Origin of the sequence: Streptomyces spororaveus (assembly GCF_016755875.1) — a bacterium.
In the GTDB taxonomy this organism is placed as follows: Bacteria; Actinomycetota; Actinomycetes; order Streptomycetales; family Streptomycetaceae; genus Streptomyces; species Streptomyces spororaveus.
The window spans coordinates 3103112-3553148 of sequence record NZ_BNED01000005.1; the positions used below are offsets into that span (position 1 = coordinate 3103112).

The following is a 450037-nucleotide window of genomic DNA, read 5'->3' on the forward strand; positions in this document are numbered from 1 at the left end:
CGTCGGCGGGGAATTCGCGCAGCAGGCGCAGCGGCACCGGGCCGGGGGCGAAGAAGACGAACAGCCGCAGCAGGGCGAGGGCGTCGGGGAAGTTCTCCCGGACGTTGTTGAGCAGTATGGCGAGGGCGGTGGGGAAGGGCAGCGGGTAGTCCTCGGAGACGGCGACGGCCTCGCGGGAGTCCATCCGGTGCTGGAGCAGGACGAGGTAGTCGCCCACCGGCAGCGGGGAGTCGGCGAGCCAGCCGGCGGTCTGGTCGAGGGCGAGCGGGTAGTCCTCCAGGGCCTCCGCGAGCTGGTCGGCCTCGTCGGCGGTCAGGCGCAGGGCCCGGCGGCGGATGAAGGTGATCGACTCGGGGCGGGCGTAGAGCGGGACCTCGACGAGGCTGGTGTGGCGGGCGGCCCACTCCCGGTTGCGCGAGGTGATGATCACGTCGCCGGCGCCGGAGGGCAGCAGGTCGATCAGGTCGTCGGGGTTGTCGCAGCCGTCGAAGACCATCAGCCAGCGGCCGTACGGGTTTCCGCGCCGCAGCGCTTCGAGGACGGCCCGGATCTGCTCGCCGTAGCTGCCCGCGCCGCGCGGCAGCCCGAGCGCGGGGGCCAGGTCGGCGAGGCGTTCGCGCAGGGTGGGCCGGTCCTCGGCGGGGACCCACCACACGACGTCGTACTCGGAGGCGAAACGGTAGGCGTACTCGGTGGCGACCTGGGTCTTGCCGACGCCGGAGAGCCCGAGGAGGGTGACGGTGGACGCGCCGGGCGGGGCCTCGACCAGTGCCTGGCGCAGGGTGCCGATGACGTCGTTGCGGCCGGTGAAGCGCGGGTTGCGGCGCGGGACGCGGCCCCAGATCTCCGGCGGGTCGTTGGGGAAGCGGGGGCCGCGGCGGCCGCTGTCGGTGCCGATCCGGTCGGTGGGCAGCTCCAGGCGGCGCAGCACGCGGTACTCGGCCTCGTACGCGTCCAGGCCCCACAGGTCGGTCTTCTCCAGTACGGCGACGGCGCTGGGCAGCGGGGCGTCGGTGAGGCAGACCGCGGCGAACCGGTCGGGGTGGCGGTCGGTGACGGCGCGCAGGGCGGTGTTCCACTGCTCGTCGGTGTGGGTGCCGGCGGAGAAGTAGCGTTCGCTGAGGACGAGGAGGACCCGGCTGCCGGAGCGGGCCAGGTCGTCGAGCGCCTGGTCGATGCCGGGGCTGTTCTGGGGGTCCCAGCGCTGGAGGGCGACGCGGTGGCCGTGCTCCTCCAGGCGGTGCGCGATCCACACCGCCCAGGGGCGGTTGAATCCCGCGAAGCTGATGACGAATCGCTGCGGCTGGGGCGGCTGGGGCGGCTGTTGCGCCGCCGGTTCACGGTCCTGGCGACTACCGGTGGTCATCGGGCCGTCTCCCTGGAATCCGGGCGGTGGACGGGCTTGAAAGGTACCGCAGCGGACGGTCCGTCAGCCTTGTGCGAACGGGGCGAGTTCGGGGTGTGCCTCGCACCAGGCGCGGCGTTCGCGGTCGACGGCCCGGCGGGCCGCGGTGTGCTGGTCGCCGGGCGGCGGCAGGTCGTCCATGGCGCGTTCGGCGGCCCCCATCGCGTCGGTGAACTCCCGTCCCGCGGGGGTCAGTCGCTCGTGCGCCCGCAGGGTGGGCAGGACCGCCGCCACCTGGGCGCGGATCCGGGCGTGCTGGGCCCAGGCGCCGCGGGCCCCGTAGAGGGCGGCGCGCTGCCAGTACCCGGCGAGGGCCAGGTGGGCGTAGGCGCCCTGCAGCAGGCCCTCCAGGGGGCGGGGGTCGCGGCGCCAGGGCGCCCAGTGGCGGGGCGTGCCGTCGGCGGTGTGCAGGGTCAGGACGTCGGTGAGGGCGGTCAGTTTGCCGTGCTGGACCTCGTGGACGAGGGTCGCGGCGAGCGCGGGCGGGGCCTGGGCGCGGGCGAGTACGGAGCCGGCGGCCGCCGGGAGGGTGGCGCCGCTGGACCGGGAGCCGCCGGCCAGCGGTACGACGGAGCGCAGCAGCTGGACGGTCTCCTCCGCGCGGATGGTGTCGTAGCGCTCGAGCAGGGTGAGCGCGCCGGACCACTGGGTGTCCCACCGCTTGTGGCCCTTGGGGGTGAGTCGGCGGGCGGGGCGGACGGGGGCCGGGTGCGCGGGGCCGGGTGCCCGGTAGGGGTCGAGGTCGTCGAGTGCGGTCCGGCCGCCGGGCAGGGCGTGCAGGGGCACGGTGGCGGGGTCGTCGGGGTCCCAGGAGCGTTCGGAGAGGGCGAGCGGGCCGGGGCGGTCCGGGCGCAGCAGCCCGAGGGTGGGCAGGACGAGCCGGCCGTGCAGGGGCCGCAGGGTGTGGCTGAAGGGGATGCGGGCGCGCAGGGCGGCGGCGACGGCGAGGGCGCCGAGGTGTCCGAGGTCGGGCGGGGGGCCGCAGGGGGCGTGCAGCCGGCGCAGGGTCTCCTCGGCCCACACCCCGGTGGCGGGGTAGTGCAGTACGTCGCGGACGGCGCCCGCGTCGCGGCGCTCGGCCTCCTCCAGCAGGGCCCAGTGGTCGGCGGTCTCCCCGGACCGCCGCCGGGGGCGGCGTCGAGGACCGCGCGCAGCAGGAGCAGGCGTTTGGAGCGGCGTACGTCCCGGACCAGGCGGGTGCCCTCCATGGAGGGTTCGGTGGAGGCGAGGGCGCGCAGGGTGGGCGAGGAGACGGTGAAGGCGGTGAGGGCGTCGGTCATGAGGCGACCGCCGGGGGGTGGACGGCGGGGGCCCCGGTGGCACGGGGCTGCGCGGCCCGTTGGACGGCGGCGGCGATGTGCCGGATCAGCGGCTGGAGGTCGGCGCAGTACACGGACGGCTGGCGGAAGCCCTCGCCGGCCCGGTAGCGGTGCGGGTAGTGCCCTCCGCCGCACACCTCGACCAGTTCGCAGGCGCGGCACCGGGCTGCGAGCGCGTCCCGGCCGAGCTGGCGGGCGGCGAGTCCGGGATGGTCGAGCAGCTGGTCGAAGCTGTGGGTGTCGAGGGTCATCCCGGTCACGGCGGCCCCCTCGTACGCGGATTTCAGTGAGTCGGCCTGTTCGATGGAGCCGTCGGTCTCGATCACGGCGGTGGCGGCGGGCGTGAGCCCGAGGGTCTCGGTGGTGGTGGGCAGGCCGAGCAACAGGGCGATGATCTCCTCGAAGAGCCCGATCCGGGTGCGCCGTACGCCGTCGTGCCACCAGCGCTCGAAGACGGCGAGGAGCCAGTCCGCGTACGGGGTCCGGCCCGGGTGGTGGCCGGGGGGCGGGTCGCTCCAGTTCGCGAGCGGCAGGAGCAGCCCGATGCTGGGCGGGGCGAAGGCGAGCAGGGACTCGTAGGTCTCCACCGGGTCCTGGTCGAGATCGACGACGCAGAGCACCCCGGCGTAGCTCTGCGGATGGCGGGCCAGCAGCCGCAGGCCGCGGGCGGCGGCCGCGAAGCCGGGCCGTCCGGCGTGGTCCACGCGCCGGGTGTTGTGTGCGGGCAGCCCGCCGTCGAGGCTGACGCCGACCCGGATCCCGGCGGCGGCCAGGGCGGCGAGGCGGCCGCGGGTGAGCAGGGTGCCGTTGGTCTGGACGGTGGCGGTGACCCGGGTCCGCGGGGCGGCCCCGGCCACGGCGGCGCGTACGGCGTCGACGGGCGCGGCGAGTGCGGCGGGGGCGGTGAGCAGCGGTTCGCCGCCGTGCAGGACGAGGTCGATCCGGGGCAGGTCGTGGGCGGCGGCGTGTTCGGCGATCCGCTGCGCGGCGCGGGCGGTGGTGGCGGGGGTCATGGCGGGCGGCTGGCCGCGCCAGCCCTGGTCGGCCATCTCGTAGACGTAGCAGTAGGTGCAGGCGAGGTTGCAGCGGCTGCGGGTCTTGAGGACGAACTGCCGTATCGGATGGGGCCGGTGGCCTGCGGCCCGCGCGGCGGCCACGTCGAGCCGGGTGTAGGGCCAGGGCGCGTGCCGGGCGTGCCGCGGGCCCTGCGCGGCGGGGTCGGGGTTCGGGCCCTGAGCGGCGGGGTCCGGGAGCTCGGGCGCCGCCGCGGAGGGGAGGTGTGCGGGTGTGGTCGCGGAGGGGAGGTGTGCGGGTGTGGTCGTCGGGGCGCGGGATGCCGTGGGGTCGGGGGTGCCGGGTGCGGGCAGCGGGGTTCCGCTCGTGACCGCTCGCCGCATCGCCGCTCTCCCTCCCCCGGCAACAACCGCCCGGGGACACCCCGGCGGACGGTCCATCCCTGCCCTGGGGACGGTCCCGGCTAACGGCGGAAAGTGGTCAACTCGGTTTCAAGGTGGGGCGGATCAGGCATGGTGCGATCAGGCCACGCTGGAGTCGAAGGCGTTGAGGATCTCCGCGGGATGGGTCACCCGCTCGACCATGCCTTCGATCACCCGGGCCAGCACGGGGTGGTCGATCCCGCGCAGCGCCGCCAGGTCCAGCCCGGAGAGATCCGGCAGCCGCCCCGGACATCCCGGGGTCGCCGCCGCCACTTCCTGCTGCTTCGTCACCATGTGCCGCCGGGCCCCCTGTCGCGTCGCACACCGGATGGTCCACTTCCCTTTCCCGCCGACCGGTCCGCGGAAACAGCGGCCGCCGGCCCGTGCCGCGCCCTCGGCGCGGGCGTCAGAGCCCGGCCTCCAGGGCCAGGATCCGCGCGCGGACCGCCTCCGAGCGCCCCGTGGCGGCCTCGCGGGTCCGCGTCCACAGCTCCAGCGCCGAGCGGTACGCGTCCAGGGCCGCGCGGGGCCGGGCCAGGCGTTCCAGCACGTCCCCGCGCAACTGCTGTACGCGGGCGGCCAGCTGGACCGCGGTGTCCTCGCGGTCCTCCACGTCGGCCTCCAGCGCGGCCCGCCAGGCCCGCCGGTAGGAGTCCGCCGCCCGGTCGAGGCGGTCCAGCGCCCGGGTGTGGCCGTGGATCTCCTGCTGTACGTCGCCGTGGTCCCGCCAGGCGCGGGCCTGCTCCAGCGGGTCGCGGCTGTGCCGGACCGCCAGCTCCAGCAGGTACTCGGCCTCCCGCAGGTCCACCGGGTCGCCCTCGTACGCGTGCCGCAGCCGGAGCCCGGTGGCCAGCCGCAGCAGCCGGTGGGCGGCACCGGGGTCGGACTGCGGGACCGCGGCCCGGCTCTCGCGCAGGACGCGTACGGCCGCACCGGTGAACCGCCGCCCGTCGGCGGCGCGGGCCCGGTCCAGGAGTACGTCGCCCCACTCGGGCAGCAGTTCCCCGTAGGCCTCCGCGTCGCGCGGGATCAGCCGCCGGGCCCGGCCGTACGCCTCGGCCGCGTCCTCCAGCGCCGCCGGGTCGGCGTCGCGCGCGTACCGCTCCCGGTGCACGCGCGCCAGGCACACCAGGGCGGCCAGCCGCAGCTCGGGGTCCCCGCCCGCCTCCGCCAGGGCCGCGTCCAGCTGACCGGCGGCCTCCTCCAGCCGGCCGGGGAGGTGGCGCAGCGCGTCGGCGAGCTCCAGCCGTACCTGTGCGGCGCCGGGCCCGGTGCGGCCGGGTGCCGGGGTCGGGGTGGTCAGGGCCGCGGCCAGGCGGGCCGCGGCCTGTTCGGCCAGGGCCGTGCGTTCGGCCGGGTCCTGGGTGCGGGGCAGCAGGGCCAGGAGGACGCGGCCGAGGGCCAGGTGCAACTCCGGGTACGGGGCCGGGCCGGCGCCCCCGCCGCTCTCCGCGCCGGAGTCGGGGCTGTCGGTGCCGGGGGCGGCGCCGGGTGCCGGGCCCGCCAGGGGTTCGAGGGCCGCGCGGGCCTCGCGGAGCGCGCCCGCCTCGTCCCGCAGCCCGCTCAGCCGGATCAGGGTCTCGGCCCGGCGCACCGCGCAATCGCGCCGCAGCTCCGGGTCGGCCGCGGCTCCGGCCGCCGCGAACTCCATGTCCGCCGCCGCCAGCAGCTGGGCGTCCGGTCCGGCGGCCAGGGCCCGCTCGTACAGCACCCGGCCGAGCACCGCCGCCGCCCGCGCCGTCCGCAGCCCGGTCACGGCCCGTTCCGCCTCGGCGAGGAGCTCCGGGTCCCGCTGGGCCGCCCACAGCCGCAGCAGCGCCCCCGCCAGCTCGGTCTCCGCCTCCTCGGGCGGATCGCCGGGCCCCGGCGGGGCCGTCACCGCCCGCCGGAGCACCGCCACGGCCTCGTAGAGCGCCCGCGCGCCGCCGTCCCCGTCGGCGTCCGCGTCCGCGAGCCGGTCGCGGGCGGCGCGCACCGCCCCGGCCCGGGTGGGCACGGGGGCCGCGGGGGGCCTGCGGACCGCGGGCCCCTCCTCCGGCATCCCCGGCAGGTAGCGCCGTACGACTTTGGCCGAAACCTGCGCGAAGGCCTGCGGGAGCCTCCCCTCCGGAGCCCGCTCGTCCTCCTCGGGTCCGGGGTCGGCGACCGCCGGGGGGATCCCGGTCAGCTGCGAGACCGCGAGCGCGGGGAAGTTGCGTACGCCCCGGCCGAAGTGCGCCAGCACGTACTCCGAGCAGTGCTTGAGCACCAGCGCGGCCTCGTCCCGTCCCAGCGGCCCCAGCAGTACGTCCTGCACCCCGGGGACGAACTCGTACCAGTGCCCCGGCGTCGGCCCGCTGCGCCGCAGCAGCCCGCTCAGCAGCACCTCCGCCAGGTCGGAGGGCTCGGAGTCCGGCAGCATCGTGCGCTGCACCAGCCGCATGACGGGCAGCGTCAGCGGGGCCGCCGACAGGTACACCGCGAGCTGTACGGCCCGGGGCGCGGCCGCGGACCGGAAGCGCGCCACCAGCTCGCGCGGCGGCCGTACCGCGCGCGGCGGCGGCAGCGGCGCGGCCGGATGGTCGGCCAGCACCCGGCCCACCTCGGCCGGTACGGGCCCGGCGGCGAGCCCGGCCAGGAGCCGGGCCCACGACCCGAGGGCGGCCGCGCTCGGCGGCAGCACCGGCACCGTCAGCCCGCCCGTGGGCCGCCCGGGCAGCGGCGGCCGGTCCGGCCGGAAGGTGAGGGTCTGCCCGCCGCCCTCCGGCCGGGTGAGCGTGCCCCGCTCGGTGGGCAGCCAGCTGCGCCCCCACAGCCGCTGCGGCAGCGGCTGGACGACCATGCACGGGGTGCACTCGGCCCACCGGTGGAGCAGCCGCTGCGCCGTTCCCTCGCGCCACAGCGGCCCGGCGCAGTCGGAGACCACCATGGTCAGGGCCCGGCCGGTCGGGTCCCGCAGCTGGTCCCCGGAGCGCAGGCCGGAGGCGCGTACGCAGCCGGGTGCGGGGCTGCGTCCGAGCGCGGCCGTCCCGTCCACGAGACGGTGCAGATAGTGCACCTGGACGTCGCGGAAGGCGCCCAGCCGTTCGCACACGGAGCGCAGTTCCTCGAACATGTCCTGCCAGACGGCCATCGACGGGGACGCGTCCATCACCAGCCGTACGGTCGACTCGCGCCTGCTCTCCGGCCGGAGTACGGGAATGACCAGTCCGAGAGCACGGGCGCTGGCCTCGGCGGTGGCCGCCTCGTCGATCACCAGCCGGGTGGGCGGACCGGGCGGGCGGTGCCGCTGGAGGGCGCGCAGGGCCCGCTGGATGTCCAGGATGCGGGGCAGCGCGGCGGCCCCGGGCACCCGTACGGGTACTCCGTACTCCTCGGGCGACTCCCCGGGCCGCTCCCCGTCGGCGCCGTCGGTGCGGGCCGCCCCGGGCGCGTAGAGCCCGACCGGGGCGTCGCCTTCCGTGTCCGCGCGTACGGGCCCGGCGGGCTCTCCGGCCGGATCCCCGGCCCCGGTCCGCGCCTCGCCCGGCCCCGGCCCTCCGGGGAGGGCCTGCCCGGGGCCGCCGATGTGCCCGGCCAGCCACAGGGCGTCGGCGAGTTCCCCGGCGGACGGGTCGAGCCCGGCGGCGCGCAGCAGCACGGCCAGTTCACGGACGCCGGGTGCGCCGGCGGATGCCACGGCCGATCACCTCGGGCGGTCGAGGCGCTGGATGAGCAGGTCGGCGAGGTCCTCCCGGGTGGGCGGGGCGGCGTAGTGGGTCAGGTACACGGCGTTGAGCAGCTGGTCGGCGGCGACCAGCTCGGACTGGGAGCGGCTGAGGAACTCCCGGATCAGGTCGGCCCCGAGGCGGGCGGCCTCCTCGCCGAGGTGGGCGCGGACCATGGTGGCGAGCCGTTTCTCGCCGGGCTGGCCGAGCTTCAGCTGGATGCAGCGGCGCAGCAGGGCGGCCGGGAAGTCCCGTTCCCCGTTGCTGGTCAGGATGATGAACGGGAAGGCCCGGCAGCGCACGCGGCCGCCGCGGACGGTGACCTTGGTCCCGTCGTCGGTGAGCACCTGGACCTCGGGCTCGCTGTCGGCGACGCGTTCCAGCTCGGGGAGGGCGAACTCCCCTTCCTCCAGGACGTTCAGCAGGTCGTTGGGGAGGTCGATGTCGCTCTTGTCCAGCTCGTCGATGAGCAGGACGCGGGGCCGGGCGGTCGGCAGCAGGGCGGTGCCGAGGGGCCCGAGCCGGATGTACCTGCCGATGCCGGGGGCGGTCGCGGATCCCGCGGCGCCGGCCGGGCCGCCTCCGGCGCTCGCCGCGATCTGGACGTCCTGCAGCCGGGCCAGGGCGTCGTACCGGTACAGGCCGTCCTGGAGCACGGTCCGGGACACCACCGGCCAGCGCAGCACCCGGCCCAGCTTCAGCTCGTGGGCGACGGCGTGGGCGAGGGTGGACTTCCCGGTGCCGGGGAAGCCGGTCACGAGCAGCGGCCGCCGCAGGTACAGGGCCGCGTTGATGGCCTCCAGCTCCTCCGGTTCGGGCCGGTGCAGTTCGGCGGCCTGCCGGTGCGCGCCGAGCCGCCGGGCCACGTTGCCGTCGGCGACCCGGGCCGGACCGCCCGGTTCCGCCACGGGTCCGCCGTCGAAGTCCCGCCAGGGCGGCGGGTCGGGCAGGGCGTCGATCCCGTCGTGGGGTTCGCCCACCCCTCGGTATATGAGCCACTCGTCGTTCATGGTGCTCCTGCTCCCTCCCTCGCGTCGTCCGCGCCGGCCCCGTCACAGGTCGCGTCACAGGTCGCCCTGGAGCGGCTCCTCGTCCGGCAGCGGCCGCGCCGGGTCCTCCCACACCAGCCCCGTCCCGGTCGCCCAGTAGGCGTCGGGATCCGCCCCGTACGCCCGCCCCCGCAGGTTCTGCAGGCGCACCGGGAGCACCTCCGCCCCTCCGGCGTCGGCCAGTTCCTCCCGCAGCCCGCGGTGGAAGGGCGCGCACGAGGCCCCCGGGTCCGGCGGCGGCCGCCGGGTCACCACCACCCCGTACCCGGCGTCCCGTACCGCGTGCAGCGACCCGAGCGTGGGCTCCTGGTCGGCGGCGCGGCAGTGCACCGGCACGGTGTTGTCGGGGAGTCCCGTCAGCCACTCGGTGGCGGGGCTGCGGGGGCGTCCCCGTACGCAGTCGGCGCGTTCGTCCTGCAGCGGTCCCGCCTGGACCCGCGCCCAGCGGGCGGACACGTCGCCGCCCTCACGGTCGGCGGGGTGCTCCCGCGCGCCGGCGGGGTTCGCCGCGGCCCGGTTCGCCCCGGCCGGGTGACGGAGCACCACCGGCCGCTGGACGCCGAGCGGTACGCCGCCCACCACCACCCATTCGTCCACCGCCAGCCCGAACAGCGCGGGGGCCACGGCCACTTCGAGGAGGGCCGCCGCCTCGTGGGTGTCGCAGCGCCGGAAGCCCTCGGCGAGCGGGGCCCGTAACGCCTCCGGCAGTCCCGCCAGGGTGGCCCGTACGCCCGAGTCCACCGGCGTCACCCGGCCGGCGTGCGCGGGACCGGCCAGCACCGAGACCCGCCAGTCGTAGACGTCCTCCCAGCCGTGCGCCCACACCTCCAGCAGCACCGAGGCGCCGGGCGGCAGCCCGCCGGACCGCCGCGCGGGGCCGTGCACCGCCCGTCCGGCCGAGGCCCGGCGGCGGCGTTCCCGCTCGGCGAGGCCCCGCTCGTGGCGCTCGCCGAGCTCGCGCCGCAGCGGCCGCCACAGCCGCTCGGCCGTGGCCCGTACCCAGTCCCACAGCTCCTCGTCCGCGCCCGGCGTGGCCGGCTCGCGGTACTCCGCCACGCTCACGTCCGTCGCGTACCGGAGCATCGCCGCGGCCTCCCCCGTCCCGCCCGGCGGGTCGTGCAGGAGCCCCAGCCCGTCGCGCCAGCTCAGCGGGGCCGGTGGCAGCGGGTCCGGCTCCTCGCCGCGCGCCTCCTCGACGAGGGCGCGTACGACCTCGGAGGAGCCCGGCGGGGGCAGCTCGGCCAGCAGCCCGAACAGGGTGGTGCGCTCGCCGGGGGTGAGCCGGCCCCGGCCGGCGTACGGGTCGCCCTCCTCCGGCGGGAGCTCGCCGTGCACGTCGGTCCAGGTCCGGCGGTTGTCGAGATCGCTGAGGTGCTGGTCGTAGTGGTACAGGTCGTGGGCCTGCATGATCCGGCGGTAGAGCCCGACCTGGCCCCGCGCGGCCATCGGGAGGGTGCGCAGCTGCACGACGGAGACGGCGAGCCCGCCGCCCCCGGTCTGCCGCCGCGCCTTGAGCACGCCGACGACCTCCCCGCGGACGAGGTCGACGACGGGCCCTCCGGACATGCCGGGCTCGATCTCGTCGTCGTCGCCGAGGCGGATGGCCGCACCGTTCCCGGCGGTGCCGCGCAGCCGGGTGGTGCGGCCGGTGATCTCGGGGGTGCCGAGATCCTCGGTGCAGCCGAAGTAGGCGACCTCGTCGAAGCGTGGTCGGGAGCGGTCGGTCAGCCAGACGCAGGCGTGCGAGACGGGGGCCAGTACCCGGACGAGCGCCAGGTCGGGCAGGTCCCACAGCGCGTGCCGGCCCGGTCGCCGTTCCTCCAGCCGCTCGGGCAGTACGCACTCCACGCGTCCGGTGACCGTGCCGGAGATGCTCCCCGCGGAAAAGGTGATGCCGACCTCGCGCCCCGTCAGACGCACCGCAGCACCCCCTTCGCCGACCACGTGCGCGCACGTCAGGACCCAGCCGGGGGCGATGAAGAAGCCGCTCCCCCATGTGGGACCGGTCCGATGACTGCGAGGGTTGTCATACCCGCCCGGCGGGGCGTGAACGCGTACGGTCGCGGCCTGGACGAGGGGCTCCAGAAGCTCGAAGGCGCGCGCGGACCCTGTCGTGCGCCCGTCCGTCATCCGCACCCCCCACTCGTCGGGCATCCAGGCTAGACCCGGGGACGGCGCAGGCGGGAGGTCTCGCCGTAAGGCGGATTATCCTGGCGGGAAACACCCCCTGCACACCCCATCACGGCACGGAGCCCGACTTGTACTTCACCGATCGCGGCATCGAGGAGCTGGAGAAGCGGCGCGGCGAGGAGGAGGTCACCTTCGAGTGGCTCGCCGAGCAGCTGCGCACCTTCGTCGACCTGAACCCGGACTTCGAGGTCCCGGTGGAACGCCTGGCCACCTGGCTGGCCCGGCTGGACGACGACGAGGACGAGGACGACGAGTGACCCCCCGGGGTCCGGTCACCGGCCTTCGGGCCCGACCCGGACCCCGCACGTACGGGCGGGTTCTGCCCACCACAGCGGCGGGCCCGGCCGGGTGAACGAAGAATTCCGTCGGCCCGGGTGCCGCCACCGGGCACCATGGGCCCGGTGAAGGACCTCCCTCCCGGCCTGCCGCCGGCCCACTCGCGCAAGTGGCACAACCGCCGCTGGTGGGACCAGCTGGGATATCTGCGCGTGCGCTCCCTGGGGAACCCTCAGTGGCCCCGGGACATGCCGCGGCTGATCACGTGGCTGCGACGCGAACGCTCGACCGCCCTCCCCGCGGATCAGGGCCTCTACGACGAGGCGATCGCCGCGGCCCGGCACTACGCACACCTCCCCCGGCGCGCGCCGGAGGCCGAACACGCGTGGGACCGGCTCCTGGAACCGGTGGACGAGCTGCTCACGAGACGCCAGACGAGACACCTCGACGCCGTCCGCAGGGCCCGGCCCGGGCAGTCCGACGCGGGCCCCTGACCGGCTCAGAGGTCGCCGACGACGGCGTCGAGCACGGCGCGGGCGAAGAGGAGGAGCGGCGCCACCTCACGGATCCGGGCGATCAGGGCCTCCTCCGTACGGGTGCGCTGCCAACAGCTCACGGGGTCGTGGTGGACGCTCCACCCGTAGCGGCAGGGCCGGCAGCCGGCCATGGGACCGCCGTACCTGATCGCGACCGGAGCCGGCAGTCCACACCCGGTGCAGAGCGCGTGCGCCCGCGTGCACTCTCCGTCGGGATGCGGGTCGGACACCTCGACCTCCGGGCGATCCGGGCAGCCCGTCACCTCGCCGCCCCCTCTGCGAGGCGTGCCCAGCCCACCCGGACGAGCAGCCGGACGGCAGCGACCCGGCAGAAGTACGCCCCCGGGCCGGGGGCCGAGGCCCAGTAGAGGGCCCGGCCGGGCCCGACCCGGTCCCGACCGATGTCGGGCACCCCGAGGTGGGTGCCGTGGCCGAGGCACTCGACGGCGCTCCGGGGCTGCCAGTCCTCGCCTGTGCCCGGCTCGACGAGCGCGTAGCGGTTGCGGCCGCGCGCGTCGCGGATCACGGGCCCCTCCAGGGCCAGGGTGAGCGCGAGGTCCACGACACGGTCCGCGGAGCTCTCGACGGCAGCGTACGCGAGGGCGTCGGGGATGCGCACGGCTTCGAAGCGGGCCCCGAGCGGCAGCACGGCGACACCGTGCTCCCGCCACGCGGCGTGCGCCACCGCGGGATCGGCCAGGCAGCACGCGTACCAGTCGGCCGTCTTCTTCCAGGACACGGCGGCTCCCTACCGTCGTCAGCGGGTGATGAGACGAGCGTAGGAATCGGATCTCGCTGCCCGAAGTGACCACCAGTACGGGTACTTTGGTGACACTTCGTAGGCGGGAGAGCGTCATGGGCGCGCCGATGGAACCCACCCTGACTGCCGGTCAGGGAACTCGACGACGCGGTCGTGGCGGCATCGTGTCCGGTTATGTTTTTCGGCTGATCCGAGAGTATCTGTGCCACACCCAGGAGTCCCTGGCCGAGGATTTCGGCGTCTCCGTGGACACGATCGCGGGATGGGAGTCGGGGCGACGCCCGCTGACCTCGTTGGCGGTGGGGCAGATGCTCGCGCATCGCCACCGTCTCATGCGCATGGGTGTGAGCGCCGCTCTGCTCCTTGCCCTGGAGAAGGCGCTGGAGGCGGATCTCCTCCTGATCGGTGTACTCACCGACGACGGGGCCACGGGGAGCGACCCCCTGGGGACGTGGGTCCTGCAGCGCGACCTCGTCGAGGTGCTGGTCTGGCCGCTGAACGGGGTGGTTCCCGAGCCCCTGCATGCCCATGTGACCCCCTCCAGGCCACGCCGAGGCCCCGCGCCCGACGGACCGGAACTGTCCGCGGACGACCGGCTACGGTTCTTCCGTCGCATGCGCCGGACTGCCGAGGAGGCCCGGGCGGACGAGTTCCTGCTCCGCCGCCAAGCCCTCTACCTGGCCGGGTACGACGACGCCCCCGACACCTCCGCGTGGCTCGCGCAGCAGCAGAAGGCCGAGTGGCCGACGGACTGGCTCACCCACTGGCTGGGTGCCCGCTCCGTCGCCGCCGTCGCAGCCCGGCAGGGTGATCGTGAGCGCATGCGGCACTTCATCTCCACCACGCTGGACGACGAGGCGGGCGAGGCCGCCAATCTGAACTACTGGGCCTACTGGCTCGGGGAGAGTCCGCACCTGCAGCTCTCCGACGACTTCATCGCCGCACCCGGTCCCGGGACCTGGCACGGCCACAGACTGCTGCAGCACCTCGTGAACGGCCTCGCGCCCCATCACGGATTCCTCGACCTGAACATTCACACCCTGTGGTCCCTGCTGGCTGCGCGCCCCACGCTCCTGCGTACGACGTCCGCCGCCGGGCGCACCCTCCGGGACCAGCTGCCCGTGTTGTTGGATGGCACCGGGCCCTCGCCGCGTGCGCGTCGGGAGCTGGAAGGCATTCGGTACGCGATCCGCCTCGCCGAGGCATGAAGGAGAGACACAGTGGCTGACGATCTGTCCGCGGTGGCCGGGTTCCTCTACGAGGCGGGGACGCTCAAGCACACGCGCCGCACGGGCTGGTGGATGGCCGGCGTCAACGATCCCGAGAGTGTCGCCGCACACTCCTGGCGTACCTCGCTCATCGCATCGATCATCGCGAAACTGGAAGGCGCCGACCCCGCGCGGGCGGCCTTCCTCGCCGTCTGGCACGACACCCAGGAGACCCGCACGGGGGACGTCAACCACCTCGGCAAGAAGTACGCGACGAGCGCCGACCCGGTGGCGGTCACGGCCGATCAGACCCTCGGCATGCCGGAGCGACTCGCCTCGGCGATCCACGAACTCGTCGCCGAGTACGAGGCCAAGGACTCGCCGGAAGCCGTCTGCGCACGCGACGCCGACAAGTTGGAGTGCATGCTCCAGGGCATCGAGTACCGGGCCCAGGGCCACGCCCACGCCCAGCGGTGGATCGACAACAGCAGGGCCCGCCTCACGACGGAGACCGGGCAGCGGCTGGCTGACGAGCTGCTGGGCCAGGACCCGCTCGACTGGCTGCGCACCGTGCTCGGCGAGACGTCCTGACGACGCCCGTAGGGGCCGCGTACGACACCGGCCCGGCCGCACGGGGCGGTCGGGCCGGTGTCGTGTGCGCTCCCGTGACAGGAGCGCGGGAAGATCCTTCGGGCGCCCGGGCTCAGGCGGCCTTGGTCTCCCAGAAGATGCGGTCGATCTCGGCGATGAGCTCGAGGGCCTTCGCGCCGGTCGCCGGGTCGTTCGACGCCTTGGCGGCCGAGAGGGCCTTCAGGGTGTCGTTGACCAGGGTGTGGAGCTGGGGGTACTTCTCGAAGTGCGGGGGCTTGAAGTAGTCGCTCCACAGCACCGAGACGTGGTGCTTGGCGAGCTCGGCGCGCTGCTCCTTGATGGTGATGGCGCGCGCACGGAAGTCGGCGTCTTCGTTGGCCTGGTACTTCTCCTGCACGGCCTTGACGGACTCGGCCTCGATGCGGGCCTGGGCAGGGTCGTACACGCCGCACGGAAGATCGCAGTGGGCGGAGACCTTCGCCTTGGGGGCGAAGAGGCGGGAAAGCATGGAGTGTGTCCTCCTCGTGATCGTCTTCTCAAGGGGGAGATTACTCGCTGAAGAACGGGATTTCGCGGGCGCCCCCATGGGCTTAGGACAAAAGTCCAGGGGCTCGGCCGGACCGGTGAGCGAATGTACGGACCGGTGCGGCAGCATGCGGGGGTGACGAGGAGGACACGCATGGTGGAGAACGGGCGCCCGCGCAGGCGGTTCGGGGTGGTGGACGTGACGGGGCCTTCGATGGTGCCCACGCTGCTGAACGGGGACCAGCTCGTGGTCCGGTACGGGGCCTCCGTACGGCCGGGCGACGTGGTGGTGCTGCGGCATCCGCTCCAGCAGGACCTGCTGGTGGTCAAGCGCGCGGTGGAGCGGCGGCCGGGCGGCAGCTGGTGGGTGCTCGGCGACAACCCGTTCAACGAGACCGGCGACAGCACCGACTTCGGGCCGGTGCCCGCGGAGCTGGTGCTGGCGACGGCGGTGCTGCGGTTCCGGCCGCGCGAGGAGGATCAGCGTTCGCTGAGGGCCCGGCTGTCCTGGGCGGCCTCGGCGCTGCGCCCGCTGTGGGCGGACGCCTCGGCCTCCAGCCGCTTGCGGGCGCGGTAGGCGGCCACGTTCGCCCGGGTGGCGCAGCGGTCGGAGCAGTAGCGCCGGGAGCGGTTGGTGGAGGTGTCGAGGTAGGCGTTGCGGCAGGGCGTGGCCTGGCACAGGCCGAGGCGGTCGGGGCCGTGCTCGGTGAGGGCGAAGGCCAGGCCCATGGAGGCCATGGCGGCGTAGCCGGCGGAGGCGTTCGAGGGGTGCTCGGCGAGGTGGATGTGCCAGTCGGGGCGGCCGTCGTCGTCGAGGGTCTCGTGGCCGGACACCTGGGGGCTGACGGGGAACTCCATGAGCAGCGAATTCAGCAGGTCGACGGCGAGGACGTGGTCTCCGCCGTCGGCGGCCTCGAAGACGGAGCGCAGACGGCCGCGGACGTTGCGGAAGCGGGTGACGTCCCCGTCGGTGACGCGGCGTGCCATCTGCTGGCTGTCGCCGAACAGGGCGCGGACGGCGTCCACCGAGGTGAGCGCGTCCTTGTTGCGGGCCGGCTCCTCGGTGTTGACCAGGCGCACGGCGAAGTCCGAGTAATGGGCCAGTTCCACTTGTAGTCCTTACGGCTGCGGATTAACGTCTGCGGTAACGGCTGAGACGTCTTCGAGGGTATTACGTATGAAGGGGTACGGGATGACGGATACGGCGGACAGGGCGGATACGACCGAAACGACGGGCACGGCCCACTGGCAGGCCTGGCAGGACAGCTGGGACCGGCAGCAGGAGTGGTACATGCCCGACCGCGAGGAGCGGTTCCGGGTGATGCTGGACATGGTCGAGGCACTGGTGGGACCCGCCCCCCGGGTGCTGGATCTCGCATGCGGTACGGGAAGTATTACGGACCGCGTCCTCAAGCGGTTCCCGGAAGCCACCAGTACGGGCGTCGATCTCGACCCGGCCCTGTTGACCATCGCCGAGGGCCACTTCGCGGGCGATCCGCGCGTCACTTTCGTGACCGCCGACCTCAAGGACCCCGACTGGCGTTCCGCCCTCCCCCACGGCACGTTCGACGCGATCCTGACGGCGACCGCCCTGCACTGGCTGCCGAGCGAGGAGCTGGCCGTTCTCTACCGGCAGCTCGCACCGCTCCTGACCCCGGGCGGGGTCTTCATGAACGCCGACCACATGCCCGACCCGGCCACCCCGCGCATCGACGCCGCCGAGCACGCCCACCGGCACGCCGGCATGGACCGGGCCAAGGCGGCCGGGGCGGTGGACTGGCGCGAGTGGTGGGCGCTGGCGGGCGCCGACCCGGCACTGGCCGAGCAGGTGAAGCAGCGCTTCGAGATCTACGGGGAGCACGCGGACGGCGACACCCCCTCCGAGGCCTGGCACGCAGAGACCCTGCGCGCGGCGGGCTTCGCGGAGGCCCGTACGGTCTGGCGCTCGCCCTCGGACGCCCTGGTCCTGGGCCTGAAGTAGGAGATCCGGGTTCCCGGGAAACGGCTGAGGGGCGGTACGGGGATCCCGTACCGCCCCTCACCTCGTGCGCGCTACAGCACCTTGGACAGGAATGCCTTCGTCCGGTCGTGCTGGGGGTTGCCCAGGACCTCGCGGGGGTGACCCGACTCGACGACGACGCCGCCGTCCATGAAGACGAGGTTGTCGCCGACCTCGCGGGCGAAGCCCATCTCGTGGGTGACCACGATCATCGTCATGCCCGACTCGGCCAGGTCCCGCATGACGTCCAGGACGTCACCGACCAGCTCCGGGTCCAGGGCCGAGGTGGGCTCGTCGAAGAGCATCAGCTTCGGCTCCATGGCCAGCGCGCGGGCGATCGCCACACGCTGCTGCTGGCCGCCGGAGAGCTGGGTGGGGTAGTTCCCGCCCTTGTCCCCGAGGCCGACGCGGTCCAGGAGCTTGACGGCGCGCTCGCGCGCCACGGACTTGGACTCGCCCTTGACCATGACCGGGGCTTCCATGACGTTCTCGATGGCCGTCATGTGCGGGAACAGGTTGAAGCGCTGGAAGACCATGCCGATGTCCCGGCGCTGGGCCGCGACCTCGCTGTCCTTCAGCTCGTAGAGCTTGTCGCCCTTCTGGCGGTAGCCCACCAGCTGCCCGTCCACGTACAGCCGGCCCGCGTTGACCTGCTCCAGGTGGTTGATGCACCGCAGGAACGTCGACTTGCCGGAACCCGACGGACCGACCAGGCAGAACACCTCACGCGGGGCGACCTCCAGGTCGATGCCCTTGAGGATGTGCGCCGCACCGTAGGACTTGTGGACGCCCTCGGCCTTCACCATGGCAGTCGTCATCAGGCCACCGCCTTGCGGTTCGAGAAGCTGGACAGTTTCGCCTTGATCTTCTGCAGCGGCGTGGGCGGCAGCGAGCGGAGCGCACCACGGGCGTAGCGGCGCTCCAGGTAGTACTGGCCGACGCTGAACACGCTGGTCAGGGCGAGGTACCAGATCGAGGCGACGAAGAACATCTCCATCACCGCGAACGAGGTGGACGCGATGTCCTGGGCCGCGCGCAGCAGGTCGAAGTACTGCACGGCGACGACGAGCGACGAGGTCTTGAGCATGTTGATGAACTCGTTGCCGGACGGCGGCACGATCACCCGCATGGCCTGCGGCAGCACGACACGGCGCATCGTCTGCGTCCGGGTCATGCCCAGCGCGTGCGAGGCCTCGGTCTGGCCCTCGTCGACCGACTGGATGCCGGCGCGGACGATCTCCGCCATGTACGCGCCCTCGTTCAGGCCGAGACCCAGCAGGGCGGCCAGGAAGGGCGTCATGACCTGGGTCATCTCGTCCTTGTAGAACCCGAGGTTCAGGATCGGGAAGATCAGGGCGAGGTTGAACCAGATCAGCAGCTGCACGTACACCGGGGTGCCGCGGAACAGCCAGATGTAGAACCAGGCGATGGTGCTGGTGACCGGGTTCTTCGAGAGCCGCATGACCGCGAAGAGGACACCGAGCACCAGGCCCAGGGCCATCGAGGTGATGCTGATCCAGATCGTGTTGCCGACGCCGCGGAGGATCGTCGGGTCGAACAGCTTCTCCGGCACGGTCGCCCAGCGGACGTTGCCCTGCGAGAACGCGACGGCGAGCGCCACGACCAGGCCGATGACGACCACGGCGCTGATCCAGCGGCCGTAATGGCGGACCGGGATGGCACGGATCGCCTCGGGGGGGACGGCCCCGGCCGGCGGGGTGTCCGCCGGGCCCGGGACCTTGTCGAGCTTGTCAGTCACAGTGACTGCCCTTCAGTGTGCTGCGGTGGTACGCGGAGGTCAGGAACCGGCGTTGATCTTGGCCTCGGTCACGGCGCCGGAGCCCGCGTTCCACTTGTCCAGGGCGGCCTTGTACGTGCCGTCCTTGATGACCGCGTCGAGGGCTTCCTTGAGCGCGTCGCGCAGCTCGGTGTTCTTCTTGTCCACCGCGATGCCGAAGAGGCCGGCGTCGGTCGGGTTGGCGATGGCCTCGAAGTCGTTGCCGCCACCGGCGGTCTGCGCGATGTACGCGGCGACCGGGGAGTCGTTCAGGTCCGCGGCGGCGCCGCCGGCCTTCACGCGGGTCTGGGCCTCGGCGTCGGTCGGGAAGGACTCGATCTTGAGCTCGCCCTTGCCGTCCGTCTTGCACTTCTCGGCCTGGGTCTTGGCGGAGTCCTCGTACGTGGTGCCGCGCTGGACGGCGACCGTCTTGCCGCACAGGTCGTCGAGGGTCTTGATGTTCTGGGGGTTGCCCTTCTTCACCAGGATGCCGGTCGAGGCGGAGAAGTAGTCGACGAAGTCGACACCGGCACCGGTCTTGGCGCCCTTGTCGTCCAGGCCCTCCTGACGGGCTTTGGTGTCGGTGAGGGAGGACATGACCAGGTCGCTGCGGCCCGTCTGCATGCTGCCGATCAGCGTGTCGAAGGTGCCGGACTCGAACTTGAACTGCACGCCGAGCTGCTTGGCCATGGCCGCCGCCACGTCGGGGTCGACACCGACGATCTTGCCGCCCTCGGTGAACTCCATCGGCGCGTAGGTGGCGTCCGTGCCGACCTTGATGACACCGGCGTCCTGGATCTTCTTCGGGAGCTTGGAGAAGAGCGGCGCGCTGCTGTTGGCGGCCGCACCGGACGGGCTGGTGGAGGCCTTGTCGGTCTGGTCACCACAACCGGTGAGAATCAGGGCGCCCGCGACCGCGATCGCGCCGACCGCGGCGATCCGGGACCGTGCGGCGGTCGTACGACGGGTGGTGCTAGCGGTCATGGCTTGGTTCCTCCGGCGCTGGTGGAAAAGCATCGAAAAACGGTCGGACACGCACCATCGAGTGTCGCGACCTTGTGTGATTACGGCATCTTGCCATTCGGACTGAGACATTCAGGGTGCCCGTCAGGTCAAAATCGCATAACGGGCGCCCCAGGTGACCCAACAGGACTGCGGGGAACGGGGTTCGGGACCGCAGATACTGCTGTGACCTGCTGTTTTTGCCGCAGTTTCTCCGGGGCGTCTCGCCCACTGGACGGCAAGGTTTGGACTTTTCGCCAAAAGCCGGGCAAGGGACCTACAGTTGAGCGGGAATCGACTCGTCTGGGCGAGCGTTCTTCGGGTAGAACAGATCCTTACACCCCTCATCCGGGGCTCAGGGCGCGCGTGCGGCGCGCCCGCGCGTACGAACCTCCCCTTCGCGGAGACGGGCCAACCGTTGACGCGGAGTACGGACGCGGTGCCCGCCCACCCCTTAACCAGGAGTGGCCACCCTCAACGATTCAAAGGACTTAAGGGGTCACACGAAGTGGCAGCGGAGATCATCAACCCTCGCAGTGACAGCGTCACGGACAACAACCCGGACGCGGTGTTCGCGCTGCACCGGGGCGGCAAGATGGCCATCCAGGCCACGGTTCCGGTCACCAACAAGGATGACCTTTCCCTCGCGTACACGCCCGGCGTGGCGAAGGTGTGCAGCGCCATCGCCGAGCAGCCGGAGCTGGTGAACGAGTACACCTGGAAGTCCAACGTGGTCGCCGTCGTCACCGACGGCACGGCCGTGCTCGGACTCGGTGACATCGGTCCCGAAGCCTCCCTCCCCGTCATGGAGGGCAAGGCCATTCTCTTCAAGCAGTTCGGTGGGGTCGACGCGGTTCCGATCGCGCTCGCCACCAAGGACACGGACGAGATCATCGAGACGGTCATCCGTCTCGCCCCGTCCTTCGGCGGGGTGAACCTGGAGGACATCTCGGCGCCGCGCTGCTTCGAGATCGAGCGCCGCCTCCAGGAGGCGCTGGACATCCCGATCTTCCACGACGACCAGCACGGCACCGCCATCGTGACGCTCGCCGCGCTGCGCAACGCGGCCAAGCTGACGGGTCGCACCCTCGGCGACCTGCGCGCCGTGATCTCGGGTGCGGGCGCGGCCGGTATCGCCATCGCCAAGATCCTGGTGGACGCGGGCATCGGCGACGTCTGCGTCACCGACCGCAAGGGCGTCGTGTCCGCGGACCGCTCCGACCTGACGGACGTCAAGGCGGAGATCGCGGGTCTGACCAACAAGACCGGCCAGACGGGCTCCCTGGAGACCGCGCTGAACGGCGCGGACGTCTTCATCGGCGTCTCCGGCGGTACGGTCCCGGAGGAGGCGGTGGCCTCGATGGCGAAGGACGCGTTCGTCTTCGCCATGGCCAACCCGAACCCGGAGGTCCACCCGGACGTCGCGCACAAGTACGCGGCGGTCGTGGCCACGGGCCGTTCGGACTTCCCGAACCAGATCAACAACGTGCTGGCGTTCCCGGGCATCTTCGCGGGTGCCCTCAAGGTGCGCGCCACCCGGATCACCGAGGGCATGAAGATCGCCGCCGCCGACGCCATCGCCGGTGTCGTGGGTGACGAGCTCGCCGCCGACTACGTGATCCCGTCGCCGTTCGACGAGCGCGTGGCCGAGGCCGTCGCGACCGCCGTGGCCGCCGCGGCCAAGGCCGACGGCGTGGCCCGTCTGGTCTGAGACCGGACCTGAGCAGTACGCGAAGAGGCCCGACCGGATCCCCTCCGGCCGGGCCTCTGCTTTTTCACGGACTCCGCCCGTCGGCTCCGGGACCGGCCGGGTGCGACGAAGGCCTCACCCGTGCGATGGCGGGAGGTCTGGAACCCGGCCCCTACCGAGCGGTAGCGTCGCCGCATGTTCGCTGCCTACGCCGCCCGAATCGACCGTGACCAGCCGCTGAACGGCCTTGAGCTGGGCGACCGCCCGGCCCCCGAGGCCCGGCCCGGCTGGGTGACCGTGAACGTCAGGGCCGCCTCCCTCAACCACCACGACCTGTGGTCGCTGCGCGGGGTCGGCCTCGGCGAGGAAAGACTCCCCATGATCCTCGGCTGCGACGCCGCCGGGATCGACCAGGACGGCAACGAGGTCGTCCTGCACTCCGTGATCGGCCAGAGCGGCCACGGGGTCGGCCCGGACGAGCCGCGCTCGATCCTGACCGAGCGCTACCAGGGAACCTTCGCCGAACAGGTGACCGTCCCCGCCTGGAACGTGCTGCGCAAGCCCGCCGAGCTGACCTTCGAGGAGGCCGCCTGCCTTCCGACGGCCTGGCTGACGGCGTACCGGATGCTGTTCACCAACGCCGGGGTCCGCCCCGGGGACTCCGTGCTGGTGCAGGGCGCGGGCGGCGGTGTCGCGACCGCCGCGATCGCCCTCGGCAAGGCGGCCGGCCTGCGGGTCTTCGCCACCAGCCGCGACGAGGCCAAGCGCAAGCGGGCCGTGGAGCTGGGCGCGGTGGAGGCGTTCGAGCCGGGCGCGCGGCTGCCGCAGCGGGTGGACGCGGTGATCGAGACGGTCGGTGCCGCCACCTGGTCGCACTCGGTGAAGTCCCTGCGCCCCGGCGGCACCCTGGTGATCTCCGGTGCCACGAGCGGCGACCGCCCGGCGCACGCCGAGCTGACCCGGATCTTCTTCCTGGAGCTCAAGGTGGTCGGCTCGACGATGGGCTCGAAGGACGAGCTGGAGGACCTGCTCGCCTTCTGCGCGACCACGGGGCTGCGGCCGGTCATCGACGAGGTGCTGCCGCTGGACCGGGCCCGGGAGGGGTTCGAGAAGCTCGCGTCGGGCGACCTCTTCGGCAAGATCGTCCTCAAGCCCTGACCTCCGGGGCCGGACGGAGCCCCGCCCTCCCGAACCCGATGTCAACTGGGGTTGACGACACCTCCCGCGTCAACCTACATTGACATGCATGACGGAAGCGACCGATCTCGCAGAACGGGCAGGTGACCGGGACCCGCGCGTGGGCCTGCGTGCCGTGGCCGCCCTCCGCAGGCTGCTGGAGCAGCTGGAGGCCGTACAGGTACGCAGCGCCCGCGCGCAGGGATGGTCCTGGCAGGAGATCGCGGCCGAGCTCGGCGTCAGCCGGCAGGCCGTGCACAAGAAATACGGGAGGCTCTGATGTTCGAACGCTTCACCCGTGACGCCCGGTCGACCGTGACCGGGGCGATGAGCGAGGCCCGGCGGGCCGGGGCCGCCACCGTCGGCGAGGAGCACCTGCTGCTCTCCCTGCTGACCCTGGGCGCCCTGGACCCCCTCGGCGTGGACCGCGCGGCGGTGGCCGCCGACCTCGCGGCGGCCCGCCGCCGGGGCGGTATGTCCCGGGCGGACGAGGAGGCGCTCGCCGGACTCGGCATCGACCTCACCGAGATCGTCTCCCGCATCGAGGAGTCCCACGGCCAGGGCGCCCTCGCGGCCCCCGCGCCCCGCAGGCGGACCCTGGGCGCCTCGATCCGCTCCGCCCTCGGCCGCGAGGACGCGGACGACCGGGCCGGCAGCCACCGGGTCCCCTTCACCGAGGGCTCGAAGAAGGTACTGGAGCAGTCCCTGCGTATCGCGCTGGGCCGCAAGGACAACCACATCGGCACCCTGCACCTGCTGCTGGCCCTGCTCTCCCGCCCCGGCACGGTCTCCGAGGTCCTGTCGGACCACGGCGTCACCTACAGCACGGCCGAGACAACCCTGGCAGCCTGACGCCCAAGGCCCCGGCGGCAGCGGATGGGCGGGGGTGTCGTCCGGGTCGCGGGCGCGGGCCGGGCCGGGAGTGCGCCGGGGTATCTCCTCGGACGCCGAACGTGGCGAGCGGACGAGAAGCGGAGCCGCATTGCGTTCGGCGCCCTGCGGGGACACCCCGCCCCACACCCGGCCGACGCCCCCCGGGGGCATTTCAGCCCCACCGGCGTTCGAGGCGCGGGTCCGGGGCGGCGCCCCGGCGGCGGCGCCGCGGGCGGGCTACGGCTTGGAGCCGAACGTCGTTCCCAGCCGTGCGGTGGCAGCCGCCAGGTGCCCGCGCGCCTCGGCCACCTGGGCCGCGGTCACTCCGCGGTCCCGCGCCGCATCGCGGACCTCGTCGCGGAAACGGTCCAGCAGCCGGTCCAGGTCGCGCGCCGGATCCGCGGTCGGCGTCAGGTCCGCGGCCCAGCCCGAAGCGCGGTCCGCGTCCGCCGCCGCGTCCCCCGCCGGGGCCGCGGCGGGCGCACCGCCGAGCCAGGCTCCGGCCAGGCTGCCCAGGACGCCGCCGGACCGGGCGAACTGCTCCTGGAGCTGGCCCGCGATGCGCTGGACCTCCTCGCGGGCCCGCTCCTGGGCCTCCTTGGCCTGGCGGCGGGCCTGCTGCGCCTCCTCGCGGGCGCGGCGGCTCTCGTCCTTCGCCCGGCGCGCCTGTTCCTTCCACTCCTGCCGCGCCCTGCGCAGGTCCTCCTTGGCGGCCTTCCACGACTCGTCCTCGACATGGGTCGCCGAGGCCGAGGCCGCGGCCAGCATCTCGCGCCGCAGGTCACCCGCCGCACCCCGGACGTCGTCGCGCATCTCGGCGGCGAGCTCGCTCACCGAGTCGCGGATCTCCAGCTCCAGGTCGGCCAGCTCACCGCCGCGGTCGGCCAGTTCGGCCCGGCCCGCGTCGGTGATCGAGTACACCTTGCGCCCGCCCTCGGTGGCGTGCGTGACCAGGCCCTCGGCCTCCAGCTTCGCCAGCCGCGGATACACGGTGCCCGCGGAGGGCGCGTACAGGCCCTGGAAGCGCTCCTCCAGCAGGCGGATCACCTCGTACCCGTGGCGCGGGGCCTCGTCCAGCAGCTTGAGGAGGTACAGGCGGAGGCGGCCGTGGGCGAAGACGGGCGGCATGTCAGAGCACCTTCTTGTCGAGCGCGAGGGGGGTGACGGGGCGGTCCGCGTCGGCCTGCGGGCGGCGCAGCAGCGCGATCGAGCCGGAGACCGTGGTCGCGCGCAGGGTGCCGGCGCCGGAGCCGAGGGTTCCGGTGATCCGCTTGGCGCCCATCTGACCGGAGACCCGCAGGTCCTCGAAGGCGTTGGAGACGCGGCCGGTGGCGGTGTTGGCCTCGACCTTGGCGTCGGCGGGGTGCGGGAGGCGGATCGCGACCTGTCCCGATACGGAGTGGAGGAAGATGTCCACCGGCTCGGGGTCGGCGGGGTCCGCGGCGAGGTCGATGAGCATGTCGCCGCTGACCGAGTCGGCCCGCACGTTGCCGCCCGAGCCGTCGACCACCGTCAGGCCGCCGGAGACGGAGTGGAAGCCGAACTCGCCGGAGACGGACTGGGCCTCGACGCTGCCGGAGACGGTGTGCGCCTTGACCCGGCCGGACAGCCCGACCAGCGTGGCGTCGCCGGAGACCCCGGTGACGTCGGTGCCGCCGGAGATGCCGGAGACGAAGACGGCGGCGCCGACCGCGGCCACGTGGACCTGGGTGGCGGCAGGCACGGTGAGGGTGATCGAGACGCTGCGCTCCCAGGCCTTGCGGCCGGAGGCGGAACCGGCCCAGGCCTTCCAGGGCTTGGTCTCGAACCACTGCTTGAGGCCCTGGGAACCGTTCCAGGGCAGGTCCTCGTAGGAGACGGTCAGCGCGCCGCCGTCCTGCACGACGTACAGCGGCGGTCCGTCCACCTCGGTCACCTCCAGGCGGGCCGGGCCCTCCTCGGCGGCGACCACGTTCACCGTGCCGCTCACGAGGCGGACGCGGAGCTCGGTCACCGGCTCTTCGAAGGTGAGCTTCTGCGGTTCGGCGAAGTGCCACGTCGACTGCGACTGCGACTGCGACGGCGACGACGACTCGGGCGACTGCTCTGCCATGGTGCTGATCCTCCTCGTGCGTTCACGGACGTGGCTCGACGCACGCAACATATCGCGTCTTCCGTTAACACGATATATCGCGGTTGAAGGAAGTCAAGCGTCCCGTCAGAACCCCACGATTCGGGGTGTTTTGCACTATTGTGTGGGCATGTCAATATCCAGGGCCGCGACCGGCGGAATGCTGCTCTGCCGCGCCGAACCCCTTGCCGTCCGGCCCCCGGCACACCTGTTGCGCGTAAGGCTGCTGCTCGCCCCGGCGGGCGACTGGAGCGTGCTCGTCCCCGAGGACAAACCGTGGCGGGACGGCCCGGAGAGCGTCGCGGAGGTCCTCTCCCGCTGGGGCTCGGCGATCGCCCTCGGCACCACCTGGCCGGTGCTGAGCCTGTGGTGGGAGGCCGGCCGGGCCGGATTCGCCCTGGCCGGCGGCTTCCGGCGGACCGCCGCCTACGCGTGGGACCCGGCCGGGCGCCCGGCCGGCGAGCCCGATGCCGTGCGGGCCCTGTCGGCGCGGCTCGGGCTGGACCCCGTACTCGACCTGGCGGACCTGGAGCGGCTCACCCGCACCAGCACCGACCCCGCCGTGGACGGGGAGGCCCGGCTGCTCGCGCTGGTCGCCCTGCTCACGCGCGCCGGACTGGCCCTGCCGCCCGGGCTCGCCCCGGGCGAATCGGCCGACCGGCTGCGGGAGGCGGCCCGGGTGGCCCCCGGCGCGGAGAAGCTGGAGTGGTCCGGCCGCCGCGACGCGGTACGGGCCGGGCTCGACGCGGTGGAGCAGGGCCCGCTGGGCCCGTGGGTCCGCGGCCCGCGGGCCCGGCTGGTGGGCGCGGCCCAGGTGGCGGCCGCCGCGCCCCTGCTGGCCTGGGCGGCCCACCGCCGCAGCCCGGGCTGGGCCGCGGCGGGCGCGGTCCTGCTGGCGCAGGGGGCCGCGTCCCTGGCGTACGACCGGGCCCGGACGGCGGTCAGCGGGCCGTGGGGGGCAGCTCCTTCATCCGGTCGACGACCGTCCGGTTCACCACGGCGCTCGTGAACACGACCGTGCCGGGCTTGATCAGGCCCTGCTCGCCGGACTCGCCCTGCACCTGGACGCTGCGCTCGCCGAGGAAGGCGAGCGTCTGACGGTCGAAGATCCACTCCTCGCGCTGTCCGGAGTGCTCGTCGAGCCGGGCGACCGCGATCCCGGTGCGGCCCGCCGCGTCGACCGCGTCGTCCACCGCCACCACACCGGGGATCTTCGCCGCGGCCTTGTACAGCGCGGCCGTGAGCTCGGCCGGCGGATAGCTGCCGCGCAGCAGGTCGCCGATCGTGGTGAAGGCCTCCTGGTCGGGGCCGCTGCCCATGCCCTGGGTCTCCTCGTAGATCCGCCGGAGCAGCACGTCGGGGTCGGTGGGCAGCGTGGCGAGGTAGTCGTAGGTGGGCGCGTTCAGGTACGGCGTCCGGGTGTTGCCCTTCTCGTCGGGGCCCGCCAGGGTCACACCGGCCGGGCCGGTGTTGCCGGGTTCGATCAGCCAGCCCTGGGCGCCGTCCGGGGAGTTCCACTGGTGGCGCATGTGCAGCTCTTCGCTGACCACGGTGCTCTTGTCGCCGACGGTCTTCACGTACGTGGTGGCCGTCCTGCTCCCGATGTAGATGAACTGGTCCGCGCGCACCGCCGGGCCGGAGGCGGAGAAGGAGGCCAGGGAGATCCGGTCCAGGAGCTGCGGCGCCCCCTTGGGATCGGCGGCACCGATCCGGGTGGTCAGCGCCGGGCCCGTGGCCACCGTGGAGCCGGGTCCGTCCGGGGCTCCGCGGTCCACGTAGGAGAAGAAGCCGGCGGCGAGGGCTCCGGCCAGGGCGAAGGCCGCGGCGGGCACGAAGACCGCCCGGCGCAGGAAGGGGTTGCGCGAGCCGCCGGCACGGGCGGTGGTGACGGCTGTCGTGGTGGCGGCATCGGCGGTGCGGAGGTCTTCGTGGATCCGGGCCATCAGGCGCTCCTTGTGGAACTGGTGGCGGCCCGCGGGCAGTTCCCGTTCGGCGAACGGCAGGAGGGGGGAGTTGTCCGGCCGGCCGGCCGGGCTGGGGCGGGAGGGGTCGGCGTTCATCGGGTTCCTTCCTGCGCGGACCGGACCGCGTTCGTGCGGTCGCCCTGTATCTGTCGGGGCCGGGCCGCGAGTTCCCGCCTTTTCTTCTTCAGTTCCGCCTCGGCGAGTCTGCGGAGCTTCGTACGGGCCCGCGACAGCCTGGAGCGCACGGTTCCGACCGGAATGCCGAGGACCCGGGCGGCTTCGGCGTACTCCAGGCCCTCCCCCAGGCACAGCAGGAGGACCTCGCGCTCGGGACCGCGCAGCGCGCTCAGCTGCCCGAGCGTGGCCGCGATCTGCCGCCGGTCGTCGAGCCGCCCGGCGACCTCTTCGGCGTGGTCGGGCACGGACGCGGCACCGGCTGCCGCCGTGGCGGCTGCGGCGGCCCGGTAGCGCCGGTTGCTGCGGCAGTGGTTGCGCGCGAGGTTGGTGGCGATGCCCAGCAGCCAGGGCCGCAGCGAGCCGCCCTCGGGGTCGATCGTGCCGCGCAGCCGCCATGCCTCCAGGAAGGCGGCCGACATGACGTCTTCCGCGGCGGCCCAGTCCCCGGTCATCCGGAAGGCGTGGTTGTAGAGGGTGCGGGCGTGGCTGTCGAACAGCTCCGCGTAGGCGTCCGGATCCCCGGACCGCACCCGGGTTCGCATCTCTGTCGTCACTCCTGTCGGCTGTCCGGCAGCCGAGGGGGAGTTCCCGTGACCTGCGCCACATCCGCCCCGGCCCGGGCCGGAAGGCACAGCCTAGGAAGGACCGGGGGGCTACGCCACCTCCAGCAGCGGGCTCGCGTGGTGGTGCAGCCAGGCCCGGTACGGGGGCGTGCGCAGGGCGGCCTCGCGGTAGGCGGCGCGCAGGTCCTCGTAGACCTCGGCGTGGGCGCCCGGTCTGGTGGCCAGCAGCAGACGTACGGCGAGGGGGTCCCCGCAGAGCGGCCGGATCGCCATGTCCTCGCGCGGCCCGGAGGTCGGCTGGCAGGGGGCGACCGCCTCGCCGGAGATGATCAGCGAGGTCGCCGTGTGGTAGTCGGCGTGCAGCACCGGCGGGTCGAGTCCGGCTCCCGCGAAGACCCGGCGCAGACCGTCCCACTCGCCGTCGACCGAGGGGTCGACCATCCAGCGGTCGGCGGCCAGGTCCCGTAAGGAGACCACCGCCTGTCCCGCGGCCGGATGGTCCCGGGCCATCGACACGAACTGCGGTTCGCGGTCCATCAGTACGTGCAGCTGCAGCCCGGGCGGCACCCGCAGCGGGCTGCCCTCCACCTCGTGCACGAACGCCACGTCCAGCTGCCCCGCGGCGACCATCCTGAGCAGTGCGTTGGCGGAAACGTCCACCACGAGCGAGGTCTCGGTGTCCGGAAGTCGCCGGTGGATCCGCCTCAGCCAGCCCGGCAGCGCGCTGCTGGCGGTGGAGCCGATGCGCAGCCGTGAGGCGTGGGCCAGTTCGCGGGCCTCCGCCACCAGCGCGGCCATCTCGGCGAGCAGGGGGCGGGCCCGGCCCAGCACGGTCCGGCCGAAGGGGGTGGGCCGGCAGCCGGTCCGCTCGCGCAGGAACAGCTCTCCGTCGAGGGCGCGTTCGATACGGCGCAGCTGGGTCGTCAGGGAGGGTTGGCTCACGCCGAGTTGCCGGGCGGCCTTGTGCAGGCTTCCGGCGTCGGCGATGGCGCACAGCGCGCGCAGGTGCCTGACCTCAAGCTCCATGCCCCGAGGGTAGGCCGGTCCCTGCTGACCGCACCAGCCACCTATAGCCCCCCGAATCCCGCCATTCTCACGCTAGTTGGTCTGTCGAAATCTTCCCGATAGGCCCGCGTTATCGCGGAGTGACATCATCCGCCGGGCACATGGGCTCCCGCAGACTCCGGTTCGAAAGACCCACCCCCCACCGCACCGGACGAGTAGGAGCTCCCCCACATGCGCCACTCCCGTAAGGCCATGCTGGCCACGACCGTCGGCCTCGGCCTCGCCGCCACCCTTGGTGTCGTCCCCACCGCCACCGCCGCGCCCGCCCCCGTCGGAAACGCCGTGAGCTACGCCGCGTACGAGCGTTCGCCGGAGAACGACGCCGCCAACGCCGCCTTCTTCGAGGCCGTGCAGCGTTCGGTCGCCGAGCAGCGCGCCGCGAACCCGGGCGCCCTGGCCGTGACCGTCACGTACAACACCCGCAGTGCCCCGAGCTTCCGCAGCCAGATAGCCCGCTCCACGCAGATCTGGAACAGCTCGGTGTCCAACGTGAAGCTGCAGGAGGTGTCCTCGGGCGGGAACTTCTCGTACCGCGAGGGCAACGACTCACGTGGCTCGTACGCGAGCACGGACGGGCACGGCCGGGGTTACATCTTCCTCGACTACCGGCAGAACCAGCAGTACAACTCCACCCGGGTGACGGCGCACGAGACCGGCCACGTGCTGGGTCTGCCGGACCACTACTCGGGCCCGTGCAGCGAGCTGATGTCGGGTGGCGGCCCGGGCACCTCGTGCACGAACGCCAACCCGAACTCCGCCGAGCGGGCGCGGGTGAACCAGCTCTGGGCCAACGGCTTCGCCTCCGGCCTGGGCGCGAAGGAGCTCGCCGCCAAGGGCTGAGTCAGCGCTCCTCGGGATCCGCGTAATCGGAGCAGTCGGGGTTCCGGCAGGGACCCCGGCCCCACACCGGGATGAAGATCCCGAGGGACTTGCGCCGCCTGACCACCGTGTCGACGCGGCGTCCGCACGCCGGGCACGTCTGCTGTTCGTGCCCGGCCTGCGGGGCCACCGTCTCGTGCGCATGGTGCTGCTGTTCACCGGCCATACCTCCACGGTAGGCCGGTTTCCCCGCGTTCGGCGGGTCAGCGCCTGCGCGCGTAGGTGGTCACGACCTGCCCGCCGCCGAAGGCCTTGACGCCGGTCAGCTCCAGGTCGCGGCGGGCGAAGCCGGCCCGCGTGAGGGGGACGCCGGCCCCGGTGAGGACCGGGTAGGTCTTGATCACGAACTCGTCGATCTCCTCGACCAGCTGGGCGGCGAGGTCCGCGCCTCCGCAGAGGTAGATGCCGAGCCCGTCCTGCGCCTTCAGCTCCCGCACCCGGGCCGCCACGTCCCCGCTGATCAGCTCGACCGCCGGGTCGGGCGTGAGCGCGATCGAGCGCGTGGCCACGTACTGCTTGAGGTGGGCGTACGGGCTCGTGATCCCCGTCTTGAGGGCCGGGTCGTAGGTGCCGCGCCCCATGACGACCGCGTCGAAGTGCCGGGCGGTCGAGATGTCGACGCCCAGCATGTCGTGTGCGTGGGTCGGCAGGGTCTCCGGGTACTCGGACGTGAGGTAGCCGAGGTACTCGGGGTCCAGGTACTCGTTGAAGAAGTCGCCGTCCCCGTCCGGGTCCGCCATGAACCCGTCGATCGAGGTGGCGATGAGGTACGTGAGCTTGCGCAAGCGATTCTCTTTCACTGGGGAGTGCCACCGCATCGGAGCACGCCGCATAAAGTACTTCGCCTGCAGTGGTTACGCAAGGGGTATCGCCCGGAGGGGCGGGACCGCGGGTCCTCAGCCGCGCGGCTTGCGCCACATCGGCCACATCAGCGGCCCGTCGGGAAGCCGCACGGCCTCCCCCGTGAACTCCCAGCCGAGCCGCTCGTACAGCCCCTTGCTGCGCTCACTGCTCGCCTCCAGGTACGCCGGCACGCCCTCGCGGTCGCAGCGCTCCAGCACCGGCCGGATCAGCTCGCCCCCCAGCCCCTGACCCTGCCGGTCCGGGGCGACCGCGATCATCAGCAGGTACTCGTGCTCCTCCGCCGTCGGGTGCACCGCGCCCGTGAGGTGCCCGACCAGCTCGCACCGCTCGTTGTCCGGGTCCGCGACGGCCCGCATGCGTGCCGGGACGTCGTCCTCGCCCTCGGGCTCACCCGCCGGGACCCGCAGCCACAGCGCGGCCGCCGAGCCGTCCACGGCGTAGTCGATCCGGCCCTCCTCCAGCGCCACGTCCACGAAGACGCCCAGGAACTTCCCGTGCACCGCGGCCCGGTGCTCCGGGTCCGGGAAGACCCAGCTGCTCACCGGGTCGGTGCGGAAGGCCTCGTCGAGCAGCCGTGCCACCGCGTCCCGGTCCGACTGCTCCGCCTGACGTATCTCCAGCGCCACTGGTCACACCCTTCACTCACACGTCAACGACCGTGAGTGATCCTAGAGTTGGCGCGGACATGCGGTAAGGCCCGTTCCGGCACCGTGCGGTACCGGAACGGGCCTCGCCCCCCCCTTCGGCCCCGGGGGCTCCCCCGCCCCCGGGCCTCAGGCCCCCGACCTCAGGCCCCCGAGCTGAGGCCCCCACCCCAGGCCCCCGACCTGAGGCCCCCCGGCCCCCGGGATCCCGCCGCGCCCCCGCGCGCTCACCTCGTACGGCGCGTCACGAACTCCGCGAGCGCCAGCAGCCCGCCCGCCGCCCCGAGGTCCGGAACGGCCCGGGACAGCTGCTGGACCGCCCGCCCCATCCGGTCCGCCGCCTGGTCCTGCGCCCAGTCGCGCCCGCCGGCCCGGTCCACCGCGTCGGCCGCCCGGCCCACGTCGTCCCCGGTCATGGGGCCCGCGTAGAGCGCGGCCAGCTCCGCCCCCGCCGCGGTGCCCGAGCTGAGGGCGGCCACGACCGGGAGGGACTTCTTGCGGGCGATCAGGTCGGCCCCGGCGGGCTTGCCCGTGTGCCCGGGATCCCCCCAGATGCCGATCAGGTCGTCGATCAGCTGGAAGGCCAGCCCGGCCTCCCGCCCGAAGGCGTCCATGGCGTCGACCTCGTCCGGCCCGGCCCCCGCGTACAGGGCGCCCAGCGCGCACGCGCAGCCCAGTAGCGCCCCGGTCTTGGCGGTGGCCATGGCCACGCACTCGTCGAGCGAGACCTGCGGCCGCCGCTCGAAGGCGCAGTCCGCCTGCTGGCCCGCGCACAGTTCGATGACACAGGCCGCGAGCCGGGACGAGGCCGCCGCGGCGGCCGGGTGCGGGTCCTCCGCGAGCAGCCGCAGCGCGAGCGCCATCATCGCGTCGCCCGTGATGAGGGCGTCGGGTGTCCCGAAGACGGTCCAGGCCGTGGGCCGCCCGCGCCGCCGGACGTCCTTGTCGATGATGTCGTCGTGCAGCAGCGTGAAGTTGTGCGCCAGCTCCACGGCCGCCGCCGCCCGTACGGCGTCCTCGGCCGGCCCGGCCCCGGGACCGCGCAGGGCCTGGGCCGCGGCCAGCACCAGGGCCGGCCGGATGGCCTTCCCGGCCCCGCCCGCGGCGGGGCTGCCGTCCTCGTGCTCCCAGCCGAAGTGGTACATCGCCACGCGCCGCATCGAACCCGGCAGGCTCTCGACCGTGCGGCGCAGCTGCGGGTCGACCGCTTCTCTCGTCCGTTCCAGCAGGGCCGCGGCGTCCTGGCCCTCACCGGTCGCGATGGCGTTCACGGCGGTCAGCGCCAGCGTCCGATCTCGACGTTCTCCAGTACGCCGAGCGCGTCCGGAACCAGCACCGCCGCCGAGAAGTAGGCGGTGACCAGGTAGGAGATGATCGCCTGCTCACTGATCCCCATGAAGCGGACCGACAGGCTCGGCTCGATCTCGTCCGGGATGCCCGGCTGGTGCAGGCCGATCACGCCCTGCTCGTCCTCGCCGGTGCGCATGCACAGGATGGACGTGGTGCGGGCGTCGCTGATCGGGATCTTGTTGCTCGGGAAGATCGGCACCCCGCGCCAGGCCGGCACCCGGTTGCCGCCGATGTCCACCGACTCCGGGTAGATCCCGCGCTTGTTGCACTCGCGGCCGAAGGCGGCGATCGCCTTGGGGTGCGCCAGGAACAGCTTGGAGCCGCGCCGCATGCTGAGCAGCTGGTCCATGTCGTCGGGGCTGGGCGCGCCGTCGTGGGGCTGGATGCGCTGGTCGTAGTCGGCGTTGTGGAGCAGGCCGAAGTCGCGGTTGTTGAGCATCTCGTGCTCCTGGCGCTCGCGCAGCGCCTCGACCGTGAGCCGCAACTGCTGCTCGGTCTGGTTCATCGGGTGGTTGTACAGGTCGGCGACGCGGCTGTGGACCCGCAGGACCGTTTGTGCAATGGAGAGTTCGTACTCGCGCGGCCGCGCCTCGTAGTCCACGAAGGTGCCGGGGAGGACGGCCTCGCCCTGGTGGCCGGCGGAGAGCTCGATCGCGGCCTCGCCGTACTTGTTGGTCTCCCGGTCGGGGCGGGTCCGTACGTCCTCCACGTGCTCGCGCAGCGACTCGACCCGGTCGGCGAGGAGCTGGAAGTCCTGCCGGGACAGCGCGAGGACGGTGCCGGAGGTGGCGGCGCGGGCGGTGTACTCCCAAATCGATTCTTCATCGGCGAGGCAGTCGTCGCCGAAGTACGCGCCGTCGGCGACGGTCGCCAGGACGGCGTCCTCCCCGTAGGGCCCGGGGCCGATCTGGTCGATGCGGCCGTGGGCGAGCAGGAAGACCTGGTCGGCGGGGCTGCCGAAGGAGGTCAGCTCCTGGCCGGGTTCGAAGTCGATCTGGCGGCAGCGCTGGGCGAGTTCGCCGAGGACGTCGAGGTCCTCGTAGTCGCGCAGCAGCGGGAGCTCACCGAGCTCGGCCGGGATCACCTGGACCTGGGTGCCGGTCTTGATGAATTCCACGACGCCGTTGCCGACCGAGTAGCTCAGCCGGCGGTTGACGCGGTACGTGCCGCCCTGCACCGACACCCACGGGAGCATCTTCAGGAGCCACCGCGAGGTGATCTCCTGCATCTGCGGCGCGGACTTGGTGGTGGTGGCCAAGTTCCGTGCGGCCGTCGTCCCGAGACTGCGTTGCGGTGCCTGGGCCTGGGACTCGGAACCTGCCTGGACCGACATGTCTTTCCCTTTCGATCACTCCATGGATCTGCGGGTGCAGCCTTTCAGTACGGAACGTGGTGAGACCATTACACAAAAGGGTGGGACTACTCCTTGTGGGTGCGGGGCACCCTTTGGGGTCACCACGTTCCCCATGGACCCCCTCAGCCCCATCCGCCCCGCGCTGCGAACCTCGCAGGATCTAACTTGCATCCGGGATGCAACTTTCTCTACGGTGACCCCATGCGGCTGACCCGATTCACCGACCTGGCGCTGCGCGTCCTGATGCGCCTGGCCGTCGAGGAGGCGGACCTCCCGACCACCCGTGACGTGGCGGCGACCATGGAGGTCCCCTACACGCACACCACCAAGGTGGTCGCCAGGCTGCAGCACCTCGGCCTGGTCGAGGCCCGGCGCGGCCGCGGCGGCGGGCTGGCCCTGACCGCCACCGGGCGCGCCGCATCGGTCGGCGCGGTGGTGCGCGAACTGGAGGGCGAGGGGGACGTCGTGGAGTGCGAGGGAACCACCCCCTGCCCGCTGCGCGGCGCCTGCGTACTGCGCGGCGCGCTGCGCCGGGCCCAGGAGGCCTTCTTCGCCGCGCTGGACCCGCTCACAGTGAACGACCTGGTGGCGTCTCCGACCGGACCGCTCCTGCTGGGCATTTCGAGCAGGGCGCCGACCGGCCCCGGGGGGCACTGACCCGTCCGGACCGGTTCCGGCGGGAGCTCGAACAGAAGCCCGTCCTCCAACGGTCTTCCGCGATCAAAAATATGCATCTTGGATGCAAATTCACACAGTCACATCCATCACGCGAGGAGTTCCGCATGCTGTCCGACAAGTCGAGCGCGACCGTACGAGCCACCCTGCCCGCTGTCGGAGCGGCGATCGGCGACATAGCCGAGCTCTTCTACACCAGGCTCTTCGCGGCCCACCCGGCACTGATCCGCGACCTCTTCAACCGGGGCAACCAGAGCGCCGGCCTCCAGAAGCAGGCCCTCGCGGGCTCCATCGCCGCCTTCGCCACCCACCTCCTCGCCCACCCGGACACCCGCCCCGACGTGATGCTCGGCCGCATCGCCCACAAGCACGCCAGTCTCGGCGTGACCCGCGAGCAGTACGCAGTGGTCCACGAGCACCTCTTCGCGGCGATCGCCGAGGTCCTCGGCGAGGCCGTCACCCCCGAGGTCGCCGAGGCCTGGGACGAGGTCTACTGGCTGATGGCGAACGCCCTGATCGCCCTGGAGGAGCGCCTCTACGCCGAGCAGCGGGTCGTCGCCGGCGACGTGTGGCGCGAGTGGACCGTCACCGGCCGGGCGGAGGAGACGGCGGACTGCACCACCTTCCGGATCGCCCCCGCCGACGGCGCCCCCGCGCCCGCCCACCGGCCCGGCCAGTACGTCTCGGTCCAGGTCGAACTCCCGGACGGCGCCCGCCAGATCCGCCAGTACAGCCTCATCACCTCCCCCGGCTCCGCGGTCCGCGCGATCACCGTCAAGCGGGTCCACGGCCCGGCCGCCGCGGGCCCCGACGGCGAGGTCTCCAACCACCTGCACGCCCGGGTCCGCACCGGCGACACCCTGCGGGTCTCGGCCCCCTACGGCGACCTGGTCCTGGCGGACTCGGCCGCCCCGGTACTGCTCGCCTCGGCCGGCATCGGCTGCACGCCGATGCTCTCGATGCTGGAACACCTGGCCGACACCGGGCACGCCGCCCCGGTGACCGTGCTGCACGCCGACCGCTCCCCCGCCGACCACCCGCTGCGGGGCGACCACCGGGCCCTGACGCACAAACTGGCCGACGCCACGGCCCGGTTCTGGTACGAGCAGGACGCGGAGCCGGGCGACGGCGAGGGCCTCATGGACCTCACGGCCGTCCCCCTCGCCCCGGGCACCCGGGCCTACCTGTGCGGACCGCTCCCCTTCATGCGGGCCGTGCGCGAGCAGCTGATCGCCAGGGGGCTGCCGGCCGCCGACATCCACTACGAGGTCTTCGGCCCGGACCTGTGGCTCGCTTCGGCCTGATCCCTGGCGACTGGCTGGATCGGATCGCTCACCGTACGAATGCACTAGCCGCGGAAGGTTCGGCTCCACTAAACCGGAGGGTGACGACCCGGGCACACAGGGTGCCCGTCGCGCCCGCACGAAGGAGGCGGCCATGGCCGCACCCATGTCCGCGGACCGTTTCATCACCGCACTGCGCAACGAAGGGCTGACCGTCGTCGAGGTCGGCGCCTGGCGCACCCACAACCGCAACCACAAGGGACCCTGGGGGCCCGTGCACGGGGTGATGATCCATCACACCGTCACCCGCGGCACCGCGTACACCGTCGAGCTCTGCCGGGAGGGCCACAGCGCCCTGCCCGGCCCGCTCTGCCACGGCGTGATCGCCAAGGACGGCCGCGTCCACCTCGTCGGCTACGGCCGCGCCAACCACGCGGGCGCCGGTGACTCCGACGTCCTGGCGGCGGTGATCGCCGAGAAGCGGCTGCCCCCGGACAACGAGACGGACACCGACGGCAACCGGTTCTTCTACGGCTTCGAGTGCGAGAACCTCGGCGACGGCGAGGACCCGTGGCCGGCGGTCCAGCTCGACGCCATCGCCAGGGCCTCGGCGGCCATCTGCCGCTTCCACCGCTGGACGGCCCGCTCGGTGATCGGCCACCGCGAATGGCAGCCGGGCAAGGTCGACCCCCGGGGCTTCACGATGGACTCCATGCGCAACCGGATCACCGAACGCCTCAAGCAGTAGCCTCCGGGAGCCCGCGCGGCCCGGTTCCGGGAAGCGGTTCTTCCCGGAACCGGGCCGCGCGGGCGAACGACGTTCCGGCCCCGGTTGAGTCTCCCGTGGGGGGAGGCTTCAGGGTGGGGGCATGGACAGCGACCCGCTCCACTCCATCGGCGAACTCGCGCGCCGCACCGGCCTGTCGGTGAAAACCGTCCGGTTCTACTCCGACCAGGGCATCGTCCCGCCGACCGGGCGCAGCCCGGCGGGGTACCGGCTCTACGACGCCGGCGCGCTCGCCCGCCTGGAACTGGCCCGGACCCTGCGCGAACTCGGGCTGGACCTGGCGACCGTACGCAGCGTGCTGGACCGCGAGACATCCGTACCGGAGGCCGCGGGAGCCCTCGCCGACGCCCTGGACGTACAGATCCGGACCCTGCTCCTGCGCCGGGCGGTACTCCGCGCGGTCGCCGGACGCAGCCCCACCCCCATGGAGATGGACCTCATGCACCGACTCGCCACGCTCTCCCGGGCCGAACGGCACCGCCTGGTGTCCGGCTTCGTCGACACCGCCTTCGAGGGCCCGCACACCAACCCCGAGTTCGTAACCCTGATGCGCTCCGCCCTGCCTGAACTCCCCGACGACCCGACACCCGGACAGGTCGAGGCCTGGGTCGAACTCGCCGGGATGTGCGAGGACCCGGACGTCGGCGGGGCGCTGCGCCGCACGGCCGAGGAGCAGGCGCGGGAGCCGTCCCGGCAGGACGACGTCAGCGCCCTGCACGAGGCCGTCGACCGCACGCTGCGCGAACGGGTCGACGAGGCCGTCGCCGCCGGGCTCCTGCCGCCGTCCGCGACGGGTGAGTCCCTCACCGCCTCCCTGGGGGCCCTCTACGCCGACGCCTTCGGTCGCGCCGGGGCGGGCGACCTGCGCCGCTGGCTCCTCGCCCGGCTGCGGCCCGTTCCCGACCCGCACACCGACCGCTACTGGCGCCTCCTGGCCGCGGTCAACGGCTGGCCCGCCTCGCCCACCCTCGCGCCCGTCCACGCCTGGTTCACCACCGCCCTCGAAGGCGCGGCCCGATGAGGGCGCGCGAACTGCGGTTCGGCCTGTACGCGGACGAGCAGGGGCTGGCCTGGGTCGACCGGCTCGTCGACGCCGCGGTGGAACCCCGGTGCGCCCGGATCGTCGGCCGGGACATCGCGGACACCATGCCGGGAGGCGAGCTGCCGACGGCCGGCATGTACGACTTCCTCGCGGAACAGTGGGCCCTGGAAAACCCCGGCCGCCCCTGCGGTACCCGCCGGCCGGTCGAGCTCCGCGTCCGCCTGACGTGCTCCCTGCGCACCTGGCGCTCGATCCGCGGAACAGTGATCAGAACCCTCTGCCCCGAGGGCTCGGCCCCCCACACCTGCCACGTCCCCTGGATGGCCCGCTGACCGGCCGCACGAACGCACACCGACAGGGCCGACGCGCCGCACAATGGACGGGTGAACCGTCCCCCGAGCCTTGACGCCCGTCTGGAGCCGCGTCCGCCTTCGCCGTTGCAGGAGGTCCGCGACGAGCGGTTCGCGGCGCGGGGCGTGCGGCTCCTGCTCAAGCGGGACGACCTCGTCCATCCCGAGCTGCCCGGCAACAAGTGGCGCAAGCTCGCGCCCAACCTGCGTGCCGCCCTGGAGGGCGGTCACGACCGGCTGGTCACCTTCGGCGGGGCGTACTCGAACCACCTGCGGGCCACCGCCGCCGCCGGGCGGCTGCTCGGGCTGCGGACGGTGGGCATCGTGCGCGGGGACGAGCTCGCCGGGCGGCCCCTGAACGACTCCCTCGCCCGGTGCGCCGCCGACGGGATGCGGCTGCACTTCGTGTCCCGGTCGGACTACCGCCGCAAGGCCGAGCCGCGGGAGCTGGCCCGCCTGGTGGACTCGGCGGGCGCGGGCGGCGCGTACGTGGTCCCCGAGGGCGGCAGCAACGCCCTGGCCCTGCACGGCTGCGCCGAGCTCGGCCGGGAGCTGCGCGGCGCCGCCGACGTGGTGGCGGTCGCCTGCGGCACCGGCGGGACGCTGGCGGGCCTCGCGGCCGGGCTGGCCCCCGGGCAGCGGGCGCTCGGGGTTCCGGTGCTGGCGGGCGGTTTCCTGGCCGCGGAGATACGTTCCCTCCAGGCGGCCGCCTTCGGGGGCCCGGCAGGCTCCTGGACCCTGGCCGAGGACTTCCACCACGGGGGCTACGCCCGGGTCCCCGACGCGCTGGAGGCCTTCGCCGCCGACTTCGGGTCCCGCCACGGCCTCCCGGTGGAGCGGATCTACGTCGCCAAGCTGCTCTGGGCCCTGGCCGAACTCACCGCGTCCGGCGCCTTCCCGCGCGGTACGGCCCTCGCCGCGGTGGTCACCGGCCGGCCCTGACCGCGCTCAGGTCTCCTCGCGGTAGGCCGCGGCCTCCTCCAGGTCCAGTCTGCGCAGCAGCGCCCGCAGCATCTCGTCGTCGATCCGCCGCTGGTCCCGCAGCGTCACGAAGACCTCCCGCTCGGCCGCGATCATCTCCCGCGCGAGCCGCCGGTAGATGTCGTCCGCCGACTCGCCCGTCTCCGGGTTGACCTCGCCCAGCCGCTCCCACACCGCGTTGCGCCGGCGCTCCATGACCGTCCGCAGCCGGTCCGCCAGCGGTGGCGGGAGCGTGCTGTTCTCCGGTTCCTCCAGCAGCTCCGCCAGCCTCTCCTCGGCCGCCCGCGAGGCCTCGCTCTGCGCCTGCGCCTCCGCGAGGGTCTCGGCCTGCACGTCCTTCGGCGGCAGCTTCAGCGCCCGGATCAGCGGCGGCAGCGTGAGCCCCTGCACCACCAGGGTCCCGATGACCGTGGTGAAGGTCAGGAAGAGGATCAGGTTCCGGTACGGCACGTACACCGGCACGGAGAAGGCGATGGCCAGCGAGACCACGCCCCGCATCCCGGCCCATCCCACGATCACCGGGGCCTTCCAGTCGGTCTCCGGCTCCCGGTCCCGGATCCGCGGCGACATCCAGCGGGGCACGAAGGTCGCCGGGAAGACCCAGAGGAACCGGGCCACCACCACCGCGAGGAACACGGCGATCGCGTACCAGGCCGCGTGCAGGCCGTTGTACTCGCCCAGCCCCTTGAGGACCACCGGCAGCTGGAGCCCGATCAGCGCGAAGACCACCGACTCCAGCACGAAGGCGACCACCTTCCACACCGCCTCCTCCTGGAGCCGGGTGGCGAAGTCGACCTGCCAGTTGCGGTGCCCGAGGTACAGCGCGACCACGACCACCGCGAGTACCCCGGAGGCGTGGACCCGCTCGGCGGCCGCGTACGCCACGAAGGGGATCAGCAGCGACAGGGTGTTCTGGAGCAGGGGCTCCTTCAGCCGTGTGCGCAGGTGGTGGATCGGCACCATGAGCACCAGGCCCACGGCGATGCCGCCGACCGAGGCCAGCAGGAACTCCCCGATCCCGCCCGCCCAGCCTGCGCTCACCCCGACCGCCGCCGCCAGCGCCACCTTGTACGCGGTGATCGCGGTGGCGTCGTTGACCAGGGACTCGCCCTGCAGGATGGTCGTGATCCGGTTCGGCAGCCGCAGCTTGCGGGCGATCGCGGTGGCGGCGACGGCGTCGGGAGGCGCGATCACGGCGCCCAGCACCAGCGCCACCGGCACGGGGAGCCCCGGCACCAGCAGGTACGCCGCGTATCCGACGGCGAGGGTCGCGAAGAGCACGTAGCCCACCGACAGCATCGCGATCGGCCGGGCGTTCGCGCGCAGGTCCAGGTACGAGCTGTCGACGGCGGCCGTGTACAGCAGCGGCGGGAGCAGCAGCGGCAGCACGATGTGCGGGTCGAGGGCGTACGCGGGCACCCCCGGGACGTACGCGGCCAGCAGGCCGGCGGCGACCAGCAGCAGCGGTGCGGGCACCGGGGTCCGGCGCGCCAGCCCGGCGACGGCCGCGCTGCCGGCGACCAGGGCCACCAGCGGCAATACCTCCATCGAAGATCCACCTCAATCGTCGGCCGCTCGCCCCGAACGCGCGGGCTTGGCCGAGGAGATCCCCATGACTCGCACGGCGGGAACGTATTCTGTACGAGATCAAGCTCCGGTCAAAGCGTGACGCAACGACACTCCGCTGCATCGCGGCTCCGGCCCGTGCGCGCGGTTCACCCCGAGACTGAGGGCCGGGGTTCCGGTACAAGGAGAATGCGATGAGCGAGTGCACCCACGTTGCCGAACTGCCGCGCCCCGAACCGGTGCCCTCCCACCACACCTGCCCCGAGTGCCTGGCCCTCGGCAGCCACCCCGTGCAGCTGCGGATGTGCCTGTGGTGCGGGCACGTGGCCTGCTGCGATTCCTCGCCGCACCGGCACGCCACGGCTCACCACCAGGAGACCGGCCATCCGGTGATGCGGAGCTTCGAACCGGGTGAGACGTGGCGCTGGTGTTTTGTCGACGGTTCGATCGTCTGAAGACGGGTAGTTCAACCCTCCGCCGGTTCCCCTGATTTGGGCCCCGCAGACCCCTAGCCACTGTGCGTACCCATGGGCTTACCATCAGTCACTGGCTCGCAGGCGGGGTGCTCTGAGTGGGCACCAAGAGGGGTGCCGCGACACGATCGCCCGGATCGCGATAGCGTCACCGGCGAACAGAGCTCGTACCACCTTGGAGGTGAGGGTGTCCCAGATCGCAGGCGAGCCCGGGACTCAGGACTTCGTGGAAGTCCGGCTGCCCGCTGCGGGTGCCTACCTGTCGGTGCTGCGGACGGCCACGGCCGGTCTCGCGGCACGTTTGGACTTCACCCTCGACGAGATCGAGGACCTCCGCATCGCGGTGGACGAGGCCTGCGCGATCCTGCTCCAGCAGGCCGTGCCGGGCTCCGTCCTCAGTTGCGTGTTCCGGCTGATCGACGATTCGCTGGAGGTGACCGTCTCGGCGCCGACCACCGACGGGCGCGCACCGGAGCGTGACACGTTCGCGTGGACGGTCCTGTCGGCGCTGGCCGGCAAGGTCGAGGCCACGGTCGAGGAGAACCGGACGGTGAGCATCAGCCTCTACAAACAACGCGGCGCGGGACCAGGCCCGGCGTGAGCGGCGGGGAGATCCCGGTGCGGGGCGGGGATCGGCCCCGGGTACGGCACGAGGTCGACGGCGGCATCCCGGAGCAGCAGCACGCCCGGCCGCACCCGGCTGACGCGGATGCGGAAGACGGCTTTTTGGACTCGGCGGAGCGACGGGCGGGCCCTATGAGCGAGAACCAGCAGGAACAACCACGACCGGACCGGCCGACCGGGACGGGTGCCGAGGCCTCGGCCCCCGTGGCACCCCCGGCACCGGGGGCACCCCCGGTGCCGCCGGTACCCCCGGTGCCGGTGTTCACGGCGAGCCCGGCGCTGCCGGATCCGCGTGACCGCAGCGGGGCCCGGGCCCTGTTCATCGAACTGCGGGCACTGCCCGACGGGTCGGTGGAGAAGGCCGAGCTGCGCAACCGGCTGGTACGGATGCACCTGCCGCTGGTGGAGCACCTGGCACGGCGCTTCCGCAACCGCGGTGAGCCGCTCGACGACCTGACCCAGGTCGCGACGATCGGCCTCATCAAGTCGGTGGACCGGTTCGACCCGGACCGCGGGGTCGAGTTCTCCACGTACGCCACGCCCACGGTGGTCGGCGAGATCAAGCGCCACTTCCGCGACAAGGGCTGGGCGGTACGGGTGCCGCGTCGCCTGCAGGAGCTGCGGCTCTCGCTGACGACGGCCACGGCCGAACTGTCCCAGCAGCACGGCCGCTCCCCGACGGTGCACGAACTGGCCGAGCGGCTGGGGATCTCCGAGGAGGAGGTGCTGGAGGGGCTGGAATCGGCCAATGCCTACAGCACGCTGTCCCTCGACGTCCCGGACACCGACGACGAGTCGCCGGCGGTCGCGGACACCCTGGGCGCGGAGGACGAGGCCCTGGAGGGCGTCGAGTACCGCGAGTCCCTCAAGCCGCTGCTGGAGGGCCTGCCGCCGCGGGAGAAGCGGATCCTGCTGCTGCGCTTCTTCGGCAACATGACCCAGTCGCAGATCGCCCAGGAAGTCGGCATCTCCCAGATGCACGTCTCCCGGCTGCTGGCCCGCACGCTGGCCCAGCTCCGCGACAAGCTCCTCGTCGAGGAGTAGGCGGGCGCGCGAAGAACCGGACGACCGGTTATCGGGCCTGTTCCCCGGGCCCGATACCCAGAGCCTCGGTCGCCGTCGGATTCACCAGGAGCGCCACGACGGCCACCGCGGCCACGGCCAGCGCCACGGCGGCGGCGATCATCGCACCGCCGGTGCTGTAGAGGGTCCAGGCCACCGGCAGCGCCATCAGCTGGGTGATCAGGGCCGGGCCGCGGCTCCAGCGGCGGCCCAGGCGCAGCCCGCGGGCCGCGATCAGCGGCAGCGCGGCGAGCGCGAGCAGGGTGATCCCGCCCGTCTCGGCCTGCTGCGGGGAGTCCGGGTCGCCGGCGATCCCCACGAACAGCATGTAGATCCCGAGGCCGGCCAGCGCCAGGCCCTCCAGGGCGGTGAGCGCGGCGGCCGCGGTCAGCCGGCCGGGCAGCGCGGTGGTCGGGACGGCGGTCGGGTCCGCGGCGGGGGCGGCGGCATTCGCGGGCTGCTTCTTACTCACTCCAGCAGGGTAGCGGCGGGCCCCGGACCGCGGAGGGGACGGGCAGTAGGGTCGGCGTCCGGAGGGGTGGGTAGTCTGGCGCTCATGCGTGCACTTCTCGTGGCCAACCCAGCAGCGACGACCACCAGTGCGCGCACGCGCGATGTCCTGACCCATGCCCTGGCCAGCGAGATGAAGCTGGAGGCGGTCACCACCGAGTACCGCGGGCACGCCCGGGACCTGGGACGCAAGGCCGCCCACGAGGGCCTCGACCTCGTCGTCGCCCTCGGCGGCGACGGCACGGTCAACGAAGTGGTCAACGGGCTCCTGCACAACGGGCCCGATCCGGAGCGGCTGCCGCGGCTGGCGGTGGTCCCCGGCGGCTCCACCAATGTGTTCGCGCGCGCCCTGGGACTGCCCAACGACGCGGTCGAGGCGACCGGCGCCCTGCTGGACGCGCTGCGGGAGCAGCGCGAGCGGACGGTGGGCCTGGGTCTGGCGGCCGGTACCCCGGGCACGGAGGACGAGTCGGTCCCGGCCCGCTGGTTCACCTTCTGCGCGGGCTTCGGCTTCGACGCGGGTGTGGTGGGCCGGGTGGAGCAGCAGCGCGAGCGCGGCAAGCGTTCGACGCACGCCCTGTATGTGCGACAGCTGATGCGCCAGTTCTGGGAGGAGCCGAACCGGCACCACGGCACGGTCACGCTGGAGCGCCCCGGAGCCGACCCGGTGACGGATCTGGTGCTGTCCATAGTGTGCAATACGTCACCGTGGACGTATCTGGGCAATCGCCCCCTTTATGCCTCTCCCGAAGCCTCGTTCGATACTGCGCTTGACGTATTGGCGCTGGACCGTTTGTCAACTCCGGCGGTCGCGCGGTACGCGACACAGCTCCTGACCTCCACTCCTGAGCGGGGTCCACACGGCAAGCACGCGGTGTCTCTGCACGATCTGACCGACTTCACCTTGCATTCGAAGGTTCCGCTTCCGTTCCAGATGGACGGCGATCACCTCGGACTGCGGACCAGCGTTCGGTTCACAGGCGTACGCCGGGCACTGCGTGTGATTGTGTGAGTAGAAGGGCCTCGGGGCCTTTCACTCGAACGTTTACACGCCGGTCCACCCTCGCGATGTAGGGCTGTGACCTAGTAGACACCGACGAATCAAAAAAAACTTTCCGGAAGGGGTTGTATCCCCGTCCGAGGTTTGCGAATCTCTTCATGGCGATCGGGACAGCCCGCAACACCCGGCACCCACACAGACCGCCAGAACCCCTCCACGAATCTCTGACTGATCACCCGCGTGAAACCGGGCGGTCGCGCTTCCCTCACGGGGGGATTCGTGAAAGCGTTCACATTCACAAGCAACCTGTTCGCAATACAAGGAGATGGAGCAGCCATGGACTGGCGTCACAACGCCGTTTGTCGTGAGGAAGACCCGGAACTCTTCTTCCCCATCGGCAACACCGGTCCTGCGCTGCTGCAGATCGAGGAAGCCAAGGCCGTCTGCCGCCGCTGCCCCGTCATGGAGCAGTGCCTGCAGTGGGCGCTCGAGTCCGGTCAGGACTCCGGCGTCTGGGGCGGTCTCAGCGAGGACGAGCGCCGCGCCATGAAGCGCCGCGCCGCTCGCAACCGGGCGCGCAACGCCAGCGCCTGACAACGACTTTCGAGCCTCGACGCGCAGCGCGTAGTAACCGAATAAGCGCTCAGCACCGTGCTCTTGAGCCCCGGACCGAATCCTTCGGTCCGGGGCTCAGTGCTTTCCGGGACACGGTCCGGGGCGCCCGGGTAGGGGCCGGACCGTCACGCTGAGTCACGACATCGCTGCTACTTCTGCGGGCTGGAGGGGATGTCGAGGACGACCTTGGTGCCGCGCGGCTCGGCCCGGAGCATGTCGAACGTGCCGCCGAGCTCCCCCTCCACGAGGGTCCGTACGATCTGCAGCCCGAGATTGCCGGCCCGCTGGGGGTCGAATCCCTCGGGCAGACCGCTGCCGTCGTCGAGCACGGTGATCAGCAGCCGGCCGTCGGTACGGCCGGTTCCGGTGCGGATCGCGGCCACCTCCACAGTGCCCCGCTCCCCCTGGGTGAAGGCGTGTTCCAGGGCGTTCTGGAGGATCTCCGTGAGCACCATCGACAGCGGAGTGGCCACCTCCGCGTCCAGGATCCCGAACCTGCCGGTGCGTCGGCAGTCGACCTTGCCCGGCGAGATCTCCGAGACCATCGCGATGACCCGGTCGGCGATCTCGTCGAACTCGACCCGCTCGTCGAGGTTCTGAGACAGCGTCTCGTGCACGATCGCGATCGATCCGACACGGCGCACGGCCTCGTTGAGAGCCTCGCGCCCCTGCGGCGAATCCATCCGGCGGGACTGGAGCCGCAACAGTGCGGCCACCGTCTGGAGGTTGTTCTTCACCCGGTGGTGGATCTCCCGGATGGTCGCGTCCTTGGTGATCAATTCACGTTCGCGACGTCGCAGTTCCGTGACGTCGCGGCACAGGACCAGGGAGCCGATCCGGGTGCCCTTCGGCTTGAGCGGAATGGCGCGGAGCTGGATGACCCCGCCGTTGCCGTCGACCTCGGTCTCCCGGGGGGCCCAGCCGCTGGCGAGCTTGACCAGGGCCTCGTCCACCGGTCCGCGGGAGGGGGCGAGTTCGGCGGTGGTGTTGCCCAGGTGCTGGCCGACGAGGTCGGAGGCGAGGCCGAGCCGGTGGTAGGCGGAGAGCGCGTTCGGGGAGGCGTAGGTGACCACGCCGTCGGCGTCGAGCCGGATGAGGCCGTCGCCGACGCGCGGGGAGGCGTCCATGTCGACCTGCTGGCCGGGGTACGGGAAGGAGCCCGCCGCGATCATCTGGGCGAGGTCGGAGGCGGACTGGAGGTAGGTGAGCTCCAGCCGGCTCGGTGTACGCACAGTGAGCAGATTGGTATTGCGGGCGATCACGCCCAGGACCCGCCCCTCGCGGCGGACGGGGATCGACTCGACGCGGACCGGCACCTCCTCGCGCCACTCGGGGTCGCCCTCGCGCACGATCCGGCCCTCGTCGAGCGCGGCGTCCAGCAGCGGGCGGCGCCCGCGCGGCACCAGGTGGCCGACCATGTCGTCCTGGTAGGAGGTGGGACCGGTGTTCGGGCGCATCTGGGCGACCGAGACGTACCGCGTGCCGTCGAGGGTGGGCACCCACAGGACGAGGTCGGCGAAGGACAGGTCGGAGAGCAGCTGCCACTCCGAGACCAGCAGGTGGAGCCACTCCAGGTCGGTTTCACCGAGAGCGGTGTGCTGGCGTACGAGGTCGTTCATGGAGGGCACCTTGCGAGCGTACCCCGGGTACTCGCCATGACTTTCCCCACGGCGGTACTCAGGAGTATCCAAGGGGGGTGCGAGCCGCGTACTGTTGGAGGAAGTGACGGGTTTCCAGGCCCTGTCATTGGATGGACAGAACAGAATGGTCTAGTCCACAATTGACATCAGAACCTCCGCCCTCCCCGCACAGGAGGACGGATCGAGGTAAGCCGCGCGCTCTGCCCTGACCGCGCGGGCACCTCCACCGGCCGTCGGGAACCGCACACCTGTCGGCCGTAAGTACTCCGGGCTACGGTGCCGGGCGGGTCGAGGGTCCCGTCCTGCACCGTGGCCCAGAGGAACTCCCCCGCGGAACGCGCCCCGGCCGGTCAGGCCGCGGGCCAGGCCAGCAGGGCCCGCTCCGCCAGCGCCTCCAGCTCCTCCCGGCTCGCGCCGTCGCGCGACTGCTGGGACATCCCCTGAAGCACCGCCCCGGCGTACCGGGCCAGCGCCCGCGCGTCCGTGTCCGCCGGCAGCGCGCCCGCGGCCACGTCGGCCCGGATGCGGCTCTCGAACATGGCCAGGTTGGCGTTGCGGCGCTCGCGCAGGGCCTGCGCGACCTCGTCCGAGGTGGTGTTGATCGCGGCGCTGATCACCATGCAGCCCCTCGGGTGGGCCGGGTCGGTGTAGACCTCGGCGGCCTCGCGCAGGATGCGGGCGACGGCCGCCCGGGCCGTGGGTTCCTCGGCGAGCGCCACGCTCGCGAAATCCCCGTACCGGCCGCCGTACACCACCACGACCTCGTCGAAGAGCTTGCGCTTGTCGCCGAAGGCCGCGTAGAGGCTGGGCGCGCTGATGCCGAGCGAGGCGGTCAGGTCGGAGATGGAGGTCGCCTCGTAGCCGCGCTCCCAGAAGGCCAGCATCGCCTTGTCGAGGGCGGCGTCGCGGTCGAAGGAACGGGGTCTGCCGCGCTGTCCGGTCACCATGCCCGCATTCTATAGCGGGCGCTAGGGAATCTGGTACGTTCCTTTCTGTAGCGACCACTAGCGATTACCGGAGGGGGGCGCGTCATGGGCGTGCTCAAGGGGAAGACGGCACTGGTCACCGGCGGCAGCCGGGGCATCGGGCGGGCCGTGGCCGAGCGGCTGGCGCGGGACGGGGCACTCGTCGCGGTGCACTACGGACGCGACGAGGCGGCGGCGAAGGAAACGGTCGCGGCGATCGGGGCGGCCGGCGGGCGGGCCTTCGCCATCGGGGCCGAGCTCGGCGTCCCCGGCGACGCGCAGGCCCTGTGGGCGGCGTACGCGGCCCATCCCGCGCACACCGAGGGCGTGGACATCCTGGTCAACAATGCCGGGGCGGCGGCCTTCGCGGGGATCGGGGACACCGACGAGGAGCTGTACGACCGGGCGCACGCGCTCAACGCCAAGGCGCCGTTCTTCGTGATCAAGTACGGGCTGGAGCGGCTGCGCGACGGGGGCCGGATCGTGAACGTGACCGGCACCCCGGACATCGCCCTGCCGGCCATCCTGGCCACGGTCACCGCCAAGGGCGCCACGAACGCGCTGACCCGGTCACTGGCCGCCGAACTGGCGCCGCGCGGGATCACCGTGAACTCGGTCGGCCCCGGCATCACCGACACCGACCTCAACGCGGGCCTCCTGGCGGACGAGGCGACCCGGGCGCACCTGGCCGCCCGCTCCGTCTTCCACCGGGTGGGCACGGCGCAGGAGGTCGCCGACGTGGTGGCCTTCCTGGCCTCGCCGGACTCCCGCTGGGTGACCGGCCAGCACCTGGACGCGACGGGCGGCCTGCAGCTCGCGCTGATCTAGAAAGCCTCGCGGGGGGCCGGGCGGCCGGATCCGGACCACCATGGAAAGGAAGGGGCGAGGCCCTGTCACGGACGGCCGCCTCTGCTAGATTGGTCTATACCACCCGACCCACTCCAGATCGGCAGGCCCCGCGTGGAAGTTGTCATCGTCCCGAACGCCAAGGCAGGCGGCGAGCTCATCGCGGAGGCCATGGCCGCCCTGGTGAGGCGCAAGCCCGACGCCCTGCTCGGCGTGGCGACCGGCTCCACCCCGCTGCCCGTCTACGAGGCCCTCGCCGCCAAGGTCAAGGCCGGAGAGGTCGATGCCTCCAGGGCCCGGATCTGCCAGCTCGACGAGTACGTCGGCCTGCCGGCCGGGCACCCGGAGTCCTACCGGGCGGTCGTGCTCCGCGAGGTCGTCGAACCCCTCGGTCTGTCCGAGGCCGCCTTCATGGGCCCCGACGGCTCGGCCGAGGACATCGTCGGCGCGTGCGAGGCCTACGACCGGGCCCTGGCCGAGGCCGGCGGTGTCGACCTCCAGCTGCTGGGCATCGGCACGGACGGCCACATCGGCTTCAACGAGCCCTGTTCCTCCCTGGCCTCCCGCACCCGTATCAAGACGCTGACGGAGCAGACCCGCGTGGACAACGCGCGCTTCTTCGACGACGACCTGGAGCAGGTGCCGCACCACGTCATCACCCAGGGCATCGGCACCATCCTCGACGCGCGCCACCTGGTCCTCCTCGCCACCGGTGAGGGCAAGGCCGAAGCCGTCGCGCAGACCGTCGAGGGCCCGCTGTCCGCGCTGGTCCCGGCCTCCGCACTGCAGCTGCACCGGCACGCCACCGTGATCGTGGACGAGGCCGCCGCCTCGAAGCTGAAGCTGGCGGAGTACTTCCGCCACACGTACGCCGACAAGCCCGCCTGGCAGGGCCTGTAGCCGCACGGGCACGACACGAAGGGCCTGCACCCCGGGGGGTGCAGGCCCTTCGGTGTGGCCGATGCCGTAGGTCGGCCCGTCAGGCGTTCGAGCAGCTCCGCGCAGCGGCAACCGCCGGGCTACGCCCCCGCGATGACCTCCGCGGCGGCCCGCCCGCAGACCCGGGACGCGCCGTGGGTGGCGATGTGCAGCGCACCCCGCGGCGCGGCCATCGGCAGGCCCATCTCGACCACGACCGTGTCCGGCCGGGCCCCGACCAGCGCGTCGAGGGCCTCGGTCATCCAGGGGTGCCGGTGCGCGTCACGGACCACCGCGACGACGGTACGGTCCCCCGCCGCCGCCAGGATGTCCCCGGTGGAGGAGCCCTCGGGGTAGACGCCCGCCCCGGTGCCCGGGAGCAGGCCGGCGAGTTCGGCCGCCACGCCCCACGGGGTCTCGTCGCCCACCGCGATGTTCGCGACGGGCGCGAGCGTGGCGACGTAGGGCGCGGTGAGCGGCTTGGCCGAGCCGGTGACGAGCAGGGCGCGGCGGGCGGCCGTCAGCCCGATGCCGGACGCGCGGCTCCCCTCCGGCTGCGCGTCCGGCCGGGCTCCGCGGGTCCATGCGGCGAGCGCGCGGACGCGGGCGGCGGCGTCGGCGAGGCGCTCCTCGGGCAGTGCCCCCTCGCGGACGGCCGCGACCAGCGCGTCGCGCAGCCGCAGGACGGTGGCTTCGTCGGCGAGTCCGCCGCCGACGCAGATGGCGTCGGCGCCGGCCGCGATGGCCAGGACCGAGCCGCGCTCGATCCCGTACGTCCCGGCGATGGCGTTCATCTCCATGCCGTCGGTGACGATGAGGCCCTCGTAGCCGAGCTCGCCGCGCAGCAGACCGGTCAGGATCTGCGGGCTGAGTGTGGCCGGGCGGGTCGGGTCGAGGGCGGGCACCAGGATGTGCGCGCTCATCACGGCCTTGGTGCCGGCCTCGATCGCCGCCTTGAAGGGGACGAGTTCGCGGGCCTGGAGGGTGTCCAGGTCCACGTCGATGCGCGGCAGGGCGTGGTGGGAGTCGACGCTGGTGTCGCCGTGGCCCGGGAAGTGCTTGGTGCACGCGGCCACGCCGGCGGCCTGGAGGCCCTGGACGTAGGCGGCGGTGTGCCGGGCGGCGAGGTGGGTGTCGGCCCCGAAGGACCGTACGCCGATCACCGGGTTGTCCGGGTTGGAGTTGACGTCGGCGGACGGGGCCCAGTTGAGGTTGACCCCGCACTCGGCGAGGCGGCGGCCCAGCTCTCGGGCGACGTTCCGGGTGAGGCCGGTGTCGTCGACGGCGCCGAGGGCCAGGTTGCCGGGGAAGGAGGAGCCGCCGCGGACCTCCAGGCGGGTCACGTCGCCGCCTTCCTCGTCGATGGCGACCAGGACGTCGTCGCGCTCGGTGCGCAGCTGCGCGGTGAGCGCGGCGAGCTGCTCGGGCGAGGCGATGTTGCGGCCGAAGAGGCCGACGGCGGTGAGCCCTTCGCCGACCCGGCGCAGCAGCCAGGCCGGGGCGGTGGTGCCCTCGAAGCCGGGCTGGAGGACGGCGAGGGCGTCGCGGGTGACCGTGTCGGTGCGGTGCGCAAGAACAGTCATGGGGCCGTCATCCCTTCACGGCGCCGGCGGTCAGGCCCGCTGCCATCTTGCGCTGGACGATGAGGAAGAGGATCACGATCGGAATCGCCATCATGGTGGAGCCGGCCATCATGGGGGCGAACTCGGTGCCGTGCTTGGTGGTGAAGTTCCCGAGCCACACCGTGGCCGTCTGGTTCTGCTGGCTCATCAGCATCAGGGCGTAGAGGTACTCGTTCCACGCCTGGATGAAGCCGTACACGGACGTGGCCACCATGCCGGGGGCCAGGAGCGGGAAGACCACCCGGATGAAGGCGCCGGTCGGAGTGCAGCCGTCGACCTGCGCGGATTCCTCCAGCTCCTTCGGGATGTTCACGATGAAGCCCCGGAGGGTCCACACCGTGAAGGGGAGGATGAAGGTGAGGTAGGTGATGATCAAGCCGGTGAGCTTGTCGTACTGCCCGAGGTCGTTCAGCAGCAGGAACACCGGGATGATCATCGCGACCAGCGGGATCATCTGGACGGCCAGGATGCCGACGATCACGATCTTGCGGCCGCGGAAGGCGAACCGGGAGATGGCCAGGGCCGCCAGCATGCCGACGGCGATGCCGATGACCACCACGACGAGCGAGACGATCAGGCTGCGTCCTACGGGACCCCAGAAGTCGGAGATCTCCAGGGCCCGCTTGAAGTTGTCGAGCGTGAAGTTCGTCGGGAAGAACCGGGGGTTCGGGTCGATCGCGTCCTTGGCCGGCTTGAACGCGGTGTTGAGCATCCAGTAGACCGGGAAGCCCAGCGTCGCGAAGACCAGCAGCCCGAGGACGTTCCAGCCGAGCTTGGACTTCGTCTTCTGCTTGAGCGGCGCGACGGGCGCGGTGGTCGAGGTCATTCCACCTCTCCGATCTTGAGCATCTGACGCATGTACACGGCGACCACCCCGAGCAGCAGCAGCACGGTCACCAGGGCGATGGCGGAGCCGCCCGAGTAGTCGTTGACCACGAACGCCTGCTGGTACGAGTAGGTGGTGAGCAGCTGGAACTCGGCCTCGGGGTTGCCGTTGCGCATCACGAAGACCTGCGGGAAGACGCCCATGTCCCAGATCACCGAGAGGGTCGTCAGCATGACGATGATCGGCTTCAGGATGGGGAGCGTCACGTGGCGGAACACGCCCCAGGCACCGGCGCCGTCGAGGCGCGCGGCCTCCTCCAGCTCCTTGGGCACCTGGGTCAGGCCCGCGCTGAGGGTGATGACCACGAAGGGCACCGCCCCCCAGATGACCAGGAGCATGATCACCGCGAGGCCCTCGGGACCGCTGGCGAACCAGTTGTGGCCGATCATGTCCACGCCGGGCAGCTTGCTCATCAGGTAGTTGAGGACGCCGTAGTCGGCGTCGAAGAGCCACTTGAACACGGCGGTGGCGACGATGATGGGCATCCCCCAGCTCGCCACGAGGGCGACGCTGATGAGGATCTTCACGAAGCCGGACACCTTCTGCAGCAGCAGCGCTATGAGCATGCCGATGACCATGGTCAGGATGACCGCGCCCGCCGCGAAGACCACCGTGCGCGCGACGACCGCCCAGAACTCGCCGTCGCCCAGGACCTTCGAGAAGTTGTCGAAGCCGACGAACTCGGCTTCCTTGAAGCCCCAGAGCTCGGACTTGCCGAAGTTCTGGAAGGAGAGGGACACCAGTCTGAAGAGCGGGTATCCCATGATGAGAACGATGATCAGCAGGCACGGCGCCAACAGCAGCCAGGGGGCCGCACCGGGCCCCTTCCGGCTGGGCGTGCCCGATGTACCGGCACTTCCTGTCCCCGCTCCGGGGGAAGTCTTCTGCTTCGCCGGCGGCTGGTCGGCGGTGGTTGTCTGTGCGGCACTCATCGCGCGCTCCTCGGGAGTCCCTCTCTGGACCGGCGGCAGGGCCCCGCCTTCCGGCGGGGCCCTGCCGGTATCAGGTCACTTGGTGTTGATGACCTTGTCGATCTCGGCGTCGGCGGCCTTCGCCGCTTCCTCGACCGACTTGCTTCCGGTCCCGAGGTCACGGAGCATCGTCTGAAGGATCTTGGCCTTCTCGATCTGGCCCCAGCCGGAGGCGGTCGGCACGAACCAGGAGGACTCGGCCGCGGTGGCGGCGACCTGGGTCTTCGGGTCGGCCTTCAGCGGACCGAGGTCCGTCTTGTTGTTGGGCAGGTTGCCCTTGCCGATGAGGCCCTTCTGGCCCTGGGCGCCGGTGAAGACGTTGATCCACTCGGCCGCCACGTCCTTGGCCTTGGACTTGGCCGGGACGGCGAGGTCCGAACCGCCGAGGAAGACCGGCAGGTTCTTGCCGTTCGGGCCGGGCTGGACGAAGTTCTCCAGCTTGTCCGTGAGACCGCCGACCTTGTCGTTCTCCGGGGTCGCGGCGGTGCCGCCCTCCCAGGCGGCGGCGAAGATCGCGGCGGAGTTGCCCTGACCGAAGACGACCGGGCGGTCGGACTCGTCCTTGGTCTTGTCGGCGTGCATGTACTTGTCGAGGAGCTCCTTGTACTGCTTGAGCCCCTTCAGCGACTCGGGGGAGGACAGGGTGCCCTTCCACTTGTCGCCGTCCTTCTTGGCGATGGCGCCGCCGGCGTCGTAGACGAACGACATGGCCGCGTACCAGTCGGGAGAAGGCTGGTACAGGGCGCTGAACTTGTCGCCCTTCGCGGCCTGGATCTTGTCCAGGGCGGAGGTGTACTCGGCCCACGTCTTCGGGGCGGCGGTGACGCCGGCCTCGCCGGCGATGTCCTTGCGCCAGGTGCCGACGCGGCCACCGGCGTAGTAGGGGACACCGTAGGTCTTGCCGTCATAGGTGACGGATTCCTTGAGGGCGTCCAGCCACGCGGCGGAGTTCTCGAACTTCGAGGGGTCGATCTCGGCGAAGGCGCCGGTCGACATGTAGCCGATCATCTCGGAGTTGCCCATCTCGACAACGTCCGGGGCCTTGTCCGTGGCGAGTACGGCGTCCAGCTTGGCGTTCTTGTCCGGCCAGCCGTAGTACTCGTGCTTGACCGTGAGGCCCGGGTGCTTCGCGACGACGGCGTCGTCGGCCGCCTTGACCAGCTCCGGCCAGTTCTTCTGGGCGTCCACCGTCAGCCAGACGGTGAGCTCCTTCGCCTCGGAGGCCTTGCCGTCGCCCCCCTTGCCGTCGGAGTCACCGCACGCCGCCAGGCCGATAACCATGCCCGCGACACCGATCGCCGCGATGAGCTTGCGCTTCACGCCACCCTCCTCAGGGATGCTGCCTGCACTTCCCTCGCCCGCCGCGGTGACATACGCGAAGTACTGCCGTGGGGCCGGGATCTGATCCATATTGGTTTAGACCAGTAGCTGGAGCTTGGCCTAGACCTTTAGGGGTGTCAAGGGTCTAATGAGCGGGTGCCCGGTCCGTTATCGGACCGACACCTGGGGAGAGAGAAGGCCTGTCCCCCCACTCGTGTCACGATGTGACCGCACATATCGGAGGAGCCGGTGACGGCAGCGAAACTGGAGTCGGGAAGGCGGGCGGCGATGGCCACCGAAGGGGCGACCACGGAGCCGGACGGCGGGGCAGCCACCCGCACGGCGCGTGTTCCCAAGTACTACCGACTCAAGCGGCACTTGCTCGACATGACCGAGACACTGCCGCCCGGCACCCCGGTGCCGCCGGAGCGCACGCTCGCGGCCGAATTCGACACGTCCCGGACCACCGTCCGGCAGGCCCTCCAGGAACTGGTCGTAGAAGGACGACTGGAGCGGATCCAGGGCAAAGGCACCTTCGTCGCCAAGCCCAAGGTCTCCCAGGCGCTGCAACTCACCTCGTACACGGAGGACATGCGGGCCCAGGGTCTGGAACCGACCTCGCAGCTCATCGACATCGGCTACGTGACGGCCGACGACACCCTCGCCGGACTGCTCAAGATCAACACCGGCGGGCGGGTCCTGCGGATCGAGCGGCTGCGCCTGGCCAGCGGCGAGCCGATGGCCATCGAGACCACGCACCTGTCGGCCAAGCGCTTCCCCGCACTGCGCCGTTCGCTCGCCAAGTACACCTCTCTCTACACGGCTCTCGCCGAGGTCTACGACGTGCACCTGGCCGAGGCCGAGGAGACGATCGAGACCTCGCTGGCCACCCCGCGCGAGGCCGGCCTGCTCGGCACGGACGTCGGGCTGCCGATGCTGATGCTCTCGCGCCATTCGATCGACCGCGACGGCGAACCGGTGGAATGGGTGCGCTCCGTATACCGAGGAGACCGGTACAAGTTCGTCGCCAGGCTCAAGCGCCCCGCCAACTGACAGGCGAAAACGCGGAAGGGGCCGCCGAGCATCTCGGCGACCCCTCCGCAGGCTGAAATCAGTACTGCAGTTCCACGTCCACGAATCCATAGATTCCGGCAGAACCATTTCCGGAACAGCTGGCCGTGGACCAGCCGCTCTTCACCCACGGCCCCGTCACATTGAATTGCCTGCCCGAGTTGCCGATGCATTCGACGACGACCCGATAGGCGTTGTACCCGTCCAGGCTGGTGCACGAGGCCCGACCGGTGTACCCGTTCACCTTCTGCTTCGAGCAACTGGCCGCGGACGCGTCCGCGAAGGCGGTTCCGCCCGCGAGCGGCACCGACAGGAGTGCGCTCGCCACCACGCCGGCGACCGCGAGACTCTTGAACTTCACCACGAGACCGCTCCCTTACCGCTGCACTTCGAAGTCGACCCGGAGGATCCGGGAACCGCAGGTCGTCCGCGAGGTGTTCCCCTCCCCGACGTACACCCAGCTGCCCACGCGCGTGAACGTGCCGGCGTTGTTGCCCATGAGGCAGGTCGCGACCACCCGGTACTTCGAGTACACGGCATTCGGGTCGTCGTTGGCCATGCAGTGCGCGACCGCTTCACTGCCGACGATTTCAGTGGTACAGCGAATTCCGGCAGAAGCGGTCGGAGCGGTTGCCACGACCACACCTCCCGCGAGAATTCCCGCCGAAGCAAGCAGGGTTGCCCCCTTGCGAAGAATCACCTTCACTCCCCCATTCGACCACGCGCAGAGAAGTTTCCCTGCGGTGTCACGAACATAGCAACGCGCCTCGTCCCGCCGCGATGGTCTGGACCATTATTGAGCAAGAATTGAGCTTTCGCCGCCCGAACGGGAATTTGAAATTCCAGGACGCATTGAATCTCTGGAATTCGGCCACGCGAGAATCAATTCACGCCACTCGGCCGGGACGGCGGCGGCAGCGGCAGCGGCAGCGGTGCGGCCGGTGCCCGGTGGGCCGACCGGGCGTCACCCTCCTTGCCCCCGAGCGGTGTTGCCATACCGATATGCGGACGGGGGGTGACGCTGGACACGTCCCTCGCCTAGATTTCCTGGCCACTCCTACAGGCCGTCAGCGAGGGGACACGACCGTGCCAGAGCAGTCAGTACCACCCAGCTCATCCCGCCCCACTCCCAAGTCCGTCGCCGCATGGGTGCTCGTCGGACTCGTCGGCGCCATCGGCTGGGGCGTACTGGCGCTCTCGCGCGACGAGGAGATCTCCGCCGCCTGGCTGCTCGCCGCCGCACTGGGCTCGTACGCGATCGCCTACCGCTTCTACGCGCGCTTCATCGCGGACCGCGTACTGAAGGTCGACGCCACCCGGGCCACCCCCGCCGAACGCCTCGACAACGGTGTCGACTTCCACCCCACCGACCGCCGGGTGCTCTTCGGCCACCACTTCGCCGCCGTCGCCGGCGCGGGCCCGCTCGTCGGACCCGTCCTCGCCGCGCAGATGGGCTACCTGCCGGGCACCATCTGGATCGTCGCCGGAGTCATCTTCGCCGGGGCCGTCCAGGACATGGTCACCCTCTTCTTCTCCACCCGCCGCGACGGGCGTTCCCTCGGCCAGATGGCCCGGGACGAGATCGGCCCCGTCGGCGGGGCCGCCGCCCTGGTCGCCGTGTTCGCCATCATGATCATCCTGCTGGCGGTGCTGGCCCTGGTGATCGTCAACGCCCTGGCGCACTCGCCCTGGGGCGTCTTCTCCATCGGCATGACCATCCCGATCGCCGTCTTCATGGGCTTCTACCTGCGCGTGCTGCGGCCGGGCCGGGTCACCGAGGTCTCCGTCATCGGCGTCGCCCTGCTGCTGCTCGCCATCGTCGCGGGCGGCTGGGTCGCCGAGTCCTCCTTCGCCGGGACCTTCACCCTGGAGAAGGAGACGCTGGTCATCTGGATGGTCGTGTACGGCTTCCTGGCATCGGTGCTGCCGGTGTGGATGCTGCTCGCGCCCCGCGACTACCTCTCCACCTTCATGAAGGTCGGCACCATCGCGCTCCTCGCCATCGGCGTGGTCGTCGCGATGCCCACCCTGAAGATGCCCTCGGTCACCGACTTCGCGGCCCGCGGCGACGGACCGGTCTTCGCCGGGTCGATGTTCCCCTTCGTCTTCATCACCATCGCGTGCGGCGCGCTCTCGGGCTTCCACGCCCTGGTCTCCTCGGGCACCACCCCGAAGATGATCCAGAAGGAGACCCAGGTCCGCATGATCGGCTACGGCGCCATGCTGACCGAGTCCTTCGTCGCCGTCATGGCGATCATCGCGGCCTGCATCATCGAGCCCGGCCTCTTCTTCGCCGTCAACTCCCCCGGCGGGGTCATCGGCACCACGGTCGAGTCCGCCTCCCAGGCGGTGACGAACTTCGGCTTCGCCATCACCCCCGAGGCGCTCGCGCAGGCCGCCAAGGACGTCGAGGAAGCCACGCTGCTCTCGCGCACGGGTGGCGCTCCGACCTTCGCACTCGGAATGTCGGAGATCTTCTCCTCCGTCGTCGGCGGCGCCGGGATGAAGGCCTTCTGGTACCACTTCGCGATCATGTTCGAGGCGCTCTTCATCCTGACGACGCTCGACGCCGGCACCCGCGTGGGCCGCTTCATGCTCCAGGACACCCTCGGCAACGTGCACAAGTCCTTCAAGGATGTCAGCTGGAAGCCCGGCGTGTGGTTCGCGAGCGCAATCGTGGTCGGCGCGTGGGGCTACTTCCTGTGGGTCGGCATCAAGGACCCGCTGGGCGGCATCAACCAGCTCTTCCCGCTCTTCGGCATCGCCAACCAGCTGCTCGCCGCGGTCGCCCTGGCCGTCTGCACCACGCTGCTGGTCAAGTCCGGCCGGCTCAAGTGGGCCTGGGTGACGGGCGTTCCGCTGGTCTGGGACGCCACGGTGACCCTCACCGCCAGCTACCAGAAGGTCTTCTCCGAGGACGTGAAGGTCGGCTTCTTCGCCCAGCGCGACAAGTACCAGGCGGGCATCGACACCGACAAGGTGCTGGCTCCCGCGAAGAACATGGACGACATGCACACGATCGTCACGAACGCGACCGTCGACGGCGTCCTGTGCGCGCTCTTCGCCGCCCTGATCGTCGTGGTCCTCGCGGACGCGGCCCGGACCTGCGTCAAGGCCGTCCGCGACCCGGGGTCGGCGACCCTCTCCGAGACCCCCTGGACCGAGTCGAAGATCGTCGCCCCGGCCGGGCTGATCGCGACCGCCGAGGAGCGGGCGGAACTCACCGCGGCGGGTCTGGATTCCGGCGGTGGGCAGGTCAAGGAACCGGTGGCCTGATGAGCGTACGCAGCGCGCTGGCGAAGGCGCGGTTCTACGTACGGGAGTTCTCCGGGGAGGCCGCGTACGACCGCTACGTGGCCCACGCCCGCTCCCACGACCCGGATGCGGAGGTCCTCACCCGCCGCGCCTTCGAACGGGCCCGTACGGACGCCCGCGAGGCGGACCCCCGCGAGGGCTTCCGCTGCTGCTGACGCACGTGAAGGGCCCCGCCGCGTCCTGCGGCGGGGCCCTTCGGCGTTGCTCAGCGCACCCAGTCCTTGAGGGGCTCGGTCGGGAGGGTGATGCCGACGGGGTCAGGGAGATGAACGTCCTTGCCGAAGGGAACGGTGCGGACTGTCTCGTACCGCCGCCCGTCGGGCTCGCTGTGAACAGAGACCTCACAGCTGTCCCTGTCGATCAAGAGGTAGACCGGAATACCGGTCTCGGCGAAAGCCCGAGGCTTCTCGATGCGGTCGCGCCGGTCGGTGTCGGAATCGTAGGAGGTGACCTCGACGACCATCAGGACAGGGTCCGGGGCGACCCATTCGCCTTGCGCCTTCATGAAGCCACTCGGCGCCAGAACGCCGTCAGGCCTGGCGCGCCCTTCGCGATACTGCTGCACTCGCAATCCCTGCTCGCCATACAGGAACAGGTCGGGCCGGTGCTGGATGCAGATGCGCAAGAGCCACTCGATGATCAGTCCGTGGTCCCCGTCCGGCACTGCCTTGACCCCCAGCTTCCCGTCGATGAATTCCAACCGCAGCCCCTCCACTTCTCTGGCGCCTATACGCGCGAGGGTCTCGAACTCCTCGGTCAGCATGTGGGGGCGGTCGGTCATCACGGTCATGCCTCGCTCACCTTCCTCGACGGTGCTGTCTCCGACGATAGCGCCGCCCGCCGGGGCCGTCCTGCACACTCGACCGCATGGACATGGTGATCAGGGCGGCGCTGCCCGCCGAGTACGCGGAGCTGGGTGAGATCACGGCGCGGGCCTATCTCACGGACGGGCATCTGGACTTCAACGAGGCCGACCCCTACCTGGACGTGCTGCGCGACGTGGCCGGCCGCGCCGCCCGGGCCGAGGTGCTCGTCGCCGTGCGGGAGGAACGGCTGTTGGGCGGTGTGACCTTCGCCGCTCCCGGCAGCCCGCTCGCCGACATCGCGGCTCCCGACGAGGCGGAGTTCCGGATGCTCGCGGTGGCTCACGAGGCGCGCGGCCAGGGCGCCGGCGAGGCTCTGGTGCGGGCCTGCGTCGAGCGGGCGCGGTCCCTGGAGGGCGTGACCGGCCTCGTCCTGTCCACCCAGCGCAGCATGGCCGGAGCCCATCGGATCTACGCGCGCCTGGGCTTCGTACGCACTCCGGAGCGGGACTGGGCGCCGATCGAGGGCCTGACACTCCTCACTTACCGACTCAAGCTGTAGCCACGCCGACACTACATGTGGGGGTTACCGCACAGGGCCGCCCCCACATGTATGCTCATGCCTGCTGTCGCCGCAGGGGAATCCGGTGCGAATCCGGAACTGTCCCGCAACGGTATGAAGTGTCCGGCTACCGGACGCCAAGTCCGATGACCTGCCGACAGCGCGCCCGGCTCGACCGATCCGGGTGCCGATTCGTCCGGGCCTCGCGGTTGGGCCGGTGGACGCCATGCGGGGTACGCGTTCTCGTCGCGCCCGCATGCGCCCGCTCGCGCCCCGCCCCGCCGATGACCCGGGCCGAGCGAGGGAGAGCTCCCGCCGTGACCATCGCGCCTTCCGCACCGCGCGCCGAGTCCACTTCTGGCGACAACACCGAGGGCCCGGGGGCCACGCTGCTGCGTACCCTCACCGAACTTACGGCGGACCTCCCCGACACCGACCCCGGCCGGGTCGCGGCCTCCGCGCTGCGCGGCCGCAGCTCCGCCGCCGACGACGCCGAGCTGCGCGGGCTGGCCACGGAGGCCGCCGCCGGTCTGATCTCCGAGGACCCGGCCTACTCCCGGCTCGCCGCCCGCCTGCTGACGCTGGCCGTGCGCGACGAGGCCGCGAGCCAGGGCTCGACCTCCTTCTCGGCCTCCGTCGAGGTCGGTCACCGCGAGGGCCTCATCGCCGACCGTACGGCCGAGTTCGTGCGCGCCCACGCGAGCCGCCTCGACTCGCTCGTCGAACTGACCCTCTCCGAGGGTGCCGACGACCGCTTCGGCTTCTTCGGCCTGCGCACCCTGCACAGCCGCTACCTGCTGCGCCACCCGATCACCCGTCAGGTCATCGAGACCCCTCAGTACTTCATGCTGCGCGTGGCCTGCGGTCTCGCCGCCGACGACAGCGTCCAGGCCGTGGAGGAAGTGGCCTCGCTGTACCGGCTGATGAGCCGGCTGGACTACCTGCCGTCCTCCCCGACGCTCTTCAACTCCGGCACCCGGCACCCGCAGATGTCCTCCTGCTACCTGCTGGACTCCCCGCTGGACGAGCTCGACTCGATCTACGACCGCTACCACCAGGTCGCCCGCCTCTCCAAGCACGCCGGCGGCATCGGCCTCTCGTACTCCCGCATCCGCGCCCGCGGTTCGCTGATCCGCGGCACCAACGGCCACTCCAACGGCATCGTGCCGTTCCTGAAGACCCTCGACGCCTCCGTCGCCGCCGTGAACCAGGGTGGCCGCCGCAAGGGCGCCGCCGCCGTCTACCTGGAGACCTGGCACGCGGACATCGAGGAGTTCCTGGAGCTCCGCGACAACACCGGTGAGGACCAGCGCCGTACCCACAACCTGAACCTCGCCCACTGGGTGCCGGACGAGTTCATGCGCCGCGTGAACGCCGACGCCGACTGGTCGCTGTTCTCCCCGGCCGACGTGCCCGAGCTGGTCGACCTGTGGGGCGACGACTTCGACGCCGCCTACCGCAAGGCGGAGGCGGACGGCCTGGCCCGCAAGACCATGCCCGCCCGCGACCTGTACGGCCGGATGATGCGCACCCTCGCGCAGACCGGCCAGGGCTGGATGACCTTCAAGGACGCCTCCAACCGCACGGCGAACCAGACCGCCGAGCCGGGCACCGTCGTGCACTCCTCGAACCTGTGCACCGAGATCATCGAGGTCACCAACGACGGCGAGACGGCCGTCTGCAACCTCGGCTCGGTCAACCTGGGCGCCTTCGTCCTCACGGAGACCGGCGAGATCGACTGGGAGCGCCTGGACGAGACCGTCCGCACGGCCGTGACCTTCCTCGACCGCGTGGTGGACATCAACTTCTACCCGACCGAGCAGGCCGGCCGCTCCAACGCCCGCTGGCGTCCGGTGGGCCTGGGCGCGATGGGCCTCCAGGACGTCTTCTTCAAGCTGAAGCTGCCCTTCGACTCCCCCGAGGCGCGGGCACTGTCCACCAAGCTCTCCGAGCGCATCATGCTGGCCGCCTACGAGGCCTCCTGCGACCTCGCCGAGCGCAGCGGCCCGCTCCCGGCCTGGGAGCAGACCCGTACCGCCCGCGGTGTCCTGCACCCGGACCACTACGACGTCGAGCTGAACTGGCCGGAGCGCTGGGACGCGCTGCGCGCCCGCGTCGCGAAGTCCGGCATGCGCAACTCGCTGCTGCTGGCCATCGCGCCGACGGCGACGATCGCCTCGATCGCGGGCGTGTACGAGTGCATCGAGCCGCAGGTCTCCAACCTGTTCAAGCGGGAGACCCTGTCGGGTGAGTTCCTCCAGGTGAACGGCTACCTGGTGGAGGAGCTGAAGCGGCTCGGCGTGTGGGACGCCCAGACCCGCGAGGCGCTGCGCGACTCCTCCGGCTCGGTCCAGGGCTTCGGCTGGATCCCGGCCGAGGTCCGCGAGCTGTACCGCACGGCGTGGGAGATCCCGCAGCGCGGTCTGATCGACATGGCGGCGGCCCGTACGCCGTTCCTGGACCAGTCGCAGTCGCTGAACCTGTTCCTGGAGACGCCCACCATCGGCAAGCTGTCGTCGATGTACGCGTACGCCTGGAAGCAGGGCCTGAAGACCACGTACTACCTGCGCTCGCGCCCGGCGACGAAGATCGCCCGTGCCGCGCAGGCGGCCACCCCCGTCGAGCTGCCGCAGGCGGTCGCCGACGCCGAGGCGCTGGCCTGCTCCCTTGAGAACCCCGAGTCCTGCGAGGCCTGCCAGTAATGAGCTCCAACGACAACAAGAACCTCCTGGACCCGGGCTTCGAGCTCACGCTCCGCCCGATGCGCTACCCGGACTTCTACGAGCGCTACCGGGACGCGATCAAGAACACCTGGACCGTCGAGGAGGTCGACCTCCACTCGGACGTCGCCGACCTGGCGAAGCTGACGCCCTCCGAGCAGCACATGATCGGCCGGCTGGTCGCGTTCTTCGCGACGGGCGACTCGATCGTCTCGAACAACCTGGTGCTGACGCTCTACAAGCACATCAACTCCCCGGAGGCGCGCCTGTACCTGTCGCGCCAGCTGTTCGAGGAGGCCGTGCACGTCCAGTTCTATCTGACGCTGCTCGACACCTACCTGCCCGACCCGGACGACCGCGCGGCCGCCTTCGACGCGGTCGAGGAGATCCCGTCGATCCGCGAGAAGGCGCAGTTCTGCTTCAAGTGGATGGACTCGGTCGAGAAGATCGACCGGCTGGAGACGGCCGCCGACCGGCGCCGTTTCCTGCTGAACCTGATCTGCTTCGCCGCGTGCATCGAAGGCCTGTTCTTCTACGGTGCCTTCGCGTACGTGTACTGGTTCCGCTCGCGCGGTCTGCTGCACGGCCTGGCCACCGGCACCAACTGGGTGTTCCGCGACGAGACCATGCACATGAACTTCGCGTTCGAGGTCGTGGACACGGTCCGCAAGGAGGAGCCGGAGCTCTTCGACGACGCCCTCCAGCAGCAGGTCACCGACATGCTGAAGGAAGCGGTGGAGGCGGAGCTGCAGTTCGGCCGCGACCTGTGCGGCGACGGCCTGCCGGGCATGAACACCGAGTCGATGCGCGAGTACCTGGAGTGCGTCGCGGACCAGCGTCTGGTCCGGCTGGGCTTCCCGCCGGTGTACGGCTCGCAGAACCCGTTCTCCTTCATGGAGCTGCAGGGTGTCCAGGAGCTGACGAACTTCTTCGAGCGCCGTCCGTCGGCCTACCAGGTCGCGGTCGAGGGCACGGTCGACCTGGACGAGGACTTCTAGAAGTCCCAGGAGTTCCAGCAGTACCAGAGGAGTGACCGGGGAGCCGGGATGCGGGAGGGTCCGTGTCCCGGCTTCTCGCGTTCCCCGGTGCGTCAGTGGGCGATGGGGCCCCAGTACCGCCGGGCGGCGGGCCGCAGGGCGCGCCGGCGCGGGGTGGGCGGGAGGCCGCCCGCGCGCTGGCGGGGGAGCCACACCAGCCGGGTCGCGACGGCCCGGATCTGCTGGTCGATCCGCCGGTCGCGCAGGATCCCGTACAGGCTGGGCGCAAGGACGAGGGCGGCGAGGGCGAGGACGGCGAGGTAATTCACGAAGGTGGTCATACGTCCACTGTCCGCCTGATCGCCCATGATCGACAGTGGCAGTACTGTCATGGAAGACCGAATTACTGCCACACTGGGGTCATGCTGAACAACGTGGCCGTGGCCCTCGTCGACGGAGTCGCCCCCTTCGAGCTGGGGATCTTCTGCGAGGTGTTCGGAATCGATCGCAGTGACATGGGCGTACCGGTGTACGACTTCGCCGTGTGCGCGGCGGAGGACGGGCCGCTGACCGTGGGCGGCGGCGCCTTCGGGATCACCCCGGCACACGGGCTGGAGCGGCTGGAGGAGGCCGACCTGATCTGCCTGCCCGCCGCCGGCGACGCCGGTGCGCGCAGCTATCCGGAGCCCCTCCTCGCGGCCCTGCGCCGGGGCGTGGAGCGGGGAGCGCGGGTCCTCAGCGTATGCAGCGGGGCCTACGTCCTCGGCGCCGCCGGGCTGCTGGACGGCCGCCGGTGCACCACGCACTGGATGCACGCCGAGGCCCTCGCCCGCCGTTTCCCGCGGGCGGTCGTCGACCCGGACGTGCTCTACGTCGACGAGGGCGCGGTGATCACCGCCGCCGGCACGGCCTCGGGCATCGACGCGTGCCTGCACGTGGTCCGCCAGGAGCACGGGGCCGAGGTGGCCAACGTCATCGCGCGCCGGATGGTCGTACCGCCGCACCGGGACGGCGGGCAGGCCCAGTTCATCCAGCGGCCGCTGCCGCGCACGCCCTGCGACACCGTGGGCGAGGTCATCGAGTGGATGGCCCGCCACCTGGGCGAGGAGATCACCGTCGAGCAGCTCGCGGAGCGCGCGCACATGTCCCCGCGGACCTTCGCCCGCCGCTTCCTCCAGGAGACCGGCACCACCCCGTACAAGTGGGTGCTGCGCCAGCGGGTGCTGCTCGCCCAGGAGCTGCTGGAGTCGACGGGCGAGACGGTGGACGCGATCGCCGGCCGCTGCGGCTTCGGCAACGCGGCCGCCCTGCGCCACCACTTCCTGCGGACCCTGGGCACCACGCCGAATTCGTTCCGGCGCGCCTTCCGGGGCCCGCAGGCCGCATAGGCCGTCGCCGGCCTCCGGGTGATCAGGCGTTCGGGACCGTCTCGTAGCGCGGGGTGCCCTCGTCCATCTGCCGCAGGGCGTCCTTGCGGTCCCGCTTCGAGAGGCGGTCGATGTAGAGGTAGCCGTACAGGTGGTCGGTCTCGTGCTGCAGGCAGCGGGCGAAGTAGCCGGTGCCGCGCACCTTGATCGGGTTGCCCTGCGCGTCCTGGCCGGTGACCTCGGCGTAGTCCGGGCGGGCCAGCGCGGCGTACGCGGTGGGCACGGACAGGCAGCCCTCGTTGGAGTCGTCGAGCACGCGGCCGGCGGCCGGCAGCTCCACCAGCTTCGGGTTGACGACGACACCGGTGTGCCGCTTGCCGTCGTCGTCCGGGCAGTCGTAGACGAAGACCTTGGCGTCCACGCCGATCTGGTTCGCGGCCAGGCCCACGCCCTCGGCCGCCTTCTGGCTGGCGAACATGTCGTCGATCAGCTGCGCCAGCTCGTCGCCGAACTCGGTGACGTCCTTGCACTCCCGGTGCAGGACCGGGTTGCCGACCACCGTGATCGGACGGGCCGTGCCGCGCTGACGGTGGGCGAGCTCGCGCGCCTCACAGTCCTCGGTGTCCACGACGTACCCGTCGTTCACGCTCTCGACAACCTCGTTCTCCTGCTGCGACATGTCCGCCGTACGCCTTCCGTAAGTCCGGTCACCGATGGTCGTGGTGGCCACCGATGTGCCCGTACAGCCTACGGCCCCGGGTCAGCAGACTTCTTCGAGATCCCGCCACTCGCGGGTACCGGGACTGTCCGCGACCCAGCCGTCGAGGAGTCCGCGCACCAGACCGGCCGGAGCCGCGATCCCGCATTCGCGCTCGGGGACCCACAGGGAGCCCGAGCCGGCCGTACGGTGCCCGAGCGGTCCGGGATGCCCCGGCTCGCTGTGGTCGTGCGGATCGAGGTGCTGCTCGCCGTCGCCCTCGTCGCTCGGCATCTCGCTCTCCGAGCAGGTCCGGCACAGCAGCCGCACCGACGAGGACCAGTCCTCGGCGGCGAAGCCGGCATCCGAGGCCAGCTGCTCCAGCGCGTCGCGGTCCGCCTCGGTGGCCGCCTCCAGCAGCACCACCCAGGTCGGCACCGGGGACGGCGCCCACAGCTCGATCTCGTCGAACACGGGGTACGAGGGCCCGGCCGCGGTCACCCGCTCACCGTGCGGGACGCCGTCGTGGAGCACGACCTCGCCCCAGCGCCGCCCCGAGGACGGCAGCGGGATCGACAGGACCTCCAGCCGGGCCGGGTCCAGCCGGCGGCCCCAGACCACCTCGGCCTCGCCTTCGGGCGAGAGTCGCACGGCGGCGCTGCCGAGCTCCATGCCGACCGGCTCGCCCGCCCCGGCCGCGTCCCCGGGCACCTTCAGCCCGTACGCCTGCCAGGCCCGCCGGGCCAGCGGCCAGTCCTGCAGCGCGGTGGCGGCGATCCCCACGTTCCACCAGTCCGGGGCGCCCGTCTCACGGTCCAGCAGGGCCACGGCACGCAGCCCGGCGGCCCGCGCCTGCTCCCAGTCGTGCCGGAACTTGTGCAGCAGGGCCAGGTTGAACCAGGACTCGGACAGCCAGGGCTCCAGGTCCGCCGCTCTGGTCAGGAGCGCGCCCGCGTCCTCGTACCGCCCGTCGCCGATCAGCGTGAACGCGCGGTCGGTGGCCTGCCGCCACGAGGCGGAGGGCCGATGCCGTACCTTCCCGAAGATCCTCACGATTCCCGCCTGCCTGGGGGCACCTCCCAGCGATCGCTGGGGGACTACGGTGCAGCCTTGCGGACACTCCTACGGTCCCTCTTACTGGCATCCAACCATGCCCACTCGGACGGCCGCTCATTACCCATGGGTTACCCAGGTGGGACGGGCACCACTCTGCCACGTCCGCCCCTGGCCAGAACCCTTGCGAGGCACTCAACGACCTCCGGCTGGTAATCGTGCCCGGTGCCCAGGCGGAGCCTCTCCAGGGCGGCCAGTGAGCCACCCGGGTGACGGCTGCCGCCGACCAGATCGTCGTACGCATTCACCGTACGCACGATCCGGGCCGCCGTGGGCTGCTCCCGGTACGGATCCGCCTGCCGCTCCACCACCACGGCCACTTCGGCGGGCACCCCGGTCTGCCGGGCCACCTCCCCGCCCAACTCGGCGATCCGGCGGGCCTCGGCGCCCGGCAGCCCGGCCGTGGCCCCGTCCGGGACCGGGTCGACCAGGGAGAGCTGCCCGATGTCGTGCATCAGAGCGGCGTACTCCAGCACCGTGAGCTCCCGCTCCGACAGACCCAGCTCCCGGCCGACGGCGCAGCTCAGGGCGGCCACCCGGCGGGCGTGGCCCGGCCGCGTGCAGCCGGCGATCTCGGTGGCGCGGGCCAGGGAGGTGATGGTCTGGCGGTAGGTGGTGCGGATCTCGGTGATCCGGTGGAAGGACAGCTGGGTCAGCAGCAGGGGCACGCTGAAGACGGGGAGGGCCCACAGCCCCGCGGCGGCCGCGCCGAGCGCCATCACGACCCCGGTGGCGCAGATCGCCGGGCCGATGCCGAGCTGGGCGCGCAGTTCGTCGCGCAGCAGCCTGCCGTACGGCCGCCCGGTCCGGGCCCCGGCGAGCGCGGCGGCGAGCACGGCGTCGCACAGGGCGGTGAGGCCGAGGAGGAGGAGCAGGAAGACGACGAGGTACGGGCCCTGGCCCACCCGCTGCTCCAGCCGGCCCGAGTTGTAGAGCGGCTGGAAACAGACGGCGGCGAAGGCGACGGTGAGCACCCGGCGGGACAGGTGGTCGAGGGCCGGGCCGCCGCCGCGGGCGATGTGGGGGACGATCCCGGCGAGGACGGCGGCGACGACGACCGCGACGGTCTGGAGCACCCCGTGGTGGGTGGGCAGCCCGGCGTTCTCGCCGAGCAGGGCGTAGGCGAGGGCCCCGGCGGTGCCGAGCGGCGCGGGGCGGCGGCCCAGGGGGTCCGGGCGGTCCCGCCGGTCCCGGTGGTCCCGGCGGGCGAGCTCCCCGACGGTGATCAGGGTGGCGAAGGCCAGGGCGGCGCCGGGCTCGGCGACGCCGTTCCACAGGGTGTGACCGAGCGCGGCGCCGGTGAGCGCCACGGCCGCCGCACGCACGGTCCACGCGGCCGGGGCCCTCATCCGCCCGCCCCGGGGCCGTCCGGGCCCGGGGCCGACCCGCCGGCCGGGCCGGGAACCGCGGGGACCCGGCCCGGCGGCGGAGCGGGTGCGGCCGGCCGGGAGCCCTGGTCCGGCATGGCGGCCAGGGGCGACGGCCGCGGGCCCGTCCCCGGCATCCCCGCGGCCGCGGCACCCGCCGGGATCACCTGGAGGTCCTCGTCCGAGGTCACCACCGGGTGCCAGCCCGTCCGGCCGATCGCTTCGACCAGTGCCCGCACCATCGACGGGTCGAACTGCGCCCCCGCGCACCGCTCCAGCTCCGCGAGGGCGACCGGCACCGGCCGGGCCCGGCTGTAGGAGCGGGTGGAGGTCATCGCGTCGAAGGCGTCGGCCACCGCCACCACCCGGGCCAGTACCGGGATCTGCTCACCGGTCAGGCCGTACGGATAGCCGGAGCCGTCGACCCGCTCGTGGTGGTGCAGGATCGCGGACCTGGCCTCGCCGAGGGAGCCGATGCCGCGCACCATCTCGTGCCCGTACTCGGGGTGCAGCTCGATGATCCGGCGCTCCTGCGGGGTGAGCGGCCCGTCCTTGCGCAGCAGCCGGGTGGGGACGCCGAGTTTGCCGATGTCGTGCAGGATCCCGGCGATCCGTACGGTCTCCAGCCGGTCCTCGGTCATGCCGAGCTCGCGGGCGATCATCGCGGAGGCCTGGCCGACCCGTTCGCTGTGGCCCCGTGTGTAGCGGTCCTTGATGTCGACGGCCTGGACGAGGGCGCGGATGGTGGCCTGATGGGCGGCGCGCTCACGGTGGTACTGGGCGAAGACCCAGCAGGAGATGTACATCGGCAGCAGGACGAGCAGCCCGGCCGGGGGCCCGTAGGGGCTGCGCCACATGACGGCCATCATCAGACCGGCGAGGCCGTGGACGCAGTGGGGGGCGAGGGAGGAGGTCACGAGCCCGTGCCAGGCGGTGGCGGCCGGGCGGCGTTCGGCGGTGGCCAGGATGCCGCCGTCGAGGGCGGTGAGCACCAGGCAGAAGGCGACGGCCGCGGCCGTCGCGGGAAGCAGCACGTCGGGGAAGTCGGCCGTCCGGCCGGGCGGCCCGGAGCCGGTGGAGGGCCCGCCGCCGAGGGTCGCCGGGCCGTGCAGCAGCCCGTACACCTGCCCGGCGGCCCAGGCGGCCATGGCCTGCTGGGCGCCGTGCCAGACGCGGCGCACCCGTACGGGCCGCTGGACGACGGTCGCCGCCAGTCCCCCGGGCAGCGCCACGAGCGCGGCGGCGGCGGGCGGCAGGAGGAAGACGGCGGCGAGGACCACGGGGAAGAAGGGGCCCATGCCCTCGGGGACCCGGCTGCCCGGCAGCCGGCAGCTCGTGACGAGTGCGCAGCCGAGGTAGAGCGCGGCGAGCAGGGCCACGGCCGCCCAGGGCGTACCGGAATCCGTGAGGGCGGGGGTGACGCACGCGGCGGCCGTGAGGACGGCGCACAGGATGAATCCGCGCGCCCCCGGCGGAAGTACCCGCATGGCGCTCCCCTCCCCTGTGCCGTGCACACCGGGTGCCGACGGGTTCTGAATCGAACCGGCACCGAAGGGGGAGAATAGGTGGGGCCCGGAGCGAGGTGGGCCACATTTCCGCATTGGGCCATGCGGACGCCCCCGGATTAGCACATTCGGGTGAAGGAAGTGCTCTTCCGGGGGCGGCTGTCGAATCGTCTAACCGGTCACCGCGCGAGTCAGCCGGGAGCGGGATTGTCGGCGGTGACGTCGTGGTCGGGCACCGCCTGACCGGACCTGATCAGTTCGATCCGGCCCATCACCTTCGACCGCAGGTCGGTCGGCACGTCGTCCGATCCGCAGCAGCGCTTCACCAGCTTCTTCACGGCCTGTTCGAGACCGTATTTCTCCAGGCAGGGATTGCACTCGCCGAAGTGCGTCTCGAACTTCGTGCAGTCACTGTCCGGCATCTCCTGGTCGAGAAACTCGTACAGGTGATCCAGGACCTCAGAGCACTCTGTCTCGTGCGGCTCTCCGCAGCTCATGAGCCCGAGCCTTTCCGGTCGTTCGACTCTCCCGCGCCCGCGGGAACCAGCCCGCGCTCACGGGCGTAGTCCTCCAGCATTCCGCGGAGTTGACGGCGGCCACGGTGCAGTCGCGACATGACCGTACCGATGGGTGTACCCATGATGTCCGCGATCTCCTTGTACGCAAAGCCCTCTACGTCGGCAAGGTAGACCGCGATGCGGAACTCTTCCGGAATGGCCTGCAGGGCTTCCTTCACGTCCGAATCCGGCAGGTGGTCGAGCGCCTGCGACTCGGCGGAACGCAGTCCGGTCGACATGTGCGACTCGGCGCGCGCCAGCTGCCAGTCCTCGATCTCCTCCGCGGCGCTGCGCTGCGGCTCACGCTGCTTCTTGCGGTAGGAGTTGATGAAGGTGTTGGTCAGGATGCGGTACAGCCACGCCTTCAGGTTGGTGCCCTCGCGGAACTGGTGGAAGGACGCGTACGCCTTCGCGTACGTCTCCTGGACCAGGTCCTCGGCGTCGGCCGGATTGCGCGTCATGCGCAGCGCGGCCGAGTACATCTGGTCGAGGTAGCCGAGGGCGTCCCGTTCGAAGCGCGCGTTGCGCTCCAGGGTCGTCTCCTCCGCGTGGCCTTCGTCGGTCCCAGCGACAGGACCCACCTCCTCCGACAGCGTGGCGGCTCCGAAAGCGGATCCGCTCGAATCGGAGAATAGTCGACCTTCCCGGCCCTCCGCCGCCCGAAGCGAGCTGCGCTTGGGCGCCGGCAGCACGGTCCAGTCCAGGTCAGCGGCCTGCCGACGGTTCTGGCTGATGACCTGGGTCATGCGCTCCCTCTCCTCCGACGAGTTCCCGTACGTTCCGACATCCGAGACAACAGAAGGGGCGGGCGGCGCATTCCCGGGCACCCGGGGGGTTTCGGCTTTCGCCGGGACGCGGGCGGCCGGCCTCACACGGGGAGCCGCCCGAGCCACTCCCCCACCGCTTCGGTGATCGTCAGGAGCGCGTCCTCCTGGGTGGTGTCCGCCTTCTTCGGCACCGCGAAGCCGTGATCGGCGAACGCCACCTCCACGAGCTCGTACGGGTCCTGCGCGCCCGGCGGCGGGAACTCCTCGGGCCGTCCGAAGGGGTCCCGGCCGCCCTGGACCACGAGGGCCGGGCGGCCGGCCCCGGTGAGCTCCGCGGCGCGGGACTTCTCCGGCCTGCCCGGCGGGTGCAGCGGGAAGGCCAGCGCCAGCACCCCGGCGGCCCCCAGCTCGGCGGCGGTCCGGCAGGCCACCCGGGCCCCGGCGCTGCGGCCGCCCGCGACCACCGGGAGCCCGGACTCCGCGAGCGCCGGCCACAGCCCGCGCCAGCCCTCGTCCAGCACCTTGGGCGCGGCGGCGACCTTCTTCCCGGCGACCCGCCAGGGCTGTTCGACCAGGGCCACCGTGATGCCGCGGGCGGGCAGCGCCGCGGCCAGCGCCTGGAGGTCCCGGGCCTCGATGCCGCCGCCGGCGCCATGGCTCACGGCGAGCACGAGCGCGGGCTCCGGCGCCCGGTGCCAGGTGATGCGGGCCTCGCCCGCCGGGGTGTCGACACTCTCGGTACGCGTGGTCATGCGTCCCATCCTGCCCGGGTCAGAAGAGGGTGCCCTCCTCCGGCGCGGCGAGCTCCGTCAGCAGCTCAGGGCCGTTGTTGCGCACGCTGCTCACGGCGGTCGACACCGGGTAGGCCCGCATCAGCCCGCCGGGCGGCGGGGCGAGCAGCTCCCGCAGCGAGCCCTCGGTGTCGGTGTTCGCCGGGTCCAGCCAGGCGTCCCAGCGGTCCGGGGGCAGCATCAGCGGCATCCGCGGGTGGATGTCGGCGAGGGAGCGCGGCCCCTCGGCGGGGGCCACGCCCAGGGGGCCGGTCTCGGCCTCCGTGGTGATCACCGAGCAGGTGACCCACCAGGAGAGCGGGTGCGCGTCGGGCAGGGTCCGGTCGCGCCAGAACTCGTATATCCCGGCCATGGCGAAGACGGAGCCGTCGGAGGGGAGCACGAAGTAGGGCTGCTTGCGGGCCCGCTTCTTCTTGCCCTCGACCTCCAGCTGCCGCTCGTCGTGGGCGGTGACCCACTCGTAGTAGCCGTCGGCGGGGACGATGCAGCGGCGCTGCGCGAAGGGCCGGCGGAAGGACGGCTTCTCGTGCAGGGTCTCCGACCGGGCGTTGATCATCCGGGCGGCGCCGTCGGGGTTCTGGGCCCAGGAGGGGACCAGCCCCCATTTCAGGACGCGCAGCTGGCGAACCGGACGCGGGTGCGAGGCGTCTTTGAGGGGACGGTCGAGGACCACGTGGACCTCTTTCGTCGGCGCCACGTTGAAGTCGGGGGCCAGGGCCTCCTCCGGCTCCCATTTCTCGATGCCGAAGGCCTCCACGAGGTCCTCGGGCCTGCGACCCGCCGCATACCGTCCGCACATGGCTGCCACACTGCCATGTCACCCGTACACCACCGCAAGGAGTCCGCCACCTTATGGACAGCAGCACGACGGCCGGTCTGTGGGACCGGCTCACGGGCATACAGACCCCGCCCGACCTGTGGCTGGTGATCGTGACGGGGCTGGTCGCGCTGGCCGCGGTGGGGCCCCGCCCGCTGTGGCGGCTCTCGCGCAACGCCGTCACCATCGCGCACGAGGGCGGGCACGGGCTGCTGGCACTGCTGACCGGGCGGCGCCTGAGCGGGATACGGCTGCACTCCGACACCAGCGGGGTCACCGTCAGCCGGGGCAAGCCGACGGGCCTGGGGATGATCCTGACCGCGGCGGGCGGGTACACGGCGCCCTCGCTGCTCGGGCTGGGCGGGGCGGCACTGCTGTCCGCGCACCGGATCACGCTGCTGCTGTGGGCGGCCACCGCCCTGCTGCTGGCGATGCTGGTGATGATCCGGAACGCGTACGGGGCGCTGACGGTGATCCTGACCGGCGGAACCTTCCTGCTGGTGTCCTGGCTGGCCCCGGCGGGGGTGCAGGCCGGTTTCGCGTACCTGGTGGTGTGGTTCCTGCTGTTCGGCGGGGTCCGTCCGGTCTTCGAGCTGGGGTCCAAGCGCCGGGGCGGCGGGGCACCCGATTCCGACGCCGACCAACTCGGTCGGCTCACGCACCTGCACCCGGTGGTGTGGCTGCTCTTCTTCCATGTCGTCGCGCTGTGCTCGCTGATCGGCGGGGCCCGCTGGCTGCTCGCCCTGTGACCGCTCCCTGAGACGGGGCCGGGATCAAGATCTGGGGTCGGGGGAAGCCACTAAAGTGGGGGCCATGACCGAGACCCCCGCGCTCCCTGCCCTCTGGCCCGCTCCGCTCGCCGATGGGACCGTCCACGCCACCGTCACGGTGCCGGGATCCAAATCGGTCACCAACCGGGCCCTCGTGCTGGCCGCGCTCGCCTCCGAGCCCGGCTGGGTCCGCCGCCCGCTGCGCTCGCGCGACTCCCAGCTGATGTCCGACGCACTGCGCGCGATGGGCGTCGGCATCGAGGAGACCGTCTCGTCCAGCTCCGCCGGTGACGGCTCGGGCGGCGAGGCCTGGCGGATCATCCCGGCGGCCCTGCACGGCCCGACGACGGTGGACGTCGGCAACGCGGGCACCGTGATGCGCTTCCTGCCGCCCGTCGCCACCCTCGCCGACGGCGACATCCGCTTCGACGGCGACCCGCGCTCCTACGAGCGTCCGCTCGGCCAGGTCATCAGCGCCCTGCGCACCCTCGGTGCCCGCATCGACGACGACGGCCGGGGCGCGCTGCCCATGACCGTCATGGGCGGCGGGGCCCTGGAGGGCGGCACGGTCGAGATCGACGCCAGCAACTCCTCGCAGTTCGTCTCCGCGCTGCTGCTCTCCGCCCCGCGCTTCAACCAGGGCGTCGAGGTCCGGCACGTGGGCGGCAACCTGCCGTCGATGCCGCACATCCGGATGACCGTGGAGATGCTGCGCGCGGCGGGTGCCCAGGTCGACACCCCCGAGGCCGGCGGCGAGAAGGACGTGTGGCGGGTCACCCCCGGCGCGCTGCTGGGCCGCGACATGGTCGTCGAGCCGGACCTCTCCAACGCCCAGCCCTTCCTGGCGGCGGCCCTGATCACCGGCGGCACGGTCACCGTCCCGGACTGGCCGCGCCGCACCACGCAGCCCGGTGACGCGCTGCGCCGGATCTTCACCGAGATGGGCGGCTCCTGCGAGCTGACCGACGCGGGCCTGGTCTTCACCGGCTCCGGCAAGATCCACGGCATCGACGTGGACCTGAGCGAGGTCGGCGAGCTCACCCCGGGCATCGCGGCGGTGGCGGCCCTGGCCGACTCCGAGTCGGTGCTGCGCGGTGTCGCACACCTGCGGCTGCACGAGACGGACCGGCTGGCCGCGCTGACCAAGGAGATCAACGCGCTCGGCGGCGATGTCACCGAGACCGCCGACGGCCTGCGCATCCGGCCGCGCCGGATGCACGGCGGGGTGTTCCACACGTACGACGACCACCGGATGGCCACCGCGGGCGCGGTGATCGGCCTGGCGGTGGAGGGCGTACAGATCGAGAACGTGGCGACGACCGCGAAGACCCTGCCGGACTTCCCGCAGATGTGGACGGACATGCTCGCCGGGGGCGCCGAGGGCTCCGGGGCAGCCGGAGCGGGTGCGGGAGCGTAGGGCACGTCATGCGCAGGTACGGCAAGCACACCGACGAGGACGACATCCGCCAGCGCCCGAACCCCAAGGGCAACCGGCCGCGGACCAGCATCCGCCCCAAGCACGAGGACGCGGCCGAGGGCTTCGTCCTCACCGTGGACCGCGGCCGGCTGACCTGCCTGGTCGAGGGCCGTTCCGTGCACGCGATGAAGGCCCGCGAGCTGGGCCGCAAGGCGGCGGTGGTCGGTGACCGGGTCTGGATCGTCGGTGACCTGACCGGCAAGAAGGACACCCTGGCCCGCATCGTGCGGATCGAGGAGCGCAAGTCGGTCCTGCGGCGCACCGCCGACGACGACGACCCGTACGAGCGGGTGGTGGTCGCCAACGCCGACCAGCTGGCCATCGTCACGGCCCTGGCCGACCCGGAGCCGCGGCCCCGGATGATCGACCGCTGTCTCGTGGCGGCGTACGACGCCGGGCTGGAGCCGCTGCTGGTGCTCACCAAGTCGGATCTGACCTCCGCGGACAAGATCCTGGAGATCTACTCGACCTTCGGCCTGAACTACGTGGTCACCAACCGCGAGGAGCTCGCGACGGGCGACGCCGCCGACCGGGTGCGCGAACGGCTGACCGGCCGGATCACCGCCTTCGTCGGGCACTCGGGCGTCGGCAAGACCACCTTGGTGAACTCGCTGGTCGCCGAGGGGCGCCAGCGCGCCACCGGGCACGTCAACGCGGTGACCGGCCGCGGCCGGCACACCACCACCTCGGCGCTCGCGCTGCCGCTGCCGAGCGGCGACGGCTGGGTCATCGACACCCCGGGCGTGCGTTCCTTCGGCCTGCACCACGTGGACCCCTCCCGGGTGATCCTCGCCTTCCCGGACCTGGTGCCGGGCACCGAGGAGTGCCCGCGCGCGTGCAGCCACGACGAGCAGGACTGCGCGCTCGACAAGTGGGTGGAGGACGGCCACGCGGACCCGGCGCGGCTGTACTCGCTGCGCCGGCTGCTGGAGACGCGCGAGCGGCGCGAGGGCGACTGACCGTCCGGGGGAGGTTCGGCCGCGTTTGTCGGGGGCCCTGTCTGGATAAATGCATAATCGCACCGAGTGACGTGATGTCACGTGACGCGGGGAGGCATTCGACATGGCGTGGCTGCTGGTCGTGGTCGCGGGACTCCTGGAGACCGGTTTCGCGGTCTGCCTCAAGCTCTCCCACGGATTCACCCGCCTGTGGCCGACCGTCGCCTTCGCCTGCTTCGCCCTCGGCAGCTTCGGTCTGCTGACGATGGCGCTCAAGAAGCTGGACGTGGGGCCGGCGTACGCGGTGTGGACGGGCATCGGTGCCGCCGGGACGGCGATCTACGGGATGGTCTTCCTCGGCGACCTGGTCTCCACCCTCAAGCTCGTCTCGATCTCGCTGGTCATCCTGGGCGTCATCGGGCTCCAGCTGTCCGGGTCGGCACACTGAGCAGCCGGCGCAGCTCGCCCGCTCCCGGCTCCTCCCCCGGGGCGATCACGTAGGAGAGGGCGAGGCGTACGGCGAGTTCGCAGCGCTGCGGGCCCTCCCCCGGCGTCAGCGCGGCGGCCGCCCGGTCCCGGACGGCCCGGGCCAGCTCGCCGGGCCCGGGCGCCCGGCGGCCCGCCGCGGGCAGGCCCGCGTCCCAGCTGCCGGTGAGCAGGGCCCGTACGAGGGGCTGCGCGCGGGCCGCCCGTACGGTCCACTCCGCGACGGCGGCGAGCCGCTCGGCGGCCTGGGCCGGGGCGGACAGGGCCCGGTCGACGCCTTCGAGGTAGCGGTCGGCCTCGCGGCGGACCAGGGCGCGGCCGAGGCCCGCCTTGCCGCCGAACTCGTTGTAGAGGGTCTGCCGGGACACCCCGGCGGCGGCGGCCACGTCGACCATCCGTACGTCCGGCCAGGGGCGCGCCGAGAGCGCCGCTCCCGCCGCTTCGAGCAAGGACTCCCGGGCTGCCGGCATCCGCGCCTCCCCGTTCGGCTCTCTCCGGCCAGAGTTGACGGGTCGCCAGATCCTGTCAAGGGCGCACGGGGGCCGCACCGTGGACGTCGCTGGCCGGGCCGGGGCAGTCTCGATACTGTTCGGGCATGCCCGAGTATGACGATGACCTGCGCCTTGCCCTCGAACTCGCCGACGCGGCGGACGCCGTGACGACGGAGCGGTTCCGCGCTCTCGACCTGAAGGTCGAGACGAAGCCGGACATGACCCCGGTCAGCGAGGCGGACAAGGCGGCCGAGGAGATCATCCGGGCGGGCATCACGGCCGCACGGCCGGACGACGCCATCCTGGGCGAGGAGTACGGGCTCAAGGGCAGCGGTCCGCGCCGCTGGGTGGTGGACCCGATCGACGGCACGAAGAACTACGTGCGCGGGGTCCCCGTCTGGGCGACGCTGATCTCCCTGATGACCCAGGACCCCGACGGCGAGTTCCGTCCGGTGGTCGGCGTGGTGTCCGCGCCGGCGCTGGGCCGCCGCTGGTGGGCGACCAGGGGCGGGGGCGCGTACGCGGGCGGCGCGCTCGGCGCGACGAGCGCCATCGGCGTGTCCAAGGTGGGCGGGCTGGGCGACGCCTCGTTCGCGTACTCCTCGCTGAGCGGCTGGGAGGAGCAGGGCCGGCTGCCCGGGTTCCTGGACCTGACCCGGGCGTGCTGGCGGACCCGCGGCTACGGGGACTTCTGGCCGTACATGATGGTCGCGGAGGGCTCGCTCGACCTGTGCGCCGAGCCGGAGCTCAACCTCTGGGACATGGCGGCCATCGCGGTCGTGGTCCAGGAGGCGGGCGGTCGTTTCACCAGCCTCGACGGCGTGGACGGGGTGCACGGCGGGAACGCCGCGGCGTCCAACGGACTGCTCCACGAGGAGATGCTGGGTCTGCTGCGCCCGCGCGCCTGACGGTCCCGCGCGCCGCTGACACTCCGTCGCGCGCCTTCTTGTCGGCCCTGCGGGTCCATGGGAATCTGGTACTCCCCACGCTTGTGCGCTTGTGAACCGTTTCTCTTGAGGCGGCTCCGCGGGCGCACCCACCCAGGCGGGGGGACTCACCCCAGGAGGTGGCTCTCTTCATGCTCGTCCGTGACGCCATGAGCACCGTGATCCTCACCCTCGGACCCGCACACACCCTCCGGCAGGCGGCCTGCCTGATGTCCGGCCGGCGCGTCGGCGCGGCCGTCGTCCTCGACCCCGACCACAGCGGAATCGGCATCCTGACCGAGCGCGACATCCTCAACTCGATCGGCGCGGGACACGACCCGGACCGGGAGTCCGTGGGCGCGCACACCACCAACAACGTCGTGTTCTGCACCCCGGACGCCACCGTGCAGGAAGCCGCCGAGGCCATGGCCCACGGCGGCTTCCGGCACCTGATCGTGCTGGAGCACGGAGGACCCGTCGGCATCGTGTCCGTGCGCGACGTGATCCGCTGCTGGGTCCCGGCGCGGCGCACGGTCCCCGCGTGAGACGACGCCGGGCCGCAGTCCTCCGAGGAGGGCTGCGGCCCGGCGTCCTGTGACGGCAAGCGCTCCGTGTCAGCCGCGGAGGGCCTGGACCGCGGCTTCGAGCCGCTTGCCGAAGTCACCGTCCGCCTGACGGAAGTTGTTGATCGCCCGCTCGACGATGTCGTCACGGGAGACCTTGGCGATGAAGCCGGACAGGTTCTCGATCAGACGGGACTTCTCGTCCTCCGAGTACAGGCGGTAGAGGTTGCCCGCCTGGACGAAGTCGTCGTCCTCGCTGTGGACGGCGGCGGCGTGGTTGCCCGTGCCGCCGGTCACGTCGATGGGCTGCCACAGCGGGCGGTCCGTCTGGTGCGGGCCGCCGAAGCTGTTCGGCTCGTAGTTCTTCGCGCCCTTGTGGCGGCCGTCGTACAGGTAGCCGTCACGGGAGTTGGTGCGCGCCTCGGTGGCGTGCGGGCGGTTCACCGGCAGGTGGTCGGCGTTGATGCCGACGCGGTAGCGGTGGGCGTCGCCGTAGCCGAAGAGGCGGCCCTGGAGCATCTTGTCCGGGGAGGGGCCGATGCCGGGGACGAAGTGCGCCGGGGAGAAGATCGACTGCTCGACCTCGGCGAAGACGTTCTCCGGGTTCCGGTTGAGCTCCAGCTTGCCGATCTCGATCAGCGGGTAGTCCGCGTGCGGCCACACCTTGGTGAGGTCGAACGGGTTGAAGCGGTACCCGGACGCCTCGGCCGCGGGCATGATCTGGACCTGCACGGTCCAGGACGGGAAGTCGCCGCGCTCGATGGACTCGCGCAGGTCGCGCTGGTGCGAGTCGGGGTCCTCACCGGCGAGGGCGTTGGCCTCGGCCTGGGTGAGGTTCTTGATGCCCTGGTCGGTCTTGAAGTGGTACTTGACCCAGAAGACCTCGCCCGCCTCGTTGTTCCACTGGAACGTGTGCGAGCCGAAGCCGTTCATGTGGCGGTAGGACGCCGGGATGCCGCGGTCACCGAACAGCCAGGTCACCTGGTGGGTCGACTCGGGCGACAGACCCCAGAAGTCCCAGACGTTGTCCGCCTCCTGCGAGCCCGTGTACGGGTCGCGCTTCTGGGTGTGGATGAAGTCGGGGAACTTGATGGCGTCCTTGATGAAGAACACCGGGGTGTTGTTGCCGACGAGGTCGTAGTTGCCCTCTTCGGTGTAGAACTTCAGCGCCCAGCCGCGGGGGTCACGGACCGCGTCGGCGCTGCCGAGGTTGCCCGCGACGGTGGAGAAGCGCAGGAAGGTCTCGGTCTCCTTGCCGACCTCGGACAGGAACTTGGCCCGGGTCCACTGGGAGACGTCGCGGGTCAGCGTGAAGGTGCCGTACGCACCGGCGCCGCGGGCGTGCACCACACGCTCCGGGATGCGCTCGCGGTTGAAGTGCGCGAGCTTCTCCAGCAGCAGCTGGTCCTGGACCAGAACGGGGCCGCCGACGCCGGCGGTCTCGCTGTTCTGGTTGTCGGCGACCGGCGCTCCGGCCTCCGTGGTGAGCGGTCCCTGCGTCACGTGCGCCTCCTGCGTCATTCCCTGCGTCCTGTCCTTGGCGTGTGCCGTAACCGATCCTACGATGGACTTTGTCTAAGTCAAGTAAGCATCCAAGTCCGCACCGGTTCGGGAGTTACACCGAGTCCCCTCGCTGTTAGGCTGGTGTCCATGAGTGACCTGCTGGATCGACTTCGCGGACGCGGCTGGCGCATGACGGCGCAGCGGCGTGTCGTGGCCGAGGTGCTCGACGGTGACCACGTGCACCTGACGGCCGACGAGGTGCACGCGCTCGCGGTGGCCAAGCTGCCCGAGATCTCGCGCGCGACCGTCTACAACACCCTGGGCGAGCTCGTCACCCTCGGCGAGGTACTGGAGGTCTCCACGGACCGCCGCGCCAAGCGGTACGACCCGAACGCCCACCGGCCCCACCAGCACCTGGTGTGCGCCCGGTGCGGCGCGATCCGCGACGTGCACCCGGCGGGCAACCCGCTCGCCGACCTGCCGGACACCGAACGCTTCGGCTTCACCGTCTCGGCGGTGGAGGTGACCTACCGCGGCGTCTGCCCGAGCTGCGCGGCCGCCTGAGCACACGCACGTAGGGCCCGGACCCCTCTCGGGGGTCCGGGCCCTACGCGTGCGCGTTCGCCTTCTTGCAGACGGAAACGACTCAGGGCCCGGATCCAATGGATCCGGGCCCTGAGTCTTCAGTAGCGGGGACAGGATTTGAACCTGCGACCTCTGGGTTATGAGCCCAGCGAGCTACCGAGCTGCTCCACCCCGCGTCGGTAAACCCAACGTTACGTGAAGGCCCGCGGCAGATGCAAATCGGTTAACCGGCCAGCCCCCGGTGCAGGAGCGCGGTCAGCGTCTCCACCACCTCGTCGTCGTCGAGCCCGGCCCCGCCGGTCAGGGCCGCGTACCCCAGCATCGAGATCATCGCGCCCACCGCCGCGGCGACCAGCTCGGGGTCCCCGGGCAGCTCATGACCCTGTTCGCGCATGTATGCGAGGTGCTCGCGCAGCGGCGCGGTGTCCCCGACGAGACGACCCCAGGCCTGCCCGGAGCCGGGCGGTTCGGCCATGGACTTCTGGAAGAGGGCGACCACGACGGGCAGATGGTCCCGGAAGGCGCCCCAGGCGACCGCCACATGCGTCCGCAGCTGCGCCCGGTCGGCGAGGTCGTGCTCGCGGGGGTGGTCGTGGGCGCCGACCTCCAGGTCCACCTGGGCCTCCATGTCGGCGAGCAGCGCGTCCAGCAGCTCGTCCTTGCCCGCGAAGTGCTCGTAGAAGGACCCGGTGGACCGACCGGCGGCCTTGGTGATGTCGGTGATCTTCGTCTGGGCGTAGCCGCGCTCCAGGAAGAGCGCCCGCGCCGCCTCCTTGAGCGCCGCCTCCGTGCCGGCCGCCCGCTCCTTGCGCACTCCCACCGCGATCCCCGCTCCCACTTGACGCCGCCTTCTCGGCCTCATCATACTGAACCGAGTTTCACCGAATCGAGATTCAGTGAATGAATATTCAGCGAAAGGGGCCGGGTATGCGTGTGTCAGTCATCGGGGGCGGAGTCGCCGGAGCGGCGAGCGCGATCGCCCTGCGCCGGGCGACCGGCGCGGAGGTCACGATCCACGAGGCGTACGAGGATCCGGCCGGGCAGGTGGGCTCGTACCTCAGCCTCGCCGTCAACGGGCTGCGGGGGCTGGACTCGCTGGGCTGCCTCGCCGAGGTCCAGGCCGCCGGGTTCCCGGTCGCCCTGCAAAGGATGTGGTCCTCCTCGGGCAAGCTCCTCGGGGAGGTGCCGCGCGGCCGGCTCGCCTCGGACGACCTGCACAGCACGACGCTGCTGCGCGGGCGGCTGGTCGAGGTGCTGCGCGCCGAGGCGGCTTCGGCCGGGGCCCGGATCGAGACGGGGCGGCGGGTGGCCCCGGCGGACCTGGACGCGGACCTGGTGGTGGCGGCCGACGGCATCTGGTCCGCCACCCGCTCGGCACTGGACCCGGCGGCGCCACAGGTGCAGTACGCCGGGCTCTACTGCGTGTCGGGGGTCTCCGAAGGCGTGGACCTCACGCGCGGCACCTACCACTTCGTCTTCGGCCGGCGGGGAGCCTTCCTCTGCGTCCCGGCGGCGGACGGCACGGTCTGGTGGTCGGCCCAGGTGCCCGCCCCGGAGCCCCCGGACCCGGCGGAGGTCACCCGGGCCCGACTGGCGGAGCTGTACGCCAAGGAGGAGCTGCCGCTGTCCGTGATCCGGGCGGCCACCCGCGTCGACCGCCCGATGCCGATGCACCGGCTGGCCGACGTGCCCGTCTGGCACGACGGACGCACCGTCCTGATCGGCGACGCGGCCCACCCGGTCGGGGCCGGGCAGGGCGCGTCGATGGCGATCGAGGACGCGGTGACCCTGGCCCGGTGCGTGGCATCGGTTCCGGGCGTGGACCGGGCCCTGGCCGAGTACACCCGGCTGCGCCGCCCGCGGGTGGACCGGATGACCCGGTCCGCGGCGACGAACCGCGACGCGAAGACCCCCGGCACGGTGCGGCGCCGGGTCAACGACCTGCTGATGCCGATCGCCTTCCGGCACGTCTACGCCCGCTCCACCTCCTGGCTCTACCGCTGAGAGCCGGGGACGGGCCGGAACCAGGCCGTTTCCTCCGGATCATGCCGCGGCCGGCATGATCCGGAGGATTAGGCCGAGAGTTCCTCTGCCAGGGCCTCGCGGAGCCGGGCGGCGCGCTGCGAGACCTCGGCCGGGCCCAGCTCCATGGCGCGCACGCACCACTTCTGGCCCTCCGCGAGGTCCCCGTGGCGGGCCGCCAGCAGGCCCAGGCGCAGGGCGGCCCGGCCGTGGCCCGCCACCGCCGCGCGGGTCCACCACAGGGCGGCCTCCGGCTCGTTCCCCTCGCGGGCCAGCAGCAGCCCGAGGTTGAAGGCGCCGTTGCGGGAGCCGGCCTCGGCCGCCTCCCGGTACCAGCGCGCGGCGACCGCCAGGTCACCGCGGGCGGCGGCCAGCATGCCGACCCGCACCTGAGCCCGGCGGTGCCCCAGCTCGGCGGCCCGCTCGTACCACTCCTCGCTCTCGGTGCGCGGGGCGCCGCCCACGGGCTCGCCCAGGGCCACCGGCTCCGGCGGCGGGGCCAGCGACTCCAGCAGCGCGGCCAGGCGGAACGCCGCCTCCGCGCTGCCGCCGCCCGCGGCGCAGCGCAGGTGCCGTTCGGCCGCCCGGTCCTCGCCGTCCCGCACCAGCGCGATGCCGACCTGCAGCGCCGCGTCGGTGTGACCGGCCGACGCGGCCCGCTCGTACCACTTCAGCGCCGTCCGGTCCTCGTCGCGGCTGGCGAAGAGGATCCCGAGGTTGAAGGCGGCGTCGACGCTGCCCGCCTCGGCCGCCTTGGAGAACCACGGCTCCGCGCCCGCCGCGTCCCCGACCTGCAGCAGCATGATCGCGAGCGCGTTGGCCGCCTCGCGGTGCCCGGCGTAGGCGGCCCGCCGGTACCACTGCTCGGCCTGCGCGGTCCGGTCCTGTGCGACGCACAGCAGAGCAAGGTTGTACGCCCCGTTTTGGTCGCCGGCGTCCATGGCGGTCCGGTACCAGCGCTCCGCGGTCTGGGTCTCGCCGCGTGCGGCGTGCAGCGCGCCCAGCGCGTTGGCGGCGTTGCCGTCGCCGTCCTGCGCCGCCCGGTGCCACCACACGGCGGCGCTCTCCTCGTCGCCGGCGTCGCGCAGCAGGAAGCCGAGCGCGCACGCCGCCCGCGCCTCCCCCTGCTTGGCGGAGGTCAGGTACCAGCGCCCGGCCTCCTTGAGCTCGCCGCGTGCCTCCAGCAGGGCGCCCAGGTGCAGCGCGGCACGGCGGTGCCCACGCGCGGCCGCCTGCCGGTACCACTGCTCGGCCTCGGTGGGGTCGCCCTTGCGCAGGTGCCTCGCGAGCCGGTACGCGGCTTCGCGGTGCCCCTGTTCGGCGGCGGCGCGGAACCAGCGCTCGACGCCCTTGTCCCCGCGGTGTTCCAGCAGGTCGGCCAGCCCGTACGCGCCCAGCGCATGGCCGGACTCGGCCGCCTGCCGCATCCAGTACTCGGCGGCGGGCTCGTCCCCCCGCTCACGGAAGTAGCGGCCCAGGGCGTGCGCGGCGGGCGCGGATCCGGCGACGGCGGCGACCCGCCACCAGCCGGCCGCGTCCTCGGGGTAGCCCCGCTGGTGGAGCAGCACTCCGAGGTTGTTCGCGGCGGCGCGGTCCCCTTCGCCGGTCGCACCCCGCAGGTACGGTTCGGCGCCGTCGAGGTCGCCGCGGCGCAGCAGCAGCGCACCGAGCACGCTCATGGCCCCGGGGTCGCCCTTGTCGGCGGCCACCCGGTGCCGGGCTTCGAGCTCGGCGTCGCTCGCCGTGTCGGTCTCGGCGAACATCTCCTCCGCGCTGTGCTTGTCCAAGAACTCCGCATCGGTCAGTGCGGTCTGCGCGTCGACGACCGGAGCCGCCCCCTCGGCCTCTGTGTCCGTCCCGGACTCCGCCCTCACAAACCGCCCTGTCTCCAGCAGAGTTGACCTGTCCCCCATAAATCCCATCGTCGCATCACCTGCTACCCGCGTACACCTGGTATGTCGCAGCCAGTGAGGTCACTACAGCGTTTTGTCGACATGCCCACAGTGAGGTAAGTCAAACACGCTCCACCCACAAGTCACCCTCCCCGGCTACCGCGTGTCCGTCCCGGACATGACGAAGGCCCGGATCCCATGGATCCGGGCCTTCATCTTCAGTAGCGGGGACAGGATTTGAACCTGCGACCTCTGGGTTATGAGCCCAGCGAGCTACCGAGCTGCTCCACCCCGCGTCGGTGAAACCACAGTATCACGACGCGGGGTGGAACCATTACCCATTGATCACTGGCCCGCCGGGGTGGGCGGTGCCTGCTTCGCCTCGGCCGCGATCGCCCGCTCCAGCGCGGCCTTGATCTCGTCCTGGGCCTTGCCGAAGGCCGCCCAGTCGCCGGCCTGACGGGCCTTCTCGGCGTCCTCGATGGCCTTCTGCGCGTCACCGAGGGCCGCCTTGACCGTGGGGTCCTGGGCCTTCGGCGGCGTGACCGTACCGTCGCCCGGAGGCTGGACCGGCGGCACCGGAACGGTCGGCGCCTCCGCCCCGAAGACCACGTTCAGCGCCTTCTCCAGCGTGTCCTCGAAGGCCGTCTGGTTGCCGTAGGTCACGAGCACCTTGCGCAGCAGCGGGTACTTCAGGCCGGAGCTGCGGACGTAGACCGGCTCCACGTAGAGCATCCCGCCGTCGAGCGGCACCGCGAGCAGGTTGCCGTACTCGATCTCCGAGTCACCACCGCGCAGCAGGCGGATGGACTCGGCGATCTTCGGTTCCGACTGGAACTTGCTCTGCACCTGACCGGGGCCGTCCGGCGGCTTGCTGGTCGGCATCTTCAGAATGCGGATCTTGCCGTACTCCGGGGTGCCCGGATCGGCGTTGACCGCCATGAAGGCACTCAGGTTGGGCCGCTCGTTCGGCGTGAACGTCGTGGTGAGCGAGAAGACCTGGTCCTTCTCCTTCTGGCCCGGCATCTTCATCGAGAGGTAGTACGGCGGAACCGCCGTACCGGCCTTGGTCGTCGGGTCGTCCGGGACCGCCCACGCCTCACTGCCGCTGAGGAAGGTCTGCGGGTCGGTGACGTGGTACCGGGTCAGCAGCTCGCGCTGGACCTTGAAGAGGTCCTGCGGGTAGCGCAGGTGGTCCATCAGCGGCTTGGAGATGTCGGCCTTGGGCTTCACCGTCCCCGGGAACGCCTTCATCCAGGTCTTCAGGACCGGGTCCGCGGTGTCCCACTGGTACAGGTCGACCGAGCCGTCGTACGCGTCGACGGTGGCCTTCACCGAGTTCCGGATGTAGTTGACCTGGTTCTCCTGGGCGACCACCGCGCGCTGGCTGTTGGTCAGCGAGTCCGCGGTGCTCTGGCCCAGCGTGGTGCGCGAGGCGTACGGGTAGCCGTTGGTGGTCGTGTACGCGTCGACGATCCACTTGATCCGGCCGTCGATCACGGCCGGGTAGGGCGCGCCGTCGATGGTCAGCCACGGTGCGACAGCCTCGACGCGCTGCTTGGGCGTGCGGTTGTAGAGGATCCGCGAGCCGTCACCGATGGCGCCCGAGTAGAGGATCTGCGGCTCGTTGAAGGCGAGCGCGTAGGCGGCCCGGTTGACCGGGTTGTCGAGATTGACGCCGGAGTCGCCCTTGTAGCTCGTCTCCTTCTCGCCCTTGTCGTCCGAGTAGTCGAGCTCCTTCTGCGGCCCGCCGACGATCGAGTACTGCTTCGTCTGCTCGCCGTAGTAGATGCGCTGCTCGAAGTCCGTGCCGAACACACCCTTGGAGGGCAGGTCGGACTGGGTGAAGTCGGGAGCGCCCTCCTTCACGGTGGTGCCCTTGGCGGCGACCACGCCGTAGCCGTGCGTGTACTTGAAGTGGTCGTTGATCCAGTTGTTCTTCGGGATGCCGCCGATGTTCAGCTCGCGCAGCCCGATGACCGTGTCCTGGCCGCTGTACCGGTCCACGGCGAGCGTGGACGGGAAGGCGTAGTAGCCCTTGACCTGCTGGAGCTGCTGGAAGGCCGGCGAGACGATGTTCGGGTCCAGGATGCGGATGCTGGCCGTGGTGTCGGCCTGCGGGCGCAGCTTGGTCCGGTCCTCGGTCTGCGGGACGCCCGGATAGTCCTTGACCTCGGAGCCCGCGATGCCGTAGGCGTCGCGCGTGGCCTTGATGTTCTTCTGGACGTACGGGGATTCCTTGGCCTGCTCGTTCGGCTGGACCTGGAACTTCTGCACGATCGCCGGGTAGAGCCCGCCGATCAGGATCGCCGACAGCACCATCAGGCCGAAGCCGATGACCGGGAGCTGCCAGGTGCGGCGCCACAGCGTCGCGAAAAACAGCACGGCGCAGATCGCGGCGATCGCGACGAGGATCGTCTTCGCCGGCAGGTAGGCGTTGGCGTCGACGTAGCGCAGGCCCGTCCAGTTGTCGGCGGCCTTGAAGTCGCTGGACTTCACGGCGAGGCCGTACCGGTCGAGCCAGTAGGCGACCGCCTTGAGCGTGACGAAGAGGCCGAGCAGCACCGACAGGTGCCCGGTGGCGGCGGCGGTGGCCCGCGCACCCGGGCTGGTCACGCGCAGTCCGCCGTACAGGTAGTGCACGACGGCCGCGGCGATCACCGACAGCACGACGGCGGCGAAGCCGAAGCCGAGCAGGAAGCGGTACCAGGGCAGGTCGAAGGTGTAGAAGGACACGTCCATGTGGAACTGGGGGTCCTTCGTGCCGAAGGTCACCCCGTTCACGTACATGAGCCAGGTCTTCCACTGGCCGGCCGCCGAGGCGCCCGCGATCAGGCCGACGAGCACGGCGATGCCCAGGAGCAGCCACTTCTTGTACGGGGCGATGCTCATCCGGTAGCGGTCGAGGCTCTGCTGCTCCATCGTCATCGCGCTGAGCGGCGGCCGCAGCCGGTGTGCGAGCCAGATGTTCAGCCCCACCGCACCGGCCATCAGCAGACCGAAGACGGCGAACAGGCCGATCTTGGTCCACAGGGTGGTGGTGAAGACGGTGGAGTACTTCACGGAGCGGAACCAGAGCCAGTCAGTCCAGAAGCCCGCGAACATGATGAAGAGCATGGCCAGGACGGCCAGCACGCCCAGGGTCATCAGGAGAGTTCGGGCCCGCCGGGAGGGGCGGCCGACTCTCATCCGTGGCCCCGAAGGGCCTCCGCCGCGGTCCGGCATCTGGAAAGCCAAGGTGCGCACCTCGAAAGTCGCTGAGTCTGGTAATGAACGGGCCCCCGATCGTAGAGCCCACTCATGCAACTTACTGAGGCTTTGGTCAGTTCCCGGTAATCGATGGAAAGGAGGCAGGATGTTGCCCATGTCCAACCTTTCTCCTTCCCCCGGCACCCCCATGGCGGCCAGTCCGCTGACCCGTGCCTGCCTTGAGATCGACGAGTACGCGGCCGGCCTCGGCTGGGACAAGCCCGCACGGCTCTTCGCGCTCGTCGACACCGCGCGGCTCAAGAAGCAGGAGCCGCGGCTGGCGAGCCAGCTCGGTCTCGACCAGGACGACGCCGGCAAGTCCTCCCTCACCCCCATCGAGCAGGACGAGGTCCCGAAGGGGACCCCGCTCGACAAGTTCCTCGGCACCATCGCCTGGCCCGACGCCGTCGTCGGCTGCGCGCTGACGGTGGAGCGCCTGATGCTGCCGCCGTCCGCGGAGGCGTCCGTACCGGAGGGGCTGAACGACAAGCAGCTGTCGAAGTGGGTCGCCGGGCACCCGGAGCGGCAGGAGGTCCGCCTCACCGTGGCCGTGCTGCGCGACGGCTCGCGCGAGTCGGCCGTACGGCTGCGCGAGAAGGACTCCTCGACGGAGGTCCTCACCGGTGCGGGCCTGGTGCCCGGTCTGGCGGAGGCCCTGGCGGCGACCTTCTCGTAGCGCCTGTCCGTCGGGGGGACGGGGTGGCCGGGCCGGTCTAGCCGGTGCAGCTCGGCAGCCCGGCCTTGTCCCCCTTGCTGATCTTCTCCAGTGCCTTCGTGGCGTCGTCGATGGTGGAGACCTTGACCAGGGTCAGCCCGTCGGGCACGTGGGAGGCCGCGGAGGCGCAGTTCTCGGCGGGCGTCAGGAAGTACTCGGCGCCGGCCTTGCGGGCCCCGATGGTCTTCATCTGGATGCCGCCGATGGGGCCGACCTTGCCCGTGTCGTCGATGGTGCCGGTGCCCGCGACGAACTTCCCGCCGGTCAGGTCCTCCGGGGTGAGCTTGTCGACGATGCCGAGGGCGAACATCAGCCCGGCGCTCGGGCCGCCGACGTCGGCGAGCTTGATGTCGATGGTGAACGGGAAGGTGTGGTCGGTGCCCGCCCGGATGCCGACGATGGCGTGACCGTCGCCCTCCGCCTTGCCCGCGTTGATCGTCACCTTCGAGGTGGCGGGGGCCGCGGCACCGGCCTTCGCCGCCTCGGTCGCCTCCTTGGCGGGCACGATGGTGAACTCCACCGGCTCGCCCGGCTTGTGCAGGGTGACGAGCTTGGCCACGTCCTCGGGCGCGTTGACGGCGGCACCGTCCACGGACTTGATCACGTCACCTGCGTGCAGCCGGCCCTCGGCGGGGCTGCCCTTGACCACGGTGGAGACGATCACCCGGGCGGTGACCGGGATGCCGAGCTGCTTCAGGGCCGCCACCTTGGCGCTCTGCTGCGACTGGCTGAACTCCTCGGCGTTCTCCTGGGTGGACTCCGCCTCGGTCTTCCCGTTCGGGTAGAGGTTCTCGTGCGGGACGACGATGTTGTCTCCGGCCAGCCAGCCGTAGACCGCTTCCACCAGGCTCATGTCGTAGTCCGCGCCGGTGACCCGGACCGTGGTCATGTTGAGGTGACCGCTGGTCGGGTACGTCTTGCGCCCCGCGATGCTGAGGACGGGCGCGCCGTGCGAGTCCCCGAGCGTGTTCACGGTCGGGCCGGGGCTCATCTCGGAGTACGGGACCTTGATGAACACCCCTGCGCAGAGCAGCGCGAACAGCACCAGGGTGGAAGCGAGCATCGTCGCGGTGCGGCGTGGCATGGATCCGACAGTACGGGACGGCCCTGGCGGGCGGCCCTCGGGGCCGGTCCGTACGGGGTCCGTACGCGAAACTCTCAGCGGAATCTCACCGACCGCGGCGGACCGGAGCGGGACGGACGCGGAGCGTCAGACGACTCCGGCTGCTTCGCACGGCTTCAGACGCCGTCGGAGGCGGAGTGGGCGGCGGGGGAGGAATGTGCGTCGGCCTTCACCCTGGCCTGATCGGCATGGGCCATGGCTTCCCGGAAGCGCGCATAGCCCGCGAGCTCGGATATGTCACCCTGTGTGCGGTCGCGTGCCGCCCAGCTGCCCCATATCGCCGCGCCGATCGCGGCGAACAGCGGAATCAGCAACCACGCCAAAGACGCCATGGGCGTGCCTCCCTACCCCGAAGTACGTTTCGTTGGTGGCTTCAACGCTCGTGCCCGTGGGGGGGTTACGCAAATCGAGGGCGTGTTGCGCGGCCGAACGGGTGCGAGGCTACCGCCTTCCGGGTGGCGCTCCGTGACCGGGGGTTCAGCAGGCCCCGACCCACTCCTCCGTGCCGTCGCTGAACGTCTGGTGCTTCCAGATGGGGACCTCGTGCTTGAGGTCGTCGATCAGCATCCGGGCGGCCTCGAAGGCCTCGCCGCGGTGCGGGCAGGACACGGCGACGACGACGGCCAGGTCGCCCACGGCCAGGTCGCCGACGCGGTGCACGGCCGCCAGGGCGCGGACCGGGAACTTGGCCACCACGCGCTCGGCGACGCGGCGCATCTCGGCCTCGGCGGTCGGATGGCAGGAGTAGCCGAGCGAGTCGACGTCCGCCCCGCCGTCGTGGTTGCGCACCGTGCCGACGAAGAGCGTGGTACCGCCCGACGCGTCGTCGCCGACGGCCTGGAAGACCTCGTCGATCGACAGGGCGGTCTCGCGGATCTGGAGCAGCCGGATCGGGTCCGAAGCGGCCTGCTCACCGGGGTGGTCGAAGTGCGGTGCCATGCCCTCATCGTGCCTCAGCCGCTGACGGGGCGAAATAGCAGATTCGCCCGGGGCGCGGGCGCGGCCTTGGGAGCCTCCTACAGGGCGGGTCCCCGGCGGACCCCGCCGGACCGCGCGCAGGCGTGGTCCGCGCGGCCGGACGGCGCCGCGGAGCCGTCAGATCCCGCGCCGCTTGCGCGCCAGCCGGACCGCCGCGGCCGCGCCCAGCAGGGCCACCGTCGCGCCGGCCGCACCGGCGGCCGTGGCGGCGTCCCTGCGGCCCAGCCGGCGGCCCGCGACCGTGTGGCGGCCCGAGACCTCCTGGAGGAGCTCGGCGAGCACCTCCTCGTTGGTCCAGCGCGGCCGCCAGCCCGCCGCGTGCAACCCGCTGACGCTCACCACCCAGGGGTGCATCGTGTAGGCGAGGTCCCCGGCCGGGGACGGGGTCAGGCCGATCCGGTGCAGCCGGGCCGCCGCGCCCAGTGCGACCGCGGACGGGAGCTCCATGCGGCGGATCCCGCTCAGCTCCTCGACCTCCTCCTGCTCCAGCCACCCCTCGCATCCCACGGCCAGCTCGCCCTCGACCTTCTCCAGGGCCGCGTACTCCAGGGCGCTGACCAGGTCGTCGACGTGGCAGAACTGCCAGGTGGGGCGGGAGCCCGCCACCACGAGCAGCCGCGGGGACTCGAAGTACCGGGTCAGGGCGGTGTCCGTACCGCCGACCAGGACGGCCGGGCGGATCACGGTGACGTTCAGCCCGGGGTGCGCGCGGGGGGCGCGGCGGCCGAGGCGCTCGATCTCCAGCAGGTCGCCGACGCCGGTCGCCTCGGCGGTGGCCCGCAGCTCGGAGTCCTCGGACAGCGGGATGTCGTTGTCCGGCAGGGCCCCGTAGACCATCGCCGAGGTGCAGAGCACGACCCGGTGCACGCCGGCCGCGGCGGCCGCCGTGAGGACGGTCTGGGTACCGCGTACGTTGTACGCCGTACGGGCGGCGGGGTCGGTCTCCAGGTCGAGGTCCAGCGCGAGGTGGACCACGACGTCCGCGCCGCGCAGCTTCTCGGCGATCGCGGGGTCCCGTACGTCGAGGATGTGCCACTGCGCGCTCGCGCAGTCCCCGCGCCGTTCGTCGATGGCGACGACCTGCTTGACCTCGTCGGAGGCCGCCAGGCGGCTCACCAGGGCCGCGCCGACTCCCGAGGCGGCGCCGGTCACGGCGATCACCGGGCTGCGCCGGCGGATTCCCTCCGGGTTTCGCGGCTGGCGAACGCCGGGGGCGCCGTCACCGTGGTCGGAGCTGTTCTCGTCGTCGGGCATCGCGCGAAACTGCGGATCTGGGGAACTCACCGGGCGTCTCCAGCGGTTGTCTTCAGTAGGGACGCGCAGTGACGCGTACCCACCAGGTGATGTCCATCCTGCCGCAGCCCAGGAGTCGGCGGAGCACCGAGCCCACATGCGGCCGCGGTGTCTACGCTGGGTGGTGTTGTCGGACCATTGCCCGTCGGCTCCCGCCGGCGGCCCTACGAGCCGAGGAAACCCGTGAGCGACACCCCATTCGGATTCGGCCTTCCGCCGGAGGAGCCGGAGAACGGCGACGATGGCAAGAAGAAGGGCGGTCAGGGCGGCCCGGCGAATCCCTTCGGGTTCCCCGGCATGGGTCTGCCGGGCGGGGCGGGCGCTCCCGGAGCGGACAACCCGTTCGCCGCGATGTTCGGTGCGATGAACCCGAACGACCTGGGTGCGGCCTTCCAGCAGCTCGGCCAGATGCTGAGCTACGAGGGCGGTCCCGTGAACTGGGACATGGCCAAGGACATCGCCCGCCAGACCGTCGCGCAGGGCACCGCGGACGGCGTGAAGGACACGAGCGTCGGTGTGGCCGAGAGGTCCGCCGTCGAGGAGGCCGTGCGCCTCGCCGACCACTGGCTGGACGGTGTGACCTCGCTGCCCTCGGGTGCCACCACGGCCGTGGCCTGGAGCCGCGCCGAGTGGGTCGAGGCGACCCTCCCGGTGTGGAAGGAGCTCGTGGACCCGGTCGCGGAGCGGGTCGGGGCGGCCATGGGCGGCGTGCTGCCCGAGGAGATGCAGGCCATGGCGGGCCCGCTGCTGGGCATGATGCGCTCCATGGGCGGCGCCATGTTCGGCCAGCAGATCGGCCAGGCCGTCGGCACCCTCGCGGGCGAGGTCGTCGGCTCCACGGACATCGGCCTGCCGCTGGGCCCGGCCGGGAAGGCCGCGCTGCTGCCGCTGAACATCGAGGGCTTCGGCAAGGACCTGGGCGTGCCCTCGGACGAGGTGCGGCTCTACCTGGCCCTGCGCGAGGCGGCCCACGCCCGGCTCTTCGCCCACGTGCCGTGGCTGCGCTCGCACCTGTTCGGCGCGGTCGAGGGCTACGCCCGCGGCATCAAGGTCGACACCTCGAAGCTGGAGGACGTGGTCGGCCAGCTCGACCCGTCCAACCCGGAGCAGCTGCAGGAAGCGCTCCAGGGCGGCATGTTCCAGCCCCAGGACACGCCCGAGCAGAAGGCCGCCCTGGCCCGCCTGGAGACGGCGCTCGCGCTGGTCGAGGGCTGGGTCGACGCGGTGGTGCACGAGGCCGCCAAGCCCCGGCTGACCTCGGCGGACGCGATGCGCGAGACCATGCGCCGGCGGCGCGCCTCGGGCGGCCCGGCGGAGCAGACGTTCGCGACGCTGATCGGTCTGGAGCTGCGGGACGCCTCTCGGCTGTGGGCCTCGCTCACGGACGCGCGCGGGGTGGACGGCCGCGACGGCCTCTGGGAGCACCCGGACATGTTGCCGACCGCCTCCGACCTGGACGACCCGGACGGCTTCGTGCACCGCGAGCAGCTGGACTTCTCCGAGATCGACAAGATGCTCGGCGAGGCCGCCGAGAAGCGCGAGCAGGACGGCGACGAGAAGAAGTGAGCCTGCACGAAGACGCGGTCCTCGTCCTGAAGGCGTACGAGGACCAGACGGAGCTGCGCGACCTCTACCTGGAGCACCTGGCGGCCCACCCGGACGGGGTCTACAAGCCCTGCACGGCCGGGCACGTCACGGGCAGCGCGCTGGTGATCGACCCGGCGCGCGGGCGCGTGCTGCTGACCCTGCACAAGAAGCTCGGCATGTGGCTCCAGATGGGCGGCCACTGCGAGCCCGGTGACCGGACCCTCGCCGACGTGGCGCTGCGCGAGGCCGGTGAGGAGTCGGGGATCGCGTCGGGGCTGACCCTGCTCGACGGCGGCCCGGTGCGCCTGGACCGGCATCCGATCCCGGCTCCGTGCAACTGGCACCTGGACGTGCAGTACGCGGCGCTCGCGCCGGCCGGTGCGGTGGCGGAGATCAGCGAGGAGTCGCTGGACCTGCGCTGGTTCCCGTACGAGGAGGTGGCGGCGGTGGCCGACACGTCCGTCGTACGGCTGCTGGAGGCGACCTTGGCCCGGCTCGGCGGCTGAGGCCGCCGACGCGGATGCGGCGAAGGGGCGGTCCCGTGCGGGGCCGCCCCTTCGCCGTGCCGGAACCGTCAGTTCCAGGCGTTGTTCTGGTTCTGCGCGTGGGAGCCGTGCTGGCCCATGCCGAACTGGGCGGCGACGCCCTGGCCGAGCTGGGCGTTCTGCGGCGGCAGCACCTCGCTGGGCTGCACCAGCGCGAAGCCGGTGCCGAGGAAGCTCAGCTCCCATCCCTCGCCGGTGTTGCCGCGCCGCCGCCACACTCCGCTGGAGTGCGTCTGGGCCTGCATCTGGACCCGCAGCGAGGTGGACCAGGCCACGATCGCGTCCGCGTCGGCATTGACGTACTTGTCGGGCGTGACCTGCATCATCAGCGGCTGCCCGGAGGTCATCAGCGCGACCTTGCCGCGGCCGGAGATGTTGAGCTGGTACTTGCCCGAGCCGGAGATCCCGTACTGGCTGTCCACCGCGATGACCTCGGTGTGCAGCGTGGAGTCCAGGGCCAGCACGTAGCTGCTGTCGACCGTGAGGCCGTCCTGGTCCACGTCCACGACGTGGACGTACTGGGCCAGGTTGGCCAGGTAGACCGTGCCCTGGCCGGAGCAGCGCATGAGGTCCAGGCCCTCGCCGGTGCGGCGGCGGGCGTTGCGCTGGCTCGTGGTCTGGTACTCGCCGTCGAAGTCGATGAGTCCCTGGTAGGCGACCATGGCGCCCTTGCGGGCGAGTACGTCGTCGGAGCCCGTCAGCGAGACCCGCAGCAGCTGCGGGTTCTGGATGGCGTACCGCTCCTGGGACTGCGCCTCGGCGTGGGCGAAAAGTGCGCTCTGCATGATGTGTCCGCTCCCCCTCAGCCCCGGGCCCGGAGCCGGTCGGTGCTGTCCTCGCTGGGCTGTACGACGACGATGCCCTGGCCGGAGAAGGCCATCTGGTAGGCCTCCCCGCTGCCCCGGCCGATCATCGACGAGGCCTTGAAGCTGCGCTTGCCCTTGACCTTGAGATTCGGCGACCAGGCGACGAGCGCGTCGGGGTCGACGTAGGTCTCGTCCTCGCCGCGGCCGCAGTCGACCACGATCGGGGTGCCCCGGGAGGTCAGGGCGACCCACCCGGTGCCGGCGACCTGCACGTTGAACAGGCCCTGGCCGGCGAACTTGGCGAGGCCCTTGACCCGCTCGACGCCCCACTGGAGGTGTGCGTCGAAGGCGAGCAGGTTGGTGCCGTTGACCGAGAGCGAGTCGTTGTTGAGGTTGATGACGACGACGTCGGCGCCGTAGTCGGCCAGGTAGAGCAGGCCGTCGCCGGTGCACTTCATCAGGGGTGCGCCTTCGCCGGTGATCCACTGCGAGGCCATCTGGCGGACGGCCGGCGGGTTCGGCTCGTACTGGACGAAGCCCTCGTAGGCGACCATCGAGCCGGTGCGGGCGAAGAGGTCCTGGCCGCTCTGCATGGCGACCTTGAGCATGGACCGGCCGTGGTTCTCCATGCGGGCCGTGACGGGGGTCGGGGCGAAGCCCGCGAGTTGCTGGTTCATTGCGTTCATGTCGGGCTCCCTCAGACCTCGTACGGCTGGACGACGATGAAATTGCCGGGAGCGCCGCGGAACTGGAGGTTCACGGTCTCCCCGCTGTGGCCGGGGTAGGCGTTGCGCCGCAGCCGGACCTGGCTGGAAATGATCACCTGTGAGGCGGAGGACCACGCGACGATGGCGTTGCTGTCCGCGAAGGTGGTCGGGGTGACGGGCAGGACCACCGGGACGCCGTGCGTCTTGACGATGACCGTGCCGGTGCCCTGGAACTGCATGGTGAACAGGGCGCCGCCGGGGATGCCGTGGCCCTCGATGCGGCGGACCTCGTGCTGGAGCGACTCGTCGAAGGCGAGGACGGCCTCGGCGGAGACGCAGATCCCGTCGCCCTGGAGCTCGATGGCGTGCAGGTGGGCGCCGTTCTCCGCGAGGAAGACCTGGCCGCGGCCGGTGCAGCGCATGAGCTGCATCTCCTGGCCGGTGGCGTTGCCGACGATGCGGCCGGCGAAGCCCGCGCCCTTGTAGCTGAAGTCGACCTTGCCCTGGTACAGGACCATGCTGCCCTGGCGGGCGAGGACGGCCTGGCCGCCCATCGACAGGTCGACGCGCATGAGCTGCTGGTTCTGCGGCGTCCAGCGGGCGCCGGTGGGCGCTTCCTTGTACGGCTGGAGCGCGGCAGCGAGTCCGGCGCCGGCAGCCGGGACGCCCTGTGGGGCGTAGCCGGGCTGCTGGCCCGGGAACTGGCCCGGGGGCTGGCCGGGGACCTGGCCGTAGCCCGGCTGCTGCCCGTAGGGCGCGGGAGCCGGGGCGGGCGGCGGGACCTGGCCCGGGTACTGGCCGGGGACCTGGCCGTACGAGGGCTGCGGCGGCTGCGGCGGCTGGCCGTACGGGGCGGGGGCCGGCGGGGCGAGCGGCGCGGCCATGGTGGGCGCGGCGTGCACGGGGGCCGGGGCCGCGGGCTGCTGGTACTGCGGCTGCGGGACGGCGCCGGGCGGAGGAACGGGCGCGCCGAAGGAGGGCGCGGGGGCCGGTGCCTGCGGGGCCTGCTGGACGGGAGCCGGGGCCGGGGCGCCAAAGGACGGGGCCGGGGCGGCCGCCTGCGGCGGCGGGGCGAACCCGGGCGAGGCGGCCGGGGCCTGCTGCGCCGGCTGGGCCTCCTCGGCGACCTCGCCGCCGAAGTTGCGCAGCAGGGCGTCGAGCCCGCCGTCGAAGCCCTGGCCGACGGCGGCGAAGCGCCACACGTCCTTCAGATAGAAGTCGCCGAGCATCACGGCCCGCTCGGTGGTGAACTCCGCACCGGTGAACGAGTACCGGACGACCTCTTCGCCGCCGGCCACGATCCGGATGTAGCCGGGTCCGATCTGCGACATCTGTCCGGCACCGTCGATGGTGGCGGTGAAGGACAGTTTGTGGATGGACGCCGGAACCCGGTCCAGGGTCACCCGGAAGGATTCGGTGTCGCCCGACTGCGCGCCGAGTTGCTGAATGGACTCTTCCGGCGACTTCGGCTGATTGAAGAAGACGAAGTAACGGTCGTCCGACAGCTGCTCGTTGGCGTCGAGGCCGAAACAGCTGATGTCGAAGGTGAGCCCCGATCCGGCGATCTGGACGCCTACGTACAGATCGGTGCCCGCCGTGAGATCACTGATCTTGGCCTTGTGGCCGCGTTGGAATTCCCTGGCCATACGTACGACCGTCCCCCATCCCGACTGTGAATGCGTGGCGCTCAGGCTAACGGCAATTGCCGACATCCGGCCAAGCCGGTACCGACCCGGTACAAAACCCTGCGTGCGGCAGGACGGGCGGCCGACGGGCCGCCGGGGGCATCGGCGGGCGGGCCGGCGGGCTCATTCCCCGCGGGCGGCGGGGACCTTCGGCAGGCGCTCGGCGGCGACCACGCCCTCCAGGTAGCCACGGGCCCGCTCGGTGCGCGGGTAGGCCTCCAGCAGCTCCCAGAAGCGGGGGCCGTGGCCGGGTACGAGGAGGTGGGCCAGCTCGTGCAGGAGCACGTAGTCGACGACGTACTCGGGCATCCCCTGGAGCCGGTGCGAGAGCCGGATGCTGCCTTCGGCGGGGGTGCAGGAGCCCCAGCGGGTGTTCTGGTTGGTGACCCAGCGGACCGTGCGGGGGCGGGCGCGGCCGTCGAAGTACTGCTCGGACAGCTGCGCGGCCCGCTCGGTGAGTTCCGCGTCCCCGAAGGTGCGCCTGCTCTCCTGGGCGGCCAGCTTGTCGAGCATGACCCCCACCCAGCGCTGCTCCTCCGCCTCGGACATCCGGGCAGGGATGAGCACGACCGTACGGTCACCCTCGCGATAGGCGGATACGGTCCTGCGGCGGCGCGCGCTCCGGCGGACTTCGACGGCACGCTGCGGTGGGTCGGCGGACACGGCACGACCGTACCCGGTCGCGGCGGCGGAAGTCCCGCCCGTCCGCGGTTCGAACACGAGGGATTCGCGGCCGATTTCCGGAACTCCATTTGCCTTCATCTCATATGCCTAATACCTCGCACCTGTGGACAAATTCCGGCACGGATTTCGGCGGGCGGGCACTGTTGCGGAAGAGCGGGAAACGGGCGGCGCGAGTGCGCGCGGGAAATCGGGGAGGACCTGACATGTATCCGAAGGTGAAGCCTGCGTTGGCGCGGGCCTGGCGTGATCTTCAGACGGTTCAGTTCGGGGTGACGCCCGCCCATGCGGTGGTGCTCGGCCCCGTCGACACGGCGACGGGCACGCTCATCGACCGGATCGACGGGACCAGGGGCATGGACCTGCCGCGGGCCGAGGCCTCGGGGATGGGACTGCCGGAGGGCCGGGCCGACGAGGTGGTCCGCACGCTGGCGGGGGCCGGTCTGCTCGACGACGCCACGGCCGGCGGACCCCGGGCGCAGGCCCTGCGCACGGACCCGGAGACCGTGGATCGGCTGGGGCCCGACCTGGGTTCGCTGTCCCTGGTCCACCGGGAGCCGGGCGGGGACTTACGGGGGATCGCCGCGCGCCGGGCGATACGGGTCCGGGTGCGCGGGAGCGGCCGGGTGGGGGCGGTGATCGCCGCGGTCCTGGCGGGAGCCGGGGTCGGCCTGGTCGAAGTGCTCGACGGGGGCCGGGTGGAGCCGGCGGACGTGGCGCCGGGCGGGCTGGACACCGCGAGCGTGGGCCGGCTGCGGGCCGAGTCCGCGGGCAGGCTGGTGCGCGAGTCGGCCCCGGGACGCGCCCCGCGGGCCGCGGAGCAGGAGGCGGCGGAGCCTGCGCTGGCCCTGGTGGTGGTCGCACCCCGGGACGGACTGCATGCCTGGGCCCCGGACCCGGACACCGCGGCCGACTGGGTGGCCGCGGGCATCCCCCACCTGTACGCGGGGGTGCTGGAGGGGACGGGGCTGGTGGGTCCGCTGGTACTGCCGGGGTCGACGGCCTGCGCCGGGTGCATGGAGCGCGACCGCGTGGACCGGGACGCGGCCTGGCCGAGGATGCTCGTGCAGTGGCGTTCGGCCCACCGCCGCCGCGCGGGTGCGGCCTGCGACCTGGGCCTGTCCACGGCGGTGGCCGGGCTGGCCGCGGCCCACGCGCTCGCCTTCCTCGACGGACAGCTGCCCGCCTCCACCGCCTCCCGCTGGGAGGCCGCCCTTCCCGCCCTGCACTGGGAGTCCAGCCCCGTCCGCCCGCATCCCGGCTGCCCTTGCGGGGCGGGCGGGGGCAGCGGATGAGGATCGGGCGGGTGGCGGCCGGGAGGGCCATGACAGGATGCTTCGAGGCTGTCGGGACGGCGGAGCCCTTCCTGAATCCGCCGTTCGCGGCGCAGCCGTCTGGGACATGGAGGGGCGTATGTCTGATCTTCCCCGGAAGGCGGTCACCCGTACCGTCAAACTGGCCGCGCTGCCGCTCGGCATGGCGGGCCGGGCGACGTGGGGGCTGGGCAAGCGGATCGGGGGCAAGTCCGCGGAGATCGTGGCGCGCGAGCTCCAACAGCGCACCGCCGAGCAGCTGTTCCGCACGCTCGGGGAGCTGAAGGGCGGTGCCATGAAGTTCGGGCAGGCCCTGTCGGTCTTCGAGTCGGCCCTGCCCGAGGAGGTCGCGGGGCCCTACCGGGCGGCGCTGACCAAGCTTCAGGAGGCGGCCCCGCCGCTGCCGGCGGGCACGGTGCACCAGGTGCTGACGGACCGTCTCGGCGCCGACTGGAGGGACCTGTTCGAGGAGTTCGAGGACAAGCCGGCCGCGGCCGCCTCGATCGGGCAGGTGCACCGGGCGGTGTGGCACGACGGCCGGGAGGTGGCCGTCAAGGTCCAGTACCCGGGGGCCGGTGAGGCGCTGCTGTCGGATCTGAAGCAGCTGGGCCGGTTCGCGGGGCTGCTGGGGCCGCTGATCCCGGGCATGGAGATCAAGCCGCTGATCAAGGAGTTGCGCGATCGCGTCGCGGAGGAGCTCGACTACGAGCTGGAGGCCGAGGCCCAGCGGACGCACGCGGACGCCTTCGTGGACGACCCGGACGTGGTCGTGCCGGACGTCGTCCACCAGGGCGACCAGGTGCTGGTGACCGAGTGGATGGAAGGGACCCCGCTGTCGGAGGTGATAGCCGACGGCACCCAGGAGGAACGGGATCGCGCCGGACAGCTGCTGGCCGGGTTCCTGTTCTCCGGACCCGCGCGCACGGGCCTGCTGCACGCGGACCCGCACCCGGGCAACTTCCGGCTGATACCGGGGGCGGACGGCCGGATGCGGCTGGGGGTCCTGGACTTCGGGACGGTCGACCGGCTGCCGGGGGGCTGGCCCAAGCCCATCGGCAGGTCGCTGCGGATGACGCTGGACGGTGACGCCGAGGGGGTCTACGGGCACCTGTGCGCCGAGGGGTTCGTGAAGGAGTCCGTCGAGCTCGACCCCGACGCGGTACTGGACTACCTGAAGCCGATCATCGAGCCCGCCGAGGCCGAGGAGTTCACCTTCACCCGGCCGTGGCTGCGCGGCCAGGCGGCGCGGATCGCCGATCCCCGCTCCCCCGCACACCAGTTGGGCCGGCAGATCAACCTGCCGCCCTCCTACCTGCTGATCCACCGGGTGACGCTGAGCACCATCGGGGTGCTGTGCCAGCTGGGCGCGACGGTACGGCTGCGGGACGAACTGGACACCTGGCTGCCCGGGTTCGCCTCCGCCGAGTGACGGCGTAGGCGCGTCACGGCGCAGGCGCGTCACGGCGCAGGCGCGTCACCACCAGGACGAGTCGAGCCTGCCCTCGATCGCCCGGAGGTTGGCGCGCGCGCAGTCCACGCAGAAGTACTGTCTGGTCCCGTTCTCCACCGAGCAGGTCCAGGTGGGTGGGATCTCGCCCGGGGGTTTCGCGCCGCAGCCCGTGCAGACGACGGGCTGGGCCTCGGATCCCGACGGGCCGGGGCGGGGAGTCGGCTGGTCCACCTCCGGACGATATCCCCGTCCGGGGCGGACCGGCGCGCGCAACGCACCGGGGGAAGGACCGTTGCCCCTCGGCCGGCTCAGACCAGGGTGATCGTCACGTCGATGGGGTGCGCGTTCGGCACCGACTCCAGGATGTCCTCGGAGCTCAGGGCCAGTTCGTCGTGGATGTCGATCCTCAGGGCGGAATGCGGACAGGCGTCGGCCCCCACCGCCCGGTGGTCCGGGTGATGGGGGCCGACGCCTGCTGTCTCTTCAGCGCTTAGTGCATGACGGCCATGGCCAGCGCGCGGCGGGCGCGCATGGAGACGCGCTCGGCACGCCGCTGCATGCGGCGGGCGGCGACCAGGCGCACGGCGTGACGCTCGGCGTCCACCTCGCGCATGCGGTCGTCCATATGGGCGCGAGCCAGGGCTTCTGGGATGAGTTGCATTTCGCGGGTCCTGTTCTGACGCGAGGTGATCGCGCCGGCGGTGATGAAGTCTGCGTGGGCGGCGCCGTGGGGCTGCTCGCTCGTGGTGTAGGAGGTCATGAGGGCCTGCTTCAAGGGGTCGTGCGTCAGGGGGCGGTCGATGGTTCCGATGGCGGTCATGCCGCGACAACCGGGTTCTTGCGCGGACGGCCACGGGGACGCTTGCGGGCGACGACGACACCCTGGACGAAGAGCTCGCCACCCCAGACACCCCAGGGCTCACGGCGCTCGATCGCACCGGCGAGGCAGGCCTCGACCAGCGGGCAGGTGCGGCAGAGGGACTTGGCGTACTCGACGTCGGCCGGGGACTCGGCGAAGAAGACCTCGGGGTCGAAGGTGCGGCAGGGGACGGGCACGCCGAGGTTCTCGATGGCGTCGTCGAGCGCGGTCAGCGCGGTGAGCGGGGTCAAGGTGTGGTCCTCCGGGACTGCGGGCGGGGAGATCAGTTGGGTCTGCGGTACGGACGGGGCGTGCGCTTCGAGTTGCACGGTGGTTTCTTCCTCGTCTTGTTCGGCTAGTCGTTCCGGCCGGTCGGCCGGGTTCGGCTGGGCTGTGCTCTCACACCGACTGGCCGGAGCCAGTCCCGAGACCCCTTCGCTCCGTCGCCCCCGGTCGGGGACAAACAGAAGGGCCGCGGATCCCGGGTGGGGTTCCGCGGCCCTGAAGGCGCCGGCCTGATCATGCGATCAGGCTGGATCACTCCAGGGTTCGAGCCCGCGGAAGGCCCACATCAGGTGGTGCTGCTGCTTCGTCTGCTTCTTCAGGGATCCGGCACCGGCTGCGGCAGCGAATCCATAGGCGCCATGCGTCTGCGCTTCTGCTGCCAGTACTGCCACCGGTGCCTGGGTCGGTCGCTCATTGCGCTCGCTGACCGGAAGGGTCGCCAGCAGGGCGGGGCGGTCGGCGGAAATCGCGGACACACCGGTACCCAGGATGGAGACGGAACCGAGCAGGCAGGAAGCGTCGACCGAGCGATCGGTCATTTTGGTGAAGGTCATGAAGCTGGTCACTGGTCTCGCCTCCTCTCGGCGTCTCGGGGACTCGGCCCGAGGGCCTGTCCCATGCGTATTCGGATAAGTACAGCACGGATCCTGGGCTTCGGAGAAGCCACCGTTTCCGTTGCTAAGAACCTATGGGTCTTCGCTGGGCATGTGCAAACTATTTTTCCGACGAGTTTCTACGCGTCGTCAGGATGCCCGGCCCCAACCTCTTGACCTGCGCAGATGGCCAGGACCTCGGCTCCGTACCGGTCAAGCTTACGGCCGCCCACTCCGGAGATCATCGAGAGCTCCCCCGCCTCGGACGGCGCGGCCTCCGCGATCGCCATCAGCGTCTTGTCGGTGAAGACGCAGTAGGCGGGCAGGCCTTGCAGCTTCGACTCGGCCGCGCGCCACTCCCTCAGCCGCTCGTAGAGGCCCTGGTCCATGTCGGACGGGCAGTCCTCACAGCGCATCAGCTTCAGCTCGCCGGCCTCGGTCAGGGTCCTGCCGCAGACCCGGCACAGCACCGGTCCCCGGCGCACGCGCTTGCGCGCCCCTCGCTCGGCCGTGGAGCCGGCTCCGGCGGCCCGGGCCCCGGAGCCCGGCCGCAGGCCGTTCAGGAAGCGGCTGGGGCGTCTGGAGGCCCGCCCGCCGGGAGCGCGGGAGACCGCCCAGGACAGGCCCAGGTGTATCCGCGCCCGCGTGACGCCGACGTAGAGCAGTCGCCGTTCCTCCTCGACCTGCTCGTCGGTCTTCGCGTAGGTGATCGGCATCATGCCGTCGGTGAGGCCGACGAGGAACACGGAGTCCCACTCCAGGCCCTTCGCCGCGTGCAGCGAGGCCAGGGTGACGCCCTGGACGGTCGGGGCGTGCTGGGCGGCCTTGCGCTCGTCCAGCTCGACCGTGAGGTCCGCGAGGGTGGCGCCGGGGCGGGCCCGGGCGAAGTCCTCGGCGAGCCGGACCAGCGCGGCCACCGATTCCCACTGGTCGCGCACGGCGCCGGAGCCGGCCGGCGGCTCGGTGCTCCAGCCGGTGGAGCTGAGCACCGCACGGACCTGGGAGCCCAGGTCCACGATGTCGTCGAGCAGCGGGTCGTTCCCGCCGGAGCGGGCGGCTCCGCGCAGCGCGAGGATCGCCTTCTGGACCTCCTGGCGCTCGAAGAACCGCTCGGCTCCGCGCAGCTGGTAGGGCACCCCGGCGTCGGCGAGGGCCTGCTCGTAGACCTCGGACTGGGCGTTGATGCGGTAGAGCACGGCGATCTCGCCCGCCGGGACTCCCGCGGCGATCAGGTCCCGGATCCGGTGGGCGACGCCCTCGGCCTCGGCCGGCTCGTCCGCGTACTCGGTGTGGACGGGGTCGGGGCCGCCCTCGCGCTGCGAGACCAGCTCCAGCCGGTGCTCGGCGGCCCGGCCCTTGGCCTGGTTCAGGAGGCCGTTGGCGAGGTGGACCACCTGGGGGGTGGAGCGGTAGTCGCGGACCAGCTTGACCACGGTGGCCTGCGGGTAGCGGGTGCGGAAGTTCAGCAGGTGGTCGGGGGTGGCGCCGGTGAAGGAGTAGATGGTCTGGCTGGCGTCACCGACGACGCAGAGGCTGTCGCGCTCGCCGAGCCACAGGTCCAGCAGCCGCTGCTGGAGCGGGCTGACGTCCTGGTACTCGTCGACGACGAAGTGCTGGTACTGGGTGCGGATCTGCTCGGCGATGTCGTGGCGGTCCTGGAGGATGCCGACGGTCAGGAGCAGCACGTCCTCGAAGTCGATCATGCCGCGGTCGCGCTTGAGCTGTTCGTACGTCCCGTAGATCTGGGCGATCTCGGCCAGGTCGCGGGGGGCCTCGCGGCCCGCCTTGAGGGCGGCCACCGGGTAGTCGGCGGGCACGGTCTGGGTGACCTTCGCCCATTCGATCTCGCCCGTGACGTCACGCAGCTCGTTGCGGTCGAGGCGGATGCGGCAGCGCGCGCCCGCCTCGGCGACGAACTGGATCTTCCGCTCCAGCAGGCGGGGCACCTCGCCGCCGACCGCCTTGGGCCAGAAGTACTGGAGCTGGCGCAGGGCGGCGGAGTGGAAGGTACGGGCCTGGACCCCGCCCGCGCCCAGGGTGCGCAGGCGTCCGCGCATCTCGCCCGCGGCGCGGTTGGTGAAGGTGACGGCCAGCACACTGGCCGGCATCAGCTGCCCGGACCGGACGCCGTAGGCGATGCGGTGGGTGATCGCGCGGGTCTTGCCGGTGCCGGCGCCCGCCAGCACGCACACCGGCCCGCGCAGGGTCGTCGCGACCTCGCGCTGCTCCGGGTCGAGGCCCAGGAGCACCGCGTCGGCCGAGTCGGCTGAGTCCGGGCCACCCGGGAACGATGAGGAGTGCGTTGCTGATGTCACCCCGCCATGCTGCCAGGTCCCGTGAGCCGGACGGGAAAATTGTCCACAGGCGGAACGAATCAGTCGTATCAGTCACACCGGGTGCGTGGGGCCGACCGTACGGGAATGGCCGCCGGGTCCCGTACGTTCGAGTACTCGGACCACCGAGCCCTCACGAAGGAGAGCGCAGCATGCAGGACACGGGCACCGTCACGATGTACAGCACGACCTGGTGCGGCTACTGCCGTCGGCTGAAGACCCAGCTGGACCGGGAAGGCATCGCGTACAACGAGATCAACATCGAGCTCGACCCGGAGTCCGCCGCGTTCGTGGAGAAGGCCAACGGCGGCAACCAGACGGTTCCCACCGTGCTCGTGAAGTCCGCCGGGGGCAGCGAGTCCGTCATGACCAACCCGAGCCTGGCCCAGGTCAAGCAGGCCCTCGCCGTCTGATCGGACGCGAGGACCGGGCGAGACCCGAGCACAGCGGAGGGCCCCCGCCGAGGCGGGGGCCCTCCGCTGTGTCACGGGGCGGGGAAGTGACGAAGGTTACGCGGCGGCCTTCGGCAGCGGCTCGCCGTACCAGAGCTCGACCAGCCGGGCGGCGATGGAGATCCCCGACGGGGGCAGCACCTCGCCCGACGCGAACGCCGCGCGCAGCTCCTCGCGGGAGAACCAGCGGGCCTCCTCGATCTCCTCGCCGTCCACCGTGATCTCCGAGGTGGTGGCGCGGGCCGTGAAGCCCAGCATCAGGCTGTACGGGAAGGGCCACGGCTGGCTGGCCACGTACTCGACCTCGCCGACGCGGACGCCCGCCTCCTCCCACACCTCGCGGACGACGGACTGCTCTATCGACTCGCCCGGCTCCACGAACCCCGCCAGCGTGGAGAAGCGGCCCTCCGGCCAGTGCACCTGGCGGCCGAGCAGCGCACGGTCGTGCTCGTCCGTGACCAGCATGATCACGGCCGGGTCGGTGCGCGGGTAGTGCTCGGCGCCGCAGCCCGGGCAGCGGCGGATGTGCCCGGCGGCCGCGACCACGGTGCGCTCGCCGCAGCGCGAGCAGAAGCGGTGCATCCGCTGCCAGTTCTCCAGCGCGACCGCGTGCACCATCAGCCCGGCGTCGCGCGGGGACAGCAGCAGTCCGGCCTCGCGCAGGCCGGCCGGACGGGCCGACTGGTCCATGCGGCCCGGCAACGCGTCCTTCTGCAGCGCGAAGTACCGTACGCCGTCCTCGTCGGTGCCCAGGAAGTAGCGGTGGGTCTCGGTGACCGGGGCCTCGAAGGCCGGGGTCATCACGATGCCCGTACCGCCGTCGGGGGTGTCGTCGATCAGGACCTGGCCGCCGGACACGACGAAGACACGGGTCGTCGGGTGGCTCCAGGCCGCGGCCAGCCACGCCTCGTCGAGGCGGTGGTGCGCGGCGCGGTCGATCCCGCTGGGCGCGGCGAGCGAGAGAGGGCGCTCGGTCAGAGGGCGCTCGGTATGGGTGCTCACAGGTACTTCCAACTCCCCCGGTGGGTGGGACAGGCAGGCTCGGTACGGCGGGTGTGTGCGTCGGGTGTCAGGCGGTGGTCCGGTGGTGGGCGGCCAGGTCCCCCCAGAGGTAGGCGGTCGTCTCGACGCCCTTGAGCAGCAGGTCCAGCTCGACCTTCTCGTTCGGTGCGTGCCAGCCGTCGGACGGTACCGAGATGCCGAGGAAGAGGACGGGTGCGTCCAGGACGTCCTGGAGGTCCGCCGCGGGGCCGGATCCGCCCTCCCGCGTGAAGCGGATCTTCTGGCCGAAGGCGCGGCCCATGGAGCGGACGACCGACTGCAGGGCCGGGTGGTCCAGCGGGGTCAGGCACGGGCGGGTCGGTGCTCCGAAGGTGATGGAATGGCGGATCCCGTCCGGGACCGCGGCCGCGACCCAGTCCCTGACGGCCGCCTCGACCTCGTAGGGGTCCTGCCCGGACACCAGGCGGAACGAGAGCTTCAGGTGGGCGGAGGCGGGCACGATGGTCTTGCCGCCGGGGCCCTGGTAGCCGCCGCCGATGCCGTTGACCTCGGCCGTGGGGCGGGCCCAGACGCGTTCCAGGGTGGAGTACCCGGCCTCGCCCGCGGCCGCGTGGGACTTGGCCGTACGCAGCCACTCGGACTCGTCGAAGGGCAGCTCGGCGATGAGCGCGCGCTCCGCGTCGGTGAGCTCGGCGATGTTGTCGTAGAAGCCGGGGATCGTGACCCGGCCGTCGGCGTCGTGCAGGGCGGCGACCAGCCGGGCGGCGGCGGTGGCCGGGTTGGGCACGGCCCCGCCGAAGGCGCCGGAGTGGATGTCCTGGTCCGGGCCGTGGAAGTCGATCTCGCAGTCGGCTACGCCGCGCATGCCGGTGCAGACGGTGGGGGTGGTCTCGGACCACATGCCGGTGTCGGAGACGATCACGACGTCCGCGGCGAGCTCGGCGGCACGGTCCTCGACGAGGGCCCGGAAGTTCGGGGAGCCGGACTCCTCCTCGCCCTCGATGAGGAGCTTGAGGTGCACGGCGGGCGCGGCCGCGCCGGTGGCCGCCAGGTGGGCCCGTACCCCGAGGGTGTGGAAGAAGACCTGCCCCTTGTCGTCGGCGGCGCCCCGCGCGTACATGCGGCCGCCCTGGACCACCGGCTCGAACGGGTCGGTGTGCCAGCCGTCGGCGACGGCGGCGGGCTGTACGTCGTGGTGCCCGTAGACGAGGACGGTCGGGGCGTGCGGGTCCTCGCTCGGCCAGTGCGCGAAGACGGCGGGCGCGCCGGGGGTCTCCCAGACCTCGGCGACCGGGAAGCCGGTCTCCTTGAGCTTGGCCGCGAGCCATTCGGCGCTGCGGCGTACGTCGTCCGCGTGCTCGGGCTGGGCCGAGACGGAGGGGATGCGCAGCCACTCGGCGAGGTCGTCGAGGAAGGCGGCGCGGTGGGTGTCGATGTACGTGCGGACGACGCTGTCCGGCGGGGTGTCGCTCATGCCCACGAGCCTAGCCGTCCGCCTGATGGTCACCGTCCGGGTCCGGTTCGCCTTGGAGGATCCGCTCAAGGCGGGCGCGGTCCGGGAGGTTCCGGGGGCGGATCACGCGGCCGCTGCGGACGTGCAGGAAGGCGGCGGAGACCCGGTCGAGCGGGGTGTTCGTGGCCTCGGCCCAGGCCACGCGGTAGACGGCGAGCTGGAGGGGATCGGCCTCGGTGGTCCGGCCGGTCTTCCAGTCGACGATCTCGTACGAACCGTCCGCGTTGCGGTAGACGGCGTCGATCCGGCCGCGGACGACCCGGCCGGCGAGGGTGAGCTGGACCGGGGCCTCCATGCGGTGGGGGGGCCGGTCCGCGTACGGGCTGCGCTCGAAGGCGGCCTTGAGGGAGTCGAGGTCGGCCTCGTCGGCGATCTCCTGGTCGGAGCCGGCGCCGGGGAGGTCCGCGACGGGGTCGAGGACGTCGAGGAACGGCAGCGGCAGCTCGTCGAAACGGGACTCGACCCAGGCGTGGAAGCGGGTGCCCTGGCGGGCGGCGGGCTGCGGGGGCCGCGGCATGGGGCGGGCGACGTCGCGTACGAAGCCCTGCTCGTCGGCGGCGAGCCGGAGCAGCTGGCTGGCGGACAGGGCGGAGGGCAGCTCGACGTCCCGGACGGCCGCGCGGGCACGGCGGAGCTCGCCTTCGAGGGCGTCGAGGTCGCGGTCCCAGGAGGCGACCGTGCGGGCCTCTTCGCCTCCGGCGGGGATGCCGGGGGCGGCCGCCCCCGGGCGCGGGGCCCGCGCGACCGCGGCTGCGGGCGGGGCCCCGGCCCATGCCTCGGCCGCCCAGGGGTCGTCGAAGTCCGGCCCGGCGGGGTGCCGGGCCGGGCCCGCCCAGGCTTCGCCGGACCAGAGGTCGTCGGGCTCCGGCTCGGCGCCGTCGGCCCGGACCGGAACGCCGGACGCGGAACGCCCGGTGCCATCGGCGGGGGCCACGGGCTCGGGGGCCCAAGGGGCGTCGGCCGGCGGGTCCGGTTCCCAGGGGTCTTCGGACGGCCACGGCTCCTCGCAGTCCGGGGGCCAGAGGTAGGCCTCGTCCTCCGGCGGGGGCGGGGCCGCGAGGTAGGACTCGACCAGGGCGGCCGCCGCGCGGCGCAGGGTGAGGGAGTACGGGTCGAGCGGCAGGGGCCAGGAGTGGTCCGCGGCGGACTCGCCGGACAGCGCCGGGTTCTCGGCGGCGGGGTCGGGCTCGTCCGCCCAGGCCTCGATCTCGCCGAAACCGGCCACGCAGTGCTCGTACAGCGCGCGCAGGAACGACGACGGGCCCCGGCGCTTCTTCTGGCTCGGGCCCCACCAGTGGCCGGAGGCCAGCAGCAGGGAGCGCGGCCGGGTGAAGGTCACGTAGCCGAGGCGGAGCTCCTCCACCGACTTGTGGTCCTTGAGCGCGGCCTTGAAGGCCTTCAGGCCCGCCGAGGTCCAGGCCGGGTCCCCGGGCAGGGTGGGGGCGTCGCCGCGCAGCGCGTACGGGAGCACCTTCGCGTACGAGGTCCAGGCCTCCGGCGGCTTCTCCTTCGGGAAGGCGCCCGCGCACAGGTCCGGGACCACCACCACGTCCCACTCCAGGCCCTTGGACTTGTGGGCGGTGAGCACCTTGACGGTGTTCTCGCCGCCGGGCAGCGCGTGGTCGAGGCCCTTCTCGTACTGGGCGGCCGTGCGCAGGAACGCCAGGAAGGCCAGCAGCGTGGCCTCGCCGTCCAGGGCGGCGAATCCGGCGGCCACGTCCATGAAGTTCGACAGCGTCTCGCGGCGGCGGGCCGCCAGCGCGTGCGGGGAGGCCGACAGCTCGACCTCCAGGCCGGTGGCGCTCAGCACCCGGTGCAGGACGTCCATCAGCGGGTCGGCGAGGGAGCGCCGCAGGTCGCGCAGTTCCTGGGCGAGGTGCGCGAAGCGGACCCGGGCCTCCGCCGAGAAGGGCAGGTCGTCCGGTGCCTGTCCGGCGCCGTCGAGGAAGGTCTCCAGGGCGTCGGCCAGCGACACGATCTCCGCCGGGTCCACGCCCTCCACGGCGGCCGCGAGCCGTTCGTCCGGGTCGGAACCGGCGGGCGCGCGGCCCACCAGCAGCCGTGCCCGGCGGCCCAGCAGGGCCAGGTCGCGCGCGCCGATCCGCCAGCGCGGGCCGATCAGGAGCCGGACGAGGGAGGCATTGGCGCCGGGGTCCTGGAGGACCTCGCAGACGGCGACGAGGTCGGCGACCTCGGGCAGGTGCAGCAGCCCGGAGAGGCCGACGACCTCCACCGGCACGTCCCGGTCCACCAGCACGGCCTGGATCTGCGCGAAGTCCCCGGCGGACCGGCACAGTACGGCGATCTCGCGCGGCTCCGTCCCGGTGCGGACCAGGTGGGCGACGGAGTCGGCGAGCCAGTCGAGCTCCTGCGCGTGGGTCTCCAGCAGGGCGCAGCGGACCTGTCCGGCGGCCTCCGCGCCCGGCGCCGGGCGCAGGGCCTCCACGCCCTCGTGCATGGCGCGCAGCGGCGCGGCGAGGCCGTTGGCCAGGTCGAGCAGGCGGCCGCCGCTGCGCCGGTTCTCGCTGAGGGAGAGCCGGGTGGCGGGGCTGCCGTCGGCGTGCGGGAAGTGCTCGGGGAAGTCGTCGAGGTTGGCGACGGAGGCGCCGCGCCAGCCGTAGATCGCCTGGCAGGGGTCGCCGACGGCGGTCACGGCGTGGCCGGAGCCCGCGCCGAAGAGGCCGGACAGGAGCAGCCGCTGGGCGACGGAGGTGTCCTGGTACTCGTCGAGCAGCACCACCCGGAACTCCTCGCGCAGCAGTGCCCCCACCTCGGGCCGGGTGGTGGCGAGCCGCGCCGAGAGGGCTATCTGGTCGCTGAAGTCGAAGAGGTCGCGGGAGCGTTTGGCGGCGCGGTAGCGGACGACCAGTTCCAGCAGTTCGAGGCGGCCGCGCACGGCCTCCGGGACCTTGCGGAGGTCCTCGTTGGTGAGCTTGGTGCCGGAGAGGGTGTCCAGCAGGCCGGTGTCGTGGGCGCGCAGGGCGTCCGGGTCGACCAGGTGCTCGGAGAGCTCGGCGTCGAGCGCGAGGAGATCGCCGACCAGGTCGGGGACCGACTTGGTGAGCGAGGGGTACGGGCCGGGGGCCTCCCGCAGCACCTTCGCGGCGAGCTGGAAGCGGGTGGCGTCGGCGAGCAGCCGGGAGCTGGGCTCCAGGCCGATGCGCAGGCCGTGGTCCTTCAGGAGCTGCCCGGCGAAGGCGTGGTAGGTGGAGATGCGGGGCTCGCCGCCGACCGCGTCCGCGTCGGCCGGGGAGGGGTCCGGGTCGGTGATCCCGGCCCGCGCCAGGGCCGTGCGTACGCGCTCGGACAGTTCACCGGCGGCCTTGTTGGTGAAGGTCAGGCCGAGCACCTGCTCGGGGGCCACCGCCCCGGTGCCGACGAGCCAGACGACACGGGCGGCCATGACGGTGGTCTTGCCGGATCCGGCACCCGCGACGACGACCTGCGGGGCGGGCGGGGCGGTGACACAGGCCATCTGCTCGGGCGTGAAGGGGATCCCGAGGAGCTCCTTGAGCTGCTCGGGGTCGGAGAGGGCGGGCGGACGCGCGGGCACGTAAAAAGGCTAGCCGCCCCCACCGACAGCCCCGACCGCACCGGCCCACCGCCCTGGCCGACCGCACCGGCCGCCGGGCTCACTCGACGGTCTGGCGGCCCTCCGGGCGGGCGCTGCACGAGCTGCGGAAGGTGCAGTGGTCGCAGTGGCGGCCGGCGGCGGGCGCGAACCGTTCGTCCAGGACCCGGCCCGCGGCGGTGGCCAGCAGGTCTCCGACCCACTCCCCGTCGAGGGGCTGCTGGGCCTGGACCTTGGGGACGGCGTCGCCGCCCTCGCGCTGCGCGGCGCCCTGGCGGAGCTGGACGAGCTCGGCGCCGCCGGGCGCGGGGCGCAGGCCGTCGAAGACCTCGTCGACGGCGCCTTCGCGCACGGCGAGCTGGTAGACGGCGAGCTGGGGGTGGCGGGCGACCTCGTCCTTGGTGGGCGCGGACTTCCCGGTCTTGAAGTCGACGACGTACGCGCGCCCCTGCGGGTCCGCCTCGACCCGGTCCATGGAACCGCGGATGCGGACGGCGACCTCGCCGGCCTCGAGGGTGACGTCGAACTCGTGCTCCGTGGCCACGGCCTCGCGGCCCCCGCGGTCCGTGGTGTGCCAGCGCAGGAAGCGCTCCAGGGCGGCGCGGGCGTTGTCCTTCTCCTGGCGGGACTTCCAGGGGGCGTCGAAGGCGAGGGCGTCCCACACCGAGTCGAGGCGTTCCATGAGGACGGCCAGGTCGGCGGGGGTACGGCCGGAGGCGACCTCGTCGGCGAGGACGTGGACGACGTTGCCGAAGCCCTGGGCGGCGGTGGAAGGGGTGTCGGCCTTGACCTCGCGGCCGAGGAACCACTGGAGGGAGCAGGTGTTGGCGAGCTGCTCCAGGGCGCTGCCGGACAGCGCGACGGGCCGGTCCCGGTCGCGGAGCGGGACGCTGCTGCGGGTGGGCTCGTACAGGCCCCACCAGCGCTGCGGGTGCGCGGCGGGGACGAGCGGGCGGTCCTCGTCGTCGGTGAGCGCGGCGAGGCGGGCGAGGCGGCGGGCGGCCGCGTCGCGCAGGGCGGGTGAGGCGTCGGGGTCGACGGTGGTGGCGCGCAGCTCGGCGACGAGCGCGGCGACGGCGAGGGGGCGGCGGGGGCGGCCGGTGACGTCGCGCGGGGGGACGCCGAGCTCGGTGAGGAAGCGGGAGGGCTGGTCGCCGTCGTCGGCGGGGGCCTTGACGGCGGTGACGACGAGGCGGTCGCGGGCGCGGGTGGCGGCGACGTAGAAGAGCCGGCGCTCCTCGGCGAGCAGGGCGCCGGGGGTGAGGGGTTCGGCGAGGCCGTCGAGGCCGATGCGGTCGGCCTCCAGGAGGGAGCCGCGGCGCCGGAGGTCGGGCCACAGGCCCTCCTGGACACCGGCGACGACGACGAGGGACCACTCCAGTCCCTTGGAGCGGTGGGCGGTCATCAGCCGGACGGCGTCGGAGCGGGTGGCGCGGGCCGTCAACGTGTCGGCGGCGATGTCCTCCGCCTCCAGTTGTTCGAGGAAGTTGAGCGCGCCGCTGCCGCCGGTGCGGTCCTCGGCGCGGGCGGCGGTGTCGAAGAGGGCGCAGACGGCGTCGAGGTCGCGGTCGGCGTTGCGGCCGGCCGCGCCGCCGCGGCGGGCGCTGCGCTCCAGGCGCTGCGGCCAGGGCGTGCCGTCCCAGAGGACCCAGAGGGCCTCCTCGGCGGTGCCGCCGCCCTGGAGCAGCTCACGGGCCTTGCGCAGGAGCAGGCCGAGGCGTTGCGCGCCGCGGGCGTAGGCGGGGTCGTGCGCGGTGAGCCGTTCCGGCTCGGCGAGGGCGCGGGCGAGCAGTACGTCGGAGGGCGCGGGCACCTTGACGCCCGCGGCGCGCTCCTCGTCGCGCAGGGCGCGGCCGAGACGGCGCAGGTCGGCGGCGTCCATCCCGCCGAGGGGGGAGGCGAGCAGGGTGACGGCGGCCTCGACGCCGACGCCTCCGGCCGCCTCGCCTCCGGCGGGGTCGGCCGGGCTCGCGGGGTCGGGACCCGGGCCGGCTTCGACGGCGTCGGGCTCGCCTCCGGCGCGGTCACCGGCGCCCGGCTCGGCCTGTCCCTGCGGGTCGGCCGGGACCGGGTCGGCCGGTCCCTGCTCGGCCGTGTCGGCCTGGTCCCGCGGGCCGGGCTCGGCGGCCGGCGACGCGTCGGCGGACCCGGTCGTCGGGGCCTCGGCCGCGTCGGCAGAGCTCGCCTCGTCGGCAGGAACCGGGGCGGCGGGGTCGGCGGCGGGGTCGGCGGCGGCCTCGGGGCTCGGCTCCGCGGCGGCGTCGGCCGCGGCATCGGCCCGCGCCTCGGCGACGGCCGGGGCCGGGGCCGGTTCGTGTTCGGCCGAGGTGGCCGAGACGCGCAGGGCCGTCAGGAGGGGGGAGACCGCCGGTTCGTGGCGCAGGGGGGTGTCCGCGCCGTCCGTTTCGACCGGGACTCCCGCCGAGATCAGGGCGCGGCGCATCGCCGGGAGGGTGCGGCCTCCCGCGCGGACCAGGACGGCCATGTCCTGCCAGGGCACCCCGTCCTCCAGGTGGGCCCGGCGCAGGATGTCGGCGATGTTGTCCAGCTCGGCGCCCGCCGTCGGGTACGTGAAGACCTCCACCCGCCCGCCCTCCCGCACCGGCGCGAGGTTCCGGTGGGCGCGCACCGCCTCGGCCGGCAGGCGCGGGACCGGCATCCGGGTGGTGAGCAGCCGGGTGGCCGCCAGGAGGGCCGCGCCCGAGCGGCGGCCGACGGTGAGGGCCTTGACCCGCGCGCCGGGGAAGGCCGACCCGAAGTCCAGGGTGTTGTTGATGTCGGCGCCGCGGAAGGCGTAGATCGACTGGTCGGGGTCGCCGAAGGCGACCAGGGTGCCGCCCGGGCCGGTCAGGGCGCGCAGCAGCCTCAGCTGCGAGGCGTCCGTGTCCTGGTACTCGTCGACGAAGATCGCGTCGTAGGCGGAGGCGAGGGACGGCGTGCGCTCCGCGAGGAGCACCGCCCGGTGCAGGAGTTCCGCGTAGTCCAGCGTGCCCTGGATGTCCAGGACGTCCAGGTACTCGGAGAGGAAGGCCGCGGCGGCCTTCCAGTCCGGGCGGCCGATGCGTTCGGCGAACGAGGAGAGGGCCGCCGGGCCCAGGCCCAGCTCGCGGGCGCGCGCCAGGACCGCACGGACCTCGTCGGCGAAGCCGCGTGTGGTCAGCGCGGCCCGCAGGTCGTCCGGCCAGCGGATGGAGCGGATCCGGCGCTGGCCCTCCAGGAGGGTGCGGACCATCACGTCCTGCTCGGGGCCGGACAGCAGCCGCAGCGGGTCGGCGAAGAGGTCGGTGTCCTGGTGGGCGCGGACGAGTCCGTAGCAGAAGGAGTGGAAGGTGGTGGCCTGCGGAGCACGTGCGCCGCCGAGGCGCAGGGCGGCCCGGTCGCGCAGTTCCACCGCCGCCTTGCGGCTGAAGGTCAGGATGAGGATCCGGGCGGGGTCGGTGCCCGCTTCCACCCGCTGGGCGACGGCTTCGACCAGCGTGGTCGTCTTCCCGGTGCCCGGTCCGGCGAGGACCAGCAGCGGTCCGCCGGTGTGCTCAACCACCGCCCGCTGGGCTGCGTCCAGCTCAGGGGGATCCACCCGTTCCGGCCCGGTGCGCACGAGGCGGTACGCGTCGGGGGTCCGCGTATGCCGTCGCTCGGTGCGGTCGGAGGAAGAGGTGATCACGTGGGGTGCCGGTCCTGGTGCGTCTGCGGAGTGTGGCGGTGCTGCCGTGACGGCTCGCGCGGTGTCCGTCGCGGAAGCCGAAGAGGCAACGCTACGGCAACCGGCCGACGCCGCGCAGTCCCCCCGGGTACGCCGGACGGACGTTCGGGCCGTCGTCCGATCGCCCGTCCGGGCCGCGCATGGCCGAAGCTGTCAGATGTGAGCCTCGTCGCGTGTGCCGTCCTGTCCGCCATCCGGTCCGGGGGACCCGTCCCAGCGCGCCCGGCGCATGTCCAGCCGCGGCTCGCCGCCCGCCGTCAGGCGCAGCGGGGTGGCCTCGGTCCGGTAGTGCTCCAGGGCGCGGAGCTCGTGGCCGGGCAGGGGCAGGCCGTCCGCGCGGACCACGCGCCACCAGGGCACGGCTCCCCCGTACAGGGCCATGACACGCCCGACCTGGCGCGGTCCTCCCTCGCCGAGCCACTCGGCGACGTCGCCGTATGTCATCACCCGGCCGGGCGGAATACGCTCGGCCACCTCCAGTACCCGCTCCGCGTACGCGGGCAGCTCCTCACTCATTCAGCACATGGTGCAGCACGTCGGCCGCGCTCGGGCGGAAGTCTCGCTTCCGCACCGGCTCGCACCCTGATGCCCCGCCGGCGGGTCGGTCCGTGCCACCATCTTCCGGGCGGTGACTGGTGATACGTGATCAAGAAGAGACGGATGTGACGACGAAGGAGCAGGGTGTGAGCCCTCCGGACGGCGCGGCGACCGACGACGGCGCACGCCCTGACGACGGCCGCGCCGCCCGCCCCGAACCCGTCCCCGAGCCCCGTCCGGAGCCCCCGCGCCCCGACGGCCGGACCGACCGGAACGGCGAGGCCAGGGCCAGGGCCAAGACCACGAAGGCGAAGGCCAAGGCGAAGGCGGCCGAAGGCGGAGCCGGGACCGAGGCCGGTGCCGGGACCGAGGCCGGGGCCGAGGGCCCGCACGGCCACGCCGCCACGGACGCCGACCGGGTCGAGGTCGACGAACCGCTGCTCGCCGCCCGCGTGCACCGGCCGTCCGACCTCGTACGCCTGCTCGTCGGCATCCTCGGCATCGCCGTCCTCCTCGCCATCGCCGCCTTCGCCCACGGCACCACCGTGGGTCTGGAGGAGGACATCAGCAAGGGCACCGGACAGGCACCCGCCCTGCTGATCAAGGTCGCCGCACTGGTGTCCAGCATCGCGGTGCTGCTGCTGCCCGTCGCCTTCGCCATCGAACGGCTGATCAAACGCGACGGGCTGCGCATCGCCGACGGCGTGCTCGCCGCCGTCCTCGCGCACGGCGTCACCCTCGCCACCGACCTGTGGGTCTCACAGGCCGCCCCCGAAACCATCCAGGACGCCCTCACCCGCCCCGCGGCCGGCGGCACCCTCACCGATCCGGTGCACGGCTACCTCGCGCCCGTGATCGCGTACATGACCGCGGTCGGCATGACCCGCAGGCCCCACTGGCGCGTTGCCCTCTGGATGGTCCTGCTGCTCAACGCCTTCGCCATGCTGGTGAACGGCTACACCACCCCCTTCTCGATCATCCTCACCGTGCTGATCGGCTGGAGCGTCGCCTACGGCACCCTCTACGCCGTCGGCTCGCCCAACGTGCGCCCCACCGGGCAGCACCTCCTCGCCGGACTCCGCCGGGTCGGCTTCCAGCCGGTCAGCGCGATGCGCGCCGAGATGCCCGAGGGCCCCGAGCCCTCCGAGGCCAACGACCGCGGGCGGCGCTACCACGTGACCCTGGAGGACGGGCCGCCGCTCGACGTCACGATCGTCGACCGCGAGCAGCAGGCCCACGGCTTCTTCTACCGGGTCTGGCGCCGGCTCACCCTGCGGGGCATCACCACCGGGCGCAGCCTCCAGTCGCTGCGCCAGGCGCTGGAGCAGGAGGCGCTCCTCGCGTACGCGGCCATCGCGGCCGGGGCGAACGCGCCGAAGCTGATCGCCACGTCCGAGCTCGGTCCGGACGCCGTGATGCTCGTGTACGAACACCTGGACGTCCGGGCCCTCGACGCGCTCGCCGACGAGGAGATCACCGACGAGCTGATCCACCACACGTGGGAGCAGGTACGGGCCCTCCAGTCGCGGCGGATCGCCCACCGGCGGCTGACCGGGGACGCCCTCGTGGTGGATCGTTCCGGCAATGTCATCCTCACCGACCTGCGCGGCGGTGAGATCGCGGCGGGTGACCTGGTGCTCCGGATGGACATCGCCCAGCTGCTGACCACGCTCGGCCTGCGGGTCGGTGCGGAGCGCGCGGTGGCCTCGGCCGTGTCGGTGCTCGGCCCGGACGCGGTGGCGGACTGCCTGCCGCTGCTCCAGCCGATCGCGCTGAGCCGGTCCACCCGGGCGACGCTGCGCAAGCTGGCCCGGGAGCGGGCGGAGCGGCAGCGGGAGGCCGTACTGGAGTCCTCGCGGGCGGCGAAGGCGGCGCGCGAGGCGGAGTCCGCGGCCTCCTCGACCCCGGTCTCCGCCTCGGCGGCCGCCGACCGCAAGGCCGAGAAGAAGGCCCTGGAGGACGCCCTGGACGGGGCCCGCGAGGAGGATCTGCTGACCCAGATCCGCCACCAGGTGCTGCTGATCCGCCCGCAGGCGCCGGTGGAGCCGGCCCGGCTGGAGCGGATCCGGCCGCGGACGCTCGTCTCGTTCATCGCGGGCGCCTTCGGTTTGTACTTCCTGCTCACGCAGCTCGCCCACGTGGACTTCGCGACGATCATCGCCGAGGCGGAGTGGGGCTGGGTCGGGGCGGCGCTCGCCTTCTCGGCACTGACCTACTTCGCGGCGGCGATGAGCCTGCTGGGCTTCGTTCCGGAGCGGGTGCCGTTCCTGCGGACCGTGATCGCGCAGGTGGCCGGGTCGTTCGTGAAGCTGGTGGCCCCGGCGGCCGTCGGCGGTGTCGCGCTGAACACCCGGTTCCTCCAGCGGGCGGGGGTCCGGCCGGGGCTGGCGGTCGCGAGCGTGGGCGCCTCCCAGCTGTTCGGGCTGGCCAGCCACATCGTGCTGCTGCTGTCCTTCGGCTATCTGACCGGGACCGAGAAGACGCCGGAGATGACCCCGTCCCGAGCCGTCATCGCGGGTCTGCTGACGGTGGCCGTACTGGTCCTGGTGGTGACGGCCGTCCCGTTCCTGCGGAAGTTCGTGGTGACCCGGGTACGGGCGCTGTTCGCGGGCGTGGTGCCGCGCATGCTGGACGTGCTCCAGCGGCCGAAGAAGCTGCTGACCGGCATCGGCGGGATGCTGCTGCTGACCGGCTGCTTCGTGATGTGCCTGGACGCGTCGATCCGCGCCTTCGGGGGCGGCGAGGCCATCAGCTACGCGAGCATCGCCGTGGTGTTCCTGGCGGGCAACGCGCTGGGCTCGGCGGCTCCGACGCCGGGCGGTATGGGCGCGGTGGAGACCACCCTGACCCTCGGTCTGATCGCGGCGGGGCTGGAGAAGGAGGTCGCCTTCTCGGCGGTCCTGCTGTTCCGCCTGATGACCTTCTGGCTGCCGGTGCTGCCGGGGTGGATCTCGTTCAACTTCCTGACCCGCAAGGAAGCCATCTAGCCTCCTGCCCGGCTGTCGGAGGCGGGTGGCAGCATGCGTCCATGAGTGAAGACCAGGACAGCTGTTGCCCGTTCGACGATCCGGCCGCGGTGCTGCGCGCCGACCGGGCGGCCCTGCGGGGTGGGGCCGCCGGTGAAGGGGGCGTCGGGCGGGAGGTGTTCACGCAGGCCGAAGCCGTCTTCGGGCGGGCCGGCGTGGGACGCGCCGAGTTCGCCTCCTGGCTGCACTTCGCCGCGACCGTGCTCGGGCACCACGACTACGCCGCCCGCGTCGCCGAGGCCGAACCGGGGCTGCCCTGGCGGACGGTGTGGGCCTGGTGGCGGCCCGTCGGCGCCTATGCGGCGGAGCCGAACCTCAGCGGGGACCACTGCGCCGAGGTGTACGACCTCGACGGGGGCGCGGCCGTCAAGGTGTGGGCCCTGTGGTGCGAGGGCGCCTGGTTCGACCTGGACACGGGACGGCGGCTGCCCGCACCGGCCGACGGTGAGGCCGTGGAGCGGGACGTCGAGGAGCCGGACGGGCCCTGGCTGTTCGACATGGAGGAGGACGGGGGCTGGGCGCTGAACTGCCCCGGCACCTGGGAGGAGCCGGTCGTCCTCGGCGGCGGTCGCCACCTCTACGTGGAGGACCGCGGGGTCGTGGTGGTGGAGGAGAACGCCGCCGCGCTCGCCGGCTGGCCCCGGGGCGGCGCCGACACCGACTCCTGGGAATCCGCCGGGGACACCCCGTGGTTCCGCCCGGGCACGCGCGGCTCCGGTCCGCTCACCGCGGCCGGGCTCGCCCGGACCTTCGGCGACGCGTGGGTCACCCGGGTCCCCGGTGACAAGCTCCCGGACGCACTGGAGCACCCGGCCACCCGGGAGTTCCTGAGCGAGGTCGGACTGCCGCGCCACTGGGCCGCGGGCAACAGCTCGTTCGAGGCCGCCCCGGAGCTGCTGCGGCCGCTGACCGCGCGGACCCCGGAGGCGGGCGACGAAAACCTCCTGCACCTGGGGACCTTCGACTTCGGGTACACGGACCCGGGCCTGGTGGGCGTCCACCGCGTCACCGGAGCGGTGCACATGTACCAGGAGTCCGTCATCCCGCTGGCCCGGGACGTGGCGGCCTTCGTCGGGCTTCTCGAGGGCGTGCGCCGGTACATGGGCGCCTGCTGGTCCCCGTATCCGGCCGAGGACGGCATCGGGGACTTCCGCAGGGCGATGGAGGACCTGGATCCCGAGGCCCTGGCCGACGGCTCCCCCGCCGCCGAGACCTGGGAGCACCTGTTCGCCGCGATCACGGAGCTGAGCGTGTACGGCTACTGATGTGCGGGCGGGCCCGCCCCCCGTTCGGGTCAGCGCGCGGGCGGGCTCGCGGTGGGGCGCACAGGATGGGGACATGCCGACACACGCCTGGCGGGTCACCGCCGCCGCCACGCTAGCCGCCGGGATGCTCGCCACGGCCGCCTGCTCCGGTGACGGCGACGGGAAGAAGACGACGGCCGACGGCACCCCGGAGGTCAAGCCCCTGAAGTGGGGTGACTGCGAGGCCCCGACCGCCGCGCAGGGCGGTGGTCAGGCCCCGCCCAAGGACTGGCAGTGCGCCACCCTCGACGTCCCGCTCGACTACGCGAAGCCCGAGGGCGAGACGGTCCCGATCGCCCTGATCCGGGCCAAGGCACGGGACCAGAAGAACCGGCTGGGCTCGCTGGTCTTCAACTTCGGCGGCCCCGGCGGCTCCGGGATCAGTACGCTGCCGGGCGCCGCGAAGGAGTACGAGGCCCTGCGCGCCCGGTACGACCTGGTGAGCTTCGACCCGCGCGGGGTGGGCGGCAGTGATCCGGTCCTGTGCGAGAACGACAAGCAGCTGGACCAGTACTTCAGCGAGGACTCCTCCCCCGAGACGCCGGAGGAGGAGAAGGCCTTCGTCGAGAACATCCGCGCGTACCAGGAGGCCTGCAAGAAGAACTCCGCCAGGCTGCTCCCCCACGTCGGCACCGAGAACGCCGCCCGCGACCTGGACCGCATCCGGCAGGCCCTGGGCGACGAGAAGCTGAACTACTTCGGCATCTCCTACGGCACCGAGTTGGGCGGGGTCTACGCCCACCTCTTCCCCAAGAACGTCGGCCGGGCCGTCTTCGACGCCGTCGTGGACCCGACCAAGACCGCCGAGCAGAGCGCCCTGGGCCAGGCCAAGGGCTTCCAGCTCGCCCTCGGCAACTTCGCCCAGGACTGCGTGGACCGCGGTGACGAGTGCCGGCTCCAGGGCAGCACGCCCAAGGAGATCGAGGCCAACATCATCACGCTGCAGAAGGCGTTGGCCGCCAAGCCGATCCCCGGCATCGGGGACCGGATGCTCACCGAGACCCAGGCGACCAACGGCATCGCGCAGGCCCTGTACTCCAAGGAGTTGTGGCCGCTGCTGGAACAGGGCCTCGACGAGGCGGAGGGCGGTCAGGGGCAGCTGCTGATGGCCCTGTCCGACGCGCTCAACGGCCGTGACCAGCAAGGGCGTTACAGCAACATCGGCGCGGCCAACACCGCCATCAACTGCGTAGACGACAAGGAGCGCTACACCCTGGAGCAGACGAAGGCCAAGCTGGCGGAGTTCCGCGCCGCCTCGCCGGTCTTCGGGGACCTCCTCGGCTGGGCCATGATGTCGTGCACCGGCTGGCCGGTCGCCGGCACCTGGGAGACACCCGACGTCTCGGCGCCGGGCTCCGAGCCGATCCTGGTGATCGGCAACACCGGCGACCCGGCCACCCCGTACGAGGGCGCCCACAAGATGGTGGAGCGGCTGGGGCCCGGCGTGGGCGTGGAGCTCACCTACAAGGGCGAGGGGCACGGCGCGTACAACAGCGGCGACCCGTGCGTGCAGAAGGCGGTCAACACCTATCTGCTGGACGGCAAGCCGCCGGCCGACGGCACCGTCTGCACCGCGGCCCCGAACCCGACGGCGCCGCCCGGGACACCGGAGCCGCCGACGCCCGCCTGATCCGGGCCGTGTGCGCGTACGCGTCCGGATCCGCGGCCGGGAACGCCGAAGGGGCCGTACCCCGATCACGGGGTACGGCCCCTTCGTTCACCGCTGGCGGGCCCGGGCCGTGGTTCTAGTAGACCGGCTTCTCGGGCTCGATCTGGTGGACCCAGCCGATCACGCCGCCGCCGACGTGCACCGCGTCCGAGAAGCCCGCGGACTTCAGGACCGCGAGGACTTCCGCACTGCGGACACCCGTCTTGCAATGCAGGACGATGCGCTTGTCCTGCGGCAGGTCCTGGAGGGCGGTGCCCATCAGGAACTCGCCCTTGGGGATCAGCTTCGCGCCGGGGATCGAGACGATCTCGTACTCGTTGACCTCACGGACGTCGATGATCTCGATGGGCTCGTCGGTGTCGATCCACTCCTTGAGCTGCTTGGGAGTGATCGTCGAACCGGCGGCCGCCTCCTGGGCCTCCTCCGACACGACGCCGCAGAAGGCCTCGTAGTCGATGAGCTCGGTGACGGTCGCGTTCGGACCGCAGACCGCGCAGTCGGGGTCCTTGCGGACCTTGACCTGCCGGTACTGCATCTCCAGGGCGTCGTAGATCATCAGGCGGCCGACCAGCGGCTCGCCGACACCCGTGAGGACCTTGATGGCCTCGGTGACCTGGATGGACCCGATGGACGCGCAGAGCACGCCCAGCACGCCGCCCTCGGCGCAGCTCGGGACCATGCCCGGCGGCGGGGGCTCCGGGTAGAGGCAGCGGTAGCACGGGCCGTGCTCGGACCAGAAGACCGAGGCCTGGCCGTCGAAGCGGTAGATCGAGCCCCACACGTACGGCTTGTTCAGCAGCACGCAGGCGTCGTTCACCAGGTAGCGCGTGGCGAAGTTGTCCGTGCCGTCGACGATGAGGTCGTACTGGCTGAAGATCTCCATCACGTTCTCGGCTTCGAGCCGCTCTTCGTGAAGGACCACGTTCACGTACGGGTTGATGCCCAGCACGCTGTCGCGGGCCGACTCGGCCTTGGAACGGCCGATGTCCGCCTGGCTGTGGATGATCTGGCGCTGCAGGTTCGACTCGTCGACCTCGTCGAACTCCACGATGCCGAGCGTGCCGACGCCGGCCGCGGCGAGGTACATGAGGGCGGGCGAACCGAGACCGCCGGCACCCACGGCCAGCACCTTGGCGTTCTTGAGGCGCTTCTGGCCGTCCATCCCGACATCCGGGATGATCAGGTGCCGCGAATACCGACGGACCTCGTCAACGGTGAGCTCAGCTGCTGGCTCGACCAGCGGTGGCAGCGACACGGGCACTCCGAAGATGGGAGCATCCCCGCAGGTGCAGGGAGCGAACTGATGATTGTCCTCCCAGTAACACTGCCACGGCCGTCTTCATTCCAAGACACCCGTCCCGATCCTTGAGACGATTTCGTCCCAGTACGCGGGCATTGAGGCCCACGGGTCGCTGCCGCGCACCCCGAGCCGGTCGGTGAACCAGACCGTACCCGCGCCCTGCCAGCGGGCGACCCGCATCGCCTCCTCCAGGTGCGTGCGCGGCACCCCGTGGACGAGGTGGCAGAACCGCTCCGCCGGATAGTCCGCGGTCCACTCGGCCACCTGTGACCAGCGGTAGTCGGACCAGGCCCCGGAGAAGGTGACCAGCTGGTCGGCGGCCTCGGCGTAGCCCTCGTACGGGTGGGTGCCGTGCCCGAGCACGATCCGCAGGTCCTCGCCGAGGCTCCGCAGCGTGTCCACGACCCGGGACACCGAGGCCAGCTCCGCCTTGCCGGCCGGAGCACCCGCGAGGTAGAAGCCGCCGACCCCGTACCAGTCCCGGAAGCGGTGGGCGTCGGAGATCAGCTCCCCGAAGGACCGCGATCCGTCCCGCATCGCGAGATGGCCGAGGATCATGCCGCCCGCGCGGCGCAGTTTCGCGGCCGCTTCCGTGCAGTGCGGGTCGGGCCGGCCGCCCGGGCCGTCCGCGACGTTGAGCACGGCCCAGTGCAGCGGGGTGCCGGGGCGGGTCAGCTCGGCCCACTCGACGGGGGCGAGCAGCGGGTGCGCGTAGCCGGGGATGCCCAGACCGAGGCGCCCGGCCTCGGTCGAGGCGGCGGTCATGGCCCCCGGCGGCGTCGTCAGATGCGGCACGCCGCCTCCATCCAGATGTCCGCGAGGGATTCCTCCAGGTTGATCCGCGGCCGCCAGCCGAGCCGGTCCCGGGCGGTACGGACGTCCGCCTGCTGCCAGGCTCCGCAGCCGTCCGGGTAGGGGTACGGCTGGGGAGCCGCGGCGGCCATCTGCTCGGCGGTGGCCTCGGAGCGCGGGGAGCCGATGGTGGCGAGTCCGGCGGGGCGGCCGGGGTGCCCGTGCAGCTGCTGGGGTCCGCCGTGCGGGACGTCCAGCTCGTGCAGGGCGCCCCCGTACCCGGCGACCCGGGCCAGGACCGCGGCCGCGTCGCGCAGCCTGACCGCGCGGCCGGTGCCGATGTTGACCACGCCCTGGGCGGCGGACAGCGAGGCGGCGTGCACGGCCCGCGCCACGTCCCGTACGTCGACGAAGTCGCGCTGCACGCCGAGCCCGCTGAGCTTCAGCTCGCCGTCACCGGCCTGCATCGCGCGGCGCATCGCCTCGGCGAGCCGGCCGAGCGGGGATCCGGCGGGGGTGCCCGGGCCGACCGGCGAGAAGATCCGCAGGACCACGGCGTCCAGTCCGGAGCCCAGGACCAGCTCGGTGGCGGCCAGTTTGCTCACCCCGTACGGTCCACCGGGTCTCGGCACGGCGTCCTCGGCCGTGGACGATCCGGGCTGGCTGGGCCCGTACTCGGCGGCGCAGCCCAGCTGCACCAGCCGGGCCCCGCAGCCGCTGCGGCGCAGCGACTCGCAGATCGTCGCGACGGCGACGGTGTTGTGCCGGGTGAGTTCCCGGGCCCCGCCCCGGGTGGCGCCGGCGCAGTTGATGACGACGCCCGGGTGGACGGCGTCGAGGAAGCGGGTGAGCGCACCGGGGCTGCCGGTGGCGAGGTCGAAGCGGACGTCGGCGTCGTCGCCGCGGCCGAGCGCGGTGAGCTGGACGGCGGGGTCGGCGAGCAGCCGGTCGGCGACGTAGCGGCCGAGGTATCCGTTGGCTCCGATCAGCAGCACCCTCATCGCGTGACCCCTTGGTTGGTTGGCTGGCCGGTCATGTCTTTTTCTCCTTGCGGACGGATGGACGGATGGGTGGGGCGGGGTACGGGCAAAGCGCCTCGGCGTCGGCTCCGAAGGTCTGGGGACGTCCCGGGGACGTCAGGGCCGCGCATGTGCGGAGGCGCGGGCCAGGGCGAGTACGGCGTGTACGAGGAGTCCGGCCGCGGCGGCGGTGGCCGCCGCCGGGACGGGGACCAGGGCGAGGGCGAGAGCGGCGCAGATGGGTGCGCGGTGGGCCCCGTGCCGCAGCAGGAGCCGGGTCAGGAACAGCAGCAGGGCGAGGGGCACGGCCACCGGCAGCGGGGCACCGGCGAGTACGGCGGCACCGGCGGCGGCCCCCGTGAACAGGGCGGTGGCCGCCAGCAGCAGCGGACGGGCCCGGTCCGCGAAGTCCTCCAGGGCGCGGCTCCCGTCGAGCCGGGCCCGCGCCCCGGCGGCGAAGGCGACGGCGGCCAGGTGCCCGGGAACGACGGCCAGCGCGAGACCGACCCCGAGGGCGGTGCCGTGCCGGTACACGGCTCCGGCGGCGACGGCCGCGGCCAGCAGGTGCGCCGCGTGGGGGAACCGGCCCGCGGCGGCACGCCCGGGCCACACCAGGGCGGCGGCGACGGCGGCCACGGCCGCGACCCCGGCCCACGCCTGCCCGGCGGCGGCGGCGGAGCAGGCGACGGCGGCGGGCAGCAGCGCCTGGCCGAAGCCGCGGAAGGCGGCCGGGCCGGCCGGGACCAGGGCGGGCGCGGCGGCGGTGACCGCTTCGTGGGGGCTGCGCGCGTACAGCTCCTCGGCGAGCGAGAAGACGTCCCGGTGCCGGAACCGTGCGGCGGTGCGGTCGGTGATGCCGTGGGCCTCCAGCCCGGCGGCGATCTCCAGCGGGTCCACGGCGCGCTCGCACAGCTCCCGGTGCCGGTGCAGCAGGGCCTTGACGGGATCTCCGGCGGACTTCCGCCGGGGCGGCCGGGCAGCCAGCCCGCCGCCCGCCGGTCCGGCCCCGCGGGGGGCCCGTTCAGCCTCGCGCCGGGCGCCTTCGGCGTCGACGGGGGCCGTTCCAGGCTCGCCGGCGTTTAAGGCGCGGGGGTCGACGGTGGTCATACGGCTGCCTCCGGGGACGGCTCCGGGGCGGGGGCCCAGGTCGGGCTGGTCCAGTGGCCGGGCACGCGGGCCTCCGGGGGCCGGGCGAACGGAACCTCGCCGTCCGGTCGCACGGAGCCCTTGGCCAGCAGGCGCAGGTAGATCTCCTGGAAGGCGGCGACGTTCTGCTCGACGGTGAAGAGCTCCAGGGCCCGTGCCCGGGCGGCGGCGCCGAGCCGCTGTGCCCGCTCCGGGTCCCGCAGCAGGGACAGGCAAGCCTCGGCGAGCGCCCGGGGATTGCGCGGCGGGACGACGAGCCCGGTGCCCCCGATGACCTCGCAGACCGCGCCCACGTCGGTGGAGACGGTGGCGCGCCCGCAGAACATCGCCTCGGCGAGGGTGACGGGGAAGCCCTCGATCACGGAGGACATCACGACGACGCGCCCGGTGCCGTACGCCTCGGCCGTGGTGGGGGCGTCGGGGCCGCCGATCTCCTCGAAGGCGACCGGGTTCTCCCCGACGGTGACCGAGTCGGCGGCCTCGTCGGGGAAGAGCTGGGCCGCCAGGGACCGGCAGTCGGCGAGGTAGCCGGGGGCCACGGCCGTGGCGAAGATCCGCAGCCGGGTGCCGGGCGCGGCCCGGCGCACCTCGGCGAAGGCGTGCAGCAGGGCGATGAGGTCCTTGGCGGGCTCGATCCGGCCGACCCACACGAGGGTGTCGGGGTCCCCGCAGTCCGCGGCCTCGCCGACGGTGGTGAATCGGTCCGCCTGCATCCCGGGGTAGACGGTCCGCAGCCGTTCCCGGGTGGCCCCGCACCGCTCCTGCCAGCGCCGGGCGTGCGCGTTCCCGGGGGTCAGGAAGTCGGCCCGGGCGTAGATCTCGGTGGCCAGCCGCAGCTGGAAGGCCGCGAGCAGGGCCCGTACGGCGGGGCGAATCTCCGGCTCGCCGCCGGTGTCGAGCCGGGCCAGGTAGTGGGCCCGGAGCTGGACCCCGTACTCGGTGACCAGCAGCGGCACTCCGAAGAAGCGTTTGGCCAGGAGTCCGGGGAGCGCCGCGATCCCGCCCGCGGCCGCGTGGCAGATGTCGGCCTCGCCGAGACTGCCGACGGCCGGATCGTTCTCCCCGTACCAGTCGAGGGACAACGGGCGCAGCATGACCTCCAGTTCGTCCACGAACTCCAACAGGTCGGCCACCTGGGCGGTCTGTACGGTGCGTGCGGCGCCCGGCGCCCGGCAGGCGGCCTCCAGGGCCCGTACCGCGGACTCGGAGCGCAGGGCCGCGTACATCCCGCCCTGTTCGCGGGCGAGTCCGGCGAGCCCGTACAGCCCGGCCGCGAAGGGCTGCGCCTCACCGGCGCAGATCCCGTGGACCAGCTCCTTGAAGCAGTCCACGAACCGCCGGCGCTCGCGGCGGGAGTAGGTCCGACCGTCGTCGGCGGGGGCCCACAGGGGGGCCGTCCGGACCCGGGTGACGTGCTCGGGCAGTGGCACCCGCGTGCGTTCCTGGTCGGCGCTGCGGCTCAGTGCGTAGATCTCGAACTCGTGCTGCGGGAGCCCGCGCACGAGCCGGTCGCACCACAGCCTCGCCTCTCCCGTCGCATACGGATAACCACCTTCCGTGAGTAGTCCGATCCGCACGAGTGGCACCCCCGATCTCCCGTTCAGGCGGTCGCCGTTCGGTCAGGCGACCCGCCGCGGGAGAACTCAAGCGGATATGCCGAAGGCGCGACGGACGGTTGTCCGTCGCGCCACCGGAAGGGGTGAAGAGTCGTAACTTTCCCGTACGGTTCGCGTTCGAGCACGCTAGAAGTACAGCCTCGGAACCGGCCGGGGCCGCGGTCGGCCCGTTACGCGAAGACCTCCTGGCGCGTCCGCCGGCGAGCGGCGGCCAGCGCGGGATCCAGCGCCGGTACGGCGGCCAGCAGCTGCCGGGTGTAGGGGTGGGCCGGGCGGTCGTACACCTCGTCCACCGGACCCTCCTCGACGATCTCCCCGGCCCGCATGACGGCCACCCGGTCGCTGACCTGCCGGACCACCGCCAGGTCGTGCGCGATGAAGACGAGCGCGATGCCGAGCTCCCGCTGGAGCTCGGCCAGCAGGGCGGTGACCTGCGCCTGGGTGGTCACGTCGAGGGCGGAGACCGGCTCGTCGCAGACGATCAGCCGGGGCCCGGGCGCGAGCGCCCGCGCGATGCCGACCCGCTGGCGCTGGCCGCCGCTGAACTCGTGCGGGTAGCGGTCGTAGTGCCCGGCCTCCAGCCCGACGCGCACCAGCAGCTCCTCCACCCGGGCGCGGACGGCCGCCTCGTCCCGCTCCCCGGCCGCGCGCAGCGGGTCGGCGACGGACTCGCCGACGGAACGCCGCGGGTTGAGGGAGGACACCGGGTCCTGGAAGACCATCTGCACGCCGCCCGCGATGCCGGTGACCTCGGCGCCGTCCCGGCGGACCTGCCCGGAGCCGGGCTCCAGCAGTCCGACGAGCATCCGCCCGAGGGTGCTCTTGCCGCTGCCGCTCTCGCCGACGATCCCGAGGGTCTCCCCGGCGTGCACGGCGAGGGACACCCCGGCGACGGCGACGACCTTGCGCCGGCCCCGCCCGAACTCCCGCCGCAGCCCGAACGCCTCGACGACGGGCGGCAGTTCATCCACTGCCGGGACCGCTTGCGGCCCCGCCGGCGTGTGAGGCGCGGGGGCCGGGGCGGAGTCCCGGGAGGGGCGCGGCCCGTCCAGCCTCGGCACCGCCGCCAGCAGGGCCCTGGTGTACGGCTCCGCCGGTGCGGCCAGCACGGATGCCACCGGACCCCGCTCGACGGCGGCCCCGTCCCGCATCACCAGCACCTCGTCCACGCTCTCCGCCGCCACCCCCACGTCGTGGGTGACCAGCAGCAGCCCGAGCCCGCGCTCCTCGCGCAGTCCGTGCAGCAGGTCGAGGATCTGGGCCTGCACGGTGACGTCCAGCGCGGTGGTCGGCTCGTCGGCGATCAGCAGCTGCGGCTCGCACGCCAACGCCATGGCGATGAGGGCCCGTTGACGCATGCCGCCGCTGAACTCGTGCGGCCGTGCGCGGGAGCGGCGCACCGCGTCCGGGATGCCCACCCGGTCGAGCATCTCGACGGCCCGGGCCCGGGCGGCCCGCCGGGAGACGTCCGCGTGGATCCGGTACACCTCGGCGATCTGGTCGCCGACGGCGTAGTACGGGTCCAGGGAGCTCAGCGGGTCCTGGAAGACCATGGCGGCGGTCCCGCCGCGCAGCCGGCGCAGCTCGGCCGGCGAGGCCGCGGCCACGTCCGTACCGCCCACCCGGACGGTGCCGCCGAGGCGGGCGCCCGTACCGCGGTGCAGCCCCAGCAGGGCCGCGGCCACGGTGGACTTGCCGCTGCCGGACTCGCCCACGACGCCGAGGGCCCGGCCCGCCTCCAGGGTGAAGCGGACCCCGTCCACGGCCCGTACGTACTCCCCCGCCCCGCCGACCGGGAAGTCGACGACGAGGTCGGTGACCTCCACCAGTGAGTGCGTCATGCGAGGGTCACCCTTCGGTCCGCGGCGGCGTACAGCAGGTCGGCGATCGCGCCCGCGAGGACCACGGCTGCGCCGATCGCGAGGACGACGCCGACCACGACGGGCAGGTCCACGACCCGTACGCCGTCGATGAGGGTCTTGCCGAGGCCGGGGATCCCGAACAGGGACTCCGTCAGCACCGCGCCGCCGATCATCGTGCCGAAGTCCACGGCGCTGAGCGCGATCACGGGGGCCACGGCGCCGCGCACCGCGTGCCGCGTGACCACCGCCCGCTCCCCCACCCCGTAGGCGCGGAAGGTCCGGATGTGGTCCTCGGCGAGCGTCTCCAGGGTCGAACTCCGGGTGAGGCGCGCGTACTTGGCGCTCTCGAACAGGCCGAGGGTGACCCAGGGCAGGAGCAGGTTCCAGGCCCACTGCTCGGGGTCCTCGGTGAGGGGGACGTACGTCGGGAACGGCAGCCACTGGAGGTAGGCGCAGACGGTCATGAGCAGCAGCAGCCCCAGGATGAAGACGGGGGTGCCGGTCCCGGCGAGGGTCAGGACGGTCAGGGCGCGCTCGGTGATTCCGCCGCGGCGCAGCGCCGAGAGCAGTCCGGTGCCCACGCCGACCACCAGCCAGATCACCAGCGCGCCGAGCGCCAGCGACAGGGTGGCGGGCAGCCGGTCCAGGATCAGCCCGGTGACCTGCTGGTCGTTCTGGTACGAGAAGCCCAGGCAGGGCGCGTCGCAGTGCAGGACCAGCCCGGCGCCGCCGGAGTAGTCCCGGCCGGCGAGCAGCCCCTGGAGGAAGTGCAGGTACTGGGTGAGGGCGGACTCGTTCAGCCCGAGCTGTTCGCGGACCTGGGCGATCTGCGCCGGGTTGCAGCGCTCTCCGCAGGCGAGGCGGGCCGGGTCGCCGGGGGCGAGGTAGAAGAGGGCGTAGACGATGACGGACAGGGCGAGCAGCACGAACAGTGCCCCGCCGGTCCGTTTGAGCACGAAGCGGGTCACGCCGTGCGCTCCTTTCTGGTGCCGACCCGCAGCCGGGAGCCTTCGCGCGGGTCGAGGGCCGTGCGGACGGCGTCGCCCAGCACGGTGGAGGCGAGCACGGTGACGAAGAGCAGCCCGGCGGGGAGCAGTACGTAGGCCGGGTCGGCGCGGAACCAGGTCTGCGCGCTGGACAGCATCTGGCCCCAGGAGGGCGTGGGCGGCTTCACGCCGACACCGAGGAAGGACAGGGAGGCCTCCGCCACGATGGCGGTGGGCACCTTGATCGCGGCGTAGGTGATGACGGGCGCGGCCAGCGAGGGCAGCAGTTCGCGGCGGGCGATGCCCAGCCGGCCCCGCCCCGCGAGCCGGGCGGCGTCCACGAAGTCCAGGCCGTGCAGGGCGAGGGCCTGGGCGCGCACCATCCGGGCGGTGCCGCCCCAGTCGAGCAGTCCGATGATCAGGATCAGCAGCAGCGGTCGCGGGAAGTCGGGCGGGACGACCGCGGTGAGGGCGATCCCGATCACCAGCATCGGCAGCGCGATCATCACGTCGGTGAACCGGCCGACGAGCTGGCCCGTGAACCGGCCGCCGAGTGCGGCGGCGAGTCCGACGCCCACGCCGACGAGTGTCTGGACGACGACGGCGCCCAGGGCGACGAGCAGCGAGATCCGCGCCCCGTACAGCAGGCGGGTCAGCAGGTCGCGGCCGGTGCCGGGTTCGACGCCGAGCCAGTGGTCGGCTGAGATCCCGCCGAAGGAGCCGAGCGGGACCCCGCCGCGCGCGGAGTCCACGAGGTCGTCGTGGTAGGCGTTCGGGTCCTGCCCGGTGAGCTGGGCGAGGAGCGGTGCGGCGAGGGCGAGGAGGACGAGCAGGGCCAGTACCGCGCCGGCCGCGAGGGCCGCGGGGCGGGGGCCCCGGGTGCGGGCACCGGCTGCTGCGGCGCCGGTCGCTGCGCCGGACCTTTCAGGGCGACGCTCACTTGACGGAGACCTGCGAGATGTCGAGGACACCGGTCCAGTCGCTGATCACGACGTTCTTGATGTCCTTGCCGACGAGCCGCTTGTAGACCGGGTGGAAGAGCGGGACGTCCAGGGCCTGCTCGCCGATCTTCTTGTCGAGCGCACCCCAGCGCTTGCCGGCCGCCGTGAGGTCGGTCAGCTTGGCGATCTCGTCGATCTCGGCGTTCACGGCCGGGTCGTCGAGCTGCGCGTGGTTGTAGTTGGAGCCGTTGGTCACGATCTGCCGGCCGTCGAAGATCGGCGCGAGGAAGGGGGCGCCGGAGGGCCAGTCGGCGCCCCAGCGGGAGAGGAAGAGGCCGGGGGTGTTCTTGACGTCCCAGCGCTTCTCGTTGAAGGCGTTGTTCTCCAGGCCCTCCAGCTTGACGGTGATCCCGGCGGCGGCGAGCGCCTGCTGCACGGCCGTGGCGACCTCGGGGCTGGTCTGGCGGTTCTGCGCGGTGGAGTGGGTCAGGGTGACGGTGAGGCCGTCGGGGTAGCCCGCCTCCGCCAGCACCTGCTTGGCCTTGGCCGGGTCGCCGGTCTTCCCCGCCGGGAAGTGGTCGTACGGGGTGAAGCCGAAGGCCTCGCGCTCGGGCAGGAAGGTGGTGGCCGGTTCGGCCAGCGCGGATCCGCCGGCGGCGTTGACCACGCTGGTGCGGTTGATCGCGTAGGAGATGGCCTGGCGCACCTTCGGGTTGTCGAAGGGGGCCACCTTCGGGTTGAAGGCCAGGTAGTTGACGTAGCCGAAGTGGCCGGTGCCGACGCGTCCGGCCAGCTCCTTGTTCTCGCCGATCTGCGCGAGCTCCGCCGGGCCCAGGTTGGTGTCGGTGGTGATGGCGGCGGCGTCGGGGCCGGAGCTGGTGGTCAGGCGCTGGTTGATGACGGCGGCGTCCAGACCGGAGCGGACGTCGATCTTGTCCGGGTAGGCCTTGCGCTCCTCGTCGGTCTTCTCGTCCCAGTGCTCGTTGCGCTCCAGGGTGAGGTGCTCGCCGTCGTTGTCGTTCTTGACGACCTTGTACGGGCCGGAGGAGACGGGGTGTTCCTCGTACTTGACCCCGGTGTCCTTGGCCTTGGGGACGGGCGCGAACTGCGTCTGGGTGGCGACGAAGGGGAACTCGCCCTCGGGCTTGCGGAGCTTGAAGACGATCGTCTTCGGGTCGGGCACGACGATCGAGTCGAGACCCTTGCCGCCGTCCTTGTACGGGCCCTCGTAGGTCTCCCCGCCGACCAGCCAGTCCCGCAGGTAGGGGGCGCCGCCCGACAGCTCGGCGGCGAAGGACCGCTCGATGCCGTACTTGATGTCGGCCGAGGTGATCGGCGAGCCGTCCTCGTACTTCAGGCCGTCCTTGAGCGTGTACGTCCACTCGGTGGCGTCGGCGTTGGGCTTTCCGGTGTCGGTGGCCAGGTCGGGCACGACCTTGGTGCCGGCCTGGCCGTCCTCGCGGTTGCGGGTGGTCAGCGTACGGAAGACCAGCGAGGGGACGTTTCCGCCGCCCGAGGTGTAGAGCCGGGCCGGGTCGAAGTCGCTCTGCGGCTCGGAGTTGAGGACGGTCAGGGTGCCGCCCTTCTGCGGCGCACCCCCGGCGGCGCCCGGCTTGTCGCCCGAGCCGGCCTTGTCCGCGGCGTCCTTGGGCCCGCAGGCCGCGGCGCCCCCGGCCAGGACGAGGCTGACGGCGACCGCGGCCACGCGGCGCGATATGTGGGACTGACGCAACATCGGAGAAGGACCTCTCGGCGTGAAGGGAGAACGGAAGGGCCACGCGAGGGGCGACGGTCGTCGGTCGGCGGCGGTACCGGACCGGCACCGAACGGGAGGAAGCCGCGCCTGCGGGCATGGGCGTGCCCGGGCGCGGCGGCGTCACGAGAAGGACGGGAGAGGACGCTGCGCGGTCGGGCCGGCGTCAGCGACAGAAGATGTCGGCCACGCTGTGCGCGGCCACACCGAGGAGCGCCAGCTCGATGGCGGCGCTCGCGTTCAGGGTGTGGCGGTGCGACATGCGGAGAACCATCGCCGATGATCGGACGGATTGTCAACGCGACGACCAGCCCGTACGGCGTGGCGCGTGAGGTGACTTGCCGTCAATTCTCGGGGAATACCCAGGGGTTGGGCTTGCACTGGATGCCGTCGATGTCGAGGGACTTGGTCTGCTGCTGCATGACCGGGGCGAGCGCGCCCGGAGTGCGGCAGTTGACGTGGTCGTGGCCGAGCCGGTGGCCGACCTCGTGGTTGATGAGCATCTGGCGGTAGGTGAACATCTGGTCCGGGCCGTAGGTCTCGGAGCCCTGGGCCCACCGGAAGGCGTTGATCATCACCCGCTCGGTCTTGGCCGAGTCGCAGGAGACGTTGCCGACGACGGTGTCGAGGTCGGACTTGGCGCACCACACCCCGGTGGTGCCAGGGCTCGCGAGGGTGATCACGAAGTCGGCCTCGCCGCCCGGTACGCGCTCGAAGGTCTTCGTACCGCCGTGGCCCCAGCTGCGGTTGTCGTTGAGGGTGCGGTGGACGGCCTCGGCGAAGAGCTGCGGGTCCAGGCCGAGGCCCTGTTCGACGTCGACCCGGTAGCGCACGACCTTGCCCTTGCCGGGGGCCTTGGCGACACCGGGCACGGTGTCGAAGGTCCCGGGCCCGGCGAGTTTCGCGTCGAGCGGCAGCTGCTGGGCCATCTTCTGCTCGTACGTCAGCTCCGGCTCGGGCGCGACCGCGGCCGGTGCGGCGGGCCCGGCGGGCGAGGCTCCCTGGGGCGTCGCACGGTCGTCCGAACGGGAGGCGCCCGCGTCGCCGCGGCTGTCGCCGACGGAGGCCTGCGCGCCGGACTTCTCGCCGTCCCCGTCCGAGGCCATCTGGCCGGCGACGACGACGGCGAGGACGGTGGTGACGGCCACGGCGGCCATGCCCGTGTACGTACGGACCTTGCGGCCGCGGCCGGGCGGCTCCTCGGCGGAAGCGTCGGCTTCGGCGTCGGCAGGGGCGTCGGCGGGGGCGTCGGCGGGCAGGACCGGATCGACGGGCTTGCGCGGACCGGGCACCCGGCGCTGCGCGCCGGTGGAGGCGAGGGGGTCTGGACCCGCGTCGAATGCGGCCGGCGGCGTCAGGGTGACCTGCGGGAAGCCCACCGCGGGGGTGCCGAAGGCCGGGGTGTCGGAGTCACGGAAGGCCGTGGGTGCCGGCGCGGTGGCGGTGGGCTCGTGCGGGCGCCGCACCCCGTGCCAGTCCCCGTACACCGAGTCGGGGCGGGCCCCCCAGGCGCCGCCGGACTCGTACTGCTGGGGGTGGCCCCCGGTCCGCGCGTCGGCGAAGGCCCGGTGGTCCTGGGACACGTACCCCTGGTGGGTGACGGTCGGTTCGGGCCAGTACCCGGCGGACGGTTCCTCGTACGGCAGCGGTGCGGGCTCCGGCTGCGGCCGGGCGGGTGCCGGAGCAGCGGCCGGAGCTGGGGCAGGCCCCTTGCGACTATGTCGTCCCACGGTCCTCAGCCTCTGCCGTCTTCGGTATTCCGGTCACTCTCGCCCGTTCCGGTGTCGTTCAGCAGCTCCCGGAAGGCGGTGGCCACCACCTCGGGGTACTCCATCATCGCCACGTGTCCGGCCTCGGGAACGCACAGCAGGCGCGAACCGCGGTAGGCCGCGGCCGCCTTGTGCGCCATACGGTACGAGACCAGTTGGTCCCGGCCACCGTAGACCAGCAGCGAGGGCGCGAGAACCCGCTGCGCCTGCCGCCACAGTCCGTGCTGGCCACCGAGGGTGTAGGCGTCGACGATGCCGCGCGAGGAGCGCGTCATCGCCTCCCAGAAGTACGGCAGGGCCATCCGCCGCTCCATCTCCTCCACGGCGTTGCGGAATCCCTCGGGTGTCACCCGGGAGGGGTCTCCGTAGCAGAGCTCCGTCACCCCCCGGGTGCGCTGTTCGGCGCTGAGCCCCTGGGTCAGCCGGTTGAAGAGCGCGGCCACCCCGGGCACGGCGAGCAGCGCGGTCGGCACGGCCGAACGCTGCACGCGCAGTTCGGGCAGGGCGGGCGAGACCAGGGTCAGGGTGCGCACGAGGTCGGGCCGGACGGCCGCGACGCGGGTGGAGACGGCGCCGCCGAGGGAGTTCCCGAACAGGTGCACCGGGCCGCGCCCGGCGGCGTCGAGGTGCCGGATGACGGCGCGGGCGAAAGCGGTGACGGAGTAGTCCCGGTCGGCGGGTGGTGGGGACCAGCCGAAGCCCGGCAGGTCCAGGGCCTCGCCGTCGACGGTGCCGGCCAGCCGGGCCATCAGGTCCGACCAGTTCTGCGAGGAACCGCCGAGTCCGTGCACGAACAGGGCGGGCGGCAGCCCGGCGCTCAGGGGCGGACGGGACCGGACGGCCAGTTCCAGGCCGGGCAGCGCGACGGTGCGCAACCGCTCCCCTTCAGCCACCCGGACTGCGCCCACCTGGGAGGACAGCTCGGTGGTGGACCGTACGCCCGGCAGCTCGGTCGATGACATGCGGGCAATGTTACGAGACGATCACGTTCCACTTCTTGTGTTCACGGTCACAAATTCAAGCGGATCCGCATAGCGGTGCCTCCGCGATCCTCCTAGGCTCGTAAGTGAGTACAAGGAAGCGAGGGGAGCGGCATGACTGTCGACCCTGCGGAGCCGGACACCTTCCGGGAGCAGTTTCCGGAAGCCCTCGATCCTGAGGCGCCCGAGGCGGATGTGGCGGAGCAGCTGGCCGATCTCCGGCCGGATGAGGACGACCCGATCACCGCTCGCACGGTGGAAGGGGTCACGGACGGCGATGCCGTCGAGCAGGCGCGGGTGGTGCCGCTGGACGAGGACGACTACCGCTGACCCCGCTGCCGGGCGGGCACCGGCCAAACCGCTGATCAAACCGCTGACCAGCACCTCCGGGTGGTCCGTACCGCGAGAAAAGTCGGATTGAACCCACCAGATTCGGTTACCGAAAAGTACGATGGCGGCGCGGCGCAGAGCGCACTGTGTTCTTAGAGAAAGTGGGAGGCGGCGTGACAGCCATCGAGCAGACCGAGGCAGCGCGTCCGCGGGGCACGCGACTGCCGCGCCGGGCCCGGCGCAACCAGCTGCTGGGCGCGGCCCAGGAGGTTTTCGTCGCGCAGGGGTATCACGCGGCGGCCATGGACGACATCGCCGAGCGGGCCGGCGTCAGCAAGCCGGTGCTCTACCAGCACTTCCCCGGGAAGCTCGACCTGTACCTGGCTCTGCTGGACCAGCACTGCGAGGCCCTGCTGCTGGCGGTGCGCACCGCCCTCGCGTCGACGACGGACAACAAGCTGCGCGTGGCGGCCACGATGGACGCCTACTTCGCGTACGTGGAGGAGGAAGGCGGCGCCTTCCGGCTGGTCTTCGAGTCCGACCTGACGAACGAGCCGGCGGTGCGCGAGCGCGTCGACCGCGTCTCGCTCCAGTGCGCCGAGGCCATCTCCGACGTCATCGCCGAGGACACCGGCCTGTCCAAGGACGAGTCGATGCTGCTGGCCGTGGGCCTGGGCGGGGTTTCCCAGGTCGTGGCCCGCTACTGGCTCTCCAGCGAGAGCCCGGTCGCCCGGGAGACCGCGGTCGGCCTGCTGACCTCGCTGGCCTGGCGCGGTATCGCCGGCTTCCCGCTGCACGGCACGGAGGCCTGAGGGGCCGGCTCGCGGCGGCGTCCTCGGCGCCGGCGGCCCTTGTCGGCCACCGCTGTTCGCTGCGAGCGTGTTCGCTCCGCGCGGTCCGCGTCCCCTCTCCGGGCTAATGTGGACCGCGTACGGCGCGGCTGATCGCGCGAACGGATCGTCGGAGGGACAAAGCCGTGGAGGTCAAGATCGGCGTGCAGCACGCACCCCGGGAGATCGTGCTGGAGAGCGACCTGAGCGCCGAGGAGCTGGAGAGCATCGTCACCGCCGCGCTGTCCGGCACCGCGCCGCTGCTGAGCCTCACCGACAACAAGGGCCGCAAGGTCCTGGTGCCGTCCGACCGCCTGTCGTATGTCGACCTGGGCGAGCCGAGCGTGCGCAAGGTGGGCTTCGGCGCGCTCTGAGAACTGTTGGAAACGGCCCGGTGGTTGATCCCGCCGGGCCGTTTCTGTTTCTTCCGCTTCGGGTAGGACCGCAGTGACCCGGTTTGCCCTGACGTATGGGAGAGACCTCATGCTGCTGCTGGAAGTGCTCGGCTCCGCGCTCCTGGGCCTCGCCCTGTCCGCGACAGCCGCCCGGGTGCTCCCGCGCCGGTTGCCTTCCGCCAAAGTGGTGCTGGTCAGCGGGGTGCTGGGGGCGCTGTTCGGGGCGTATCTCACACACTTCGCGCTGGGGCCCGGTCACAACACCCTGACGGCGACGCTCATCGGCGCGGTGCTGGTGTCGGCCGTGGTCCTGTCCCTGCTGCTCCGTCCGGCCTCAGGGCCCCGCAGGCAGTCCCACAGGACTCCGTTTTCACTCCCGACGCGGGGCTGACCGGGATCGTTGAAGGCGGCCGCCCGGCGTCTGGCGCCTGCCGCCCGACGCTCGGCACCTGATGTCCGCACCACGTACGCCGGCCCCGGCGCACGGTGTGTGCGCCGGGGCCGGCGGTGTGGAGCTCCGTGCGGTCAGGCGGCGAGGCCGAGGGCCGCCATCCGCTTGGTGTGCGCCTTGGTGATGCGGGTGAACATCTCGCCGACGGCCGCCAGGTCGAAACCGGCCGCCATCCCGTCGACGCCGCCGACCAGCATGGTCGAGAGCGCGTCGCGCTCGGCGACCACGCGCTGGGCCTGCGAGAGGGCCTCGCCCATCAGCCGGCGGGCCCACAGCGCGAGGCGGCCGCCGCAGCGCGGGTCCGCCTCGATCGCCGCGCGGACCTTCTCGACGGCGAAGTTGCCGTGACCGGTGTCGTCGAGCACGCCGAGCACCAGGGCCCGGGTGTCGGTGTCCAGGTGGGAGGCGACCTCGCGGTAGAAGTCACTGGCGATGGAGTCGCCGACGTAGGCCTTGACCAGGCCCTCCAGCCAGTCCGACGGCGCGGTCTGGCGGTGGAAGTCGTCGACGCCCTTCGCGAAGGGCTCCATGGCGGCGGTGGGCTCGACGTCGATCGCCGCGAGCCGGTCCCGCAGCCGCTCGAAGTGGTGGAACTCGGCGGAGGCCATCGCGGCGAGCTCGGCCTTGTCGTCCAGGGTGGGCGCGAGCTTCGCGTCCTCCGCCAGGCGCTCGAAGGCCGCGAGCTCGCCGTACGCGAGCGCGCCGAGCAGGTCCACGACGGCGGCCCGGTACTGCGGCGAGGCAGAGGCAGCGGCCCAGTCCTGGGCGGCGATGCCCACGGCTCCGGCGGGGGCGCTGTCGTCGGCGGGAGAGGCGTTTTCTACGGTCGACATGCTCCGCACAATAGCCCGCCGAATGGCCCTCCAAGGCACCACGCCGGTTGCTTGCCTGTCCAGCTAAACGCGCCTACCCGGTGAATTCACCCGACACAGCTGCGCGATTCCGGGGTACAGTGGTAATGCGCCTGCCGAATACTCGGCGGGCCATCCGAATGAGGATGCCCGGTCGGTGGCCCGATCGGCTCCAACCGACCGCCCTCGGTGCGGTGCGTACGTTCATGCGTACCGCCTCCCACGAGGGGCCCCCTCAGCGGCAGATGCGCTTGAGCGAAGGCTAGTGGTCCCGCGCAGCTTCGTACGTAGCAGTACTGCAAGCACGGCACGGTACGACCCCCCTCGCCGCCTCGCGCCGCGTCTCACAGAAGAGGCAGCACCCTGACTACGTTCCGAGACCTCGGGATCTTTCCCGAGACGGCCGAGGCCCTTGAGGCCGTCGGCATCGTGTCCCCCTTCCCGATCCAGGAGATGACCCTCCCCGTCGCCCTTTCCGGCACGGACGTCATCGGCCAGGCCAAGACCGGTACCGGCAAGACGCTCGGTTTCGGCCTTCCCCTGCTGGAGCGGGTCGTCGTCCCGGCGGACGTCGAGGCCGGCCGCGCCACCCCCGCGCAGCTGACCGACGCCCCGCAGGCCCTCGTGGTGGTTCCGACCCGCGAGCTGTGCACCCAGGTCACCAACGACCTCCTGACCGCGGGCAAGGTCCGCAACGTCCGCGTCCTCGCCATATACGGCGGTCGCGCGTACGAGCCCCAGGTCGAGGCGCTCAAGAAGGGCGTCGACGTGATCGTCGGCACCCCGGGCCGCCTGCTGGACCTGGCCGGGCAGAAGAAGCTCGACCTCTCGCGCGTCAAGGCCCTCGTCCTGGACGAGGCCGACGAGATGCTCGACCTGGGCTTCCTGCCCGACGTCGAGAAGATCATGGCGTACCTGCCCGCCAAGCGTCAGACGATGCTGTTCTCGGCGACCATGCCGGGCGCGGTCATCGGCCTGGCCCGCCGGTACATGACGCAGCCGACGCACATCCGCGCCGTCTCCGAGGACGGCGAGGGCGCGACCGTCGCCAACATCACGCAGCACGTCTTCCGTGCGCACAACATGGACAAGCCGGAGCTCGTCTCCCGCATCCTGCAGGCCGAGGGCCGCGGCCTGGCCATGATCTTCTGCCGTACCAAGCGCACGGCGGCCGACATCGCCGAGCAGCTGGAGAAGCGCGGCTTCGCGTCCGGCGCCGTCCACGGCGACCTGGGCCAGGGTGCGCGCGAGCAGGCGCTGCGCGCCTTCCGCAACGGCAAGGTCGACGTGCTGGTGTGCACCGACGTCGCCGCGCGCGGTATCGATGTCGAGGGTGTGACCCACGTCATCAACTACCAGACGCCGGAGGACGAGAAGACCTTCCTGCACCGCGTGGGCCGCACCGGCCGCGCGGGCAACAAGGGCATCGCCGTCACCCTGGTCGACTGGGACGACATCCCGCGCTGGCAGCTGATCAACAAGGCGCTGGAGCTGGAGTTCCACGACCCGGTCGAGACGTACTCCACGTCGCCGCACCTGTTCGAGCAGCTGAACATCCCGGCCGGCACCAAGGGCATCCTGCCGCGCGCCGAGCGCACGCGGGCCGGCCTGAAGGCCGAGAACCTGGAGGACCTGGGCGAGACCGGCGGCCGCGGTGGCCGTGGCGGCCGCTCCGGTCCGGCGGCCGCCGCCGTGGCGACCGAGGAGCGTCCGGCCCGTACCCGTACGCCGCGCCAGCGCCGCCGTACCCGGGGCGGGGCCGAGCTCGCCGAGGGCGCCGAGGCTCCGGCCGCGGTCACCCCGGTGGCGGACGCGCCGGCGGCTCCGGCCGCCGACGAGCCGCGCAGGCCGCGCCGCCGCCGTACCCGCGTCGCCGCGGTGCCGGCCCAGACCGCGGAGACCGCTCAGGCCGCTCCGGCCGCGGTGGCCGAGGCCCCCGTGGCCGCGGTGACCCCGGTCGCCGAGGAGGCCCCGGCCAAGCCGCGGCGCACCCGCACCCGCAAGGTCGTGGAGAGCGCCCCGGAGCCGGACTTCCAGATGGCCCCGCTCGTCGAGCCCGCGCCCGTCCGGGCACGGCGCCCGCGCAAGGTCGTGGTGACGACTCCGGAGCCGGACTTCCAGATGGCCCCGCCCGTCGAGCCCGTGAAGGCCCGGCGCACCCGCAAGGCCGCTGCCGCCCCGGCCGCCGCGGTGACCCCGGTCGCCGAGGCTCCCGCCGAGGAGGCTCCGGCCAAGCCGAAGCGGACCCGCACGCGGAAGGTCGCGGAGGCGGCTCCGGCCGCCGCCGAGACCGTCGAGGTGGCCGTCGCGGTGGCGGAGGAGGCTCCGGTCAAGCCGAAGCGGACCCGCACCCGCAAGGTCGCCGAGGCCGCTCCGGCCGCCGAGGCCGCCGCCGTGGCCGAGGAGGCCCCGGTCAAGCCGAAGCGCACCCGCACCCGCAAGGTCGCGGCCGCCCCGGAGGCCTGAGCCTCACGCAGCACCCGCCGATGGCCCCGATCCCCTTCCGAGGGGGCCGGGGCCATCGGCCTGCCCGGGCCGTGCCGGGTACCCGTACGGGCCGGTAACCTCGGGCCATGAGCAAGCCGCCGCGCCTGACCCTGCCCGCCGCCGCCCGCGCGTACCTCCTCACCACCGAGCGCGGCGATTTCGCCGTGCACGAGGCCGGTGAGCCCGTACGCGGCACCGCCCTGCTGGTCCCCGGCTTCACGGGCAGCAAGGAGGACTTCATCGGCCTCCTGGAACCGCTGGCGGCCGCCGGGTACCGGGTCGTCGCCGTGGACGGGCGCGGGCAGCACGAGACCCCGGGACCGCGCGAGGAGGCCCCGTACGCCCTGGAGGAGCTGGCGCGCGACGTCCTCGCGCAGGTCCGCGCGCTGGGCGGGGACCGCGTGCACCTGGTCGGCCATTCCCTCGGCGGGCTGATCTCCCGCGCGGCCGTGCTGCGCGACCCCTCCCCCTTCGTCTCGCTCACCCTGATGAGCAGCGGGCCGGCCGCGATCTCCGAGGACCAGCAGGCCCGGACGAAGCTGCTGGTCGCCGCGCTGGAGGCGATGGGCGACGACATGCCCGGAATCTGGGCGGCGATGCGGGCGCACGATCCGCAGGACGCGGCCGCGGACTCCCCCGAGCTCGCGAGCTTCCTGCGCGAGCGGTGGCTGGCCACCGTCCCGGAGCAGCTGATCGTGACCGGCCGGACGCTGATCTCCGAGCCGGACCGGGTGGCGGAGCTGAGCGGCGTCGACCTGCCGAAGCTGGTCCTGTCGGGGGCCGTGGACCAGGCCTGGCCGGTGCCGCTGCTGGACGAGACGGCCCGGCGCCTGGGCGCGCGGCGGGTGGTCGTACCGGGGACGGATCACTCCCCGAACGCCGAGGACCCGGCCACGACGGCGCGTGAGCTGGCCGCGTTCTGGGACTCCTGCACCGGCGTGTAGTTAGCCAGTGAAAAAATTTCCTTAGCGTAGGGAATGATTGCGGCCTACACTTCGTTGGACCAGTGCAAGGAGAAACACTGACGAAGGGAGAAGCCCCGTGCGCTTCGAGATTCTGCGCCTGGACGACGTCGACGGGTCCGCCGTGGACAGCACCGTCGTCGACGCGGCCTCCGTCAACCGGATCGTGCAGCAGGCCGCATCGGTCGGCCAGCGCATTCTGATCCGACCGGCCGAGAGTGCGTCCTGCTGACGCATCGCACAAGACGTTGACGCCCCCGCACCGGTCCGGTGCGGGGGCGTTCGTATGAGCGGCCGGGCCATCGGGCGGCCGGGCGGGCGGCCCGGGGTCAGGAGCCCTGGACGACCTGGAGCACGCCGTTGATGATCTGCTGGACGGCGATCGCCGAGAGCATCATGCCCGCGAGCCGGGTGACGAGGACGACCCCGCCGTCCTTGATGACCCGGATGATCACCAGCGAGTAGCGCATGGTGATCCACAGCACGACGTGCATGGCCACGATCGCGGCCCACACCGAGACCTGCCCCGCTGCGCCGTCGGCCTTCTGGACGGCCAGGATCACCGACACGATCGCGCCGGGTCCGGCCAGCAGCGGCATGCCCAGCGGCACCAGGGCCACGTTCACGTCCTTGGTCTGCTTCGGCTCGTCGTTCTTGCCGGTGAGCAGGTCCAGCGCGATGAGCAGGAGCAGCAGACCACCGGCGATCATCAGCGCCGGGACGGAGACGTGCAGGTAGTCCAGGATCTGCTGGCCGCAGATACCGAAGACCGCGATGACACCGAAGGCCACGCAGACGGCCTGCCAGGCCATGCGGCGCTGCACCTTGACGGGGCGGCCGGAGGTCAGGGCGAGGAAGATCGGCGTGATCCCCGGGGGGTCCATAATCACAAAAAGGGTGAGAAAAAGGGATCCGAAGACGGCGAATTCAAACACAGTGATGCCTTGCAGAAGAGAGGGGTGTCGCGAAGAAGAAAAGTGGGACGGGTGGAGCGGGCCGGATCCGGCCGGTCAGCGCTCGCGTCCGCCGGCGCCCGGCACCGGGAAGGCCCCCGTCGCACGGCGCGTGATCTCGCCGTAGATCTCGGGGTCGGTCGTGAACTCCCCGAGGCGGCAGGTCTTGCGGCTGCCGTGGTAGTCGCTGGACCCGGTGGCCAGCAGGCCGAGGTCCGCCGCCAGGCCGCGCACGCGCGTGCGCGTGTCGGCGTCGTGGTCCATGTGGTCCACCTCGATGCCGTCCAGGCCCGCGGTCGCCAGTTCGGCTATCGCGGACTCGGAGACGCACCGTCCGCGCTTGACGGCGGCGGGGTGCGCGAGGACGGTGACCCCGCCCGCCGCCTTGACCAGGCGTACGGCCTCGAAGGGGTCGAGCTCGTGCTTCTCGGCGTACGCACGGCCGCCGTCGGCGAGCCACTCGGGCGTGAAGGCGTCCGAGACGGTGGGCACGACGCCCAGCTCGACGAGGGCGGTGGCGATGTGCGGCCGCCCGACCGAGCCGTCACCGGCGATCCTGGCCACCTGCTCCCAGGTGACGTCGACTCCGAGGTCCCGGAGCTTGCCGATCATGGCCCGGGCGCGCGGGGTGCGGTCGTCGCGGACGAGCTCCCGCTCACGGGCCAGCTCGGGCTCCTCGGGGTCGAAGAGGTACGCGAGCATGTGCACGCCGACCCCGTCGAGCCGGCAGGACAGCTCGGCCCCGGTCACCAGCGTCAGTCCGGCCGGCAGGGCCGCGAGGGCCTCGCCGTATCCGCGCACGGTGTCGTGGTCGGTCAGCGCCACCACGTCCAGCCCGGCGCCCGCGGCGTTGCGCACCAGCTCGGCGGGGGTGTCCGTACCGTCGGAGGCCGTGGAGTGGGCGTGCAGGTCGATGCGCACAGCCTGGCTCCATGGGTCGTACGTACGAACGGGGGACACTCCAGGATAACCGGGCCCGGGCACCCCTCAGGCAGGGCCCAGGATGCGGGGACTCAGGGCCCCGCACGGAACGAGCTCGACCTCGGCTCCCGCGTCACGCAGGTCGGTGAGGACGAGCTCGTCGTACATCAACAGGCCGGACTGCTCCGGCCAGACGATCGCCCACAGCCACAGGCCGCACGCCTCGCCGGCGAAGACGGCCCGGTCGTCCGGGCCGCCGCCCACGTGCCACAGGGGGGTCGGACGGCCCGCCGCGACCACCTTGGCGTGCGGTGGCGCCGATACGTCGATGGACGAGCCGGGGTCGACTCCGTCGATGCCCGCGTACCGCGCGCCCAGGCCGACACCCAGTTCCTCCGCGATCAGCAGCAACTCGCCGATCCCGCCGAGCGGGCCCGGGCCGGAGCAGGCCACCGCGGTCGCCCGGCCGCCGCTGCGGTCGTCACCGGCGGACGCGACCCCGGTGAACAGCCACCCCACCGGCAGCGGCCACGGCATCCACACCGGCACCCTGGCGCGGTGCACCATCACGCTCAGGCCTTCGACGCTCGGCGGGATGACGGGTTGCAGGGGGTGGACGGCACCGTGCACCGCGCACTGCCAGGAGTCGGAGAAAAGTCCGGGCGCCCTGACCCGGCCGCCGCACTTCGGGCAACTTGGTTCACCCCTCATAGGAAGCCACGCTCCTCCCCGCCCGGCCCCCAGTCAAGGCACGCTCACCCGTCCGGGCCCTCAGTCCAGGGCGACGGCGCTACGCAAAGGGTCCCGCAGGTCCGTTCCGCGCGCGAGCCAGCGTTCCTGGAGCGCGGCCGCTCCGTGCACGCGCTTCCAGGCGGCCTCGTTCGCCGTCATCGGCAGCAGGGGCAGGAAGTGCACCGGGTCCATGGGTTCGTCGAGCTCCAGGTCCTCGACCAGGCCGCCCGGTTCCGCCACGAGGACGGAGCTGAAGGGGGCCCCGTCCCAGAGCGGCGCGCCCACGTCCAGCGAGGCCCCGGGGGCCACGATCAGCCCCTCGACCTGCGGAGACGCGGCCAGCACCGCGAGCGGCCGCAGCAGTTTGTCGGTGGCCGCCAGTCCTCCCCGTACGGTCAGCACCAGCTCGGCGCGCGGGCCCCGTACGGGGTCGGCGACCACGGCGGTCGGATCGGTCATCGGGTGCGCGGACATCCCGAGGGTCGCGTACCGCACGAGGTCGCCCTCGGCGAAACGGAGTACCTCGATGCGGTCGGTGCCCAGGAAGGTGACGGCGGCGCGTGCGTCGGGTTCACCGAACGCCGTACGCAGCCGGGCCTCCACGAGAGCCAGAATTTCTGCCATGAAGCGAGCATAGAACTCGTATCAGCCGGGTAAAGGGCGGGTCTTGACCATCCGTCGGCTGATAGTGTTGACAGCTGTTCGGGGCCGCACGCAGAAGCGGTGTTTCAGCGCCCCGGCGACAGGACGTCCCTCACGGGGGACCGGCCGGAGGAGGTGGGGCTGCGGTGGACCGAAGTCGATCGTGCAGTACCAATCGCTCTTCCACTTCTGTGACGGGCGCATCCCGCCCCCTTTGATCTGCTCGATCCCCTGATCCGCCGATCAGTAGAAGAGCGACGGCAGAACGTTGTCCTCCCGTCCTGTTCCCTCCCTGCCCGGGCCTGCCCGCCCGCCTGCGGAGGAGGGTCTCCCACCCGTACGGTCCGCAGCCGTGCGCGAGAAGGAGCCTGCCATGTCGATGCTGCCCTACCTGCGTGCGGCCGTTCGTCCCGCCCTGCGCAGGGCCACCCCCGTACAGCCCGGCTACGACACCACCCGCGACCCGTCGGCGAGCAGCGCGGTGGTCGACTGCGCCGTGTACCGCGACGGGCGCCGGATGCTGGGCCCGGCGTGTCTGACGCCCCGTGAGGCGATCCGCCGGGTCCGCGAGGACGGCGGGTTCGCCTGGATCGGGCTGCACGAGCCGACGGAGGCCGAGTTCGCGGGGATCGCCGCCACCTTCGGGCTTCACCCGCTGGCCGTGGAGGACGCGGTGCACGCGCACCAGCGGCCGAAGCTGGAGCGCTACGACGACACCCTCTTCACCGTCTTCAAGACGATCCACTACGTCGACCACGCCGAACTGACCGCCACCAGCGAGGTGGTGGAGACCGGCGAGGTGATGTGCTTCACCGGCCCCGACTTCGTCATCACCGTCCGGCACGGCGGACAGGGATCCCTCAAGGGCCTGCGCCACCGCCTCCAGGGCGACCCGGACCTCCTCGCGAAGGGCCCCTCGTCGGTCCTGCACTCCATCGCCGACCACGTGGTCGACGGCTACATCGCGGTGGCCGCGGCGGTGCAGGACGACATCGACGAGGTGGAGAGCGAGGTCTTCGCCGCCCCCGCCAAGGGCAGCGCGCGCGGCGGCGACGCGGGCCGCATCTACCAGCTCAAGCGCGAGGTGCTGGAGTTCAAGCGGGCGGTCTCACCGCTGCTGCGCCCGATGGAGCTGCTGAGCGAGCGGCCGATGCGGCTGGTGGACCCGGACATCCAGAAGTACTTCCGCGACGTCGCCGACCACCTGGCCCGGGTGCACGAGCAGGTGGTGGGCTTCGACGAGCTGCTGAACTCGATCCTCCAGGCCAACCTCGCCCAGGCGACGGTCGCCCAGAACGAGGACATGCGCAAGATCACCTCCTGGGCGGCGATCATCGCCGTGCCGACGATGATCTGCGGCGTGTACGGGATGAACTTCGAGCACATGCCGGAGCTCCACTGGCGCTACGGCTATCCGATGGTGATGGCCGCGATCGCCGCCTCCTGCTTCACCATCCACCGCGCACTGCGCCGCCACGGCTGGCTCTGAGGGAGCGACCCCCTACGCTGTCGGCATGACTCTCAGCACGCTCGACCTGGCCCTCGTCGAGGAGGCCACCAAGAAGTCCGGCCTGATCTGGGTGCGCGGCGGCGGGGCCGACCGCGCCCTGTGGCACGCCTGGGTGGACGGCGCGGCCCACGTACTGGGCGACGGGCCCGGCGAACAGCCGTTCCCGGGGCTGGCGGACGGCGCGAGTGCCGAGGTGACCGTACGGAGCAAGGACAAGGGCGGCCGGCTGGTGGCCTGGACGGCGACGGTACGGGAGCTGCCTCCGCGGGGCGAGGAGTGGGCGGCGGCCGTCGCCGAGCTCAAGGGCAAGCGGCTGAACGCGCCCGACTCGGAGGACATGACCGAGCGGTGGGCGCGGGAGTGCCGGCTGCTGCGGCTGGAGCCGGAGTCGGTCCGCGCCGGCCTGCCGGACGGCTCGCTGGCCGCGACTCCGCTGCCGTCCCCGGCGACGACCCGCCGGGCGATCCCGGCGGGCCTGCCGAAGCTGCTGCTGAAGCGCAGGAAGGCCGCCCGGGGTTAGGGGGTACCGGCGTACCGCCGGCCACGGGTGAAGGTGCGGTCCCGGACCGCTCAGGGCTTGGTCGGGTTCGCGCCCTGGCCGGAGCTCTTGGAGGGGGCGGGGGCGCCGCCCGCGTCCTTGGTCGTCGGCAACTGGGACCCGTAGTCGACCGTCTGGTCCTGAGCGGGCGCCTCCAGCGGGAACGTCTTGCCCCACTCCGCGAGTTCGACCCTGCCCGCGCCCCCGGCGCGCTCCATGAGCAGCGGGTACGGGGTCCCCTCCAGCGATACCGACAGCTTGCCGCCCTTGCCCGCGTCGGCCGTGACCTGGACCGCGCGGGTGTGCCCGACCTTCGTGTACGAGCCCTTGGCGAGCTTGCCCTCCAGCCCGAGCAGCCCGTCCAGCAGCACGTCCATGTCCGTGAAGCCGCGGAACTGCTTGTACGAGGGGTCGCCCTCGGGCACCTTCACGTACTTGTCGCCGAGCTTGCCGGCCGAGTCGGACTGGCCCCAGAACGCCGCGCTCGCCTTCAGGTAGAGCTGCTCCCCCACGCGCAGCAGCTGGAAGGTGTCGTCGTTGGACTTCACCTCGCCGGAACCGCCGTCCGCCTTGAGCCGCATGTCGAGGGTGAAGGACTTGCCGCCGCTCACCAGCGTGCCGGACAGGTGCACCGAGTCGGCCTCCGTCGCGGCCGCCTTCGCCTTCGCCTCGATCTTGTCGGCGGACAGCTTGCCGACACCGTTCGTGCCCTCGTCGGGGTCCTCCCCGCAGCCCGTACCGGTGACGGCGAGGCCCGCGCACAGCACACCGATGAAGGCGGCCCGGCGCAGCCGCGCGGCAGGGAAGTAGGCGGTCACGGGCGGGTGCCTCTCGTCGGTCGTCTGCGAGCGTCAGGCAGCGTACCCGCCCGTAGCGCGCGCCCCGCGACCGCGCCCCGGTGAACACCGACCCCCGGCCGGACCGCCCCACCAGGACGCTTTCCCCGGGCACGGGCTAGCCTGAGGGGCGGCACGACTCTTGATCGACGCACTAGGAGGCGCTCGGATGGCTGCAGGCGCCCCGCGGATCTTCGTCTCGCATCTGTCGGGTGTGCCCGTCTTCGACCCCAACGGCGACCAGGTCGGCCGGGTCCGCGACCTCGTCGCGATGCTCCGGGTCGGCGGCCGGCCGCCGCGGCTGCTGGGCCTGGTGGTCGAGGTCGTCAGCCGGCGCCGGATCTTCCTGCCCATGACCCGGGTCACCGGGGTGGAGTCCGGGCAGGTCATCACCACCGGTGTGATCAACATGCGGCGGTTCGAGCAGCGCCCGACCGAACGCCTGGTCCTGGGCGAGCTGCTGGACCGGCGGGTGACGCTGGTCGCGAGCGGCGAGGAGGTCACCGTCCTGGACGTGGCCATCCAGCAGCTGCCGGCCCGCCGGGACTGGGAGATCGACCGGATCTTCGTACGGAAGGGCAAGTCGGGAGCGCTGCGCCGGCGCGGCGAGGCCCTGACGGTGGAGTGGTCGGCGGTCACGGGCTTCTCGCTGGAGGAGCACGGGCAGGGCGCCGAGAACCTGGTCGCCACCTTCGAGCAGATGCGCCCGGCGGACGTGGCGAACGTCCTGCACCACCTGACGCCGAAGCGGCGCGCCGAGGTGGCCAACGCCCTCGACGACGACCGGCTCGCGGACGTGCTGGAGGAGCTGCCCGAGGACGAGCAGGTGGAGATCCTCGGCAAGCTGAAGGAGGAGCGCGCCGCCGACGTCCTGGAGGCGATGGACCCGGACGACGCGGCCGACCTGCTCTCCGAGCTGCCGGAGGACGACAAGGAGCGGCTGCTGACGCTGATGCAGCCGGACGACGCGGCCGACGTGCGCCGCCTGCTGTCCTACGAGGAGAACACCGCCGGCGGTCTGATGACCACCGAGCCGATCGTGCTGCGGCCCGACGCGACGGTCGCCGACGCGCTGGCCCGCGTACGGCAGGCGGACCTGTCGCCTGCGCTGGCGGCGCAGGTGTACGTGTGCCGGCCGCCGGACGAGACGCCGACGGGCAAGTACCTGGGCACGGTGCACTTCCAGCGGCTGCTGCGCGACCCCCCGTTCACGCTGGTCAGCTCGATCGTGGACACGGACCTGCCGCCGCTGCGCCCGAACGCCTCGCTGCCCGCGGTGACCACGCACCTCGCCGCCTACAACATGGTGGCGGTGCCGGTGGTCGACGAGAGCGGCTCGCTGCTGGGCGCGGTGACCGTGGACGACGTGCTGGACCACCTGCTGCCGGACGACTGGCGGGAGACGGACTTCCATTCCGAGGAGGCCGTGGGTGGCCGCTGAACGAGGACGCTTCGACCGGGGGCGGGGCGAGCAGGCGCGCGAGCGGCGCCGCGAGCAGATCCGGGAGCGGCGTGAGCAGGCGCGGACGCAGGCGCGCGAGCACGGGCTGGCGGCGGAAGCGGCGGAACGTTCCGGCGAGCGCGCGGGGAGGTCCTCGGGCGCCGGGTCGAGCGCGCTGACGCGCTCGCGGGTGCGCCTGGACCTGCCGCGCGCGCCGCGCCGGTCGCTGCTGCCCGAGTACGACCCGGAGGCCTTCGGGCGGCTCTCGGAGCGGGTGGCGCGCTTCCTGGGCACCGGCCGGTTCATCGTCTGGATGACCCTGGTCATCATCGTCTGGGTGCTGTGGAACATCTTCGCGCCCGACGACCTGCGGTTCGACCCCTACCCGTTCATCTTCCTGACGCTGATGCTGTCGCTGCAGGCCTCCTACGCGGCTCCGCTGATCCTGCTCGCGCAGAACCGGCAGGACGACCGCGACCGGGTCACCCACGAGCAGGACCGCAAGCAGAACGAGCGGTCCATCGCCGACACCGAGTACCTGACCCGGGAAATCGCCGCCCTGCGGATGGGCCTGGGCGAGGTGGCCACCCGCGACTGGATCAGGTCCGAGTTCCAGGACCTGATCAAGGAGATGGACGAGCGGCGTCTATTCCCCGCCGAACGTGATGAAGGCGACCGCTGACGGGCTTTCCCGCGGCCTGCTACCGAGCCGTACCATCGGGGCATGGCTACCGACACAAGCTCCGCCGCCGTGCCTGGGCAGGACGCGATCCTGGACGCACTGGCGACGGTGAACGACCCCGAGATCCACCGGCCGATCACCGAGCTCGGCATGGTCAAATCGGTGGAGATCGGTGAGGGCGGCGAGGTCGCCGTCACGGTCTACCTCACGGTGTCCGGCTGTCCCATGCGCGAGACCATCACCAAGAACGTCACCGAGGCCGTCGAGAAGGTCGCGGGCGTCACCTCCGTCGCCGTCACCCTCGACGTGATGAGCGACGAGCAGCGCAAGGACCTGGCCGCCACGCTGCGCGGCGGCACCGCCGAGCGCGAGGTGCCCTTCGCCAAGCCCGGCTCGCTGACCCGCGTGTACGCGGTCGCGTCCGGCAAGGGCGGCGTCGGCAAGTCCTCCGTCACGGTGAACCTGGCCGCGGCGATGGCCGCGGACGGCCTGAAGGTCGGCGTGGTCGACGCGGACATCTACGGTCACAGCGTGCCGCGCATGCTGGGTGTGGACGGGCGTCCCACCCAGGTCGAGAACATGATCATGCCGCCGTCGGCGCACGGCGTGAAGGTCATCTCCATCGGCATGTTCACCCCGGGCAACGCCCCGGTGGTGTGGCGCGGGCCCATGCTGCACCGCGCCCTCCAGCAGTTCCTGGCGGACGTGTTCTGGGGCGACCTCGACGTGCTGCTGCTGGACCTGCCGCCGGGTACGGGCGACATCGCGATCTCCGTGGCCCAGCTGGTGCCGAATGCGGAGATCCTCGTCGTCACCACGCCTCAGCAGGCCGCGGCCGAGGTCGCGGAGCGGGCCGGCTCCATCGCCGTGCAGACCCACCAGAAGATCGTCGGTGTGGTCGAGAACATGTCGGGCCTGCCGTGCCCGCACTGCGACGAGATGGTGGACGTCTTCGGCTCGGGCGGTGGCCAGAAGGTCGCCGACGGCCTGACCAAGACGGTCGGCGCGACGGTGCCGGTGCTGGGGTCGATCCCGATCGACGTGCGGCTGCGCGAGGGCGGCGACGAGGGCAAGCCCGTCGTGCTGTCCGACCCGGACTCCCCGGCCGGTGCGGCCCTGCGCGCGATCGCGGGCAAGCTGGGCGGCCGTGCGCGCGGTCTGTCGGGCATGTCCCTGGGCATCACCCCGCGCAACAAGTTCTGACCGTCCGCACCACGGGGAAGGGCGCCGCTCGCCGAGCGGCGCCCTTCCGCGTACCGGTCCCCGTGACCTGTTACCCGTTACCCGTCACTGGTACGAGCCGAGGTCCGCGATCGCGGAGAACCCCAGACCGTAGGCGCTCATCCCGCGGCCGTAGGCGCCCAGGTGGACGCCGCTCCCCGTGGAGCCGGCCAGCACCCACCCGAACTCCGACTCGCGGTAGTGGAACGGCGTCGGCTCCCCGTCCACCGGCAGCGACAGCGTGGACCAGTCCTCACCGGCCAGGTCGTCCGCCAGTTCCCAGGCGGCCTCGGTCTGCTGGTCCAGCCAGTCGTCGCGCAGCGAGTGGTCCATCTGGCCGGGCCAGCTGTACGCCAGGAGTCCGGAGCCGGCCAGCCAGGCCGCCGAGGCGACCGAGGTGGCCTCCAGGACGCCGGTGCCGTCGCCGCTGCGGCGCAGCGGGTTGCTCGCCACGGTGATGACCACCGCGAAGCGCTCCTTCTCACCGGTGGCGATCTCGCCCCGGGCGGAGGGCTCGTCGCCGTGGCCCGTGGATCCGTGCTCCACCGTGCCGTCGGCGGCCACGGCGACCTGCATGAGCCAGCGCGGGCCGGTGAAGGCCCCGTCCAGCCCGTACCAGGGGAAGTCGGCCGCCAGGAACCCCTCGGCCGTCCGGCGGGCCGCCGGTACGGGCGCTGGGGGCTCCTGTGGCTGTGTATCGCTGTGTGGGCCGGTATCCGGCTCCTGGGCGGGTGCGGCGGCGGGGGCGGGGGCCTCCGCGGTCTGCGCCCCTACCCGGCTGCTGCTCGTCGTCTCCATCTGGGCGGCCTCTCGTTCCGTGGGGTCCGGAACGGCCCTCCCCCTCGCTGTGCTGGGGGGACCCCCTCCCTCGGGCGTCCTGCGATCCGGACAGATGGAGGATAGCCATCCGACCGCGGATCGCCGGGCAGGCCGCGCGTCAGGTGGCGTCGGCGTCGAAGCGCGAGCGCTCGTCCGGGGCGGGGGCGGCGGGCTTCTTCAGCAGATCCGGGCCGGTCACCGCGGGCGTGGCGGCCGCGGCCGGGGCGGCACCGGCCTCCGAGCTCTTCACGGCGTCGGAGACGTCGCTGAGCTCCTTGCGGAGGTCGAAGCTGGTGCGGATCTCCTTGAGGTCCTCGTTCTCGGTCAGCTGCTTGCGGATGAAGGTCTTCGGGTTCAGGTCCTCGAACTCGAAATCCTTGAACTCCGGGCCGAGTTCCGAGCGGATGTCGTGCTTCGCGCTGTCCGAGAAGGCCCGGACCTTGCGGATGAAGCCCGTGACGTCCTGAATGACCTTGGGCAGCTTGTCCGGTCCGAAGACGAGGATGCCGAGCACCACGATCGTGACAAGTTCGAGTGCGCCTATGTCGTTGAACACCTTGCCGCTCCTCGGCTCTCTCTCACTTCGGGCCCCGACACACGGTACCCGGCGTTGTCCGCGGGCCCATACCTGTGTACCGCGTCCGCGGCCGGTTTCTCCCGGCTGTCATCCCCTGCTCATGAGCCGTTCGCCGATCCGAGGACCACTTCCAGTGTGCTTTCGCGGCCCCCGCGGAGAACGGTGAGGGTCAGCGCGTCGCCCGGGCGGTGGGCCCGGATCCTGATGATCAGCTCGTCGCCGCCGCAGACCCGCTGGCCGTCCACCTTGGTGATCACGTCCCCGGCCCGGATCCCGGCGCGCGCGCCCGGCCCGTCGGCGACGACGGACGGCTTGCCGTCCTCGCCCTTGTCCCCGACCCGGGCCCCGTCGCCCGTGTAGTCCATGTCGAGGGTGACCCCGATGACCGGGTGCGTGGCGCGGCCGGTGCGGATGAGCTCCTCGGCGACCCGCTTGCCCTGGTTGACGGGGATGGCGAAGCCCAGGCCGATGGAGCCGCCCTGCCGGGTGGGATCGTCCTTGTCGGCCCCGCGGATCGCGCTGTTGATGCCGACCACGTGGGCTTTCGCGTCGAGGAGCGGGCCGCCGGAGTTGCCCGGGTTGATGGGGGCGTCGGTCTGCAGTGCGTCGACGTAGCTGATGTCGCTGCCGTCGCCCTTGTCGCCGCCCGCGGTGACGGGCCGGCCGGTGGCGCTGATGATGCCCGCGGTGACGGTGTTCGACAGGTCGAAGGGCGCGCCGATGGCCACCACCGGGTCGCCGACCTTCACGTTCTCGGAGTTCCCCAGGCTCAGCGGCTGGAGCCCGCGCACCCCGCCGACCTTGACCACGGCCAGGTCGTAGCCGGAGTCGCGGCCGACCAGCTCGGCGGTGACGCTCTCGCCGGTGCTGAAGGTGACCGTTATCTCCTGGGAGTCGGCGACGACATGGCTGTTGGTCAGGATGTGCCCCTGCTGGTCGAGCACGAAGCCGGTACCCGTACCGCTGCCCTTCGTGCCCCGTACGTGCAGGGTCACCACCCCGGGCAGTGCGGTGGCCGCGATCCCGGCCACGCTCTCGGGGGCCCGGCCCTTGTCGGCCGCGGCGGCCTGGGGCAGTTCCAGACGGGTGTTGCTCCGCCGCTCGGCGAGCACGCCGAGGTAGCCGCCGATGCCGCCGGCGAGCAGGGCCGTACCGAGGCTGAGGGCCACCACCTGCCACAGCCGGATCCGCGGCGGCCGGCCGCGGTCCACGACCTGCAACGGCACGGCGCCCCAGGGGTCGTACCGCGTCACGGCGACCGCGGGCGGGACGTTGCCCGACGCGCCGGGGGCCCGCGCGTCAGGAGCCGACCCGTCCGGGGCCGGGGTCCGGGCCGGGACCGCGTCCTGCACGCGGTCCTCGTCCCCGCCCGCGGGCCGCGGCGCGGGCACCCCTGCGCGGCGGCCGTCCCCGGCCGTCTCCTCGGGCCGGCTCCACCACTGCGGAGCCGGGTCGGTCTGCTGCCTGTCGGCCATGGGCGCTCCCCGCGTACCTATGCGCATGTGCCGCAGATTCAACCAGGTCCCGCGTCAGCGCAGCAGGGAGACCGGACGGGCCGGGTGCTGCGGGGTGGGCTGGAGCGGCGGCAGCGGGGTCGCCACGGCCGACAGGAGGGTCGGGACGGCCGCGGGGGTGGGCAGGCTGTCACGGGCCCCCGGATCGGCCACGGGAAGGGCGGGACCGGTCCGGGAGGCCGGAGCCGGCGGATCACCCCGCAGGTTCGGGTCGGCCTCCAGCGGCAGGGCACCACCGAGCGCGAGCGCTGCCAGGGAGACGGCCCCGGCGGCGACGAAGGCGAACCGGCGGCGCGGACGGCCCATCTCGTGGATGCGGAAGCCCTCCTGCGGTCTGGGCCGGGCGGCGACCGGCAGCCCGTACGCGAACGCCTCGAAGGGATCGGTCCCCGCGGAGCCCGCCCGGTCGCCCGGACGTCCGGGACCGGTGGAGCCGGCGGGCCCCGACAGCCCCGGCAGACCCGTCGGATCGTCGAGGCCACCGCCCGGCAGCCCCTGCAACCGCGCCAGCAGCCCCGCGGACAGCGGCGGCGGCGCGCTCTCCACGAACATGGTCTTCAGACGGCGCTGCGCATCGGCCTCGGCCTTGCATCTGGCACAGGTCGCCAGGTGCGCCAGGACCCGGTCGCGGGCGTCGTGTTTCAGCTCCCCGTCCACCAGGGCGGCAAGCCGGTCGCCCAGGTGCTGTTCGGCGGGGGACGGACTGGCCTCGCTCACTCGGCTCCGCCCTCTCCCCCGGCGCCCGGGGCGCCCATCGCCACTCCCGCCAGCGCGCGCTGCTCGGCACGCGCCTGCGGGGACCGGTGCTTGAGTGCCTTGCGCAGGTGCGACCGGCCCCGGTGGATACGGCTGCGCACGGTGCCGAGCTTCACGCCGAGCGTCGCGGCGATCTCCTCGTACGACAGGCCCTCGATGTCGCACAGCACCACGGCCGCACGGAACTCGGGGGCGAGGGTGTCCAGCGCCTGCTGCACGTCCGCGTCGAAGTGGGTGTCGTGCAGGACCTGCTGCGGGGACGGCTCGCGGCTCGGCAGCCGGTCGGCCGCGTCGTCGCCGAGCGCGTCGAAACGGATCCGCTGCTTGCGGCGCACCATGTCCAGGAAGAGGTTCGTGGTGATGCGGTGCAGCCAGCCCTCGAAGGTGCCGGGCGTGTACGTGGACAGCGAGCGGAAGACGCGGACGAAGACTTCCTGCGTCAGGTCCTCGGCATCGTGCTGGTTACCCGTCAGACGGTAGGCAAGGCGGTAGACCCGCGCGCTGTGCGTGCTGACGATCTCCTCCCACGAAGGAGGGGTCCACGCCTGGGAGCCCGCATCGGCGGCGAAGGACGCGGTGGTTGCGGCGTCGGCGGTGTGGAAGCGGTCAGCAATGTAGGTCACGGATTTCGGCTCACCCGCCGACCAGAAGAGGCGTCTCAGTACGCCCCCACGATCCACAGGCGCAGCCGCACCTCCCCTGTCGGCTCTGGTGGTGTCCAGTGGAGTCCCTACCATAGCCACCCCCTCTGTCAGCTCCGGATAAGCGTTTTTGCAGTATCTTTACGCGAGACTTAAGCCCTGGTGCGGTCCTGGCCGTCGATCTGCCCGGCCCCGTCCCTTCTCGTCCCGCCTCCACCCTTCACAACGCCCGGTCCCATCTGCGGGTTCCCGACGTCAACGGATACAGTCACCGTTGCGCCAACTATGGGGACAGGAGAGGGTCATTACCGGCAACCGGCAGACGAGCTGGGCGTTCGCCGACGCGTTTGTCGCCGAGGACGACGCTCTGCGATGGGCCCGCGACCGGTCCAGGGAAGCGGGCCTGAGGTCCGTCTCCCCCGGCACCGGGGCCGCGCTGCGCCTGCTGGCCGCCACCGCGGACGCCAAGGCGGTCGCCGAGATCGGCACCGGGACCGGGGTCTCCGGCATCCACCTCCTGCACGGGATGCGCCCCGACGGGGTGCTGACCACCGTGGATCCCGAGGCGGACCGGCAGGCCTTCGCCCGCCAGGCCTTCCGCGCCGCCGGCTTCGCGGGCAACCGCGCCCGCTTCATCCCGGGCCGCGCCCTCGACGTGCTGCCGCGACTCGCCGACGGCGGATACGACCTCGTCTTCTGCGACGGGGACCCCTCCGAGTCCCTCGACTACCTCGCCGAATCGTTGCGGCTGCTGCGCCCCGGCGGACTGGTGTGCTTCGAGGGGGTCTTCTCCGACGGCCGTACGGTCGACTCCGCGGCCCAGCCGGTGGAGGTGCTGCGCGTCCGCGAGCTGCTGCGCAGCGTCCGCGAGAGCCCGGCACTGGAGGCCGCGCTGCTCCCGGTGGGCGACGGGCTGCTCTGCGCCGTGCGCCGCTGAGCCCCGGGAATCAGTTCAGGAGGGCGAAGGCGAGGGCCGCCGTGCCGCCCAGCGCGGTGCCGGCCAGGAGCTGGGCCGGGGTGTGCGCCTTCAGCACCAGCCGGGACCAGCCCACGGCGGCGGCGATCAGCGCCGCCGGGAGCACCGCGGGCCCGAGGACGAGCAGCAGGATCATCACGGTGCCGCCGGCCACCGACATGTGGATCGATATCTGCCAGACGACCGTCACCAGCAGCGAGGACACGAGGCCCACGAGCATCGCGACGACGAGCGCGAAGACCTCCCGGGGCGCGCCCAGCACGTGCAGGAGGGTGATCCCGGCGATGACGGAGACCAGGCTCAGGGCCATCGGGACGACCCGCTGGCGCCGTACCCGGATGTGCTGGTCGGTCAGCGCGCCCCGGCGGACGCCGAGGGCGATGATCCCGATCGGTACGACGCCGCAGAACAGGGCGGCGAACAGGCCCCAGCCGAGCCCCGCCCGCGAGGTGGTGCTGTGCCATCCGACGAGCAGGAGCAGCGCGACCACCAGGTTGGCCGGCGCCAGCGCGTCGGACAGCACCCGGGCGGCCTTCTGGCGGGGGGTGCAGTCGGCGAAGGCGGGCGGCGCGGGCGGCGTGAAGGTCACGGACGGCTCCGGAATGCTCGGGTCCACGGACGGCGACACAACACTGCCCCGGCCGCGGATCGCGGTCGGGGCAGCGCAGAGAATGCAGAAATGCAGAAGGTGGAAGTGCTGTCAGTGTCCCCTGGGGGTCAGCCGACGACCTTCTTCAGGGCGTCACCCAGGGCGTCCGCCTCATCAGGGGTCAGCTCGACGACAAGCCGACCGCCGCCCTCGAGCGGTACGCGCATGACGATGCCCCGCCCCTCCTTGGTGACCTCGAGCGGGCCGTCGCCCGTCCGCGGCTTCATGGCCGCCATGCTCGTTCCCCTTCCTGAAACCAGCTCATCGTCAGCCGACGGCCCCGTTCAGGCGCCTAATACCCGGCATCGAACACATTGCTTCCCAGCCATTATCCCGCATGTCAGGACCCGATGACCAACATCACCCGGGAACGCTTGGGCAACGCGCTCGGCCAAAACCACTCATTTCGGGGATCCGCCTGCGATACTTCGCCGCCGCACCAGGGAACCGGCATCGGCTTACTTTGACGCACATCACATGTGCGGGCCACGTCCGGTCCGCCATGCTGACCTCTGTACCGGACAGTACCGACCGGTAGCCAAGCCCGCGACGAAGGGGGACCCCCCAGCCATGGCCGACAGCGTGCTCTACGAAGTGACCGACGGACTCGCGACCATCACGATCAACCGCCCGGACGCGATGAACGCGATGAACACCGAGGCGAAGGTCGCCCTGCGCGACGCGGTCCAGGCGGCGGCCGCCGACACCGCCGTACGGGCCGTGCTGCTCACCGCGTCCGGGAACCGGGCCTTCTGCGTGGGCCAGGACCTCAAGGAGCACATCGGGAACCTCGCCTCGGACCGCGAGACGGGCACCTCCCTGACGATGACCACGGTCGCCGACCACTACAACCCCATCGTGCGGGCGCTCACCGAGATGCCCAAGCCCGTGGTGGCCGGGGTGAACGGCGTCGCGGCCGGTGCGGGCTTCGGCTTCGCGCTGGCGGCCGACTTCCGGGTCGTCGCCGACACGGCCTCCTTCAACACCTCGTTCGCCGGGGTGGCGCTGACCGCCGACTCCGGGGTCTCGTGGACCCTCCCCCGTCTGATCGGCGCCTCCCGCGCCTCGGACCTGCTGCTGTTCCCGCGTTCGGTCAAGGCCCAGGAGGCGTACGAGCTCGGCATCGTCAACCGCCTCGTGCCCGCGGACTCCCTGCACGCCGAGGCGGAGGCCGTGGCCCGCACGCTGGCCGCCGGCCCGACGGTCGCGTACGCCGCGCTGAAGGAGTCCCTGGCCTACGGCGCCTCCCACACGCTCGCCGAGGCCCTGGCCCACGAGGACACCGTCCAGACGCGCGCGGGGGCCTCCGAGGACCACGCCATCGCCGTCCAGGCCTTCCTCGCGAAGCAGCCGCCGAAGTACCTGGGCCGCTGAACGGTTCTCCCGCGTTCCGGCCGGGCCCGGGGGCGTCCGGGTCAGGCCGGGTCGCGGGAGACGCAGTCGGCCAGGTGGTCGTTGACCAGCCCGCAGGCCTGCATCAGGGCGTAGGCCGTCGTGGGGCCGACGAAGCGGATGCCGGCCTTCTTCAGGGCCTTGGCGAGGGCCGTGGACTCCGGCGTGACCGCCGGGACCTCGGTGACCGTCAGCGGGGCCGGGCCCGGCTCCTCGGGCGCGTGGGACCAGATGAGGGTGTCCAGCTCGCCCGGCTCCCACCCGGCGAGGACCTTCGCGTTGGCGAGGGTCGCGTCGATCTTGGCCCGGTTGCGGATGATCCCCTCGTCGGCCAGCAGCCGCGCGGCGTCGCGGTCGTCGAACTCCGCGACCGCCGCGATCGAGAAGTCGGAGAAGGCCTTACGGAACCCCTTGCGGCGGCGCAGGATGGTGATCCAGGACAGCCCCGACTGGAAGGCCTCCAGGCACAGCCGCTCGTAGAGGGCGTCGTCCCCGTGGACGGGACGGCCCCACTCGGTGTCGTGGTAGTCGACGTAGTCCGGCGTAGACAGCCCCCACGGGCAGCGCAGCAGCCCGTCCGCGCCCGCGAGCGAGCCGCTCACCGCTCCTCGCCGCCCTTGGTGAGGTCGACGTGCCCGGGCGCGTCCGACGGGGCCGCCGCGGGCGCCGCCGCGGCCGTCAGCTGCGCGATGCGCGCGTCCCGCTCGGCCAGTTCGGCCGCGAGCCGCTCCAGTACGTCGTCCACCTCGGCCATGCGGTACCCGCGCGGGGCGACCGGCAGCCGCAGCGCGTCGATGTCGGCCCGTACGACGGGACGGGTCTCCGGCAGGCCGTCCGCGACCCGGTCCGGCTCCGCTTCCGGCAGGACGGCCTCCGAACCGCCGCCGATCACCGCCAGGGTGACCGCTGCCACGACCACGACCAGCGCGATCATCAAGAAGAAGAACACGATCAACTCCCCTGAGAGACTCCGGCCACCAGGTTAAGGTCGCAGGCGAGGCGCAAGGGCCGCCGAAGGAGGAAAGAGCAGGATGCTGCGACTGGGCAGGCGCGAGTTCGACACCCACGAGCCGGTGATCATGGCCATCGTGAACCGGACGCCGGACTCCTTCTACGACCAGGGCGCGACGTTCCGCGACGAGCCGGCGCTGGACCGGGTCGAGCACGCGATCGCCGAGGGCGCCGCGATCATCGACATCGGCGGCGTCAAGGCGGGCCCGGGCGAGCACGTGGACGCGGCCGAGGAGGCACGGCGCACGGTCGGCTTCGTGGCCGAGGTCCGGCGCCGCCACCCGGACGTGGTGATCAGCGTGGACACCTGGCGGCACGAGGTCGGCGAGGCGGTGTGCGAGGCCGGGGCCGATGTCCTCAACGACGCGTGGGGCGGGGTGGACCCCAAGCTCGCGGAGGTCGCCGCGCGCTGGGGCGCGGGCCTGGTCTGCACCCACGCGGGCGGCGTGGAGCCGCGCACCCGGCCGCACCGGATCGCGTACGAGGACGTCATGGAGGACGTGCTGCGCGTGACGGTCGGGCTGGCGGAGCGGGCGGCGGCGCTGGGCGTCCGCCGGGACGCGATCATGATCGACCCGGGACACGACTTCGGGAAGAACACCCGGCACTCGCTGGAGGCCACGCGCCGGCTGGACGAGATGACGGCGACGGGCTGGCCGGTGCTGGTCTCCCTGTCCAACAAGGACTTCGTCGGCGAGACGCTCGACAAGCCGGTCAAGGAGCGCCTGCTGGGCACCTTGGCCACGACGGCCGTCTCGGCCTGGCTGGGCGCGCAGGTCTACCGGGTCCACGAGGTCGGGGAGACCCGGCAGATCCTGGACATGGTCCGTTCCATCCAGGGCCACCGCCCCCCGGCGGTAGCCCGCCGCGGCCTCGCCTGAGGCCTTCGTACCAGGTCGGGCCCGGGCCGGTCGGGCCCGGGCCGTGGTGGTTACTTCCCGACTTCCTTCGTCACCAGGGCGATCGCCTCGTCCACGTCGTCGGTGACGTGGAACAGGTAGAGGTCCTTCTCCGAGGCCTTGCCCTGGGCGATCACGGTGCCGCGCAGCCAGTCGATCAGGCCGCTCCAGTACTCCGTGCCGAACAGCACGATCGGGAAGCGCGTGATCTTCTGGGTCTGGACCAGGGTCAGCGCCTCGAACAGCTCGTCGAGCGTGCCCAGGCCGCCCGGCAGGACGACGAAGCCCTGGCTGTACTTCACGAACATCGTCTTGCGGACGAAGAAGTACCGGAAGTTCAGGCCGAGATCGACGTGCTGGTTGAGCCCCTGCTCGAAGGGGAGCTCGATGCCGAGGCCGACCGAGACGCCGTTCGCCTCGCGGGCGCCCTTGTTGGCCGCCTCCATGGCCCCCGGACCGCCGCCGGTGATCACCGCGAAGCCGGCGTCGACCAGCGCGCTGCCGATCCGCACGCCCGCGTCGTACTCGGGCGAGCCCTCCGGCGTACGGGCCGATCCGAACACGCTGATCGCGGGCGGCAGCTCGGCGAGCGTGCCGAAGCCCTCGATGAACTCCGACTGGATGCGCAGGACCCGCCAGGGATCGGTGTGCACCCACTCGGAGGGCCCGGCCGAATCCAGCAGCCGCTGGTCCGTCGTACTGCCCGCCTGCACCTGGCTCCGCCTCCTCAGCACCGGCCCGAGCTGCTGCTCCTCGGGCCGACGACGAGCGGAACCCTCGGGACTGCCGTGGTTGCCCATGCTGTGCTCCCTCCTGCTGATCGTTGGATCAGGGTAGGCGCACAAAGGTGACGAGAAGCGGAATTCAGGAGGTCAGCCAGGCGCGGAGTCGTTCCTCGCAGTGCCGGATCGCCTTCGTCTCGACGCGCTCGTCGACCTTGTGCGCCAGCAGGGCGTCGCCCGGGCCGTAGTTGACCGCCGGGACCCCGAGGGCGCTGAAGCGGGAGACGTCCGTCCAGCCGAACTTGGGCATGGCCCGGCCGCCGACCGCCTCCATGAAGGCCTCGGCGGCCGGGTGGGAGAGGCCGGGCAGGGCGCCGGGCGAGGAGTCGTCGACCACGAACTCGGCGATGTCGCAGTCCGCGAACACCTCCCGTACGTGGGCCAGCGCCTCGGCCTCGGTCCGGTCCGGGGCGTAGCGGAAGTTGACCGTCACCGTGCACGCGTCGGGGATGACGTTGTTGGCGACGCCGCCCTCGATGCGGACCGCGTTGAGGCCCTCGTGGTACTCCAGGCCGTCGATGACCGGCTTGCGGGGCTCGTAGGCCGCGAGGCGGGCGAGGATCGGGCCCGCCGAGTGGATGGCGTTGGAGCCCATCCAGCTGCGGGCGGAGTGGGCGCGCTCGCCGGCGGTGCGGAGCAGGACGCGCAGGGTGCCCTGACAGCCGCCCTCGACCTCGGCGTTCGAGGGTTCGAGCAGGACCGCGAAGTCGCCCGTCAGCCAGTCGGGGTGGGCGTCTGCGACCTTGCCGAGGCCGTTGAGGTCGGCGGCGACCTCCTCCTGGTCGTAGAAGACGAAGGTGAGGTCCCGGTTCGGCTCGGGCACGGTCGCGGCGATGCGCAACTGCACGGCGACACCGGACTTCATGTCGGTGGTGCCGCAGCCCCAGAGCACGTCGTTCTCGTCGAGGCGGGAGGGGACGTTGTCGGCGATCGGCACGGTGTCGAGGTGGCCGGCCAGTACGACGCGCTCGGCGCGGCCGAGGTCGGTGCGGGCGACGACGTTGTTGCCGAAGCGGTCCACGGTGAGGTGCGGCAGGCCGCGCAACGCGTGTTCCACGAGGTCGGCGAGTACCTTCTCGTCGCCGCTCACGGACGGAATGTCGACGAGCCGGGCGGTCAGCTCGGCGGCGTCCAGGGTGAGGTCCAGCTCGGATTCGGACATGGAACTGACCCTAACGCCCCGGGATGCGGCGAAGGCCCGTACGTCCGGCCGGTGGACGCGTCATATGCCTCAAGTACGGTGGGCCGCGTGTCCGAGACCCGTGATCCCCGTCCTCGTCGCCGCCGGCTACTCCGGGCGGTCGTCGGCCTGCTCGTTCTCCTCGCGGTGATCGGGTACTTCGCCGTGCAGCGCGACTCGAACGGTGGCGGCGGTGCCCCGTTCTGCGTGGCCAGCGCGGACCCGGTCGGGGAAGAGGAAACCTCTGAATCGTACGAAATGTCTCCGGAGCAGGCGGCGAACGCGGCGACGATAGCCGCCGTCGGCGTCGCCAAGGGCCTGCCGGACCGGGCGGTGACCATCGCGCTGGCGACCGCCATGCAGGAGTCCGCGCTGCGCAATCTCGATCACGGCGACCGTGACTCGCTGGGCCTCTTCCAGCAGCGGCCGTCGATGGGCTGGGGCACTCCGGCGCAGATCACGGACCCGGTCTACTCGGCCGGGATCTTCTACGACCACCTCGTCGACGTGCCGGGCTACTCGCGGCTGCCGCTGACGGTGGCCGCGCAGAAGGTGCAGCGCAGCGGGTTCCCGCAGGCGTACGCCAAGCACGAGCCGGACGCGATCGTGCTGACGGCGGCCTTCGCCGGCGGCGGCTCCGTGAACTGCGGCGGGCCCGCGCCCACCGGGCCGGGCGACCCCGAGCGGGTACGGGCCGACCTGATCCGGATCTTCGGCAAGGACGGGATGCACACCATGCCCCCGCAGGGCGGCAGGGCCGGCCGGAACGCCGGCGGCGGGCAGGTCGTGCCGGAGCCCGAGGTCACCCTGGTGGAGAAGGGGGGCGGCGGCGAGGCCGCGACGCGCCGCAGCCGGGCGATGGCCCACTGGGCGGTGGCCCACTCCAAGGAGATGGGCATCTCCCGGGTGTCGTACGGCCGGCACGGCTGGATCGCCGGCAAGGACCGGGGGCGCTGGCAGGACAAGAGCGGGGCGAGGACGAAGGACGGCGCCAAGGACCCGCACACCGCGGAGCCGGGCGAGGTCCGGATCTTCATGACCCGCTGATCCCCGCTGATCCCCGGCGGTCCCGCCGGTCCCCGGGCGGGACGCCGCGGGCCGGGGCACGCACCGGGGGCGCCCGGGCTGGCGTACGAGTGATCACTCCTGCGGGGGGATCCGTGTAGTGGTCCACGGAACCCGGATCGGGGGCGGAACCCCTGGTCGGCGCGCATCCGATGCTCTTGTCGCGGAAGCCGATTAAACGATGCGTTACCGATCCTTTACCCACCGGCACCGCAACTCCACCCGCCCCGCGAGCGGTTAGTCATGGCGTACTCAGCCGCTACCGCTTAGGAGCAACATGTCTCTCCCCCTGACCCGTCGGATCGCCCGTGCCGCGCTGCTCGTCGCAGCCGGGGCAGCGCCCGTGGTCGGTGCGGCCGGTGCGGCCAGCGCCGCCGGTCTGGAGTCCGTGCCGCAGCTGGGCCAGCTCACCGCCCCCGACACCGCCGCGACGGCGGACGCGGCCACGGGCGTCTTGGACACCGCAGGCGGCGCCACCAAGTCCCTGCCGGCCCCCGCCGCCGACGTGGCCGGTACCGCACAGGGCCTGCTCGGCGGGCTCCCCGTCAAGGAGCTGCCGACGTCCTCGCTGCCGACCTCCGGCGGCCTGCCGGCCGGGCTGCCCGGTGGCCTGCCGCTGGGCGGCTGACACCGCGGGAACCACCGAGGGGGCCGGGAGTGCGAACTCCCGGCCCCCTCGGGCGTTTCCCGCGGGGAGCCCGGGCCGGCCGGCCCGGGCTCGGCCCGTGCTCAGCCCAGGCGCTTGACCGCCGCCTCGACCCGCTCGTCGGTGGCGGTGAAGGCGACGCGCACGAACCGTGCGCCCGCCTCGCCGTAGAAGTCGCCCGGCGCGACCAGGATGCCCAGGCCGGCGAGGTGGGCGACGGTGTCCCAGCAGGGCTCGTCACGGGTCACCCACAGGTACAGGCTCGCCTCGCTGTGCTCGACCCGGAAGCCGTGCGCCTCCAGGGCCGTACGCAGCGCCGCGCGGCGGGCCGCGTAGCGCTCGCGCTGCTCCTCGACGTGGGCGTCGTCGCCGAGCGCGGCGACGGTGGCCGCCTGCACCGGGGCCGGGGTCATCATGCCGCCGTGCTTGCGGATCTCCAGCAGCTCGCCGAGCACGTCCGCGTCACCGGCGACGAAGGCCGCCCGGTAGCCCGCCAGGTTGGAGCGCTTGGAGAGCGAGTGGACCGCGACGATGCCCTCGTACGAGCCGCCGCAGACGTCGTCGTGGAGGACGGAGACGGGCTCGGCCTCCCAGCCCAGCTCCAGGTAGCACTCGTCGCTGAACAGCAGGATCCCGTGCTCGCGCGCCCACGCCACGATCCGGACCAGGTCCTCCTTGGCGAGGACCTTGCCGGTGGGGTTGGACGGGGAGTTGAGCCACAGCAGCTTCACGCCGGCCGGGTCGAGCTCGGTCGGGTCGTCGTAGACCACCGCCTCCGCGCCGCACAGCCGCGCGCCGACCTCGTACGTGGGGTAGGCGAGCCGGGGGTAGGCCACCTTGTCCCCGGCGCCCAGGCCCAGCTGGGTCGGCAGCCAGGCCACCAGCTCCTTGGAGCCGACGACCGGCAGGACGTTGCGGTGTTCGGCGGCGCTCGCGCCGAGGCGGCCGCGCACCCAGCCGGTGATCGCGTCGCGCAGGGCGGCGGTGCCCCACACGGTCGGGTAGCCCGGGGAGTCGGCGGCGGCGATCAGGGCCTGCCGGATCAGCTCCGGGACCGGGTCGACGGGCGTCCCGACGGACAGGTCGACGATGCCGTCCGGGTGGGCCGCCGCCGTCTTCTTGTACGGCTCCAGCTTGTCCCAGGGGAAGGCGGGAAGACGGTCGGATACTGCGGCCACGGTGGTCTCTGCTCTCTCTGAGTGCTGGGGTGTGCAGGTCGGAAAACACGTCGGTCCCGTGCGGCGGAAGGCCGTACGGGACCGAGGGGCGCGTCTGCCTGAAAGGTCAGTGCTCGCCGTTGATACCGGCGGGCAGCGCCGCGACGAAGGGGTGGTCGCGCTCGATCAGGCCCAGCTTGGAGGCACCACCGGGCGAACCGAGCTCGTCGAAGAACTCGACGTTCGCCTTGTAGTAGTCCTTCCACTCCTCCGGGGTGTCGTCCTCGTAGAAGATGGCCTCGACCGGGCAGACCGGCTCACACGCGCCACAGTCGACGCACTCGTCCGGGTGGATGTACAAGGACCGCTGGCCCTCGTAGATGCAGTCGACGGGGCACTCTTCGATGCATGCCTTGTCCTTGACGTCGACACAAGGCTCCGCGATGACGTAGGTCACGCTCTCGTTCCTCCTCGGTAGGGCTTTCCATATCGCGCGGGAGCGCGGCGTCGTCGATGCCCGCACCTAGTATCTCCGTTCCCGGGCACGATCCGAACAGGAGGGGCGGACAGAGCTGTGGAAATCACTGCCGGTGGACTGCTGGAGGTCCGTATTACCCCGGCTGACGTGGGTAAACGAGTCTCTGTACGACGGGTGGAGGCCGGGCTGAGCGGATCACCCGAGTTCACGGACACGGTCGGGGTTCTCACATCCTGGGACCAGGGTGTGCTGCTGATCACAAAGAAGGACGGGCAATCCGTCCGTATCGCGGAATCCTCCCTGGTGGCGGGCAAGATCGTGCCTCCGGCGCCGGCCCGGCGGCGGGGTCCCGCGGCCTCCTTCGAGGAGCTCTCGCGGGTCACGGCGCGGGCCTGGCAGCCGCTGGAGAGCGAGCCGCTGGGCGCATGGACGCTGCGGGCGGCCGGCGGATTCACCCGGCGGGCCAATTCCGTGCTGCCGCTCGGCGATCCGGGGATACCCCTGGACGATGCACTCGCGCGAGTGACCTCCTGGTACGCCCGGCGGTCGCTCCCGGCCTACGTCCAGGTCGCGACGGGGGCGGCGGGCACCCAGGAGATGCTCGGCGCGGAGCTGGCGCGGCGCGGCTGGGTGAACGAGGTGTCGGCGGAGGTACGGATCGGGGCGCTGGCGCCGGTGGGCGACGTGGACGCGCCCGCGGCCGCGGACGTCCGCCTGACCCGGGTCCCGGACGAGGAGTGGCTCGGGCGCTACGGCAAGGTGAGCGACCCGGATCTGGCCCGGCGGGTGCTGGTGGAGGGGCCGTCGGTGTGGTTCGCGGCGCTGCCCGGGGGCCGGGCCGTGGGGCGGTGCGTGGTGGACGGCCGGTGGGCCGGATTCGCGGCGGTCACGGTCGATCCGGCGCACCGGCGGGAGGGTCTGGCGACGGCGGTGATGGCCGCGCTGGCCCGGCGGGCGCTGGAGGAGGGCGCGTCGGCGGCGTGGCTCCAGGTCGAGACGGACAATCCGGGGGCGCTGGCGCTCTACGACGGGCTGGGCTTCGTGACGCACCACGCCTACCACCACTACCGGGCGGCGTCGTGAGCTCGGCGGCCTGGCGGGCGCAGTTCGCGGCCGAGGCCCGGGCGGAGCGGCCGGACCTGGCGCTGCTGTGCCTGCTGCTGGCCACCGAGGCGGACCCGGCGCTGGACGAGAACGCGATGGACCGGGCGCAGATCGAGCTGGACCGGCTGGCCGGGATGCTGCCGTACGGGCTGCGCGGCGGGCGGGCCTGGGCGAACGCGGTGACGGAACTGCTCGGCGGGCACCTCGGGTTCCACGGCACCCCGGCGGACTACGACCGGCTGTCGTCCTCGCTGCTGCACGAGGTGCTGCGGCGGCGGCGCGGGCTGCCGATCCTGCTGTCGGTGGTGTGGCTGGAGGTCGCCCGGCGGGCCGGTGCGCCGGTGTACGGGCTCGGGCTGCCGGGGCACTTCGTGGTGGGCTTCGGGGACCCGGAGGAGGGCGTGGTGGTGGACCCGTTCGCGGGCGGCGCGTCCCTGGGCACCGGGCCCGCGGAGCTGGCGTCGGGACCGCGCGAGCCCGCGCGGACGCTGGGCATCGTGCAGCGGATCCTGGCGAACATCCGGGCCTGGGCCTCGGCCCGCCCGGAGCAGTCGGGGGTGGCCCTGTGGGCGGTGGAGCTGTCGCTGCTGCTGCCGTCGCATCCGGCGGCGCTGCGGTACGAGCGGGCGCGGCTGCTGGTGGAGCGGGGCTCCTTCCGTGAGGGGGCGGCCGAGCTGGACGCGTACGCGGCGGTGGTGTCCGCGGTGGACGCCGACGCGGCGGACCGCATCCGCGCGGAGGCCGTGTCGGCCCGCGCCCTCCTGAACTGACGGGCCCCGGCCCGCCGGGCCACCGCCGGCGGGGCTGGATATGGCCCCGCGGAGCCGGAACGGGGCGGGGGTCAGAGCCAGCCCTTTTCGCGGGCCGTGCGGACGGCTTCGGCGCGGTTGCGGGCCGCCAGTTTCTGGATCGCCGTCGAGAGGTAGTTGCGGACCGTGCCCTGGGACAGGTGGAGCCGGGCCGCGAGTTCCGCGTTGGTCGCGCCGCCCTCCGCCTCGCGCAGGACCTCCCGTTCGCGGTCCGTCAGCGGGTTGGCGCCCTCCGCGAGGGCGGCCGCGGCCAGCGTGGGGTCGATGACGCGCTCCCCCTGGAGGACCTTGCGCACGGCTGCCGCCAGCTGCGCGGCCGGGGCGTCCTTGACCAGGAAGGCGGAGGCGCCCGCCTCCATCGCGCCGCGGAGGTAGCCGGGGCGGCCGAAGGTGGTCAGGATGACGATCTTCAGGGCGGGGAGTTCGGCACGCAGGGCGGCCGCCGCCTCGATGCCCGTCATGCCCGGCATCTCGATGTCCAGCAGGGCCACGTTCACGTCGTGCGCGCGGGCCGCCGCCAGTACCTCGTCGCCGCGGGCCACCTGGACCCGTACCTCGATGTCGGGTTCCAGGCCGAGCAGCGCGGCGAGGGCCTCGCGGACCATCGACTGGTCCTCCGCCAGGAGGATGCGGATGGGACGTGAGGTCATGGTCTCGATCCTAGGGGGACACGGGCGGTGAGGGCGAAGCCCGTCCGCCCGGTGGGGCCCGCCGACAGGGTCCCGCCGAGGGCCTCCAGACGTTCCGTCAGGCCGGTCAGTCCGTTGCCGGGGGTGCTCGGGCCGGAGGCCGTGCCGTCGTCCGTGACGGTCAGTTCCGCCACCGGACCGTCGAGGGTCTGGCGGGTCCCCAGGGTGACCCGGCAGCGCTTGGCACCGCTGTGCCGCACCACGTTCGTGACGGCTTCGCGCAGGGACCAGGCCAGGACCGATTCCGCCTCCTCCGGGAGGTCGTCCGCCGGGGGCTCGGGGAGGTCCGCCAGTACGCCCGCCGCGGCCAGCGCGGTCCGCGCGCCCGCGAGTTCGCCGGGGAGCGTGGGACGCCGGTAGCCGCTCACCGCTTCGCGTACGTCGACCAGCGCCTGCCGGCTGACCTGCTCGATGTCGGCGACCTGCCGGGCGGCCGCCTCCGGCTGCCCGGGCAGCATCCGGCCCGCCAGCTCGCTCTTCAGCGTGATCAGGGACAGCGAGTGCCCCAGCAGGTCGTGCAGGTCCCGGGCCATGCGCAGCCGTTCCTCGTTGGCCGCGAGCTGGGCCACCGTGGCCCGGGCCTCGCGCAGCTCCTTCGTGGTGCGGATCATCGCCCGGATGCCGACCATCGCGAAGCCGCCCATGAGGGCCGGGATCAGCAGGCCCGCCAGGTAGGCGGTGCCGCGCGGCACGGCGTTCGCCGTGACCGCCAGCAGGGCGGTGGCGCCGAGTACGGTCCAGCGGGAGTACTCGGCGGGCAGCGCGGCTCCGGAGCAGATGGCCACGTAGACGAAGAGCACGAGCCATTCACGGCCCAGGCTCAGCGACATGACCGTGGCCAGGGCGGTGAGCACCGCCACGGAGAACAGCACCCGGCGGACCGGCAGCGGGCGGGCGGTACGGAAGATCAGTACCAGGTACCAGGCGACGAAGGACACGAGGCCCAGGCCGCCGAGCAGCCGGGCCCCGGCGCTGTGTCCGCCGCCGACCAGGTCGGTGACGGGAGCGCTCAGGTAGACGAGCCAGATGCTGATCCAGAGCGCCTTCACCATCCTCTGGCGGCGGTTCTCCGGCTCTTGGGCGACCCGGGAGAGGTCCCGGTCCTCGCCTTCCATCGTCAGCGCCACAGGTTCAAGCCTTCAGTGAGTCCTTGCGGTACAGCCAGGCGGCCGCACCGGTGAACAGTACGAAGTACACCGCGAGGAGCACGACGTCCCCGGTCCGGGGTGCGCCACCGAGCTCGATGGCCTGGCCCAGGCCCGCGTAGGCGTGGGTGGGGAGGTACGCGCAGATGTCCTGGAGCCACTGCGGGAATGTCGCGGTGGGCATCCACAGGCCGCCGAGGATCGACAGCCCGAAGTAGACGAGCATCGTGATGGGGCGGACGGTGTCCCCGCTGGCCAGGTAGCCGAGGGCGACGCCGAGGGCCGCGAAGACCAGGCTGCCGGCCCAGATCGAGCCGGTGAGGGCGAGCCACTGCCAGGCCTCGAACCGTACGCCCTTCACGGCGGCCGCCACCGCGAAGACGACGAGGATGGCGGGGAGCGAGAGCACTCCGGCGCCCGCGGTCTTGGCGAGGACGTAGCCGCGGCCGGGGAGGGCGGTCAGGCGCAGCTGGCGGACCCAGCCCTTCTCCCGTTCCTTGGCGATGCGTTCGCTGTTGCCCACCAGGACGGCGGTCAGGGCGCCGAAGGAGGACATGGCGACCATGTAGAAGGCGGGCATGGTCAGTTCGGTGCCCATGACCTTGGTGGTGCCGTCGAGGGTTCCGCCGAGCATCAGGAACAGCGCGGCCGGGTACATGACCGTGAAGAAGAGGTACTTCTTGTTCCGCAGGGCGCGGACGATCTCCAGCTTGATGAGGGCGTTCACTGGGTGGCCTCCTCGGCCTCGGTGAGGGCGATGAAGGCCTGTTCCAGGCCGAGGCCCGCGACCTCCAGATTGCGGGGGCGGAGCCCGAGCGCGTACACGGCGTGGACGGTGGCGTCGGCGTCGCGGGACTGGATGCGCACGGTGTCGCCGTGGTGGGCGAAGGCCGTCAGGTGAGGCAGCGCGCGGAGTCGCTCGATGTCGGCGGCGGCGGCGCCGGTCAGGTCGAAGGAGATCTTCCGGGCGCCGGCCTTGGCCTTGATCTCGGCGGCGGTGCCGTCCGCGAGCAGCCGGCCCTTGCTGAGGACGAGGACCCGGTCGGCGATCGCGTCGGCCTCTTCCAGGTAGTGGGTGGCGAAGAGGACGGTGCGGCCCTGGTCTGCCTGTTCGCGCATGGTGGCCCAGAAGGACTGGCGGGCGGTGACGTCCATGCCGGTGGTCGGCTCGTCGAGCACGATCAGGTCGTTGTGGCCGGCCGTGGCGAGCGCGAAGCGCACGCGCTGCTCCTGGCCGCCGGAGAGCTTGTCGACCCGGCGGTCGGCGATCCTGTCGATGCCGGCCCGGGAGAGCACCTGGTCGACGGGGTGCGGCCGCGGGTGCAGGGCGCAGCCGAGGGCGACGATCTCCCGTACGGTCACCTCCTCCATCAGGCCGCCGCTCTGCAGCATCGCGCCGACCCGCCCGGCGGCGACGGCCTCACGCGGGGTGGTGCCGAAGAGCCGGACGGAGCCGGAGTCGGCGGGGCGCAGGCCGAGGAGGAGGTCGAGGGTGGAGGACTTGCCGGCACCGTTGGGGCCGAGGAGCGCGACGGTCTCGCCCGGGTGGAGTGCGAGGGAGAGGCCGTCGACCGCCCGGACCGGGCCGTAGTGCTTGGTCACGTTCTCGAAGCTCACCACGGTGTCGGTGGCGGGCCTCGCGGTGCGTGTCGCGGTCGTCGTCGTCATGGAGAGAGATTCGCCCGTACGGGGTCCCGCGCGGCAGTGTCGGGCGTCGTGCGTGCGTGATGACGGATGTCATGCGGCGGACGTGACAGCGCCCCCGCCCGGGGTGCGGGCGGGGGCACTGTCTCTGCCGTGCCGGGACCTGCCGGTCCGGGCGGGACGGGCGCTAGTTCGGGTTGGTGTCGACGACCGCGGTGCGCTCGGCCGTGGTCTTGCCGCGCAGTGCCTTGCCGAGGGGGCCGGCGATGTCCTGCGGCAGGACGGGCGTCTTCTCGCCGTTGCCGCGGGTGATCAGGATCCCGTCGAAGGTGTTCCCGTAGGTCGCCTTGAGCGCCTCCAGGTCGAACTTCTCGACCAGGTGGCCGTCGACGGGCTGCATGCTCAGGATCTTGGGCAGGGACTTGGCGCCGAAGGCGATGGACTTGGCGCCCACCTTGACCGTGGCGTTCGCCGACATGGCGGGCTCGGCGAACTCCTTCATGGCCCGGTCCAGTTCGGCCTGGCCGATGGCCGGCTCCTTGGTGGTGGTCGGCAGTTCGACCGCGGCCGCCTTGCCGGTGGCCACCTGGTCCTTGAAGGCCTTGGCCACCAGCTGGACGGAGGCGTCCACGTCGAGGGTGGTGCCGGCGGTGCCGGGGACCGCGACGGCCTTGCCGGTGTCGAACTTGATCGTGCCCTCGGTGGCGGTGCCGGAGGCGCCCGCGAGCTCCTGGAGCGCGACCTGGAGCTTCTCCTCGTCGGTCGGCAGCACGGGGTCGGCGACCCGCTCGTTGCCGAGGAGCGAGCCGATGACCGTGATCGGGTTGTAGTCGCTGCCGGCCGCGTTGCGGACGGTGGTCTGGGCGTCCAGGGTCAGGCCGGCCTTCTCGGGCTTCAGCTCGACGGGCTTGCCGCCGACGGTGAGCTGGATCGGGGCGGCGGCGCGGGTGCCGAAGGCCGTCTGGAGCTTGGAGACGGCCTCGTCGCGGCTGCCGCCGATGTCGACGCCGAGGACGGTGGTGCCCTTGGGGACGTCGGAGTGGTTCAGGAGCAGCCCGGCGCCGTAGGCCACGCCGAGGAGCGCGATGACGCCGCCGCCGAGCAGGACCAGCTTGGAGCGGCCCTTCTTGGCGGGCTTGCCGGCGCCCTTGCCGGCGGCCTTCGGCTGCGCGGCCGCGGGGCGGGAGCCGCCCGGGGCGGGAGCCGGTACCGGGGTCGGCAGCGGGCCGTCCAGGTCGGGGCCGGGCCACTGAGCCTCGTCGAAGGCGGCCGCGCCGGCGGGGCCGCCGACGGGGCCGGAGCCGAAGCCGGGGCCGCCGGTGGGTCCGGCGGGGCCACCGCCGTAGGCCGGGAACGCCTCGGTGACGGGGCCGGCGTCGACCATGTCGTCCTCGTACACGGGGAAGCCCTGGGTGCTCCCGACGCCCGGGCCGCCGGGCATCGGGGCCGCGGCGCCGGGGGGCTGGGCGAAGCCCTGGCCGTAGTCCGCCACGGGCGGTGCCGGGGTGCGCGGCGGCGCGTAGCCGGCGTCGGGTCCGGGCGCCGTCGGGGCCTGGGTGCGCGGCGGCGGGGCGAAGCCCGCGCCCGGCATGGCCGGCGGTGCGGGGGCCGGGGTCGGCGTCGGGGACGGCGTCCGGGTGGGCAACGGCCGCTGCGCGAGCGGCGGCGCGGCCGCGGCCGGCGGCGTCTGGGCCGCGGCGGGGGCCTGGGCCTGCGCGGCGGGCTTGCGGGGGGCGAACCAGTTGCTGGCCGCCTCCTCGGGTTCGGCGGCCGGGGCGGGCGCGGGAGCGGGCGCCTGCGGCTGGGCGCGGTCCGGCTCCGGCGCGGCCTCGATGCGGGTCGGCTGCGGCCCGCGGCGCTGCGCGAGCGGCGGGGCCGGCTCGGGCGTCGGCTCCGGCCGGGTCTGCTCCCCGGCCCCGGCCGGGGCGGAGCTGGTGCCCATCGCCTTGCGCACGACCACCGGCGGGATCGGCCGCGAACCCGGGATGTTGATCCGGATCCGGGTCGTCAGGGTGGTCTCGGTCTTGGGCCCGTCGGCATCGGGTGTGGACGGCTTCGAGGTCACAGCGTTCTCCTCCGGAGCGGTCGCCGCAGCGTCCGTGGTCGGGTACTGGCCGGTTCCGTACGGCGGTGTACCCGAGGGGTAAGCGGCTCCACCGTGCCCCTGGGGCCCGGAGGACGAACTGTCGGTTTCACGACTCAAGGCAGGTTCTCCCGGTTGGCTCCACCGCCCGTCGTACCGTGCGCGGGCAGCTCGGCGGCCCGTCCACCATACTGGCCGCCGCCCGCACGCAACTGTCTGGCGGGAATCAGGGGTTCCTGATAGCGCCGGTCAAACCCCTCTGAAGTGCCCGGCGGGCAGCCCGGCGCTCCCCACGGCATACCTCCCTACGAGGTCCGACACCACGTCACTTGGCGGGCCGAGCGGCCGAAACCGGCCGATTCAGCGGACCGCGCATCGTGGCACACATCACAGCGAGAACCGTTCCACCCAAAAGGTAGATGTACACGCCGATTCCGGACGAACCGAGGAGGAAGTCTCCCTCGGGGCGCGGGACGCCGAGCAGGATGTAGGAGAGGAACCAGCCGACCGCGGCACCGCCCACCCCGAAGCCGGTCCCGAGGGCGATCCGGCCCCCGAGGAACAGCCCGAGGACGGCCAGCAGGGCGAGCAGCAGACCGCCGGGGAACCAGAGGTCGACCACCAGCCAGCCGGCCGCGCCGGTCAGCACGCCCGCGACCAGCATGCCCAGGCAGCCGGCGATCCGGCCGGCCGTCGCGGTCCCGCTCACGCCTCCACCCCCGCGAAGAGGTCGTGTTCGCGCTCGCCCGCCGGGACGCCCGGCCGGCCCTCAGCCAGTTCGTAGTACTCGCGGGTGAACAGCGGCTGCGCCAGGTCGTTGGAGAGGGCGAAGAAGGACCCGTCCACCGCGATCTGGGTGGCGTGGGCCCGCATGGCGGCGGCCTTCGCCGCCGCGAAGGTGTCCTTGGCGTCGATCTCGGCGGTGATCCGCTCGTCGGCGACGACCCCCGGCACGTCCTCGGGCGAACCCACCGCGGGGAAGGGCACCTCGCCCCCGGCGGCGCGCAGCCGGGCGAAGCCCTCCTCGACCACCGAGCGCGGGACGCGGTTCCAGTAGATCTTCCCGACCGTGTGGGGCGCGCCGAAGTCGCGCCGGTACGCGGGCTCCGCGGCCAGTTCGGCGGCGCGCATGGCGACCCGGTGGGCCTGGATGTGGTCGGGGTGCCCGTATCCGCCGTCCGGGTCGTAGGTGACGAGCACCTGCGGCCGCAGCTCCCGGATCACCTCCACGAGGTACGCGGCGGCCTCGTCCACGTCGGCCGACCAGAAGGCCTGGGGGCGGTGGTTCTGCGGGGCGCCCATCATCCCGGAGTCCCGGAAACGGCCGGGGCCGCCGAGGAACCGGTGGTCGTGGACGCCCAGTTCGGCCATGGCCGCGGCGAGCTCGCCGACGCGGTGGGCACCGAGGGTGTCCTCGCGGTCGGCCGCCAGGTGGGCGAGCCCGGGCGGGATGACCTCACCCTCCTCGCCGAGGGTGCAGGTCACCAGCGCGACGTGGGCGCCCTCGGCCGCGTACTTGGCCATGGTGACGCCGTTGTTGATCGACTCGTCGTCGGGGTGCGCGTGCACGAGGAGCAGACGACGGGCAGGAAGACCGTTCATGGGGCCAGCCTACGAGGCGGGACCTAGAACTTGAGGCCACTGATCATGCTCGCCACGTTCGAGGTGAGCTGGCTGAGGGTCGGGGCGATGGTGGAACTCGCCAGGTAGAAGCCGAGCAGTACGCAGACCACCGCATGTCCCGCCTTCAGGCCCGCCCTCCGGACCAGCAGGAAGACGATGATCGCCAGCAGCACCACGGCGGAGATCGAGAGTGCCACGGCGTTTCACCTCCACGTCGAGCGGACATCGGTACGCGCATTCGTGCTCGGCAGGAGTCATACCCACCGTGCGCTACGGATCATAACTATCCGTACCAGCGCATCGATCGAAATCCGGCAGCACGAGGGGCGCATGGCGCGCACGAGTGGGGTCACGGGGAGGCCGGCCGGCGAGGCTGCACGCCTCCCCGGCCGGCTGTCGGCACCCGCACGGCCGCACGGCATTCACGTTGCATGCCCCAGATCTCGGGGCAGAAACGGTCAAGTTACTCCCGTGTGAACGGAGTTGCCGGGGCTCCTGCCGTCCCTCCGCCGGGCGCGCAGCGGTGGCCGGAAATGATCGGTCGTCGGCTACTCCTTCGTCAGCGGACCCGTCGGAGGCGGGGGCGGGGGCGGCTGCGGCGGCTGCGGCGGCTGGTCCGACGGCGGGACCACCTGCTTCTCCGCCGCGAAGTGGCAGGCCGACGGGTGGGCCGCCGGGCCCGAGGGGAAGACCTGCGGGACCGCGAGCAGCGGAACCTCCGCCGTGCAGCGCGGCTCGGCCTTCCAGCAGCGGGTGCGGAAGGGGCAGCCCGAGGGCGGGTTGGCCGGGGAGGGGACGTCGCCGCTGAGGATGATCCGCTCGCGGTGCGCGCGGGCCTCCGGGTCGGGGACCGGGACGGCCGAGAGCAGCGCCTGCGTGTACGGATGGGTCGGGTGGTCGTAGATCTGGCTGTCGGTGCCGATCTCGACGATCCGGCCGAGGTACATGACCCCGACCCGGTCGGAGATGTGCCGGACGATCGAGAGGTCGTGCGCGATGAAGACGTAGGACAGGCCGAAGTCGCTCTGCAGCCGGTCCAGCAGGTTGATGACCTGGGCCTGGACGGAGACGTCCAGCGCGGAGACGGGCTCGTCGGCGACGATGATCTCGGGTTGGAGCGCGAGGCCGCGGGCGATGCCGATGCGCTGGCGCTGGCCGCCGGAGAACTGGTGCGGGTAGCGGTTGATGTACTCCGGGTTCAGGCCCACCACGTCCAGGAGTTCCTGGACCTTCTGCCGGCGCGAGCCCCTGGGGGCCACCTCGGGGTGGATCTCGTAGGGCTCCCCGATGATGTCGCCGACCGTCATGCGCGGGTTCAGCGACGTGTACGGGTCCTGGAACACCATCTGGATGTTGCGGCGCACGGCCTTCAGGGCGCGCCCCGACAGCTTGGTGATGTCCTCGCCCTTGTACGAGATCGCGCCCGCCGTCGGCCGCTCCAGATTGACCAGCAGCTTGGCCACGGTGGACTTCCCGCAGCCGGACTCGCCGACGATGCCGAGTGTTTCACCGGCGCGCAGGCCGAAGGAGACCCCGTCGACGGCCTTGACCGCGCCGACCTGCTTGCGGAAGACGATGCCCCGGGTCAGCGGGTAGTGCTTGACCAGGTTCTTCACTTCCAGCAGGGACTCAGCCATGGAGGCATTCCTTCCAGAAGTGGCAGGCGCTGGTCCGCTCCACCGGGGACTCGGTCACCGGGTACAGCGGCGGGACGTCGGTGCGGCACACCGCCTGCGCCATGGGGCAGCGCGGGTTGAAGGCGCAGCCGGGCGGGATGGCCACCAGGTTGGGCGGCAGGCCCTTGATGGCGTACAGCTCCTGGCCCTTCTGGTCCAGGCGCGGGATCGAGTCCAGCAGGCCGCGCGTGTACGGGTGCGCGGGCGCCTTGTAGATCTCGTGGACCGGGGCCGCCTCGACGATCCGGCCCGCGTACATGACGGCGATCTTGTCCGCGACGTCGGCGACGACGCCGAGGTCGTGGGTGATCAGGATGAGGCCCATGTTCAGCTCGCGCTGGAGCTCGGCCAGCAGGTCCATCACCTGGGCCTGGACGGTGACGTCCAGGGCCGTCGTCGGCTCGTCCGCGATGATGAGCGAGGGCTCCAGTGCCAGCGCCATCGCGATCATGATGCGCTGGCGCATGCCGCCCGAGAACTGGTGCGGGTAGTCCCCCACCCGCTCCTTCGCCGCCGGGATCTTCACCCGGTCCATCAGCTCGACGGCCTTGCCCTTGGCTTCCTTGCGGGACATCCCGCGGTGCACCTCGTACATCTCGCCGAGCTGCGCGCCCACGCTCAGGACCGGGTTCAGGGAGGAGAGCGCGTCCTGGAAGATCATCGCCATCTCGGCGCCGCGGATCTTCCGCCGTTCCTCCCCCTTCATCTTGAGGAGGTCCTTGCCCTTGAAGAGGATCTCGCCGCCGGCGATCCGGCCCGGCGGCACGTCGAGGATGCCCATGACGGCCTGGGCGGTGACCGATTTGCCGGAGCCCGACTCGCCGAGCACGGCGAGCGTCTCGCCTTCGGCCACCGAGTAGTTGACGCCGTTGACGGCCTTGGCGACTCCGTCGCGCGTCTTGAATTCCACGTGCAGGTCGCGGACTTCGAGCAGCATGTGCGGGGCTCCTCAGCGCAGCTTGGGATCGAGGGCGTCGCGCACCGCGTCGCCGAGCATGATGAAGGCGAGGACGGTCAGGCTCAGCGCGCCGGCCGGCCAGAGCAGCATGTGCGGGGCGTTGCGGATCTGCGGGGCCGCGTTGGAGATGTCGATGCCCCAGGAGACGGTGGGCGGGCGCAGGCCGACGCCGAGGAAGGACAGGGTGGCCTCCAGGGCGATGTACGTGCCGAGCGCGATGGTGGCGACGACGATGACGGGGGCGATGGCGTTGGGCCCCACGTGCCGGACCATCATCCGCCCGTTGCCGGCGCCGAGGGCCCGGGCGGCCTGGACGTAGTCGTTCTGTTTGGCGGTGATGACGGAGCCGCGGCCGATGCGGGCGATCTGCGGCCAGCCCAGGAGCACGATGAAGCCGACCACCGGCCAGACGGTGGTGCTGGTGACCACGGACAGGAAGACCAGGCCGCCGAGGACGACGGGGATGCCGAAGAAGATGTCGGCGACCCGGGAGAGCAGCGCGTCGCCCCATCCGCCGAAGAACCCGGCGAGCCCGCCGAGCACCGAGCCGAGCAGGGCGGCGCCGAGGGTGGCGCAGACGCCTACGGTGATGGAGGCGCGGGCTCCGTAGACGGTACGGGTGTACACGTCGCAGCCCTGGGTGTCGTAGCCGAAGGGGTGGCCCGGGGAGGAGCCCTGCTGCGACTTGGACAGGTCGCACTGCAGCGGGTCACCGCTCGCGATGAGCTGCGGCCAGATCGAGATGATCACGAGGAAGAGGATCATCAGCGAGGAGATGATGAAGACGGGGTTGCGGCGCAGCTGGTGCCAGGCGTCGGACCACAGCGAGCGGGGCTTCTCCCGCGGTCCGGAGCCGGGTCCACCGGAGGCGGCCGACGCGCTCTGCTCCAGGCTCTCGGCCTCGTCCAGTGCCAGATCCATGGGCCCGCCCTGGCCGGTGGGTGCGATGGCCTCTCCCTCTCCGGGTTGCAGCGGGTCGTAGGCGGGCTGGCTCGGCTCAGGCATAACGGATCCTCGGGTCCAGGACCGCGTAGAGCAGGTCGACGAGCAGGTTCGCCAGCAGGAAGACGATGACGAGGATGGTCACGAAGCCGACGACCGTGGGCGAGTTGTTGCGCAGGATGCCCTGGTAGAGCTGGTAGCCGACGCCGTGGATGTTGAAGATCCGCTCGGTGATGATGGCGCCGCCCATCAGCGCGCCGATGTCGGTGCCGATGAAGGTGACCACCGGGATCAGCGAGTTGCGCAGCAGGTGGCGGGTGACGACCCGGCGGCGCGGCAGGCCCTTGGCGGTGGCGGTGCGCACGTAGTCGGCCTTGACGTTCTCGGCGATGGAGGTGCGCGAGAGCCGGGTGACGTAGGCGAGGGAGACCAGCGCGAGGACGATGCCGGGCAGGATCAGCTCGTTGAGGGGTGCGTCCTCGGAGACGCTGGGCCGCACCCAGTGCCATTTGACGCCGAGGACGTACTGGAGCAGATAGCCCGTCACGAACGTCGGTACGGAGATGACGACGAGGGTCAGCACCAGCACGGTGGTGTCGACGGACCTGCCCCGGCGCAGGCCGCTGATCACGCCGAGGGTGATGCCGATGACGACCTCGAAGAAGATCGCGACGGCGGTCAGGCGCAGGGTGACGGGGAAGGCGCTGGCCATGAGCTCGGTGACCGGCTGGCCGTTGAAGGCCGTGCCGAAGTCGCCCTTGAAGATCTGGCCCATGTAGTGGAGGTACTGCTTCCACAGGGGCTGGTCGAGGAAGAGGTCCTTGCGGATGCGCGCGGCGGTGGCGGGGTCGGGCGCCTTGTCGCCGAAGAGCGCCGCGACCGGGTCACCGAGCGCGTACACCATGAAGAAGATCAGGAACGTGCTGCCGATGAACACGGGGATCATCTGGAGCAGCCGCCGGATCACATAACGTCCCATGGACTGCTCCAGGATCGATCCGAAACGCGGGTCAGCCGACCTTGATCTGGTCGTACACGGGGACGCTGAACTGGTTGAGCGCCACGTCCGAGAGCCGCTCGGCGTAGCCCGCGCTGCCGTTCTGGTACCAGAGCGGGATGGACGGCATCTGCGCGGCGAGGATCTTCTCGGAGTCCTGGAACTTCGCGACGGCCTTGGCCTGGTCGCTCTCCTGGTTGGCCTCGTCGACGAGCTTGTCGAAGTCCGCGTTGCTGAACTTCCCGTAGTTGGAGGACGCCCCGGTGTAGTAGAGGGGCTGGAGGAAGTTCTGGATCAGCGGGTAGTCGGCCTGCCAGCCGGAGCGGAAGGGGCCGGTCAGCTTGAAGCTGCTCTGCTGGTTGCGGAAGTCGGCGAAAGTGCCGATCGGGTTGACCGTGCAGACCGGGCCCTCGCCCAGCGCGTTGTTGATGCTGTTGCAGACGGCGTCCATCCAGTCGCGGTGCGAGCCGGTGTCCACGTTGGAGGTCAGCGTGACCTTGCCGCCGGGGAGCCCGCCCGCGTCCGTGATGAGCTTCTTGGCCGCGACCGGGTCGTAGACGCAGGCGTCACCGCAGACCGTGGAGGAGAAGCCGCCCTTCTCGCCGAGGGCCGGGGAGGTCCAGTCCTTGGCCGGGGTGCGGGTCTCGCGGAAGATCTGCTTGGTGATCTCGTCGCGGTTGATGGCCCGGGAGATGCCGATCCGGACGTTCTCCATCCCCTCCTTGCTCCACTGCGGGTCGTACAGCGGGAAGGTGAGGGTCTGGATGATGAGGGCCGGCTGGTTGATGTACCGGTCGCCCAGGTCGTTCTTGACGTTCTTGAGCTGCTGCGCCGGGATGTCGTCGACGAGGTCGAGGTTGCCGGAGATCAGGTCGGTGTAGGCGGTGTTGTTGTCGGTGTAGACCTTCAGGTCCACACCGCCGTTCTGCGCCTTGTCCGGACCGGGGTAGGTGTCCCACTTGCGCAGCTTCATGCCGGTGCCCTTGGTGTACGAGTCCACCGTGTACGGGCCGTTGCCGATCGGCTTGTCCAGCCACGCGGCGTGGTCGGTGAAGAACGCCTTGGGCAGGGGGGAGAAGGCCTGGTAGCCGAGGGTCTCGGGCCAGGTGGAGAACTTGTTCTTCAGCGCGACCGTGAAGGTCTTGGCGTCCTTGACGACCAGACCGGACATGGTCTTGGCCTTGGGCTCGCCGGAGGCGGGGTGGACGTCCGCGTAGCCGACGATGTCGGAGAAGAACGGCGAGTTGTTCTGCTTGTTGCGCACGTCCGCGCCGTAGTTCCAGGCGTCGACGAAGGACTGCGCGGTGACGGGCTCGTCGTTGCTGAACTTCCAGCCGTCCTTCAGGGTGATGGTGAAGTTCTGGCTGTCCGTCGTGTCGATCTTCTCGGCGACCATGTCGAGGGCCTCGCCCGTCTTCGGGTCGTAGCGCTTGAGACCCCGGAAGAGCATGTCGAGGACCTTGCCGCCCTGCACCTCGTTGGTGTTGGCGGGCTCCAGCGGGTTCTGCGGATCACCCCACGAGGAGCTGACGATTCCCGCCTCGCCGCCTCCGCCGCTGTCGCTACCGCCGCCGCAGGCCGTCGCCGCGAGGGCGACGGCCACCGCACATGCGGCCCACTTGGCGTGGGTGGCTCCGCGCATGGAGTGCCTCCTAGGGATCCCAAGACTCGCTTAGGGGCCTATGTCACCCTATGTGGGGTCCTGCACACTCCTCGTTGGCCCGATTGCACCCGCGCGTCCCTCCCCTGTCACCCCTGGGGGTGCAATGAAAGCTCCCACGAGTCGACCGCGTAGTGCAGGCCCATGCCGTGCGCCTCGTACAGCGCGAGCGCGCCGGTCTCGTTGCGGGTGTCCACGCCGAGGCCCACGCGGTCCCGGCCGCGCTCCGCGTAGACGGCGAAGCAGTGGCGGAGCAGGAAGCCGCCGATCCCCCGGCCGCGCACCTCCTCGGCCACGCCGATGTGGCTGACCCAGGCCGTGCTCGTACGGTCGTCCCGGGTGAGCAGCACGGCCACGTCGCCGTGGCCGGGCAGGCTCGCGATCCACACCAGTGACCAGTCGAGCTTGCGGCCGTCCAGGTGGTCCAGCCAGGTCTCGTACGAGCGGTCCACATGGCCGAAGTGCGCGGCGAAGGTCCGCTCGACCAGGGCGTGGGCCCGGTGGCGGTCGGCCTCGTCACCGGCGCAGTGGCGCAGGGTGAGGCCGGCCGGCGGGGTCGGCGCCGGATCGGCGGCCGGGGCCAGGGTGCGGGTCATGACCTGGTAGCGGCGGATGGTGCGGTAGCCGCGCCCGGTGAGGAGGGAGGTGTCGAGGGTGGGCTTCACGTTGAGCTGGAGTCTCAGTACGCCGGGCCCGGCGGACAGTTCCCGGGCCCTGGCCTCCATGCGCTCCAGCAGCAGGACGGCGGCCTCGCGGTGGCCGGGCAGCACGTAGTGGTCCGCGTCGACGCGGCCCGGGCCCGAGTCCGCCCAGACGAGGGCGTAGGCGACGGGTCTCCCGTCCTGGAAGGCGAGCCAGGAATCGGTGGCCAGGTCGACGTCCGGGGCGTTGAGGTCGGACTCGACGGCGCCCAGATCGGTCTCCGGGCGGCCGATCTCGATCACGTCGACGGCATTGAGCAGGGCGCAGATGTCGGACGCGTCCCCGGGCCCGGCGGGCCGTACGGTGAGGGTCATGCGGTCACTGTCCGGCCCGGGCTCCGGGGGGCGCAACCGGTTTCGGCGGGCTCCCGTCCCCGGGTACGCGGACGGCCGGCCCCGGCGCCGTGGGGCACCGGGACCGGCCGTCGGAAGGTACGCGTCGGTCAGACGGCCAGGATGGCCTTCTCCTCGGCGAAGTGGCACGCGGACTCGTGCGCGGCCAGGGTGTTCACACCCTTGAAGCGCTCCGGGATCGCCAGCAGCGGCTCCTCGGTGGAGCACTTGTCCTGGACCTTCCAGCAGCGGGTGCGGAAGCGGCAGCCCGACGGCGGGTTGGCCGGGGACGGGACGTCACCGGTGAGGATGATGCGCTCGCGGCCCTCGCGGGCGGCCGGGTCGGGGACCGGGACGGCCGAGAGCAGCGCCTGCGTGTACGGGTGGGTCGGGTGCTCGTAGATCTCGGCGTCGGTACCGATCTCGGCCATCTTGCCGAGGTACATGACGCCGACGCGGTCCGAGATGTGCCGGACGATCGAGAGGTCGTGCGCGATGAAGATGTAGGACAGGTTGAACTCGTTCTGCAGCTTCTCCATCAGGTTGATGACCTGCGCCTGCACCGACACGTCGAGCGCGGAGACCGGCTCGTCGCAGATGATGATCTCCGGGTTGAGCGCGAGGCCGCGGGCGATGCCGATGCGCTGGCGCTGACCGCCGGAGAACTGGTGCGGGTACCGGTTGATGTACTCCGGGTTCAGGCCCACCACGTCCAGGAGCTCCTGGACCTTGCGGCGCCGGTCGCCCTTCGGGGCCACCTCGGGGTGGATCTCGAAGGTCTCCCCGATGATGTCGCCGACCGTCATGCGCGGGTTCAGCGACGTGTACGGGTCCTGGAACACCATCTGGATGTTGCGGCGCACGGCCTTCAGGGCCCGGCCGGACAGCTTGGTGATGTCCTGGCCCTTGTAGAAGACCTCGCCCGCGGTGGCGCGCTCCAGGTTCATCAGGAGCTTGGCGACCGTGGACTTGCCACAGCCGGACTCGCCGACGATCCCGAGGGTCTCGCCCTGGTAGAGGTCGAAGGAGATCCCGTCGACCGCCTTGACCGCGCCGACCTGCTTCTTGAACAGGATTCCCTGGGTCAGCGGGAAGTGCTTGACCAGGTTACGGACCTGGAGGATCGGCTCGCGCTCGGTGGCGTTCTTGGTGAGCTCAGCCATGGATCTGGTCCTTCCAGAAGTGGCACGCGCTGCCGCGGCCGGGCAGTTCGGTGCCGTCCTGCTCGGTGACCGGGTGCAGCACCGGGATCTCGGTGCGGCAGATGTCCTGCGCCTTGGGGCAGCGGGGGCTGAAGGCGCAACCCGTCGGGATGCGGAGCAGGTTGGGCGGCAGGCCCTTGATCGCGTAGAGCTCCTGGCCCTTCTGGTCCAGGCGCGGGATCGAGTCCAGCAGGCCGCGGGTGTACGGGTGGGACGGGCGCTTGTAGATCTCGTGGACCGGAGCGGTCTCGACGATCCGGCCCGCGTACATGACGGCGATCTTGTCCGCGACGTCGGCGACGACGCCGAGGTCGTGGGTGATCAGGATCAGGCCCATGTTCATCTCGCGCTGGAGCTCCGCGAGAAGGTCCATGACCTGCGCCTGGACCGTCACGTCGAGGGCCGTGGTCGGCTCGTCGGCGATGATCAGGTCCGGCTCCAGGGCCAGCGCCATGGCGATCATGATGCGCTGGCGCATACCGCCGGAGAACTGGTGCGGGTAGTCACCCACGCGCGCCTTGGCGGCGGGGATCTTCACGCGCTCCATGAGCTCGATGGCCTTGAGCTTCGCGTCCTTCTTGGACGTGCCCCGGTGGACCCGGAACATCTCGCCGAGCTGGTCGCCCACCGAGTAGACCGGGTTCAGGGAGGACAGCGCGTCCTGGAAGATCATCGCCATCTTGTTGCCACGGAGCTTGCGGCGCTCCTCGTCGGACATCGTGAGGATGTCCTTGCCGTGGAAGCGCACCTCGCCGCCGGACACGCGTCCGGGCGGGCTGTCGAGGATGCCCATGATCGCCTGGGCGGTGACGGACTTGCCGGAGCCGGACTCGCCGAGCACGGCGAGGGTCTCGCCGGCGCTGACGCTGTAGCTCACGCCGTTGACGGCCTTGGCGACCCCGTCACGGGTCTTGAACTCGACCTGGAGGTTGTCCACCTCCAGCAGCGGCACGGCGGTCGCACCGTCCGTCTCCGCAACGCTGAGAATCTCCGACGTGGTCACGCCGCCACCTTCGTCCTGCTTGCTGATGTTGTCTCGGGGCATCGGGCGGCCCTACCGGAGCTTCGGGTCGAGCGCGTCACGCAGGCCGTCGCCGACGAAGGCGAAGCCGAGCACGGTGACGACGACGAAGAGGCTGGGGAAGTACCACAGGTAGTCGTTGACGCCGATGAAGCCCTGCCCGGCCGCCAGCATGTTGCCCCACTCGGGGACGTCGACGGGGACACCGGCGCCGAGGAAGGACAGCGCCGCGACACCGACGATCGTCGTGCCGACGTTGAAGGTCGCGTAGACCAGCACGGCGGTCAGCGAGTTGGGCAGGATGTGGGTGCGGACGACCCGCCAGCCGCTCGCTCCCAGTGCCTTCGCCGCATGGACGTAGTCCATCTCGCGCACGGACAGGATCGAGCTGCGAAGGAGCCTGGACACGGTGGCCCAGGAGAAGATCGCCAGCGAGATGACCACCGGGGTGATGCCGCGGCCGGTGACCAGGATGATGACGATGGCACCGATCATCAGCGGGAACGCGAGGAAGACGTCCGCGATGCGCATGACCAGGGTGTCGGCGAAGCCGGCGAAGTAACCGGCGATGGCGCCGAGGGCGACACCGATCAGCACCGCGAAGAAGATCGAGGCGAGGCCGACGAACATGGCGACGCGGGTGCCGACTATGAGGCGCGAGAACATGTCGCGGCCCAGGGCGTCGGTACCCATCCAGTGCGCGCCGCTGGGCGAGGCGAGGGTGTTCTCAAGGTCCTGCGCGCCCGGCTCGTAGGGCACGAGGTAGTCGCCGAAGATGGCGGTCAGGAACAGCAGGGTGATGATGGCCAGGCCGACGACGGCCAGCTTGTTCTGGACGAAGCGGTGGCGGATCTCGCCCCACTGCGTCAGTTGCTTGGGTGCGGGTTCGGCCTGGACCGAAGCGGACGACACGGGGTTCTCGTCCCCGATCGCCGGGCTCGTTGCGAGCTCAGACATGAGGAAATCCTCCTTGGGGGCGGTCAGCTGAGGCGGATACGCGGGTCGAGGGCCGCGTACAGCAGGTCCACGATGAGGCTGAGGACGACGAAGATCGCGACGCTGTACGTCACGACGCCGATCACGATCGGGTTGTTCTGCTGCTGAATCGCCTGAACCAGTGCCAGACCGACACCGTCCCAGTTGAAGATCGCCTCAGTGATGAGCGCACCACCGAGAAGCGCACCGAACGAGATGCCCAGGTAGGTGACCACGGGGATGGACGAGTTGCGCAGGACGTGCTTGAACAGCACGCGCCGGCGCGGAAGTCCCTTGGCGACGGCCGTCTTCACGTAGTCCGCGCGCAGCACCTCGAGCATCGTGCCGCGGGTGAGGCGGGCGACGAAGGCGATGTCGGTGATGGCGAGCGTGACCGCGGGAAGGATCATGCCGTTGAACTGATCGCCGCCGATCGGAGGGAACCACTGGAGTTCCACGGCGAAGTACTTCTTGAGCAGCATGCCGATGACGAAGGTTGGGAAACCGACGGCCATCGTTGTGAAGAATGTCGTGGTCATGTCCAAGACGCTGTATCTGTAGAGCGCGGCGATGATGCCCACGCCCATACCGAACACCGTGATGAGAACGATGGCCAGCAGGGCCAGCTTCGCGGTGTTCTGCAGCTTGGGACCGAGGATTTCCGACACCTCGCGGCGCTGGATGAAGTCCTCGCCGAGGTCCCCGGTCGCGACCTTGGTCACATAGTTCACATACTGCTCGGGCAGCGACTTGTCGAGCCCGTACCGCGCCTTGAGCTCCGTGACCACAGCTGGGTCGCGTGCCTTGTCGCTGCCCGCGATCGAACCCACGGGGTCACCGGGGAGAACGAACAGACAAGCGAACAGAACCATGGTCGCGCCGATGAGGACTATGACCATCTGCCCGAGGCGACGGGCGACGTACCTTCCCATGTTTGTGCCTCTCTACCTGGCCGCTTCTGGGAGCAGCGGCCTCCGGCCCAAGGAACGGGCCGGCTCTCGGCCAGCGGGGATTGCCCGCGGATGTGAGGGGTGCCGAAGTAAAAACGGCCTGCCGAGCGGGGCCGCGGCCCACCGGTCACCCGGGGGCCGCGGCACGTTCGCTCCTGACGGATATACCGTCCGAACCGATTACTTCTTGAGCGAGATCTTCTCGAGGATCGGGTCCTCGTTGAAGTTGATGTCGTCCAGACCGTTGAACTTGTCCGTCGCCATCAGGCGGAACTGGGAGCGGTTGAAGGTCGGGATGAGGGCCATGTCGTCCATGGCCATCTTCTCGGCCTGCTTGTACATCGCCAGTCGCGCGGCCTCGTCCTTGGTGGCGCGGGCCGTGTCGATCAGCTTGTCGAACTCGGGGTTGTTGTAACGGACGCGGTTGTCACCGGTCACGTTGCCCTCGGCGTCCTTGGACATCGAGGTCGAGTGCAGCAGCGGGAACAGGAAGTTCTCCGGGGTCGGGTAGTCCGCGCCCCACGCGAAGCGGTAGATACCGGTGGCGCCGCCACCCTGCTGCTCCTTGAGCATGCCCGGGAAGTCCTTGCCGTCCAGCTTGACCTTGACGCCGAGAACGTCCTCGAGCTGCTTCGCGATGGCCTGGACCCACTCTTCGTGGCCCGCACCGGTGTTGAAGCTGAACTTGATCTCGGTACCCGGCTTCAGGCCGCCCTTCTCGGCGTGCTCCTTGGCCTTGGCGACGTCCTGCTTGACGCAGGAGACGCACAGGTCCTTCTGGTACGCCTTCGGGAACGACGGCGGGACGATGGTGGTCGACGGGGTCTGGAAGCCCTGGAAGACACCCTTGGCGATGGCCTGACGGTCGATCGCGTAGGAGATCGCCAGACGGGCGTCCTTGTTGTTCGTCGGACCGTTGTCACCGATCGGCAGAACGAAGTTCATGCCGCTGGTGTCCTTGGCGAACCACTTGTTCTGCGGCTTGTACTTCGCCTCGGCCGTCTTCAGCATCGGCGTCGGGATGTGCGCGTAGTCGAAGGTGCCGGCCTGGAAGCCGTCGTACTCGAGCTGCTGCGCGGTCTTGTCGTTGAGGAGGGTGACCTGGACCTTGCCCAGGGACGCCTTCTCCAGACCGTAGGTGTCGTTACGGACGAGGTTGATCGCCTTGTTGTGCTCCCACGTGCCGTCCATCTTGAACGGACCGTTGCCGATGGGGGCCTCGCCGAACGCCTTGTCCTCTTCGCCGACCTTGGCGACCTTCGGGACCGGGCTGTAGGCGTTGTGCGCCGTCTTCAGGACGAACTCGCAGTCCGCCTTGGACAGGTCCACCTTGATGGTGGTCGGGTCCGGGGTGGTGACACCGCTGAAGGTCTTGGCGGAGCCGTCCTGCAGCTCGGCGTAACCCTTGATGCCGGCGAAGTGGTACGCCACGTCGGACGCGGCGGCCTTGTGCGCGGCACGGGCCCAACCACGGGCGAACGCCTCGGAGTCGACGACCTCGCCGTTGGAGAACTTCGTGTCGGGCTTGATCTTGAACGTCCAGGACGTGCAGCTGTCGTCCGACGTCGCCGACTCGGCGAGCGCGGGCTCGGCCATGCCGTCCGGCGTGTTGCCATACAGGCCGGTGAACAGGGCGTTGGCCAGCAGGACACCGGTGGACTCGTGCGCACGCCCCGGGTCGATGGTGTCCGGCTCCGTGCTACCGAGCCGGAACACGCCACCGTCGGCGCTGCTCTTATCCTTGCTGTCACCGTCACCGCCGCCACAGGCGGTAGCGGCCAGGGCGACGACAACCGCGCCCACGACCCACTTGGCGCTCTTGGCACCGCGCATGGGTTTCCTCCTCATGAGTCCACTGATCGACTTGAGGGGCAAAAAAACCTCGCCGACACCCCTGACGGCGAGCATTTCCGTGCCCATAGTGTGCTCGTGAGTCGGCGCGATCCCCACATCGCGTGACCCATTGACCCGAGCTCAATGGAGCCATCCTCAGGGACGGTCAGGCCGTAAACCACACTTAAGTGGTCTCGTTTTCACAACATCGATCCGCGCCAGAAACCCGAAATCCGGACAAACGGATAGGAGACAGACACGTGCGAAACGGACGGTTAGCTCATCTTCCGGAGTGTCACGGTCGGTATGCGGACACCTGAACGCAAAAATCCGCTTGACAGAAGCGAACAGCCCCTCTCCTCACGGAGTCCGTGAGGAGAGGGGCTGCGGTGCTACCAGGGCCGAACGGGCGGCTTGCGCCGACCGCGGCCGCGACCCGAGCAAACCGGGCGAACGGCCGTACGGCTGTTACTACTTGGCGGACTTGGCGCGCGACGCGGTGCGCGAGCGCTCCTTCTGGTCCAGGACGACCTTGCGGATGCGGACGGCCTCCGGGGTCACCTCGACGCACTCGTCGTCGCGGCAGAACTCCAGGGACTGCTCCAGGGAGAGCTTGCGCGGCGGCACCACGTTCTCGGTGTTGTCCGCGGAAGCCGCACGCATATTGGTGAGCTTCTTCTCCTTGGTGATGTTCACGTCCATGTCGTCGGCGCGCGAGTTCTCGCCGACGATCATGCCCTCGTACACCTCGGTGCCGGGGTCGGTGAACAGGACGCCGCGCTCCTGCAGGTTGATCATCGCGAACGGCGTCACGGAGCCGGCGCGGTCGGCGACCAGGGAGCCGTTGTTACGGGTGACCAGCTGGCCGAACCACGGCTCGTGGCCCTCGTGGATCGAGTGGGCGATACCGGTACCGCGGGTGTTCGTCAGGAACTCCGTACGGAAGCCGATGAGGCCACGGGACGGGACGACGAACTCCATGCGGACCCAGCCGGAGCCGTGGTTCGACATGTTGTCCATGCGGCCCTTGCGGACGCCCATGAGCTGCGTGACGGCGCCCATGTGCTCCTCGGGCACGTCGACCGTCATGCGCTCGACCGGCTCGTGCACCTTGCCGTCGATCTCCTGCGTGACCACCTGCGGCTTGCCGATGGTCAGCTCGAAGCCCTCACGGCGCATCTGCTCGACCAGGATGGCGAGCGCGAGCTCACCGCGGCCCTGGACCTCCCAGGCGTCCGGGCGCTCGGTCTCCAGCACGCGGAGCGAGACGTTACCGATCAGCTCGCGGTCCAGGCGGTCCTTCACCTGGCGCGCGGTGACCTTGCGGTCCTTGACGGCGGACTTGGCGTCCGCGCCCTTGCCGCTGCCGCCGCGGCCGACCATCGGGGAGGTGTTCGTACCGATGGTCATGGAGATCGCCGGCTCGTCGACCGAGATCAGCGGCAGTGCGATCGGGTTCTCGGTGTCGGCCAGGGTCTCACCGATCATGATGTCGGGGATACCGGCGACCGCGCAGATGTCACCCGGGCCCGCCACCTCGGCCGGCTTGCGGGTGAGCGCCTCGGTCATCATCAGCTCGGTGATGCGGACGTTCGACTGGCTGCCGTCACGCTTGATCCAGGTGACGGTCTGGCCCTTGCGCAGCTCGCCCTGCTCGACGCGCAGGAGCGCGATACGGCCGAGGAAGTTGTCGGCGTCCAGGTTGGTGACGTGGGCCTGGAGGGGGGCCTCCTCGTCGTACACCGGGGCGGGGACGTGCTCCAGGATGGTGGAGAAGAACGGCTCCAGGCTGTCGCTGTCCGCGGGGACGGTGCCGTCCTCGGGCTTGGTCAGCGAGGCGATGCCGTCACGGCCGCAGGCGTAGACGATCGGGAACTCGATCTGGTCCTCGGTGGCGTCCAGGTCCAGGAACAGGTCGTACGTGTCGTTGACGACCTCGTCGATCCGGGAGTCCGGGCGGTCGGTCTTGTTGATGCAGAGGATGACCGGCATGTTCGCCTGCAGGGCCTTGCGCAGGACGAAGCGGGTCTGGGGCAGCGGACCCTCGGAGGCGTCCACCAGCAGAACGACGGCGTCCACCATCGACAGACCGCGCTCGACCTCACCACCGAAGTCGGCGTGGCCGGGCGTGTCGATGATGTTGATCGTGATCGGGGCCCCGCCGTCCTTGGGGTGATACTTCACCGCCGTGTTCTTGGCGAGGATCGTGATGCCCTTCTCACGCTCCAGGTCGTTCGAGTCCATCATGCGGTCGTCGAGGTGCTGGTGGGCGGCGAAGGCACCGGCCTGCTTGAGCATGGCATCGACGATGGTCGTCTTGCCATGGTCGACGTGGGCGACGATGGCGACGTTACGGATGTCGTGGCGCGTGGGCACTTCGGCGCTTCTCCCGGGATCGTGGATGGCGTCGCGTACGGTCCGGCACGCGCGCCTCGGCCGGGCGAAAACCTGCCACGGCCTTACCCCATGGTACGTCGAGTGGCGGGAACCGCCTGCCGGGGGGTCTGTCAAGAGGCCGGATGTATGAGTGCGGCCGGGGGCTGCGTGGGGTGCCCCGACCGCCGTTCCGGCCGGTAATCATGCGGGTCAACGGGTATGCACGACCTTGCCCGCCGGGGGATCCGGCGGGCAAGGGACTTGAGTCACATCTGAGCTTGGGACCCTCCGGTCAACCAGACAGGCACCGCTTTGTCACCACTTCTTCTCCCGCGCTACTTCTTCGCGTCCTTCGCGGTCGGCGCCTTCTTCCAGCCGATGTCCTGGTAGCGGGGGGCGCCGAGGCCGAAGGCGCCCGCGTTGGCCAGGCCCGGCTTGACCGCCACCAGCTCGGGGCGCTGGAAGAGGGGGATGGAGCCGGCGGCGGCCCAGATCCGGGCGTCCGCCTTGCGCATCAGCTCTCGGGACTTCGCCTCGTCCAGCTCGCCGACCGCCTGGTCGAAGAGCTGGTCGATGTGGTCGGTGCCGACCCGTGTGTAGTTCTGTTCGACGAGGAGGGAGCCGTCCGCGGCCGGCTCCGGCTTGGCGAAGATGGGCCGGGCGTCGGTGGCCGGGTAGGCCGTCGCGGGCCAGGAGTACAGGGCCAGGTCGTACTGGCCGGAGGCGATGTGGTCCTTGAAGAAGCTGTCGTCGGCCACCTTGATCGTCTCGGTGTTCACGCCGATCTTGCGGAGCGTCGCGGCGATCCGCTCGCCGACCGTGCGCAGGGACTCCGAGCCGGGGCCCGCCGGGAGGACGAAGCGCAGGCTGAGCGCCTTGCCGTCCTTGGCGAGCATGTTGCCGGAGGTGCGCACGGGCTGCTTGGCGGGTGCGGGGGCCGGGGAGGCCTTGGCGGGGTCGCCCTCCGTGCCCTCGCGGGCCGGGGCGCCCTTGCCGTCGTCGGCGGCCGCCACCCGGGCGGACCGGGCGACCTGCGCCGCCTGGGCGAGCAGGGAGGTCCGCTGCTGGGCCCCGAAGGGGGCGGGGGCGAGCACCGGGGACGGCCCGTCCGCGGGGGCCGCCGGGGCGGCGTCGGCCTCCGGGCGGTTCGCGGCCGCCGGCCGCGGCTCGCCGTTGGCCCCGTCGTCCTGGCCCACGATGTAGAGCCCGTCGTTCCCGGTGCCGGGGCCCGAGGGGGTCTTCGAGTCGTCCTGCGGAGCACTCTCGGGACCGGCCTTGGCGCCCGCCGGCTCGGTGATCCTGGCGCCCTTGCGCCAGCCCGCGTCCGCGAGCAGCGCCTGGGCCGCGTGGGTGTCCTGGCCGCCGAGCGCGTCGCTGTTGTCGGCGTACGCCTGCTGCCCGGCCAGGGCCAGGTGGCTGCCGACCGGCTTCGCGGGCAGGCCGAGCGGCTTGAGCACGGCCTCGGCCAGCGCCTGGCGGTCCAGGGCCCGCGCCACCGCCCGGCGCACGCGCTCGTCCGCCAGCGGGCCGGCGGACCCGTTCATCGCGAGCTGCGTGTAGGCCGGCTCCAGGGACTTCCGTACGGTGAAGGCCTTCAGGGCCGCCTGCTCGGCCGCGTACCGCTCGACCGAGGCGAGGTGCTTCTGGCGGCGCTCCGTCTCCGCCGCGGCCTTGTCCTCGTCCGCCCCGAAGGCGGTCGCCCACGACAGCGTGGCCTGTGCCGGGGTCAGCGCGGCCTCCGGGCCGTGGGCCGGGGCGCCGCCCGCGCCGGGGCCCTTCTTGCCGGCCGCGTCCCGGCGGGCCAGTGCGATCCGGTCGGCGCCGGCCCGGTCGACCTCCGCCAGATCGAGCTTCCCGGCGGCCAGCGCCGCCGGGCGCTCGGCCCGCGGGACCGCCGTCAGGATCAGCGTGTCCAGCTTGGCCTGCCGGCCCCACCAGCGGGCGTTGCGGGTCAGGGCCGCGGTACCGGTCTTCTTGTCGATCGCGCCGAGCGCGAAGGGCCCGGCGGTGATCTTCAGTGCCCCCCGGGCGCCCTCGTTGAAGGCATCGGGGGTACCGGTGACCTGCTTGGGGTAGAGCGGGGTGAAGAGGGAGCGCCAGTCGGCGTACGGCTTGTTGAAGGTGACCCGGACCTCCAGGTCGGTCTTGCCCTTCTCGATCTTCTCAATCCGCTCGTAGCCGGCGTTGCGCGCCGTCCAGTACGCCGAGTCCTTGCCGTTCAGGGCCCGCCACTGCGCCACGAAGTCGGCGGCGCCGATCTCGCGGCCGTCGCTCCACACCGCCTTCTGGTTCAGCTTGTACTGGACGACCTGCTTCGGCTCCCGCTCGATGACCTCGGCCTTCTCCAGGTAGTCCGGATTGGCCACCGGCCGCCCCTTGGCGTCCAGCACGAAGAGCTGGGGCAGCACGGCGCCGGCGATCCGGTTGGTGGTGGCGTCGGCGTCGGCCTGGAAGGTGTTGAGGGTGTCCGGGAGGGTGTCCACCGCCCAGCGCAGCACTCCCCCGTCCGCGACCTTGTCGCGGGTGGTCGTGGCGATGTCCTGTCCTGCGGCGGCCTGACCGCCCTCGTCGTCACCCGCGCCGCAGCCCGTGAGCAGCGGCAGTGCGAGGACTCCCGAGGTCAGGAGCGCCAAGGACCTGCGCCTTCTCTGGGACATGGGTCGTACCTCCGGGGCGGGGCGTGGGGGAAGCATGATCACGTTCGGCGGTATATGGAGCTGATCACACCGGTTGCCGGAACCCACTGAAATAGACGGTCCGCCGCACCCCTCGCAGCCGCCTCTCGCCACGCCGCGAACCCCACCCGTGCGGACCAATCCCGCTTGCACCGCGAGAGGCGTTCCCCCGGGAGAGGGATGAGAATGGGGGGCGGGGAGGGGCGCACGATTCACGCCTGCGCGCCCGCAATCGCTGCACGTCCCTTCACAACGGGGGACGGGAGGCGCGACACTCGCAGGCGCACATGAGCGTTGCCACCGCACCTGGCGGAAGTGAGGGCAAATCATGTCCCTGCAAGACGATCTGAGTGCTGTACGGCGCAACCTGGACGAGCTCACGCGCAAGGTCGAGCGGCTGGAGCAGCAGGCCGCACGGCAGAAGCCGTCGACGACGGCGGCCGGTCCGGACCCGTCCCGGATGGTGACGGTCCCGGACACCCCGTACGACAGCTCCCTGTGGACGGACTCCGACGACGAGGGCCTCGGCGCGCGCGACCGCCGCGCCCCCTAGGCCGTCTCCGGCACGCGTCCACCCGCGCCCCGTCCGGTCCGGCCGTCCGCGGCCGGGCCGTCCGGGGCACCCCTCATCACTCCTCCCGGAGTCTTCTTTGGCCACAGGCACGGAACGACCCCAGCAGCGGCCCGGCGGCGTGCACGACGCCTCACGGGCCGCGATCGCGGCCCGGCACATGCGGACCGACCGGTGGTGGCTGTCGCCCGCCGGCACCGCGGCCGGGCTGTTCGCCTTCATCGTCTACTCGACCTGGCGGGCCTTCGCGAACGCCGACTACTACGCGGCCCCGTACGTCTCCCCCTTCTACTCCCCGTGTCTCGCGGAGAACTGCGTTCCGATGAAGGGCGGGCCCAACTGGGAGGTCTTCGGCAGCTGGTGGGGCCTCTCCCCCGCCCTGCTGGTCCTGATCTTCCCGCTCGGCTTCCGGCTGACCTGCTACTACTACCGCAAGGCCTACTACCGGGGCTTCTGGGCCTCGCCGCCCGCCTGCGCCGTCGCCGAGCCGCACACGAGGTACACCGGCGAGACCCGTTTCCCGCTGATCCTGCAGAACGCGCACCGGTACTTCTTCTACGCGGCGGTCCCGGTCGCGGGCATCCTCACGTACGACACGGTGCTGACCTTCCGCGACGAGCACTACGCCTGGGGCCACATGGGCCTCGGCACCCTGCTGTTCCTGGTCAACATCACGCTGATCTGGGCCTACACCCTGTCCTGCCACTCCTGCCGCCACATCATGGGCGGCCGGCTCAAGCACTTCTCCAAGCACCCGGTGCGCTACCGGCTCTGGGGCTGGGTCAGCCGGCTCAACTCCCGCCACATGCAACTGGCGTGGGCCTCCCTGATCAGCGTGGCCCTGTGCGACTTCTACGTGTACCTGCTGGCGAGCGGCGCCTTCACCGATCCGAGGTTCTTCTGACATGGCTCAAGTGGAACGGCAGCAGTGGGACGTGGTCGTGGTCGGCGCGGGCGGCGCCGGGCTGCGGGCCGCGATCGAGGCCCGCGAGCGCGGCGCCCGTACGGCCGTGATCTGCAAGTCCCTGTTCGGCAAGGCCCATACCGTGATGGCGGAGGGCGGGATCGCCGCCTCGATGGGCAACGTCAACGAGGGCGACAACTGGCAGGTGCACTTCCGCGACACCATGCGCGGGGGCAAGTTCCTCAACCAGTGGCGGATGGCGGAGCTCCACGCCAAGGAGGCCCCGGACCGGGTCTGGGAGCTGGAGACCTGGGGCGCGCTCTTCGACCGGACGCCGGACGGGAGGATTTCCCAGCGCAACTTCGGCGGGCACGAGTACCCGCGCCTCGCGCACGTCGGCGACCGCACCGGCCTGGAGCTGATCCGTACGCTCCAGCAGAAGATCGTCCAGCTCCAGCAGGAGGACTTCGCGGAGTTCGGGGACTACGAGGCCCGGCTCAAGGTCTTCCAGGAGTGCACGGTCACCAGGGTGCTGAAGGACCGCGGCAGCCCGGCGGACGGAGCGAGGGTCTCGGGGACCTTCTGCTACGAGCGGGAGACCGGCCGGTTCTTCGTGCTGGAGGCCCCGGCGGTCGTCCTCGCCACGGGCGGGATCGGCAAGTCCTTCAAGACCACCTCCAACTCCTGGGAGTACACGGGCGACGGCCACGCGCTGGCCCTGCTCGCGGGCGCGCCCCTGCTGAACATGGAGTTCGTGCAGTTCCACCCGACGGGCATGGTCTGGCCGCCGTCGGTCAAGGGCATCCTCGTCACCGAGTCCGTGCGCGGCGACGGCGGCGTGCTGCGCAACTCCGAGGGCAAGCGGTTCATGTTCGACTACGTCCCCGACGTCTTCAAGGAGAAGTACGCCGAGTCGGAGGAGGAGGGCGACCGCTGGTACGAGGACCCCGACCACAACCGGCGCCCGCCCGAACTGCTGCCGCGCGACGAGGTGGCGCGGGCGATCAACTCCGAGGTGAAGGCGGGCCGCGGCTCACCGCACGGCGGCGTCTTCCTCGACGTGTCCACCCGGATGCCGGCCGAGAAGATCAAGCGGCGGCTCCCGTCGATGTACCACCAGTTCAAGGAGCTGGCGGACGTGGACATCACGGCCGAGCCGATGGAGGTGGGCCCGACCTGCCACTACGTGATGGGCGGGATCGCGGTCGACTCGGAGTCCGCCGCGACCCTCGGGGTGCCGGGGCTGTTCGCGGCCGGCGAGGTCGCGGGCGGGATGCACGGCTCGAACCGGCTCGGCGGCAACTCCCTCTCCGACCTGCTGGTCTTCGGGCGGCGGGCCGGACTGCACGCGGCCCGGTACGCCACGTCCGCGCCGCGCCCGGCGGTGGCCCAGGCGGAGGTCGACGCGGCGGCGGCGGAGGCGCTGGCCCCCTTCCACGCCGCCGAGGGCGCGGAGAACCCGTACACGCTCCACCAGGAACTGCAGACGACCATGAACGACCTCGTCGGCATCATCCGCCGCGAGGGCGAGATGGCCGAGGCCCTGGAGAGGCTCGCGACCCTGCGCGTACGGGCCTCCCGGGCCGGTGTCGAGGGGCACCGGCAGTTCAACCCCGGCTGGCACCTCGCCCTGGACCTGCGGAACATGCTGCTGGTCAGCGAGTGCGTGGCCCGCGCGGCCCTGGAGCGCACCGAGAGCAGGGGCGGGCACACCCGCGAGGACTGTCCGTCGATGGACCGCGGCTGGCGGCCGGTGAACCTGCTGTGCCGGCCGGTGGACCCCGTACCGGCGGACCCGGCGGCCGACCGGATCGAGCTGGTCCGGACCCGCACCGAGCCCATCCGCCCCGACCTGCTCGCACTCTTCGAGAAGGAAGAGCTGGTCAAGTACCTCGCCGAAGAGGAGCTGCACCCATGAGTACGTACGACGCGAGCTTCCGGATCTGGCGGGGCGACGCGGAGGGCGGGTCCCTCAGGGACTTCACCGTCGAGGTGCACGACGGGGAGGTGGTGCTGGACATCGTCCACCGGCTCCAGGCCACCCAGGCCTCGGACCTGGCGGTGCGCTGGAACTGCAAGGCGGGCAAGTGCGGCTCGTGCAGTGCGGAGGTCAACGGCCGGCCCCGGCTGATGTGCATGACGCGCATGTCGACCTTCGACCGGTCCGAGACGATCACGGTCACCCCGCTGCGCGCCTTCCCGGTCGTGCGCGACCTGGTGACGGACGTGTCCTTCAACTACGCCAAGGCGCGGGAGGTGCCTGCCTTCGTACCGCCGGAGGGGGTGGCCCCGGGCGCGTACCGGATGCAGCAGATCGACGTGGAGCGCTCGCAGGAGTTCCGCAAGTGCATCGAGTGCTTCCTGTGCCAGGACACCTGCCATGTGGTGCGCGACCACGAGGAGAACAAGGGTGCCTTCGCCGGTCCGCGCTTCCTGATGCGGGTGGCGGAGCTGGACATGCACCCGCTGGACGCGGCGGAGGAGGCGGGCCTGGACCGCAAACGCAGCGCGCAGGAGGAGCACGGGCTCGGCTACTGCAACATCACCAAGTGCTGCACGGAGGTCTGCCCGGAGGGCATCAAGATCACCGACAACGCGCTGATCCCGCTGAAGGAGCGGGCGGTGGACCGCAAGTACGACCCGCTGGTCTGGCTGGGCAACAAGATCGGCCGCCGGTCCGGCTCCCGGTAGTCCGGGGGCGCCGCACCCTCCGGGGCCCGTGTCCGTGCACCCTGCACGGACACGGGCCCCGGCGCGCGCGGTGCTGCGGGGGAGGCGGTGAGTGGCCGGTCACGGGAAATGACTCCGCATGCGGGGTAGCGAAACCCCCCATACCCTCCCAATTGTGATTCCGCCGAGAAGCAGGCCGCTCCGCAGGACGTCCGTACGGGCCGCGCTCGCGCTCGCCGCGGGGCTGCTGGCGGTCGGCGGCTCGGGCGTCGTCGGGGCCCCGCCCGCCCGGGCCGAGGATCCCGTCACCCTGTCCCAGCAGGGTCAGATCACCGACCTCGTGGGGGCCCTGGGCGACCGGCAGGGCGACGTCACCGCCGCGCTCGACAAGCTGTACGCCGACCGCAGGATCCAGCTCTTCGTCGCCTACGTACGGGATTTCTCCGGGCGCTCCGCCCAGAGCTGGGCCGACGCCACCGCGCAGCGCAACGGCCTCGGCCAGAACGACGTCCTGCTGGCCGTGGCGACGGGGGCCCGCCAGTACGCCTATTCGGCCGATGTCGACTCGGGTTTCACCGAGCAGCAGCTGGCCGCCGTCGCGCAGACCGCCATCGAGCCGGCCCTGAAGCAGAACGACTGGGCGGGCGCCGCCATCGGCGCGGCCAACGGCTACAACGCCGTCCTCGGCGGTCAGCCGATCCCCGCGCCCACCATCACCCCCGGCCCGGCTCATCCGGGCGGCGAGGAGAGCGGTGAGAACGGAGCCGGGGACTTCGTGCTCCCGGTGATCGCGGTCGGCGCGGCCGGGGCGCTCGCGGCGTACGCGTACACCCGCCGCAAGCGCAAGGACGCCGCCGGCGGCGGGCGCGGTACGACGACCGGGCCCGGCTGGCCCGAAGGGGCGCCGGACCGGCTCCCGCTGCCGGAGCTCGACGCCCGGGCCAAGGCCCTGCTGGTGGACACCGACGACGCGGTCCGCACCAGCACCGAGGAACTCGGTTTCGCCACGGCCCAGTTCGGCGACGAGGCGACCCTCCCGTTCGTCGCGGCCGTGGCGTACGCCCAGGACGAGCTCACTCACGCCTTCCGGCTGCGCCAGCAGCTCGACGACGCCTACCCGGAGGACGACGCGACCCGGAGGCGGATGCTGGACGAGATCGTCGCCCGGTGCACCGGGGCGAACCGGCGGCTGGACGCCGAGTCGGCGGACTTCGACCGGCTGCGGGACCTGGAGAAGAACGCCCCGCAGGCCCTGGCGGCCGTGGAGCAGGGCTACCTGGACCTGACCGGACGCGCCGGCACCGCCGAGGCGACGCTGACCGCACTGGCCGGACGGTACGCGGACTCGGCGTCCGCGCCCGTCGCCTCCAACGCCGAACAGGCCAAGGACCGGCTGCTGTTCGCGGCGACCAGCCTGGGCCTGGCCCACGCGGCCCTCGACGCGGGCCGCAACGGCCCGGCGGCCGTGCACGTACGGGCCGCCGAGGGCGCGGTGGACCAGGCGGCGACCCTGGTGGACGCGGTCGAGCGGCGGGCGCAGGAGCTGGCGGAGGCGGCCGGGAAGCTGCCGGGCGCGCTGACCGAGACGGACACCGACCTCGCGGACGCCCGCGGGCTGCTCACCGGCACCGCGGAGGGCACCTCGACGGCCGACCTGCGCGGGCGGATCGGCCGGGCGGAGGCCGTACTGGCCGACGTACGGCGGGAGGAGGCGGCCGGCCGGTACGACCCGATCGACGCCCTGCGCCGGATCGAGGAGGCGGACGCGGCGCTCGACGAGGCGCTGGCCGGCGCACGGGAGCGGGAGTCGGGCCGGCAGCGGGCGGTGGCCCTGCTCGACCAGGCCATGCTCGCGGCGCGCAGCGCGATCGGCGCGGCGACGGACTACATCACCACCACCCGGGGCGCGGTGGGCAGCCAGGCCCGTACGCGGCTGGCGGAGGCGGGCCGGCGCCTGGAGCGGGCGGTGTCCCTGGCGGCGGCCGACCCGGCGGGGGCGCTGGCGGAGGCCCAGCAGGCGGACGCGCTGGCGCGGCAGGCGCAGCAGCTGGCCGAGCAGGACGTACGGGCGTACCAGGACCCGTACGCGGGCCGGCGCTCCGGCGGCCAGGGCGGGGCCGTGCTGGGCGGGATCATCCTCGGCGAGATCCTGCGGGGCGGCGGGGGCTTCGGCGGAGGTTTCGGAGGCGGCGGGGGCGGGGGCTTCGGCGGCGGGGGCGGCAGCGGCCCCGGCTCGTTCGGGGGCGGCGGGACCCGCGGCCGCATGGGCGGCGGCGGCCGCTTCTGACCAGCACACACATCGGCCCTGACCAGGAGAGACCCACCATGAGCAAGCAGACGATCCTCGGCCGCGTCACCCAGCTCGCCAAGGCCAACATCAACGCGCTGCTGGACCAGGCGGAGGATCCGCAGAAAATGCTGGACCAGCTGATCCGCGACTACACGAACAACATCTCGGAGGCCGAGCAGGCCGTCGCGACGACGATCGGGAACCTGCGGATGCTGGAGGCGGACCACAAGGAGGACGCGGAGGCGGCCGCCGAGTGGGGCGGCAAGGCCCTGGCGGCGAGCCGGAAGGCGGACGAGCTGCGGGCGTCGGGGGCGGCGGCGGACGCCGACAAGTTCGACAACCTCGCGAAGGTGGCGCTGGGCCGGCAGATCCAGTCGGAGAAGGAGGCGGCCGTGGCGGAGCCGACGATCGCCGCGCAGACGGAGGTCGTCGACAAGCTCAAGTCGGGCCTGGACGCGATGCGGAACAAGCTGACGGAGCTCCAGGCGAAACGCGACGAGCTGGTGGCCCGGGCCAAGACGGCCCAGGCGCAGAACACGATGCTGGACGCGGTGAAGAACATCGACGTGATGGACCCGACGAGCGACCTGGCGCGCTTCGAGGACAAGGTGCGGCGGGAGGAGGCGAGGGCGCTGGGGCGGCAGGAACTCGCCGCCTCCTCCCTGGACGCCCAGTTCGAGGCCCTGGACGACCTCGGCAAGACCTCGGAGATCGAGGCCCGCCTCGCCGCCCTCAAGTCCGACCGGGCGGCCTAGGCCGGGGTGCCGAGCGCGCCGCACGGGCGCCACCCGTTATCCGTACATGCTCAGCAGCTGCTCCGCCGACAGTTCGGCCACGGCCTCCGATGCCGCGCCGGGCAGCGGGAGTTCGAACCAGACCGTCTTGCCGCGGTGGGTGCGGCGTGTGCCCCAGCCCGCCGACAGCAGGCCGACGAGCTGGAGGCCGCGGCCTCCCTCGTCGGTGTCGCGGGCGCGGCGGCGCCGCGGCTGGACCAGGTTCGCGTCCCAGACCTCGCACACCAGGGTGCGGTCCAGCAGCAGCCGCAGCCGGATCTCGCCCTCCCCGTAGCGCAGGGCGTTGGTGACGAGCTCGCTGACCAGCAGTTCGGTCGTGTCCAGCAGGCCCTCCAGGCCCCACGCCGGGAGCTTGGCCCGGGCCAGTTCGCGGGCCCGGCCCACCGAACGGGCCTCACGCGGGAGTTGCCAGTCACCGACCGCGTCCACCGGCAGGCCCTGCACCCGTGCCATGAGCAGCGCGATGTCGTCCTCCCCGTGCCGGGTGTCGAGGGTGTTCAGCACGTGGTCGCAGACGTCCTCCAGCGGCCGGACCGGATCCGCGAGGGCTTCGCGCAGTCCGCGCAGCCCCTCCTCCAGGGGGTGGTCGCGGGATTCCACGAGCCCGTCCGTGTAGAGGGCGAGCAGGGCGCCCTCCGGCAGGTCGACCACGACCTCCTCGAAGGGTTCGCCGCCGACGCCCAGCGGCATCCCGGGCGGCACCTCCAGGAGCAGTGCGGGCCGTGAGACGCCGGCCTCGTCCGGGGGTTCGACCAGGACGGGCGGCATGTGGCCCGCGTTGGCGATCGTGCAGCGCCGTGTCACCGGGTCGTAGACCGCGTAGACGCAGGTGGCGAGGTACACCTCGGAGCGGTCCGCGTCCCGCGAGTGCAGGGCCGCCCGGGAGGCCTGCTGGGAGCCGCCGGGGGCGCCGAGGCCGCGGGCGATCTCGTCGAGCGCGGTCAGTACCTCCGCCGGTTCGAGGTCGAGGAGCGCGAGGGTCCGTACGGCGGTGCGCAGTTCACCCATGGCGACGGCGGCCCGCAGCCCGCGGCCCATGACGTCGCCGACGACCAGCGCCGTGCGGTGCCCGGGGAGCTCGATGACGTCGAACCAGTCGCCGCCGACCTCGGTGGCCGCGTTGCCGGGCAGGTACCGGCAGGCGATGTCGAGGCCGGCCGCCTCGGGGTCGCCGGGAGGCAGCAGGCTGCGCTGCAGGATCAGCGCCCGCTCGTGCTCGCGCCGGTAGAGCCGTGCGTTGTCGATGCACACGGCGGCGCGGGCGGCGAGTTCGACGGCCACCGCGCGGTCGCGTTCGCCGAAGGGTTCGCTGCCCTTGGTACGGGAGAACTGCGCGAGCCCGACGACCGTGTCGTGGGCGACCATCGGCACGACCAGCGTGGACTGTACGAGGTCCTCCGGTCCGCCGCCCTCGATCAGCCGCGTCCGCGCGGTACGCAGGGCCAGGGCGCCCGGCGACGCGGCCGGGTAGCGGTGGATGTCGCCGACGGAGACCGGTGCGCCGTGGCCCGACAGCGGCGCGTCCGAGACGGCGGAGGCGAAGGCCACCCGGCGCAGGGCGGCCGAGGGCGTCCGCGCCGGGCCCTGGCCGGGCAGGCTGGGTACACCCGGGCCCTGCGGCCGGGCGGGCCGGTCGTCGTCGCCGAGGAGCAGGCCCTGGTAGAGGTCGACGGCGGCCAGGTCGCAGAAGCCGGGGACGGTGACGTCGAGGAGCTCGCGGGCGGTGGTCTCCAGGTCGAGGGAGTTGCCGATGCGGTGCCCGGCCTCGTTGAGGAGGGCGAGGTTGCGCCGGACTCCGGCGGCCTCGCGGGCGGCGAGGTGGCGGCGGGTGACGTCGGTGCCGATGCCGGCGACGCCGATGGGGCGGCCGCTGCCGCCGTGGACGCGGTAGAGGTTGATGGACCAGTGGCGGTTGTCCCGGCTGCCGGGGGCGGCGCCGGTGATCCGCAGATCGGTGACCGAGTCCCCGGTGTCCAGGACCCGGCGCAGGGCCTCGGCCATCCGGTCGGCCTCGTGCGCGGGCAGGTAGTCGTGGACGGTCCGGCCGCGGTGTTCCTCGGCGGCGCCCCCGAAGACGGTGGCGAACCGGCGGTTGGCCCGCTGCACGGTGAGGTCCGTACCGAAGAGCAGGAATCCGAAGGGAGATTGGCCGAATATCGCTTGCGAGGCCGCCAGGTCGGATTCGATGCGGCGCAGCGCGCGCACGTCGACGACGACGCACAGCGCGGCCCGCTCGGCGGTCTCGGTCTGGGTGGGCATCACATAGATCTCGGCCACTCCGTGCGCGCCGTTCCCGCCCGGGATCCGGAAGGGGATCAGGCCCGTCCACTCCTTGCCGTCGAGGATCTCGGCGACCTTGCGGTGCGCGTCGGGACGCAGCTCGGGCGGCATGAAGGCGTCGACCGGGTCGCGCCCGACGGCCTGGGAGGCCGTCAGCCCGAACAGCTCCTCGGCACGCAGGCTCCACTGGTCGATGAACCCGTCGGGCCCGATCGAGAAGGATGCGACCTTTATGTAGTCATATATCGAGCCAGGCGGACTGCTGTGCCACAGGGCGTCGTGCCATGTCTCTCGCGGCACGTCGGTCTGATGTGCCTGCGCAGGTATCTCGCTCACGCGACCGTCCCCTCCAGCTCACCGCAACCGGACCGGCCATGACCGAAGTATTCAGCACCACGGCCCCGGACGGCACGGCGTTCACGATCACAGCACGGTCTCGATGATTTCGAGCCATGTCACGCGATCTCCTCCGAGCGCCTACCCAGACTGCCGCCGGGAGGTGCATGCGGAAGGTCACACGCCACCGTTCTCCTTGTTACTCACCAGGAAGAGCCAACTCGAACCACACAGTCTTGCCCGATTTCCCGTGCCGGGTCCCCCAGCGCTGTGAGGAGACGGCGACCAGGTGCAGGCCGCGGCCCCCCTCGTCGTCGTGGTCGGCGACCCGCTCACGGGGCGGATCCGGAAGCGGATCGGAAACCTCCACGAGCAGGGCGGAGCCGCCCGCGGAGCTGCCGACGGCTGGATTGCGCCGCTCCAGGCGGACTCCGATGGGGCCGGACGCGTACCGCAGCGAGTTGGTGACGAGCTCGCTGACCAGCAGGACGGTCACATCGCCGACGACCTCCAGGCCCCAGTCGTGCAAGGTGCCGCGAACGGCGTGGCGGGCTGTGCGGACGGCACCGGGCTCGGCGGGGAAGGCCCACTCCGCGCACTCACCGTCTGTGTCGATCACGCCGATCACTTCCCGGGCCAGCAGCGACCCCAGTCCGGTTCGTCGGGGACGAAAGAGGGACGAGATAGGGATTAATAGCGACATACCCGATATTTGGGACGTCGTACCACTCGATCCCCGCCCACCGGCGCACTGTGGCGCAGACGGCCTACACCGCGCGCGTCACGCGCCCCCGCCGCCGCCCCGGCGCAGCCGGCGTCCGGCTTCGGCGACCGCGGGACGGTCCTGGTCCAGCCAGTCCACCGACTCCAGCTCCTCCGGGCCCAGCCAGCGCAGCTCGTCGTGGTCCTCCAGCGGGGCGGGCACGCCGGAGAGCAGCCGGGCGGTCCACACCTGCAGGACGAGCCCGGGCCGCAGCGGCCACTCCCCGGGGATCCGCTCCAGCGGCTCGGTCTCCACGCCGAGCTCCTCGCGCAGTTCGCGCACCAGCGCGTCGGGGACGGACTCACCCGGCTCGGTCTTCCCGCCCGGCAGCTCCCAGCGTCCGGCGAGCTCGGGCGGTGCGCTGCGGCGGGCGGCCAGCAGGCGCCCCTCATGACAAAGGGCTCCGCCCACGACCACTCGTACCGTCATGGGCGGAGCCTATGCCAGCGTCGCGGGGCACTGCGACGCTCAGTTCATCGTGGCGGTCTGACCGATCCGCTCGACCCAGTAGAGCTGCTTGTGGCCTCGGTCTTCGAGGCTGTCGGCGACCTTCTGGGCCTCGGCCCGGGTGGCGTACCGGCCCACCCGGTAGCGGTTGCCGTTGTCGTCCTCGCGTATGACCAGCCACGGAAGCAGGGCACCGCTGTCGTTCATTGCGTTTCACCCTCCGCCGACGTACGTACCTGTCCGGGAAACCGCATTGCGCATATGCCCGAGCTTACGCCCGACCTTTACGGAGCGGATACGGTTTTTCACGAAGAGGTACCTCACAGGCGTACGCATCCGGCCATGCGTACGAGTGGGCCGTGCGCGCCGGTTCGAACGGGGCGCACCGGACGCCGGGGCGGGGCCGCCGCGCCACCGCGGGGCGGGCATCCGCGCAGGTGGCACCCAGGACGCGGCGGCACGTCCGGCGCGAGCCCGGCCGGGGCGCGCGGGGAGGGGGTCCCGGCATGCGGACCGAACGGTCCGGGGACGCCCGGGCGGGGACCGTGCGGGCGTTCGCCATCGCGCCGAAACCCGCCGGGTCGCGGGCGCCGCGCCAGGCGCCGTGCGGGCCGCCGCGCCGCGCGGGCCGCACGGCGGGCGGGCCGCACGGCGGGCGGGCCGCACGGCGGGCGGGCGCGCGTGAACCCCCGGGCGGCGCCCGGGGGTTCAGACCGTGGCGGGAGCGGTCACCTCACCGGCAGGTGGTACGCCAGGCGGTAGCGGTCCGCCGGGACCACCACGTCGGCCGTCTCCACGGCGCGGCCGGAGGCGTAGTAGGTGCGGCCGATCACCAGCACCACGTGCCCCGGCACACCGCCGAGGAGCAGGAGCTCCTCGGCCAGACCGGGCCGGGCGCCGACCTCCTCGACCACGTTGTCCACGACGACGTCGATCGCGGCCATCCGGTCGACCACCCCGGAGCCGCCCAGCGGCCCTTCCTCCGGCAGCATCACGGGGGTCCGGCCGGTGACGGCCAGCGGCTCCCAGGAGGTCGACAGCATCATCACCTCCCCCGCGTCGCGGAAGACGTACCTCGTCCGCATCACGCGCTCGCCCGGCTCGATGCCGAGCCGCTTCGCGATCTCCGTGGGCGCGCCCGTCTGCTCGCTGCCCGACTCCCACGTGCCGCGCGTGCCCGGGTCGGACTGCTCCTGCCGGAACGGCGTCGAGGCGCCGCCCGTGCGGTAGCCGGCGCGGGCGACCCGCCGCGGGACCGGCTGTTCCCGTACGTACGTGCCGGATCCGGACCGGCCCTCGACCAGCCCCTCCGCCATGAGGACCTTGCGCGCCTCCAGAGCCACGGTGTCGGAGACCCCGTACTCCTCGCGGATGCGTGCCTGAGAGGGGAGCCGGGCGTGCGGGGGCAGAGAACCATCGACGATCTTCCGTCGCAGATCCCCGGCCACGCGCAGATAGGCCGGCTGCTCACCGAAAGTCACTGGCCACTCCCATCAGGTTGACAGACAGCTACACCCTGGCAACCGACGGTTGAAGACCGCAAGCAAGGGCCAGAGTTTCACTCGAAGTGATGAAGCCAGGTCACTCAAACCCATTACCCTGCGTTATGCGGCTGCCGTCACGCCGACTCGGACGAAGGCCCCTCGCCGGACCCGTCGTCCCGGTCGTCCGGGCCGCCCCCGCTGTCCTGAAGCCACTGCGGAATCACCGTCGAAAGCCCGTACGCACCGCGCAGCGCCTTCTCCGTCTCCAGGCTCATCGCGGCCCGCGCCCGGTCCCACGCCTTGTCGAACTCCTCCGGCGTCCTGGCCAGCGAGGCGCGCTGCCACTGCGCCCGGGCCGCCTCGATCTCCCGCAGCTGCGCCGGCACGGCCTTCTCCATCCCCGGCAGGGCCGCGTCCCCCTGGAGGAGATTCGCCTCGGCGCCCAGTGCCGTGTGCACCTCGCGCGCCCACGCCCGGTACTCGGGCAGCACGTCCTCCACGTCGCCGTCGGGAGGCCGGCTCACGACGAACTCGACGGTGTTGGCGGCCCGCAGGAAGGCCGACTGCCCCGGCTTCAGCATGGCGGCGTCCCGGCGCAGGCTGCCCCGCCACTCCTCGTCGGTCGTGCCGATCACGCAGAGCAGCATCCGGTCCCCCTGGTGCCAGGACTGGCGGGAGGGCGCGTAGTAGAACATCTCCGCGTACTCGGGCAGCGCCCACGTGTCCATCGCGTACTCGTCCTGCGCCTTCCAGCACGCGTCCTCGGACGCGCGGTCGGCCTCACGGGACTCGGGAACGTCCGGCCCGTCGAGCACCTTGGCGGCGGTGACCTCGCCGTGGTGCACCTGCGCGCAGTCGATCCGGTACGTCGCGGGCCGCTCGTCGATCAGGTCGCCGCCGGGGACGTTGAAGCAGTCGCCCGCCCGCAGGTCGCCGAGGTCCGTGAGCTCGCCCTCGACGTCGGCATACGCGTGCAGCGACTCGACCCGGTCGTCGATGGAGCTCAGGACCCGCCCGGCGGCGAAGACCATTGCGCCGGTCATCACCACGGACACCACCAGGCCCACGATCGCCAGGGCCTTGCCCCGGTCCCCCCGCTTCGTGATCTGCACGAGGGCCGCGATGCCGAAGGCTATGCCCAGCGGCGGCAGGCACAGCAGCCCGGACAGCAGCGAGGCGAGCGCGAAGCCGTTGAGCGCCGGCGGATGCTGTCCGTAGCCGGGCGGCGGACCCCAGCCCTGCCGCGGGGGCGGCGGAGGCCAGGAGTGGCCCGGTCCGGGAGGAGGACTCGGCGGGGTGCTCACGGGAACGGACTCCATCGCAGGGCGGCAGCGCGGGGCTGCGGCACGGGGCGGCATCGCGGGGCGCGCCGCGGTGGGCGCGAACGAATGCGCGAAATAGTACGCAGCGGGGACGCCCGTGGATCGGTCGCCCCCCGGCGCTCCGGCGGAACGGGCCCTGACCGGGCTCGAACCCGGACACCCCCGGCACGGCACGGGCACGGCGTGCCGCAGCGCCGCCGCACGCGGGTGACGGGCGACTAACATCCGTGCCGTACACCGGCCATGACCGAGCAGAGGTGTTCCACACATGACGCACGCACTCCCCGGCTACGTCTGTTCCGAGGACGGCACACGGGCGGACGTCCGGACCGCCCCGTGGGCGTGCCCCGTCTGCGGCGGACCCTGGGACCTCGATTTCACCCCGGACCCGGCCGCGGTACTGGAGCCGGCCGCGGGGCCGAATTCGCTGTGGCGGTACGCGCCCGTACTGCCGCTCCCCGGCGCCTTCTCGGTGTCGCTGGCCGAGGGGCACACCCCGCTGATCCCGCTGGCGGAGCGGATTCACGCCAAACTCGACTTCCTGATGCCCACGCTGTCCTTCAAGGACCGGGGCGCGGTGATGCTCGTGGAACTCGCCCGGCGGCTCGCGCCCCAGCGGGTCGTGGCGGACAGCAGCGGCAACGCCGGGACGTCGGTGGCCGCGTACTGCGCGCGGGCCGGACTGGAGTGCGAGGTCTTCGTGCCTGAGGACACGCCGGAGAAGAAGACGGCACGGATCCGGGCGCACGGCGCGTCCGTCCGGACGGTCCCCGGCGGCCGCGAGGCCACCGCGCAGGCCGCCCGGGCCGCGGCGGACGCGCCCGGGGTCTTCTACGCGAGCCACGTGTTCAACCCGTACTTCCTGCACGGGACCAAGACGTACGTGTACGAGGTGTGGGAGGAGCTGGGCGGCCGGCTCCCGGAGGCCCTGGTGGTCCCCGTGGGCAACGGGACCCTGCTGCTCGGGGCCGCCCTGGCCGTGGAGGAACTGGCCCGGCGCGGGGTCAGGCCGCCGGCCCTGATCGCGGTCCAGGCGGAGGCGGTGGCCCCGCTGGCGCAGGCCTTCGCGGCGGGCGCGGAGGAGGCGGCTCCGGTGGAGCAGCGGCCGACCCTGGCCGAGGGGATCGCCATCCCGGCGCCTCCGCGCGCCCGTCAGATCCTGGCGGCGGTCCGCAAGTCCGGCGGCGCCGTCGTGACCGTCCCGGACGACCGGCTGCGCGCGGCCCAGCAGGATCTGGCGCGCCGCGGCCTCTCCGTGGAGCCGACGTCCGCGGCCTGCTGGGCGGCGGTGGGCCCGTCGGCCCCCGAGGATCTCCTCCAGGGCCGCACCGCCGTGATCCCCCTCTGCGGGGCGGGCACCTAGGCCGTCTCTTCCGGATCTTGCCGGGCCCGGCCCGGCACCCCCACGTCCGTGTCGGAAATCCGCGCGCCCGGACGCACCCGGTCTGGTGAACTGGCCCCATGACCACCCACGTTGACCACGCCGCCCGGGCCGCCGCCTTCGCGGCCCTGCACACCCCCGCCGCCCCCCTCGCCCTGGCCAACGCCTGGGACGTGGCGAGCGCCCGCATCGTCGAGGCCTCCGGCGCCCCCGCCGTGGCCACCACCAGCGCCGGGGTCGCCTGGTCCCTCGGGTCCCCCGACGGCGACGCGCTCGCCCGGGACCGGGCCCTCGACCTCGTCGCCCGTGTCGTCGCGGCCGTCTCGGTGCCCGTCACCGCCGACATCGAGGGCGGCTTCGGCGCCGACCCGGCCGCGGTGGGCGAGACCGTCACCGGGGTCCTGGACGCCGGCGCGGTCGGCATCAACATCGAGGACGGCCACCGCGACCCCGCCGAGCAGATCGAGCGCCTGGCCGCGGCCCGCGCCGCGGCCGACGCCGCCGGCGTCCCGCTCTACATCAACGCCCGCGTCGACACCTACCTCCGGGGCTTCGGCGAGGACGCCACCCGCCTGGACGACACCCTCGCCCGCGCCGCCGCGTACCTCCGGGCGGGAGCCTCCGGTGTCTTCGTGCCCGGCGTCCTCGACCCGGCCACCGTCGCCGAGCTGGCCAAGGGCATCGACGCGCCGCTGAACATCCTGCTCGGCCCGGGCGCCCCGAACGTCGCCGCCTTCGGCGCCCTCGGCGTCTCCCGCGTCAGCCTGGGCTCCTGGGTCGCCGAAGCCGCGTACGCCGTGGTCCGCCGCGCCGCCGAGGAGCTGGCCTCGGAGGGCACGTACGGGGCACTCGCGCACTCCCTGCCCTACGGCGAGCTGAACGCCCTGCTCAAGAGCTGAGATATCCCGGAGCGGGCACGGTCCGGCCACCCTAGGATCCGAGCATGAGCACCTCAACCCCGGTCGACGGCAAGGCCACCGGGCCGGCCACCACCACCCGAGGCAGGATCCCCGGCGCGGTCTGGGCCGCCCTCGCCCTCGTCTACGTGGTCTGGGGCTCGACCTACCTGGGCATCCGGATCGTCGTCGAGACCATGCCGCCCTTCCTCTCCGCCGGGGCCCGCTTCATCACCGCCGGCCTGCTGCTGACGGCCGTCGTCGCCTGGCGGTACGGTCCGGCCGCGCTGCGGGCCACCCGGGCCCAGGTCGGCTCGGCGGCCCTGGTCGGGCTGCTGCTGATCCTCGGCGGGAACGGCCTGGTGGTCCTCGCCGAGACCTCGGTGCCGTCGGGCCTCGCCGCGCTGCTGGTGGCGGCGGTGCCGATGTGGGTCGTGGTGCTCCGGACGAGCACCGGGGACCGGCCCCCGCTGCGCACCCTGGCCGGGGTGCTGGTGGGTCTCGCCGGGCTCGCGGTGCTGACCAGCCCCGGGCTCAGCGGCGCGGTGCGGCTGTCGGGGGTGCTGCTGGTGGTGGCGGCTTCGGTCCTGTGGTCGCTGGGCTCCTTCACCGCGCCCCGGCTGAAGCTGCCGGCCAACCCCTTCACGGGCAGCGCCTACCAGATGTTCGCGGGCGGGACCGCCGCCGTGGTCGTCGGCCTGCTGCGCGGGGAGCACCACGGCCTGGACCCGGCGGCGTTCTCCACCGCCTCCTGGCTCGCCCTGGGCTACCTGACGGCCGTCGGCTCACTCGTCGGTTTCACGGCGTACGTGTGGCTGCTCCAGGCCGCGCCGCTGTCGCTGGTGTCCACCTACGCGTACGTCAATCCGGTCGTCGCCGTCGCGCTCGGCACGCTCGTCCTCGGCGAGGCCCTGACCTGGCCGATCCTGGTCGGTGGCGCGATCGTCGTGGCGGCGGTGGGCGTGATCGTCAGTACCGAGCGGAAGAAGTAGCGCCGGCCGCGGGGGGCGCACCGCTCAGCCCCGCGCGGCCCGCTCGTACAGGGCCTTGGCGTGCTCGTCGAACAGCGCGGCCGTGGAGTCCACGTCCGTGTCCCCGCCGCTCAGCACCCCGATCAGCCGGCCGGCCCGGTCCGGCCCGCCCCGGTCCGCGATCCAGGGGCTGCCGCTGGTCCCCGTCCAGAACCCGGCGCAGCTCATGTAGAGCATGTCGGGGTCGTCCTCGTCGTGGCGGGTCTGGGTGGTGCAGGAGACGGGCTTGTTCTGCGGGTTGTGCTCGGACTCCGGGTAGCCGACGACCGTCACGTCCCGCTCGTACCCCGAGGTCCACTCGGGCTTCGGGGCCTCGGCACCGCCGCCGACGGCGTCCTGGACGCTGCGCCCGTCCGCGTCGGGCTCGATGGTGAGGAAGGCGAAGTCGGCGGTGTCCTCGCCCCATTTCGTCCAGCGGTCGTCCACGTGGATCGACTTGACCTTCCACACCCCCAGCGGCTGGGTGCCGGCGCCCTCGCCGGAGAAGGCCGGGGCGAAGGAGAGCTCGCCGATGGCCAGGCCGTCGTGGGCCACCTCGCCCGGCTGCCCGTCCTCGCCCGCGGGGGCCACGCAGTGCGCGGCGGTGGCGACGACGTTGCCCTCGGGGCTGTCGACCACGCTCGCCGTGCACCAGTGCTCGCCGCCCGCCATGAGCACTCCGACGGTGGGGAAGGGGAGCACCGGCCGCTCGCCGGGCGCTTCGAGGAACGCGACGGCGAACACCGCCGCGACCCCCGCCGCGGCGGCCGCCGACGCCCCCTTCACCACCGTGCTCATCGCACGCCGGGATCGGGTGTCGGTCCCTTCATCACCTTGCTGATCCACTCCAGGGAGCCCTCCCTCATACCGCGCACGTACGACTTTCCGTTGTGCTCACCATCCTGGATCACCTGCAGCGAGGTGTGCACGGGGCCCTTCCCGAAGTCGTTCATGAACTTCTCGGCCTTGTCGCGGCCGCTCTCCGCGGTGCCGATCTGGAAGTTGATGTAGACGTCCGGACCGCCCGCGGCGATCAGCTTCGCGGCGAGCTTCTCCGGGTTGTCGGCGTCCATGGCCTGTGTGTTCCCCTTCCACAGCGGGGAGTCGGGGACGATGTCGACGCCGCTCGCGATGGCCGCCTTGAACCGGTCGGGGTATTTGAGGACGTGCTTGAAGGCGCCGAAACCGCCCGCCGAGGAGCCCATGAAGGCCCAGCCGTCGCGGGAGGTGAAGGTCCGGAAATTGGCCTTCGCGAAATCCGGGACGTCTTCGACCATCCAGGTGCCCATCTTGGGCTGGCCGGGGATGTCCGAGGCGTCGAAGTGGTGCTTGGTGTCGGCGTTGTGCACCGGCATGATCAGGATGAACGGCAGGCTGGTGCCGGCCTTGACCCCGTCGCTCACGGCCTGCTGGAGGCCGAGGCCGGGACCCGTACCCCAGTAGTTGGTGGGGTAGCCGCGGCCGCCGGGCAGGGAGATCAGGACCGGGAAGCCGCTCCTGGCGTACTTGGGGTCGTCGTACTCCTTGGGTACCCACACCCACACGTCACCCGTGAAGCCGGACTTCTTGCCGGTGAGGGTGGTGCGGCCGATCTGGGTGCCGTCCGGCAGCCGCGAGGTACGGACGAACGAGGCCTTCGGCCCGGTCGGCATCAGCACCTCGGGCGGCACGTCGGCGGCCGCGCCGGCCTTCTCCTGGACCTTGCCGAAGGAGACCGGATCCCCTATGTCCGAGAAGAGGCCGTACTCGTACGCCGCCGCCCCGCCTCCGGCGAGGGTGAGGGCGAGCCCGCCGCTGATGAGGATCATGCGCAGGCGGTGGGGGCGACGGCCGCCCTCGGTCACAGGGATGCCGTCGCCTTGCTGGTCTTGCTGCACGGTTGTTGTCCCGTTCCTTCTCCGGCGCCCGGTCAGAGGCGCGGGCCGGACCGATCGGTCCCCCTTACACCCTTTACAGAGGTATGAACGACGGGATGGGTTGCCTGGGACGGGGGTGACGTGGCGAGCGACACGCGCCCGGCCGGGACCGTGCCCGGGGCCGGACCCCGGGCCGCATCCGGGACCGCGGCCGGCCCGGTCAGCCGGCCTCGGGCTTCGGGCCCTTCAGGACCTTGCTGACCCACTCCAGGGAGCCTTCCTTCATGCCCCGGACGTAGTGCCAGCCGTTGTGCTCACCGTTCTGGATGTCGCGGATGGTCATCTTGATCGGTCCCTTGCCGAACTGCTGCTGGAACTTCGTCATCCGCTCCTTCCCGCTCTCCTTGGTGCCGACCTGGAAGTTGATGTAGACCTCGGGACCCTTGGTGTCGATCAGCTTCTGGGCGAGCTTCTCCGGGTTGTTCGCGTCCATCTCCGCCTGGTGGCCCTTCCACAGCGGGGAGTCCGGGACGATCTCGCCGCCGCTGGCGATCACGGCCTTGAACCTGTCCGGGTACTGCAGGACGGTCTTCATGCCGACGAAGGCACCGGAGGAGGAGCCCATGAAGGCCCAGCCGTCACGGGACTTGTACGTACGGAAGTTGGCCCTGGCGAAGTCCGGGACGTCCTCGGCGATCCACGTGCCCATCTTGGCCTGGCCGGGGATGTCGGAGCCGTCGTAGTAGTACTTGGCGTCCGGGTTGAGCACCGGCATGATCACGATGAACGGGAGGCTGGTGCCGGCCTTGGTGCCGTCGCTGATGGCCTTCTGGAGGCCGAGGCTGTAGTCGGCCCAGTAGTTGTCGGGGAAGCCGTTGCCGCCCGGGAGCGCGATGAGGACCGGGAAGGCGCTCTTGGCGTACTTCGGGTCCTCGTACTCCTTGGGCGCCCACACCCATACGTTGCCCTCGAAGCCGGACTTGGCGCCGGCCAGGCGGGTCTTGGCGATGATCGTGCCGTCTTCGAGCTTGGAGGTCTGCTTGAAGCCGGACTTGGGGCCGGTCGGCATCAGCACGTCCGGGTCGCCGGAGGGCGTGGCGGCGGTCGCCGGGGCACTCGGGTCCGCCTTGCGCGTGGCGGGGGGCGTGGTGTTCTTGCCGAAGCTCACGTCCTCGCCGTTGCCGGAGAACCAGTCGAGCTTCCAGGCGGCGAACCCGCCGCCGCCGAGCAGGAGCGCGAGGGCGAGGGTCGCGCCGATCCATATTCGGCGCCGGGAGCGCTTCGGTTCCGGGGTCCGGGCGGTGGCGGGCGGCCGCTCCCCGTACGGCGGCCGCTGCTGCGGCGGGCCGGGGTACCCGGGGAAGTCCTGGTGCCCCGGATGCTGCTCCTGGGGCGGGTACTCCTGGTACGACGGCTGCTCATCAGGCCGCGGACGCTGCGGGTACTGGTGCACGAACTTCGCTCCGAACGGTCATGACTGCCCCCGAGGGCAGAACGGCTGGCTCCCCTTCTTGTGATGCGCGAACCCCCCGCGGAGTTCCAAAAGAGAGCAAAGTCATGCCGGGGATCTCAACCGTTCCTCAGCGGGGCCGGGGTGCGTCGGCCTTCGCGTTCCGGCGGGCCCGCGCGTCGGAGACCACGTACGGCAGCGAGGGCAGCAGCACGACCGGCACGGCCCACAGCGGGAGCGTGAACAGCTCCCCCTTGCCGACCAGCCACCTGACGAGGAGCGCCACCGGCAGGCCGACGACGAAGGAGAGCAGCCACCCCTGGTGCAGGCGTATGCCGCCCCGCCGCAGCTCCCAGGCGACCGTGGCCGCGCCGATGGCCGCCCAGAAGGCGAGGTGGTCGGCGGTCACGGTCAGCCGGACGGTCCACCGGAGCAGGAACGAGAAGAGCAGCAGGCAGCCGACCATGAAGCAGGCCATGGCCGCCGTGCGCAGGGCCCGCCGGGCGAACGGGGCGCGCTCCCGCGCCCAGGCCGCGGCGAAGGTCCGTACGTCCGGGCCGACGACGTCCTCGCCGGTGCGTCCGGCGGCCTCCGCGTCCTCCAGGTGTGCGGAGAGCTCGTCGAGCATCTCCCGCACGGCCGCTTCGCCGACGCCCCGGTACTCCCAGTTGCTGCGGCAGGCGGCGAGTATCTGCTCGTTGGTCATGGTGCGGCTTCCCCCTCGGATGTGCCGGCGCCCAGGATCCGGCCGACGGATCCGGCGAAGGACCGCCAGTCGCCCCGCCCCCCGCTCAGCTCGGCCCGCCCGGCCCCGGTCAGTCGGTAGTACTTGCGCGGGGCTCCGCCGCTGGGGGACGGGGCGCGGTACGAGGAGATGAGCCCCGCCCGTTCCATCCGTGCGAGCAGCGGGTAAATGCTGCCGTCGCTGACGAGGTCGAGCCCGCCGTCGGCGAGGGCCTGCGCGAACTCGAAGCCGTACCTGGGACGTTCGGCGATGAGGGACAGCAGGCAGAGGTCGAGCACCCCGCGCAGGAGCTGGCTGCGCCGTTGGTCGGCGGTCGCCGCCGGCTCCTTTGTCATGCGGCACAAGATAGTCATCGACTCCCTTGCGCCGCAAGACAATCACCGGCGGGGCGCACCCAGGCGCGCCTGCTCCTCCTCGACGATCCGGCGGGCCATCGCGACGTCCGACACGTCGACCGCGTCCGGCGTGGACTCGGCGACGGCGCTGCGCCGTGCGTACGCGTCGAACAGGCGGCTCTTGTTCTTCAGCATCCGCACCATCCGCTCGTCCACCCCGCGGGTGGCGAGCAGCCGGTGCACCCGGACCGGACGCACCTGCCCCATCCGGTGGGCCCGCGCCACCGCCTGGTTCTCGATGGTCGGCTTGACCTGGGGCTCGCAGATGATCACGACCGAGGCGGCCTGCATGTTGAGCCCCACGCCCGCCGCCTCGATCTGCGCCACCAGCACCGCGTGCTCCGGCGCGGCGGCGAACTCGTCCACCACCTGCTGGCGGCGGGCGGGCGGCACGCTCCCCGTGAGCGGGCCGAACACCCGGCCGCCGCCGGGACCCGGGGCGTCCTCCAGCGCGTCCTTCACCGCCCCCAGGACCTCCCTGAAGGTGGAGAACACCACCACCTTCAGCCCGTTCTCGGCGGCGTCCCCGACGATCTCGCGCAGCCGGTTCAGCTTCGCCGACTTCTCGGGGTCCGCGTACGCCGCCCTGCGCATCGCCATGAAGTTGCCGGAGCGCACGGCCTCGCGGTAGGCGGCCTCGTCGGAGGCGCTCAGCTCCTCCCACTCGTCCGTGTGCTGGAGCGCGGGCAGTTCGGTCAGGACGTCCTGCTGGTTACGGCGCAGATAGACCGGGGCGACGGCCTTGCGGAAGGCCTGGGAGCCGGCCACGCCGTCCCGGTCGCCGACGGCCGCGGCCAGGTCGGGCTGGAGGATGCCGACCAGGCTGCGGAATTCGGAGACCCGGTTCTCCATGGGTGTCCCGGTCATGAACAGGACGCGGTCGCAGCGCCCGGACCATTCGGTGACGGCCTGGGCGCGCCGGGTCTTGGGGTTCTTCACGTAGTGCGCCTCGTCCACGACCAGCATCCCGATCTCCCCGCCGCCGGGCGTGGGGAATCCGCGCAAGGCGTCGAAGGTGGTCACCCCGACCCCGCCCCGGCCCTTCCAGTCGGCGAACGCCTCCTGCCGGTCGGGGCCGTGCAGGCACATCACGCGCAGCTTGCTGCGGGCCTCGATCTCCCGCGTCCAGTTGATCAGGACGCTGGCCGGGCAGACGACCATGAAGTGGCTCTGCCCTTCGGCGGCGAGGTGGGACAGGGCGGCGATGGCCTGGATGGTCTTGCCGAGCCCCATCTCGTCCCCGAGGATCACCTTGCGCTGCGCCAGCGCGAAGCGCGCCCCGAAGGACTGGTAGCCGCGCAGCGACACCCTGCGGTGGGTGTCGTCGAGGTGCTGGCCGCGGACCCGCTCGGCGACCTCGTCGGGCAGAAACCCTTCGGCGGCGGCCGCGTCGGGGCTGCGGCCGGCGATCTCCGCGAGCAGGCTGTAGTACTCGGCGGACCGCAGCTCGAAGTCGACCCAGGCCGCCACCTCGGTCGAGGGCCCGCGCAGCAGGTCCACCGAAGCCTGCGCGAGCAGCTCCGGCACCGCGCCCTCCGCCGCTTCCCCGGTCAGTGCGCGGACCTCGGCGACGGCGGCGAGCGCCCGGTCCCGCTTGGCCTGGCCCGCCAGCAGCATCCGCAGCCGCCCGGCGGCCGGCCCGGCCTCGGTGAGCAGGGGGCCGAGCCGCCGCGCGAGCACCGCGGCCGCGTCGACGGCACGCTGCGCTTCGGGTCCCGCCTCCACCAGGACGTGCAGGGCCAGGACGAGCGCGGTGGTCCGGGGCCCCGGCCGGTCCACGTCGATGTGGACGGCGATGGTCTCCCGCACGGCGTCGGAGATCTGACGGGCCGCCGCGATGACCTGATCGGCGGTCCGCTGACCCACGCCGGGGATCTGCCGCAGCCGGTACGACCCGGCGTCGAGCACCTGGCGCACCGAGCCCAGCCCGCTCCGCTCGACCTCCCCGAGCCTGAGCCGGCCCTCGGTGACCTCCTTGAGCCGGGCCACGGGGATGGCGTCGAGCGCCTGCTCCGCCGCCGCGTCATGGATCGGCCGCAGCGCCGCCCGCACCGCGTCGACGGCCTGCCGGTGGTCGGCGACCACCGCCTGCGCGGCCTCGTACAGCCGCTCTCCGCCGGCGACCGCCTCCCGTTCCCTGCGCCCCATCCGGCCCCGGCCCCTCTCTCCGTGTCCCCGCATAGTGCCACCGCGGCCTTCCCGCAACGCCGAGAGGGCCGACCCGCGACCGGGTCGACCCCTTCTGACCTGCCACGGAGCGGCCGCGAGCCGACGGGGCCGTCACCCGTCCCGGCCCCGTGCGACGGTGACCGGGGCGGTCGGAGCGACCGGTCACCGCCGGACGTCACGCGCCGCCGGACGTCACTCGCCCAGCAGCCGGGCGGTGCGGGCGTCGAGCTCCTCCCGGACCATGCGGGCGTGCTCGGTGCGCGCCCGGTAGTGGTCGTGACCCAGGCGGGCCTTGTCCTCCTCGGCCCACACCTCGGCCGCGTACCGCCGGACCTCGTGGTCGATGGCGTCGACCCGGCGCTGCGCCTCCTGGTCCTCCAGGTGGATGCGCTTGTTGGCCTCGCGCCGCTCGGCGAGCCTGCGGTCGTACTCGGAGGGGCCGCTCATCAGCTTGGCGAGCACCGGCATGGCGTCGACCAGCAGCAGGACGGCGTGCAGCAGGAACATCATGAAGAGCGCGAACCCGTCGGACCAGGCGACCGAGGACAGCGCCTCGGCGCGCAGCAGCAGTCCGTCGTGCTGCTGCGACGTCTGCCGCTCGGCGACCTTGCCGTCGATCGCCTTCTTGACGTCCGCGCGGTAGGCGGTGCCGGTCTTGACCAGGTCCTCGGACAGGAGGTTGCCCTTGCCGACGAGTTCGGCGCGCTTGGCCTCGTACTCGGCCACCTTGCCGGTCGCCTTGTACGCACTGGTGTCGGCGCGGGCCCGCTCGCAGGTCTCGGTGGTGTCCCAGCCGTTGCCGCGCCAGATCCAGCGGTCCTTGGCGCACTCGCGGCGCTCGGTCTCCAGCTTCTCGCCCAGGGTGCCGTTGTAGGTCTTGATCTGCTCGTCGAGGCGGGCGGTGGCGGCCGTGTTGTCGGCGATGTCCTCCTTGATCGAGGCCGGGGCGCCCGGCACCGTCAGATGGAAGTCGCCGCACTCGTCGCGGTCCGTCGTGTCCTGGCCGTCGAGGGGGTTGCAGGCGGTGAGGTCGCCCCGGAAGTCGGCGAGGTCGCGCTCCCTGCCGACCGCCATCTCCTGGCGTATTTCACGGTCGAAGATCTGGAACAGCAGGGGCTCGGCGATCGTGAGCCCGAGCACCACGGAGAGGAACAGCCGGGGCACCAGCATGCGGACCGCCCGGCCGCCGGTGTAGCCGTGGGTGCTGGAGACCAGCCAGCTGTCGAGGGCGAGCACGATCCACGCCCACACCACGCCGACGACGACCGCCACGGCGACCGGTGTGCCCTCGCGGATCGTGCTGATCGCCATGGCCATGGAGGCGCCGCCGAGCAGCGCGGTGTTGAGGACGATGGCCCCGTACCACGTGTAGCGGGCGCGCTCGGCGCCCTCGCGGTCGAGGATCTCCTCGCGGATGCCGATCAGCCGGCGCAGGAGCGCTGCGGGGCTGCGGCGGGGGCCGCCCCAGGAGCGGTAGGCGGGCCGGGTGTCGGCCGCCCACGCGTCGTACTCCTCCTCGGGCGGGCGTACGGGGGTGTCAGCGGCCACGCTCCTCCCTCCCCGCTTCACCGAGGTCGTCGTCGTCCGCGATCAGGGGGCGGCGCGCCGAGCGGGCGTCGTCGTCGCCGTCGCGGTCCTGGCCGGAGTTGCCGTCGCGGGCGGGGCGGTCGGCGCGGCCGCCCCCGTCGCCGTCGCCGTACCGGTCGTCCCCGTACCGGTCGTCGGTGTACGGATCGTCGCGCCGGCCGTCGCCCGCGTCGTACTCCCGTCCGTACTGCTCCTGCTTCCGCTCGTACGGGGCCTCGTCGTCGTACGCCCGGGGGCGCTCGCCGGTGCGGTCCTGGGACGACGTCCCGCTGCCCTCCTTCAGCTGCGGGGTGTCGGCGGCGGCGCCGACCGCCCCGGCCGCGGCAGCGGGCTCGTCCTGGTCGAGGAGGCCCTGCCCGGTGCTGAGGCGCTCGACGAAGGCGCGGGCGTCGAGCGGCGCGTTGTCGAGGAGGCCGCGGTTGATCATCTGGCGTCCCAGCTCCTGGTTGATGTTGTCGCGCCGGTCGGACCGGTGACGCCGCTCGGCCCGGTCGGCCAGCACGTCCTCGCGCTGCTCCGCGCGCCGGCGCAGCCGGTCGTCGCGGTCCGCGGCCCGCTGCTCGCGCTGCTCGTCCCGGGCGGCGTCCAGCGCGGCGCGCTGGTCCTGGCGGTCGACCTCACGGTGCCGGTCCTCGCGCTCCAGGCTGTACCGGAGGTCCTCCCGCTCGGCGTGGCGCCGCCGTTCGGCGTTCTCCCAGTGCCGTTCCTCGTCCTCGCGCTGCCGCTCGCGCCGCACCCGGTCGGTCTCGCGCTGCCGCTCGGCGAGCTCGGAGTAGGCGATCTCGCCCCTGCGCTGGGCGAGGATGTCGGTGTTGGCCGGGTCGGTGCCGAAGTCTTCGAGATCCTTGAGCGCCTCGGTGCGCTCGAACTCGTTGTCCTTGCGCTTGAGCTTCTGGGTGTAGTGCTGGTTCTCGGCGTCGGTCCGGTGGGTGTACGACCGCCGGAGGTCGTCCAGTTCCTGCTGGTGCCGCATTTCGAGCGCCTTGCGCTCGGCGTCCATCCGCTCCCGTTCCTTCTCGCGCTCGTGCTCCATCTCCTCGCGCTCACGGCGTACCGCCTCCTTCACGCGGTCGTGCTCGTGTTCACGCCGCTCCTCGTCGGCACGGCGCCGCTGGGCGGCGAACTCCTCCGGGGTGAGCACCGTCAGGTACGGGGCGCCGACGGAGAGACCGGTGATCCGGGGCGGTTCCATCTCCAGGTACGCGATCAGGCGCGCCGTCAGCCGCCGGGACACCTCCTTGCCCGCTTCGAGGGGCCACTGCTGGGTGACGTCGGTGAGTCCGGGCAGCGCCCGGAGATATCCGAGCAGCCGGGACTCCACGTCGACGACGCCCTCGCGGACGACGGCCACGGGGTCGGTGACCGTGCAGTGGAAGGCGACCTGGACGGTGAAGCCGTCGGTCTCGGCGGACGGTACGTCGGTGCCGACGGTGACGGGCACGTCGGTGCGGCAGTCGACGACCGTGACCGAGCCGGCGTTCAGGACGGTCTCGTCACCGGGCCCCCGGACGCCGTGGTCGGTGAGGTACTGGTCGCCCGTGCGGTAGACGAGGACCTGGTGGGCGGAGACGCGGGGCAGTTCGTCGTGCGAGCGGGTCGGCTGGTTCCAGAAGCGGCGACCGGTGCGGGGCGCGGGGGCGAGCACGCGCTCCTCTACCAGGGGATAGGCCTTGCGGATGGTGGTCATCGTGGGTGGGTGTCCTTCGCACTGTTCAAGGCGCCGAGCAGGGTCGCGACGCAGTCGGGACCCGTGGCGCGAGTGGGACGGGAGACCGCGAGTCGGCCCAGCTCGCTTGTCAGCAAGGGGTGCTCGACCTGCGGAAGCGCGGCGGCGAGGGCGCGACCGAGTCGCGCGGCCGCAGCGGTGGGGTCGGAGGTCACGGCGGGCAGGCCACGGACCATGACGAGCAGAGCGGACAGGGCGTTGCGGCGCAGCGGCCGGTAGCAGAGGATCGCCGCCCACAGCTCGGCGACGACGTCGGCGTCCTCGGGCCGGTCGGCGACGTACCGTGCGACGGCGGGGCGGCCCGAGAGCCGCTCGGTGGCGGTGAAGACCCAGAGGGTGGTTTCGAGGACGAGCAGGCCGGTCGCCGAGTAGGCGGCGGAGCGGGTGCGCTGCTCCTTCCCGATCCGGTGCGCCAGGGCGTCGAGCACGATGCCGGCGTCCTCCTGGCAGTCGACCAGCGTCAGGAACAGCTGGGCCCAGGCCCGCAGCCCGTGTTCGCGTTGCTCCCACTTCTCCAGGACGCCGGTGCGGAGCACCGACCAGAGCCACTTCACCGCGTCGGTCGGGAAGGTGACGCCGAGCTGGCCGCTGAAGGCGAAGAGCGCGGTGCCCCGCAGGGTGGGGTGGGTGGACTGGGCCCAGGTGCGGGCCAGGGTGAGGGCGGCGGCCGCCTGGGTCTCCTCCAGGCACATGTACCAGAGCACGTACACCGCGAGGGTCTGCCCGGTCTCGCCGCTCTCGCCGCGCGCCCACGGATCGAGGTAGCTCTGCACGACCTCGTCGAAGGCGATGTGCCCGAGCAGCGTGAGCCCGGAGGCGATGGAGAGCTGGAGGGCGGGGTCGGGATCGGCGTCGACGAGCGCCTCCAGCCAGTGGCGGACCGCGTCCCAGTACTCGGTGGGGTGGTCGCGCCACAGCGCGTGCAGCACCCAGCGGCGCAGCTCGGCGTCGGCGAAGACCATGACCTCGCGGGTGGTCGCGCCGTAGATCTGCATCTCGGTCGTGATCAGGGCGTTGCGGGAGAGCGAGCGGCGCCGGTCCACCGGGCGGGCACGGCGGCGCTGCGCGTCCTGGCCGTCGGCGGCGGCCTGTCCCGTGGCGTCGGGGGCCGCGGCGCCGTCGGCGGCGGCCGATGCGGCCTCCGGCGTGCAGTAGACCGGTCCGAGGAGCCGTTCGAGGAGGTCCTGGAGGGATTCGAAGGCACGCCGGCCGATTCCGGGAGCGAAGGCGAGGGTGGTGACCTCGGCGATCTCGCGCAGGCTCCGCTCCTCCTCGGCGCCGAACCACTCCTGGACCGCCTGCGGCGCGCTGCCGCTGTGCTCCTTCCACGCCTGGTCGGGGTCGGCGCCCTCCGCGATCCGCTGCGCCGCGTCGGCGACGACCGCGATGGGGCAGCGGGGCGGGATGCCGGCCACGGCCCGGTCGACGGTCTCCTGCGGGATCCGGGCCTGGACCAGCCGGGCCCGTACCACCTTGTCCAGGACCGGAGGCTGCCAGGGCAGATGGCGTACGGCCTTGGGAGCGCGCCCGGGCACGCCGTGCACGGTGGTGATCACCAGATGGGCGCGGTGGCGGCGCAGCTGGTCGCGCACCCGGCGCCAGTCGAAGTCGGAGGACGGACCGGCGGCGTCCGCGGTGGTACGGGTGGTACGGGTGGTTCCCGCGGTGGCGGCGGTTCCGGTGCGGTCGAGGACGACGTAGCCGACGCCCGCGTCGAAGGTGCGCTCGGCGAGCTGGTCGAGGCCGATGTCGGGCGAGAGCACCACGTAGTCGGCGGAGGGCCCGACGGTCTCGCGGAGCAGCGCGACCGCGCCGGAGCGCTTGCCCGTGCCCTGGGGGCCGGTCAGGACGACGATGCCGGTACGGGAGAGCTCGCGGGCGGCGTCGTCAAAGCAGTCGGGGCGGATGTAGGAGCGCAGCAGCGCGTCGATCTCGTCGCCGTCGAGGAGGCCGGTGGCCCGGGCCCGCCCGGGCCGCTCGGCGGCGGTGGCGATGCCGAAGTGGGCGCGGCCGTGGTACTGCGGGCCGTAGAAGTTGTTGTAGACGCGGTAGTCCCCGTCGGAGGAATCGGTCCCGGGGTCCGCTCCGGAATTCATTCCGGAATTCACTCGTGAGGGTGACGGGGACCCGGGTGTGGACGGGGTCGGAGCCGGGGGCGGGGCCGGTGTCGCAGGCGGCTCGGGGGCGGGGCGGGGATCGGCGGTGCCGTTCGCCTCGTCGGTTAACTGCCGGGGTTCGCCGGGCACGCCGTCTCCTTCCCCACCCCTTGCGTGATCCTGCGTGGGCCGATCCGTGGATCTCACGTGTGCACCCCGTCTCCCCGTCCGCTCAACTCACTTGGAGATGCCGAAGACGACGTTGCCGTTGATGACGGTTCCGTACAGGTTGTTGGTGGCGCAGTCGCCTCCACCGGAGGCGGCGGGCGCAGAACCGGAATCAGAACCGGAGGGGGAACCTGGATCGGAAGCAGAAGCAGGGCCAGGACCGGAGTCCGAACCGGAGTTGGAACTGGACCCAGAACCGGAATCGGAGTCGGGGTCGGGGTCGGGGTCGTCGAGGTCCAGCGTGTGGACGTCGCACCCCGGCACCCACAGCCAGGCCCGGCCCCGGTACTCCTTCTTCTCGACGACGACCTCGCGGAACTCCTCCGGCCGGAAGTTGGTGTACCGCTGCGCGACCAGCTCCGTGAAGACCGGCGCGGTCAGCGCGACGGCGAGCGCGGCGTCGGGGGCCGCGGCGAGGGCCCGGCGCAGGGGGTCGCTCTCCAGGACGCGGGAGACCTCGACGGGACCGGGGCCCACGAAGCCGTTGGGAGCCTCGGACGCCGGGCCGAAGTGCACGACGGCGCGCAGCGCGAGCTGCGCGGCGGGCACCCGGTCGCGGTTGTGGGCCCGCAGCCCGGCGTCCAGCCGGCGCATGAACGTCTCGACGAGCGCCTGCTCGTCGGAATCGGCCGGGAGCACGGCGAACTCGGAATCCCCCGCGGACTGCCGTACCCAGGAGGCCCGGTCCAGCCCGGCCGCGTCGGCGGACTCGGAGAGAAGCCGGGGCAACACTGTCTGGATATCGCGCTGTCGCGCGGTGTCCGCGCTGCCGTAGCCTCGCGCGTCGACGGCGAGCAGAAGCCGCCTGCCGAACGTACCCATCGCACCTACGGACATCCCGTCCTCCTCGTCCGTCACATCGGGAAGCACAGCATGCCGCACCTCCAACTCACTCGCGAATCAGGAGAGTTGCGAGGTACGCGGCGATGCGGCACGCCGCCCCCGGACCGTTGCCCACCCCCGTGGAGCCCCGGTCGCCCTGCCAGTCGTACACCGGAACCGGCCACGCGCACCCCGTGGAAATACGGGATCTCGCGCAATCGTCCGATCCCGTAGAAGTGCCTGGTCCGCCCGGTGGGCCGGCGGCTCAATGGAAGTCCGTCCGAGCCGCGTTGGAGTTTCCGTGACATCCACCCCGCCCACCGCACCCACCGTCCCCACCCCACCCACCGGCCCCGCCTCGCGCACGATGCTGACCGTCCTGCAGACGACGCACCAGCACGCCGACGCCAAGGCCGGCATCCTCTCCGCCGTGCAGGCGGCGCTCGTGGGGACGGCGGGCGCGTGGAGCGAGGCGGCGCTCGACGGCTGGCGGCGCGGCGGCACGCTCGGCTGGCTGGCCGGGGCACTGCTGGCCCTGTTCACCTGCGGCCTCTTCGGCGGCGCGGCCTCGCTCGCACTGGCGCTGCGACCGCGCGTCTGGCGGCCCACCGGCCCCAACGACTACAGCTTCGTCCGGCTGGCGGCCGCATCGGACCCGTCTCCGTCGCCGTCGCCGCTCACCCCTGCCGAGGACGAGCGGCAGCTGAACGCGATGGTCCGCTTCCTCTCCGACGTGGCCCTGCGCAAGTACCGCTGCGTCACGGCCGCCGTGGTGTGCACGGCGGTGATGGGAACCACCGCCGGGCTCTGTCTGCTGCTACGGCCGCTGCTCGGCTGACCCCCGGGGCCCGTGCGGGGCGGGCGGTGCCACGGGCTCGGCGAGTTCGGCCACCCGGGCGAGCCGGGCGAGGTCGTGCACGGTGGTCGTCCGGTACCCGGTGCCGAGCAGCCCCTCGTCCCGCAGCTCGCGCAACCCCTTGTGCACGGTGGTCTCCGCGGCTCCGGTGAGCGCGGCGAGTTCGGGCTGGGTGAGCTGGAAGCCGATCACATGACCGCCGCCCGCCTCGGGCCGCCCGTACGCCACGGCGAGCTCCACCAGGAGCCGCGCGAGGCGCACCTTGACCGGGTACCCGCGGAATTCGAGCCGCCGCCTGTTGGCCCAGCGCAGCCGGTCGGCCACGATCCGGGTCAGCGCCATCGCCACCTCGGGCCGCCGCAGCATGAGCCCGTGCAGGGCCCCGGGCCCGATCACCCGCGCCCGCAACGGCCCGCAGGCCGCCACCCCGGCCGACCGCGGCGCGCCGTCGAGCGCGGCCATCTCGCCCACGCTGTCCCCGCCGACACGAACGGCGAGCAGCGACTCCTGCCCGTTCTCCACGGTCGCGGTGACCTTGGCGAACCCGCTGAGGATCACGTACAGATGCCGGTCGGTGGCGCCCTCGGTGAGCAGCACACCGCCGGAGCCGAGCGTCAACTCCGAACCCAGCCCGAGTAATTCGGCCCGCGCGGGAGCGGACAGCACCCCGAGCAGACTCCGCTCCGGCCATTCCCACTGCCCACCCGGCCCCATGTCCGCCCTCCGCCCCTCCACACCCACACCCGAGCCCGCCCAGGCTAGGCCCTCCCCCACCGAAAACACCCGCCCGCGCGACGCCCGCCACCGCCGGGACCGCCTCACGACCGCGCTGCCCGACCGGATGCGGCCGCCACGCCCGGAAGGCCGGTTCGCGGAGGACTTGGACCGCCTCCCCGAAGCGGCTGAGAAGTCGGCACCCAGTCAGCGCGGGTACGCAGAAGGGGCCGGGCTCACCAGAGCCCGGCCCCTTCTGACCTGCACGTGCGACGCCGCTACCGCACACGCGGCACGGAGACGGCTACACGTTGAAGCGGAACTCGACCACGTCGCCGTCCTGCATGACGTAGTCCTTGCCCTCCATGCGGGCCTTGCCCTTGGCGCGGGCCTCGGCGACCGAGCCGCAGTCGACCAGGTCCGCGAACGAGATGACCTCGGCCTTGATGAAGCCGCGCTGGAAGTCGGTGTGGATCACGCCCGCCGCCTCGGGGGCCGTCGCGCCCTGCTTGATCGTCCAGGCGCGGGTTTCCTTCGGGCCGGCCGTCAGGTAGGTCTGCAAGCCCAGGGTGGCGAAGCCGACGCGGCCGAGGGTGGCGAGGCCGGGCTCGTCCTGGCCGACCGACTGGAGGAGCTCCAGGGCCTCCTCGTCGTCCAGCTCGGAGAGGTCCTGCTCCAGCTTGGCGTTCAGGAAGATCGCCTCGGCCGGGGCGACCAGGGCCGACTGCTCGGCCTTGAAGGCGTCGTCCGTCAGCTCGTCCTCGTCCACGTTGAAGACGTAGAGGAAGGGCTTCGTGGTGAGCAGGTGGAGCTCGTGGAGGAGGTCGCCCTGCTCCGTGCCCTTCGTGATGCCCTTGGAGAAGAGGGTGTCGCCCGCTTCGAGGATCTTCTTGGCCTCGACGACGGCCGCGAGCACCGCGACCTTCTCCTTCTGGAGGCGGGACTCCTTCGTCAGGCGCGGTTCGGCCTTCTCGATGGACTGGAGGTCGGCGAGGATCAGCTCGGTGTTGATCGTCTCGATGTCGTCCTTCGGCGAGACCTTGCCGTCGACGTGGACGACGTTCTCGTCCTTGAAGGCGCGGATGACCTGGCAGATGGCGTCCGACTCGCGGATGTTCGCCAGGAACTTGTTGCCCAGGCCCTCACCCTCCGAGGCGCCGCGCACGATGCCCGCGATGTCGACGAAGTCGACCGTGGCCGGGAGGACCTTCGCCGAGCCGAAGATGCCGGCCAGGACGGCCAGGCGCGGGTCCGGGACGCCGACGACGCCGACGTTCGGCTCGATGGTGGCGAACGGGTAGTTGGCCGCCAGCACGTCGTTCTTGGTCAGGGCGTTGAAAAGGGTCGACTTGCCGACATTCGGCAGGCCGACGATTCCGATCGTGAGCGACACGTTGGCGACTTCCCGTAGCTGGAGGGGGCGGCGGCCCGGGAGTGGGCCACCGGACAGTTTACTTTCCGATGAGTGGCGGTGGATGTACGCGTGTCCGGCGCCCGATCCGGCCCGCTCCCCGCCTACTTTGGTGCCGTGGAGCAATACAGGACGCGATCGGCCCCTCACCAGCAGCGACCGCCGGCCCAGCGCCAGGGCCCCCGGTCGGTGGCGGTGCCCGCCCAGGCCGCCGGCGGCCCGCGGCGGTCCCCGCTCGCGCGGCGGATGCCCCGGCCCCGGCTGACCGGCCTCGGCGGCGGGCTGTTCGCGTGCGCCGCCATGGTGCTGGTGGGCGGGGTCTGCTGGCTGCTCTTCGGCTCCTCGCTCTTCGTCTACGGGCTGCTCTTCCTGCCCGTGGCGGCCGCCACCGCGCTCTGGGTACGGCCCGCCGACCTGATCACCGCGCCGATCGGCGTGCCCATCGCGTTCGCCGCCGGAGTGTGGCCCATCTCGGGCGGCTCCGGCGGCGTCGGCGGCCAGCTGATGGGCCTGGTGTCGGCCCTGTCGCTGCACGCCGGCTGGCTGTACGCGGGGACGCTCGTCGCCGCGCTGATCGCCGTCGTGCGCAAGGCGGTGCTGATCGGCAGGCGGCGGATGCCCCGACGCGTCACCCAGTGAACCGGCCCGCTACTTCTCCCCCGCCGCCTTCGCCGCCTTCGCCGTCATCGCCGCTCCCACGATGCCCGCGTTGTTCTGCAGCGTCGCCGGGACGATCTCGGCCCGCACGCCCTCGATCAGCGGCAGGAACTTCTCCGGCTTGCGGCTGACGCCGCCCCCGATGATGAAGAGGTCCGGGGAGAACAGCATCTCCACGTGCTGGAGGTACTTCTGCACGCGGTGCGCCCAGCGCTCCCACGTGAGGTCGTGGTCCTCCTTGGCCTTCACCGACGCCCGGGTCTCCGCGTCGTGGCCCTTCAGCTCCAGGTGTCCGAGTTCCGAGTTCGGGACGAGCCGCCCGTCCGTGAACAGGGCGCTCCCGATGCCCGTGCCCAGCGTCAGCAGCAGGACGGTGCCGCCGCGCCCGCGTCCGGCCCCGTACGTCATCTCGGCGACGCCCGCCGCGTCGGCGTCGTTCAGGACAGTGACCGGCAGGCCGCCCAGCTCGCGCGAGATCAGCGCCGCCGCGTCGACGCCGATCCAGGACTTGTCCATGTTGGCCGCCGAACGGATGACGCCGCTCGTGACCACGCCCGGGAAGGTGACCCCGAGCGGCCCGTCCCAGTCGAAGGCGCGCACCACCTCGCCGACGCATCCGGCCACCCCCTCGGGGGTGGCCGGATGCGGTGTCAGTACTTTGTGGCGCTCCTGCGCAAGGTCGCCACGCTCCAGGTCCACGGGAGCGCCCTTGATCCCGGTTCCGCCGATGTCCACGCCGAAGATCTGCATGGACATACCGTACGAAACGAGTTACTTGTCGGCGACCAGTTCGGCAGCCTCGGCACGCAGGTCGCGGCGCAGTTCCTTCGGCAGCGAGAAGACGATCGACTCCTCGGCGGTCTTGACGATCTCCACGTCCGCGTAGCCGCGCACCGTCAGCCACTCCAGGACCTCCTCGACCAGGACCTCCGGCACCGAGGCGCCCGAGGTGAGGCCGACCGTGGTGACGCCCTCCAGCCAGGCCTCGTCGATCTCGCTGGCGAAGTCGACCAGGTACGCGGCCTTGGCGCCGGCGTCCAGGGCGACCTCGACGAGCCGGATCGAGTTCGAGGAGTTCTTCGAGCCGACCACGATGACCAGGTCGGAGTCGGCGCCCATCACCTTGACGGCGGCCTGCCGGTTCGAGGTGGCGTAGCAGATGTCGTCGCTCGGCGGCGAGACGAGCAGCGGGAACTTCGTCTTCAGGGCGTCGACCGTCTCCATGGTCTCGTCGACCGAGAGGGTGGTCTGGGAGAGCCAGACGACCTTGGACTCGTCGCGGACGGTGACCTTCTCCACGTCGTGCGGGCCGTCGACGATCGTGATGTGGTCCGGGGCCTCGCCGGAGGTGCCGATGACCTCCTCGTGGCCCTCGTGGCCGATGAGGAGGATGTCGAAGTCCTCGTTCGCGTACCGGATGGCTTCCTTGTGCACCTTGGTGACCAGCGGGCAGGTCGCGTCGATCGTCGCGAGCTTGCCGCGCGCCGCCTCCTCGTGCACCACCGGCGCCACACCGTGCGCGGAGAACATCACGATGGAGCCCTCGGGTACCTCCTCCGTCCGCTCGACGAAGATGGCGCCCTTCTTCTCCAGGGTCTGGACGACGTACTTGTTGTGCACGATCTCGTGGCGGACGTAGACCGGCGCACCGTACTGCTCAAGGGCTTTCTCGACGGCGATCACGGCTCGGTCCACGCCCGCGCAGTAGCCGCGGGGCGCGGCGAGCAGGACACGGCGGGAAGCGGGAGCGGGGGCGGGAGCAGTCATGTGCTCCATCGTACGGGGGTCTCCAGCAGGCCGGGCGTCCCCCGTCCTGCACACACTGGCCCGAAAGCCCGTACTGCCCCTACCCCCCAGACCCCGGAGGACGGATGGCTTCCGTTACCGACTCCAGTGCGGCGGCGCCCGCGACGCTGCGGCGGAGCCTGGGCTTCCGGGATCTGGTCGTCTACGGGCTGCTGTTCATCGCCCCCATGGCCCCGGTCGGCGTCTTCGGCACGCTCGACGCCAAGTCGCACGGCGCGGTCGCCCTCGTCTACCTCTGCGCGACCGTCGCCATGGCCTTCACGGCCTTCTCCTACGCGCAGATGGTGCGGGTCGCCCCGCAGGCCGGCTCGGTCTTCACCTACGCCCGCAAGGGCCTCGGCGAGGGCGCCGGACTGATCGCCGGCTGGATGGCGATGCTCGACTACCTGCTGATCCCGGCGGTCGCGTACCTCTTCTCCGGGATCGCGATGAACGCGCTGGTCCCGGAGGTCTCCCGGTGGGTGTGGACGGCCCTGGCGGTCGTGATCACCACCCTGCTGAACCTGTGGGGCGTACGGGCGGCCGCGCGCGTGGGTCTCGCCGTGCTGGCCATGGAGATCCTGGTGCTGCTCGTCTTCCTGGTGGCCGCGGTGACCGTACTGGTCCAGGGCGGGGCGCGGCGCGGCTGGCTCTCCCCGCTGACGGGTGACGGCTCACTCGGCTTCAGTACGGCCGCGGTGCTGGGCGCGGTGTCGGTCGCGGTCCTGTCCTACCTGGGCTTCGACGCGATCGCCTCCTTCGCCGAGGAGGTGACGGGCGGCTCGGAGCGGGTGGCGCGGGCGGTGCTGTTCTGCCTGGCGCTGGCCGGGGTGCTGTTCGTCGCCCAGAGCTATCTGGCGGCGCTGCTCATGCCCGTGTCCGCGGCGGAGCTGGCGGCCGAGCCGGCGCTGCAGGGTCCGGCCTTCTACGATGCGGTGGAGTCCGCGGCCGGCGCCTGGCTGCACGACCTGGTGGCCGTCAGCAAGGCGATCGGGGCGGCCTTCGCGGCGCTGGCCGGGCAGGCGGCGGCGGGCCGGCTGGTGTTCGCGATGGCCCGGGAGCGGCGGCTGCCCCGGGTCCTCGCCCGGGTCTCGGGCGGCACCCCGCGGCCCGCCCTGCTGGTGGCGGCCACGATCACGCTGGTCGCGGCGGTGTGGGCGGCCCGCCGGGACGACGGGCTCGACCAGCTGGTGTCGGTGGTGGACGTCGGGGCGCTGGTGGCCTTCACCCTGCTGCACGCCTCGGTGGTGGGCTGGTTCGTGGTCAAGCGGCGGGAGGGTCCGCCGGTCTGGTGGAAGCACCTGGTGATGCCGGTGCTGGGCGCGGCGGTGACCGTCGCGGTGATCTTCGAGGCCTCGTGGACGGCGCAGCTGGTGGGGGCGGTGTGGCTGGCGGTCGGCCTGGGCGTCCTGCTCGTCCAGCGCGGCCGCCGCGACCTCCCGGCCGACACCGGCGCCGGAGCCTGACGCACTGTCGGCGGAGCCGGATAGCCTGCGTGCATGGGTCTGAATACGTCGGCCGAGGCGCCGCTGCCGGTAGGCCAGGTGTCCCGGCTCATCGGGGGCTGGATCGAGCGGCTCGGCCAGGTGTGGGTGGAGGGGCAGATCACGCAGCTCTCGCGGCGGCCGGGAGCGGGGGTGGTGTTCCTGACGCTGCGCGACCCCTCGCACGACATCTCCGTCAGCGTGACCTGCTTCCGCCAGGTCTTCGACGAGGTCGCGGACGTGGTCTCCGAGGGCGCCCGGGTCGTGCTGCTGGCCAAGCCCGAGTGGTACGCCCCGCGCGGGCAGCTGTCCCTGCGGGCCACGGAGATACGGCCGGTCGGCATCGGGGAGCTCCTCGCCCGGCTGGAGCGCCTCAAGCGCTCCCTGGCCTCCGAGGGGCTCTTCGCGCTGGAGCGCAAGAAGCCGCTGCCCTTTCTGCCGCAGCTGATCGGGCTGGTGGTCGGGCGGGCCTCGGCGGCCGAGCGCGATGTCCTGGAGAACGCCCGGCGCCGCTGGCCCGCGGTCCGCTTCGAGGTGCGCAACGTCGCCGTCCAGGGGGTGCACGCGGTGCCCCAGGTGGTTGAGGCGGTCAAGGAGCTCGACGCCATCGACGAGGTCGACGTGATCATCGTGGCGCGCGGCGGCGGCAGCGTGGAGGACCTGCTGCCCTTCTCCGACGAGGAGGTGGTCCGGACGGTCGCGGCGGCCCGTACCCCGGTGGTCTCGGCGATCGGCCACGAGCCGGACTCCCCGCTGCTGGACCTGGTCGCGGACGTCCGGGCCTCCACGCCCACGGACGCGGCGAAGAAGGTGGTCCCGGACGTCGGCGAGGAGCTGGAGCGCGTACGCCAGCTGCAGGCCCGGGGGCTGCGTGCGGTCACCGGGCTGCTCGACCGGGAGGAGCGGGGCCTCGCGCACGCCCTGGCCCGGCCGGTCTTCGTCCACCCCCAGCGGATGGTGGAGATCCGCGAGGACGAGCTGGACGCCCTGCTGGCCCGTGCCCGGCGCACGCTGGGGCACCTGCTGGACCGGGCCGACTCGGAGCTCGCCCACACCCTCGCCCGGGTGGTGGCGCTGTCCCCGGCGGCGACCCTGGAGCGGGGGTACGCCGTGCTCCAGCGGGCCGACGGGCACGTGGTGCGCTCGCCGCAGGAGGTGGCTGCGCACGACGTGCTGCGCGCGCGGGTGGCGGAGGGCACCTTCTCGGTGGAGGTCTCGTCGCTCGGGGTCCCTGAAGCCCCTGAAGCCCCTGCCGCGACGGCCGCTTCGGAATAGCGACACACGGCCGCAATCACGTGGTCGCACGACACACAGAGGATGGATACGGGAATGACAGAGGCCGGAACGGCGCTGGGCTACGAGCAGGCCCGCGACGAGCTCATCGAGGTCGTCCGCAAGCTGGAGGCGGGCGGGACCTCGCTGGAGGACTCCCTCGCGCTGTGGGAGCGCGGCGAGGAGCTGGCGAAGGTGTGCCGGCACTGGCTGGAGGGGGCCCGGGCCCGCCTGGACTCGGCGCTCGCGGCGCGCGAGCCGGCCGGGGAGGAGTGAGCCCGGTCACCCGGAGGCCGATTTAGTTGAAAATTCATCTACCTCCGCCGTAGAGTCGGGGACATCGCTTCACCTCCGTATGGAAGAAGGCTTTCCGATGTCTCTCGTTCTTGACTCCGCCGCGCAGGACCTGCTGTTCCGCGAGGCCCGCACGGCCAACTCGTTCACCGACGAGCCGGTCACCGAGGAGCAGGTCCAGGCGATCTACGAGCTGGTGAAGTTCGGCCCCACCGCCTTCAACCAGACCCCGCTGCGCATCACCCTGGTCCGCTCCCCCGAGGCCCGCGAGCGCCTCGTGAAGCACCTCGCCGAGGGCAACCAGGCCAAGACCGCCGCCGCGCCGCTGGTCGCGATCCTCTCCGCGGACAACGAGTTCCACGAGGAGCTCCCGGCACTGCTGCCGCACTTCCCGCAGGCCAAGGACATGTTCTTCGCCGAGCGCCCGGTCCGTGAGCAGTCCGCCCTGCTCAACTCCGCGCTGCAGGCCGCCTACTTCATCGTCGGCGTCCGCGCCGCCGGCCTGGCCGCGGGTCCGATGACCGGCGCCGACCTCGCCGGCATCCAGAAGGAGTTCCTGGACGCCGACCACACCCCGCTGATGATCGTCAACATCGGCAAGCCGGCGGCCGAGGGTGCCTGGTTCGACCGCTCCCCGCGCCTGGCGTACGACGAGGTCGTCACGACCGTCTGACCGTCGCCGCGGACATGCGAAAAGGGCCGTGCGCCCCGGGATTACCGGGGCGCACGGCCCTTTTCGCATGTCGCGCGCGCGACGGCGGGCGCGGCCCGCGCCCGGTGAGGCGCGGCCCGCGCTACTTGCCCTGCTTGAACTCCAGCGCCGCCGCAAGCGTGCCGAGCTGCTCGAAGGAGGCCGTCCCGGTCACCACCGTGACGTAGCCCTGCTCCTGCCGCACGAGGGCGTCGTACTTCTCGCCGTCCCAGCGCTCCCAGGCCTGGTCGCCGACCTGCTGCGTCTGCCCGGTGGCCGTCGCCTGCTGGGTGACCTTGGCGAGGTACTTGGCCGAGGTGTCCGTGGACTGCTCCACCGCCGCGTACTGCTGGTCCGGGTCGAGGAACCCCAGGTGCCAGGCGTTGGCGTTCTTGCGCTCGTACGTCACCGAGGTCGCCCGCCACTGCTCCTGGAGCCCCACGGGGGCCGCCACCGGATACGGGGCCGCGCGCCGGGCCGTCAGGGTTTCCACCCGGTAGTCGACCGCGTGCGTCGGATCGGCCTTGTCGTCATGCGGGACGAAGAGGTAGATCCCGGCGACGACGATGCCGATCACCCCCAGCGACCGGACCATGTCCCAGACCGTCTGCTTGCCTTTCATACCTGCCACGGGACCCATCGTCCCGCATCCCGGGGCGGCGATCACCGCCGGGGTCGCGGTGCGGCGCGTGTCGGCGGACCCTGGAGAGTCCCGGAGGACCGCAAGACGTCCGCTCAGGACAATCGGCTGACCGATATGCCGCTCATACGTGACCCGCCCTGCTCAATATGTCGACGTACCGATAGAGTTCCAGCACCCTCACTTCCCGGCCGTCGCCGTACAGAAAGGTGCGCTCCGATGACCGAGCACAACCTGCCGCCCCAGCTCGAAGTCTCTCCGGAGGCCCCCGACCGCAACCTCGCACTGGAACTCGTACGGGTCACCGAGGCCGCCGCCATGGCCGCGGGCCGGTGGGTCGGACGCGGCGACAAGATCGGCGCGGACGGTGCCGCGGTCAACGCGATGCGCACCCTGATCTCCACCGTCTCGATGAACGGCGTCGTCGTCATCGGCGAGGGGGAGAAGGACGAGGCCCCCATGCTCTTCAACGGCGAGCGGGTCGGCGACGGCACGGGCGCCGAGGTCGACATCGCCGTGGACCCGATCGACGGCACCACCCTGAACGCCAAGGGCATGCCGAACGCCATCGCCGTCCTGGCGGCCGCCGACCGCGGCACCATGTTCGACCCGTCCGCGGTGTTCTACATGGAGAAGCTGGTCACCGGCCCCGAGGCCGCCGACTTCGTCGACATCAACGCGCCCGTCTCGGTGAACATCCGCCGGGTCGCCAAGGCCAAGAACATGGCCGTCGAGGACGTCACCGTGGTCATCCTGGACCGCCCCCGCCACGAGGGCATCGTCAAGGAGATCCGCGAGACCGGCGCCCGGATCAAGTTCATCTCCGACGGCGACGTCGCGGGCTCGGTCATGGCCGTGCGCGAGGGCACCGGCGTCGACCTGCTCCTCGGCATCGGCGGCACCCCCGAGGGCATCATCTCGGCGTGCGCCATAAAGTGCCTCGGCGGCACCATCCAGGGCAAGCTCTGGCCGAAGGACGAGGCCGAGCGCCAGCGCGCGCTCGACGCCGGTCACGACCTGGACCGCGTCCTGACCACGAACGACCTGGTGTCCGGCGAGAACGTCTTCTTCGTCGCCACCGGCATCACGGACGGCGAGCTGCTGCGCGGCGTCCACTACCGCTCGGAGACCGCGACGACGTCCTCGCTGGTCATGCGCTCGAAGTCGGGCACGATCCGGCAGATCGACTCGACGCACCGCCTGTCGAAGCTGCGCGCGTACAGCGCGATCGACTTCGACCGCGCGCACTAGTCACCGGCGCAAACGAGAGGGGCGGTCACCGCGTGCGGCGGGACCGCCCCTCTCGTACGTTCACGTCCGGCGTCCGGCGCCCTGCCGTCCGGCACCCTGCGTCCGGTGCCTCGGCGGCCGACCACGGTCGGCCTGCGACCGGCTCAGCCCGCCGCGGCGATCGGCCCGGTACCCGGGGCCTGGCGCAGCTCGGCGGCCCTGCGGCGCATCCGCGCCAGCACCACCCGGCGCTCGGCCGCGGTGAGCCCGCCCCACACCCCGTACGGCTCGGGCTGGAGCAGTGCGTGCTCCCGGCAGGCGACCATCACCGGGCAGCGGGCGCAGACGCGCTTGGCGGCCTCCTCGCGGGAGAGCCGGGCCGCGGTCGGCTCCTTGGACGGCGCGAAGAAGAGCCCCGCCTCGTCTCGGCGGCACACCGCCTCCGCATGCCATGGGCCGTCTTCCGCCCTCGCCGGCACCCGCGGCTTCGGCACGGCCGCCGCACGCCCCGGAAAACTCTGGACGGCGGCTACCTGCAAGGACTGATGCGGCGGATGCGGCACGGTCTACTCCTGACGACGTATACGTGAGCGAGAGACGACGCACCTGTCCCTACCCGCTGTACGCGCCCCTATGCACCGCGCGCCACCGGCCGCCGGGGGTTCGTCCGAAAGGAGACCCCACCGGCCGGACCGTCACGCCGCGGGTGCGGCCCATCCCGGATCCCGTCCGAGGAAGGCCAGCAGGGCGGCCGCCGCGCCTTGGTCCGCGCCGGGCGCGAGGGGGAACGCCGGGCCGTAGGCGAAGCCGCGCAGCGGCTCGGTGAGGGCGTCGGCGGCCGGGCGCAGGGCGGCGGCCAGCGCGTCGGTCAGGGCCGGGGGGCGGCCCGTGGCAACGGCGATGTCCCAGGCGTGCACGGCGGCGTCGAGGGCGGCGGCGCCGACGGCCGTCTCGGCCGGTACGGAGAACGGCGGCAGCGGCACCGCCACCGCGGGGTCTGCGGGGGCGACCCCGGCGAAGGCCTCGGCAGCGGCCGCGAGCGCGGGATCCAGCAGGCTCCGCGGCGGGCCGGCCAGGGTGCCGGAAGGCGCGAAGGGGTCCTCGGCGGGCCCGGGCCCGCCGGTCAGGCGGGCGGCGTAGGCGAGCTGGTCGCCCGCGGCGTGCCGGAGGACCTGGGCGGCGTTCCACTGCGTGCAGGGGGTCGGGCGGCCCCAGCCGTCGGCGGGCACCCCCGCGACGGCCTCGCGCAGCGTCTCGTACGCCTGGTCGAGCAATTCCCACGTGGTTGTCGTCATGAACCGGACACTAGGGGGTGTCTTGTCGCTCGTCGGCCGAATTCCGTTGGATCCCCGGCCCGTCGAGCCTCCGGGGTCAGCCGTCCAGGCGCTTGCGCAGCTTGCGGGCGAGGTCCACCAGCCGGGCACCGAGCTTGGGGCGCGCCTCGATGTTGCCGAGCAGGGCGAAGCCCCTGACGATCACCACCGGCGCCTGCGGGTCGCTCTCCCCGCGGCCCTCGCCACGCACCTCGAAGTTGCCGAGGACCCCGCTGCCGTAGCCGCGCAGGGTGACGTTCTCCGGGACCAGGACCTCGACGCTGCCGAGGACGCAGGTCACGTTGATCTCGGTGACCTGCTGCTCGAAGACCGCCTCGGTGAGGTCGATGGTGATGTCGCCCATGACGGAGATCGCCCGGGTCTGCGCGCCCGGCCGCCAGCGGCCCTTGCGGGCCGAGCTGCTGCACACCGCCACTATCGTCTCGGCGGGACCGCCCGGGGCGGAGGAGGGGGCCGCGTACACCGGGGAGGCATGGACGCCGCCGGGCGCGGGCAGATCCCGTACGAGCGCTTCCAGCTCGCCCACGGTCTTGACCGCGTACAGCGTGTCCAGACGGTCGGAATGCTCCTCGGCCGTCAGCCGGCCTTCGGCCACGGCATCGCCGAGGATCTGCGCGATCCGGTCCCGGTCCGCGTCGGAGGCGCGCAGCCCGGCGGGGGCGGAGGCCGCAGGGGCGGGGGCGGGGGCGGCGGGGTGCTTTTCCAGGTCCACGACGCCCAGCATAGCCAGACACGATAGATCGCGATACTGCCGAGTGAGCCTTACCTCACAGACACGCCCCCGCGGGAAGGTCCTACGCTGGACAACCGCGCTGCCAATTGGTCGCCAGCGCCGTCTGCCGAGTGAGGAATGACTGCCGTCATGCCAGAGTTTGCGTACACCGACCTGCTGCCCCTGGGCGAGGACACCACCCCATACCGGCTGGTGACCGCCGAGGGCGTGTCCACCTTCGAGGCGGACGGCCGTACGTTCCTCAAGGTCGAGCCGGAGGCGCTGCGCAAGCTCGCCGAAGAGGCCATCCACGACATCCAGCACTTCCTGCGCCCCGCGCACCTCGCGCAGCTGCGCCGCATCATCGACGACCCCGAGGCCTCCTCGAACGACAAGTTCGTCGCGCTCGACCTCCTCAAGAACGCGAACATCGCGGCGGCCGGCGTCCTGCCGATGTGCCAGGACACGGGCACGGCGATCGTCATGGGCAAGCGCGGCCAGAACGTGCTGACCGAGGGCGGCGACGAGGCGGCGCTCTCGCGCGGCATCTACGACGCGTACACCCGCCTCAACCTGCGCTACTCGCAGATGGCGCCGATCACCATGTGGGAGGAGAAGAACACCGGCTCGAACCTGCCCGCGCAGATCGAGCTGTACGCGACCGACGGCGGCGCGTACAAGTTCCTCTTCATGGCCAAGGGCGGCGGCTCCGCCAACAAGTCCTTCCTCTACCAGGAGACCAAGGCGGTCCTCAACGAGGCCTCCATGATGAAGTTCCTGGAGGAGAAGATCCGCTCGCTCGGCACGGCGGCCTGCCCGCCCTACCACCTGGCGATCGTGGTCGGCGGCACCTCGGCGGAGCACGCGCTCAAGACGGCGAAGTACGCCTCGGCCCACTACCTCGACGAGCTCCCCACGGAGGGCTCCCCGCTCGGCCACGGCTTCCGGGACCTCGACCTGGAGCAGCAGGTCTTCGAGCTGACCCAGAAGATCGGCATCGGCGCGCAGTTCGGCGGCAAGTACTTCTGCCACGACGTCCGCGTCGTGCGCCTCCCGCGCCACGGCGCGTCCCTGCCGGTCGCGATCGCCGTGTCCTGCTCCGCGGACCGCCAGGCCACCGCGAAGATCACCGCCGAGGGCGTCTTCCTGGAGCAGCTGGAGACGGACCCGGCGCGCTTCCTGCCGGACACCACGGACGAGCACCTGAACGAGGCCTCGGACGTCGTCTCCATCGACCTGAACCAGCCGATGGACGACATCCTGGCAACGCTCACGAAGCACCCGGTGAAGACCCGCCTGTCCCTGACCGGCCCGCTGGTCGTGGCCCGCGACATCGCGCACGCCAAGATCAAGGAACTGCTGGACTCGGGCGCCGAGATGCCGCAGTACCTGAAGGACCACCCGGTCTACTACGCGGGCCCCGCGAAGACCCCCGAGGGCTACGCGTCGGGCTCCTTCGGCCCGACCACGGCCGGCCGCATGGACTCGTACGTCGAGCAGTTCCAGGCCGCGGGCGGCTCCAAGGTCATGCTGGCCAAGGGCAACCGCTCCCAGCAGGTGACGGACGCCTGCGGCACGCACGGCGGCTTCTACCTGGGCTCGATCGGCGGCCCGGCCGCGCGCCTGGCCCAGGACTGCATCAAGAAGGTCGAGGTCCTGGAGTACGAGGAGCTCGGCATGGAGGCGGTCTGGAAGATCGAGGTCGAGGACTTCCCGGCCTTCATCGTCGTGGACGACAAGGGCAACGACTTCTTCCAGAACCCGGCCCCGGAGCCGACCTTCACCCACATCCCGGTCCGCGGCCCGGGTCTGTAGCGCGACGGCCGGGGCCCGGGGGCGTTTCGACGTCACCGGGCACCCAGCCGACCCCGTTCCGCTGGAAGGGCAGGGACATGCACACCCGGAGCACCCCGTTCGCACTGAGCACGTGGCAGGGCGGCGGGAAGGGGCAGCCTCGCCGGTCCGGTTGGCAGGGGACGTCCATGGAGTGGGGCGAGATCACGGTCGCCTCGCTGCCGCACGCGGCCGACGACGTCCGCGCCGCCGAGGTCACCGGCGAGCACATCCCCCGGGGCGTCTTCGAATCGCGCGGCATCCAGGTGATGGTCACCGAACGGCCGACTCTGAACGGGGCGACGCTGCGCATCGGGGACGCCGTGGTGTACCTGAAGCGGAACCGGTGGGGGGCCACGCATCGGGGCCGCGCCCTGCACATGGGGCACGCCGGCGACCGGTACCGGCTCTGGGCGGTCAGCCGCCGGGAGTACGTCCTCATGCGCGAGGCGGACCACCAGGACCGCGGTGTCACCGTCAAGGTCAAGGAATCGGGCATCGCCAAGTGGAAGCGCGTCGACGTGCGCGTGACCGGCCGGGCCCTCGGGGCCGACATCGCGCTCGCCCTCGTCTTCGCGGGGGTCGACCGGTCCGTACTGACCAGGCGGGGTGCCGTGCGTGCGGGCCTCTCGCGGGTCTTCCACGTGGCGGCGGACTCCGCCCTGGGGTGACCGCCGACGACCGGCCGACGGGCTGATCGACGGGAACAGGACCGTCCGAGGGTGTCTCCCCCGTTCGGGGGAGACACCCTCAGGCATGTCCGCCCATCGGCAGATGGCAGGGCGGCGGGCTCCCGGCGAGGCTGTTCCCGTACCCGAACGGGCCACCTTTCACAGGGAGTTCACGATGAAGAACCGCAAGCGCGCCCTCATCCTGGCCGGAACCGCCGCCGCCCTCGCGGCCACCCTGATCGCCGCTGCCCCGGCGCCGGCCGCACCGGCCGCGCCGAAGCTCGCCTCGGTGCACGGCGGCGGGACGGTGGCCTACCCCTACGTCCCGAAGGAGCACGACATCCGCTTCACCGTCGACGCCGACGCCGCCCCGTGGAGCAGGCCCTTCCCGGCCCCGGGCGGGGAACAGGGCATGCCGGTCGACGCGCGCGGCAAGGTGACCGTCTACCACGCCATGCCCGACGCGAACTTCACCGGCGTCGCCGAGGCGGAGGTGGACTGCATGGTCACCGGCGGCAAGACGGCCACGGTCACCGCGGTGGTCACGTCCTCGAACGTCGGCTGGGAGGGCAAGCGGATCGGGATCAGCGTCCAGGACGGCGAGCGCGGCGGCCCCGACCGGGTGGGCTTCTCGTGGGGCATCGCCAACGTCGACGTACAGCCCGACGGCTCGGTGGCCGAGCCCCGCGTGGGCACGTGCATGGCCCCGGCCCCCTTCACCGAGGTCACCAAGGGCGGCTTCAAGGTCACCCCGGCGCCCTTGGCCCCGCGGCCGAAGCCGTAGTCACGGCGTCGGACCCGACGGGTACCGGGCCTCAACGGGGGTGGCCCGGTCCCCCGCCCACCGCGCGGCGGCCACCCCGGTGCGGCCGCCCACCGGTCCACGGCCGGCTGCCGCCGACAGCGGGTCGTCCCGTACATCTTCCGTTCCGCCGTCCGGACGGCACGCGGCACCGGGCCGGCCACCGCATCCGGATACCGTTTCTTCCATGAACCGGCAGTCCATGCTCCCCGCCACCGCCCGCGCCGTCCGGGTCGTCGCCCACCGCGGGGCGTCCCACGAGCACCCCGAGCACACCCTCGCCGCCTACCGGCAGGCCATCGCCGACGGGGCCGACGCGCTCGAATGCGACGTACGGCTCACCGCCGACCACAAGCTGGTGTGCGTGCACGACCGGCGGGTCGAGCGGACCTCCGACGGGCGCGGGGTGGTCTCCGAGATGACGTACGCGGAGCTCTCCGCGCTCGACTTCGGGGCGTGGAAGGGGGCCGGGCACGCCGGGGCCCGGGTGCTGCTCTTCGAGGACCTGCTCCGGGAGGCGCTGGCCGCGCCCCGGCCGGTCGGGCTCGCCGTCGAGACCAAGCACCCGACCCGGGCGGGCGGCCGGCTGGAGGCCGAGCTGGTCCGGATGCTCGGGGAGTACGGGCTGGCGGACGGCTCCACCGGCCGCGTCGAGGTGATGAGCTTCTCCCGGAACGCGCTGGTCCGGACGCACCGGCTCGCGCCGGGCCTGCCGACCGTGTTCCTCATCGAGCACAGGGTCAGGCCGGTGCGCCCGCCCTACGCGACCCACGCGGGCCCGGGCATCGACCTCGTACGCCGGGACCCGGGGCTGGTGGCCCGGCTCAAGGCGAAGGGGCTGTCGGTGCGGGTGTGGACGGTGGACGAGCCGCAGGACGTGGAGCTGTGCGTGCGCCTCGGCGTGGACACGATCATCACCAACCGGCCCAAGCAGGTACGGGAGCAGCTCGAGGCCCGCTGACCCGCGGCCCGCAGGCCGGGCCGGTCAGGCCCGCTGCCCCGCGGTGCGCGGGGACCTCGCCGAGGAGCGGGCGCGTACGGCGCCCACGCCGCAGGCGGCGACGCCGGCCAGCGCGATCACGATCAGGGGATTGGCCCAGATCGGGACGAGCTCGACGCTGGTGCCGTCGGGGAAGTCGCACACCTTCGACAGGGGGAAGCTCCGCGAAGTGATCTTTATGTCGCCGTCGGGGGTCCGGTGGGACTCGGGGCCGAACTGTGCCGCGCGTTCTTCGAGGCAGGGCCGCGTGGGGCGGGAGTTGAGCCCGCTGAGGCCGCCCACGGCGAAGGCGAGGACGGCGAGGCACAGACAGGCGACGGCCCCTTCCACCCAGGGGCCGACGGCGCCGCGGCTCATGCCCGGCCTCTGGGTCGCCACCAGGTGCACCGCCTTGACGAGCAGGAAGGCGCCGGCCGGGAGGGCCAGGAGGACGGCTGCGGCTGCTACGAGGATCGGACTCACCCTTACGTGGAAACGGTGCTTCAGGCAGGCGCCCGCCGAGGGGCGGGGCGCCACGGTCACCCTGCCACAACACCCCCTCCGAGCAGCGGACATACGTTCGTCGAACGTGAGGGCGTCGCGTTCGGCCCGCGGCCCGGCACGGAAACACCCGGCCGGGGTGCGCCGGCCGGGCGTGGGGGGTTCGTGGGTGCGGGGCGGTTATGCGAAGCGCTGGTCGGCGGATCCGTTGCAGGTCTGCAGGCGCAGCGGCTCGTGGGCGGCGGCCACCGTCAGGCACATGCCCGGGGCGGCGGCGGGCCGGAAGGTGGCGCCGTCGCGGACGAACCGCTGGTTCGCGCCGCCGTGGCAGTTCCAGATGATCAGGGCGGTGCCGGAGCCGTAGTCGGCGCCGGGGGCGTCGAGGCAGCGGTCCTGGGTGAGTTCGACGTGGAGGGACGTGCGGGCGCTGTCGTACCACCAGCCCTGGTTACGGCCGCCGTGGCAGTCCCAGCCGACGATCCTGGTCCCGTTGGCGCTGGAGCCGCCGAAGGAGTCGAGGCAGGTGCCGGTCGCCTCGTTCTTCAGGGGCTTGAACGCGGCGTCCCAGGATCCGGCCCGGAGAACGGGCGTACCGGTGCTCGCGGGGTCGGCGCAGGAGGCCTCGCGCAGGCCCGAGTCGTAGAGCTGGGTCAGACAGGACGCGAAGGCGCCGTGGCCCCGGTAGTTGGGGTGGAAGGACTGCCGGGCGGTGTTCTCGTCCCACGGGAAGTGGTCCCCGAGGTCCAGGTAGAGGCCACGGGCCCAGGTGTCCTCCATGCACACCTCGTGGCCGTGGAACAGCCGCGAGTTGTCCAGGTAGACCGCGCCGGAGGCGAGGGCCGCCGCGCGCATGCCCTTCTCGAACGCGGGCACCGCGTAGTTGCGGCCCCACGCGGCGTCGGAGTCGTAGCCCGCGCAGCCGCCGGGGAGCTTGCCGGGGAAGTTCGGGTTGTCGTGGAAGTCGGGCCCGATGGGGCTCGGGTAGCCCATCACGACGAGCTTGTAGTCGGAGTCGGCGTAGCCGGCGTCGCGCATGACGGTCCTGAGGTCGGCGACCGTGGCCTCGACCTTGGGCTTCAGGCCGTCGACGCGGGCCTGCCAGCCGGGGCCGTACTTGGGCTCGCAGGTGCCCTGGCCGAGCACCCAGCGGGTCACGCAGTCGGTCATGACGGGGCCGAACTGCAGGTCGTCGTTGGCCCCGGCGACCAGCAGCACCATCTTGATCTTCGTGTTGCGCGCCTTGACGGCCAGGTTGTCGCTCTGGACCAGCTCGTCGGCGTACTGCTTGCTGCCGCCGATCCTGATGTTGCCGGTGTAGCCGCCGGAGCAGGCGACGTTGAAGGTCAGGTCGGCCGGTATGCCGGTGCGGTGGATCGCCGCGTCCGGCGAGCGGTGGCACTGGTTGTCCGGGGTGTTGGTCGCGGGGTCGTAGGTGCCGACGCCCTCGCCCGAAATCTCGCTGTCGCCCAGCGAGATCAGGCCAGTTTTCCGCTCGTTCGGCGGGCGCACGGCGGGGTCGCCGTAGATCTTGGTCGCCTCCGCCGCCCGGATGGCCTCCAGCTCGGGCGACAGCGGCGCGACGGCGGCCCCGGGGGCGGGCGCCGCCTGGGCCATGGGGGTGACGGCGGTGACACCTCCCAGGGCGGCCGCGATCGCCGCGACGGCGGCGAAGGTAGATCTGAGCATGGGTCTCGTACGGGCACGTGCCATGGAACGCCTCCCCGGATCTGAGTGTTACCCCCGGTATTTACTGGCCGGTAGGGGAGTTGGGAACACTTCGAACAAGACAATTGCTCAACTTATTGAGGAGGCTTCACACATGACGGATGACCAGCAGGCCGACGCGTACCGGACCGAGCACGACTCCATGGGCGACGTACGGGTGCCCCGGCACGCGAAATGGCGCGCCCAGACCCAGCGCGCGGTCGAGAACTTCCCCATCTCCGGGCAGCGGCTGGAGCGCGCCCACATCGAGGCACTGGCCCGGATCAAGGCGGCCGCCGCCGTGGTGAACGCGAAGCTCGGCGTGGTGGACCAGGAGGTCGCCGACGCGATCCGCTCCGCCGCCGCCGAGGTCGCGGACGGCCGCTGGGACGACCACTTCCCCGTGGACGTCTTCCAGACCGGCTCCGGAACCTCGTCCAACATGAACACCAACGAGGTGATCGCCACCCTGGCCACCGAGCGCCTGGGCCGCGAAGTCCATCCCAACGACCACGTCAACGCGTCGCAGAGCTCCAACGACGTGTTCCCGTCCTCCATCCACATCGCCGCCACCGCCGCCGTCACCGGTGAGCTGATCCCGGCCCTGGAACACCTGGCGGCCGCGCTGGAGCGCAAGGCCGCCGAGTTCGCGCAGGTCGTCAAGGCCGGGCGCACCCACCTCATGGACGCCACCCCGGTCACCCTCGGCCAGGAGTTCGGCGGGTACGCCGTCCAGATCCGCTACGGCGTCGAGCGGCTGCGGGCGGCCCTGCCCCGGCTGGCCGAGCTGCCGCTGGGCGGCACGGCGGTGGGCACCGGCATCAACACCCCGCCCGGGTTCTCCGCCGCGGTGATCGCCGAGGTCGCCGCCACGACCGGGCTGCCGCTGACCGAGGCCCGCGACCACTTCGAGGCGCAGGGGGCCCGGGACGCGCTCGTGGAGACCTCCGGAATGCTCCGTACGGTCGCCGTGTCCCTCACCAAGATCTCCAACGACCTTCGCTGGATGGCGTCCGGACCGCGCACCGGTTTGGCCGAAATCAATCTCCCCGATCTCCAGCCGGGCTCCTCGATCATGCCCGGGAAGGTCAATCCGGTGGTCCCGGAGGCCGTCCTGATGGTCGCCGCCCAGGTCATGGGGAACGACGCCACCGTCGCCGTGGCGGGCGCGGCCGGCAACTTCGAGCTCAATGTGATGCTCCCGGTGATGGCCAGGAACCTCCTCGAATCGATCCGCCTGCTCGGCACGGTGAGCCGTCTGCTGGCCGACCGCACGATCGACGGAATCACCGCCAACGAGGCCCGGGCCAGGGAGTACGCAGAGTCCTCGCCCTCCGTCGTCACCCCGCTCAACCGCTACATCGGCTACGAGGAGGCCGCCAAGGTCGCCAAGAGGTCCCTCGCCGAGCGCAGGACGATCCGGGAGGTGGTCCTTGAGTCCGGCTACGTGGAGCGCGGCGCCCTCACTCTGGAGCAGCTCGACGAGGCCCTCGACGTGCTCCGGATGACGCATCCCTGACCCGTCCGGCCACATCCGCGGGCGGGGTCCGGATCCGGTCGATTCCGCTCTCCGAACACCCCGGTGACCTGCGCCGCAGCGGGCCCGGGGACCCCCGCCCTAAGATCTGCGCATGACAGGTACTTCCGAGCCCGGGGGCTCCGCGGCGCGGAGCGCGCCGCCGAGCCCCGCGCAGGGCCCGCGCTGGGCGCCCGGGGAGCAGATCCTCTGGCGCTACCGCGACCACGCCCCGGGGCTGAAGGGCCCGGTCCACATCTGCCGCCCGGTGACCGTGGTCCAGGACACGGAGGAGCTGCTGGCGGTGTGGATGGCCCCCGGCACCGAGTGCGTGAAGCCGGTCCTCGCCGACGGCACGTCCGTCCACGAGGAACCGCTCGCCACCCGCTACACGGCGCCGCGGACCACCGCACGGTCGCGCTGGTTCGGCGGCGGTGTCCTGAAACTGGCCCGGCCCGGCGACTCCTGGTCCGTGTGGCTGTTCTGGGGCCCCGGCTGGCAGTTCAAGAACTGGTACGTGAACCTGGAGGAGCCGCGCTCGCGCTGGGCCGGCGGGGTGGATTCCGTGGACCACTTCCTGGACATCGCCGTCTATCCGGACCGCAGTTGGAACTGGCTGGACGAGGACGAGTTCGCGCAGGCGCAGCGGTGCGGCCTGATGGACCGTGAGCAGGCCGACCGGGTACGGGAGGCGGGCCGCGCGGCGGTCGGGCTCATCGAGGAATGGGGCGCCCCGTTCTCCGGCGGCTGGGAGGACTGGAGGCCTGATCCGGCCTGGAGCATTCCACCCCTTCCGGACGACTGGGACCGCACCCCGGCGCATATGAGCTCATGAGACCCTTGATGCGCCCCCAGGGTTCAAACGTAGGATCGTCCTCCACGAGGTCATGTGCGCGGGACGGTGCGGTCGGTCCGCCGCTGCGCAAGTGGCGTACCGAGCGGCGGATGTGACCGGAGGTCAGGCGCACGACCAGAGGTGACGAGGGGGCGGGGGTCCGTCAGGGGCACCTCCCGGCCGGAGGTTGGGAGAGAAGTTTGGGGCAGGAACCTCGGGGCGATGGTGCCCGGGCCGCTGAGCGGGTATACCGCGACTGACCGAGTTGTGTGCAGCGCACATCGAGCGCAAACGGACGGAAATCCACGCGTGACGGAGTACCCCACCTCCCAGGAGGGCCCGCAGCCCGTCGCCTCCGGCGGAGGTACGGACGAGGCCGGCCACGGCAAGGCGCCCATCGCCGCCGCCGAGGCCGTACGCACGCATGCCGCGGCCACCGGTGCCGCCGCCTCGGCGGAGCCGGACGGCGCGGCCGCCGCGGCGGCCTCCGACGCGCGCGCGGCCCGGTCCGCGGCGGGCGCGGGCGGCAGCGCCGGACTTCCCCGGCCCCGCCGCAACGCGGCCGTCCCGGGCGAGGTACCGGCCGCGGCGGAGCCCGGCCGGGACGCGGCGCGCCCGCGGCCCGGTGCGACCACCCGCGACCCGGCCGCCGGCGCGGGCGGACCGGGCGGTGCCGTCGAGCCCCCGCGCCCGCGCGGAGACAGCGACGACCTGGTGGACGAGGACGGCGGCCTCACCGCCCCCGGCGCGAGCGGCGACGGCGCGGCGGGGACGGGAGCGCACGGAGCCGGCGGGGCCGGCCGTCACGGAGGCGGCGCCGTCCCGGTCGGCGAGGTGTCCGCCGCGCGCCGTGAAGGCGACCGGCTGCGCTTCGTCGGGGCCGCCACCCGGCGGATCGCCCGCGGCATCGACCTCGACGAGATCGTGCTGGGCCTGTGCCGGGCCACCGTGCCGACCTTCTCGGACGCCATCCTCGTCTACTTGCGCGACCCGCTGCCGGTCGGCGACGAGCGGCCTCTCGGGCCGGTCGTTTTAAGGCTCCGGCGCACCGACCGGCTCCGGCCGATCGACGACCTGACGGACATCAGCAGCACCATCGGCGCGGGGATGGACCTCGCCGGGGCCGCGGGGGCCACCGGCGAGCTCGACTTCAGCCAGTTGCCGCTGGTCGGCCCGCAGGGTGACCTGCCCGCGGCCGAGCTGTGCGAGATCCGGCCCGGCGGCGCGCTCGCCGAGGTGCTGCGCGGCGTACGGCCCGTCTTCGGGTCCTCCGCCGCCGCCAAGGCAGCGCTGCCCGAGCTGCTCGGCGTGGACCACCCGCTGCCGGGCGGCAACCGGGCCGTCCTCGCGCCGCTGCGCGGCCGCCGCCGGGTGATCGGCGCCGCCGTGTTCCTGCGCAGCCCGGAGCGTCCCGCCTTCGAGCAGAACGACCTGCTGGTCGCCGCCCAGCTGGCCACCCACACCGCGCTCGGCATCGACAAGGCGGTCCTGTACGGCCGTGAGGCCTACATCGCCGACGAGTTGCAGCGCACCATGCTGCCCGACAGCCTCCCGCAGCCCACCGGGGTGCGGCTCGCCTCCCGCTACCTGCCCGCCGCCGAGACGGCACGGGTCGGCGGCGACTGGTACGACGCCATACCGCTGCCCGGCAGCCGGGTCGCGCTGGTCGTGGGCGACGTCATGGGCCACTCCATGACCTCCGCCGCGATCATGGGCCAGCTGCGCACGACCGCGCAGACCCTCGCGCAGCTGGACCTGCCGCCCGCCGAGGTCCTGCACCACCTGGACGAGCAGGCGCAGCGCCTCGGCTCCGACCGGATGGCCACCTGCCTGTACGCGGTCTACGATCCCGTCGCGCACCGGATCACCATCGCCAACGCGGGCCATCCGCCGCCGGTGCTGCTGCACCTGGGCGGCCGCGCCGAGGTGCTCCGGGTACCCCCCGGCGCCCCCATCGGCGTCGGCGGTGTCGACTTCGAGGCCGTGGAGCTGGACGCGCCGGCCGGGGGCACGCTGCTGCTCTACACCGACGGCCTGGTGGAATCGCGCCTGCGGGACGTGTGGACCGGCATCGAGCAGCTCCGCGAGCGCCTGGCCACCACCGCCCAGCTGACCGGCCTGGACCACCCGCCGCCGCTGGAGGCGCTCTGCGACGACGTGCTGGACATGCTCGGCCCGGGTGACCGGGACGACGACATCGCGCTGCTCGCGGCCCGGTTCGACGGGATCGCGCCCAGCGACGTCGCGTACTGGTTCCTGGACCCGGAGGAGACCGCCCCGGGCCGGGCCCGCCGGTTCGCCCGCCGTGCCCTGACCCGGTGGGGCCTGGAGGAGCTGAGCGACTCGCTGGAGCTCCTGGTCAGCGAGGTGGTCACCAATGCCGTGCGGTACGCGGAGCGGCCGGTGACGCTGCGTCTGCTGCGTACGGACGTACTGCGCTGCGAGGTCGGCGACGACTCGCCGCAGCTGCCGCGCCAGCGCCGGGCGCGGGACACCGACGAGGGCGGCCGCGGCCTGTTCCTGGTCAACCGGATGGCCCGGCGCTGGGGCGCGACGCGGCTCAGCAGCGGCAAGGTCGTCTGGTTCGAGCTGTCGCTGCCGGGCAGGCCCGAACGGCGCTGATCGCGCGAGAACGAAAAGACCGCCGCCCCGCAGCCTGAAGGCTGCGGGGCGGCGGTCTGTCGGGGCTAGCGCTCGGGGACCAGCACCGGCGGGTCCGGCGGCTTGGGACCGGTGGTCTTGGTCGCCGTGGGCGTCGGGGTCGGCGTCGTCGGGGTCGGCGACGTCGGCGTGGTCTTGGTCGCCGTGGGCGTCGGGGTCGGCGTCGGGGACGCCGGCGGGCTGCTGCTGGCCGCCGGGGCGCTGGAGGTCGGCGACGTCGACGGCGTCGGCGAGGCGCTGCGGGACGGCGTCTGCACGGCGCCCATCTCCGCCTCGCTCAGCTGGAACTTGCCTGCGTTGCCCTTGAGGACGGCGAGCGTGTACGCCTTCCAGATCGAGGCGGGGAAGCTGGAACCGCCCAGGCGGCCGAGGCCGGCGGTACCGGTCAGGGTGACCTGCTTGGCGGTGACGGGCTCCTCACCGAAGATCGCGACGACCGTGACCAGTTCCGGGGTGAACCCGGAGAACCAGCCGGAGACGTTGTTCTCGGTGGTACCGGTCTTGCCGGCGGCCTCGTAGGCGCTGCTGCGGACCTTGTTACCGGAGCCGCCGTCGTCGTTGACGACGCCCGTGAGTACCTTGGTGACGGTGTCGGCGGTCTTGCGGCTGATGGCCTGGGAGCCGATGGGCTGGGCCGGCTCGACCTCGCGGTCCTTGTGCTCGGCCTTCTTGATGATGGTCGGCGTGACCTTCTTGCCGTGGTTGTCGAAGGTGGCGTAGACGCCCGCCATTTCCACGGTATTGGCGCTCATGGTGCCGAGCGACATGGCCGGCTTGTCCTCGGGCCAGCCCGGACGGTCCTGCATGCCGAGGGCCAGGGCCGTCTTCTTCACGTTGCGCGGCTCGACGTCCACGATCATCTGCGCGTAGACGGAGTTGACCGAGTAGTTGGTCGCTTCCTGGACCGTCATCATCGGCGTGCCGAAGTTGCGGTCTTCCTGGTTCTGCGGGGCGAACGGGATGTCGCTGCCGAGGACGGCGCGCTTGCTGGTGCCGTCGTAGAGCGCGTTCGGCGTGATCGGCTTGTCGTCCTGGGTCTTCGCCCCGTTCTCCAGGGCGGAGGCGAGCACGACCGGCTTGAAGGTCGAGCCCGGCTGGTAGTCCTTGCGCAGGGCGTTGCTGGACCAGTGGTCCTTCAGGCTCGTGCCGCCGTACATCGCGACGATCGCGCCGGTCTTCGGGTCCACGGAGGTGGCGCCGGCCTGCACGCTCTGGTCCTGGGGCTTGCCCTTGGTGTCCTTGCGGTCGAGCTTGGACTCCAGCTCGTCCTGGACGGCCTTCTCGAGCGCTTCCTGCTTCTTCGCGTCGATGTTCAGCGTGAAGGTCCAGCCGCCGGCGTCGATCAGCTTCTTCTCGACGCCCTGGGCGTTGAGTTCGGCCTCGGCGGCCTGGACCAGGTAGCCCTTCTGGCCGTCCATGCCCATCGGCGGCTGCGGCGGCTGCGGTTCCGCGAACTTCAGCGTCTGGCGCTTGGCCTCGTCCAGCTTGCCCATGTCGACCATGTTCACGAGCGTGGCGTTGTAGCGGATCGTGATCCGCTTCTTGGTGTCCTCGCTGGCGGTCGACCAGTCGTACTGGCTGGGGGCCTGGACGAGGGTGGCGAGGTAGGCGCCCTGCTCCAGCGTCAACTGGCCGACGTCGACGCCGTAGTAGGCCTGGGCGGCCGCCTGGATGCCGTACGCGCCGCGTCCGAAGTAGCTGGTGTTCAGGTAGCCCGCGAGGATCTCGGGCTTCTTCATCCGCTGGTCGACCTTGAGGGAGATCACCAGCTCCTTGAGCTTGCGGGTCGCCGTCTGGTCCTGGGTCAGGTAGTAGTTCTTGACGTACTGCTGGGTGATCGTGGAGCCACCGGCCTTGCCGCGCCCGGTGGCCGTGTTCCACAGACCGCGGGCCAGACCCTTGAAGTCCACGCCCTGGTCCTTGCGGAACGACTTGTTCTCGATCGCGATGAACGCTTCCTGCACGTCCATCGGGATCTTGTCGATCGCCAGGATCTCGCGGTTGACCTTGCCCTTGCTGGCCATGATCGTGCCGTCTGAGTACTTGTAGACGTTGCTCTGCTGGAGCGCCTGCTTGTTGGGGTCCGGCTCGTCCACGTAGAAGTACAGGGCGACCAGCGCGCCCATGCCGAGCAGGGCCAGCCCGAAGAACGTGCCCAGGACCTTCTTCCAGGTGAAGAAGCGTCGTATGCCGGTGCGTTTACCGGCACTTCCGCTTCCCTTGGTGCCCTGCGCGCGTCCGCTCGGCGCACGCCGCGCACCGCGCTGCTGCTGCGCCTTACGCACTTCTGCTCGGCCCATCGCTCCCGCTCCGCTCGATTACCCCCCCGACGTCAGCTCAGAAAGCTAACACCGCAGGCTGTGAGAAAAGTTGGCCAACCATGGCCATTTCCGGTCATTTCGGACGTGAGAATCAGCACCCACATCACTGGAACCGACGCTCACCTAAGCCGAAGGGTTGCCGTAGCGCAAAAAAGTGATATCACTTTGCTAGACGGCCCGATCGGCCGTGAGCTGAGAAACGGGGCAAACCATGACGAACGAAATCGCCACCCCTGACGGAGTACGGGAGTTCACCGCGCGCAGTGTCGGCGGCGGCCTGGCGCTGCTGCTCGGCCTGCTGGGTCTGGTCGCGGGCGCGGGCCTGATCGTGGCCGGCGCGGCGGTCGCGGCCGCCGCGGCCAAGGTGACGCTGATAGCACTCGGCGTACTCCTGGGCCTCGCCGCCCTGTTCGCCATGTGCGGGCTGAACACGGTGGCGCCGGGCGAGGCCCGCGTCGTCCAGCTGTTCGGCCGCTACAAGGGCACCGTCCGCACCGACGGGCTGCGCTGGGTCAACCCGCTGACCTCCCGCAGGGCGATCTCCACCCGGGTGCGCAACCACGAGACGGCCGTCCTGAAGGTCAACGACGCCTACGGCAACCCGATCGAGCTGGCGGCGGTCGTGGTGTGGCGGGTCGAGGACACCGCCCGGGCCACCTTCGAGGTCGAGGACTTCACGGAGTTCGTCGAGACCCAGACCGAGGCGGCCGTCCGGCACATCGCCATCGAGTACCCCTACGACGCGCACGAGGAGGGCGGCCTGTCGCTGCGCGGGAACGCCGAGGAGATCACCGAGAAGCTGGCGGCCGAACTGCACGACCGCGTCGACGCGGCCGGAGTGCACATCATCGAGTCCCGCTTCACGCACCTCGCGTACGCTCCGGAGATCGCCTCCGCGATGCTCCAGCGCCAGCAGGCCGGCGCGGTCGTGGCGGCGCGCAAGCAGATCGTGGAGGGCGCGGTGGGCATGGTGGAACTGGCACTGACCCGGCTGGCCGAGCAGGACATCGTGGACCTGGATCCGGAGCGCAAGGCGGCCATGGTCTCGAACCTGATGGTCGTCCTGTGCGGCGACCGCGCCGCGCAGCCGGTGGTCAACACGGGAACCCTCTACCAGTGAGCCCCGGCGAGGAGAAGCCGGCGGGCCGGCAGGCGCGCAAGCAGGTGCTGCTGCGGCTCGACCCGCAGGTGTACGACGCGCTGGCCCGCTGGGCGGGCGAGGAACTGCGCAGCGCCAACGCGCAGATCGAGTTCCTGCTCCGCCGGGCCCTCGCCGAGACCGGCCGGCTCCCCTCGGCGCCCGGCCCCATCCCGCGCCGGGGACGCCCCCCGAAAGCCTCGGAGTGACCTGTACGCCCGGTGGGGCCGGAGATCCGGCCCCACCGGGCGTACGGCGTCAGGGCCCCGGCCCGGACCCGGGCCGGCCCCCGGAAACGTTCCGCCCCCCTCGACCCGCCCTCTATACACTCCGCGTATACACACGGTGTACAGTCGCGGGCATGTCCATCGGTCACACCCTCCTCGGCCTCCTGGAGGCCGGTCCGCGCCATGGCTACGACCTCAAGCGCGCCTTCGACGAGAAGTTCGGCCACGACCGCCCCCTCGCGTACGGGCAGGTCTACTCGACCATGTCCCGCCTCCTGAAGAACGGCCTCGTCGAGGTCGACGGGATGGAGAGCGGCGGCGGCCCCGAGCGCAAGCGGTACGCCATCACCGACGCCGGCATCACCGACGTCGAGGCCTGGCTCTCGCAGCCCGAGAAGCCCGAGCCCTACCTCCACTCGACCCTCTACACGAAGGTCGTGCTCGCCCTGCTCACCGGCCGCCGCGCCGACGAACTGCTGGACACCCAGCGCGCCGAGCACCTGCGCCTCATGCGCATCCTCACCCAGCGCAAGCGCAAGGGGGACATCGCCGACCAGCTCGTCTGCGACCACGCCCTCTTCCACCTGGAGGCGGACCTGCGGTGGCTGGAGCTCACCGCGGCCCGTCTCGGCCAGCTCGCCCAGGAGGTACGCCGATGACCCCGGCCGGCTCGCTGCTCGCCGCCACGGACCTGCGCAAGGCGTACGGGAGCACCACCGCCCTCGACGGCGCCGAGTTCTCCATCCACGCCGGTGAGGTCGTCGCCGTCATGGGCCCCTCCGGCTCCGGCAAGTCGACCCTGCTGCACTGCCTCGCGGGCATCGTCGCGCCCGACTCCGGCTCCATCACCTATGCCGGCCGCGAGCTCGCCGCCATGAGCGACGCCGAGCGCAGCGCCCTGCGCCGCACCGAGTTCGGCTTCGTCTTCCAGTTCGGCCAGCTCGTACCGGAGTTGACCTGCGTGGAGAACGTCGCCCTGCCGCTGCGCCTGACCGGCGTCAAGCGCAAGGAGGCCGAACGCACCGCCCTGCGCCGGATGGAACAGCTTCAGGTGGAGGACCTCGGCGCCAAGCGGCCCGGCGAGATATCCGGCGGTCAGGGGCAGCGCGTGGCCGTCGCGCGGGCCCTCGTCACCGGCCCCCGGGTGATCTTCGCCGACGAGCCCACCGGAGCCCTCGACTCCCTCAACGGGGAACTCGTCATGCAACTGCTCACCGAGGCCGCCCGGTCGGCGAACGCCGCCGTCGTGCTCGTGACGCACGAGACCCGCGTGGCCGCCTACTCCGACCGCGAGATCGTCGTACGCGACGGCAGATCCCGCGACATGGAGCGGATCGTATGAGCCGGCTCCAGGTCTGGACCCGCGATCTCGGCATGGGCGCCCGCTTCGCCTTCGGCGGCGGCCGCGAGGGGTGGATCCGCACCCTGCTCACCGGCGTCGGCGTCGGTCTCGGCGTCGCCCTGCTGCTGATCAGCACCGCCATCCCCGGCGCCCTCGCCGCCCGGTACGAGCGCGGCGACGCGCGGTCGACGATGCACTCCGACACGGCCGACGCGCCCGGGCCCGACACCCTGCTGATCGCCCGGATCGGGCAGACGTACCACCACAAGGACATCGAGGGGCACATGGTGCGGGCCGAGGGCCCGGACGCCCCGCTGCCGCCCGGACTGAAGCGGATCCCGGGTCCGGGCGAGATGGCCCTCTCCCCCGCCCTGGACGCGTTGCTGAAGACCTCCGACGGCGCCCTGCTGCGCGAGCGGCTCGACGGGCCGGTCAGTGAGATCATCGGCGTCCCGGGGCTGGTCGGCCCCGGCGAACTGCTCTTCTACCTGGGCAGCGACACCCTCGCGAAGAACGGTCCCGACGACTACCGCGTCGAGCGCGTCACCGGCTTCGGCTACGACGCGGACCGCGAGGGCCTGGACCCCGTGCTCATGCTGATGGTCGTCCTGACGTTCGTCGCCCTCCTGATGCCCGTCGCCGTGTTCATCGCCACCGCCGTGCGCTTCGGCGGCGAGCGGCGCGACCGGCGGCTGGCCGCGCTGCGGCTGGTCGGCGCCGACAGCAGGATGGTGCGCCGGATCGCGGCCGGAGAGGCACTGGCCGGCTCCCTGGTCGGACTGGTGCTGGGTACCGGCTTCTTCGCCGTCGGCCGCTCCCTGGTCGCCAGCGTCAGCCTCCAGCAGCGCAGCGTCTTCCCCGGCGACCTGGACCCGGCGCCCTGGCTGGCGGTGCTGGTCGCCCTCGCGGTGCCCGCGGCGGCGGTGGCCGTGACCCTGTTCGCGCTGCGCGGTGTGGTCATCGAGCCGCTGGGTGTCGTGCGTACGGCCAGGCCCTCCCGGCGCCGGATCTGGTGGCGGCTGCTGCTCCCGCTGATCGGGCTGGGACTGCTCGTGCCCCTGGGCGGCCGCGGCAACGACCACGGCAGGTTCAACCAGTGGCAGGTCAGCGGTGGCGTGGTGCTGCTGCTGGTGGGGATCACCGTACTGCTGCCCTGGCTGCTGGAACGTTGCGTCGGGAAGATGTCCGGCGGCCCGGTCTCCTGGCAGCTGGCCGTGCGCCGGCTCCAGGTCAACAGCGGTGGCGCCGCCCGCCTCGTCAACGGCATCGCCGTGGCCGTCGCGGGCGCCATCGCCCTCCAGATGCTCTTCGCGGGCGTCGAGGGCGACTACACCGAGGAGACCGGCGAGGACCCCGCCAGGGCCGCCGTCGCGGTCATGGTCAACCGCCGTACGGACGCCGACATGGACGGCCTCGCGCGGCGGATCGCCGCCGTACCGGACGTCACCCGCGCCGTTCCGCTGACCTCCGCGCAGGCCGCCCGCCAGGTGCCCGCGACGCAGGAGACGATCACGCTGACCATCGGCACCTGCGACGCGCTCGGCGAGGTCGCGACGCTCGACTCCTGCGCGGAGGGCGACGCCTTCGTGCTGACCGGCGCCCCCGCACCGTCCCCGCAGGACCCGCAGGGCCTCTTCGGGGGCGCGGCGAAGCCCGGTGACGAGCTGTTCGTCGGCAACGTCAGGGGGTACGCGTCCGACATGGGCGAGACGCCCGAGCCGCAGAAGTGGACGGTCCCGGCGGCCGCCCGTACGGTCCCCAGCAGGCCGGACCCCCGCGGACAGCTGCGCACCGGCCTGCTGGTCACCCCGTCGGCCGCGCCGAAGGAGATCGGCGACTTCCCGGACGCGCAGATCTTCGTCCAGGTCGACGAGTCCCGCCCGGACGCCCTGGACCGGGCGCGTACCGCCGTCTTCAAGGCGGACCCGTTCGTCACGGCGATGACGCTGCGGCACACCAAGGAGGCCGCCGGCTACTCCTCGATCCGCACGGGGCTGTTCTTCGGCGCCGTCGCCGTACTGGTCCTGATCGGCGGCAGCCTGCTCGTCTCCCAGCTGGAGCAGTTGCGCGAGCGCCGGCGGCTGCTCTCCTCCCTGGTCGCCTTCGGGACCAGGCGCTCCACGCTGAGCCTGTCGGTGCTGTGGCAGACGGCCGTGCCGATCGTGCTCGGCCTGGTACTGGCGGCCGGGGTCGGCGTGGGGCTGGGCGCCGTCCTGATGGGCATGGCGGCCCAGCCGGTCCGGATCGACTGGGCGTCGGTGCTCGGGATGACCGCGGCCGGCGCGGGTGTGGTGGTCGTGGTGACCCTGCTCAGCCTGCCGCCGCTGCTGCGGCTGATGCGCCCGGACGGCCTCCGTACGGAGTGACCTCCGCCGCGTGACCCCCGGTCCGGGGACCCCGGACCACGGACTCCGGACCCCGGACTCCGGACCCCGGACTCCGTACGCCCGCTCCCGGCGGCGCCCCCTCAGTCGGTGGGCCAGACCGGGAGCGGGCGTACGGCTTCGCGCAGTGCCGCGGCGATGGCCCTGAACTCCTCCTGCCGGGCGGTCCCGGTCCGCATGGCCAGGGCGATCCGCCGGGAGGGCGCGGGCTCGGCGAAGTAGCCGGTGGACAGGTACTCGTTGCGGGCGGTCTCCAGCCGCAGCGCGGTGCGCGGCAACAGCGTCACCCCCAGTCCCCCGGCGACCAGTTGTACGAGGGTGGACAGTCCGGCGGCGGTCGTGGTGACGTCCGCGCCGGTCGTCCGCCCCGCTTCCCGGCAGATGTCGAGGGCCTGGTCCCGGAGGCAGTGCCCCTCGTCGAGCAGCAGCAGCTGCAGTCCGCGCAGTTCCTCCAGGGGGATGTCCCGGCGCCCGGCGAGTGTGTGCTCCCGGGGCGCGAGCAGGACGAAGTCCTCGTCGAAGACGGGAAGTTCGGTCACCCCGGGCACCCCGAGCGGTACCGCCAGCAGGAGCAGGTCCAGGCGCCCTCCGCCGAGGCCCTCCAGCAGCGAGGCGGTCTGCTCCTCGTGCACCTGGAGGTCCATCCGCGGGTAGCGCCGGTGGAACAGCCCGAGCACGGTCGGCAGCAGGTACGGCGCCACCGTGGGGATCACCCCGAGCCGCAGCACTCCGGTGAACGGCGCCCGTACCGCCTCAGCCTCCTCCAGCAGCCCGCCCACGGCGTCGAGGACCACCCGCGCGCGGGCCGCGATCCGCTCGCCCGCCGGGGAGAGCAGCACCTTGCGGGTGGTGCGCTCCAGCAGCTGCACCCCGAGGGCCTCCTCCAGCGCGGAGACGGCCCCGGAGAGCGCGGGCTGGCTCATGCCGATGGCCGCGGCGGCGTCCCTGAAGTGCAGGTGCTCGGCGACCGCCGCGAAGGCGCGCAGTTGCGCGAGCGTCGGTTGCTTCGCTCCCCTACTACTGACAGCCACTGATAGGTACCTCCGATCACCCGGCACAAGAGTAGCTATTTCTGTAATCAATGCAGGTGTGCCAGCATGTGAGATACGTCCAACCCCATCGGAAAACCCCCAAAAGGGGTATTTTCCACTGCCTAAGGAGAGCGCGTGCTCACTGTTGGTGACAAGTTCCCCGCCTTCGACCTGACCGCCTGTGTTTCGCTGGAGGCCGGTTCCGAGTTCGCGCAGATCGACCACAAGACCTACGAGGGCAAGTGGAAGGTCGTCTTCGCGTGGCCGCTGGACTTCACCTTCGTGTGCCCGACCGAGATCGCCGCCTTCGGCAAGCTGAACGAGGAGTTCGCCGACCGCGACGCGCAGGTCCTCGGCTTCTCGCTCGACTCCGAGTACGTGCACCACGCCTGGCGCAAGGACCACGCCGACCTGCGTGACCTGCCCTTCCCGATGATGTCCGACATCAAGCGCGAGCTCTCGGCCGAGCTGGGCATCCTGGGCGAGGACGGCCTCCCGATGCGCGCCGTGTTCATCGTGGACCCGAACAACGAGATCCAGTTCTCGATGGTGACCGCCGGTTCCGTGGGCCGTAACCCCAAGGAGGTCCTGCGGGTCCTCGACGCCCTGCAGACCGACGAGCTGTGCCCCTGCAACTGGAACAAGGGCGAGGCCACCATCGACGCCGGCGCGCTGCTGGCCGGTGAGTGACGGATGTCCCTCGATTCCCTGAAGTCGGCCATACCGGACTTCGCCAAGGACCTGAAGCTGAACCTCGGTTCGGTCATCGGCAACAGCGACCTCCCGCAGCAGCAGCTGTGGGGCACGGTCCTGTCCTGCGCGATCGCCGCCCGCTCGGCCATCGTGCTGCGTGAGCTGGAACCCGAGGCGAAGGCGAACCTGTCGCCGGAGGCGTACACCGCCGCCAAGTCCGCCGCCGCGGTCATGGCGATGAACAACGTCTTCTACCGCACCCGGCACCTGCTCTCCGACCCGGAGTACGGCACGCTGCGCGCGGGCCTGCGGATGAACGTCATCGGCAACCCGGGTGTGGAGAAGGTCGACTTCGAGCTGTGGTCGCTCGCCGTCTCCGCGATCAACGGCTGCGGCCAGTGCCTGGACTCGCACGAGCAGGTCCTGCGCAAGGCGGGCGTCGACCGCGAGACGATCCAGGAGGCCTTCAAGATCGCCTCCGTGATCCAGGCCGTCGCCGTCACCCTCGACGCCGAGGCCGCCCTCGCCGCCGAGTAACGGCGCCCCCGTACGGCCCACAGGGCCCCGCGACCGGAAACGGTCGCGGGGCCCTGTGCCGTCAGCGCGTGCGCAGCGCGGCCATCAGCGCCCGCGCGTCCTCGGCGGCGGCGGCCACCAGGGCCTCCCGGTCCGAGCGCGACAGCGGTTCCATCAGGGGGGCGGGACCGTCCTCGCCCGACCCGGGGAAGATCATCACATCGATGGTGAACACCGCACCGCCGTCCCGGACGCGCAGCCGGAAGCTGTCCTGGGTCCCGGGGCGGGAGACGAGGGCCTCCTCCCCGAGGCCGGGCACCGACTCCCAGCCGTCACCGTCGTTGACGAACCACCGGGCGTCAGAGGAGCCGACGGCGAACTCCGCCGCCGGATCGGTCCTCTTGTGCAGTTCGACCACGGCCTCGACGTGGACCGCCCCGTCCGAGGACGGCCGGTCGCTGCCCCGGGTGCACGACGCCCAGTCCAGCACCGGATGCCGGCCGCCCGCCTGCGGCGAGGTGACCGCGAGACCGCCCAGCAGCCCGTCCAGGGTCGCGGCCCTGAACTGGCCGCACAGATCGTCCGTGACCCGGTAGCGGATCTCCGGCCCGGCCGTCCGCTCCCCGAACGCGTACAGTCCGACGGCCCACAGCGCGGAGGTGACCGCCACCGCAGCCGCCACCCACCGCCACGGCCGGGCCGGTATCCGTACGGGCGCGCCCTCCGCGGCACCCTCCGCGGCACCCTCCACGACCTCGGCCGGGGCCGCGGGGCCCCAGTCCCCGTCGAGCTCGGGTTCCCCGATCATGTGCGTCCCCCTGCTTCTTGAGTGCCGCCCTCGGCCCGGTGCGGGCCCGGACCGTCCGCCCACCGCCCGCCGCCGGCGCGGCGGTTCAGGAGGCGCCGTCGCCCTCGCCCTCGCCCTCGGGGATCACGCTCAGGGCCGTCGCACCGTGCGGACCCGGGCCGACCGTCCCGGAGCCGAGGTGGTGCTGCTCGCGCGAGTACGCCTTCAGGTATCCCACCACCGTGTTGGTGACGGCCACCAGCGGCACCGCGACGACCGCTCCGCCGATGCCCGCGATCATGCCGCCTGCGGCCACCGAGAGCACCACCGCGAGCGGGTGCACGCGTACGGCCCGGCCGAGGATGAAGGGCTGGAGCACGTGGCCCTCGATCTGCTGCACCGCCAGCACGACCAGCAGCACCATCAGGGCGGTGAACACGCCCTGGGTCACGAGCGCCACGACGACCGCGAGGGCTCCCGACACCACGGCGCCGACCAGCGGGATGAAGGCGAACAGGAAGATGAAGACGGCCAGCGGCACCGCCATCGGCACGTCCAGGAAGTAGATGCCGAGGCCGATGAAGATGGCGTCGATGAGCGCGACGATGACCGTGCCGCGCACGTACGCGGTGAGCGTGCGCCAGGCCCGCGGACCCGCTCCGGCGACACCGGCCCGGGCGGCGTTCGGGACCAGGCCCAGCGCCCAGTTCCAGATGCGCTTCCCGTCGTAGAGCAGGAAGAGCGTGGAGAACATGGCGAGCAGAATGCCCGTCAGGACCTCGACGAGCACCGTCACGCCCTGCAGGCCGGCGGAGGTGATCTGCTCGGTGTTGGTGCCGATGGTCTCGCTGAGGTTCTTCGCGATGTCGTTGATCTGCTTCTCGGTCACGTGGAACGGACTGTCCAGTGCCCAGAGCTTGAGCTCGTTGATGCCGTCGCGGACCCGGTCGGAGAGGTCGTCGAGGTTCTCCATGACCTGCCAGACCACGAACCAGCCGACGAGCCCGATGACCACGAAGCCGAGGATCGCCGTGACGGCCGTGGCCAGACCGCGCGGCAGGCCCAGTCTGCGCAGCCGGACCACGAAGGGCTGGAGCATCGCGGTGACGAGCATGGCGGCGGCGAAGGCGAGGACGACCAGCCGGACTTCGCTGATCACCTTCATCAGCACCCAGAGCATCCCGGCGAGCAGCAGCAGCCGCCAGCTGGCCTCGGCGGCGACGCGCATCCCCCAGGGGACGACGCTCGCCGGGTCGGGGCGCACGGGCACGGCCGGGGCCGTCAGGTGGGGCGCGGGGACCGCGGGCGCGTAGTCGGGCGGCGCGGGAACGGTCGTCACGGCGGCCGGCGCCCCGGAAGCCGCGTCCGCCGGTGCCCGCCCGGATCCGGCGGGGCCCGGCAGGTCCCCGTGGGTCTCCGCCTCGACCTCGGCGCGCCGCTCGTTGAGCCGCGCCTCCATCCGGTTCAGCTTGTTCCCGAGCCGGCCGAGCCAGCCTTCCCTCTTCGCCATGTCGCTTTCCTTCCCCCGCCCCCGGTCTACGGGCTCACCCCGAAGACCGTACACGCGAGGAGCCCCGCACCGTAGGACGGTGCGGGGCTCCCCGGAGTTGTGCGGTGCCGCCGGTGCCGCGGTGCTCGCGGCGGCGGGCCTAGTACCAGCCGTTGGCCTGGTGGAAGCTCCACGCGCTGCAGGGGCTGCCGTAGCGGTCTTCCATGTAGTTCAGACCCCACTTGATCTGCGTGGCGGGGTTGGTGCGCCAGTCCGCGCCGGCCGAGGCCATTTTCGAACCCGGGAGCGCCTGGACCAGACCGTACGCGCCCGAGGACGAGTTGACGGCCTTGTAGTTCCAGGTGGATTCCTGGTTGATGATGTTCGAGAAGCACTGGAACTGGCCGGCCGGGACCATCTGCTGGGCGATGGCCTTGACCTGCGCGACGGTGTAGGAGCTCTGGGGAGCGAAGTCCCCGGCGTCGCGGGCGGCGGAGCGGCTGGCGACCTGCTCCTTCTCCTCGCGTTCCTTCTTGAGCTTGGCGTCGGCCTCGGCCTTCTCCTTCTCGGCCTCCGCCTTCTTGGACTTGGCGTCCTCGGCGGCCTGGACGCGGGCCGCCTCCTCGGCGGAACGCTTGGCGTCGGCATCGGCGGCGTGGGCGATGGCTTCGGCCTGCTGCGTCAGGGACGCGCTCTGGACCTCTGCCTGGTCGCCGACCGGGATGTCGGCAAGGAGAGTCGCGCCGGACGCGGTCGTCTCGAGATCGTTCGTGGGGTCGCCGGTGGCAACGCCTACGACTGCGCCGACGGTGGTGACCGCGGTGGCCGAAGCCACGGCGAACCCCCGGACCGAGATCCGGCTCACACGGTGTCCTTCCAGCAGCGTCCGCAGTGACCGCGCGGGCGCAAAAGTGCCCTCGACTCTGGCCTCCGTGGTTCTACGGTCACTGGAGGCGCGGGCCCGTGGGCAACTCCCTTGCGGGGGTTGCCGCGTGTAGCTCCGGGCGGCATACGGCGATCGGCTGTGGAGTTGTGGTGCTGCGTGTACCTCACGGGAGATACAGGTGTGCCGTATGCGGGGCCTGACGGAAACCAGACTCTGCCGGAACGCGACACCGCAAGGCAATTCTCCACTGCGTGTGAAAGGTCACACCTGGCATGTCGCTGCCGATTCGAGCAAAGACCTGTGCAGCACGGCGCCGCCCGGCTAGGCTCTCGGGCCTTTGCCGGGCGGCGCCAACTCACCTTCCCGCTATGAGGTTTTTGACCGATACGACCGTCAGAGGTTCTCCAGCATCTCGGTGACCAGGGCGGCGATCGGGGAGCGTTCCGAGCGCGTCAGCGTGATGTGGGCGAAGAGCGGGTGGCCCTTCAACTTCTCGACCACGGCGACCACTCCGTCGTACCGGCCGACCCGGAGGTTGTCCCGCTGGGCGACATCATGGGTCAGAACGACCCGCGAATTGGCTCCAATTCGGGACAGAACGGTCAGCAGGACATTGCGCTCCAGCGACTGCGCCTCGTCCACGATCACGAAGGCGTCGTGCAGCGAACGGCCGCGGATGTGCGTGAGCGGCAGGACCTCCAGCATCCCGCGGTTCAGCACCTCCTCGATGACCTCGCGCCCGGCGACCGCCGAGAGGGTGTCGAAGACCGCCTGCGCCCAGGGGCTCATCTTCTCGTTGGCGTCCCCGGGCAGGTAGCCGAGGTCCTGGCCGCCCACCGCGTACAGCGGCCGGAAGACCATCACCTTCTGGTGCTGCCTGCGCTCCAGGACCGCCTCCAGCCCCGCGCAGAGCGCCAGCGCCGACTTTCCGGTGCCGGCCCGGCCGCCCATCGAGATGATCCCGATCTCGGGGTCGAGGAGGAGGTCCAGCGCGATGCGCTGCTCGGCACTGCGGCCGTGCAGCCCGAAGGCCTCGCGGTCACCGCGTACGAGCTTCACGTTGCCGTCCGCCGTGACCCGGCCGAGGGCCTTGCCGCGCTCGGACTGCAGGACCAGTCCGGTGTGCACGGGCAGCTCCGCGGCCTCCGGCACGTAGAGGCGGTCCTCCGAGTAGAGGAGGTCCACCTGCTCCCCGGAGAGGGCGATCTCGCTCATGCCCGTCCAGCCGGCGTCGGTGATCGCGAGCTCGGCGCGGTACTCCTCGGCGATCAGCCCCACGGAGGAGGCCTTGATGCGCAGTGGGAGATCCTTCGAGACCACCGTGACGTCGTAGCCCTCGGCCTGGAGGTTGCGGGCGACCGCGAGGATCCGCGAGTCGTTGTCCCCCAACCTGAAGCCGGCGGGCAGGACGCTCGTGTCGGAGTGGTTGAGCTCGACGCGCAGGGTGCCGCCCAGATCGCCCAGCGGGATGGGGGCGTCCAGGCGACCGTTGCGAACCCGGAAGTCGTCGAGCAGGCGCAGGGCCTGGCGCGCGAAGTAGCCGAGTTCGGGATGGTGCCTCTTTGCCTCCAGCTCGGTGATCACCACGATCGGGAGCACGACCTCGTGCTCGTCGAAGCGGGAGATCGCGTTGGGGTCTGCCAGCAGGACGCTGGTGTCGAGGACGTAGGTCCGCCTGTCTTGCAGGCGGCTCTTTGTGCTGGTCACCACGGAAGGACGTACCCCCTCGGAAGAGGTCGGGCCATGAAGACCGGACCGGTCATCGGCACCCATGCCAGGGCCGATTTCCGGCCCTCCACTCCGTCCGTGCGAACCGCACGTGCGTCCTGGTGCAAAGGGCCTCCCGGGCGGACGACCCCATGCCGTCCGCTGAGACTCGACACCCGTGGATCGGGCATCGACCTGAAAGGGATATTCCCCGAACAGGCCAGGCCATGCCATGGCATATGACGGACGCTCGGTGAATCCCTGGTGAAGGCTTCGAGGGGAGGGAGCGGCGGGACCTACCGGTACCCGTGAGGTGTCAGGTGCCGTAGCGCCGGTGGCGGGCCGCGTAGTCGCGCAGGGCCCGCAGGAAGTCGACCTTGCGGAAGGCCGGCCAGAAGACTTCGCAGAAGTAGTACTCGCTGTGGGCGCTCTGCCAGAGCATGAATCCGGACAGCCGCTGCTCGCCGCTGGTGCGGATGACGAGGTCCGGGTCCGGCTGGCCGCGCGTGTAGAGGTGCTCGGCGATGTGGTCGATGTCGAGGATCTCGGCGAGCTCCTCGAAGGAGGTGCCCTTGCGCGCGTGCTCCAGCAGCAGCGAGCGGACCGCGTCGGCGATCTCCTGGCGGCCGCCGTAGCCGACGGCGACGTTGACGAGTATTCCGTCGACGTCGTGGGTCGCCTGCTCGGCCTCCTTGAGCACCGTCTGCGTCCGGGTGGGCAGGATGTCGAGGTTGCCGACGTGGTGGACGCGCCAGCGGCCGTCCGCGGCGAGGCCCCGCACGGTGTTCTCGATGATGTTGAGCAGCGGGCGGAGCTCGACCTCGGGCCGGTCCAGGTTGTCGGTGGAGAGCATCCACAGGGTGACGACCTCGACGTCCGTCTCGGTGCACCAGCCCAGCATCTCGGAGATCTTGTCGGCGCCGGCCTGGTGGCCCTGCTCCGTGGTGCCTCCGGACGCCTTCGCCCAGCGGCGGTTCCCGTCCAGGATGACGCCGATGTGCTTCGGCGCCGCGTCATGGTCGAGGCGGCCTTCCACCCGGCGTGCATACAGCCTGTACACCAGGTCGCGCAGCTTCACGATCTTCCAGCCCCTCCGTGCCTTGCCCCCGTGCGAAATGCGGTCCCTCCCCCGAGTCCGCCACATTACTGCGCGCCGGGATCGGGTACCCAACTCGGTCTGTCACAAGTCCGTGATAGGGAGGACAACGTGACTGATACCAATCCCTATCGGGCAGAGCCCTCGCGCTACGACTCCATGGAGTACCGGCGCACCGGCCACAGCGGCCTCAAGCTCCCCGCCATCTCCCTCGGCCTCTGGCACAACTTCGGCGACGACAGGTCGCTGGAGTCCCAGCGGGCGATCCTCCGCCGGGCGTTCGACCTCGGCATCACCCACTTCGACCTGGCGAACAACTACGGCCCGCCGCCCGGCTCGGCCGAGCTGAATTTCGGCAAGATCTTTTCGCAGGACTTCGCGTCCTACCGAGACGAGCTGATCCTTTCGACCAAGGCCGGCTACCTGATGCACCCCGGGCCGTACGGCGAGTGGGGCAGCCGGAAGTACCTGCTCAGCTCGCTCGACGCGTCGCTGAAGCGGATGGGTGTGGACTACGTCGACATCTTCTACTCCCACCGCTTCGACCCGGAGACCCCGCTGGAGGAGACCATGGGCGCCCTCGCGTCCGCGGTCCAGCAGGGCAAGGCGCTGTACGTGGGCGTCTCCTCCTACACGGCGGAGCAGACGGCCGAGGCCGTGCGGATCCTGCGCGGGATGGGCGTGCGCCCGCTCATCCACCAGCCCTCCTACTCCATGATCAACCGCTGGACGGAGGAGGACGGGCTGCTGGACACCCTGGAGGACGCCGGCATGGGCTGCATCTCCTTCGCGCCGCTCGCGCAGGGCATGCTGACGGGCAAGTACCTGAAGGGCATCCCGGCGGACTCGCGCGCCGCGCAGGGCAAGTCGCTGAACCCGGACCTGCTCTCGGACGAGGTGCTGCGCCGGCTGACCGGTCTGAACGGGATCGCGGCCCGCCGCGGGCAGTCACTCGCCCAGCTGGCGCTCAAGTGGGTGCTCCGCGACGACCGGATGACCTCGGCACTGATCGGTGCGTCGAGCGTGCCGCAGCTGGAGGAGAACGTGGCCGCGCTGGCGTCCGCGCCGCTCGGAGAGGACGAGTTGAAGGAGATCGACTCCCTCGCCGTCTCCACCCCCGGCACCAACATCTGGGCCCAACGCGGCTGACCTGCGCATTTACCGCGCAGCACGGCCGAGGGGGCGGAAAACAAAAAACGGGCCGGTCCGTGGGGGGGATACGGACCGGCCCGAGGGGGGGGTTCCACCATAACCCTTCGTAAAGCATGCTGCGTGCATTGGCGCGTGATGATTACGCTCCGAAACCACCCAGCAGCACTCCGGAGAGTGCTCCGGCCGCCATGAAGGGGCCGAACGCGTAGCCCTGATTGCGCTTGTCGGGGGCTCGGAGCAGCAGGGCCAGCCCGTACAGGGCCCCGTAGAGCAGGCCGAGGAAGGCCCCCGCGGCCCATACCCCCCACCCGTACCACCCAAGAGCGACCCCCAGCGAGAGCGCCAGCTTGACGTCCCCGAAGCCCATGCCCGCCGGGTTGATCAGATGGAGCAGCAGGTACGCCCCCGCGAGCGCGCCGCCGCCCAGCAGCGCCAGCCGCCAGTCGCCTCCGGCGCGGGGCAGGAGGGCGGCCGTACCGAGCCCGGCGGCGACCGCGGCGGCGAGCGGCAGGGTCAGCACGTCCGGCAGCCGGTGCACGGCGCGGTCCACGAGCGAGAGCAGAACGGCCACCGGCGCGAGGCCCACGTAGGCGGCCAGCTCGGGCCGCACCCCGACGGCGGCCGCGAGCAGGGCGCAGAGCGCCCCGACGAGGACGGCGAGGGGGACGGCGCGCCTCCCGTAGGCGTGCGGCGCCGCGGACCTGGGGGGCCGACCGGCCGGGCCCCGGCCCCGGCCCTGGCCCCGGCCCTGCACGACAGCCTCCGCGGGAACGCGGCAGCGGGCAGGCCCCAGCCAGCCGCGCACCCGGTGACCCCGCGGGCAGCGGTCGCGCCACGGCTCCCCCGGCTCGACGGAGAGGCGGTAGGCGGCACGCGGCAGCAGCCATCCCGCGGTGGCGCCGTAGCCGGCGGCGAGCACGATCAAGACGGCACCCATGCGGCGACGGTAGCGCCCGGGGAACGGTGGAAGGGCGGGCAGGCGGGACTTCGCGGACCCGGCCTTAGGCTGGCCGGCATGGCGAACTGGCAGGACGGCCCCGGCACACTGCACGTCGGCTCGCACCGCATCCCCCTGGAGGTCGCCGCGTCCTACCGGGCCCGCACCCGGGGCCTGCTCGGGCGGGACGGGATCGACGGCGCGATGCTGCTGACCCCCGCGGCGAGCGTGCACACCTTCCGGATGCGGTTCGCGATCGACGTGGCGTACCTCGACCGCGACCTCGGCGTGCTCGCCGTGGTCACCATGGCGCCGGGCCGGCTCGGGCTGCCCCGGCTGCGCTCCCGGCACGTCCTGGAGTCGGCGGCCGGAGCCATGGCGGGCTGGGGCCTGCGAGCCGGAACCGTCATCAACGTGGACGTACCCGGGCGTCTCACTCGCCGCTAGGCGAGGCCCTCCGCTGGCAGTAGGTTGGGGCGGTTGAGCTGGGGCATCAGGGGAGCGGCATGACGGAGAACGCGCGGATCAAGGCGCTGGAGCAGATCATGCCGGCGACGCACGGCGCCGACGAGGACATCGACTGGCCGGCGGTGGAGGCCGTCTGGGGGACCCGGTTCCCGGCCGACTTCATCGCGTTCATGGGCCGCTTCGGCGCGGGCTCCATCAACGGCGAGGCCAGCATCCTGCTCCCGCTGCCCAAGCCCGGACTCCAGTGGGACCCGGCCGGGATGACCGAGGAGACCGAGAACGCCCGCCAGACCTGGGAGGCGGAGGGCGGCCGCTCCGCCTTCGACGTGGACCCCGAGTCGATCATCGCCTGGGGCGTCACGGGCGGCTCGGACATCCTGTGCTGGCTCACCTCCGACCCCGACCCGGACCGGTGGCCGGTCCTGGTCTGCGGGCGGCACACCGCCGACTCGTTCGCGGTGTATCCGTACGGCATGGCCGAGTTCCTCTACCGGCTGTGCTCCGACGAGTTCGACGTGAGCCCCGTCAGCATCACCTTCTGGGACGGCGGCCACCTCAGCTTCGTGCACTGGCGCAAGGCCCAGCGGCGCTGGCAGGAGGGCCGCAACCCGGAGACGGGCGAGCCCGACCCGTACGCGGGCGAGTTCGCCGACTAGGCCGCGTCCGCGCCTGCGTCTGCGTCCGCGCCCTCTCTCCCGCCCTCACCCTCGCCCGAAGAACACGTAGAGCCCCGAGAGCCCGTTCCGATTCCGGAAACGGGCTTTTCGGCATGTCTACGCGCGTCCGCCGGATGGATCGCATATCGGAAAACACCATAAAGAAAAGGCCCACTTGGAGCATTGACCACAAGTGCGCCCCCAATGCAATCAACCACCCCTCCCTCAGGAGAGAATTCCGGCCAACGGGCCATCGAGGGACACCCCAGCCCGGAGCAACCCATAAGTAATATCCGGATCCAAAAGAAAATCAGGGGAATACACCCGTGCGACGAAGAATTTCCGGCACGGCCGCCACCACGGCCGTGCTCGGTCTGCTGATACCTCTGGCCGGATGTGGTGGCTCCGGAGACAGCGCAGGTGACAGCGGTACGCTGCATCTGGTCGCCGCCGAATACGGCGACAGCCCCGCCACCAGTTCCAAGCCCTACTGGGAGAAGATGGCGGCCGATTTCACCGAGGCGAACCCGGGAATCAAGCTCGACGTCAAGCTCCTGCCGTGGGCCGACATCGACCGCGAGGTCTCCCGTATGGTCAAGGCCGGCAAGGCGCCGGACGTGGCGTTGATGGGGTCCTACTCGGACTTCGCGGCCCAGGGGAAGCTGTATCCCGCGGACGAACTTCTCTCGGTCACCGCCGAGGCGAATTTCCTCCAGCCGCTCGCCGATGCGGGCTCCGTCGGGAACACCCTCTACGGCCTGCCCTTCGTGGCCAGCAGCCGGCTCCTCTTCTACAACGAGGCGCTCTTCGCCAAGGCCGGAATCAGGGACGCCCCGAAGACCTGGGCCGACCTCAAGAACGACGCCAAGGCACTCAAGGACAAGGGCGTGAAGTACCCCTACGCCCTGCCGCTCGGCCCGGAGGAGGCGCACGCCGAGGCGCTGATCTGGGAACTGAGCAACGGCGGCGGCTACGCCGACAGCAGCGGCAACTACAACCTGGCCTCCGATCAGAACATCGACACCTGGGACTGGGTCAAGCGGGAGATGGTCGGCCCCGGGCTCACCGGTCCGACCCCGCCGTCCCAGCTGAACCGCGCCGACGCCTACGCCGCCTTCCTGCGCGGCGAGGTCGGCATGGTCAACGGCTATCCCTCGCTCGCCCACGAGGCGCGCGCCAGGGGCATCGGCGTGACGACGACGTCCATGCCCGTCTCGGACAACCTCGGCACCGGGGTGCCGCCGCCCACCGTCGGTGTCGCCGACTGGATGATGGCCTTCAAGCAGAACGGCAAGCGCGCGGAGATCTCCAAGTTCCTGGAGTTCATCTACCAGGACGAGAACCTGTCGGCCTTCGCCGACCGCTACCACCTGCTGCCGTCCACCGTCACGGCCTCGCGCACCCCGTCCGGGGGCGGCCTGGACAAGAACGACACGCAGTTCCTCAACGCGCTGCGCGGCGCACAGCTCTACCCGGTCAACGACCCGTCCTGGCTGTCGGTCAGCGACACCATCAAGCGCAACATCGGACGGGCCGTGGAACCGACCGGCAGCCCGAAGGGCGTGCTGGAGGACATCGCCCAACAGGCCTCCCGGGCCGCGAAGAAGCACTGAGAAGTGCATTGAGAAGTTTCCCGACACGGGACCTTCGACCCATGCCGCAGACCACCCCGTGCGGCACCATGGCCCCTACGGCACTTGATCCAAGGCCGCGGCCCAGTCGCCCGACGGGCACCCACAAGGTGCACGGGGCGGCCGGCCTCCACCCGGTACGGACCCTCAGCGCCGCGGCCCGTGTTCCGAGGCGAACGCCGTCCGGTACTGCTCGCAGCTGGAGTCCCAGCGCAGCGTCCCGCCGAGCGTTCCGTAGCCCGAGCGCGTGACCGACCACTCCACCGTGTACTCCCCGGTGTCGCACGCGATCCGCCGGGCGCCCGCGACCTTCTCCCGCCCGGTCGGCGGCTTCCCGGTCAGCTCCCTGCGCACCTCCGCCACCTTGGCCCGGTCCGCGGAGCGCAGTACGGCGTGCACGACGATCGGGTGCTCGCCCTCCTTGACCGTCACCGCCCTCTTCACCACCGTCGAGTCCGACACCGACCAGGCGAACTCGTACCCGGGCAGCCACGCCAGGGTCTTGGGGTCGCCGACCCGGCGCTCGTAGTCCGGTGCGCCCGAGGGGCCGGGGCGGGTGACCGTCCTGTACTGGACCCCGGGATGGAAGCGGAACTGCGCCTCCACCTTGTGCATCTCGTCCTTGGTCCACACCGACTTCATGGTCTTCTCGCCGCCTGCCGGGTCCTGGAGGTACTTTCCCTCCGCGGCGGTGGCGGCCTGGCCCAGGAGCGGCGCGAGGGCGGCGGAGGCGGCGGCGAGGGCGAGAGCGGCGATGCGGGTGCGCTTCATGCACGGACCAACGGGACCCCCCGGCGGGCCGGAACGACGCCGGGCGCGCTTTCACCCGTACGGGAGCGTCCGGTTCGGGCAGCCGTGAGATGGCGGATGGTCAACTCCCCTTCCCCGTCCGGAGCGAGAAGGCGACAGCCGTGACCGGGGATCCCACCGCTTCGGGTTCGGCTTCTCGCAGCAGCCGGCGGTGGTGGGTCCCGGGGCCTTCGGGCACTCGGGTGCCGCGGGCGCCCCGGGCTTCGCCGACCCGGTCACGGGCATCGCGTACGGCTGCACGCGGCGCCGCGTCGAGCCGGCGCCCGTCCGGGAGCCGGCTCAGGCCTGACCGGTCTCGAAGCGGCTGATCCGGCCGCCACCGGGGGCGATGACGAAGCGCCAGGTGGTGCGCATCTCGCCCCAGGTGTCGTTGCGGTAGGTGACGAGCAGGGTGCGGCCGCCGTCGGACTCGGACTGGACGTCCATGTGGCCGCCCGAATCGAAGATCTCCCGGTCGATCCAGTCGTGCAGATCGCGGTCGGAGCCGTCGTCGGACATGGTCGCGTCGGCGGTGAGGACCGCGAGGAAGGCGTCCTTGTCGTGCGCGTTGACGGCGGCGACGAGGGCGCCGACCACCGGGTCGGACAGTCTGGCGGGGGCGATGGCCACAGGAGCCTCCTGATCGGGCGTACGTTCGTCCGTGCCCGACCAGGGAACAACGCGGGCGGGTCCGCGTCGTCGACCGTCACCCGTTCGCCGGGCGGACGGCGTGTCAGGGCGCTCCGGAGGCGCCCGCGGCGTCGGGGGACCCTGCGGCGCCGGGGGCGTCCGGGGCGGTGCGGACGGGGAAGCCGGTGGGCCGGCCCTGCTCCTTCAGCCAGGTCAGCACCTGGTCGAGGGCGTCGACGGTCTGGGCGCGGTTGCCGCCGCCGTCGTGGAAGAGCACCGTCGGGCCGTTGCCGATCCCGCGCTTGACGGCGTTCACGATGGCGGCCGTGCCCGGCTTGTCGAAGTCCTTGGTGTCGACGTTCCAGCCGAGCGGGCGCATACCGTGCGCGGCGGCGATGCGCCGGCTGTCAGGGGTGAACGCGCCGCCGGGGGCCCGGTAGTACTCGACCTTCGCGCCGCCGCCCGCGGCTTCCTCGATCAGCTTCTTCGCCTCCAGGATCTGCGCTTCCTGGTAGGCGACCGGCTTCTTGTCCATGGCCGTGTCGTGGTTCATGGTGTGGTCGCAGAGCCGGTGTCCGGCCGCGACCACCTTCTTCACCAGGTCGGGGTGGGCCTTGGCCTGCGGCCCGACCATGCAGAAGGTCGCCTTGACGTCGTGCCGCCGGAGTACGTCCAGCACCTTGGGGGTCCAGCGGGGGTCGGGGCCGTCGTCGATGGTGATGTTGACGGTGTTGCCGCCGCTCTCGGACGCGTGGGCTATGGACTCGGGTATCCCCTGGAGCTGCCGGCCGGGCCGGCCGTCGTCGCCGCGACCGGAGCCGTCGGTGGCGCCCGGCCGGGCCATGTTCTGCTGGGAGGCGGCTGTTCCGCCCGGTCCGACCAGGGCCGCCACGCCCCACACGGTCGCCGCCACGGCGGCGGCCGAGGCCACGACGACCGCACCGGCCCGGAGGCCCTTCCTGTCCGTACGCGCCAGGAAACTCATGAACTGTCCCCTCCCCATCCGCTGTGCGAGCGTTCTGTGGATCAGGACGTTCATCGCCGCCGAGGAGTTCCAGCCAAATGACCCCGAACTTCCCCGTAATGGGACTCATGGGACCCATGGGACTTTAGTCCTGCATGGAGTTGAATCCCTGCCCGCACGAACGCACCCGAAACGGGCAGATCCTCCACGCCGCCCGGCCGGACCCCAAACCGGCGCCCCCGCGAGGGAGTTCACCGCCGCCGCGCGATCAGAATGGACTTCATGGACCCCCTGGCCGACGGACCCGACTGGCCGGCGGACAAGCTGACCGCCCTCCGTCTCGGCCGGAGACTGGTGACGGAAGTCCCGGCGTCGTCCCCGTCCCGCCGCGCGTTCGTGGACATAACCCCCGCCCTCACACGGCCCGACGACCAGGCCCGGGCCGAGGGCTGGACACGCAGCGACAAGGGCCGCCGCTTCCACCTCCAGCACCGGGAGTACGACGGCGAGCGCATCGACGGCTTCGACTACGACATCGGCGCGGTCCTCGTCTCGTCCGCCGACGCGGCGGACGAGGCCGCCCTGCTCGCCGCGCTCACCGCGTGGGGCCTGCGCCCCGGCGCCTTCGTGTATCCCTGGGAGACGGACGACCCGCAGGAGGTCCGGCCGGGCCTCCGAGCCGGTCCGGGCGCCACGGGCGGCCCGGGCGGCACGGACCGGGCATGCCGGAAGGCGGCGCCCCCGGTCGTCCCGGGGGTGCCGCCTTCCTGGCAGTGCTGGGTGCGGGCGCCGGCCGTGCCGACGCGGTGCCTGCCCGTCAGTGCGCGAGCGACTCCTGGGCGGCCGGGGCCGCCTTGCCGCCGTCCGCGGTACCGGCCGGGGCGGCCGGGCCCGCGCCGCGCAGCGGGACCTCCTTGACGAACCAGGCCGCCGCGAAGCCCAGTACGGCGATGGCCGCGCCGAGCAGGAACGCGGAGTGCGTGCCGGCGGCCACCGCGTGCTGGTAGGCGTCGCGTACCGCTTCGGGCAGCTTGGCCAGGCTCGCGGCGTCCAGCTGGGCCGAGCCCGAGGCCTGGGCGGCCTCCGGACCCAGGCGCTCGGACATGGTGTCCGTGACCCGGGCGGTGAAGAGGGAGCCCATCAGGGCCACGCCGAAGGAGCCGCCGAGCGTACGGAAGAGGGTCGCCGAGGAGGAGGCGACGCCCATGTCCTTCATCTCGACGCTGTTCTGCGCGACCAGCATGGTGATCTGCATCAGGAAGCCGAGACCGGCGCCCAGGACGGCCATGTAGAGGCCCGACACGAGACGGGTGGTGCCGGTGTCCATGGTCGCGAGCAGGAACATCCCGACGACCATGAGCGCGCCACCGGCGATCGGGAACATCTTGTACTTGCCGCTGCTGGTGGTGACGCGGCCCGCGATCAGCGAGACGACCATCATCGAGAGCAGCATGGGCAGGAGCAGCAGGCCCGAGTTGGTCGCGGAGGCGCCCTGCACCGACTGCTGGAACAGCGGGAGGTAGAGCACGCCGCCGAACATCGCGAAGCCGACGAGGAACCCGATCACCGACATGAGGGTGAAGTTGCGGCTGCGGAAGATGTGCAGCGGCATGACCGGCTCGGCGGCCTTGGTCTCCGCGTAGAGGAACGCGGCGGTCGACAGGACGCCGACGGCGATGAGTCCGAGGATCTCGACGGAGCCCCACGCGTACTCGTTGCCGCCCCAGGTCGTCACGAGGACGGTGGAGGTGATGGCGACGGTCAGCAGCGCGGCGCCGAGGTAGTCGATCTTGCCCTGTGCCCGCTTCTTGGGCAGGTGCAGCACGGCGCTGACCATGGCCAGCGCGACCGCGCCGAGCGGCAGGTTGATGTAGAAGGACCAGCGCCAGCCCATGTGGTCGGTGATGGTGCCGCCGACCAGCGGGCCGCCGATCATGGCGAGGGCCATCACCCCGGCCATCATGCCCTGGTACTTGCCGCGCTCACGGGGCGGGATCAGGTCGCCGATGATCGCCATGACGCCGACCATCAGACCGCCGGCGCCGAGGCCCTGGACCGCACGGAAGCCGATCAGCTGGATCATGTCCTGGGCCATGCCGCTGAGGGCGGAGCCGATGAGGAAGATGACGATCGAGGTGAGGAAGGAGCCCTTCCGCCCATACATGTCGCCGATCTTGCCCCAGATGGGGGTGGAGGCCGCGGTGGCCAGCGTGTACGCGGTGACCACCCACGAGAGGTGCTCCAGGCCGCCGAGCTCGCCGACGATCGTCGGCATCGCGGTGCCGATGATCATGTTGTCGAGCATCGCCAGCAGCATCGCGATCATGAGGGCCATGAGGACGACCCGTACGCTGCGCGGCTTCACCTCCCCCGAGGTCCCCGCGGGCTTGACTGTGTCCACCATGTCCACTCCCCTGGCCCTACGGCCCTGCTTCTCGCACTACGTCCCGCACCGGCACTTACTTGCCGCCCGGCTAGTTCACTACAATAGGGACGGTAGACCCGCAACTAGCCGGGCGTCAAGTAAGTAATTTGGGGAGAGCCATGTCCAGCAGCAGTCCGCAGCGACGCCGTGGCGACACGCGCCAGCGCATCCAGGACGTCGCACTGGAGCTCTTCGCCGAGCAGGGGTACGAGAAGACGTCGCTGCGCGAGATCGCGGAGCGGCTGGAGGTCACGAAGGCGGCGCTGTACTACCACTTCAAGACCAAGGAAGACATCATCATCAGCATCTTCGAGGACCTGACGCGGCCCATCGACGAGCTGATCACATGGGCGGAAGGCGAGCCCCGCACCCTGGAGACCAAGCGCGAGGTGCTGCGCCGCTACAGCGAGGCGATGGCGGGGGGCGCCGTGCTGTACCGCTTCATGCAGGAGAACCAGGCGACGATGCGCGAGCTCAGCATCGGCGAGACGGTGAAGAAGCGGCTGTTCACCCTGGTCGAACTGCTCCGCACGAAGGACGGGCCGCTGACGGACCAGGTCCGCTGCGTCAGCGCGCTGTTCACGCTGCACGCCGGGATGATGTTCCTCCAGCACGTCGAGGGCAACCCGGAGGAGACCCGCCTGGCCGCTCTGGAGGTCGCCACGGACCTCATCACCCAGGCCCACGAGGGGCACTCCTGACGCACGCACCGGTCCGCCCGCCGGGCCGGGCGGCTCGGGCGGGCGGCCCGGCGGGCGGCTCGGCGGGCGGCCCGGCGGGCGGCTCGGATGAACCGACGGCTCGGGCGGGCGTGCGGCCCGAGCGGCTCAGCCGAGCCGGCGCTCCTCGGCGGCGATCGCCACGTCGTTGATGCTGGCCTCGCGACGCCGCATCAGGCCGTCGTCGTCGAACTCCCACTGCTCGTTGCCGTGACTGCGGTACCACTGGCCCGCGGCGTCGTGCCACTCGTACTCGAAGCGGACGGAGATGCGGTTGCCGGTGAAGGCCCACAGCTCCTTGCGGAGCCGGTAGTCGAGCTCGCGCTCCCACTTGCCGGCGAGGAACTCACGGATCTCGGCGCGGCCGGTGAGGAAGCGGTCGCGGTTCCGCCAGACCGAGTCCTCCGTGTACGCGAGGGCGACGCGCTCGGGGTCGCGACTGTTCCAGGCGTCCTCGGCGGCCTGGACCTTGGCGCGGGCGGACTCTTCGGTGAAAGGGGGCAGGGGTGGACGTGTCACGTCGGACCTCCGAAGCGAAGACGGGCGAGAACGATCGTTCTCGACTCTACGAGAACGGTCGTTCTCGCCGCAACGGGAAACGGGCTACCCTGCCCCCATGGACGACGAAGAGGCACGGACCCGACTGCTGGACGCGGCGGAGGAGCTGTTCTACCGGCACGGCATCCAGGCCGTCGGCATGGACCGCATCCGCACCGCCTCCGGAGTCCCCCTCAAGCGCCTGTACCGCCTCTTCCCCGCGAAGGAATCCCTCGTCACGGCCTACCTGGAACGCCGCGACCGGCAGTGGCTGACCTCCCTGCGCACCGCGGCCCTCGCCCCGGCGGAGCCGCGGGCACGGGTACTCGCGGTCTTCGACTGGCTGGCCGGCTGGTTCGCCGAGCCCGACTTCCGGGGCTGCGCGTTCCTCAACGCGTACGGGGAGCTGGGCGCCGCGGCCCCGGAGATCGTCCGGGTCCACAAGGCGGAACTCCACGCCCTGCTGGCCGACCTGACCTCCGACCCCGCCCTGGCCGACCGCCTCCTGATCCTGACCGAGGGGGCGACGACGGTGGCCGCCCTCGCTCCCGGCCCGGAGCCGGCCCGCCGCGCCCGCGAGATCGCGGAGCTCCTCCTGCCGACAGGGTGACGCAGGTCACACGCATTCGGCTCGCCGGGCTGTCACATCCGGGCCGTGATTTCTGTCAGAGCTGTGTAACCGATGACACGGCAAGGAGATCACGATGGAAGCGCGTCTCAACCTCTTCGGCAACGCGGTCGCGACCAAGTTCGGCCGGTACATCAACTCCGCGGGCAAGGCCATCACCGACTCGACCCTGCCGCACGCCACACAGGAGCTGGTGAAGCTCCGGGCCAGCCAGATCAACGGCTGCGGATTCTGCACCGACATGCACTTCAAGGACGCCTCCCACGCCGGGGAGGACCCGGTGCGGCTCAACCTGGTCGCGGCCTGGCGCGAGGCGAAGGTGTTCACCGACGCCGAACGCGCGGCCCTGGAGCTGACCGAGCAGGGCACCCGCATCGCCGACGCGGCCGGTGGCGTCACGGACGAGGCCTGGGCCGAGGCCGCCAAGCACTACGACGAGGACCAGCTGGCCGCCCTGGTGTCGCTCATCGCCCTGATCAACGCCTACAACCGCCTGAACGTGCTCGTCCAGCAGCCGGCGGGCGACTACCAGCCGGGCCAGTTCGGCTGAACACCCGCACCGGGCGCGCCCGCCGTCCGACCCCCACCGGGGAGGGGCCGGACGCCGGGCGCCGCCTAGCCCGCGCCGCGCGGGAAGGTGATCTCGACGCGGCGGTTCTTCTTGCGGCCTTCCTCGGTGCCGTTGTCGGCGATCGGGTAGTCCTCGCTGTAGCCGCGCACGTCGAAGACGACGCTCGGGTTGGTGACGGTCTTGGCCAGCTCGGCCTGCACGGCATCGGCCCGCTTCTTGGAGAGCTCCTTGCCGTGCTCGTAGCTCCCCTGGTCGTCGGTGAAGCCGAAGACGCGGATGCGGGTGGCCTTCTGCTGGTTGATCTCCTGCGCGATGGCCTGGATCCGGGCGGAGGCCTGCGCGGTGAAGACCGCGCTGTCCTCGGGGAACAACACCTCAGACTGGAGCGCCATCATGACGGTCTGATTGGTCTCCTGCCGCCGCTGCTCCCCACCGAGGTCCTCGACGACCTCGGCGATGTCCAGCACCTTGATCGGAGCGAGGGTCCCACCCTGCGGGATCTTCAGCCCGGGAGCGTTGGAGTCGATGGGCACGGGCGCGGCGGCGGAGGGCTCGGTGCCGGGGGGTACGGACGGCTTGACGTCGTCGGCGTGGGCGGCGCTGGCACCGATGAGGTGGGCACCGGCGATGACAAGGCCGGCCACAGCGGTCGCCGCGGCCATTCGATGACGGTGGGTCACTGCAATCATGGCGTCACCCGGAAATCCTGATAGTTGCCGTGGCGAACGTGGGGAGCGTGAAGTCGACCTCGGTGGAACTGGCAGGCGGTGCGGGGAACTGCGCGAAAATGGGGATCGAAGCGCCCGGGTCGATTCGTGTAATGCCCGTCGTGCACAGGCAGTTCTCACTGTCCCGAAGCACGTAGTACCGCTTCTTGCCGACTTTGTCGATCAAGGTTGCGCCCGCGATGGACGCTCCACTGGCGCTCTTCTCGTCACCACGCCAAGCGGTGATCTTCGTGAAGACCCCGCTTCCATCATTCTTGATCTGTCCGCTGACTGTCACGAAGCCACCTGGATCACGCACGGCCGAGTTGATCGTGAGGACAATGCCGGGATCGCCGTTCGCGGTAGCGAGTGTCTCGGTCGGCTGGGGACTCGGGCTCGCCTTGGAGGTCGGCTTGTTCGAGCCGCCGCCTTGCGGCTGTGCAGTGGGCGCCTTCCCGTCGGCCTTCGGCTCCTTGGCGCCCTCTCCACCGCACCCGGCCAGCGTGAGAACCATGACCGCCGCAGCACCTGCAACAGCCATGCCCCCACGGACCTTCACCATGTGCCGAATGCTCATCTACGAACTCTTCCTTGTCTCTCGTTCCTGTCAGCCGACGAGTCGCACGCTGAACAGCCGTCGGGTCAATGCACTCAGAGAGCCCGGCTTCAGCGGATCGAGCTTGACCAGTTCACCACCGCAGGTGAATTCCACCGTCGATGGGGACGGCGTGGGCGCCGGCGAGCTGCCCTCATCCGGCACGGTGGGGGTGGGGCTCGGCGTGGACGTGGCACTTAGGAAACACTTCGCCTGCACCAAGGCGGTGGCTGTAGCCGTTCCATGCTGAGCGCCCGTCCCGGGGATCACTGAATCGCCGACGGCCGCGTTCGTCTCCACAGATACGGTAAATCGCGGAGGCGCGGAACCACACTGCGTCACCTTGCTGTCATTCTTCGCCGCGAACGTGTCTGCAGCCGCGCAGGGTAGGCCGCCTCCGAAGCGTTTCCCATCAACGATCCTCTCCCAGTCGGCAGGCTTCAACGCGGCGAGATCGATGTCGAGCAGTACAGCGTCTCTGGCTTCCCGCCCAGCTGCCAGTGCTGCCGCATCCGCCGCACCCTGAGCGTCACTTCGAGTGATTGCCGCTCGACCGACGACAAAGAACGCGAGCGCCGCAAAGAGAAGGCCCGCAATCACCACGATGTAGATGGGAAATGCCTGCCCTCGGTCGCCCTGGCGACCTGAGGTCATTTTCCTCCGCCACCAGCCGTGACGGCTTGCACCGCTGCCGCGATCCTGTCCGTGATCGCCGTACCGATGCCCGTGCCGACGATCGCGCCGATGATCACCACGACCACCAGGATGATGCCCAGGTACTCGAAGGCGGTTTGGCCGCGGTCGAGGTTGGCGTGGCGCTTGCGGAGGCTCTGCAGGGCCGTGTCCGCCCAGCCGTTCACCCTGATCCGTGCCTCCACGGCGGCCTTCAGCAGCGTGTTCTGTGACATGGGGGTTCCCTCCCGGGCCGGTACCGGTGTCGATCTGCGGACGGTACGGCGAGTCACCAGTCGTGACCAAGGGTCCCGGGGCCCAATTACGGACCCACTGCGCACTCTGTCTACCCATGACCGGTCACTCCTGGACGGGCGGTTCCCAGCCAGCGGGCTATCGCCTCGCTGCGCGTGGCGCTCTGGAGCTTCGCGAAGATGCGGTTGATGTGGTTCTTGACCGTCTTCTCGCTGATGAAGCAGGCGGCTGCGATCTGCTGATTGCTCATCCCGGACGCGATCAGATCCATAATCTCCACCTCCCGGGAACTCAGCCCGAAGACAACAGAGTTGTGCATCCGCTCAGAAGACTGTGCCACAACTCGTTGCGGATGCGAAGAGGCCCGGAGTTCGGATAGCAGGGCGCTCGCCGCCGTCGGGGTGAAGTGGGGGCGGCCCAGCGGGGCATCCCTTACGGCCCGGAGCAGGTCGTCCGCCGTGAACTCGCCGTGCACCAGGTACCCGCCGGCGCCCAGCAGCAGGGCCTCGCAGATGATTTCGGCTTCCCTGCTGTACGTCAGCATCAGCACCGGAGCCAGCTGTACCAGGTGCGGCAGCGCCGAGATCCCGTCCACGCCCGGCATCCGGACGTCCAGCAGAATCACGTCCGGGGCATGCCGACGGGTCAGGCTCAGGGCTTCGCGGCCGTCCGCCGCCTGGGCGGTGACGTCGAGGTCCTCGGCCGTGCACAGGATGGCCGCGAGGCCCGCCCTGATGACCGGGTTGCCGTCCGCGATGAGGACGCTCAGTCGCGTCATGGTTCAGCCGCCCCCGAACAGCGCGTCGAAGTCGACGTTCGCGCCGTAGACGAAGCCGCAGACCAGCAGGATCAGCGTGCCCGGGAGCATGAACATGGTGACCGCGAACGTCGCTTTCGGGACGGCCCGGGCCGCACGGCGGCGGGCGTTCTGGGCGTCCGTGCGGCGCATGTCCTCGGCGATCGCGATCAGGGTGTCCACGATCGGGGAGCCGAGCTCCTCGCCCTGCTGCAGGGCCGTCACGAACTGCGCGACCTGTTCGCTGTCGTTGCGCCGCCTCAGCTCGTCGAAGGCCTCACGTCGGCTGACGCCCATGTCCATCTGCTGGAGCGTGATGCGGATTTCGTCCGCCCACGGCCCTTCGTACTTGTCCGCGACCCGGTCCAGCGCCTGCCGGAAGCCCAGCCCGGCACTGACGACGACCGCGAGTACGTCGAGGAAGTCCGGCAGGGTGCGTTCGATGTGGTCGCGGCGGACCCGGATCGCCGACCACAGGCCGACCTCGATCCAGAACAGGCCGAAGGCCACCATGAGGAGTGCGGCGACCAGCTGACCGTTGATCAGCATCGAGAAGGCGCCGACGGCGCCCAGGGCTCCGTACACCGCCCGCCGGGCCGCGTACCGGTCGATGGTCAGGCCGGCCGGGTTGCCCGCCATGTCGATCTGGCGGCGCTTGCGGGCGACCCGGGCCGGCCCCATCAGGCGCAGCACGGCCGGGGCCCAGCGGATGCCCATCCGGTCCACCAGGGAGCCGACCGCCGTGGTGCGGGTGGCCCCGACCTCCAGCGCGAGCGCCAGGTCCGTGGGGAGCTTCACGTCCGCGCGGTACAGGCCGATGCCGTGGAAGATCCCGAGAACGGAGACCGCGACGAGCACGGCCAGGAGAAGCTCGATCATGCGCGCCCCCTCACACGTCGATCTTGGACAGGCGGCGGATGAGGATGAACCCCAGGGCGAAGAGGCCGAGCGCGACGAGGACGGCCGTCTGGCCGAGGAACGCGCCCGTCATCCGGTCCAGCGCGCCCGGCATCACCATGTCGACCAGGAGCAGCGAGCCGAGGCCGATGGCAGGGACGAGGTACGCCGTCACCGTGACCTGGGACAGCTGGGTACGGATCTCCCTGCGCGTCTCCTTGCGCTGCTCCAGCGTCACCGTCAGGTTGCGCAGGCTGTCCACGATCGCGCCGCCCGCACGGGCCGACAGGACGAGGGTGGAGACCAGGACGACCAGTTCACGGGACGGGAGGCGTTCGGTGAGCTCCCCCAGGGATTCGTCGATGGAGTGGCCCACGGCGAGGCGGTCCGCGACGCGCGCGAGTTCCTCGCCCGCGGGGGCTTCCAGTTCCTCGGCCGCGATGCCGATGGCCGTACGCAGGGCTAGCCCGGCCTGGGTGGCGTTGGCGAGGATCCGGGCCAGGTCGGGGAGCTGGTTGATGAAGCGCTCTGTACGCCGCGCACGCTGCCAGTTGAGGAAGGCGTTCGCCGCCCAGACGCCGATCGCGCCCGCCACCGGGCCGAAGAACGGCGCGAGGAGGGAGGACGCGATGAGCCAGACTCCCGCGATCGAACCCAGCATGTAGACGAAGAACTCGCCGGGTGTGAGGTCCAGACCAGTGGTCGCGAGCTTCAGCTCGATGCGGCGGCCGAGCTTCGTCTTGCGCAGCCGCCGGTCGACGGTCCGGAAACGGCGCCTTCGCCCCAGGGGCTCCGGGGCACCGCTCGCCGAGAGGCGCTCGATGAGGGCGGCGCGCTGGGCGCGGCCTGCGAGGTACGCCTGGAGGCCTACGACGACCAGAACGCAGGCGAGCAGCGTGGCGCCGAGGGTGGCGAGGACGAGTGGGTTCACAGGGCGGTCCGGGTGATGCGGGCGGTCAGGGGGTCTTCCGGCGCGACGCCGAAGGCCTGCGGGATGGGCTGGTTGTTCATGTAGAGGCGTTCCGCGATCCGGCGGGGCAGGGGGTAGTACTCGAAGTAGCCGTGAACGCGCCCGTCCGCCCCCATCGGCTGGGCCGCGAAGCGGCAGACCGTCGTGATCCGGAAGGGTTCGCGGCCGTGTGATTCGAGGATGGAGATCTCCGTGATGCGGCGCGAACCGTCGCCGAAGCGGGTCAGCTGGACGATCACGTTGACGGCGCTGTTGATCTGGTCCTGGAGGGCCTCGAAGGGGATCTCGACCTCCGACATGGAGGCGAGGGTCTGCAGGCGCATCAGGGCGTCGGAGGAACTGTTGGCGTGGACGGTGGCCAGGGATCCGTCGTGGCCCGTGGACATCGCCTGGAGCATGTCGAGGGTCTCTCCGCCGCGGACCTCGCCGACGATGATGCGGTCGGGGCGCATACGCAGGGAGTTGCGTACGAGGTCGCGGATGGTGATCTGGCCCTTGCCCTCCACGTTCGGCGGGCGGGATTCGAGGCGGATCACGTGGGCCTGCTGGAGCTGGAGTTCGGCCGAGTCCTCGATGGTGATGATGCGTTCGCCCTCCGGGATCAGACCGGAGAGTGCGTTGAGGAGCGTGGTCTTGCCGGTGCCGGTGGCCCCGGAGACGATCACGTTCATCTTCGCCCCGACCAGCCCGGACAGCAGGAGCAGCATCTGCTGGTCGAGCGAGCCGAGGGCGATCATCTCGTGCAGGGTGAAGGCGCGCGGGAAACGGCGGATGGTGAGGGTGGCGCCGGTCAGGGAGAGCGGCGGGATGATGACGTTGACGCGCTCCCCGCTGGGGAGGCGGGCGTCGACCATCGGATTGGCCTCGTCCACGCGGCGGTTGACGGTGGAGACGATGCGCTCGATGGTCTGCATCAGCTGCTCGTGCGAGGCGAAGCGGATCGGGAGCTGCTCGACGCGTCCGGCGCGCTCGACGAAGATCTGATCGGGGCCGTTGACCATGATCTCGGAGATGGAGGCGTCTTCGAGGAGCGGTTCGAGGACGCCGAGCCCGAGGGCCTCGTCGACGACCCGGCGGATCAGCTGGGCGCGCTCGACGGTGGAGAGGACGGGCCCTTCGCGGCTGATGATGTGGCCGAGTACGCGCTCCAGGCGCGCCCGGCGCTCGGCGGGCGCGAGCGCGGACATCTCGGCGAGGTCGATCTCCTCCAGCAGCTTGGCGCGGTAGGAGGAGACCAGTCGGCCGTCTTCGCGGGAGTTGTGGTGTTCGTCCGGTGTGTTGACCCGGGAACGCAGGCTCATGGTCGGTCGCCCTTCGGGTCGTCGTTGGGCATGACGGCGGTTGCCCTGGCGTCATCGATATCGAGCCCAGGGATGATCGCGTTGATCGGGATGGTGGCGACAGCAGTGACCGTGTCGGCGTCCTTGCTCACCTTCACCGTCACGCCGAGCCCGTCCCTGACAGCGGCCGCGCCCGCCGCCTCCCCGCCGCTGCCATGACGGGCCTCCACGCGCGCCGCCGTACGGGCCGCCGTGTCCGCCTGCTCGTGGACGTACGCCACCCAGCCCAGCTGGATCCCGCACAGCGCGACGAACAGCAGGATCGGCACGAAGCCGATGTACTCGATGGCCACTTGGCCCCGGTCGGAGCGCCATCGCCGGTTACGGTTCACGTCACTCCGTCTCCTTCTCCATCGCCGCGCCGCCCGTGCCGGTGATCTTGCCGAAGTTGAGCCCGGGGTACAGGACGGGGATCTTGAGCGTCACGGTCGCCTTGTAGATGTCACCTGCGGGCCCGCACTCCGCCTTCATGCCCCAGGCCTCGCCTATGTGCTCCCCCGCCGCCGCTTCGCAGGACCGGCCCACCGCCCCCGCCCGCGCCGCCTCGTCCGCCGCGTTGCCCGCCAGGGAGAAGGCGTAGCCGATCAGTACGCACTCCCACACCGCCGCCACCAGCAGCAGGATCAGCGGCACCGTGCCCACGAACTCGATCGCCACCTGGCCCCGGTCCCCGCGCCCCGGTCTGCGGGCGGGCACCGGTCAGCCCTCCCGGCCGCGGCGCAGGCGGGCCACCGGGCCCGACGCGCGGACCGCGAGCGAGGCGCCCGGGGTGGCGGCCGCGGTCGCGGCGGTGTCCGGGGTCGACAGGAGGCCGAGCTCGCCGGCCAGGGTCCACAGGGCCTGTTTGACCGTCGAGCGGTTGTCGAGGTCCTGGACGCGGCCCGCGTCGACCACGGCCTGGAGTTCCTTGAAGGCGGCCGGGACCGGGGTGCGGGTGGCGCGGGTCTTGGTGATCTTCTCGATCAGCGCGGGCTGGATCTCGGTGTGCTTGCTCCAGCGGTTGACGACCATCGCCGTGTCCTCGGCCTTGCGCACCTGGAGCCGTTCCCACATCCGGACCATCCGCTTCGCCGCCCGTACCGCGACCACGTCCGGGGTGGTGACCAGCACCGCCACGTCCGCCATCTCCACGGCCGCCGCGTTGGCCCCGGTGACCTGGGTCCCGCAGTCGACGACGACGAGTTCGTAGCGGCTGCGCAGGGCCGCGACGATGTGCCGGGCGGCCCGGTCGTCGACCTCCTCGCCGCGTTCGCCGTCGGCCGGGGCGAGCAGCAGCGCGAGACCCGAGGCGTCGTCGTAGACGGCGTCCTGGAGGACCCGGGGCGAGATGTCCTGGATCCCGGCGAGGTCGGCGACCGAGCGCCGGAACTGCACGTCGAGGTACGAGCCCACGTCGCCCGCCTGGAGGTCCAGGTCGACCAGTGCGGTGCGCCGTCCCGAGGCGGCCGCGGCCAGTGCGAACTGCACCGCGGTGAAGGTGGTGCCCACGCCGCCCTTGGCTCCGGTGACCGTGACGACCCGGCCTCCGGGTCCCGCCGGGAAGGCGTCGGCCGCGCCGCGCCCCAGGTGCCGGCGTACGCCCACGGACCACTGGGCGGCGGCCTGGACGCGGGCGGCGAGTTCCTCGTAGGAGAGCGGGAGGCCGATCAGGCCGCGCGCGCCGGAGTCCATGGCGGCGGAGAAGAGCCCCGGGCCGGCGTCCGAGGAGACTAGGACGACGCCCACCGCCGGGAAGCGCAGGGCGACCTCCCGGATGAGCTCCAGGGCGGGCACCGGGCCGATCCGCTCGTGGACGAGGACGACCTCGGGCAGTTCGTCGATGGAGTCGGCGGCCAGCCGGGCGAGGGTGTCCAGGAGGGTGGTCGCGTCGGGCACGGGGGCGGCCGGTTCGGCCGCCGGGAGCTGGCTGAGCAGGGTCACGATGGCGCGCGCGGCGTCCGGGTCGCCGACCGCGGGGAGGATTCGGGTGGTCATCCGGGCCTCACCTGTCCCCGTCGAGGGTGTACGTGCGGTCGCCCGGGGTGGGCGCCGAATCGGTGCCGGGGGCCACCAGGGCCAGGCGTACGTGCTCCGCGAAGGACTCGGCGTACGCGACGCGCTGGGTGTCCTTGGTGCTCAGGGCGAAGGTGATCGGAACGGCCTCGGCGGGGCCCTTGCGGTCGCTGTCCTTGTCCAGGGCGGTGAGCTTGCCGACGCCCAGGACCCGGGCGTTGGCGACGATGATGACCGAGCGCGAGGGGTCGGTGTCCTTGGCGCCCTTGAAGGTGGCGAGGATGTTGACCTTGGCGCCGGAGGTGATCTTCCCGGCCACGCCCGTGGCCGCGTCGATCATGATGGCGATCTCCTGCTCACCGGGCTGCAGCTGCGGCCGGTCGACGAACATGTCCGCCTGGAGCAGCGAGCCCTTCTTCAGCGTGGTGAGGGCGATCTTGTCCTTCAGTGCGCCGAGGTCGGTGACGGCGGTGTCGGACAGCCACCGCTTCGGGATCCTGACCTCCTCGAACTGCCCGGCCGCCAGCGGGCTGTACGGGGCTATGTCGCCCTTGGCCCGGTACGCGACGACCTCGGCGCCGACCTTGGAGTTGACGTCGCCGATCACCACGAGGACTCCGGCGAAGGCCCCCAGTGCGCACAGGACCGACAGGAGCAGCAGGATGACGCCGCGGCGCTGGCGTGAGTTCATGGGCCTTACCTACCTCGCCGTTCTTCATTCATTCGTGCGTTCGAGTGGTCAGGGTCTGGAACGGGCGGTGCTCGCGGGCGGCGGCGCCGCCGGCGGTGCGGTGAGCGGCGCCGCGCAGAAGCCGCAGCGGTCGCCGATGAGTTCGAGGCCGCACCAGCGGCACTCCTCCCGGCGGACCGAGGCGACCAGCTGGTAGAGCACGGACAGGTCCGGGATGCCGGCGGCGAACTCGACGAGTTTCGGGGTCCCCCACCAGCCGGCCGAGGCGGCCGGCAGCGGGTTCTCCATGACGCCCTGGACCTGCCAGGCGGGGGCGAGTTCGGCGGTGACCCAGTCGGAGGTGAGCTGGCCGCGGGCGAAGGTGAGGTGCGTGGCGAACTCGGGACCGGCCGGCAGCACGCCGCTGCGCGGGCCGTGGGCACCGTGGCCGCCCGCGCCCGTGCCCAGTTTCGCCAGGTGCGGTTTCGGGTGGGCCATGACGGCGAACTGGGCGCTGGGCGACCAGGATCTGGCGTGGGCCCCCAGGCCGACCGGGACCCGGACCCGGTCGAGTTTGGCGACCGAGCCCAGCAGGGCGCCCGCGTAGATGTAGTGGGACAGCAGCCGGGCCGCGGAGGCGATGATTCCGGGACTGAAGTCGCAGACGCTGAGCTGGCGCAGCTGACGCGCCAGCAGCGCCGTTCCCAGCGGCGGCAGATCGATGCCGAGGAGCGCGATCCGGTCGGTTTCGAGGATGGCGCGCACCGTGTGCAGGCGCTGGACGGTGGAGCGCGGGAGCCACGGCGGTACGAGGGCCACGAGGTGGCCGTGGCGCTCCAGCAGGGCGCCCGCCTCGGCGAGCGCGGACTCCAGGTCGAGCTGCTCGGGCGGGTGGAGTAAGGCGGCCCCGGGCGTGTGCCGGTCAGGGGCCGGAAGTACCAGATCGGCGCTGGTGACAGCGATGGCGGTCGGCACGCGCATTCCCCCGTTCCCCCGCGTACGCCCCCGTACGCCCAGTACGCCGCGGGCCGTTCACGTGCCCGGCGCGCGCTCGGCACGGACCTGACGCGGACTCGGCACGGTGGAGGTACGGACCTCTCGCGTCCGCTCCCGCACTGCGCGACCGCATCCGATCGACCCGCTCCCCCCTTGCCCCAGCACCATATCCGCGTCACCCCTGGCAGGGCAGGGCCTTGGGGATTCCCGTGCTGCCGGCACCTGTCCCGGGGGTCGGAAACCCGGACAACAGGGATCGCATAGCGGGCCATTTCAAGCCACATCGCGAAGACTCTTGACACGGGGATTGGTCTGGACCAACTTGGCAGCCAACGCCGTGAGGCGGACCCACCCCACTCGGTCCGCCTCTTCCCACACCCCTTTTCCTCCCCCCACCGGAGCCCACGTGAACCGCATACGCTCCCTCGCCCTCCCCATCGCCGTCACCCTGACCGCGGGCGCCCTGTCCGCCCTGGCCGCCGGTACCGCACAGGCCGCCGACGTGAACGTCGCTCGCAACGGCGGCTTCGAGTCGGGTCTGGCCAACTGGTCCTGCACCGGCGGAACCGGCGCCTCCGTCTCCTCGCCCGTCTACGCCGGATCCGGCGCCCTCAAGGCCACCCCGGCGGGCCAGGACAACGCCCGCTGCAGCCAGACCGTCACGGTCAAGCCGAACTCGACGTACACCCTGAGTACGCAGGTCCAGGGCAGCTACGTCTACCTCGGCGCGACCGGGACCGGCACCCAGGACGTCTCCACCTGGACCCCCGGATCGGGCTCCGGCTGGCAGAAGCTCTCCACCACCTTCACCACCGGCCCCAGCACCACCCAGGTCACCGTCTACACGCACGGCTGGTACGGCCAGCCGGCGTACGTCGTGGACGAGTTCAGCGTCTTCGGCCCGGACGGCGGAGGCGGCACCGACCCCGGCCCGTCCGTCCCCGGCGCCCCGGCCGGGGCGGCCGTTTCCGGCCAGAGCGCGAACGCCCTCACCCTTTCGTGGAACGCGGTCGGCTCGGCCACCGGCTACTACGTGTACCAGGACGGCGTCCGCGTCAGGACCGTGACCGGCGGCGCCGCCTCCGCCCAGATCACCGGGCTCGCCGCCGCCACCTCGTACTCCTTCCAGGTGAGCGCGTACAACGCGGCGGGCGAGGGCCCGAAGTCCGCACCCGTGACCGGCACCACCACCGGCACCGACCCGGGTCCGGGCCCCGGCCCGGGGGTCCCCAGGCACGCCCTGACCGGCTACTGGCAGAACTTCAACAACGGCGCGACCGTCCAGAGGATCTCCGACGTCTCGGCTCAGTACGACATCATCGCCGTCTCCTTCGCCGACGCGACCACCACGCCCGGAGCCATCACCTTCAACCTCGACTCGGCCGGCCTCGGCGGCTACACGGTCGCCCAGTTCAAGGCCGACATCGCCGCGAAGAAGGCGGCCGGCACGTCGGTGATCCTCTCCATCGGCGGCGAGAAGGGGACCATCACGGTCAACGACCCGGCCTCCGCGAACAACCTCGCGAACTCCGCGTACGCCCTGATGCAGGAGTACGGGTTCACCGGGATCGACATCGACCTGGAGAACGGCCTGAACCCCACCTACATGACGCAGGCCCTGCGCTCGCTGTCGTCGAAGGCGGGCTCCTCGCTCGTCATCACCATGGCCCCGCAGACGATCGACATGCAGTCCACGCAGGGCGGCTACTTCAAGACGGCGCTGAACATCAAGGACATCCTCACCGTCGTCAACATGCAGTACTACAACAGCGGCTCGATGAACGGCTGCGACGGCAAGGTCTACTCCCAGGGCTCGGTGGACTTCCTCACCGCGCTCGCCTGCATCCAGCTGGAGGGCGGCCTCGACCCCTCGCAGGTGGGCATCGGCGTCCCGGCCTCTCCCAGCGGCGCCGGCAGCGGCTACGTGTCCCCGACCGTCGTGGGCAACGCCCTGGACTGCCTGACCAGGGGGACGAACTGCGGCTCCTTCAAGCCGTCGAAGACCTACCCGGGTCTGCGAGGTGCGATGACCTGGTCGACCAACTGGGACGCCAAGGCGGGTAGTGCTTGGTCGAACTCGGTGGGTCCCAAGGTCCACGGGCTCCCGTAGGCGGTACGTGTGGGGGTGGCCGGATCGGTACGGCCTGCACAGGGTGTCCTTGACCGGGACATGCCACGAGAGCACGCTGTGCGCGTCCGCACGGCTACCCCCACACTCCCGACCCAGGAGAACGCATGCGGCTCCATACCCGCCGGAGGGCCGCCGTCACGGCGGCCCTGCTGGCGCTCGCGCTGGGCGCACCCGCCTACGGCATGAGCGCGACGGCTTCACCTCCGCCCACCCCTTCCACCGCCACCCAGGACGAGGCGATCATCCAGTACCGGATCCACGGCCCGTCCACCCCCGAGGACCGCACCGCCCTGCTCCGTACGGGCGTCTCGATCGACGAGGTGGACGACCACACGGTCGTGGTCAGCGCCGACACCATGCAGGCCAGGAAGCTCAAGGAGCTCGGCTACCGGCTGACGGCCCTGCCCGGACCCCCGGACCGTTCGCTGCCGGGGATCGCGGCGAGCCCTATGGACTTCCCCTCGGCGGACTCGAAGTACCACAACTACGCCGAGGCCACGGCGGAGATCAACCAGCTCGTCGCGCAGTACCCCGCGATCGCGAGCAAGCAGGTGATCGGGAAGTCGTACCAAGGCCGGGACCTCTTCGCCATCAAGATCAGCGACAACGTCGCGACGGACGAGGCCGAGCCCGAGGTGCTCTTCACCGCCCACCAGCACGCGCGCGAGCACCTGACCGTCGAGATGGCCCTGTACCTGCTCAAGGAGTTCACCTCCAAGTTCGGCAGCGACTCCCGGATCACCAACGCGGTCAACGGCCGGGAGATCTGGATCGTCCCGGACCTCAACCCGGACGGCGGCGAGTACGACATCGCCACCGGCTCCTACCGCTCCTGGCGCAAGAACCGGCAGCCCAACTCCGGCTCCTCCTACGTCGGCACGGACCTCAACCGGAACTGGGACTACAAGTGGGGCTGCTGCGGCGGCTCCAGCAGCAGCAAGAGCTCCGAGACCTACCGCGGTCCGTCCGCCGCCTCGGCCCCCGAGGTGAAGGTGGTCTCCGACTTCGTACGCAGCCGGGTCGTCGGCGGCAAGCAGCAGATCAAGGCCGCCATCGACTTCCACACCTACAGCGAGCTCGTCCTGTGGCCCTTCGGCTACACCTACAACGACACCGCCCCGGGCCTGACCGCCGACGACCTCGCCGTCTACAAGAAGATCGGCACCAGCATGGCGTCGAGCAACGGCTACACGCCGGAGCAGTCGAGCGACCTGTACATCACCGACGGGACGATCGACGACTGGCTGTGGGGCAACCAGAAGATCTTCGCCTACACCTTCGAGATGTACCCGGAGAGCGGCGGCGGCGGCTTCTACCCGCCCGACGAGGTCATCGACCGCGAGACCGCCCGCAACAAGGACGCCGTGCTCCAACTGCTGGAGAACGCGGACTGCATGTACCGCTCCATCGGCAAGGAAGCCCAGTACTGCGCGGCGCCGTGAGCGTGCGCGGCAGGTGAAAGGGGGCGCCCCACCGCCAGGGGGGCGCCCCGCCCGCGTGTCCCGCCGGGGACGGACCCGGGTCAGCCCAGGACGGCGAGGGCGTCGATCTCGATGAGCAGCCCGGCCGGCAGTCCCACGTACACCGTGGTGCGGGCGGCGGGGGCCTCCTTCAGGCCCTGCTCCTCGAAGTAGCCGTTGTAGATGCCGTTCATCTCGGCGAAGTGCCCGGTGTCGGTGAGGTAGACGCGGATCATCATCACGTCGTCCCAGCCCGCACCGCCGGCCTCCAGGACGGAGCGGACGTTCTCCAGCGTCTGGAGGGTCTGCTCGCGCAGGGTCGGCCCGGCGGGGGTGGGCGGCTGCCCGTCGACGTGCGGGAGGAAGCCGACCTGGCCGGCGACCTGGAGGATGTTCCCCTTCCGCACGCCGTGCGAGAACCTCGCGGGCGGGGTGGTGTGGGTGCCGGGGGTGACGGCGGTCTTCTCGGTCACGTGCGCTCCTGTGCTCCTGAGTAGTCCTGGCTGATGGCCTCCGCGGTACGCAGCACCTGCGGCAGCAGTGCGAGCAGCCCCTCGGCGCCGACGACCACACCGGGCGCGGACACCGACAGGGCGGCGGCCACGCGCCCGTCCGGCCCGCGCACCGGCGCCCCGAGGCAGTTGATGGACTCCTCGTGGCCGCCGAGGTCGGTGGCCCAGCCCTGCTCGCGTACGAGGTCCAGTTCGCGCAGGAAGGCCGCCGCGTCCGGGGTGGAGCGGGCGGTGTAGCGGGGGTACTCGATCCGGTCCGCGAGGGCGCGGCGCTCGGCCTCCGGCAGGTCGGCGAGGAGCAGCTTGGCCACGGCGGCGACGGTGAGGGGCACGGGCCTGCCGATGCGGGAGTACATGCGGACCGGGTAGCGGCTGTCGACCTTGTCGACGTACACCACCTCGTCGTCCTGGTGGAGGGCGAGGTGAACGGTGTGCCCGGTGGCCCGGTTCAGCTCGACGAGGTGGGGGTGCGCGATCTCCCGGACGTCCAGGTTCTCGATGGCCTCGGCGGCGAGCGCGAAGAGCTGGGCGCCGAGGCGGTAGCGGCCGTCCGGGAGGCGGCAGACGAAGCCGCGCTCGTGCAGGGTGCGCAGGAGGCGCAGCGCGGTGCTCTTGTGCACACCCAGCTCGTCGGCGACCTCGCCGAGCGAGGCCGGGCCGCGCGCGAGCAAGGGCAGGATGGTGAGCGCGCGCTCCACCGACTGGCTCATGCCGCGTCCTCTCGTGACCGTCACCGCGCCTCCGGCTCCGCCGGAGCACCGGGCAGCGTTGACCCACCGTCACCCGGGATGTTAGACAGCATGCAGCGGTACATGCAACGACCGTTGCACAAAGCGCAACCTCTGGGAGGCATCCGCATGGCCAGCGCCAGCGACCCCGTCAAGGACCTCGCCGACGAGCCGGTCGACCACCGGTTCAAGGGCCTCCCCCCGGACGCCCAGACGCACGGCCTCACCGTCGGCGAACTCGCCGCCGAGCGCCGCGACCTGTACACCGGCGGCTTCACCACCCCCGTCCTGACCCTCGACGCGGACGCGCTGGAGCACAACCTCGCCGCGCTCGGCACCTACGCCGCCCGTCACGACCTGGCCTTCGCCCCGCACGGCAAGACCCCCATGGCCCCGCAGCTCTTCCGCCGCCAGCTGGAGCACGGCGCGTGGGGCATCACCGTCGCCATGCCCCACCAGGCCCGCGTCTGCCGCGCCTTCGGCATCCGGACGATCTTCCTGGCCAATGAGCTGGTCGATGCTCCCGCCCTCCGCTGGGTCGCCGACGAGCTCGCCGCCGACCCCGGCTTCCGGTTCGTCTGCTACGTCGACTCCGTCCGCGGGGTCGAGCTGATGGACGCCGCCCTGCAGGGCCACAGCGCCACCCTCGACGTCGTCCTCGAACTCGGCGCCGGAGCCGAGGGGCGCACGGGGCTCCGTACCGACGACGAATGCCAGGCCGTCGCCCAGGCCGTCGCCGCGTCCCCCGCCCTGCGCCTGGCAGGTGTGGCCGGCTACGAGGCCACCATGCCCGGCGCCGACGCCGACAGCGTCCGCGCCTGGCTGCACCGCCTCACCGCGCTCGCCGCCGACCTCGACAAGCAGGGCCTCTTCACCGGCACCGGCCTGGACGAGGTCATCGTCAGCGCCGGCGGCAGCGAATGGTTCGACGCCGTCGCCGAGGTCTTCGCCGGGATCCCGGAGCTGTCGCTGCCCGTCCTGCCGCTGCTGCGCTCCGGCGCGTACGTCTCCCACGACCACGGCTGGTACTCGGGCCTGACCCCCTTCAACCGCGTTCCCGAGGAGGGCGGCCTGCTCCCCGCCTTCCGGCTGTGGACCCAGGTGGTCTCCCGCCCCACGCCCGGCCAGGCCTTCGTCAACGCCGGCAAGCGCGACATCGCCTACGACCTCGGCCTGCCCGAAGTGCTCGCCGTGCGCAGCGCCCGCGACGGCGTCGAGCGCGCCGCGACCGGAATCCGGGTGACCAAGCTGTCCGACCAGCACGCCTGGGTCGAGACGGACGCCGACGCCACCCCGCTGGAGGTCGGCGACTGGGTCTCCCTCGGCATGGCCCACCCCTGCACGATCTTCGAGAAGTGGCCGCTGATCCCGGTCGTCGAGGCCGACGGCGCCGTCACCGACTACGTCCGCACCTTCTTCTAGGCACCGGACGGTGGACCTGGTCGTCCGGGGGGCCCGCGTCGTCGACGGCACGGGCGGGCCCTCGTACACCGCCGACGTCGGCGTGCACGAGGGCCGGATCGCCGCCGTCGGCAGGCTCTCCGGGGGCCGCGAGACCGTCGACGCGCACGGCCTCGCCCTCGCCCCGGGCTTCGTCGACATGCACGCCCACAGCGACCTCGCGCTGCTCCGCGACCCGGACCACAGCGCGAAGGCCGCGCAGGGCGTGACCCTCGAAGTCCTCGGCCAGGACGGCCTGTCGTACGCACCCGTCGACGAGCGCACCCTCGGCGAGGTGCGGGCCGCCATCGCCGGCTGGAACGGCCCCGGCGACGACATCGACTTCGACTGGCGCACGGTCGGCGAGTACCTCGACCGGCTGGACCGGGCCCACGGCGGTCAGGGCGTGGCCGTCAACGCCGCCTACCTGGTCCCCCAGGGCACGGTCCGCGCGTACGCCCTCGGCTGGGACGACCGGCCCGCGACGGGGGCCGAGCTCGACCGGATGCGCCGGCTCGTCGCCGACGGGCTGGCGCAGGGCGCCGTCGGCCTGTCCTCCGGCCTCACCTACACCCCCGGCATGTACGCCACGGGGGCCGAACTGACCGAGCTGTGCCGGGTCGTGGCCCACTACGGCGGCTACTACTGCCCGCACCACCGCAGTTACGGCCACGACGCGCTCGCCGCCTACGCCGAGATGGTCACCCTCGCCCGGGAGGCCGGCTGCGCCCTGCACCTCGCGCACGCCACCATGAACTTCGCCGAGAACCGCGGCCGGGCACCCGAACTGCTCGCCCTGCTCGACGCGGCCCTGGCCGAGGGCGCCGACATCAGCCTCGACAGCTACCCGTACACCCCCGGCTGCACCACCCTCGTCGCGCTCCTGCCCAGCTGGGCGAACGAGGGCGGCCCGGAGGCGGTCCTGGCCCGGCTGCGCGACGACGCCGAGGCCGACCGGATCCGCCACGCGCTGGAGGTGGAGGGCGCCGACGGCTGTCACGGGGTGCCCGTCGACTGGTCGACGATCGAGATCTCGGGCACCGCCGACCCCGCCTACGGCCGGTACGTCGGCAGGCGCGTGGACGGCTGGGAGACCGCCCGCGGGCTGCTGCTCGGCGACCGGCTCGCGCCGACGGTCCTCCAGCACGTCGGAGACGAGGAGAACGTCCGGGCGATCATGCGCCACGGGGTCCACACCGGCGGCTCCGACGGCATCCTCCAGGGCACGAAACCGCACCCGCGCGCCTACAGCACCTTCCCCCACTACCTCGGCCACTACGTGCGCGAGCTCGGCCTGCTCACCCTGGAGGAGTGCGTGGCGCACCTGGCCGGCCGCCCCGCCGCGCGCCTGCGGCTGGCCGACCGGGGCCTGGTCCGCGTGGGGTACCGCGCCGACCTCGTGCTGTTCGACCCGGACACGGTCGCGGCCGGGTCCACCTACGAGCGGCCCCGCGTACTGCCGACCGGTATCCCGTACGTCCTGATCGACGGGCGTTTCGTCGTGCGCGACGGGCGCCGGACGGACGTGCTGGCCGGGCGCTCGGTCCGGCGAACCGCCCGCGATCTTCGGTAGATCCGACATCTACGATGGTCGGCATGGTCGCCTTCGCCCTCGCCGCCCTGCTCTTCCTCGCATTCTGCGTGAGCGTCCGACAGGACCGGCGCCGCTTCCAGAACGCCGTGCTCCTGGGGCTGACCTTCCTCAGCGCGTTCTCCGCGGTGTTCCTCCAGGTCGCCAAGCTGCCCGTCTGGGCGGCCGTCACGGTCCTCGTCCTCGCCTTCGCCTCACCCGCGCTGGCCTTCCTGGGGCTGGGCGTCTACCTCGTCCGCAACGGCCTGGTCATGATCCGCAAGGAGGGCTTCCGGCCGGCCAACCTGCTGTCGATGCTCGCGGGCCTCGCGATCTTCTCGCTGATCGCGCTGCTGGTCCTCGTCGGCGTGGTCGGCTCCCCCCTCCTCGGCGGCATCGCCGGCACGCTCACCGTGGTCGCCGGGTACGTCTCCTTCGTCTTCTTCTGCTTCCTCGGCTACGCCTTCCTCTACGGGCGGATCAAGGTCCGTGGCGACGTCGACCACGTGGTGATGCTGGGATCGGGCCTGGTCGGCGGCGACCGCGTGCCGCCGCTGCTGGCCTCGCGGCTGCGCAAGGGGCAGCAGATCTACGAGGCCCAGCTGGCCCGGAGCGGCCGGCCGCCGGTCCTCCTCGTCTCGGGCGGCAAGGGCTCGGACGAGAAGGTCGCCGAGGCCCGGGCGATGGCCGACTGGCTGATCGCGCAGGGGGTGCCCGAGCAGCACGTCGTGCTGGAGGACCGCTCCACGACGACCGAGGAGAACATGCTCTTCAGCCGGGAGATCATGACGGCGCACGACCCGGCCTACCGGTGCGTGGTGGTCACCAACAACTTCCACGCCTTCCGGGCGGCGATGCTCGCCCGCAAGACCGGCGTCAACGGGCAGGTCCTGGGATCCCCGACCGCGAAGTACTACGTGCCGAGCGCCACCATCCGCGAGTTCGTCGCGGTCTTCTGGGAGCACCGGGTCGTGAACCTGGCGATCTGCGGTCTGCTGACCGCCCTCGGCGCGCTCGGCACGCTGGCCGCGGTCCTGGTGTGACCCGCGCGCACGCGGAGGTGCCGTGACTCCCCCCTTGGCAGTCACGGCACCGGTTCCTCGTCCTCGCGCGCTCCGTTCCGTCAGACCCGCTGCCACAGGGCCGGGACGTTCGGCGGCTCCCAGCCCGGCTGGGCCTGGTGCCCCTGGAGGCAGCGGTAGGTCGCGCCGCCATGGGTGACGGTGGCGCCGGCCGCGTAGACGGTGCCCGCCTTCCAGGTGCCACCCGGCTCGGGATCACCGGGGCCGGGGCCCGGGCCGGGGTCGCCGCCGCTGACCCTGAGGGTCAGTCCGTACGCGGACAGGATCGGGTTCAGCGGCTGGAAGAAGGTGGTCCCGCCGCTGGAGCAGTTGCCGGAACCACCCGAGGTGACGCCCTGGGCCTGGCTCCCGGAGATGTAGGAGCCTCCCGAGTCGCCCGGCTCGGCGCAGACCGTCGTACGGGTCACGCCCGAGATGGTGCCCTCGGGGTAGGTGACGCTGGTGTTGTGCTGCTGGATCGTGCCGCAGTGCCATCCGGTGGTCGATCCGGAACGGCACACCGAGGCTCCGACCGGCTGCAGCACCGAGCCGGTGACCTGCACGTCCGCGCCGCCGCCCTTGACGTACGGGGTCGAGGTCCAGCTCGTGTTCGCGGCCACCCAGGCCATGTCGTTACCGGGGAAGACCGAGGCCTGGAAGGAGCCCTGGGCGACCTGGTTGAAGCCGGTGGTGGTGGTTCCGGCGCGCCCGCAGTGCCCGGCGGTGGCGAAGCCGTTCACGGACCCCTTGGTGACGGGGAAGCCGACGGAGCAGCGGCCGCTGCCGTTCATGTAGTACGCGTCGCCGCCGCGCAGGTCGTACAGGGGACGCGGGGCCTCGTCCGTACGGACCACCGTGACGCGGTCCGCGCCGATCCCGGTGGCGGCCAGCAGCGCGGCCGCCGCCCCCGCCGCCGTCTCCTCGACGACGAGGGTGTTGGAGCGCGGGTCGACATAGCGGACCGGGGTGGCGGGACCGGCCGCCCGGTCCAGTACGGCCCGGTCGGCGTCCAGTTCGGCCAGGGTGCGGGTGACCAGCTTCGCCCGGGCCCCGGTGGCCCGTATCGCGGCGGTGTCGGCGGTCCGGGTGGTGGCCACGGTGAGGGTGGCGGAGTCGGCCCCGTCCACCCAGGCGCCGGCGAAGGCGGCGCCGAGCCGGTCGCGCAGCCGGGCGGCGGTGGCCCCCGCCTCGGCCTCGTGGGCGAGGCGCGCCCCGGCCTGCGTGGGGGTCAGGCCGAGGTCGCGCCGCAGGGCGGCGAGCAGCTCGGGCGGCGCGTCGGCGGTGCGCAGGGTGGCGGCCGCGGTGGGCGCGGCGGGGGTGGGACCGGCGGTGGCACCGCCGGTGGCGGTCAGCAGCAGCCCGGCGGCGGCCAGGGCGGTACACGCCGCGCGGGCGTGTCGCTTGAGCATGGGGGATCTCCTCGGTTTCCGGTGGGGTCTGCGGAAACCGTAGAAATCCGAACCATGCCGCGGGAGCTGCCAGTTGGCCCCTGCCCCGGTGCTATGCCCGTCGCCCCGCGGCGGCCGACGTGCGTTCATGGGGCGGCGGCCGGACTATGGGGCCAGGGGAAACCGTAGGAGGTACGCGATGGTCAGTGAATCGGACGAGCAGCCCACGCGGTCGGACCGGCTCTTCACGGGCGGGGAACGGCCGTACGACCCCGAGGACCTCGTGATGGCGACAGGCCACGACCCGACTCCGGAGCGGGTCGAGAAGGCCCGCAAGCTGATCGAGAAGGAGGGCCCGCAGGTCATCGAGCGCTACCTGCCCTGAGCACGGCGCCGAAGGACTGCCCCACCGCCCCCGGCCCCGCCGGGGGCACCGCATCTCACCCCCCAGCCCCGCCACCCCACCCCACCCAGCCCCGCCAGCGCTTGAGGCGCGGGGGCTCGGGGGCAGCGCCCCCGCAACGGCGCCGCACCCGCTACGCCGCAGTCCACGGCGCGGCCCGCCGCGCCGGCCCCGCCCGCAGAGCCGGGGCTCCGGCAGACCGTCCCAGGGCTTCCGCATGCGCAGCCCTGGCGTGCGCCAGCACATCCGCCGCCCGCGCAGCCGCCCGCGCGGCGGGATGCCACCCCAGCAGGTGCCGCCACACGAGCGGGGCCCCGGCGAGGGGCCGGGTGACCACCCCCGGGGTCGCCGGGAAGGTGGCCCGGCACAGTCCCACCGCCCGCCCCACCTGCACCAGGTGCACGCACGAGGCGGTGTCGGTCTCGTAGACGCAGGCGGGCGTGAACCCGGCCCGCACACAGGCCGCGGCGAAACAGTCACCGAAGCACCCGTCGCCGGGAACGTCCGTCCACGCCTCGGCGGCGAGCTCGGCCAGGTCGATCTCCGTACGCGCGGCCAGGGCCAGCGGATGGTCCTCCGCGAGCATCACGTACACCGGGTCGCGCGCCACCTCCATCCAGGCCAGCCGCCCCGGCTCGGGCGGCGCGCTCTCCCCGCAGACCCCGACCAGCGCGAAGTCCAGGCGCCCGTCGGCGACGCCGCCCGCGACCTCCTTCTCCGACCAGGAGGTGTACGTGGTCACGGGCACGCCGGGTTCGTGATGGGCGAGCCGGTCCACGAGCCCGCCGAGCAGCGGCCCGTGCGTGCCGCCGAGCCGGTAGCCGTGCGCATCCTGCCGGGCGAAGCGCCTGGCGTCCTCCTGCAGCTCGCACACGGCGGGCAGCAGCACCCTGGCCCGCTCCAGCACCAGCTCCCCGAGCGCGGTGACCCGTACGCCCTCCCGGCCGCGCACGAACAGCGTGCCGCCCAGCACGCGCTCGATGCGTTTGAGCTGCGTACTGAGCGCGGGCTGCGCGAGGCCGAGCACGGTGGCGGCCCGCGTCAGGCTCCCGGCGTCGGCGACGGCCCTGACGATCTTGAGGTGCCTCAGCTCCAGATCCATACGACGAGCTTGGTCCAGACCTGTGGGCATGCGCTACGGGTCGGGCGCATCCAGAATCGTTAATGCTCGTTAGCCGCAAGGGGGACGCAATCCGAAGGACAGGAAAATGCACGCACTCGACGTCGACTGGGACCACCCCACCGACCCGCGCCCCGGCCCGCGGCTCGACCACGTACGCGCCTACGTGAGCACCGCCGGAGCCGACGGACACCTCTGGCACGGAGTCCGCACCCTCCTGCTGACGACGCTCGACCGCGCCAGCGGCCGTACCGTCCGCACCCCGCTGATCTACGGCGAGGACGAGGGCCGCCACATCGTCCTGGCCTCCGCCTACGGCGCCCCGGACCACCCGCACTGGTACCGGAACCTCACCTCCCACCCGGAGGTCCGCCTCCAGGTCGGCGCCGCCGCCTTCACGGCGCGGGCGCGCACCGCCACACCCCAGGAGCGGGAGGTGTACTGGGAGATGATGACGGCCCTGTGGCCCCCGTTCGAGGACGACCGCGCCGCGGCCCGGCCCCGCGAGATCCCCCTGGTGATCCTGGAGCGCGAGGCCTAGTAGGTGGGAGCGGCCACCGCGCTGTACGTGCGCCCGTCCGCGACGAAGTCGCCCAGCGGGACCATGCCGAAGCCGTCGACGTGCACCTTCCAGGAGGGCGCGTTCCCGGCCTCGATGAAGGCGACCACGGCTTCGGCGCGCTCCGAGGCCACCGCCACGGCCATGGTGAACAGCGCCCGGGCCACACCTCGCCCCCGGTAGGCGGCGTCCACCACGACCGGCCCGTAGAGCAGCCAGCGCGCCTCGGCCAGCGGGCGCCCCTGCCACTCCAGGGTTTCCTGCGCCTGGAGCAGGCCCGCGACCGGCGGCGACGGGTCGGCCAGGGTCGCGGGCTCCGCCAGTGCGAGCAGCCCGGCGATCCGGCCCTTGTCGTCCGCGACCAGCAGCTCCCGCGCACCGGCCATCGCCCGCAGCACGCCGACGCCGAAGCGGCCCTGTACGAAGCCCTGCTCCGCCCGCTGCCGTTCCGTGAGCGCGTCGTGGTGGTTGGCGGCGAAGAGCTCAGCCATGGCGGGCCCATCGGCCTCGGTGGCGTACCGGTACTCCATCACGCGATCGTGCCACGCCCGCGCGACCGGAGCCCGCCGCCGACACCAGGGCCTACGGGTGACACGAGGGCGGTGTTGAACGCGTTCAAACGCTCTGACAGTATGGCCTGCGGTGAACCTGCCGGAGCAGCGGGATGCGAATCCGTCTGCCCTCGCGACCGGTCACCGCGAGTGGGGAGGTGGGCTCGACATGGGCCTGCTCGTGATCGTCATCGCGCTTGCCGTAGTCCTCGCGGGTATCGCCGCGATCCTCGCGACGAGCGCGGTCCTCGGGTACGCGACCGTCGCGGCAAGCCGCAGGCTGCCGCTGGGCGCCAGGATCGCGCTGCTGGTGGCCCTCGCCGCGGGTTCGGCGGCCGTATGGGTGAGCGCCCTGGGCATCTGGGCCATCTGGCGGCCGGCCGCCCTGGCACTGCCGTTCCTCACGACGGTCGCCTCAGGAGCCGGCTTCCTCGCACGCGAAGCCCGCAAGCGGCACACGCCCCGCGTCCGGTACCCGGCCTGGCCGGCCCGGCACTGAGCCGGCTCACGCGTGGTCGCACACCGTCACTTCCACGTCCCGCGCGCACAGCCCGCTGGTGATCAGCGGGACGCCCCGGGGGCGGCGGCTCCGGCGCCCGGACGGCTCGCCCGGAGCCGAGCGGCTCGGCGGAAGCCCCCACGCCCGGAAGCCGACCGCCCGGGGCCTGCACCGAGGGCGGCAACTCCGGCAACCGCACGGCTCGACCGGGGTCGGGACCCAGGACGCCGCGCGGGAGGAGGGGATCCAGCCGACCGGAGTCGAACCCGACGACCCGAGCGCCGGAAAGCGGCAGCCGCGCACCCCGTGGCCAGTGACGCGTATGGGGGTTTCCCGTCAGTCTCATCGTCTCTCCGTGTCGGGCCGGTCCCTCAAGGGCGCTCCTTCGTCGCGTCGCTACGCGATGGCCTGACGGCCACCCTTGACCGACCGTCCCGCCCCGGAAATCCGAAGACTGCCGAGAAGCCCCCAAAAGAACGAGCCGGTCCAAGCTTTAAGGGACGGGGTAGTCAGAGACCCCCTGCCCGGACGGGGGCGGGGACGCCCGACAGACGGGGCCCATCCAGACCCGGACCCGGGTCGGGTGAGGCGCGTCCAATCGCTACGCGCTCCTGACGTCTCAGCGTCCGACGACCGTCCTGGGCTGGACATAGGCCGCCCACGACCTCGATCCGACACTCGACCTGCGTCCGACGACCGGCCTGGGCTGCTTATAAGCCGCCTCCGACCCCGGTCCCCCCATCGACGCGCATCCGACGACCGTCCGGAGCCGGGCACAAGCCGCCCACCACCCATGTGCTTCTCGCCGGCTGCGACCGACGGGCAGCTTGGGGCTGATGAGAGCCGTCGAGAGGGACTCACGGCTGACAGCTCCGGTATTCCGTCGTAGAACCGGGTCAGCGAGACCACGACACCACAAACCCACCCCCAAACAGGGGTAATTGGGGCAAACTGGCGGCCTTCTGGGCCACCCATGTGCGCTGACCTGCATCCACGACGAAATAGCCGCAGTCCCACGTCTTTTCACCCCGGACGACGGCCAGACGCAGTCAAAGAGGACCCCCAATGCGCCTGGGCGGGCGCGCCGACCGTCGACCGCCGCCAAAAGGGAGCCCCAAGGGGCGTGGGCGGCTCATGACCAGCCACAGACGGTCGTCGGACGCCGTCATCGAGAGACCCGTGAGTGGTGGGCGGCCTATGTCCAACCCAAGACGGCCGTCGGACGCTGAGACCGAGGAGTCAGTGGGGATGGTGGGCGGCCTATGTCCAACCCAGGACGGTCGTCGGACGCTGAGACGTCAGGAGCGTATAGCGATTTGGGGCGCTTCCCCCGGTCCGGGTCTCGGTGTGGATGGGCCCCGTCTGTCGGGCGTGCCCACCCGGGACCGGGCAGGGGGTCTCTGGCCGCCCCGTCCTGATCCTTGAGTGCCCGGCTCGTTCTTTTGGGGGCTTCTCGGCAGTCTTCGGATTTCCGGGGCGGGACGGTCGGTCAAGGGTGGCCGCAAGGCCATCGCGAAGCGACGCGAGGAACGAGCGCCCTTGAGGGACCGGCCCGACACGGAGAGACGATGAGACTGACGGGAAACCCCCATACACATCACTGACTACCGAATGAGCAGCTCCCGCTTTCCGCAGCCACCGCTCCAGGACCCGACCCCGGCCGCCACACTCCCGTACGCCGAAACGCCGCCCGACACCCGACCCCGACCGCCCAGCCCCCGCGCACCGCAGCCACCGCCGCGCCCCCGGCACCCGGCCGAGCGGCTCCCGCGCGCCGCAGCCGCCGCCCCAGGTCCCGGCCCCGGCCGCCCCAGCCCCCGCACACCGCAGCCACCGCCGCACCTCCTGGCACCCGGCCGAGCGGATCCCGCCGCCCGGAGTCGCCGCCACCGGTCCCGACCCCGGCCGCCCCGGACCCCGCCTGTCGGCCCCCGCCCTACGTCCCGACCCCGACCGCCCAGCCCCCGCACACCGCAGCCACCGCCCCAGGCCGCGGTCCCCGCCGCACAGCCTCCGCGCGCCGGAGCTGCCGTCCCTTCCTCAGAGGTATTCGCGGGCGAACTCCACCGCCCATTCCACCGCCGCCAGGGGGACGCCGTCCGTGTGGGGGTCGAGGGTGAGGCGGGCCGTCTCCCAGCCCTGGCCGTGCTCGCGGGAGATCGCGAAGCGCGCTTCCTCCAGGACCCCTTCCGGCCTGACCAGGAACTCGATCGCCCGGTCGTCGCCATCCGTACCGACCGTGGCGATCTCCATGTCACCGACTGCGAAAACCACTGCCCCGCGCTCCTCAGTTGCTGCTGTTCACGTAGGCGAGCAGGAGGAAAGCGATACAGATCGCCCCCGCCGCCATGACGGCGCCCGCCGCAGCGACGACGACCGCGCCGGCCCGTTCGGTTCCCCGGCGGTGGTCCGCCGGCTTCCACTCGCCCTGGTTCATGCGCCCAGCCTGCACCGCGGCACCGGCGGCGGCATGAGTGCGCGTACTCAGCCGGGGTACTCACGCCCGGGGCGCTGATGCCGGTACTCGTGCGGCCTACGCGGCCGCCCCGATCTCTCCGGCCACCTGGGGTGACGAGCGCAACACCATGCGCTCGCGCGGGCCCGCGCCGCACACATTCCGCAGGTCGGACACGTGGCGCGGCCCCGGATTCCAAGGGGGGATCACTCCCCCACCCACCCATTGCCCGAAGTGGGACAAACCACCCCTCGGGTTTCTCTTCGAAAACACACGTCAAGCCCGCACCCGGGCCCGTAAGCTCCCGTCATGCAGGTGATCCAGTCAACCAAACTCGCCAATGTCTGTTACGAGATCCGCGGCCCCGTGCTCGAAGAGGCGATGCGGCTCGAAGCAGCAGGTCATCGCATCCTCAAGCTCAACACGGGCAACCCCGCGGCCTTCGGCTTCGACTGCCCTCCGGAGATCCTTGAGGACATGCTCCGCAACCTGGGTACCGCCCACGGTTACGGTGACGCGAAGGGGCTGCTCTCCGCGCGCCGCGCGGTCATGCAGCACTACCAGACCAAGGGCATCGACCTGGACGTCGAGGACATCTACCTCGGCAACGGCGTCTCCGAGCTGATCCAGATGTCGATGCAGGCGCTGCTCGACGACGGCGACGAGGTCCTGGTCCCCGCGCCGGACTACCCGCTGTGGACCGCCTCCGTGTCCCTCGCCGGCGGCACGGCCGTGCACTACCGCTGCGACGAGCAGGCCGACTGGATGCCCGACCTCGCCGACATCGAGCGCAAGGTCACCGATCGCACCAAGGCGATCGTCATCATCAACCCGAACAACCCGACCGGTGCCGTCTACGACGAAGAGATGCTCCGCGGCCTGACGGACATCGCGCGCCGCCACAACCTGGTCGTCTGCTCGGACGAGATCTACGACCGGATCCTCTACGACGGCGCCGTGCACCACAACACCGCCGCCATCGCCCCCGACCTGCTGACGCTGACCTTCAACGGGCTCTCGAAGAACTACCGCGTCGCCGGCTACCGGGCCGGCTGGATGGCCGTCTGCGGCCCCAAGAAGCACGCCACCTGCTACATCGAGGGCCTCACGATTCTGGCCAACATGCGCCTGTGCGCGAACATGCCCTCGCAGCACGCCGTGGCCACCGCGCTCGGCGGCCGGCAGTCGATCGAGGACCTGGTCCTGCCGGGCGGGCGGATCCTGGAGCAGCGCAACGTCGCGTACGACCTGCTCACCCAGATCCCGGGCGTCACCTGCGTGAAGCCGAAGGGCGCGCTGTACGCCTTCCCGCGGCTGGACCCGTCGGTCTACAAGATCAAGGACGACCGGCAGATGGTCCTGGACCTGCTGCGGGCCGAGAAGATCATGGTGGTGCACGGTACGGGCTTCAACTGGCCCGAGCCCGACCACTTCCGGATCGTGACCCTGCCGAACGCCAAGGACCTGGCCGACGCGGTGACCCGGATCGGGAACTTCCTGGACGGCTACAGCCAGCTGTAGCGGTGCGGTGCACGGTGCGTCTCGCCGGCGTCCGGCTGGCGAGATCCGTACCCTAGAACAGGATTCAGCACAATCTTAGAACCGATCCAATGTAGGGTGGGTCTCCTGACCACGCAGGAGGCCTACCTCATGTACGAGCCGAGCCGCACGAAGCCGGTCGTCCACCGTACGGGCGCCACTCCGGCCGACTACCCGCACAGCAGCCGCGGTGAAGCGCTGGACATCCAGCTCGCCGGACACCTCGCGGCGCTTCTCGCCGTGACCGACGAGCTCGGGCTCGGGCTCGACGAGGGTGCCGCCGAGATCGCCGCCCAGGTCGCACGCCTGCGCGGGGCCCAGCCCGCCCGTGCGCCGCACCGCTCCGCCGAGGAGTCCGCCGCGCTCCACCAGCGGGCGTACGACCTCGCCGCCCGTTCGCTGCTCGTCGCCGCGTCCCGCGCCGACACCACCGTCGCGATCCTCGCCGCCCAGCGCATGGACGCGCACGCCGCCGCCCTGGAGTCCTCGGACCTGGCCGGCGCCCTCTAGACGGCCCCGGTCCGGGGCCGCGGAGGCTCCGGACCGGGCGCCACGTTCCTTGCGCGAGGGCTGCGGCAGGGGCGGAAATTGGACAGATTCCGGTGCTCCGAACACGATGAGGGCTGAAAGATCGCGGCAGCACGGGGGAGGCCGCTCCACATGGCATATCTCCTCCACTCCGCTTCGTCCCCGTTCGAGCATTTCTGGAGAGATCCGCCCATGAGCTTCGGCGACCCGAACAACCCTTACGGCCAGCAGCCCCCGCAGGGCCAGCCCGGCCACCCGCAGCAGGCCCCGCAGGGTGTGCCCCCGCAGTACGGCTACCCGCAGCAGCCGCCGCAGGGCGCCGCCCCGCAGTACGGCTACCCGCAGCAGACGCCTCCGCCGCCGTACGGTGCGTACCCGCAGCCGGGGCTGCACGCGCCGGGCATGCCGGGCTCCGGGATGCCGCCGCTGGCCCACTGGGGTCTGCGCGTGGGCTCGTACCTGCTCGACGTGCTGATCATCGCGGGGCCGATGTACGCGGTGCTGGGCATCGGCGCGGCGGTCTCCGGGGACGAGACGGGCGACACGATCGCCGGCATCTTCAGCCTGCTCGGCATGCTGTACGCCATCGGCATGGCCTTCTTCCAGCTGTACAAGGAGGGCACGACCGGCCAGTCGTTCGGCAAGAAGATCGTCGGCACCAGCGTGCACCGCGAGGTCGACGGCGCCACGATCGGCTTCGGCATGGCGTTCGTCCGCAAGCTGGCGCACATCCTGGACGGCATCCCCTGCTACATCGGCTACCTGTGGCCGCTGTGGGACGAGAAGAAGCAGACCTTCTCCGACAAGGTGTGCGGCACCGTCGTCGTCAAGGTGAACAAGGCCGGCTGATCGCCGCACGGTGAGGACCGGTGGCGCATCCCTGCGTGCTGACGCGGGGCGCCCGCGAGGCACCCGTCAGGTCGTCCGCGCGAACTCCGCGCCGGCGACCCCGCACCAGGGCACCGTCGCCACCGGCCACACCGGGCCGACCACTTCGCCGTACTCGGTCGCGCCCGGTGCCACGCCCGGGATCTTCACCAGCGCCTGGGCGGCCCGCCTCCGCGGGTCCGCTTCGGCGCGGTCGCGGAACTCCACCGTGACGACGTACGCGCCGGGGCCCTCGGGCCGCCCCGTCGCCTCCACCGCCGCCACCACCCGGCGGCTGGCCGGATCGATTCGGCACCCGGTGACCCGTACGTCCTCCACCGCCGCCCGCGGTGGCGCCTGCGGCGGATCGCCGCCGCTCGCCCACACGTACAGACCCAGCGGGGCGAACACCAGCAGCCCGGCCACCGTCACCAGGCCGACCAGCCAGCCCTGCCATTTCAACGTGCTCACAGCCATGTCCTGATCCTCCCGGGCCGCCGCCCCGCCCACCAGCACCCGAGGGCCCACACAGCATTTCGAAGTGGGACCGCCTGGACACCTGACGTTCATTCGACCTGGCGCGGAATGTGGGTTTCCGCGAGCACGCTGCACCCGTGAGACGCATCCTAGGAATCGTCCTGGGCCTCCTCCTGATCGGCGGCGTGCTCTACGTCGTCGCCTTCCAGGGGCAGGATCACCCAGAAACCACGGCAACGAAGACCGTGCGTGGCGTCATCGGCTCGGAGAAGGCCGAATTCTTCCGCGACCCTGACGTCGTCAAGGCCCTTGCCGCCAAGGGCTACACCGTGAAGACGGAGACCTCGGGCTCCTGGGCGATGGACCAACTCGCCCTCAAGGAGTTCGACTTCGCCTTCCCCAGCAGCAGTGAACCGGCCAAGGAGGTCGCGGCCGCCGCCGGGCTCAAGGGAGCCCAGGAGACCAAGCCGTTCTTCTCGCCCCTCGTCGTCATCGCCCGCCCGGGCGCCGCCCGGGTGCTGGCCGACAACGGCCTCGCCCGGATGACCGGCACGAGCTCGGGGACCCTGCTCATGGGTCCCTTCCTGAAGGCCGCCGGCGAGGACCGCACCTGGCAGCAACTGCCCGGCTCAGCGGCCCATGCCGAGCTGACCGGCACGGTGTTCGTCAAGACCACCGACCCGGCCTCCTCCAACTCGGGCGCCCTCTTCCTCGCCGCCACGTCCAATGTCGCGAACGGCGGCACCGTGGTCGCCGACGACGCCGGCATCGCCCGCACCGCGCCCCTGATGCGCAAGCTGATCTCCGTCCAGGGCGCGCTGGAGCCCAGCACCGACGACCCCTTCCGGGCCTTCATCAGCGGCAGCGGCGAACCGCTGATCCTGGTGTACGAGTCCCAGGTGGCCTCGATGCTGCTGCAGAGGCAGGATCCGGGCGACATGGTCGTGCTCTACCCGGACACCACCGTCAACTCGGCCCACACCTTCGTGCCGCTGACCGAGCGGGCGAAGGAGCTGGGCACCCTCCTCGCCACCGATCCGAAGCTGCGCGAACTGGCCGTGCTCCGCGGGTTCCGCCCGCAGGAGGGCGTGGCCGAGTTCGCCGCCGCGACCGCACCGCACACCGCCTACCTCAACACGGGGCTGACCGGCATCCGCCAGGTCGGCACACCCACCGTCAAGATCCTGATGGCGCTGGCCCAGCGCGCCAAGGGCCAGGGGGACACGCCATGACACTGACACCGCCCGAGGACACGTCCTTCCGGCTGAGCCCTCCGGAGCCCGTCGCCCCGGTACGCAAGGAGCAGGCCGCCGGGCTGGTCCCGCTGGAGGACGGGGTCCGCGAGGAGATGGCCCGCCGGGCCGGGGAGTACGTCGGCTCGCTCGCCGCGATCGACGCCCACTCCCCGGAGTTCGCGCAGCGCATCGGGGAGATAGCCGGCCTCGGCTCGGCCGACATCCGCAGCGCCGCGCAGCAGTCCAACCGGATGCTGGAGCGGGCCGTGCGCTCGCTGGGCCCGGACGGCGGCGGCGACGCCCAGGCCCGGGTCGCCGGCTCGCTGGTGGAACTGCGGCGCACGGTCGAGGACCTCGACCCGCGGGACTCGCCCGCCAAGGGGGCGCGCAGGCTGCTCGCGAAGCTGCCGGGCGGCAACCGGTTCCGCGACCACGTGGCGAAGTACGCCTCCTCGCAGGCCACGCTCAACAGGATCGTGGGCTCGCTGCGCAGCGGCCAGGACGAACTGCGCCGCGACAACGCGGCCCTGCACACGGAGCGCTCGCGCCTGTGGGAGACCATGGGCAGGCTCCAGGAGTTCGCGGTCCTGACCGAGGCCCTGGACGGCGCCGTCGAGCAGCGGGTCGCCGAGGCGGAGCACACCGATCCGGGTGCGGCCGACACGATGCGGGCGGACGTGCTCTTCCCGGTCCGGCAGAAGCACCAGGACCTGCTGACGCAGCTGGCCGTGTGCGCGCAGGGCTACCTGGCGATGGACGTGGTGCGGCGCAACAACGACGAGCTGATCAAGGGCGTCGACCGGGCCGCGACCACCACCGTGTCCGCGCTGCGGATCGCCGTGATGCTGGCCTCGGCCCTCGACAGCCAGCGCAGGGTGGTCGAGCAGGTCAACGCCCTGAAGGGGACCACCGAGGAGCTGATCCGGGGCAACGCGGAGATGCTGTCCACGCAGAGCGGTGAGATCCAGCGGATCGCGGCCGATCCGGCGGTGGGTGCGGAGACCCTGCGTACCGCCTTCGCCCAGATCTACCGGACGCTGGACGCGATCGACACGTTCAAGGTGCAGGCGGCGGAGAACATGGCGGCGACGGTGGAGTCGCTGGCCGGGGAGCTGCAGACCGCCTCGGCGTACCTGGCCCGTACCCGAACCGCCGGTGCGCTCGACGGGGGTGCGCTGTGAGGGCGGCCGGGCGGGGCCGGACGGGCTTCGCGTTCGCGCTCGTCCTCGCCGTGTTCACGGCGGCGACGGCCTGCACCTCCGAGGGTGCGGCCGGGCCGGTGGAGACGGCCTACAAGGAGGGCACCCTGCGGGTGCTGGCCTCCAGTGAGCTCAGCGACATGGAGCCCGTGCTGAAGGCCGCGAAGGCCGCCACCGGGGTCACCGTGAAGCTCACCTGGTCCGGGACGCTGGACGCGGCCGAGCAGGTCGCCTCGGGCGCGGCGGACGGCAAGTACGACGCGATCTGGCTCTCTTCCAACGACTACCTGCGGCTGCGGCCGGAGGCCGCCGGGAAGCTCTCCAGCGAGACCCCGGTGATGTCCTCGCCGGTCGCGCTCGGGGTGCGGCCGGAGGCGCTGGCCCGGCTCGGCTGGAAGCCCGGGGAGGTCACCTGGCCGGCGGTGCACGAGGCCGTGGCCGCCGGGAAGCTGACGTACGGGATGACGGATCCGGTGCGCTCCAACTCCGGTTTCTCGGCGCTGGTGTCGGTGGCCTCGGGGCTGTCGGGCGCGCAGGCGGCGCTGAGCGACGCGGACGTGAAGGCGGCCGCGCCGCGGCTGAAGGAGTTCTTCGCCGGGCAGAAGCTGACCTCGGGCTCCTCGGGCTGGCTCGCCACCGCCTACGCCAAGCGCGGGGACGTGGACGCTCTGGTGAACTACGAGTCGGTGCTGCTGTCCATGAACCGGGACGCCCAGGGGGCCGGGGCCCCGCTGACGGTGATCCGGCCGCGCGACGGTGTGGTCACCGCGCACTATCCGCTGACCCTGCTGACCTCGGCCCCGGCCGGAGCACGTGACTCGGGGCGGGCGCTGGCGGAGTATCTGCGGGGCCCGGAGGCACAGAAGGCGATCACCGGGCAGACCTTCCGCCGCCCGGTCGCGGCCGGGGTGGCGCCGGCCGCCGGGCTGGACGCGGAGAAGCGCCGCGAGCTGCCCTTCCCGGGCTCGCGTTCGGTGGCCGACGGGCTGCTGGCCAGTTACGAGAACGAGCTGCGCCGGCCCTCGCGGACGGTGTACGTGCTGGACACCTCGGGTTCGATGAGCGAGGAGGACCGGATCGGGCGGCTGAAGTCGGCGCTCACCGATCTGACGGGCTCGGGGAGTTCGGGCACCGGGCAGCGGTTCCGGGACCGTGAGGAGGTGACGCTGCTGCCCTTCGGGTCGAAGGTGAAGAAGGTGCGGACGCATGTCGTCGAGGCCGGCAATCCGGGTCCGGCCCTGGACGCGATCCGGGGGGACGTGAAGTCGCTGGAGCCGGACGGGGGTACGGCGGTGTACGGCAGCCTGGAGGCGGCGTACCGGCATCTCGGCAAGGGGGGCGCGGACGCGTTCACCTCGATCGTGCTGATGACGGACGGCGAGAACACGGAGGGCGTCGGGGCGGGGCACTTCGACTCCTTCTACGCCGCCCTGCCGGCGGCGCAGAAGCAGACGCCCGTGTTCGCGGTGCTGTTCGGCGACTCGGACCGCAAGGAGCTCACCCACATCACCGAACTGACCGGCGGGCGGCTCTTCGACGCCACCGGCGGGAACAGTTCGCTGGCCGGAGCCTTCGAGGAGATCCGTGGCTACCAATAGGTCCCGCCGGATGCTCGGTTACCTGGAGTCGGGGAAGAACCTGACGGGTTCCGCCTGCGGTGTGGCCGGGGTGGGCCTCACCCTCGCCGGGGCGGCCGGCGCGTACTGGCCGGTGGTGGTCGCCGGTCTGTACGGGGCGGGCGCGCTGATCGCCCCGCCGGAGCGGGTGGCGCCGCCGCCCTTCGACCCGAGCGAGGAGGTCGGCGCGCTGCGGGCCGACTTCGCGCGGCTGCGGGAGTACCTGGGCGAGGTGGAGCTGCCTGCGGCGGCGGAGGGCCGGTGGGCCGGGCTGCTGGAGCTGTACGGGGCGCTGCTGGAGCCGATTTGGGTGGCGGAGGTCCTGGCCACCGAGCCGGAGGCGGTGCACGCGCTGTCCCGGGCGGTCCGGCGGGACGTTCCGGAGTGCGTGGACACGTACAACCGGACGCGCTGGTGGAACCGCCTCACTCCGGGCGGGGAGTCGCCGGAGCGCCATCTGGAGCGTCAGCTGGACCTGTTGTACGAGGAGGCGGAAAGCGTGACGGCGGACCTCCGCGAAGCAGAGGCCCGCCGTCAGCAGACGCACACGGCCTATCTGGAGGAGCGCGGACGCTCTTCCTGACAGGCCGGTGCTGCGGTGGGCGCCGCTTGGTCGGGGGCTCCCACAGCGGTGGGCGCCGCTTGGTCGGGGGCTCCCACGTTCATTGGCCCTTCTTCAGGGCGTGTCCTGGCTCAGCCCAGGCGCTCCACGAGGGCGTGGTACTGGTCCCACAGCTCCTTGGGAGTGTGGTCGCCGTAGGTGTTGAGGTGCTCGGGGACCAGGGCGGCCTCCTCGCGCCACACCTCCTTGTCGACGGTGAGGAGGAAGTCGAGGTCCTCGGCCGGGAGGTCGAGGCCGTCGAGGTCGAGGGACTCCTTGGTCGGCAGGACGCCGATGGGGGTCTCGACGCCTTCGGCGGTGCCGTCGAGGCGGCCGACGATCCACTTCAGGACGCGGCTGTTCTCACCGAAGCCGGGCCACACGAACTTGCCCGCGTCGTTCTTGCGGAACCAGTTGACGTAGTAGATCTTCGGGAGCTTGGTCTGGTCCTTGTCGGCGCCGACCTTCACCCAGTGGCCCATGTAGTCGCCCATGTTGTAGCCGCAGAACGGCAGCATGGCGAAGGGGTCGCGGCGCAGTTCGCCGACCTTGCCCTCGGCGGCGGCGGTCTTCTCGGAGGCGATGTTCGAGCCGATGAAGACGCCGTGGTTCCAGTCGAAGGACTCGGTGACCAGCGGCACGGCGGAGGCGCGGCGGCCGCCGAAGAGGATCGCGGAGATCGGGACGCCCTTGGGGTCCTCCCACTCGGGGGCGATCGTCGGGCACTGGGAGGCCGGGACGGCGAAGCGGGCGTTGGGGTGGGCGGCCGGGGTCTCCGAGGCCGGAGTCCAGTCGTTGCCCTTCCAGTCGATGAGGTGCGCGGGCGCCTCTTCGGTCATGCCCTCCCACCACACGTCGCCGTCGTCAGTGAGCGCGACGTTGGTGAAGACGGTGTTCGCGTACATGGTCTTCATGGCGTTGGCGTTGGTGTGCTCGCCGGTGCCGGGGGCGACGCCGAAGAAGCCGGCCTCGGGGTTGATCGCGTAGAGGCGACCGTCCTCGCCGAAGCGCATCCAGGCGATGTCGTCGCCGATGGTCTCGACGGTCCAGCCGGAGATCGTGGGCTCCAGCATGGCCAGGTTGGTCTTGCCGCACGCGGACGGGAAGGCGGCCGCGACGTACTTGGTCTCGCCCTCGCCGGCCGGCGGGGTGAGCTTGAGGATCAGCATGTGCTCGGCGAGCCAGCCCTCGTCGCGGGCCATGACGGACGCGATGCGCAGGGCGTAGCACTTCTTGCCGAGGAGGGCGTTGCCGCCGTAGCCGGATCCGTAGGACCAGATCTCGCGGGTCTCCGGGAAGTGCGAGATGTACTTGGTGGTGTTGCAGGGCCACGGCACGTCGGCCTGGCCCTCGGCGAGCGGAGCGCCGAGGGTGTGGACGGCCTTGACGAAGAACCCGTCGGTGCCGAGCTCGTCGAGGACGGCCTTGCCCATGCGGGTCATGGTGCGCATGGCGACCGCGACGTAGGCGGAGTCGGTGATCTCGACGCCGATCGCGGAGAGCTCGGAGCCGAGGGGGCCCATGCAGAAGGGGACGACGTACATCGTCCGGCCCTTCATGGAGCCGCGGAAGATGCCCTTCTCGCCGGAGAACATCTCCTTCATCTCGGAAGGAGCCTTCCAGTGGTTCGTCGGGCCCGCGTCCTCCTCCTTCTCGGAGCAGATGAAGGTCCGGTCCTCGACGCGCGCGACGTCGGACGGGTCGGAGGCGGCGTAGTACGAGTTCGGGCGCTTCGTCTCGTCGAGCTTCTTGAACGTTCCCTTGGCGACGAGCTCCTCGCACAGGCGCTCGTACTCGGCCTCGGAGCCGTCGCACCAGACGACGCGGTCCGGCTGGGTGAGGGCTGCGATCTCGTCCACCCAGGAGATCAGCTCCTGGTGGTTCGTCGGGATGGAAGTGGGAGCCGCGTTGTCGCGCGCCACGATTGCTCCTTGTTGAGGGGTGTGTTTGGTGTTTGCCCCGTGGGGGCTGCGACCCGGACGCTTCGCGCTCCGCTCATCCGGTGCCGACCGCACTCATCTGATCATCCGGTGGATGTGCGCATATGTCCAGAGGGCCTCTCACGTGAGCATTGCCACGTCCGTCAATCTTCCGTAAAGACGACTGACGGAAACCTACGGACCCGTAGGTAGCATGGCGCTCATGACTTCTGACCCCGCCGCCGTCCCGGCCGCCGAGGCCACACCGGTAGTCGAGGCCCTGGAGGCTGCCGAGACCGCCCTGGAGGAGAAGCCGCTGCTGCGCGGCTGGCTGCACCTCGGGATGTTCCCCGCCGTGGTCGTCGCCGGCCTGGTGCTGATGGCCTTCACCGACTCGACCCGGGCGCGGGTCGCCTGCGGGGTGTACATCCTCACGGCCTGCCTGCTCTTCGGCGTCAGCGCGGTCTACCACCGCGGTACCTGGGGACCGCGCGGCGAGGCCATCCTGCGGCGGCTCGACCACGCCAACATCTTCCTGATCATCGCGGGCACCTACACCCCGCTGACCGTCCTGCTGCTGCCGCCCTCCACCGGGCGGACCCTGCTGTGGGCGGTGTGGATCGCGGCCGCCGCCGGCATCGCCTTCCGGGTCTTCTGGGTCGGCGCCCCGCGCTGGCTCTACACCCCCTGCTACATCGCCATGGGCTGGGCGGCGGTCTTCTTCCTGCCCGACTTCATGCGCACCGGCGGGATCGCCGTGCTGGTCCTGGTGATCGTCGGCGGCCTCCTCTACAGCGTGGGAGGGGTCATCTACGGCATGAAGCGCCCCAACCCCTCACCCCGCTTCTTCGGCTTCCACGAGGTCTTCCACTCGCTGACCCTCGCGGCGTTCGTCGCCCACTACGTCGGCATCTCGCTCGCCGCGTACCAGCACTGACCCGGCCCGACCCGGCGCCGGCCCGGCGACCGACCCGGACCCCGCCGCCCTTCAAGGGCGGCGGGGTCCGGGTCCGCCACGGGCTCCGGCCTCAGCAGGCGTAGCCGTCGCGGTCGGGGTCCAGGCGCAGCGGATCGCTGCCGTTGACCTTGAGGCGCCGGGGGTACTTGTGGGCGGCGAGCCACTCGCAGCGGGCCTGCGCCGTCGCCTTCACCTCGGCCGGGAAGCGGGTCGGCACGCACACGTTGACCGTGCCGTAGTGCCGGTCGCAGCCGGCGACGCCGGACGCGACCGGGACGGAGTCCCGCTCGGCCGGGTTGGCCTTGGCGGGCCCCAGCTTGTCGGCGAAGGTGTGCTCGTGCGCGGAGGGCCGCTCCTGGGTGGCCGCCAGCGCGGACGGGCCGCCCAGGTGCACCCAGGTGGCGATCGACGGGATGCCGTTCGCGTCGACCGCGAAGAGCATGTACCAGCCGGGCGGTGCCAGGTTGGGGTTGCTGGTGACGTTCAGGTCGATGTTGTTCCCGTCGACGGTCATGGGCAGGTCCACGAACCGCTGGTTCGGGTCCGAGGAGTGGGTGACCGCTGCCGGACGGATCAGCTCCGCCTTGGCGACCGGCCGGTTGACGGTGATCCGCTGCGTGTCCCCGTACACCCACTGCGTGTCGATCACCGAGGTGATCTGCGGGCGGGCGCCCTTGAAGAGGTAGGGCGGGGTGTAGATCGACACGTTGTGGTTGTACGTCCCGTTGCCCGGGTTGTCGCCGACCGACATGACACGGCCGTCCGGCATCAGGAACGACGCCGAGTGGTACGTCCGCGGGATCGGGTCGGTGGCGAGACCCGCCTGGTAGGTGTTGGTCGTCGGGTCGAAGAAGGAGGCCTCGAAGACCGGGTCGGCCCGGTCGTGCAGTCCGCCGCCCGTCTCCAGCACCTTCCCGTCCGGCAGCAGCACCGCCGAGACGAACATCTTGCCCTCGGCTCCGGTCTGCGGCCGCTTGCCCTGCCCCTGGTCGACCAGCCCCTGCGGGATCGGCGGGCCTGCCGTGTATCCGGGGCTGGGCTGCTTGAGGTCGATGATGTCGGTGAGCCGGTTGGCCGCCGGATTGCGCTCGTTGTTGCCGCCGCCGATGGTCAGCACCCGCTGGTCCTGGGCCGGGGGCAGCAGCACGCTCGCCGACTCGTCCCGCTCGTCCTTGTTCCGCAGGCCCGGCACGTCGGTGACGGTGTTGGCGTCGTAGTCGTAGATCGAGGCACCGGTACCCGGGGTGCCGTTGCCGAAGGTGTGGCTGCCCGAGTAGAAGAGCCGGCCGTCCTGCATCAGGATCATGGACGGGTACAGGCCCCAGTACGACCAGGTCTGGTTGACCTCGTTCATCGGCAGCCACTTGTTCTGCGCCGCCGAGAACTTCTCCGCGGTCACATTGCCCGTCGAGTCCTCCTTCAGGCCGCCGAAGGAGATCACGTCACCGTTGCCGAGGATCGTCGCCGACGGGTACCAGTGCCCGCCGTTCATGTCGTTGGTCCTGGTGTACTTCTCGGTCGCCGGGTCGAAGGTGTAGGAGTCCTTCAGGCCCTGGTAGCCGATCTTCCCGTCGGCGGACGGATAGCCCTTGTTGCCGCTCATCACGAGCACCCGGCCGTCCGCCAGCTGCACATGGCCCGCGCAGAACATGTCGACCGGGGTCGGGATCGTCTTGAAGGACCCGTTCGCCGGGTCGTAGACGGCGGAGGTGAAGGTACCCGCGTTGAACTGGGCGATGTCGTTGCCCGAGCCCGCGATCAGCAGCACCTTGCCGTTCTTCAGCACGACCGCGTGCATCGAACGCACCGGGTTCTGCGCGGGGATCACCTGCCACCTGCCCTTGGCGCACTCCTCCGCGGTCCCCGAACACGACGGCTGCGGCGGGACGGCGGCCACCTCCTGAAGCGCGTAGTCGTCGGTGGTGAGCGTGCCCACCCCGTAGACCGACAGACCCCACGCGATCTTGTCGGTGCCCGGCGGAACGGGCGGCGTACGGACCTCCGTGCGCGCCCAGGCCGCGCTGACGGGCGGATTCTGCAGGTCGGTCCAGTACTGCCAGCCGGCCGTCGTGTCACGGCGGAACACGGTCACCGACACGTCCGGGGTGGTCGACTTGTACCAGGCGGACAGGTCGTACTGCCTGCCCGGCGTGACGGTCGGGGCGCAGGTGCTGTTCTCGGTGACCAGGGCCTTGCGGTCGCCGTCCACGCGGCGGGTGAGCGAGACCTTCATCGCCTTGGTGCCGCCGTGGGCGTCGGCGACGGTGGAGAAGGTGAAGTCGTTGTTTCCCCAGCCGGACCTGGACCAGCAGGACGGCATGTCGGAGCCGGGGGCTCCGGCGGTCTCGAAACCGGGATTGGAGAGCAGATTGGGCGGACCGGCCGTGGCCTGCTGCGGTGCGGTGAGCAGCAGGCTCGCGGTCATCGCCCCGACGGCGAGCAGGGCGGCCCGCCGCCCGGCCTTCCGCCGGATCGTCAGACGCATGGAAAGGTTCCCTTCTGTGCGGCTCAACTCCTGGTGTGGCGCGGCAGATAGACGAGGGCCTCGGTGGCCGCGAACCGCAGGACGAAGGTGGTCACCAGCGCCAGCGCGGTGGCCGGAAGCACCTCGATCCCGAACCGCGCGACGAACAGGGCGATCAGCGGGATGCGCAGCAGCAGATCGGCGTTGGCGAGCAGCGCGAAACGCCCGACCCGGTCCGCCCAGTGGCGGTGGCGGCGCCGGTCGCGGAAGAGCAGGGTCTCGATGAGCAGGAAGTTCCACAGGACCCCCGCCTGGTTGGCGACGATCTCGGCCGGCAGGTAGTGCATTCCGGCGTGGGTGAGCAGCCAGAGCGCGGCCAGGTTCGGGACGAAGCCGGAGAGCCCGATCAGCCCGAAGCCGATCATGCGGGCCAGCGGGGCGGCCGAGCGCAGCGAGGCGAGATGGGCGAGGAAGCGCATGCCCTCGCGGGCGGTGGACTTCGACTCCCCCGCGTAGCGGTCCTGGAAGACGAACGGCACCTCGGCCACCGTGCCGGGGCGGCAGCGCACCACCAGCTCCAGCAGGATCTTGTAGCCCAGGGGCTTCAGGGCTTCGGCGGTGACGACGGAGCGCCGCATCGCGAAGAAGCCGCTCATCGGGTCGCTGATCCCGCGCAGCGCGCGCGGGAAGAGCCCCTTGGTCAGCCAGGTCGCGGCGCGGGAGACGGCGATGCGGTAGCTCCCGGCGAGCCCGGCCCGGCTGCCGCCGCTGATGTAGCGGGAGGCGACGACGAGGTCGGCGCCGGTGCGCAGGCCCTCGCCGACGAGTTCGGGGACCAGGTGGGGCGGGTGCTGCAGGTCGGCGTCCATGACGACGATCCAGTCGGTGTCCGCGCGCTTGACCCCTTCGACGACCGCGCCGCCGAGCCCGCCGTCGGCCGTCTCCCGGTGCAGGACCGACACCGGGAAGGGGTGGTCGGCGGCGGCCTTCTCGATGACGGCGGGGGTGTCGTCCGTGGAGTCGTCCACGAACAGCACCTCGCAGGGCAGGTGGTCGGGGAGCGCGGCGGCGAGCCGGCGCAGCAACTCGGCGATGTTCCCGGCCTCGTTGAACGTCGGGATGACGAGGGTGACGCTGCCGGTCAAGACCTGCGGAGCAGTGAGCTCCGCATCGGCCGGGGCATCGAGGGACCTCAGGTCCTCGCTCATGGCGGCTCAGCTCCCACTCGTACGGCCGGCACCGCCGGCGCGGTCGGTGCGGTCGGTGCGGTCGGTGCGGTCGGTGCGGTCGGTGCGCCGGATCTCGATGCGGTCCTCGCCCGACCCGAAGACCGCCACCACCGCCGAATGCTCCAGTGCCGCCTTCACGTTGGGCAGGTTCACCGCGTCACGGCGCACGGTGGGCGAGGAGACCACGTAGTCGATGTCCTGCCAGCCCCGCGGCAGGGTCCTGGTGACCGCCGGGTCGAGGTCCGCCTTGTAGAACCAGATCGCTCCGAGGCCCGGCTCGAAGCCCTGGTGCACCGCGTCCAGCCAGAGCGCGTCGTCCAGCAGCACCCGGGTGTTCGCCGGATCGGCGACCTCGCTGCCGAGCCAGGCGGCGGCCTGCCGGTACGGGGCGTTCGCGTCCACCGTGAGCGCGGTGCGGTTGCCGTCGTACCAGCGCGGCAGCACGTACACCGCGGCCGACACCGCGAGTACGGCAATCAGCGCCCGGCGCGCCCACACCCGCGGCCGGGGCTCGCCGGGCGCGCGGCGGCGGCTCAGCACCGCGTGCGTGATGCTCGCCGCGCCCCCGGCGAGGACGAGCGCGAGGAACGGCAGCGCCTGGATCACGTACATCGCCGGCAGGTAGCCGGAGGGCCGCATCGCGACGGCCGCGAGGATCACGGCGGCGAGCGCGGGGCCGGCCAGCGCGCGGGCGGTGACCGACCGGCGGACGGTGGCCAGCAGCAGGACGGCGCCGGCCAGGCCGCCGAGCGGCAGGACGGTGTCGTAGTAGAGCCAGGACCGGAACACGCCGTTCGAACCGGAGCCGGGAGTGAGGATGAAGCCGGAACCCTCCCGGCCCATCTGGTAAGTGATGCCGTCGATGAGTGACACGTGTCCGGAGCCGGGCAGCAACTCGCCGTTGAGCAGGGCGTACAGCGGGTACGAGAGCCCGATCAGCACGCAGGCGGTGATCGCTCCGGTGACAGCGAACTTCCGGGTGTCGCGGTGGCTGTGGCGCCACATCGTCACCAGCAGCGCCGGGAGCACCACCAGCATCGTCTCCTTGGTCAGGACGGCGGTGGCGGCCGCCAGCCCGGACGCGAAGTGGTGCCACAGGTGGCGGTTCGGGGACGCGGCCAGGCAGAAGGCCAGCAGCATCCACATCACGGCGAGGTTGTCGAGGAAGATCTCCCGCTGGAGGACCACGGAGAGCGGCGACAGCCCGAAGAGGGCCATCGCGAGCCCGGCCGCCCAGCGCGGCAGCCACAGCCGGCGCGCCAGGACGTACAGCAGCACCGAGGAGGCGGCGGAGACGGCGAGCATCGAGAACCGCATCGGCGCGACGGTCATCCAGTCGGGCACGAAGAGGGACGGCAGGTAGGTCAGGGCCGCGACCTGGATCCAGCCGAGCGGCGGATGGTCGTACCAGTACGTGTAGTGGGCGAGGCCGTCGCCCTGCTGGACGGCCCACGCCTGGGCGAGGTAGGTGCCCTCGTCGTCGCTCAGGGTCGGGAAGTTCGTGATGTTCCAGCCCTGGACCAGCACGATCACGAGCAGCAGGGCGCCGCACAGCAGCAGGTCGGGGCGCGAGGAACGGAAGCGTACGAGCGGCCGGGCGGGGGCGCCGTGCGGTGCCGGGCGGGCTGCGGACGGGGCGGTCGCGCCGGCCTCGGCCGGGACCGTGGAGGTCGCGCCGGACCGGGGATCAGTGGCCGTGGGCAGGGTGGCGGTCACCGGGTGCCGTCCTCTCGGATCGCGACGGACACGGTGGACGTGCCGGAGCCGGACGTGGCCGAGGCGGACACGGCGGAGCCGGATGTGGCCGAGCCGGACACGGCGGGAGTGGACGTGGTGCCCCCACCGCTCCCGGTGTTCCTGCCGCGCTGGGCGGGCACGGTGGCGGCGCCCTCCACCGCGGCCGCCGCCGCGAGGTGCGCGCCGGTGTGGCTGGTCAGTTCCCACTCGTTGCGGCCGCGCTGCTCGCGCCAGACCGCGCGGATCGCGGCCCCGGCGAGCATCACCTGGTAGAACGGGCCCCCGACGACGAGCTTGACGTAGTGCACGAAACGGACCCGAAGCCCGTACTGGCGGCCGAAGTCGTGCAGCCCGACGATCTCGAACACGAAGGTCACCATCGCCGTGATCATGGGGAGGAAGGTGATGATCGCGATGCCCACCGGGACGTCGAGCAGGACCGCGACGGCGAAGTTGAGCGGGATGATCACGCCCGACGCCGCCTGCATGAAGGGCGTCATCAGCGTGTAGCGGGCCAGCCAGCGCTGGCCGCGCCCGGGCAGCTGCTGCCAGTCCTTCTTCCGGTACACCTGGAGGAACCCCTGGTTCCAGCGGGTGCGCTGCTTGAGCAGGCTGACCAGTGAGCCGGGCGTCTCCTCCCGGGTGACCATGTCGGAGTCGTAGGCGACGACCACCTTCTTGCCGACCGACGACAGCCGCACCCCGAGGTCGCAGTCCTCGGCGAGGCAGTTCTGGTCCCAGCCGCCTGCCTCGCGCAGCACCTCGGTGCGCACGAAGACGGTGTTGCCGCCGAGCGGGATGAAGCCCTTCTCAGCGTGCAGGTGCAGCCGGGAGCGGAACCAGAAGAAGTACTCCAGGCAGTTGCGCAGGCTGTACCAGCTGGAGTGGAAGTTGATCAGCTGGACCCCGCCCTGGACCACGTCGGCTCCGGTGGAGCGGAAGGCGTGGTCGACGTGGGCGAGGAGCTCGGGGTGGACCTGGTCCTCGGCGTCGAAGACCCCGACGATGTCACCGCGGCAGGACGGGAGGGCGGTGTTGAGGGCCTTCGGCTTGTTCTTCGTCTCGTGGTGGTCGACCACGACCCGTACGCGGGCCGGCGCGCGGGCGGCGGCCCGTTCGGCGACGGCGGCCGTCCCGGGGTCGTCGTGTCCGACGATCACGATGATCTCGTAGTCGGTGTGGCTCGACTCCAGCAGCCGGTCGATGGTGTGTTCCAGGACCGCCTGCTCGTGGCGGGCGGGCAGCAGCAGCGAGAAGGCGAGGCGGCCCTCCCCGTCGGGGCGGTCGAAACGCGTGGAGGCGAGCACTTCGGGGGTCCGCCACGCGTGCATCTGCCACCACAGCGTGAACGCGGCCATCCAGAAGAGCGCCAGGGAAATCACAGAAATGAACACAGATGTGTACAAAAGGTCCCCCACAGACCCGCCGCCCCCCGGCGGCGATCAGCAAACCCCCCGGGGGCTCACGGCGGGCCCCCCGGCCCGCCGCCCCCGCTTCCCCCGTGCGCGCACCCCCCAGTGCGCCGACTCGGTGACACCCGAAGCTATGAGACTAGGCAGTGAACATGACACCCAGCTGCACCGACAATAACGAGCACGTTTCTCAACTCATGCACGCGCAACCGGAATTGACGGCACTCCGGCCCCTTCAGGGACGAACCGCACCCAACTGCTCCGCCAGCTCGACCGGTTCCGTCGTAGGCCGCGCGCAGACGAAATGTCGACACACATACGCCGTAGGAAGGTCGCGTACGAGTGTGCGCTCGGCAAGAAGGGGGAACTCGCCTTCACCGCCGTCCGCCGCGGTCGGAAGGCCGACCGCCACCACCGCCCCAGGAGCCGTCCCCAGCAACGCGGTCCGGTGCAGCAGCTCCAGCGCCGGGTCCTCCGGATGACCGACGACCGCCACCTCACGCGGCCCGTCGAGGAGCGCCTCGGCCACCGACAGTCCGTGCCCGATGTAGCGCGGCACCCGCGGTCCGAGCGCGTGCACCACCCCGAGCGCCCGCTCCGCCGCCGTACGGTGCGCCTGCGATCCGGTGTGCGCCGCGTACGAGAGCAACGCCCCGGCGGCGGCCGTCCACCCCGACGGGGCGGCCGTGTCCGTCGGATCCTGCGGCCTGCGGATGAGCTTCTCGGCGTCGTGCGCCGTGTCGTACAGCGACCCGTCCTCGGCGGTGAACCGGTCCAGGACCAGGTCGGCGAGGAACCCGGCGAACTCCAGCCAGACCCCCTCGCCGGTCACGGACGCCAGCGCGAGGAAGCCCTCCGCCACGTCGCCGTAGTCCTCCAGCACCCCGTCGTTGGTGCCGACCTGGCCGTCCTTGCTGGTGCGCGACAGCCGCGCCCGGCCGTCCATGTGCACGCGCACCAGCAGATCGGCCGCCTCCGTCGCGCGCTCCACCAGGTCGGGCCGCTCGAAGTACGCCCCGCACTCGGCGAGCGCGGCGATCGCCAGCCCGTTCCACGCGGCGACGATCTTGTCGTCCCGCCCGGGCGCGGGCCGCAGCCCCCGCGCGGCCAGCAGCCGCTCCTTGATGCCGGCGAGCCTGCCCGCCTCCATCGCGGGGCCGTCCTGGGGCAGCTGCAGCACGGACGTCCCGTGCTCGAAGGTCCCCTCCTCGGTCACCCCGAAGCAGGCGGCGGCCAGTTCCCCGTCGGCCTCCCCCAGCACCTCGCGCAGCTGGGCGGGGGTCCAGGCGTAGTAGGCCCCCTCCACGTGCTCGCCGGTCAGCGGGTCCGCGCTGTCGGCGTCGAGCGCGGAGGCGAAGCCGCCCTGCTCGGTGCGCAGCTCCCGGACCATGAAGTCGGCGGTCTCCAGCGCGACCCGGCGTGCGAGACCGGACCCGGTGGCCCGCCACAGGTGCGCGTACACCCGGCACAGCAGCGCATTGTCGTAGAGCATCTTCTCGAAGTGCGGCACCACCCACTCGCGGTCCACGGAGTACCGCGCGAATCCACCGCCGAGCTGGTCGTAGATCCCGCCCCGGGCCATGGCCTCGCAGGTGTCGGCGGCCATCTGCAGCGCACCCTCGGACCCGGTGCGCGCGTGGTGGCGCAGCAGGAACTCCAGCACCATGGACGGGGGGAACTTCGGCGCCCCGCCGAATCCGCCGCGCGCCTCGTCGTACTCCCGCGTCAGCCCGAGCAGCGCCTGCGCGAGCCCCTCGGGGCCGGGGGCGCCGGCCTTCCCGTAGTCCAGCTCCCGCCCGGCCAGGTCCCGTACGATCCGCTGCGCGACCTCGGCGACCTCCTCGGGCCGTCCCACCCAGGCGGTCCGCACCCCTTCGAGCACCTGCATGAAGGAGGGCATCCCCTGGCGGGGCTCGGGCGGGAAGTAAGTCCCGAAGTAGAAGGGTTCGGCGTCGGCGGTCATGAAGACGGTCATGGGCCACCCACCCTGCCCGGTGGCGGCCTGGACGGCTTCCATGTAGACGGCGTCGACGTCGGGGCGCTCCTCGCGGTCCACCTTGATGTTGACGAAGTGCTCGTTCATGTACGCGGCGGTGAGCTCGTCCTCGAAGCTTTCGCTGGCGAGGACATGACACCAGTGGCAGCTTGAATAGCCGACGCTCAGGTGCACAGGCACCCCGCGCTCGCGCGCCTCCGCAAAGGCCTCGGGCGACCACGGCCACCAGTCGACGGGATTGTCGGAGTGCTGGAGGAGGTAGGGAGAGGTCTCGTTCGCGAGGCGGTTCGGCATGGGGTCCATCCTGCCGCACCGCCCGGCCCGTGCCTCGTTACCGGGCCGTCGGGCGGCCGGTCCGCCGACCTCGCCACGGCGCTCCCCGCGAGGGGAGGACGGACGGGGCCCGGCTCACTTTCCGAGGAGCGGGGTGAGGGCGGCGGTCCAGGTTTCGCGGGTGGTGGTCCAGGTGCGGGGGCAGTCCGCGCGGGGTGGTGTCGCGAGCTCCGGGTGGCGGGCGGGGTCCGCGCCGTAGACCGCGCAGCGGTGCGATTCCGCGCGGGCCGGGTCCGGGGCGTGCTCGTCGCCGGGGTCCGGGGCGGGGTCGGCCGCCGCCGCGAGGTCGTAGGCGCGGGCGGCGGTCAGCAGGGCGTGGTCGCCCCGCGGGTCGCGCAGGAGCATCAGCTGGGCGAAGCGGTCGGCGGCGTCCTCCTCGGCGCGGCCCCGGTCGCGGACGGGGAGGTCCAGGGCGTCGATGAGGGCGTGGCCGGCCTCGTGGTGGAGGGTCTCGCGGACGACCTCGGCGAGGGGTTCGTCCGCCGGGCGCCCGTCGGCCTCCTCGAACAGGTTCCGGTCCTCCGTCAGGTCGTCGTAGCAGAGCTCGATCCGGCGGGTCCTGGGGTCGTAGCCGCTGCCCTCGCCCGCGCAGGAGCGGGCGACGACCGTGATGCGGTGGGGGACGTCGAGGTAGGCGTTGAGGTCGGCGGTGACGAGCTCGACGAGCCGCGACCGTTTCAGGAAGTCGGCGCTTTCGCGGTCGGCTTCGGCGGGTTGCTCGTGACGCGATACGAATCCCCGCTCGGGCGGCGGGAGTTCACATGCGGCCAGGGCCGCGAGCAGCGCCGTCGCGCACAGGGCCGACACCAGAGCGGTGCGTGAGCGACGTAGCGTCATGTTGCCCTCCGGATATGCCAGTTGACTCATTTCGACCCGACTGTAGGAGAGAGTGCGCACTTCCCTCTGAACTAGCTCAGATTCCCTCGCGCTCGGCGGAGTCCCGCAGGACACTTGGGGCTCGTTGCCGGAGCTCTCTGAGGGGGATGCCGATGCGTGACAGCCATCGCGGTGAGGCCGAGCGGCTGTTGGAGCGGGCCGTGGACGAAGCGGCGCAGCGGGGAACGGGTACGGGCATCGACCGGTCGACGCTGCTGGAGCGGGGCCGGGAGGCGCTGGACGCGCTCGCCGCGAGCGCGGCGCCGGAGTACGAGGCGTACGTACGGGCCCTGGACGAGGCGGCGGCCGGGGACCAGTCGCTCGGCGAGGCCCTCCGGCAGGGCAACCACTCCACGGCGCTGCTGGTGACGGCGGTGGCGGCGGCCACGGCCGTGGGGGCGGACCTGTCGCTGGGGGTCGCGGCCGGTACGGCGCTGACCGCGGGGGCCGTGGTGGGGATCTCCGGGGCGGTGGCGACGGTGGTGAAGGTGACGGCGCTGCACCTGCCGGCCGCGAACCGGCGGGCCGGTGAGCGGGGCCGGCCGGGCGGGCCGGAGCAGTTGAGGCTGCAGTGGCTGTCGGCGCTGGAGGTGCGCGGGATACGGCCGTTCCTGGAACAGCAGCGCACGGTGGCCGCGGCGGCGCGGGCGGCCCGGCCCGTCGCCCGGCCGGCGGCGGCGGTACGGACCGCTCCGCGGCTGCGGGGGACGGACCGCAGTGCGGAGGCGCGGCGGCGCAATGCGCTGGAGCACTCCTTCGAACAGCTCCCGGCTCCGGCGCAGGTGTTCGCGGGGCGGCGGTCCGAGCTGACACGGATCGCGCAGTGGGTGCAGGCGGCGCGGGCGAGTACGGAGACCCGGCCGGTGGTGGTGGTACTGCACGGCGAGCCGGGGGTGGGCCGTACGGCGCTGGCGCTGCGGGCGGCGCACGCTCTGCGGGACCAGTTCCGGGGTGCGTGCCTGGTGGACCTGCGGGGCGGTTCGGCCGGCGAGGCGTCCGGGGCGGCGCCGCTGGCGACGCGGGAGGCGCTGCTGCACCTGATGAACCGGCTGGGCGCGCCCCGCGAGCAGTTGCTGTTCCGGGAGGGCGCGTCGGCGGAGCAGCAGGTACGGCGCCTGGGCGAGCTCTACCACCAGCATCTGCAGGGGCTGCCGGTGACGGTGCTGCTGGACGACGCGGTGGACGCGGCGCAGGTGCGGATGCTGGTTCCGGAGCGTTCCGAGAGCCTGGTCCTGGTGACGGCGCGGGAGCCGTTGGAGCTCCCGGCGGATCTGGCGGCGTGGGTGCACCAGCTGCCGGTGGAGCGGTTGGCGCGGGAGGAGACGGCGGAGCTGCTGCGGGCGGTGCGGCCGGATCTGGCGGAAGAGGACGCGGCCGCGGTGGTGGAGCTGAGCGGCGGGCTCCCGCTCGCGCTGCGGTTGATGGCTCCCTCGGCGGGCGAGGGGCGGGCCCCGGCCGGCGGGGCGGCGGCCCCGGTGGAGGCGGCGCACCCGGTGGAGGCGGCGCACCCGGTGGAGGCGGCGCACCCGGTGGAGGCGGCGCTGCGGGCGGCGGACGCGCGGCTGGCCGAGCCCGCCCGGCAGCTGCTGCGGCGGCTGCCGCTGGCGGGGCGGGCGTCGCTGGGTGGTGCGGCGGCGGCCGCGCTGGCGGACGTACCGGAGGCGGCGGCACTGCGCACGCTGGAGGAGCTGTGGGAGGCCGGGCTGATCGAGCGGGTGCGCGGCCAGCGGTTCCGGATGCACGACGCGGTGCGTTCGTACGCGGCGGCGCGGTCGGCGGCGGACGAGGACCGGGCGCAGGCCGCGGCGGCGCACGAGCGGCTGATCCGCGACTACGCGCGGCTCGCGGACTCGGTGATCCGGATGGTCGACGGGAAGATGTCGACGCGGGCGAACACGTTCCTCAAGGGTCCTGTCGGGGGGCACGGTTTCACCTCGCTGGATGCGGCGCTGCGCTGGCTGGACGACGAGTCGAGCTTCATCACGGCGGCACTGCGGCATTCGGAGGGGGTGGATCAGCAGGCGGTGCTGGATCTGCTCGGTGCGCTGTGCGACTTCTGTCTGCTGCGCGGGGACCTGTACCGGCTGGGTGAGATCGATGAGCTGACGCAGGTGGTGGCGGCGGGGCAGAACGGGGTGAAGGGGCAGCAGGGGCGGCTGGTGCGGTCCGTGCAGTGGCGTACGGGTATCGCGGCGCGCCAGCTGGGCGAACTGGACAAGGCCCGGACGACGCTGGCTTCGGTGGTGGACCAGTACATGGAGGCCGATCAGGAGGCCGCGGCGGCGATGGCCCTGGTGTCGCTCGGCATCACCCTGCACCACCAGGGCAATCTCCCGGAGGCGGCGGTGCGCATCCGGGAAGCGCTGGTGCTGCAGGAGCCGGCGGAGCTGGCGGGCGACCGGGCGTGGGGGCTGCACGCGCTGGCGGCGGTGGAACGGGACCGGGCGCACCTGGCGGAGGCGGCGCGGCTGCTGGAGACCTCGCTGGCGCTGCACCGGGAGAGCGAGAGCGTGCACGGGGAGGCCTGGGCGCATTTCCAGCTGGGTCAGGTGCAGCTGCGGTTCGGGGACGTGGAGCGGGCGGAGGTGGAGCTGCGGCTGGCGCTGGACCTGTACGGGCGTACCCGCGACGACCGCGGTGAGGCCTGGGCACTGACGCAGCTGGGCCGGGCCCGGGTGGTGGACGGGGATCCGGGACCGGCGGTGGAGGGGCTGCGGGAGGCGCTGGCCCGGCACCGGGAGGCGGAGGACGCGCGCGGCGAGGCGTGGACGCAGTACTACCTCGGGCAGGCGCTGGAGGTGGGTGGCGAGCGCGACGAGGCGGTACGGGAGCTGGAGCGGGCGCGGACGATGTTCTCGCGGATGCGGGACGTGTACGGGCTGGCGTACGCCCGCCACCACTCGGGCCGGGTGACGCGGGACCAGCGGGCGGCGCAGACGGGGAACCTGCGCAACTCCGGCTTCGCCCGTCAGCTGCTGGTGGACGCGCGGGCGGACTTCCGGCGGATCGGGCTGGCGCACGGCGAGGCGTGGACGTGCCTGGAGCTGGCGCTGATCGACGCGGGCAACGGCCGGCTGTCGCAGGCGCTGGGGCTGTGCGAGGAGGCGGTGCGGCTGTTCATCTCGTACGGGGACCGGCGCGGGGAGGACTGGGCGCGCTTCCTGCGGTGCACGATGCTGCCGTACGCGGTGCCCGCGGCGCCGGAGGAGGCCCGGGCGGAGCTGGGGCGGCTGGCGCAGGCGCCGCATCCGGCGCGGGACGGCCGGCTGGAGGACTGCCTGGAGACCTACGGGGTGATCCTGGGCCGGGGGGTGGACCCGGCGGAGGGCTGGCAGGCGTGGCGCCTCGGCCTGATCCCGAACCTGCACTCCCGCGAAATCATGGGAGTGCCCCGCCCCTGACCCGGCCGCGGGGCCGGCGTGGCCCCGGGGCGGGCGGGCGCGTGCGGGAGCCGCCGCCCCGGCCGGGGACGGCGGCGTTCGCGTGGGAGGGCCCTACGGGGCCCGGGTGCCGTCCGCGCCGGGGGCCGCCGGGGCGGCCGGCTCCGGGGCCTCCTCGAAGTTCACGCGGCCCATGTGCCGGTTCATGGACTTCATCAGGGCCCACACGCCGATGGCGAGGGCCGCGAACACGATGAAGCCCAGGATTCCGGGCGTCACCTTGTTCTTGTCGAAGGTGTCACCCGCCAGCGGAAGGAGCTGGGTCAGTGCTGCCTGCGTAGCGCTCATAGCTACGCATTCTCCCGGATGCCCGCGAAGAGGTCGGACTCGGGGAGGGAGGTGTCGACGAATGACTTCGCCAGCTCGTACTCCTCGGTGGGCCAGACCTCCTTCTGGATGTCCATCGGGACGCGGAACCAGCCGCCGTCCGGGTCGATCTGCGTGGCGTGCGCGATGAGCGCCTTGTCACGGATCTCGAAGAAGTCGGCGCAGGGCACGTGGGTGGTCAGGGTCCGCTCCTTGCGCGAGAACTCCTTCCACCGTTCCAGCCACTCCCCGTAGGGGGACTCCAGGCCGCGCGCGAGCAGCGCCTCGTGGAGGGCGATGGTGCGCGGCTTGTTGAAGCCCTGGTTGTAGTAGAGCTTCTGCGGCTGGTAGGCCGGGCCGTACTCGCTCTCCGGGTACTTCTCGGTGTCGGCCGCGCTCTCGAAGGCCAGCATGGAGATCGTGTGGGTCATGATGTGGTCGGGGTGCGGGTAGCCCCCGTTCTCGTCGTAGGTGGTGATGACCTGCGGCTTGAAGGCGCGGATCTTCTTCACCAGCTCGCCGGCGGCCTCGTGGACGTCCGCGAGCGCGAAGCAGCCCTCGGGCAGCGGGGGCAGCGGGTCGCCCTCGGGGAGGCCGGAGTCCACGTAGCCGAGCCATTCCTGCTGGATGCCGAGGATGTCGCGGGCCTCGTCCATCTCCTTGGCGCGGACCTCGTGGATGTTCTCCTCGATGTACTTGTCGCCCTGGAGCTTGGGGTTCAGGATCGAGCCGCGCTCGCCACCGGTGCAGGTGACCACCAGCACGGGGACCCCCTCGGACACGTACTTGGCCATGGTGGCCGCGCCCTTGCTCGACTCGTCGTCGGGGTGGGCGTGGACGGCCATCAGTCGAAGCTGCTCGGTCAAAACAGGATCCTCTGCGATTCGGCGCGACACTCAGCTCCTATAGTGACCGAACTGGGGGGCGGAAAATTCCAGGGGTGACCAAGCCGTCCCCGGCGAGAGGAACGATCATGAGCGCGGTGCGCGAGGGACTGCCCGAGGGCCGGTACGGCCGGTCGGCGGACGAGCGTGCGGACCGGAAGCTCAAGATCATCGGATCGGTGCTGGGTGTCGGGCTGCTGGGCGTGGTCGGCTGGATCGGCTGGGACTACGTCGCGGGACAGAGCGTGAGCGCCGAAGTGATTAAATTCCAGGTGATTTCGGACACCGAGGTGAAGGTGCACCTGGAGGTCCGCAAGGAGGCCTCGGTCACCGGGGTCTGCTCCCTGAGCTCCCAGGACAAGGAGCACGCCGAGGTGGGCCGCGCGGACTTCACCTTCGCGCAGTCCCGGTCGCGGGTGGACGAGCTCGTCACCCTGAAGACCACCGGCCGCGCGGCGATGATCGAGCTGGTCGGCTGCCGGCCCGCGACTTCCGCCCACTGAGGTCCGAAGAGGATTGAAGTCGTCCCCACGAGGCAATGAGCCTGTGGGGTCCTCCCTCTTTTCTTTCCGAATTGTTAGGCTCGTGGTTTCGTCCGCCGCTGGCGGCCAGTAGTCCCCTGTACCGACGAGGAGCACCCGTGACCCAGACGAGCGAAAGCGTCACCTGGCTGACCCAGGCGGCGTACGACCAGCTGAAGGCGGAGCTGGACTACCTCTCTGGTCCCGCCCGCACGGAGATCGCCACGAAGATCGCAGCCGCCCGCGAGGAGGGCGACCTGCGTGAGAACGGCGGTTACCACGCGGCGAAGGAGGAGCAGGGCAAGCAGGAGCTCCGGGTCCGCCAGCTCACGCAGCTCCTGGAGAACGCCAAGGTCGGTACCGCGCCCGCGTCCGACGGTGTGGTGGCCCCCGGCACGCTCGTCAAGATCGCCTTCGACGGCGACGAGGACGACACCATGGAGTTCCTGCTCGCCTCGCGCGAGTACGCGTCCTCGGACTTCGAGACGTACTCCCCCCAGTCCCCTCTGGGCAGCGGCGTGCTGGGCAAGGCGATCGGCGAGGACGCCGAGTACGAGCTGCCGAACGGCAAGAAGGCCTCGGTGAAGATCCTGGACGTCAAGCCCTTCACCGGCTGATCACCCTCGGTCACGGGTTTCTCCCGGACCGACGACAGCAGCGCACGATGCCCGGCCGGACCCTCCCGGCCGGGCATCGTGCGTTGCCGCCGCGCTGGTACGGGCCGCGGATCTCAGCCGTCCGCCCCGCGGTACTTGCGGACCGAGAGGGTGCGGAAGAGCAGGATGATCAGGGCCGACCAGATCAGCGAGGCCCAGACCGGGTGGACCATCGGCCAGGCGTCGGACGGGGACACGCCCGGGTTGCCGAACAGCTCGCGGCAGGCCTGGACGGTGGCGCTGAACGGGTTCCACTCGGCGATGGGCTGGAGCCAGCTCGCCATGTTCTCCGTGGGGACGAACGCGTTCGAGATGAACGTGACGGGGAACAGCCAGATCAGCCCGCCCGAGGTGGCCGCCTCCGGGGTCCGTACGGAGAGCCCGATCAGGGCGCCGATCCAGGAGAACGCGTACCCGAGCAGGAGCAGCAGGGCGAAGCCGGCCAGCACCTCGCCGGCGCTCGTGTGGGTGCGCCAGCCGACGAGGAGGGCGACCATCGCCAGCACCACCATGGTCAGCGCGGTCTGCATCAGGTCCGCCAGGGTGCGGCCGGTCAGGACGGCGCCGCGCGCCATGGGCAGCGACCGGAAGCGGTCGATCAGGCCCTTGTGCATGTCGTCGGCGATACCCGCGCCGGCACCCGCGGTGGCGAAGGTGACGGTCTGGGCGAAGATGCCGGCCATCAGGAAGTTGCGGTAGTCGCTGGCGCTGGTCGAGCCGCCGATCATCATCGAGCCGCCGAAGACGAAGCTGAACAGCACCACGAACATGACCGGCTGGATCAGCCCGAAGATCAACATCTCGGGAATCCTGCTGAGGCGGATGACGTTCCGTTTCGCGATCACGAGGGAGTCGTTCACGCTCTGGACGACGCCGCCGCGCGGACGGGGCGCCGCGAGTTCGCGGTGCGGGGAGGTGCCCGGGTCCGGGGAGGTGAGGGTCACTTCGCCGCCTCCTTCCGGGCCGGCTTGCGGGCCATGGCCCCGGGACCGGGCGGCCCCTCGCCGTTCTCCTCGGCGGCCCGTTCGGCGGCGTGCCCGGTCAGGGAGATGAACACGTCGTCGAGGGTGGGGCGGCGCAGGCCTATGTCGTCGATCTCGATGTCGCGGCCGTCGAGTTCGCGGATGACCTCGGCGAGCAGCTTCGCGCCGCCCGCCACGGGCACGGTCAGTTTGCGGGTGTGCTCCTCCACCGTCGTCTCGCCCTTGCCGAAGCCGGCGAGCACCTCGCGCGCGTCGGGGATGCGGTCCCGCTCGTGGACGACGACCTCCACGCGCTCGCCGCCGGTACGGGCCTTGAGCTGGTCGGAGGTGCCGCGGGCGATGACCTTGCCGTGGTCGACCACGCAGATGTCGTGCGCGAGGTGGTCGGCCTCCTCCAGGTACTGGGTGGTGAGGAGCAGGGTGGTGCCGCCCGCGACCAGTTCCTGGATGATGCCCCACAGCTGCTGGCGGTTGCGGGGGTCGAGTCCGGTGGTCGGCTCGTCCATGAACATCACGGGCGGGCTGACGACCAGGGCGGCCGCGAGGTCCAGGCGCCTGCGCATGCCGCCGGAGTACGTCTTGGCCGTGCGGTCGGCGGCGTCGGAGAGGTTGAAGCGTTCCAGGAGTTCGCCGGCCCGGGCCTTGGCCGCCCGGGCCTTCATCTGGTAGAGCTGGCCGACCATCTGGAGGTTCTCGCGGCCGGTGAGGTACTCGTCGACGGCCGCGAACTGGCCGGACAGGCCGATGGCGCGGCGGACTTCGTTGGGATGCTTGAGGACGTCCACGCCGGCGACGACGGCCCTGCCGCTGTCGGGTCGCAGGAGGGTGGTCAGGACGCGTACGGCCGTGGTCTTGCCCGCGCCGTTCGGGCCGAGCAGACCCAGGACGGTGCCTTCGGGGACATCGAGGTCCACGCCGTCGAGAGCCCGTACATCGCCGAAGGTCTTCACCAGACCTTCGGCGTAGATAGCGCCTGGCATATGGATTCTCCCAGTGAATCGGGCCAGTAGAATCAAGATATTCAGGGCATTTCTACGCAAATCCTATGGGGACCGTGCAGGTCCCGCTCGGCCGAACGGGGGATGCCCTAGCTCATCACCTTGTATCCCGCGCCGTGCAGGGAACGCGCGACTTCCGCGCAGTGCTCCGGGCCCTTCGTCTCCAGGTGCAGCTCCACCTCCACCTCCGTGAGCCCCAGCCGCGGGTCCGTCCGCACATGGCTCACGTCCAACACGTTCGCATCCACCACTGACAACACCGCCAGGAGACCGGCCAGGGCGCCCGGCCGGTCGGCCACGCGCAGCCGCAGGGACAGGTACCGGCCCGCCGCCGCCATGCCGTGGCGCAGGATCCGCTGGAGCAGCAGCGGGTCGACGTTGCCGCCCGACAGAACGGCCACCACCGGGCCGCCGCCGTACAGTTCGGGCTCGCTGAGCAGCGCCGCGACCGTGCTGCACCCTGCCGGTTCGACGACCAGTTTGGCCCGCTCCAGACACAGCAGCAGGGCGCTGGAGAGGGCGTCCTCGGAGACCGTGCGCACGTCGTCGACGAGCTCGCCGATGATGGCGAAGGGGACGTCACCGGGGCGGCCGACCTTGATCCCGTCGGCCATCGTGTTCGGGTCGTCGATCGAGACCGGGTGTCCGACCTTGAGCGAGGGCGGGTAGGCCGCCGCCCCCGCCGCCTGCACCCCGATGACCCGTACGTCCGGCCGCAGCGCCTTCACGGCGACCGCGACACCGGCCGCGAGACCGCCGCCGCCGATCCCGACGAGGATCGTCCGCACCTCCGGGCACTGCTCCAGGATCTCCAGGCCGACCGTGCCCTGGCCCGCGATGATGTCGCGGTGGTCGAAGGGGTGGATGAACACCGCGCCGGTGCGGTCCGCGTACTCCTGGGCGGCCAGGAAGGTCTCGTCGACGACCTGCCCGTGCAGGCGCACGTCGGCGCCGTACTCCTGGGTCGCGGCCACCTTCGGCAGCGGCGCCCCGACCGGCATGAACACGGTCGAGCGGACCCCGAGGAGGGAGGAGGCCAGCGCCACGCCCTGCGCGTGGTTGCCCGCGCTCGCGGCGACGACGCCGGCGGCCCGCTGTTCGGGGCGCAGGCCTGCGATGCGTACGTAGGCGCCGCGGAGCTTGAAGGAGCCGGTGCGCTGGAGGTTCTCGCACTTGAGGTGGACCGGGGAGCCGGTGAGTGCGGAGAGGTGCCGGCTGCCCTCCATGGCGGTGACCCGGGAGACGCCGGACAGCATCTTCTGAGCCCCCCGGATGTCGTCGAGGATGACCTGGGGGACGGGCTGGGGCACGCGGTAGTTCATGCCGCCAGTCTCGCAGCCCGGGCAGGGGCCGGCTCCGGGCCGCGAACGGGGCCGGCGACGGGGCTGCGGGCAGGGCTGCGGGCAGGGCTGCGGGCGGGGCTGGGCGAGGGGCTGGGCGAGGGGCGATATCTCGCCATCCGGGACACCCGCGGGGCGGGGGCGCGAAGAGGCCGCACCAGTTCTCGTACGAGGCGTACGAGCCGCCGCACGGCCGCGTACTCTGTCCCCCAACCTTGTCGGACCCACGCGAAGAGAGCCCACGGCCATGCCTTCCACCCCGGCCAATTCCGATCTGCCCGCGGCGCCGGACGCGCCCGCCGGAGCCGGTCTCCTCGACGCGCTCCAGCACCAGGTGGCGGTCTTCGCCCGCCGTGCCGAGCAGACCCGTCTGGGCGGTGTGGGCCAGGCCCGCAACTCGATGGACCGCGCCGCCTACCTCCTGCTGAACCGGCTCGACCTGGAGGGCCCGATGGGCGTGAAGGCGCTCGCCGGCGGCATGGGGATCGACTCCTCCACGGTGACCCGGCAGGTCGCGCCCCTGGTCGACAGCGGTCTGGTGAAGCGGACCTCGCACCCCGAGGACGGGCGGGCCGTGGTGCTCGCGCTGTCACCGCGGGGGCTGGCCCGGCTGGAGGAGGTCCGTTCCTCGCGGCGCGAACTGATGGCCCGGGTGACCGAGGGCTGGAGCGAGGGCGAGCGGGAGTCCTTCACGGGCCTGCTGACGCGCTTCAACCTGTCGCTGTCGGAGCTCATGGCGGCCGTGGCCGAAGCCGGTCCCGCCTCCTGAGCGGAGTCCGTCAGCCCTCTTGACCCGGGCGGGCCCGCTGCCCGCACTATGTGGACTATGCGGGTGGTTGATCAACAGGCGGGCTCCTACGCGGAGTTCGAGGCCTTCGTCGCGGGCGCGGCCGGGCGCCTCCTGCATGTCGCCGTTCTGCTGACCGGTGAACCGGAGTCGGCCCGGCGGCTGCTGGCGGGCGCGCTGGCCCGTACGTACGCGAACTGGCGGCGCCTGCGCGGGGACGACCCGTACGACTACACCCGCCGGGAACTGTGCACGGCCTTCGCCCGGACCGGCTGGCGCCACCACGGGGGCCCCGGCCTGCTCGCCCGGCTGAGCCCGCCGGAGCGGCTCGTACTCGTCCTGCGGCTCTACGAAGGGGTCGCGGAGGAGGTCGCCGCGGCGCAGCTCGGGATGCCGGTGGAGCGGGTACGGGTGCTGTGCAACCGGGCCGTGGCCGCGCTGAGGCACCGGGAGTCGGCGTGAGCGGGCTCCCGGACCGGAAGGAAGCCCAGGTCAGGCGGCTGCTGGAGGGCCCGTACCCGCCGGTGCCGACGGGGCTCGCGGCGGGTGCGGCGGCCCGGGGCGACCGGCTCCTGCGCCGGCGGCGGGCGCTGCGCGGGTTCGGGTGGGCCGTGCTCTTCGCCGTGGCGGTGGCGTTCGTCGTGTGGGCCTCGCTGACCCGCCCCTGGCTCAGCCCCCCGACGGACGTCTCCCCACCGTTGCAGGGCTGGTAGCCCCCGCCCGTTCCGGCCGGCCCTCCAGCCTCGCCGGCGAGGCCCGTCGGGGCCCGGCGGAGCCGGAGGGCGGGCCGGGGTGGCCCCCGCCGGGTGGCGGGGGCCGGGGCGGCTAGCCCAGGGCCTGGGTCAGGTCCGCGATGAGGTCATCGGCGTTCTCGATGCCGACCGACAGACGGACCAGGTCCGCCGGAACCTCCAGCGCCGAGCCGGCCACCGACGCGTGCGTCATGAGACCCGGGTGCTCGATCAGGGACTCGACGCCGCCCAGGGACTCGGCCAGGGTGAAGATCTTGGTGCGGCCGCAGACCGCGACCGCCTCCTTCTCGCCACCGGCGACCTGGAAGGAGACCATGCCGCCGAAGTTGCGCATCTGCTTGGCGGCGATCTCGTGACCCGGGTGCTCGGGCAGGCCCGGGTAGTAGACCTTGGTGACCTTCGGGTGGCGCGTGAGCACCTCGGCGACCTTGGCCGCGTTCTCCGCGTGCCGGTCCATGCGCACGGCCAGCGTCTTGATGCCCCGCAGCACGATCCAGGAGTCGAACGGCCCGGCCACCGCGCCCATCGCGTTCTGGTGGTAGGCCAGCTCCTCGCCCAGCGCCGCGTCCGAGGTGATGAGCGCGCCACCGACGACGTCGGAGTGTCCGCCCATGTACTTGGTCAGCGAGTGCACCACCACGTCCGCGCCCAGCTCCAGCGGCTGCTGGAGGTACGGCGAGGCGAAGGTGTTGTCCACGACCAGCCGGACACCCGCCGACCGCGCGATCTCGGCGAGGACGGCGATGTCGGTGATGCCGAGCAGCGGGTTGGAGGGGGTCTCGACCCAGATGAGCTTCGTCTTCGGGGTCAGGGCCGCCCGTACGGAGTCCGCGTCGGAGGTGTCGGCCACCGACCACTCCACGCCCCAGCGGGCGACGACCTTCGCGAAGAGGCGGAAGGTGCCGCCGTAGGCGTCGTTCGGGATGACCACGTGGTCGCCCGGGGAGAGCAGTGTGCGCAGCAGGCAGTCCTCGGCGGCCAGTCCGGACGCGAAGGCGAGGCCGCGCCGGCCGCCCTCCAGCGCCGCGAGGTTCTCCTCCAGCGCGGTGCGGGTCGGGTTGGCGCTGCGGCTGTACTCGTAACCGCCGCGGAGTCCTCCGACGCCGTCCTGCTTGTAGGTGGACACCTGGTAGATCGGGGGAATGACCGCGCCGGTCAACGGGTCCGCGGTATTGCCCGCGTGAATCGCGCGGGTCTCGAAGCTCTGGTGCTCGTGGCTGTCATCGCTCATGAGCAGAATGCTATGCCCGCCCGCCGTCCGGCACCCCCTGTTGGCCCACTGCCCCGTCGGTCTGGTTCGCTGGAGGCATGGAGATTCTGTGGTTCGCGTTCGCGATACTCACCCTCGCGTTCATTCTCGGTCCGTACGTCTGGCGCCGGCGCAATGCCCTCCGCCTGGTGGCGCCGGGGAGCCCCGACGCCGCCGACCCGGCGAACTACGGATTCGAACGGCAGGAGGAGCTCGACGTCCGCATCCCCGGGCCCGACCAGGACCTGATGGACGCCCTCGACAACGTGCGGCGCACCGGTCAGTGGAAGGCGGCCTCGCAGCTGCTCGCCGGGACCCCGCGGGAGGGCGAGCGGCGCTGGCAGCGCGTCCAGGCCTTCGGCGGGGCGGCGGCCCTGGAACTGGCGGCGCAGCCCGGTGCGGGTGCCCAGTGGCTGAAGGCGTGGCGGCTGGAGGCGGAGCAGGACCCGGGCGGCGCGCAGGTCCACGCGGAGCTGCTGGTGCAGCAGGCGTGGCGGCAGTCGGGCGGGGTCGGCTCCGCGGACCACCGGATCATCCTGGAGGAGGCCCGGGAGGCGTGCCGCAAGGCCGCGCTGCTGAGCCCGCAGGACCCGGTCCCGTACATCACGGAACTGGCGATCGCGCGGGGACTGGCGTACCCGGAGGCGGAGTTCGTCGAGCTGTGGGCGAAGGTCGTCGACCGGGCCCCGGAGCACATGGGCGCCCATCTCGTGGCGCTGCACTACTGGGGCGCGCAGTGGCACGGCTCGCGGGAGCAGGCCGACGCCTTCGCACACGCGGCCGCGGCGCGCGCCCCGCAGGGCTCGCTGCTGGCGGCCCTGCCGCTGTTCGCGCTGCGCGAAAACCAGCCGGACATCGTGCTGAGCCCGGGCTTCTACCGCGGCGCGGTCGTCACGCGGGCCGTGGAGGGCGCGCTGTACGCGGTGCACTCGGCGCGGCAGGACGACCCGATGGTGGCGCACGTCCGGCACCTGCTGCTGCTGTTCCTGGTCGGCATGGAGCGCTGGGCCGAGGCCATGGAGCAGGTGCGGCACGTGGACGGGTACGTGGGCGCGCTGCCGTGGTCGGAGGCGAACGACCCGGCCGCGGTGTACGCGGTGTACCGGGCGATGGCGGTGGCGGGGTACGAGGCGAACGGCGGCTCGCCGGCGACCCTGCGGCCGTAGGCCGCACCAGGGGGGCCTACGGCCCGGCCCGCGGGGGCCTCCCGGAGTACCCCCGCCCCTGCGGCCGCGTACCCCGCGCGTCCCCACCCCGCGGGATGGTCCGGAGCCATGGCCAATAAGGTTGCCGTAAGTAATCACAGGCCGCATGATGCGGCGGTGGCGGCCTTCTGCCCTGCCACCCACCTCAGCACCGCTTTCATCCCGTGGGGGGATCTGTCCATATGGGCGCTTCACTGCGCGCCTTGCGCGCCCTCGTCCTGCTCGCAGGCTTCTACCTGCTCAGCGTGTTCCTACTGGCCGCCCTCGCCGGCATCGACTACGCCGTCGTCACCCACCTGCACGGGGCGGTCGCGGGCAAGCTGCTGCTGGTCTCCGTGGTCCTCGCCGTCCCGATCGTGCGTGGTCTGTTCATGCTGCGCACCCCCAAGGGCGAGCCCCCGGCCGGGATCACCGTCGGCGAGGCCCAGGAGCCCGAGCTGTGGGCGGTCGTGCGTGACATCGCGCAGCAGGTCGGCACCCGTGCCCCCGACGAGATCGTGCTGATCGACGAGGTGAACGCGGCCGTCGGCGAGGACGCCAGGCTGCTGGGCCTGCTGCCCGGAACCCGTCGTCTCTACCTCGGCCTGCCGCTGATGACGGGCCTGGACGAGATGCAGCTGCGCGCGGTACTCGCCCACGAGATGGGCCACTACGCCAACCTCGACACGCGCCTCACCCCGCTGATCGCCCGCGGCCGCGCCCAGCTGATCCGCACGATCGGCTACTTCCACGAGCGCGCCGACAAGAAGGTCGCCAAGGAGCGCGCGAAGCAGGAGCGCAAGGACGAGAAGCGGATCGCCAAGGGCAAGAAGGCCAAGGGCGTCGACACCTCGGGCGAGGGCGCGATGTACCGCGCCATGGCCAAGATCTACCTGGCGTACGGCAACTTCTACATGCGCGCCACCCTCTCCACCTCCCGCCGCCAGGAGCTCGCCGCCGACCTCGCCTCGGTCCGGGTCGCCGGCCGTGACTCCGCCGCGTCCGCGCTGCGCGAGTTGAACGCCCTCGACTCGGCGCACGACTTCTACATGAGCTCGTACGCCACCCTCGGCGTCGGCGCCGGCCTGCTGCCTCGCCCGGGCGAGGTCTTCGGCGGCCTGCGCCGGCTGCTGGACGCGCGCGCGGCCGACCTGGACGGGCTGCGCCGGGAACTGTCGACCGAGCCCACCTCCCCCTACGACTCCCACCCCGCGCTCGCCGAGCGCGTGGCCCGCATCGAGGCGCTGCCCGACGACGGCCGCGGCGGACAGAGCGCCCGGCCGGCCCTGGAGCTGCTGGCCGACGCGGGCGCGTCGCTGGCCGCGCTGGAGCAGGTCGTCCTCACCCCGGAGGCGCTCGCACTCAAGCGGGTCGACTGGGAGGACCTCGTCCACGAGTCCATGACCGTGTACGTCGGCCGGGGCGCGGAGGACATCCGCGAGGCCTTCGCCGCCGAGGGGGCCGGCCCGGGGCTTGAGGCCGTGCTCGACGCGTTCGACGCCGACCCGGCGGTGCGCTGGCGCGTCGCCGACCGTTTCCCGAAGTCCGAGGAGGCGCAGGCGGCCACCGGCCGCACGGCCCGCGAGTTCGCCCGCCCGGTCGTCCGGCGCACCCTGAACCAGCTGGTCACCGTCGAGCTGACGGCCCGTGGCGCCGCCCGCTGGCAGCTGTCCTGGTCCGACTCGGCCTCCCTGGGCTACCCGGCCGACGGTTTCGAGGACCGCCTGGACACGGCCCTGGACGCGGCCGTGGCGGACCTGCCCGACACCGAACCCCTGCGAAAGCTGGTGCTTGCCCCGTGATCGGCCTCATCATCCTCGGCGTCCTGCTGGCCGGCGGCGCGTACAAGGTGCTGCGCGGCGTCTACTTCATCCGCAAGGCGAAGCGGCTGGAGGCGGAGATAGCCGTCATCGAAGGCCGGACCGAGGCCTCGAACGCCGAGACGGCCGCGATCAAGGCCGAGCGGAAGGCCGAGAAGGCGGCGGCGGTGGTCGCCCTGGGCTTCGTGGCCGAAGCCGACCTCGACACCGAGAACCCGGCTCCCGTGCCCGCGGAGCGCACCGCCGTCCTGGAGGCGGTCCGGTCGGGCGACTGGGAGGCCGCAGCCGCGTACATCGAGGCGGCCGGCAAGAACTGGCACGAGCGCATGGAGCGGGTCCGCCCGCTGGCCGAGGCGGCCGCCGAGGACGACGCGTGGCTGCTGGCCTGGCGTGCGGCGCGGCCCGCGGACCCGACGGCGGCCCTGGTCGACGCCGACACCGCGATCCAGGTGGCGTGGAACGTACGCGGCTCCCAGTCGGGCAGCCGCACCACGCAGGAGCAGTTCCGGCTCTTCCGCGACCTGCTGGTCAAGGCGCAGGAGGCCGCCCACGCGGCCCAGCGCCTCGCCGACCCGGCGGACCCGACCCCGTACATCGTGGAGCAGCCGATCGGGCAGGGCCTGGGCTACTCGCACGAGCGGTACCGCGAGCTGTGGGCGGAGATCGTCGAGCGCGATCCGAAGGTGCTGTGCGCGCACGTCAGCGCGCTGCAGTACTGGTGCCGCAAGTGGCGCGGCTCGCACGAGCTGGCGCTGGCCTTCGCGCGCGAGTCGGCGGCGGCCGGGGCGCCCGGTGAGCTGTTCTCGCGGCTGCCGCTGATCGCGTACTTCGAGCAGGAGACGTACGAGGACGACCTGGCCGCGGAGACGTTCTTCAAGGAGCCGGAGATCGTCGCGGCGGTGGACGCGGCGCTGCTGGACCTGGCCGCGGCGGGCGACGACCACCCCGGGACGGTGGGCATGCGGCACATCCTGGCGTACCTGCTGTTCTGGCAGGACCGCGACGCGGAGGCCGTCGAGCAGTTCCGGCACATCGACGGGTACATCGGCGCCCTGCCGTGGTCCTACGCGGGCTCGCCGAAGAGCCGGTACCTGTACGCCCGGGACTGGGCGGTGGGCGTGACCACGCCGGGTCTCTGACCCGTGCGGCGGCGGAGGGCGGGTCGGGGAATCCCGGCCCGCCCTCCGCACGTTGTCACTGCCACAAAGGAGGGAATCCATGTTCTCGTACCGCCGTACGCCCGAGCTCCCCACCCGCGAGGAGGCCCTGACGGGCCGCGCGGAGCCGCTGTTCACCGTGCCCGACCGGCACACCGTGCTGGGCAACCCGCTGTCCGGCCCCTACCCCGCGCACCTGGAGGTCGCCGACTTCGGCCTGGGCTGTTTCTGGGGCGCGGAGCGCAAGTTCTGGCAGACCCCCGGGGTGTGGACGACGCTGGCCGGTTACCAGGGCGGCTTCACCGAGAATCCGACCTACGAGGAGGTCTGCTCGGGTCTGACCGGCCACGCCGAGGTGGTCCGCGTGGTCTTCGACCCGTCCCAGGTCTCCTACGCCGCGCTGCTGAAGCTGTTCTGGGAGTCGCACGACCCCACCCAGGGCTTCCGCCAGGGCAACGACGTCGGCACCCAGTACCGCTCGGCGGTCTACACGCACTCCCCGGCCCAGCAGGAGACCGCCGAGGCCTCCCGCACGGCCTACCAGCAGGTGCTGGCCTCCTCGGGCTACGGCCCGATCACCACGGCGGTGCTGCCGGCGGCGGAGCGCCCCTTCTGGCCCGCCGAGGCGCCCCACCAGCAGTACCTGGACAAGAACCCGGGCGGCTACTGCGGCATCGGCGGCACGGGCGTCTCCTGCCCGATCGGCGTGGCCGCGGCCGAGTGACCCCGGCGAGGTCTGCCGGCGTCGTGGTCGGCTCCTTCGGAGGGGGCCGGGGCGCGGAACCCCGCGGCTACAGGCTGAGCTGGTAGTAGGCCGCGGGGCGGGCCGGACGGTAGCCCAGGCTCTCGTTCACCGCCCGCATCGGGGTGTTCTCGTCCGCCACCGTGGTGGCGATCCGGCGCAGCGCGGGGTACCGGTGGCGGGCCAGCTCCAGCATGTGCAGCTTGACCGCGCGGCCGAGGCCGTGGCCGCGGTGGGCGGGGACGACCACCGTGTCGTACTGGAGGGCGCGCGGGCCGGCCGGGTCGGGCAGGACCAGTTCCGTGTACGCGGCCACCTCGCCCCGCGCGGTCACCGCGGCGACCGTGGTGATCTCGCCGCCGCGGTCCAGGATCAGCTGCTGCGTGGCGTGCAGCCGCTGCGGGGTCCAGGGCTCGGCCTTCTCGTCGACGTCCCCCACGGGCGCGTCCTGCATCGCCCCGTGGGCCGTGGCGAGGGGCGCGGCCCAGTCGTCCGGAGCCAGTCCGTGCCAGGCCCGCAGTTCGTACCCGGGGGCGACGGGGTGCGGGGCTCCCGCCGCGGCCCGGGGCCGCCGCGTCACGTCCTGCTCGTACCAGGCCATGGGCAGGACGTTCACGAACCCGAGGGACTGCGCGAACGCCTGTCCCGGCCCGCCCAGGTCCACCAGGGTGGAGACCGAGGTCCGGCCGTGCGCGAGGAGCTCGGCCCGGACCTGCTCCCACAGGGCTCGGCCCAGACCCCGGCGCCGGGCGTCGGGGTGGACGGCGAGCACGTCGAGGAAGGCGGTGTGCGCGTTGGCCTCGTCCGTGAACAGGAGCAGCGCGGCCACGCCCGCTCCCCCGTCGGCGGCCCAGAGTGCGGCGCGGCCGCGGACCGGTGTCACGCGCAGCCGGCCGGCCACCTCCGTCCGGGCGGGAGGCGGCCCCTGCGGCAGGTCGGCGGCCCGGGCGGCGGCGAGGACCGCGACCCAGGCGTCGATCTCGGTGTCGGTGGGCGGCCGGGACAACGCGCGGATGGTCATACCGGGGACCCTAGATGATCCACTCGGAGCGCGGTCGGCGGTTTTCGGGCGGGAACGCCGGACGGCGGGGACCCCCAGGGGTCCCCGCCGTCCGGCGTCCGTGGTGCGGGAGGTCAGGCGGCCGAGCCGGCCTTCCACTCCGCCCAGGCCATGTTCCAGCCGTTGAGGCCGTTCTCGGGCTTGATGACCTTGTCCGGGGAGTTGATCACGTCGACCACGTCGCCGATGAGCGAGTTGTCGAAGAACCACGCGGCGGGCTGGTTCGGGTCGCCCGCGCCCTTGGCGTCGTTCAGGCCGACACAGCCGTGGCTGGTGTTCGCGCTGCCGAAGACCGAGTCGGCTCCCCAGTAGTTGCCGTGGATGAAGGTGCCGGACTGGGACAGCCGCATGGCGTGCGGGACGTCCTTGATGTCGTACTCGCCCTTGCCCTCACTGTCCTTGAAGCCGACGGTGGAGCCGTCCATCCGGGTCTCCTTGAACTTCTCGGAGATCACCATCTGGCCGTTGTAGGTCGGGTTCTCCGGGGAGCCCGCCGAGATCGGGATGGTCTTGAGGACCGCGCCGTCCCGGGTGACCGTCATCTTCTTGCTCTTCACGTCGACCTGGGAGACCTGGCTGCGGCCGATCTTGAAGGTGACGGTCTTGTTCTGGACGCCCTGGACGCCGGGAGCGCCCTGGACGCCTTCCAGCGCCAGCTTCATGGTGACGGTGGAGTTCGCCTGCCAGTACTTCTCCGGACGGAAGTCCAGGCGCTGGGCGCCGAACCAGTGGCCGACGACCTCCTGGCCGCTGGTGGAGGTGACCGAGATCGCCGCCTGGACGGCCTTCTTGTCCTGGATCGGCTTGTTGAAGGTGATCGAGACCGGCATGCCCACGCCGACCGTCTGTCCGTCGTCCGGGATGAAGGAGCCGACGAAGCTGTTCTCCGGGGAGACGGTGGTGAAGGAGGCGTTCTCGTGCGCTTCCTTGCCGTCGGCGTCCTTGGCGGTCGCCGCCAGGGCGTACTTCGTGGACCGCTTGAGGGCGGCGTCGGGCTTCCAGCTCTTGCCGTCGGCGGCGATCTTGCCGGCCACGGCCGCGCCCTCGCTGGTCTTCAGCTCGACCTGGGTGAGGGTGCCGTCGGCGACGGCCACATTGGCCGCGTCGTTGAGGCCGACGTTCGTGGCGCCGTCCTTCGGCGTGATGGTTATCTTCGCCTTCGAGGCGTCCTTGGCCGCTGCCGCGTCGACGTCCGCCTGGGCGTTGCCCGACTCGCCGCCCTTCGGCTTCGCGTCGTCTCCGCCGCCGCACGCCGTGAGCATCAGTACCCCACCGAGAACGGCGGATATGGCCACCAGGGACCGCCTCCGCCGCTTACTGTCCGTCCTCACACGCCACTCCATCGTTGCCGGATACCCCGGAGGCTGGCCGTCCCCGGGGTTGGCCGGGCAGGGGGCAGACCCCCTGCCTGGTCCTGACAACGCGTTAACGGCACCGGCCGGTTCCACATTCCGTTGGGATGTGGTCCACCACACGGTCAGGCGTTGTCGGGTTCCTCGTCGAAGTCCCCATCTTCCTCGTCCAGGTCCCACTCCATGGACTCGGGGTCGTATTCGACGGGCTCGCTGCTCCAGGAGGCCTGGGCGAGCTCCACGCCGGGGATGTCCGAGACCAGGTCAGTGGGGTCGACGAGGTAGGCGAGGGCCTCCGACTCGTCCTCTCGGACGGCGGCCTCGGCGTGGCCGCGCTCCTCGTCCGGCATGAACTCGTCGGCCTTGATGTGCGCGAGCGCGGCTCCGGTAAGTGCCTGGACGTCCGGCACCTCCAGGACCAGATCCACCCTAAGTCGTACGTATCGTGATGTCTCAGAAGAGTTCATACGACGGAGAGTAAGCCCGCGGAAGCCCCGGCTTTCCCGCGACCCGCCCCTTTCCGTAGCATCACCGCACACGGCCAATTCGCTGCTGCCACAAGGGGGATCGCACCGTGTCCGCACGCCGACCGCTGCTCACCGCTCTCGGAGCGACCACCCTCCTCGCCGCCCTGTGGTTCGTACCCTCGGCGGGCGCCACCTCGGCAGGTACCGAGGAGACCGGATCCGGCGTGCCCGCGGGCGCGAACGCGGCCGGTACGGCCACCGGCGGCTCCGACGCAGGCCCGGACGCCCCCGGGACGGTCACGGGAACGGCCTCCGGGCCCGCCTCGCGCCCGCAGTCCCTGCTCGCCGACACCGGATCGGTGGACACCACCCCCTACCTGCTGGGCGGCACCCTGTTCCTCGGCGTCGGGGCCGGTTTCGTGGCCTTCTCGGTCCGCCGCTCGCACGCGCCGTAGCGGCCGGACACCCCCTGGACACCCGGCGGCACGCACGGACACGGCAAGGGCCGCCCCGGGACCGGATCCCGGGGCGGCCCTTCGCCGCGTTACGAGGCCTGCCGTCAGGCGAGCGGACCCGTCACCGGCTCCACCGCGGCCAGGAGGCCGCCCGTGCGGACGAACTCGTCGGCGGCGGCCAGGTCAGGGGCGAGGAAACGATCCGGCCCGGGACCCTGCACGCCCGCCGCACGCGCGGCCGCGATCGCGGCCTGGCTGGCCGGGGCCGGGGTCAGCCCGTGGCGCAGCTCGATGGCGCGGGTGGCCGCGTACAGCTCGATGGCGATGATCCGCGTCAGGTTGTCGACGGCGGTACGGAGCTTGCGCGCGGCCGACCAGCCCATCGAGACGTGGTCCTCCTGCATGGCGGAGGAGGGGATCGAGTCGGCCGAGGCCGGCACCGCGAGCCGCTTCATCTCGCTGACCAGGGCGGCCTGCGTGTACTGGGCGATCATCAGACCGGAGTCCACACCGGCGTCGTCCGCGAGGAACGGCGGCAGGCCGTGCGAGCGGTTCTTGTCGAGCAGCCGGTCGGTGCGGCGCTCGGCGATGGAGCCGAGGTCGGCGGCCGCGATGGCGAGGAAGTCCAGCACGTAGGCGACCGGGGCCCCGTGGAAGTTGCCGTTGGACTCCACGCGCCCGTCGGGCAGCACCACCGGGTTGTCGACGGCGGCGGCCAGCTCGCGGGAAGCCACCAGGGCGGCGTGCGCCATGGTGTCGCGGCCGGCGCCGGCGACCTGCGGGGCGCAGCGCACGGAGTACGCGTCCTGCACGCGCGGGGCGGTCTCCTCCTGGTAGTGGCGCACGAGCCCGGAGCCCTTGAGGACGGCGGCCATGTTCGCGGCGGAGGCACCCTGCCCCGGGTGCGGGCGGATGGCGTGCAGCTCGGGCTGGAGCACCTTCTCCGTGCCGAGCAGCGCCTCCAGCGTCAGCGCGGCGGTGATGTCGGCGGAGGTGTAGAGCTTGCCGAGGTCGGCGAGGGCCATGACCAGCATGCCGAGCATGCCGTCGGTGCCGTTGAGGAGGGCGAGGCCCTCCTTCTCGCGGAGCACGACGGGCTCGATGCCGGCTTCGGCGAGCAGTTCCCCGGCGGGGCGGACGGTGCCGTCCGGGCCCTCGGCGTCGCCCTCGCCCATGAGGGCGAGCGCGCAGTGGGACAGCGGTGCGAGGTCTCCGGAGCAGCCCAGGGAGCCGTACTCGTGGACGACGGGGGTGATCCCGGCGTTGAGCACGTCGGCCATGGTCTGCGCGACGGAGGGGCGCACGCCGGTGTGACCGGAGGCGACGGTCTTGAGGCGGAGGAACATCAGCGCGCGGACGACCTCCCGCTCGACGCGCGGGCCCATGCCGGCGGCGTGCGAGCGGACGATGTTGCGCTGGAGCTGGGCACGCAGCTCGGGGCTGATGTGCCGGGAGGCGAGCGCACCGAACCCGGTGGACACCCCGTAGACGGGCTCGGGCTTGGCGGCCAGCGCGTCGACGATCTCGCGGGCGCGGGCGAGCGCGTCGAGCGCCTCGCCGGACAGCTCGACCCGTGCGTTGCCGCGGGCTACGGCGATGACGTCCTCGGCGGTGGTCCCGGACGTCCCCACCACGACAGTGTGCATATCCATATTCAGCACCCTACGGATTGAATCGCTTCATGTCACTAGCTTGGTTCGTCACGATCGCGACGCGGGTGGACCCCTTACGGGCCGACACCGCGGACATGCGGTCACGGGCGGCCCCGGAACCGGCGCCGCTCCCCGGGAGCCTCCTCGGCGGCGGCGTCCGCGAGCCGGACCACGGCGGTGTCCCGGCCCGCCACGACGGGTTTCGGCGAGCGCGCCGCCTTCGCCTTGTACTGGGCGGCGTCCGCCAGCCGGAACAGCCTCCGGGAGGACTTCACCAGCCCGATCGGATCCCCGGTGGAGGCGACCCCGCAGGCCACCCCCTCACCCAGCTCCAGCTCGGCCGCCCGGGTACACACCTCCTCGGCGACGCGTACGATCTCGTCCGCCGTCGGGCCGGCCCCGACCAGGCAGAACTCGTCGCCGCCGAGGCGGGCCACCAGCGATCCGGGCAGCATCGCGCCGCACAGGCTCAGGACCGACCCGAACCGTTCCAGGAGCCGGTCGCCCATGGCGTGGCCGAGGGTGTCGTTGACCTTCTTCAGGCCGTTCAGGTCGCAGACGACCAGGCTGACGACCGCCCCGGTCCGCCGGTGCTCCTCCAGGGCCTCGTCGAGCCGCATGTCGACCGCCCGCCGGTTCGCGAGCCCGGTCAGCGGATCGGTGAAGGCGAGCCGCCGGGCCTCCTCCAGCCGCTCGTTCTGTGCGAGACCGGCCGCGATCACGGCCGCGAGCACAGTGGCGAAATCGGCGTCGTCCTCGTCGAAGTCGGGCAGCCCCTCGTCGCGGGCGACGTACAGCTCGCCCCAGGCCCGGCCGCTGAGCACGACGGGCGCGACCACACAGGTCCCGCGGCCGCGGCGGCGCAGGGCCTCGCCGCGCCGGCCCGGCCGGTCGCCGACGGCGCTCTCCACCCAGGCGTGCGGGCCGCCGCCGCCCACCCAGAGCTCGTGCAGGAACTCGGTGATCTCGGGGAAGTCGTGCACCGGGTACGACTCGTCCTCGGGGAACTCCTCCTCGCCCGCCCGCCGCTCGCCCTCGTTCACGAGCACCCGCAGGCGCCCCCGCTCGCGCTCCCAGGCGGAGATCGCCGCGAACGAGCCGTCGAGCGCCACGCGCGCCCCGCGCGCGGCCGCCCGCACACTGTCCCGCGGCGCGCACGCCGCGGCCATCGCCTGAGCGAGTCCCACCACGGCTCGTAGCCGCCCGTCAACTCCCATCACCCCAGGTTAGGGAGTTTTGTCCGATTTGGGGACAGTGAGCGCGACATTCGGTACCGCGAAGATCACCAAGGGTGATCGACTGCGCGGCGGTGCGGGCGGCTGGCGACGACCGACCGGACGGTTACTCCCCCGGCCAGTTCGGCTTGCGCTTCTCGTTGAACGCCGCGACGCCCTCCACCCGGTCACCCGAGAGGGCCACCGTCCGCCAGGCCGCGTCCTCGATCTCCAGACCGGCCTCCAGGTCCATCCCGTGGCCCAGCCGCAGCGCCCGCTTGGCCGCCCGCAGACCCACGGGGGAGTTCGCCGCCATCCGGGCGGCCAGCGCCAGCGCCTCCGCCGTGTCCTGGCCGGCCGGGACCACCGAGTCCACCAGGCCCAGGGACAGCGCCTCGGCCGCCTCCACCCGGCGCGCGGTGAAGATCAGCTCCGCGGCCCGCGCGGCACCCACCCGGCGCGGCAGCAGCTGCGTCCCTCCGCCGCCGGGGATCACGCCCACCGACACCTCCGGCAGGCCCACCACCGAGGTCTCGTCGGCGACGATCACATCGCAGGCCAGGGCCAGCTCGAAGCCGCCGCCCAGCGCGAACCCGTGCACGGCCGCGATCGTGGGCATCGGCAGCGCCGCCACGCCCCCGTACGCGCCCCGCGTGGTCGGCCGCTGCCGGACCAGCTCGGCGTCCGAGAACGAGTTCCGCTCCTTGAGGTCCGCCCCGACGCAGAAGGCCCGCTCCGACGTGGAGGAGAGCACCACCACGCGCACGGTCCGGTCGGCGGCCAGCTCGGCACAGGCCGCCCCGATGGCGCGGGCCATGGCGGTCGACACCGCGTTCATCGCCTTGGGGCGGTCCAGGACCAGCTCCGCGACCCCGCCCTCGTGGCGGCGCACCGCCACGAACTCCGACTCGAATGCCGACTCGGACGCCATAAGAACCCTCCCGGTTAACGAACGTTACCGGGGATCCTAGGGGGTGTCTTGTCGGTCCGGGCGGATCAGGGAGCGGTGGTCGGTACCGTGCATCGCAAGGCGGACGAGGGAGGCGACGCGGAGCGTCGCCGACCGAGGACAACGCCGCGAGGCGCGGTGCCGACCACCGCGAGCCCGCCCTGGCCGGCAAGACACCCCCTAGGGGGTGCGCTTGCGGCGCGTCAGGGACCAGGGCTCCACGACGCCGAGCCCGCGCACCGGCCGCTGCCACATCGGCTGCAGCGCGAACCGGTAGGACGCGCCCTCGTCGGGCGCCGTCTCGGCCTCCTTCTCCGACACCGGAGCGGCCCCGGTCCGGGCGAGCTCCTCGGCCATCGCCCCGTCCACCAGCACCGCGTCCTTGGGGGCTATGGACGTCAGCCGGCTGGCCAGGTTCACCGTGGTGCCGAAGACATCGCCCATCCGGGTGGTCACCGTGCCGAAGGCGATCCCGACCCGCAGCTCGGGCATCTGGGCGTCGGCCTCCATCGTCTCGATGAGCCGCAGCGCGATCTCGGCCGCGGTCGCCGCGTCGTCGGCGCAGTACAGCACCTCGTCGCCGAGGGTCTTGATCAGCCGGCCGCCGTGCGCGGCCACCAGGTCCGCCGACGTGGTCTCGAAGGACTCGACGAGCTCGCCGAGCTCCTCCTCCTCCAGCCGCCGCGTCAGGCGGGTGAAGCCCACCAGGTCGGCGAAGCCCACCGCGAGCCGCCGGTCGACCATCTCGTCGTCGTCGGCCACCTGCACCACGCGCCCGGTCGCGGCCGCCAGCTGGCGCCGCCACACGTAGACGAGGAACTCCTCCAGCTCGGGCAGCAGCAGCTCCACCAGGGGGTACGTGACCTCCGTGCGGGTCATGCCCGGCTCCGGCGGCTCCGTCAGCCCCTCCAGGAACGAGTCGATCTGCCACTCGGCCAGCCGGGCGGTGGTCTGCCCGGTGGACCGCGCCACCTGTACGGCCATCGGCTCGGACAGCAGCCCGGCCTCCACCAGACCGGCCAGCCGGCGCAGGGCCAGCACGTCGGCCTCCGTGAGCGCCCGGGCCTGCCCGATGTCGGCGAAGCCCATGGCCCGCCAGAAGCGCGAGGCCAGCTCCATGGACACGCCCGCGCTGCGGGCGGCCTGGAAGGGCGTGTACCGGCGCTCGGCACCGAGGATCAGCTGCTCCAGCCGGATGGCGAGGGGATCCGCCGTCGGCTGGGCCGTGTGATCGACCTCGTGGTGCGGGGTGTGCTGGTCACGGCCGATCGGGGTACCCGGGCCGGACGCGGAGCCGCCACCGGCGGACGCGCTGGACGTAGGGTCGTCGACGGTCAAGGGCCGCCTCCTGTCCATTCCGTGCGCACTGCCCTGCGAACCGGTTGATCACCACGAGCACCGGGATCGCCTAAACCATACGGCAGGTGTGCCGTAGCTCACTCCCCCTCCCCGCTTCCGGCCCGCCCGCGACCTGGGTGCGGGGTCCGGGGCCGCGGCCCCGGGACGGCGCCGCACCCGGCACCCGTACCCCGTGTCAGTGCACGGAACGCAGGTGGATGACGTCGCCCGCGCCCACCGTCTCGTGCTGTCCCTCGGCCGTACGGATCACGAGGCGGCCATCGGTGTCCACCGCTTCGGCCGTTCCGGTGAGAGTGCGCCCGCCGGGCAGCTCCGCGCGGACGTGCCGGCCGAGGGTCGCGCAGCCCGCCGCGTAGGTCTCCTGGAGGCCGCTGGCCGCGGGGTCGCCGGCGGCCGCGCGCCAGTTCCCGTACCACTCCTCCAGGGACCGCAGGACGGCCCGCAGCAGCGGGTCCCGGTCGGTCACGGAGGCCTTGGCCAGCGCCAGCGATCCCGCGGCCGGTACCGGCAGCTCGTCCTCGGTCAGCGTGACGTTGAGCCCGATCCCGAGGACCACGCCGTCCTCGACCCGCTCGGCGAGGATCCCGCCGGTCTTGCGCTCCTCGCCGTCCACGCTGACCAGCAGGTCGTTGGGCCACTTCAGGGCGGTGTCCACGCCGGCCGCCCGGGACAGGCCGGTGGCGGTGGCCACACCGGCCAGCAGGGTCAGCCACCCCCACCGCTCCTGCGGCACGGCGTCGCCGGGCTTGAGCAGGACGGAGAAGAACAGCCCCGACCGCGCGGGCGCGACCCAGCTGCGGTCCAGCCGCCCGCGCCCGGCACTCTGCTCCTCGGCGACGAGCACGGCCCCCTCGGGCAGCCGCGCCGCCCGGGTGGCAAGGTCGGTATTGGTGGACCCGGTACTGGCGACGACCTCCACGGAGGTCCACAGCCCGTCCCCGGTGACGAGGGCCCTCTGGAGGGCGGCGGCATTGAGGGGCGGCCGGTCCAGGCTCGACCAGCGTCCTGCGGAAGCTCCGGCTGATGCATCTGATGGCGTCATGCAACCCAATGTAGGTGTGTCAAACGCCGCACTGCCGAGCGCCATGCCCGCCGATACGCTACGCACCAGTAGCCAGCAGTAGTCAATCAATTGACCAGGCAGTTGACACCACGCAGGGAGCCGCGACCCCGATGTCACATCCGTCAGAGCCGATCGACATGCACACCACCGCGGGCAAGATCGCGGATCTGCAGCGCCGCATCGACGAAGCCACCCACGCCGGGTCCGCGCGTGCTGTGGAGAAGCAGCACGCCAAGGGCAAGCTGACGGCGCGTGAGCGGGTTGCCCTTCTGCTGGACGAGGGATCCTTCGTCGAGCTCGACGAGTTCGCCCGGCACCGTTCCACCAGCTTCGGGCTGGAGAAGACCCGGCCCTACGGCGACGGCGTCGTCACCGGCTACGGCACGGTGGACGGCCGTCCGGTCGCCGTGTTCTCGCAGGACTTCACCGTCTTCGGCGGGGCCCTCGGCGAGGTCTACGGCCAGAAGATCATGAAGGTCATGGACTTCGCGCTGAAGACCGGGTGCCCGCTGGTGGGCATCAACGACTCCGGCGGCGCCCGCATCCAGGAGGGCGTCAGCGCGCTGGGCATGTACGGCGAGATCTTCCGCCGCAACGTCCACGCGTCCGGCGTGATCCCGCAGATCAGCCTGATCGTCGGGCCCTGTGCGGGCGGCGCCGTGTACTCCCCGGCCATCACGGACTTCACGGTCATGGTCGACCAGACCTCGCACATGTTCATCACCGGCCCGGACGTCATCAAGACGGTCACCGGCGAGGACGTCGGCTTCGAGGAGCTGGGCGGGGCGCGCACGCACAACAGCACGTCCGGCGTCGCGCACCACATGGCGGGCGACGAGAAGGACGCCATCGAGTACGTGAAGTCACTGCTCGCGTACCTGCCGTCGAACAACCTCTCCGAGCCGCCCGCCTTCCCGGAGGACGCGGACACCGAGGTCTCGGACGCCGACCGCGAGCTCGACGTACTGATCCCGGACAGCGCCAACCAGCCGTACGACATGCACACCGTGATCGAGCACGTGCTCGACGACGCGGAGTTCCTGGAGACGCAGGCGCTCTTCGCGCCGAACATCCTGACCGGCTTCGGCCGGGTCGAGGGCCACCCGGTGGGCGTCGTCGCCAACCAGCCGATGCAGTTCGCCGGCTGCCTGGACATCGACGCCTCCGAGAAGGCGGCGCGGTTCGTCCGGACGTGCGACGCCTTCAACATCCCGGTGCTGACCTTCGTGGACGTCCCGGGCTTCCTTCCGGGCACCGACCAGGAGTACAACGGAATCATCCGGCGCGGCGCGAAGCTGATCTACGCCTACGCCGAGGCCACCGTTCCGCTGATCACCGTCATCACCCGCAAGGCCTTCGGCGGGGCGTACGACGTCATGGGCTCCAAGCACCTCGGCGCGGACCTGAACCTGGCCTGGCCGACCGCGCAGATCGCCGTCATGGGCGCGCAGGGCGCGGTGAACATCCTGCACCGCCGGACCATCGCGGAGGCCGCTCCCGGGGAGGTGGAGGAGACCCGGGCCCGGCTCATCGCCGAGTACGAGGACGCGCTGCTCAACCCGTACACGGCGGCCGAGCGCGGGTACATCGACGCGGTGACCATGCCGTCCGAGACCCGGGCGCACGTGGTGAAGGGGCTGCGGCAGCTGCGCACCAAGCGGGAGTCCCTGCCGCCGAAGAAGCACGGCAACATCCCCCTCTAGCCCGTCCAGGAGGACTCTGTGGTGATCAAGGTCGTCAAGGGCAACCCGACTCCGGAGGAGCTGGCCGCCGCACTGGCGGTGGTCCAAGCGCGCGCGGCGGCGCTGGCCATGGCGCCGTCGGGCGCTCCGCCGGTCGCGGACGAGTGGTCGGCGCCGGCCCGGGTGGCCCGGCGGCGGGTTCCGCACCCGGGGCCGCGGGCCTGGGGCCGTACGTACTGGCCCGCGTAGCCGAAATGATGTGAACGGGCGGTGGCGCCTGAGTACTCGTACTCAGGCGCCACACCCTTTCCCGGGCCAGGATCGAGGCATGCTCTGGTCCGACCCGAAGAACGAGCCGCCCAAGGACATGCGCGACGCGCAGGCGATGATCCGGCGGCTGACCCTGGTGCTCGCCATCGCCATGCTCGTGGTGGTGTACGTCCTGGGTGTGGGCCACTTCTAGGGCTTGTCCGGGGGGCGCGGGGCGCGCCTACGATGGCCCCCATGACTGCGACACCTGAGCCCTCGACGACCGGGCGCAAGCTCGTCCTCGCCTCCGCCTCCCCCGCCCGGCTGAACCTGCTGCGGCAGGCCGGGCTCGCCCCGCACGTGATCGTCAGCGGTTTCGACGAGGACACCCTGAACCACGACGAGCCGGCCGCCCTGGCGCTGGCGCTGGCCGAGGCGAAGGCCGCCGTCGTGGCGGGGCTGGAGGAGGCCGCGGGCGCCCTGGTGATCGGCTGCGACTCGGTGCTGGAGCTGGACGGCGAGGCGCTGGGCAAGCCGGCGGACGCCGAGGAGGCCACCGCGCGCTGGAAGTCGATGCGGGGACGGGCGGGCGTACTGCGCACCGGGCACTGCGTGATCGACACGGCGGACGGCCGTCAGGTCTCGGCCACGGCGTCGACGACGGTCCGGTTCGGCGAGCCGACGGACGCGGAGGTGGCGGCGTACGTGGCGAGCGGGGAGCCCCTGCACGTGGCGGGGGCGTTCACCCTGGACGGGCTGTCGGCGCCGTTCATCGACGGCATCGACGGGGATCACAGCAACGTCATCGGGCTGTCGCTGCCGCTGCTGCGTTCCCTGCTGGGCGAACTGGACGTGTCCATCACGGACTTGTGGGCTTGAGCTCCCCGTACGGCGGCGTCGGCGGCAGCGGCGGGGCGTCGGCGCCCGGGTCCCCGCCCGCGTCCCCGTCGTCGCCGTGGCGGGCGGCGGGGTAGAGCGTCAGGATCAGTACGAGGAGACACAGGATCAGCATCAGCGTCGCGAAGGCGGCCCAGCCGACCAGCCCGACGGCGAGGATGCCGAGCACCGCGTGGGTGACGGCGGCGCCGATGAGCACGACGCGGCCGAAGCGGCCCGGGGAGCGGTCGCGGATCGCGGCGACGGCGGCGAGCACGGCGCACAGGACGAGGAAGGCGCCCATGCCCGCCCCCATCGCGTAAGTCGCCTTGGACATGACATCCGGGTCGCTGCCCGCGATCGACATCGACTGGTTCGCCGTGGTCCGGCCCAGCACGATGTGGACGAGCACGAGCACCGCCGCTTCCGCGACGAGCACGATCGCGGCCAGTCCGGCCACGAGTCTTCGCAGCACGACGCCCCCACCCCCCACGAGTCACAAGCCCGTTCGACGCCTGGAGGCTACTAACGGGTAGCCCGGCGGGCAAGACATCCGCGCACCCGGCTTGCGGCGGCTACGCCGACGGCTTCGGCTTCTTCTCCCGGGGCCGGAGGGTGTACGACCAGGACCAGACGGTGTCGATCACCCAGATGGTCAGCCAGATCCGCCCGGCCCAGACCAGCGGTCCCCGCTGGTCGTCGGGCACACCGCCGTCGGTGATCTGCCACACGAGCCAGCTGGAGTCCAGGACCCACAGGACCGCCTGGCCCAGCGCGAACACGGCGGTGTGGACGTACCAGTCCCGCCGCTCCTTGCGGGCGCGAGCCTTCGGCCCGAGGGCGCTCTCCGCCACCGCCCGCGGCCGCGCCGCCTCCCGCCCGCCCGTGTCTTCCTCCCCGTCCGTACGCCGCTCCGGCAGGCCCAGTGCGCGGACCGCGTACGGCACCACGAGCGCCCCCACGGCCGAGGTGACCGCGGCCGCCCCGCAGGCGGCGGCCCAACCGGCCTCCTCGTAGAGCACGCCCATCACCAGCGGGCCGATCACCACACCCGCCAGGCGGGCACTCTCGTACAGGCCCATGGCCCGGCCGGTCCGCCCCCCGGAGGCGGCGGCCACGGCCGCCTGCTCCACCGGGACCTGCACGGCGAAGCAGGCGGCGGCCACGGTCCACAGGACGGCGACGGCCGGCGGCGTGGAGACGACCGAGAGTCCCGCCGCGAACAGCGCGCTCGCCGCGAACGAGGCGACCATGGCCGGCGTACGGCCCAGCCGGCCGGTGAGGCGGTGCGCGTGCGCCGGCAGCAGGACGAACACCACGAAACCGGGGGCGAAGACGAGCGCGATCTCGTCCGGGGACAGCTCCAGGTGCGACTGCAGCCGGAGCAGCAGGAGCATCCACAGCCCGGCCTCGGCCGCGGCCGTCACCGCGGACACCGCCATCAGCGGCAGCAGCCGGCGCTCCGCCGCGCCCCGCCCCTCCCGGAGCCCGGCCACCGCGCGGGGAGCGCCGGCGTCCCGCTCCCGGCGGGGCCCGCGCAGCAGCGACGCCGCGGCCACCGCGCAGGCGGCGCTGCCCAGCCAGAACAGCAGCGGGTAGCCACCGCGTTCCAGCAGGGAGAACGCCACCAGATAGCCGACGAACGCGCCCTGCCCCTCGGCGGACAGCAACCTGCCGTACGCGGCCGTGCCGTCACCGCCACCGCCCTGCGACCGCTGTCCGGTCCAGGCCCGCAGCCCGACCCAGAACAGGGCCCCTCCGGCGCCGCCCAGGCCCGCCGCGACGAAGGCCCCCACCAGTGAGCCGGCGAGCGCGTACCCCGCGAACGACAGGGCGTACAGACCCGCACCGGCCGCGGCGACCCGGCGCTGGTCGAAACGGTCGGCCAGTTCCCCGGCCAGCGGGCGCACGATCAGCGACAGCACCGCCTCGAAGGCGATCAGCGCGCCGACCGCGGAGGCCCCGGCGCCCAGCACCGACCCCGCCCACAGCGGCAGCAGGAAGTCGAGCACCTCGGCCGGGGCGCTCGCGAACAGCGCCGCCGACAGGACCCTGCGCCCGGCCCGGTCCTCGGGCGTCCGCGTACCGGCGCTCACGCGCGAGCGGCCGGTGAGCGCCGGACCCGCCGGATCCGCCGGATCTCTGCCGTGTCGGCTCCGGCGGGCAGGGGCCCGCCGGAGAAGGGCGGTAAGACCATTGCCTCGTCCTCGTCTCGGTGTCGTATCGCCGTCGTATCGCCGTCGTCTGACCGCCGTCCGGCCGGTCGTCATTTCGACGCCGTGCGTAAGACGCCGTTCGGCCCGCCCGGGTTGTCAACTCGCCGACAGCGCCGCCGCCGCGCGGTCGCGGGCCCCGGTGTCGTCCATCCGCAGGACACGCCCGGCGCGCTGTCGCCCGCCCGGGCCCGCGTGGGCCACATCGCTGTGGGTACGGTGTTGTCCCTGTTCGGCCTGCGGGACGACCGGGCTACCAATCAGTAAACAAGGGGACAACTCCTCTCACGACCGCAAAGAAACCGTGGGCCGTTCGTAGGGACTCGACAAAGAATCACCCGGGGCCGCTGACCGGGGGGACAGAGACCTTGGCTACATGACGGGGTTACTGTGCAGTCGGGGATCCCCCTGACCTGGGGCGCCACAAGGGTTCTCCGGCGGTTCGGCCCTCGCATCACACTCTGTGTGGGCAAGGTCACCACCGGGGAAGGGTCGAAAGGCCGTGTGGGCTGTCCCTAAACTCAGCTTGTTTCAAGGAGGGAGCCATCGTGCGCAAGGTGCTCATCGCCAACCGTGGCGAAATCGCTGTCCGCGTTGCTCGGGCCTGCCGGGACGCCGGGATCGGGAGCGTAGCCGTCTACGCCGATCCGGACCGGGACGCTCTGCACGTCCGCGCGGCCGACGAAGCTTTCGCGTTGGGCGGTGACACCCCGGCCACCAGCTACCTGGACATCTCCAAGGTCCTCCAGGCCGCAGCCGACTCCGGTGCGGACGCCATCCATCCCGGATACGGCTTCCTCTCCGAGAACGCCGACTTCGCCCAGGCCGTGATCGACGCCGGCCTGACCTGGATCGGCCCGCCGCCGCAGGCCATCCGTGACCTCGGCGACAAGGTGGCCGCCCGTCACATCGCCCAGCGCGCCGGGGCGCCGCTGGTCGCCGGTACGCCGGACCCGGTCTCCGGGGCCGAGGAGGTCGTCGCCTTCGCCAAGGAGCACGGCCTGCCGATCGCCATCAAGGCCGCCTTCGGTGGTGGCGGTCGCGGTCTGAAGGTCGCCCGCACCCTCGAAGAGGTGCCGGAGCTCTACGATTCCGCCGTCCGTGAGGCCGTCGCCGCCTTCGGCCGCGGCGAGTGCTTCGTCGAGCGCTACCTCGACAAGCCCCGCCACGTCGAGACCCAGTGCCTGGCTGACTCGCACGGCAACGTCGTCGTCGTGTCGACCCGTGACTGCTCCCTCCAGCGCCGCCACCAGAAGCTCGTGGAGGAGGCCCCGGCACCGTTCCTGAGCGAGGCTCAGAACGCGGAGCTGTACGCCGCCTCCAAGGCCATCCTGAAGGAAGCCGGCTACGTCGGCGCCGGCACCGTCGAGTTCCTCGTCTCCGCCGACGGCCTGATCTCCTTCCTGGAGGTCAACACCCGCCTCCAGGTCGAGCACCCGGTCACCGAAGAGGTCTCCGGCATCGACCTGGTCCGCGAGATGTTCCGCATCGCCGACGGCGAGGAGCTCGGCTACGGCGACCCGGTCCTGCGCGGTCACTCCATCGAGTTCCGCATCAACGGCGAGGACCCGGGCCGCGGCTTCCTCCCGGCGCCCGGCACGGTGACGAAGTTCGCCGCCCCCTCGGGCCCTGGCGTCCGCCTCGACGCGGGCGTCGAGTCCGGCTCGGTCATCGGCCCGGCCTGGGACTCGCTCCTGGCCAAGCTGATCGTCACCGGTGCCACCCGCGAGCAGGCCCTGCAGCGCGCCGCCCGCGCGCTCGCCGAGTTCGAGGTCGAGGGCATGGCCACGGCCATCCCGTTCCACCGCGCGGTCGTCGTCGACCCGGCGTTCGCCCCGACCGACGGCACCCCGTTCACCGTCTACACCCGGTGGATCGAGACCGAGTTCGTCAACGAGATCCCGGCGTTCACGGCCCCGGCCGCGGACGACACCGAGGACGAGCCGGGCCGCGAGACGGTGGTCGTCGAGGTCGGCGGCAAGCGCCTCGAGGTCTCGCTCCCGTCGTCCCTGGGCATGACCCTGGCCCGCACCGCCGCCGCCGGTGGCGCGAAGCCGAAGCGCCGCGCGGCCAAGAAGTCCGGCCCGGCGGCCTCCGGCGACACCCTCGCGTCCCCGATGCAGGGCACGATCGTCAAGGTCGCGGTCGAGGAGGGCCAGCAGGTCAACGAGGGCGACCTGGTCGTCGTACTCGAAGCCATGAAGATGGAGCAGCCGCTGAACGCGCACCGCTCCGGCACCGTCGTCGGCCTCACCGCCGAGGTCGGCGCGTCCCTCACCTCGGGTGCCACGATCTGCGAGATCAAGGACTGACGTCCCGCACCACCTGAGACGCCGGCGGGGCTGGAGGGATCCAGCCCCGCCGGCGTTCTTCGTTCAGGTCCGCGATGCGGCCCCGGCCCGGCTACGCGAACGTGTCCGGGTACCCGAGGTCGTAGTGCGGCGACATCGACGAGGTCCAGGCACTCCCGTCGAACCGATCACACAACACCTGATCACCCGCACCCACCCGACGGCAGTACGACACCGACCCGTCCGCATTCGCCAACCACGCCCGGTCCGACGCATAACCCCAGTCGTTCGGCGCCGCATACCTGCTCACCCAACCCGACGACTTCAACACACTGCAGACCAACCCCTGCGAACCCTGATCACCGGCCCGCCCACACACCGCAGGCCCGTCCTTCGTCGACAGATACGCCCGATTCTCGTGATAACCGAGATCGAAGTGCGGCGACATCGACGAGGTCCACGCACTCCCGTCGAACCGATCACACAACACCTGATCACCCGCACCCACCCGACGGCAGTACGACACCGACCCGTCCGCATTCGCCAACCACGCCCGGTCCGACGCATAACCCCAGTCGTTCGGCGCCGCATACCTGCTCACCCAACCCGACGACTTCAACACACTGCAGACCAACCCCTGCGAACCCTGATCACCGGCCCGCCCACACACCGCAGGCCCGTCCTTCGTCGACAGATACGCCCGATTCTCGTGATAACCGAGATCGAAGTGCGGCGACATCGACGAGGTCCACGCACTCCCGTCGAACCGATCACACAACACCTGATCACCCGCACCCACCCGACGGCAGTACGACACCGACCCGTCCGCATTCGCCAACCACGCCCGGTCCGACGCATAACCCCAGTCGTTCGGCGCCGCATACCTGCTCACCCAACCCGACGACTTCAACACACTGCAGACCAACCCCTGCGAACCCTGATCACCGGCCCGCCCACACACCGCAGGCCCGTCCTTCGTCGACAGATACGCCCGATTCTCGTGATAACCGAGATCGAAGTGCGGCGACATCGACGAGGTCCACGCACTCCCGTCGAACCGATCACACAGCACCTGATCACCCGCACCCACCCGACGGCAGTACGACACCGACCCGTCCGCATTCGCCAACCACGCCCGGTCCGACGCATAACCCCAGTCGTTCGGCGCGGAGTACGCGGTGACCCAACCGGTCGGCTTCAGCACGCTGCAGACCAGCTTCTGCGCACCCTGGTCTCCGGCTCGCCCGCACTCCGCGGGCCCGTCCTTCGTCGACAGGTACGCGAGGTCCGCCGAGTCCACGTCGTTCTGCACGTACCGGGTGGCAGGGGCCGAGACGCCGGCGCCGTTGCGGGCGACGACGGAGTAGGCGTAGTCCTGATGCGGCGACACCTGGACGTCGAGCAACCGGGTGCCCGTCACCGTGGCGAGGAGGGTGCCGTTCCGGCTGACCTGGTAGTCGGCGGCGCCGGCCGAGGCGCTCCACTGGAGGACCACCCGTGAGCCATGGGCCAACACCGCGATTCCGGCCGGAGCGGCCGGTGCGGACTGCGGTGGCGGGGGGACGTCCGCCAGGTCCTTGAAGTGGATGTACTGGAACGCTCCCGTCGGGACGGTGCGTTCGTTGTATCTGCCGTCGTAGCCGTGGTTGTACTCCTCGATGGTCACCGTGCCGTTGCCTACGGACTCCACCCAGGCGACGTGTCCCACGCCCAGGGCGACGGCGCCCCTGGCGGGGATGTTGTCGACGCGGAAGCCCAGAGCCCTGGCCCGGTTCCCCCAGTCGGTGGCGTCGGCGTGGAACGGCATGCCGAAGCCGTTCCGGCTCTGCAGGCGCCAGGCGACGAAGCTGGTGCACTCCCGGTTGAACATGCCCCAGTCGTCGGACACCGAGTCCATGGGGACGTTTCGCCACTTCGCGGGGTAGTCGTCGCTCCAGGCGGATGCCGACGGTACGGCCACCACGGAGAACAGCGACGTCAGCAGGACCGTCACGAGGACGCTCACGACACGACGAAGTACGTGGCGGGCAACCGGCAGTCTCCGGTCGCGTAGGGGCGGTATACCGGACGGGACCACAGTCATCGAACCCTCCTTCAGGCCCCTCCCGCCGTGCGGTCACACGGCTCCAGGGCGCTGGAGCATCCTGGAGCCCACCGTGTGATCAGATCGGACAACCGGCTGAATTCACTCGGACGGGCTAGTCGCCTGAAGATCGGATTCGGTGATGGAAGACGGAAGACGGAAGGCCCGATCGGGCCGGGCTCCGAAAAGCCCGGCATGATCGGCACGGCCCACAGCGGCCGGCGGCCGGGGTCCTGCGACTAACGGCGGCGCATGTCGGCGACCCGTGCCCGATCCCCCGGCTGGGGCTCCGGCAGCATGCCCGCGGCCCGCAACTGCGCCGCCGGTCCGCCCCGCCGCTGTACCGGCAGGGGCGAGTCGCGGCGCGGCCGCCGGCCCTGCATTGCGTCCACACCGCCGGAGGGCACCGCCCCGCCGGCCACGGTGATCTGCACGCCCTGGTCCGCCAGTGCCTGCAGCTCCGTACCCGCCCGGTCGTCGTGCGGCGGCGGCTCGTCCGTGACCAGCCGCGTCATCACGTCGGTGGGCACGGTCTGGAACATGGTGTCGGTACCGAGCTTCGTGTGGTCGGCCAGCACCACCACCTCCGCCGCCGCCTGCACCAGCGCCCGGTCCACGCTGGCGGACAGCATGTTGGACGTGGACAGCCCGCGCTCGGCGGTCAGACCGCTGCCCGACAGGAAGGCCCGGGAGACCCGCAGCCCCTGGAGGGACTGCTCGGCCCCGCTGCCCACGAGGGCGTAGTTGGACCCGCGCAGGGTTCCGCCGGTCATGACCACTTCCACCCGGTTCGCGTGGGCCAGGGCCTGGGCGACGAGCAGCGAGTTGGTGACGACGGTCAGTCCGGGCACGCGGGCGAGCCGGCGGGCCAGCTCCTGGGTCGTGGTGCCCGCGCCGACGACGACGGCCTCGCCCTCTTCCACGAGGGAGGCCGCGACATCGGCAATGGCGGTCTTCTCCGCCGTCGCGAGATGGGACTTTTGCGGAAAGCCGGACTCCCGCGTGAAACCGCCCGGCAAGACCGCACCGCCGTGTCGGCGGTCGAGGAGTCCTTCTGCCTCCAGTGCCCGCACGTCCCGCCGTACGGTCACTTCGGAGGTCTGGACGACGCGGGCGAGCTCCCGGAGCGATACCGCTCCGTTGGCCCGCACCATTTCGAGGATCAATTGGCGACGTTCTGCAGCGAACACGAAACTGACAGTAACCCCAACGACCGTCTGCTTTCAGCTCTTTGCGCCGGAATACCGAAGTTGTCCATAAGGTGGGGCGACTAGTGGTATACGCGGCCCGAGCGTTACGTGAACATCTCGCCATGAATCCGCGCCCCGCCCCAAACTCCTTACGGTGTGGGGCGGTTAGCGGGGCTCAGGCCTCGCCGGCGGCCTTCCGCGTGTGCAGCTGACGGGCCACCTCGGCGATCGATCCCGAGAGCGAGGGGTACACGGTGAACGCTTTTGCGATCTGCTCGACCGTCAGATTGTTGTCGACCGCGATCGAGATGGGGTGGATCAGCTCGCTCGCGCGCGGGGAGACGACCACGCCGCCGACGACGATCCCGGTGCCCGGGCGGCAGAACAGCTTCACGAAGCCGTCCCGGATGCCCTGCATCTTGGCGCGCGGGTTGCGCAGCAGCGGGAGCTTCACCACGCGGGCCTCGATCTTGCCCGCGTCCACGTCCGCCTGGGTGTAGCCGACGGTGGCGATCTCGGGGTCGGTGAAGACGTTCGAGGAGACCGTCTTGAGGTTCAGCGGGGCCACCGCGTCACCGAGGAAGTGGTACATCGCGATGCGCCCCTGCATCGCCGCGACCGACGCGAGCGCGAAGACGCCCGTGACGTCACCGGCGGCGTACACGCCGGGCGCGGAGGTGCGCGAGACCTTGTCGGTCCAGATGTGCCCGGAGTCCTTGAGCCGGACCCCGGACTCCTCCAGGTTCATGTTCTTCGTGTTGGGGATCGCGCCGACCGCCATCAGGCAGTGCGTACCGGTCAGCACGCGGCCGTCGGAGAGGGTGACCTCGACCCGGTCGCCCACCCGCTTGGCGGACTCGGCGCGCGAGCGTCCGACGACGTTCATGCCGCGGCGCCGGAAGACGTCCTCCAGCACGGCGGCGGCGTCCGGGTCCTCGCCGGGGAGCACGCGGTCGCGGGAGGACACGAGGGTCACCCGGGAGCCGAGGGCCTGGTAGGCGCCCGCGAACTCGGCGCCGGTCACACCGGAGCCGACCACGATGAGCTCCTCGGGGAGCTCGTCGAGGTCGTAGACCTGGGTCCAGTTCAGGATCCGCTCGCCGTCGGGCATGGCGTCGGGGATCTCGCGCGGGGTGCCGCCGGTCGCGATCAGGACGGCGTCCGCGGTCAGGATCGTCTCGGACCCGTCGGCGGCGGTGACGATGACGTCCCGGGTGCCGTCGATGCCCTGCGGCCCGCCGAGCTTGGCGCGGCCGCGCACCACGCGGGCGCCGGCCCGGGTGACGGAGGCGGTGATGTCGTGCGACTGGGCGAGCGCGAGGCGCTTGACGCGCCGGTTCACCTTGCCGAGGTCCACGCCGACGACGCGCGCGGCCTGCTCGATGTGCGGGGTGTCGTCCGCCACGACGATGCCGAGCTCCTCGTACGAGGAGTCGAAGGTCGTCATCACCTCGGCGGTCGCGATCAGAGTCTTGGAGGGCACGCAGTCGGTCAGGACCGATGCCCCGCCCAGACCGTCGCAGTCCACGACGGTCACCTCCGCGCCGAGCTGGGCCCCCACCAGGGCTGCCTCATACCCGCCGGGTCCGCCGCCGATGATCACGATCCGGGTCACGAAAAGTCCGCCTCACGTCTACCCGGCCGGCTGCCGCCCCGGCCGGTGTTCCGGGGGGTCTCCCCGGGGGATGCATTCCGTGCTCCATTGTCCCGCACGCTTCAAGGTGCTTCGCGCCCGGTCCCGCCATCCGGGCACGCGTGCACCGGCACCCCTCCCGTACTCTCGACCCCATGTCGCTCTACGCCGCGTACGCCGGCAACCTCGACCCGCGGCTGATGACGCGCCGCGCTCCGCATTCGCCGCTGCGCGGCACGGGCTGGATCAACGACTGGCGGCTGACCTTCGGCGGCGAGCAGATGGGCTGGGAGGGTGCTCTCGCGACGATCGTCGAGGCCCCGCGCCACCAGGTCTTCGTCGCGCTGTACGACATCGCGCCGCTGGACGAGGACTCGATGGACCGCTGGGAGGGTGTCGGACTCGACATCTACCGCCGGATGCGGGTGCGCGTGCACACGCTGGACGGCGAGGAGGCGGCCTGGGTGTACGTCCTGAACGGCTACGAGGGCGGTCTCCCGTCGGCCCGCTACCTGGGCGAGATCGCGGACGCCGCCGAATCGGCGGGCGCCCCCCACGACTACGTGATGGAAATCCGCAAGCGCCCCTGCTGAGCCCCGCCCCGGGTCCGCCACCCCTCGGGGACGTTTCGGCGGAAACGACAAGGCAACGATCCGAACACCGTGAGCTGTGCCATCTACGCGCGTAGCCGGAAAGCGGTTACGCTCGTCCGCGTGAACGCATCTGTTACCGACCCCTTCGCCGCCGCCGACGCCGCAGCCGCCCGCCTGCGTGAGCTGACCGGCGTGGACACCCACGATGTCGCCCTCGTCATGGGCTCCGGATGGGCCCCCGCCGCAGAGGCGCTCGGCGCCCCCGAGGCCGAGTTCCTCGTCACCGAGCTGCCCGGCTTCCCGCCCGCCGCCGTCGAGGGCCACGGCGGCAAGATCCGCTCGTACAAGATCGGCGACAAGCGCGCCCTGGTCTTCCTCGGCCGGACCCACTACTACGAGGGCCGCGGCGTCGCCGCCGTCGCCCACGGCGTGCGCACCGCCGTCGCCGCCGGCTGCAAGACCGTCGTCCTGACCAACGGCTGCGGCGGTCTGCGCGAGGGCATGAAGCCCGGCCAGCCCGTCCTGATCAGCGACCACCTCAACCTGACGGCCACCTCGCCGATCGTCGGCGCGAACTTCGTCGACCTCACCGACCTGTACTCGCCGCGCCTGCGCGCGGTGTGCAAGGAGATCGACGCGAGCCTCGAAGAGGGCGTCTACGTCCAGTTCCCCGGCCCGCACTACGAGACCCCGGCCGAGATCAACATGATCCGCGTCATGGGCGCCGACCTGGTCGGCATGTCCACCGTGCTGGAGGCCATCGCCGCCCGTGAGGCCGGCGCCGAGGTGCTCGGCATCTCCCTGGTCACCAACCTGGCGGCGGGCCTGTCCGGCGAGCCGCTGAACCACGAAGAGGTCCTCCAGGCCGGCCGCGACTCGGCCGTCCGCATGGGCACGCTGCTGACGCAGGTCCTCGCCCGCATCTGATCGACGTACGAGAGCTAAGGCGGAAGCAGTGCAGGAACAGGCACAGGCACAGGACGACCTGATCATCCGGGCGCAGGCCTGGCTGGCCGAGGACCCGGACCCGGAGACGGCCGCGGAACTGGCCGCGCTCATCGGAGCCGGCGACACCGCGGAGCTCGCGGACCGCTTCTCGGGCACCCTGCAGTTCGGCACCGCCGGACTGCGCGGTGAGATCGGCGCCGGCCCGATGCGGATGAACCGCGGCGTGGTCATCCGGGCCGCGGCGGGCCTCGCGGCCTACCTGAAGGCCCAGGGCCACGACGGCGGCCTGGTCGTCGTCGGCTACGACGCCCGCTACAAGTCGGCGGACTTCGCCCGCGACACCGCGGCCGTCATGACCGGCGCCGGGCTGCGCGCGGCCCTCCTGCCCCGCCCCCTGCCGACGCCCGTCCTCGCGTACGCGATAAGGCACCTCGGCGCCGTCGCCGGCGTCGAGGTGACCGCGAGCCACAACCCGCCCCGGGACAACGGCTACAAGGTCTACCTCGGCGACGGCTCGCAGATCGTCTCCCCGGCCGACACCGAGATCGCGGCGCAGATCGCGGCGGTCGAGAAGCTGGCCGACGTACCGCGCCCGGAGTCCGGCTGGCAGGAGCTCGGCGACGAGGTCCTGGAGGCGTACCTGGCGCGCACGGACGCCGTCCTGACCCCCGGCTCCCCCCGGGGCGTGCGGACCGTCTACACGGCCATGCACGGCGTCGGCAAGGACGTCGTCATGGCGGCCTTCGCCCGGCACGGCTTCCCGGAGCCGGTGCTCGTCGCCGAGCAGGCCGAGCCCGACCCGGCCTTCCCGACCGTGGCGTTCCCGAACCCGGAGGAGCCGGGCGCGATGGACCTGGCCTTCGCGAAGGCCGCCGAGGTCCAGCCCGACATCGTGATCGCCAACGACCCGGACGCGGACCGCTGCGCGGTGGCCGTGCCCACCGCGGACGGCTGGCGGATGCTGCGCGGCGACGAGGTCGGCGCGCTGCTGGCGGCGCACCTGGTCCACAAGGGCGCGCGGGGCGTCTTCGCCGAGTCCATCGTCTCCTCCAGCCTCCTGGGCCGGATCGCGGAGGCGGCGGGCGTCGGTTACGAGGAGACCCTCACCGGCTTCAAGTGGATCGCCCGCGTCGAGGGCCTGCGCTACGGCTACGAGGAGGCGCTCGGCTACTGCGTGGACCCCGAGGGCGTCCGCGACAAGGACGGCGTCACCGCCGCCCTGCTGGTGGCGGAGCTGGCCTCGGTGCTCAAGGAGCAGGGCCGCACCCTGACCGACCTGCTGGACGACCTGGCGATGGCCCACGGGCTGCACGCCACGGACCAGCTGTCGGTGCGCGTCTCGGACCTGTCGGTCATCGCGGACGCGATGGCGGCGCTCCGCGCGCAGCCGCCGGTGTCCCTGGCGGGGCTGCGGGTGGTCTCGGCGGAGGACCTGTCCAAGGGCACGGAGTCCCTCCCGCCCACGGACGGCCTGCGCTACTACCTGGACGGCGCGTACAAGGCCCGGGTCATCGCCCGCCCGTCGGGTACCGAGCCCAAGCTGAAGTGCTACCTGGAGGTCGTGGTCCCGGTGGCCGAGGCCTCCGACCTGGCGGCGGCCCGCGTCCGCGGCCAGGAGGTCCTGGACGCGATCAAGAAGGACCTCTCCGCGGCCATGGGCATCTGACCTTCTTCCGCGGCGCTCTCGCGCCCCGGTTCCAGGGGGCCGCACCGGCTTCGTGCCGCCGCGCCCGACTCCGTCCGTCGGGCGCGCGGCCGGGGCTTCGGCCCCCGCCCGGCCCGGTCCCGCCCCGTCCGGCGGGACCGGGCCTTCGGCTTCCCCCGGCCCCCCGAGCCCCGGCCCGGGGGGCCGGTGGCGTGCCGGAGGGGGAAGAGGTCAGGACGGGGTGGGGGTCGGGCGGACCAGTTCGCCCAGTGTCGGCACCGACTCCGGCCGGGAGCGGACCGCTTCCGTGCACTCCCACGCCCGCGGCGGGTCCTCGTCCGGCCCGCCCAGGATCACCGGGCCCGGGTCCGCCTTCAGGGCCTCGCTGCCCGCCAGCGTGCACACGATCTGCGAGAGCGCCACCGGCGGCAGGTCCTCCGGCTTGCGGCTGAGCCGCACCGTGCCCGCCGGGTCGCCCGCCCTCGGCGTGCCCGCCGACAGCCCCGCCGGGACCTCGCTCGTGAAGCCGGCGTCCCGCTCGTCCGAGGTCGGCGTCCGTTCCAGCGCTTCGAGCAGCGCCTGCGCGACCATCGCCAGCGGGTCCCGTACGGGCTTCTTCTCCGGCATCGGAACCACGCGTTCCACGCCGACCAGCTGCGAACCGCAGACCAGTTCCACCGTGGCCCGGAAGCCCTGCACCCCGCTCGGCTGCTCCTGCGTGTCGCACGACACGCGCGACGGGGCCGCGCCCACGTCCACCGGCACGGTCGTCGCACGGATCCCGCAGGCCGAGGTCGCGAGCAGCGCGACCAGGGCGAACGGGACCAGCACCACCGGTACCGCCGGCACAGCCCTACGCACCCTCGTCACCCGCGATCACCTTTCCCACGTCCACCGGCAGCCGCAGCGTGAACAGCGCCCCGCCACCCGCGACATTGGCGGCGGTGATGTCACCGCCGTGGATGTGCGCGTTCTCCACGGCGATCGACAGGCCGAGCCCGCTGCCGTCCGACTTCGGCCGCGACGCGCTCGCCTTGTAGAACCGGTCGAAGACGTGCGGCAGCACTTCCTCGGGGATGCCCGGGCCGTTGTCCTGCACCGCGATCACCAGCCACTCCCCCTCCACCGTCACCGACACCCGTACCGGCGAGCCGCCGTGCTTGAGGGCGTTGCCGATGAGGTTGGCGAGGATGACGTCGAGGCGGCGCGGGTCGAGGCGGACGACGATGCCGCGTTCGGCGTCGAGTTCGACCGCGTCGAGCCAGGCCCGGGCGTCGATGCAGGCCGTGACCTGGTCGGCGACGTTCACGTCGTCCAGGACCAGCTTGGCCGTACCCGCGTCGAAGCGGGTGACCTCCATCAGGTTCTCCACGAGGATGTTGAGGCGGCGGGTCTCGCTGACGACCAGCGCCACGGCGGGCGCGATCATCGGGTCGAGGTCCTCGACCTCCTCCTCCAGCACCTCGGCGACCGCCGTCAGCGCGGTCAGCGGCGTCCGCAGTTCGTGCGACATGTCCGCGACGAAGCGCCGGCTGGCCTCCTCCCGCGCGCTCATGTCCGCGACCTTCTTCTCCAGCGCCTCGGCCGTCTTGTTGAAGGTGTGCGAGAGGTCGGCGAGTTCGTCCGTGCCCGACACGTCGAGGCGGTGGTCCAGTTCGCCCTCGCCGAGCCGCCGCGCCGCGTCCCCGAGCCGCTGTACGGGCTTGAGCACGGTACGGGCCGCGGCCTGCGCCAGCAGGGCGGAGCCGAGCAGTGCGAGACCGGTGGCGATGGTCAGGGACCAGCCGAGCGCGTTCAGGTCGTCCCGCTCCTGCGCGAGCGACTTGTACATGTAGCCGGTGAGCCCGCCGCCCACGATCCGCGTCCCGCCGACCAGGTACGGGTTGCCGTGCGGCTTCGTCCGCTGCCAGTACACGTGGTACTCGGAGTCGTTCGCGGCGGTGGTCTTCTGACGGTCGTTCACCGCGTTCTGCAGGGACTTCGGTACGTTGGCCAGCCCGAAGGAGTCGGGGCCCGCCGCGCCGAAGATCTGCCGGTTGTCCTTGCCGACCTGCACCAGCAGCACGCTGTACCCGGGGCTGCTGCCCGCCATCAGTTCGGCGGTGCGCTGCAGCTCCTCGGCGGTGGGATCGGCGGGCAGGGCGGCGGCACGGTTCTGCATCTCCTGCCGGAAGTCGCCGAGGGCCGCGTCCTGGACGCGCGTGAGGACGGCCTCGCGGTTGAGCCAGTAGGCGATGCCGGGGGCCGAGACCGCGGCCGTGAGCGCGACCAGGCAGAACACCATGAGGAGCCGCAGCCGCAGGCTGGTCCAGCGCCGGCCCGCGAGCAACGCCCGGATCACTGCGGGGAGTCCAGGCGGTAGCCGACGCCCCGGACGGTACGGATCAGGGTGGGCGAGGACGGCACGTCCTCGACCTTGGCGCGCAGCCGCTGCACGCAGGCGTCGACGAGCCGCGAGTCACCGAGGTAGTCGTGCTCCCAGACCAGCCGCAGCAGCTGCTGGCGCGAGAGCGCCTGCCCGGGCCGGCGGCTCAGTTCGAGCAGGAGCCGCAGCTCGGTCGGCGTGAGCTGCAGGTCCTCGCCGTTCTTCGTCACGGTCATGGCCGCCCGGTCGATGACCAGCGAGCCGAAGCTCGCCGAATCGCTCGACTCACGCTCGCCGCGGCGCAGTACGGCCCGGATGCGGGCGTCGAGGACCCGGCCCTGGACGGGCTTGACGACGTAGTCGTCGGCTCCCGACTCCAGCCCGACGACGACATCGATGTCGTCGCTGCGGGCGGTGAGCAGGATGATCGGCAGCTGGTCGGTGCGGCGGATCCTCCGGCAGACCTCGAAGCCGTCGATCCCGGGCAGCATCACGTCGAGCACGATCAGATCCGGCCGCTGCTCGCGCAGCAGTTTCAGGCCGTCCTCGCCCGTCGCCGCAGTGGCCACACGGTGGCCCTGGCGAGACAGGGAGAGTTCGAGGGCCGTGCGGATGGCGTCGTCGTCCTCGATCAGCAACAGGAAAGGCACGCGCTCATTCTGTCCCATCGGCAGTCGGGAGTTCGACCGTCGCGCGGCGTGATCCTGTCGGGGCCCTGTCAGAAGTCGCTGTGACACGGCTGTGACAGTCGACGGACACCCCGGTTAAGTCGGCCGGGCAGTCTTCTATCAACGCACAACGGACCGAAGCAGAGACACTCCACGACGGGGGGCGCGAGATGAACACGCTGCACAGCACCACGACCAGCGCGGTTGTCACGCGGCTGCACGATGTGAACCGCCGGGCGGGTGTCCGTACGGTGGCGGTCACCCGTCCCCGTCCGGCCCACGTCGTAGCCATTGACGCAAACCAGTACCAGGCGGTTCCCGCCGGGCAGACTCCTTCCGCTCCCTCCTCCGACTCGGAGGCCGAGTTCACGGCGTACGTCCAGGAGCGGCGGGCCGCCCTGTACGCGACGGCCTTCCACCTCACCGGTGACCGGTACGAGGCCGAGGACCTGCTGCAGAGCGCGCTCTTCTCCACCTACCGCGCCTGGGACCGGATCAGCGACAAGGCGGCCGTCGGAGGCTACCTGCGCCGCACGATGACGAACCTGCACATCAGCGCGTGGCGTCGGCGCAAGCTCAACGAGTACCCGACGGAGGAGCTGCCGGAGACGGCCTCCGACACGGACGCGATGCGCGGTACGGAGCTGCGCGCGGTGCTCTGGCAGGCCCTGACCCGGATCCCGGAGCCGCAGCGCACGATGCTGGTGCTGCGCTACTACGAGGGCCGCACGGACCCGGAGATCGCGGAGATCCTCGGCATCAGCGTCGGCACGGTCAAGTCGAGCATCTGGCGCTCGCTGCGCCGTCTGCGGGAGGACGAGGCGCTCAGCTTCGGCCGTGACGAGGCGGAGTCCTTCGAGGAGCTCGTCGCGTAACGCGGCACACAAAAGCCATCGGGCCAGGGGGCCCGTCCTACGGGGGTGGGGCGGGGGCCGCGGGGGGAAAAGGCGGGATCAAGCGGACGGGGGTCCGCCTGATCCCGCCTTTTCACATGTCAGAGGCGCTTGGCGCTGCGCAGGGCGGCGGCGTAGTAGCCGTTGCCGTCGAGGCGGGAGGCGCCGCCCTTGTCGCCGATGGTGGGGCCGTTGGCCTCTTCACGGCTCGATATGAAGACCTTGTGTCCGTCGGTGTCGTTGCCGAGGTACATGCCGGTGTGGTCCAGGCGCTCGCCGGTGCGCGCGTCCAGCTTGAAGAACACCAGGTCGCCCGGCTGGAGGAGGTCGACGGAGGCCGGCCGGTCCTGCGGGCCGACGCCCTTGAGGGGCAGGATGTCCACGCCGGCCTTCGAACGGGCCATGCCGTTGGCGGTGCGCGGCAGTCCGTTGCCGCTGGTGTCGGAGGCCATCAGCGGGAAGCGGCCGCGGTAGCCGAAGACCGTGCGGATGAAGCCCGAGCAGTCCAGGGCCCGGTGCTTGGCCTTCTCCGGCGCTTCCGTGACGCCGTTGCGGAAGGTGTAGGGGATGCCGAGGTAGTCGTAGAAGTCCGACTGCTCCAGGCGCAGGTCGTTGCCCTCGGAACCCTTCGGGTTGAGCGGCCCGAAGGCCGCGTCGCCCGCGTACTGGACGCCGGCCGCGTCCTTCTTGACCGGTGCCTGGTCCCCGTACTGGAAGGCGATGGCGAAGAGGTCGTCCTCCTCGCTCCCGTAGTACTTCTTGAACCAGTCCTGGAACCACTGCTCGCGCTCCGCGCCGCTGCGCCAGCTCTCCGGCAGCAGGCGGACCCAGTTGTCGGTGACGACGCGGGTGCCGGTGGTCGCCGGTTCCGTGAAGGTGCGGCTCTTGCCGGTGAGCGACGCGGTGCGCGCGCCGTCCGTGAAGGTGGCGAGGACGGCGCCGTCCGCGCCCCGCAGGACCGAGCGCTCCGGGTTCTTCAGCCGCTCCCACTTCTGTGCGCCCTCCTGGCCGCCGCCCTGGTGCGCCTGGTCGGTGACCGTGAGCACCACGGGAGCCTTGGCCTGCTCCTCCTTGCGCAGCTCGTAGGTGAAGTACGCGCTGCCGGCCAGCAGGACCGCCACGACGGCGGCGTGCAGGACGGGGTGGGTGCGGCGGGCGGGCTTGGCGGTCATCGGTGTGCTCCGGGCGGTGCGGGTGGGTCGGGCCGGCGGCGGTCGGGCGTCGGTCAGGCGTGCGGCATGAAGCCGAGCAGGATGCCCGCGGTCAGGACGACGTACGTCATGAGGGTCGCGGAGCCGGTGGCGAGCAGCGTGGCGCCCTTGGGCTGGCGGACGAGCTGGTAGGCGATCAGTCCGGGGACGATGAAGCCGAGGGTCTGGTTCGCGTACAGCAGCGGGAACTTCATCTGGAGCACGATGACCACCGTGGCCTGGAGGAGCACTCCGATGAGGACGACGGCCGCGAACAGGCGTTTGCCGTAGAGGATGACGAACTTCTGGGTGACCAGGGTGAGCACGTACGTCAGGGCGGTGATGCCGACGACGAGCGCGGCGCGCTGGAGGTCCTCGATGAGGGTGAGCGCGAGCCAGCCGGGGGTGATCATGCCGCCGGGCGAGAGGTTCGTCGTCAGGTAGCAGAGCAGGGAGAACAGCAGGCCCAGCGCGATGCCGATCGCGGCGATCTCGGGGGTGAGGACTGCGGGGATCAACGGGGGTCTCCTGGGCTCTGCCACTGCGGGTTCGGGTGGGGCTCGTACGGGTGCGGCGGCCAGGGCTGCCCGTGCGGCGGGTGGACGTACTGCCGGGGCACGGGAGGCTGCGCGTACCGGGCCTCCTGGGCGGCGCTGAGGTCGGCGTACGGGTCGAGGTGCGGGACGTACAGCGGCGGCTGGGGGGCGGCCTGCCGGGGTACGGCGGGCTCGTGGTCCCAGGTCGCCCCGTGGGGTTCCTCCGGCTCGGGCTCGTCCTCGAAGCCGGGGAGTTCCGCCAGGTGTTCCAGGAGGACCTCGCCCTGGCCGTGGATGTTGCCGATGGCGACCAGCGAGGAGCTCTCGCCGAGGTGGCCGAGCAGGTCGTCCATGAACTCCCCGCCGTCGCGCTGGTCGCCGCCGAGGTCGACGGCGCGCCCGCGCCATGCGGCCGGGATCGCGTCGATGGCGCTCTTGGCCGGGTGCCCGATCACGAAGACCTTGTCGGGCATCAGGTCCGGGACGATCGCGCCCATCTGGCCGTTGCGCTCGACGCGGTCGGGGCGGCAGTTGATCACGACGTTGAGGGGGCGGTCGACGGCGCCGAGGTCGAGGAGCTGGTTGATGTTCATCAGCGTCGACTCGGGGTCGTTGGCGGCGAAGACGTTGGCGAAGCGCACCCGCTTGCCGCCGGGGGCCACGTAGCGCTCGACGGAGAGCACGCCGGGGTCCGGCGGGGCGTCGTACATCCCCTGGAGGGCGGTCTCGCGGTCGATGCCGAGGAGCTCGGCGACGGCGAGCGCGATGGCGACGTTCTCCTTGAAGGTGAACCAGCTGAATCCGCGCAGCTCGTCGTCGCTGACCGTGTCGGGGTCGGCGTAGAGGAGTGTGCAGTTCCGCGCGTCGGCCTCCTCCTGGAGGACGTGGAAGCGCTCCTTCTCGGCGGTGACGCAGATTCCGCCGTGCGGCATGGAGCGCGACAGGGAGCGGGCGATGTCGTCGAGGGTGGGTCCCATCTCGGCGACGTGGTCCTCGCGGACGTTGCACAGCACGCCGATGGTCGACTGGATCAGCTTCGACTGGTTGATCTCCTGGAGCGCGGGCATGACGGCCATGCACTCCATGACCAGCGCGTGCGGCCGGTAGGCGGCGGCCCGCCGGACGATGCCGATCTGTTCGACGACGTTGGCGATGCCGAACTTGCGGTAGACGGGCTCCTCGGTGGCGTCCGGGTGGATGAAGCGGGCCGCGGTGCCGGTGGTCTTGGCGACCGTCACGAGCCCGCCGCCGCGCAGGGCCCCCGCGCACAGCCGGGTGATGGAGCTCTTGCCGCGGATGCCGTTGACCAGCACCCGGTTCGGTATCTGCGCGAGGTTGGCCTCGTGCCGGCGCTGCTCGACGACACCCGCGACGAGCAGGACCAGGCAGCACAGGAGCAGCACGCAGTAGAGGAAGAGCACGGTGGTTCAGTTCCTTCCGGCCGGGGTGGCACGGCCGGGCGTCCGGCCGGTGGTGCCACCGGCGGCATCCCGCTTGCGCCGCTCCAGCAGCTGCAGGCGGATGACTTCGAGGCTGCGGGTGACGGCGCCGACCTCGTCGTGGTGGGTCGGGTAGACGACGGTGCGGCGGTCGCCGTCGGCGAGGGCCTCCGCACGCCGGGCGAGGTCGCGCAGCGGCCGCACCACGATGATGTGCATCCAGCCGAGGCAGGCCACGGCGCCCGTGAGGCCGAGCAGTCCGGCCAGGACGGTGCGGTTCTGCGCGGTGTACGCGGGGAGCTCGAGGCCCTTGGCGGGCTGCCAGGTGACGACGGTCCAGTCCAGGGGCTGGGCCACGCCCCCGCCGGTCATCGGCGCCGCGGCGGCGATGGTGAGGCCGCCGTCGCGGAGCAGGGAGCTCCTGGCGCCCGGGGCCTTCGCCGTCTTCCCGTTCGCGGCGCCCTTCCCGTTCGCGTCGCCCTTCTCGTTCGCGGCCTTCACCAGGGCGTCGAGCCCGGTGTCCGACAGCGGTGCGAAGGCCAGGTAGCCGTTGTTGCCGCCGATCACCCGGTGCCCGGCGTCGACGACACGGACCTCGCCCAGGCCGGGCCGCTTGAGCAGGGCGTTGAGGAAGTCGATGCGCAGTTCGCCGACCACGGCGGCCCCGGCCAGGCCGGGTGCCTCGGCGTACTCGGTGATGACCGGCCGGTTGCCGCTCTCGACCAGGGTGACGGTCTGCTTCGGGGGGCCCTGGCCGGCGGGGTGGTGGGGCTTGCCGCCTGCGTAGGCCAGGACGGTGCCGTCGGCCTTCAGGACGTAGAGGGACGCGTAGCGTCCGTGCTGGTTGCGGGTGCGCTCCAGCAGCTCGGTCAGCTCGGCGGGGGTGCTCCTGTCACTGAGGACGGAGGCGACGGACGTGAGGTCGGCGTGTCCCTCGTTGAGGGCGCGGCGTACCCGGTCGGCCAGGGTGTCGGTGCGTTCGCGCTGGTCGTCGACGATCGTCCGCGGCACGGCGACGGAGGCCCCCGCGCGGTTGAGCGTCAGCAGGAGGGGCGCCGACCACACCAGGAGCAGGATCCCGCACACGCAGAGGAGGGCGCGGGTGCCGATCCGGGCGCGGCGGCCGCCGCGGGGGGCCGCGGTGTCCGCGCCGGGCTCGCCGAGGAGCTGGCGGCGCAGCCGGTCGAGGGCGGCGCCGATGCGGGCGGCCTCGCCGTACTTCGGCACGGTGACGGGCCGGTTCAGGTCGCCGCGGCCGATCCGGCGGCTCTCCAGGAACAGCCGGAGCAGCGGGCGCTGCACGGTGACCACGAGCAGGGTCACGGCCAGTGCTCCGAGCACCAGCAGGGCGGCGGACGCGGCGATCCAGAAGAAGGAGTCGACGGCGGCGGAGCGCTCCTCGGCGACGCCGACGAAGGAGACGACGGTGAGGCCGAGGGCGGAGGCGTCGGTGCCCACGCCGGGCTGCGAGCCGGTGAGCTTCGCGTAGCCGGCCACGGAGCGGTGGCCGTCCCGGGAGTCGCCGAGCAGGCTGCCGCTGACGCCGGCGAAGCCGCCGGAGCCGGGCTCCTTGGACTGGAGGGGGTGCCGCGCGGCCTTCTGGGCGACGGTCCTGGCGAACGCGCCGAGCTGCTTCTTCTCCTGGCCGGTGCCGGCGCCGTCGCTGCCGAGTACCTGGCCGGAGGAGTCGAGGACGGCGATGGCGCGGGATCTGCCCAGGCTGATGCCCGGGACCTTGAGGCTGCTGGAGGCGACCAGAAGCTGCTGGGGGCGGTCGGGCCAGGACAGCAGGGCGAGGGTGAGCAGGCGGGTCTCGCCGTTCTCCAGCCGGACCATGCGGGGGGCGAGGCCGGACTCGCCGCCCAGCGTGGTCAGGTCGAGGGCGGTCAGCGGGAGGTTCTCGCCGCGCTGCGCCTCCAGGCGGCCCGACTTGATCTCGATGACGGCCGTGCCGCGCCACTTCTGGTAGACGCTGCCGAGCTTGTCGAGCACCGAGTCGGGCGAGACCGGTTCGCCGGAGCTGAACAGGGAGGCGGTCCGGCCGATGTCGGTGATGCTCTCGTCCAGGGAGGCGCGCAGGGCGATGGCGCCGTCCTCCGCGAAGTGCTGCTGGGAGGTGAGGACGGCGGGGGGTACGGTCTCCCTGCCGACGTGGCCGAGCTGGAACGCCGTGAGGGCGGCGAGGGCCAGCAGCAGGGCGGACAGGGCCGCGATGGGCGGACGGATGCCGCCCAGCAGCGACATGTCGGCCCGGCGGCGGGTCCGGTGCCGCCGCTTCGATCGCGACGCGGCCAACGCGGGCTCCTCTTCGTTCTGTCCTGGAGCCGGTGGGGCCTAGGGAGTGTGATGAAACGGAATGCATCACTCCGTTATTTTCGTACGACTATGAACGCTCCACTGACCAGGCGGATAACGATTGCGGTTCTGTGCGGCGCTTTCATTGCCCTATGTGCCGTTTTGACGGTTCGGGCGGCAGGCTCGGGAAGCGCACCTCCGGCCCACCCCGCCGCCCCCGCCCCCCGGCCCTCCGCCGACACCGACCTGGAGCGGCGGATCGCCCGCTTCACCGCCGGCTTCAGCGAGCGCGGCGGCTACCGCGCCCCCACGGACCAGGAACGACTGGCGTTCACCCGGGCGTTCGCGCACCTGCTCGACGGTGACGCGGAAGCGGCGCGGACCGGCCTGTCCGAGATCGACTTCACCCTCCGCACCGTCACGGACGCCGCCACCGGACACCGGTACGCCGAGGTGGCCGACGGGGTGAGTGAATCGGGCCACACCAGCCGCGGCTGGGGCCGGGTGTACGTCGACCTGGACACGCCCGCGCGCTGGTCCGTCCAGGTCCCCCACCCCGTGGCGGACGCCCGCACCGAGCTCCTGGGCGCGCGGGTACTGCGCGGCGCACCCGGCGGGGTGCTCGTGCTCGCGGGGGCCCACCGCGATGCGGGCGAGGACGGAGCCGCGGACGTGGCGCACCGCGACGACTCGGTCTTCCACGGCGTGGTGGGGGAACTGGCACGGAGGAACCTGCCGGGGATCCAGCTGCACGGATTCGCCGACGAGTCCTTCCGCGGGCGCGACGCGGTGGTCTCCACCGGAGCCGGTGACAGCGCCGTGGCGGACGCGGAACAGCTGACCGCCGCGCTGCGGCGGGACGGCCTCCAGGTCTGCACGGCCTACTCCGCGCGCTGCAAGCTCGCCGGCCGGGAGAACGAGCAGGGCCGGACCGCCGCCGACCGGCAGTCCCGCTTCCTCCACGTCGAGCTGAACAAGACGCTCCGCGGCGACGACCGCGGCCTCGACCGGGCCGCGGCCGCGATCGCCACCCTGACGGACCGCTGGTCGCGCCGGTGAGGCCGCCGCGGGCGCGCCCGCGCGCCCGTTCCTCCCTCGGCGCTCTTCGCGCCGGCTACGCGGAGGCGGTCGCGCGGTGGCGGCCGGCCGCGGCCGCCGCGAGGCGGCCCAGGGCCTCGTCACCGGCGCAGGCGTGCGCGCCCAGGGCCACGTGACGGGCCACGATGCCGCGTTCGGCGCGCATCAGCCGCAGCCCCCTGCGCAGCAGGAACGGCACCGACTTGCGGCCTTCCCGCAGGTCACGTGCCAGGCGGCGGCGGAAGGTCGTCGAGGGGCGCCCCCGCAGGCAGATGGCGTCCGCGAGGAGGCCGAGCTCCTGGCAGCGGGCGGCCACGTCGGCGGCGAAGATGCCCTCCGCGATGAACAGCGGAGTGCGGGCGATGTCGAGGCTCTCGGTTCCCGTGCGGGAGCTCGTCGCGATGTCGTAGACGGGGACGTCGGTCCGCCCCGCCGCGCACAGTTCGGCGATCGCGGCGACCGCCGCGTCCGCGTCCCAGGACAGCGGGGAGTCCCAGTCGATGTCGGAGCTGCCGTCGACGAGCGGGAGGCTGGGGTCGTCGGCCTCCTTGTAGAAGTCGTCGAGGCGCAGCACGGGCAGCCCCGAGCGGGCGGCCAGCGAGGATTTTCCTGAGCCCGACGGACCGGTCAGCAGGACGACTCGGGTCGGCGAAGAAGAGGGGGAGCTCACGGGACACCAGTCTGAACCATTCCCCCGGGTAGGGGATCCTCCCGGTGACCGGTTGGTGTCCAGGAACACACCTCAACTACGCTGCGTGCGCACGCGACTACGACCTCAGGCGGGATCTCCATGGCACGTCACGCAGCCCCTTCCGTTCCGAACCGGCTCCGCAGCGCCGGACTGACCGTCTCGATGGCCGGAGCGGCCCTGGCGATGGCCGCGGGCGGCGCGCAGGCCGGTGAACTCGACATCCCGGCGGCCCTGTCCGGGGTCGCGGACCCGATCGCGAACCTCAAGGTGAACCCGCTCGCCCACACTGGCGTGGACCCGCTGGACAACGGCGTCGCCACGAAGGTCGCCGACTTCCCGTCCGTCGGCACCGGCATGGTCACCGGCATCCTGACCCAGGGCCCCTCGGTCGGCGAACTGCCGACCGCCGCCGCCTCCTCACTGCTCGGGCCGGTACTCCCGAAGAAGTAGCCGCCGGGCACACGAAGGCCCCGGCAGCGCGGGGGACGCTGCCGGGGCCGGTCTCGTACGGGGCCTGCTAGTAGGACGAGCCGCCCGCGCCCAGCGACCCGGTGGGGTGCCAGACGGTCTTGGTCTCCAGGAACGCCGTCATGCGCGACGTGCCCGGGTCGGCGCTCCAGTCGTCCACAGGCTGTGGACGCAGGACGCGCTTGAGGTTGTCGGCCGCCGCGACCTCCAGCTCCTTGGCCAGCGCGGCGTCGGCGCCCGCCAGGTCGATCGCGTTGACGTCCTGGTGGGACGCCAGGTGCGGGCCCATCTCGCCGGCCTTGCCGGACAGGATGTTGACCACGCCGCCGGGCAGGTCGGAGGTGGCGAGCACCTCGCCCAGGGAGAGGGCCGGCAGCGGGGACTTCTCACTGGCGATGACGACGGCGGTGTTGCCCGTCGCGATCACCGGGGCGATCACCGAGACCAGGCCCAGGAAGGACGAGTCCTGCGGGGCCACGACCGTGACGACACCGGTCGGCTCCGGGGTGGACAGGTTGAAGAACGGGCCCGCGACCGGGTTGGCCCCGCCCACGATCTGGCCGATCTTGTCGGTCCAGCCCGCGTACCAGACCCAGCGGTCGATGGCCGCGTCGACGACCGCGCCGGCCTTCGACTTGGACAGGCCCTCGGCCTCGCCGACCTCGCGGACGAACTGCTCGCGGCGGCCCTCCAGCATCTCGGCGATGCGGTAGAGGATCTGCCCGCGGTTGTAGGCGGTCGCGCCGGACCAGCCGCCGAAGGCCTTGCGGGCCGCGACGACCGCGTCACGGGCGTCCTTGCGGGAGGACAGCGGAGCGTTGGCCAGCCACTTGCCCTTGGAGTCGGACACCTCGTACACCCGGCCGCTCTCGGAGCGGGGGAACTTGCCCCCGACGTACAGCTTGTAGGTCTTGAAGACGTTCAGACGGGTCGCAGACGACTCAGACATCGAGGTAGCCCTCCAGGCCGTGGCGGCCGCCCTCGCGGCCGAAGCCCGACTCCTTGTAGCCGCCGAAGGGCGAGGTCGGGTCGAACTTGTTGAACGTGTTGGCCCAGACGACTCCGGCGCGGAGCTGGTTCGCGACCGCGAGGATGCGCGAGCCCTTCTCCGTCCAGATGCCCGCCGACAGGCCGTACTGGCTGTTGTTGGCCTTGGCGACGGCCTCGTCGGGCGTACGGAAGGTCAGCACGGACAGCACCGGGCCGAAGATCTCGTCGCGGGCGACGGTGTGCGCCTGGGTGACGTTCGTGAAGAGTGTCGGGGCGAACCAGTAGCCGGAGGACGGCAGCTCGCACGCCGGGGACCAGCGCTCGGCGCCCTCGGCCTCGCCGGTCTCCGCGAGCGCGGTGATCCGGGCGAGCTGCTCGGCGGAGTTGATCGCGCCGATGTCGGTGTTCTTGTCGAGCGGGTCGCCCAGGCGCAGCGTGGACAGGCGGCGCTTGAGGGAGTCCAGCAGCTCGTCGTGGATCGACTCCTGGACCAGCAGGCGGGAGCCCGCGCAGCAGACCTGGCCCTGGTTGAAGAAGATGCCGTTGACGATGCCCTCGACGGCCTGGTCGATCGGGGCGTCGTCGAAGACGATGTTGGCGCCCTTGCCGCCCAGCTCCAGGGTGACCTTCTTGTCGGTACCGGCGACGTGGCGGGCGATCTTCTTGCCCACGGCGGTCGAGCCGGTGAAGGCCACCTTGTTGACGTCCGGGTGCTCGACGAGGGCCGCGCCCGCGTCGCCGTAGCCGGTGAGGATGTTGACGACGCCCTTGGGCAGGCCCGCCTGGCGGCAGATGTCCGCGAAGAACAGCGCCGAGAGGGGGGTCGTCTCCGCGGGCTTCAGCACGACCGTGTTGCCGGTGGCGAGCGCCGGAGCGATCTTCCACGCGAGCATCAGGAGCGGGAAGTTCCACGGGATGACCTGGCCGGCCACGCCGAGCGGGCGCGGGTTCGGGCCGTAGCCCGCGTGGTCGAGCTTGTCGGCCCAGCCCGCGTAGTAGAAGAAGTGCGCGGCGACCAGCGGGAGGTCCGCGTCGCGGGTCTCCTTGATCGGCTTGCCGTTGTCCAGGGTCTCCAGGACGGCGAGCTCGCGGCTGCGCTCCTGGATGATCCGGGCGATGCGGAAGAGGTACTTGGCGCGCTCCGAGCCCGGCAGCGCGGACCAGGAGGCGAAGGCCTTGCGGGCGGCCCTGACGGCGCGGTCCACGTCGGCGGCGCCGGCCTGGGCGACCTCGGCCAGCACCTCCTCGCTGCTCGGCGAGACGGTCTTGAAGACCTTGCCGTCGGCGGCGTCGGTGAACTCACCGTCGATGAAGAGCCCGTAGGAGGGGGCGATGTCGACGACCGAGCGGGACTCGGGAGCCGGTGCGTACTCGAATACAGATGCCATGGTGATCAGTCCACCGTCACGTAGTCGGGACCGGAGTAACGGCCGGTGCTCAGCTTCTGCCGCTGCATCAACAGGTCGTTGAGCAGGCTGGAGGCACCGAAGCGGAACCAGTGGTTGCTCAGCCAGTCCTCGCCCGCGGTCTCGTTGACCAGGACCAGGAACTTGATCGCGTCCTTGGTGGTGCGGATGCCGCCGGCCGGCTTCACGCCGATCTGGATTCCAGTCTGCGCGCGGAAGTCGCGAACGGCTTCGAGCATGAGCAGGGTGTTCGCCGGAGTGGCGTTGACCCCGACCTTGCCGGTCGACGTCTTGATGAAGTCGGCGCCCGCGAGCATGCCGATCCAGGAGGCGCGGCGGATGTTGTCGTAGGTCGACAGCTCGCCGGTCTCGAAGATGACCTTCAGGCGCGCGACGCTGCCGTCCTCGCGGACGCAGGCCTCCTTGACGGCCTTGATCAGCTCGTACGTCTCCAGGTAGCGGCCCGCGAGGAAGGCGCCACGGTCGATGACCATGTCGATCTCGTCGGCGCCCGCGGCCACGGCGTCACGGGTGTCCGCGAGCTTGACGGGCAGGGCGGCGCGGCCGGCCGGGAAGGCGGTCGCGACGGAGGCGATCTTGACGTCGGCGCCGTTCAGCGCGGCCTTCGCCGTGGCCACCATGTCGGGATAGACACAGACGGCGGCCGTCATCGGGGTCGTACGGTCGGTCGGATCGGGATTGACGGCCTTGGCGGAGAGCGCCCGGACCTTGCCCGGGGTGTCCGCGCCTTCCAGCGTCGTCAGGTCGATCATCGAGATGGCCAGGTCGATGGCGTACGCCTTGGCCGTCGTCTTGATCGAACGGGTGCCGAGGGAGGCCGCACGGGCCTCCAGTCCGACAGCGTCGACGCCGGGCAGCCCGTGCAGGAAGCGGCGCAGCGCACTGTCGGACGTCGTCACGTCAGCGAATGCGGTGAGGGTGGTGGGCATGGTCACCAGATGAGCATATCTACGCGCGTAGCGACCTGTCACCCCCGCCCCGGGATCCGCTACGGAATCGACACCTCCGCGCCCGGCGGGGGTATCTCGCACACCGATCTCGTGGGCTGGGACGCCTTGGGGCAGAATCGACCCCATGAGCAGCCAGCAGCCGACCGACGAGCCGGTGTACGCAGAGCGGGTCTACCGATCACCCATGGGCGTGGTCTCGGGGGTACTGCTGCTCGCGCTGACCGCCTGGCTCTGCGGCGACGCCGTGCTGCGGGGCTCCGGCAACACCCCGTGGATCGGGCTGGCGGTGGCGCTGTGCGCCGTACCCCTGATCGTCGCGTTCACGATCCGCCCGGCCGTCTTCGCCAACGAGGACCGGATGCGCGTGCGGAACCCCTTCCGGATCATCGAACTGCCCTGGGCGGCCGTGGACGCGGTGCGCGCCGGGTACTCGGCCGAGGTGCTGGCCGAGGGATCGAAGTACCAGCTCTGGTCCGTGCCGGTCTCGCTGCGGGAGCGGAAGAAGGCCAGCCGGCAGCAGCTGCGCCGCAGCGCGGCCGACCGCCGGGACCCGGGCAGCACGGCCGACCCCGGCGCGCGGTCCCGTACCTCCTCCTCCGAACCGATGCGGGCCAATGCCGACCGGATCGCCGAAGAGCTGCAGGAACTGGCCGAGGTGAACGCTTCGCGGCCGGGCGCGCAGGGCAGTGTGCGCGTGCGCTGGTCGTACGAGATCATCGCGCCCGCCCTGGCCGGGGCGCTGATCCTGATCGTCCTGGTCGCCACGCGCTGACCGGCCCGAACGCCGGGTCCGAGCCCGGCCGGGTGCTCCCCGCCACACCACCCTCCGGTCCGGAACCGGGGCTACCGGGTGATGCGTCCTCGCAGGTGTGCAGCGTCATGAGGGCGGCGACACCGCCGCCACCGCGATCCACCTCCGTCTCCGCCTCCTGGCCGGGGTCCTGCTCGCCGCCCATCTCGTGGTCGTCGGCTGGCTGACTCTGCGGCCGCTGGACGTGCCCTGGGCCGCGGCGGCCAATCTGAGCCCGCTGGAGGGGATCGCGGCGGACCTGGCCCTCGGGCCGCTGGAGGCCGCCCGGCAGATCGGCGAGGGACTCGCGCTGCTGGCCCCGCTCGGGGTGCTGGTGCCGTTGATCAGCGGGCGGCTCGCGCCGTCCGCCCTGTCCGCGTGGTCGTCGCTGGCCCGGACGGCCGCCGCGGGCGCACTGGTCTCGGTGTGCATCGAGATGCTGCAGACCGCGGTCCCGGGGCAGGTCGTGGACGTGGACTCGGTGCTGCTGAACACCGTCGGCGTGGTGCTCGCGCACGTGGCGGTCGTACCGGCGCTGCGGGCCCGGCTGAGGCGCTCACACACCGTTTATCAGGGGGACACCCCGAAGATTTCCAGGGTCGGGCTCGGCCCCTGGACCGACGTTCTGTCGGCGGTCCAGCGGGAGCATTGAGTCATCGCAAGAAAGCGATCCCGACGAAGGAGAACCCCATGAGCGCCCTGGTCCGCCCCCGTGACGGCCGCTGGATCGGCGGAGTCTGCGCCGGACTGGCGCGGCGTTTCGGAATTTCCGCGAACGCGATGCGCGCCATTTTCGCCGTCTCGTGCCTGCTGCCCGGCCCGCAGTTCCTCATCTACATAGCGCTGTGGGTGCTGCTGCCGAACGAGAAGTCCGCTTCGGCCGCCTGGTAGTCCGGCGGCCCGGGGGCCGTCCGGCCGGGGGGGGCGTCCGGCCGGGTGCCCGGCCGCTCAGCCGGACTGCCGGGCCTGCTGGATCTTCGCCAGCTGCTTGTCGGCCACTTCCTTCGGCACCTGCGCCTTCTGCCGGGCCCCCGCCACGTCGAGGGCCATCAGCCGCACGACGGTGTCGCCCTCACGTACGACGACCAGGTGGACCTGCGCCGAGACGCCCTCGGCGGCCGCGGTCATGGTCCAGCTGACGCTCTCGTCGCCGCCCGTGCGGTAGTCGGCCGCGCGCACCTCGCGGTAGGCGCCGGTCTGCTTCTCGACCTTCGCGGAGAAGCCCGTACCGCAGGCGGCGACGGCGGCCTTGAGCCGGGCGATCAGCGCCTTGGCGTCGCTCTCGGAGTAGGAGCTGACCGAGGCGGAGACGGCCAGCCCCATCTGCTTCTGGGAGCCGATGCCGCGGCTGAGGGTCTCGCGCGCGGACGGGTCCGGCTTGTCGCCCATGATGTCGGCCAGCGGCTGGCAGGCCTTCTTGTCGGCCTGTGGCTGGCCGTCCGGGGCGTTGGGATTCTTGCCCTGGGCGGAGATCTGGTAGCCGGGGAGGTCGCCCTGTGCCAGCGCGGACCGCTCAAGCCTGCTGCCACCGGTCTTCGGCGCGGCCGCTCCGGTGGCCGGGGCGGAGGGCGCCGGGGCTCCGGGCGCGGCGGAGGCGCTGCCCGCGGAGCCCTTGGGATCGGGGGCCTTGCCCGTCGCGGGGGTGTTCGTACTGCTGCACCCCACTGACGCGAGGAGCAGGGCGGGGACCAGCGCGACCATCGTCGCTCGTGCCTTCATGCGCATGACCGAGAACCTCATACCCAAGACGTCGGCGGGCAGTTGGTGGCGATCGTGGCACACGGTGCGGTGGGACACATACCCGTTCGAATGGGCATACACCCACCGCACACGCGTGCGCGTCGCGGCGGGGCAGGTCTCAGCCGCCGAGCCCGTTCAGGCCGTTGGTGAGCGGGGTCAGCACACCGGTGACCTGAGAGGTGGGGTCGCTCGACTGCTGGCCTTCCGGGCTCACGTGCTGCTGGCTGGTGACGCCCTGGAGCGCACCGGTGGCGGTGCCCAGCGCGTCGGTGAGGCCGACCGCGGGGACGGCGGCGGAGGCGGTACCGGCGGCGACGGCGGCGAAGGCGGCACCGAGAACGGCGGTACCGAGGGTCTTGGCAGCTGACTTCTTCATGAAGAGTTGTCCTTGCGACGGGGAATTGAGCAGCTCCGCAAACTAGTCACGTGAAACCCCCGCCCGCAAACATCCTTAAATACGAGAAAGCGCCCGGGGATTATGCCTCCCGGGCGCTTTCCGTACGTCATGCCGTGGCCTAGGCCGAGACAGAACCGCTGGTGGAAGCGGTCTGCTTGAACAGCCACTCCGACTTCAGCTCCGCATAACCGGGCTTGATCACTTCATTGATCATGGCCAGTCGTTCATCGAAAGGAATGAACGCGGACTTCATCGCATTGACGGTGAACCACTGCATGTCGTCGAGGGTGTAGCCGAAGGTGTCGACCAGGTGCTCGAACTCGCGGCTCATGCTGGTGCCGCTCATCAGGCGGTTGTCCGTGTTGACCGTGAGCCTGAAGTGCAGCTTGCGCAGCAGGCCGATCGGGTGCTCGGCGTACGAGGCGGCCGCGGCGGTCTGCAGGTTCGAGGTCGGGCACATCTCCAGGGGGATGCGCTTGTCCCGGACGTACGAGGCCAGGCGGCCCAGGGTCACGGAGCCGTCCTCGGCGACCTCGATGTCGTCGATGATCTTCACGCCGTGACCGAGGCGGTCGGCGCCGCACCACTGCAGGGCCTGCCAGATCGACGGCAGGCCGAAGGCCTCGCCCGCGTGGATGGTGAAGTGGTTGTTCTCGCGCTTGAGGTACTCGAAGGCGTCGAGGTGGCGGGTGGGAGGGAACCCGGCCTCGGCGCCGGCGATGTCGAAGCCGACCACGCCGTTGTCGCGGTACCGGTTCGCCAGCTCGGCGATCTCCAGCGCACGGGCGGCGTGGCGCATCGCGGTCAGCAGGGCACCGACGCGGATGCGGTGGCCGTTGGCCTTCGCGCGGCGCTCGCCCTCACGGAAGCCGTCGTTCACGGCCTCGACGACCTCTTCGAGGGTCAGGCCGGCTTCCAGGTGCTGCTCGGGCGCGTAGCGGATCTCGGCGTACACGACGCCGTCCTCGGCCAGGTCCTCGGCGCACTCGGCGGCGACCCGGAAGAGGGCGGCCTTCGTCTGCATGACCGCGCAGGTGTGCGCGAAGGTCTCCAGGTAGCGCGGCAGGGAGCCGGAGTCGGCGGCCTCGCGGAACCAGATGCCGAGCTTGTCGGCGTCGGTCTCGGGGAGGTTCTCGTAGCCGACCTCGCGGGCCAGCTCGATGATGGTCCCGGGGCGCAGTCCACCGTCGAGGTGATCGTGCAGCAGCACCTTCGGGGAACGGCGGATCTGATCCGGGGTCGGCAGGTTGGGGGTCTCGCTCGTCATCTGGGCACTCTAACTCCTACGCGCGTAGAGCAGGGTGTCGGCGACGGGCGTCGATATGTAACAGAGACCGCGCGGACGGATGGCGTACACCTCAAGGTCTGAGACTGTTCCGCCATGGCACAGCATGCGCCGCCGGCGCGCGGGGCCCGCCTGGGGCGGGCGGCCGGCGCGAGAACCGGCTCGGGTTCGACGGAAAGTACGGTCAACGGGGTGGTGCTCCTGCTCCCCGGGGCCTCCCGGTTCTCCCCCGGTCCCGTGCGTCCGCTCGCGCGGGCACTGGCCCGGGCCGGCGGGGCGGAGGGCCTCGTCACGCACATGGTCATCCACGGCGGGGACGCCGCCCGGGAGGAGCAGGCGGGATGGGCGGCGGACGAGGCGGTCCGGCGGTACGGGGACGTGCCGGTGTGCCTGGCCGGCTATGACGCGGGAGGCCTGGCCGCCCTGCGGGCGGCGGGGCACGGGGCCGTCAACTCGGTCGTGGTGATCGCCCCTTGCTTAGACGCGGCGGCTGCGGACGGCACCCCTGAACCGGTGAAACAGCTGTCGGGACGGCAGGTGTTGATCGTGCACGGCACCAACGACGCGCGCAGCGACCCGGAAGCCTCCTTCCGGCTGGCGGCGCGGGCCAAGAAGGCGAATCGTTCGACCTGCCGCTTCGAGGTGCATTCGGACGGGCACGGGCTGCGCGAGCACCAGCCCGAAGTGGTGGCGCTGGCCGTGGACTTCATCCTGGGCGCGGTCGCCTCGGGGCGGTACTCGCGGCCCGTGACCGATGCCCTGGCCGCGCCACCGCCGCTGGGTCTGCGGATGCCGCTCGCCTCGGGCTTCGGGAGGTCGCTGCGGAGGTGACGGCGGGGCCCGCGCGCCCGCCGCGGCGGAAGACGGCCGGTCCCGGACGGGCGCCCGCGCGTAGAGTGGGAACAAGGACTCGGGCTCTTCTCCGACGGAGGCGATGACCATGGCCGGCCTGGTGTCCAGGAGTTTCGACGACGCGGACGAGACCCGGCCGTTCACCGACGGCAAGGGACGGCTGGACCTGCTGGAGACGGACGGCGCGGGTGTCGGGCGCTCCGTCTTCGAGCCCGGCTGGAAGTGGTCGGAGAACGTCAAGCCGCTGGCCGGGACGGACAGCTGCCGGGCCGATCACACCGGGTACGTGGTGAGCGGCCGCATCAAGGTCGTCATGGACGACGGGGAGAGCACCGAGTTCGGCCCCGGGGACTACATGCGGGTGCCGCCCGGGCACGACGCATGGGTCCTGGGCGACGAAGCCTGCGTGACGCTGGACTGGACCGGCTTCGCCGACTACGCGAAGCCTTCCGGCTGACGGATCCGCCGGTCCGCGCCGCGGAGCGGTCCGGCGGCCCGTTCGGGTCGGCGCGGTGCGTTGCGGTGCGGTGCGGTGCGGGACCTGTCGGTGGTGGCCGTGGGCGGTACCGGTGGTCGCGCCGATCCGTCCGTACCCGCCGCTCCGTCCCCTCGCGGTCGGATGGCACCGACGGATCCCGGCACGACCACCACACGGCGCGCCGCGGGCTCAGCAGGACACGGGCCCCCGTCCTCGCCTGGGTGTCCGCTGCAGCGACCGCGCTTCCCCCTCGCGCCGTGCTGCCACTGTGCCGGTTCGGCATATGCCGATGGCGGCCTTCCAGGCGTCGTCTTGCCGCCTTGCGGGAACACGAGGGGTTTACAAAAGGGCATAACTCGGGACGCATACGCATATGCCTGCCTTGGAACCCGGGCCGGCCGGAGCCTCCGGGGAGCTGAGTCCCGCCGCCCGGCGCCTGTACGCGTACGCCGTCGAGCGGCACGCCTTCGACGCGTGCGAGGCCACCGGGGCCCTGGGCGTGCGCGCGGCCGCCGCGATCACCGAGCTGGCCGCCGCGCACCTGCTGCAGCGGGCCCCGGGCGGCGACCCGGACCGCTGGAGCGCGGTGGCGCCCCGGGCCGCGGCGGCCCGCGCCCTGGCCCCGCTGACCCTGCTCGTACGGGAGACCCACGACGAGATGGACCGGCTGCGCGGGCGGCTGGAGGCGCTGGTGCCCGCGTACGAGGCGGGCACCGCGCACCGGGACCTCAGCGGCTCGGGCCGGCTGGAGCTGGTGACCGACCTCGGGGCGGTACGCGGGCTGATCGCGGAGCTGGTCTCGACGTGCGAGCGGGAGCTGCTGACCTCGCAGCCGGGCGGGGGCCGCCCGCAGGAGACCCTGGAGGAGTCCATCGGGCGGGACGAGTCGCTGCTGGCCCGCGGGGTCCGGATGCGCACGATCTACCAGCACACGGCACGCTACTCACGGCCGACGGCGGCGTACGTCGAGCGGGTGACGGCGCTGGGCGCCCAGGTGCGGACCCTGGGCGACGGGCTGATGCGGATGCTGATCTTCGACGAGCACACGGGCCTGATGGCGGTGCCGGACCGCAGCGGTGCGGCACTGGTGGTGCGGGAGCCGGGCGTCGTGCACTTCATGACGGCGGCCTTCGAGCGCTCCTGGGTGGGCGCGGAGCCCTTCCCCACGTCGGTCGGCCCGGAAGCGGCCCGGTCGATCTCGGACGAGCTGCGGCAGACGATGGTCCGGATGCTGTCGGAGGGGCTGGAGGACAAGGTGATCGCACGCCGCCTGGGCATGTCGGAGCGCACCTGCCAGCGCCACATCGCCGAGATCATGCGCGCGGTGGGCGCCAAGTCCCGCTTCCAGGCGGGCTACTTGCTCGCGGCGGCCGCGGCCCCCACCACGCCTGACCGGCGGGACACCCCGGCCTAGGCCGGGGCCGATCACCCGACGGGCGGGTCCAGTTCGGGGATCAGGCGGCCGCGGCGGGAGAGGAGGAAGCGCTTGAACTCCGCCACCGGTGGGGTGTCGGGATGGCCGTCGAGCCAGGCGAGGCCGATCTCGCGGACGGCGCGCGGGGCGGTGACGGTCAGCTCGACCACTCCGGGGCGGGGCACGGCCGGGGGCGGCAGGAGGGCCACGCCGAGGCCGGCGGCGACCAGGCCGCGCAGGGTCTCGGCCTCCTCGCCCTCGAAGGCGATCTTCGGGGTGAACCCGGCCTCCGCGCACAGGTCGTCGGTGATGCGGCGCATGCCGTAGCCGGGTTCCAGGGTGACGAAGGTTTCCTCGGCGGCCTCGGCGAGGCGGATGCGCTTGCGGGTCGCGAGCCGGTGGTCGTCCGGCACCACCAGCCGCAGCCGCTGTTCGTCGAGGCGGCGTGCGACCAGGTCGGGGGCGTCCGGCAGCGGGGAGGTCAGGCACAGGTCGAGTTCGCCGGCCCGGAGCTTCTCCAGCATGGCCTCGCCGTAGTTCTGGACGAGGGAGAAGCGGATGCGCGGGTGGTCGGCGCGGAAGGCGCGGATGAGGCCGGGTACGGTCTCGGACCCCAGGGTGTGCAGGAAGCCGAAGGCCACCTTGCCGGCCGCCGGATCGGCGTCCTGCTGGACGGATTCGGCGGCGCGGTCGATCTCGGTGAGGGCCTGCTCCGCCGAGGCCAGGAAGGTGCGGCCAGCCGTGGTGAGGGCGACCGTACGGCCCTTGCGGGCGAACAGCGTGACGCCGAGGTCCTGTTCGAGCCGGACCATGGCGCGGGACAGGGTGGACTGCGGGACGCCCAGCTCGTGGGCGGCGCGGGTGACGTGCTCGTGGCGGGCGACGGCGACGAAATACGCCAGCCGCGGCGCCAGCAGAGTTGTCACTGCCATGTCTTCTACGTAACGGTTCATCGACATCCACGCCTCTGAGCTGGGTTGATGCATCAGTGGATTGATTATCGCGATTCTGTGCATTGGACGCATGAAAATGACAGGCCTACCGTCGAAGCATGCCTCCCGTTCATACCGGGGCACCCGTCATCCCGGGTGCCTCCACCCCGTCGTCCCCCGCACCGCAGCCCCTCTCCCCCGGCCGCCCCGGCTACCGCCGGATGAGCCTCGCGCTCTTCGCCGCCGGACTCGCGACGTTCGCCCTCCTCTACTCCACCCAGGCGCTGTTGCCCGCGATCTCCGCCGGCTTCGGGGTGACGGCGGGCCAGGCCAGCTGGACGGTGTCGGCGGCCACCGGCGCCCTCGCACTGTTCGTCCTCCCGCTGAGCGCGCTGTCGGAGCGGTTCGGCCGCACGCGGATGATGACGTACTCGATGGTCGTCGCCGTCGGCGTCGGCCTGCTGGTGCCGTTCGCGCCGAACGTGGAGTGGCTGGTGGCGCTGCGCGCCGTCCAGGGCGCGGCGATCGCCGGGATCCCGGCCTCCGCGATGGCGTACCTGGCGGAGGAGGTCAGGCCGAAGGCCCTGGTGGCCGCGATCGGCCTGTTCGTGGCGGGGAACTCCATCGGCGGTATGAGCGGCCGCCTGGTCACCGGCTGGGCCGCGCAGCTGTGGGGCTGGCGGGCGGGCCTGCTGGCCGTCGCCCTGATGGCACTGGCGTGCGCCGTGGCCTTCCTGGTGCTGCTGCCCCGGGCGCGGTTCTTCCGCCCGGCGTCGCTGAACCCGCGCGCGGTGGGCCGTACCGTCGCCGGCCATCTGCGCGATCCGCTGCTGCTGCGCCTGTACGGGATCGGCGCGCTGTTCATGACGGTCTTCGGCGCGGTCTACACCGTGATCGGCTACCGGCTGGTGGACGAGCCCTTCTCGCTCGGGCAGGGCGTGGTCGGTTCGATCTTCCTCATCTACCTGGTCGGTACGGTCTCCTCGGCCGCCGCCGGCAAGCTGGTGGCCCGCACCGGGCGGCGCGGCGCGCTGTACCTGGCCGTGACGACCACGGCGCTCGGGCTGCTGCTGTCGCTGTCGGACTCGCTGGCGGCGATCGTGCCCGGGCTGGTGCTGATCACCGCGGGCTTCTTCGCGGGGCACGCGGTGGCCTCGGCCGCGGTGAGCCGGACGGCGAAGACGGGCCGCGCGCAGGCTTCGGCGCTCTACCAGTCGGCGTACTACCTCGGCTCCAGCGCGGGCGGCACCCTGGGCGCCCTCGCCTACCACTCGGCGGGCTGGGCGGCCACGGTCGGCATCGCGCTGCTGGCGGTGCTCGGCGTCGTGTCGATCACCCTGTACGGGTCGCACGCGGCGCGTGCGGAGCGGCGGATGCCGGCGTCGGCCATCGGCGCGCGCTGACGAAAACTACGCTCCCCGTATGAGCAACCCCTGCTTGTTTTCCGGGCATTCAACACGGAGGACGATGCGGTGCGAGCAGGGGAGGACCGGATGGGTACGAGGATCGGGACGCGGGCGGCGGTGCTGGGCGGGGCGGTCGCGCTGGCGCTGCCGGTGGTGGTGGCGGGAGGCGGGTCGGCGCAGGCCGCCGCTTCCTGCAACCTCACCACGGGGCCGTACCAGCGGCAGGTCGAGCAGTTCCTCGGGCGGCCGGCGGACGGGACGCAGTCGGCCGCGGACTGCGCGGCGATCCGCTCCTTCCAGGCGAGCCACGGGATCACCCCGACGCAGGGCTACGCGGGGCCGCTGACCTGGCAGGCGATGAGCACGATGCTGGCGCAGCGGGCGGCCGGCACCACCCCGAACAGGGCGGGCGACTGCCCGGTGAACCGGGGGCGGATCGCCTGCGTGGACCTGACGCGGCAGCTCAGCTGGATCCAGGACGGCGCCACCCTGAAGTACGGGCCCGTCCCGGTCCGCACCGGCAAGGACGGCACGGAGACCCGGACCGGCCTGAAGAAGATCTACTACCGCAGCATCGACCACTGGTCGACGCTGTACAACGTCTCGATGCCGTACGCGCAGTTCTTCGACGGCGGCATCGCCTTCCACTCGACCACCAAGAGCATGTGGAACCCGCCCGGTTCGGGCGGCTGCGTGAACATGCGCTCCGCCGACGCGAAGGCGTACTGGAACCTGCTGGGGCAGGGCGAGGACGTCTACGTGTACGGACGCAAGCCCGGTACCTAGGCGGCGGGTGCGGGTTCGGGTTCCGGAGCGGCGGCGCTCAGGCGGTCCAACCTCCGCAGTGCGGAGCGGCGTTGGACGAGGGACAGGCCCGCCACCCCGGCGCCGAGGGCCAGCCAGCCGACGGGGCCGGCCGCCATCACCGCACCGGTGAGCAGCAGCGGGCCCGCCGACTTCTGGACGGACTGGGCCATGCCCGCCACCCCGAGGTACGAGGCGCGCGCCTCCCGGGGCGCGAGGGAGACCGCCAGCTCCCAGGAGCTCACCGAGCGCATCAGCTCGGCCGCGGTGACGAGCACGGCCGCGCCGAGCAGGGCCACCGCGGCGGCCCAGGCCCCGCCCGCGGGGGCGAGGGCCAGGAAGACGCAGGAGGCGAGGGTCGTGAGGCCGTACAGGGCGACCGCCCCCGCCGCCTGGCGGGCGTCCCGGACCCGCGCCGACACCCGTAGCTGCAGGGCCACGACGAGCACGGTGTTGATGACCAGGAAGGCCGGGATCAGGGCGTGCGGGGCCGTGGTGTGGCCGACGAGCCACAGCGGCAGGCCGACGCCGAGGATCGAGTCGTCCAGGTTCATCGGGATGTCCAGCAGGACGAAGCGCAGGTAGCCGCGGTCGCGCCAGGGGCCGGTCCCGGCCGCCCGAGAGCCCTCCGCCGCTCCGGGCCGGGCGACCACGAGCCCGGCGCCGCGCGGCTCCCGGGTGCGCCACACCAGGGCCGCGGCGACGAGGAACGACAGCGCGTTCGCCAGGATCAGCACCTGGTAGGCGCCCTGGGTGCCGACGGCGAGGCCGATGGCGGCGAGGCCCGCGCCGAGGGCGTAGCCGGCGTTCGCCGAACTGCGCGACAGCGCCTGGTAGGTGGAGCGCCGCTCGCCCGCGACCCGGGTGGCGAAGAGCATCTCCAGCGTCTTGGCCGCCCGGTCTCCCAGGTGGGTGACGGCGAACAGGAGCAGCAGCAGGCCGAAGTCGGTGACCACCAGCAGCACGCAGAGCGCCACGAGGCGGACGAGATGGCAGCCGATCAGCAGGGTGCGCACCGGGAAGCGGTCGGCGAGGTGGCCCGCCAGCGGCGATCCGGCGATGCCCGCCACCCCGGCCGCGCCCAGCAGCAGGCCCAGCCGTCCGGCGTCGAGGCCGACGACGAAGGTGAAGTAGAGGACGGAGGACGCGGCCCACACGCCGGTACCGGCTCGGTCCAGCGCCTGGGTGAGCAGCATGATCCGCGCGTCACGGCCGCCGGGCGGCCGGCGCAGTTGCGCCAGCAGGCCGTCGTCCCCCCGCCGTGCCTTCCGGATGTCCTTGCCGCGCCGCATCCCAGCCCCCGTATCGACCGCGTCCACCGCCATGTATCTCGATGTCGAGATACATGCGGAAGCCTGCCGGAAATAAATCTTGACGTCAAGAAACTTGATGACGACATATGTGTGCTCCCGTGGGCGCGTCTCCGGCTTCCGGCTGCCGTTGTCAGACCCCTCCGGTAGGTTCCGAAGGAGCGGAACGACCAGGGGGACGGACGGACATGAGTGATCTCGCCACCACCGAAATGGACCTCGACACGGCCATGGAGCGGTACCGGGTCGAGCTCACCGGCTACTGCTACCGGATGCTCGGCTCGTCCTTCGACGCCGAGGACGCGGTGCAGGACACGTACGTCCGCGCCTGGCGCAGCCACGAGAAGTTCGAGGGCCGCTCCTCGCTGCGGTCGTGGCTGTACCGGATCGCCACCAACGTCTGCCTGGACCTGCTGAACGCCGGGAACCGGCGGGCCCGCCCGATGGACCTGACCGCCCCGCAGCACCAGGCCTCCGCCGTGCTCAACGAGCGCCCCGAGGTGACCTGGCTGGAGCCGGTCCCGGACGGCCGGGTGCTGCCGCAGACCGCCGACCCGGCGGAGATGGCGCTGGCGAAGGAGTCCGTACGGCTGGCCTTCGTCGCGGCGCTCCAGCACCTGCCGGCGAAGCAGCGGGCGGTGCTCATCCTGCGCGAGGTGCTGGCCTGGAAGGCCGACGAGGTGGCCCGCCTCCTGGAGACCACGACGGCCTCGGTGAACAGTGCCCTCCAGCGGGCGCGGGCCACCCTCGCCGGGCAGTCGCTGCGCGACAGCGACCCCGCGGATCCGCTCGACGCGGACCAGGCGAAGCTGCTGGAGCAGTACCTCTCCGCCTTCGAGGCCTACGACATCTCGCGGCTGACCACCCTCCTCCACGAGGACGCGGTGCTCTCGATGCCGCCGTTCGACCTGTGGCTGCGCGGCCACGAGGACATCGCGGCCTGGCACCTGAACCAGGGCATCGGCTGCAAGGGCTCCCGGCTGATCCCGACGACGGCGAACGGCCTGCCCGCCTTCGGCCAGTACCGTCCGCGCGAGGACGGCAAGCCCGGGCACACCCCGTGGGCCCTGCAGGTGCTGGAGATCTCAGACGGCAGGATCGTCGGCCTCAACGCCTTCCTGGACACCGCGCGGTGGTTCCCGCTGTTCGGCCTCCCCGAGCAGCTCGACGAGGCCCACGAGGCCCAGTAGGAACCGGAGGGCGGGCGGGGCGCCGGTCACCCGCAGCGGCCGCCCCCGGGCGGCCAGCCTCAGCCGGGCCAGCACCTCGACGTCGGCCAGTCCGGGCGCCGTCACGGCGGCGGCGTCACAGACCACCGCGGCGGCCCCGCCGTCGTAGAGCCGGGCCAGCCTGGCGCACAGCAGCGCGGCGTCCTGCGGGGCGGCGGGCCCGGGGCCGGGCAGCACGAGTTTCTGGATCTCCACATGAGGGTGACTCCCCCACCGGCCGGAACTCATCGGCCGCTCCGCACAATGGCCTGATGACGCACGCGGACAGTCCGGCGTACTGGGACCCGATGCCCACGGCCCGCCGACTCATGGCAACGACCCAGTTCGAACCCCGGATACTCAAGGGCCGCTGGGAGGACCGGAACTGGCGCAACGTGCCCGGCCCGTTCTATGCCGGGGAGACCGACGAGATGGCCCTCGGGCGCATGGACGCCCCCGACCACATCTGTTACGACGACGACCACGGCGGCGGCTTCGGCGGCGTGTTCGTCTTCCGCCAGCCGACGGACGAGGGCCAGGTCTTCGACGTGCTGTGCGGGGCCTCGCTGGACCTCTACGAGGGCTACAACTGGGACGGCGACGACCACTGGACGGTCGACTCGGTCCGCGCGTGGTGGGCGGACCGCGGCCGGGTCCGCGCATGGGCCGTCGCCATAGCGGCCGACTGGGGCGCGCAGACCCACCCCCACTGGGGCTACAACAACGACCCGAAGTACCTGGGGCACTACCACGACGCGGCGCGGGGCCACCGCGACTTCGTCGCCCACATCGACGACGGGCTGGAGGCCTACCTGCGCGGCTACCTGTTCTGGCTGGAACAGCGCCGGGAGCCGAAGCCGGGCGAGGCCCTGCCTCGGCTCTGAGGTCAGGGGCGGGGGAAGCCGAAGGTCTCGAGGACGAGGTCGAACGGCTCGGGAAGGTGGACGGCCTCGCCGAACTTGCCCGCGTGCAGAACGCGGTACTTGCCGTCGCTGGGCTCGCCGTACAGGTGGATGGTGGGAGCGCCCGTCGCGTGCGGGTCGATGAGCAGGTAGAGCGGGACACCCGCCGCGGCGTATCCCTTGAGCTTGGACACACGGTCGTTGACGGCATTCGAGTTGGCGGTGACTTCGACTACGAGCTCGGCGGCAGCCGCAGGAACGTAGTTCTCACCTCTCGGAACGTCTTCCCTGGGAACGACCACGAGGTCCGGGACGTAGAGCCCGCTACGGCTGGGCAAGGCCACGTTGAGGGTCTGGAACACATCCCAGTCGTCAGGGATCACGGTGTACAGGCGGCGTTGCACCGCCTCCGCGATCAAGTTGTGGTCGTTGACGGGTGGTGGTGCCACGGTGATGATCCCCTCGATGATCTCCACCTTGCAGCCCTCCGGCCCGTCCGTCTCCTCCCAGAGGCGGACGAGGTCGTCCCAGCCTTCGCCACCCGCGGGCTCGTGCTGGACGGTGAGTGCGCTCATGGTGTGCTCCTCATGCTGTTGGCACCGATCCCAGCATGACGAACGGGACCGGCGGACGTCCACCGGTCCCGTTCAGCCGCACGGGTGAGTACGGGTCAGGCGATGCGGTCCAGGACGATCGGCGTGGCGGAGAAGGCCGTGCCCGCCGGGGCGATGTCGTACGTGCCCGCCAGGGAGGCGAGGGCGTAGTCGAACTTCTCCGGGGTGTCCGTGTGCAGGGTCATCAGCGGCTGGCCCGCCGTCACCGTGTCGCCCGGCTTCGCGTGCAGCTCGACGCCCGCGCCCGCCTGCACCGGGTCCTCCTTGCGCGCGCGGCCGGCGCCCAGGCGCCATGCGGCGACGCCGACCCCGTACGCGTCCAGGCGGGTCAGGACGCCCGACTCGGGGGCGGTGACCACGTGCTGCTCGCGGGCCACCGGGAGGGTCGCGTCCGGGTCGCCGCCCTGGGCCGCGATCATCCGGCGCCAGTGGTCCATCGCCGATCCGTCGGCCAGGGCCTTCGCCGGGTCGGCGTCCTTGATGCCCGCCGCGTCCAGCATCTCCTTGGCCAGGGCGATGGTCAGCTCGACCACGTCGGCGGGGCCGCCGCCGGCGAGGACCTCCACCGACTCGCGGACCTCCAGCGCGTTTCCGGCGGTCAGGCCCAGCGGCGTGGACATGTCGGTGAGGAGCGCCACGGTCTTGACGCCCGAGTCGGTGCCGAGGCCCACCATGGTGCGCGCCAGTTCCCGCGCATCCTCGATGTTCTTCATGAAGGCGCCGGTGCCGACCTTGACGTCCAGGACGAGCGAGCCCGTGCCCTCGGCGATCTTCTTCGACATGATCGAGGAGGCGATCAGCGGAATGGCCTCGACCGTGCCGGTGACGTCGCGCAGCGCGTAGAGCTTCTTGTCCGCCGGGGCCAGGCCGTCGCCCGCCGCGCAGATGACCGCGCCGGTGGTGTCGAGGACGTGCAGCATCTCCTCGTTGGAGAGCAGCGCGCGCCAGCCGGGGATGGACTCCAGCTTGTCGAGGGTGCCACCGGTGTGGCCGAGGCCGCGGCCGGACAGCTGGGGCACGGCCGCGCCGCACGCGGCGACGAGCGGGGCGAGCGGAAGGGTGATCTTGTCGCCGACGCCGCCCGTGGAGTGCTTGTCGGCGGTCGGGCGGGAGAGGGAGTCGAAGTTCATGCGCTCGCCGGAGGCGATCATCGCCGCGGTCCAGCGGGCGATCTCGGTCCGGTTCATGCCGTTGAGCAGGATGGCCATCGCCAGCGCCGACATCTGCTCGTCGGCCACGACACCGCGGGTGTACGCGTCGATGACCCAGTCGATCTGCTCGGGGCTCAGCTCACCGCGGTCCCGCTTGGTCCGGATGACGGAGATGACGTCCATGAGGTGCTTCCTTCTACGCGCATAGAGAGAGGGAGATGAGGGGTTCGGGAACGGAAGTGCGACGGCCCTCCGCCCGGCAGGGGCGAAGGGCCGTCGGCACGGCTATCTCAGATGGTCGGGCCCGAAGGCCTGCGGCAGCATCGCCGCCAGCGGAAGGACCCCGTCCGGGGTCTCCACCAGCAGCTCGTCGCCGCCGAATTCGTACAGCAGCTGACGGCAGCGGCCGCACGGGACGAGGATCTCGCCCTTCCCGTCCACGCACGTGAAGTGCGTGAGCCGTCCGCCGCCGGTGGCCTGCAGGGAGGAGACCAGTCCGCACTCGGCGCACAGGCCCAGCCCGTAGCTGGCGTTCTCGACGTTGCAGCCGGTCACGACGCGGCCGTCGTCGACCAGGGCCGCGACCCCGACCGGGAAGCCCGAGTAGGGGGCGTACGCCCGGGTCATCGCTTCCCGGGCGGACGTCCGCAGGGCTTCCCAGTCCACCGTGGGTCCGGAGGTCACTTGCCCTCGCCCTTGCGGTAGCGCATGCCGTCCGCCTTGGGCATCCGAAGCCGCTGCGCGGAGAGCGACAGCACCAGCAGGGTCACGATGTACGGGGTGGCGCTGACGAACTCGACCGGGACGCTCTCCGTGCCGAGGTACCAGATGAACACACCGACGCCGATGACGATGGCGATCGAGGAGGTGATCCAGCGCTTCTTGTACGCCTTCCAGGCCGCGATCGCGACGAGGACCGCGAACAGCAGCAGGAGCAGCGCGTGCACGGACTGGCCGCCGCTGCGCAGCTGCAGGGCGTCGGCGAAGCCGAACAGGCCGGCGCCCATCGCGAGGCCGCCCGGACGCCAGTTACCGAAGATCATCGCCGCGAGGCCGATGTAACCACGGCCGCCGGTCTGGCCCTCGTTGTAGATGTGCGAGGTGACCAGCGACAGGTAGGCGCCGCCGAGACCGGCCAGACCGCCGGAGACGATCACCGCGATGTACTTGTACTTGTAGACGTTGACGCCCAGCGACTCGGCCGCGACCGGGTTCTCGCCGCAGGAGCGCAGCCGCAGACCGAACGCCGTCTTCCACAGCACGAAGAACGTGCCGACGACCAGCGCCACGGCGACGATCGTCAGCAGCGAGAGGTTGGTGACCAGGCCGCCGAGGATGCCCGCGACGTCCGAGACGAGGAACCAGTGGTGCTTCTCGATGTCGGCCAGCCAGTCGGACAGGCCCGGCACGGTGATCGAGGTGATGCTGTCGGCCGGCGGCGACTGCTTGGGGCTGCCGCCCGCGGCCGCGGCCGCACCGGTGTTGAACCACAGCTTGGCGAAGTAGGTGGTGAAACCGACCGCCAGGATGTTGATCGCGATACCGGAGATGATGTGGTCGACGCCGAAGGTCACCGTGGCGACCGCGTGCAGCAGGCCGCCGAACATGCCGCCCAGGATGCCGACGAGGACGCCGAGCCAGGGGCTGGTCTGCCAGCCGGCCCAGGCACCGAAGAAGGTGCCGAGGATCATCATGCCTTCGAGGCCGATGTTGACCACGCCCGCGCGCTCGGCCCACAGACCGCCGAGACCGGCCATGCCGATCGGCACGGCCAGCGACAGGGCCGCACTGATCTGGCCCGCGGAGGTCAGGTCCTGCGCTCCGGTGATGGCACGCACGGCGGAGAGCGCGGCGAGCGCGCCCGCGATGATCAGCAGGATCACCGGGAGGGAGAGCCGGGTGCGGCCGCCCTTGCCACCGGCCGCCTTGGGGGCGGCGGGCGGCGGGGTGGAAGTCGCCGTGGCGGTCACGCCGACACCTCCGTCTGGTCGTTGGAACGGGCCTGGGCGGCGAGCTTCTCGCCGACCTGTCGCTGTTGGCGCTTGAGGCCGTAGCGGCGCACGAGTTCGTAGGCGATGACGACACAGAGGACGATGACGCCCTGCATGACGCCGACGATCTCCCGGTCGTAGCCCTGGAACTCCAGCTTCTGGCCGCCGCGCTCCAGGAAGGCCCAGAGGATCGCGGCGAGCCCGATGCCGATCGGGTGGTTGCGGCCGAGCAGGGCGATGGCGATACCGGTGAAGCCGATGCCGACGGGGAAGTCGCCGCCGAACTCGTACGAGTCGTTGAGCAGCGTCGGCATGCCGATCAGACCGGCCATGGCGCCGGAGATCAGCATGGCGGTGACGACCATCTTCTTGACGTTGACACCGCTGGCCGCGGCGGCCGTGTCGGACTGGCCGACGGTGCGCAGGTCGAAGCCGAAGCGGGTGCGGGCCAGCGTGAACCAGTACGCGACGCCCGCGATCAGCGCGACGACGACGAAGCCGTAGATCGGGGTCGGCGTGGTCGGGATCTCGAAGAAGTGCGAGGACTCCGCCAGCGGGGTCGTGGCGACCTTGGTGCCGGCCGCGTCCAGGTGGCCGAGGCGGCCGGGCTGGAGGAGGTAGCCGATGATCGCGGTCGCGATCATGTTCAGCATGATCGTGGAGACGACCTCGCTGACGCCGCGGGTGACCTTGAGGACACCGGCGATGGCCGCCCACATGGCGCCGACGATCATCGCGGTGAGGATGATCAGCGGGACCTGCACGATGCCGGGGAGGGTCAGCGCTCCGCCCAGGGCGGCGGCGAAGAAAGCCGCGAGACGGTACTGGCCGTCGACACCGATGTTGAACAGGTTCATGCGGAAGCCGACGGCCACCGCGACACCTGCCAGGTAGTACGTCGTCGCCTTGTTGATGATGTAGACCTGGCTGTCCGACTTCACGCCGTACTCGAACATGATGCCGAAGGCGCTGAACGGCTCCTTGCCGGTCGCGGCCAGGACCAGGGCGGTGATCAGGAACGCGGCGACGACCGCGAGGATCGGTGCCGCGATACCCAGGAGCAGCCGCTCCTTGTCGATCTTCTTCATCGGGCCTCGTCCTCCGGGCCGTCGGTGCCCTCAGGGCTCTCTTCGTGCTCAAGGTGTCCGGCGGCGGCGCCGGTCATGGCCGAGCCGAGCTCCTCCGGGGTGATGGTCGCCGGGTCAGCGTCCGCGACCAGCCGGCCGCGGTACATCACGCGCAGGGTGTCGGAGAGGCCGATCAGCTCGTCCAGGTCCGCGGAGATCAGCAGCACCGCCAGGCCCTCGCGGCGCGCCTCGCGGATCTGGTCCCAGATCTGCGCCTGCGCCCCGACGTCCACGCCCCGGGTGGGGTGCGCGGCGATCAGCAGCTTCGGGTTGTGGCTCATCTCGCGGCCGACGATCAGCTTCTGCTGGTTGCCGCCGGAGAGCGAGGCCGCGGTGACGTCGATGCCGGGCGTGCGGACGTCGTACTCGCGCACGATCCGCTCGGTGTCCTTGCGGGCGGCCTTCAGGTCGAGGATCGGTCCCCGGGAGTTCGGCTTCTCGGTGACGTGGCCGAGGATGCGGTTCTCCCAGAGGGGGGCCTCCAGGAGCAGACCGTGCCGGTGGCGGTCCTCGGGGATGCAGCCGATGCCGTCCTCGCGGCGCTTGCGGGTCGGCGCGGTGGAGATGTCGTTGCCGTCGAGGGTGAGCACACCCCGGTCGGGGTGGCGCATTCCCATGACCGCGTCGACGAGCTCGGACTGGCCGTTGCCCTCCACGCCGGCGATGCCCAGGACCTCGCCCTTGTGGATGGTGAAGGTGATGCCGTCGAGGACCGCGCGGACGACACCGTCGGGGTCGACGGCGCTCAGCGACAGACCGTCGACCGTGAGCATCGGGACGTCCGTCACCGTGGACTCGCGGGTCTCCGGGGAGGGCAGCTCGGCGCCGACCATCAGCTCGGCGAGCTGCTTGGTCGTGATGTTCGCCGGGTCCGCCGTGCCGACCGTCGTGCCGCGCCGGATGACGGTGATGTCGTCGGCGACCGACAGGACCTCGCCCAGCTTGTGCGAGATGAAGATGACCGTGAGGCCCTCGGCCTTGAGCTCGCGGAGGTTGTCGAAGAGCGCGTCGACCTCCTGCGGGACCAGGACCGCGGTGGGCTCGTCGAGGATCAGCGTCCGGGCCCCGCGGAACAGGACCTTGAGGATCTCCACACGCTGCCTGTCGGCCACACCGAGGTCCTCGACGAGGACGTCCGGGCGAACACCCAGTCCGTACGCGTCCGAGATCTCCTTGATCTTGGCGCGGGCCTTGTCGCCGATGCCGTACAGCTTCTCGGAGCCGAGGACGACGTTCTCGAGGACGGTGAGGTAGTCCGCGAGCATGAAGTGCTGGTGCACCATGCCGACGCCGCGGTCGATGGCGTCGCCGGGGTCGTTGAAGACCACCTGCTCGCCATCGACCGTGATGGTCCCCTCGTCCGGCTTCTGCATGCCGTAGAGGATCTTCATCAAGGTCGACTTGCCCGCGCCGTTCTCGCCCACGAGGGCGTGCACGGTGCCGCGGCGCACGGTGATGTCGATGTCGTGGTTGGCCACGACTCCGGGGAAACGCTTGGTGATGCCGCGGAGTTCTACGGCGTTGGGACTGGAGGCTTTGATGGCGCACTCTCCAAGGAAAGGGAGCGTGGGAGGACGAGGCTGGGACGGTGCTCGGACGAAGCCGGGAACACGGGGCGGGAACGCGGGCGCTGGTGGCGAAAGCTACCGTGCGACCAATCATGCTACGCGCGTAGCATTGGCAAAAATGTTCAACTGCCCGCAGGCATACACGGAAAGGGGCCCGGAGTGTCGGCCGAAGCCGCTCCGGGCCCCCTGTGTGACCCGTGTCAGAGGGTCGTGGCGACCTTGATCTGGCCGTCGACGATCTTCTTCTTGGCCTCGTCCAGCTGGGCCTGGATGTCCTTGAGGTGGTCACCCGTGGTCGTCAGCGAGACACCGTTCTCGGCGAGCGAGTAGGCGTGGGTGCCGGTCATCGGCTTGCCGTCCTGGACGGACTTGACGAGCTCGAAGACACCGGTGTCGACGTTCTTGACGACCGAGGTCAGGATCGAGCCGGCGTACTTGGCCAGCGCCGGGTCCTTGGCCTGGTCCGAGTCGACGCCGATCGCCCACGCGCCCGGCTTGGCGGCGACGGCCTCGATGGCGCCGGCGCCGGAGCCGCCCGCGGCCGAGTAGATCACGTCGATGCCCTTGTCGAGCATGCCCTTGGCAGCGGCCTTGCCCTTGTCCGGGGCGCCGAAGCCGGACATGTCCGTACCGGTGGACAGGTACTGGATCTGGACGTTGGCGTCCGGCTTGGTGTCCTTGACGCCCTGCTGGAAGCCGGCGGCGAACTTCTTGATCAGGGGGATGTCCACCCCGCCGATGAAGCCGATCTGGCCGTCCTTGGACTTCAGCGCGGCGGCGACACCGGCGAGGTAGGAGCCCTGCTCCTCGGTGAAGACGATCGAGGAGACGTTCGGCTTCTCGGAGACCGAGTCGACGAGGCCGAACGTGGTCTTCGGGTACTTGGCCGCGGCCTTTTCGAGCGCGTCCTTGTAGGCGAAGCCGACACCGACGACGGGGTTGTAGCCGCCCTCGGCGAGGGAGACGAGGCGCTGCTCGCGGTCGGCCGGGGTCTCACCGGTCTTGGCGGTGAGCTCCTTGGTCTCGACACCGAGGTCCGCCTTGGCCTTGTCCAGGCCACGCGCGGCGGAGTCGTTGAAGGAGTTGTCGCCGCGGCCGCCGACGTCGTAGGCCATGCCGACCTTGATCTTGCCGTCGCCGGAGCCGGAGCTCTCGGTGGACGACTCACCGCAAGCGGTGGCGGAGAGAGCGAGGGCCGCAGTCACGATGGACGCGGAGACGATCTTGGATACCCGGCGCAAGAGGAGGGTCCCTTCGAGACTGACCGAAAGCGCCTCTTCCGGCGCTGGTTTCGCGGCGATCGTAACGCGCGTAGATGTCAGTTTAAGGCCCGTTCATGAGTCGTTATCGGATCGACGCGCATCGGGACGCATTCGACACGAGCCACTACCTTCCGTCACCGACCTGCACACGCAAGCGGCCTCGAAACCGGTCACAACGGGAGCTCTCGACCCACCGGCGGGCAACACCGGCCGGAATTCAAAATTCCGAGAATCGACCATGCGCACCCTTTCCCTTGAACCGGTGAACCTCAATGCGCAAATGAATAGATTCAGCCAGTGGACGCAATTTCGCCAACCTGTCTCAATCCCTCACCCACCTGCATGAAGTGATGCGCGCCACATCACGAAAAATAGATTGACCACCCGCCCGCCCTCCATGTCAGATGACCAAACCAAGGGGACCTGATGGGCAAACCTTTACTCGATCGAAGGGCATTCCCGCCCTGCATCACACCTGTCCGGGCGGGAATTCCCTCATGCGCCACCGGTTTCCCGGGAGTCGAAGAAACACAAAAGAGAAGCGGAGACATGAAGAAGAAGTCGATCGTTCAGCTCGGCGCCGCCGCGCTGACCGTCATGTCCGTGGGTGTCGGCTCGCCGGCCATCGCCGCGAGCCCCGCGTCGGCGGCTCCGGCCGCTGTCTCCGGTGCGAAGCCGGGGCCGCAGGACGCGAGTTGCAACACGTGGAAGACGAGCCGCGCCCCTTGGGGCGGCTCCGCGTACTGCAGTGGCATGGCCTGGGCGGACACGTTTCGCGTGAAGCTCACGTGCATCAACTACCGCGGCCAGACGTTCACCGTCCACGGACCCTGGAAGCACACGAACGAAACCTCCAGCGCGACCTGCTCGTCCGACCCGAACGTCGGCGTCCTGAGTGTGGCCGTAGAGGAATCCGCGTAAGTCCTTCGTACGATCAAAATCGGGGAGAATAAAATGCACAAGGCCAAGATCGCCAGCCTCGTCGGAATCGGAATGGCGGCTGCGTCGCTCATTACCGCGCCCTCCGCATCCGCAGCCACCAATGGCGCCGAGGCGATTAGCTGCGAGACGTGGCAGTCCGGCAGCACCGGTTACGCCAAATGTACGGGGCTGTGGCCCTTCATCGACCGCTTCCGCGTCAAGGTGACCTGCATCGACTCGCACGGCACCCAGGCGGTCATCAAGGGCAGCACCAAGCAGAACGGCGAGACGTCGTCCGCCACGTGCCCCGGGGCCCCGAACACGGGCATCTACAAGCTCGGATACGAGCACTGGCGCATCTGATCCGCCACTGAGCCCGCGCCTTCCCGCACGCAGCGTTCAAGCGCCGTGTGCCGGTGGCAAGGCGTGGCTCGAATCCACCGGAGGGGCCGGGCGCTGACGGCCCGGCCCCTTCGGTCAACGGTCCCCGGCGGGCCTCGCGCGTCGCCCGTCGAGCAGCGCCGCGGCCGTGAAGAACTCCACGCCGACCGCGATCGCGGACTCGTCCACGTCGAAGTCCCCGCGGTGCAGGTCGCGCTTGGCGCTGTCGCCGGGCGTACGCACGCCCAGCCGGGCCATCGCGCCCGGGACGTGCTCCAGGTACCAGGAGAAGTCCTCCCCGCCCAAGCTCTGCTCGGTGTCCTCGACCGACTCCGCTCCGCAGCGGACCCCCATCGCCTCCCGCAGCAGTTCGGTGATCACCGGGTCGTTGACCACCGGCGGCACCCCGCGCACGTGGTTGATCTCGAACTTGGCCCCGTGCATGGTCGCGATCTCGTCGATCGCCGCGTGGATCATGTCCGGCGCCTCGTGCCAGGCGTTCAGGTCCAGGCAGCGCACGGTTCCGGACAGCTCGGCGTGCATCGGGATGACGTTGCAGGCGTGCCCGGCCTCGATCCGGCCCCAGGTGACGGACATGCCCGAGCGGGCGTCCATCCGGCGGGCCAGCAGGGCCGGGGCGTCGACGGCCACCCGGGCGGCGGCCGTCACCAGGTCGGTGGTCAGGTGCGGGCGCGCGGTGTGCCCGCCGGAGCCGGAGAGCGTGACCTCCAGCCGGTCGCAGGCGGAGGTGATGGGACCGGCCCGCAGCCCGATGCGCCCCGCGTCGACCCGGGGGTCGCAGTGCACGGCGACGATCCGGCCGACGCCGTCCAGGACCCCGGACTCGATGGCATCGGTGGCCCCGCCCGGCAGCACCTCCTCGGCGGGCTGGAAGAGCAGCCGGACGGGGCGGGGCAGCAGCCCCTGCCGGTCGAGCTCGGCGAGGACCAGTCCGGCACCGAGGACCACCGCGGTGTGCACGTCGTGACCGCAGGCGTGGGCGCGGTCCGGGAAGGTCGAACGGTACGAGACGTGCGTCTTGGCGTCCGGGATGGGCAGGGCGTCGATGTCCGCGCGCAGGGCCAGCATCGGCCGGCCGCCGTCCCAGATGCCCACGTCACAGATCAGGCCCGTGCCGGACTTCAGCACGCGTGGTCGCAGGCCGGCTTTCTCCAGCCGGGCCTTGATCGCCGCGGTGGTACGGAATTCCTGGTGTCCGAGCTCCGGGTGCATGTGCAAGTCCCGGCGGAAGGCGATCAGTTCGGTACGCAGGTGGTCCGGAAGCTTGCCGGGCAGCTCGGGCCGGTCGGACACGGCGGGCTGGGCGGTCTGGGACTCGCGGGACATCAACTGGTTCACCCGTTGAAGGGTAGGCCCACGGACGGGTCAACTGGCCGGGGATCACGAAAAGTTCATGCCGTTAGGGGAAAGAAACCCGGCCTCTGGACGCATGACCGGATGCACCCGGGGGTAAACTCGCGCGCTCATCCGGCCGTGGGAGCCGCCTGGGCAGGCAGTCTGCGCACATCGCGGGCGGTGTCGGTGACCCCCGCGAGGAAGCTGCGGGCGCGGGGGGAGGCGGCCCCGGTGAGCCAGGCGGGGTCCACATCGCATACGGCGACCGTGACACCGGTACCGGTCAGGGCGTAGGGCAGCGTGTGGACGACGGTGGACGGAAAGCTGACGATGGTCCGGCCGACCGGACCGCGCCGGGCGATCAGCTCCAGCGGCAGGTCCGGGCGTACGATCTCCAGCCCCGTCGCCCGGCTCAGGGCGCGCAGCTTCTCCGGGGACTCGCGGCGGTGGGCGAAGTAGCGGGTGGCGCCGTGCTCCAGGGTGAGGGCGCGCACGGCGTCCAGATAGCGGTCCGGGTCGACCACCCCGGTCTCCACGAGCGAGGTGCCGACGAGGTCGGTGCCCTTGGTCAGCCGGGGCGGGCCGAACCGGGCGCGGGTCCAGGCGAAGTCGTTGACCCGCAGTGTCATGCCGCCGTGCGCGGTGACGGGCATCGAGCTGAACACCTCGACGCGGTGGCCGCGGTGTGCGGCCGGGGTGAAGCGGCGGCGCGCGGTCGCCGAGACGGGTGCGTACGCCAGCTCGCGGACCCGGCCGGGCAGTCCGCCGCCGCCGACCCGGTGCCACCGTACGAGCCGTTCGCCGCGGGCGGTCTGGGCCATGAACTCCATGGTGGCGGTGCCGTCGTCGACCACCACGAGTTCCTCGGCGCGCACGAGGGTGAGCAGCAGCTGGACGTAGCGCGAGAAGGGGTCGCCGACGACGACCGTGCGCGCGGCGCGCACCTCGCGCGCCAGCGCGGCGAGCGCCTTCAGCGGCGCGAACCGGCTGCCGCGCGCCTCCTGCCACCGCACCTCGTGCCCCTCGTCCCGCGCCAGCGCGGCCACCCGGCGCAGCTGGCCGCGGGACATCGGGTCGGTGGGCGGCAGGACGACGATCCGCAGGGGTGCCGCGGCGCCCGCCGGCCGGGGGGCGGTGCCGGAGGGGGCCCCGCCGTCGGTCCGGCGCCCCCGCTGGCGCGGGACTCCGTCCAGCTGCGGCTGCGCTCCGGGGCGCGCGTACGCCCACTCCAGCACGTTCAGGAGCTGGACCGGACTCTCGACGAACGCCAGGGTGGAGGCGGAGGGGGCGGAGGGGGTCACCACGTACTCCTTGTCGGGGGGCGGAAACTCGTACGCGCCGGGCCCGGGGGGTGGCGTGCCGGTCAGGCCCGGCAGGACCGGCACGACACCCCCGGGGGTCAGACGGCGGCCAGCTCGCCCCGGACGCGGCGGAGCTTCTTCATGGGGCCGAGCTCGGAGTCGTAGACGCGCTTGACGCCGTCGCCGAGGGCGGTCTCGATGGTGCGGATGTCGCGGACGAGGCGGGTGAGGCCGCCGGGCTCGACGGAGGCGGCTTGGTCCGAGCCCCACATCGCGCGGTCGAGGGTGATGTGGCGCTCGACGAAGGTGGCGCCGAGGGCGACGGCGGCGAGGGTGGTCTGCAGGCCCGTCTCGTGGCCGGAGTAGCCGATCGGGACGTTGGGGTACTCCTCCCGGAGGGTGTTGATCACCCGCAGGTTGAGCTCCTCGGCCTTGGCCGGGTACGTCGAAGTGGCGTGGCAGAGAAGGATGTTGGCGCTGCCGAGCACCTCGACCGCGTGGCGGATCTGCTGCGGGGTGGACATGCCCGTGGACAGGACGACGGTGCGGCCGGTGGCGCGCAGGGCGCGCAGCAGCTCGTCGTCGGTGAGGGAGGCGGAGGCCACCTTGTGGGCGGGGACGTCGAACTTCTCCAGGAAGGCGACGGCCTCGGTGTCCCACGGGGAGGCGAACCAGTCGATGCCGCGCCTGGCGCAGTGGTCGTCGATGGCCCGGTACTCGTCCTCGCCGAACTCGACCTTGTGGCGGTAGTCGATGTAGGTCATCCGGCCCCAGGGGGTGTCGCGTTCGATGTCCCACTGGTCGCGCGGGGTGCAGATCTCCGGGGTGCGCTTCTGGAACTTCACGGCGTCGCAGCCCGCTTCGGCGGCGGCGTCGATGAGGGCGAAGGCGTTGCCGAGGTCGCCGTTGTGGTTGATGCCGATCTCGCCGACGACGTAGACGGGGCGGCCGGGGCCCGCGGCGCGGGAGCCGAAGGTACGCAGGCGGGGGTCGGGGGTGGTCGTCATGGCAGGAGGCGTCCTTCGGTGCGGGGGTGTACGGGGTGTGGGCTGCGGGTCGGGGTGCGCGTCGCGGTCCGGGGCGGGCTGTGCGGGGTGTGCTCCCGGGCGCGGGTCGAGCAGGGGTGCGAGCAGTCGGGCACGGGCCAGGTCGTGCGGGTCGTCGATCTCCAGGACCCGGGCGGGGTCGGTGGCGACGGGGAGGGTGCGGCCGAAGAACCGGTGCCGGGCGGTGCGGAAGCCCGCGGCGTCCATGGCGTAGGCGGCGCCCGTCTCCAGCAGGTCCTGCGGCCGGTCCTGGCGCCGGGGGCGCAGCGCCTTGTCGTGGTTGACGCCGGCCCCGGAGCCGTCGGCCCCCTCCCGCCAGAGGAACCCGTGGAACGGGGCCACGGTCAGGGCCGAGTCCGCCGCCCCGGAGGCGACGGCCACGGCGACGGACTCGACGTCGGAGGTGGCGAGGAAGGGGCTGGTGCACTGGACGAGGAGGACCACGTCCACGGCGAGGGAGTGCAGTTCCTCGAAGGCGGCGAGCGCGTGCAGGACGACGGCCTCGCTGCTCGCGGTGTCGCCGGAGAGGGCGGTGGGGCGGGAGACGACGTCCGCTCCGGCAGCGCGGGCGGCGGCGGCGATCGCCGCGGAGTCGGTGGAGACCACCACGTCGGTGACGGTCGGCGCGGCCCGGCAGGCCAGGACGGCGCGGGCGACCAGCGGGGTCCCCGCGACCTCGGCGAGGTTCTTGCCCGGGACTCCCTTGGAGCCGCCGCGGGCCGGGATGACGGCGAGGACCCTCACAGCTCCCCCAGCCTGCGGATCACCGGGGCCACGCGCTGCACACCGTGCCGGTACGCCCCGCGGGCCGCCTCGCGCAGGTGGGCGCGGAGCCGGCGGCGCAGCCGGGACTCCCCCGCGGCTGGCCGCACCGCGCCGGGCAGCGGGATGCCGTCGGGCGCGAGGTGGTGGCGGGCGAGGATCCCGGGGAGGTATCCGGGGGCGGTGGTGCGCGTGTAGTAGGGGGCGGGTGAGGGCAGCCGGGCCGCGGCGAGCAATCCGGCGACCTTGGCCCGGGCGACGGCGTAGGGGTCGTGCGCCGCGCCTGCGGCGGCCTCGGCGGACGAACGCGGCGCGGCCGCGCCGGTCCCGGCCGGGTCGGGGCCCGGGCCCGGGCCCGGGAGTACGCCCTGCGCCGCCAGCCAGAGCGGATCGCCGGCCGGCAGGAGCCCGGAGTCGATCTGGTCCCAGGAGGCCAGGCAGCCGGAGCCGAGGAAGTGGTGGTTGCCGAGGGCCTCGCGGATGCCGAGGTCGGTGAGGATCGCCGTCGGGATGGAGCGGTGCAGGGACTCCAGGGCGGCCGTGGAGGAGACGGTGACCAGCAGGTCGGCGCCGTCCAGGACCTCGCCCATGTTTCCGTACACCAGGCGGCAGTTGGCGGGCAGTCCGCCCGGGATCCGCTCCGCGAGCCGCTGGTAGGGCTGCTCCTCCAGGTGCGTGGTGTGCTCCCCGGGCTTGCTGCGCAGCTTGATCAGCACCTCCCGGTCGGGGTGCAGCCGCGCGTGTCCGGCGGCCCGTTCCAGCAGGTAGGCGCGGTCCGCGCGGCTGTCGGGCACGGAGGGCTGGACGGCGAAGACCACCGTGTGGGCGCGGCTCCCGGCCGGCTCGTACGGCGCTCCGCCCAGGAAGGGCAGCGCGGTCTCGGTGACGGCGGCGGCGTCCGCACCGACGCCCTCGTACACGGCGCGGAAGCGCTGGGCGTCGTGGCGGGAGTTGGCGAGGACGAGGTCGGCGCCGTGCCGCAGCAGCAGCCCGTCGGCGAGCTTCTCGTACACGACGCCCACGTAGCCGGTGACGAGTACGGGGCGCCGGGCCGGGGCGGGCCACAGGGCGCGGGCCCCGTGCAGGACGGCTTGGACGGCCCCTCCGACGAGCGCGAGGACGACCACGTCGTAGTGCTCGCCTTCGATCTCGGCGAGGAACTCGGCGCAGGTCACCTCGGACAGCCGGTCGGCCCGCACCCCCACCTCACCGAGCTGGCGCGCGGTGGGCGTGGCGCGGCCGCGCAGCAGGAATCCGGTGAGCTGGTGGTCGGGCACGAGACGGCGGGCGGTGAGTGCGCCCCATTTCCATCGCGTATCGGAATCGGCGAGTACGGCGACGCGTTTGCGTTCTGGCACGCGGCAGAAGCTATTCCGCAATTTCGGTGATCGGCCCAACGACCGCACAACAGCGGGTTAACAACGTGTCGACCAAATGCGAAAGCGGACGGGTTAACTCGCCCGCCCCGCGCCGTTCACATGGAATCCGCATCCGGGCCACAGTGAATGCCGGGCGGCACCCTAATGTCTCGCTGGTGCCCAAGCTCTCCGTCGTCGTGCCGTTCTACAACGTGCAGACATACGCACCGGATGCCCTGAAGAGTCTCGAACTCAACGCCCGGGAGGATTTCGAGTTCCTGCTCGTCGACGACTGTTCGACGGACGGGACGCCCGACCTGCTGGAACGGGCGGCGCGCGAGCTGCCGGGTGCGGTGCACCTCAGACACGCGCGCAACGGCGGACTGGCCACCGCGCGGAACACCGGTCTGGACGCGGCCCGTGGCGAGTACCTGGCCTTCCTGGACGGCGACGACTGGCTGGCGCCCGGCCACCTGGCCCGCACCCTGGCCGCCATAGAGGCCCTGAGCTGTGATTTCGTCCGAACCGACCATGTGAGGTGCACCGGCCGGACGCGGAGCGTGCAGCGTGTTCCCTTCGGCCCGCAGTCGGTGGTCGCCGCACCGCGCACCGCGATCCTGCCCGCCGACCGGGCCACCTCGGTGGACTATCCGTACGCCTGGGCCGGGATGTACCACCGGCGGCTGCTGGACCGGGGGGTGCTGCACTTCACCGACGGGCTGCGGACCGCCGAGGACCGGCCGTGGATCTGGCGGCTGCACCGGGAGGCGGCGTCCTTCGCCGCGGTCGGGCTGCCCGGCGTGTTCTACCGGCGCGGGGTTTCCACCTCATTGACGCAAGTGGGGGACGAACGGCAGCTCGATTTCATCCGCGCATTCGATCAAGTACTCGCGGAAGTCATTGCCGACCGGGAATGCGACCGGCTGCTCCCGAAAGCCGTCCGGACCTATTGTGCAATGATCGCCCACCATTTCGGGTCCATCGAAAGGTTCGAGCCGGACGTGGCCAAGAAACTCCGCCTCATGAGCACGGCCGCGCTCGGCCGCATGCCGCAGGACGTACTGGACCGGGTGCTGGACTCGATGGACGCCGAACGCTCCACCGTGCTGCGCCGCCTGCGCACGGGCCGCCGCACCGCCCCGTCGGGGGCGAACGCCTGATGCCCACCCAGATCTTCCTGGCCTCCACCCTCTACGGCGCGGCCACGCTCGCGGCGGGCATCGACGCGGGCTCCTTCCCGCCCGCCGGCCGCCGCATCCTGCTGACCAGCAACCACGCCGTCACCGCCGAGGTCACCCCGGGGCTCACGGACATGCCGGGCTTCGCCCGCCGCCCTGCGCTCGCGCTTCGACGAGGTCCTGGACTGGAACCGCGTCATCGAGCCGCAGCACCCGAGCACCTGGGCCCCGCGCGCGGAGGACGTGCCGGTCTGGGAGCGGCAGCTGCGCATGCTGTGGAAGCTGGGCGAGGACCGGATCGAACTGATCGTGGAGTCCCTCCAGGTCCCGCCCGCCCAGAGCCTGTGCCGGCTCTTCCCGGGCGCGGCCGTCGACGTCTACGCCGACGGGCTCATGAGCTACGGACCCACCCGCTTCCGCCTCGACCCGCAGCTCGGGATGCGGGTGCGGCGGGTGCTCCACCTGGACCTGGTGCCCGGGCTGGAGCCCCTGCTGCTGACGGAGTTCGGGGCGCGGGTGGAAGTGGTACCGACGGAACCGTTCCTCAAGGTCCTCGCGGAGCTCGCCGACGCCACCGAGGTGGAGGCCGCCGGACCGCCCCCGGCCCTCCTGCTGGGCCAGTACCTCTCGGCGCTCGACCTGATGACCCTGGCCGAGGAGGAGGAGCTGCACGTGTCGATGGTCCGGGGCGCGCACGCCCTGGGCCACCGGGAGCTGGTCTTCAAACCGCACCCCGGCGCCCCGGCCGCGTACTGCCGCCGGGCCGAGGAGGAGGCCGGGCGGCTGGGCGCCCGGCTGACCGTGATGGCCGCCCCGGTCCTGGCCGAGACCCTCTACCAGCGGCTGCGCCCCGCGCTGGTCGTCGGCTGCTTCTCCACCGGGCTGCTGACCGCCGCCACGCTGTACGGGCTTCCGGTGGCGCGGACCGGGACCGGCGCGGTGCTGGCCGCGCTGACCCCGTACCCGAACAGCAACCGCGTTCCGCTGGCCCTGGTGGACGCCCTGCTGCCGGACCTCGCCGACGCCGAGGCGGTGCGTACCTGGACGCCTCCGACGCCCGAGCAGGTCCGCGCGGAGCCGGCCGCGCTGCTGACCGCCGTCGGGTTCACCATGCAGCCGCAGATCCTGGCCGCGCGCCGCCCGGCGGCCGAGGCCTATCTGGCCAGGCACCTGACCCCGCGCACCCGGCGGTACTTCACCCGCCGCCGGCTGACCGCGCTCGGCCTGCCGGGCGGGATCCCGGCGCAGCTGTCGTTCCTGCCGCGCAGCCGGGCGGTGCGCCGGGTCGTGCGGCGGATGGGGGGGCTGCGCCGCGTCGTCAGCTGAGGGGCCTCAGCTGACGGCGAGCTTGGCCGCGAAGCCGAGGAACAGCACGCCCGCCGCCGAGGTGGCCCCGGCCGACAGCCGCTTGCGGCGCCGGAAGGCCGCCGAGAGCCGGGTCCCGCCGAAGATCAGCATCGTCAGGTACAGGAAGCTGCCGGTCTGCAGCAGCCCGCCCAGGACCAGGAAGGACAGCGCCGGGTAGGCGTAGGACGGGTCGACGAACTGCACGAAGAAGGACATCAGGAAGAGGATGGCCTTCGGGTTGAGAAGGCTGATCAGCAGCGCCCGCCGGTAGGGCCGCTCGTTCTCGGCCGGATCGGCGGGGACGGCGGCCTCCGTCTCGGTCCGCTCCGCGCGCGTGCGCCACAGCGCCCAGGCGCCCCGCATCATCCCCACGGCCAGCCACGCCAGGTAGCCGGCGCCGAGGAACTTCACCACGGTGAACACGAGCGGGCTCGCCCGCAGCAGTGCCCCGGCGCCCACCGCGGTCAGCAGCATGAGCACGGCGTCGCCGGTGAACACCCCGGCGGCGGCCTTGTACCCGGTGCGCACCCCGCGGCGGGCGGCCACGGAGAGGACGTAGAGGGAGTTCGGGCCCGGCAGCAGAATGATCAGCACCAGGCCGGCGAGATAAGTCGGAAGATCTGTCACACCCAGCATGCGCAGGAGTGTCCCACAAGGTTGCACCTGTCGCGCCAGTCTGTTTCACCAGGTGGAACCGGTCGGCTCGTACGTCCCCCACACCTCCCGCAGCGCCCCGCACACCTCCCCCACCGTGGCCCGGGCCCGCAGCGCCTCCTTCATCGGGTACAGCACGTTCGCCGTCCCCGCCGCCGCCTCCTTCAGGGCCGCGAGCGCCGACGTGACCGCCGCCCCGTCGCGCTCCGCCCGCAGCCGGGCCAGCGCCGCGCACTGCCGCGCCTCGATCGCCGGGTCCACGCGCAGCGGCTCGTACGGTTCCTCGCGCTGCAGGGTGAAGCGGTTGACCCCGACGACCACCCGCTCCCCGCTCTCCGTCTCCTGCGCGATGCGGTAGGCGTTCCGCTCGATCTCGGCCTTCTGGAACCCGGCCTCGATCGCGGCCACCGCCCCGCCCTGGTCCTCGATCCGGCGCATCAGCGCGAGCGCCGCCGCCTCCAGTTCGTCCGTCATCCGCTCCACCGCGTACGACCCGGCGAAGGGGTCCACGGTGTGCGGGACGTCCGTCTCGTGCGCGAGGACCTGCTGGGTGCGCAGGGCGAGGCGGGCGGACTTCTCGGTCGGGAGCGCGATCGCCTCGTCGAAGGAGTTGGTGTGGAGCGACTGGGTGCCGCCGAGGACGGCGGCCAGGGCCTGCACGGCCACCCGTACGAGATTGAGCTCCGGCTGCTGCGCGGTGAGCTGGACCCCGGCCGTCTGGGTGTGGAAGCGCAGCATCAGCGACTTCGGGTCCCGTGCCCCGAACTCCTCCCGCATGACGCGGGCCCAGATCCGCCGGGCCGCGCGGAACTTCGCGACCTCCTCCAGCAGGGTGGTGCGGGCGACGAAGAAGAAGGAGAGCCGGGGCGCGAACTCGTCGACCGCCATCCCGGCCGCCAGGGCGGTACGGACGTAGGCGATGCCGTCGGCGAGGGTGAAGGCCACCTCCTGCGCGGGCGAGGCGCCGGCTTCGGCCATGTGGTAGCCGGAGATGGAGATGGTGTTCCACCGGGGGATCTCGGTCCGGCAGTAGCGGAAGGTGTCGGCCGTCAGCCGCAGCGAGGGGCCGGGCGGGAAGATGTACGTCCCGCGCGCGATGTACTCCTTCAGGACGTCGTTCTGGACCGTCCCCGTGAGCTGTGTGCCCGGAATGCCCTGTTCCTCCGCCACCAGTTGGTAGAGCAGCAGGAGCAGCGCGGCGGGCGCGTTGATCGTCATCGAGGTGGAGACCCGGTCGAGGGGGATCCCGTCGAACAGCGTCCGCATGTCGTCGACCGAGTCGACGGCGACGCCGACCTTGCCCACCTCGCCCTGGGCGAGCGGGGCATCGGAGTCGTGTCCCATCTGGGTCGGCAGGTCGAAGGCGACGGACAGCCCGGTGCCGCCGCCCTCGATGAGCTGCCGGTAGCGGGCGTTGGACTCGGTGGCGGTGCCGAAGCCGGCGTACTGCCGCATCGTCCACGGCCGGCCGGTGTACATGTTCGGATAAATCCCCCGCGTGTAGGGGAAGTCGCCCGGCTGCCCGAGTTCGGCCGCCGGGTCCCACCCCGTCAGGTCGCCCGGTCCGTAGACGGGTTCGATGGGGATGCCGCTCTCGGTATGTGCCATGTGACGTAGTCCTCCGTGGAGCAACCGGGCCCGGGACTGGTAGAACCTCCCCGAGCCACCGCTGGGGTGCCCAGCCGCGAACCGCTTCGTAAGGCTGCGGACGACTGCCGGTCACAATGGCGCAACATCCCGGAGCCGAGTGCAACTGTCCACGCACGCGGAGCATCACCTAGATACACGACGTAGAAACCGGGGGGACTGCAATGCAGCGCCAGAGAGTCATAATCCGCACGTTCGGGGTGGCAACCGCCGTCGCACTCGCCGCGACCGCCTGCGGACCGCAGAAGACGGAGCCCGTGGCCTCCTCTTCCTCGGTTTCGTCCTCGCCCACGGCGGGCACCTCCCCCGAAGCCTCCCCCTCCACCGACAACAAGCCCGGCGAGACCTCGCCGTCGCCGTCCGCCTCGGCCTCCGCGTCGGCCTCCGCCTCGGCCTCCCCTTCGCCCTCGGTGAAGCAGGTCATGGCCAACGGCGACGAGAACGACCAGGTGCGCGAGCTGCAGGCCCGGCTGCGGCAGCTCAAGCTGATGTCGGTCGCGCCGACCGGCTTCTACGGCTCCAAGACGACCGCCGCGGTCAAGACCTTCCAGTCGAAGAACGGGCTGACCGCCACCGGTTCGGTCGACGATGCCACCTGGAAGAAGATCCAGAGCGCCAGCAAGAAGCCCACCGCCGACGAACTGCGCCCGTCGACCGTCAACGAGGTCGACGCGCCGGACCCGCGCTGCATGACGGGCCGCGTCATGTGCATCAGCAAGGAGAGCCGCACCCTCGCCTGGATGATCGACGGCAAGGTCGTCTCCACGATGGACGTGCGCTTCGGCTCGGAGAACACCCCGACCCGCGAGGGCGTCTTCGACGTGGGCTGGAAGGCCAAGGAGTGGACGTCGACGATCTACCACACGCCGATGCCGTACGCGATGTTCTTCAGCGGCGGCCAGGCGGTGCACTACTCGGCCGACTTCGCGGCCCGCGGCTACAACGGGGCCTCGCACGGCTGCGTGAACGTCCGGGACAAGGGCAAGCTGTCGGCGCTGTTCGACCAGGTGCAGGTCGGCGACAAGGTCGTCGTCTACTGGTGATGCCGCTGCGGCGGCCGGGAGCGGGACCGGTGTCCGGTCCCGCGAAGCCCTGTGCCCGGGGCGCGGGACGTACCCGCGGGCCGGGGCCGGAGGTCTGAAGTAATGGGCGCGGGCAGGGCCGGGGGAACGTGCCCCGCCCGCGCCGGTTGCGCAGAGCCCAGGGGTACGGGGGGAACCCCGGCTCATGCGCGGCCGATGACCAGTCGGCTCGATATGTACTGCGCCACCGGTTCGAAAAGTGTTACAGGCAGGTCAGCACATGTATCAGCGGGCGGTGCGCAGGTCGGTCGAACCCTGCGGAGCCGACGGCGTCAGGGTCGGCGCGCGGAGCGTCCGGCCCTCCAGCGGGGTGTCGGTGTGCTTGCCGTCGGCGGAGCCCCCGTCGTCGAGCACCGCCTTGCAATAGTCCGGGATCCGGGTGAGGCCGTTGGCCAGGCGCGAGAGCCGGTCGCGGCGGGCCTCGTCGAGCCGGCCCGCCTTGAACTCCTGGCAGAGGTCCGCGACCTTGAGCCGGGTCTCGCCGTCACGGTCGCGATCCCTGCCGCCCGTGCCGCCGCCGAAGGTGTCCCGGTCGCCGTCCTTGGCACCCGTACCGCCCACGGCGGCCGTGCCGCCCTGGAGGTCCCTGCCCGAACCGGCCGTCGCCGACGAGCCCGAGGAGGTGCCGGCGCCCGCGCCGGTCCCGGGTGTCGCGGCACGGCCGTCCGTATACGGCGGCTGCGCCGCGCCGGTGGCGGCCGTCGGATTCGAGCCACTGGGCAGCGGGGTGGGCGTCGGCTTCGGGCCGGGGCTCGGGGCTCCGCTTCCGATACCGGGGGCCGGGTTCTCGCCGGCGCTCACGGACATCGCCGGGCCGGGCCCCGCGCTGTCCTGCCGGGACCGCTCCAGCAGTCCGGCGCCGGCCGCGGCGGCCAGTCCGCCGACGGCGACACTGGCCAGGGCCGCCGCCAGGCCGAAGCTCACGGCCCGGCCGCGCCGGCGGGCGGGCGCGGGCACGACGACGCGGCCGAGGTCGACCAGCGGTTCGGCGTACGCGGCCGCCACGGGAGGTGCCGCGGAAGGGCGCGCGCCGCCGCGCGCCGCACGGAAGGCGGCCACCGCCGCGGCCTCGCCGGGCGCCTCCGCTCCCGCGGGCAGCGGTCCGTTCACGCCACCCAGGGCGTCCAGGGCGGCACGCAGTCGGGCGGCCTCGATGCGGGCACGCTGATCGGCGGCCGGCCCCACAGGTTCCACCGGTTCGCCGCGCAGCAGTTTTTCCGCCGCGGCTTCGTCCAGCCACCTGTTGCGCTCGTCGGCCATCACATGTCCTTCTGCGTCCGCCAACGTGAATCCGTCACACCGGTTTGCTCTGCGAAGCCCCCGCCCCGGCCGCGTTGCGCGGGTACGGCGTCGAGATCCCTCCCGCCCCCGCCGCCCCATGCCTGGCCACGGGCATTATGGCCGACCGCCGGGCCCGGATCCGCGCCGGTGTCCGGTTCCGGATCGAAGCCGCCCTCCGGACCGAGCAGCTCGGCCAGTTTCTTCAGGCCCCGGTGGGCCGCGGTCCGGACCGCGCCGGGCCGCTTGCCCAGGGTCTCGGCCGCGCTCTTGGCGTCCAGCCCGACCACGACCCGCAGGACGACGGCCTCGGCCTGGTCCTGCGGGAGCTGCGCGATGAGCGCCATGGTCCGTCCGGTGGAGAGGGACTCCATGGCCGCGCCCGCGGTGTCGCACTCGCCGGCCCAGCCCGTCAGCTCGGTGTCGTCGCCGCCGATGGCGGGGCGGCGGCCGCGCATGCGGATGTGGTCGAGGGCGCGGTTGCGGGCGATCCGGGCGGCCCAGCCGCGGAAGCGGTCGGCGTCGCCGGTGAAGGAGTCCAGGTCGCGGGCGATCTGCAGCCAGGCCTCGGAGGTCACGTCCTCCGCGTCGCCGTCGCCGACGAGCGTGCGTACGTAACCGAGCAGCCGTGGGTGCACGGCGCGGTACACAGCACGGAACGCGTTCTCGTCGCCGTCCTGTGCCGCGAGCACCGCGGCGGTCAGCTCCGCGTCGTCCCCCAGCAAAGTCCCCAACCCGTTCACTGTCCTGTACGTGTGGCGCAAATCAGCACGTTACGGCTTTCAAGCACCTCTCGTCCACGAGTGATACAACGTGCAACCAATCCTGTGCGGAGCGAGGTGTGACACAAAACGCACCCGAGGCGCTGACAGGGGTACGGGCTTGTCGCACGAGCCCGTGACGGATGGCGGCCGGGGCCTCTCCTGTGGGGGGTGGCGGCCTCGGTCGCCCTCCTCCCCTCCCCGGGGCCCTCACCATGCCTGCCCGTGGCGCTCACGTCATCCTTTCGGCTCACTTCCGGGTGAAATCCCCGAATCGGTACGACACACCCTGCCCTGCGTCGATAGCGTGGCGGTACACCCCCGCCGCGCCCCGAGGAGCCCCCTGCTGTCCAGCCACTTTCCGGCACAGGCCCCGGGGCGCACCTCCCGGACCGGCACCGGGGGAAGCCCCGACCCCGCCCACGGCTTCGGACTGACCCGCTTCAACGCCCTGTCCCCCGAAGCCGCCCGGGCCGTCCTGCTGCACTGCTGCGGGAGCCGGCGCTGGGCGCACCGGGTGGCGGCGCACCGCCCTTACCCGGATCCCGGGGCCCTGCTCGCCGCCGCCGACGAGGCCTCGTACGACCTCTCGCAGGGCGATCTGAGCGAGGCGCTGGCCGCGGAGTGCTCGGCGGAGCTGGAGCACGGGGCCCCGTACGCCGCGCTGCTGGCCCTCGACGCGGCCCACGCGGAGTACGAACGGAAGTTCGGCCACGCCTTCGTGATCTGCCTCGACGGCCATCCGCCGGAGGAGCAGGCCGACCAGCTGCTGGGCGCGATCCGGCGGCGGATGGGCCACGAGGTGGACGAGGAGCGCTCGATCTCCGCGGACGAGCTGCGTCGTGTCGCGCAGGCCCGGCTCCGGGATCTGACACGCTGGCTGACCTCGCCGGATGGGCTGACTGCCACGGAAATCGGGCTATTCGCCCCTGTGGGATAGCCCGTACGTGCCTGTTTGATCACACCGATGGCCCCCGCGCAAGGGAACCGACAAAGCGTCGCTACGATGTCCGGGGCCGGAGGACCGTACCCGGCCGGGCCCGACCGACAAAGAAGCCGGCTGGCCCCCGCCCCGCTTCCGGAGGGTTTTCCGTGCCGGCTGGAACGTTGTACCGCGGCCGGGAAGGAATGTGGTCCTGGGTGGCTCATCGAGTCACCGGCGTCCTCATTTTCTTCTTCCTGTTCGTACACGTCCTCGACACCGCTCTCGTCCGCGTCTCCCCCGAGGCGTACGACGATGTCGTGGCTACCTACAAGACTCCGATCGTCGCGCTGCTGGAGTACGGCCTCGTCGCCGCAATCCTGTTCCACGCGCTCAACGGTCTCCGTGTCATCGCCGTGGACTTCTGGTCCAAGGGTCCGCGCTACCAGAAGCAGATGCTCTGGACCGTCGTGATCACCTGGATCGTGCTGATGGGCGGGGCTCTGTACCCCGTCCTGGGCCACGCCTACCTTGAACTGTTCGGGAAGTGACACGCATGTCTTCTGACACTTCTTTCGAAAAGGGCGTCGGTGACGGCGGGTCCGTGTCCGACCTGGCCCTCTACGACGTCGACAACCCGGCGCCGTACATCGAGGCCCCGCGCAAGCGGACCGGCAAGACCCCGCGCTCGACCCGCGGCAACTTCGAGATGGTCGCGTGGCTCTTCATGCGCCTCTCGGGCATCGTGCTCGTCGTCCTGGTCATCGGCCACCTGCTGATCCAGCTGGTGCTCGACGGCGGCGTGTCCAAGATCGGTTTCGCCTTCGTGGCCGGCCGCTGGGCCTCCCCGTTCTGGCAGGTCTGGGACCTGCTGATGCTGTGGCTGGCCATGCTGCACGGCGCCAACGGTCTGCGTACCGTCATCAACGACTACGCGGAGCGTGCCAACACGCGGCTGTGGCTGAAGGGCCTGCTCTACACCGCCACGGTGTTCACCATCCTTCTGGGCACGCTGGTGATCTTCACCTTCGACCCGAACATCCGCTAGGCAACGGGGCTGAGGCGAAACCAATGAAGATCCACAAGTACGACACCGTCATCGTCGGCGCGGGTGGCGCGGGCATGCGCGCCGCCATCGAGTCGACGAAGCGCAGCCGCACCGCGGTACTGACGAAGCTCTACCCGACCCGCTCCCACACGGGCGCCGCGCAGGGCGGCATGGCCGCCGCGCTGGCCAACGTGGAAGAGGACAACTGGGAGTGGCACACCTTCGACACGGTCAAGGGTGGTGACTACCTGGTCGACCAGGACGCCGCCGAGATCCTGGCGAAGGAGGCCATCGACGCGGTCCTCGACCTGGAGAAGATGGGCCTGCCGTTCAACCGCACCCCGGACGGCACCATCGACCAGCGCCGCTTCGGCGGCCACTCGCGCAACCACGGCGAGGCCCCGGTCCGCCGGTCCTGCTACGCCGCGGACCGCACCGGTCACATGATCCTCCAGACGCTCTACCAGAACTGCGTCAAGGAGGGCGTGGAGTTCTTCAACGAGTTCTACGTCCTGGACCAGCTCCTGGTCGAGGAGGACGGCGTCAAGAAGTCGGCCGGTGTGGTCGCGTACGAGCTCGCCACCGGCGAGATCCACGTGTTCCAGGCCAAGGCCGTCATCTACGCCTCCGGCGGCACCGGCAAGTTCTTCAAGGTGACCTCCAACGCGCACACCCTCACGGGTGACGGCCAGGCGGCCTGCTACCGCCGCGGCCTGCCGCTGGAGGACATGGAGTTCTTCCAGTTCCACCCGACGGGCATCTGGCGCATGGGCATCCTGCTGACGGAGGGCGCCCGCGGTGAGGGCGGCATCCTCCGCAACAAGGACGGCGAGCGCTTCATGGAGAAGTACGCGCCGGTCATGAAGGACCTCGCGTCCCGTGACGTCGTCTCGCGCTCCATCTACACCGAGATCCGTGAGGGCCGCGGCTGCGGTCCCGCCGGTGACCACGTGTACCTGGACCTCACCCACCTGCCGCCGGAGCAGCTCGACGCGAAGCTCCCGGACATCACCGAGTTCGCGCGCACCTACCTGGGCATCGAGCCGTACACGGACCCGATCCCGATCCAGCCCACCGCGCACTACGCCATGGGCGGCATCCCGACCAACGTCGAGGGTGAGGTCCTCAGCGACAACACCACCGTCGTCCCGGGCCTGTACGCGGCCGGCGAGGTCGCGTGCGTGTCGGTGCACGGCGCGAACCGCCTGGGCACCAACTCGCTGCTGGACATCAACGTCTTCGGCAAGCGCTCCGGCATCGCCGCCGCGAAGTACTCCCAGGAGAACGACTACGTCGAGCTCCCGGAGAACCCGGCGCAGCAGGTCGTCGACCTCGTCGAGCACCTGCGCAACTCCACGGGCAACGAGCGGGTCGCCGACCTGCGTCTGGAGCTCCAGGAGACGATGGACGCGTGCGTGATGGTGTTCCGCACGGAGCAGACCATCAAGACCGCGGTCGAGAAGATCGCGGAACTGCGCGAGCGCTACAAGAACGTGTCCGTCCAGGACAAGGGCAAGCGCTTCAACACGGACCTGCTGGAGGCCATCGAGCTGGGCAACCTGCTCGACCTGGCCGAGGTCATGGCCGTGTCCGCGCTGGCGCGCAAGGAGTCCCGCGGCGGTCACTACCGCGAGGACTACCCGAACCGCGACGACGTCAACTTCATGCGCCACACCATGGCGTACCGCGAGGTCGGCGCCGACGGCAAGGATTCCGTCCGGCTGGACTACAAGCCCGTCGTCGTCACCCGCTACCAGCCGATGGAGCGTAAGTACTGATGGCCACCCCGACCCTGGACAAGATGGAGGCCGCGGCCGCGGCCTCGCCCTTCATCACGGTCACCTTCCGGATCCGCCGCTTCAACCCCGAGATCTCCGACGAGTCTCAGTGGCAGGACTTCCAGATCGAGATCGACCCGAAGGAGCGCGTGCTCGACGGTCTCCACAAGATCAAGTGGGACCTCGACGGCACGCTGACGTTCCGCCGCTCGTGCGCGCACGGCATCTGCGGCTCCGACGCGATGCGGATCAACGGCAAGAACAGGCTCGCCTGCAAGACGCTGATCAAGGACATCAACCCGGAGAAGCCGATCACCATCGAGGCCATCAAGGGCCTCACGGTGATGAAGGACCTTGTCGTCGACATGGAGCCCTTCTTCCAGGCCTACCGCGACGTCATGCCGTTCCTGGTCACCAAGGGCAACGAGCCGACGCGCGAGCGTCTGCAGTCCGCCGAGGACCGCGAGCGCTTCGACGACACCACCAAGTGCATCCTGTGCGCCGCGTGCACGTCCTCGTGCCCGGTGTTCTGGAACGACGGCCAGTACTTCGGCCCGGCGGCGATCGTCAACGCCCACCGCTTCATCTTCGACTCGCGTGACGAGGCCGGCGAGCAGCGGCTGGAGATCCTGAACGACAAGGACGGCGTGTGGCGCTGCCGCACGACCTTCAACTGCACCGACGCGTGCCCGCGCGGCATCGAGGTCACGAAGGCGATCCAGGAAGTCAAGCGCGCGCTGATCACGCGCCGCTTCTGACCTTCCGGTCCTTCTCGGTACGAGGGCCCCGCCTCCCGGTTCGTCCGGGGGCGGGGCCTTCGCCGTTCCCCGGGGCCCGTCAGCGGCAGACGGCCGGGGCGACGGCCGCTGCGGCAGCCGTCGCCCGGAGTGCGGCCCCAGCCGCCGTCAGGGGCCCCTCAGGGTCCGGTGGGGGGCTTCACCCATGGTCGGTGGATCTTGCCCGCAGCAGACTTGCGGCATGCCGAAGACCCCGTACGCCGCTCCCGCCGCCACCCGCCCGACCCGCTGGACCGCGCTGGCCCTCGCGGGTGCGGCCCTCGTGTCGGTCACCGCCGGCGCCGTCCTGCCCGCCTCCGCCACCGAGTCGCACGGCCCACCGGTGACCGGTACCGCCCGCGCGCACCACTCGGTCGACACCGCCGCCCTGACCGCGCTGATGGCGCCCGGCGCCATGGCGAGCGGCACCATGGTCCGGGTGGGAGGGACGGGCCCGGGATGGACCGGGGCCACGGGGCCGCTCTCGCAGGACCCGTCCGCGAACTTCCGTATCGGCAGCATCACCAAGCTGTTCACCTCCACCCTGGTCCTCCAGCTCGTCGGCGAGGGCCGCTTCACCCTGGACACCCCGGTCCAGGAGCTCCTGCCGGGAACCCTTCCGGCGCACTGGAAGCCGATCACCGTCGGCCGGCTGCTGAGCCACACCAGCGGCATCCCGGAGCCCTGCGTCGCCTTCGGGCCGGGCGAGGCCCCCACCCCGGAGCAGGCCGTCTCCCACTGGACCGACCCGAAGTGCGCCGCGCCCCAACACCCCGTGCTCACACAGCAGTACAACGGCGCCAACTACTTCCTCCTCGGCATGGTCGTCGAGAAGGCCACCGGCCGCTCCTACGCCGACGAGGTCCAGCACCGCATCGCCCGCCCGCTGGGGCTGCGCCACACCTACCTCCCGAAGCCCGGGGACCGCTCCGTCCCCGCCCCGGTGCTCGCCGACGGCGGCGAGATCGAGCCGTGGGCCTGGGCCGAGGGCGGCATGCTCTCCAACGCCCCCGACCTGGAACGCTTCATGACCGCCCTGCTGCGCGGCCGGCTGCTGAGGCCCGCCCAGCAACGGCAGTTGTTCGTCATGCCGGCGCTCTCCGCGGGTGCGGGGGACCGCTTCAGCGCGGGCGGGCTGATGCGCGCCGAGGTCGACCACACCGTCGTCTGGGGCAAGACCGGCTCCATGGGCCGCTCCACGAACGGGGTGTTCGCCACCGAGGGCGGGCGGCGCACGGTCGTCTACTCCCTCCTTCCGGCGGGCAGGGACCGCGACTTGCTGCGCGAGCACATCTCGGAACTCGTCGGCGCGGCGCTCTGACCTGGTTGCGGGACCGGGGGTACAGGGGGGAAGTCCCTGTGGAAGGATCGGTGGTATGAGCGAGCAGCAGCCGAATCCGTACACGAGCGACCCCGCCGGCCAGGGCGGTCAGCCCGGCACGCCCGCCACCCCCGGCCAGGGCGACTACAAGTGGGGTCCCGGTGAAGCCAGTTACGGCTACCCGCAGCCCTACCCGGCTCCGGCGCCCCCGTCCTACCAGCCGACCATCGGCGGCGCCGGCATCCCGGCCCCCGCCTACAACGCCGCTGCTCCGGTCGGCGCAGCCGGTCTGTCCCTGGGCGACATCACCATCGCCGGGGACCAGATCATCACCCCCTCGGGCAACATGCCGCTCAGGGGCGCGATGTGGAACGCGACCGACTTCTCGCGCACCGAGGAGAAGATCCCCCCGCACGCGATCGTGCTCGCGATCATCTTCTTCATCTTCTGCCTGCTCGGCCTGCTCTTCTTGCTGATGAAGCAGAAGACCACCACCGGCTACATCCAGGTCACCGTCACCAGCGGCGGCCGCCACCACTCCACGATGATCCCGGCGGTGGACGCGTACACCTACCAGTGGGTGATGTCCCAGGTCAACTACGCGCGCTCGTGCAGCATGTGAGGCGTGCGCGCGTAGCAGCCGGCCGCCGGATCCAGTGACCCGGCGGCCTTCTTGAAGAGGAACTCGGCCCGCCTGTAGGAGAGGCGGCGGCCGGCCCGGTCCCGGCCGCCGGCCGGAGAGGAACACCTGCCCCGCCGCGAGGTCGCCCCGGCGGGCCCGGGAGCCGATAGACCGCACGGCCGGGCGGTGCCGGTTCCAGTCCTGACCGCCGCCGCCCCGCGCCGGGCCGTCGCGCGCACCCCGCCACCACATCGGCCGTCAGCGAGACCGGCATGACGGTCCCCTCGTCCGCGGTTCCGCCCGTGCAGCCGTCCGGGCTCGCCCGACGGGCCGGTCACCGCTTCCGCGGCACCCTCCGAACATCGCTTGAACTTGTTCAAAAAGAGGCCTACAGTCATCCCTGTCAGCAGTTGAACACGTTCAAAGGGGCTGGGGACAATGGACCTCACCGTCGTCACGTACGTCATCTACCTGCTCATCAGCATCGCCCTCACCGTCTGGGTGGCCCGCACGCTCAGCCGCAACGGCCGCGTCTTCATCGGTGACGTCCTGCACGGGAACGAGAAGCTCGCCGACGCCGTCAACCAGCTCCTCGTGGTCGGCTTCTACCTCGTGAACATCGGCTTCGTGACCCTCTACCTCCGGTCGAGCGTGGAGATCCTGACCCCCCGCGCGCTCTTCGAGGCACTCTCGGTCAAGCTCGGCGTCGTCCTGCTGGTCCTCGGCTTCATGCACCTCGGGAACGTGTGGGTGCTGAACAAGATGCGCCGCCGCGGGATCATGGAGCGCCAGCAGACCCCGCCCGTCCCGCCGCAGGCGTGGACCGCACCGGTCGGGGCCTGAGCCGTGACGACCGCCGCCGCGCCCGTGCGCAGACTGACCGTCCTCTACGACGCCGGCTGCCCGCTCTGCGTGCACATCCGGCACTGGCTGCTCGGGCAGCGGTGGCTGGTCCCGCTCGCCCTGGTCCCCGCCGCCTCCTGGGAGGCGAACCGGCGGTTCCCCCGCCTCGACCACGCCTCGACGCTCCGGGAGATCACCGTCATCGGGGACTCGGGCCAGGTGTGGACCGGGACCGACGCCTTCATCGTGTGCCTGTGGGCGCTGGCCGAACACCGGCCGAAGGCGAACTGGCTGGCCACCCCGGCCGGCCGGCCCTTCGCCCGGGCGGCGATGCACACGGCCTCCGCGTGGAGGGAGGCCGTACGTACCGAGGGTCACCCCGAGGGTGCCGAGGGACCGGCCTGTGACGACCAGTGCGCCGTCCCCCGATAGGCTCATACACCGTGACTGATCAGAAGGCTCCCAAGAGCGAGCAGACCCGCACGCTCATCCTCGAAACCGCGCTCCGCCTCTTCCAGGAGCGCGGCTTCGACAAGACGACGATGCGGGGTATCGCGAAGGAGGCCGGCGTCTCGGTCGGCAACGCCTACTACTACTTCGAGTCGAAGGAACACCTGGTCCAGGGGTTCTACGACCGGATCGGCGCCGCCCACCAGGCGGCGGTCCGGCCCATCCTGGACAACGAGACCGACCTGCAGAAGCGGTACGCGGGCGTGTTGACGGCCTGGCTGGACATCGCCGCCCCGTACCACGAGTTCGCCTCGCAGTTCTTCAAGAACGCGGCCGACCCGGAGAGTCCGCTCAGCCCGTTCTCGCCGGAATCGGAAGCGGCGCGCAAGGCGGCGATCAGCATCCACCGCGAGGTGCTGGCGGGGGCGAAGACGAAGGTCCCGGCCGAGCTGGCCGACGTACTGCCGGAGCTGATGTGGCTCGCGCAGATGGGCCTGGTCCTGTACTGGGTCTTCGACCGCTCGCCGAACAGCGAGAAGACGCGGCGGCTCGCCGAGCGCGGCGCGCAGCTGACGACGCGGGGCATCGTGCTGGCCCGCTTCCGGGTGCTGCGGCCGCTGGTGCGGGAGGTGCACGAGCTGTTCGCGGACTTCCTGCCGGGAATGGCCCAGACGGCCACGGCGGGGGCCCGGCGCAGGGCCTCGGACCCGCACCCGGAGACGGACCCCGCGTAGCCGCCGGGAACTCGGCGGCAGGCCCCGGCTACAGCCAGTCGAGTTCCCACAGCCGCCAGACGCCGGTGCCGTCCGACAGGTACTGGGCTCCGGTGACTCCCTCGCGGGACATCACGTAGTCCTTCTTCTGCCAGATCGGCACCATCGGCGCCTGCTGGGCGACCAGCTTCTGGAGGTCGCGGAACTCGGAGGCCGCCTCGCTGCGCTCCGAGTGGGACTGGGTGCGGGTGATCAGCTCGTCGACGTGCTTGTCGGAGAAGCCGTTGTTCATGGACGAGTCGGCGCCGACGAGCGGAGCGAGGAAGTTGTCCGCGTCCGGGAAGTCCGCGATCCAGCCGATGGTGTAGGCGTCGAACTCGCCCGCCGCGTAGGCCTTCTGGAAGTCGCTCCACTTCTCGACCGGCTTGATCGTCACCTGGAAGACGCCGGTGGACTCCAGCTGGCGCTTGAGCTCCTCGGCCTCGGGCATGTTCGCGCCGCGCACGTTCACGCCGAGGTTGAGGTGGACGGCGGCGTTGATCCCGGCGTCCTTGAAGAGCTTCTTGGCGGCGGCCGGGCTGGGGGTCGGGTAGGCGTCGAAGAACGGCGTGCTGTGGCCGGCGATGCCCGCCGGGACCAGCGAGTACAGCGGTGTGACGGTCCCCAGGTGGACCTCGGCGGCCACCTTGGAGCGGTCGAGCACGGCGGCGACGGCCTGGCGGACGGCGAGCGGGGCCGCGGTGGAGCCGGGGCGGACGTTGAAGACGATGGAGCGGGTCTCGCTGCCGCCGGAGGCCTGGTAGCGGGTGTCCTTCATGCCCGGGTTGAGTCCGGCGAGCACCGCGGGCGGCATGTCCCGGTGGGCGACGTCGATCTGGTGGGCGTTCCAGGCCTGGTCGAGCTGCTGCGAGTCCTTGAAGTACTTGACGGTGACGGGCGTGCGGGCGGGCTTTCCCTGGCCCTTGTACGAGCTGTTGGGCTTGAGCTCGACGCTCGCACCGGCCTTGTACTCGCCCAGCTTGTACGGGCCGGAGCCGTCGGCCTTGCCGTCCTCGCGCAGGGACTTCGCGGGGTACTTCTCCTTGTCGACGATCGACGCGGCGCCCGTCGCGATCTTGAAGGGGAAGGTGGCGTCGCCGGCGGAGAGGTTGAAGGTGACCGTGCGGCCCTCGGCCCTGACCGACTCCAGGGTGTTGAACAGGGGAGCCGGACCCTGGTCGGAGTTGATCGCCTTGATGCGGTCGAAGGAGTGCTTGACGTCCTCGGCGGTGATGGTGCGGCCACTCGCGAACGTCACGTCGGGGCGCAACTCGCACTGGTACGTGGTGAGTTTCTGGCCCACGAACGCGCAGGAGGCGGCGGCGTCCGGCACCGGGGTGCCGGAGCCGGGCTTGATGGTCAGCAGCGACTGGTAGATGTTGCTGAACAGGGCCCAGGAACCGGCGTCGTACGCCCCTGCGGGATCGAGGGAGGAGACGACGTCACTCGTGCCGACCCGGACGGCACCGCGGCCGTTGCCGTCCTCGGGCAGCAACTGCCAGGCACCCACGCCGACCAGGCCGAGGACCAGCCCGGCCGCGATTACCTTCGAGCGGACAGACCGCATCCCCTGAACCCCACCCCTTGTCCCGATGACAGCGATGCGCTGTTCGATTAACGGGCATCCCATCACGGAATATCAGCCACCGGAAGGCGAGTTGAGAAGGGCGGCCCGGGGTTTGGAGCGGGTCAGGCCTGAAATGAGGCGAGTTCGACGACCGTGATGTCGGACGGCGCCCCGACCCGGACCGGGGGTCCCCAGGCTCCGGCACCGCGGGACACGTAGAGCTGGGTGTCGCCGTAGCGCTCCAGACCGGCGACGGTGGGGTTGGCGAGCTCCGCAAGGTAGTTGCCGGGCCAGAGCTGGCCGCCGTGCGTGTGGCCGGAGAGCTGGAGGTCGACGCCGTGGCGGACGGCGTCGTGGATGACGACGGGCTGGTGCGCGAGGAGTACGGCGGCCCGCGCCCGGTCCCGGTCGCCGAGGGCCGCACCGAAGTCGGGGCCCTTGCCCTCCTGCTCGCCCTGGATGTCGTTGACCCCGGCGAGGTCGAAGTGGGGCAGCTCCTGGCGGGCGTTCTCCAGCGGGGTCAGCCCCAGCTCGCGGACGTGGTCGATCCACTGCTGGGCGCCCGAGAAGTACTCGTGGTTGCCGGTGACGAAGTACGAGCCGTGGCGGGCGGCGAGCCGGCGCAGCGGCTCCGCGGCGGACCCCAGGTCGGGCACGCTGCCGTCGACGAGGTCGCCGACGATGGCGATGAGGTCGGGCTGGGTGCGGTTGACGGTGTCGACGATGCGCTGGGTGTGGGCGCGGCCAAGCACCGGGCCCAGGTGGACGTCGCTGACGACGGCGATCCGGAAGCCGTGCGCCGCGCGCGGCAGTTTGGCGAGGGGAACCCGCACCCGCTTCACGCTCGGCCCGCGCAGGACTCCGTAGGTCCCGGCCCCGACCGTGCCGAGGGCCACGGCGGCGGCCGTCCCGCCGACCGTGCGGGCGACGAACCGGCGCCGGGTCAGCCCGTCGCCCACGGCGGTCGGCTCGGCGGTGACGGTGGCGGCCGCGGGCGCCGCCGCGGCGGGCGCCTCCACGGGCCCGGGCCGGCCGGGCACCGCCCCGGGGGTGTCGCAGTGGGCCAGACGGCGCAGCGACAGCGCGCGGATCGGCTCCGCGACCAGCATCGTCAGGGTCAGGTAGAGGAGTACCGCGAGCCAGAGGTACCCGGGCCAGGCCACCGTCTGCTGGAGCCAGAAGGGGGCGCCCGCGCGGCCCGTGGTGAGCGCGGCCACAGAGAGGAGGGGCAGGGCGATGGCCAAGGCCGTGCCGATGCGCCGGGCCCGGCCGCCGGGCGCGGTGGTGTCGCGGACCAGGCGGATCCAGAGCCAGCGGTGGACCAGGACCAGCAGGGCGCAGACCGCCAGGGCGACGAGTGCGAAGACCAGGACCGTCATGCCGAGGTGCCCGGGTGCGGACGGTCCGTGCCTCCGGCGCGCTCCGCACGTGACGCACGCCGCAGGACGAGGACGCTGCGCAACCCGATCAGACCGACCGCCGTCCCCAGGAGAAAGGACGTCACCGCGAGCGTCAGGTGCACCCAGAAGTAGGAAGTGGGATCGCCCGCCGCATCGAAGGCAAGGCCACTGCCGTTCTTCCACAGGTTCCGGACGAAAGACACCCAGATGAACCAGCTCCACACGCCGAAGGCGAGCAGGAACCAGGAGGCGGTACGGCTGAGTCTCATGCCTTCAGTATCGGATTCGTCCCCAGGACGGACGCGCCGGGGTGGGCTGTCCCGGGGGTGGTTGCCTCGAATTGGCCGGTCCGTTGCGCCCTCCAGCTCATCGGGATGTACTTTCACCTGCGTGTCCGCCAAGACGACCGCGCTGACGGTCCTATCCGCCGCGTTGCTGGTCCCCACCCTGCTGGTGGCCCCGGCACACGCCGCGCCGACCCCGCCGGCCGACGCGAAGGGCCTGCCGGGCAAGGCCCCCGCACCGGCGCCGCCCGTCTCGATGTCCACGGTCGGCGGATCCCTGCTCGGCCAGCCGGGGACCCAGGTGAACCTGCTGCCGGGTGCTCCCGCCCTGCCGGCGAACCTGACCGGGCGGTCGTGGATCGTGGCGGACGCCGACTCCGGTGAGGTGCTGGCCGCGCACAACGCGCACTGGCAGCTGCCCCCGGCCTCGACCATGAAGATGCTCTTCGCGGACACCGTGCTGCCGAGCCTGCCCAAGGAACAGATCCACCAGGTCACCGACAAGGACATGGAGGGCGTCGGCCCGGGCAGCAGCATGGTCGGGGTCAAGGAGCACCTCGAGTACTCGGTCCACGACCTGTGGCTCGGCGTGTTCCTCAAGTCCGGCAACGACGCCGTGCACGTGCTCTCGGCGATGAACGGCGGCATCGACAAGACCGTCAAGGACATGCAGGCGCACGCCGAGGAGCTCCAGGCGCTGGACACCCACGTGGTGTCCCCGGACGGCTACGACGCCCCGGGACAGGTGTCGAGCGCGTACGACCTCACGCTGTTCGCCCGCTCCGGACTGCAGAAGCAGGACTTCCGGGAGTACTGCAGCACGGTGAGCGCGAAGTTCCCCGGGCTGCAGGAGCCCGGGAAGCCGCGCGAGTACTTCGAGATCGCGAACACCAACCGGCTGCTGACGGGCGCGGCCGGGATCACCCCGTACAAGGGGATGGCGGGGGTGAAGAACGGCAACACCTCGCTGGCCGGGGCCACCTTCACCGGCGTCGCCCAGCAGGGCCCCCGGAAGCTGCTGGTCACGGTGATGAACCCGGACGGGGGCGGCGCGAACCTGGTGTACGAGCAGACCGCCGCGCTCCTCGACTGGGGCTTCGCGGCGGCCGGCAAGGTCAAGCCGGTGGGTGAGCTGGTGCCGCCGAAGAGCGCGGACGCCTCCTCGCACGGCTCCCCGGCCCAGTCGCACGAGAACAACCCGTCGGCGGCCGGCAAGGACGCGGGCGGCGGCGCGGGCACCGCGCTGGGCGTCGCCGGCGGCGCGCTGGCCCTCCTGGCGGGCGGCGCCTTCGTGATCAACCGCCGCTGGCCCCGGGGCCGCCGCGGCCGGGGCGAAGAGCTGATCTGAGCCCGTCCGGGAGCCGTGCGGCCTAGCGGCGTTCCCGGACTCGCGCCACCTAGCAACTCACAGGTTCACCGCAGGACTTCGGCAGGGTTTGCTCGCTCCCGACGGTATGACGCCGTCGGGAAGGGGGCCTCCCGTGCGGAGGAGGGGGTCGGCCACCGTCATGGTGGCCCGTGCGGTCATGGCGGGCAGCGCGGGGAGCGCCGTGAGCCCCGCCGCACACGCGGACGGCCCGGCGCGGGCGCGGTCCGCGTCCGGGGGTGCGAGCACCCCGTGCTGACCACCGCCCGGCGGGGCTGGATCTCCGCCTCACTCGCGGCCTGCGGCGCCCTGCTCGCCGTGGCGGCCTGGACCGCCCTCCCGGACGGCGGCGCGGGGCAGCGGGCCCCGGCGCGCGCCCTGGAGACCGCCGAGCTGGACCTGCTCCACACCGCGGGAGAACTGCTCGTACAGGACTGCATGCGGGCGCGGGGATTCTCGTACTGGCCCGTGCCGCGGGTGCCGCACCCGGACTTCCGGGACTTCCCGTACGGCGTGGACGACGTGGACTGGGCCCGCCGCCAGGGCTTCGGGCGCCGCATCGAGCGGCAGCTGGACGAGGAGGCGGCCTCGGGCCCGCGCGGCCGGTACCGCAGCGGGCTCTCCGCGGAGCGGCTGGAGGCTCTGGGAGCGGCCCTCATGGGACCCGACGCGAAGGGGCTGGAGGTCCGGAACCCGGGCGGAGGCACACTGAGCCACAGCGACCGGGGCTGCATCGCCGCATCGTGGCGACAGCTCTACGGGGACGCGCGCCTCTGGTACGGCTCCAGCGAAACCGTGAAACAGCTCGGCGCGACGCGTACCGGCCGGGTGAACCAGGACCCCGCGTTCCGGACGGCCCTGGCCGGGTGGAGCGAGTGCGTCGGCCGGCGCGGCTTCCCCGCGGAGCACCCGGTCCGGCAGCGCGACGAGCAGCTGGCGCGGACCGGCCCGGAAGCCGAGGCGCAGGACGTACCGATGGCCGTCGCCCAGGCCGAGTGCGCCCGCTCGACCGGCCTGGCCGACACCGCACAGGACCTGCACCGGCGCTATTCGGCCATGATCCGCGCCGAGAACGGGGCCGCCTTCGACGCCATGCGCCGGTTGCAGGCGGCGGCCCTGCCCACAGCTCGCGATGTGGTCGCCCGGCACCCCGGGGGCTGACTTCGCGTACCGCCGACCGGCGGTGAACCATGTACGGCACTCTTTGGGAGGGACCCCAGATGAACAAGCTCAGGACGCTCCTCGTGGGGCTCGCGATCGCCGGTGCGGCGGTGGTGGCCGTTCCGACCGCCGCGCAGGCCGACGGCGGCTGCGGCTACACGAACTTCTGCGCCTATTCGGACGATTACAACTACCTCTACCAGAACGCCGGCAACTCCGGCGACTGGCCGTACCAGGTCAAGAACAAGGTCGACTGGGTCCGCAACAGCGGCAGCGCCGGCGGCCGCGACCACGTCAACATCTACTACAACGAGAACAACACCGGTGCCTACGCGTGTATCGGCTACGGCACCGAGTGGAACCTGCGGGGCAACGCGCAGACGTTCAACTGGACCCGCAACGGCGACGCCAGCGGTCAGTGGAAGGCGGTCCACGACAACGCCGCCTCGCACCGGTGGGTGTACGGCTGCGGCAACGGCACCTGGTAGGACGTCCCGCCGGCCGTACTCCGGTGGCGCATCGGGCCCCACACCGGTGCGCCACCGGCGCGTTCCTACGCCTTCTGCGCCGCCTCGGCAGCCGGAGGGTCTTCCGCGCCGCCGACGGCAGCGCCGTCGCCGTCCTCGTCGTCGCGCGTGGCCGTCCAGGACGAGACGAACAGCAGCAGTTTCGCGGTGAAGTTGATCCAGAGCAGCAGGGCGATCGGCACGCCGAAGGCCCCGTACATGCTCTTCGCGGCGACCTCCCGCATATAGCCGCTGAGCAGCAGTTTCAGCAGCTCGAAGCCTGCCGCGCCGATGAGGGCCGCCTGGATCAGGCGGCCGCGCGGCGGCTCGACGCCCGGGAGCAGGGTCAGGACGTAGAGCAGCAGCAGGAAGGCGGCCACGACGCCGACGAGGAAGGCCAGGGAACGCAGCAGTGCGCCGCCCGCGCCCTCGCGCGGGATGTCCAGCCATTCGGCGGTCTTCCCGACCGCGCTGGATCCGAGGATGGAGGCGGCGGCGGAGGCCAGGACCACGCCGCCGAGGCCGAGGAGGACGAGCGTGTCCTTGCCCTTGCGGGCGAACGGGTTCCCGTCGTCCTCGTCGTCCTTCTCCCAGACCGCGCGCAGGCAGTCCCGCATCGAGCCCACCCAGCTGACGCCGGTCACGAGGAGGAGGGCGCCGGCGACGAGACCGACCGTGCCGGCGTTGGCGACGAGCCCCTCGATGTTGAGCTGGTCGGAGATGCCCGGGACCTGTTCGGAGAGGTTCTTCTCCAGCCGGTCCAGCTGTTCCGGGCTGAGCAGCGCCGCGCCGATGGCGGCGGCCACGGTGATCAGCGGGAAGAGCGCGAGGAAGCTGATGAAGGTGATCGCGGCGGCGAGACGGGTCCAGTGCACCCGGTCGAGGCGTTGGTACGAACGCCACGCGTGCGTCCGCATCAGGCGGACCGCGAGCGGCCCGATCACCGGGAGTTTCGTCAGCCAGTCCATGGGGTCACCGTAATTCAGCCGCCGGAAATAGCCGGGATTGTCGCTTCCGGCGGCTACGGTCGTCGATTGTGACTTTTCCCGAGACGCGCCCTACGGGTCGCCCCTTCCACACCCTGGTCCTGCGAAGGCTGAGATTCCGTGCCCGGCGCATCGCCCGGCTCCCCCTGGCCCTGCGCCCGTCCCCGGCCCCGCGCCCGCTCCGTCAGGAGGGCGGTGCGGTGGCCCCCGCGGCCCCGGCCGTCCCGGTGGCCTGGTCGGCGGGTGAGCCCGCCTGCGCCGGGACGCAGCTCGCCCCGCTCCCGAACGGGTACTCGCGCAGCTTGCGCCACACCCCGTCCGAGCCCTGCTCGTAGAGCGCGAAGCCCTCGCAGAGCCACTCGGCGGCGTACTCGGCGAGGGTCGTGAACGCCAGGACCATCGCCTCCTCGGAGATCCCGTGGGCGACCGTGACATGCGGGTGGTACGGGAACGCCAGCTCGCGGTCGAGCGGCCCCTGGGGGTCGCGGACCTCGCTCTGGAGGCGGGTGCAGCCCGCGGCCCCTTCGGCGATCTTGACGAAGACGACCGGTGAGAGGGGCCGGAAGGTTCCCGTGCCGCCCAGCCGCATCCGGAAGGCCCGGAAGGCGGCCGCGACCTCGACCAGGTGGGCCCTGATCGCGGGGAGCCGGTCCGCCTCCACCTCGGTGGGCGGGACGAGGGTGACGTGCGTGGGGATGCCGTGCGCGGCAGCGTCCCCGAAGCCCGCGCGCAGCTCCTGGAGCTGGCTGCCGTAGGGCTCCGGGACCGCGATCGAAACGCCGAGCGTTACGGTCCCCACGTATCTCTCCTCCGCTTGTCGCTGTGGACTGCTGCCGCCCCAGTGTGGCGGCAGCACCCCCATTCGTGCCAGGGCTGACTTTCCGTAGGTGCGTTCGTCAGTGCTTGGCGGGCAGCAGACCGAGGCGGTCGTAGGCCTGCGCGAGCGTCTCGGCGGCGACCGCACGGGCCTTCTCCGCGCCCTTGGCCAGGATGGAGTCCAGCGTCTCGGGGTCGTCCAGGTATTCCTGGGTCCGCTTCTTGAACGGTGTGACGAAATCGACCATCACGCCGGCCAGGTCGGTCTTCAGCGCGCCGTAGCCCTTGCCCTCGTACCTGGCCTCCAGCTCGGCGATCGTCTCGCCCGTGAGGGTGGAGTAGATCGTGAGCAGATTGCTGACGCCGGGCTTCTTCTCGGAGTCGAAGCGGATCTCGGCCTCGGTGTCGGTGACCGCGCTCTTGATCTTCTTCTCGGTGACCTTGGGCTCGTCGAGGAGGTTGATCAGGCCCTTGGGGGACGACGCGGACTTCGACATCTTGATCGCCGGGTCCTGGAGGTCGTAGATCTTCGCGACCTCCTTGACGATGTGCGCCGCCGGGAGGGTGAAGGTCCGGCCGAACCGGCTGTTGAAGCGCTCGGCGAGGTCGCGGGTCAGCTCGATGTGCTGGCGCTGGTCCTCGCCGACCGGGACGGCGTTCGCCTGGTAGAGCAGGATGTCGGCGACCTGGAGGATCGGGTACGTGAAGAGGCCGACGCTGGCGCTGTTCACGCCGCCCTTGGCGGACTTGTCCTTGAACTGCGTCATCCGGCTGGCCTCGCCGAAGCCGGTGATGCAGTTCATCACCCAGCCGAGCTGCGCGTGCTCGGGCACGTGGCTCTGGACGAAGAGCGTGCAGCGCTCCGGGTCCAGGCCGGCGGCCAGCAGCTGGGCGGCGGAGAGGCGGGTGTTCGCGCGCAGGTCCTTCGGATCCTGCGGCATGGTGATCGCGTGCAGGTCGACGACCATGTAGAAGGCGTCGTGCGTCTCCTGCAGGGCGACGTACTGGCGGATGGCTCCGAGGTAGTTCCCGAGGTGGAACGAACCGGAGGTGGGCTGGATGCCGGAGAGCGCGCGAGGACGATCAGAAGCCATGGCTTCATTCTCTCAGGTGCGCGGACGGGCTCGGGCCCGCCGCCGGGCGCCGCCCGCACCCGCGCCTCGACCGCCGGGCGGGCCGGAAATCCAGCCCGGCCGGCGTGTGAGGCGCGGGGTCCGGGGCGGAGCCCCGGGAACGGTGCCGCGGGTCAGGACAGCGGGAGCCCAGGGGCCGGGAAGGCCGCCATCAGGTCCGTGACCTCCGCGCGGATCGCGGCGAGCGCCTGCTCGTCCCCCTTCGCGGCGGCGTCGACCGCGCGCGAGATCCAGTCCGCCACCACCGGCATGTGCTCCGTGGACAGCCCGCGCGACGTGAGCGACGGCGTACCGATCCGCACCCCCGAGGGATCGAACGGCTTGCGCGGGTCGAACGGCACCGTGTTGTAGTTCACGACGATCCCCGCCCGGTCCAGGGCCTTGGCCGCGACCTTGCCCGGCACGTCCTTGCCCGTCAGGTCGATCAGGATCAGGTGGTTGTCCGTACCGCCCGACACCAGGTCGAAGCCCCGCTCCAGCAGCGCCGCCGCCAGCGCCTTCGCGTTGGCGACGACCGCGTGCGCGTAGGCGGTGAAGGACGGCTGGGCCGCCTCGTGCAGGGCCACCGCGATACCGGCCGTCGTCTGGTTGTGCGGGCCGCCCTGGAGGCCCGGGAAGACCGCCTTGTCGATGGCCTTCGCGTGCTCCTCCCGGCACATCAGCATCGCGCCCCGCGGACCGCGCAGGGTCTTGTGCGTCGTGGTGGAGACGACGTCGACGTGGTCCGCGGGGGACGGGTGCGCGCCGCCCGCGATCAGGCCCGCGATGTGCGCTACGTCGGCGACCAGGATCGAGCCGGCCTCCCGCGCGATCTCCGCGAAGGCGGCGAAGTCGATCGTGCGCGGCAGGGCCGTACCGCCGCAGAAGATCAGCTTGGGCCGCTCGGCGAGGGCCTGCTCGCGCACCGCGTCGTAGTCGACGAGCCCGGTGTCGGCCCGGACGCCGTACTGGACGCCCCGGAACCAGGAGCCCGTCGCCGAGACGCCCCAGCCGTGGGTGAGGTGCCCGCCCATCGGCAGGGCCATGCCCATCACGGTGTCGCCGGGCTTCGCGAAGGCCAGGTACACGGCGAGGTTGGCGGGCGAACCGGAGTACGGCTGCACGTTGGCGTGGTCCACGCCGAACAGGCCCTTGGCCCGCTCGATCGCCAGCGCCTCGACGCGGTCGATGTTCTGCTGGCCCTCGTAGTAGCGGCGGCCGGGGTAGCCCTCGCTGTACTTGTTCTGCAGCACGGTGCCGGAGGCTTCGAGGACGGCCGCGGACACGTAGTTCTCGCTGGGGATCAGGCGCAGGGTCTGCGCCTGCAGGACTTCCTCCGCCGCGACGAAGGACGCCAGCTCGGGATCGGTGGAGAGAAGGGCGGGATGGCGGCTCGCGGACATGGCGGGCTCCTCCGGGGTCGATGTGATCGGTACCCCGCGAGGCCCAGGCGAGCGGCCCTGTATGCGGTCGAGCGCGCACGACTCCCCCGGAGTTGGTTCCCCGTACGCCAGTCGCCGTGCGTATCGGACACCTTAGCGGGCGCGCCGGGAGAGAGGTTTCTGCGTCCGCGATACGAGCGACGATAAGAAGGTGACGCCACCCTCGTCACCGCTGCACCGGCGCTCGACCGCGCCGGACGGACGATCGGAGACCCCGTGTCGACAACCGCTGATGCCATCCGCGCCGCGGACGCCCACAGTGCGCACAACTACCATCCGCTGCCCCTGGTCGTCGCGTCCGCGGAAGGCGCCTGGATGACCGATGTCGAGGGCCGTAGATACCTCGACATGCTCGCCGGGTACTCGGCCCTCAACTTCGGGCACGGCAACCGGCGTCTGATCGATGCCGCCCGCGCCCAGCTGGAACGGGTCACGCTCACCTCGCGCGCCTTCCACCACGACCGCTTCGCCGATTTCTGCACCGAGCTCGCCGCGCTGTGCGGCAAGGAGATGGTGCTCCCCATGAACACGGGGGCGGAGGCCGTGGAGACGGCGGTGAAGACCGCCCGCAAGTGGGGCTACGAGGTCAAGGGCGTCCCGGACGGGCACGCCAAGATCGTGGTCGCCGCGGACAACTTCCACGGGCGGACCACGACCATCGTCTCCTTCTCCACGGACCACGAGGCCCGCGACCACTTCGGCCCGTACACGCCGGGCTTCGAGATCGTCCCGTACGGGGATCTCACCGCGCTGGCCCACGCCGTCACCGAGAACACCGTGGCCGTGCTGCTGGAGCCGATCCAGGGCGAGGCGGGGGTGCTGGTGCCGCCCGCCGGGTACCTGAGCGGCGTACGGGAACTGACCCGCGAGCGGAACGTCCTCTTCATGGCGGACGAGATCCAGTCGGGGCTCGGGCGCACGGGGCGGACCTTCGCGTGCGAGCACGAGGGGGTCGTCCCGGACGTCTACATCCTCGGCAAGGCGCTCGGCGGCGGCGTGGTGCCGGTCTCCGCCGTCGTCGCCGACCGGGACGTGCTCGGGGTGTTCCGGCCCGGGGAGCACGGGTCCACCTTCGGCGGGAACCCGCTCGCGTGCGCCGTCGCCCTGGAGGTGATCGCGATGCTGCGGACCGGTGAGTTCCAGGGTCGCGCCACCGAGCTGGGCGAGCACCTGCACCGCGAGCTGAACCTGCTGGTCGGCGGGGGTGCGGTGACCGCCGTACGCGGCCGCGGGCTGTGGGCGGGCGTCGACATCGACCCCTCGCGGGGCACCGGCCGGGAGATCTCCGAGAAGCTGATGGAGCTCGGGGTGCTGGTGAAGGACACCCACGGCTCGACGATCCGGATCGCCCCGCCGCTGGTGATCAGCAAGGAGGACCTGGACTGGGGACTCGCCCAGCTCCGGTCGGTGCTCGGCGCGTAGCGAGCCCCCGTACCGCTCAGAGGATGACGTGGGGCAGGAAGCGGGCGTACTCGTCCGTGACCGGCCCCGCCGATTCGCGGATGCCGAGCCCCGCCGCCTCGTCCTCGACGACCCACGCGCCGAGCACCACCCGGTTGCCGTCGAAATCAGGCAGCGGGGCCAGGCCCTGGAAGCAGTACCGCTCGCCCTCCTCCGGTACGAACGGCTCGCCGCCCTCTCCCGGCTGGTGCAGGGTGACCCCCGCGCCCTCCCGGCCGAGGAGGGGCTTGGCCACGTAGCCGGCGGACCCGGGCTCGGCGAGCTCGCGCGGGCCGTCGAGGTAGGCGGGCAGCAGGTTGGGGTGCTCCGGGAAGAGCTCCCACAGGATCGCGAGGAGCGCCTTGTTGGACAGCAGCATCTTCCACAGGGGTTCGATCCAGCAGGTGGAGCCGGAGCCGCCGCCGTGGTCGTACGTGCCGAGGACCTGCGGGCCGAACTCGTCCGTGGCCAGCCACTCCCACGGGTAGAGCTTGAAGCAGGAGCGGATGAAGCGGAGCTTCTCGTCCACGAACCGGCCGGACAGGCTGTCCCAGCCGATCTGCTCGACGGACAGGGCCTGGGTATCCAGGCCGGCCTGCTCGGCGGTCTCCTGGAGGTAGGCGACCGTCATCAGGTCCTCGCCGAGCTCGTCGGTCTCGGAGTGCGCGAAGTGCAGCGGGCCGGGCGGGAGCAGCTCGGCCTGGCGCCGCCAGGCGTCGACCAGGCGCTCGTGGAGGGAGTTCCACTGGTCGGCGCCGGGGAAGCGGTCCTCCATCCAGAACCACTGGGGGCTGGCCGCCTCCACGAGGGAGGTGGGGGTGTCGGCGTTGTACTCCAGCATCTTGGCCGGGCCGCCGGTGCCGTCGTAGCGCAGGTCGAAGCGGCCGTAGAGGGACGGCTGTTCGGCGCGGCGCCGCCAGGACTCGGCGATCAGCGCGGCCAGCTTCGGGTCGGTGATGCCGAGGTCGGCGAAGCGGTCGTGCTCGACGATGTGCGCGGCCGCGGCCAGGCACATGGCGTGCAGCTCCTCGACGACGTTCTCCAGGGCCTCGACCTCGGGGAGCGAGAAGGAGTAGTACGCGCTCTCGTCCCAGTAGGGGCGCAGGGAGTCGTCGGGGTAGCGGGTCAGGGGGTAGATCAGCCCCTGTTCCTCGACGGTCTTCTGCCAGTCGGGGCGGGGCTCGATGGTGTGCCGCTGCATCGTCTCGGTCAGCCGCCGCTGGAGCCGGAGCTGGAGTGGCCGCCGATGCCGCCGCGGGTGACGGCGGACTTGTCGAAGCTGCCGCCGGCCACCTTGCCGGAGCTGACGTAGCCGCCGTAGTAGTAGGAGCCGGTGCCGCCGCTCTTGCAGTCCTTGTTGTTCAGGTGCTGCAGCGTGGACCGGGACGCACAGCGCCGGTCCGGTTCGTCGCTGCTGCCGCAGGCCACGAGCGTGGCGGCGAGCAGGCCCATGCCTCCGAGGGCCACGGCGCCGGAGCGCATGCGGCGCTGATTGGTGCTGCTGCTGTCCATGTCTGCTGTCCCCCTGGGGCCTCGCGTACTGCCGACAGACTAGAGCGGGGTCACCGGCCGATGGAATCCGGCCGCCGTGAGATCCGTGACCTAGAGTCAGTTCGTGCTCATTGGGATGATTTGCGCGCTGGGTGCGGCGGTCTGCTTCGGTACGGCGTCGGTTCTGCAGGCGGTCGCGGCGCGGGCGGCGGAGCCCGGTACCGGGTCCGGGGTGGACACGGCGCTGTTCCTGCGGGCCGTGCGGCAGTGGCGGTATCTCGCCGGTCTGGGCCTCGACGGAGCCGGCTTCGTGCTGCAGATCATCGCCCTGCGACACATCCCGATCTACGCGGTGGGGGCGGCGCTGGCGGCCAGCCTGGCGGTGACGGCGGTGGTCGCGGCGCGGCTGCTGCGCGTGCGGCTGTCCCGGATGGAGTGGGGCGCGGTGGCGGTGGTGTGCGCGGGGCTGCTGATGCTCGGGCTCTCCGCCGGGGAGGAGGGCACGGGGACCGGGTCGCTCGCGCTGGAGCTGGGGATGCTGGCGGTGGCGGGGCTGGTGCTGCTGGTCGGCGTGGTCGCGGGCCGGCTCCCGGACGGGCCGCGGGCGCTGGCCCTCGGCCTCGCGGCGGGAACGGGCTTCGGGGTGGTGGAGGTCTCGGTACGGCTCATCGACTCCCCCTGGGATCTGACCAACCCCGCCCTGTACGCCCTCCTGCTGGGCGGCGGCGCGGCCTTCCTGCTGCTGACCTCGGCCCTGGCGCGCGGCTCGGTGACGGTGGCGACGGCGGGCATGGTCCTCGGCGAGACGATCGGCCCGGCGGTGGTGGGCGTCGTCTGGCTCGGAGACAGCACCCGCGAGGGCCTGACCTGGCTGGCGGTGACCGGCTTCGCGGTCGCGGTGGCCGGCTCCCTGGCCCTGGCCCGCTTCGGCGAACCCCCGGCCCCGGCGGAGCGTTGAGGCGCTCCTTCAGCCCCGCCTGCGCTGGGGGCGCGGGGGTCCGGGGGCAGCGCCCCCGGCAACGGCGCCGCAGGTCACGGCAAGGCCGCCGCCAGGGCCGCCAGCGTCGGGGACCACGCACTGTCCGACGGAGTCCCGTAGCCCACCACCACCGCGTCCCGCGCGGGCAGCGCAACCGCCTCCGGGTGCCGGAACCGCCCCAGCCCGTGCAGGGCGAGGTCCTGCCAGGCCGCCGACTGCAGGACCGACCGTTCCAGCCCCTCCGGGAGGTCCAGCACCGCGTGCAGCCCCGCCGCGATCCCCGACACGCCCACCCGGTCCCCCACCGCCGCCACCAGCTCGTCCCGGCGCCGCCGGTACCGCAGCCGCATCCCCCGCACGTGCCGGTCGTAGGCCCCGGAGGCGATGAACTCGGCCAGCGTGAGCTGATCCAGCGCGCCGGAGGCCCACTCGGTCGGGCCCTTGGCGGCCAGCACCTCCTCCAGCAGCGCCGGCGGGACCACCATCCAGCCCATCCGCAGCCCGGGTGCCAGTGACTTGCTGGCCGTCCCGAGGTACACCACCCGGTCCGGGTCCAGTCCCTGCAGCGCCCCGACCGGCTGGCGGTCGTAGCGGAACTCCCCGTCGTAGTCGTCCTCCAAAATCAGTCCGCCCGTCGTGCGGGCCCAGTCGACCGCGGCCGCCCGCCGCTGCGGCGTCAGGGCGACACCCGTCGGGAACTGGTGCGCCGGGGTCAGCAGCACCGCGCCCGCCGCCGCGGTCAGCTCCCCCGTCCGGGCCCCCTGCGCGTCCACGTTCAGCGGCCGCGTCCGCAGCCCCGCCCGCACCAGCAGGTCCCGGTGGAAGTCCAGGCCGTACCCCTCCACCGCCACCTCCCGCACCCGTCGCGCCCGCAGTACGCCGGCCAGCAGCGTCAGCCCGTGCAGGAAGCCCGCGCACAGCACGATCCGTCCGGGGTCCGCGTACACCCCGCGCGCCCGCGCCAGGTATCCGGCCAGTGCCTGCCGCAGCTCGACGCGGCCGCGCGGGTCGACCGCGTACCCGAAGGCCTCGTTCGGCGCGTCGGTCAGCGCCCGCCGGGCGGCCGACAGCCAGGCCGCGCGCGGGAAGCCGCCCAGGTCCGGGGAGCCGGGGATCAGGCTGTACGCGGGTCCCTTGCGCGCGGGGCGCCGTACGGGGGCGGCCGCCGCCGCGGCCCGGCGCGGGCGGGCCCGTTCGGCGACGCGCGTGCCCGAGCCCTGGCGGGCCGTCAGCCAGCCCTCGGCGACGAGCTCGGCGTACGCCTCGGCGACCGTGTTCCGGGCGATGCCCAGGTCTGCGGCGAGGGTGCGCGAGGACGGCAGCCGGGTCCCGGCCGCCAGCCGCCCGCTGCGCGCGGCCTCGCGCAGGGCCTCGGTGAGCCCGGCCCGCAGGCCGCGGCCGGCGGTGAGGTCCAGGTGCAGGTCGGCACCGAAAGTGGCCCACGATTCCGTCATGGATATGGACCATATCGGTGGGCCGCATCACTCCTAGGGTGGATCACATGACGACCACACACGAACACGCCCCCGAGCACACCCCGCGCATGCAGATGGCGAAGCTCGCCCCCGAGGTCTACAAGGCCGTCCTCGCCCTGGAGATCGCCTCCAAGAAGGGTCTGGACCCCTCGCTGGTCGAGCTCGTCAAGATCCGCGCCTCCCAGATCAACCACTGCGCCTTCTGTCTCGACATGCACAGCAAGGACGCGATCGCCGCCGGTGAGAGCGTCGAGCGCATCGTCCAGCTGGGCGCCTGGGAGGAGTCGCGGCACTTCTACACCGAGAAGGAGCTCGCCGCGATCGAGTTCACCGAGGCCGTCACCGTCCTGACGGACGGCTTCGTGCCCGACGAGGTCTACGAGAAGGCCGCCAAGCAGTTCGAGGAGCGCGAGCTCGCCCAGCTGATCGCCGTCATCGCGACGATCAACGTCTGGAACCGCATCGGCGTCACCACCCGCCTGGTCCCGGGCCACTACACCCCGGGCATGTACAAGTAGGACCGGCCGTCGGCCGTCGTGGTCGTTCCGGCCTGAACGACTCCACGGCCGCCGTCGGGTTCGCGCGCACCGCCCATCCGCCGACGGCCGCAGGGCGCGACGGGCCGGATCACGCCGAAAGGCCCCGGCGCGGTGCGCCGGGGCCTTTCGGAAGAGCGGATCGGGTCGGGCGACCGGATCAGATCAGGCCGAGCTCGCGAACCGCGTCGCGCTCCTCCGCCAGCTCCTGGACGGAGGCGTCGATGCGGGTGCGGGAGAACTCGTTGATGTCCAGGCCCTGGACGATCTCGTACTTGCCGTCCTTGCAGGTGACGGGGAAGGAGGAGATCAGACCGGCCGGGACGCCGTAGGAGCCGTCCGACGGGATGCCCATCGAGGTCCAGTCGCCCTCGGCGGTGCCGTTGACCCAGGTGTGGACGTGGTCGATGGCGGCGTTGGCGGCCGAGGCGGCCGAGGACGCGCCACGGGCCTCGATGATCGCGGCGCCGCGCTTGGCGACGGTCGGGATGAAGGTGTCGGCCAGCCACAGCTCGTCGTTGACGACCTCGGCGGCGTTCTTGCCGGCGATCTCCGCGTGGAAGATGTCCGGGTACTGGGTCGCCGAGTGGTTGCCCCAGATGGTGAGGCGCTTGATGTCGGAGACGGTGCTGCCGGTCTTGGCGGCCAGCTGCGAGATCGCGCGGTTGTGGTCCAGGCGGGTCATCGCGGTGAAGCGCTCGGCCGGTACGTCCGGGGCGGCGGCCTGCGCGATGAGCGCGTTGGTGTTGGCCGGGTTGCCCACGACCAGGACCTTGATGTCGTCCGCGGCGTGCGCGTTGATGGCCTGGCCCTGCGGCTTGAAGATGCCGCCGTTGGCGGCGAGCAGGTCGCCGCGCTCCATGCCCTTGGTACGCGGGCGGGCGCCCACGAGCAGCGCGACGTTCGCACCGTCGAAGCCCTGGTTCGGGTCGTCGAAGATGTCGATGCCGGCGAGCAGCGGGAAGGCGCAGTCGTCGAGCTCCATGGCGGTGCCCTCAGCGGCCTTCATGCCCTGGGGGATCTCCAGAAGTCGGAGCTTGACCGGCACGTCCGCGCCGAGCAGGTGACCGGAAGCGATGCGGAAGAGCAGCGCGTAGCCGATCTGGCCGGCGGCGCCGGTGACGGTGACATTCACGGGAGTGCGGGTCATGGCCTTCTCCGTTAGACAGCTGGCGGTGGGGCGTCCCTGCCCCATGTGCTGGAGGACGCCGCTCCCCAGTAAATCTTGACGTGAAGAGACATCCGCGGTCAGGCTATCCGACCCGGGACCGGGCTAATCCCCGGGTCCCTGTGGTGCGCGGCACACGGACCCCGGCGTTCGAAGGTGCGAGCGGCCTCCGGACCGCTATTCGACCAGGAAGATCTGGCCCGTCCGGTGCCCCTCGATCGACTTGACGTAGGCGTTCGCCGCGCGGGCCACGGGCACGGCGTCGAAGCCCGCGAAGGTGTCCCCGTACGCATCGAGGGACTCCTCGAAGACGGTGGGACTGACGGCGTTGATCCGCTGCCGGCCGGGCAGTTCGACGGCGGCGGCGCGCACGAAGGCCTCGACGGCGCCGTTGACCAGGGACGCCACCGACCCGGTGAGCAGCGGCTCGCGGGCCAGGATGCCGGTGACCAGCGTGTACGAGGCGTGCGCGGGCAGGTGCCGGGCGCCCTGGCGGACCAGCTCGATCTGGCTGACGGCCTTGCCTTCGAGGCCGTCGCGGATGTCGTCCGTGGTCAGCTCGCCGAGCGGGCGCCACGGCACACTGCCGGCCGCGCTCGCCACGGCGTCGATCTCGCCCACCCGCCGCGCCGCCTCCTCGTACATCGCACGGACGGACTCCGGATCGGTGATGTCGACGTGGACGTCGGCGCCGGTGCGGGAGGCGGTGACGACTTGGTGGCCGCGCTCGCGCAGGGCCTCGTGGACCGCCCGGCCGAGGGTTCCGCGCGCGCCGATCAGCAGGACCTTCTTCGTCTTCGCGTTCATGGCACGAGCATCACCGGGACCTGACAGTTAAGTCCAGCTACCTCAGCTACAGCCATCGTTAAGATGAACTCATGCTCGATGTGAAGCGCATGGTCATCCTCCGGGACCTGGCGGAACACAGCCGGGTCACCGCCGTCGCCGACCTGCACGGGGTCACCCCCTCCGCCGTCTCCCAGCAGCTGCGCGCCCTGGAGGCCGAGGCCGGGGCCGCCCTCGTCGAGCGGGACGGGCGCGGGCTGCGCCTCACCGCCGCCGGCGTGGCGCTGGCCGCCGCGTGCGAGCCGGTGCTCGCGGCCCTGGAGCGGGCCGAGGGAGCGGTACGCGCCCTCGACACCGAGCTGAGCGGGGAGCTGGCCATCGGCTGCGCCCCCAGCGCCCTGGCCACGGTGGCCGCCCCGCTCGTCGCCGAGCTCGCCGTACGCCATCCCCGGCTGCGCCCCCGCATCGTGCAGGCCGACCCGGAGGAGGCCGTGCCGCGCCTGCGGCAGCGCCGCCTGGACCTGGCGGTGACCTACGCCTACCCGCTGCTCGGGGCCCCGCCGGCCGCCGGGACCACCGCGGTGCCGCTCTTCGACGACCCGCTGTGCCTGGCCCTGCCGCAGGCCCTGGTCCCCGCCTACGAGCGGGCCGGACTCGCCGCGCTGCGGGAGGACGCCTGGGTCTCGGCCCCGGCCCCGAGCAGCTGCCGCGAGATGCTGCTGCACGCCTGCCGGAACGCCGGATTCACCCCGCGCGTCGCGCACGAGTGCGCGGACCTGCGGTCCGGGCTGTGGCTCGTCGCCACCGGGCAGGCGGTGTCGATCCTGCCGAAGCTGCTGTGCGACGCCCCGCCGCCCGGCGTCGCCGTGCGGGAGCTTCCGGGCCCGGGGCGGACGCTGGACGTCCTGGTCCGGGCGGGCACGGAGACCCAGCCGGCCGTGGCGGCCACCCTGGCCGCACTGACGTCGCTCACGTAGTTCGCATCGCTCGCTTCGCTCACCGCACGGTGAAGCGGACCGCACTCTCCATGAAGGGGATCACGAGCCACGGCTTGGGCGCCGCCATCACCAGCGCGAGCAGCGTGATCGCCACGCCCAGCAGCCCGTACGTGATCATGTCCGTGAAGCGGGAGCGCACCGCGAGCATCCCGACCGAGGGCAGCACACGCCGCATCACCGCGGCCGCGATCAGCGCGACGCCGATGGCCAGGCAGCCGACCCGCGGGTACCCGAAGGCCGTGGCCAGCAGCCCGACCGCGGTCGCGGCGAGCACGCTGAGCATCGGCCACTGACGGGCCGGCGTGGACACGGCCCCGGGGACGGCGCGGCCGCTGCCCTCGGGCCGGGCGGTGTCCCGGGTGATGGAGGGGAAGCGGCGGGACCGGGCCGCCGCCTCGGCCCCAGCCGTGCCGGAAGGGGCCTGCGCGCCGGGCACGCCGGGCGTCGCGGGCGCGACCGGGGCGACGGGGGTGCCGTTCGCCCTGGCCGGGCCACCTCCCGCCGCGTTCTCCGCGTCCGGTTCAGCCTGCACTGGTGGTCCGTTCCGCCGCCTCGACGACGTTGACGAGGAGCTGGGCCCGGGTCATCGGGCCGACCCCGCCCGGGTTCGGCGAGATCCACGCGGCCACCTCGGCCACACCGGGGTGCACGTCGCCGACGATCTTCCCTTCGCCGTCGCGGCTGACGCCGACGTCGAGCACGGCCGCGCCCGGCTTCACGTCCTCCGGCTTGACCAGGTGCGGGACGCCGGCCGCCGCGACGATGATGTCCGCCTGGCGCAGCTGCGCGGACAGGTCGCGCGTACCGGTGTGGCAGAGCGTCACGGTGGCGTTCTCGGACTTGCGGGTCAGCAGCAGGCCGATGGAGCGCCCGACGGTGATCCCGCGGCCGAGGACCACGACGTGCGCGCCGTTGATGGCGACGTCGTGGTGGCGCAGCAGTTCGACGATCCCGTACGGGGTGCAGGGCAGCGGCCCCGGCTCGTTCAGCACCAGCCGGCCCAGCGACATGGGGTGCAGGCCGTCGGCGTCCTTCAGCGGATCCATCAGCTCCAGGACCCGGTTGGTGTCGATGCCCTTGGGGAGCGGGAGTTGGACGATGTAGCCGGTGCACTCCGGGTTGTCGTTGAGCTCCCGGACGACCGCCTCGATGTCCTCCTGGGAGGCGGTCCCGGGCAGTTCGCGCTGGATGGAGGCGATGCCGACCTCGGCGCAGTCCTTGTGCTTGCCGTTCACGTACCAGCGGCTGCCCGGATCGTCACCGACGAGGAGGGTGCCGAGGCCGGGGGTGATGCCCCGGGCCTTCAGGGCCGCCACACGGGCGGTCAGTTCGGACTTGATCGCTGCGGCGGTGGCCTTGCCATCGAGAATCTGGGCGGTCATGACCCCATCCTCCCGGATGAGGTGGCCCCGGTTCCAGTCAAGGCGCTCACAGGGGTTCAGCGTTCATTGCACTTGCACAACAAGTCACTGTCCGTACCCCAACCAACTGGACAAGCCCAGGCCCGTCGGACCACGATGAAACGACTGATGTGCCGCGGGCAGTGCCGGGGGGCGGGACCGCACCGTGCAGGATTCCTCCGCGCTCATGCCGTGCGTCCCCGCACTTCCACGGAGGAACACCCCAACATGAGCTTCGGCGAACCGCAGAACCCGTACGGTCAGCAGCCGCCGCAGGGCCAGCCCGGCTACGGCTACCCCCAGCAGGCACCCCAGGGCGTCCCGCCGCAGGGCGGCTACGGCTACCCGCAGCAGGCCCCGCAGAGCTACCCGGGCGCTCCCGCCGGATACCCGGGCGGATACCCCGGCGGCCCGGGCGGATACCCCGGGGCCCACATGGAGATGCCGGGCGGGGCGAAGGCGGCCCGCGTCATCCTCTTCATCGTGGGTGGCCTGCAGGTGCTGGGCGGCCTGTTCGTGATCATCGGCGGCGCCGTGTTCGCCGCGGTGCTCTCGGACTCCTCCAGCTCCAGCTCCTCCCAGGACGCCGGCGCCGCCGCCGGCACCGCGGGCGTCATCGTGGGCCTCGTCTTCATCGGGTTCGCCCTGTGGCCCATCCTGACCGCGGCCAAGATGGGCAAGGGCCGTGGCGGAGTGCGCGTCTCCGGCATCATCTACGGCTCGCTCCAGGTCCTCTTCGCCGTTTTCGGCATCGTGGTGAACCTGATCGCGTTCGGCGCGGCCGACAACACCACGGGCGGCGGCCTCACCGTCGTCTCCGTGCTGCCGTCGCTGGTCTCCCTCGCCCTCGGCCTCACGATCGTCATCGGTCTCGCCAAGGCCGGGGACTACTTCCGGCGTCCCCAGTACTGAGCCGTCCTGTACGCACACGGCGAAGGCCGCGACCCGCAGTGCGGGTCGCGGCCTTCGCCGTGTGCCGGGTGTGCCGGACTCAGTGGAAGAAGTGCCGGGTCCCGGTGAAGTACATGGTCACACCGGCCTTCTTCGCGGCCTCGACGACCAGCTCGTCACGGACCGAACCGCCCGGCTGGACCACGGCCTTGATACCCGCGGCCGTGAGGATCTCCAGCCCGTCCGGGAACGGGAAGAAGGCGTCGGACGCGGCGTACGAGCCCTGCGCGCGTTCGGCGCCCGCCCGCTCGACCGCGAGCTTCGCCGAGTCGACACGGTTGACCTGGCCCATGCCGACGCCGACCGAGGCACCGTCCTTGGCGAGCAGGATCGCGTTGGACTTGACGGCCCGGCAGGCCTTCCAGGCGAAGGCCAGCTCGGCGAGCTCCGCCGGGGACAGGGCGTCGCCGGTGGCCAGGGTCCAGTTGGCCGGGTCGTCGCCCTCGGCCTGGAAGACGTCCGACTGCTGGAGCAGCACGCCGCCGGAGACGGGCTTGAGGTCGCCCGGCTGGTGCGGGGTGCCGTCCACCTTCAGCACGCGGATGTTCTTCTTCTTGGCCAGGATCTCGACCGCGCCGTCCTCGTAGCCGGGGGCGGCGATGACCTCGGTGAAGATCTCCGCGACCTGCTCGGCGAGCTCGACGGTCACCGGGCGGTTGACGGCGATGACGCCGCCGAAGGCCGACAGCGGGTCGCAGGCGTGCGCCTTGCGGTGGGCCGCTGCGACGTCCGCGTCGACCGCGATGCCGCACGGGTTGGCGTGCTTGATGATCGCGACGCAGGGCTCTGCGTGGTCGTAGGCGGCGCGGCGCGCGGCCTCGGTGTCCACGTAGTTGTTGAAGGACATCTCCTTGCCGTGCAGCTGCTCGGCGTTGGCGAGTCCGCCCGGCTGACCGTCCGTGTAGAGGGCGGCGGCCTGGTGCGGGTTCTCGCCGTAGCGCAGGGTCGACTTGCGCTCCCAGGCGCCGGCCAGGAACTCGGGCAGCGCGCCGTCCTCGGACTCCGGGGCGTACGCGTTCGTGAACCACGAGGCGACGGCCACGTCGTACGCGGCGGTGTGCTGGAAGGCCTCCGCCGCGAGCCGCTTGCGGGCGGTGAGGTCGAAGCCGCCGCCCTGGGCCGCCGCGATGACGTCGGCGTAGCGGGCCGGGCTGGTAACGACCGCGACCGAGGGGTGGTTCTTGGCGGCGGCGCGGACCATCGACGGGCCGCCGATGTCGATCTGCTCCACGCACTCGTCGGGGGTGGCACCCGACTGGACGGTCGCGAGGAAGGGGTACAGGTTGACGACCACCAGGTCGAAGGGCTCGACGCCCAGCTCGGCGAGCTGGTTGCGGTGGTCCTCCAGACGCAGGTCGGCGAGGATGCCGGCGTGCACGCGCGGGTGCAGGGTCTTGACCCGGCCGTCGAGGCACTCGGGGAAGCCGGTCAGCTCCTCCACCTTGGTGACGGGCACCCCGGTGGCGGCGATCTTCGAGGCGGTGGACCCGGTGGAGACGAGCGCGACGCCCGCCTCGTGCAGCCCGCGGGCCAGCTCTTCCAGTCCCGTCTTGTCGTAGACGCTGATGAGCGCACGTCGGATCGGCCGCTGGTTCGTGGTCGGGTCGTTGCTCGCTGCGTTGTCTGCGGCGGTCACTGGATTGTTACCTTTCGTCCCTCAATGCGGTAGCCGTGCCGGGCCAGACGCCCCACGACATCGACGAGCAGCTGGCGCTCGACTTCCTTGATGCGCTCGTGGAGAGCGGCTTCGTCGTCCTCGTCCCGGACCTCGACCACACCCTGGGCGATGATCGGACCGGTGTCCACGCCGCCGTCCACGAAGTGGACCGTGCAGCCGGTGACCTTCGCGCCGTAGGCGAGGGTGTCCCGTACGCCGTGCGCGCCGGGGAAGGCGGGGAGGAGGGCGGGGTGGGTGTTGATGAACCGGCCGCCGAAGCGGTCGATGAACGCCTTGCCCACGATCTTCATGAATCCTGCGGACACCACGAGGTCCGGCGCGTGGGCGTCGGTCGCCTCGGTGAGGGCGACATCCCACTCCTCGCGGCTGCCGTAGCCCTTGACCGGGCAGACGAAGGTGGGGATCCCGGCCTTCTCCGCCCGCTCCAGGCCGGCGATGTTCTCGCGGTCGGCCCCCACGGCGACGACTTCGGCGCCGAAGCCCTCGGATCCGCCGGGGTGGGCGTCGATGGCATCGAGCAGGGCCTGGAGGTTGGTGCCGGAACCGGAGACCAGCACGACCAGGCGGGAGGTGGCCATGGGAGGCCCTTTCTCGCGGGGTTGCGGTGTTCGTCTTGTGTGGTCATACGAAACTTCGGGGTACCGATATATGGGGAACCATACGAAGCCACCGACCGCCTGCAACGATACCGGTACACCGGACAGCCCCCGAGGGACGGGGGGACGGCCGGGCGGTAGCGTCTGGCCTACGAGCCGCAAACTGGCCTCACCTCGCCACGACGTCCCCGCGACGTCCCTGACACAGGGGAAGAAACACACCCGATGCCGGACCGCCGTCAGCCCGACTCCCCGACCGACGACAACCCCTTCGCGGCCCCGCCGGAAGGCCGGCCCGACCAGCCGTGGCAGCCGCGCGGCGGCGGTGGCGGGAACGGCGACGGCCCGAAGGACTCGGACGGCCAGCGGGGTCCGGCACGCTGGGACCCGACGGACCCGATCCAGCGGCGCGCCCGCTACGCGCTGCTGGCCGGCATGTGGGGCTTCTTCTTCGCGATCTTCCAGATCCCGTCGGTCGGGCTGCTGCTCGGGGCCCTCGCCATCTACTGGGGCATCAGCGCGCTGCGCGGCAAGCCCGCCCCGGCGACCGCCGAGGGCGCCCCGGCGGCGCCGGCGGCCCCGTCCGGCCTGGACGCCCTGGGCCCGGCGGCCCGCCCCCAGCGCACGGCGGCGGTGAGCGGCCTGGTCACGGCGTCGCTGGCGATCCTGCTGGCGTTCGGCTCGTACGCCCTGCAGCTGTCCTACAAGGACTTCTACGTCTGCCGCGACGACGCCCTCACCAAGTCGGCGGAACTCCAGTGCAACACCCTCCTCCCGGACAACCTGGTGGGCGACGTCCTGAAGGTCCGCCAGTAACCCCCCACCCACCCCCACTTGCCCCCGCAGCCCCGCCGACCCTGAAGGCACGGGGCCCGGGCCGGCCCCCCAGCGGCCTGAGCCGCGCCCTCTCCAGCCCCACCGACGCTTGAGGCGCGGGGCCCGAGGCGGAGCCCCAGCGGCCCTGAGCCCCGGCAGCCCTGCGCCGCCCCCTCCAGCCCCGCCGGCGTTTGAGGCGCGGGGCCCGAGGCGGAGCCCCAGCGACCCTGAGCCCCGGCAGCCCTGCGCCGCCCCCTCCAGCCCCGCCGGCGTTTGAGGCGCGGGGTCTGGGGCGGAGCCCCAGCAACCCTGAGCCCCGGCAGCCCTGCGCCGCCCCCTCCAGCCCCGCCGGCGTTTGAGGCGCGGGGTCTGGGGCGGAGCCCCAGCAACCCTGAGCCCCGGCAGCCCTGCGCCGCCCCCTCCAGCCCCGCCGGCGTTTGAGGCGCGGGGTCTGGGGCGGAGCCCCAGCGGCGGTGCCGCACCCGCGCCACCCGAACGGCCTACTCCGGCGGCGGCTTCCGCCGGGCCAGCACCCGTGCCCCGACCACCGGCGGAGCCAGCGGCACCGACACCGGCCCCGGCCCCGCCGCCCCGGCCGCCAGCAGGCCGGGATCCAGGTCCAGATCCAGCGCGGACACCACGGTCACGGCCCGCCG

General features: G+C 72.0%; 431 protein-coding genes, 2 tRNA genes, 2 pseudogenes and 2 riboswitches (2 of these 437 cut by a window edge). Of the genes and pseudogenes, 178 read left to right on the forward strand and 257 right to left on the reverse strand.

Annotated features, from left to right (window positions below; genetic code table 11):
- From fxsT to Sspor_RS16040, 7 genes are all read right to left on the reverse strand, one after another.
- Positions 1–1366: the beginning of an FxSxx-COOH system tetratricopeptide repeat protein gene (fxsT, locus tag Sspor_RS16010; RefSeq protein WP_202199747.1), read on the reverse strand. The gene continues 1658 nt to the left of window position 1, outside the view; 1366 of the gene's 3024 nt are visible here — the first part of the coding sequence; it begins with the start codon at positions 1364–1366; the stop codon falls past the left edge of the window.
- Between the two features lie 63 nt (positions 1367–1429).
- The gene (locus Sspor_RS16015) at positions 1430–2428 is read right to left on the reverse strand and encodes an aKG-HExxH-type peptide beta-hydroxylase (protein ID WP_237403882.1); all 999 of its coding nucleotides are present in this window, start codon (positions 2426–2428) and stop codon (positions 1430–1432) included.
- A 253-nt stretch (positions 2429–2681) separates the two neighbouring features.
- Positions 2682–4121: an FxsB family cyclophane-forming radical SAM/SPASM peptide maturase gene (locus Sspor_RS16020; RefSeq protein ID WP_237403883.1), complete on the reverse strand. Its 1440-nt coding sequence runs from the start codon at positions 4119–4121 to the stop codon at positions 2682–2684.
- Positions 4122–4259: 138 nt separating this feature from the next.
- On the reverse strand, positions 4260–4454 hold the full coding sequence (gene fxsA, locus Sspor_RS16025) for an FxSxx-COOH cyclophane-containing RiPP peptide (RefSeq protein ID WP_202199748.1): 195 nt from the start codon (positions 4452–4454) through the stop codon (positions 4260–4262).
- Between the two features lie 112 nt (positions 4455–4566).
- Positions 4567–7818, reverse strand: coding sequence for an SAV_2336 N-terminal domain-related protein (locus Sspor_RS41110; protein ID WP_202199749.1), 3252 nt, complete (start codon positions 7816–7818; stop codon positions 4567–4569).
- A 6-nt stretch (positions 7819–7824) separates the two neighbouring features.
- Positions 7825–8856 carry an AAA family ATPase gene (locus Sspor_RS16035; RefSeq protein WP_202199750.1) on the reverse strand — a complete coding sequence of 344 codons (1032 nt, stop codon included), beginning with the start codon at positions 8854–8856 and terminating at the stop codon, positions 7825–7827.
- Between the two features lie 54 nt (positions 8857–8910).
- Positions 8911–11049, reverse strand: coding sequence for a VMAP-C domain-containing protein (locus Sspor_RS16040; protein WP_202199751.1), 2139 nt, complete (start codon positions 11047–11049; stop codon positions 8911–8913).
- 104 nt (positions 11050–11153) lie between these two features.
- Here Sspor_RS16040 and Sspor_RS16045 point away from each other — a divergent pair, with 104 nt between their 5' ends.
- Both Sspor_RS16045 and Sspor_RS16050 read left to right on the forward strand, forming a co-directional pair.
- Complete coding sequence (locus Sspor_RS16045; RefSeq protein WP_150259220.1) at positions 11154–11342, forward strand: DUF6104 family protein; 189 nt, start codon at positions 11154–11156, stop codon at positions 11340–11342.
- A gap of 144 nt (positions 11343–11486) precedes the next feature.
- Complete coding sequence (locus Sspor_RS16050) at positions 11487–11855, forward strand: hypothetical protein (RefSeq protein ID WP_202199752.1); 369 nt, start codon at positions 11487–11489, stop codon at positions 11853–11855.
- Between the two features lie 301 nt (positions 11856–12156).
- On the opposite strand, the gene Sspor_RS16055 is transcribed toward Sspor_RS16050, so the two are convergent.
- Positions 12157–12636 (reverse strand): hypothetical protein, encoded by a 480-nt coding sequence (locus Sspor_RS16055; protein WP_202199753.1) that lies wholly within the window; start codon positions 12634–12636, stop codon positions 12157–12159.
- A gap of 128 nt (positions 12637–12764) precedes the next feature.
- On the opposite strand from Sspor_RS16055, the gene Sspor_RS16060 reads away from it, so the two are divergent.
- Positions 12765–13865: a helix-turn-helix domain-containing protein gene (locus tag Sspor_RS16060; protein ID WP_202203686.1), complete on the forward strand. Its 1101-nt coding sequence runs from the start codon at positions 12765–12767 to the stop codon at positions 13863–13865.
- 12 nt (positions 13866–13877) lie between these two features.
- Entirely contained in the window at positions 13878–14456 is a 579-nt protein-coding gene (locus Sspor_RS16065) for an HD domain-containing protein (RefSeq protein WP_202199754.1), read from the forward strand.
- 112 nt (positions 14457–14568) lie between these two features.
- Here Sspor_RS16065 and sodN read toward each other — a convergent pair whose 3' ends face one another.
- Complete coding sequence (gene sodN / locus Sspor_RS16070; protein ID WP_030009413.1) at positions 14569–14964, reverse strand: superoxide dismutase, Ni; 396 nt, start codon at positions 14962–14964, stop codon at positions 14569–14571.
- A 171-nt stretch (positions 14965–15135) separates the two neighbouring features.
- On the opposite strand from sodN, the gene sodX reads away from it, so the two are divergent.
- On the forward strand, positions 15136–15558 hold the full coding sequence (gene sodX, locus Sspor_RS16075; protein WP_202199755.1) for a nickel-type superoxide dismutase maturation protease: 423 nt from the start codon (positions 15136–15138) through the stop codon (positions 15556–15558).
- On the opposite strand, the gene Sspor_RS16080 is transcribed toward sodX, so the two are convergent.
- Complete coding sequence (locus tag Sspor_RS16080; protein ID WP_202199756.1) at positions 15462–16091, reverse strand: CGNR zinc finger domain-containing protein; 630 nt, start codon at positions 16089–16091, stop codon at positions 15462–15464. The two genes, sodX and Sspor_RS16080, sit on opposite strands and share 97 nt — an antisense overlap.
- An 82-nt stretch (positions 16092–16173) precedes the next feature.
- Here Sspor_RS16080 and Sspor_RS16085 point away from each other — a divergent pair, with 82 nt between their 5' ends.
- A complete protein-coding gene (locus Sspor_RS16085; RefSeq protein WP_202199757.1) occupies positions 16174–16962 on the forward strand; it encodes a class I SAM-dependent methyltransferase in 789 nt (262 codons plus the stop codon).
- Positions 16963–17033: 71 nt separating this feature from the next.
- Here the strand turns inward: Sspor_RS16085 and Sspor_RS16090 are convergent, their stop codons facing one another.
- From Sspor_RS16090 to Sspor_RS16100, 3 genes are read right to left on the reverse strand one after another with little or no spacing between them, the layout of a single operon-like run.
- Positions 17034–17798 (reverse strand): amino acid ABC transporter ATP-binding protein, encoded by a 765-nt coding sequence (locus Sspor_RS16090; RefSeq protein WP_272934837.1) that lies wholly within the window; start codon positions 17796–17798, stop codon positions 17034–17036.
- Positions 17798–18739 (reverse strand): amino acid ABC transporter permease, encoded by a 942-nt coding sequence (locus tag Sspor_RS16095; protein WP_202199758.1) that lies wholly within the window; start codon positions 18737–18739, stop codon positions 17798–17800. Before Sspor_RS16095 ends, Sspor_RS16090 begins: the two co-directional genes overlap by 1 nt.
- A 39-nt stretch (positions 18740–18778) precedes the next feature.
- Positions 18779–19741 carry an ABC transporter substrate-binding protein gene (locus Sspor_RS16100; protein ID WP_202199759.1) on the reverse strand — a complete coding sequence of 321 codons (963 nt, stop codon included), beginning with the start codon at positions 19739–19741 and terminating at the stop codon, positions 18779–18781.
- Between the two features lie 526 nt (positions 19742–20267).
- Between Sspor_RS16100 and Sspor_RS16105 the strand changes: the two genes are divergently transcribed.
- The 4 genes from Sspor_RS16105 (at position 20268) to Sspor_RS16120 (ending at position 23477) form a co-directional block, all read left to right on the forward strand.
- On the forward strand, positions 20268–21470 hold the full coding sequence (locus Sspor_RS16105) for an NAD(P)-dependent malic enzyme (protein WP_202199760.1): 1203 nt from the start codon (positions 20268–20270) through the stop codon (positions 21468–21470).
- Between the two features lie 174 nt (positions 21471–21644).
- Positions 21645–22607, forward strand: coding sequence for a zinc-binding dehydrogenase (locus Sspor_RS16110; protein WP_202199761.1), 963 nt, complete (start codon positions 21645–21647; stop codon positions 22605–22607).
- A gap of 88 nt (positions 22608–22695) precedes the next feature.
- A complete protein-coding gene (locus Sspor_RS16115) occupies positions 22696–22905 on the forward strand; it encodes a helix-turn-helix domain-containing protein (RefSeq protein ID WP_030013034.1) in 210 nt (69 codons plus the stop codon).
- Positions 22905–23477 (forward strand): Clp protease N-terminal domain-containing protein, encoded by a 573-nt coding sequence (locus Sspor_RS16120; RefSeq protein ID WP_202199762.1) that lies wholly within the window; start codon positions 22905–22907, stop codon positions 23475–23477. Before Sspor_RS16115 ends, Sspor_RS16120 begins: the two co-directional genes overlap by 1 nt.
- A 258-nt stretch (positions 23478–23735) precedes the next feature.
- Here Sspor_RS16120 and Sspor_RS16125 read toward each other — a convergent pair whose 3' ends face one another.
- Both Sspor_RS16125 and Sspor_RS16130 read right to left on the reverse strand, forming a co-directional pair.
- On the reverse strand, positions 23736–24626 hold the full coding sequence (locus tag Sspor_RS16125; RefSeq protein WP_202199763.1) for a PadR family transcriptional regulator: 891 nt from the start codon (positions 24624–24626) through the stop codon (positions 23736–23738).
- Position 24627: 1 nt separating this feature from the next.
- Entirely contained in the window at positions 24628–25590 is a 963-nt protein-coding gene (locus Sspor_RS16130; RefSeq protein ID WP_202199764.1) for a DUF4097 family beta strand repeat-containing protein, read from the reverse strand.
- Between the two features lie 154 nt (positions 25591–25744).
- Here Sspor_RS16130 and Sspor_RS16135 point away from each other — a divergent pair, with 154 nt between their 5' ends.
- Positions 25745–26617: a hypothetical protein gene (locus tag Sspor_RS16135; protein WP_237404326.1), complete on the forward strand. Its 873-nt coding sequence runs from the start codon at positions 25745–25747 to the stop codon at positions 26615–26617.
- On the opposite strand, the gene Sspor_RS16140 is transcribed toward Sspor_RS16135, so the two are convergent.
- The 3 genes from Sspor_RS16140 to Sspor_RS16150 form a co-directional block, all read right to left on the reverse strand.
- Complete coding sequence (locus tag Sspor_RS16140) at positions 26550–27668, reverse strand: CU044_5270 family protein (protein WP_202199765.1); 1119 nt, start codon at positions 27666–27668, stop codon at positions 26550–26552. The two genes, Sspor_RS16135 and Sspor_RS16140, sit on opposite strands and share 68 nt — an antisense overlap.
- Entirely contained in the window at positions 27665–28291 is a 627-nt protein-coding gene (locus Sspor_RS16145; protein ID WP_237403884.1) for an RNA polymerase sigma factor, read from the reverse strand. The genes Sspor_RS16140 and Sspor_RS16145 overlap by 4 nt, the downstream gene beginning before the upstream one ends.
- Before the next feature lie 111 nt (positions 28292–28402).
- Entirely contained in the window at positions 28403–29338 is a 936-nt protein-coding gene (locus Sspor_RS16150) for a LysR family transcriptional regulator (RefSeq protein WP_202199767.1), read from the reverse strand.
- A 210-nt stretch (positions 29339–29548) separates the two neighbouring features.
- Here Sspor_RS16150 and snpA point away from each other — a divergent pair, with 210 nt between their 5' ends.
- Positions 29549–30217, forward strand: coding sequence for a snapalysin (snpA, locus tag Sspor_RS16155; RefSeq protein WP_202199768.1), 669 nt, complete (start codon positions 29549–29551; stop codon positions 30215–30217).
- 1 nt (position 30218) lies between these two features.
- Here the strand turns inward: snpA and Sspor_RS16160 are convergent, their stop codons facing one another.
- The 5 genes from Sspor_RS16160 to Sspor_RS16180 all read right to left on the reverse strand — a co-directional run bounded on the left by Sspor_RS16160 (position 30219) and on the right by Sspor_RS16180 (position 34447).
- A complete protein-coding gene (locus tag Sspor_RS16160; RefSeq protein ID WP_202199769.1) occupies positions 30219–30422 on the reverse strand; it encodes a hypothetical protein in 204 nt (67 codons plus the stop codon).
- A 37-nt stretch (positions 30423–30459) separates the two neighbouring features.
- Positions 30460–31041, reverse strand: coding sequence for a dihydrofolate reductase family protein (locus Sspor_RS16165; protein ID WP_202199770.1), 582 nt, complete (start codon positions 31039–31041; stop codon positions 30460–30462).
- A 111-nt stretch (positions 31042–31152) separates the two neighbouring features.
- Positions 31153–31746, reverse strand: a complete 594-nt coding sequence (locus Sspor_RS16170) for a GNAT family N-acetyltransferase (protein ID WP_202199771.1) — start codon at positions 31744–31746, stop codon at positions 31153–31155.
- Positions 31747–31991: 245 nt separating this feature from the next.
- Positions 31992–33044, reverse strand: coding sequence for a family 2 encapsulin nanocompartment cargo protein polyprenyl transferase (locus Sspor_RS16175; RefSeq protein WP_202203688.1), 1053 nt, complete (start codon positions 33042–33044; stop codon positions 31992–31994).
- Positions 33041–34447 (reverse strand): family 2B encapsulin nanocompartment shell protein, encoded by a 1407-nt coding sequence (locus tag Sspor_RS16180; RefSeq protein WP_202199772.1) that lies wholly within the window; start codon positions 34445–34447, stop codon positions 33041–33043. Before Sspor_RS16180 ends, Sspor_RS16175 begins: the two co-directional genes overlap by 4 nt.
- Positions 34448–34669: 222 nt before the next feature.
- Between Sspor_RS16180 and Sspor_RS16185 the strand changes: the two genes are divergently transcribed.
- The 6 genes from Sspor_RS16185 to Sspor_RS16210 all read left to right on the forward strand — a co-directional run bounded on the left by Sspor_RS16185 (position 34670) and on the right by Sspor_RS16210 (position 39547).
- On the forward strand, positions 34670–35125 hold the full coding sequence (locus tag Sspor_RS16185; protein WP_202199773.1) for an RrF2 family transcriptional regulator: 456 nt from the start codon (positions 34670–34672) through the stop codon (positions 35123–35125).
- 125 nt (positions 35126–35250) lie between these two features.
- Positions 35251–36447: a globin domain-containing protein gene (locus tag Sspor_RS16190; RefSeq protein ID WP_202199774.1), complete on the forward strand. Its 1197-nt coding sequence runs from the start codon at positions 35251–35253 to the stop codon at positions 36445–36447.
- A gap of 133 nt (positions 36448–36580) precedes the next feature.
- Positions 36581–37174 carry an N-acetylmuramoyl-L-alanine amidase gene (locus tag Sspor_RS16195; protein ID WP_202199775.1) on the forward strand — a complete coding sequence of 198 codons (594 nt, stop codon included), beginning with the start codon at positions 36581–36583 and terminating at the stop codon, positions 37172–37174.
- Positions 37175–37295: 121 nt separating this feature from the next.
- On the forward strand, positions 37296–38234 hold the full coding sequence (locus tag Sspor_RS16200; RefSeq protein ID WP_202199776.1) for a MerR family transcriptional regulator: 939 nt from the start codon (positions 37296–37298) through the stop codon (positions 38232–38234).
- A complete protein-coding gene (locus Sspor_RS16205) occupies positions 38231–38587 on the forward strand; it encodes a hypothetical protein (RefSeq protein WP_202199777.1) in 357 nt (118 codons plus the stop codon). Before Sspor_RS16200 ends, Sspor_RS16205 begins: the two co-directional genes overlap by 4 nt.
- A 51-nt stretch (positions 38588–38638) precedes the next feature.
- Positions 38639–39547: a 1-aminocyclopropane-1-carboxylate deaminase/D-cysteine desulfhydrase gene (locus Sspor_RS16210; RefSeq protein ID WP_202199778.1), complete on the forward strand. Its 909-nt coding sequence runs from the start codon at positions 38639–38641 to the stop codon at positions 39545–39547.
- Positions 39548–39553: 6 nt separating this feature from the next.
- Here the strand turns inward: Sspor_RS16210 and Sspor_RS16215 are convergent, their stop codons facing one another.
- Complete coding sequence (locus Sspor_RS16215) at positions 39554–41134, reverse strand: Na+/H+ antiporter (protein WP_202199779.1); 1581 nt, start codon at positions 41132–41134, stop codon at positions 39554–39556.
- A 212-nt stretch (positions 41135–41346) separates the two neighbouring features.
- On the opposite strand from Sspor_RS16215, the gene Sspor_RS16220 reads away from it, so the two are divergent.
- The 3 genes from Sspor_RS16220 to Sspor_RS16230 all read left to right on the forward strand — a co-directional run bounded on the left by Sspor_RS16220 (position 41347) and on the right by Sspor_RS16230 (position 43293).
- On the forward strand, positions 41347–41607 hold the full coding sequence (locus tag Sspor_RS16220; protein ID WP_030012704.1) for a UBP-type zinc finger domain-containing protein: 261 nt from the start codon (positions 41347–41349) through the stop codon (positions 41605–41607).
- A 205-nt stretch (positions 41608–41812) separates the two neighbouring features.
- A complete protein-coding gene (locus Sspor_RS16225) occupies positions 41813–42226 on the forward strand; it encodes an ATP-binding protein (RefSeq protein WP_030012703.1) in 414 nt (137 codons plus the stop codon).
- Entirely contained in the window at positions 42223–43293 is a 1071-nt protein-coding gene (locus Sspor_RS16230; protein WP_202199780.1) for an RNA polymerase sigma factor SigF, read from the forward strand. The genes Sspor_RS16225 and Sspor_RS16230 overlap by 4 nt, the downstream gene beginning before the upstream one ends.
- Before the next feature lie 28 nt (positions 43294–43321).
- On the opposite strand, the gene Sspor_RS16235 is transcribed toward Sspor_RS16230, so the two are convergent.
- The gene (locus tag Sspor_RS16235; RefSeq protein ID WP_372499736.1) at positions 43322–43783 is read right to left on the reverse strand and encodes a hypothetical protein; all 462 of its coding nucleotides are present in this window, start codon (positions 43781–43783) and stop codon (positions 43322–43324) included.
- 84 nt (positions 43784–43867) lie between these two features.
- On the opposite strand from Sspor_RS16235, the gene Sspor_RS16240 reads away from it, so the two are divergent.
- Positions 43868–44833: a diacylglycerol/lipid kinase family protein gene (locus tag Sspor_RS16240; protein ID WP_033219071.1), complete on the forward strand. Its 966-nt coding sequence runs from the start codon at positions 43868–43870 to the stop codon at positions 44831–44833.
- A gap of 324 nt (positions 44834–45157) precedes the next feature.
- Positions 45158–45415, forward strand: a complete 258-nt coding sequence (locus Sspor_RS16245; protein ID WP_003953983.1) for a WhiB family transcriptional regulator — start codon at positions 45158–45160, stop codon at positions 45413–45415.
- A gap of 170 nt (positions 45416–45585) precedes the next feature.
- Here Sspor_RS16245 and Sspor_RS16250 read toward each other — a convergent pair whose 3' ends face one another.
- Together Sspor_RS16250 and Sspor_RS16255 are read right to left on the reverse strand one after the other, a co-directional pair.
- A complete protein-coding gene (locus Sspor_RS16250; protein WP_202199781.1) occupies positions 45586–47055 on the reverse strand; it encodes a sensor histidine kinase in 1470 nt (489 codons plus the stop codon).
- Between the two features lie 371 nt (positions 47056–47426).
- A complete protein-coding gene (locus Sspor_RS16255) occupies positions 47427–48023 on the reverse strand; it encodes a TetR/AcrR family transcriptional regulator (RefSeq protein ID WP_202199782.1) in 597 nt (198 codons plus the stop codon).
- A gap of 84 nt (positions 48024–48107) precedes the next feature.
- On the opposite strand from Sspor_RS16255, the gene Sspor_RS16260 reads away from it, so the two are divergent.
- Both Sspor_RS16260 and nagB read left to right on the forward strand, forming a co-directional pair.
- The gene (locus Sspor_RS16260) at positions 48108–48869 is read left to right on the forward strand and encodes an SDR family oxidoreductase (protein ID WP_202199783.1); all 762 of its coding nucleotides are present in this window, start codon (positions 48108–48110) and stop codon (positions 48867–48869) included.
- Between the two features lie 132 nt (positions 48870–49001).
- The gene (nagB, locus tag Sspor_RS16265; RefSeq protein ID WP_202199784.1) at positions 49002–49787 is read left to right on the forward strand and encodes a glucosamine-6-phosphate deaminase; all 786 of its coding nucleotides are present in this window, start codon (positions 49002–49004) and stop codon (positions 49785–49787) included.
- A 119-nt stretch (positions 49788–49906) separates the two neighbouring features.
- On the opposite strand, the gene Sspor_RS16270 is transcribed toward nagB, so the two are convergent.
- The 4 genes from Sspor_RS16270 to Sspor_RS16285 form a co-directional block, all read right to left on the reverse strand.
- Complete coding sequence (locus Sspor_RS16270) at positions 49907–51388, reverse strand: glycoside hydrolase family 3 protein (protein ID WP_202199785.1); 1482 nt, start codon at positions 51386–51388, stop codon at positions 49907–49909.
- 7 nt (positions 51389–51395) lie between these two features.
- Positions 51396–52253, reverse strand: coding sequence for a carbohydrate ABC transporter permease (locus Sspor_RS16275; RefSeq protein ID WP_202199786.1), 858 nt, complete (start codon positions 52251–52253; stop codon positions 51396–51398).
- The gene (locus Sspor_RS16280; RefSeq protein WP_202199787.1) at positions 52250–53245 is read right to left on the reverse strand and encodes a carbohydrate ABC transporter permease; all 996 of its coding nucleotides are present in this window, start codon (positions 53243–53245) and stop codon (positions 52250–52252) included. The genes Sspor_RS16275 and Sspor_RS16280 overlap by 4 nt, the downstream gene beginning before the upstream one ends.
- A gap of 75 nt (positions 53246–53320) precedes the next feature.
- A complete protein-coding gene (locus tag Sspor_RS16285; protein WP_202199788.1) occupies positions 53321–54604 on the reverse strand; it encodes an extracellular solute-binding protein in 1284 nt (427 codons plus the stop codon).
- Positions 54605–54892: 288 nt separating this feature from the next.
- Here Sspor_RS16285 and Sspor_RS16290 point away from each other — a divergent pair, with 288 nt between their 5' ends.
- Complete coding sequence (locus Sspor_RS16290; protein WP_202203690.1) at positions 54893–55657, forward strand: GntR family transcriptional regulator; 765 nt, start codon at positions 54893–54895, stop codon at positions 55655–55657.
- A 58-nt stretch (positions 55658–55715) separates the two neighbouring features.
- Here the strand turns inward: Sspor_RS16290 and Sspor_RS16295 are convergent, their stop codons facing one another.
- A complete protein-coding gene (locus Sspor_RS16295; protein ID WP_202199789.1) occupies positions 55716–56039 on the reverse strand; it encodes a hypothetical protein in 324 nt (107 codons plus the stop codon).
- Positions 56040–56051: 12 nt separating this feature from the next.
- Positions 56052–56375: a hypothetical protein gene (locus tag Sspor_RS16300; RefSeq protein ID WP_202199790.1), complete on the reverse strand. Its 324-nt coding sequence runs from the start codon at positions 56373–56375 to the stop codon at positions 56052–56054.
- Between the two features lie 302 nt (positions 56376–56677).
- On the opposite strand from Sspor_RS16300, the gene Sspor_RS16305 reads away from it, so the two are divergent.
- A complete protein-coding gene (locus Sspor_RS16305; protein ID WP_372499734.1) occupies positions 56678–58951 on the forward strand; it encodes a carbon starvation CstA family protein in 2274 nt (757 codons plus the stop codon).
- Positions 58951–59145: a YbdD/YjiX family protein gene (locus Sspor_RS16310; RefSeq protein WP_033218637.1), complete on the forward strand. Its 195-nt coding sequence runs from the start codon at positions 58951–58953 to the stop codon at positions 59143–59145. Before Sspor_RS16305 ends, Sspor_RS16310 begins: the two co-directional genes overlap by 1 nt.
- A 50-nt stretch (positions 59146–59195) precedes the next feature.
- Here the strand turns inward: Sspor_RS16310 and Sspor_RS16315 are convergent, their stop codons facing one another.
- Entirely contained in the window at positions 59196–59780 is a 585-nt protein-coding gene (locus tag Sspor_RS16315) for a Uma2 family endonuclease (RefSeq protein ID WP_202199792.1), read from the reverse strand.
- Positions 59781–59857: 77 nt separating this feature from the next.
- On the opposite strand from Sspor_RS16315, the gene Sspor_RS16320 reads away from it, so the two are divergent.
- The 3 genes from Sspor_RS16320 to Sspor_RS16330 all read left to right on the forward strand — a co-directional run bounded on the left by Sspor_RS16320 (position 59858) and on the right by Sspor_RS16330 (position 64073).
- Positions 59858–60355, forward strand: a complete 498-nt coding sequence (locus Sspor_RS16320) for a GNAT family N-acetyltransferase (RefSeq protein ID WP_202199793.1) — start codon at positions 59858–59860, stop codon at positions 60353–60355.
- Between the two features lie 51 nt (positions 60356–60406).
- Positions 60407–60528, forward strand: a riboswitch (cobalamin riboswitch).
- 144 nt (positions 60529–60672) lie between these two features.
- Positions 60673–63057, forward strand: a complete 2385-nt coding sequence (locus tag Sspor_RS16325; RefSeq protein WP_202199794.1) for a ribonucleoside-diphosphate reductase subunit alpha — start codon at positions 60673–60675, stop codon at positions 63055–63057.
- A complete protein-coding gene (locus tag Sspor_RS16330) occupies positions 63057–64073 on the forward strand; it encodes a ribonucleotide-diphosphate reductase subunit beta (RefSeq protein WP_030385960.1) in 1017 nt (338 codons plus the stop codon). Before Sspor_RS16325 ends, Sspor_RS16330 begins: the two co-directional genes overlap by 1 nt.
- Positions 64074–64165: 92 nt before the next feature.
- Here Sspor_RS16330 and Sspor_RS16335 read toward each other — a convergent pair whose 3' ends face one another.
- Positions 64166–64393, reverse strand: coding sequence for a hypothetical protein (locus tag Sspor_RS16335; RefSeq protein ID WP_202199795.1), 228 nt, complete (start codon positions 64391–64393; stop codon positions 64166–64168).
- A gap of 81 nt (positions 64394–64474) precedes the next feature.
- On the opposite strand from Sspor_RS16335, the gene Sspor_RS16340 reads away from it, so the two are divergent.
- Entirely contained in the window at positions 64475–65440 is a 966-nt protein-coding gene (locus tag Sspor_RS16340) for a helix-turn-helix domain-containing protein (RefSeq protein ID WP_202199796.1), read from the forward strand.
- Positions 65441–65462: 22 nt separating this feature from the next.
- On the opposite strand, the gene def is transcribed toward Sspor_RS16340, so the two are convergent.
- The 8 genes from def to Sspor_RS16380 form a co-directional block, all read right to left on the reverse strand.
- A complete protein-coding gene (gene def, locus Sspor_RS16345; protein WP_202199797.1) occupies positions 65463–66098 on the reverse strand; it encodes a peptide deformylase in 636 nt (211 codons plus the stop codon).
- Positions 66099–66179: 81 nt separating this feature from the next.
- Positions 66180–67169, reverse strand: coding sequence for a tetratricopeptide repeat protein (locus Sspor_RS16350; RefSeq protein WP_030011692.1), 990 nt, complete (start codon positions 67167–67169; stop codon positions 66180–66182).
- 131 nt (positions 67170–67300) lie between these two features.
- Positions 67301–68578 carry an HD-GYP domain-containing protein gene (locus Sspor_RS16355; protein WP_202199798.1) on the reverse strand — a complete coding sequence of 426 codons (1278 nt, stop codon included), beginning with the start codon at positions 68576–68578 and terminating at the stop codon, positions 67301–67303.
- Positions 68575–70083, reverse strand: coding sequence for an HD-GYP domain-containing protein (locus Sspor_RS16360; protein WP_202199799.1), 1509 nt, complete (start codon positions 70081–70083; stop codon positions 68575–68577). The genes Sspor_RS16355 and Sspor_RS16360 overlap by 4 nt, the downstream gene beginning before the upstream one ends.
- A gap of 209 nt (positions 70084–70292) precedes the next feature.
- The gene (gene rsrA / locus Sspor_RS16365; RefSeq protein WP_030012982.1) at positions 70293–70598 is read right to left on the reverse strand and encodes a mycothiol system anti-sigma-R factor; all 306 of its coding nucleotides are present in this window, start codon (positions 70596–70598) and stop codon (positions 70293–70295) included.
- A complete protein-coding gene (locus Sspor_RS16370) occupies positions 70595–71239 on the reverse strand; it encodes a sigma-70 family RNA polymerase sigma factor (protein WP_030385954.1) in 645 nt (214 codons plus the stop codon). The genes rsrA and Sspor_RS16370 overlap by 4 nt, the downstream gene beginning before the upstream one ends.
- A 287-nt stretch (positions 71240–71526) precedes the next feature.
- Positions 71527–72177 carry an alpha/beta hydrolase family protein gene (locus tag Sspor_RS16375; protein ID WP_202199800.1) on the reverse strand — a complete coding sequence of 217 codons (651 nt, stop codon included), beginning with the start codon at positions 72175–72177 and terminating at the stop codon, positions 71527–71529.
- Between the two features lie 19 nt (positions 72178–72196).
- Positions 72197–73015 carry an SOS response-associated peptidase gene (locus Sspor_RS16380; protein WP_202199801.1) on the reverse strand — a complete coding sequence of 273 codons (819 nt, stop codon included), beginning with the start codon at positions 73013–73015 and terminating at the stop codon, positions 72197–72199.
- Positions 73016–73068: 53 nt separating this feature from the next.
- Here Sspor_RS16380 and Sspor_RS16385 point away from each other — a divergent pair, with 53 nt between their 5' ends.
- The 4 genes from Sspor_RS16385 to Sspor_RS16400 all read left to right on the forward strand — a co-directional run bounded on the left by Sspor_RS16385 (position 73069) and on the right by Sspor_RS16400 (position 76666).
- Entirely contained in the window at positions 73069–73782 is a 714-nt protein-coding gene (locus Sspor_RS16385; protein ID WP_202199802.1) for a M50 family metallopeptidase, read from the forward strand.
- Positions 73783–73846: 64 nt separating this feature from the next.
- Positions 73847–75220, forward strand: a complete 1374-nt coding sequence (aroA, locus tag Sspor_RS16390; RefSeq protein ID WP_202199803.1) for a 3-phosphoshikimate 1-carboxyvinyltransferase — start codon at positions 73847–73849, stop codon at positions 75218–75220.
- 8 nt (positions 75221–75228) lie between these two features.
- Positions 75229–76239, forward strand: coding sequence for a ribosome small subunit-dependent GTPase A (rsgA, locus tag Sspor_RS16395; RefSeq protein ID WP_202199804.1), 1011 nt, complete (start codon positions 75229–75231; stop codon positions 76237–76239).
- 103 nt (positions 76240–76342) lie between these two features.
- On the forward strand, positions 76343–76666 hold the full coding sequence (locus Sspor_RS16400) for a DMT family transporter (protein ID WP_202199805.1): 324 nt from the start codon (positions 76343–76345) through the stop codon (positions 76664–76666).
- Here Sspor_RS16400 and Sspor_RS16405 read toward each other — a convergent pair.
- On the reverse strand, positions 76632–77174 hold the full coding sequence (locus Sspor_RS16405) for a TetR/AcrR family transcriptional regulator (protein WP_202199806.1): 543 nt from the start codon (positions 77172–77174) through the stop codon (positions 76632–76634). The two genes, Sspor_RS16400 and Sspor_RS16405, sit on opposite strands and share 35 nt — an antisense overlap.
- A gap of 125 nt (positions 77175–77299) precedes the next feature.
- On the opposite strand from Sspor_RS16405, the gene hisN reads away from it, so the two are divergent.
- Together hisN and Sspor_RS16415 are read left to right on the forward strand one after the other, a co-directional pair.
- Positions 77300–78103 (forward strand): histidinol-phosphatase, encoded by an 804-nt coding sequence (hisN, locus tag Sspor_RS16410; protein WP_202199807.1) that lies wholly within the window; start codon positions 77300–77302, stop codon positions 78101–78103.
- A gap of 170 nt (positions 78104–78273) precedes the next feature.
- Complete coding sequence (locus tag Sspor_RS16415) at positions 78274–78666, forward strand: CBS domain-containing protein (protein WP_202199808.1); 393 nt, start codon at positions 78274–78276, stop codon at positions 78664–78666.
- Between the two features lie 69 nt (positions 78667–78735).
- Here the strand turns inward: Sspor_RS16415 and Sspor_RS16420 are convergent, their stop codons facing one another.
- Positions 78736–80205, reverse strand: coding sequence for a catalase (locus Sspor_RS16420; RefSeq protein ID WP_202199809.1), 1470 nt, complete (start codon positions 80203–80205; stop codon positions 78736–78738).
- Between the two features lie 129 nt (positions 80206–80334).
- On the opposite strand from Sspor_RS16420, the gene Sspor_RS16425 reads away from it, so the two are divergent.
- A complete protein-coding gene (locus tag Sspor_RS16425) occupies positions 80335–80751 on the forward strand; it encodes a Fur family transcriptional regulator (RefSeq protein WP_202199810.1) in 417 nt (138 codons plus the stop codon).
- A gap of 123 nt (positions 80752–80874) precedes the next feature.
- Here the strand turns inward: Sspor_RS16425 and Sspor_RS16430 are convergent.
- Positions 80875–80948 (reverse strand) — tRNA-Met (locus Sspor_RS16430).
- A 47-nt stretch (positions 80949–80995) separates the two neighbouring features.
- Complete coding sequence (locus Sspor_RS16435; RefSeq protein ID WP_237403886.1) at positions 80996–81610, reverse strand: TetR/AcrR family transcriptional regulator; 615 nt, start codon at positions 81608–81610, stop codon at positions 80996–80998.
- Between the two features lie 89 nt (positions 81611–81699).
- Between Sspor_RS16435 and Sspor_RS16440 the strand changes: the two genes are divergently transcribed.
- Entirely contained in the window at positions 81700–82776 is a 1077-nt protein-coding gene (locus Sspor_RS16440; protein ID WP_202199812.1) for an FAD-dependent oxidoreductase, read from the forward strand.
- Between the two features lie 68 nt (positions 82777–82844).
- Here the strand turns inward: Sspor_RS16440 and Sspor_RS16445 are convergent, their stop codons facing one another.
- The 3 genes from Sspor_RS16445 to Sspor_RS16455 form a co-directional block, all read right to left on the reverse strand.
- Positions 82845–84707: a tetratricopeptide repeat protein gene (locus Sspor_RS16445; RefSeq protein WP_372499733.1), complete on the reverse strand. Its 1863-nt coding sequence runs from the start codon at positions 84705–84707 to the stop codon at positions 82845–82847.
- A 201-nt stretch (positions 84708–84908) separates the two neighbouring features.
- Positions 84909–84982: transfer RNA gene (locus Sspor_RS16450), tRNA-Met, on the reverse strand.
- A 49-nt stretch (positions 84983–85031) separates the two neighbouring features.
- On the reverse strand, positions 85032–87911 hold the full coding sequence (locus Sspor_RS16455) for a UPF0182 family membrane protein (protein WP_237404328.1): 2880 nt from the start codon (positions 87909–87911) through the stop codon (positions 85032–85034).
- Between the two features lie 130 nt (positions 87912–88041).
- On the opposite strand from Sspor_RS16455, the gene Sspor_RS16460 reads away from it, so the two are divergent.
- Entirely contained in the window at positions 88042–88611 is a 570-nt protein-coding gene (locus Sspor_RS16460; protein WP_030385939.1) for a PPA1309 family protein, read from the forward strand.
- A 37-nt stretch (positions 88612–88648) separates the two neighbouring features.
- Here Sspor_RS16460 and Sspor_RS16465 read toward each other — a convergent pair whose 3' ends face one another.
- The 4 genes from Sspor_RS16465 to Sspor_RS16480 form a co-directional block, all read right to left on the reverse strand.
- The gene (locus Sspor_RS16465) at positions 88649–89734 is read right to left on the reverse strand and encodes a YlbL family protein (RefSeq protein WP_202199815.1); all 1086 of its coding nucleotides are present in this window, start codon (positions 89732–89734) and stop codon (positions 88649–88651) included.
- Between the two features lie 155 nt (positions 89735–89889).
- Positions 89890–90105: a hypothetical protein gene (locus tag Sspor_RS16470; protein WP_202199816.1), complete on the reverse strand. Its 216-nt coding sequence runs from the start codon at positions 90103–90105 to the stop codon at positions 89890–89892.
- Between the two features lie 145 nt (positions 90106–90250).
- Positions 90251–90712 carry a molybdenum cofactor biosynthesis protein MoaE gene (locus Sspor_RS16475; protein WP_189732663.1) on the reverse strand — a complete coding sequence of 154 codons (462 nt, stop codon included), beginning with the start codon at positions 90710–90712 and terminating at the stop codon, positions 90251–90253.
- Positions 90713–90868: 156 nt separating this feature from the next.
- Positions 90869–92035, reverse strand: coding sequence for an SDR family oxidoreductase (locus tag Sspor_RS16480; protein WP_202199817.1), 1167 nt, complete (start codon positions 92033–92035; stop codon positions 90869–90871).
- A gap of 192 nt (positions 92036–92227) precedes the next feature.
- On the opposite strand from Sspor_RS16480, the gene Sspor_RS16485 reads away from it, so the two are divergent.
- Entirely contained in the window at positions 92228–93610 is a 1383-nt protein-coding gene (locus Sspor_RS16485) for a zinc-dependent metalloprotease (protein ID WP_202199818.1), read from the forward strand.
- The gene (locus Sspor_RS16490; RefSeq protein WP_202199819.1) at positions 93607–94137 is read left to right on the forward strand and encodes an NUDIX hydrolase; all 531 of its coding nucleotides are present in this window, start codon (positions 93607–93609) and stop codon (positions 94135–94137) included. The genes Sspor_RS16485 and Sspor_RS16490 overlap by 4 nt, the downstream gene beginning before the upstream one ends.
- Positions 94138–94205: 68 nt before the next feature.
- On the opposite strand, the gene Sspor_RS16495 is transcribed toward Sspor_RS16490, so the two are convergent.
- From Sspor_RS16495 to Sspor_RS16510, 4 genes are all read right to left on the reverse strand, one after another.
- Positions 94206–94961, reverse strand: a complete 756-nt coding sequence (locus Sspor_RS16495; RefSeq protein WP_202199820.1) for an AIM24 family protein — start codon at positions 94959–94961, stop codon at positions 94206–94208.
- A gap of 17 nt (positions 94962–94978) precedes the next feature.
- Entirely contained in the window at positions 94979–95659 is a 681-nt protein-coding gene (locus tag Sspor_RS16500; protein WP_202203691.1) for an AIM24 family protein, read from the reverse strand.
- Positions 95660–95679: 20 nt separating this feature from the next.
- The gene (locus tag Sspor_RS16505) at positions 95680–97335 is read right to left on the reverse strand and encodes a TerD family protein (protein WP_202199821.1); all 1656 of its coding nucleotides are present in this window, start codon (positions 97333–97335) and stop codon (positions 95680–95682) included.
- Between the two features lie 162 nt (positions 97336–97497).
- Positions 97498–98136, reverse strand: a complete 639-nt coding sequence (locus tag Sspor_RS16510; RefSeq protein ID WP_372499732.1) for a M48 metallopeptidase family protein — start codon at positions 98134–98136, stop codon at positions 97498–97500.
- Between the two features lie 125 nt (positions 98137–98261).
- Between Sspor_RS16510 and Sspor_RS16515 the strand changes: the two genes are divergently transcribed.
- Both Sspor_RS16515 and Sspor_RS16520 read left to right on the forward strand, forming a co-directional pair.
- Positions 98262–99350: a ThiF family adenylyltransferase gene (locus tag Sspor_RS16515; RefSeq protein ID WP_202199823.1), complete on the forward strand. Its 1089-nt coding sequence runs from the start codon at positions 98262–98264 to the stop codon at positions 99348–99350.
- 118 nt (positions 99351–99468) lie between these two features.
- On the forward strand, positions 99469–100797 hold the full coding sequence (locus tag Sspor_RS16520; protein ID WP_202199824.1) for an ABC1 kinase family protein: 1329 nt from the start codon (positions 99469–99471) through the stop codon (positions 100795–100797).
- A 45-nt stretch (positions 100798–100842) separates the two neighbouring features.
- On the opposite strand, the gene Sspor_RS16525 is transcribed toward Sspor_RS16520, so the two are convergent.
- The 6 genes from Sspor_RS16525 to Sspor_RS16545 all read right to left on the reverse strand — a co-directional run bounded on the left by Sspor_RS16525 (position 100843) and on the right by Sspor_RS16545 (position 104930).
- Complete coding sequence (locus Sspor_RS16525) at positions 100843–101049, reverse strand: hypothetical protein (RefSeq protein WP_202199825.1); 207 nt, start codon at positions 101047–101049, stop codon at positions 100843–100845.
- A gap of 77 nt (positions 101050–101126) precedes the next feature.
- Complete coding sequence (locus Sspor_RS41115; RefSeq protein ID WP_266817070.1) at positions 101127–101258, reverse strand: hypothetical protein; 132 nt, start codon at positions 101256–101258, stop codon at positions 101127–101129.
- Between the two features lie 50 nt (positions 101259–101308).
- The gene (locus tag Sspor_RS16530; RefSeq protein ID WP_202199826.1) at positions 101309–101638 is read right to left on the reverse strand and encodes a putative WhiB-interacting protein; all 330 of its coding nucleotides are present in this window, start codon (positions 101636–101638) and stop codon (positions 101309–101311) included.
- Positions 101635–102006, reverse strand: coding sequence for a WhiB family transcriptional regulator (locus Sspor_RS16535; protein WP_202199827.1), 372 nt, complete (start codon positions 102004–102006; stop codon positions 101635–101637). The genes Sspor_RS16530 and Sspor_RS16535 overlap by 4 nt, the downstream gene beginning before the upstream one ends.
- 198 nt (positions 102007–102204) lie before the next feature.
- Positions 102205–102516 (reverse strand): hypothetical protein, encoded by a 312-nt coding sequence (locus Sspor_RS16540; RefSeq protein ID WP_030385924.1) that lies wholly within the window; start codon positions 102514–102516, stop codon positions 102205–102207.
- Positions 102517–102695: 179 nt separating this feature from the next.
- Positions 102696–104930: an ATP-dependent DNA helicase UvrD2 gene (locus Sspor_RS16545; protein WP_372499834.1), complete on the reverse strand. Its 2235-nt coding sequence runs from the start codon at positions 104928–104930 to the stop codon at positions 102696–102698.
- Between the two features lie 110 nt (positions 104931–105040).
- Here Sspor_RS16545 and Sspor_RS16550 point away from each other — a divergent pair, with 110 nt between their 5' ends.
- Positions 105041–105301, forward strand: a complete 261-nt coding sequence (locus Sspor_RS16550) for a mycoredoxin (RefSeq protein WP_150259120.1) — start codon at positions 105041–105043, stop codon at positions 105299–105301.
- 96 nt (positions 105302–105397) lie between these two features.
- On the opposite strand, the gene nudC is transcribed toward Sspor_RS16550, so the two are convergent.
- The 5 genes from nudC to Sspor_RS16575 form a co-directional block, all read right to left on the reverse strand.
- Complete coding sequence (gene nudC, locus Sspor_RS16555; RefSeq protein ID WP_202199829.1) at positions 105398–106354, reverse strand: NAD(+) diphosphatase; 957 nt, start codon at positions 106352–106354, stop codon at positions 105398–105400.
- 55 nt (positions 106355–106409) lie between these two features.
- Positions 106410–107816 carry a dipeptidase gene (locus tag Sspor_RS16560; RefSeq protein WP_202199830.1) on the reverse strand — a complete coding sequence of 469 codons (1407 nt, stop codon included), beginning with the start codon at positions 107814–107816 and terminating at the stop codon, positions 106410–106412.
- Between the two features lie 10 nt (positions 107817–107826).
- Positions 107827–111408, reverse strand: a complete 3582-nt coding sequence (locus Sspor_RS16565; RefSeq protein ID WP_237403887.1) for an ATP-dependent helicase — start codon at positions 111406–111408, stop codon at positions 107827–107829.
- Between the two features lie 79 nt (positions 111409–111487).
- Complete coding sequence (locus Sspor_RS16570; protein WP_373318905.1) at positions 111488–115087, reverse strand: ATP-dependent helicase; 3600 nt, start codon at positions 115085–115087, stop codon at positions 111488–111490.
- A 195-nt stretch (positions 115088–115282) separates the two neighbouring features.
- Positions 115283–115645 carry an MGMT family protein gene (locus Sspor_RS16575; protein ID WP_202199832.1) on the reverse strand — a complete coding sequence of 121 codons (363 nt, stop codon included), beginning with the start codon at positions 115643–115645 and terminating at the stop codon, positions 115283–115285.
- Positions 115646–115812: 167 nt separating this feature from the next.
- On the opposite strand from Sspor_RS16575, the gene Sspor_RS16580 reads away from it, so the two are divergent.
- The 3 genes from Sspor_RS16580 to Sspor_RS16590 all read left to right on the forward strand — a co-directional run bounded on the left by Sspor_RS16580 (position 115813) and on the right by Sspor_RS16590 (position 121626).
- Positions 115813–118653: a lysylphosphatidylglycerol synthase transmembrane domain-containing protein gene (locus tag Sspor_RS16580; RefSeq protein ID WP_373318785.1), complete on the forward strand. Its 2841-nt coding sequence runs from the start codon at positions 115813–115815 to the stop codon at positions 118651–118653.
- Between the two features lie 41 nt (positions 118654–118694).
- Entirely contained in the window at positions 118695–119957 is a 1263-nt protein-coding gene (locus tag Sspor_RS16585; protein ID WP_202199834.1) for an SUKH-4 family immunity protein, read from the forward strand.
- A 73-nt stretch (positions 119958–120030) separates the two neighbouring features.
- On the forward strand, positions 120031–121626 hold the full coding sequence (locus Sspor_RS16590; RefSeq protein WP_202199835.1) for an alpha/beta hydrolase: 1596 nt from the start codon (positions 120031–120033) through the stop codon (positions 121624–121626).
- Between the two features lie 115 nt (positions 121627–121741).
- Here Sspor_RS16590 and moeZ read toward each other — a convergent pair whose 3' ends face one another.
- The 12 genes from moeZ to Sspor_RS16645 all read right to left on the reverse strand — a co-directional run bounded on the left by moeZ (position 121742) and on the right by Sspor_RS16645 (position 135811).
- On the reverse strand, positions 121742–122920 hold the full coding sequence (gene moeZ / locus Sspor_RS16595; RefSeq protein ID WP_202199836.1) for an adenylyltransferase/sulfurtransferase MoeZ: 1179 nt from the start codon (positions 122918–122920) through the stop codon (positions 121742–121744).
- 84 nt (positions 122921–123004) lie between these two features.
- On the reverse strand, positions 123005–123760 hold the full coding sequence (locus tag Sspor_RS16600) for a spherulation-specific family 4 protein (protein WP_202199837.1): 756 nt from the start codon (positions 123758–123760) through the stop codon (positions 123005–123007).
- On the reverse strand, positions 123748–124758 hold the full coding sequence (locus Sspor_RS16605; RefSeq protein WP_202199838.1) for an NAD-dependent epimerase/dehydratase: 1011 nt from the start codon (positions 124756–124758) through the stop codon (positions 123748–123750). The genes Sspor_RS16600 and Sspor_RS16605 overlap by 13 nt, the downstream gene beginning before the upstream one ends.
- A gap of 135 nt (positions 124759–124893) precedes the next feature.
- The gene (locus Sspor_RS16610) at positions 124894–125883 is read right to left on the reverse strand and encodes a hypothetical protein (RefSeq protein ID WP_202199839.1); all 990 of its coding nucleotides are present in this window, start codon (positions 125881–125883) and stop codon (positions 124894–124896) included.
- Complete coding sequence (locus Sspor_RS16615) at positions 125880–127499, reverse strand: DUF3492 domain-containing protein (RefSeq protein WP_202199840.1); 1620 nt, start codon at positions 127497–127499, stop codon at positions 125880–125882. The genes Sspor_RS16610 and Sspor_RS16615 overlap by 4 nt, the downstream gene beginning before the upstream one ends.
- Positions 127500–127708: 209 nt before the next feature.
- Positions 127709–129379: a dipeptide ABC transporter ATP-binding protein gene (locus Sspor_RS16620; protein WP_202199841.1), complete on the reverse strand. Its 1671-nt coding sequence runs from the start codon at positions 129377–129379 to the stop codon at positions 127709–127711.
- Positions 129376–130368 (reverse strand): ABC transporter permease, encoded by a 993-nt coding sequence (locus tag Sspor_RS16625; RefSeq protein WP_202199842.1) that lies wholly within the window; start codon positions 130366–130368, stop codon positions 129376–129378. The genes Sspor_RS16620 and Sspor_RS16625 overlap by 4 nt, the downstream gene beginning before the upstream one ends.
- A complete protein-coding gene (locus Sspor_RS16630) occupies positions 130365–131357 on the reverse strand; it encodes an ABC transporter permease (RefSeq protein ID WP_202199843.1) in 993 nt (330 codons plus the stop codon). Before Sspor_RS16630 ends, Sspor_RS16625 begins: the two co-directional genes overlap by 4 nt.
- Positions 131323–133062, reverse strand: coding sequence for an ABC transporter substrate-binding protein (locus Sspor_RS16635; RefSeq protein WP_202199844.1), 1740 nt, complete (start codon positions 133060–133062; stop codon positions 131323–131325). Before Sspor_RS16635 ends, Sspor_RS16630 begins: the two co-directional genes overlap by 35 nt.
- Before the next feature lie 184 nt (positions 133063–133246).
- Positions 133247–133342, reverse strand: a complete 96-nt coding sequence (locus tag Sspor_RS41575) for an Ms4533A family Cys-rich leader peptide (RefSeq protein ID WP_323187520.1) — start codon at positions 133340–133342, stop codon at positions 133247–133249.
- Between the two features lie 82 nt (positions 133343–133424).
- Positions 133425–134810 carry a DUF3152 domain-containing protein gene (locus Sspor_RS16640; protein ID WP_202199845.1) on the reverse strand — a complete coding sequence of 462 codons (1386 nt, stop codon included), beginning with the start codon at positions 134808–134810 and terminating at the stop codon, positions 133425–133427.
- 5 nt (positions 134811–134815) lie between these two features.
- Positions 134816–135811: an alpha/beta fold hydrolase gene (locus Sspor_RS16645; RefSeq protein ID WP_202199846.1), complete on the reverse strand. Its 996-nt coding sequence runs from the start codon at positions 135809–135811 to the stop codon at positions 134816–134818.
- Positions 135812–135943: 132 nt separating this feature from the next.
- On the opposite strand from Sspor_RS16645, the gene Sspor_RS16650 reads away from it, so the two are divergent.
- The 4 genes from Sspor_RS16650 (at position 135944) to Sspor_RS16665 (ending at position 137775) form a co-directional block, all read left to right on the forward strand.
- Entirely contained in the window at positions 135944–136159 is a 216-nt protein-coding gene (locus Sspor_RS16650; protein WP_202199847.1) for an Rv3202a family protein, read from the forward strand.
- Positions 136160–136332: 173 nt separating this feature from the next.
- Complete coding sequence (locus tag Sspor_RS16655) at positions 136333–136971, forward strand: TetR/AcrR family transcriptional regulator (RefSeq protein WP_202199848.1); 639 nt, start codon at positions 136333–136335, stop codon at positions 136969–136971.
- 164 nt (positions 136972–137135) lie between these two features.
- Complete coding sequence (locus Sspor_RS16660) at positions 137136–137363, forward strand: DUF3107 domain-containing protein (protein ID WP_030011334.1); 228 nt, start codon at positions 137136–137138, stop codon at positions 137361–137363.
- Positions 137364–137472: 109 nt separating this feature from the next.
- Positions 137473–137775, forward strand: a complete 303-nt coding sequence (locus Sspor_RS16665) for a hypothetical protein (RefSeq protein WP_202199849.1) — start codon at positions 137473–137475, stop codon at positions 137773–137775.
- Positions 137776–137909: 134 nt separating this feature from the next.
- Here Sspor_RS16665 and Sspor_RS16670 read toward each other — a convergent pair whose 3' ends face one another.
- Positions 137910–138668 carry a ferritin-like fold-containing protein gene (locus Sspor_RS16670; RefSeq protein WP_202199850.1) on the reverse strand — a complete coding sequence of 253 codons (759 nt, stop codon included), beginning with the start codon at positions 138666–138668 and terminating at the stop codon, positions 137910–137912.
- Between the two features lie 471 nt (positions 138669–139139).
- Here Sspor_RS16670 and Sspor_RS16675 point away from each other — a divergent pair, with 471 nt between their 5' ends.
- The 3 genes from Sspor_RS16675 (at position 139140) to Sspor_RS16685 (ending at position 142367) form a co-directional block, all read left to right on the forward strand.
- Positions 139140–141152, forward strand: coding sequence for a DEAD/DEAH box helicase (locus tag Sspor_RS16675; RefSeq protein WP_237403888.1), 2013 nt, complete (start codon positions 139140–139142; stop codon positions 141150–141152).
- Between the two features lie 107 nt (positions 141153–141259).
- On the forward strand, positions 141260–142117 hold the full coding sequence (locus Sspor_RS16680) for an alpha/beta fold hydrolase (RefSeq protein WP_202199851.1): 858 nt from the start codon (positions 141260–141262) through the stop codon (positions 142115–142117).
- Positions 142118–142214: 97 nt separating this feature from the next.
- Positions 142215–142367 (forward strand): DUF8834 family protein, encoded by a 153-nt coding sequence (locus tag Sspor_RS16685; RefSeq protein ID WP_202199852.1) that lies wholly within the window; start codon positions 142215–142217, stop codon positions 142365–142367.
- Positions 142368–142464: 97 nt separating this feature from the next.
- Here the strand turns inward: Sspor_RS16685 and Sspor_RS16690 are convergent, their stop codons facing one another.
- The 4 genes from Sspor_RS16690 to Sspor_RS16705 all read right to left on the reverse strand — a co-directional run bounded on the left by Sspor_RS16690 (position 142465) and on the right by Sspor_RS16705 (position 145365).
- Positions 142465–143070, reverse strand: coding sequence for a MarC family protein (locus Sspor_RS16690; RefSeq protein ID WP_202199853.1), 606 nt, complete (start codon positions 143068–143070; stop codon positions 142465–142467).
- A gap of 75 nt (positions 143071–143145) precedes the next feature.
- Complete coding sequence (locus Sspor_RS16695) at positions 143146–144009, reverse strand: PHP domain-containing protein (protein WP_202199854.1); 864 nt, start codon at positions 144007–144009, stop codon at positions 143146–143148.
- Between the two features lie 66 nt (positions 144010–144075).
- Positions 144076–144720 (reverse strand): DUF6758 family protein, encoded by a 645-nt coding sequence (locus Sspor_RS16700; RefSeq protein ID WP_202199855.1) that lies wholly within the window; start codon positions 144718–144720, stop codon positions 144076–144078.
- Between the two features lie 60 nt (positions 144721–144780).
- Positions 144781–145365, reverse strand: coding sequence for a suppressor of fused domain protein (locus Sspor_RS16705; protein ID WP_202199856.1), 585 nt, complete (start codon positions 145363–145365; stop codon positions 144781–144783).
- Positions 145366–145756: 391 nt separating this feature from the next.
- Between Sspor_RS16705 and Sspor_RS16710 the strand changes: the two genes are divergently transcribed.
- A complete protein-coding gene (locus tag Sspor_RS16710) occupies positions 145757–146872 on the forward strand; it encodes a magnesium and cobalt transport protein CorA (RefSeq protein ID WP_202199857.1) in 1116 nt (371 codons plus the stop codon).
- A 25-nt stretch (positions 146873–146897) separates the two neighbouring features.
- Positions 146898–147413 carry a hypothetical protein gene (locus tag Sspor_RS16715; protein WP_202199858.1) on the forward strand — a complete coding sequence of 172 codons (516 nt, stop codon included), beginning with the start codon at positions 146898–146900 and terminating at the stop codon, positions 147411–147413.
- Positions 147414–147463: 50 nt separating this feature from the next.
- On the opposite strand, the gene Sspor_RS16720 is transcribed toward Sspor_RS16715, so the two are convergent.
- Positions 147464–148249, reverse strand: a complete 786-nt coding sequence (locus Sspor_RS16720; protein ID WP_237403889.1) for a hypothetical protein — start codon at positions 148247–148249, stop codon at positions 147464–147466.
- A gap of 187 nt (positions 148250–148436) precedes the next feature.
- Between Sspor_RS16720 and Sspor_RS16725 the strand changes: the two genes are divergently transcribed.
- The 3 genes from Sspor_RS16725 (at position 148437) to Sspor_RS16735 (ending at position 151593) form a co-directional block, all read left to right on the forward strand.
- Positions 148437–149708, forward strand: a complete 1272-nt coding sequence (locus tag Sspor_RS16725) for a magnesium transporter MgtE N-terminal domain-containing protein (RefSeq protein WP_030764689.1) — start codon at positions 148437–148439, stop codon at positions 149706–149708.
- A gap of 106 nt (positions 149709–149814) precedes the next feature.
- The gene (locus Sspor_RS16730; protein WP_033219039.1) at positions 149815–150390 is read left to right on the forward strand and encodes a DUF1003 domain-containing protein; all 576 of its coding nucleotides are present in this window, start codon (positions 149815–149817) and stop codon (positions 150388–150390) included.
- Positions 150391–150432: 42 nt separating this feature from the next.
- Positions 150433–151593, forward strand: a complete 1161-nt coding sequence (locus tag Sspor_RS16735; protein WP_237403890.1) for an Mrp/NBP35 family ATP-binding protein — start codon at positions 150433–150435, stop codon at positions 151591–151593.
- An 84-nt stretch (positions 151594–151677) separates the two neighbouring features.
- Here the strand turns inward: Sspor_RS16735 and Sspor_RS16740 are convergent, their stop codons facing one another.
- The 5 genes from Sspor_RS16740 to sigE all read right to left on the reverse strand — a co-directional run bounded on the left by Sspor_RS16740 (position 151678) and on the right by sigE (position 156014).
- On the reverse strand, positions 151678–152409 hold the full coding sequence (locus Sspor_RS16740) for a hypothetical protein (protein ID WP_202199859.1): 732 nt from the start codon (positions 152407–152409) through the stop codon (positions 151678–151680).
- 139 nt (positions 152410–152548) lie between these two features.
- Positions 152549–152986: a sec-independent translocase gene (locus tag Sspor_RS16745; RefSeq protein ID WP_202199860.1), complete on the reverse strand. Its 438-nt coding sequence runs from the start codon at positions 152984–152986 to the stop codon at positions 152549–152551.
- 119 nt (positions 152987–153105) lie between these two features.
- A complete protein-coding gene (locus tag Sspor_RS16750; RefSeq protein WP_202199861.1) occupies positions 153106–154482 on the reverse strand; it encodes a S1C family serine protease in 1377 nt (458 codons plus the stop codon).
- 54 nt (positions 154483–154536) lie between these two features.
- The gene (locus tag Sspor_RS16755; protein WP_202199862.1) at positions 154537–155238 is read right to left on the reverse strand and encodes a zf-HC2 domain-containing protein; all 702 of its coding nucleotides are present in this window, start codon (positions 155236–155238) and stop codon (positions 154537–154539) included.
- Positions 155235–156014, reverse strand: a complete 780-nt coding sequence (gene sigE, locus Sspor_RS16760) for an RNA polymerase sigma factor SigE (protein WP_202199863.1) — start codon at positions 156012–156014, stop codon at positions 155235–155237. The genes Sspor_RS16755 and sigE overlap by 4 nt, the downstream gene beginning before the upstream one ends.
- Positions 156015–156192: 178 nt before the next feature.
- Here sigE and Sspor_RS16765 point away from each other — a divergent pair, with 178 nt between their 5' ends.
- Entirely contained in the window at positions 156193–156855 is a 663-nt protein-coding gene (locus Sspor_RS16765; RefSeq protein WP_030385883.1) for an O-methyltransferase, read from the forward strand.
- Positions 156856–156865: 10 nt separating this feature from the next.
- Here the strand turns inward: Sspor_RS16765 and Sspor_RS16770 are convergent, their stop codons facing one another.
- Together Sspor_RS16770 and Sspor_RS16775 are read right to left on the reverse strand one after the other, a co-directional pair.
- Positions 156866–157483 carry a hypothetical protein gene (locus Sspor_RS16770; protein ID WP_202199864.1) on the reverse strand — a complete coding sequence of 206 codons (618 nt, stop codon included), beginning with the start codon at positions 157481–157483 and terminating at the stop codon, positions 156866–156868.
- A gap of 128 nt (positions 157484–157611) precedes the next feature.
- Complete coding sequence (locus Sspor_RS16775; RefSeq protein ID WP_003966491.1) at positions 157612–157779, reverse strand: DUF3117 domain-containing protein; 168 nt, start codon at positions 157777–157779, stop codon at positions 157612–157614.
- A 334-nt stretch (positions 157780–158113) separates the two neighbouring features.
- On the opposite strand from Sspor_RS16775, the gene chcB reads away from it, so the two are divergent.
- Positions 158114–158917 carry a 2-cyclohexenylcarbonyl CoA isomerase gene (chcB, locus tag Sspor_RS16780; RefSeq protein ID WP_202199865.1) on the forward strand — a complete coding sequence of 268 codons (804 nt, stop codon included), beginning with the start codon at positions 158114–158116 and terminating at the stop codon, positions 158915–158917.
- Positions 158918–158958: 41 nt separating this feature from the next.
- Here the strand turns inward: chcB and Sspor_RS16785 are convergent, their stop codons facing one another.
- Together Sspor_RS16785 and Sspor_RS16790 are read right to left on the reverse strand one after the other, a co-directional pair.
- Positions 158959–159537 (reverse strand): DNA-3-methyladenine glycosylase I, encoded by a 579-nt coding sequence (locus Sspor_RS16785; RefSeq protein WP_202199866.1) that lies wholly within the window; start codon positions 159535–159537, stop codon positions 158959–158961.
- Entirely contained in the window at positions 159534–159890 is a 357-nt protein-coding gene (locus Sspor_RS16790; protein WP_202199867.1) for a DivIVA domain-containing protein, read from the reverse strand. Before Sspor_RS16790 ends, Sspor_RS16785 begins: the two co-directional genes overlap by 4 nt.
- A 76-nt stretch (positions 159891–159966) precedes the next feature.
- On the opposite strand from Sspor_RS16790, the gene folP reads away from it, so the two are divergent.
- Complete coding sequence (folP, locus tag Sspor_RS16795) at positions 159967–160827, forward strand: dihydropteroate synthase (RefSeq protein WP_202199868.1); 861 nt, start codon at positions 159967–159969, stop codon at positions 160825–160827.
- A 50-nt stretch (positions 160828–160877) separates the two neighbouring features.
- Here folP and Sspor_RS16800 read toward each other — a convergent pair whose 3' ends face one another.
- Both Sspor_RS16800 and dapE read right to left on the reverse strand, forming a co-directional pair.
- The gene (locus Sspor_RS16800) at positions 160878–161645 is read right to left on the reverse strand and encodes an LOG family protein (RefSeq protein ID WP_030012114.1); all 768 of its coding nucleotides are present in this window, start codon (positions 161643–161645) and stop codon (positions 160878–160880) included.
- Between the two features lie 64 nt (positions 161646–161709).
- Complete coding sequence (gene dapE, locus Sspor_RS16805) at positions 161710–162789, reverse strand: succinyl-diaminopimelate desuccinylase (RefSeq protein ID WP_202199869.1); 1080 nt, start codon at positions 162787–162789, stop codon at positions 161710–161712.
- 87 nt (positions 162790–162876) lie between these two features.
- Here dapE and Sspor_RS16810 point away from each other — a divergent pair, with 87 nt between their 5' ends.
- Together Sspor_RS16810 and Sspor_RS16815 are read left to right on the forward strand one after the other, a co-directional pair.
- On the forward strand, positions 162877–163854 hold the full coding sequence (locus Sspor_RS16810; RefSeq protein ID WP_202199870.1) for a hypothetical protein: 978 nt from the start codon (positions 162877–162879) through the stop codon (positions 163852–163854).
- 295 nt (positions 163855–164149) lie between these two features.
- Positions 164150–164500 carry an ATP-binding protein gene (locus tag Sspor_RS16815; protein ID WP_202199871.1) on the forward strand — a complete coding sequence of 117 codons (351 nt, stop codon included), beginning with the start codon at positions 164150–164152 and terminating at the stop codon, positions 164498–164500.
- Positions 164501–164601: 101 nt separating this feature from the next.
- Here Sspor_RS16815 and dapC read toward each other — a convergent pair whose 3' ends face one another.
- Both dapC and fdxA read right to left on the reverse strand, forming a co-directional pair.
- Positions 164602–165696, reverse strand: a complete 1095-nt coding sequence (dapC, locus tag Sspor_RS16820) for a succinyldiaminopimelate transaminase (protein WP_202199872.1) — start codon at positions 165694–165696, stop codon at positions 164602–164604.
- 106 nt (positions 165697–165802) lie between these two features.
- A complete protein-coding gene (gene fdxA / locus Sspor_RS16825) occupies positions 165803–166132 on the reverse strand; it encodes a ferredoxin (RefSeq protein WP_030011906.1) in 330 nt (109 codons plus the stop codon).
- Between the two features lie 117 nt (positions 166133–166249).
- Between fdxA and Sspor_RS16830 the strand changes: the two genes are divergently transcribed.
- Entirely contained in the window at positions 166250–167236 is a 987-nt protein-coding gene (locus Sspor_RS16830; RefSeq protein ID WP_202199873.1) for a GNAT family N-acetyltransferase, read from the forward strand.
- The gene (locus Sspor_RS16835) at positions 167233–168027 is read left to right on the forward strand and encodes a transglutaminase family protein (RefSeq protein ID WP_237403891.1); all 795 of its coding nucleotides are present in this window, start codon (positions 167233–167235) and stop codon (positions 168025–168027) included. Before Sspor_RS16830 ends, Sspor_RS16835 begins: the two co-directional genes overlap by 4 nt.
- A gap of 71 nt (positions 168028–168098) precedes the next feature.
- Here the strand turns inward: Sspor_RS16835 and Sspor_RS16840 are convergent, their stop codons facing one another.
- From Sspor_RS16840 to Sspor_RS16940, 21 genes are all read right to left on the reverse strand, one after another.
- A complete protein-coding gene (locus tag Sspor_RS16840) occupies positions 168099–168716 on the reverse strand; it encodes a response regulator transcription factor (protein ID WP_202199875.1) in 618 nt (205 codons plus the stop codon).
- Positions 168713–169870, reverse strand: coding sequence for a sensor histidine kinase (locus Sspor_RS16845; protein WP_202203695.1), 1158 nt, complete (start codon positions 169868–169870; stop codon positions 168713–168715). Before Sspor_RS16845 ends, Sspor_RS16840 begins: the two co-directional genes overlap by 4 nt.
- Positions 169871–169886: 16 nt before the next feature.
- On the reverse strand, positions 169887–170627 hold the full coding sequence (locus tag Sspor_RS16850) for an ABC transporter permease (RefSeq protein WP_202199876.1): 741 nt from the start codon (positions 170625–170627) through the stop codon (positions 169887–169889).
- Positions 170624–171568 (reverse strand): ABC transporter ATP-binding protein, encoded by a 945-nt coding sequence (locus Sspor_RS16855; RefSeq protein WP_202199877.1) that lies wholly within the window; start codon positions 171566–171568, stop codon positions 170624–170626. The genes Sspor_RS16850 and Sspor_RS16855 overlap by 4 nt, the downstream gene beginning before the upstream one ends.
- A 163-nt stretch (positions 171569–171731) precedes the next feature.
- Complete coding sequence (locus Sspor_RS16860) at positions 171732–173747, reverse strand: peptidoglycan binding domain-containing protein (RefSeq protein WP_202199878.1); 2016 nt, start codon at positions 173745–173747, stop codon at positions 171732–171734.
- Between the two features lie 205 nt (positions 173748–173952).
- Complete coding sequence (locus tag Sspor_RS16865) at positions 173953–174336, reverse strand: DUF6113 family protein (RefSeq protein WP_202199879.1); 384 nt, start codon at positions 174334–174336, stop codon at positions 173953–173955.
- Positions 174333–175229: an N-acetyl-1-D-myo-inositol-2-amino-2-deoxy-alpha-D-glucopyranoside deacetylase gene (gene mshB / locus Sspor_RS16870; RefSeq protein WP_202199880.1), complete on the reverse strand. Its 897-nt coding sequence runs from the start codon at positions 175227–175229 to the stop codon at positions 174333–174335. Before mshB ends, Sspor_RS16865 begins: the two co-directional genes overlap by 4 nt.
- Positions 175230–175252: 23 nt before the next feature.
- A complete protein-coding gene (locus Sspor_RS16875) occupies positions 175253–175447 on the reverse strand; it encodes a hypothetical protein (RefSeq protein WP_030012369.1) in 195 nt (64 codons plus the stop codon).
- 351 nt (positions 175448–175798) lie between these two features.
- A complete protein-coding gene (locus Sspor_RS16880; RefSeq protein ID WP_202199881.1) occupies positions 175799–176887 on the reverse strand; it encodes an ABC transporter ATP-binding protein in 1089 nt (362 codons plus the stop codon).
- Positions 176880–177863, reverse strand: coding sequence for an ABC transporter ATP-binding protein (locus Sspor_RS16885; RefSeq protein WP_202199882.1), 984 nt, complete (start codon positions 177861–177863; stop codon positions 176880–176882). The genes Sspor_RS16880 and Sspor_RS16885 overlap by 8 nt, the downstream gene beginning before the upstream one ends.
- A gap of 12 nt (positions 177864–177875) precedes the next feature.
- Positions 177876–178889 carry an ABC transporter permease gene (locus Sspor_RS16890; protein ID WP_202199883.1) on the reverse strand — a complete coding sequence of 338 codons (1014 nt, stop codon included), beginning with the start codon at positions 178887–178889 and terminating at the stop codon, positions 177876–177878.
- Complete coding sequence (locus Sspor_RS16895; RefSeq protein ID WP_202199884.1) at positions 178882–179805, reverse strand: ABC transporter permease; 924 nt, start codon at positions 179803–179805, stop codon at positions 178882–178884. Before Sspor_RS16895 ends, Sspor_RS16890 begins: the two co-directional genes overlap by 8 nt.
- Before the next feature lie 31 nt (positions 179806–179836).
- Positions 179837–181465 carry a peptide ABC transporter substrate-binding protein gene (locus tag Sspor_RS16900; protein WP_202199885.1) on the reverse strand — a complete coding sequence of 543 codons (1629 nt, stop codon included), beginning with the start codon at positions 181463–181465 and terminating at the stop codon, positions 179837–179839.
- 107 nt (positions 181466–181572) lie between these two features.
- Complete coding sequence (locus Sspor_RS16905; RefSeq protein WP_202199886.1) at positions 181573–182499, reverse strand: GNAT family N-acetyltransferase; 927 nt, start codon at positions 182497–182499, stop codon at positions 181573–181575.
- Positions 182500–182627: 128 nt separating this feature from the next.
- Positions 182628–183680: an ABC transporter ATP-binding protein gene (locus Sspor_RS16910; RefSeq protein WP_202199887.1), complete on the reverse strand. Its 1053-nt coding sequence runs from the start codon at positions 183678–183680 to the stop codon at positions 182628–182630.
- Positions 183673–184656: an ABC transporter ATP-binding protein gene (locus tag Sspor_RS16915; RefSeq protein WP_372499831.1), complete on the reverse strand. Its 984-nt coding sequence runs from the start codon at positions 184654–184656 to the stop codon at positions 183673–183675. Before Sspor_RS16915 ends, Sspor_RS16910 begins: the two co-directional genes overlap by 8 nt.
- 117 nt (positions 184657–184773) lie before the next feature.
- A complete protein-coding gene (locus Sspor_RS16920; RefSeq protein ID WP_202199889.1) occupies positions 184774–185697 on the reverse strand; it encodes an ABC transporter permease in 924 nt (307 codons plus the stop codon).
- Between the two features lie 23 nt (positions 185698–185720).
- On the reverse strand, positions 185721–186614 hold the full coding sequence (locus Sspor_RS16925) for an ABC transporter permease (RefSeq protein WP_237403892.1): 894 nt from the start codon (positions 186612–186614) through the stop codon (positions 185721–185723).
- 231 nt (positions 186615–186845) lie between these two features.
- The gene (locus Sspor_RS16930; RefSeq protein ID WP_237403893.1) at positions 186846–188498 is read right to left on the reverse strand and encodes a peptide ABC transporter substrate-binding protein; all 1653 of its coding nucleotides are present in this window, start codon (positions 188496–188498) and stop codon (positions 186846–186848) included.
- A gap of 471 nt (positions 188499–188969) precedes the next feature.
- The gene (gene typA / locus Sspor_RS16935) at positions 188970–190874 is read right to left on the reverse strand and encodes a translational GTPase TypA (RefSeq protein ID WP_202199892.1); all 1905 of its coding nucleotides are present in this window, start codon (positions 190872–190874) and stop codon (positions 188970–188972) included.
- 335 nt (positions 190875–191209) lie between these two features.
- On the reverse strand, positions 191210–193531 hold the full coding sequence (locus tag Sspor_RS16940; protein WP_202199893.1) for an ABC transporter family substrate-binding protein: 2322 nt from the start codon (positions 193529–193531) through the stop codon (positions 191210–191212).
- Between the two features lie 346 nt (positions 193532–193877).
- Here Sspor_RS16940 and Sspor_RS16945 point away from each other — a divergent pair, with 346 nt between their 5' ends.
- From Sspor_RS16945 to Sspor_RS16970, 6 genes are all read left to right on the forward strand, one after another.
- Complete coding sequence (locus Sspor_RS16945) at positions 193878–194102, forward strand: Rv0250c family protein (protein ID WP_030385851.1); 225 nt, start codon at positions 193878–193880, stop codon at positions 194100–194102.
- Positions 194103–194199: 97 nt separating this feature from the next.
- The gene (gene sdhC, locus Sspor_RS16950; RefSeq protein WP_202199894.1) at positions 194200–195024 is read left to right on the forward strand and encodes a succinate dehydrogenase subunit SdhC; all 825 of its coding nucleotides are present in this window, start codon (positions 194200–194202) and stop codon (positions 195022–195024) included.
- 1 nt (position 195025) lies between these two features.
- Positions 195026–196942: a fumarate reductase/succinate dehydrogenase flavoprotein subunit gene (locus Sspor_RS16955; RefSeq protein ID WP_202199895.1), complete on the forward strand. Its 1917-nt coding sequence runs from the start codon at positions 195026–195028 to the stop codon at positions 196940–196942.
- Positions 196939–197715 carry a succinate dehydrogenase/fumarate reductase iron-sulfur subunit gene (locus Sspor_RS16960; protein WP_202199896.1) on the forward strand — a complete coding sequence of 259 codons (777 nt, stop codon included), beginning with the start codon at positions 196939–196941 and terminating at the stop codon, positions 197713–197715. Before Sspor_RS16955 ends, Sspor_RS16960 begins: the two co-directional genes overlap by 4 nt.
- Positions 197716–197833: 118 nt before the next feature.
- On the forward strand, positions 197834–199981 hold the full coding sequence (locus Sspor_RS16965) for a TPM domain-containing protein (protein WP_202199897.1): 2148 nt from the start codon (positions 197834–197836) through the stop codon (positions 199979–199981).
- Positions 199982–200019: 38 nt separating this feature from the next.
- A complete protein-coding gene (locus Sspor_RS16970; RefSeq protein WP_202199898.1) occupies positions 200020–200739 on the forward strand; it encodes a PspA/IM30 family protein in 720 nt (239 codons plus the stop codon).
- A 36-nt stretch (positions 200740–200775) separates the two neighbouring features.
- On the opposite strand, the gene Sspor_RS16975 is transcribed toward Sspor_RS16970, so the two are convergent.
- The 6 genes from Sspor_RS16975 to Sspor_RS17000 form a co-directional block, all read right to left on the reverse strand.
- Positions 200776–203394 carry a SpoIIE family protein phosphatase gene (locus tag Sspor_RS16975; RefSeq protein WP_372499726.1) on the reverse strand — a complete coding sequence of 873 codons (2619 nt, stop codon included), beginning with the start codon at positions 203392–203394 and terminating at the stop codon, positions 200776–200778.
- A 199-nt stretch (positions 203395–203593) separates the two neighbouring features.
- The gene (locus tag Sspor_RS16980; protein ID WP_202199899.1) at positions 203594–204022 is read right to left on the reverse strand and encodes an ATP-binding protein; all 429 of its coding nucleotides are present in this window, start codon (positions 204020–204022) and stop codon (positions 203594–203596) included.
- Between the two features lie 153 nt (positions 204023–204175).
- On the reverse strand, positions 204176–204586 hold the full coding sequence (locus Sspor_RS16985; RefSeq protein ID WP_202199900.1) for a (deoxy)nucleoside triphosphate pyrophosphohydrolase: 411 nt from the start codon (positions 204584–204586) through the stop codon (positions 204176–204178).
- A 39-nt stretch (positions 204587–204625) separates the two neighbouring features.
- Complete coding sequence (locus Sspor_RS16990; RefSeq protein ID WP_030012541.1) at positions 204626–204811, reverse strand: SPOR domain-containing protein; 186 nt, start codon at positions 204809–204811, stop codon at positions 204626–204628.
- A 521-nt stretch (positions 204812–205332) separates the two neighbouring features.
- Positions 205333–206085 carry a GntR family transcriptional regulator gene (locus Sspor_RS16995; protein ID WP_202199901.1) on the reverse strand — a complete coding sequence of 251 codons (753 nt, stop codon included), beginning with the start codon at positions 206083–206085 and terminating at the stop codon, positions 205333–205335.
- Between the two features lie 137 nt (positions 206086–206222).
- Positions 206223–207392, reverse strand: a complete 1170-nt coding sequence (locus Sspor_RS17000; RefSeq protein WP_202199902.1) for a DUF4190 domain-containing protein — start codon at positions 207390–207392, stop codon at positions 206223–206225.
- A gap of 286 nt (positions 207393–207678) precedes the next feature.
- Here Sspor_RS17000 and Sspor_RS17005 point away from each other — a divergent pair, with 286 nt between their 5' ends.
- The 3 genes from Sspor_RS17005 to Sspor_RS17015 all read left to right on the forward strand — a co-directional run bounded on the left by Sspor_RS17005 (position 207679) and on the right by Sspor_RS17015 (position 210679).
- Entirely contained in the window at positions 207679–208773 is a 1095-nt protein-coding gene (locus Sspor_RS17005) for a pyridoxal-phosphate dependent enzyme (RefSeq protein ID WP_202199903.1), read from the forward strand.
- Between the two features lie 98 nt (positions 208774–208871).
- The gene (locus tag Sspor_RS17010) at positions 208872–209690 is read left to right on the forward strand and encodes an isocitrate lyase/PEP mutase family protein (protein WP_202199904.1); all 819 of its coding nucleotides are present in this window, start codon (positions 208872–208874) and stop codon (positions 209688–209690) included.
- A 44-nt stretch (positions 209691–209734) separates the two neighbouring features.
- Positions 209735–210679: an EamA family transporter gene (locus tag Sspor_RS17015; RefSeq protein WP_202199905.1), complete on the forward strand. Its 945-nt coding sequence runs from the start codon at positions 209735–209737 to the stop codon at positions 210677–210679.
- A gap of 24 nt (positions 210680–210703) precedes the next feature.
- On the opposite strand, the gene Sspor_RS17020 is transcribed toward Sspor_RS17015, so the two are convergent.
- The 10 genes from Sspor_RS17020 to Sspor_RS17065 all read right to left on the reverse strand — a co-directional run bounded on the left by Sspor_RS17020 (position 210704) and on the right by Sspor_RS17065 (position 223786).
- Entirely contained in the window at positions 210704–211495 is a 792-nt protein-coding gene (locus Sspor_RS17020; RefSeq protein WP_202199906.1) for a trypsin-like serine peptidase, read from the reverse strand.
- Positions 211492–212574 (reverse strand): alpha/beta hydrolase, encoded by a 1083-nt coding sequence (locus Sspor_RS17025; protein WP_237403894.1) that lies wholly within the window; start codon positions 212572–212574, stop codon positions 211492–211494. Before Sspor_RS17025 ends, Sspor_RS17020 begins: the two co-directional genes overlap by 4 nt.
- 199 nt (positions 212575–212773) lie before the next feature.
- Positions 212774–214006 carry an alpha/beta hydrolase gene (locus Sspor_RS17030; RefSeq protein ID WP_373318788.1) on the reverse strand — a complete coding sequence of 411 codons (1233 nt, stop codon included), beginning with the start codon at positions 214004–214006 and terminating at the stop codon, positions 212774–212776.
- Positions 214007–214133: 127 nt separating this feature from the next.
- Positions 214134–214709 (reverse strand): hypothetical protein, encoded by a 576-nt coding sequence (locus tag Sspor_RS17035; RefSeq protein ID WP_202199907.1) that lies wholly within the window; start codon positions 214707–214709, stop codon positions 214134–214136.
- Positions 214706–215083, reverse strand: coding sequence for a PadR family transcriptional regulator (locus tag Sspor_RS17040; protein ID WP_237403895.1), 378 nt, complete (start codon positions 215081–215083; stop codon positions 214706–214708). Before Sspor_RS17040 ends, Sspor_RS17035 begins: the two co-directional genes overlap by 4 nt.
- Before the next feature lie 42 nt (positions 215084–215125).
- A complete protein-coding gene (locus Sspor_RS17045; protein ID WP_202199909.1) occupies positions 215126–217291 on the reverse strand; it encodes a DEAD/DEAH box helicase in 2166 nt (721 codons plus the stop codon).
- Between the two features lie 213 nt (positions 217292–217504).
- Complete coding sequence (locus Sspor_RS17050) at positions 217505–218860, reverse strand: DUF4407 domain-containing protein (protein WP_237403896.1); 1356 nt, start codon at positions 218858–218860, stop codon at positions 217505–217507.
- A complete protein-coding gene (locus tag Sspor_RS17055; protein ID WP_202199911.1) occupies positions 218850–220586 on the reverse strand; it encodes a hypothetical protein in 1737 nt (578 codons plus the stop codon). The genes Sspor_RS17050 and Sspor_RS17055 overlap by 11 nt, the downstream gene beginning before the upstream one ends.
- On the reverse strand, positions 220583–222721 hold the full coding sequence (locus Sspor_RS17060; RefSeq protein ID WP_202199912.1) for a hypothetical protein: 2139 nt from the start codon (positions 222719–222721) through the stop codon (positions 220583–220585). Before Sspor_RS17060 ends, Sspor_RS17055 begins: the two co-directional genes overlap by 4 nt.
- 237 nt (positions 222722–222958) lie before the next feature.
- A complete protein-coding gene (locus Sspor_RS17065; RefSeq protein ID WP_202199913.1) occupies positions 222959–223786 on the reverse strand; it encodes a hypothetical protein in 828 nt (275 codons plus the stop codon).
- Positions 223787–224072: 286 nt separating this feature from the next.
- Between Sspor_RS17065 and Sspor_RS17070 the strand changes: the two genes are divergently transcribed.
- Positions 224073–224609, forward strand: coding sequence for a Pycsar system effector family protein (locus tag Sspor_RS17070; RefSeq protein WP_237403897.1), 537 nt, complete (start codon positions 224073–224075; stop codon positions 224607–224609).
- On the opposite strand, the gene Sspor_RS17075 is transcribed toward Sspor_RS17070, so the two are convergent.
- Entirely contained in the window at positions 224589–225341 is a 753-nt protein-coding gene (locus tag Sspor_RS17075; protein WP_202199914.1) for a Crp/Fnr family transcriptional regulator, read from the reverse strand. The two genes, Sspor_RS17070 and Sspor_RS17075, sit on opposite strands and share 21 nt — an antisense overlap.
- Before the next feature lie 304 nt (positions 225342–225645).
- On the reverse strand, positions 225646–226734 hold the full coding sequence (gene ychF, locus Sspor_RS17080; protein WP_202199915.1) for a redox-regulated ATPase YchF: 1089 nt from the start codon (positions 226732–226734) through the stop codon (positions 225646–225648).
- Positions 226735–226869: 135 nt separating this feature from the next.
- Between ychF and Sspor_RS17085 the strand changes: the two genes are divergently transcribed.
- On the forward strand, positions 226870–227391 hold the full coding sequence (locus Sspor_RS17085; protein ID WP_237403898.1) for a DUF6542 domain-containing protein: 522 nt from the start codon (positions 226870–226872) through the stop codon (positions 227389–227391).
- Positions 227392–227400: 9 nt separating this feature from the next.
- Here Sspor_RS17085 and ppgK read toward each other — a convergent pair whose 3' ends face one another.
- Positions 227401–228159, reverse strand: a complete 759-nt coding sequence (gene ppgK / locus Sspor_RS17090; protein WP_202199916.1) for a polyphosphate--glucose phosphotransferase — start codon at positions 228157–228159, stop codon at positions 227401–227403.
- A 21-nt stretch (positions 228160–228180) separates the two neighbouring features.
- Positions 228181–229185: a 4-hydroxy-3-methylbut-2-enyl diphosphate reductase gene (locus Sspor_RS17095; RefSeq protein WP_030712035.1), complete on the reverse strand. Its 1005-nt coding sequence runs from the start codon at positions 229183–229185 to the stop codon at positions 228181–228183.
- 95 nt (positions 229186–229280) lie between these two features.
- On the opposite strand from Sspor_RS17095, the gene Sspor_RS17100 reads away from it, so the two are divergent.
- The 4 genes from Sspor_RS17100 to Sspor_RS17115 all read left to right on the forward strand — a co-directional run bounded on the left by Sspor_RS17100 (position 229281) and on the right by Sspor_RS17115 (position 232917).
- Positions 229281–230660, forward strand: coding sequence for an APC family permease (locus Sspor_RS17100; RefSeq protein ID WP_202199917.1), 1380 nt, complete (start codon positions 229281–229283; stop codon positions 230658–230660).
- Positions 230661–230693: 33 nt separating this feature from the next.
- On the forward strand, positions 230694–231953 hold the full coding sequence (xseA, locus tag Sspor_RS17105) for an exodeoxyribonuclease VII large subunit (RefSeq protein ID WP_202199918.1): 1260 nt from the start codon (positions 230694–230696) through the stop codon (positions 231951–231953).
- Between the two features lie 54 nt (positions 231954–232007).
- A complete protein-coding gene (locus Sspor_RS17110) occupies positions 232008–232226 on the forward strand; it encodes an exodeoxyribonuclease VII small subunit (protein WP_202199919.1) in 219 nt (72 codons plus the stop codon).
- 97 nt (positions 232227–232323) lie between these two features.
- A complete protein-coding gene (locus tag Sspor_RS17115) occupies positions 232324–232917 on the forward strand; it encodes a malonic semialdehyde reductase (RefSeq protein WP_202199920.1) in 594 nt (197 codons plus the stop codon).
- A gap of 121 nt (positions 232918–233038) precedes the next feature.
- On the opposite strand, the gene Sspor_RS17120 is transcribed toward Sspor_RS17115, so the two are convergent.
- Positions 233039–233557: a DUF4245 domain-containing protein gene (locus Sspor_RS17120; RefSeq protein WP_202203701.1), complete on the reverse strand. Its 519-nt coding sequence runs from the start codon at positions 233555–233557 to the stop codon at positions 233039–233041.
- Between the two features lie 237 nt (positions 233558–233794).
- On the opposite strand from Sspor_RS17120, the gene glpX reads away from it, so the two are divergent.
- Positions 233795–234826, forward strand: coding sequence for a class II fructose-bisphosphatase (glpX, locus tag Sspor_RS17125; protein ID WP_030712049.1), 1032 nt, complete (start codon positions 233795–233797; stop codon positions 234824–234826).
- Positions 234827–234969: 143 nt separating this feature from the next.
- Here the strand turns inward: glpX and Sspor_RS17130 are convergent, their stop codons facing one another.
- The 3 genes from Sspor_RS17130 to Sspor_RS17140 form a co-directional block, all read right to left on the reverse strand.
- Positions 234970–235368 (reverse strand): WhiB family transcriptional regulator, encoded by a 399-nt coding sequence (locus Sspor_RS17130; RefSeq protein ID WP_372499725.1) that lies wholly within the window; start codon positions 235366–235368, stop codon positions 234970–234972.
- Between the two features lie 132 nt (positions 235369–235500).
- On the reverse strand, positions 235501–236100 hold the full coding sequence (locus tag Sspor_RS17135; protein WP_202199921.1) for a TIGR03086 family metal-binding protein: 600 nt from the start codon (positions 236098–236100) through the stop codon (positions 235501–235503).
- A gap of 76 nt (positions 236101–236176) precedes the next feature.
- Entirely contained in the window at positions 236177–236851 is a 675-nt protein-coding gene (locus Sspor_RS17140) for a DUF1707 SHOCT-like domain-containing protein (protein WP_202199922.1), read from the reverse strand.
- A gap of 150 nt (positions 236852–237001) precedes the next feature.
- On the opposite strand from Sspor_RS17140, the gene Sspor_RS17145 reads away from it, so the two are divergent.
- The 4 genes from Sspor_RS17145 (at position 237002) to Sspor_RS17160 (ending at position 241118) form a co-directional block, all read left to right on the forward strand.
- Positions 237002–238666, forward strand: a complete 1665-nt coding sequence (locus Sspor_RS17145; RefSeq protein WP_202199923.1) for a fumarate hydratase — start codon at positions 237002–237004, stop codon at positions 238664–238666.
- Positions 238667–238833: 167 nt separating this feature from the next.
- Positions 238834–239355, forward strand: a complete 522-nt coding sequence (locus Sspor_RS17150) for a hypothetical protein (RefSeq protein ID WP_237403900.1) — start codon at positions 238834–238836, stop codon at positions 239353–239355.
- Between the two features lie 175 nt (positions 239356–239530).
- Positions 239531–240139, forward strand: coding sequence for a hypothetical protein (locus Sspor_RS17155; protein ID WP_202199925.1), 609 nt, complete (start codon positions 239531–239533; stop codon positions 240137–240139).
- Positions 240140–240344: 205 nt separating this feature from the next.
- A complete protein-coding gene (locus tag Sspor_RS17160; protein ID WP_237403901.1) occupies positions 240345–241118 on the forward strand; it encodes a glycerophosphodiester phosphodiesterase in 774 nt (257 codons plus the stop codon).
- 24 nt (positions 241119–241142) lie between these two features.
- On the opposite strand, the gene Sspor_RS17165 is transcribed toward Sspor_RS17160, so the two are convergent.
- Both Sspor_RS17165 and Sspor_RS17170 read right to left on the reverse strand, forming a co-directional pair.
- On the reverse strand, positions 241143–241679 hold the full coding sequence (locus Sspor_RS17165) for a hypothetical protein (protein WP_202199926.1): 537 nt from the start codon (positions 241677–241679) through the stop codon (positions 241143–241145).
- Between the two features lie 138 nt (positions 241680–241817).
- Complete coding sequence (locus Sspor_RS17170) at positions 241818–243323, reverse strand: ricin-type beta-trefoil lectin domain protein (protein ID WP_372499724.1); 1506 nt, start codon at positions 243321–243323, stop codon at positions 241818–241820.
- A 133-nt stretch (positions 243324–243456) separates the two neighbouring features.
- On the opposite strand from Sspor_RS17170, the gene Sspor_RS17175 reads away from it, so the two are divergent.
- The 3 genes from Sspor_RS17175 to Sspor_RS17185 all read left to right on the forward strand — a co-directional run bounded on the left by Sspor_RS17175 (position 243457) and on the right by Sspor_RS17185 (position 248314).
- Positions 243457–244860 carry a class II fumarate hydratase gene (locus tag Sspor_RS17175; protein WP_202199928.1) on the forward strand — a complete coding sequence of 468 codons (1404 nt, stop codon included), beginning with the start codon at positions 243457–243459 and terminating at the stop codon, positions 244858–244860.
- 112 nt (positions 244861–244972) lie between these two features.
- Positions 244973–245692: a cytidylyl-2-hydroxypropylphosphonate hydrolase gene (gene fomD / locus Sspor_RS17180; RefSeq protein ID WP_202199929.1), complete on the forward strand. Its 720-nt coding sequence runs from the start codon at positions 244973–244975 to the stop codon at positions 245690–245692.
- A 309-nt stretch (positions 245693–246001) separates the two neighbouring features.
- The gene (locus tag Sspor_RS17185; protein WP_202199930.1) at positions 246002–248314 is read left to right on the forward strand and encodes a SpoIIE family protein phosphatase; all 2313 of its coding nucleotides are present in this window, start codon (positions 246002–246004) and stop codon (positions 248312–248314) included.
- Between the two features lie 65 nt (positions 248315–248379).
- On the opposite strand, the gene Sspor_RS17190 is transcribed toward Sspor_RS17185, so the two are convergent.
- A complete protein-coding gene (locus Sspor_RS17190) occupies positions 248380–250653 on the reverse strand; it encodes a transglycosylase domain-containing protein (RefSeq protein ID WP_202199931.1) in 2274 nt (757 codons plus the stop codon).
- 232 nt (positions 250654–250885) lie between these two features.
- On the opposite strand from Sspor_RS17190, the gene Sspor_RS17195 reads away from it, so the two are divergent.
- The 5 genes from Sspor_RS17195 to Sspor_RS17215 all read left to right on the forward strand — a co-directional run bounded on the left by Sspor_RS17195 (position 250886) and on the right by Sspor_RS17215 (position 255747).
- Entirely contained in the window at positions 250886–251794 is a 909-nt protein-coding gene (locus Sspor_RS17195) for an SPFH domain-containing protein (protein WP_202199932.1), read from the forward strand.
- The gene (locus Sspor_RS17200; protein ID WP_202199933.1) at positions 251791–252021 is read left to right on the forward strand and encodes a type II toxin-antitoxin system antitoxin; all 231 of its coding nucleotides are present in this window, start codon (positions 251791–251793) and stop codon (positions 252019–252021) included. The genes Sspor_RS17195 and Sspor_RS17200 overlap by 4 nt, the downstream gene beginning before the upstream one ends.
- Before the next feature lie 152 nt (positions 252022–252173).
- The gene (locus tag Sspor_RS17205) at positions 252174–252698 is read left to right on the forward strand and encodes a PadR family transcriptional regulator (protein WP_202199934.1); all 525 of its coding nucleotides are present in this window, start codon (positions 252174–252176) and stop codon (positions 252696–252698) included.
- Positions 252695–253381 (forward strand): ABC transporter ATP-binding protein, encoded by a 687-nt coding sequence (locus Sspor_RS17210; protein WP_202199935.1) that lies wholly within the window; start codon positions 252695–252697, stop codon positions 253379–253381. The genes Sspor_RS17205 and Sspor_RS17210 overlap by 4 nt, the downstream gene beginning before the upstream one ends.
- Complete coding sequence (locus tag Sspor_RS17215; RefSeq protein WP_202199936.1) at positions 253378–255747, forward strand: ABC transporter permease; 2370 nt, start codon at positions 253378–253380, stop codon at positions 255745–255747. The genes Sspor_RS17210 and Sspor_RS17215 overlap by 4 nt, the downstream gene beginning before the upstream one ends.
- Before the next feature lie 101 nt (positions 255748–255848).
- On the opposite strand, the gene Sspor_RS17220 is transcribed toward Sspor_RS17215, so the two are convergent.
- Complete coding sequence (locus Sspor_RS17220) at positions 255849–256796, reverse strand: hydrogen peroxide-inducible genes activator (protein WP_202199937.1); 948 nt, start codon at positions 256794–256796, stop codon at positions 255849–255851.
- Positions 256797–256931: 135 nt separating this feature from the next.
- Here Sspor_RS17220 and Sspor_RS17225 point away from each other — a divergent pair, with 135 nt between their 5' ends.
- Together Sspor_RS17225 and Sspor_RS17230 are read left to right on the forward strand one after the other, a co-directional pair.
- On the forward strand, positions 256932–257486 hold the full coding sequence (locus Sspor_RS17225; RefSeq protein ID WP_150259008.1) for a peroxiredoxin: 555 nt from the start codon (positions 256932–256934) through the stop codon (positions 257484–257486).
- Positions 257487–257489: 3 nt separating this feature from the next.
- On the forward strand, positions 257490–258026 hold the full coding sequence (locus Sspor_RS17230) for an alkyl hydroperoxide reductase (RefSeq protein WP_202199938.1): 537 nt from the start codon (positions 257490–257492) through the stop codon (positions 258024–258026).
- A 61-nt stretch (positions 258027–258087) separates the two neighbouring features.
- Here the strand turns inward: Sspor_RS17230 and Sspor_RS17235 are convergent, their stop codons facing one another.
- From Sspor_RS17235 to Sspor_RS17255, 5 genes are all read right to left on the reverse strand, one after another.
- Positions 258088–258813: a hypothetical protein gene (locus Sspor_RS17235; protein ID WP_202199939.1), complete on the reverse strand. Its 726-nt coding sequence runs from the start codon at positions 258811–258813 to the stop codon at positions 258088–258090.
- An 85-nt stretch (positions 258814–258898) separates the two neighbouring features.
- On the reverse strand, positions 258899–260302 hold the full coding sequence (locus tag Sspor_RS17240; protein WP_202199940.1) for an AI-2E family transporter: 1404 nt from the start codon (positions 260300–260302) through the stop codon (positions 258899–258901).
- A 139-nt stretch (positions 260303–260441) separates the two neighbouring features.
- Positions 260442–261146 (reverse strand): aggregation-promoting factor C-terminal-like domain-containing protein, encoded by a 705-nt coding sequence (locus Sspor_RS17245; RefSeq protein WP_202199941.1) that lies wholly within the window; start codon positions 261144–261146, stop codon positions 260442–260444.
- Between the two features lie 414 nt (positions 261147–261560).
- Complete coding sequence (phoH2, locus tag Sspor_RS17250; RefSeq protein WP_202199942.1) at positions 261561–262877, reverse strand: RNA 5'-3' helicase PhoH2; 1317 nt, start codon at positions 262875–262877, stop codon at positions 261561–261563.
- Positions 262878–263190: 313 nt separating this feature from the next.
- Positions 263191–263952 (reverse strand): isoprenyl transferase, encoded by a 762-nt coding sequence (locus Sspor_RS17255; RefSeq protein WP_150259000.1) that lies wholly within the window; start codon positions 263950–263952, stop codon positions 263191–263193.
- Positions 263953–264081: 129 nt separating this feature from the next.
- Between Sspor_RS17255 and mgrA the strand changes: the two genes are divergently transcribed.
- Complete coding sequence (gene mgrA, locus Sspor_RS17260) at positions 264082–265119, forward strand: L-glyceraldehyde 3-phosphate reductase (RefSeq protein WP_202199943.1); 1038 nt, start codon at positions 264082–264084, stop codon at positions 265117–265119.
- A 142-nt stretch (positions 265120–265261) separates the two neighbouring features.
- On the opposite strand, the gene Sspor_RS17265 is transcribed toward mgrA, so the two are convergent.
- Positions 265262–266059 (reverse strand): prepilin peptidase, encoded by a 798-nt coding sequence (locus Sspor_RS17265; RefSeq protein ID WP_202199944.1) that lies wholly within the window; start codon positions 266057–266059, stop codon positions 265262–265264.
- Between the two features lie 78 nt (positions 266060–266137).
- Between Sspor_RS17265 and Sspor_RS17270 the strand changes: the two genes are divergently transcribed.
- The 3 genes from Sspor_RS17270 to Sspor_RS17280 all read left to right on the forward strand — a co-directional run bounded on the left by Sspor_RS17270 (position 266138) and on the right by Sspor_RS17280 (position 268796).
- Positions 266138–266506 (forward strand): DUF192 domain-containing protein, encoded by a 369-nt coding sequence (locus tag Sspor_RS17270; protein ID WP_202199945.1) that lies wholly within the window; start codon positions 266138–266140, stop codon positions 266504–266506.
- A gap of 59 nt (positions 266507–266565) precedes the next feature.
- Positions 266566–267183, forward strand: coding sequence for an SMI1/KNR4 family protein (locus tag Sspor_RS17275; RefSeq protein ID WP_202199946.1), 618 nt, complete (start codon positions 266566–266568; stop codon positions 267181–267183).
- 326 nt (positions 267184–267509) lie between these two features.
- Positions 267510–268796: an ABC transporter substrate-binding protein gene (locus Sspor_RS17280; protein WP_237403902.1), complete on the forward strand. Its 1287-nt coding sequence runs from the start codon at positions 267510–267512 to the stop codon at positions 268794–268796.
- A gap of 165 nt (positions 268797–268961) precedes the next feature.
- Here Sspor_RS17280 and Sspor_RS17285 read toward each other — a convergent pair whose 3' ends face one another.
- From Sspor_RS17285 to Sspor_RS17295, 3 genes are all read right to left on the reverse strand, one after another.
- Complete coding sequence (locus tag Sspor_RS17285; protein WP_202199947.1) at positions 268962–269585, reverse strand: hypothetical protein; 624 nt, start codon at positions 269583–269585, stop codon at positions 268962–268964.
- A gap of 318 nt (positions 269586–269903) precedes the next feature.
- Positions 269904–270233, reverse strand: a complete 330-nt coding sequence (locus tag Sspor_RS17290; RefSeq protein ID WP_202199948.1) for a nuclear transport factor 2 family protein — start codon at positions 270231–270233, stop codon at positions 269904–269906.
- 103 nt (positions 270234–270336) lie between these two features.
- Positions 270337–271218, reverse strand: a complete 882-nt coding sequence (locus Sspor_RS17295; protein WP_202199949.1) for a polysaccharide deacetylase family protein — start codon at positions 271216–271218, stop codon at positions 270337–270339.
- A gap of 261 nt (positions 271219–271479) precedes the next feature.
- On the opposite strand from Sspor_RS17295, the gene Sspor_RS40615 reads away from it, so the two are divergent.
- A complete protein-coding gene (locus Sspor_RS40615; RefSeq protein WP_237403903.1) occupies positions 271480–272115 on the forward strand; it encodes a hypothetical protein in 636 nt (211 codons plus the stop codon).
- Here Sspor_RS40615 and Sspor_RS17305 read toward each other — a convergent pair.
- Positions 272015–273601, reverse strand: coding sequence for an MDR family MFS transporter (locus Sspor_RS17305; RefSeq protein ID WP_202199950.1), 1587 nt, complete (start codon positions 273599–273601; stop codon positions 272015–272017). The two genes, Sspor_RS40615 and Sspor_RS17305, sit on opposite strands and share 101 nt — an antisense overlap.
- Before the next feature lie 140 nt (positions 273602–273741).
- Between Sspor_RS17305 and Sspor_RS17310 the strand changes: the two genes are divergently transcribed.
- Complete coding sequence (locus Sspor_RS17310; protein WP_202199951.1) at positions 273742–274323, forward strand: TetR/AcrR family transcriptional regulator; 582 nt, start codon at positions 273742–273744, stop codon at positions 274321–274323.
- A gap of 126 nt (positions 274324–274449) precedes the next feature.
- Here the strand turns inward: Sspor_RS17310 and Sspor_RS17315 are convergent, their stop codons facing one another.
- Positions 274450–274860, reverse strand: coding sequence for a nuclear transport factor 2 family protein (locus tag Sspor_RS17315; protein WP_202199952.1), 411 nt, complete (start codon positions 274858–274860; stop codon positions 274450–274452).
- Positions 274861–274957: 97 nt separating this feature from the next.
- Between Sspor_RS17315 and Sspor_RS17320 the strand changes: the two genes are divergently transcribed.
- Positions 274958–275488 carry a TetR/AcrR family transcriptional regulator gene (locus Sspor_RS17320; RefSeq protein WP_202199953.1) on the forward strand — a complete coding sequence of 177 codons (531 nt, stop codon included), beginning with the start codon at positions 274958–274960 and terminating at the stop codon, positions 275486–275488.
- A gap of 94 nt (positions 275489–275582) precedes the next feature.
- On the forward strand, positions 275583–276056 hold the full coding sequence (locus Sspor_RS17325; RefSeq protein WP_202199954.1) for a carboxymuconolactone decarboxylase family protein: 474 nt from the start codon (positions 275583–275585) through the stop codon (positions 276054–276056).
- Between the two features lie 65 nt (positions 276057–276121).
- On the opposite strand, the gene Sspor_RS17330 is transcribed toward Sspor_RS17325, so the two are convergent.
- The 13 genes from Sspor_RS17330 to Sspor_RS17390 all read right to left on the reverse strand — a co-directional run bounded on the left by Sspor_RS17330 (position 276122) and on the right by Sspor_RS17390 (position 285952).
- Positions 276122–276739: an OmpA family protein gene (locus Sspor_RS17330; protein ID WP_237403904.1), complete on the reverse strand. Its 618-nt coding sequence runs from the start codon at positions 276737–276739 to the stop codon at positions 276122–276124.
- 31 nt (positions 276740–276770) lie between these two features.
- Positions 276771–277361 (reverse strand): hypothetical protein, encoded by a 591-nt coding sequence (locus Sspor_RS17335; RefSeq protein ID WP_202199956.1) that lies wholly within the window; start codon positions 277359–277361, stop codon positions 276771–276773.
- Between the two features lie 30 nt (positions 277362–277391).
- Positions 277392–278033, reverse strand: a complete 642-nt coding sequence (locus Sspor_RS17340) for a pilus assembly protein TadG-related protein (protein WP_202199957.1) — start codon at positions 278031–278033, stop codon at positions 277392–277394.
- Positions 278030–278287, reverse strand: a complete 258-nt coding sequence (locus Sspor_RS17345) for a hypothetical protein (RefSeq protein WP_202199958.1) — start codon at positions 278285–278287, stop codon at positions 278030–278032. Before Sspor_RS17345 ends, Sspor_RS17340 begins: the two co-directional genes overlap by 4 nt.
- A 110-nt stretch (positions 278288–278397) precedes the next feature.
- A complete protein-coding gene (locus Sspor_RS17350) occupies positions 278398–279084 on the reverse strand; it encodes a response regulator (RefSeq protein ID WP_202199959.1) in 687 nt (228 codons plus the stop codon).
- A gap of 3 nt (positions 279085–279087) precedes the next feature.
- Complete coding sequence (locus Sspor_RS17355) at positions 279088–279978, reverse strand: DUF5936 domain-containing protein (protein WP_202203705.1); 891 nt, start codon at positions 279976–279978, stop codon at positions 279088–279090.
- A 13-nt stretch (positions 279979–279991) separates the two neighbouring features.
- Complete coding sequence (locus tag Sspor_RS17360; protein ID WP_202199960.1) at positions 279992–280930, reverse strand: type II secretion system F family protein; 939 nt, start codon at positions 280928–280930, stop codon at positions 279992–279994.
- Positions 280927–282270: a TadA family conjugal transfer-associated ATPase gene (locus Sspor_RS17365; protein WP_202199961.1), complete on the reverse strand. Its 1344-nt coding sequence runs from the start codon at positions 282268–282270 to the stop codon at positions 280927–280929. Before Sspor_RS17365 ends, Sspor_RS17360 begins: the two co-directional genes overlap by 4 nt.
- Positions 282267–282641, reverse strand: a complete 375-nt coding sequence (locus tag Sspor_RS17370; protein ID WP_202199962.1) for a TadE/TadG family type IV pilus assembly protein — start codon at positions 282639–282641, stop codon at positions 282267–282269. Before Sspor_RS17370 ends, Sspor_RS17365 begins: the two co-directional genes overlap by 4 nt.
- 1 nt (position 282642) lies before the next feature.
- Positions 282643–283005, reverse strand: a complete 363-nt coding sequence (locus Sspor_RS17375) for a TadE/TadG family type IV pilus assembly protein (protein WP_202199963.1) — start codon at positions 283003–283005, stop codon at positions 282643–282645.
- A 3-nt stretch (positions 283006–283008) separates the two neighbouring features.
- Positions 283009–284283: a CpaE/TadZ family protein gene (locus Sspor_RS17380; RefSeq protein WP_202199964.1), complete on the reverse strand. Its 1275-nt coding sequence runs from the start codon at positions 284281–284283 to the stop codon at positions 283009–283011.
- 7 nt (positions 284284–284290) lie between these two features.
- Complete coding sequence (cpaB, locus tag Sspor_RS17385) at positions 284291–284992, reverse strand: Flp pilus assembly protein CpaB (protein WP_202199965.1); 702 nt, start codon at positions 284990–284992, stop codon at positions 284291–284293.
- Between the two features lie 48 nt (positions 284993–285040).
- Positions 285041–285952, reverse strand: a complete 912-nt coding sequence (locus tag Sspor_RS17390; protein ID WP_202199966.1) for a hypothetical protein — start codon at positions 285950–285952, stop codon at positions 285041–285043.
- A gap of 421 nt (positions 285953–286373) precedes the next feature.
- Here Sspor_RS17390 and Sspor_RS17395 point away from each other — a divergent pair, with 421 nt between their 5' ends.
- Both Sspor_RS17395 and Sspor_RS17400 read left to right on the forward strand, forming a co-directional pair.
- Positions 286374–288077, forward strand: a complete 1704-nt coding sequence (locus Sspor_RS17395) for a chitinase (protein WP_372499723.1) — start codon at positions 286374–286376, stop codon at positions 288075–288077.
- Positions 288078–288202: 125 nt separating this feature from the next.
- Complete coding sequence (locus Sspor_RS17400) at positions 288203–289540, forward strand: M14 family metallopeptidase (RefSeq protein ID WP_202199967.1); 1338 nt, start codon at positions 288203–288205, stop codon at positions 289538–289540.
- A gap of 80 nt (positions 289541–289620) precedes the next feature.
- Here Sspor_RS17400 and Sspor_RS17405 read toward each other — a convergent pair whose 3' ends face one another.
- Positions 289621–290031 (reverse strand): RidA family protein, encoded by a 411-nt coding sequence (locus tag Sspor_RS17405; protein ID WP_202199968.1) that lies wholly within the window; start codon positions 290029–290031, stop codon positions 289621–289623.
- The gene (locus tag Sspor_RS17410; RefSeq protein WP_202199969.1) at positions 290028–290780 is read right to left on the reverse strand and encodes an IclR family transcriptional regulator; all 753 of its coding nucleotides are present in this window, start codon (positions 290778–290780) and stop codon (positions 290028–290030) included. The genes Sspor_RS17405 and Sspor_RS17410 overlap by 4 nt, the downstream gene beginning before the upstream one ends.
- A gap of 147 nt (positions 290781–290927) precedes the next feature.
- On the opposite strand from Sspor_RS17410, the gene Sspor_RS17415 reads away from it, so the two are divergent.
- The 3 genes from Sspor_RS17415 to Sspor_RS17425 are packed head-to-tail and all read left to right on the forward strand — an operon-like array spanning position 290928 to position 294851.
- Positions 290928–292220: an amino acid deaminase gene (locus Sspor_RS17415; RefSeq protein WP_202199970.1), complete on the forward strand. Its 1293-nt coding sequence runs from the start codon at positions 290928–290930 to the stop codon at positions 292218–292220.
- A gap of 10 nt (positions 292221–292230) precedes the next feature.
- Positions 292231–293811, forward strand: coding sequence for an N-acyl-D-amino-acid deacylase family protein (locus Sspor_RS17420; RefSeq protein ID WP_202199971.1), 1581 nt, complete (start codon positions 292231–292233; stop codon positions 293809–293811).
- Between the two features lie 23 nt (positions 293812–293834).
- On the forward strand, positions 293835–294851 hold the full coding sequence (locus Sspor_RS17425) for a YdcF family protein (RefSeq protein ID WP_202199972.1): 1017 nt from the start codon (positions 293835–293837) through the stop codon (positions 294849–294851).
- Between the two features lie 80 nt (positions 294852–294931).
- Here the strand turns inward: Sspor_RS17425 and Sspor_RS17430 are convergent, their stop codons facing one another.
- Positions 294932–296278: a carbohydrate-binding protein gene (locus Sspor_RS17430; RefSeq protein WP_202199973.1), complete on the reverse strand. Its 1347-nt coding sequence runs from the start codon at positions 296276–296278 to the stop codon at positions 294932–294934.
- A gap of 178 nt (positions 296279–296456) precedes the next feature.
- Between Sspor_RS17430 and Sspor_RS17435 the strand changes: the two genes are divergently transcribed.
- The gene (locus Sspor_RS17435) at positions 296457–296642 is read left to right on the forward strand and encodes a hypothetical protein (RefSeq protein WP_202199974.1); all 186 of its coding nucleotides are present in this window, start codon (positions 296457–296459) and stop codon (positions 296640–296642) included.
- A 151-nt stretch (positions 296643–296793) separates the two neighbouring features.
- Here the strand turns inward: Sspor_RS17435 and Sspor_RS17440 are convergent, their stop codons facing one another.
- Positions 296794–297762 carry a LysR family transcriptional regulator gene (locus Sspor_RS17440; RefSeq protein ID WP_202199975.1) on the reverse strand — a complete coding sequence of 323 codons (969 nt, stop codon included), beginning with the start codon at positions 297760–297762 and terminating at the stop codon, positions 296794–296796.
- 106 nt (positions 297763–297868) lie between these two features.
- Between Sspor_RS17440 and Sspor_RS17445 the strand changes: the two genes are divergently transcribed.
- Entirely contained in the window at positions 297869–298321 is a 453-nt protein-coding gene (locus Sspor_RS17445) for a nitroreductase/quinone reductase family protein (protein ID WP_202199976.1), read from the forward strand.
- On the opposite strand, the gene Sspor_RS17450 is transcribed toward Sspor_RS17445, so the two are convergent.
- Entirely contained in the window at positions 298318–298869 is a 552-nt protein-coding gene (locus Sspor_RS17450) for a GNAT family N-acetyltransferase (RefSeq protein ID WP_202199977.1), read from the reverse strand. The two genes, Sspor_RS17445 and Sspor_RS17450, sit on opposite strands and share 4 nt — an antisense overlap.
- Before the next feature lie 190 nt (positions 298870–299059).
- On the opposite strand from Sspor_RS17450, the gene Sspor_RS17455 reads away from it, so the two are divergent.
- The gene (locus Sspor_RS17455) at positions 299060–299389 is read left to right on the forward strand and encodes a hypothetical protein (protein ID WP_202199978.1); all 330 of its coding nucleotides are present in this window, start codon (positions 299060–299062) and stop codon (positions 299387–299389) included.
- Positions 299390–301429: 2040 nt separating this feature from the next.
- Here Sspor_RS17455 and Sspor_RS17460 read toward each other — a convergent pair.
- On the reverse strand, positions 301430–301663 hold the full coding sequence (locus Sspor_RS17460; RefSeq protein WP_202199979.1) for a hypothetical protein: 234 nt from the start codon (positions 301661–301663) through the stop codon (positions 301430–301432).
- Positions 301664–301676: 13 nt separating this feature from the next.
- Positions 301677–301826, reverse strand: coding sequence for a hypothetical protein (locus Sspor_RS17465; RefSeq protein ID WP_202199980.1), 150 nt, complete (start codon positions 301824–301826; stop codon positions 301677–301679).
- A 327-nt stretch (positions 301827–302153) separates the two neighbouring features.
- Between Sspor_RS17465 and Sspor_RS17470 the strand changes: the two genes are divergently transcribed.
- The 3 genes from Sspor_RS17470 to Sspor_RS17480 all read left to right on the forward strand — a co-directional run bounded on the left by Sspor_RS17470 (position 302154) and on the right by Sspor_RS17480 (position 304760).
- Positions 302154–303365: a pyridoxal phosphate-dependent aminotransferase gene (locus Sspor_RS17470; protein WP_202199981.1), complete on the forward strand. Its 1212-nt coding sequence runs from the start codon at positions 302154–302156 to the stop codon at positions 303363–303365.
- A gap of 129 nt (positions 303366–303494) precedes the next feature.
- The gene (locus Sspor_RS17475; protein ID WP_202203707.1) at positions 303495–303893 is read left to right on the forward strand and encodes an SCO4983 family protein; all 399 of its coding nucleotides are present in this window, start codon (positions 303495–303497) and stop codon (positions 303891–303893) included.
- Between the two features lie 210 nt (positions 303894–304103).
- Positions 304104–304760: an RDD family protein gene (locus Sspor_RS17480; RefSeq protein ID WP_202199982.1), complete on the forward strand. Its 657-nt coding sequence runs from the start codon at positions 304104–304106 to the stop codon at positions 304758–304760.
- 66 nt (positions 304761–304826) lie between these two features.
- Here Sspor_RS17480 and Sspor_RS17485 read toward each other — a convergent pair whose 3' ends face one another.
- On the reverse strand, positions 304827–305255 hold the full coding sequence (locus Sspor_RS17485) for a hypothetical protein (RefSeq protein WP_202199983.1): 429 nt from the start codon (positions 305253–305255) through the stop codon (positions 304827–304829).
- A 137-nt stretch (positions 305256–305392) separates the two neighbouring features.
- Between Sspor_RS17485 and Sspor_RS17490 the strand changes: the two genes are divergently transcribed.
- Genes Sspor_RS17490 through Sspor_RS17505 form a run of 4 tightly spaced genes read left to right on the forward strand, consistent with a single transcriptional unit; the run spans position 305393 to position 309888 of the window.
- Complete coding sequence (locus Sspor_RS17490) at positions 305393–306487, forward strand: substrate-binding domain-containing protein (RefSeq protein ID WP_237403905.1); 1095 nt, start codon at positions 305393–305395, stop codon at positions 306485–306487.
- Entirely contained in the window at positions 306484–307671 is a 1188-nt protein-coding gene (locus tag Sspor_RS17495) for a toxic anion resistance protein (RefSeq protein ID WP_202199985.1), read from the forward strand. Before Sspor_RS17490 ends, Sspor_RS17495 begins: the two co-directional genes overlap by 4 nt.
- Positions 307668–309287 carry a substrate-binding and vWA domain-containing protein gene (locus Sspor_RS17500; protein WP_202199986.1) on the forward strand — a complete coding sequence of 540 codons (1620 nt, stop codon included), beginning with the start codon at positions 307668–307670 and terminating at the stop codon, positions 309285–309287. Before Sspor_RS17495 ends, Sspor_RS17500 begins: the two co-directional genes overlap by 4 nt.
- Complete coding sequence (locus tag Sspor_RS17505; protein WP_202199987.1) at positions 309274–309888, forward strand: hypothetical protein; 615 nt, start codon at positions 309274–309276, stop codon at positions 309886–309888. Before Sspor_RS17500 ends, Sspor_RS17505 begins: the two co-directional genes overlap by 14 nt.
- Before the next feature lie 110 nt (positions 309889–309998).
- Here the strand turns inward: Sspor_RS17505 and Sspor_RS17510 are convergent, their stop codons facing one another.
- Positions 309999–311828: a phosphoenolpyruvate carboxykinase (GTP) gene (locus Sspor_RS17510; RefSeq protein ID WP_202199988.1), complete on the reverse strand. Its 1830-nt coding sequence runs from the start codon at positions 311826–311828 to the stop codon at positions 309999–310001.
- 220 nt (positions 311829–312048) lie between these two features.
- On the opposite strand from Sspor_RS17510, the gene trhA reads away from it, so the two are divergent.
- On the forward strand, positions 312049–312762 hold the full coding sequence (gene trhA / locus Sspor_RS17515; RefSeq protein WP_202199989.1) for a PAQR family membrane homeostasis protein TrhA: 714 nt from the start codon (positions 312049–312051) through the stop codon (positions 312760–312762).
- Between the two features lie 91 nt (positions 312763–312853).
- On the opposite strand, the gene Sspor_RS17520 is transcribed toward trhA, so the two are convergent.
- The 6 genes from Sspor_RS17520 to Sspor_RS17545 all read right to left on the reverse strand — a co-directional run bounded on the left by Sspor_RS17520 (position 312854) and on the right by Sspor_RS17545 (position 322821).
- The gene (locus tag Sspor_RS17520) at positions 312854–315268 is read right to left on the reverse strand and encodes a galactose oxidase family protein (protein WP_237403906.1); all 2415 of its coding nucleotides are present in this window, start codon (positions 315266–315268) and stop codon (positions 312854–312856) included.
- 23 nt (positions 315269–315291) lie between these two features.
- Positions 315292–316455 (reverse strand): glycosyltransferase, encoded by a 1164-nt coding sequence (locus tag Sspor_RS17525; protein WP_202199990.1) that lies wholly within the window; start codon positions 316453–316455, stop codon positions 315292–315294.
- A 6-nt stretch (positions 316456–316461) separates the two neighbouring features.
- Positions 316462–318192, reverse strand: a complete 1731-nt coding sequence (locus Sspor_RS17530) for an ArnT family glycosyltransferase (protein WP_202199991.1) — start codon at positions 318190–318192, stop codon at positions 316462–316464.
- A complete protein-coding gene (locus Sspor_RS17535; RefSeq protein WP_237403907.1) occupies positions 318189–319619 on the reverse strand; it encodes a glycosyltransferase in 1431 nt (476 codons plus the stop codon). Before Sspor_RS17535 ends, Sspor_RS17530 begins: the two co-directional genes overlap by 4 nt.
- A gap of 241 nt (positions 319620–319860) precedes the next feature.
- Positions 319861–321915 carry a thioredoxin domain-containing protein gene (locus tag Sspor_RS17540; RefSeq protein WP_202199992.1) on the reverse strand — a complete coding sequence of 685 codons (2055 nt, stop codon included), beginning with the start codon at positions 321913–321915 and terminating at the stop codon, positions 319861–319863.
- 114 nt (positions 321916–322029) lie between these two features.
- A complete protein-coding gene (locus Sspor_RS17545; RefSeq protein ID WP_202199993.1) occupies positions 322030–322821 on the reverse strand; it encodes a DUF4344 domain-containing metallopeptidase in 792 nt (263 codons plus the stop codon).
- Between the two features lie 122 nt (positions 322822–322943).
- On the opposite strand from Sspor_RS17545, the gene Sspor_RS17550 reads away from it, so the two are divergent.
- Positions 322944–326231, forward strand: coding sequence for a tetratricopeptide repeat protein (locus tag Sspor_RS17550; protein ID WP_202199994.1), 3288 nt, complete (start codon positions 322944–322946; stop codon positions 326229–326231).
- A gap of 93 nt (positions 326232–326324) precedes the next feature.
- Here the strand turns inward: Sspor_RS17550 and Sspor_RS17555 are convergent, their stop codons facing one another.
- The gene (locus Sspor_RS17555; RefSeq protein ID WP_202199995.1) at positions 326325–326558 is read right to left on the reverse strand and encodes a hypothetical protein; all 234 of its coding nucleotides are present in this window, start codon (positions 326556–326558) and stop codon (positions 326325–326327) included.
- Between the two features lie 2 nt (positions 326559–326560).
- Positions 326561–327442, reverse strand: a complete 882-nt coding sequence (gene mca / locus Sspor_RS17560; RefSeq protein WP_202199996.1) for a mycothiol conjugate amidase Mca — start codon at positions 327440–327442, stop codon at positions 326561–326563.
- A 107-nt stretch (positions 327443–327549) separates the two neighbouring features.
- Here mca and Sspor_RS17565 point away from each other — a divergent pair, with 107 nt between their 5' ends.
- Positions 327550–327963, forward strand: coding sequence for a DUF4307 domain-containing protein (locus Sspor_RS17565; RefSeq protein ID WP_202199997.1), 414 nt, complete (start codon positions 327550–327552; stop codon positions 327961–327963).
- A 137-nt stretch (positions 327964–328100) separates the two neighbouring features.
- On the forward strand, positions 328101–328598 hold the full coding sequence (greA, locus tag Sspor_RS17570; protein WP_030009952.1) for a transcription elongation factor GreA: 498 nt from the start codon (positions 328101–328103) through the stop codon (positions 328596–328598).
- Positions 328599–328711: 113 nt separating this feature from the next.
- Here the strand turns inward: greA and Sspor_RS17575 are convergent, their stop codons facing one another.
- From Sspor_RS17575 to ilvA, 3 genes are all read right to left on the reverse strand, one after another.
- Positions 328712–329581 (reverse strand): ABC transporter permease, encoded by an 870-nt coding sequence (locus tag Sspor_RS17575; RefSeq protein WP_202199998.1) that lies wholly within the window; start codon positions 329579–329581, stop codon positions 328712–328714.
- Entirely contained in the window at positions 329578–330600 is a 1023-nt protein-coding gene (locus tag Sspor_RS17580; protein ID WP_202199999.1) for an ATP-binding cassette domain-containing protein, read from the reverse strand. The genes Sspor_RS17575 and Sspor_RS17580 overlap by 4 nt, the downstream gene beginning before the upstream one ends.
- 107 nt (positions 330601–330707) lie before the next feature.
- Entirely contained in the window at positions 330708–331940 is a 1233-nt protein-coding gene (ilvA, locus tag Sspor_RS17585; protein ID WP_202200000.1) for a threonine ammonia-lyase, read from the reverse strand.
- A gap of 265 nt (positions 331941–332205) precedes the next feature.
- On the opposite strand from ilvA, the gene Sspor_RS17590 reads away from it, so the two are divergent.
- From Sspor_RS17590 to Sspor_RS17600, 3 genes are read left to right on the forward strand one after another with little or no spacing between them, the layout of a single operon-like run.
- Entirely contained in the window at positions 332206–332727 is a 522-nt protein-coding gene (locus tag Sspor_RS17590; protein ID WP_030009956.1) for a MarR family winged helix-turn-helix transcriptional regulator, read from the forward strand.
- 57 nt (positions 332728–332784) lie between these two features.
- Complete coding sequence (locus tag Sspor_RS17595; RefSeq protein WP_202200001.1) at positions 332785–333207, forward strand: sigma factor-like helix-turn-helix DNA-binding protein; 423 nt, start codon at positions 332785–332787, stop codon at positions 333205–333207.
- The gene (locus Sspor_RS17600; RefSeq protein ID WP_202200002.1) at positions 333204–333458 is read left to right on the forward strand and encodes a hypothetical protein; all 255 of its coding nucleotides are present in this window, start codon (positions 333204–333206) and stop codon (positions 333456–333458) included. Before Sspor_RS17595 ends, Sspor_RS17600 begins: the two co-directional genes overlap by 4 nt.
- Before the next feature lie 112 nt (positions 333459–333570).
- Here the strand turns inward: Sspor_RS17600 and Sspor_RS17605 are convergent, their stop codons facing one another.
- Positions 333571–334728 carry a cystathionine gamma-synthase gene (locus Sspor_RS17605; RefSeq protein WP_202200003.1) on the reverse strand — a complete coding sequence of 386 codons (1158 nt, stop codon included), beginning with the start codon at positions 334726–334728 and terminating at the stop codon, positions 333571–333573.
- Between the two features lie 77 nt (positions 334729–334805).
- On the opposite strand from Sspor_RS17605, the gene Sspor_RS17610 reads away from it, so the two are divergent.
- From Sspor_RS17610 to msrA, 4 genes are all read left to right on the forward strand, one after another.
- Positions 334806–335912 carry a hypothetical protein gene (locus Sspor_RS17610; protein WP_202200004.1) on the forward strand — a complete coding sequence of 369 codons (1107 nt, stop codon included), beginning with the start codon at positions 334806–334808 and terminating at the stop codon, positions 335910–335912.
- A gap of 221 nt (positions 335913–336133) precedes the next feature.
- The gene (locus tag Sspor_RS17615; protein WP_202200005.1) at positions 336134–337732 is read left to right on the forward strand and encodes a M48 family metallopeptidase; all 1599 of its coding nucleotides are present in this window, start codon (positions 336134–336136) and stop codon (positions 337730–337732) included.
- Complete coding sequence (locus tag Sspor_RS17620; RefSeq protein WP_202200006.1) at positions 337729–338889, forward strand: hypothetical protein; 1161 nt, start codon at positions 337729–337731, stop codon at positions 338887–338889. Before Sspor_RS17615 ends, Sspor_RS17620 begins: the two co-directional genes overlap by 4 nt.
- A gap of 79 nt (positions 338890–338968) precedes the next feature.
- Entirely contained in the window at positions 338969–339631 is a 663-nt protein-coding gene (gene msrA / locus Sspor_RS17625; RefSeq protein WP_202200007.1) for a peptide-methionine (S)-S-oxide reductase MsrA, read from the forward strand.
- Between the two features lie 67 nt (positions 339632–339698).
- Here the strand turns inward: msrA and Sspor_RS17630 are convergent, their stop codons facing one another.
- The 3 genes from Sspor_RS17630 to Sspor_RS17640 all read right to left on the reverse strand — a co-directional run bounded on the left by Sspor_RS17630 (position 339699) and on the right by Sspor_RS17640 (position 342489).
- Positions 339699–340670 (reverse strand): GNAT family N-acetyltransferase, encoded by a 972-nt coding sequence (locus tag Sspor_RS17630; protein WP_202200008.1) that lies wholly within the window; start codon positions 340668–340670, stop codon positions 339699–339701.
- A 113-nt stretch (positions 340671–340783) separates the two neighbouring features.
- Positions 340784–342052, reverse strand: a complete 1269-nt coding sequence (locus Sspor_RS17635) for a L,D-transpeptidase (protein WP_202200009.1) — start codon at positions 342050–342052, stop codon at positions 340784–340786.
- Between the two features lie 134 nt (positions 342053–342186).
- Positions 342187–342489, reverse strand: coding sequence for a hypothetical protein (locus Sspor_RS17640; RefSeq protein WP_237403909.1), 303 nt, complete (start codon positions 342487–342489; stop codon positions 342187–342189).
- A gap of 146 nt (positions 342490–342635) precedes the next feature.
- On the opposite strand from Sspor_RS17640, the gene Sspor_RS17645 reads away from it, so the two are divergent.
- Positions 342636–342983, forward strand: coding sequence for a hypothetical protein (locus Sspor_RS17645; RefSeq protein ID WP_202200011.1), 348 nt, complete (start codon positions 342636–342638; stop codon positions 342981–342983).
- Between the two features lie 104 nt (positions 342984–343087).
- Here Sspor_RS17645 and hutH read toward each other — a convergent pair whose 3' ends face one another.
- From hutH to Sspor_RS17670, 5 genes are all read right to left on the reverse strand, one after another.
- Positions 343088–344629, reverse strand: a complete 1542-nt coding sequence (gene hutH, locus Sspor_RS17650) for a histidine ammonia-lyase (protein WP_202203709.1) — start codon at positions 344627–344629, stop codon at positions 343088–343090.
- Between the two features lie 107 nt (positions 344630–344736).
- Positions 344737–345852, reverse strand: a complete 1116-nt coding sequence (locus Sspor_RS17655) for a GGDEF domain-containing protein (protein WP_202200012.1) — start codon at positions 345850–345852, stop codon at positions 344737–344739.
- A gap of 124 nt (positions 345853–345976) precedes the next feature.
- Positions 345977–346780, reverse strand: a complete 804-nt coding sequence (locus Sspor_RS17660; protein WP_202200013.1) for an enoyl-CoA hydratase/isomerase family protein — start codon at positions 346778–346780, stop codon at positions 345977–345979.
- Between the two features lie 198 nt (positions 346781–346978).
- Complete coding sequence (locus tag Sspor_RS17665) at positions 346979–348136, reverse strand: adenylate/guanylate cyclase domain-containing protein (protein WP_202200014.1); 1158 nt, start codon at positions 348134–348136, stop codon at positions 346979–346981.
- Between the two features lie 196 nt (positions 348137–348332).
- Entirely contained in the window at positions 348333–349199 is an 867-nt protein-coding gene (locus Sspor_RS17670) for a biotin--[acetyl-CoA-carboxylase] ligase (protein WP_202200015.1), read from the reverse strand.
- 131 nt (positions 349200–349330) lie between these two features.
- Here Sspor_RS17670 and Sspor_RS17675 point away from each other — a divergent pair, with 131 nt between their 5' ends.
- The 4 genes from Sspor_RS17675 (at position 349331) to Sspor_RS17685 (ending at position 352030) form a co-directional block, all read left to right on the forward strand.
- Positions 349331–350923: an acyl-CoA carboxylase subunit beta gene (locus Sspor_RS17675; RefSeq protein ID WP_202200016.1), complete on the forward strand. Its 1593-nt coding sequence runs from the start codon at positions 349331–349333 to the stop codon at positions 350921–350923.
- An 18-nt stretch (positions 350924–350941) separates the two neighbouring features.
- Complete coding sequence (locus Sspor_RS17680) at positions 350942–351151, forward strand: acyl-CoA carboxylase epsilon subunit (protein WP_202200017.1); 210 nt, start codon at positions 350942–350944, stop codon at positions 351149–351151.
- Positions 351152–351230: 79 nt separating this feature from the next.
- Positions 351231–351365, forward strand: a complete 135-nt coding sequence (gene mmpB / locus Sspor_RS41120) for a morphogenic membrane protein MmpB (protein WP_266817120.1) — start codon at positions 351231–351233, stop codon at positions 351363–351365.
- Positions 351366–351406: 41 nt separating this feature from the next.
- Positions 351407–352030: a Maf family protein gene (locus Sspor_RS17685; RefSeq protein WP_237403910.1), complete on the forward strand. Its 624-nt coding sequence runs from the start codon at positions 351407–351409 to the stop codon at positions 352028–352030.
- Here Sspor_RS17685 and Sspor_RS17690 read toward each other — a convergent pair.
- Both Sspor_RS17690 and Sspor_RS17695 read right to left on the reverse strand, forming a co-directional pair.
- The gene (locus tag Sspor_RS17690) at positions 352011–352502 is read right to left on the reverse strand and encodes a hypothetical protein (protein WP_202200019.1); all 492 of its coding nucleotides are present in this window, start codon (positions 352500–352502) and stop codon (positions 352011–352013) included. The genes Sspor_RS17685 and Sspor_RS17690 overlap by 20 nt on opposite strands.
- Positions 352503–352602: 100 nt before the next feature.
- Entirely contained in the window at positions 352603–354123 is a 1521-nt protein-coding gene (locus Sspor_RS17695; RefSeq protein WP_202200020.1) for an MFS transporter, read from the reverse strand.
- A gap of 665 nt (positions 354124–354788) precedes the next feature.
- Between Sspor_RS17695 and Sspor_RS17700 the strand changes: the two genes are divergently transcribed.
- Positions 354789–356552: an acetyl/propionyl/methylcrotonyl-CoA carboxylase subunit alpha gene (locus tag Sspor_RS17700; RefSeq protein ID WP_202200021.1), complete on the forward strand. Its 1764-nt coding sequence runs from the start codon at positions 354789–354791 to the stop codon at positions 356550–356552.
- Positions 356553–356643: 91 nt separating this feature from the next.
- On the opposite strand, the gene Sspor_RS17705 is transcribed toward Sspor_RS17700, so the two are convergent.
- The 3 genes from Sspor_RS17705 to Sspor_RS17715 all read right to left on the reverse strand — a co-directional run bounded on the left by Sspor_RS17705 (position 356644) and on the right by Sspor_RS17715 (position 361419).
- The gene (locus tag Sspor_RS17705) at positions 356644–358536 is read right to left on the reverse strand and encodes a CHAP domain-containing protein (protein WP_202200022.1); all 1893 of its coding nucleotides are present in this window, start codon (positions 358534–358536) and stop codon (positions 356644–356646) included.
- A 317-nt stretch (positions 358537–358853) separates the two neighbouring features.
- On the reverse strand, positions 358854–359804 hold the full coding sequence (locus Sspor_RS17710; RefSeq protein ID WP_202200023.1) for a DeoR/GlpR family DNA-binding transcription regulator: 951 nt from the start codon (positions 359802–359804) through the stop codon (positions 358854–358856).
- Positions 359805–359979: 175 nt separating this feature from the next.
- Positions 359980–361419 carry an NAD(P)H-quinone dehydrogenase gene (locus Sspor_RS17715; protein ID WP_202200024.1) on the reverse strand — a complete coding sequence of 480 codons (1440 nt, stop codon included), beginning with the start codon at positions 361417–361419 and terminating at the stop codon, positions 359980–359982.
- A 173-nt stretch (positions 361420–361592) separates the two neighbouring features.
- Here Sspor_RS17715 and Sspor_RS17720 point away from each other — a divergent pair, with 173 nt between their 5' ends.
- From Sspor_RS17720 to Sspor_RS17730, 3 genes are all read left to right on the forward strand, one after another.
- Positions 361593–362030 (forward strand): gamma-glutamylcyclotransferase family protein, encoded by a 438-nt coding sequence (locus Sspor_RS17720; protein WP_030012228.1) that lies wholly within the window; start codon positions 361593–361595, stop codon positions 362028–362030.
- A 120-nt stretch (positions 362031–362150) separates the two neighbouring features.
- Positions 362151–362957: a purine-nucleoside phosphorylase gene (locus tag Sspor_RS17725; RefSeq protein WP_202200025.1), complete on the forward strand. Its 807-nt coding sequence runs from the start codon at positions 362151–362153 to the stop codon at positions 362955–362957.
- Between the two features lie 28 nt (positions 362958–362985).
- A complete protein-coding gene (locus Sspor_RS17730) occupies positions 362986–364644 on the forward strand; it encodes a phospho-sugar mutase (RefSeq protein WP_202200026.1) in 1659 nt (552 codons plus the stop codon).
- Positions 364645–364854: 210 nt separating this feature from the next.
- Here the strand turns inward: Sspor_RS17730 and Sspor_RS17735 are convergent, their stop codons facing one another.
- Genes Sspor_RS17735 through afsQ1 form a run of 3 tightly spaced genes read right to left on the reverse strand, consistent with a single transcriptional unit; the run spans position 364855 to position 367638 of the window.
- Positions 364855–365472 (reverse strand): hypothetical protein, encoded by a 618-nt coding sequence (locus Sspor_RS17735; protein WP_237403911.1) that lies wholly within the window; start codon positions 365470–365472, stop codon positions 364855–364857.
- A gap of 4 nt (positions 365473–365476) precedes the next feature.
- Positions 365477–366907, reverse strand: coding sequence for a sensor histidine kinase (locus Sspor_RS17740; RefSeq protein WP_237404335.1), 1431 nt, complete (start codon positions 366905–366907; stop codon positions 365477–365479).
- A 53-nt stretch (positions 366908–366960) separates the two neighbouring features.
- Positions 366961–367638, reverse strand: a complete 678-nt coding sequence (gene afsQ1 / locus Sspor_RS17745; protein WP_063754818.1) for a two-component system response regulator AfsQ1 — start codon at positions 367636–367638, stop codon at positions 366961–366963.
- A gap of 188 nt (positions 367639–367826) precedes the next feature.
- Between afsQ1 and Sspor_RS17750 the strand changes: the two genes are divergently transcribed.
- Positions 367827–368531, forward strand: coding sequence for a SigE family RNA polymerase sigma factor (locus Sspor_RS17750; RefSeq protein ID WP_202200028.1), 705 nt, complete (start codon positions 367827–367829; stop codon positions 368529–368531).
- 119 nt (positions 368532–368650) lie between these two features.
- Here Sspor_RS17750 and Sspor_RS17755 read toward each other — a convergent pair whose 3' ends face one another.
- Genes Sspor_RS17755 through Sspor_RS17770 form a run of 4 tightly spaced genes read right to left on the reverse strand, consistent with a single transcriptional unit; the run spans position 368651 to position 373958 of the window.
- Positions 368651–369721: a C40 family peptidase gene (locus tag Sspor_RS17755; protein WP_202200029.1), complete on the reverse strand. Its 1071-nt coding sequence runs from the start codon at positions 369719–369721 to the stop codon at positions 368651–368653.
- Positions 369722–369774: 53 nt separating this feature from the next.
- Entirely contained in the window at positions 369775–370257 is a 483-nt protein-coding gene (locus tag Sspor_RS17760) for a poly-gamma-glutamate biosynthesis protein PgsC/CapC (RefSeq protein WP_202200030.1), read from the reverse strand.
- Positions 370254–371696: a poly-gamma-glutamate synthase PgsB gene (gene pgsB, locus Sspor_RS17765; RefSeq protein ID WP_237403912.1), complete on the reverse strand. Its 1443-nt coding sequence runs from the start codon at positions 371694–371696 to the stop codon at positions 370254–370256. The genes Sspor_RS17760 and pgsB overlap by 4 nt, the downstream gene beginning before the upstream one ends.
- A gap of 6 nt (positions 371697–371702) precedes the next feature.
- Positions 371703–373958 carry a HAMP domain-containing protein gene (locus Sspor_RS17770; RefSeq protein ID WP_202203711.1) on the reverse strand — a complete coding sequence of 752 codons (2256 nt, stop codon included), beginning with the start codon at positions 373956–373958 and terminating at the stop codon, positions 371703–371705.
- A 213-nt stretch (positions 373959–374171) separates the two neighbouring features.
- On the opposite strand from Sspor_RS17770, the gene Sspor_RS17775 reads away from it, so the two are divergent.
- Positions 374172–375068, forward strand: coding sequence for a hypothetical protein (locus Sspor_RS17775; protein ID WP_237403913.1), 897 nt, complete (start codon positions 374172–374174; stop codon positions 375066–375068).
- A 55-nt stretch (positions 375069–375123) separates the two neighbouring features.
- Here the strand turns inward: Sspor_RS17775 and Sspor_RS17780 are convergent, their stop codons facing one another.
- Complete coding sequence (locus Sspor_RS17780) at positions 375124–375825, reverse strand: uridine kinase family protein (protein ID WP_202200031.1); 702 nt, start codon at positions 375823–375825, stop codon at positions 375124–375126.
- A 51-nt stretch (positions 375826–375876) separates the two neighbouring features.
- Here Sspor_RS17780 and Sspor_RS17785 point away from each other — a divergent pair, with 51 nt between their 5' ends.
- Positions 375877–376227 (forward strand): hypothetical protein, encoded by a 351-nt coding sequence (locus Sspor_RS17785; protein ID WP_202200032.1) that lies wholly within the window; start codon positions 375877–375879, stop codon positions 376225–376227.
- Positions 376228–376294: 67 nt separating this feature from the next.
- Here the strand turns inward: Sspor_RS17785 and Sspor_RS17790 are convergent, their stop codons facing one another.
- From Sspor_RS17790 to deoC, 3 genes are read right to left on the reverse strand one after another with little or no spacing between them, the layout of a single operon-like run.
- Complete coding sequence (locus tag Sspor_RS17790; RefSeq protein WP_202200033.1) at positions 376295–377194, reverse strand: aldehyde dehydrogenase family protein; 900 nt, start codon at positions 377192–377194, stop codon at positions 376295–376297.
- Entirely contained in the window at positions 377187–378623 is a 1437-nt protein-coding gene (locus Sspor_RS17795; RefSeq protein ID WP_202200034.1) for an aldehyde dehydrogenase family protein, read from the reverse strand. The genes Sspor_RS17790 and Sspor_RS17795 overlap by 8 nt, the downstream gene beginning before the upstream one ends.
- Before the next feature lie 5 nt (positions 378624–378628).
- Positions 378629–379591: a deoxyribose-phosphate aldolase gene (gene deoC, locus Sspor_RS17800; RefSeq protein ID WP_202203713.1), complete on the reverse strand. Its 963-nt coding sequence runs from the start codon at positions 379589–379591 to the stop codon at positions 378629–378631.
- A 145-nt stretch (positions 379592–379736) separates the two neighbouring features.
- Here deoC and Sspor_RS17805 point away from each other — a divergent pair, with 145 nt between their 5' ends.
- From Sspor_RS17805 to Sspor_RS17815, 3 genes are all read left to right on the forward strand, one after another.
- Positions 379737–380384, forward strand: a complete 648-nt coding sequence (locus Sspor_RS17805) for a PH domain-containing protein (protein ID WP_202200035.1) — start codon at positions 379737–379739, stop codon at positions 380382–380384.
- 97 nt (positions 380385–380481) lie between these two features.
- Positions 380482–381054: a VanZ family protein gene (locus tag Sspor_RS17810; RefSeq protein ID WP_202200036.1), complete on the forward strand. Its 573-nt coding sequence runs from the start codon at positions 380482–380484 to the stop codon at positions 381052–381054.
- Positions 381055–381092: 38 nt separating this feature from the next.
- The gene (locus Sspor_RS17815) at positions 381093–381293 is read left to right on the forward strand and encodes a PspC domain-containing protein (protein WP_202200037.1); all 201 of its coding nucleotides are present in this window, start codon (positions 381093–381095) and stop codon (positions 381291–381293) included.
- A gap of 57 nt (positions 381294–381350) precedes the next feature.
- Here Sspor_RS17815 and Sspor_RS17820 read toward each other — a convergent pair whose 3' ends face one another.
- From Sspor_RS17820 to Sspor_RS17830, 3 genes are all read right to left on the reverse strand, one after another.
- On the reverse strand, positions 381351–382127 hold the full coding sequence (locus Sspor_RS17820) for a hypothetical protein (RefSeq protein ID WP_237403914.1): 777 nt from the start codon (positions 382125–382127) through the stop codon (positions 381351–381353).
- 133 nt (positions 382128–382260) lie between these two features.
- Entirely contained in the window at positions 382261–382518 is a 258-nt protein-coding gene (locus Sspor_RS17825) for a hypothetical protein (protein ID WP_202200039.1), read from the reverse strand.
- Between the two features lie 139 nt (positions 382519–382657).
- Positions 382658–383806 carry an adenosine deaminase gene (locus tag Sspor_RS17830; protein WP_202200040.1) on the reverse strand — a complete coding sequence of 383 codons (1149 nt, stop codon included), beginning with the start codon at positions 383804–383806 and terminating at the stop codon, positions 382658–382660.
- A 114-nt stretch (positions 383807–383920) separates the two neighbouring features.
- On the opposite strand from Sspor_RS17830, the gene Sspor_RS17835 reads away from it, so the two are divergent.
- The 3 genes from Sspor_RS17835 to Sspor_RS41125 all read left to right on the forward strand — a co-directional run bounded on the left by Sspor_RS17835 (position 383921) and on the right by Sspor_RS41125 (position 386568).
- A complete protein-coding gene (locus Sspor_RS17835; protein ID WP_202200041.1) occupies positions 383921–384655 on the forward strand; it encodes an alpha/beta hydrolase in 735 nt (244 codons plus the stop codon).
- 109 nt (positions 384656–384764) lie between these two features.
- Entirely contained in the window at positions 384765–385133 is a 369-nt protein-coding gene (locus Sspor_RS17840) for a cupin domain-containing protein (RefSeq protein ID WP_202203714.1), read from the forward strand.
- 394 nt (positions 385134–385527) lie between these two features.
- Complete coding sequence (locus Sspor_RS41125; RefSeq protein ID WP_272934838.1) at positions 385528–386568, forward strand: helix-turn-helix domain-containing protein; 1041 nt, start codon at positions 385528–385530, stop codon at positions 386566–386568.
- Positions 386569–386579: 11 nt separating this feature from the next.
- Here the strand turns inward: Sspor_RS41125 and Sspor_RS17850 are convergent, their stop codons facing one another.
- Positions 386580–387557, reverse strand: a complete 978-nt coding sequence (locus Sspor_RS17850) for a LysR family transcriptional regulator (protein WP_202203716.1) — start codon at positions 387555–387557, stop codon at positions 386580–386582.
- A gap of 62 nt (positions 387558–387619) precedes the next feature.
- On the opposite strand from Sspor_RS17850, the gene Sspor_RS17855 reads away from it, so the two are divergent.
- The gene (locus Sspor_RS17855; RefSeq protein WP_202200042.1) at positions 387620–388903 is read left to right on the forward strand and encodes an MFS transporter; all 1284 of its coding nucleotides are present in this window, start codon (positions 387620–387622) and stop codon (positions 388901–388903) included.
- 90 nt (positions 388904–388993) lie between these two features.
- Entirely contained in the window at positions 388994–389692 is a 699-nt protein-coding gene (locus Sspor_RS17860) for a L,D-transpeptidase family protein (RefSeq protein WP_202200043.1), read from the forward strand.
- On the opposite strand, the gene Sspor_RS17865 is transcribed toward Sspor_RS17860, so the two are convergent.
- Positions 389689–391002: an MFS transporter gene (locus tag Sspor_RS17865; RefSeq protein ID WP_202200044.1), complete on the reverse strand. Its 1314-nt coding sequence runs from the start codon at positions 391000–391002 to the stop codon at positions 389689–389691. The genes Sspor_RS17860 and Sspor_RS17865 overlap by 4 nt on opposite strands.
- A 206-nt stretch (positions 391003–391208) precedes the next feature.
- On the opposite strand from Sspor_RS17865, the gene Sspor_RS17870 reads away from it, so the two are divergent.
- Entirely contained in the window at positions 391209–392210 is a 1002-nt protein-coding gene (locus tag Sspor_RS17870; RefSeq protein ID WP_202200045.1) for a sigma-70 family RNA polymerase sigma factor, read from the forward strand.
- Here the strand turns inward: Sspor_RS17870 and Sspor_RS17875 are convergent.
- Positions 392106–392444, reverse strand: a complete 339-nt coding sequence (locus Sspor_RS17875; protein WP_237403915.1) for an STAS domain-containing protein — start codon at positions 392442–392444, stop codon at positions 392106–392108. The genes Sspor_RS17870 and Sspor_RS17875 overlap by 105 nt on opposite strands.
- 56 nt (positions 392445–392500) lie before the next feature.
- Here Sspor_RS17875 and Sspor_RS17880 point away from each other — a divergent pair, with 56 nt between their 5' ends.
- Positions 392501–393112: a hypothetical protein gene (locus Sspor_RS17880; protein ID WP_202200047.1), complete on the forward strand. Its 612-nt coding sequence runs from the start codon at positions 392501–392503 to the stop codon at positions 393110–393112.
- A gap of 2 nt (positions 393113–393114) precedes the next feature.
- Here Sspor_RS17880 and Sspor_RS17885 read toward each other — a convergent pair whose 3' ends face one another.
- From Sspor_RS17885 to Sspor_RS17915, 7 genes are all read right to left on the reverse strand, one after another.
- The gene (locus tag Sspor_RS17885; protein ID WP_202200048.1) at positions 393115–393705 is read right to left on the reverse strand and encodes a Uma2 family endonuclease; all 591 of its coding nucleotides are present in this window, start codon (positions 393703–393705) and stop codon (positions 393115–393117) included.
- Between the two features lie 95 nt (positions 393706–393800).
- The gene (locus Sspor_RS17890) at positions 393801–395078 is read right to left on the reverse strand and encodes a thymidine phosphorylase (protein WP_030009876.1); all 1278 of its coding nucleotides are present in this window, start codon (positions 395076–395078) and stop codon (positions 393801–393803) included.
- Positions 395079–395180: 102 nt separating this feature from the next.
- A complete protein-coding gene (locus tag Sspor_RS17895; RefSeq protein WP_202200049.1) occupies positions 395181–395579 on the reverse strand; it encodes a cytidine deaminase in 399 nt (132 codons plus the stop codon).
- Complete coding sequence (locus Sspor_RS17900) at positions 395576–396865, reverse strand: ABC transporter permease (RefSeq protein WP_202200050.1); 1290 nt, start codon at positions 396863–396865, stop codon at positions 395576–395578. The genes Sspor_RS17895 and Sspor_RS17900 overlap by 4 nt, the downstream gene beginning before the upstream one ends.
- The gene (locus Sspor_RS17905; RefSeq protein WP_202200051.1) at positions 396862–397974 is read right to left on the reverse strand and encodes an ABC transporter permease; all 1113 of its coding nucleotides are present in this window, start codon (positions 397972–397974) and stop codon (positions 396862–396864) included. Before Sspor_RS17905 ends, Sspor_RS17900 begins: the two co-directional genes overlap by 4 nt.
- Entirely contained in the window at positions 397971–399554 is a 1584-nt protein-coding gene (locus Sspor_RS17910) for an ABC transporter ATP-binding protein (RefSeq protein WP_202203717.1), read from the reverse strand. The genes Sspor_RS17905 and Sspor_RS17910 overlap by 4 nt, the downstream gene beginning before the upstream one ends.
- A 227-nt stretch (positions 399555–399781) precedes the next feature.
- Positions 399782–400822 (reverse strand): BMP family lipoprotein, encoded by a 1041-nt coding sequence (locus Sspor_RS17915; protein ID WP_202200052.1) that lies wholly within the window; start codon positions 400820–400822, stop codon positions 399782–399784.
- A gap of 570 nt (positions 400823–401392) precedes the next feature.
- Between Sspor_RS17915 and Sspor_RS17920 the strand changes: the two genes are divergently transcribed.
- Entirely contained in the window at positions 401393–401764 is a 372-nt protein-coding gene (locus Sspor_RS17920) for a hypothetical protein (protein ID WP_202200053.1), read from the forward strand.
- A gap of 33 nt (positions 401765–401797) precedes the next feature.
- Positions 401798–402127 (forward strand): hypothetical protein, encoded by a 330-nt coding sequence (locus tag Sspor_RS17925; protein WP_202200054.1) that lies wholly within the window; start codon positions 401798–401800, stop codon positions 402125–402127.
- A gap of 114 nt (positions 402128–402241) precedes the next feature.
- Here the strand turns inward: Sspor_RS17925 and Sspor_RS17930 are convergent, their stop codons facing one another.
- The 5 genes and pseudogenes from Sspor_RS17930 to Sspor_RS17945 all read right to left on the reverse strand — a co-directional run bounded on the left by Sspor_RS17930 (position 402242) and on the right by Sspor_RS17945 (position 407968).
- On the reverse strand, positions 402242–403492 hold the full coding sequence (locus tag Sspor_RS17930; RefSeq protein WP_202203718.1) for an amidohydrolase: 1251 nt from the start codon (positions 403490–403492) through the stop codon (positions 402242–402244).
- A 137-nt stretch (positions 403493–403629) separates the two neighbouring features.
- Positions 403630–404802 carry a hypothetical protein gene (locus Sspor_RS17935; RefSeq protein ID WP_202200055.1) on the reverse strand — a complete coding sequence of 391 codons (1173 nt, stop codon included), beginning with the start codon at positions 404800–404802 and terminating at the stop codon, positions 403630–403632.
- A 98-nt stretch (positions 404803–404900) separates the two neighbouring features.
- On the reverse strand, positions 404901–405809 hold the full coding sequence (locus tag Sspor_RS40625) for an N-acetylneuraminate synthase family protein (protein WP_237404338.1): 909 nt from the start codon (positions 405807–405809) through the stop codon (positions 404901–404903).
- Between the two features lie 414 nt (positions 405810–406223).
- Positions 406224–406592 (reverse strand): annotated as a pseudogene (locus Sspor_RS40630) (acylneuraminate cytidylyltransferase family protein); the annotation flags it as partial.
- Positions 406589–407968: a DUF6716 putative glycosyltransferase gene (locus tag Sspor_RS17945; protein WP_202200057.1), complete on the reverse strand. Its 1380-nt coding sequence runs from the start codon at positions 407966–407968 to the stop codon at positions 406589–406591. The gene Sspor_RS17945 and the pseudogene Sspor_RS40630, both read right to left, overlap by 4 nt.
- Before the next feature lie 176 nt (positions 407969–408144).
- Between Sspor_RS17945 and Sspor_RS17950 the strand changes: the two genes are divergently transcribed.
- Together Sspor_RS17950 and Sspor_RS17955 are read left to right on the forward strand one after the other, a co-directional pair.
- The gene (locus Sspor_RS17950; RefSeq protein WP_202200058.1) at positions 408145–409128 is read left to right on the forward strand and encodes a glycosyltransferase family 2 protein; all 984 of its coding nucleotides are present in this window, start codon (positions 408145–408147) and stop codon (positions 409126–409128) included.
- Positions 409128–410472 (forward strand): annotated as a pseudogene (locus tag Sspor_RS17955) (polysialyltransferase family glycosyltransferase). The gene Sspor_RS17950 and the pseudogene Sspor_RS17955 overlap by 1 nt, the downstream one beginning before the upstream one ends.
- Positions 410473–410478: 6 nt before the next feature.
- Here Sspor_RS17955 and leuE read toward each other — a convergent pair.
- Both leuE and Sspor_RS17965 read right to left on the reverse strand, forming a co-directional pair.
- Complete coding sequence (gene leuE / locus Sspor_RS17960; protein ID WP_202200059.1) at positions 410479–411129, reverse strand: leucine efflux protein LeuE; 651 nt, start codon at positions 411127–411129, stop codon at positions 410479–410481.
- Positions 411130–411174: 45 nt separating this feature from the next.
- Positions 411175–412755: an acyl-CoA mutase large subunit family protein gene (locus tag Sspor_RS17965; protein ID WP_202200060.1), complete on the reverse strand. Its 1581-nt coding sequence runs from the start codon at positions 412753–412755 to the stop codon at positions 411175–411177.
- Between the two features lie 203 nt (positions 412756–412958).
- Between Sspor_RS17965 and Sspor_RS17970 the strand changes: the two genes are divergently transcribed.
- The gene (locus Sspor_RS17970) at positions 412959–413837 is read left to right on the forward strand and encodes a L,D-transpeptidase family protein (protein ID WP_202200061.1); all 879 of its coding nucleotides are present in this window, start codon (positions 412959–412961) and stop codon (positions 413835–413837) included.
- A gap of 264 nt (positions 413838–414101) precedes the next feature.
- Here the strand turns inward: Sspor_RS17970 and Sspor_RS41130 are convergent, their stop codons facing one another.
- Positions 414102–415136: a hypothetical protein gene (locus Sspor_RS41130; protein WP_202200062.1), complete on the reverse strand. Its 1035-nt coding sequence runs from the start codon at positions 415134–415136 to the stop codon at positions 414102–414104.
- The gene (locus tag Sspor_RS17980) at positions 415136–415879 is read right to left on the reverse strand and encodes an RNA polymerase sigma factor (protein ID WP_202203719.1); all 744 of its coding nucleotides are present in this window, start codon (positions 415877–415879) and stop codon (positions 415136–415138) included. Before Sspor_RS17980 ends, Sspor_RS41130 begins: the two co-directional genes overlap by 1 nt.
- 343 nt (positions 415880–416222) lie before the next feature.
- On the opposite strand from Sspor_RS17980, the gene Sspor_RS17985 reads away from it, so the two are divergent.
- From Sspor_RS17985 to Sspor_RS18030, 10 genes are all read left to right on the forward strand, one after another.
- Positions 416223–416855, forward strand: a complete 633-nt coding sequence (locus tag Sspor_RS17985; RefSeq protein ID WP_202200063.1) for a 2-oxo-4-hydroxy-4-carboxy-5-ureidoimidazoline decarboxylase — start codon at positions 416223–416225, stop codon at positions 416853–416855.
- A 152-nt stretch (positions 416856–417007) separates the two neighbouring features.
- Entirely contained in the window at positions 417008–417388 is a 381-nt protein-coding gene (sdhC, locus tag Sspor_RS17990; protein WP_078909238.1) for a succinate dehydrogenase, cytochrome b556 subunit, read from the forward strand.
- Between the two features lie 5 nt (positions 417389–417393).
- Positions 417394–417885: a succinate dehydrogenase hydrophobic membrane anchor subunit gene (locus tag Sspor_RS17995; protein WP_202200064.1), complete on the forward strand. Its 492-nt coding sequence runs from the start codon at positions 417394–417396 to the stop codon at positions 417883–417885.
- A gap of 23 nt (positions 417886–417908) precedes the next feature.
- Positions 417909–419663: a succinate dehydrogenase flavoprotein subunit gene (sdhA, locus tag Sspor_RS18000; RefSeq protein ID WP_033219576.1), complete on the forward strand. Its 1755-nt coding sequence runs from the start codon at positions 417909–417911 to the stop codon at positions 419661–419663.
- Positions 419663–420421: a succinate dehydrogenase iron-sulfur subunit gene (locus Sspor_RS18005; protein ID WP_202200065.1), complete on the forward strand. Its 759-nt coding sequence runs from the start codon at positions 419663–419665 to the stop codon at positions 420419–420421. Before sdhA ends, Sspor_RS18005 begins: the two co-directional genes overlap by 1 nt.
- 220 nt (positions 420422–420641) lie before the next feature.
- Complete coding sequence (locus tag Sspor_RS18010; protein ID WP_202200066.1) at positions 420642–421760, forward strand: serine hydrolase domain-containing protein; 1119 nt, start codon at positions 420642–420644, stop codon at positions 421758–421760.
- 55 nt (positions 421761–421815) lie between these two features.
- The gene (locus Sspor_RS18015) at positions 421816–422382 is read left to right on the forward strand and encodes a hypothetical protein (RefSeq protein WP_202200067.1); all 567 of its coding nucleotides are present in this window, start codon (positions 421816–421818) and stop codon (positions 422380–422382) included.
- Positions 422383–422820: 438 nt separating this feature from the next.
- The gene (locus Sspor_RS18020) at positions 422821–423225 is read left to right on the forward strand and encodes a hypothetical protein (protein WP_202200068.1); all 405 of its coding nucleotides are present in this window, start codon (positions 422821–422823) and stop codon (positions 423223–423225) included.
- Between the two features lie 3 nt (positions 423226–423228).
- Positions 423229–423657 (forward strand): thiol-disulfide oxidoreductase DCC family protein, encoded by a 429-nt coding sequence (locus Sspor_RS18025; RefSeq protein WP_237403917.1) that lies wholly within the window; start codon positions 423229–423231, stop codon positions 423655–423657.
- An 11-nt stretch (positions 423658–423668) separates the two neighbouring features.
- Positions 423669–424409 carry a TetR/AcrR family transcriptional regulator gene (locus Sspor_RS18030; protein ID WP_202200069.1) on the forward strand — a complete coding sequence of 247 codons (741 nt, stop codon included), beginning with the start codon at positions 423669–423671 and terminating at the stop codon, positions 424407–424409.
- A 28-nt stretch (positions 424410–424437) separates the two neighbouring features.
- On the opposite strand, the gene Sspor_RS18035 is transcribed toward Sspor_RS18030, so the two are convergent.
- From Sspor_RS18035 to Sspor_RS18045, 3 genes are all read right to left on the reverse strand, one after another.
- Positions 424438–425994 (reverse strand): ABC transporter substrate-binding protein, encoded by a 1557-nt coding sequence (locus Sspor_RS18035; RefSeq protein WP_202200070.1) that lies wholly within the window; start codon positions 425992–425994, stop codon positions 424438–424440.
- Between the two features lie 122 nt (positions 425995–426116).
- Complete coding sequence (locus tag Sspor_RS18040) at positions 426117–427373, reverse strand: metallophosphoesterase (RefSeq protein ID WP_202200071.1); 1257 nt, start codon at positions 427371–427373, stop codon at positions 426117–426119.
- Positions 427370–427663: an SCO4848 family membrane protein gene (locus Sspor_RS18045; protein ID WP_202200072.1), complete on the reverse strand. Its 294-nt coding sequence runs from the start codon at positions 427661–427663 to the stop codon at positions 427370–427372. The genes Sspor_RS18040 and Sspor_RS18045 overlap by 4 nt, the downstream gene beginning before the upstream one ends.
- Before the next feature lie 121 nt (positions 427664–427784).
- On the opposite strand from Sspor_RS18045, the gene Sspor_RS18050 reads away from it, so the two are divergent.
- The 3 genes from Sspor_RS18050 (at position 427785) to Sspor_RS18060 (ending at position 430693) form a co-directional block, all read left to right on the forward strand.
- The gene (locus tag Sspor_RS18050; protein WP_237403918.1) at positions 427785–429026 is read left to right on the forward strand and encodes a D-alanyl-D-alanine carboxypeptidase family protein; all 1242 of its coding nucleotides are present in this window, start codon (positions 427785–427787) and stop codon (positions 429024–429026) included.
- 270 nt (positions 429027–429296) lie between these two features.
- The gene (locus tag Sspor_RS18055) at positions 429297–430205 is read left to right on the forward strand and encodes a hypothetical protein (RefSeq protein ID WP_202200074.1); all 909 of its coding nucleotides are present in this window, start codon (positions 429297–429299) and stop codon (positions 430203–430205) included.
- Positions 430206–430264: 59 nt separating this feature from the next.
- Positions 430265–430693, forward strand: coding sequence for a hypothetical protein (locus Sspor_RS18060; protein WP_202200075.1), 429 nt, complete (start codon positions 430265–430267; stop codon positions 430691–430693).
- A 65-nt stretch (positions 430694–430758) separates the two neighbouring features.
- On the opposite strand, the gene Sspor_RS18065 is transcribed toward Sspor_RS18060, so the two are convergent.
- The 4 genes from Sspor_RS18065 to glyA form a co-directional block, all read right to left on the reverse strand.
- On the reverse strand, positions 430759–431679 hold the full coding sequence (locus Sspor_RS18065; protein ID WP_202200076.1) for a YihY/virulence factor BrkB family protein: 921 nt from the start codon (positions 431677–431679) through the stop codon (positions 430759–430761).
- Positions 431680–431881: 202 nt separating this feature from the next.
- On the reverse strand, positions 431882–432496 hold the full coding sequence (locus Sspor_RS18070) for a 2'-5' RNA ligase family protein (protein ID WP_202200077.1): 615 nt from the start codon (positions 432494–432496) through the stop codon (positions 431882–431884).
- Positions 432497–432593: 97 nt separating this feature from the next.
- The gene (gene trpS / locus Sspor_RS18075; protein ID WP_202200078.1) at positions 432594–433607 is read right to left on the reverse strand and encodes a tryptophan--tRNA ligase; all 1014 of its coding nucleotides are present in this window, start codon (positions 433605–433607) and stop codon (positions 432594–432596) included.
- A 152-nt stretch (positions 433608–433759) separates the two neighbouring features.
- Positions 433760–435028, reverse strand: coding sequence for a serine hydroxymethyltransferase (gene glyA, locus Sspor_RS18080; RefSeq protein WP_202200079.1), 1269 nt, complete (start codon positions 435026–435028; stop codon positions 433760–433762).
- 34 nt (positions 435029–435062) lie between these two features.
- Positions 435063–435153: riboswitch (ZMP/ZTP riboswitch) on the reverse strand.
- 130 nt (positions 435154–435283) lie between these two features.
- Between glyA and rocD the strand changes: the two genes are divergently transcribed.
- Positions 435284–436489 carry an ornithine--oxo-acid transaminase gene (gene rocD, locus Sspor_RS18085; RefSeq protein WP_030712657.1) on the forward strand — a complete coding sequence of 402 codons (1206 nt, stop codon included), beginning with the start codon at positions 435284–435286 and terminating at the stop codon, positions 436487–436489.
- A gap of 16 nt (positions 436490–436505) precedes the next feature.
- Here the strand turns inward: rocD and Sspor_RS18090 are convergent, their stop codons facing one another.
- Together Sspor_RS18090 and Sspor_RS18095 are read right to left on the reverse strand one after the other, a co-directional pair.
- Positions 436506–437708 (reverse strand): glutathionylspermidine synthase family protein, encoded by a 1203-nt coding sequence (locus Sspor_RS18090; RefSeq protein WP_202200080.1) that lies wholly within the window; start codon positions 437706–437708, stop codon positions 436506–436508.
- Positions 437709–437716: 8 nt separating this feature from the next.
- Positions 437717–438019 carry a hypothetical protein gene (locus tag Sspor_RS18095; protein ID WP_202200081.1) on the reverse strand — a complete coding sequence of 101 codons (303 nt, stop codon included), beginning with the start codon at positions 438017–438019 and terminating at the stop codon, positions 437717–437719.
- 115 nt (positions 438020–438134) lie between these two features.
- On the opposite strand from Sspor_RS18095, the gene Sspor_RS18100 reads away from it, so the two are divergent.
- Positions 438135–438956, forward strand: coding sequence for a DMT family protein (locus tag Sspor_RS18100; RefSeq protein WP_202203721.1), 822 nt, complete (start codon positions 438135–438137; stop codon positions 438954–438956).
- A 74-nt stretch (positions 438957–439030) separates the two neighbouring features.
- Here the strand turns inward: Sspor_RS18100 and pdxR are convergent, their stop codons facing one another.
- Positions 439031–440431 (reverse strand): MocR-like pyridoxine biosynthesis transcription factor PdxR, encoded by a 1401-nt coding sequence (gene pdxR, locus Sspor_RS18105; RefSeq protein WP_202200082.1) that lies wholly within the window; start codon positions 440429–440431, stop codon positions 439031–439033.
- Between the two features lie 47 nt (positions 440432–440478).
- Here pdxR and Sspor_RS18110 point away from each other — a divergent pair, with 47 nt between their 5' ends.
- On the forward strand, positions 440479–440970 hold the full coding sequence (locus Sspor_RS18110; RefSeq protein ID WP_202200083.1) for a carboxymuconolactone decarboxylase family protein: 492 nt from the start codon (positions 440479–440481) through the stop codon (positions 440968–440970).
- 178 nt (positions 440971–441148) lie between these two features.
- Here Sspor_RS18110 and Sspor_RS18115 read toward each other — a convergent pair whose 3' ends face one another.
- Together Sspor_RS18115 and Sspor_RS18120 are read right to left on the reverse strand one after the other, a co-directional pair.
- Positions 441149–442138: a malate dehydrogenase gene (locus Sspor_RS18115; protein WP_030763176.1), complete on the reverse strand. Its 990-nt coding sequence runs from the start codon at positions 442136–442138 to the stop codon at positions 441149–441151.
- A 195-nt stretch (positions 442139–442333) separates the two neighbouring features.
- Positions 442334–442963 carry a short chain dehydrogenase gene (locus Sspor_RS18120; protein ID WP_202200084.1) on the reverse strand — a complete coding sequence of 210 codons (630 nt, stop codon included), beginning with the start codon at positions 442961–442963 and terminating at the stop codon, positions 442334–442336.
- A 71-nt stretch (positions 442964–443034) separates the two neighbouring features.
- Here Sspor_RS18120 and Sspor_RS18125 point away from each other — a divergent pair, with 71 nt between their 5' ends.
- A complete protein-coding gene (locus Sspor_RS18125) occupies positions 443035–443919 on the forward strand; it encodes a LysR family transcriptional regulator (RefSeq protein ID WP_202200085.1) in 885 nt (294 codons plus the stop codon).
- 19 nt (positions 443920–443938) lie between these two features.
- Here the strand turns inward: Sspor_RS18125 and Sspor_RS18130 are convergent, their stop codons facing one another.
- Positions 443939–444472, reverse strand: coding sequence for a DUF3017 domain-containing protein (locus tag Sspor_RS18130; RefSeq protein ID WP_202200086.1), 534 nt, complete (start codon positions 444470–444472; stop codon positions 443939–443941).
- Complete coding sequence (locus Sspor_RS18135) at positions 444462–445322, reverse strand: bifunctional methylenetetrahydrofolate dehydrogenase/methenyltetrahydrofolate cyclohydrolase (protein WP_202200087.1); 861 nt, start codon at positions 445320–445322, stop codon at positions 444462–444464. Before Sspor_RS18135 ends, Sspor_RS18130 begins: the two co-directional genes overlap by 11 nt.
- Before the next feature lie 246 nt (positions 445323–445568).
- Here Sspor_RS18135 and Sspor_RS18140 point away from each other — a divergent pair, with 246 nt between their 5' ends.
- The gene (locus tag Sspor_RS18140; protein WP_202200088.1) at positions 445569–446252 is read left to right on the forward strand and encodes a hypothetical protein; all 684 of its coding nucleotides are present in this window, start codon (positions 445569–445571) and stop codon (positions 446250–446252) included.
- A 79-nt stretch (positions 446253–446331) separates the two neighbouring features.
- On the opposite strand, the gene purH is transcribed toward Sspor_RS18140, so the two are convergent.
- On the reverse strand, positions 446332–447927 hold the full coding sequence (gene purH, locus Sspor_RS18145) for a bifunctional phosphoribosylaminoimidazolecarboxamide formyltransferase/IMP cyclohydrolase (protein WP_202200089.1): 1596 nt from the start codon (positions 447925–447927) through the stop codon (positions 446332–446334).
- Positions 447924–448547, reverse strand: coding sequence for a phosphoribosylglycinamide formyltransferase (gene purN, locus Sspor_RS18150; protein WP_202200090.1), 624 nt, complete (start codon positions 448545–448547; stop codon positions 447924–447926). The genes purH and purN overlap by 4 nt, the downstream gene beginning before the upstream one ends.
- A gap of 243 nt (positions 448548–448790) precedes the next feature.
- On the opposite strand from purN, the gene Sspor_RS18155 reads away from it, so the two are divergent.
- A complete protein-coding gene (locus Sspor_RS18155) occupies positions 448791–449381 on the forward strand; it encodes a hypothetical protein (RefSeq protein WP_202200091.1) in 591 nt (196 codons plus the stop codon).
- 500 nt (positions 449382–449881) lie between these two features.
- Here Sspor_RS18155 and Sspor_RS18160 read toward each other — a convergent pair whose 3' ends face one another.
- On the reverse strand, positions 449882–450037 hold the final stretch of the coding sequence (locus Sspor_RS18160) for a cell division protein PerM (RefSeq protein WP_202200092.1). The gene runs 1512 nt beyond the window's last position; 156 of the gene's 1668 nt are visible here — the last part of the coding sequence; its start codon lies off the right edge, out of view — the gene reads right to left on this strand; the stop codon is at positions 449882–449884.

Coding starts and splice junctions, on each gene's coding strand:
- Sspor_RS16020 (WP_237403883.1), bottom strand. CDS start 4,121: ATGCGGCGAGCGGTCACGAGCGGAACCCCGCTGCCCGCACCCGGCACC.
- fxsA (WP_202199748.1), bottom strand. CDS start 4,454: ATGGTGACGAAGCAGCAGGAAGTGGCGGCGGCGACCCCGGGATGTCCG.
- Sspor_RS16035 (WP_202199750.1), bottom strand. CDS start 8,856: ATGAACGACGAGTGGCTCATATACCGAGGGGTGGGCGAACCCCACGAC.
- Sspor_RS16040 (WP_202199751.1), bottom strand. CDS start 11,049: ATGCCCGACGAGTGGGGGGTGCGGATGACGGACGGGCGCACGACAGGG.
- Sspor_RS16060 (WP_202203686.1), top strand. CDS start 12,765: ATGGAACCCACCCTGACTGCCGGTCAGGGAACTCGACGACGCGGTCGT.
- sodN (WP_030009413.1), bottom strand. CDS start 14,964: ATGCTTTCCCGCCTCTTCGCCCCCAAGGCGAAGGTCTCCGCCCACTGC.
- sodX (WP_202199755.1), top strand. CDS start 15,136: ATGGTGGAGAACGGGCGCCCGCGCAGGCGGTTCGGGGTGGTGGACGTG.
- Sspor_RS16085 (WP_202199757.1), top strand. CDS start 16,174: ATGACGGATACGGCGGACAGGGCGGATACGACCGAAACGACGGGCACG.
- Sspor_RS16090 (WP_272934837.1), bottom strand. CDS start 17,798: ATGACGACTGCCATGGTGAAGGCCGAGGGCGTCCACAAGTCCTACGGT.
- Sspor_RS16100 (WP_202199759.1), bottom strand. CDS start 19,741: ATGACCGCTAGCACCACCCGTCGTACGACCGCCGCACGGTCCCGGATC.
- Sspor_RS16110 (WP_202199761.1), top strand. CDS start 21,645: ATGTTCGCTGCCTACGCCGCCCGAATCGACCGTGACCAGCCGCTGAAC.
- Sspor_RS16115 (WP_030013034.1), top strand. CDS start 22,696: ATGACGGAAGCGACCGATCTCGCAGAACGGGCAGGTGACCGGGACCCG.
- Sspor_RS16120 (WP_202199762.1), top strand. CDS start 22,905: ATGTTCGAACGCTTCACCCGTGACGCCCGGTCGACCGTGACCGGGGCG.
- Sspor_RS16125 (WP_202199763.1), bottom strand. CDS start 24,626: ATGCCGCCCGTCTTCGCCCACGGCCGCCTCCGCCTGTACCTCCTCAAG.
- Sspor_RS16130 (WP_202199764.1), bottom strand. CDS start 25,590: ATGGCAGAGCAGTCGCCCGAGTCGTCGTCGCCGTCGCAGTCGCAGTCG.
- Sspor_RS16140 (WP_202199765.1), bottom strand. CDS start 27,668: ATGAACGCCGACCCCTCCCGCCCCAGCCCGGCCGGCCGGCCGGACAAC.
- Sspor_RS16145 (WP_237403884.1), bottom strand. CDS start 28,291: ATGCGAACCCGGGTGCGGTCCGGGGATCCGGACGCCTACGCGGAGCTG.
- Sspor_RS16150 (WP_202199767.1), bottom strand. CDS start 29,338: ATGGAGCTTGAGGTCAGGCACCTGCGCGCGCTGTGCGCCATCGCCGAC.
- snpA (WP_202199768.1), top strand. CDS start 29,549: ATGCGCCACTCCCGTAAGGCCATGCTGGCCACGACCGTCGGCCTCGGC.
- Sspor_RS16160 (WP_202199769.1), bottom strand. CDS start 30,422: ATGGCCGGTGAACAGCAGCACCATGCGCACGAGACGGTGGCCCCGCAG.
- Sspor_RS16180 (WP_202199772.1), bottom strand. CDS start 34,447: ATGTCGGTCCAGGCAGGTTCCGAGTCCCAGGCCCAGGCACCGCAACGC.
- Sspor_RS16185 (WP_202199773.1), top strand. CDS start 34,670: ATGCGGCTGACCCGATTCACCGACCTGGCGCTGCGCGTCCTGATGCGC.
- Sspor_RS16190 (WP_202199774.1), top strand. CDS start 35,251: ATGCTGTCCGACAAGTCGAGCGCGACCGTACGAGCCACCCTGCCCGCT.
- Sspor_RS16195 (WP_202199775.1), top strand. CDS start 36,581: ATGGCCGCACCCATGTCCGCGGACCGTTTCATCACCGCACTGCGCAAC.
- Sspor_RS16200 (WP_202199776.1), top strand. CDS start 37,296: ATGGACAGCGACCCGCTCCACTCCATCGGCGAACTCGCGCGCCGCACC.
- Sspor_RS16205 (WP_202199777.1), top strand. CDS start 38,231: ATGAGGGCGCGCGAACTGCGGTTCGGCCTGTACGCGGACGAGCAGGGG.
- Sspor_RS16215 (WP_202199779.1), bottom strand. CDS start 41,134: ATGGAGGTATTGCCGCTGGTGGCCCTGGTCGCCGGCAGCGCGGCCGTC.
- Sspor_RS16220 (WP_030012704.1), top strand. CDS start 41,347: ATGAGCGAGTGCACCCACGTTGCCGAACTGCCGCGCCCCGAACCGGTG.
- Sspor_RS16240 (WP_033219071.1), top strand. CDS start 43,868: ATGCGTGCACTTCTCGTGGCCAACCCAGCAGCGACGACCACCAGTGCG.
- Sspor_RS16245 (WP_003953983.1), top strand. CDS start 45,158: ATGGACTGGCGTCACAACGCCGTTTGTCGTGAGGAAGACCCGGAACTC.
- Sspor_RS16250 (WP_202199781.1), bottom strand. CDS start 47,055: ATGAACGACCTCGTACGCCAGCACACCGCTCTCGGTGAAACCGACCTG.
- Sspor_RS16255 (WP_202199782.1), bottom strand. CDS start 48,023: ATGGTGACCGGACAGCGCGGCAGACCCCGTTCCTTCGACCGCGACGCC.
- Sspor_RS16260 (WP_202199783.1), top strand. CDS start 48,108: ATGGGCGTGCTCAAGGGGAAGACGGCACTGGTCACCGGCGGCAGCCGG.
- Sspor_RS16270 (WP_202199785.1), bottom strand. CDS start 51,388: ATGACTGTTCTTGCGCACCGCACCGACACGGTCACCCGCGACGCCCTC.
- Sspor_RS16275 (WP_202199786.1), bottom strand. CDS start 52,253: ATGACCTCGACCACCGCGCCCGTCGCGCCGCTCAAGCAGAAGACGAAG.
- Sspor_RS16280 (WP_202199787.1), bottom strand. CDS start 53,245: ATGAGTGCCGCACAGACAACCACCGCCGACCAGCCGCCGGCGAAGCAG.
- Sspor_RS16290 (WP_202203690.1), top strand. CDS start 54,893: ATGGCCACCGAAGGGGCGACCACGGAGCCGGACGGCGGGGCAGCCACC.
- Sspor_RS16305 (WP_372499734.1), top strand. CDS start 56,678: ATGCGGACGGGGGGTGACGCTGGACACGTCCCTCGCCTAGATTTCCTG.
- Sspor_RS16310 (WP_033218637.1), top strand. CDS start 58,951: ATGAGCGTACGCAGCGCGCTGGCGAAGGCGCGGTTCTACGTACGGGAG.
- Sspor_RS16315 (WP_202199792.1), bottom strand. CDS start 59,780: ATGACCGTGATGACCGACCGCCCCCACATGCTGACCGAGGAGTTCGAG.
- Sspor_RS16320 (WP_202199793.1), top strand. CDS start 59,858: ATGGACATGGTGATCAGGGCGGCGCTGCCCGCCGAGTACGCGGAGCTG.
- Sspor_RS16330 (WP_030385960.1), top strand. CDS start 63,057: ATGAGCTCCAACGACAACAAGAACCTCCTGGACCCGGGCTTCGAGCTC.
- Sspor_RS16335 (WP_202199795.1), bottom strand. CDS start 64,393: ATGACCACCTTCGTGAATTACCTCGCCGTCCTCGCCCTCGCCGCCCTC.
- Sspor_RS16340 (WP_202199796.1), top strand. CDS start 64,475: ATGCTGAACAACGTGGCCGTGGCCCTCGTCGACGGAGTCGCCCCCTTC.
- def (WP_202199797.1), bottom strand. CDS start 66,098: ATGTCGCAGCAGGAGAACGAGGTTGTCGAGAGCGTGAACGACGGGTAC.
- Sspor_RS16355 (WP_202199798.1), bottom strand. CDS start 68,578: ATGAGGGCCCCGGCCGCGTGGACCGTGCGTGCGGCGGCCGTGGCGCTC.
- Sspor_RS16360 (WP_202199799.1), bottom strand. CDS start 70,083: ATGCGGGTACTTCCGCCGGGGGCGCGCGGATTCATCCTGTGCGCCGTC.
- rsrA (WP_030012982.1), bottom strand. CDS start 70,598: ATGAGCTGCGGAGAGCCGCACGAGACAGAGTGCTCTGAGGTCCTGGAT.
- Sspor_RS16375 (WP_202199800.1), bottom strand. CDS start 72,177: ATGACCACGCGTACCGAGAGTGTCGACACCCCGGCGGGCGAGGCCCGC.
- Sspor_RS16380 (WP_202199801.1), bottom strand. CDS start 73,015: ATGTGCGGACGGTATGCGGCGGGTCGCAGGCCCGAGGACCTCGTGGAG.
- Sspor_RS16385 (WP_202199802.1), top strand. CDS start 73,069: ATGGACAGCAGCACGACGGCCGGTCTGTGGGACCGGCTCACGGGCATA.
- aroA (WP_202199803.1), top strand. CDS start 73,847: ATGACCGAGACCCCCGCGCTCCCTGCCCTCTGGCCCGCTCCGCTCGCC.
- rsgA (WP_202199804.1), top strand. CDS start 75,229: ATGCGCAGGTACGGCAAGCACACCGACGAGGACGACATCCGCCAGCGC.
- Sspor_RS16400 (WP_202199805.1), top strand. CDS start 76,343: ATGGCGTGGCTGCTGGTCGTGGTCGCGGGACTCCTGGAGACCGGTTTC.
- Sspor_RS16405 (WP_202199806.1), bottom strand. CDS start 77,174: ATGCCGGCAGCCCGGGAGTCCTTGCTCGAAGCGGCGGGAGCGGCGCTC.
- hisN (WP_202199807.1), top strand. CDS start 77,300: ATGCCCGAGTATGACGATGACCTGCGCCTTGCCCTCGAACTCGCCGAC.
- Sspor_RS16415 (WP_202199808.1), top strand. CDS start 78,274: ATGCTCGTCCGTGACGCCATGAGCACCGTGATCCTCACCCTCGGACCC.
- Sspor_RS16420 (WP_202199809.1), bottom strand. CDS start 80,205: ATGACGCAGGAGGCGCACGTGACGCAGGGACCGCTCACCACGGAGGCC.
- Sspor_RS16425 (WP_202199810.1), top strand. CDS start 80,335: ATGAGTGACCTGCTGGATCGACTTCGCGGACGCGGCTGGCGCATGACG.
- Sspor_RS16440 (WP_202199812.1), top strand. CDS start 81,700: ATGCGTGTGTCAGTCATCGGGGGCGGAGTCGCCGGAGCGGCGAGCGCG.
- Sspor_RS16445 (WP_372499733.1), bottom strand. CDS start 84,707: ATGGGGGACAGGTCAACTCTGCTGGAGACAGGGCGGTTTGTGAGGGCG.
- Sspor_RS16455 (WP_237404328.1), bottom strand. CDS start 87,911: ATGCCGGACCGCGGCGGAGGCCCTTCGGGGCCACGGATGAGAGTCGGC.
- Sspor_RS16460 (WP_030385939.1), top strand. CDS start 88,042: ATGTTGCCCATGTCCAACCTTTCTCCTTCCCCCGGCACCCCCATGGCG.
- Sspor_RS16465 (WP_202199815.1), bottom strand. CDS start 89,734: ATGCCACGCCGCACCGCGACGATGCTCGCTTCCACCCTGGTGCTGTTC.
- Sspor_RS16470 (WP_202199816.1), bottom strand. CDS start 90,105: ATGGCGTCTTTGGCGTGGTTGCTGATTCCGCTGTTCGCCGCGATCGGC.
- Sspor_RS16475 (WP_189732663.1), bottom strand. CDS start 90,712: ATGGCACCGCACTTCGACCACCCCGGTGAGCAGGCCGCTTCGGACCCG.
- Sspor_RS16495 (WP_202199820.1), bottom strand. CDS start 94,961: ATGCAGAGCGCACTTTTCGCCCACGCCGAGGCGCAGTCCCAGGAGCGG.
- Sspor_RS16500 (WP_202203691.1), bottom strand. CDS start 95,659: ATGAACCAGCAACTCGCGGGCTTCGCCCCGACCCCCGTCACGGCCCGC.
- Sspor_RS16505 (WP_202199821.1), bottom strand. CDS start 97,335: ATGGCCAGGGAATTCCAACGCGGCCACAAGGCCAAGATCAGTGATCTC.
- Sspor_RS16510 (WP_372499732.1), bottom strand. CDS start 98,136: ATGAAGGCAAATGGAGTTCCGGAAATCGGCCGCGAATCCCTCGTGTTC.
- Sspor_RS16515 (WP_202199823.1), top strand. CDS start 98,262: ATGTATCCGAAGGTGAAGCCTGCGTTGGCGCGGGCCTGGCGTGATCTT.
- Sspor_RS16520 (WP_202199824.1), top strand. CDS start 99,469: ATGTCTGATCTTCCCCGGAAGGCGGTCACCCGTACCGTCAAACTGGCC.
- Sspor_RS16530 (WP_202199826.1), bottom strand. CDS start 101,638: ATGACCGCCATCGGAACCATCGACCGCCCCCTGACGCACGACCCCTTG.
- Sspor_RS16540 (WP_030385924.1), bottom strand. CDS start 102,516: ATGACCTTCACCAAAATGACCGATCGCTCGGTCGACGCTTCCTGCCTG.
- Sspor_RS16550 (WP_150259120.1), top strand. CDS start 105,041: ATGCAGGACACGGGCACCGTCACGATGTACAGCACGACCTGGTGCGGC.
- Sspor_RS16560 (WP_202199830.1), bottom strand. CDS start 107,816: ATGAGCGACACCCCGCCGGACAGCGTCGTCCGCACGTACATCGACACC.
- Sspor_RS16575 (WP_202199832.1), bottom strand. CDS start 115,645: ATGAGTGAGGAGCTGCCCGCGTACGCGGAGCGGGTACTGGAGGTGGCC.
- Sspor_RS16585 (WP_202199834.1), top strand. CDS start 118,695: ATGAGTGAAGACCAGGACAGCTGTTGCCCGTTCGACGATCCGGCCGCG.
- Sspor_RS16590 (WP_202199835.1), top strand. CDS start 120,031: ATGCCGACACACGCCTGGCGGGTCACCGCCGCCGCCACGCTAGCCGCC.
- Sspor_RS16605 (WP_202199838.1), bottom strand. CDS start 124,758: ATGAGGGTGCTGCTGATCGGAGCCAACGGATACCTCGGCCGCTACGTC.
- Sspor_RS16610 (WP_202199839.1), bottom strand. CDS start 125,883: ATGACCACCGTCGACCCCCGCGCCTTAAACGCCGGCGAGCCTGGAACG.
- Sspor_RS16620 (WP_202199841.1), bottom strand. CDS start 129,379: ATGACGCACTCACTGGTGGAGGTCACCGACCTCGTCGTCGACTTCCCG.
- Sspor_RS16635 (WP_202199844.1), bottom strand. CDS start 133,062: ATGTTGCGTCAGTCCCACATATCGCGCCGCGTGGCCGCGGTCGCCGTC.
- Sspor_RS41575 (WP_323187520.1), bottom strand. CDS start 133,342: ATGTCGCACCGCCACACCCTGAACGCGAGCGCCGCCATCGAGCTGGCG.
- Sspor_RS16645 (WP_202199846.1), bottom strand. CDS start 135,811: ATGTCATCGACCGAGCTGCCGGGCGTACGGTCCACCACCGAGCTGTCC.
- Sspor_RS16650 (WP_202199847.1), top strand. CDS start 135,944: ATGACTGTCGACCCTGCGGAGCCGGACACCTTCCGGGAGCAGTTTCCG.
- Sspor_RS16665 (WP_202199849.1), top strand. CDS start 137,473: ATGCTGCTGCTGGAAGTGCTCGGCTCCGCGCTCCTGGGCCTCGCCCTG.
- Sspor_RS16670 (WP_202199850.1), bottom strand. CDS start 138,668: ATGTCGACCGTAGAAAACGCCTCTCCCGCCGACGACAGCGCCCCCGCC.
- Sspor_RS16675 (WP_237403888.1), top strand. CDS start 139,140: ATGACCCTCCCCGTCGCCCTTTCCGGCACGGACGTCATCGGCCAGGCC.
- Sspor_RS16680 (WP_202199851.1), top strand. CDS start 141,260: ATGAGCAAGCCGCCGCGCCTGACCCTGCCCGCCGCCGCCCGCGCGTAC.
- Sspor_RS16700 (WP_202199855.1), bottom strand. CDS start 144,720: ATGAGGGGTGAACCAAGTTGCCCGAAGTGCGGCGGCCGGGTCAGGGCG.
- Sspor_RS16705 (WP_202199856.1), bottom strand. CDS start 145,365: ATGGCAGAAATTCTGGCTCTCGTGGAGGCCCGGCTGCGTACGGCGTTC.
- Sspor_RS16710 (WP_202199857.1), top strand. CDS start 145,757: ATGTCGATGCTGCCCTACCTGCGTGCGGCCGTTCGTCCCGCCCTGCGC.
- Sspor_RS16715 (WP_202199858.1), top strand. CDS start 146,898: ATGACTCTCAGCACGCTCGACCTGGCCCTCGTCGAGGAGGCCACCAAG.
- Sspor_RS16725 (WP_030764689.1), top strand. CDS start 148,437: ATGGCTGCAGGCGCCCCGCGGATCTTCGTCTCGCATCTGTCGGGTGTG.
- Sspor_RS16735 (WP_237403890.1), top strand. CDS start 150,433: ATGGCTACCGACACAAGCTCCGCCGCCGTGCCTGGGCAGGACGCGATC.
- Sspor_RS16740 (WP_202199859.1), bottom strand. CDS start 152,409: ATGGAGACGACGAGCAGCAGCCGGGTAGGGGCGCAGACCGCGGAGGCC.
- Sspor_RS16750 (WP_202199861.1), bottom strand. CDS start 154,482: ATGGCCGACAGGCAGCAGACCGACCCGGCTCCGCAGTGGTGGAGCCGG.
- sigE (WP_202199863.1), bottom strand. CDS start 156,014: ATGGTAGGGACTCCACTGGACACCACCAGAGCCGACAGGGGAGGTGCG.
- Sspor_RS16775 (WP_003966491.1), bottom strand. CDS start 157,779: ATGGCGGCCATGAAGCCGCGGACGGGCGACGGCCCGCTCGAGGTCACC.
- chcB (WP_202199865.1), top strand. CDS start 158,114: ATGGCCGACAGCGTGCTCTACGAAGTGACCGACGGACTCGCGACCATC.
- folP (WP_202199868.1), top strand. CDS start 159,967: ATGCTGCGACTGGGCAGGCGCGAGTTCGACACCCACGAGCCGGTGATC.
- Sspor_RS16800 (WP_030012114.1), bottom strand. CDS start 161,645: ATGGGCAACCACGGCAGTCCCGAGGGTTCCGCTCGTCGTCGGCCCGAG.
- dapE (WP_202199869.1), bottom strand. CDS start 162,789: ATGTCCGAATCCGAGCTGGACCTCACCCTGGACGCCGCCGAGCTGACC.
- Sspor_RS16815 (WP_202199871.1), top strand. CDS start 164,150: ATGTCTCTCCCCCTGACCCGTCGGATCGCCCGTGCCGCGCTGCTCGTC.
- Sspor_RS16840 (WP_202199875.1), bottom strand. CDS start 168,716: ATGACCTCACGTCCCATCCGCATCCTCCTGGCGGAGGACCAGTCGATG.
- Sspor_RS16845 (WP_202203695.1), bottom strand. CDS start 169,870: ATGGAAGGCGAGGACCGGGACCTCTCCCGGGTCGCCCAAGAGCCGGAG.
- Sspor_RS16855 (WP_202199877.1), bottom strand. CDS start 171,568: ATGACGACGACGACCGCGACACGCACCGCGAGGCCCGCCACCGACACC.
- mshB (WP_202199880.1), bottom strand. CDS start 175,229: ATGAACGGTCTTCCTGCCCGTCGTCTGCTCCTCGTGCACGCGCACCCC.
- Sspor_RS16880 (WP_202199881.1), bottom strand. CDS start 176,887: ATGGCTGAGTCCCTGCTGGAAGTGAAGAACCTGGTCAAGCACTACCCG.
- Sspor_RS16885 (WP_202199882.1), bottom strand. CDS start 177,863: ATGCTGCTCGAAGTCCGCGACCTGCACGTGGAATTCAAGACGCGCGAC.
- Sspor_RS16890 (WP_202199883.1), bottom strand. CDS start 178,889: ATGCCTGAGCCGAGCCAGCCCGCCTACGACCCGCTGCAACCCGGAGAG.
- Sspor_RS16895 (WP_202199884.1), bottom strand. CDS start 179,805: ATGGGACGTTATGTGATCCGGCGGCTGCTCCAGATGATCCCCGTGTTC.
- Sspor_RS16900 (WP_202199885.1), bottom strand. CDS start 181,465: ATGCGCGGAGCCACCCACGCCAAGTGGGCCGCATGTGCGGTGGCCGTC.
- Sspor_RS16905 (WP_202199886.1), bottom strand. CDS start 182,499: ATGACCCTCACCGTACGGCCCGCCGGGCCCGGGGACGCGTCCGACATC.
- Sspor_RS16910 (WP_202199887.1), bottom strand. CDS start 183,680: ATGGCTGAGCTCACCAAGAACGCCACCGAGCGCGAGCCGATCCTCCAG.
- Sspor_RS16920 (WP_202199889.1), bottom strand. CDS start 185,697: ATGTCTGAGCTCGCAACGAGCCCGGCGATCGGGGACGAGAACCCCGTG.
- Sspor_RS16925 (WP_237403892.1), bottom strand. CDS start 186,614: ATGGTCATAGTCCTCATCGGCGCGACCATGGTTCTGTTCGCTTGTCTG.
- Sspor_RS16930 (WP_237403893.1), bottom strand. CDS start 188,498: ATGCGCGGTGCCAAGAGCGCCAAGTGGGTCGTGGGCGCGGTTGTCGTC.
- Sspor_RS16940 (WP_202199893.1), bottom strand. CDS start 193,531: ATGTCCCAGAGAAGGCGCAGGTCCTTGGCGCTCCTGACCTCGGGAGTC.
- Sspor_RS16945 (WP_030385851.1), top strand. CDS start 193,878: ATGTCCCTGCAAGACGATCTGAGTGCTGTACGGCGCAACCTGGACGAG.
- Sspor_RS16955 (WP_202199895.1), top strand. CDS start 195,026: ATGGCTCAAGTGGAACGGCAGCAGTGGGACGTGGTCGTGGTCGGCGCG.
- Sspor_RS16960 (WP_202199896.1), top strand. CDS start 196,939: ATGAGTACGTACGACGCGAGCTTCCGGATCTGGCGGGGCGACGCGGAG.
- Sspor_RS16965 (WP_202199897.1), top strand. CDS start 197,834: ATGCGGGGTAGCGAAACCCCCCATACCCTCCCAATTGTGATTCCGCCG.
- Sspor_RS16970 (WP_202199898.1), top strand. CDS start 200,020: ATGAGCAAGCAGACGATCCTCGGCCGCGTCACCCAGCTCGCCAAGGCC.
- Sspor_RS16985 (WP_202199900.1), bottom strand. CDS start 204,586: ATGACGGTACGAGTGGTCGTGGGCGGAGCCCTTTGTCATGAGGGGCGC.
- Sspor_RS16990 (WP_030012541.1), bottom strand. CDS start 204,811: ATGAACGACAGCGGTGCCCTGCTTCCGTGGCTGGTCATACGCGAGGAC.
- Sspor_RS17005 (WP_202199903.1), top strand. CDS start 207,679: ATGACGCACGCACTCCCCGGCTACGTCTGTTCCGAGGACGGCACACGG.
- Sspor_RS17010 (WP_202199904.1), top strand. CDS start 208,872: ATGACCACCCACGTTGACCACGCCGCCCGGGCCGCCGCCTTCGCGGCC.
- Sspor_RS17015 (WP_202199905.1), top strand. CDS start 209,735: ATGAGCACCTCAACCCCGGTCGACGGCAAGGCCACCGGGCCGGCCACC.
- Sspor_RS17020 (WP_202199906.1), bottom strand. CDS start 211,495: ATGAGCACGGTGGTGAAGGGGGCGTCGGCGGCCGCCGCGGCGGGGGTC.
- Sspor_RS17035 (WP_202199907.1), bottom strand. CDS start 214,709: ATGACCAACGAGCAGATACTCGCCGCCTGCCGCAGCAACTGGGAGTAC.
- Sspor_RS17040 (WP_237403895.1), bottom strand. CDS start 215,083: ATGACAAAGGAGCCGGCGGCGACCGCCGACCAACGGCGCAGCCAGCTC.
- Sspor_RS17045 (WP_202199909.1), bottom strand. CDS start 217,291: ATGGGGCGCAGGGAACGGGAGGCGGTCGCCGGCGGAGAGCGGCTGTAC.
- Sspor_RS17055 (WP_202199911.1), bottom strand. CDS start 220,586: ATGACCACCATCCGCAAGGCCTATCCCCTGGTAGAGGAGCGCGTGCTC.
- Sspor_RS17060 (WP_202199912.1), bottom strand. CDS start 222,721: ATGAATTCCGGAGCGGACCCCGGGACCGATTCCTCCGACGGGGACTAC.
- Sspor_RS17065 (WP_202199913.1), bottom strand. CDS start 223,786: ATGTCCGTAGGTGCGATGGGTACGTTCGGCAGGCGGCTTCTGCTCGCC.
- Sspor_RS17075 (WP_202199914.1), bottom strand. CDS start 225,341: ATGGGGCCGGGTGGGCAGTGGGAATGGCCGGAGCGGAGTCTGCTCGGG.
- ppgK (WP_202199916.1), bottom strand. CDS start 228,159: ATGCAGATCTTCGGCGTGGACATCGGCGGAACCGGGATCAAGGGCGCT.
- Sspor_RS17095 (WP_030712035.1), bottom strand. CDS start 229,185: ATGGAGCACATGACTGCTCCCGCCCCCGCTCCCGCTTCCCGCCGTGTC.
- Sspor_RS17100 (WP_202199917.1), top strand. CDS start 229,281: ATGGCTTCCGTTACCGACTCCAGTGCGGCGGCGCCCGCGACGCTGCGG.
- xseA (WP_202199918.1), top strand. CDS start 230,694: ATGGGTCTGAATACGTCGGCCGAGGCGCCGCTGCCGGTAGGCCAGGTG.
- Sspor_RS17110 (WP_202199919.1), top strand. CDS start 232,008: ATGACAGAGGCCGGAACGGCGCTGGGCTACGAGCAGGCCCGCGACGAG.
- Sspor_RS17115 (WP_202199920.1), top strand. CDS start 232,324: ATGTCTCTCGTTCTTGACTCCGCCGCGCAGGACCTGCTGTTCCGCGAG.
- Sspor_RS17120 (WP_202203701.1), bottom strand. CDS start 233,557: ATGAAAGGCAAGCAGACGGTCTGGGACATGGTCCGGTCGCTGGGGGTG.
- glpX (WP_030712049.1), top strand. CDS start 233,795: ATGACCGAGCACAACCTGCCGCCCCAGCTCGAAGTCTCTCCGGAGGCC.
- Sspor_RS17135 (WP_202199921.1), bottom strand. CDS start 236,100: ATGACGACAACCACGTGGGAATTGCTCGACCAGGCGTACGAGACGCTG.
- Sspor_RS17145 (WP_202199923.1), top strand. CDS start 237,002: ATGCCAGAGTTTGCGTACACCGACCTGCTGCCCCTGGGCGAGGACACC.
- Sspor_RS17150 (WP_237403900.1), top strand. CDS start 238,834: ATGGAGTGGGGCGAGATCACGGTCGCCTCGCTGCCGCACGCGGCCGAC.
- Sspor_RS17155 (WP_202199925.1), top strand. CDS start 239,531: ATGAAGAACCGCAAGCGCGCCCTCATCCTGGCCGGAACCGCCGCCGCC.
- Sspor_RS17160 (WP_237403901.1), top strand. CDS start 240,345: ATGAACCGGCAGTCCATGCTCCCCGCCACCGCCCGCGCCGTCCGGGTC.
- Sspor_RS17170 (WP_372499724.1), bottom strand. CDS start 243,323: ATGCTCAGATCTACCTTCGCCGCCGTCGCGGCGATCGCGGCCGCCCTG.
- Sspor_RS17175 (WP_202199928.1), top strand. CDS start 243,457: ATGACGGATGACCAGCAGGCCGACGCGTACCGGACCGAGCACGACTCC.
- fomD (WP_202199929.1), top strand. CDS start 244,973: ATGACAGGTACTTCCGAGCCCGGGGGCTCCGCGGCGCGGAGCGCGCCG.
- Sspor_RS17190 (WP_202199931.1), bottom strand. CDS start 250,653: ATGGGCCGAGCAGAAGTGCGTAAGGCGCAGCAGCAGCGCGGTGCGCGG.
- Sspor_RS17195 (WP_202199932.1), top strand. CDS start 250,886: ATGACGAACGAAATCGCCACCCCTGACGGAGTACGGGAGTTCACCGCG.
- Sspor_RS17205 (WP_202199934.1), top strand. CDS start 252,174: ATGTCCATCGGTCACACCCTCCTCGGCCTCCTGGAGGCCGGTCCGCGC.
- Sspor_RS17210 (WP_202199935.1), top strand. CDS start 252,695: ATGACCCCGGCCGGCTCGCTGCTCGCCGCCACGGACCTGCGCAAGGCG.
- Sspor_RS17215 (WP_202199936.1), top strand. CDS start 253,378: ATGAGCCGGCTCCAGGTCTGGACCCGCGATCTCGGCATGGGCGCCCGC.
- Sspor_RS17230 (WP_202199938.1), top strand. CDS start 257,490: ATGTCCCTCGATTCCCTGAAGTCGGCCATACCGGACTTCGCCAAGGAC.
- Sspor_RS17235 (WP_202199939.1), bottom strand. CDS start 258,813: ATGATCGGGGAACCCGAGCTCGACGGGGACTGGGGCCCCGCGGCCCCG.
- Sspor_RS17240 (WP_202199940.1), bottom strand. CDS start 260,302: ATGGCGAAGAGGGAAGGCTGGCTCGGCCGGCTCGGGAACAAGCTGAAC.
- Sspor_RS17265 (WP_202199944.1), bottom strand. CDS start 266,059: ATGGGTGCCGTCTTGATCGTGCTCGCCGCCGGCTACGGCGCCACCGCG.
- Sspor_RS17270 (WP_202199945.1), top strand. CDS start 266,138: ATGGCGAACTGGCAGGACGGCCCCGGCACACTGCACGTCGGCTCGCAC.
- Sspor_RS17275 (WP_202199946.1), top strand. CDS start 266,566: ATGACGGAGAACGCGCGGATCAAGGCGCTGGAGCAGATCATGCCGGCG.
- Sspor_RS17285 (WP_202199947.1), bottom strand. CDS start 269,585: ATGAAGCGCACCCGCATCGCCGCTCTCGCCCTCGCCGCCGCCTCCGCC.
- Sspor_RS17295 (WP_202199949.1), bottom strand. CDS start 271,218: ATGAGTTTCCTGGCGCGTACGGACAGGAAGGGCCTCCGGGCCGGTGCG.
- Sspor_RS40615 (WP_237403903.1), top strand. CDS start 271,480: ATGGACCCCCTGGCCGACGGACCCGACTGGCCGGCGGACAAGCTGACC.
- Sspor_RS17305 (WP_202199950.1), bottom strand. CDS start 273,601: ATGGTGGACACAGTCAAGCCCGCGGGGACCTCGGGGGAGGTGAAGCCG.
- Sspor_RS17310 (WP_202199951.1), top strand. CDS start 273,742: ATGTCCAGCAGCAGTCCGCAGCGACGCCGTGGCGACACGCGCCAGCGC.
- Sspor_RS17320 (WP_202199953.1), top strand. CDS start 274,958: ATGGACGACGAAGAGGCACGGACCCGACTGCTGGACGCGGCGGAGGAG.
- Sspor_RS17325 (WP_202199954.1), top strand. CDS start 275,583: ATGGAAGCGCGTCTCAACCTCTTCGGCAACGCGGTCGCGACCAAGTTC.
- Sspor_RS17330 (WP_237403904.1), bottom strand. CDS start 276,739: ATGGCCGCGGCGACCGCTGTGGCCGGCCTTGTCATCGCCGGTGCCCAC.
- Sspor_RS17335 (WP_202199956.1), bottom strand. CDS start 277,361: ATGAGCATTCGGCACATGGTGAAGGTCCGTGGGGGCATGGCTGTTGCA.
- Sspor_RS17340 (WP_202199957.1), bottom strand. CDS start 278,033: ATGACCTCAGGTCGCCAGGGCGACCGAGGGCAGGCATTTCCCATCTAC.
- Sspor_RS17345 (WP_202199958.1), bottom strand. CDS start 278,287: ATGTCACAGAACACGCTGCTGAAGGCCGCCGTGGAGGCACGGATCAGG.
- Sspor_RS17350 (WP_202199959.1), bottom strand. CDS start 279,084: ATGACGCGACTGAGCGTCCTCATCGCGGACGGCAACCCGGTCATCAGG.
- Sspor_RS17365 (WP_202199961.1), bottom strand. CDS start 282,270: ATGAGCCTGCGTTCCCGGGTCAACACACCGGACGAACACCACAACTCC.
- Sspor_RS17380 (WP_202199964.1), bottom strand. CDS start 284,283: ATGACCACCCGAATCCTCCCCGCGGTCGGCGACCCGGACGCCGCGCGC.
- cpaB (WP_202199965.1), bottom strand. CDS start 284,992: ATGAACTCACGCCAGCGCCGCGGCGTCATCCTGCTGCTCCTGTCGGTC.
- Sspor_RS17390 (WP_202199966.1), bottom strand. CDS start 285,952: ATGCGCGTGCCGACCGCCATCGCTGTCACCAGCGCCGATCTGGTACTT.
- Sspor_RS17400 (WP_202199967.1), top strand. CDS start 288,203: ATGCGGCTCCATACCCGCCGGAGGGCCGCCGTCACGGCGGCCCTGCTG.
- Sspor_RS17410 (WP_202199969.1), bottom strand. CDS start 290,780: ATGAGCCAGTCGGTGGAGCGCGCGCTCACCATCCTGCCCTTGCTCGCG.
- Sspor_RS17415 (WP_202199970.1), top strand. CDS start 290,928: ATGGCCAGCGCCAGCGACCCCGTCAAGGACCTCGCCGACGAGCCGGTC.
- Sspor_RS17425 (WP_202199972.1), top strand. CDS start 293,835: ATGGTCGCCTTCGCCCTCGCCGCCCTGCTCTTCCTCGCATTCTGCGTG.
- Sspor_RS17430 (WP_202199973.1), bottom strand. CDS start 296,278: ATGCTCAAGCGACACGCCCGCGCGGCGTGTACCGCCCTGGCCGCCGCC.
- Sspor_RS17435 (WP_202199974.1), top strand. CDS start 296,457: ATGGTCAGTGAATCGGACGAGCAGCCCACGCGGTCGGACCGGCTCTTC.
- Sspor_RS17440 (WP_202199975.1), bottom strand. CDS start 297,762: ATGGATCTGGAGCTGAGGCACCTCAAGATCGTCAGGGCCGTCGCCGAC.
- Sspor_RS17445 (WP_202199976.1), top strand. CDS start 297,869: ATGCACGCACTCGACGTCGACTGGGACCACCCCACCGACCCGCGCCCC.
- Sspor_RS17450 (WP_202199977.1), bottom strand. CDS start 298,869: ATGGAGTACCGGTACGCCACCGAGGCCGATGGGCCCGCCATGGCTGAG.
- Sspor_RS17455 (WP_202199978.1), top strand. CDS start 299,060: ATGGGCCTGCTCGTGATCGTCATCGCGCTTGCCGTAGTCCTCGCGGGT.
- Sspor_RS17465 (WP_202199980.1), bottom strand. CDS start 301,826: ATGAACCAGGGCGAGTGGAAGCCGGCGGACCACCGCCGGGGAACCGAA.
- Sspor_RS17470 (WP_202199981.1), top strand. CDS start 302,154: ATGCAGGTGATCCAGTCAACCAAACTCGCCAATGTCTGTTACGAGATC.
- Sspor_RS17475 (WP_202203707.1), top strand. CDS start 303,495: ATGTACGAGCCGAGCCGCACGAAGCCGGTCGTCCACCGTACGGGCGCC.
- Sspor_RS17480 (WP_202199982.1), top strand. CDS start 304,104: ATGAGCTTCGGCGACCCGAACAACCCTTACGGCCAGCAGCCCCCGCAG.
- Sspor_RS17485 (WP_202199983.1), bottom strand. CDS start 305,255: ATGGCTGTGAGCACGTTGAAATGGCAGGGCTGGCTGGTCGGCCTGGTG.
- Sspor_RS17495 (WP_202199985.1), top strand. CDS start 306,484: ATGACACTGACACCGCCCGAGGACACGTCCTTCCGGCTGAGCCCTCCG.
- trhA (WP_202199989.1), top strand. CDS start 312,049: ATGACTTCTGACCCCGCCGCCGTCCCGGCCGCCGAGGCCACACCGGTA.
- Sspor_RS17520 (WP_237403906.1), bottom strand. CDS start 315,268: ATGCGTCTGACGATCCGGCGGAAGGCCGGGCGGCGGGCCGCCCTGCTC.
- Sspor_RS17525 (WP_202199990.1), bottom strand. CDS start 316,455: ATGAGCGAGGACCTGAGGTCCCTCGATGCCCCGGCCGATGCGGAGCTC.
- Sspor_RS17540 (WP_202199992.1), bottom strand. CDS start 321,915: ATGCCGAACCGCCTCGCGAACGAGACCTCTCCCTACCTCCTCCAGCAC.
- Sspor_RS17545 (WP_202199993.1), bottom strand. CDS start 322,821: ATGAGTCAACTGGCATATCCGGAGGGCAACATGACGCTACGTCGCTCA.
- Sspor_RS17550 (WP_202199994.1), top strand. CDS start 322,944: ATGCGTGACAGCCATCGCGGTGAGGCCGAGCGGCTGTTGGAGCGGGCC.
- Sspor_RS17555 (WP_202199995.1), bottom strand. CDS start 326,558: ATGAGCGCTACGCAGGCAGCACTGACCCAGCTCCTTCCGCTGGCGGGT.
- Sspor_RS17565 (WP_202199997.1), top strand. CDS start 327,550: ATGAGCGCGGTGCGCGAGGGACTGCCCGAGGGCCGGTACGGCCGGTCG.
- Sspor_RS17580 (WP_202199999.1), bottom strand. CDS start 330,600: ATGCCAGGCGCTATCTACGCCGAAGGTCTGGTGAAGACCTTCGGCGAT.
- ilvA (WP_202200000.1), bottom strand. CDS start 331,940: ATGAACTACCGCGTGCCCCAGCCCGTCCCCCAGGTCATCCTCGACGAC.
- Sspor_RS17590 (WP_030009956.1), top strand. CDS start 332,206: ATGCCTTCCACCCCGGCCAATTCCGATCTGCCCGCGGCGCCGGACGCG.
- Sspor_RS17595 (WP_202200001.1), top strand. CDS start 332,785: ATGCGGGTGGTTGATCAACAGGCGGGCTCCTACGCGGAGTTCGAGGCC.
- Sspor_RS17605 (WP_202200003.1), bottom strand. CDS start 334,728: ATGAGCGATGACAGCCACGAGCACCAGAGCTTCGAGACCCGCGCGATT.
- Sspor_RS17610 (WP_202200004.1), top strand. CDS start 334,806: ATGGAGATTCTGTGGTTCGCGTTCGCGATACTCACCCTCGCGTTCATT.
- Sspor_RS17615 (WP_202200005.1), top strand. CDS start 336,134: ATGGGCGCTTCACTGCGCGCCTTGCGCGCCCTCGTCCTGCTCGCAGGC.
- msrA (WP_202200007.1), top strand. CDS start 338,969: ATGTTCTCGTACCGCCGTACGCCCGAGCTCCCCACCCGCGAGGAGGCC.
- Sspor_RS17630 (WP_202200008.1), bottom strand. CDS start 340,670: ATGACCATCCGCGCGTTGTCCCGGCCGCCCACCGACACCGAGATCGAC.
- Sspor_RS17635 (WP_202200009.1), bottom strand. CDS start 342,052: ATGGAGTGGCGTGTGAGGACGGACAGTAAGCGGCGGAGGCGGTCCCTG.
- hutH (WP_202203709.1), bottom strand. CDS start 344,629: ATGCACACTGTCGTGGTGGGGACGTCCGGGACCACCGCCGAGGACGTC.
- Sspor_RS17655 (WP_202200012.1), bottom strand. CDS start 345,852: ATGGGAGTTGACGGGCGGCTACGAGCCGTGGTGGGACTCGCTCAGGCG.
- Sspor_RS17660 (WP_202200013.1), bottom strand. CDS start 346,780: ATGGCGTCCGAGTCGGCATTCGAGTCGGAGTTCGTGGCGGTGCGCCGC.
- Sspor_RS17670 (WP_202200015.1), bottom strand. CDS start 349,199: ATGACGCCATCAGATGCATCAGCCGGAGCTTCCGCAGGACGCTGGTCG.
- Sspor_RS17675 (WP_202200016.1), top strand. CDS start 349,331: ATGTCACATCCGTCAGAGCCGATCGACATGCACACCACCGCGGGCAAG.
- mmpB (WP_266817120.1), top strand. CDS start 351,231: ATGCTCTGGTCCGACCCGAAGAACGAGCCGCCCAAGGACATGCGCGAC.
- Sspor_RS17685 (WP_237403910.1), top strand. CDS start 351,407: ATGACTGCGACACCTGAGCCCTCGACGACCGGGCGCAAGCTCGTCCTC.
- Sspor_RS17720 (WP_030012228.1), top strand. CDS start 361,593: ATGTCGCTCTACGCCGCGTACGCCGGCAACCTCGACCCGCGGCTGATG.
- Sspor_RS17740 (WP_237404335.1), bottom strand. CDS start 366,907: ATGGTGTTCTGCCTGGTCGCGCTCACGGCCGCGGTCTCGGCCCCCGGC.
- Sspor_RS17750 (WP_202200028.1), top strand. CDS start 367,827: ATGAACACGCTGCACAGCACCACGACCAGCGCGGTTGTCACGCGGCTG.
- Sspor_RS17755 (WP_202200029.1), bottom strand. CDS start 369,721: ATGACCGCCAAGCCCGCCCGCCGCACCCACCCCGTCCTGCACGCCGCC.
- Sspor_RS17770 (WP_202203711.1), bottom strand. CDS start 373,958: ATGTCGCTGCTGGGCGGCATCCGTCCGCCCATCGCGGCCCTGTCCGCC.
- Sspor_RS17785 (WP_202200032.1), top strand. CDS start 375,877: ATGGCACGTCACGCAGCCCCTTCCGTTCCGAACCGGCTCCGCAGCGCC.
- Sspor_RS17790 (WP_202200033.1), bottom strand. CDS start 377,194: ATGTCTGAGTCGTCTGCGACCCGTCTGAACGTCTTCAAGACCTACAAG.
- Sspor_RS17795 (WP_202200034.1), bottom strand. CDS start 378,623: ATGGCATCTGTATTCGAGTACGCACCGGCTCCCGAGTCCCGCTCGGTC.
- deoC (WP_202203713.1), bottom strand. CDS start 379,591: ATGCCCACCACCCTCACCGCATTCGCTGACGTGACGACGTCCGACAGT.
- Sspor_RS17805 (WP_202200035.1), top strand. CDS start 379,737: ATGAGCAGCCAGCAGCCGACCGACGAGCCGGTGTACGCAGAGCGGGTC.
- Sspor_RS17815 (WP_202200037.1), top strand. CDS start 381,093: ATGAGCGCCCTGGTCCGCCCCCGTGACGGCCGCTGGATCGGCGGAGTC.
- Sspor_RS17820 (WP_237403914.1), bottom strand. CDS start 382,127: ATGCGCATGAAGGCACGAGCGACGATGGTCGCGCTGGTCCCCGCCCTG.
- Sspor_RS17825 (WP_202200039.1), bottom strand. CDS start 382,518: ATGAAGAAGTCAGCTGCCAAGACCCTCGGTACCGCCGTTCTCGGTGCC.
- Sspor_RS17830 (WP_202200040.1), bottom strand. CDS start 383,806: ATGACGAGCGAGACCCCCAACCTGCCGACCCCGGATCAGATCCGCCGT.
- Sspor_RS17835 (WP_202200041.1), top strand. CDS start 383,921: ATGGCACAGCATGCGCCGCCGGCGCGCGGGGCCCGCCTGGGGCGGGCG.
- Sspor_RS17840 (WP_202203714.1), top strand. CDS start 384,765: ATGGCCGGCCTGGTGTCCAGGAGTTTCGACGACGCGGACGAGACCCGG.
- Sspor_RS41125 (WP_272934838.1), top strand. CDS start 385,528: ATGCCTGCCTTGGAACCCGGGCCGGCCGGAGCCTCCGGGGAGCTGAGT.
- Sspor_RS17855 (WP_202200042.1), top strand. CDS start 387,620: ATGCCTCCCGTTCATACCGGGGCACCCGTCATCCCGGGTGCCTCCACC.
- Sspor_RS17860 (WP_202200043.1), top strand. CDS start 388,994: ATGGGTACGAGGATCGGGACGCGGGCGGCGGTGCTGGGCGGGGCGGTC.
- Sspor_RS17865 (WP_202200044.1), bottom strand. CDS start 391,002: ATGCGGCGCGGCAAGGACATCCGGAAGGCACGGCGGGGGGACGACGGC.
- Sspor_RS17870 (WP_202200045.1), top strand. CDS start 391,209: ATGAGTGATCTCGCCACCACCGAAATGGACCTCGACACGGCCATGGAG.
- Sspor_RS17880 (WP_202200047.1), top strand. CDS start 392,501: ATGACGCACGCGGACAGTCCGGCGTACTGGGACCCGATGCCCACGGCC.
- Sspor_RS17885 (WP_202200048.1), bottom strand. CDS start 393,705: ATGAGCGCACTCACCGTCCAGCACGAGCCCGCGGGTGGCGAAGGCTGG.
- Sspor_RS17890 (WP_030009876.1), bottom strand. CDS start 395,078: ATGGACGTCATCTCCGTCATCCGGACCAAGCGGGACCGCGGTGAGCTG.
- Sspor_RS17905 (WP_202200051.1), bottom strand. CDS start 397,974: ATGAAGAAGATCGACAAGGAGCGGCTGCTCCTGGGTATCGCGGCACCG.
- Sspor_RS17920 (WP_202200053.1), top strand. CDS start 401,393: ATGAAGAAGAAGTCGATCGTTCAGCTCGGCGCCGCCGCGCTGACCGTC.
- Sspor_RS17925 (WP_202200054.1), top strand. CDS start 401,798: ATGCACAAGGCCAAGATCGCCAGCCTCGTCGGAATCGGAATGGCGGCT.
- Sspor_RS17930 (WP_202203718.1), bottom strand. CDS start 403,492: ATGTCCCGCGAGTCCCAGACCGCCCAGCCCGCCGTGTCCGACCGGCCC.
- Sspor_RS40625 (WP_237404338.1), bottom strand. CDS start 405,809: ATGACGACCACCCCCGACCCCCGCCTGCGTACCTTCGGCTCCCGCGCC.
- leuE (WP_202200059.1), bottom strand. CDS start 411,129: ATGCTGGGTGTGACAGATCTTCCGACTTATCTCGCCGGCCTGGTGCTG.
- Sspor_RS17965 (WP_202200060.1), bottom strand. CDS start 412,755: ATGGCACATACCGAGAGCGGCATCCCCATCGAACCCGTCTACGGACCG.
- Sspor_RS17970 (WP_202200061.1), top strand. CDS start 412,959: ATGCAGCGCCAGAGAGTCATAATCCGCACGTTCGGGGTGGCAACCGCC.
- Sspor_RS41130 (WP_202200062.1), bottom strand. CDS start 415,136: ATGGCCGACGAGCGCAACAGGTGGCTGGACGAAGCCGCGGCGGAAAAA.
- Sspor_RS17995 (WP_202200064.1), top strand. CDS start 417,394: ATGTCTTCTGACACTTCTTTCGAAAAGGGCGTCGGTGACGGCGGGTCC.
- sdhA (WP_033219576.1), top strand. CDS start 417,909: ATGAAGATCCACAAGTACGACACCGTCATCGTCGGCGCGGGTGGCGCG.
- Sspor_RS18005 (WP_202200065.1), top strand. CDS start 419,663: ATGGCCACCCCGACCCTGGACAAGATGGAGGCCGCGGCCGCGGCCTCG.
- Sspor_RS18010 (WP_202200066.1), top strand. CDS start 420,642: ATGCCGAAGACCCCGTACGCCGCTCCCGCCGCCACCCGCCCGACCCGC.
- Sspor_RS18015 (WP_202200067.1), top strand. CDS start 421,816: ATGAGCGAGCAGCAGCCGAATCCGTACACGAGCGACCCCGCCGGCCAG.
- Sspor_RS18020 (WP_202200068.1), top strand. CDS start 422,821: ATGGACCTCACCGTCGTCACGTACGTCATCTACCTGCTCATCAGCATC.
- Sspor_RS18035 (WP_202200070.1), bottom strand. CDS start 425,994: ATGCGGTCTGTCCGCTCGAAGGTAATCGCGGCCGGGCTGGTCCTCGGC.
- Sspor_RS18040 (WP_202200071.1), bottom strand. CDS start 427,373: ATGACGGTCCTGGTCTTCGCACTCGTCGCCCTGGCGGTCTGCGCCCTG.
- Sspor_RS18045 (WP_202200072.1), bottom strand. CDS start 427,663: ATGAGACTCAGCCGTACCGCCTCCTGGTTCCTGCTCGCCTTCGGCGTG.
- Sspor_RS18060 (WP_202200075.1), top strand. CDS start 430,265: ATGAACAAGCTCAGGACGCTCCTCGTGGGGCTCGCGATCGCCGGTGCG.
- Sspor_RS18065 (WP_202200076.1), bottom strand. CDS start 431,679: ATGGACTGGCTGACGAAACTCCCGGTGATCGGGCCGCTCGCGGTCCGC.
- trpS (WP_202200078.1), bottom strand. CDS start 433,607: ATGGCTTCTGATCGTCCTCGCGCGCTCTCCGGCATCCAGCCCACCTCC.
- glyA (WP_202200079.1), bottom strand. CDS start 435,028: ATGTCCGCGAGCCGCCATCCCGCCCTTCTCTCCACCGATCCCGAGCTG.
- Sspor_RS18090 (WP_202200080.1), bottom strand. CDS start 437,708: ATGCAGCGGCACACCATCGAGCCCCGCCCCGACTGGCAGAAGACCGTC.
- Sspor_RS18095 (WP_202200081.1), bottom strand. CDS start 438,019: ATGGACAGCAGCAGCACCAATCAGCGCCGCATGCGCTCCGGCGCCGTG.
- Sspor_RS18100 (WP_202203721.1), top strand. CDS start 438,135: ATGATTTGCGCGCTGGGTGCGGCGGTCTGCTTCGGTACGGCGTCGGTT.
- pdxR (WP_202200082.1), bottom strand. CDS start 440,431: ATGACGGAATCGTGGGCCACTTTCGGTGCCGACCTGCACCTGGACCTC.
- Sspor_RS18110 (WP_202200083.1), top strand. CDS start 440,479: ATGACGACCACACACGAACACGCCCCCGAGCACACCCCGCGCATGCAG.
- Sspor_RS18115 (WP_030763176.1), bottom strand. CDS start 442,138: ATGACCCGCACTCCCGTGAATGTCACCGTCACCGGCGCCGCCGGCCAG.
- Sspor_RS18120 (WP_202200084.1), bottom strand. CDS start 442,963: ATGAACGCGAAGACGAAGAAGGTCCTGCTGATCGGCGCGCGCGGAACC.
- Sspor_RS18125 (WP_202200085.1), top strand. CDS start 443,035: ATGCTCGATGTGAAGCGCATGGTCATCCTCCGGGACCTGGCGGAACAC.
- Sspor_RS18135 (WP_202200087.1), bottom strand. CDS start 445,322: ATGACCGCCCAGATTCTCGATGGCAAGGCCACCGCCGCAGCGATCAAG.
- Sspor_RS18140 (WP_202200088.1), top strand. CDS start 445,569: ATGAGCTTCGGCGAACCGCAGAACCCGTACGGTCAGCAGCCGCCGCAG.
- purN (WP_202200090.1), bottom strand. CDS start 448,547: ATGGCCACCTCCCGCCTGGTCGTGCTGGTCTCCGGTTCCGGCACCAAC.
- Sspor_RS18155 (WP_202200091.1), top strand. CDS start 448,791: ATGCCGGACCGCCGTCAGCCCGACTCCCCGACCGACGACAACCCCTTC.